Here is a 458,875-nt window from a genome sequence, read left to right on the forward strand (position 1 = left end):
GCCCGGCATAGGCGATGAACAGCAGCTGCCCAAGGTCGCCGCCGCACTGCTGGAAGCTTTGGCGGACAAGGATATTCGCCTGCTGGTCGTCGGCGGCGCGGGCAGCCTCATCGTCCCCGGCACCGATGCCATCCTCACCGAACAGCCCGGTTTCCCCGCCGAACTCATGCCGATCGCCACCGCCTGCAATGATCAACTCGCCGTCTTCCAACAGGCCGACACCGAGGTCGACTGGGTCTACGTCAGCCCCTCGGCCCTGCTCGAACCGGGCGAGCGCACCGGCGCGTACCGGATCGGAGCGGGTGAACTGCTACAGGATCACGAAGGCAATTCGGTGATCTCGATGGAAGACCTCGCGGTCGTCCTGCTCGACGAGGCCGAGAATCCCAAGCATCACCGCATCCGGTTCACCGCCGGATACTGAAGTCCCCCAACGAAAACGCGGCCCCCGGTCATGAGACCGAGGGCCGCGCTTCGCATTTCGAGATCAGAAGGGGCGGAAGCCCGCACCCGCACCGCCGCGGCGGTCGATATCGGCCAGCACCATCGAAATGGTGGTGGACAGCTCCGGCTCGTGGATCAGATCGCCCGCGCCCTTGCAGGCGGGGAGTTCGATCGAGATCGGACCGGCGTCGAAATCGGTTCCGGCGACGACCATTCCGACCAGGCGATCACCCAGGATCACCGGCGCGCCGGAGTCACCGTGGTTGGCGCACACCTGGCTGCGGAACCAGTTCGGGGTGGACTGCCAGACCGGGCCACAGGTGTAACCGGTGGTGCGGCCGTTCTTGCACGGGATATCGCCGACATTCGGCGGACCGCCGACGGTGTTGATCACCGACTGTGCGACCTGCTTGGTCGGGTTCACCCGGGACGGGTCGAAAACGATTACCGCCCAATCGTTTCCGGCGCTCTTGTTCGCGATCACGCCGATACCGCCACTGCGGGTGTACTCGGCGGCGATCCGCGCGCCGACCTCACCGCAGTGCCCGGCGGTCAATCCGACCAGCCGTCCGTCCCGGTCGTAACCGATGGTGGTGAGCGTGCAGTCGGCCGTGCTGTTCGGATCGTCGAGCTGCTCGACATAGATGCCCGAGCCCCCGCCGAGCGTCACCGGGGGAGCGGCGTCGGCCGTCCCGGTGAACAGTACGGAGGCGCTCAGCGCGGTCACGACCGCGGCAGCCCAGGACAGCATTCGGGCGCGGCCCGTTACCTTCATTGATTCCTCATCCCCCGGAAAAGAATTCGAGCGACGCGATGAATACCGGTCTCCGCCATCACGCCGGGCGATCGTGTCATGCGCCGGATCACTGAAGCAAGTTCGTTCCTGACTTAGGCTTGACCTTGACGCTACGTCAACTTGCATGCTGAATTCATCGAGGTGAACGAGGGAGGACGGGATGGCTACCGAATGGTCTATCCAGGATCTGGCCAAAGCCGCCGGGACCACCAGTCGCACGCTGCGGCATTACGGTGAGCTCGGGCTGCTGACGCCGACCCGGGTGGGGGCCAATGGGTATCGCTATTACGGCCAGGAATCTCTCGTTCGATTGCAGCGGATCCTGCTGCTTCGCGAGCTCGGGCTGGGATTACCGGCCATTGGCGAAGTGCTCGCGGGGGAGAAGGACACCGCCGCCGCATTGCGGACGCATCTGGAATTGCTGAAACAGGAGCAGGACCGGATCGCACGGCAAATCGCCTCGGTGCACACCACATTGCGGAAAACGGAAGCGGGTGAGCCACTCATGGCTGACGAAGTGTTCGACGGATTCGACAACAGCAAGTACAAGGACGAGGTCATCGAGAGGTGGGGAAAGGACGCCTGGGAGAGCGGCGACCGCTGGTGGCGGTCCATGAGCGACGCCGACAAGAAGGCGCATATGCAGGCCCACCTCGATATCGCCGCCGATTACGGCCGGGCGCGCGCCGCCGGGCTGACGGTCGACAGCGACGAGGTGCAGGCCATCGTGCAGCGCCACTTCGACTGGGTCACCATCGGCTGGCAGGGTAGGCGGCCGAACGCGGAGTACTTCACCAATCTCGGTGAAATGTATGTCGCGGACCCGCGATTCGCGGAGAACTACGACCGGCACGGCGCGGGCACCACCGAGTTCGTCCGGGACGCGATGGTCGCGTATGCCGCCGCGCGACTGTAATCAGGTAATACCGCAACCCCTTTCGGTGTCATGGCACCGGAAGGGGTTGCTGCTTTCCGGGTCACACGCACCGAATATGGCATCGCCGGTGTCGGTGCCGCGCGGTAGAGTTCCCGCCATCGAAATGGGGAGGGACCATGAGTTATCCGTACGGACCGCCGGAGAATCCGTGGCAGGGGGAGCCCGGATATGAGCAGCCGGGATATCCACAGCCGACCTATCAGCAGCCGGGTTATGCACAGCCCGCTTATCCCCAACCGGGTTATCCACAACAGGGTTACGCGTATCCACAGCCGGGATATCCCGGCTATCAGCCGCCGCCCAGTGGCGCGACCGCCATTGCCGCCGCGGTGCTGTCGATCCTCGTCGCGGTGCTGGCCGGACTGGCCGGCCTCGGCATCATTCTCATCGGCGCGACCTTCGGATCGAGCCACTACAACACGGACTACGAGAGCTCATCGTTCGACGACGACGTCACCGTCGCGATCGGCCTGGGAGTCCTCGTCCTGGTGATGGGCGTGCTGTGGTTCGTCGCCGCGCTACTACTGCTCGCCCGCAAGACGGCCGGGCGCGTCATGCTGATCGCCATCACCTCGATCGCACTGATCGGCGGCCTCGTCGGCCTGGCCGAGAGTCCGGAGAGCCCCGACCTCATCGGGCTCGCGATCGGCCTGCTGATCCTCGTACTCGCCGCGGTACCGCCCACCGGCCGCTGGATCGCCGCGGCGAAGAATCCGCCGCCGGCGATCCCGCAGGGCTACATGCCCTACCCCTACGCCTGAACGATCACGCCTGAATGATCAAGCGGCGCACATGGACTGCATGACGCCGCGCAGGATCGGCATGCCGTACGTGGTCGGCGCGAACGCGAGGGTCTGCGCGATGCCCAGCGGGGTGGTGATCGTGGAGGCCACACCGGTGAAACCGGCGATGGTGCTGCCCACGGTGATGAGCAGGCTGGTGGTGTCCAGGGTCAGCGTGATCAGGTCGAAGGCGTTCTCCACCTTCACATCCGCCAGCGAGACCGTATTGAGCGCCTTGCCCTCGTAGATGTCGAAACCGAGGTTCGCCAGGAACGTCAGCGGGCCGTAGTCCATGGCGTTCACCAGCGGGCCGAGCTGTTCGATGCGGCGCATGGTGACGATGTCCGCGACCCGGTTGTCCCGCAGGAACCCCTGCAGCGCATCGGCATTGGCCTGTACGGCGGCGGGATCGACCGGCAGTCCGGCGGTCTGGGTCAGGAAGGCGCGCGAACGCTCGACCAGATCGGAGGTCTTGAGTTCGGCCAGCGGGGTGCAGGCGCCGTCGGCCTTGACCAGCTGATTCGCCAGATCCAGCAGCGGCTGCGGCACGGCGACATGCTCATCGGGCAGTTCCAGCCGCAACTTCTCATAGGCGTTGGGCGCGTCGCAGTTTCGGACCAGCTGCGCCTGTACGGCACGGGCCAGGGACTTCACGCCGTTGAAGATCGCGCCGACGATCGGCTTGAGAATGAAGCCCGCGGTCGGCACCAGGCTGGCGGCCAGCTGCGCCGGAATCTTCACGATGCGGGTGCCGAGGATGAATACCTCGACCACATCGGCGACGGTCACCTGGGAGAGCGAGACCGTCTTGTCGATGGTGCCGGTGCGGATCGCGTCAAGGCTGTTGACCAGGTAGGACACGATCGGATCATCGAGGAATTCGAGCCGGTCGCCCGCGCCCACCGGGCTGCTGGGCAGTCCGCGCCGGTGCACGTGGACATCGGCGATGGTCTGCCGGAAATCATTCACCTGCTGATCGAATGCGGTCAGCTGACCTGCGGGAACGACGGTGCGGATCGCGGTGGCGGCATTGGTGACGATGTCGTCGAAGCTTGCCGCCCCGTTGCCACACAGGCCGGGGGATGCGGCGACCGGCATGGTCGCGAGGGTTTCGGTATCGGCGTGCGCCGGAGCGGCGGCCGGAATCAGGGCGGCGGTGCCCAATACGGCCGAGAGGGTGAGTGCGCCCACGAAGGGGGCGAGGCGATGAAACCGCATGTGGATAGGTCTTCCGGGTCGAGCGTATGGGCACGGCCGCTGATGCGCTCACGGCAACAAACTGGACGGGCGTTCAGTCTGGTGCGTATGTAATACAGCGCCGGTGAAGCCCCTGTCCCTACTTCGGTGAATATTGAGCAAATACCTCGACAACCCATCCCGATCACCGGGATGACCACCGCCCATTTCGGTCGTATCCTCGGAGCCCCCCGAACCCCGCATACCGGAGCCCACGCACGGCAATACCTTCTTCCACTACGCTGGGCTCCCGTGACCGTCGCATCCCCCTTCGATCTCATCGTCGTCGGCTCCGGCTTCTTCGGGCTGACCATCGCCGAACGCACCGCCAACCTGCTGGGCAAGCGGGTCCTGGTGGTCGAACGCCGCTACCACCTGGGTGGTAACGCTTATTCGGAGGCGGAGCCTGAGACCGGCATCGAAATCCACAAGTACGGTGCCCACCTTTTCCACACCTCCAACAAGCGGGTGTGGGACTACGTGAATCAGTTCACCGAGTTCACCGGCTACCAGCACCGCGTCTTCGCGCTGCACAAGGGCCAGGCCTACCAATTCCCGATGGGACTGGGCCTGATCTCCCAGTTCTACGGCCGCTACTTCAGCCCGCAGGAAGCCCGCGCGCTGATCGCCGAGCAGGCCGCCGAAATCGACACCAAGAACGCCGCCAATCTCGAGGAGAAGGCGATCTCCCTGATCGGCCGTCCCCTCTACGAGGCGTTCATTCGCGACTACACCGCCAAGCAGTGGCAGACCGACCCCAAGAACCTGCCCGCCGGCAATATCACCCGACTGCCCGTGCGCTACAACTTCGACAACCGGTACTTCAACGACGCCTACGAGGGTCTGCCCAAGGACGGGTACACCGCCTGGCTGACCAAGATGGCCGAGAGCGATCTCATCGAGGTGCGCGTCGACACCGACTGGTTCGACGTCCGCGACGAGATCCGCGCGCAGAACCCGGACGCCCCGGTCATCTACACCGGACCGCTGGACGCCTACTTCGACTACGCCGAAGGCGAACTCGGCTGGCGCACCATCGATTTCGAGACCGAGGTCTTGGAAACCGGTGACTTCCAGGGCACCTCGGTGATGAACTACAACGACGGCGACGTGTCCTACACCCGCATCATCGAGCCGCGCCACTTCCACCCCGAGCGCGACTACCCCACGGACAAGACGGTCATCATGCGCGAATACTCGCGCTTCGCCCAGACCGGCGATGAACCGTACTACCCGATCAACACCCCCGAGGACCGCGCCAAGGTGCTCGCCTACCGCGAGCGCGCCAAGGCCGAAACCGCTTCCGCCAAGGTGCTTTTCGGTGGACGCCTGGGCACCTACCAGTACCTGGACATGCATATGGCCATCGGTGCCGCGCTCAGCATGTTCGACAATGTGCTGCGCCCGCACCTGGAGTCCGGCGCACCCCTGGTGGACACCGCCGAATGACCGCACAAGCGACGCTGGAAGAGATGACCCCGGAAGAGTCCAACACCGCGACCCGCGCCAAATCGCTGCTGCAGCGCATCATCCTGCCGCGGCCGGGTGAGCCCCTCGACGTGCGCAAGCTGTACCTCGAGGAATCCGACACCAATGCCAAGCGGGCGCACGCGCCCACCCGGACCTCGCTGTCCATCGGCGCGGAGTCCGAGGTGTCGTTCTGCACCTACTTCAATGCCGTGCCCGCCAGCTACTGGCGGCGCTGGAGCATTCTCGAATCCGTGGTGCTGCGGCTGGAACTGTCCGGCCACGGCCGCGTGGACGTGTACCGCTCCAAGGCGGACGGTTCCCGAATTCACGTGCAGGGCTCTGAGTTCGGGGTGGATCCCGGCCAGAACCATGCCGGGATGACGGATGCTGATTTCGGCGCGCACGGGACCGGAGCCGTCGAGTTCGAGGTGGATCTGGGCCCGTTCGAGGACGGCGGCTGGATCTGGTTCGACATCACCACCGACAGCGCGGTCGAGGTGCGCAGCGGTGGCTGGTACGCGCCCATCGAGGCTCCGGGCGAGGGCAGCATCGCCGTCGGCATGCCCACCTTCAACCGGCCCACCGATGCGGTGAAAACCATTGCCGCGCTTGGCAATGACCCGCTGGTGCTGGAGAAGATCAAGGCCGTCATCATTCCGGATCAGGGCAATCGCAAGGTTGTCGACGAGCCCGGATTCGCCGAAGCCGCACTGCCCCTTGGTGATCGGCTCGCCATCCACAATCAGCCCAACCTGGGCGGGTCCGGTGGCTACAGCCGCGTCATGTACGAAGCGCTCAAGACCACCGATGCCGAGTACATCGTCTACATGGACGATGACATCGAGATCGAGCCGGACAGCATTCTGCGCGCGCTCGCGTTCTCGCGATTCGCCAAGTCTCCCATCCTGACCGGTGGGCAGATGCTCAACCTGCAGGAACGCTCGCATCTGCACGTCATGGGCGAGATCGTGGATCGGTCCATCTTCATGTGGACCGCGCCCGCGAACGTCGACTACGACCACGACTTCTCCAAGAACCCGCTCAGCGACCGCGACAACTCCAAGTTGCTGCACCGCCGCATCGATGTGGACTTCAACGGCTGGTGGACCTGCGTCATCCCGCGCCAGGTGGCCGAGGAGATCGGGCAGCCGCTGCCGCTGTTCCTCAAGTGGGACGACGTCGAATACGGTTTGCGCGCAAGGGATCACGGCTATCCGACCGTCACCCTGCCGGGTGCGGCCGTATGGCATATGGCGTGGAGCGACAAGGACGACGCCATCGACTGGCAGGCGTACTTCCACCTGCGCAACCGCCTGGTGGTCGCCTCGCTGCATCTGCCCAACGACGGCCGTCCGATGGTGGTCAACACGGTCAAGGCGACGCTGAAACACCTGCTGTGCCTGGAGTATTCGACGGTGGCCATCCAGAACGAGGCCATTCGCGATTACCTGGCGGGACCGGACAAGCTGTTCGACCTGCTGCCCAGCGCGCTGGGCAAGGTGCACGCCATGCGCAAGGAATTTCCGGACGCCGTTGTGCTGCAGTCCTCTACGGAACTGCCGCTGCCCAGTCACGCCGAGGTCGGCGCGGTCGGGGAACCCGGCAATCCGCTCGCCAAGATCGCCCGGCTCGGCAAGGGCGTGCTGCACAACTTCCGCAAGGCGAACACCGCGCATCACGACACCCCGCAGCTGAACGTCCCCACTCTCGACGCGCGCTGGTTCCTGCTGTCCCAGGTGGACGGCGTCACCGTCACCACCGCCGACGGCCGCGGCGTCGTCTACCGCAAGCGCGATCCGCGCAAGGCCGCCGAACTCTTCAAGGAGGCCATGCGCCTGCGCAAGGAGCTGGCCGAGCGCTTCCCCGAGGTGCGCGAGCAGTATCGTGCGGCGCATTCGCATCTCACCAGTAAGTCCGCGTGGGAGAACACCTTCGGCATCGACAACTCAGGGAACGGGAGCAAATGACCGCCAGCCAAGCCGCCGAGTCCGACCGCGGATTGCATGTGGTTCCGGACGCTCCGGCTCCGGCCGCCCCGCCCGAGGTAAAGATCCTGAACCTGGTGCAGGGCACCATCGGCCGCAATCCGGCGGTCATCAAGGCCGCGCGCGGTATGTCGCATTTCGGTGAGCATTCGCTCGGCTGGATCGGCATCGCCGCGGTCGGCGCGCTCGTGGACAAGCCGCGCCGCCGCGAATGGGCCGGGGCTGCCGTCGGCGCGTTCGGTGCGCACGCCGCCTCCGTGGTGATCAAGCGGGTTGTTCGCCGTCCGCGCCCGAATGATCCATCCGTGCAGGTCAACGTGTCGACGCCGAGCAAGCTGAGCTTCCCGTCCTCGCACGCGACATCAACGACGGCAGCGGCTGTGTTGCTCGGCAGGCTCACCGGGTTACCCTTGCCCGCGGTGCTCGTCCCGCCGATGCTGCTGTCCCGGGTCGTCCTCGGGGTGCATTACCCATCCGACGTGCTCGCCGGTTCCGCGCTGGGCGCCGCATCAGCCGCTGTAGTGCTTGCCGCCGAAAAGAGACTCGCGAAGTGACCGCGCAGGAAGAAAGAGCCCTTGTTGACATGAGCGAAGAGCCGACCAGCACCGAGCTGGACGAGGCGGTCGTCAAGGGACCGCCGAAGACGCTGGGCGGCGGCCTGATCAAGGCCATGCGCCCGCGTCAATGGGTCAAGAACGTGCTGGTGCTCGCCGCACCGCTGGCCGCGGGCAAGACCGCGGCCGGCGATCTGGTGCTCACCGACGCGTCCGTGCTCGGCCACGTCGCCATCGCGTTCGTGGTGTTCTGTATGGCGGCCTCGGGTATCTACCTGGTCAACGATGCGCTGGACGTGGAGGCCGACCGGGCCCACCCGACCAAGCGCTACCGGCCCATCGCCGCCGGTGTGGTGCCGGTGAATCTGGCCTACGGCCTGTCCGCGGTGCTGCTGGTGGCATCCATCGCGGGTTCGTTCCTCGCGTCCTGGCATCTGGCCGTGGTGATGTCGGTGTACATCGCCATCCAGCTCGCCTACTGCTTCGGCCTCAAGCATCAGGCCGTGCTCGATATCTGCATCGTCTCCTCCGGCTTCCTGCTGCGCGCGGTGGCCGGCGGCGCGGCCGCGGATATCAAGCTGTCCCAATGGTTCCTGCTCATCATGGCGTTCGGCTCGCTGTTCATGGCGGCCGGAAAGCGCTATGCGGAGTTGAAGATCGCGCTCGACACCGGCGCGAAGATCCGCAAGTCGCTGCAGTACTACACCGCGACCTACCTGCGTTTCGTCTGGACCGTCTCGGCCACCGCGGTGGTCGTGTTCTACGGGCTGTGGGCGTTCGAACAGGGCCGGGTCAAGGACACCGATTGGTTCGCGATCTCCATGATCCCGTTCACCATCGCGGTCCTGCGCTACGCGGTGGATGTGGACGGCGGCGAAGCCGGTGAACCCGAAGAGATCGCCCTGGGGGACCGGGTCCTCCAGTTCCTCGCAATCGCCTGGATCGGAGCGGTAGGTGTCGCTGTCTATCTCACCTGACGTGGTAGAGGGAGAAGAGCGAGAGGGGGGCGCGCCTACGGCACAATTGCCGCTCGGGCGCGCCCATCGGCGTGCGACGGATCCGTCCGCGCGCAGATTCTCGCGACTATCCCGCACCGTTTTCGTCGGTGGGATCGTGCTGACCGCGACCCTATTCGCGGCCGGAGGCTGGCAGCGGCGCTGGATCGCCGATGACGGCCTCATCGTGCTGCGCACGGTGCGAAACCTGATGGCGGGCAACGGCCCGGTATTCAATGCGGGTGAACGCGTCGAAACCAATACCAGCACCGCCTGGACCTATCTGGTCTGGTTCTTCAGCTGGCTGACCGATCTGCGGCTGGAGTACGTGGTGCTCGGCATCGCGCTCACGCTGTCGGTGCTGGCCATCGTCTTCGCCATGCTCGGTGCGGCCCGGTTGTGGGGCGGCACCGGATCGGCGCTGTTGCTTCCGGCCGGTGCGCTGGTCTACATCGCGGTGCCCCCGGCCCGCGACTACGCCACCTCGGGTCTGGAGTCCAGCCTGGTCATCGCCTATCTGGCGGTGCTGTGGTACCTGCTGATTCGCTGGAGCCAGGCCGAACGGGTCCGGCTGCCAGGGTTTTTCGGCCTGGTGTTCTTCGCCGGGCTGGCACCGCTGATCCGCCCGGAGATGACCCTGGTGGGCGCGCTGGCGCTGCTGATGATCTTCTGCGCGCCGCTGCCCGAGACCCGGCTGCGGCCGATCGTGTTCCGTGCGCTCATCGTCGCGGTCGCGGGGCTGGTGCCGATCGTCTACCAGGTGTGGCGGATGGGCTATTACGGTCTGCCGTACCCGAATACGGCCGTGGCCAAGGACGCGGGCGGCGCGAAGTGGAAGCAGGGTTTCGTCTACCTGTGGAATTTCGCCGGACCGTATTGGCTGCTGATTCCGCTGGCGCTGCTCGCGGTCGCCGCGGCGTTCGCGGTGTGGTCGGGACGCGCCGACGACGAGACCGGTCGGCACTCCGTCGATGACGACGAGACGGCCGGAACGCCGGACAAGAGCTGGCGCACTCGGATTCACCGCTTCAGCGTGTGGCTGCACACCCCCGCCGCCGTGGTCGCGCTCATGGTCGGCAGCGGTCTGCTGCTGACCGTCTACGAGATCCGCGTCGGTGGCGACTTCATGCACGGCCGCATGCTGCTGCCGCAGCTGTTCTGCCTCATCCTGCCGGTGGCCGTGCTGCCGATTCGGATACCGCGCGGCCTGTTCGCCGGTACCCGCGAAATGCGCCGCCGGGATTGGGCTTTCGTGGTGGTGCTGGCCGGATTCCTGGGTACGGCGGGCTGGGCGCTGTTCGCGGCCAACACCACCGCCATCACCACCGGAACCAAGATCAGCTCCACCGGCATCGTGGACGAGCGGATCTACTACGTCCTCAATACCGGTCACGATCATCCGATCCGGGCCGAGGATTACCTGGACTATCCGCGCATGCGCGCCATGGTCCGCGATATCGCCAACACCCCGGACGGCGGCCTGCTGCTGAATTCGCCGTCCTTCATGTTCTGGTACATCGCACCGCCGCCGGAGCCCATCGCCCCGGGTGGCAACGGACATACCGTGTTCTTCCTGAATCTCGGCATGACCAGCATGAACGTTCCGCTGAGCGTGCGCGTCATCGATCAGATGGGCCTGGCGTATCCGCTTGCGGCGCATACCGAACGGCTCGAGGACGGCCGCATCGGCCATGACAAGAACCTCTACCCGGACTGGGTCGTGGTGGACGCGGGCATGGTGGATCGGCATCCGTGGCTGCCCTGGTACATGGACGACAAGTGGGTGGCGCAGGCGCGGGTGGCGCTGAGCTGCCCGGCCACCCAGGACCTGCTGTCCTCCTCGCGATCGCCGCTGACCTTCGAGCGCTGGCGGCACAATGTGATGCAGTCGCTGGGCTTTTCGAAGTACCGGATCGATCGGGTGCCCAAGTACGAGATCGAGCGTTGCGGTCTGGTTGATCCGTACCCCTCGCCGCAGAAATAGCGAGGACCGGGAGTAACTCCCGGCAAAATTCACGAAACACCCACGGCGGCGGTCCATTAACACAGGACCGCCGCCGTTGTGTCCGATTCGGGATAGCAAACCGATATCTCATCTCGGTTTGGTAACACCGGGAGGTGTGTTCCGCGATAGCATCCACGGACACGTTCGTCGCGAATCATCTTTGTATGTGTCGCAACGTTTGTCGCAATACTGATGAGAGGCCGCTCGGATGCGAGGCTTGACTGTGGGTGGGGCGCAGCGGATTCCGGACATGGGAAGGCGTGACCTGCTCAAGCTTTCCGCGTCGGTATTGACTGTGGCGGCCCTGCTACCGCTCGGGGTGTCGGTGGCCGATGCGGGACTCGCACCGAAGGCGCGGGCCGCCTTCGATCCGGCCGGTATGGACTTCTATGTCGATTCGACCATGGGCCCCATCAAATCCCGGGTGTTCCGGGCCGCCGACGGCAATACCAACCGGGTGGTTTACGCACTCGACGGTATGCGCGCCCGCGACGATCTGAACGGCTGGGAAATCGAGACCACCGCCGTACAAGCCCTGACCGCCGCCAATATCAATGTCGTCATGCCGGTCGGCGGCATGTCCAGTTTCTACGCCGACTGGACCTCGGCCAGCACCTTCCTGGGCATTCCGGCGGGCACCCTGTCCGGCACCGGATCCGGTGCGGCACAGGCGCTCGCGGGCGGACCGGGCAAAACCACCGCATACCGGTGGGAAACCTTCCTCAGTCAGAACCTGCCCGCCGCGCTGCGAGATCGCCTGGGCTTCAGCAGCACTCGCAACGGCGTGGTCGGACTCTCCATGAGCGGCAGTTCCGCGCTCACCCTGGCCGCCTACTATCCGAGCCAATTCTCCTATGCCGCATCGCTGTCCGGCGCGCTCAATCTGTCCATGTCCGGTATGCGGGACGCGGTCCGGGTCGCCATGCTCGACGCGGGCGGCTATAACATCGACGCATTGGCCACCGCCAAGGACGCTCGGTGGCAGCACATCGATCCGTACACCTTCGCGCCGAAGTTGAAGGCCAACAACACAAGACTGTTCATCTCCGCGGGCAGCGGCCTGCCGTCCTCGGCCGATGCCATCAATGCCTCGACCGTTCAGGGCATGGGCATCGAAGCCATTGCGCTGGTGGGCACCAAGTCATTTCAGACTCGATTCAACAGCATCGGCGGGAAGAACGTGACCTACGACTTCCCGGCGGTGGGTGTGCACAACTGGAAGAACTGGGAGAGCGAGATGCTTCGCCTCATCCCCGATCTGTCGGCCAATATCGGCTGATGCGATTGCCGGGTCACATTCACAGCAACTCCGCAGTGCGCGCACAGCGGGCGTTTTTGTGCCCCTTGTTGTATCAATGTGCTGGTCCAGACCATAAAAGCTCGACGGAGTGGTCCGGGTCACATATATCTCATTCCGATAACGCTCGGTTAGCCATGGGGCGATAGGCTCCCCGAGACGCCCACCGTGCCCCGCGATGCACGGTGGAGACGAACGATATGAAAAGGACCTGATGATGCGAGGCGCGCAGGAGAGACGTCGGAGATCGAGCGGCGGTTGGGTGAAGCGGTCCGCGGTCGGCGTGGCCTTGGCACTGCTGGTGCCGTTCGGGGTGTCGGCGGCAGGAGTGACGGGAACCGCCAACGCGGCCTTCGATCCGTCCGCGTTCGACTTCTGGGTCGACTCGTCGGCCGGTATGGGCCCGATCAAGACCCGCGTCTTCCGCGCGGCCGACGGCAATACCGATCGCGTGGTCTACGCGCTCGACGGTATGCGCGCCCAGGACATCCTCAACGGCTGGGAGAACGACACGGATGTGGCGCGGGCGCTGACCGCCGCGAATATCAATGTCGTCATGCCCGTCGGCGGTGAATCCTCGTTCTACGCCGACTGGGCCGCGCCCAGCACCTTCTTCGGCGTCCCCGGCGGCACCGGCTCCGGTTCGCTGTCCTCCTCGGGCTCCGCGTCCGGATCGTCCTCGGGCTCCGGCGCTTTCCAGCTCATGGCCGGTGGACCCGGCAAGAGCTACCGCTACACCTGGGAGACCTTCCTGACCCAGGACCTGCGCAACGCGCTGCGTGACCGGCTCGGCTTCCGCGCCACCCGCAACGGTGTGTTCGGTCTGTCCATGGGTGGTTCGGCCGCGCTGACGCTGGCCGCCTACCACCCGGATCAGTTCAGCTTCGCCGGTTCGTTCTCCGGCTACCTGAACGTGTCCGCGCCCGGTATGCGTGAGGCGCTGCGCCTGGCCATGGTCGACGCCGGTGGCTACAACATCGACTCGATGGCGCTGCCGTGGAGCCCGCAGTGGCTGCGGATGGATCCGTTCGTATTCGCACCATTGCTCAAGAACAACAACACCCGGCTGTGGGTATCCGCGGCCAGCGCCATTCCCGGCGCGGGTGACGTGACCTCGTTCATGTCGGTCATCCAGGGCATGCCGCTGGAGGCGCTGGCGCTGGTGAACACCCGGGCCTTCCAGGCGCGGATGCTCTCCATCGGCGCGAGCAACGTGACGTACGACTTCCCGGCCACCGGTGTGCACAACTGGCAGAACTGGGCCTCGGAGGTCTACCGGATGATTCCGGACATGTCGAACAACATCGGATAGGACAACTCTCGTAGCTCTCAGGGGTTCCCCCTGAAACCCCGGTAGCCGAGGGGTTCTCCGAGCCCGTGAGCGCAGCACGGCCCCCGCCCAATAGGGCGGGGGCCGTTCCGTTTCGGTTGGTCGCCCACCAGGGACTGGGCGGTCTTCTCCGTAACACGCCGGTCGGGTCAGCCGTTTAGGGCGTCGCATCGCTGATGATCTGTTCAGCAAGAGTTTTCCGGTACGTCTGCAAGCTCGGTTCTGCTCCAACGAGAGGGCTAGGTCGATGCGGGTTAGAGGCTTCAAACGGGTGGTGCTGGGCTTGGCCACCGCGCTGCTGCTGCCATTGGGCGTGACGGTGCTCGGAACTCCGCCCGCGACGGCGGCTTTCAACCCGGCGGCTTTCGACTTCTGGGTGGACTCTCCGGTGATGGGGCCGATCAAGACGCGGGTGCTGCGCGCCGCGGACGGCAATACCAATCGGGTGGTCTACGCGCTGGACGGCCAGCGCGCCACCGAGCTGTTGAACGGGTGGGAGAACGACACCAACGTTCCGGAGATCCTGGCGGCCTGGAATATCAATGTGGTGATGCCGGTCGGCGGTGAGTCCAGCTTCTACGCGGACTGGAATTCGCCGAGCTCGTTCTTCGGCATCCCGGCGGGCGCGGGATCCTCGGCGGCCAACACCGGTTCGGGCGCCACCGAGGCGCTGGGCGGCGGTCCGGGCAAGAGCTACCGGTACGACTGGGAGACCTTCCTGACCGATCAGCTGCGCTGGGCGCTGCGAGACCGGTTGGGGTTCAACCCCTATCGCAATGGCGTGTTCGGCCTGTCCATGGGCGGTTCGGCCGCGCTGACGCTGGCGGCCTACCATCCGGACCAGTTCAGTTATGCCGGTTCGTATTCGGGCTATCTGAATATTTCCGCGCCGGGTATGCGCGAGCTGATTCGCGCCGCCATGATCGACGCGGGCGGCTACAACGTCGATTCCATGGCGCCGCCGTGGGGTGATCGCTGGCTGCGGATGGATCCGTTCGTTTTCGCGCCCACGCTGATCGCGAACAACACCAGGCTGTGGATCGCGGCGGGCAGCGGTACGCCGATGCCGCAGGATCTGGATATTCCGCTGGGCGCGGCCGCCGATCGACTGGTGCGCGGTTCGCCGCTGGAGGCGTTGGCGCTGGCGAATACTCGCGCGTTCCAGATCCGGATGGATACGCTCGGCGCGCGAAATGTGGTGTATTCCTTCCCTCCCGCCGGTCTGCACGCGTGGACCAACTGGCAGGACGAGGCGTACCGCATGATTCCGGACATGTCGGCGAATATCGGGTAACCCTCACAAAAGGGTTGTAATACCAAGCCCCCTACCCAATCTGGGTGGGGGGCTTTTCGCATTTTTGCCCGAAGAGTCGATCTAGTCACAATTCGGTCTCCTGGCCGTTTTCGCGCCGGTCCGCTCCGAATAACCGCATATAGAGGAGCGAACGCTTCTCCATTTCTGTTGTGGTCAACGGCGATCGCGGTGAAAGGCGAATCGATGAGGTCTGTTCGGACACTCGGCTCGGTCCAGGTTCGGCACGGCCGCACCTTCCTGCGCCGTTCGGTCGCCGGTCTCGCGATGGCGCTCGCACTGCCCTGGATGGTCGCCCTGGGCCCCGCGGCGGCCCCGGCGGCCGCGAGCTTCGATCCGGGCGGACAGGACTTCTGGGTCGACTCCAGCATGGGCCCGATCAAATCCCGCGTCTTCCGCGCGGCCGACGGCAACACCCAGCGCGTGGTGTACGCCCTGGACGGCCTGCGCGCCCGAAACGACCTGTCCGGCTGGGAGATCGACACCGAGGTCGAGCGGGTGCTGACCGCCTGGAATATCAATGTGGTGATGCCGATCGGCGGCCAGTCCAGCTTCTACTCGGACTGGATGGCGCCCAGCAATACCAACGGCCAGGCCACCGCCTACAACTGGGAAACCTTCCTCACCCGGGATCTGCGCTATGCGCTGCGCGACCGGCTCGGCTTCAATCCGAACGGAAACGGCGTATTCGGTCTGTCCATGGGTGGGAGTGCGGCGCTGGTGATGGCGGCCTATCATCCCGATCAGTTCCGCTATGCCGCTTCATATTCCGGATATCTGAATATTTCCGCGCCGGGTATGCGCGAGGCGCTGCGGCTGGCGCTGCTGGATGCGGGCGGCTTCAACATCGACTCCATGTGGGGACCGCCGTGGAGCGAATTGTGGCTTCGCAACGATCCTTTCGTGTTCGCACCGCAGCTGCGGGCCAATGGCACCCGATTGTGGATATCCACAGGTAACGGCCGGCCGAGTGCGCGCGATGCGGTGAACTCGCCACTGGATGCTTACAACCTGACGAATGCGGCGGGTCTGGAGACTGTCGCACTGGCGAATACCCGTGCGTTCCAAGCCCGTATGGACTCACTCGGTCCCAGCAATGCGGTGTTCGACTACACCCCCGAAGGTGTGCACAGCTGGAAGTACTGGGAGGACCAGGTCTACAAGATGCTGCCCGATCTGAGCGCGAACATCGGCTGACCGTAAGGATTTTCCTGTTGCCGCGACATCACTGATGATTCGCGATAAGGTCACCGCACGATTACGGTCTGGATTTAGCATCACCTTGCCAACCGTGTGGAAGGTCGAATACCCTCCAGCGAGCGCATGTAACCAGACCGTGGGAGCGCCTCACTCACTTCGGAGCGTCGGGATTCGTCGTGGGTGCTGATCGCTTATGCAGCAACGGTATTGCCCGTTCGCGCAGAGCGACTACAACTGAACTAACAGCAGTAGAGAAGGAGCAGTATCCATGCGTTTCGGCAGGTCTGCCATGCCGGGTGGAGTCCAGTCCAGACGTGGTGTTCAGCGTGGATGGGGAACACGACTTCTGGCTGCGAGCGCCGCGGCGCTGGCCATTCCGACCGCCGCAGCGGTCGCGGCCCCGACGATCGCCATGGCCGCTCCGATCGCGGGCCCGGTGCACCGCACCCCGGCCGGCGGTTACGAAGAGCTGATGGTCCCGTCCAGCATGGGCCCGGTCAAGGTGCAGGTGCAGTGGGCGAAGAACGGCGGCAACAAGGCGCTGTATCTGCTCGACGGCCTGCGCGCCCGCGATGACAAGAACGCCTGGTCGTTCGAGACGAACGCCCAGCAGCAGTTCGAGAACGACGATGTCACCCTGGTGATGCCGGTCGGCGGTCAGTCCAGCTGGTACGCGGACTGGACCTCGGCGAGCAATACCAACGGTCAGAAGTACACGTACAAGTGGGAGACGTTCCTCACTAGGGAGCTCCCGGATTTCCTTGCCGGATACGGTGTTTCGCGCACGCAGAATGCCATTGTCGGGCTGTCGATGAGTGGTCCGGCCGCACTGCGCATGGCCGCCTACCACCGCGATATGTTCAAGCACGCCTCCTCGTTCTCCGGTCCGCTGAACTGGAACGCGCCGGGTATGCGTGAGGCCATTCGCGTCATGATGCTCGATGCCGGTCGCTTCAATGTGGATTCCATGGCCGCGCCGTGGAGCCCGGCGTGGCTGCGCATGGACCCGTCGGTGTTCGCGCCGCAGCTCAAGGGTCTGCCGATGTACATCTCGGCCTCCAGCGGTCTGCCCAGTGGCGCCGATGCGGCGTCGGGTGTGTTCAATACCGCGAATGCCATGGGCATCGAGGCCATTTCGATGGTCACCACCCGTTTGTTCCAGGGCCGGATGAATCAGCTGGGTATCGGTCAGAATGTGACCTACGACTACCCGGCGATCGGTGTGCACAACTGGAAGAACTGGGAAGCGGAGCTGTGGAAGGCTCGCCCGCAGATTCTCGCGGCGCTGAACTCCTGATTTCCGGTTTCCGGCAAATCTAGACATACAGGACCGGCCATCCCGACGGGGTGGCCGGTCCTTTGTGTATGCCGAAGTTCGGAAGCCGCAGGGGCGGAAGCGAACTAGTGTTGCACCTGTGGCAAGAGGTAGACGACGGAGACCCGGGTGGGGTGGGCTCGTGGCGCTTGCGGCGGCTACGACGGTTCTGATCGGGGGAGGGACTGCCACGGCGGATCCCGGTGCGGCGCAAGTATCGTCGATACCGGCCATTCGAAATGTGGTGTGGCTGACCGATAGACGGGTCGCCCTGTGGGTCGATTCGCCATCGATGGGGACTCGGATCCAGGTGCAGCTGCTGCTGCCAAGGGAGTGGAATATCAAGCCGGACAGCAGATTCCCGGCCCTTTTCCTGCTGGATGGTTTGCGCGCGGCCGATGACGAGAACGGCTGGACCAAAGACGCGGGGGCACAGGCTTTCTACGCCGACAAGAACGTCACGGTGGTGCTCCCGGTAGGCGGTCAGTCCAGCTTCTACACCGACTGGCGTAAGCCCGACAACGGCAAGTTCTACCGGTGGGAAACGTTCCTCACCAAGGAATTACCGCCCCTGCTGGACCGGGAGTGGCGCACCGGCAATGTGCGCGCCATCGCGGGCCTGTCCATGGGTGGCACCGCGGCCATGACGCTGGTCGGCCGCAATCCCGGCTTCGCGCGTTTCGCGGCCTCCTATTCCGGCCTGCTGACCACCACCACTCTCGGTATGCCGCAGGCGATTCGGTACTCCATGCATGATTCCGGCGGCTACGACTCCGATGCCATGTGGGGATCGATCAACGATGCGGAGTGGGGCACGCACGATCCGTACGCGCTGGCCGAACATCTCAAGGGTGTGAGCCTGTACGTCTCCAGCGGCAGCGGGCTGGTGGGCGTCTACGACATCCCCTCCGGTATCCCGGGGGTGAGCACCAGTTTCACGGCGACGGCGCTGGAGATGCTGGCCAGGGTCTCCTCGCTGCAGTTCGTGGCCAAGCTGAACAAGCTGAGCATTCCGGTGCAGGTGAATTACCGTCCGTCCGGGACGCATTCGTGGCCGTACTGGGATTTCGAGATGCGGCAGTCCTGGCCGCAGGCGGCGGCCGCGCTGGGTGTGGAGGCCGCCAAGCCGGGGTGCGCGTCGGCGGGCGCGATTCTGCCTGTGGCGCTGGCGAAATCATGGCTCGGCGAATGCCTCACCCCGGAGTTCGCGGTGGCGGGCGGTGCGGCGCAGGATTTCAAGGGCGGCCGGGTGTTCTGGTCGCAGGCGGGTGGTGCGCATCCGGTGGGCGGAATGATCGGCGGCGCGTACGAGGGAGCGGCGGGACCGACTGGGGCACTCGGATTTCCGATTAGCGACGAAAGTCCTATTTCGAATGGCGTGCGGCAGAATTTCCAGCACGGATTCATCGACTTTCACGACGGAAAAGCCGAAATACACGCCAGCTGACCGAGATACCGGCCAGTTACCCCCTATGCACCGGTAAAGTGCTGCCCTGTCCGTGACGCCGGTCACGTTTGGTGTCGTTCCCCCTTTGCGGTTCAGGAGCACATTCTGATGGCAGTAACGGGTGCGTCATGCCCAGATTCGGTTCGGAAAACTGTTTCGGCCCAGCGCACCTCGGCTGCCGGGCGCGCGCACAATTGGCGTCGCCGGGTGCTGGCGGCCGCCCTGACGGTGACCGCCCTCCCGGGTGTCGCCGTGCTGCCTGGTATGTCGGGACTGCCCGGCATCGCCGGGACGGCGCAGGCCGCGCCCACCGGTCCGCTGCGCCAATCACCCGATGGCACAGTCGAACCCGCCGGTGAGACGGGCAGCACGCCCGCACCGGTGGCCGAGCCCGCCCCACCCGCCCCGCCGCCGGGCGCACCCGGCGCGCCCGCCGCCGAGCCCGCGCCAGAACCCCCGCCGCGCCCGCGCTTCGAGGAATTCATGGTGCCCTCCAGCATGGGCCCGGTGAAGGTGCAGGTGCAGTGGGCAAAGAACGGCGGCGACGCCGGGCTGTATCTGCTCGACGGTCTGCGCGCGCGAGATGACTTCAACGCCTGGACATTCGAGACCAACGCGCTGCAGCTCTTCGCCGACGACAACATCAATCTGGTGATGCCGGTCGGCGGCCAGTCCAGCTTCTACACCGATTGGCGCGCGCCCTCGAGCACCAACGGCCAGAAGTTCACCTACAAGTGGGAGACCTTCCTGACCGAGGAGCTGCCCGCGTTCCTGGAGCCGATGGGGGTGTCCCGCACCAAGAACGCGATCGCCGGACTCTCCATGGGCGGTTCCGCGGCGCTGGCGCTGGCGGCGTATCACCGCGATATGTTCAAGCACGCCTCCTCGTTCTCGGGCTACCTGAACATCTCCGCGCCGGGTATGCGCGAGGCCATCCGGCTCGCCATGCTCGATGCCGGTCGCTTCAATGTGGATTCGATGGCGTGGCCGTGGAGCCCGCAGTGGTTGCGGATGGATCCGTTCGTCTTCGCGCCGCAGCTGCGCGGTCTGCCCATGTACATCTCGGCGTCCTGGGGTGTGCTGGGCGCGCACGATGATCCGGAGAACGGCGCGTTCAACACCTTGAACGCGGTGGCGCTGGAGGCGCTCTCGATGTTGAACACGGTGTCGTTCATGTCGCGGATGAACGAGCTCGGCATCGGCGCGCACTACAGCCTGCCGACCAAGGGCACGCATTCGTGGGGCTATTGGCAAGACCAGTTGACCGGTGCGCGCCCGGACATTCTGGCGGCGCTGGGCGCGTAGCCGGGAACTCGTACCGGACGAGTCCAAAAAGAAACCGGTCGTTTGCTGTAGTGCCCTCGATTACCGCGCGTCCTACCGGGCGGCGGACCTGATCGGGGGTACAACACTTGTGTGGTTGGAGTTGTCAGTGGGACGAAGCGGGCGCGCCGACGCTGGGCGGCATGCGCCGTCGCAGCCGTGTTTCCGCTGGCCGCAGCTATTTTCGGGGGTGCGGGCGGGATAACCGGCGCGGGTATCGCCGCCGCCGAACCCGACGCCGCCCCGAGCGTGCCCGCCACCGTGCAGAAAGCGGTGTGGCTGGGAGATCGCCGGGTGGCCCTCTGGGTCAATTCACCCGCCACCGGAGCACCCGTCGAGGTGCAATTGCTGCTGGCCCGCGACTGGCGCGCCAAACCCGACGCCAAATTCCCGGTCATGTACATGCTCGACGGCCTGCGCGCCACCGATGACGAGAACGGCTGGACCAAGGACGCCGGCGCCGCCGGATTCTTCGCCGACAAGAACGTCACCGTGGTGCTGCCCGTCGGCGGCCAGTCCAGCTTCTACACCGACTGGCTGCAACCCGATCAGGGCCGCAACTACAAGTGGGAGACCTTCCTGACCAAGGAACTCCCGCCGCTGCTGGAAAGCCAGTGGCACGCCACCAATGTGCGCGCGGTATCCGGACTTTCGATGGGCGGCTCGGCCGCCATGATGCTCGCGGCCCGCAATCCCGGCTGGGTCCGGCACGCCGCGTCGTACTCCGGCTTCCTCACCCTCACCACGCTCGGCATGCCGCAGATGGTCAATTTCGCCATGAAGGACGCGGGCGGATTCGATTCCGGCGCCATGTTCGGGCCGCCGTCCAGCCCGGAGTGGAAGGCGCACGACCCGTACGAGCTCGCCGACAAGCTCAAGGGCATCGGACTGTACGTCTCCAGCGGCAGCGGCACCGCGGGCGCCACCGATCCACCCGGTGAACTGCCCGGGCTGACCACCAATTACGCGGGCATGGGCCTGGAAGTGCTGTCCCGCTTGAGCACTCAGAACTTCGTCGCGAAACTGAACAAGCTGAATATCCCGGTGCAGGTGAGCTACCGTCCGTCCGGCACGCACACCTGGCCGTACTGGGATTTCGAGATGCGCCAGTCCTGGCCGCAGACCGCGGCCGCGCTCGGCGTCGACAGCAGCCTCAGCGATTGCAAGCCCGGCGGTGCTATCGGCGGCGCGCTGGCCCTGAACAATTGGCTCGGCGACTGCCTCACCCCCGAGTACCCCGTCGGCAATGGCGGTGTGGCACAGGACTTCCGCAATGGCGTGATGCTCTACTCGCCCGCGACCGGCGCACAGCCGGTCGGCGGCGCGATCGCGGGCAGCTACTCCGGGCTCAACGGCGCGGCCAGCGGCCTCGGCTTCCCGACCGGCGGGGACGCGCCACTGCCCGACGGTCGCGGCCGCTTCCAATCGTTCCAGGGCGGTTCCATCTACTGGACCCCGCAGACCGGCGCGCAGATGGTGCGCGGCGCGATCCTGGACGCCTGGGGCAAACAGGGTTTCGAGCGCGGACCGGCCGGATATCCGAACGGTCCGGAGATCGCCACCCCCAACAAGGACGGCGTGGTGCAGGGCTTCGAGAACGGCCCGATCTACTTCAGCCCCAAGACCGGAGCGCATATGGTGCAGGGCCTGATCCTGGGTCGCTACGCCCAAATCGGTTTCGAGAACAGTCCTTTCGGCTTCCCGATCAATGAGGAGCAGGGCCTGCGCGACCTCGGCCGCTTCGTGGCCTTCGAGGGCGGCAATATCTACTGGAGCCCGCTCTCCGGAGCCTGGGGCGTGCGCAAGGGACCGATCATGGAGGCTTGGGCCGCACAGGGTTTCGAGAACGGCGGCCTCGGCTTCCCGATCGGCGATGAGGGCACCAACCCCAATGGCACTGTGCAGCAACCCTTCCAGGGCGGCACGGTAATGGTGCAGGACGGCCGCGCCCAAGCCTTCGGCCTGGACGGCAAGCCGATCGGCGCCCCCGTCGGCGGCCCGCCCCCGGCACCGGCCCCCACCACTCCCACACCGGCTCCGGCCGCCGCACCCGTGCAGCCGACGGCCCCGGCGCAACCGGCGGCCCCGGCCGTCGAACCGGCGCTACCGGCGGAAATGTTCCCGCTGCCCATTCCGGCCCTCGGGCCCGAAGTGCGTCCCAACTGACCGGTAGGTGTTTTTCGAGTGCGAAATCGGGTACCGCCGAGAGCACCATCGGACACTGAGAAGTGCATGAGGTTCGCAAAGGGAGCGGGGACGTGCGCCGAGGTTGCCGCTAGCCTGGGTGCGACCTTGTGCCCGCAGACAGATCAAGGAATCCATCACATGCATCGGACCCGTGGAAAGGTTTTCGGCGTAGTGCTCACTGTCGCCGCAGCCGGACTGCTTGCCGCCTGTGGCAACAATGATTCGACCGCGACGAGTACGCCCACGCTGGCTCCGACCACGACCAAGACCTCGGCGGCCGCCACCACCGCGCCCGCCGGCGGCGGCTCCACCGATCAGCCCGCACCGCAGACCTCCGAGGCCGCGCCCACCACGGTGCCGCAGGCCGAGCGTCCGCAGCCGGTGCCGAGCCAGTTCCTCACCACGCCCAGCGGCACCCCGGCGCTGACCGATCGCGACAAGACCTTCCTCGAGGAGCTCAAGAAGCGCGGAATCAACCCGGGCGCACCGGATATCGCGCTCACCGCGGGCAGCCTGGTCTGCCAGGGCACCGCCGAAGGCGCCACGCAGGATCAGATCATCACCTACGTGACCGCCATCGCCGGATCGGATCCGTCCTTCGACGAGTCGAAGATGTCGGTCGATCAGGCGGGCAAGATCTACTACGAAGTCGCCTCGAAGAGTTACTGCAACAAGTGACCATCCGACGCCGCTCCGGAAGCCGGTCGAAACCGGCGGGTTGCCTGCTGCTCATCGCCGCGATCGTGATCGTCATCATCGTGGTGCTGCTGCTGTGGTACCTGCTGGCGGGCCGGCTCCGGCTGCCGGGACCGAAACCGCCCGGGCCGAAGGAGCCGACCTCGCAGTCGGCGGACTGCCCGGATGTGCTGATGCTGTCGGTCCCGGGCACCTGGGAATCCAGTAGTGCCGACGACCCGTACAACCCGGCCTCGAATCCGGCGTCGCTGATGCTCAATATCTCGAACCCGGTGCGGGAGAAGTTCCCGAACGATCGGCTCGAGGTCTACACCGTTCCGTACGTGGCGCAGTTCTCGAATCCGATCGCGCTGCCCCCGGACGGTCAGCAGTCCTACAACAACAGTCGTTCCGAGGGCATCACGCGCGCGACCGACAAGCTGGCCGCCACCTACAAGGCGTGCCCGCTCACCACCTACGTCATCACCGGCTTCTCGCAGGGCGCGGTGATCGCGGGTGATGTGGCCGCACAGATCGGCGCGGGCAAGGGGCCTATCCCGGAGAACAAGGTGCTGGGCGTGACGGTCATCGCCGACGGGCGGCGCGATCAGGGTCCGGGTCAGGCCACCGAGATCGGGCAGTCACCCGCCGGTGTGGGCGCCGAGGTGGCGCTGCGCGGGCTCAATGTTCCGGGCATCACCATGACGGGACCGCGAGACGGCTTCGGCTCCTTGGCCAATCGCACCTTCACCATCTGCGCGCCGGGCGACATGATCTGTGATTCGCCCAAACAGGCGCTGAACCCGATGAACATCCTCAGCAGCGTCGGCACCCTGGTGAAGGCCGCGGGCAATCCGGTGCACAGCCTGTACAACGGATTCGTCGTCGACGAGAACGGCACCACGGCCACCCAGTGGACCGTGAGCTGGGCAGATGGCCTGATTGAGAACGCGCCGCATCCCGCCCACTCCTGAAGTTCCGACCGACCCCCCAGTTTCAGGGTCACGCTGTAAAGTGCTCCGAGTCGTGTTACCGGCGAGTCCGGTAAGCGGTTCGGTCCGGACAGCCAGGAGCAGGTGTTGATGACAGCAGTGGGGTTCGGCACACCCGCGCCGTCCCTCGCCCGGGCGACCCGGGTGCGGCAATTCACATCCCACCCCTCGGGGCGGGGGGTTGCGCACCCAAACCATCGCATTCGCGCCGGTGATCCCGTATGTGCGAGTCGAGTGAGCTGGGATATGTTTAGCCGCTCCGGAGCATGGCAGGGTGGCTCCTCTGTAACATGACCCTGGTTTGAGTACATCTAGCCAATAGACGGTCACCGCGCAGACCGCAACGGAATTCTGCAGGTCGGCTCTTCAAGAGCTTCCCGCGGGCGAAAAGTCGGGGCCTCACAGGCAACAGCGGCATCGTCGCCGCCCATGTCGCGTGTGCCTCGGAGGAGAAGAAGGAATGGACGAGACTTTCGACGATTACCTCGACGAAACGGGGAACATCACGATTCCCGAGGGGCGCACCCTCGTCGACTACGTCGAGAAGCACACCCACGGGAACGACGCCGATGATCTGGCTTACCGGTACATCGACTACTCACGCGAGCGCGACGGTGTGTATCAGGATCTGACCTGGAGTCAGTTCGGCGTTCGGCTGCGCGCGGTGGCTGCACGTCTGCAACAGGTGACCAAGCGTGGTGATCGTGTCGCGATCCTGGCCCCCCAGGGCCTCGATTACGTCATCTCCTTCTTCGCTGCCATCTACGCGGGCACCATCTCGGTACCGCTGTTCGATCCGGACGAGCCGGGCCACACCGACCGCCTGCACGCGGTGCTCGGTGACTGCACGCCCTCGGCGATCCTCACGGCCAGCTCCTCCGCCGCCGGGGTCCGCCAGTTCTTCCGTGGTCTGCCCGCCGCGCAGCGGCCCCGCATCATCGCGGTCGACGCGATTCCCGACAGTGTCGGAGAGTCGTGGATCCGGCCCGATATCGCGGTCGACGATATCGCGTATCTGCAGTACACCTCGGGTTCGACACGCGTCCCGGCGGGTGTCGAGATCACCCACCGCGGTGTCGGCACCAACGTGCTGCAGATGGTGAACGCGCTGGACCTGAACTGGAATTCACGCGGCGTCACCTGGCTGCCGCTGTACCACGACATGGGTCTGCTGACGGTGATCCTGCCCGCCGTGGGCGGTAAGTACATCACCATCATGTCGCCGTCCGCGTTCGTGCGGCGGCCCTCGCGCTGGATCCAGGAACTGGCCGCGGTCTCCGACGGCGCCGGAACCTTCGCCGCCGCACCGAACTTCGCGTTCGAGCACGCCGCCGCGCGTGCCGTGCCGAAGAACGGTGAATCACTTGATCTTTCGAATGTGATCGGCCTGATCAACGGCTCCGAGCCGGTGACCACCGGATCCATGAAGAAGTTCAACGAGGCGTTCGCTCCGTTCGGCCTGCCCAAGACCGCCATCAAGCCCTGCTACGGCATGGCCGAGGCGACCCTGTTCGTATCGGCCACCCGGCACGAGGACGAGGCCAAGGTCATCTACGTCGATCGCACCGAGCTCAATGCCGGTCGCATCGTGAAGGTGGAGCACGGTACGCCGAACTCCATCGCCCAGGTGTCCTGCGGTTATGTCGCACTCTCGCAGTGGGGTGCGATCGTCGATCCGGAATCGCTCGATTCCCCCGAGGGCGCGACCGAGCTGCCCGAGGGCCGGGTCGGTGAGATCTGGTTGCACGGCAACAATGTCGGCATCGGCTACTGGGGTCGCGCCGAGGAGACCCAGAAGACCTTCCGGAATCGGATCGTCAACCGGGTCGCCGAGGGTTCGCACGCCGAAGGTGTTCCGGCCGACGGCAATTGGCTGCGCACCGGCGACTACGGCGTCTACGTGGACGGCGAGCTGTACATCACCGGCCGCGTCAAGGACCTGGTCATCGTGGACGGCCGCAACCACTACCCGCAGGATCTGGAGTACTCCGCGGGGGAGGCGTCCAGCGCGCTGCGTGCCGGTTTCATCGCCGCGTTCTCGGTCCCGGCCAATCAGCTGCCCGCCGAAGTCTTTGCCGCGGACAGTCATTCGGGTCTGACCTTCGACGCGGACAACGGTTCCGAACAGCTGGTCATCGTGGCCGAGCGTGGTCCGGGTGCCGGTAAGGCCGATCCGGGTCCGATCGCGGACGCGGTCCGCGGTGCGCTCTCCGCTCGTCACGGAGTGACCGCGCGCGACATTCTGCTGGTACCCGCGGGCTCGATTCCCCGCACCTCCAGTGGCAAGATCGCGCGTGCCGCATGCAAGGCCGCGTACATCGAAGGCACGCTGCGTGGTGGTTACACGCAGCAGGCCTTCCCCGATGCTCCTGACGAGGAGTGAGGCCGAGCATCTAACGTGGAGTGGCGCGGGCCGGACAGGTCCGCGCCATTCATGCTTGGAGCACACCACCGTCCCCGACGGGAACGGTGAAATCTCAATACCGCCGCGCACGGTACGCAGACAGGTAACTTGAGGAATTGATGGCTGAGAACGAGGGCACGTCCCCCACCCAGACGACCGACAATGCTCCGACGGTGTCCGAAGGCGCCGCGAAACCGGCTCCCACCGGTGCGAACATGTCCGTGGGCGAGCTGCAGGAGTGGCTGCGCCGCTGGGTCGCCGACGCGACCGGGCAGCCGATCGAGAAGATCACCACGGACCGGCCGCTGGAGGAATTCGGCCTGGCCTCACGCGATGGGCTCGCGCTCGGCGGTGACATCGAGGATCTGACGGGGGTCATCCTCAATCCGACCATCGTGTTCCAGCACCCGACGATCGCTTCGCTGTCGGAGCGAATCATCAACGGGGAACCCGATCTTCCGGCCGAATCGGCTGACGACTCGTTCTACACCGCCGGGTACACCCCGGACGAGGCGCACGATATCGCGATCGTCGGGCTGTCCACGCGTCTGCCGGGTGCGGGCGAGACACCCGAATCCACCTGGGAATTCCTGATCAATCGCGGTGACGGCATACGCGATCTACCCGAGGGCCGCTGGTCCGAGTTCATGAGCGATCCGCGTGCGGCCGAGGCCATCGCGAACGCGAATACCAAGGGTGGCTACCTCGATCAGAACGTGATCAAGGGCTTCGACGCCGAATTCTTCGCCACCTCACCGGTCGAGGTCGAGCGCATGGATCCGCAGCAGCGGTTGACCATGGAGCTCACCTGGGAAGCCTTGGAGCACGCCAGGATTCCGGCGAACACCCTCAAAGGGCAGCCGGTCGGCGTATACATCGGTTCGTCCGGCAACGAGTTCATGCTGATCGCGGCGATGAGTGTCGGTAGCAGCCAAGACGGTGAGACGAAGACGCCGCTCTCGGCCGAGGCCTACGGCATCATGGGCAGTGTTTCTTCGATCATCGCCAACCGCACCTCCTATTTCTTCGACTTCCGCGGCCCGTCGGTGGCCATCGATACCGCATGCTCGTCCTCGCTGGTGGCGGTACACGACGCGGTCCGCGCGCTGCGCAGCGGTGAAGCTGATCTGGCGGTGGCCGGTGGCGTGAACGCGCTGGTCGCGCCGATGCCCACACTGGGGTTCGACGCCAACGGCGGTATCGCCAAGGATGGTCGCCTCAAAGCATTCTCGGCCGATGCCGATGGTTTCGTGCGTGGCGAGGGCGGCGCACTTGTGGTGCTCAAGCGCCTGGCCGATGCCGAACGCGACGGCGACAAGATCTACGCCGTGGTCAAGGGCTCCGCGGTCAACAATGACGGTCGCTCCAATGGCATGCTCGCGCCGAATCCGGATGCGCAGGCCGAGGTGCTGCGCCGTGCCTACCGGGATGCCGGAATCGCACCCTCCAGCGTGGATTACATCGAGGCGCACGGCACCGGCACGCTGATCGGTGACCCGATCGAGGCGGACGCGCTCGGTCGCGTCGTGGGTCGTGGACGTGAGGCCGACAAGCCCGCCCTGCTCGGTTCGGCCAAGACCAACTTCGGTCACCTGGAGTCCGGTGCGAGCGCTGCCGGTCTGGCCAAGGTGATCATGGCGTTGCAGCACAATGTCATTCCGCCGACCATCAACTACTCGAGCCCGAACCCATATATTCCGTGGGATCAGGTGCACCTGCAGGTTGTCGATCAGCCCACCGAGTTCCCGCGCTACAGCGGTACCGCCACTGTCGGCGTCTCCGGCTTCGGTTTCGGTGGCACCAACGCGCACGTGGTCATTCAGGAGTACGTGCCCACCGCGGCCGCCTCCGCCCCCGCCGCCGATACCGTCGACGGCGATCTCGATGACGAGACCACCGATGTGCTGGCCGAGGCCGAGCGCATCGTCTCCGACGGCACCGAAACCGCTGCGCCGGAACAGGAGTGGACCCGCGAGGAGCCGCTGCCGGTGATCCTGCCGGTGTCGGCGTACCTGCCCTCGCGCCGTAAGCGCGCCGCCGCGGATCTGGCCGATTGGCTGGAATCCGAAGTGGGACAGGCGACTCCGCTCGAGGATGTGGCCCGTTCGCTGGCCAAGCGCAATCACGGCCGTTCGCGCGGCGTGGTCATCGCCACGACCCGCGATGAGGCGATCGCCGGTCTGCGCGCCATCGCGGAGGGCAAGCCGGGCACCGGCGTCTTCACCGCCGACGCCCCGGCCGCCAAGGGCCCGCTGTGGGTGATGGCCGGTTTCGGCGCACAGCACCGCAAGATGGGCAAGCAGCTCTACACCGAGAACTCCATCTTCCGTAAGACCGTCGACCAGGTCGACGAATACGTGCAGGACGAGGCCGGTTACTCGGTCGTCGAGATGATCCTCGACGATGAGCAGGACTGGGATATCGGCACCGGTCAGGTCGGCACCTTCACCATTCAGCTCGGCCTGGCGGCCGTGCTGCGCGCGCACGGCGCACAGCCGGAAGGCGTTGTCGGACATTCACAGGGTGAGGTCGCGGGCTCGTACATCTCCGGCGGCCTGAACCTGGAGGACGCGGTCCGCGTCATCTGCGCCCGTTCGCGGCTGATGGCCGAGGGCGAGGCCATGCTCACCGATGATCAGGTGCGCAATATGGCGCTGGTCGAATATTCGGCCGAGGCCATCGAGGAAGTCCTGGTCGACTACCCGGATCTGGAGGTCGCGGTGTACGCCGCGCCCACCAACACCGTGATCGGCGGCCCGCCGGATCAGGTGCACGCGATCGTGGCGCGCGCCGAGGCCGAGGGCAAGTTCGCGCGCGTCCTGCAGACCCGCGGCGCGGGCCACACCTCGCAGATGGACATGCTGCTCGGTGAATTGGCCGCGGAGCTGGCCGGTTTGGAGCCGACCGCGCTGAAGCACGACCTGTACTCGACGGTGCACAAGGACGGCGTCTACCGCGCCGGTCACGCCCCCGTGCACGATGTGGACTACTGGGTCACCAATATGCGCGGCTCGGTGTACTTCACCAATGCCATCCGGCAGGCCGTGGACACCGGCATCACCACCTACCTGGAGCTCGCGCCGAATTCGGTGGCGCTCATGCAGGTGCTGGGCACCACCTTCGCGGCGGGCGTGCACAATGCCGCGCTGATTCCGACGCTCAAGCGCAAGGAAGACGAATCCGCCGCCGTCGTATCGGCTTTGGCGCAGCTGTACGTGCAGGGCCACCCGGTGGATCTGCCGTCGCTGCTGTCCGCCGGTGATTACGCCGATGTGCCGCGTACCGCGTTCGTGCGCAAGCAGTACTGGCCCAAGGTCAACCTGTCCGGTGATTCCGGCAGCAGCCGGATTCCGGGCGCGCACGTCGCCCTGCCGGACGGCCGCCACGTGTGGGAGGTGCAGGCCACCGCCGCCGAGGATCTCACCGCGCTGGTGAAGGCGGCTGCGGCACAGGTGCTTTCGGATGTCGCCGTGGGCGCGTCCGTGGCGCACGGCGCGATTCCGGCCGCCGGCACCCTGACCACCACGCTCACCCCGCATCCGGGCGGCGCGTCGGTGTCGGTGCACGCCAAGGAGGGCAACGCCTTCCGTGCGCTGTTCGACGCCGTGGTCACTTCGGGTGCACCGCTGCCGGAATCGGTTGTGACACAGCCTGTTACGGCCGCGGCGAGCGCCGAGACCGCGCTGGCCGCCGCCGTCGAGGTGGTCGAGGAGGCCGGTGAGCGCTGGAACCCGAACGGTTCGCAGACCATCGAGCAGCGCCTGGCGATCATCGTCGCCGAATCCATGGGTTATGCCGTGGAGGATCTGCCGATGGAGATCCCGCTCATGGAGCTGGGTCTGGACTCGCTGATGGCCATGCGCATCAAGAACCGCGTCGAATACGAATTCGACATCCCGCAGCTGCAGTTGCAGGCGGTCCGCGATGCCAGCCTGCTCGAGGTCGGCAAGGTGCTGCGCTACGCCATCGAACACCGTGATCAGCTGGACGCCATCGCCAAGCGGCAGGCCGCGGGCGAGGACATCGCGGTCGACGCCGATTTCGTGAGTGCGGCACGGGCCGCCATGGCCGCGGGCACCGATCCGCTGGCCGCGCTGCCCGACGCCACCGCCAACGCGGTGCCGTCCCTCGCCGACCGCCTGGACCGCGAGACCACCGACGTGGTCGCGGCCGCCACCGAGATCGTCGTGGAAGCCGAAGCCGCCGAGGGTATTTCGCTGACCCCGGCCGATATCGAGGCCGCGCCGCCGGTCGCCGAGACCGATAAGGACAATGTCCCGCCGCGTAATGCGCCGGAGCGCTTGGCCTTCGGCACCTGGGCGCTGGCCACCGGCAAGTCCGCGGGCGGCATCTTCAATCCGCTGCCCGAGCTCGACGAGGCCACCCTGACCAAGCTGGTCGACCGGCTCTCGGAGCGGGTGAAGGCTCAGGTCAGCGTCGAGGACGTGCGTGCCTGCACGACCATCGAGAAGCTGGCCGATCTGGTCGCCACCTATCAGGAGCACGGCGATGACGTCGAGGGCTTCGTGCGCACGCTGCGCGCGAAGGAAGCCGGATCGAATGCGGTGCCGGTCTTCGTCTTCCACGCTTCGGGCGGAAACACGCTCGTCTACGAGCCGCTGCTGAAGCGCCTTCCGGCGGGCACCCCGATGTACGGTTTCGAACGCGTCGAGGGTTCCATCGAAGAGCGTGCGCGCCAGTACATTCCGGAGATTCGCAAGCGGCAGCCGGAGGGTCCGTACTTCCTGTACGGCTGGTCGCTGGGTGGCGTGTTCGCGCTCAAGGTTGCCGAGCTGATGCGCGCCGAGGGCGCGGATGTCCGCGAGGTCGGCCTGATCGATGTGGCACTGCCTTCCCAGCCGCATGTCGACACACCGGAAGAGCGGTTGAACCGGGTGCGTCGTTTCCAGAACTTCGCCAAGAAGACCTATGGTTTCGAGGGCGAGCTGGATGACGAGCAGCTCGAGGAGCTGGCCGCCGCGACTGATGCCGAGCAGATCGATATCGTGTTGCAGCTGGTCAAGTTCGCGGGCGTGGATATTCCGGGCGGCGTGCTCGAACATCAGCGCAGCTCGTACATCGACGGTGGTGAGTTGCAACGCATCTCGCCGCAGCGGTATGAAGGTCATGTCGTGCTGTACCTGGCCGATCGCTACCACGACGGAATCATCGAGCTGGAACCGCGTTTCGCCGAGCGACTGCCGAACGGTGGCTGGGGTGAGCACATTCCGGATCTGGAGATCATCCACATCCCGGGTGATCACATCGATATCGTCGATGAACCGCGTATCGGGGTCATCGGTGCCGATCTGACCAAGAAACTTGGGGCAATCGACACGACCCCGAAATAGCCCCACCGTGAAAAAGGTTCTGCGAAAGTAGGTTTCTACCGAAGGGAGCCCCGTGACCACGACCGCTGAGAAGCTCGCCGACCTGCGACACAAGTTGGCCGTTGCGAGAGAACCGGCGGGTGCGGCGGGGCTGGCGAAGCGGGCCAGGAAGGGTATCCCTTCCGCCCGCGATCGGATCAACATGCTGTTGGATCCGGGCACCTTCGTGGAAATCGGTGCGCTGGTGCGGAATCCGGGTGATAAGAACGCCCTGTTCAGCGATGGTGTGGTCACCGGGCACGGTTTGGTGGAGGGCCGCCCGGTGGCGGTCTTCTCCCATGATCAGACCGTGTACGGCGGTTCGGTCGGAGAGATGTTCGGCCGCAAGGTCGCCGGGATCATGGAGTTCGCGGCCAAGGTCGGCTGTCCGGTGGTGGGCATCAATGATTCCGGTGGCGCGCGCGTGCAGGAGGCGGTCACCTCGCTGGCCTGGTACGCCGAGCTGGGTCGCCGCCAGGAGCCGCTTTCCGGTCTGGTGCCGCAGATTTCGATGATCCTGGGCAGTTGTGCGGGTGGTGCGGTGTACGCGCCGATCAATACCGATGTGGTGGTGGCGACCGAGGCGGCGTACATGTTCGTCACCGGTCCCAAGGTGATTCGCGAGGTCACCGGCGAGGATGTGAGCCTCGAGGAGCTCGGCGGCGCGCGCAATCAGGCCGAGTACGGCAATATCCACCATGTCGCGAAAGATGAAGCGGCAGCGTTCCAATGGGTGCGGGACTATCTCGGCTTCCTGCCGTCCAGCTGTCAGGAGCTCGCCCCGATCGTGAATCCGGGTATGGAACCGGAGCTCACCGAATCGGATCTGGAACTGCGCGGCATCGTCCCCGATGCCGATAACGCGGGCTACGACATGCACGACATCCTGCTGCGCATTTTCGACGACGGCGATTTCCACGAGTTCGGAGAATCCGCGGGGCGCAACGTGATCTGCGGTTTCGCGCGCGTGGACGGTCGTTCGGTGGGTGTGGTCGCCAATCAGCCGCTGGTCTACGCCGGCGCCCTGGATGCCCGCGCCTCCGATAAGGCCGCGCATTTCGTCCGGCTCTGTGACGCGTTCGAACTTCCGCTGGTGTTCGTGGTCGACACCCCGGGCTTCCTACCCGGTGTGGAGCAGGAGAAGATCGGCGTCATCAAGCGCGGCGGCCGTTTCATCTTCTCCTTCGTGGAGGCCACGGTTCCCAAGGTGACGGTGGTGATCCGCAAGTCCTACGGCGGCGGTTACGCGGTCATGGGTTCCAAACAGCTCGGCGCGGATGTGAATCTGGCCTGGCCCACCGCGCGGATCGCGGTCATGGGCGCGGAGTCGGCCGTAACCCTCATCGGCGCAAAGTCTTTGGACGCGGCCCCGGAGGAGCAGCGCGCCGCCATGCGCCAGCAGATGATCGACTTCTACAACGCCACCATCGCGACCCCCTGGGTGGCGGCCGAGCGCGGCTATATCGACGGTGTCATCGACCCGGCTTCGACCCGGCTGGAAATCCGCCGTGCCCTCCAGGTCCTGCGGGATAAGACGCTGCCGCGCAACCCCCGTAAACACCACCTGCTGCCCCTGTAGGCGCGGCTCGCCGATTGTGCTGAATCGGTCGGTCGGGTGGGGTGGATGTGAGAGCCTTCAGCTATGAGTAGCTCACCGAAGGCATTGCTCGAAGGCGGACCTGACGGGCTGGAACAGCGGATCGTGCCCATTACGCCGCCGGGTATCGAGTTGAGGGTTGCGCACGGGGGCGGGTACGAGCGGTTCAAGGTGACGCCGCGGTGGGAGGACACCCCGGAGGGCAGCCTCCCCGTCTACGAGTGGGTCGCGCACACCGAGCACTGAGTTGACTCGGACAGGCACCGAATGAACTCGGACGGGCACTGAGAGAGCATAAGCACTGCGATCAGGCGGGAGCGGCGCGGCGGATGGGCTGTCGCGTCGGGACCGGATCGTTGGTCAGGAAGTCGGCGATCAAGGGGTAGACCTCGTTCGGCTTCTCCATGACCAGCAGGTGCGAGGTGCCGGGAATGATCGCGAGTTCGGAATCGGGAATCGCCCGGTAGAGGGCGATGGTGTGTTCCAGGGAGACGGAGTCGTCGTCACCGGACATGACCAGCGTGCGGGTGGAGACGGCCTTCAGATCCTCGGGGGTGAGATCGGGCTGCGTCTCCCACATTTCGGCCAGTTTGCGGGCCACGATCGGGAAGTGCTCTTCGCCGTCGGGTGAGACCGCGCCGTAGTTCGAGCCCAGGTAGCGCATGGTCTCTTCGTCTTCGAAGCCGTCCAGCACGCCGGGCAGAATGCCGTCGTAGTGGAAGTTCCCGCTGATCAGCACGAGCTTGCGGACCAGGTCGGGGCGGCGCAGTGCCACCAGCAGGGCCACGTTCGCGCCGTCGCTGTGCCCGATGAGGTGCGCGGGTTCGCGGACGACCTGTTCCAGGAACGCGATGGTGTCCTCGGCCATGACGTCATAGGAGATCGGGCCGGGCACATCGGGGGTGTGCCCGTGGCCGCGGCGATCGTTCGTGTACACCCGGAAGCGGCCGACGAGCGAGGGCATGGCGGGCGCGAACATGCGCGAATCGACGAAGGCGCCGTGCAGCAGGACCACGGCTTCACCGTCGCCGTGCACGTCGTACCAGGCCGCCACATCGCCGAGTTGCATGTTCACCATGGGCTCTATCCTCCCGGGTGGGTCGCGCCGGTCTCACAACGGGTGCCCACTGATGGTGAGGCGACCCCGGAAACGGAACCGGCCGCCCGCGTTTCGCGGACGGCCGGTTGTCGTTCGAGGGGAGGTCAGGCCCGGAGTTTGCCCGGTGACCAGAGTCCGGAGCGGGTTTGCGTCCCGGTCTGGATCTCGGCCGGATTCGCCCGGTAGTACGGCGTGTACTTCTCCAGCGAACCCCAGTCGCGCGCCCAGTTGTCCTTCAGATAGGTGGGCACGGTCTCGGAGGAGCCGAGCATTTCCGCCCAGCCGAGCGGTCCGCCGAATTCCTCCGCCTGCCAGGTATTGGTGGAGCTGATGGCGAGCGGGCGGTCCGGCAGGATGCGGAAGTTTGGCACCTCGGCCACGCCGTAGCGGTGGTCGAACGGCCGCTGGCACGGGAATTGCAGGCCGACGGCCCAGTCCTCCAGGATCGGCTGTTCGGTGCCCAGGTAGCTGTTGAGCGTCTGCAACTTCGGCATGCGCGGCGGGGTGAACGCCAGCCACTGATCACCGATGAGGATCGGATCGTTGGCGTTGATGCGAATCACGTCGGTGCCGTCCGGCAGTGCGTCCACCGGCACCCGCAGATTGCGCCAGGACGGTGCCGGGCCGATGTCCTGCGGCCGGTAGTTGCCGGGCAGCTGGCTGACCGATCCGTCCGCGTTCTGATGGCCGAACTCGACCAGCAGCTGCTGGCCGTAGGTCATATTGCCGGTGTCGTCGAAGGACATGATGCGCCCGGCCGCCGAGATCACGATGAGCGGTGAATCGGCCGAGCGGGCTGGCAGCTGGTACCAGCTGGAGATCAGGCTGGCGGGCTGCTGCACGCCGTCCTGCCAGCTGCCCATGATCGGGGTGGTGGCCGGGTCCAGGCCGAACGGCAGCGCCACGGTGGATCCGTTCACGCCCTCCGCGCCCTTACCGCCGCCGGTGCCCGCGTTCTGGCCCTTCTCGAAGGCCGGTCCGACGGTCTGGTTGGAGGTGTTGCCGGTGCCCGGCTTCACCTCGACGCTGTCGGCGTCGAGCTTCTCGGGAACTCCGTTGGGGGAGAAGCCCTTCGGATCCGCACCGGCGAGCGGATCGCCGTTCAGCGGCGGATGCGCCGGATCGATGACCGGAGTCAGGTTGCCGCCGTTGACATTCGGTTCCACCAGCACGTCATTGGCGAGCCCGCAGCTCTTACCGGACAGCGCGTCGAAGTTGGAGCGGGCCAGCGAGTACGCCGGGTACTGCGTGGCCGCGCCCTTGACCAGCGACAGCACCTCGAACGCCACCATGAGCGCCGCGACGACCGTCAGCGGAATGGCGGCGAATTTGCGAACTCGCCTGCCGCGCGCGGTCTTTCCGTTCGCCATCGGTTTGGCGTAGCCCTCGCGCAGTGACTGCCAGGCCACCACCGCGAGCGCGAGGCCGAAGAACACCAGCATCAGCGTGTTGGACTGGAAGCCGTGCAGTGAGACGCGCTTGTCGAACCACGGCACGCCGTAGCTGGAGACGTACCAGTAGCCGTTGATGCCCGAGAACGCCAGCGCGAGCGTGAACATGAGCCCGGCCAGGAAGACCGAGCGGTTCTTGCGCGAGCGCAATGCGGTGGCGGACACCGCGACCGCGGTCACCGCCGCCAGCGCGCCCGCGATGCCCGCGTACGAACCGAAGTGGTGGGTCCACTTGGTCGGGTTGAACATCATGAAGAAGATGGTTCCGAACACCACGCCCAGCAGTCGCCAGGTCGGTCCGGAGGCGATGCCCGGCACCTGCCGCCGGCGCAGCAGCACCAGCAGCGTGGTGACCAGGCACAGGATCATCACCAGGAATGCGAAGCGGCGTGCCAGTGATCCGTCGACGGTTTCGACGAACAGGTAGTAGTAGCGCAGATAGTCCTCGTACCAGGCCAGATTCGGTCCGGTGGCCTGCCGCACCCGGTTGGCCTCCATGATTCCGGCGAAGGTCTGATCGCCGAAGACGACCACCAGCACCAGGAATCCGGCCGCGGCGATGGGTGCGAGCAGTGCGAGATCACCGAATTGTTTACGCCTGCGCACCACGATCCGCACCAGCGGCCGGATACCGGCGAGCAGTGCCGCCACACACATCAAACCCGTTGGGGCCGCGGCCAAGGTGAAGGCCGCGACCAGGACCGCGACCGCGGCGGGCAGCAATCGTGAAGTGGCGATGGCTCGTTCGATGGAGACCCAGGTCAGCAGCGCGCCCAGCGCGACGATGGGCTCGGAGCGCAGGCCGTTGTCGTAGGGCAGCCAGAAGGCCAGGAACACCAGGCCGCCGGTCCACAGCGCCACCTTGGAGGTGGCGACGCCGCGCCCGAGCCGGGGCACCACCTCGCGGCTGATGACCAGCCAGCAGAGAATGCCGCACAGCAGCGCGGGAATTCGCACCCACGGGCTCGCGGTGGAGATCTCCGCGAACGCCTGGATGACGTAGTAGTACCAGCCGAACGGCGCTTCCGGAACGCCGAACCAGCGGAAGTAGTTGGCCATGTATCCCGCGTGCGGTGCGACGCGCACCATGGTCAGGATGTAGCCGTCGTCGGAGGTGTTGGCGCCCACGAAATGCCAGAGCGTCAGCGTGCCGATGATGCCGCCGTCCGCCCAGGTCGGCTGCAGCCAGTGCCGGGGGAAGATGCGCCGGTGCCCGCGCCCGTCGCTGGTGTCGAGTACCGCCAGCGCGCCCATGGCCAGCAGGGTCAACAGCACGGCCGCGATGATGGCGACCAGTTTGATGAGCGTCGGCGACGACGAGAACCGCGAGTCCACATTCATGTGGAACGAGAGGCCCTGCGGCACATCACCTTTCAGATCGGTGAAGACGCCGACCACCTGCGGCCGCAGATCCCCGAGCAGCGAGTTCTCCACCGGCACGGTGACGAGTTCGCGGCCGCCGTCGGCGGTCGGCTTCTCGATGGTCCGGTTGAGGCCCTCGAACTTCGCGTAGGTGCGCTTGGCATCGGATTCGATGACGATGGCGGAGCATTCGGTCATCTCCGAGCGCTGCGCCGACACCACGACCGCATTGCGATCGAGCACGTCGACGGTGTCGCCGGAGACTCGGACGAACAGTCCCTCCAGGTCCGCGCCCTTGCCCTGCGGCGGCGCGGTTGCCAGCAGAATGCCGCCGCGCGGATCCAATTGCCCGATCGCCGAACAGGGGATGGTGGCGCTCAAATCGATCGGCACCTGCGACATGAGCGGTGCGTCGACATTGCCGAGGGTGCCGTTCTGCGGCCAGTTCACCACCGCGGTGGTCTGGGTGACCGGAAGGAACGGCGTCGCCAGCGCGAACAGCGCACCGAGCACACCGGCGACGATCGCGATCATCTTCGCGATGCGGAAGTCGCGCGGCGTCGCGGTGGGAATCGGCGGCGTTGGCGGTTTGCTCAATACAGCGGAGGCGTCGGGCACGGTTGCTGATGGTATCTGCCCCCGGCCCGAGTGGCGCTCTTCACTCCGGCGGCGCGACACGTATGCCGTGTCGCACCCGATTCCCGCGGTGTCGCCGGTTACTTCGCCCTGATCGGCGAGTCCTTCGCCAGTCCGGAGCGCGTCTGCACCGTCACATCCGGCGCGGCCTGCACCGCGTCCGGGACGTACGGGGTGAACTGCTCCAGCGAACCCCAGTCCCGGCCCCAGTCATGGTTCAGATAGGATGGTTTGGTCTGCGATTTCAGCAGCAGTCCGGTCCAGCCGAGCGGGCCGCCGCCGATATCGTCCTGCCAGGCATTGGAGGCGTCCGCACCGGTGCGGTCGGGCAGGATGCGCCACTGCGGCACCTCGGCGATGCCGTCGTGGTGGTCGAACGGGCGCTGGCAGGGGAAGGCCAGGCCGACGTGCCAGTCCTCGAGCACCGGAGCCTGATGGCCGACAAGCGAATTCAGGGTTTGCAGTTTCGGCAGTCGAGGAGGGGTGACAGCCAGCCACTGTTTGGGTGTTATGTCCGGATCATTGGCGACCAGGCGGATGCTGTTGGCGCCCACCGGGATATCGGCGATCGGCACCCGCAGATTGCGCCACGACGGTGCGCCACCGATATCCAGCGGCCGAATCCGATTCACCTCGCTCATGGAGCCGTCGGCGGCGCGGGTGCCGTATTCCACCCACAGGTCCGCACCGTAGGTCTCCACATGATCCTTGTTGATCGAGCGGATGCGCCCGGCCGCGGTCACGATGAGCACTTGATAGGCGGGGTCATTCCGAACGCTGTCGGAGAGGTCGACCCTGTACCACTCGGTGGTCAGCTTGGCCGGAGCCTGATCACCTTCGGTGTAGCTGCCCATGACCGGCGTGCGCGCCGCGTCCAGCCCGAACGGCAGTGCCACCGTGGAGCCGTTGACACCGGCCTGCGTGGTCTTACCGCCGCCGGTACCCGCGCCGGTGGTGTTGGTGGTCTTGTTGTCGTCCTTGTTCACCGAGTTGGCTCCGCCGGTGACGGTCTCCTCGGCATCGGCGGTGAGATCGGTGGCGACGCCGTTCGGGGTGAATCCGGTGTTCTCCGCGGCCAATCCGTCGGCGGCCGCGCCGGTCCACGGTTGCAGCAGTGAGTCCGCGGTATTCGTCTCCACCAGTACGTCATTGGCGAGCGCGCACGAATCGCCCTTCAGCGCATCGATATTCGACTTGGCGATGCTGTACGCCGGGTACTGGCTGACCGCGGCCTTGGCCAGTGACAGCACCTCGAACAGCACCAGCAGCGCGGCCGCGATGGTGAGCGGCATGCTCGCGAATTTATCGAAGGCGCGCACCGGTTTCGGCTGCCGGTACGGTTCGCGATAGTGCTGGAAGGCGGCGATGAGCAGGCACAGGATGGCCAGGCCGAGGAAGAGCGTGGACAGGCCCTTGCCCGCGATCAGCGGGGCCTTGTCGAACCACGGCACGCCGTAGCTGGACACGTACCACCAGCCGTTGGGTCCGGTGAAGGTGATAGCCAGCAGGAACAGCACCGCCGCGCAGAACAGCGTCCGATTGCGCGGGGAGCGAATCCCGTTGACGCCCACCGCGACCGCCGCCAGCGCCGCCACCGATCCGGCGAGTCCGGCGTAGACGCCGAAGTGGTGCGTCCACTTGGTGGGCGTGAACATCATCAGGAACAGCGACATGAACACGATGCCGAGAATGCGCGCGGACGGTCCGCGTGAGGCCCCGGGAATCCGGCCGTTCTTGCGCAGCATCACCATGACGCAGACGCCCAGGCACAGCAGCATGGCGAGAATGCCGAACCGGCGGGCCAGCGATCCGTCGGGGGAGAGCATGAGCAGCGAATCCCAGCGGGTGCGTTCGTCGAACCAGGCCACGTTCGGCCCGATGATCTTGCGCACCCGGGTGGCCTCCAGCACCGAGGCCAGCGTCTGATCACCGAAGACGACCACCAGCACCAGGGTTCCGGCGGCGACGCCCGGCGCGAGCAGTGCGGCGTACCGCAGCAGCGCCGATCCGGTTCCCTTGGCCTGCTTGATGATCACCTGGAGCACCGGTCGCGAGCCCGCGATGAGGGCCGCGATGCAGATGAGCCCGGTCGGCCCGGCGGCGAGCGAGAAGGCCGCGATCAGCACGCCGACGGCGGCGGGCAGCAGTCGCCCGGTGGCGATGGCGCGCTCGATGGAGCACCAGGTCAGCAGCGCTCCCGCGGCGATGATCGGTTCCGGCCGCAGTCCGTTGTCATACGGCATCCAGGCGGCCAGGAACACCAGTGCGGCGGTCCACACCGCGACATTGTCGCGGCGCACCCGAGCGCCCAAGCGCGGCAGTACTTCCCGGCTGATCACCAGCCAGCACACGATGCCCGCGAGCAGTGACGGCAGGCGCATCCAGGGGCTGGAATCGCTGATCCGGGTCATCCAGACCAGCACTTCGTACGGCCACCCGAACGGTGCTTCGGCGACGCCGAACCAGCGGTAGTAGTTGGCCATGTAGCCCGAAACCTTGGAGGCCCGAGCCATATTCAGGATGTAGCCGTCATCGGAGGTATTGGCCCCGATGAAATGCCACAGCACCAGCGTGCCCAGCGCCACGCCGTCGACGAGCCGGAAGCGCCACCAGTGCGCGGGCAGGAACCGGCGCGGCCGCCGCCCGTCCCGGGTGTCGAGCAGATGCAGCGCGTACAGCGACAGCAGCGTGAACAGCACCGCGCCGATGATCGCGGCGTACTTGAGCCAGCTCGGGCTGGAGGTGAATCGGGCGTCGATATCCGCCTGCGCGGCACCGGTTCCGAGCTGTGCGCGGCTCAGATCGGTGAACATGCCGACCACCTGCGGCCGGGTGTCCCCGCCCACGCTGCCGGCGAACGGCGTGCCGTCCTTGCGGCTGACACCGGTGAGCTCGACCCGGGTCGCGCCGGCATCGGAGTGCAGGGTCAGCGCCGTGCAGTCCTGGATCTCGGCGACGGGTGCCGACAGCAGCGGGATATTGCGCAGCAGCACCGACAGCGTGGGCGCGGCCTCGGCCCCCTCGTCGACCTTGATGACCAGGCCCTTGTCGATGGCCTTGCCCGAGGCGACCGGCACCGTGGAGAACAGCGTCCCCTTCGGCAGCTCCCGCAGCACCTGGCACGGCAGGTTCACATCCAGGTTCAGCGGCACATAGGACACCAGCGGCGCGTCGATATTCGCCGAATCCCCCTGTGGCCAGTGCACGGTGGGCCGGTCCTGCCGTACGGGCAGGACCGGGGTCAGCACCGCCAGCAGGAATCCGAGAATTCCGGATACCACGGCGAGCAGTCGGACTCGATGAAACGCTCGGGTGTCTTCGCGCACGAGTGCCGATGCTATCCACCCTGCTCGAGTACGCGGCGCAGCCGGGCTACCGCGGCGTCGAAATAACCTGTGCCCCCGCCGCGTTCATCTTCCCCCGCGAGGTGGAAACTGGCTCTTCCGGTGGAAACACGTCAGGATGGTTGTTATCCGAACTGGGCGAGGGGCCGGGCCGGGAGATTACGAGGGAGCATGACCGAGCTGCGTCCGGGCGAAGTGATCGCCGGGTTTGTCATAGCGCGGCGAATCGGTGCTGGTGGATCAGGCGTCGTGTACGCGGCGCGGCATCCCCGGCTGCCCAGGTTGACGGCGCTGAAGATTCTGAAGCGCGATGACGTCACCGCGGCCGACGAGGTGTGGAAGCGATTCGAGCGGGAAGCCGATATCGCCGCGCACTTCGATCATCCGAATATCGTGCAGGTGTACGACCGGGGGATCGAGGACGATCGGTTCTGGATCTCCATGCAGTACATCGAGGGCACCGATGCCGCTGAGCTGCAAGGAGTTTCGGCGGATCGGGCATTGCGGATCGCGGAGGAGATCGGCGGCGCGCTGGATTACGCGCACGGCAAGGGTGTGCTGCATCGCGATGTGAAGCCGTCGAACCTGCTGATCGCCGCCCCGGACAGCGGTCGCCCGGAGCGTGCGCTGCTCACCGATTTCGGCATCGCCCGGCTGCGGGACGAGACCACCAATCTGACGAGTCCGGGAAATATCTCGGCGACCTTCGCTTTCGCTTCGCCCGAACAGGTTTCGGGGAAACCGGTCGGTCCCGGCTCCGATCAGTACTCACTCGCCTGCACGCTGTTCGTCCTGCTCACCGATCAGCGCCCCTTCACCGCCGACAATCTGCTCGGCTGGGTGCACGCGCACACGCAGGGAAAACCGTTGCGCGTCAGCGATATCCGCCCGGACCTGCCCGCCGCGCTGAACCCGGTGTTCGCGCGGGCGCTGGCCAAGGATCCGGCGGACCGCTATCCCAGCTGCCGCGAATTCGCCGAGGCCGCCACCGCCGCCTACTACTCGGATCCGGCGCTCGCGGTCACCGCGCCCGCTCGCGTCACCGCGCGCGGGGCCGCCGCATCGCCCGCGTCCGCACCGCGAAAACCACTGGCCCGGAGACTGTTTCGCAGGCAGATCGGCGTCGCCGTGATCACGGCCGCCATCGTCGCCGCCGGTGTGAGCTTCGCGCTCTACCGCACCGGCTCCGAACCGCCCGCCGTCGACACCGGCACGGTGCCGGACAAATTCGTCGGCACCTGGCTCGCCACCGAGGGCCAGACCAACTATCGCCTCATCGTGCAGCAGGGCCGGGTGGGCGATTCGATTCTGCAGAACCGCGTGGACGGCGTGCTGCCCAACGGTTCCCCCTTCCACTGCGAGTTCGCCGCCCCGCTCGGCCAGGTGCCCGCCGACGGCGACCGTCTGCTCATCGGCACCTCCGAGATCGTCGACCGCGAACCGGCCAATGCCTGTCGCGCCAACGGCCCCACCACCCTCACCCTGCTCTCGGACGGGCGGGTGAGCCGCAAAACCGATGTGAGCGGGCTGATCACGTACACCAGCGCGGGCGCGGTCGCCGATTCCTGGGGCCGGGACCACGAACCCATCGCACAGGCTTTCCCGAGCCTGATCGGGCAGCTGGCGTCCACCGGCGGTGCGGTGGGCTGGCAGGGCGCGAACTGCCAGAAACTCGATCCGGCTGCCGGTGAACCGGCCCAGGGCGCGCACCGGGTGCTCTGCAATGCCCAGGACCCGACCGGTCAGGTCCGCTTCAGCCTCTTCGATTTCGGTGTCCGCCCGGCCCAATCGGCGGCGGCGATGTTCTTCGGCGGCAATGCCCGCACCCTCTCGTTCCCGCATCAGGATGTGGCCGGCGCGCTGACCGTCACCACCGGAAACAGCGTGGACCCGGCCACTTTCACCGATACCGATGCCAAGCACGCGATGGCCGCGGTCAGCTTTCCGGACGGCGATCCCAGGTCACGTTTCGTGCTACTGCTCCGCTGGCCGGGCCACACCGTCGATAATGTTTTGAGCGACTGGCTTTCCCGAGCGCCGCTGAAGTAGGTGCGTCATGGCGGAATTGCGTCCCGGCGAGGTGATCGCCGGGTATGTCATTCAACGCGGTATCGGTGCCGGGGGCTCCGGTGCGGTCTACCTGGCCCGCCATCCGCGACTACCCCGGCTGGCCGCCATCAAGGTCTTCGGCAGTGACAAGGTGCACGCCGATGCCGAGGCGTGGAAGCGCTTCGAACGCGAGGCCGATATCACCGCGCGCTTCGACCATCCGAATATCGTGGCCGTCTACGACACCGGGGAAGACGCCGGGCGACTGTGGATCTCCATGCAGTACGTGGAGGGCAAGGACGCCGACGCCCTGCGCGGTACGCATCCCGAACGGGCGCTGCGCATCGCGAGCGGGGTGGCCTCGGCGCTGGATTACGCGCACGGCAAGGGCGTCCTGCACCGCGATGTGAAGCCGTCGAACATCCTGCTCTCCCCGGCCGAGGACGGGCGAGCCGAGCGCGCACTGCTGACCGATTTCGGAATCGCCCGGCTGCGTGACGAATCCACCCATCTCACCCGCACCGGCGATGTGGCGGCTACCTTCGCCTACGCCTCGCCCGAACAGGTCTCCGGGCGCGATCTCGATCCGCGCACCGACCAATATTCGCTGGCCTGCACGCTTTTCGTACTGCTCACCGGGCATCGGCCGTATATGGCCAAGGATCTCGCGGGCTGGGTGCTCGCGCACACCCAGATTCCGCCGCTGCGCATCACCCAGGTGCGCCCGGATCTGCCCCGCGCCCTGGATTTCGTGTTCGATCGGGCGCTGGCCAAGAATCCGGAGTACCGGTTCGGCGGTTGCGCCGATTTCGTGGATGCCGCGTGGACCGCCCTGTCCGGGCCGGTGACCGCCGATCAGATGCCGTATATCAGTGCGCCACGGCCGATTCCGCCGGTTGACCCGGCGCGGATGAAGACGACGCTGCGCGCATCGGGGTTCGCGCCCCCGTATACGCAGCCGGAGCCGACCCCGCCGCCGACTCCGGTCCCCGTGCCGCCACCCGAACGCGGCGGCTCCCGCGTACTCGCCGGAGTGCTCGGCGGCGCGGTCGCGATACTGCTCGCCGGTGGCGGATTCCTGCTCGCCTACAAGCTGGAGAGCAATGGGAGTACGCCGGGCGCACCGCTGTCCGCCATCGTGCAGACGGCGGCGACCGCGCCGGTCACCCCGGCGTTCACCGCGCCCACCGCCACCGTGCCGACCGCGACCACCGTCGCCACACCCGCCGGTCGCGTGCCCGCCGCGTTCCTGGGGGAGTGGACCGGCTCCAGCGATCAGAACGCCGACGACTACCGCCTCACCATTCGGCAGGGCGAGCTGAACCAGGTGGTGGAAACCTCGACGGTGTACCGCAATGGAACCCTGGTGTGCTCCTTCGACTATCGGCTACTGGACGTCTCCGCCACCGATATCACCGTCGGCAACGGCATCACCACCAGCGGCGGTTCGAACTGCCATCCCCAGACCACCCAGGTGTTGCGACTGACCGGCGGGCAGATAGTCCGGGACCTGGATATCAGCGGTCACGTCACCTATACGAGGGTCAGTTGACGAGTCCCCGCACATCCCAGAGCCATACGCCGTCGACACGTTCGGCCGGGATACCGATCAGCTGATCCACGGTGTATCGCAGGACGTCGGCATTGTCGGTGGGCGGCAGCACGATCACATCGGCCTGCCAGAACCGCAGGTCGGCCAGGGCCTGCGCCTTCACGGCGTCATCGATGACCGGAACCTTGTTGGACTGCTGTGCCTTGATCAACAGGCTGGCGGTCGGACGGTCATCCGGCCCGTACCGCCCCTTCTTTTCGGTCCCGGTGGGTCCGACGAAATAGCCTCCGGCCAAAGGGAACTGGAAATCGGCGCGAGTCTGCCACTGCAGCGCGCGGGCATCCGGCGGCGTGGGCGGCGGCGCGATCACGACCGATCCGTGCGAAACATACTGGCGCACAGTGCCATCGGTGAAGAATTTGGGAGCGGCCGGGCGCTGCACCACCGGCAGGATGGTGGGGGCGAGCGGCAGCAGTGCCAGCGTCACGGCCGCGAACCAGGCCAGCGGCCGCCAATCGGTGGCGGACACCCGCCAATAGTCCAGGGCGCGTTGGGTTCCCATGGCGAGCACGATCGCGATGGCCGGAATGGCGGCCATCGTGAACCGCGATTCCAGCACCGAGTTCAGCAGCGGCACCCGCTCGAACCACTGCCACGGCAGCGCGATTCCGGTGTCGTGCTTACCAATCGTGAGGGTCGAACCGAGCGAGAGCAGGGTGCCCGCCGCGATCACCACGACCGCGGCCCGCACCACCCGTTCGCGCCACATGAAGACGGCGGTCATGAGCACCAGCAGCAATAGCGGCCAGCCGAAATACGAGTTCTCCTCGGTCGGATTGATGGCCACGTTCTGCCCGTGCTGGAACACCCCGCCCAGCGATTCGGACGGGAACTGGAACAGCGCCTTGAGATCGTTCTGCATCGGGCCGTGATCGATGGACCGGTAGGACTGCGGCCCGAAGAACTGCCACCACAGCGGAATCTCGGTGAGCGCGAGCGTGATTCCCGCCGCCAGCAGTACGGTCGGCGCGACGGTGCGCACCGCGCGCAGTCCGGTGCGCGGTGCGTGCAGGTAGTAGACGAACGCGAACAGCCCGAAGGCCAGCGCGAAAATGAGCAGCGGCTCCTCACCGAGCGCGATCTGCAAGGCGATCAGCAGGCCCAGGATGAAGGCATCGCGCAGTCTGCGGGCCTTACGGGCGTCTGCCGGAGTGCCGGACAGCCTGGCGACCCGGATGAGCTGCAAGGCGATCAACGGAAGCAGCGCCAGCACAACGAAATTCGGGTGCGCGTTGGCGTGCGAGATCATGGCGGGCGCGAACCCGCAGAACAAACCGCCCACGGCCGCCGCGAATTTGGAGGTGACCAGCTCCCGCGAGAACAGCCAGTACCAGGCGAACGCGGTGCCGAACAGCCCGAGCGTGAGCACCAGCACGAAGGTGACGGTCGGCCCGAACAGCAGCGTCACCGGCGTCAGCGGGACACCGACCCCGAACATGGCGGTATTGGCCATCATGTTCACACCGTCGGGATAATTCTGCAGGCCGGTGCCGAGCGGATTCTCCAGATGCGCGATCTTGTGCGCGGTGACCGCGAAGAACCATTCCCACATGGTCTGGTCCTGACCGCTCTTGATCAGGTACCCGCGATCGGTGTGCAGCCACTGCCCGGACAACACCAGCACGGCGAGCGAGAGGTATCCGGCGGCGGCGATCAGATCGGCGCGGGCGGCGCGCACCCGGTGCGCGACACGCTGCCCGCGAGTGCGCTCCGGGGCAACAGTTTTCGGTACTGTTCGGTCGAGAACGGTGTCGAACCCCTGTGCCACGCGATAACCCCTTTTGCCTTCAGAACAGCGGCCCACGCTACCGCGTGCATCTGAGACCGCGCTGGCAAGTTTGTCGAGTTATCCACAGAAAAGGGCCTTCATCCCCAGGTTTCTGCCCCCTTCTGGGGATGAGTACCGTGGGCCACATCACATTTGAGTGGCCCAGGCTATAACTCTCAGGGCTGAACGACCACCAGTGTGAACGGCCCGATCTCGGTGATCCGGAAGTGCGGATCCGCGAACAGCGACTTCGGGAACGCCACCGTGTACCGCTTCACATTCGGATCATTCGGGTACACGTCCTCGGACAGCCGCAGCGTGTAGTCGTCCCCGGAACGCCGGAACAGGAACGCGTCCGGTGCCCGCCACGGCGACTTCGCCAGCGCGTCCCGCAACTCCTGAGGAGACTTCAACTCACTCCACCGCTTGATCTCCGCCGAGCGTGCCGCGAAGTCGGCGAGCGGGTTCGCGTAATGCGAAGTGAGCGCCTGGAATCCGTAGTACGGGTAGATCGACAGGAAACTGGTGTCGGCGGTCAGCACCACGCTCTGATCGCGGGCGCGCCCCGTCTGCGCCAGCAGCGCCGCATCCACATCCCGGTAGTGCGACACCGCGGACGGCGGCCGCTTATCCGCCCGCTCACCGTTGCCATCGGTATCGGTATAGGCGGTGGTGATCTCATTGGACAGCACATGCGGAATCTGCTGCGCGAACGCGACAGCGCCGATCACCGCGATCACCCCCGCTGCCAACGGCATTCGCGCGGGCTCGTTCAGCACCTGATAGATCGCGCGAGCGCCTTCGACGAATCCGAACGCCCCGGCCGTGGCCAGCAGCGCGTACAGGATCGGCTCCAGGCGGAAGGACAGCAGTGTGGTCCCCGCCGCGGTCGCGGTCATGGACAGCAGGCACCACAGGTAGATGGCCACGACGGCGATGCCCAAAGCCTGTGCGCGACGCGAACTTCCGACCCGCAGCACCAGCCACACCGTGCCGAGCAGGCAGAAGACGCCGATCAGGGAGAAGTCGAACATGGGCAGCGGCAGCTGCGACCCGCCCTCGGGCAGATAGTGGAATGCGGTGCCGGACTTGGGGATGGTGCCGCCCAGCAGCTTCAGCAGGAACGGGAACCATACGGTCAGCGCCAATAGACCTGCGACGACGCCAGTGCCGATCAGGCGCAACAGAATCGGCCACACCACGCGCCAGCGCCCGGGGACGGCCGGTTCACCGTCGGCTCGATGCCGTTGGGCCCGTACCGCTTTACCGCGCTCGCGCAGTGCGAGCCCGGCCGCGACCAGCGCCATCAGGCACACCGCGAATACCGCGACGACGAAGTACAGGGTGTAGAGCATCGCCCCCACCCCGAGGAACAGCCCGGTTCCCAGCACCGCGCCCCAGCCACCGGCCGTGGCGGCCGCGGGCTCGGCGGGCCGGTACAACGCACCCCAAGCCAGCACCATCGCGGGCGCGAACAGCAGCACCAGCGGAGCGCTGTACGCCTCGGGCGACCCGTAGGCCAGCGTGACGGCGGTGGTAGCTGCTGCCACAGCGATAGCCCAGTCGGCGCGAATCAGCTTGGACCACAGCACAACCGCGAGCACCGCCGTCACCGCAAGCCCGATGATGGCGAACGGTTTGAACGCCTCCCACCCCGCCATACCGGTCAGGCTCGCGAAACGTCCGCCTACCCAGAACCATCCGGCCGGATAGAACGGCGGCAGATCCACGTAGTTCATATCGTGCAGCGCCGCACTGTCCGTCAGCCGCGTCAGATATTGAGTCCGGAACTCCTGGTCAACGGAGATACCGAACAGATACAGCTTGGTAGCCGCCAGCGGCATCCCCAGGGTGACGGTCGCGAACCCCGAAATACCGACCCAGGACAGCAGTTTCGCCACCCACGGCCATTTGTCCATGCGCACCAGCACGATCGCCGCGACCAGCAGCGCCAGCGTCACCACCTGGCCGACGGTCGTCAGCGCCCGAGTCACATTGGAGGAGTTGAAGGCGGGCCACTGCACGGTCGAGAACGCCACGAGACCGATACCGGCCACGATTGCCGCCACGGCTGCCGCCAGCGCGCCCTCACCGAGCGCACCTCCGGCCTGCCGCATCAGCATCGCCCCCCGGCTGCCTGCTTTCTCGCTCATTCCCACTCCGCCTCCGGGTTCGCTTCCATGGACCGCTTACCGCAGCGAAGCCTAACGATCTTCGGACCCTCATGAACTCTCGCCCGGCCGACACGGCCTTCGGAGACCCGACCCCAAGAGACAAAACCCGGAAAGACAAAACCCGGAAAGACAAAAGAACCAAAGACAAAAGACGCCCGGACAAGAAGAAAAGAACAAAGACAAAACCCGGACCCAGCCCGGGTTACGTTCACCTTCCAACTCTCGACCCACTCGGGGCCCTTGGGTTCGGGAGGCTCTGAAGGTAACCACGGCCGGTCACCCCGTCCGGTGCGTGAGGTACTGGCCTGGGTTGCGGGAGAGCAAGTCGGGTACGGCAGGCGAAGTAACCAGCACTGCTTCTTTGCCCGGACTGCGGGAGGGCTGGAACCGCACGTTGGCACCCCGAGTGGGATGCGGACATGCCTGTAGCACCGGCAGGGTGTTCCCTGACGGTGGATACAGGTGGTGGTGGAACCTATTGCCGGGCTGGGCAAGCCGGGCGAGGCAAAACCCACGGCCGCGCTCGGCGCATCCGGTTCGAAGCGCACGCTCGAGGCGGGCGAGCGGGCAGCGGCGGGGCCGCCGGGGCGGTGGCCATCAACTCGTCCGGGTGATGAAGGTGGTTCACCTTCGGTGTCCGGGTCGGGTCGATGTGCGCGGGCGCAATCCACGCGGTACGTCCCGCGAAGGCCGAATCCTTACCGAGCTTGATCGTGGTCCACCCCGTCGGGGAGTCATTGACCAGAGCGTGGCAGTGATCGCAAGCCAGCGTGAGGTTCTCGATGTCCGTCGGGCCGCCCTTGACGTACTCGGTCACGTGATGCACGGCCGCCATGCTCGCGGGTGCCGTGCAGCCCGGGCGAGTGCAACCCCGCTCGGTGGCGATCAACGCCATCCGCTGAGCCGGGTTCGCCAACCGTGCCTCACCGATATGCAGGGGCATCGCGTTGGCGTCGGTCACCACGGAGAACGTCTTGCTCTTGCGCGCAGCCATTTCCAACGCGACCGCCACCGGCACGGTCCCGCCCGTGGCGGTGGTGGCCACTCCGGCGGCGCGCTCCACATCGGCGATGGACATGGTCAGGATCGTGGTCACCGGCAGGCCCCGGTGCGAGCCCAGGTGTGCGGGGTTGAAGTCAGGGTGCAGGAGCGCGAACAACGCATCGTGCTGACGCTGCACCGTGGTGCGGGTATCGCGTGCGGCAGCAGCCTTCACGACCTCGGGGTCGAGGTTCTCGTCGACCACGAACGGGCTTTCGGGGTCGGCGGGGTTGCACAGGCCGGGCCGGGCGAGCTTGGCCAAGACCGCATCCATCGCCGCGCGTGCTTCGGGGGTCAACACCACAGTCATGGTGGACATCAAGTCGAACCCTTGCGGGCTCAACCGCATACTGCGCATACGAGCACGGTCGGCATCGTCGGTGAGGGTGCCATCGGGATCGAGATGCCCCAGGATCCGGTCACCGATCTTGGGGAGCTGGTTCGGGTTCAACGCGCGTGCGTGGCGGGCCAGGTGCTCTTCGGCGAGGGCGCGGTCTTCGGCGGTGACCTGGTTGGGCAGGCGGTCCATGACCTGCCGGATCACGCGCACGTGGTCGAGTCCGATCGCGCCTTCTTCTTGCGCCAGTGCGGTATTGGGCAGCACAGGCGCAGGGGTGGAGATTTCGTTGTTGTCTCCCACGCGCGGCCAGATCGCGGCCTGCTCGGCGCAATGCCAGCGGTTCAGCGCGTCCCCGTGCGAAATCCGCAGTGTGTCTTGCAGGAACAGTGCGACACTGCCCGCTCCAGCGCGCTTGGGCAGCGACCGCGAGCAGGTCTGCACCACCAGGTCGAGCTTGAGCGCGTCGAGTTTGCGGGTAGCGGTCTCGATCTGCTGCATCAATTCGACAATGTCGTTGTCCGACACCGGAATAAGCGGCTGAGAGATCAGGGTGTCAATCGCAGCGGAAAGCGCTGATGCACTCTCCGCGATTGCGATGTTCTCCCCTGAATTCATACCCCTATTCTACTCCCGCAAAACAGACCCCGAAAGTCGAATTACGTTGTGATATAAGGATATTCAGAATATCGATGTTTTATCTCCAACCCGAACGAAAAACGAGCGGCAGCCGAATCGGCCACCGCTCGTTGCGTTTTCGCTCCCGCCTACACAGGCAGCTTCCGGAAGACAGGCCGCGGAATATGCCGCAGCACCATCATGATGTACCGGAAAGTCCCCGGGGCCCAGACGATTTCCTTGCCCTTCTCCGAAGCCGCGACAGCCAGCGCAGCCACGTCTTCCTTGTCCACCGTAAGCGGCGCTTCCTTCACATGCGCCGACATGCGGGTGCGGACCTGACCCGGCCGGATCACGGTGACGCGCGGCCCGTGCGGGCGCAGCGCCTCGCCGAGGCCGAGGTAGAAGCCGTCCAGGCCCGCCTTGGTGGAGCCGTAGACGAAGTTGGAGCGGCGGACGCGCTCACCGGCCACGGAGGACATGGCGATGATGCGCCCGTAGCCCTGGGCTTTCATCTTCTCGCCGACCAGCACGCCGACCGAGACGGCGGCGGTGTAGTTCAGCTCGCAGGCGATGACGGCCTTGCGCTGGTCCTGCCACAGTTCCTCGGCGTCGCCGAGCATGCCGAACGCGACGATGGCGACGTCCACGTCACCGTGCGACCAGGCCGCGTCGATGACCTTGGGGTGGGAGTCCATCTCCAGCGCGTCGAAGTCGATGACCTCGACCTCGGACGCACCGGCCGACTTCAGCAGCGCGACAGACTCTTCGCGCAGCGGGTCGCCGGGCAGCGCCGCCAGAATGATCCGCGCGGGACCCTTCTTGAGGTACTCCGAGCAGATCGCGAGACCGATCTCGGAGGTGCCGCCAAGCAGCAGAATGGACTGCGGATTCCCTACCGCATTGATCACTGAAGCTCCAGCCTTCGCGCCATATCGGACATGAAAACGCCTGTGGGATCGACACTTCGGCGGATTTTGATCCACTCGTCGATCCGGGGGTACATCTTGTGGAAGGTCTCCGCCGTGGTGCGGGAGTCCTTCGCGGTGTAGAGCCGGCCGCCGAATTCGGTGACGCGCCGGTCGAGCTCGGTGACGAGTTCGTTGAGCCCCGCCCGAATCGGGAAGTCCACGCAGATGTTCCAGCCCGGCATCGGGAAGCTCAACGGCGCCGGGTTACCCGGGCCGAACAGCTTGAAAACATTCAGCGCCGAATAGTGCCCCGACGCCTGGATATCGATGATGATCTTCTTGAACTCATCGACGGCCTCGGTCGGCACCACGAACTGGTACTGCAGGAATCCGGCCGGACCGTACGCCCGATTCCACTCCGCGATCATGTCCAGCGGGTGATAGAACTGGGTCAGGTTCTGGATCTTGCCGGTGTAGTTGCCGCCCATGGCGTAGTACGCCTCGCCGACCGAACCGAGGGTCAGCTTGTTCGCGGTGAAGCTCGGGAAGATATTCGGCACCGTCAGCAGCTGCGGCGCGTCGAACTTCAGCGGATTGCGCTGCTTCTTCTTCGGCAGCTCATCCACCTTGGCCAACCGGCCGCGAGTGATGGTGGCGCGCCCCAGCTTCGGCAGCGGATTCATCACGTCGAACCACGCGCTCGAATACGTGTAGTTCGCCTCGCTGCCATCGCTGTGCGCGGCGATGGTCTCGTCGAGGGTGCTGGTCTTCACACCGTCGTTGATGAAGTACGCGGTCTCCGTCGCCACCATCTCGATGGTCGCGCGCAGGATGATGCCGGTCAGCCCGTTGCCGCCGACGGTCGCCCAGAACAGCTTCGCGTTCTTCTTCGGCCCGATGGTCGACACCTTGCCGTCGGCCGTCAGCAGGTCGATGGACCGCACGTGATTGCCGAACGAACCCTCGGAGTGGTGGTTCTTGCCGTGGATATCGGAGGCGATGGCGCCGCCGATCGTCACCTGCCGCGTACCCGGCAGCACCGGAACCCACAGCCCGAACGGCAGCGCCGCCTTCATCAACTGGTCCAGGCTGACGCCGCCGTCCACGTCGACCAGGCGCGAATCGCGGTCGATGCGGTGGATGCGGTTCAGCGCGGGCATGTTGATGACGAGCCCGCCCGAGTTCTGCGCGTGGTCGCCGTACGAGCGGCCGAGGCCGCGCGCGATGACGCCGCGGCGTAGGTGCGCGGGCTTGGAGTCGTTGTCGTCGGCGACCATGGCGACCGCCTTGGCGATCACCTCCGGATCACTGGTCGACAGGACTTCAGATGTGGTGGCTGCGGTGCGACCCCAACCGGTCAGGCGGCGGGTCTGCGTGGGCAGTTCATAGGAACCGTTCGACGCTACGTCCGCACCCGCACTCGCCGATTTCGTATCGGGAGCGGCCGTGGTGGTGGTCTGAGCTTTCGTGGACATCGGGATAGAGGCTACAGGCATAACCGTCTCGAGGCTTGTGTCCTTCGTCCCGGGCGATACCCTCATGCCTTGTGACCGCGGAACCCCATCTGCCCCTGCCGCCCGAGCTGCCCCTCGTCGACGAGCCGGGCGGTACGGACGTCGATCTGAAGACCCAGATCATCCGCTTCGGCGTCACCGGCGGCCTGTCGGCCATTGTCGACTTCGGCCTCTACACGCTGCTCTTCAAGGTCTTCGGACTGCCGCTCCCGGTGGCGAAGTCGATCAGTTTCATCGCGGGCACCACCACCGCCTACCTGATCAACCGGCGCTGGACCTTCAACGCCGAGCCGAACCGCAACCGCTTCATCGCGGTCATCGTGCTGTACGCGGCGACCTTCGCGATTCAGGTGGGGATCAACCAGCTCTGCTATTACGCGCTGCCCGATCAGTGGTGGCGGATCTGGCTGGCGTTCTGCGTGGCGCAGGGCACCGCGACCGTGATCAATTTCATCGTGCAGCGCGCGGTCATCTTCAAGATCAATTGAGCATTCGCCGGGATGACTCAGTAATCCACTAGGGCACCGGATTCGGCCTCGGCCTTGGTGTGGAAGTAATCGCCGCCCTTGGCCCGGACATTGTCGGTGCCCCACTGCACGGCCTCGCGCTGTGCGGGCACCAGATGCGGAATGTGCTTGCGGCAGTGGATGTATGCCTCTTCCACATCGACCACCACCCAGCGCTCGGCCTGCCGCCCGCGCTCACCAGGCGGCAGCTCCGGCACACAGCGGCGCATCAGCGTGTCGTCCACGATGCGGGCGGTGCCGTTGATGTGCAGCCCGATCAGATCGCGCACGAAATCCACCAGCAGGATGCCGACGTGCGGGTTCTCCAGCATGTTCCCCAGGCTGGCGAGCACCCCGTTGCCGCGATACTCCGGATAGGCGAGCGTGCGATCGTCGATCACATGCAGGAAGCCGGGTTTTCCGGCGCGAAAGCTGTTGTCGCACTCACCATGTTTATCGGCGGTGGCGATGAAGGCCATATCCATCCGGCCGATGAATTCGATCATCTGCGCATTCAACCGATTCCGGACCTGATCGGAATAGAACCGATCGGCTCGTTCCTGGGTGCCGTAGCGCTCCTGCAGTTCTCGCTCGCCGTCGCTGCCGTTCCTGATACCGGGCATCGTCCGACCCCTTTGGTAGCTGAATACCGGATGAAAAGAGGCTCGGCCACGAACTCAGGCCATCCGAAATGCTATACGGTTTAGCTATTTTCGTCCGGCGAATGCGCGAGAACAAGGGTCTTCGGACCCTTAACCACCGGTATGCCGCAATCCCCCTTATCGTCCGCGCGTCAACCGCGCCCGGTCCAGCACCAGCACCGAACCCCGCCCCAGCCGCACCACGCCCGCATCCTCCAGCTCGCGCAACACCTTGTTGGCCGTGGCCCGCGTGGTCCCGGCCATGGACGCCAGATCCTCCTGGGTGAGCCGGATGAGCGCGGGCTTACCGTCCCCGTCGCCGTACACCGCCGCCAGATGCGCCAGCCGCCGCAGCACCCGCGTCTCCACCGGCAGGTACAGCGCCTCCAGCACCGCCGCCGACAGTCGCCGCACCTGCGCCGCGAGCGAAGTGGTGAGGAAGCGCTCCACCTGCGGATGCTCCCGCCGCAACCGCTCCAGCTGGGTCCGGTTCAGCGTGAGCGTCTCACCGTCGGTGACCGCAACGATGGTCGCGGTGCGCCGCGCGTCCGGGCTCAGCAGCGCCTGTTCACCGAACATCTCACCCGGCCCCAGAATGGTCAGGGTGGCCGAATTGCCCAGCGGCGTGGTGATGCGCACGACGTAGCGCCCGGACAGGATCAGGTGCACGCAATCCCCGGGATCGCCCTCGTGGCAGACGATATCGCGGCGGCGGAACCGCCGCGGTGTGCACGCCGCGATGAACTCCCGCCGTTCCTCCGGCGAAAGACCTTCCAGCAGTTCGAATTCCGCCACTACCTCACCGCAGTCCGTTCAGCCGGTACACCGTCACCGGCAGGCTCTTGCCCTTGATGTCGAAATCGCCCAGGTTCGTCACCTGCGCCCGATCGCCGAGCCGCTGCCGGGTGAGCGGCCCGATCGCGACCGTGCCCGGTTCGGCCAGACCCTCCAGGCGCGCGGCCAGATTCGTGGTGTCGCCGATGGCGGTGAAATTCCGCATCTCCCGCGCGCCCACATTGCCGACGATGGCCGGACCGGTATTCACCCCGACCCGGAACATCGGCCACTCCAGCGCGGTCGCACCGCTCGCGCGCTTGATCTGGACGGTGTCGCCGGTGCCGACCCGGCCGTATCGCACCGTCGCCTCGTCGGCCGGATCGGACCCGGCCTGCCCGGACGGTCCGGTCCGCACCCCTCGTCCCGGGCCGCCGGTGGCTGCCGGGCCGGTAGGTCCCGGCGTTCCCGGCTGCCCCGCCGTGACGTACGCGGTGCCCTGGCGTTCGCGCACCGCGGCCGTCGCGCGCTGAATCGCCAGCCCCGCCCGTGCCGCGCGCAGCGCGTGATCGGGTTGCCGCACCGGCGCATTGAAGATCGCCATCACCGCATCGCCGACGAACTGCACCACCGTGCCGCCCTCGGCGAGGATCTCGGGCACGATCACCCCGTAGTAGGTGTTGAGCATGCGCATGACCTGCACCGGCCCGGCCTGTTCGGAGAACGGCGTGTACCCGCGCAGATCCGCCATGAGCACGCTCACCTCGTGCACTTCGCCGCCCAATCCGGCCTGGGACGGATCGGCCAGCAGCGCGGTCGCCACCTGCGGCGACATATAGGACCGGAACAGTCCGTCCAATTGCTGGTAGAGCCGGGCGTTTTCGAGTGTCACCGAGGTCTGGCTGGCGAACGACTGCGCCACCGCGTGTTCGGCGGGCCCGAGCTGCGCCGGCGTACCCGGCCCGGTGCGCGACAGTTCCAGCACGCCGGTGCGAATTCCCTTGACCGTCAACGGGTATGCGAACGCGGCGGGATTCGGCGGCTGTCCGTCGCTGAAATGCAACCGTCCCTGCCGCAGCACGCCGATGCGCACCAGGTCGCGGTCGAAGGCGTGATTGGCCAATTGCTGTATCTCGGTGAGCAATTCGTCCTCACCGCGAATCACATTGGCGCGCTCGCCGACCGCGACCAGCGCACCGAGCCTGCGCACCTGTTCCCGCTCATCGCCGAGCGCGTGCGCGCTCTGCTGTAGCACCGCGACCTGTCGCTCGGTGAGGCCGAAGCGCCGCGAAAGCTCCTGTCCCACAGCGCCGAGCGGTTCATCCGGGCGCACCCCGCCGGTGCCGCGCTGATCCAGCGCGATCACCATCTCCTCCAGCGCCCGCGCGTAATCGCGCTGGATGGCGGCCAGGGTGCTCCGCTGGGTGATGCTGTCGAACAGCCCGCGCGCGGAGCCCTCGCGCAGGAAGCTGCGATGGGCGCTGATCGCGATGAGCGCGAACGCCACGCCCAGCAGCACATGCCACTCCCACCAGGACAGCCGCCAGCTGCGCCCGAACCCGACCGCGAACATGGCCTCGGCCAGCAGCACGAACGAAGTGAGCACGCTGAGCAGGATCGTCGACCGATTACGCAGGTAGAGAACGGCGTACGCGCCCGCGGCCACCAGATAGCAGGCCCCGCCGACGAAGGCCGCCGCCACCAGCGGCCCCTGTACCTCGTCCGGATCGGGCACCGAATCGAACGGCGGCACCCGGGTCAGCGAGGCCAGTGCCCACACCGCCATGAGAGTCAGAGGCAGGGCGGCGAGGAGCTCGGTGAAGCGGTGCGCCCGCGCGGTGGGCCCGTACTCCACGACCGAGGCCAGCGCCGCCAGCCCGCCAAGCACCATACCGACTGGGACGGCTCCGGTGAAGCCCACATTCGGCTCGGAGAGAATGACACCCGGTGTGGCCAGCGCGTGCAGCCCCAGAAAACCCGAATTCACTTGGAACACCAGCGAAACCAGGATCAACCGCATATCCCGGTGCGCGCGGGCGGCGCGCAACAGCAGCACGCCGAGCCCGAGCGACAGCACTGCCGCGCCGAGGATCAGCCAGAAGTGCACACCGCCGTCCATGTACATGTGATCCAGCGGCGGATGCGTGATCAACAGCAGCAGTCCGGCGGCGGGCAGCGCCACGTGCACCGCCCACAGCGCCACCCGCGATATCGAAATCCGGCCTGTGCCAACCGCGGTCACGGCGCGCCCCTCTCCACCCGAGCAGCCGGCATACCCGCCCCGCTCGGTCTCACGATCGTTCTGTCCGCCCGGTGTCTCAGGCGGGTGTCAATGTCACCGGCACACCGTTGAACACGGCATTGCCGGACGGTGCGTCCACGAGCGAATCATCGGTCAGCGCATTGGCATTCACCCCGGCGTGCGCCCGCGCCACCGACTGCTCGGAATCGCCGTGTCCCCAGCCGTGCGGCAGGCTCACCACGCCCGGCATGATGTCCTCGGTCGGCTCCAGATCCACGGTGAGCGCGCCCGCGGCGGACTTCACCACCGCATGCCCGTCCAGTCCGAGCCGGGTCATATCGTCCGGATGAATATGCAGCGTGCACCGATTCGCGCCGCCCACCAGCGGCGGGACATTGTGCAGCCAGCTGTTGTTGGACCGCAGATGCCTGCGCCCGACCAAGACCATCGCGGGCGCGGCGTCTGCCAGCCGCTCATGCAGCCGGGCCACATCCGCCAACAGTGCCTCCGGCGCGAGATCCACCTGCTTCGACGCGGTGAGCAACAACTCCGGGAGTCGCGGCTGGAGCGGGCCGAGATCGATACCGTGCGGGTTATCCAGCAGCACTTGCAGATTCAGCCCACGATCCGAGCCCGTCCACTCGCCGTAGGGACCGAGCCGCACCATCAGGTCGATGCGCTGTTCAATGGTGTTCTCGCCCAGCAGTTCCGGCCGCCGTTCCGAGAGCCCGGCCTTGTGCAGCGTCCCCGCGATCACGAATTCGTCCACGGCCGCGAGCGGATCCACGCCCGGCTGCGTCTCCTGACCGGTGATGGCCAGCGCCAGCCGCGCCATGATCTCGGATTCGGAGAGCTCATCCGGACCCAGCGGCAGCAGCGGCCGCGAGTACCGCGCGTAGTTGTGCACGGCGAAGTTGAGCAGTGCGAAATCGTAGTGCGGTGATTGCAGGATGCGCGGCGGCGGCAGGATCACATCGGCGTGCCGGGTGGTCTCGTTGAGGTAGCGGTCCACGCTCACCATGAAGTCCAGCCCCGCGAAGGCGTCGGCCAGGCGCGGCCCACTGGGTGCGGACAGCACCGGATTGCCCGCGACCGTCACCATGGCGCGAATCTGCCCGTCACCGGGCGTGAGGATCTCATCGGCCAGCGTCGCGACCGGCAGTTCACCCATGGCCTCGGGCAGTTCGCGCACCCGGCTGTTCCAGCGCCCGAGCCGGAAGGCCCGGGTGCGGACGATGCCGAGCGCCGCCGCGTTGGCGAACATCGCGCCGCCGGGTGAGTCCAGGTTGCCGGTCAGCGCGTTGATCACATCGACCAGCCACTGCGTCACGGTGCCGAATTCGGCCGTGCAGGTGCCGATGCGCGCGTAGACGGCGGCGGTGGGCGCGGCGGCGAGTTCGCGCGCGAGCCGGACCACGGTGTCCGCGGCCACCCCGGTGCGCTCGGCCACCACGTCGGGGGTGAAAGGCGCTGCGGCATCGCGGACTTCACCGAGTCCGCGCACCGGCACCCGCACCTCGGTCAGATGCTCCGCGAACAGCGTGTGCACGATCCCGAACAGCAGGTACGCATCACTGCCCGGCCGCACGAACAGATGCTCATCGGCGAGTTTCGCGGTGCGGGTGCGGCGTGGATCCACCACCACGAACTTCCCGCCGCGCTGCCGCAGCGCCTTCAACCGTCCCGGGAAATCCGGTGCGGTGCACAGCGATCCATTGGATTCCAGCGGATTCGCGCCCAGCATGAGCAGGTAATCGGTGCGATCCAGATCCGGCACCGCCACCGTGAGCGGATCGCCGAACATCAGCCCGGACGCCACCTGTTTGGGCATCTGATCGGAGGTACTGGCGGAGAACAGGTTCCGGGTGGCGAGCGCCCGAATCAGCAGCGGCACATACAGCGCCCCCGCCACCGTGTGCGCATTCGGATTGCCGAGATACAGCCCCGCCGACTGATTGCCGTGCGCGGCGGTGACCTGCGGCAGCCGCTCCCGGATCACCCCGAACGCCTCATCCCAGCTCACCGCCCGCCAGGTATTCGTGGCGCGGTCCCGAATCATGGGCGCGGTCAGCCGATCCGGATCCTCGTCGAGATGTCCGAGCGTCGCACCCTTGGGGCAGATGAAACCCCGGCTGAACGGATCCGCCTTATCGCCGCGTACAGCCGTCACGTGATCATCGGCGTCGAGCGTGATCTCCAGCCCGCACACCGCCTCGCACAGCGGACAGGTGCGCGGCAGGGTCCGCGAGGTGTTCATGGCGGGGGTCATACCTCATCATCGCGCGGTGGCACGACAACGGAAACAGCAACGCGTCAACTGGGCATCAATTGCGAGTGTCGGTTTTCCGACATACCGACCGTGTCGGCGGAGACAGACGCGGCGCGGCTCCCGCGACCAGGCTTGCCACATGCGGTTTTTGGAGCGAACACAAGCACTCGAGGTCCTGCGCGCGGCCTGGGAGGACATCGCCGCGGGCACCGGATCCGCGGTCGTGCTCAGCGTCGGCGGTGAAACCGGCATCTTCATCCCGCTGCCGGACGCCCCCGTGCCGCCTCCGGCCGCCCGGTCGGCCATCCCGCGGCCCGCTCCGGCACCGTCGCCCGGCTCGCACACCGTGCCCGGGCTGACCGGCCGCCAGCAGGACGTTCTGGACCTGCTGTGCGCGGGCCTGACCAATGCGGAGATCGCCGAATACCTCGTGCTGTCGGTCCGGACCGTCGATCACCACGTCTCGGCCATCCTGCGCACCCTCGGCGTCCGTAATCGCCGCGCGGCCCGCGCCAAGGTGCTCGGCGATGAGCCGCCTGTGCAATCGGGTCATCCCTCCGGCCCCAGAGCAGCTCTCACACATCACAATTCACACCCGTCACGCCGACTGCGCACCGCCTGAAAAGTTTCCACTTCCAGATACGCCAAAAACCGCGGATGCCGGGGAGCATCCGCGGTTCTGCTGTTATAGCTATTCGCTACCTGCGGTGGTGCCTATTCACATGTGATGCTGCGTCATTCCCCTCAGGAAGCGATGCGGGTGCTCTGCGGCTTGACTCCGCCTTTGGCGGCGGCGCGCACCGCCGCCGAGATGGCGACCACCGGCGGGACCCAGCGGGCCTCGTGCGGTGCCACACCCCAGCAGGCCGAACCGTCGAACAGCTGGGTCGGCGGCAGCGGGATGCCCGCGCCGTCGGTGTGCACGATGGCGCCCGCGGCACGCAGCGCCTCGATGGCCATGGCGGCCTTGCGCAGCCCCGTGACCAGGTGGATCTCGCGGCGCTCGGCGCCCGGGATCTCGATGACCGGCCCGGTCAGATCGTTGGCCCGCAAGTACCGGCGGACGAAGGCGGCGGTCTCACCCGTTACCTCGATGCCCGACAGGTTCTCATCGGTGACCAGGCTGATGCCATTGGCCGTTTCGGCGACCGTCCATCCACGCTCGGTGTACTCCTGCGCAGAGGCGGCCAGTGCTGCCGCCATGACGGAAGACGAAAACGTCGTTCGCACTGGTTTCTCCATTCCCCGGTAGATCTATGTCCTGCTCTGTGCGGGGTATCGGAACGAGCCGTTCGTTGCGTTACAACGTTGTTTTGCGCCGATATGGTTTTTCCCTCCAAAAGAGACGGCTCGTCCTTGTTCGTGGCGCGACTAAGTCGCTGGCACATCTGTGACAGGTCCGGGGGAGGAGCCCACTGCCTGCGAAGACGCCGTCAGGAGGTCTATCGCTCGCGCTACCCAGGAATGCAACATCCAACCTCGGAGTGTTCTAGAACACACTGTTTCGATCTGTCCCAGAAGGGGGATAGCGATGAGACTTCGCATGGTCGAAAAGGTCTGCGGGAGAGGAGATCGACGGCATGTCCGACCAATCGAACGGCAAGACACCCGAACTCGATGAACTCGAGGTCGAGGAGTTCGAGATCGGGCGGTGGGCCGCTTTCAAGGACTCCGCGGCCCGGCGCATGAACCGGCGGCTGGAACAGGAGGCCGTGGTCGACGAGGAGCCCGTCGAACCCTTCGCCAGCCCAAGCGCTTTCGGGTCCTGGAGTCTCGAGGCCATCCGCGCGCTGCTGGACGTGCAATTCCATCGCGCCGCCACCCGCACCCTGCTGCCGCTGGCCTACATCCTGGGCTTGGCAGCCGCTTTCGCCATCCCGATCGTGGGAACCATTGGGCTGTGGCGGGTTTCGGCCTGGCTGGGCATCGTCTTCGCGGTGGTCTTCGCGATTCCACTGGGCCTGACCATCGCCGCGGTGGTGCGCTTGCTGCTGGAATTCGTACTCAACGCCTCACGGCTGGCAAGCCGGGTGGAGCACATCGCCGAGATGGGCGATGACCTGTTCCAAGCCCTTTCCGACGTGGCAGAACCGGTCAATCAATTGTCGGAAGATGTTCGCGCCGTGCAGTTCTGGCGCTTCGGGAGACGGTCGTCGCGCAAGTAATTGTGCAACAATGCGAGCGCAAGACTCGTAAGGGGGAGGGATGGCACTACCGCAGGGCATCACCGGATCCACCATGCCGCGGCGGCAACTCGGCCGTCACCTGCGCGACCTGCGCAATCGCGCCCGGATGACGACCCGGGTGGCAGCGCAGCGGCTGGAATGGTCCGAAGCCAAGATCTGGCGCATAGAAACGGGGCAGACCTCACTGCGCAGCCTCGATGTCGAGGCCATGTGCCGCATCTACGGCGCGCCCGAGGACGCCATCGAACCGCTCACCGCCCTGGCCCGGGAAACCAAGGCGCGCGGCTGGTGGACCGAGTTCGGCGATGTGATCGACGAGGGGTACGAGGTCTACATCGGGCTCGAAGAGGCGGCGGCGCGGCTCACCACCTACGAAAACGAGCTGGTACCGGGGCTTTTGCAGACCGAGGCGTATATGCGCGCGGTGCTGGCCGGTGCCAATCCGGGCATCTCCGCCGAGCAGATGGACCGGCGCGTGCGGGTGCGCACCGCCCGGCAGTCGCTGCTCACCCGCGCCGAATCGCCGGTGCATCTGGACGTGATCATCTCCGAGGCGGTGCTGTGGCATCGCATCGGCGGTGACGAGGTCACCATCGGCCAGCTGGACAAGCTGCGCAAACTGGGTGAGCTGTCGAATGTGCGGCTGCGGCTGCTGCCCGCCGACTGCGGCTACCACCACGGTATGGATGCCGGGCGCTTCGTACTGCTCGAATTCCCTTCCACCGCAACCGAACAGACCGAACCGCCGGTGGTCTACGTGGAATCGCTGACGGGTGCGTCCTACCTGGACAAGGAACCCGATGTGGAGCGGTATCGCGAGGCGTTCGCGGCGGCGGCCACTATCGCGGTGGACGCGCTCCCGCTGATCGAGACCATTCGCGCCACGGTCTGAACGCGGCTCATCGCTCGGCGCGGTGGTGAAAACCGCCGCGCCGCAGTATTTTTCGCGCGAAATCTATTCGCTGAGCGACTGCTCCAGCACCTCGCGGTGCGTGGGCGCGGCTTCGCTGTGCAGTTCGCGGCCTTTATCGGTGAGGCACACGAAGATTGCTCGCCGATCCTCCGCGCACAGGGTGCGGCTGACCAGTCCGTCGCGTTCCAGCCGCGCCACCGCGCGTGAGAGCGCGCTCTGACTCAGATGGATGTCGTGGGCCAGATCGGCCATCTTGTAGCTCTCTACCCCGGCGTCCATGAGCCGGTCGAGGGTTTCGAATTCGCTGAGCCCGAGGTGGTGGCGGCCCTGCAGTTCCTTCTCGAGGGCGCAGGAGGTCGTCGCGTGCCGGGCGAGAAGATCGCGCCACTGAGCTACTAGAGCATCAGGAACGACCTGTTCGACAGTCGTTGTCGGCTTCGGCATGGCCGCCATCTTAGTGCGAGAGTGCAACTCATGCAACCGCATTAAATGTTTGGACAACATATGCGTGTGCATGTACTGTCCTCTCTCGTGACTTCCACAGACCTACGCCCCGCAGTGAGCACCGCGGCAGACTCCACGCAGTGGACGCTCCGGCTCTGGGGCATGCTCATCACCCTGTGCATCGTGCTGTTCCTCGACGGCCTGGACGTGTCGATGATCGGCGTCGCCCTCCCGTCCATCGGCACCGAACTCGACCTGCAGACCTCCACCCTGCAGTGGCTGGTCTCCGGATATGTCCTCGGCTACGGCGGCCTGCTGCTGCTCGGCGGCCGCACCGCCGACCTGCTCGGCCGGCGCAAGGTCTTCCTGATCGCCCTGGCCGTATTCGCCATCGCCTCTCTCGCGGGCGCTCTGGTGAGCTCCGGTCCGCTGCTGATCCTGACCCGCTTCATCAAGGGCCTGGCCGCCGCGTTCACCGCGCCGACCGGACTGTCCATCATCACCACCAATTTCGCCGAGGGCCCGGCCCGCAACAAGGCGCTGTCCATCTACACCGTGTTCGGTGCGGGCGGCTACTCCATGGGCCTGCTGTTCGGCGGACTCATGACCGGCCTCGGCTGGCGCTGGACCTTCCTGCTGCCCTTCCCGGTCGCCATCGCGGCCCTGATCGCGGCCTTCTACCTGGTGCCCAAGGACGGGCCCGCCGAAGAGGGCGGTCACGATCTGCTCGGCGCGCTGCTGTCCACCGCGGGCATGCTGCTGCTGGTCTACACCGTGGTCTCGGCTCCCGAAGCCGGCTGGGCCTCGGCGCGCACCATCATCTCGTTCATCGCGGTCGCCGCACTGTTCGCCGGATTCGTCGCGGTGGAGAAGCGGGTGCGCTACCCGCTCGTTCGCCTCGGCATCCTGAAGAAGCCCACGCTGTGGCGGGCCAGCCTGGCCATCATCGCGGTCGCCGGCTCCTTCTTCAGCTGGCAGTTCATCACCACGCTGTACCTGCAGGACACCCTCGGCTGGTCGCCGCTCAAGCTCTCGCTGGCACTGCTGCCCGTCGGCCTGCTGGTGGTCGCCTCGGCGTTCGTCTCGGACAAGCTGGTCGATCGCTTCGGCACCGGGCCGATCATCGCGGTCACCATGACCATCATGGCCATCGGCTACCTGATGTACCTGCGCATCGACACCGCTCCCGCCTACCTGACGGTGCTGCTGCCCGCGGTGCTGCTGGTCGGTATCGGCTGGGTCGGCTTCCCCGCCATCAACATCCAGGCCACCAGTGGCATCGATGATGATGAACAGGGCCTGGCGGCAGGCGTTCTGCAGACCGCCATGCAGGTCGGCGCGGCCATTGTGCTCGCGGTGACCACCGCGATCATCTCCTCCGGATCGCACACCGACACCAGCCCCGCCGCGGTGCTCGACAACTACCGCCCCGGACTGGAATTCGCCGCCGGTGTCGCCATTGTCGGCGCGCTGGTCGCCCTCACCGTCTATCTGCCCAAGCGCAAGGCGCGTAAGGCCGTCGAGCAGGAGCCGGAGGTCGCACTGGTCGGCTGAGACACCGGGCCGACGCCCGCCGCTCACACGGGCGACGGCCATACCGAAAGACCTGGGGCGCACCGTAGTACACGGTGCGCCCCAGTGGTGTATTCGGAAGTCGTTCTCAGTGCGGCAGTTTCAGATCCGCCAGGCGCGGAGCCGCGGCGTCCTTGGGGGAGCGGGTGAAGCTCAGCGGGTTCCCGTAGCGATCCAGCTCCGGCCATTCGATGCCCAGGTCCGGATCGAAAGCGTCCAGATCCCGGTCGAATTCGGGCGCGTACTCCAGCGAGCAGAGGTAGATGACGGTGGAATCGTCCTCCAGCGACAGCAGCGCGTGACCCAGCCCCTCGGCCAGGAATACCGATTTACGCTCCACATCGTCGATGACGACACTGTCCCACCGCCCGAAGGTCGGCGACCCGGGCCGCAGATCCACCACCACGTCCAGGAACGCGCCGCGCACGCACGTCACGTATTTGGCCTGGCCCGGCGGATCCTCGGTGTAGTGGATACCGCGCAGCACCCCCGCCGCCGAGGTGGAGGTATTGACCTGGAGCAGTTCGAATTTCCGCCCCACGATCTTCTCGAACTCCGAGGATTTGAAGGTCTCGGCGAAGACTCCGCGCTGGTCGCCGTGCAGGGCGGGGGTGAACTCCCACGCGCCGGGCACCGCCAGTTCGCGAATTCGCATGCTCATTCCACTCGTCCCTGTTCCAGCAGGCGCAGCAGGTAGGCCCCGTAACCGGAGCGCACCAGCGGCCGGGCGGCCGCGTCCAATTGCTCGTCGTCGATGAAACCCATGCGCCAGGCCACTTCCTCGGGTACCCCGATCTTCAGGCCCTGGCGCTCCTCGATGGTACGGACGTAGTTGGCGGCATCCAGCAGCGAATCGAAGGTGCCGGTGTCCAGCCACGCGGTGCCGCGGCGCAGCACTTCCACATTCAATCGGCCCTGTTCGAGGTAGGCCCGATTGATATCGGTGATCTCGTATTCGCCGCGATCGGACGGCTTCAGCTCGCGCGCGATGGCCAGCACGTCGTTGTCGTAGAAGTACAGCCCCGGGATCGCGTAGTTCGAGCGCGGCGTCTTGGGCTTCTCCTCGATGGAAATGGCCTTACCGTCGGCGAATTCGACCACGCCGTACGCGGTCGGATTGGAGACCCGGTACGCGAACACCGCGCCGCCGTCCACGTGCGCGTACCCGCCCAGGCTCTGGCCCAGGCCCGGACCGTGGAAGATGTTGTCGCCCAGCACGAGTGCGGCGGTCTCGTTCCCGATGTGTTCCGCGCCGAGCACGAAGGCGCGCGCCAGCCCGTCGGGTTCGGGCTGCACGACGTAGCTCAGATTCAGTCCGAACTGGCTGCCGTCGCCGAGCAGCCGGGTGAACGCGTCCGCGTCCTCGGGGGTGGTGATGACCAGGATGTCCCGGATGCCCGCCAGCATGAGGGTGGACAGCGGGTAGTACACCATCGGTTTGTCGTACACGGGGACAAGTTGTTTGCTCACCCCGCGCGTAATCGGGTGCAAACGCGACCCGGTGCCGCCCGCCAGGATGATTCCACGCATGTCACGAGAGTCTGCCAGTTCCGTTGCGAGCGAGAGCGGGGAGGTTCCGACTGCGCCGCGAAACCGTCACGGTCGTTTGCGGCCATACCATTCCGGCGATATCTGTTGCGTAGGTCACGTTCCCATGGTGTTCTGAAACGACGCTATGTGAGATGTCAGCGCCGACTCTCCCGCGCCGGTAACCCGAGCCCGCTTCGGTTCTCCGGACGAACGGCTCGGCGCGCCAACAATGAGGTAGGTGCGCAATGGCGAAGACCCGCGACGACCACGCCGAGGCCCCGGTCGTCAATCCCGATACCGTCAGCGTCTACGCACGCACCCTGGAGGCCGTCAGCCGCGCGACCATCCGGCCCGCCGGGGAACTCATGACCCTGACCGAAGGCGCCATGCCGATCGTCAGCGGCGTCATCAACAGTCTCGCCAGGCTGCGGCCCGCACCGCGCGGGGTGGAACGGGAAGAGGTGCGGCTCAACGGCTTCCGCATGGAGATCGTGCGGCCCGCCGGAGCGCGCAGCGCCATGAGCGACGGCGTCGTGATGTACATGCACGGCGGCGGCTTCTTCCTCTGCGGACTCGATACGCACCGGCCCGTGGTCGCCGCGATCGCCCGGCGTACCGGAATGCCCGTGGTCAGCGTCGAATACCGGCAACTGCCCCGGACCGATATCGCCGGTTCGGTCACCGACTGCCTCACCGCGTACCAGTGGCTGCTCAGCCACGGCGTGCCCGCATCGCGCATCGTGTTCGCCGGTGACTCCGCGGGCGGTTATATGACCTTCGCGACCGCACTGCGCGCCCGCGATGCCGGACTTCCGGTGCCCGCCGGACTCGTCGGCCTGTGTCCCGCACTGGATCTGGACTGCACCGAGAAGCGCGCGCACCCCAACTACCACCGCGATTCGCTGATCCCGCTGTCCGCCTTGGAAACCGTGGTGAAGCTCGGCGCGGAGGTGAACGGCCGCCTGGATCCGCAACTCTCACCGGTCAACAACCCGCTCGCCGGAATGCCGCCCGCACTGCTCATCGTCGCCGAGGACGAGGTGCTGCGCCGGGACAGCGAGATCATGGCGCAGCGGCTCGCCCAGGCGGGCGTACCGGCCACCCTGGAGATCTGGCGGGGCCAGGTGCACGCGTTCATGGCCATCTTCCCGAATATGCCCGAGAGCCGGGCCGCGCTCGCGCACGTGGCCCAATTCGTCCGCGCCCGAATCGAATCCGCGCAGATCGCCCGGACGGCCTGATACGACGAAATCCCCCACCCGGGTGGTCCGGGCGGGGGATTTCGTTGTACTGCTTGCGAATTACTTCGCGGGAGCCACCGGGGCGGCGTTGATGGTGGTGAAGTACTGCACCGCGGCCAGGATGGCGACCGGGGCGGTCACGAACAGCTGGCCCGCGAGGGTGCCCAGGAAGCCGATGGCGGCCATACCGGCGATGCAGCCGACGATGCCGGCCGGCAGCGCGCCGAACATGGCGGTCAGGGCGCCGGTCAGGGTCGCGGAAACCGCGCCACCGATGACACAGCCGATGGCCGCGCCGCCGATGCCACCGACCAGGGTGCCGATGGTGGCGCCCATGGAGATGGTGTCCTTCAGGCGGTTCCAGGCGGCCTGCTCACGGTCGTAGTCGTTCTTCCAGGGAGCCTGGTTCTCGTAAGGCAGTGCGACAGGCTTGTAAACGGCCTTGTCCGCGACGAACTCGGGGGTCAGGGTCGCGGTGTGGTCCGAGATGTTGGCCGCGATCGGGAACACGAAGTCGTCCACCCGGAAGTTGAGCTCGGTGCCCGCGATGGTGGCGCCGTTGGCGGCCTTGATCTTGAAGACGCCGTCCTCGACGACCATGGAGCCGGCATCGGTCCGGATGACCGTGTTGGTGTCGGTGGTGGTCGCGGTGTAGTTGATCGCAGCGGCCTCATCGGTCGCGGGCGCCGCGTTCACGGTGCCGGCGGTGATGCCCATAGCGGCGATCAGCAGCGCCGACGTGGCGGCGAATTTCCTCATCAGCATTTTTTTCAGAACCTCATCGGGGAAGAGCTCGGGGGGACAGGAGAATCGAAATCCAGGACAGCTAACGAGCGGTGAACCGGCCGTGACCGTTTGTTCAAATTACGTTCACCTCGCCAGTCACGCGGTTCGTCAGCTTCCGGAAATGTGCTGCGTACGTATGGTTTTCGGGGGCGCTTCCTGTCGGCCGGTTCGTTACTATGCGGTCTCTTTGTGGCGAAGGTCACAGTGTTTTCCCGTAAAACCGGAATGATCCTGACCCGAAAGTCTCGGGTATTCCACGAATTCATGACTTTCCGTATGAAAGTACGAGTATTCGGTGGTCAACTTGTTTCCTTCTTGTGTCCGATTCCGCTCCCGGGAAACGGTGGAACGGTGTAGGAACCGCAACATGGAGACCGCACGCCGCCGGACTCCGAAGGCGACGTAGGGTTTTCGATGTGCGATTGCTCGTAACCGGAGGCGCCGGCTTCATCGGCGCGAACTTCGTTCATCAGACCGTGACCACCCGTCCCGATGTCCAGGTGACCGTCCTGGACAAACTCACCTATGCCGGGAATCGGGCTTCGCTGGCCTCGATCGCCGATCGCATCGAGTTCGTGCACGGCGACATCGCCGACGCGGCGCTGGTCGACCGTCTGGTCGGCGGAGTGGACGCGGTGGTGCATTTCGCCGCCGAATCACACAATGACAATTCGCTCGCCGATCCCTGGCCGTTCGTGCAAACCAATATCGTCGGCACCTATTCGCTGCTGCAGGCCGTGCGCAAGCATCAGGTGCGGTATCACCACATCTCCACCGATGAGGTCTACGGCGATCTCGAGCTCGACGATCCGGCGGCGTTCACCGAGGCCACGCCCTACAACCCGTCCAGTCCGTACTCCGCCAGCAAGGCGTCGAGCGATATGCTGGTGCGCGCCTGGGTGCGGTCCTTCGGGGTGCGGGCCACACTTTCCAACTGCAGCAACAACTATGGCCCGTACCAGCATGTGGAGAAATTCATTCCGCGGCAGATCACCAATCTCATCGACGGGGTGCGGCCGCGGCTCTACGGCGCCGGACATCAAGTGCGCGACTGGATTCACGTCGACGACCACAACAGTGCCGTCTGGGAAATTCTGGAGCACGGCCGAATCGGGCAGACCTACCTCATCGGCGCGGACGGCGAACGCGACAACAAATCCGTCGTACAGCTCATTCTGGAGACCTTCGGCCGCGCTCCGGACGACTTCGATCACGTCACCGATCGCCCCGGCCACGATCTGCGCTACGCCATCGATTCCACCCTGCTGCGCACCGAACTCGGCTGGAAACCCCGATATTCGGACTTCCGCACCGGACTGGCCGACACCGTGCGGTGGTACCGCGACAACGAGAACTGGTGGCGGCCACAGAAAACCGCCACCGAGAACGCCTACGCGGCCGCCGGGGAAAAAGTCCTCTAGCCCCAGACGACCGTGGAATAGGTAACCGCCGCGGCCGTCAGCGAAATGACGGTCGCGATTATCACCGTGATCGCCGGACCCCGGCTGGGGGTGCGGTTATCGGAACCGGTGAGGCGCAACGGCATCCAGCGCAGCAACACCGCGAGGGTGAGCAGGGCCAGGGGGACGAAGTAGCGGCCCTGGACGCCGTCGATGATGAAATAGTCGACCGGCGTGAAGGACATGTAGAGGGTTACGTAGATCATCGCGACGCTTGCCGCCATGGTCAGCAGGACCACCCAGGTGCGCAGGCGGTCGCCGGTGAGGCGGTCGGCGATGCCGACGCTCACGGCGAAGGCGACCAGGCTCGCGCAGACGGTCAATGCCGGAACATCGACGTAGGCGAAGCCCAATTCACCGAAGAACTGCATGAACCAGCGCTGATCGCGGCGCGCGATGCTGTCGCCGAACACCCGGATGAAATGGCCCGGATCGGTCAGGACGTTATGCAGCTGATCGCCGGGACGCACTGTGCCCCACTGCTTCTGCGGCCGCATCAGGCTCATGCCGTCACCGGTCGGCGCGGCGATCTTCATCCACAGCGCGAAACTGATACCGCCGATGGCGGCGGCCGCCCACGGCAGCAGACGCTGCCACACCGCGATGCGCTCGGTACCGCCGAAGCCGAGATTGCGCGCCGGGATCACCACGATGAGCATGGCCAGCAGCACGTAGGTCGGCTTGCACACCGGCAGCAGAATCGTGGCGGCAAGCGCCGCAACGGTTTCCGGGCGGGACAGCCGCTCACCCAGGAACAGGCCCTTCACCACCAGCGCCGACACCAGCAGCGCGAGCGCGTTGGTGACGGTGTCCGCGGTGACGGTCCCGGCCTGGAACAGTGCGATCGGCAGCACCGCGACCGTCAGTGCCAGCCATTGGATGCGATGCCCGCGCAGTGTGCGCAGCGCGAACCCGACGATCGCCAGATAGGCGAGCAGTCCGGCCCAGCGCGGCGCGAGAATGGTTCCGCCGACATCGAGATCCAGCACCTCGGCGATCCGAATGCCCGCCGCGGCGGGCAGATACGGAATCGGCGAGTAGGCGGCGGTATTGGTGAACCACACCTGCGTGGTGTGCTTGGATACCGCGGCCGAACCCAGCCGGTCGTAGGCGTCCGGATCGGCGACCTTCGGCTCCGGCTCGTCATTGTTGTTCTGATAGTCGTCGAACGCGTAGCTCTGCAGCGCGTCGATGGTGACCGGAACCTGACCGCCCCAGGCCGGACCGCGATCGTCCTTGATCTTCTCCGGCAGGAACCCGCCGTGCGCCACCTGATAGGCGCGCCCGAACTGGGTGATCTCGTCATGTCCCCAGAACGGCGGCGTCAGCACCGACCACACCGCGCCGAACACCCCGGCGATCAGCAGGAACGCCAAAGCGGCCGCGCCGAAACGCCTTTCGATTCCGGCGATCGCGCCCGCGAGCCCGCTCGATTCCGGTTCCACCGGTTCCGGCGCGGTCGTCGCGGGTGCGGTGATGACGGTCCGCACCGCCCCGTCCGGGGATGCCGTCGCGTTCGCGGCCGTGCTGTCGCTTGCCTCGGTTACCACGATGTCCGATTGTGCTGTACGGCCATTCGTGGGTGTGGCAGGCGGGGTCATCGCCGGGTACCGCCCGAGCGTTCATCGGCGGGTTCATCGGCTCCGACGGCGGAATAGCGCAGGTACATCAGGCGGGCGGCCTCGTGCCGGGACCGGCGGATACCGTCCAGCACCAGGCCCGCGGTCCAGGCCAGACTGCCGAGCAGCAGCAGCGTGAAGCCCAGGAACAGCGTCGGGAACCGCGGCACCTCGTGGATCTCGTAGAACTGGATCACTATCGGGGTGATCAGAATGATCGAGATCAACCAGGCCAGCGTGCCGAACAGGCCGTAGAACGCGACCGGGCGCTCATGCCGGGCCAGGCCGACGATCAGCCGCAGGATCTTGAAACCGTCGGTGTAGGTGCGCAGTTTGGATTCGCTGCCTTCGGGACGATCCTTGAATCCGACCGGCACCGCGGTCTGCGGGACGCGCAGATGCAGTGAATGCACGGTCAATTCGGTCTCGATCTCGAATTCGCGCGAAACCGCCGGGAAACTCTTCACGAATCGCCGGGAGAACACCCGGTATCCGCTCAGCATGTCCTCGACATTCTCGCCGAACACCTGCGCCACAACGCCATTGAGGACCTTGTTACCGGTCTCATGGCCCGGGCGGTAGGCGGATTCACCGGCGATCTCGCGGCGCACGCCCAGCACATGGTCGTACGGCCCGGATAGCAGCGCTTCGATCATGCGCGGTGCGGCGGACGCGTCATAGGTGTCATCGCCGTCGATCATCAAATAGACATCGGCCTCGATATCGGCGAAGGCACGGCGCACCACATTGCCCTTGCCCTTCCGATATTCGTGACGCACGATCGCGCCGGCCTCGCGCGCCCGCTCTGCGGTCGCGTCGGTACTCCGGTTGTCGTAGACATATACGACGATTCCGGGCACGGCGGCCTTGAGGTCGGTGACGACCTGTGCGACCGAGGCCTCTTCGTTGTGGCACGGAACCACGGCGGCAATTCGGAGCTCGGTGGGGTCCACCCGGTCAATCCTCGATGTGATCGGAAGGCGAATACGAACACGGGGAGGGTACCCGAGAATGCTGCGGTACCGTCGCCGAGTGCCCAGCAGTGAGTCGGCGACCCCCGGCGTCAGTCCCGCGGAGTCCGCCGAGAGCGTTCCGCAAACCCTCGTCGACAAGGTGCGTTCGGCGCTACGCCAGGGCGGTGCGTTCCTGGTCGTGGGCCTGCTCGGCTTCGCCGTGGACGCGGGCACCTACAACCTGCTGGTGTTCGCGGGCGGCGAGGGCCCGCTGTTCCATCAGCCGTTGCTCGCCAAGATCATCGCCATCGGTGTCGCCACCGTGGTCACCTATTTCGGCAACAAATGGTGGACCTTCGCGCACAAGAAGGGCGGCAGCCAGACGCGCGAATACGTCCTCTACGCCCTGTTCAATGTGGTCGCCATCGGACTGCAACTGAGCTGCCTCGGCTTCTCCCGGTATGTGCTCGACCTGTCCAGTCCCTTGGCGGACAACATCTCCGGAACACTCATCGGCCAGATCGTCGCGGTTGTCTTCCGCTACTGGGCATATGACAAATTCGTCTTCACCGGCGCGCGCGAAGAATCGCGTTAACGCGGGTTCGCGCTGACGCTATGCCCGACGATTGATATTGTCGCCGGGCCGAGCGGTGACAGTGGGTGTGCGTCCACGTCAAGTGTTGCCGGTGTCTGTTGTTTTCAAAGGATGTCGAGGGAATTCATGGATGCGTCGGCTGGCCAAGCCGTGACCGAAATCAATGACCGGTTGACCGCCGGAGCCCCCGCGACGCTACGTGCGGATCACGCGGCTCCCGAGCGGCTGGTGCTCGCGCGCGGACTGTTCACCGGTCCCGCGCCGCGGATCAGCGATGAGCTGTACGCGGTCGTCAAGGGCGGCAAGGCACATCGCGAACGCTTCAGCCTGCGACTGGACAAAGGCGCGAAGGCGCACACCAACACCTACTTCGGGCGCTTCGCCGCCAGCTACTGGCAGCGCTGGACCACCGTCACCGCCGTCGAGGTCGCCATGACCCTCGAGGTCGGCGGTAAGACCAAGGTGCGACTGGCCGCCTCCGATATCGCCGGGCATCGGCGTGTCGTCGCGACCGCCGAAACCGGCGAGACCGGGCGGGTCGTATTGACCACGGCCCTGGACATGTTCATCGACGGCGGCGCGCTGTGGCTGGAGATCGACGCCATCGGCGGCGAGGTCACCGTCAGCGATCTGGAATGGACCGCGCCCGCACCGGATCACGTGCGCCCGGTGGCCATCGCCATCTGCACGTTCAACCGCGCGCCGGACTGCGCGGCCACCGTGGCCGCGCTCGCCTCGGACGCCACCGTGCTCGACGCCATCGACGCGGTGTACGTGGTCGATCAGGGCAGCGATCTGGTGCAGGATCAACCCCTCTACACCGAGACGGCACCCAAATTGGGTGACAAGCTGCGCTACATCCGGCAGCCGAATCTCGGTGGCGCGGGCGGCTTTACGCGCGGCCTCTACGAGGTGTCCGGCGCCAACGAGCACGCCGACATCATCCTGATGGACGACGACATCCTGTGCGAGCCGGAAACGGTGTTGCGGCTCAACGCTTTCGCGAATATGACCACCGAACCCACCCTGGTGGGCGCGCAGATGCTGTTCCTCTACAACCCCGACTACCTCAATGTCGGTGCGGAGGAGACGAATCTGGCCACGCTGCGGCACGGGCAGAAGGTGTCCAAGGCGCTGCGCAACACCAGCATGCTCAAGAAGAACCAGGAACGCCGCGTGGACGCGGGCTACCAGGCCTGGTGGACCTGCCTCATCCCGGCCGAAGTGGTCAAGAAGATCGGGCTGCCGGTGCCGATCTTCTTCCAGTGGGACGATGTCGAATACGGTTTGCGCGCACGGGAGAACGGTTTCGTCACCGTCACCCTGCCCAACGCCGCCGTCTGGCACGCCGACTTCTACTGGAAGGACTTCGACGACTGGGCGCGCTACTTCAGCTCGCGCAACTCGCTCATCGTGTCCTCGCTGCATCACGATCTCGACGCCAAAGCCATTACCCGCCAGCTCTTCCGGGAGATCGGCGAATACCTGGTCGGTATGCAGTACGGTCTGGCGCACACCACCCTGTCCGGTATCGAGGATTACCTGCGCGGCCCGAAGGCGTTGCGCGACGGCGGAATCGAAGCCCTCGCCACCGCTCGCGGCTCGCGCGCCGACTACCCGGAGACCATCAAGCATCCGGCGGCGACCGCACCGGTCGTGAACGCGCACGTGCACCTGCGCCGCGCCGGCGGTGAACCCAGCCGCCCGCTGCTCATCCTGTTCAAGCGCGCCTTCACCCAGTGGACCGGTCGCACCATTCCGGGCGTCGTCGGCGTCACCCGCGAGGACGCGCACTGGTGGCATATCGGCCTCTACGACCACGTGGTGGTCACCGACGCCTCCCAGTCCGGTGTGCGAATTCGCCGCCGCGACAAGGAAACCGCGCGTCGTCTGCTGGTCCGCGCGTACAAGGTGCTCAAGCAGCTGCGCGAGGAGCTCCCGTCCCTGCAGCAGCAGTGGCGCGCCGCCATGCCCGAACTCACCAGCCGCGAGAACTGGGAACGCCTCTACGGCATCGACCCGAAGTGAGTTCGATCTGAACATCGAAGCGGCCGCACCTCAAAGGGGTGCGGCCGCTTCGTTCGTATCGCTGTGGCGGGATCAGCGTTGTGCGGTCAGCAGCGTGCGGGTGGCGGCGGTCAGGTCGTCGTCCAGCCAGTCCGGGAACGACGCCGTCTGCGCGAAACGCCGCAGCGCGCCGTAGGGCAGGTCCACCACCGCGCGGCGGACCGCATCGAGTTCGCGTTCGCCGTCGGAACCGAAGACGCCCCGCGCGATCCGATGGAATTCGGCGAACAGTGGTTCGTTCATCACGGCCAGTCGCTCGTTGAATTCGGTATCCGGTGTGCCGTCGAGCAGATCGCGGAGCCGCAGATTCAGCAGCAGTTTGGCGTCCTCGGGCAACTCCCGTCCGAACGTCAGCGACGCGGTGGTCATGGCCACCGCGGCTTCGATCGGATCCGGTTGCGCCACAGCCGCGTTCACCACCCCGCTCTGAAAACGCTCCAGCGCGCGCAGCCAGGCCGCGATCACCACGCCATTGCGATTGCCGAACCGGTGGTACAGCGTCCCGACGGGTGCGCCACTGGCCTCCGCGATGGCGGCCACGCTGGCCGCCCGCGGCCCATCGCGCAGCACGAGGGTGCGTGCCGCGTCGAGGATCACATCGGTGTCGTGCTTCCGGGGAGGTGCCATGAACTAGTACAGTCCTTCTATATGGAGCGTTTGCCCTATATCGATGAGCATTCCACAATAGTCCCCGCCGACCGCGCCCGAACATGGTCCGCCCTACTACGCACGACCTGCGAGAACCCGAATGATCTCAGCACACTCCCGCGCGGATTCACCCTCGACGCCGCCGACCCGCCGAATCGGCTCGCCGCCGTGGGCCACCACCCCTTCTCTCGCTACGCCCTCACCTTCACCCTCACCGAGGAAACCCCCACCCGAACCCGCCTCACCGCCGAAACCCGCGCCGTCTTCCCGGGCCTGCACGGCCGCCTCTACCGCGCCCTCGTCATAGGCAGTGGCGGCCATCGCCTCGTCGTCCGCTCCATGCTGCGCCGAATCGCCGCCGCGGCATGAGAACGGCGGGTCGCGCGTACGCGACCCGCCGTTGCCGGGAACGAATCAGAGGAACAGGTCGGTGGTGAGGGGGCCGTCGCCGGGGATGACGCGGTATTTGTCGAGGTCCGTGATGCCGTGGGCGGCAAGGACTTCGTCATCGAGGAAGAAGTTGCCGGAGGTGTCCTTGGCGGGGGAGGTCAGGACCAGGTAGGCGGCGTCGGCGTAGATGTCGGGGGTGCGGGAGGTGGCCACCATTTCCTCGCCGCCGAGCAGGTTGCGTACCGCTGCCGTGGCGATGGTGGTGCGGGGCCACAGCGAGTTGACGCCGATGCCGTACTTGCGGAGTTCTTCGGCCAAACCCAGTGTGGTCAGCGACATTCCGTATTTGGCGATGGTGTAGCCGAGTGAGGCCCCGGCCCATTTCGGGTCCAGGTTCAGCGGCGGCGACAGGGTCAGGATGTGCGGGTTGCGGCCCGCCTGGGCGGAGTCCTTCAGCGCCGGAATGCAGGTTTTGGAGAGCAGGAAGCTGCCGCGGCAGTTGATGTCCTGCATCAGGTCGTACTTCTTCATGGGGAGAATCTCGGTGGGGGACAGGTCGATTGCCGACGCGTTGTTCACCACCAGATCGATGCCGCCGAAACGCTGCACGGTCTGCTGTACCGCCTCGGCCACCGCGCCGTCATCGCGGACATCGCCGACGTACTTGAGGACGGTGCCGCCCGCCTGCTCCAGTTCGGCCGCCGCGGTGTGAATGGTGCCGGGCAGTTTCGGATGCGGGGTATCGGTCTTGGCGATCAGCGTGATGTTCGCGCCGTCCGCCGCCGCCCGCTTGGCGATCTCCAGCCCGATGCCGCGGCTGCCGCCCGACATGATCATGGTCCGGCCCGCCAGCGGCTTGCGTTCTTGCGTCATGGTCAGCTCCCTCTCCCTTGCCTTCGCCCCGGTTCGATAATCCGCGCGTCCATGCGAGGCCGGGGCGAAACCCTGCAATTCGGACAGTAGGCGTATTCGCCGCGTTATGCAACGAGTTGCATACCACCGGTAGCGCTAGCGCTACCACAGATCAGGGTGTTCACCGGATGGGCAGGTCAGAGCCGTTTTCCTAGGCTGGAATCCGCCGGACAACCCGGCCCGAACAGGAGGAACGCCTTCTCATGAGGACACTCGCGCGGCATCGCGGCCGTACCGCGCTGGCCGGACTCGGACTGGTCGCGGCACTCACCGCGGCCGGATGCGGTAGCGGGCACACCACGCCCGCACCGAACAGCCCCGACCGGAATCGCGCCATCGCCGACGCCATGAACGCGGCCGTGCAAGGCGGAATCCCGGGCGTCCAGGTGGTCATCACCGGACCGGACGGACAGCGCACCCTGACCGCGGGCGTCGGCGATATCACCACCGGCGCACCCATCGCCGATAACGCGCAGGTCCGAATCGGCAGCAATACCAAGACATTCGTCTCGACGGTGTTGCTGCAACTGGTCGCCGAAGGCAAGCTCGACCTGGACGCGCCCATCGAGCGCTATCTGCCGGGCGTGGTGCAGGGCAGCGGCAATGACGGCAACAAGATCAGCGTGCGGCAACTGCTCCAGCACACCAGCGGTCTGCCCGACTACCTCGCCAGCGCCAACCCGGCGGCGACGGAGCCCCCGAATCCCGCACAGGTGCAGGTGTTGCGGCCCGAAACCCGCTACCGGCAATATGATTCGGCCGAACTGGTCCGCACCGCGATGACGATGCCCCCGCAATACGCGCCCGGCGCGCGCTCGGTCTACACCAACACCAACTACCAGCTGCTCGGCATGCTCATCGAGAAGATCACCGGCCGATCCGCCGCCGCCGAGATCGACGCCCGCATCATCGGCAAACTCGGATTGCAGGACACCTACTTCCCGGCCGATGGCGAAACCGTCATCCGCGGACCACATCCCAGGGGATACCAGGTGATCGACGGCAAGCAGCAGGACTACACCGACCTCAATCCCTCCTGGGGTGGCACCGCGGGAGCCATGGTCTCCACCGGAGCCGAACTCAATCGCTTCTTCATCGCACTGATGAAGGGGGACCTGGTTCCCACCGCCCTGCTCGAGCAGATGAAGCAGACCGTGCCCTTCGACCGGATGCCCGGCGCGGGATACGGATTGGGCCTCATACGCGAAGCCAACACCTGCGGTAAGGAGATCTGGGGCCACGGCGGCAGCATCCCCGGCTTCGAAACCCGCAATGGCGTGCTCGCCGACGGCACCGCGATCACCGTCACGGTCAACCAGCTCCCCACCGACGAAGCGACCGACGAACTGGTCGTCAAGGTCGTGGACACGGCCTTCTGCGCGAGCTGAATCGCACTGAGCCGCAACCCGACCCGTCATCTCAGCATGTTTGGAAGGAATAACTGTGCGCCACTCCAAGCGCGACCGCCCCGGCGATCAGGCGGCGTCCTCGCACGATGCCCCCGACGCGGTGAATTCCCATGATGTCTCCGGCGCTGCAGCCCCGCGCGGCAACCGCCGCACCAGACGCCGCCTGACCATCGGCGCGGGCGTCCTGACCGGCGTCGCCGCGGTGATCGGCGCACTGCTCGTCACCCCCATCGTCCCGCCCGCCGATGCCGAACCCGCGCTCGACGGGTTCTATGACCAACGGCCGCAATGGAAATCGTGCGATGTGCCCAGCCTGGACAAGGCGGGTGCGCAGTGCGCGGATATCACCGTTCCACTGAATTACGCTGCCCCGCAAGGCGAGACGATCACCGTCGCGATATCGCGGATGGCCGCCACCGATACCGCGAACCGGCGCGGCATCATGCTCTCCAATCCGGGCGGCCCGGGTGGCGCGGGCCTGGACTTCACCCCGGAGATCGCCGCCGCGATGACCCCCGAGGTGCGCGCCCGCTACGACCTGATCGGCATGGACCCGCGCGGTATCGGCCGTTCATCCGCGGTGCACTGCGGCTGGCCGCGCGGATTCGGCCTGCAATCGGCCGGAATCGACGCCGCGGGTTACGCGGAATCGGTTGCCTCCCAAGCTGAACTCGCGGCTCGCTGCGCCACCTCCGGCGGAGAACGACTGCGGTACTTCACCACTCGCAATACCGCCCGCGATATGGATGTCATCCGCCAGGTGCTCGGGGAGCCGAAGACCAGCTATTTCGGCACCTCCTACGGCACCTACCTGGGCGCGGTCTACACCCAGATGTTCCCCGAGCGCAGCGATCGCATCGTGCTGGACAGCGCGGTCGATCCGGCCCGCTACGGGGCGGTGGACATGGTGCGGGATATGGGCGTGCCGAATGAGGCGGCCCTGGACGCCTGGGCCGACTCCGCGGCCGCGAAGAACAACGCGTACCGGCTCGGCGGCACCCGGGAAGAAGTGCGCGCCACCGTTCAGAATCTGATTCGGCGCGCGGCCGAAAAGCCCATCCGGGTGGGCGAATACGATGTGGACGATCATGCGCTGCCGATGATGCTGTTCACCGTCCTCGATGATCCGCGCGCCTACGACGCGGTCTCCGATATGGTCCGGCTGTTCGCCGATGCGGCCGACGGTCTCCCGGTCGATCCGGACCCGGGCATTCTGAAATCCCTGGCCTACATGCTGAAGGCCGATCCGGAGGACGGCGCGGCGCAGATGGCCATCATGTGCGGTGATGCCGCGGTGCCCCGCGATCCGGCGTGGTACTGGCGCAATATCGAGGCGGCCCGCCCCACCCAGCCGGTGTTCGGCGCGTTCACCAACAACATCACCCCGTGCGCGTTCTGGGCTCCGCCGCTGGAAGAGCGTACGGCCGTGGACAATTCGGTGCCCGCGCTGATCGTGCAGTCCACCGGTGACACCCGCACCAGCTACGGCAATGCCCAGGGTCTGCACCGGGCGATGACGGCCTCGCGCATGGTGACGCTGGACAATGTCGCCATCCACTGGATCTTCGGCCGCTATCCGAACAACTGCGTGTACGCGGCGGTGAACAAGTATTTCCTGGACGGCACGCTGCCCGCGAATGATGTGACCTGCCAGCGGGATTGATGCGTCCGATCAGGCGTTGAGATAGGCGAGCACCGCCAGCACCCGGCGGTGCCCGACCTCGTCGGCGAACAGGCCGAGTTTGGCGAAGATACTCCGAATGTGTTTCAGCACAGCGCCTTCGGACACCGTCAGCCGTTCGGCGATGGTGCCGTTGTCCAGGCCCTCTGCCATGAGCGCCAGCACTTCCCGTTCTCGGGGCGTGAGCGCGGACAGCGGATCATCGGCCTTGCGCCGCACCAGCAGCTGCGAGATCACCTCCGGATCCATGGCGGTCCCGCCCGCCGCGACCCGGTGCAGTGACTCCAGGAACCGATCCACCTTCCCGACGCGTTCCTTGAGCAGATACCCCACCCCGCCCGCGCCGTCCCCGAGTAGTTCGGCGGCATAGCTGTCCTCGACCCATGCCGACAGCACCAGCACCGGCAGTCCGGGGTGAATCCGCCTGGCGCGCACCGCCGCCCGCAAACCGTCATCGGTGAAGGTGGGCGGCATCCGCACGTCCACCACCAGCGCGTCCGGCCGATCCGCCGTCACCACGGCGAGCAGATCATCCGCATTGTCGACCGCCGCCACCACCTCGATCCCGGCGGATTTCAACAGCAGCGCCAGCCCCTCCCGCAACAGCGCATCATCCTCGGCGATGATCACCCGCACGACGACACCTCTCTTTCGCCCCACGGCATAGCGGTGCTCCCGATTCTCACAACCCGCACGGCAACTCCACGCGCACCACGGTAGGCCCACCGGCGGGGCTGCTCAGCAGCATGCGCCCATCCAAAGCCTCTGCCCGCCGCCTGATTCCGGCCAGCCCACCGCCCTCGACATCCTGCGCGTCTCCGACCCCGTCATCGGTGATCACAACGGTCAATACGTCGGTCGCCCCGCCGAGCGTCACCGAAACATGCTCGGCCCGAGAATGTTTGGTCGCATTTGTGAGCGCCTCCGCGATCACGAAATACGCTGCCGCCTCAACCGCTGCGGGCCGCCGGGGAAAGACATCCGCTCGCGGGTGTCCGGAGCCTTCGAGACTCGCGGGTCGTGCGCCATCGCCGAGATCCACCGTGCACGGGATCGGGCAGCGTGCCGCGAGGGCCGAGATCGCGCTGGCGAGACCGCGATCGGACAAGACCGGCGGGTAGACGCTGCGCACCACATCGCGCAGTTCGGACAGCGCGGCCGTGGCGGTGTCCTGCGCCTTGCGCACCAGTTCATCGGCCGCGTCCGGATCCCGTTGCCGCAGTTGGTCAGCCACTCCGAGCTGCATGATCACAGCGGCGATCCGGGCCTGTGCGCCATCGTGCAGATCCCGTTCGATCCGCCGCAATTCCGCCCCGTGCGCATCCAGCGCGGCGGCACGGGTCGCGGTCAACGCCGCCACCCGATCCGCGAGCACGATCCCCTTCGCGGGGCCGAGCAGCGCGGCCGCGATTCGGGCCTGCCACCGCGCCACCACCGGGGCCTGCAAGCCCAACCAGAGGAACGGCAGCGCCGCGATCGAACCCACCAGGGCCCAACCCCAGGAGTCGACGACGAACCCCAGCCCCTCGACGCTGCCCTCCGGCAGCACCTTCCAGAACCACGGCCGCAGCGCCTGCGCCGCCGCGGCCACTGGCAACGCGACGGCGATGGTGCCCACGAAGATGCCGGTCACCGCGTGCAGCACCAGCCACCCCAGATCCCGCCGATTGGCCGGATCCCGCACCAGCGTCCCCCACTGCTGCCGCCAATCCCCGGCCATCGGCTGATACGGCTCATCCACCTCGACCCCGAGGAAGCCCGCGGCCTGCCGCCGATCGAACCGCACCAGCGGTCGCACCACCCGCACCGCCTCCGGCATGAGCGGCAACCCGACCCCCACCAGACAGGCCGCGGCGACGAGCAACAACCCCACCAGCGCGAGCACCGCAACCACCGCGGTGACCGCCCCCACACCCAGATACAACAGTGCACTCGGCATGGCCCGCAGCCGACCCCGAACCCACCCCACCACGAAACTCATCGGCTCGTCCCGGCCATCAACCCGCCCCGAGCCGCCACCCGCCGCAGGGCAGCACTCAACCCCGCATCGGGAAAACTCGCAGCTCTTCGCACCCTTCCAACCTATCCGCCCCCACCTGTTCACCCGTCCAGCGCCCCGACACGTAACCGCCCGTTAGCTCGACACGGTCCGGGGGAGGTGAGGGTGTGGCCCCCCACACTGTGTTCCCGGCAGGCGCTAGGGCCTGCCGCCGCCGATCCAGGGTTTTGGCGGCGGGGGTGGGAGGTCGGGGAGGTGGCCCCAGCGCGCCCAGGCTTTGAGGACCTGGGCGGCCAGGGGGTGCGGGGGTGCGGTCGGTGCGGTCATCGGCCGAATTTGGTGCGGTCGCGGTACATGCGGCGTTGGTCCTTGCCGATTTGTTTCCAGGCGCGTTCGCGTTCGGCGCGCAGGCGGTGGTCGGAGCGGGCCGCCATCCACTCGTTCTCGCGGGAGAGCTTGCGGTAGCTGGTGAGGCGGCGTTCGGGGATTTCTCCGGATTCGATGGCCGCCTGAACGGCGCAGCCGGGTTCCCGATCGTGCGAGCAGTCGGTGAAACGGCATGCGGCGGCGAGGGATTCGATATCGCTGAAGGTGCGGCCGATGCCCTCGGCGGCATCCCAGAGGCCGATGGAACGCAGCCCGGGGGTGTCGATGAGGGTGCCGCCGCCGGGCAGCGGGCGGAGTTCGCGATGGACGGTGGTGTGCCGTCCGCGTTTGTCGCCCTCGCGAACCGCGTTGGTGGCGAACACTTCCGAACCCAGCAGGGCATTGGCGAGGGTGGATTTGCCCGCGCCGGACGGTCCGAGCAGCGCCACCGTGCCGTCCAGTACGGCGGTCAGCACCTCCATGCCGAGTCCGGTGGACGCGCTCACCGCGAGCACGGTCGCGCCCGGAGCCGCCGCCCGCACCTCGTCCAGCGAGAGATCCTGGGCGAGATCGGCTTTGGTGAGCACCACCACCGGTTGCGCCCCGGATTCCCAGGCCAGCGCGAGCATGCGCTCGATGCGCCCGAGATCCACATCCCCGTCACCGGGCGAGCAGATCAGCACGGTGTCGACATTGGCGGCCAGCACCTGATCCCCGGCGCGTGCCCGCGAATCCGAATGCCCGGAGACGGCAGCCCGCACGATGGCGGTCTTGCGCGGCAACAGCTTTCGCACCACCGCCGAATTCAGCATGCCGCGCGTCACGGGCCGCTCACCGGATTCGGTGCTCAGCCCCACCCAATCCCCGGTGCACAGTCCGGTGACATCGGAGTCCGAGCGCGGGCAGCGGGCGCGCACGATGACCGCCGCGGCCTGATCGGGCAGGCGAGTGCCGGAAATCGGCACCGCCACATCGCATTCGCTGCGATCCATGCGCAGCAGTCGCGCCGGGGTCAGCGAATCACCCAGCAGCGGAAGGTATTCGGCGGCCACCTCGGCGGTCCAGCCGTAGGGGGAGAGCAGGTCGTAGTCGACCACAGACATGGTGGGAGAGTCCTTCGACGGGCCGAGCCCGTCCGGGACTCAGCGCGAGATATTCGAGGTGGATACGCACGGCGCGGCGAAAACACGCGCGGGCACGACAATCCGAGCTGCTGTAGTCACGTAATCCACCTCCTCATCTCTCCCTTGGCGATCACCGGGGCGATCGCGACGCCGAATAAGAACGGGGCCAACCCTGTCAGGTTCGCCCGATCGGCGCAATCGATTTTCTGACCAGCGCTTATGTCTTGGCTTCCGGCTTGCGGAACTGCTCGCGCCGCCCGAGCCGCTGCAACCGCAGCCATTCCAGGAACCCCTGCGGATCCTTCTGCTGTAACAGGAAGAACCAGCCGAACCGAGCCAGCTCCTGCGGCAATAACTTCCGCATGCCCGGCTGCGCCATGAGGTACCCGCGATTGCGATAGGTGAAGTACCGCTTCACCGGATCGTCCGGATACTGGGTGTGCATCCGCCCGCCCAGAATCGGCTTGAACTCCTCCGACCCATTGGGATGCAGGTACGCGGTCTGCAGACAGGTGCCGAACGGCAGCCCGGACCGCACCAGCCGCCGGTGCACCTCGACCTCGTCACCGCGCACGAACAGCCGCAGATCCGGTACGCCGATGATGTCCACGGCCTCCGCCGACACCAGCGCGCCATTGAACAGCGAGGCGATGCCCGGCAGGAAATCCTCGTCGCCGAGTTCGGAGCGCAGTCGCCGCCACACCACGCCGCGGCGCAGCGGGAACGCCAGCCGGTCCGGATCGTCGATATCGGCGACCACCGGCGACACCTCGACCAGCTGATGCCGCTTCGCGCAATCGAACAGCGTGGCAAGCACTTCCGGCCCGTCGGGGCGGCCGTCGTCATCGGCCAGCCACACCCAGTCCGCGCCCATGGTGAGCGCGTGCAGCATGCCGAGCGCGAAACCGCCCGCGCCGCCGAGATTGTGCGCGGAGCCCAGGTAGGTGGATTCGATGGGCTGGTTGCGCACCAGCTCACCCACCTCGGCCTCATTGCCGTTGTCCACGACGATGAGGTGGTCGATGGGCCGGGTCTGGGTGGAGAGCACCTTGAGTGACTCCGCCAGCAGTTCCCGGCGTTTATGGGTCACCACGATGGCGACGATGCGGGCATCGTCGCCGAAATGCGGTGTGGTCTGGTCAGCGTTGCCGGATTGACGGTCGCTCATGCGGGATTCCGTTCGGGTTCACGTGCCAGATCCCGCAGCACCTGCGCCACGTGATCGCCCGCCTCCGGGCCTTCGTACGCGCGCACGACTTCCTCGATGCCGCCGTGCATGCGTACCTGTCCATGATCTATCCACATCGCGGAATCACATAGTTGGGCGAGGAATTCGTTGGAGTGGCTCGCGAAAACCAGGATGCCGGAGCGGGAAACCAATTCCTGCAACCGGATTCGCGCCTTCTTCATGAATTCCGCGTCGACCGCGCCGATACCCTCGTCGAGCAGCAGGATCTCCGGATCGATGGAGGTCACCACGCCCATGGCCAGGCGCACCCGCATACCGGTGGAGTAGGTGCGCAGCGGCATCGCCAAATATTCGCCCAATTCGGTGAATTCGGCGATCTCGTCGATCAGCGACAGCATCTTCTTGCGGGTCTGCCCGAGGAACAAACCGCGAATGATGATGTTGTCGTAGCCCGAGACCTCCGGATCCATGCCGACGCCCAGATCGAAGACCGGGGCGACCCGCCCGCGAATCCGGGCGCTGCCGCGGGTGGGCTCGTAGATGCCCGAAAGCAGCCGCAGCAGCGTCGATTTGCCCGCGCCGTTGTGGCCGACCAGTCCGATCCGGTCGCCCTCTTTCAGCGACATGGTGATATCGCGCAACGCCTCCACGACCACCACATCGGACTGATTGCGCCCGATGGCGCCACCGGCCGACCCCAGGACCGCCTTCTTCAGCGATCGGGATTTGGCGTCGAAGATCGGGAACTCGACCCACGCGTGCTGGGTTTCGATACTCACATGGTCGGTCATTGAGCCTTCACACCCAGTAGGGGACGCGGGAACGGAACTTCTTCATGGCCAGTATCGCGACTATCCAGCCGACGACGGTGATGGCCAGCACCACAATCCAGCTGCGCAGGTGAATCGGATCGCCCAGCAGCGGCGCGCGCACGATTTCCAGGTAGTGGAAGGTCGGCACCAGCTCGGCCAGTTTCGCGCGATCGCTCGCGGTGCCGGTCAGCGCGGTCGGCTTCCACATGACCGGGGTCAGCACGAAGAGCATCAGCGTGGTGCTGTTCAGGATCGGCGCGAGGTCGCGGTAGCGGGTGCTGAAAATGCCGAACACGATGGTCACCCAGAGCGCGTTCAGGAAAATCAGCAGCAGGCCCGGAATCGCCAGCAGTGCCGACCAGTGCAGATGCCGCCAGATGCTGAACGCCACCAGCATGATCACGTAGATGATCAGGTTGTGCGCGAAGAACAGGAACTGCCGCCACACCAGGCGATACACGTGCACGCTCAGCGCCGACGGAAGTTGTTTGATCAGGCCCTCATTGGCGATGAAGACATCGGAGCCCTCGATGATGCTGGCATTGATGACATTCCAGACAATCAGGCCAACAGTCACATAGGGCAGATACGAATTCAGCGACTGCCCGAACAGGGTGGCGTACAGCACACCCATCGCCGCCGCCTGTAAACCGGTGGCGATGGTGATCCAGAACGGCCCGAGCACCGAACGCCGATAGCGCTGTTTGATGTCCTGCCAGCCGAGCGCCAGCCACAATTCACGCTGGGAGAATCCGTCGCGGAAGTCTTTGAAGGCACGCGCGAAGGACTGCGAATCCGACACCAGCGTCACCGTTTCATCATCCGGGCGCACTTCGGTCGTCGCCGAGTCGGGGGGAGCAGCAGCAGGCACAGTCCCCGACCCTATCTAATAGCCCGCGAGTTGCGTCGGGAACCTGCTGCCGACCCGCAGATGGTCAGAGATATTGGCCACCACCGCCGGAGGACGACCCACCGCGCGAATCGGTTCCGCTCATGCCGGGCGGGAGGGCGTGGCGCATTTGCTCGAGTTGCGCGCGGGCCGCCATCTGCTGTGCGAACAGGGCGGTCTGGATGCCGTGGAACAGGCCCTCCAGCCAGCCGACCAATTGCGCCTGGGCGATGCGCAGTTCGGCGTCGGAGGGGATCACGTCATCGCTGAAGGGCAGGGCGAGGCGTTCGAGTTCTTCGCGGAGTTCGGGCGCGAGGCCCTGTTCGAGTTCGCGAATCGAGGTGCGGTGGATATCGCGCAGCCGGGTGCGGCTGGCGTCGTCGAGCGGTGCGTGCCGGACTTCCTCCAGCAGCTGTTTGATCATGGTGCCGATGCGCATGACCTTCGCGGGCTGTTCCACCATGTCGGCGAGCGACTCATCCTGTTCGCCGGAATCGCCGGAATTACCCTCACCGACAACCTGTCCGGTCACCTCGACCGGTTCGCCGCCGATCTGCGCGGCGGCCGGAATCATCAACGGCTTGCCCTCGGGGCCGATCACCACAATGGATTCCGGCGCCCCATCCGATTGCGTCATCCCCCCATCATGTCCCGTCACCGCCGACGGCGCTAAGCGGCACCCACCCAAACCGCACACACCGTTACGCCGACTTGCCCTCTGCCTTTAGAGTGACCAGCATGACTTACGACGTCGCACGGGTTCGGGGCCTAATACCGTCCCTGGGCGACGGCTGGATCCACCTCGACCCGCAAGCGGGCATGCTGGTCCCCGATTCGGTATCCCGAGCCGTCTCAACGGGTTTCCGGACCTCCGCCTTCTCGCATACCAATCGGCACGGCGCGGCCAAGCGCAGCGCCGCCATTCTGGAGGCCGCTCGCGAGGCGGTCGCGGATTTGGTCGGCGGCGACCCGGCGGGCGTGGTGCTCGGCCCGGATCGCGCGGTACTGCTGGCCTGGCTGGCCGAATCGCTGAGCTCCCGACTGGGTCTGGGCACCGGGATCGTGCTGTCGCGCCTGGATGACGAAGCCAATGTCGCGCCGTGGCTGCGCATCGCGAATCGCTATGGCGCACATGTGCGCTGGGCCGAAGTGGAGATCGAGACCTGCGAAATGCCGGCCTGGCAGTTCGAGGAGCTCATCGGGCCCACCGCCCGGCTGGTCGCGCTGACCGCCGCCTCCCCGATCGTCGGCTCCGCGCCCGCGGTGCGGGTGGCCGCCGATCGCGTGCACGAGGTGGGCGGCCTGCTGGTCGCCGACTGCTTCGGGGCCGCGCCGTACGCGCTAATCGATATCGACGAACTCAATGCCGATGTGATCGCGCTCAGCGCACCCGCGTGGGGCGGACCGCAGATCGGCGCACTGGTCTTCCGCGATCCCGCGTTCCTGGACCGGATTCCGTCCATGTCGCTCAACCCCTACGCCAAGGGCGCGGAGCGGCTCGAGGTCGGCGGGCACCAGTACGCGCTACTGGCGGGCCTGGCCACCTCGGTCGACTATCTGGCAGGACTCGACGAACGCGCCACCGGGACCCGCCGCGAACGCCTCGAGATGTCCATCACGTCGCTGCAGGACTATCACGATCAGCTCTTCGAACATCTGATGTCGGTGCTGGACACCATCCCGAACCTGACCGTCATCGGCCGCGCCTCCACCCGCATCCCGACGGTGAGCTTCACCATTTCGGGCATGCAGGCGGAGAAGGTCTCGGCCAAACTGGCCGACGCCCGCATCGGCACGCTGAGCGGATCGCACGGCGGCTCCCGCCTGCTGGACGCGCTCGGGGTGAACGATGAGGGCGGGGCGGTCACCATCGGTCTCGCCCCGTATACGACCAAATTCGAGATCGATCAGCTCGGCCGCGCCCTCACCGCACTCGACACCTAGTCGACCCGCAGGATCACCTTCCCGAAGTTCTCCGGCGAGTCCAGCAGCCGATGTGCCTGTGCCACATCGGTTATGGGCAGTTCGTCGGAGACCACGGGGACGATGGTGCCGTCGGAGATCATCGGCCACAGGTGCCTGCGCAGCTCGGTGATGATCTCGGCCTTGGAGCCGCGACCGTGCTCGGGGCGGCGGCGCAGATTCGTGGCGTGAATGGTGCCGCGTTTGGCAAGCAGCGCACCGAGATTCAGTTCCGCTTTGATCCCGCCCTGCATACCGATGATCACCAGTCGGCCGTCATCGGCGAGCGCCTCGACATTGCGTTCCAGATAGGCCGCACCCATATTGTCGAGAATGATGTCCACACCGGGATATTCGCTGTGGATGACGGTGACGAAATCATGTTCGCGGTAATTGATCAGCACCGTCGCGCCCAGTTCCCGGCACAGTTCCAGCTTCGCGTCCGAACCCGCGGTCACCGCGACCCGCGCACCGAGCGCCCGCGCCACCTGAATGGCATGCGTCCCGATTCCACTGCCGCCGCCGTGAATCAGCAGCAGATGTCCGCTGTGCAGGCCCGCCGTCATCACCAGATTCGACCAGACCGTCGCCGCCACCTCCGGAAGTGCCGCCGCCGCAACCACATCCAGATGTTCGGGCACGGGCAGCAATTGGGATTCCGGCGCCAGCACCCGCTCGGCATAACCGCCGCCGGAAAGCAGCGCGCAGACCTTGTCGCCCACATGCCAATCCCGCACGTGCGGGCCGAGCGCCGCGATCACACCGGAGACCTCCAGTCCCAATGTCTCGCTCGCACCGGGTGGCGGCGGATAGAACCCCTGCCGTTGCAGCAGATCCGCGCGGTTCACACCGGCCGCCGCCACCTCGATCAAAACTTCACCGGGTCCGGGCGCGGGCAGGTCGGGTACCTGCGCCCATTTCATGACCTCTGGCTCACCGAAACCGTCGAGTGTCACCGCATACATGAAAGCGAGCCTACGGCGGCGGATCAACGATTACTGTCAGGCCGGGCTCGCTTATTGCCAGGCGGGCCTGGGCGGGCGCACAGCCTCCTGTCAGCTTCGGCGGTCATTGTGTAATGACCACATCCGAAAGGGAGAATCCATGATCGGCTTCGTGACCGCGCTGTGTGCGCTGACCATCCTGACCGCAATGGCCATTTCCGGCTTCGTCGCCGCCGAATCCCCGCGCGCACTGGTGCGCGTACGCAGCAACCGACGCTGATACCAGCGCATTCCGGCCGGAACCTTTCCGGAAGTTACGCTCCGGGAAAGTATTTCCGACACCCCCCGTACCACCGGTGTTGGTACTAGCGTTTGCCGAATGAGCAGTTTCGTCGACTTCCAGAACGAGATCTACCTTTCCGGACTCGCCGGCAATGTCCCCGCCCTACCCATGACGGCGGCCGGACTCGAAGCCCGGGCTCGGGAAGTACTGGAACCGGCGGCCTTCGCCTATGTGGCGGGCAGCGCCTCCGCCGAGCGCACCGCGGCGAACAATCTGCACGCCTTCGAGAAATACCGGCTCATGCCGCGGGTACTGCGCGGCACCAGCGGCCCGGACGTTCGCGACCTGTCGGTCGAAGTGCTCGGAACACATTTGGCCGCACCGATTCTCACCGCGCCCATCGGTGTACTGGGGCTGCTGCACGAGCGCGGGGAAACCGTGGTCGCCGATGTGACCCGCGAACTCGGCATCGGCATGGTGCTCTCCACCGCGGGCTCCTCCACCATCGAGGAAGCCGGGGCGCTGGCGGGGGACTGGTGGTATCAGCTGTACTGGCCCAGCGATCCCGAACTCGCGCGCTCCTTCGTCGAACGGGCCGAAAAGGCCGGAGCCAAGGCCATTGTCGTCACCGTCGACACCCCGTCCCTGGGTTGGCGGCCACGCGATCTGGAACTCGGGCACCTGCCGTTCCTGGCCGCAAAGGGCATCGCCAACTATCTCTCCGATCCGGTCTTCCGCGCCAAACTCCCCGCACCCCCGGAGGAGAGCGCGGACGCCATGCGCGCGGCCGTGCTCACCTGGATCGGCCTGTTCGGCAATCACGGGCTGCGGCCCGCGGACATCGCGAAACTGCGCGACTGGACCACCCTGCCCATCGCGGTGAAGGGCGTCGTGCACCCCGATGACGCCCGGCAATGCGTGGACGCGGGCGCGGACGCGGTGGTCGTCAGCAATCACGGCGGCCGCCAGGTGGACGGTGCCGTCGCGGCCCTGGACGCGCTGCCGACCATCGTGGCGACGGTCGGCGATCGCGCCGATGTGCTCTTCGATTCCGGCATCCGCACCGGCTCCGATGTCATGATCGCGCTGTCCCTCGGTGCGAAAGCCGTGCTCTACGGCCGTCCCTGGGCCTACGGTCTCGGCATCGCCGGACGCGACGGCGTCCGGCACGCCTTGCGCACCCTGCTCGCGGATTTCGATGCGGCCATGGGACTTTCGGGCTGCACCACCGTGCACGACCTGAGCCGCACCATGATCAGCAGCTTCCGCTGAACTGATCTTCGGGAAAAACTCCACCGCAGCTCGCCCGGGTTCGACACGCCTGTTTGGCTACAATCAGCGCGTGGCTTTCGAATCCGGCGGCCGCGGTATAGCCGCCGAACCGAGGTGGCTCACCCCCGAGCAGCAGCGCGCGTGGCGGTCCTATATGGACGGCGGCCAGCGCCTCATGGCCGACCTCAATCGCCAACTGCAACGCGACAGCGCGCTCTCCTTCGCCGACTACCGCATCCTGGTCAAACTCTCCGAAGCGCCCGGCCGCTCGCTGCGCATGAGCGATCTCGCCGACGGCGTGCTCTCCTCCCGCAGTCGCCTCACCCATCAGATCCGCCGCCTCGAAGGCCAGCACATGGTCCGCCGCACCGCCTGCGAGGACGACGGCCGCGGCGTGCTGGCCCAGCTCACCGATGAGGGCCTGCGCCGCCTGCGCCTGGCCGCCCCCGGCCACGTCGCCGCCGTCCGCCGCTATTTCATCGACCTGCTCACCCCGCAGCAGCTCGCCGCCATGGCGGCGGCGATGGAGGTCATCGACCGGGCGGGCGACCACCGCGCCGATTAGCAGGTCGGTCACGGACCCGGCCGGAGCGAAGCGGTGGATAACTGGACGCTGCTAACATCAACGCGCTGGAAGCGTGGCAGAGCGGCCGAATGCACTCGCCTTGAAAGCGAGCGTCGTGAGAGCGACCGGGGGTTCAAATCCCTCCGCTTCCGCTGAAGATACGTAGATGGGCACCGGATCAAGTTGCCGGTGCCCATTTGCGTCGACGCCCGCGCCTTGAGCTCCGAGGATGTGGCGCAGGTGCGGGCACGGCGAGATGAGGTTGTGTCGTGCGCGGTTGGGTGGCAATGGGTCTCGCGGTTCTCGCGCTGCACATCATCGGCTGGGGCACCCTGCTGATATTCGTGGTGCCGGGCCATCACATGGTGCAGGGCGCGGTCTTCGGGGTCGGGCTGGGCGTGACCGCCTACACGCTCGGCATGCGGCACGCCTTCGACGCCGACCACATCGCCGCCATCGACAACACCACCCGCAAACTCGTCGCCGAGAACGGCCGCGCCAAGACGCACACCGTCGGATTCTGGTTCGCCCTCGGCCATTCCAGCATCGTCTTCCTGATGGTGGCCCTGCTGGCGGCGGGCGTGCGCGCGCTCGCCGGGCCCATCGAGGACGAGGGCTCGGCCCTGCACAGGTGGACGGGGCTGTGGGGCACGAGCATCTCCGGCATCTTCCTGATCGCCATCGGCCTGCTGAATCTGGCGTCGCTGGTGGCCATTTGGAAGGTGTACCGGCGCATGCGCGGCGGCGACCTCGACGAGGCGCGCCTGGAATACGAACTCGAACACCGCGGCGCGCTCAATCGGATTCTCGGGCCGGTGGTGAAGCTGGTGCGCAAACCGTGGCAGATGTACCCGGTCGGACTGCTTTTCGGGCTCGGCTTCGACACCGTCACTGAGGTCGGGCTGCTGGTGATCGCGGGCGGCGCGGCCGCCACCGGACTGCCCTGGTACACGATTCTCGTTCTGCCCGTGCTATTTTCGGCCGGTATGACGCTGTTCGACGCCCTCGACGGCTCCTTCATGAGCTACGCCTACGACTGGGCGTTCGCGCGACCGGTGCGCAAGATCTACTACAACCTGGTCATCACCGGGCTGTCCGTGGCCGTCGCACTGCTGATCGGCGTGCAGGAGATCATCTCGATCTTCGTCGAACGTCTCGATATCACAACGGGTTTCATCGCCTGGATCGGAAATCTGGACCTCGGCGACCTCGGCTTCGTCATCGCCGGGCTGTTCCTGGGCACCTGGGCGGTCGCAATCCTCGTGTGGCGCTTCACCGATGTGGAGACGCGCTGGGAACGTGATCTCGCCGCCGATTGATTTCTGGCAGGATTGGCAGGGTGCTTCGCCGCAGTGCAGTACGGCGTCGCCTCGCCGGCGCCCTCGCCAGCGCCGCACTGCTCGCCGGTGCGGCGTTGTTCAGCCTTCCGCAATCGCTTGCCGAACCGCCCGTGGACTCCGGGTCCAATGAGGAGGCTCCGCCCGCGGTCGACGCCGTGCATCCCAGCCACGCCGCCATCGCGCGCATCGAGAATCTGAACGATCGGCTGCTGCAGGTCTCGGTCAACTCGCCCGCCATGGGGCGGACCGTGGACGTGCAGGTGCTGCTGCCCGCCGTCCGCGATTCCCCGCGCCCCACCCTCTACATGCTGGACGGGCGCAGCGCCGCCGCCGACGCCAACAATTGGGCGAACAAGGGCGGCGCACTGCGCTTCTTCGCCGATAAGAACGTGAACGTGGTCTTCACCCTCGGCGGACCGGCCAGCTACTACACCGACTGGCTGCACGCCGACCCCAAACTCGGCACCAACCGGTGGGAAACCTTCCTCACCCGGGAACTGCCGCCACTGCTGGACGCCCGCTTCGGCGGAGACGGCGTCAACGGCCTCACCGGCGTCTCCATGGGCGCGGAGGCGGCCATGATGCTGGCCGTGCGCCATCCGGAGCTCTACCGGGCCGTGGGGGCGCACAGCGGCTGCTACGCAATGAGTTCGGACTTCGGCCAGGCGCAGGCGCGCGCCGTGGTCGGCACCTTCGGCGGCGATCCGGACAATATGTTCGGCCCCTCGGACGATCCGCAGTGGGCCGCGCACGATGTGCTGCTGCACGCGGAAGCCCTGCGCGGCAAGACCATCTACCTGTCCTCGGGCAGCGGGCTGCCCGGTGAACACGACGGTCCGGGCAATCCCGATGCCCGCCAATCGATTCTGTTCGGCGGGCCGCTCGAAGCGGGCGCGGACATGTGCACCGCGCAGCTCTCGGACCGGCTCGGTCAACTCGGCATTCCGGCCGTGGTCGACCGCCGCCTCACCGGCACCCACTCCTGGCCCTACTGGGCCGACGAACTTCCGCGCTCCTGGCCGACCCTGGCCCTGGGGCTCGGAATCGGCTAGCCCAGTTCGGAATCGGCTAGCCGAGGAAGCGGGCGACCGTGGCGGGATCGGTGGCGAAGCTCAGGAACAGGTCGTTCTCGTGCGGATCGCCCGCGGTGATGCGGACGCCGTCATCTCCGTAGGGCCGCACCAGGACTCCGGCCTCGGCGCTGGCCTGACCGTATTCGCCGCTGCGGTCGCCGAGCGGCAGCCACAGGAAGTTGGCCTGGCTGTCCGCGACCCGGTAGCCCGCCGCGACCAGTGCGTCCCGCATGCGATTGCGTTCGGCCACAACGGCGTTGGTGCGCTCGAGCAGCTCGTGCCGGGCGTCCAGCGAGGCGATGGCGGCGGCCTGCGCCACCCGGTTCACGCTGAACGGGATGTGCACCTTCATCAGCGCGGTGACCACGTCGGGATCGCCGACCGCATAGCCGACGCGCAGCCCCGCGAGGCCGTACGCCTTCGAGAAGGTGCGCAGCACAAGCACATTGGGCCGGGTGCGGCCGATCTCCACGCCGTTGGGCTGATCGTCCAGCCGCATGTACTCGTAGTAGGCCTCGTCCAGCACCACCAGCACGTTCGCGGGCACCGAATCCACGAAGCGAATGAGTTCGGCGGTGCCGTGCGCGGTCCCGGTCGGATTGTTCGGATTGCACACGAACACGACGCGGGTATTCGGCGTGATCGCCGCCGCCAGCGCGTCCAGATCGTGCGCGAAATCGTGATCGAGCGGCACTCGCACGGCCGTCGCGCCCGCCACCTGCGTCACGATCGGGTACGCCTCGAACGAGCGCCACGCGAAAACCACCTCATCGGTGGGGGCGAGGCAGGTGATCTGCACCAGTTCCTGGCAGAGGGCGACACTGCCGCAACCGGCCGCCACGTTCTCCACCGCGACGCCGTGGAATTCGGCGATGGCGCTGCGCAATTCGAGCGCGGCGTTGTCCGGGTACCGGTTCACCAGTTCGGCGGCCTCGGCGATGGCCTTGGCCACCGAGGGCAGCGGCGGAAAGGTGGTCTCGTTGCTGGCCAGCTTCACCAGGTCGGGGTGGCTGCGGCCGGCGATGTACGCCGGGATGGCATCGAGATCCGGACGAATGTGCGCGCTCACCATCCCACCCTATGCGGTGCCCGATTCGCACCGCCCCGGTGGTGCCGTACCGATGCGCCGCGGCCGCCGATCGGTGACCCCCGCGAAAGTGGCACGGCGTTTGCCGCGCGGGTGTTTGTACCGGAAAATGTTCTGCGCATTGACCCCGGCAAAACATTAATCCCGAAGTTACCTTGCGCAACTACTCTGGCTGCATGGCGGGCATTTTCCGAGATCTAGCGCCTGTGCACGAGACGATGCGGGTTCCTCTCACTGTGATCGAACCGGATGGTCATGCACGAGGCGGCATCGTGGTGTTGCACGAATCGCGCGAATTCACCGATCCTTTGCTGGATCTCATGCGATCCCTGGCCGATGACGGCTGGACGGTGGTCGCGCCCGACCTCTTCCACCGCGCCAATGGCGTGGTGCCGGAACAGGTTTTCGGCGCGGACCTGGTCGAGGATTTCGACGCCTGCTTCGAATGGCTCACCGGGCACGGCGTCTTCGGTGACTGCATCGGGGTGCTCGGCTTCGACTCCGCGGGCACCGCCGCCGCCCTGGTCGCCACCGATCGCCGCATCGGCGCGGCGGTCAGCGTGGCCGCCCCCGGCATCGAAACCCCGCTCACCCCACAGGCTGTCGCGCTCGCCATCGCCGCGCCCGGCCTCAAAGCGCCCTGGCTCGCCCTGTTCGGCGCGGACGATCCGCGCACCCCACCCGATCAGGTCGATCGCCTGCGCGACGCCGCCGCCCGCGCCGATGTCGCCACCCTCGTGGTCAGCTATCCGGGCCTGCGGCACCGGCCCGATCACCCCGGCTTCGATCCGGCCGTCCCCGAGGACGCCGCCACCCTGGACGCGCAAACCCGCATCTTCGAATGGTTCGACAGTCACCTGCGCTGAGACCACCTCGGCAGATGGCCCGCATCGAGCCTCTGACCAGCCGTTTTGCCTATTGGTCACCCGCTGTGTAATCTTTCGTCCCGGCGGTTCGAAAGGACCGGCGCCCTCGTAAGAGAAGGCTCCAGGAGGCGTGCCAGAGCGGCCGAATGGGACTCACTGCTAATGAGTTGTCCCTTCACGGGGACCGGAGGTTCAAATCCTCTCGCCTCCGCCAAGCCCGGTTCGCCGGGCTGCTACAACTGAATATGTTCGACCATGCGCCCGTAGCTCAACGGATAGAGCATCTGACTACGGATCAGAAGGTTAGGGGTTCGAATCCCTTCGGGCGCACAGCAGAACGGCCCCGCACCAGCAGGTGCGGGGACATTCTTGTTATCCGGGCGGTGCTCGTTATTTCCAGTCCGCCAGGTTCGGGAGGGTGCCGGTGAGATCCGCGCCACTGGAGCGGCCGATGAGCCAGGCGGCGAGAGCTGGTGCGGGGCCGGTGATTTCCGTCTCAGGGGTGCCTACCGTGCCGGTGTAGCCGGTGTCGGTCGCGGTGACGGTGAAGCCCGGGCCCTCCTTGGCGGACAGGTCACCGATGGCCTGGGGGAGCAGGCGGGCGACGAAGGCGGCGGGCCAATCCTGGGGCGTGTAGCCGACATTCAGGTCCACGTGGTGAATCTGGACCTCCAGCAGGCGCATCCACAGGACGCGACTGGCGGGCAGTTCGCCGCCCTGGCGGTTGCGCACGATCGCCTGCCAGGATTCGGCGGGCATCACCCGGGCCAGGGCGAGCCAGCGCTCGGCGGAGGCGGTGAGGTCCTCGAATTGTTCGCGCATGGCGCGCGGGGCGCCGGCTTCGATATCGGCGTCGCGCAGGAAAGCGCTTGCGTACTGCGGGGTTTCGATACCGGTGCGCGCCCACAGCAGCAGGTTCACCAGGCTGTCGGCATTGCGGGACAGATGCGTCAGCACATGCCCGCGGGTCCAGCCGGGCAGTAGCGACGCCTCGATCAGATCGGCGTCGGTGAGGCCGGAGGCGGCGTCGAGCAGCAGGGTCGTCGCGGCCGCGACGGTGTCGAGCTGCGTGGGAATCTCGGTGCGTGCGTCGCTGGTCACAGCATCGACCCTACCCAGCGCGGCGGTCGGAATCCCGTTCGGCGAGAACGATTTGCACCGCGAGCACGACCAGCCACAGCGACATCGCGCCCACCTGGATGCGCTGTGCGATGCCGAGACCGTAATTGCCGGGCAGATTGTCGGCGATCAGCATCCAGGCCGTCACGACCGAACCGATGATGAGAATCCACAGGCCGGTATGGCGCAGAATCGGCCAGCGCTTGTATTTGAACGCCGCCACGCTGAACGCGATCATCGCGATGTAGATGGAGAACACCGCCAGCGAACTGGTGAGCGCGTGAATCTGATGCAGCTGCGGAACCAGTCCGGATTCCGAATACGTATGCGTCACAGTGGGATCGATCGGCCACTGGGCATCGGCGATGGTGGAGAGCCCGAAACAGGTCAGCGCGATCCAGCCGATGGTGGAATAGCGGCGGCGCGAGAACAACAGCAGGCCGCCGATACCGGCCACCGCGAGCATCGTCCCCGATACGGTGTCACCGGTGGTGAAGACCCAGCGGAACGGCGCACCCTTCTCGGCCAGTTGACTCAGGAAGGTGTTCGTCGGATCGCTGGGGATGGGTAGCAGGAATTCCAGCACCCAGGACGAATAACCGAGCCCGGCCAGCCCGATCAGGATGGCGATGCACCAGCGCAGTACCCGTCGCCAGCGTGGAGTGGGCGGTGCGTCACTCGGGGCCGCCGCTACCTGTTTCTCCTGGGTCCGGGTCATAGCCGTACTCGCTTTCGCTGGCCTCGCTCGCTCTCGCAGCCGTACTGGTCGGACGGTCCGGTGGTACGTCCATTGTCGCGCATCGACCGCACGGGCTTCACGCCCCGCGGGCCAATACCAGCAATACCAGGTCGGCGGCCGCTTCCGCCGATTCGTGTTCCCACACCCGCACCACCGTCCAGCCCTGCGCCGTCAGCCGCGCATCGGTATCGCGATCCCGAGCCACATTCCCGGCCAATTTCTCGGCCCAGAACTCGGCGTTGTTCTTCGGCGACGTGGCGTGTTGCGGACAGCTGTGCCAGAAACAGCCGTCCACGAACACCGCCACCTTCCGCCGCGGGAAAACGATGTCGGCTCGCCGCCGCATCTTCGGCAGCGGAGCCCTATCGACGAAGAACCGCGCACCCCGCCTGTGCAATTCCCGGCGCAGCGCCATTTCCGGCTTGGTGTCGACCCGCCGCTGCTTCGCCATTCGCGCACTGGTCGCCGCATCGGTGATCGGACGCGGCATGACTACTCCTGAACGGCATAGCGACTCGTGAAGTGCGATCGGCGAATTCGCCCGTCCGGCTCAGGCGGCCTCGCGGGGGAATCCTCCCATTCGGTCGAGATGGTTCTCCACGTCCTCGATGAAACCGGGCGGGAAGCGCAGTGTGCCCATGGTGGTGCGGCGCAGGAATCCGGCCGTGGCGCGCGCCGAGAGCAGGCTCACATCGTCGAGGAACCAGCGCAGATCCTCGTAGGGGGCGTGCACGGGCCAGGTGGACACCGGAACCCGGTACACCGCGCCGTCGCGGCCCCACGCGGCCAGCGGCCAGGCGCGGCGGGTGTGCGGTTCGCCCGCCGGGAACGGGTCATCGGCGGGATCGGCGAGGCGGCCCGCGATCCAGGACGCCATCCGCACGCTCACCGCATTGCCGACCAGCTTCCAGCGATGCCCGCGCCGCACACCGGGGACATCGAGAGCCGGTGTCGTCCAATCCCGATCGAAACCCTGTAACCGTTCGCAGTCGGTGATGCCCGGGGTGACCAGCTCACCCGAGGGCAGCCGCACGGCGGGCGGGCTCGCGATGCCCAGCCCCGACCCGCCCTTGAGGGTCGGCACCGCGTTCACCGCCCAGCCGAGTCCGCGATTGCCCTCGGTCCAGTAGAAGCCGCACGGATCGTGCGCGGGATCGCCGACCGGATGCGGTCCGGCATCGGTGCCGAACAGCACCGGCCGCGGGTCCTCGGTGCGCGAGGCCAGCATGAGCACCCGCTGACGGCGCTGTGGCAGCCCGAACGCGCGCGCGTCGACCACCCGGTATGCCCAGGTGTATCCGAGCTCCTCCAGCGCGCTCGTAATGTGCCGCATGGCCGCGCCCGCGCCCAGTTGCAGCATGAACGGGACATTCTCGATGAGCAGCCAGCGCGGTCCGCGCTTGCGCTTCACCAGGCGGAACACCTCGTCCACCAAACCCGAACGGGCACCGGTGATTCCGGCTGTTCGCCCGGCTTGGGACAGATCCTGGCAGGGGAATCCGGCGGCCACCAGATCGGTGCCGGCGGGCAGCGCGCGCAGCCGGGTCACATCCGAATGCAGCTCCACCCCGGGGAACCTGGCGGCCAGCACGGCCTGTGCGCCCGCGTCGATCTCACACAGCAGTTCGCTCTGCCAGCCGTGCGCGGCCAGTCCGAGCTCCAGCCCGCCGATCCCGGCGAACAGCCCGACCATCCGCGCGCCAGTCACAAAAGTCCCTTCCAGCCCCGAGTTCCCCACACATGCCCGCGAACACGTTACTCGAGTCCCCGGGACCCGACCTCGAGCAACACCGGGCATACCGGGCGGTCTGCATCGCCTGCGGTCGTCAGCGCCCCGACACGCCGCCGGGAAACGCGCGCCGGGGGTCACCGGAGGAAAACCGGCTGCACGTACGGTTATAGGCGTGACGGAGAGCGGGAGCGAGGATTCGAAACCGGCGGCGCCGAAATGGCCGTCGATATTGACCTGGCGCGCGCATAACGCGTCGCGAATGGAATCGGTGCGGGTTGTGCTCAGCGGCAACCGGATTCGCGCCGCCGGACGCATCATCGCGGGGGAGTGCGAGGATCATCCGGCCTTCAGCGCGTCCTACGACCTTGTCACCGACGAGAACGGCGTCACCCGGCGACTGTCCCTGCGCAGCACCCTCGCCACCGGCGAGCGGCACGCCTCCATCGCCCGCGACGAGGAGAACTACTGGCTCATCGACGCCGGTGGCACACATGTGCGCTCCACCTTCGGCGGTGCGCTCGACGTCGACGTGGTGCTGAGCCCGTTCTTCAACACCCTGCCCATCCGCCGCTACGGCCTCGCGCACGCCAGCGAGGACGTCCAGGTCCCGGTCGTCTACGTCCGCCTGCCCGACCTGCACGTCCAGGAAGCCAGCCTCACCTACAGCAGCGGCGCCGACGGCATCCACGTGCTGTCACCGGTATCGAGCGCGACGGTGAAAGTCGACGACGACGGCTTCCTGCTCGACTACCCGGGCCTCGCCGAACGCATCTGAGCCGCCCTACAGCGACTCGATCACCCCGCCGCGCCGCCCGGCCTCGGCCAGCCGCTCGGCCCAATCCTGGTCTCCCGGGCGGATATCGGTGATCGCCCAGCGCTCGTTGTCGTCGAAGTCGACGCGTGCGTCATGGCCCGCATCGGCCAGCTGCCCGATGGTGCCGTTCTCGCGCAGGCTGTCCCGCGCGCCCTCCAGCACCCGCAGCGCGTCCTCCAGCACCTCCAGCAGTGCGGTCGCGTTCGGATCGCAGATGGCCCGCACCAGATCCGGCGCGGTGGCCGCGACCCGGGTGCCGTCGCGGAACGAGCCCGCCGCCAGGCCCAGTGCCAGCGCTCCGCCATTGCGGCCCTGGATCGCGAGCGCCTCGGCCAGCACGTGCGGCAGATGCGAGATACGCGCCACGGCTCGATCGTGTTCCTCGCTCAGCACCGGCACCACCACGGAACCGCAATCCAGGGCCAATCGCGCCACTCGCTCGAACGCGCCCGCGTGCGTCCCCGGATCCACGCTCACCGCCCACGCGGCCCGCTGGAACAGATCGGGAGTGGATGCGGCCCAACCGGACTCGCTGGTCCCCGCCATCGGATGCCCGCCCACGTAGCGGGCCGTCAGCTCATGCCGTTTCATAGCCGCCGCCACCGGGGCTTTGACGCTCACCACATCGGTGAGCGCGCATTCGGGTGCGAAGGACTTCACATCCGAGAGGATGGTGTCCAGCGCGGGCATGGGCACGCCGACCACGATCAGCGCGTCCTCGCGGGCCGCCCGCCGCAGCACCGGTTCGATCTCGCTGGTCACGTCGACGTCATCGGCGCGGGCGGCTTTCGCACCGGCCTCGGATCGGTTGAAACCCCACACCTCGTAACCCGCCGCGGCGGCGGCGCGGAGCACCGATCCGCCGATCAATCCGGCGCCCAGGACACAGACAGCTGCTTTCGGATGGCCCGTCATGCGATCAGATTCGCATACGACTTCAACATTTCCCCCGAAGCGGACTACCGTTGCGCCCATGGCAGCACAGCGCTCGAGCACGAACAGGGCGGCGTCGGACGAGTACGACGACGTGGAAGGGTTCGCAGTGGCGGTTGTCCGCGAAGAAGCCGATTGGAAAGTCACGCCGTTGAGCGCGGCTGCCCTCTCCAGTCTTTCCGCGGCCGAGGCCGAGTTGCGTGAGCTGCGAGCTTCCGGCGCGGTATTCGGCCTGCTCGATATCGACGACGAGTTCTTCATCATCCTCCGTCCCGGCCCGACCGGGAGCAGAATCCTGCTCTCCGATGCGACCGCGGCCATCGACTACGACATCGCGGCCGATGTCCTCGAGGAACTGAATATCGAGATCCCGGATATCGATCCGGACGAACTGGACGACATCGAACCCTGGGAGGAGGGCGACCTCGGCGTTCTGTCCGATCTAGGCCTGCCCGAACCGGTGCTCAGCGTCATCCTCGCCGAAACCGACCTCTACCCGGACGAACAGCTCGGCATGGTGGCCCGCTCACTGGGCTTCGCCGACCAGTTCGCCGCGGCCCTCGACAAACTCCCGCGCTGAACCCGCTCGTAGACGAGGACATGATCCGCGCGGCCATCGAGGCCGCGCGCACAGCCGACCCCCGGGACGTTCCGGTGGGCGCGGTCGTCTTCGACGCCTCGGGCCGTGAACTGGCCCGGGCCGCCAATGCCCGTGAGGCGCTCGGTGATCCGACCGCGCACGCCGAAGTGCTGGCGCTGCGTGCCGCCGCGCGGGTCATGGGTGACGGCTGGCGGCTGGAGGGCGCGACCCTCGCGGTCACCCTCGAACCCTGCACCATGTGCGCGGGCGCGCTGGTGCTGTCCCGGGTGGGCAAGGTGATCTTCGGCGCGTGGGAGCCGAAAACCGGTGCGGTGGGCTCGCTCTGGGACGTGGTACGTGATCGACGTCTCAATCATCGCCCCCAGGTTCGCGGCGGGATTCTGGAACCCGAATGCGCCGCCCTACTGGACACCTTCTTCAAAACCCAGCGCCCCTGACCCCCTCCGCAGGCGATTTCGGGATTCGGCAGGTGGTCCGGTAAAGTCACCGGCGGTGGCGTGTCCGAGCGGCCTAAGGAGCACGCCTCGAAAGCGTGTGAGGGGTAACCCCCCTCCGAGGGTTCAAATCCCTCCGCCACCGCTGCAAGCCCCTCGCCCGAATTCGGGCGAGGGGCTTTTTGCTTGTGCCGCAACATATCCGGATGCGCCGGTGGCGCACATGTGATATCGGTAGTCCCGGCGGAATGTGGTCCGCCCAATCCACGGGAGTTAGGAATTCAGGGGACATGGAACTTATCAGCATCTTCTTCGCGAAGGCTCTCCAGCTGGCGAGCGCGGGTTCCGCTTACGCGAACACCCCGCACTGACCGGTTGACGGGGCGGGAGAATCCAGCCTGAGCGACCAATGCTGAAGCCGCCCACCTGATTTCAGGTGGGCGGCTCTTTGTCGGAATGTCATCCGATCGGGGTTTTGCCGAAGAGGCCGTTGAAGCAGCCGCTGGGCCCGTGGTTCATCATGCTGCTGCCGAGGCCGAGGTTGTATGTGCCGCCGGTGAGGCGGCACAGCAGCATGGCGGTGGGGAGATCTATCGCGGCCGATCCGGTGCCGGAACCGGTTTGCACGACACTGGCCTGGCTCGATCCGGAATCGGCCGCGATCGGGGCGGGCTGGAGTATCGGGGCTTCGGCGTTCGCCAGGCCCGATCCGGCGGCGATGAGGCCGGCGAACAGGGCGGTGGCGGCTGAGGCCTTGGTCAGGATTCGTGTCATGGGTCGGAACGGTAATCGCGATACCCATTGAATGAAATGTAAACGTTTCAAATATCCCGGTGGGCGCGATGTGAATTTAGATCCGCTCCCAGTCGAAACCGTCCAGATCGGTGAAAGGGGCGGCGGCGGTCTGGATGGCGACGCGGTGCGAACCGCTGCCCTCGGCGCTCACGCCCGCGTCCTTGGCCGCGAATTTGCGGGTGTAGAGCGCGAGCTTGACCGGTGCGGCCTCCGGGGCCTCGAATTCGACGTACTTGCTGCCGAAACTCTTGGCGACGGCGAGGCCGTGCTCGACGTAGAACTGCTTGGTGGCCTTCACATCATCGACGCCGAGCAGCAGTACGAAGGCGTCGACTTCGCGGGTGAACGGGCCGGTGTCCTTCTTGGCGGAGGTGGCGATCTTCCACACCACGCCGTCGGGGGACTGCAGGACGCCGCTGTAGCCCCAGAGGCTCTTCTTGGCGGGCTTCACGACCGTCGCGCCCGCTTCCACGGCGGTGCCCATGAGGCTGTCCACGGTGCTCGGCTGCGACACCACGAGCGAGAGGACGAAGCCGCGGAAACCGGTGGACGGGGCCTGGGCGGCGCGCACCCGCAGGCGGTCGCCGAGGCCGAACGCCGCGGCGTAGAAGGCGGTGGTCGCGGCCGGGTCGTCGGCCTCCAGGGTGATGGCGGTAATGGTGGTCTGAGCTGCTGTGATGTTCATGAGAAGAACATTATTTGGCGCAGGGGTGTGCGCGCTTCTCGATTCCTGATCGCTTCGTGGAGGGGCTAGCCCGCAGTCAATTCCAGTGCCGATCCGATGGCGGAGAAGGCCCGGTGCAGCCGCTCGATGAGGGCCCCGCGGCCGCCGTCGCCATCGGTGCCGACCCAGGCGCGGCCCGCGATGCTCCAGGCGGTGGTGGTGAGCTCGGCGAGGATGTGCGGGCGCAGATCCTCCGGGGGGAGGTCGAGTTTGGTTGTGAGACAGGCGATTACCTGCTTCTCGACACCGGAGCGGTGGTATTCCACGTGGCCCATGAGCGCGGGTGCGGTCAGCACCAGGCGGCGGGTGGCGATGTAGCGGCGGTCCCAGTCCTCGGGCAGTTCCCGCGCGGCGGCGGCGAGGGTATCGCGCAGTTCGTCCAGTACGGGACCGGACAATTCTCGAACCTCCAGTGCCGCAAGGTAATTCGCCCACAATTCGGTTTCGGCCTCGGTGGCCGCGGCTTCTTTGGTCGGGAAGGTGCGGAAGAAGGTGCTGCGCGAGACCTCGGCCTCCTCGACCAGCTGCTCCACCTTGGTGCTGTCGAAGCCCTGCTCGGTGAACAGGCGCAGCGCGACATCGGCGAGGGCGCGGCGGGTGCGCAGGCGCTTGCGTTCGCGCAGCGGGAGCGCGCGGTCGTCCGTGGTCATGCCGGTGATCATAGCCGGTGCCGAAACTGAGTCGCTGAAGAAACTCAGTCCAAATTGGTACTTGCGCACTTCTGGAACTGAGTGTCATGATTGCCGCACACCGAACGGAACACCCCGCATGAGGAGCTCGAAATGACCACCACCGCCCCCGTCCTGAACCCCTCGATCATCGGCCAGGCCGAGAAGCACCACACCGCCGTACTGACCCGCGTGCTGGCGGGCACCACCCTGGACGAGCGGCAGTGGATCACCCTGAATCAGGCTCTGGCCCAAGGTATTCCGGTCGCCCGCACCGCCCATGTCGCCCGGGTCGCCGGTATGACCCAGTGGGACCCCGCGGATGTCGAAGCGGCCGTCGCGGCGCTGGTCGGCAAGGATCTGCTGGCCACGCTGCCCGGCGATGAGATCCGGATCAACGATGCCGGTAGCGAATTGGTGGCCCGGGTGCGGGCGGCCTCCGGCAAGATCGTCGGCCCCGCCTACGGCTCGGTCTCGCCCGAGGAACTGGAAATCGCCGCCCGCGTGCTGATCACCATCACCGCCCGCATGGGCGAGGAACTGGCCCGCGCGTGAGCAGTCACGGAAACGACTCGGCCCCGCACCTGAATCCAGATGCGGGGCCGAGCTTTTCGAGCTATCGGGGATCAGACCCCGGCGGGTTCCTTATCCATCGACACCGGAGCCGACGACTCCTTGAGCGCCGCCAGCTTGGCGCCCTCGACATCGATATCGGGCAGGACGCGATCCAGCCACTTCGGAATCCACCACGCCCACTTGCCCATCAGCACCAGCAGCGACGGGATGAGCACCATGCGGACCACGAAGGCGTCCAGCAGCACGCCCGCCGCCATGGCGAAGCCCATGGACTTGGCCACCACGTTCGGTTCCAGCATGAAGGCGCTGAACACCGAGATCATGATGATGGCCGCGGAGGTCACCACGCGCGCGCCGTGGTGGTAGCCGCTGATCATGGCTTCCTTGGCGGACTTGCCGTGCACGTATTCCTCGCGCATGCGGGTCACCAGGAACACCTGGTAGTCCATCGCGAGACCGAATACCAAGCCGATCAACATGATCGGCAGGAATGACACCAGCGGATGCGCCTCGACCAGGTTGAACTTGCCCTCCTGGAAGATGAGCACCGTCGCGCCGAAGGTGGCCGCCATGGACAGCAGGAAGCCGAGCGCGGCGGTGAGCGGGACCAGGATCGAGCGGAACACCAGGATCAGCAGCAGGAACGCCGCGCCCGCCACGATGGCCAGGTAGGGCACGATCTTGCTGAGCAGACCCGCCGACACATCCGCGTAAATCGCTGTGGTGCCGGTGATTCCGTACTCCATGCCGTACTTGTCGTTGAACTTCGACTCGGCATTGCGGGCGTCCTTGACCAGATCCTTGGTGACCTTGTCATTCGGCCCGGCCTTGGGGACGACGGTGAACAGGGCGGCTTCGCCGTCCTTGCTCGTCTGGGCGTGCGTCAGGTATTCCACGCCCTGGTACGGACCCTTGGGGCCGAGTTGAGCGCGCAGCTCGTCCAGGGCCTCGGTGCGCTGATCGGCGGGGGTCTTGCTCATATCCACGGCGATCATGAGGGTGCCGTTCGCGCCCTCGCCGAATCCGGCGGTCTGCAGGTCGTACGCCTTGCGCAGCGTCGAATCCTTCGGCATGGAGTCGCCGCCGGGCAGGCCCAGCTGCATATTGAGCGCGGGCGCGGCCAGCAGGCCGAGCAGCACCACCGAGACGGCCAGCGTCAACGCCGGCGCCTTGCCGATGAATCGGGCGAAGCGCTGTCCGTTGGTGACGGAGTTCTCGTCCTCGGGATCGTGCCGGGCGACCAGCGGCAGCTTCGGCTTGAACAGGAAGCGGCCGAACGCGCCCATCAGCGCGGGCATCAGGGTGACCGCCACGAGCACCGCCATGAAGGCCGCGACCGCGCCGAAGATACCCATGTAGGTCAGGAAGCTGACACCGACGAATGCCAGGCCCGCCAGCGCGATGATGACCGTCAGACCGGCGAAGATGACCGCGGATCCGGCGGTGCCGACCGCGGTGCCCGCGGCTTCCTCCGGCGAATTCGATACGGCCAGTTCATGTTTGTACCTGGACACGATGAACATGGCGTAGTCGATGGACAGCGCCAGGCCGATCATGGACGCCAGGATCGGGGTGAAGGTCGGCACGGTGAGCCAGTGCGTGCCGAACATGATGATGGAGATGGCGGTGCCCACGCCGACGAGCGCGGTGAGGATCGGCACGAAGGCCGCGACGACCGCGCCGAAGCCGATCATCATGACCACCAGCGCGACCGCGATGCCGATCATCTCGGAGGTGCCCTGTGAGCCGCCCTGTTCCTGTGCGATGGAACCGGTCAGTTCGATGGTGAGGCCGTTGGCGCGCGCCTCGTCACCGATGTCGTACGCCTTCTTCTGGTCATCCTTGGTGATGTCCGAGAACTTGGCGATGTCGTACTTGGCCTTGACGGTCGCGACCGAGTCGGCGGTGCCGTCCTTGCCGAGCACGTTCAGCGGTGCGGCCGAGCAGATGCCGGTGAAGTCCGCCGAATTACGATCGCCGGTGAGGCAGTCGATCTTGGCGGATTCGCCGATCTTCTTGGTGACATCGATCGGGTTCATCGCCGGAACGGCCTTGTCGACGATGTCGAGCCCGTTCAGCTTGTCGACGAACGCCTGCAGCTGCGCCGCGTTCTTCGGATCGGTGAGCTTCTCACCGGCGGGCGCGCCGATCACATAGGTGCCGGTGACCGCATCGGGGTCGAAGTCGGCCGAGGCGCCCGGGAAGTGCTTGTCGAGGATTTCGGTGGCCCGCTCCGAGGGGAGGCCGGGCATGCTGAAGCTGTCCTGGAAGGGTTTGGCGAGGGAGCCGCCGACGCCGCCGATGACGATCAGGGCGGCGAGCCAGACTCCGATGACGAGCCATTTCTGGCGGAAGGCGAACTTTCCCCACCTATAGAGGTATACGGACACGAGGGGTTCTCCTGGCGATGGTCTCGGGGCGATGGTTTCATTCGCACTGCACCGTGCGTCGTGAGCGCGTAGACAGCCCTGCCGCGGGAGCGCGCTGTCCGCTCCTCGCCTCCACGTAATTTCTGCCTACCGTGCGGTAGGTAGACTAACCGTTGAGTAAGCGGAGGAACAACCTCGACTTTTCCGACGTTCCTCGCGTCGCGAAAGCCGGTGAGAGGATGATGCGCATGGCGGGTCGTAGCGTGGCGGGAACAGTTGTCGCAGGTAGAAGCACGAAAGACGCGATTCGGGACGCCGCGATTGAGCTATTTACCAGCAAAGGCTTCGAACAGAGCAGCTTACGCGAGGTAGCCGATGCGGTGGGAATCACAAAAGCATCGCTCTACTATCACTATGCCTCGAAAGTGGATCTGCTCATAGCGATTGTCGAGCCGATGGTCGATGACCTACGCGCTCTGGTAGAGGGCCTCGACGCAATTCCGCATTCACCCGAGACCGTGCGCGAAGTACTCGAAGCGCATCTGCGCTCGACGCTCGGCCATCGCACCGCGGGCACCCTGTGTATGCGCGATACCGTCGCAATCCTGAACGCACTCGGTGATCGTTATCCGGACATGATCGAACTCAGTCGCCGCATGTGCGCCTGGCTCGCCGGACCCGGCGCCGATGACGAGACCGTGCTGCGCGCGTACGCCGCCATGCAGGTGCTCGGCGCGGGGCTGATGTCGAAGGACAGCGTCCCCGGGGCCTCGGAGGAACTGATCGGTGGCGTATTACTGGAAGCCGCACTGGGCGTGCTGAATCCACGGTTGGTGGCGCGATAAGGTTTCGTTCACCCGCCGGACGAGATCAGGAGAGCGCAGTGCACATCACCGCGAAGGTCGATTACGCGGTGCGCACCCTCGTGGAAATAGCGAAGGCGCAATCGGATTCGGTGAAAGCCGATGCCATCTCGGCCGCGCAGGATATTCCGCCGAAGGTGCTGGAATCGGTTGTCGCGGATCTGCGGCGCGGCAAATTGGTGACCAGTCGCCGCGGTCCGGACGGTGGTTATCGGCTCGGCCGCCCGGCCGGCGAAATAACCATCGCCGATGTCATTCGCGCCGTCGAAGGGCCCCTCGCGTCGGTGCGCGGACAGCGTCCGGAGGATGTCAGCTACGCCGGAGCGGCCGAACCGCTGCAGCGGGTGTGGATCGGTTTGCGGGTGAATATCCGCTCGGTGCTCGAGCGCGTGACCATCGCCGATATCGCGCACGATCTGCTGCCGTCGTTCCTGGACGAGCTGCTGCACGATCCGGACGCCTGGACCCGCCGCACTCGATCCTCGGAGGGTTCGACCGCCACGCAATGGCAGGATCTGGACCGCCCGGACATCTGAATCCCGCAGGTCATCCGGGGATTCACCGGCAAGCTGGGAAAACGTCGCGCCGAGGCTCCCACTATGGCGGTAGCCTGCCAAGCATCATGTTGATTCGACTACTCCGCACCTTCTTGGCGCCCTACCGCAAGCAGTTGGCGGGGGTCGTCGTACTGCAATTGATATCGGTCATCGCCATGCTCTATCTGCCGAGCCTGAACGCCGACATCATCGACAAAGGCGTCACCAAAGGCGATATCGGCTATATCTGGAGCACCGGCCTGATGATGCTCGCCGTCACCGGCGTGCAGATCATCGCCCAGGGCATCTCGGTCTATCTGGGCGCACAGGCCGCCATGGGCGCGGGACGCGATATGCGCGCGGGCCTGCTGCACCGGGTCGGCACCTTCTCCGCGCGTGAGGTCGGCGTCTTCGGTGCGCCCTCGCTGATCACCCGCAATACCAATGACGTGCAGCAGGTACAGCTGCTGGTGCTGATGAGCGCGACCATCCTGGTGATGGCACCCATCATGTGCGTCGGCGGCATCATCATGGCGCTGCGGCAGAGTCTGGGCCTGTCCTGGCTACTGCTCATCGCGGTGCCCGCGCTCGGCCTGGCCATGGCCCTGATCATCGCCCGCATGGTGCCAGGCTTCCGGCGCATGCAGGAACGCATCGACGCGGTGAATCGCGTTCTGCGCGAACAGATCACGGGTATCCGCGTGGTGCGCGCCTTCGTGCGCGAGCGGCAGGAGGCGTGGCGTTTCGGTGTCGCCAATACCGAGCTCACCGAACAGTCGCTGTATGTCGGCCGCTATATGGCGCTGATGTTCCCGCTGGTCATGCTGATCTCGAATGTCACCGCCGTCGGCGTGATCTGGTTCGGCGGGCACAGTGTCGACAACGGCACCATGCAGATCGGCTCGCTCACCGCGATGCTGTCCTACATCATGCAGATCCTGACCGCGGTCATGATGGCCTCGTTCCTGGCCATGATGGCCCCGCGCGCGGCGGTCTCGGCCGAGCGCATCGCCGGGGTGCTGGACACCGAATCCTCGGTGACCGAACCGCGGCTGCCGCAGGACTTCAAGGAAGATCCGGCGATCGTGGATTTCCAGTTCGCCGAATTCAAGTTCCCGGGCGCGGAAAAGCCTGTGCTGCGGGCGATTCGGTTCCGCGCCGAACCCGGCACCACCACGGCCATCGTGGGTGCGACCGGTGCCGGTAAGACCACGCTGGTGAATCTGATCCCGCGGCTCATCGATGTCACCGACGGCGCGCTCTACGTGGGCGGCACCGATGTGCGGCATATCGAATTGGAGCGGTTGCGCAATCAGATCGGCCTGGTGCCGCAGAAAGCGTATCTGTTCTCCGGCACCGTCGGCTCGAATCTGCGCTACGGCAAACCGGACGCCACCGATGCCGAACTGTGGCACGCGCTGGAGATCGCGCAGGCCGCGGATTTCGTTCGGGATATGCCGCAGGGGCTGGAAACCCCTGTCGCGCAGGGCGGTACGACCGTCTCGGGTGGTCAGCGCCAGCGTTTGGCCATCGCCCGCGCCCTGGTGCGCAGGCCGCGCGTCTACCTCTTCGACGATTGCTTCTCCGCGCTCGACGTCGCCACCGATGTGCGGGTGCGTGACGCGCTCCGCCCCGAAACCGCCGACGCGTCGGTGATCATTGTGGCGCAACGCATTTCGACCATCCGGGATGCCGATCAGATCGTGGTGCTGGAGGACGGCGCCATGGCGGGCATCGGCACGCACGACCAATTGCTGCGCGACTGCAAGGAATACAGGGAGATCGTGGAGTCCCAGTTCAGCGCGGAGGAGGTCCGATGAGGCCCGGAGCACCGAATCCCGGCGCGCCGGATACCAAGGCCAAATCCTTCGGCCCCTCGCTGAAGCGGCTGATGCGCCGCCTCGCGCCCGAACGTTTCTATCTCACAGTCGTTTTGGTGCTCGCCATCGGTTCGGTGGTGCTCAATACGCTGGGCCCGCAGATTCTCGGCAAGGCCACCAACCTCATCTTCGACGGTGTGGTCGGCAAACAGCTCGGGCAGAGCCTGCCGCCGGGCACCAGCAAGGATCAGGCCGTCGAGGCGCTGCGCCAGGGCGGTGACAAGACCTTCGCGGACATGCTCGCCAGCATGGACGTGATTCCCGGTGTCGGCGTGGACTTCACGGCCGTCGGACATGTGCTGGCACTGGTGCTGGCGCTGTACGTCGGTTCCTCGGTATTCGGCTGGTTGCAGGCGTACCTGCTCAACGTGGTGATCAACCGGACCGTCAAGCGCCTGCGCGGGGAGATCGAGGAGAAGATCCACCGCCTGCCGCTGAGCTACTTCGACTCCATGCCGCGCGGCGATGTGCTCTCCCGCGTCACCAATGACGTCGACAATGTGGCGCAGACGCTGAATCAGACCATGAGCCAGCTGCTCATCTCGGTGCTGTCGGTGATCGGCATCCTGGGCATGATGTTCTGGATCTCCTGGCTGCTGGCGCTGATCGCGCTGCTCACCGTGCCGCTGGCGGTCATCGTCACCGCGCAGATCGCCAAGCGCTCGAAGCCGCATTTCGTGGATCAGTGGAAGCTGACCGGCCAGGCCAACGCCCAGGTCGAAGAGGCCTTCACCGGGCACGAGGTGGTGAGCGCGTTCGGCCGCGTGCGCGAGGTCGGCGAGCGTTTCGACGACACCAACGACAAGCTGTACAACGCCTCGTTCCAGTCGCAGTTCATCTCCGGGCTGATCATGCCCGCGATCATGTTCCTCGGGAACCTGAACTACGTGCTGATCGCGGTGGTCGGCGGTCTGCGGGTGGCCTCGGGTCAGCTGTCCCTCGGTGAGGTGCAGGCGTTCATCCAGTACTCGCGGGGATTCACCCAGCCGCTCACCCAGATCGGCTCGATGATCAACATGCTGCAATCCGGAGTCGCTTCCGCGGAGCGCATTTTCGAGATCCTGGACACCGCCGAGCAGGTGCCCGATCCCGAGATCGAGGATTCGCGGCCGGTGGATCGCGGGCGCGTCGCGTTCGAGAACGTGTCCTTCCGGTACGAGCCGGAAACCCCGATCATCGAGGAACTCTCGCTGGTCGCCGAGCCCGGGCACGTGGTGGCGATCGTCGGGCCGACCGGTGCGGGCAAGACCACGCTGGTGAATCTGCTCATGCGGTTCTACGAGGTGGATTCGGGCGCCATCACCATCGACGATGTGGATATCACCCGAATCACGCGGGACCACCTGCGTTCTCGCATCGGCATGGTGCTGCAGGACACCTGGCTGTTCGGCGGGACCATCAAGGAGAACATCGCGTACGGCAATCCGAACGCCTCCGAGGACGAGATCCTCGCGGCGGCGCGGGCGGCCTATGTGGATCGTTTCGTGCACGCGCTGCCGCACGGCTACGAGACCATGATCGATGAGGAGGGCTCCGGCGTCAGCGCCGGTGAGAAGCAGCTCATCACCATCGCGCGCGCGTTCCTGGCCAAGCCCTCGATCCTCATCCTGGACGAGGCCACCAGTTCGGTCGACACCCGCACCGAACTGCTGGTGCAGCACGCCATGGCGGCGCTGCGCCGCGATCGCACCAGTTTCGTTATCGCACACCGGCTTTCGACAATCCGCGATGCCGATCTGATCGTCGTCATGGAGAAGGGCCGGATCGTCGAGACCGGCACACACGATCGCCTGCTCGCCGAACGCGGCGCGTACTTCCGCCTCTACCAGGCGCAATTCGCCGCCCCGATCGACGAGGACGAGGAACCCGAGGCGATCGAACTCTCGAAGTCGAGCAGCTAGACCGCATGGGATGCGCGGGCACCCGCCTGGGAGGATGGGCGGGTGTCTGCATCCGAATTCTCGTTCAAGGTCGGTACCCGTCTGGAAGGTCAGCACGGCCGATCCGGGCTGATCAGCACCCCGCACGGGGATATCGCCACGCCCGCGTTCATCCCGGTCGGGACGAAGGCGACCGTGAAAGCGGTGCTGCCCGAGACCATGAAGGAAATCGGTTCGCAGGCGCTGCTGGCCAACGCCTACCACCTGTATCTACAGCCGGGCTCGGACATCGTGGACGAGGCGGGCGGGCTGTCGAAGTTCATGAACTGGCCCGGCCCCACCTTCACCGACAGCGGCGGCTTCCAGGTCATGTCGCTGGGCGTCGGTTTCAAGAAGGTGCTGGCGATGGAATCGGTCGGCGTGCAGAACGACGATGTGATCGCCAAGGGCAAGGAGCGCCTCGCGCACGTCGACGATGACGGCGTCACCTTCCGCTCACACCTGGACGGTTCGCGGCATCGCTTCACGCCAGAGGTGTCCATGGGCATTCAGCATCAGCTCGGCGCGGACATCATGTTCGCCTTCGACGAGCTCACCACGCTCATGAATACCCGTGGCTACCAGGAGGAATCGCTGGAGCGCACCCGCCGCTGGGCGCAGCGCTGCCTGGACGAACACGAACGCCTCACCGACGCGCGCACCCATCGCCCGTATCAGGCGCTGTTCGGCGTCATCCAGGGCGCGCAGTATGAAGACCTGCGCCGCAAGGCTTCTCGCGATCTCGAGGCGTTGCGCGGCGCCGCCGGAACGGAATTCGACGGTTACGGCATCGGTGGCGCGCTGGAGAAGCACAATCTGGGCACCATCGTCGGCTGGTGCTGTGATGAGCTGCCCGAGCACAAGCCGCGCCATATGCTCGGCATCAGTGAGCCGGAGGATGTGTTCGTCGCGGTCGAGAACGGCGCGGACACCTTCGACTGCGTGAATCCGTCCCGGGTGGCCCGCAATGCCGCCATCTATGTGGACAAGGGCCGGTTCAATATCGACACCGCCCGGTTCCGCCGCGATTTCACCCCCATCGACGAGACCTGCGACTGCTACACCTGCGCCAACTACACCCGCGCCTACCTGCATCATCTGTTCAAGGCCAAGGAGATCCTGGCCTCCACGCTGTGCACGATCCACAACGAGCGCTTCACCATTCGCCTGGTGGACCGCATTCGCGAGAGCATCGACGGCGGCTACTTCGCCGACTACAAGACCGAGTTCATGGGTCAGTGGCGGGGCCGGATCAAGGCTCCCGAGCTGTAACCCGCACCGGATCAGTGAGCCTGGCTAATCGATCCATGCACAGATAGCCATTGTTCCGCGTACCCCGTACGCGCGACGATCATCTCGACGCCGAGATGAGGAGGCAGGGATGCCGGGACTGACAATGATCGAGGCGAACGGATCGACCGCGGCGCGCGCGGTATTGCGGGTGAGCGCGGTGCTGGGATTCAAGGCGGCGTTGGTGCGCACGCACGGCGAGGTCACCGACGGGCACCTCGAATTCGCGCGGATCTGCGGGTTGTCCGATGCCGAGATCATCGATATGGCAAGGGAATACGCGCGTTTGCGCGATCGCCGCGACGCACGCGGCGATCGCGCCGTGGCCGCCTACTCGTAGAGCGCCGAGCGCTCGCGCGGGCGGTAGCTGGTCTCGCGCTTCTTCAGGAAGGCGATGCAGCGGTAGCTGATGGGCAGGATCATGGCCTCCACCAGGGTCTTCCAGATGAACCCGACCAGCACGTAATTGATGAAGTCGGGCCAGGTGTGGATGCCGATGGCGGTGGCGGCGATGGAGCAGAACACCAGGGTGTCGCCGAATTCACCGGCCACGGTGGAACCGAGCAGGCGCGCCCAGAGATGCTTCTCCTTGGTGCGCTCCTTGATCATCACCAGGGTGACCGAGTTCAGGAACTGGCCGACGAAGTATCCGGCGAGTCCGGCGAGCACCAATTGCGGTGTGGTGCCCAGGACATTGCGGAACGAGTCCTGGTTCTCGTAGAAGTCCGCCGCGGGCAGGCCGATGGCGATCCAGAAGGTGCCGACCATGAGCAGCAGCATCCCGAAGCCGTAGTAGACGGCGCGGCGGGTGGCCTTGAAGCCGTAGACCTCGCTGAGGATGTCACCGATCACATAGGCGATCGGGAAGAGGAAGAACGCGCCGTCGGTATTGATCGGCAGCAGTTGGATCGGGCCGAGCGAGGCATGCTTGTCGGCGAAGAATTGCACGCCCTTGGTGGCGCAGATATTGGAGATCAGCAGGACCGCGGTGAAGACCACGACCACCTGCGTGTAATAGCCCCCCGCGGCCGAGGCGAATGCTGCGTGCTCGGGCGCGGGGTGTCCAGATCGGTCCGAATCGACCGTTTTCGTATCGCTCACCCGAGCAGTATCCCCGCTGCGATCGATGGTTATGGGCTGGTGGGGTGGCATAGGCTGAAGCAATGACGCAATCCGGGGATTCCGACGAGTGGTGGAAGCAGTACGGGGGTGAGAGCGCGCCCGCCGACGCGGGGGCGCAGCAACCGCCACCGCCTCCGGCCGGATACTCGTCCGCACCGAATCTGCACAAGCCCGCGGACGCCAGCCCGCAGCCCCTGCAGTATCCGAATTATCCACCGCCGCAGGCGAATCCGTCCGGCGGCTATGCACAGCCCAACTCCGGCGGTTATGCACAACCCAACTCGGGCGGGTACGCGCAACCGAACTCGGGCGGTTTCGCACAGCCCAACTCCGGTGGTTTCGCACAGCCGAATTCGGGTGGGTTCCAGCAGCCCGGGTCGGGCGGTTTCGCGCAGCCCACGCCGGGTGCCTATCCGCCCGCCGCGCCCTACGGCCAGCCGCAGGGGTATCAGCCGTACGGCTTTCAGCCCGCCGGTCTGGGTACCAACGGCATGGCCATCGCCTCGCTGATCGTCTCGGTGCTGGGCCTGTCCACGCTGTTCTTCTGCTTCCTGCCGATCGGTTCGCTGGTCGGCCTGATTCTCGGCGTGATCGCGCTGAATCAGGTGAAGAGTTCCGGTCAGGACGGCCGCGGTCTCGCGCAGGGCGGTATCTGGGTCGGCGCGGCCGGACTGGCGCTCGGCATCGTGCTGTGGCTGATCATCGGCGCGGCGTTCATCGGAGCCGGTTCCTAGTTCGGCCGAAAACGATTGCGGGGCGCATCCATTCGATGGATGCGCCCCGCTTCACCGAGCCACTGTCGGCTGTTGTCAGCCCTTGACGACCTGGGTGCCGCCGGCGAACTTGTCGTGCCAGCCCTGCTTGTTCGGATCCTGCTCGATGGTGACCGCGATGTAGATCTGCGCACCGATGCTGACCAGCCAGCCCAGGCACGGGATCAGCTGCACGAGCACGAACAGGTTGCGCTTGGCCGAGGTGGCCGGATCCACATTGCCGCCGCCGGGGGCGAGCACCTTGAGGCCGAGGATCTTCTTGCCGAGGGTCGCGCCCTGCGAGGTCTCCATCAGCACGAAGTAACCGAACAGCAGAACCGGGACCAGCACCTCCCAGGCCCAGCCGAGCTTGCCCGGCAGTACCGCGTAGATGATGCCGGCCGGAATGCCGACGATCAGGCTGTCGATGATGCGCGCCGCGAGGCGCAGCCACAGATCACCGGGCTGTGCGCCGCCACCGAAACCCGGTGCGTTGTAACCCGGCTGGCCACCGTACGGCTGGTACGGCTGCTGGCCGCCGTAACCCGGCTGCTGGCCGTAGGCCGGAGGCTGCTGGCCGTAGCCGTCGGCCGGCTGCTGGCCGTAACCGGGCTGCTGGCCGTAGGCCGGAGGCTGCTGCTGACCGTACGGATCCGACGGCGGCTGCTGCCCGTAAGGCTGCTGCGGCTGCTGACCGTAGGGATCGGACTGCCCATAGGGCTGTTGGGGTTGTTGACCGTAAGGCTGGCCCTGCGGGTACGGCTGCTGCCCGTACGGCTGGCCGCCCTGCGGATACTGGTTGGGGTCGTACCCACCGCTCGTCATTGTTCTCGCCGTCCTCGTCGAATTCGTTCGGGATCTGGGTCGGTTGCGTACGTTACGGACCTGACCAGGGTTGCAACAACCCGTTAGGGTCGAGTCGCCATGGTTCTTTCGGCAGGGTGTCCGGCCGGAATCCGGTGAGTAACTGCGAGGTTGTGGTTGCGTTCGGATAGCCCAGCGAGGCCGCGAGCACGCCCCGGACCTGCGCCGGAGATTCACCGAGCGCGATTCGATCGTGCAGGGTGACCGCGCCGTCGCGTTTGGCCAGCCGCTGTCCCTCGGTATTGAGAACCAGTGGCACATGGGCGTATTGCGGGATCGGCAGCCCCAGCAGCGTCGCGAGGTACACCTGCCGCGGTGTGGAGGGCAGCAGGTCGTCACCGCGCACCACCTGGTCGATGCCCTGCGCGGCATCGTCGACCACGACGGCGAGGTTGTAGGCCGGGCTGCCGTCGCCGCGGCGCAGCACCAGATCATCGATAGCGCCGCGATAACTGCCGAGCAGTTCGTCGGTGATCTCCAGCTCGGTGATATCCGCGCGCAGGCGCAAGGCCGCTGGTCGGCCCGCCGCACGCCGTTGTGCGCGTTCGTTTTCGGTGAGATCGCGACAGGTGCCGGGATACGCGCCCAGGGGTCCGTGCGGTGCGGTGACGGCCTGCTGTATCTCCTTGCGGGTGCAGAAGCATTCGTAGGTGCGCCCGGCGGCGGTCAGGCGCGCGATGGCGTCCTCGTACAGCGGCAGGCGTTCGGATTGGCGGACCACCGGATCGTCCCGGTCCAGTCCGATGGCGGCCAGGTCGGCCAGTTGGCGTTCGGCCGCACCGGCTTTCACCCGATCCAGATCCTCGAGGCGGATCAGGAAGCCGCGTCCGGTGGAACGGGCGAACAACCAGGCGAGCAGGGCGGTGCGCAGATTCCCCAGGTGCAGATCACCTGAGGGGCTGGGGGCGAATCGTCCGAATCCGGGCACGGTGGCCAATGCTAGGCGGGTTGCTCGACGGTGAGTCGCGGCCCCGGCCTTCGCAGCCTTCGCTGATCGCCGGTCCTTCGCATGTTTGCGGGTGCACACATCTCGGGTGTGCGGTGGCAGCGGTTTTGCGTATTCAGTGAATCCGCAGCTGCGGGCTCAGATCGGCCTCCGACAACGGCGTTTCCCGGTCCAGCGCGGCGAGCAGGGTGTGCGCGCGGGCGATGAGTCCGGCGGCGTCGATACCGTACGGAGGTGGTCCGAAGGCCGTGAGCCGATGCGCCGCGCGTTCGAGCAGGGTGCGCGCGCCCTTCGAATTTCCACGCTGAATGTGGGTCAGGCCAACGGCGTATTGGGCGAGACCCTGCCACAGCATCCGCTCGGCGAACGGGCCGTTCTTCCAGGCCGCCTCCAGCACCTCGTGTGCGTTGAAGGCCAGACCCTCGTCGAGCAGGCGTTGTGCGAAGTCGAGGGTCTCCTCGGGGGTGAGCTGTAGATCATCGGGAATGCGCGGTACGCCGGTGCTTCCGAAGGGCAGCGGTCGCCCAAATCGGTCACGCGGTCGGGCATTCCGGGCACGCCCCTCATCGTCGCGGTCTCGTCCGGTCTCGTCCTGCGGCTGTTCGCCCATGCGGACCATGATCCCCGATGCCGTGATGACCAGCGCGGTGTGCGATAGCGGAAAGGTGCGCAAATGCGCCGACAACTTAATTGCGGCCTTCACAATTCGTGCGCTCGAAGTGCGGCTATTTCCGGGCAAATAATTAGCTGGTTAACCTTGCCCTAAATTTGCTGATTGAAAACGAAAGAATGCGATCTCCTTATGACGAACCCTGCTAGTGTTTAGCGCGGGAACGGCCATCGGGGGTGCATTCCCATCGTGAAGTGCAGAGAGCAGGTTGTACGGAGAGGTTGCGTGCAACTCGCGGCGTACGCAGGATCCGCTGTAAAAGCCGGATTCCGGCGTCACCAAGATCGATGCCAGCAAGATCTCGTGCTTGACGCAGCAAAGGAGCTAGTACAGTGAATGTGGATTTCACAGGCGCCGTATGGCGCAAGAGCAAACATAGCGGCCCCAACGGTAACTGTGTAGAGGTCGCTTTTTCCGAAGACGGCAATGTCGGCGTGCGTGACAGCAAGCAGCACGGCAATGGCCCCGTCTTGGCGTTCACCCCGGGTGAGTGGGATGCGTTCGTAGCGGGCGTATCCGATGGGGAGTTCAAGCGGGCCTGAGCGGTCGGCAGAACCGAGATAGCAGGGCCCCGAGTCGAATTGGACTCGGGGCTTTTCGCGTCAGTGCCTGCTTCGGTGGGTCAGTGCCCGTTGCCGTTGCCGTTGTCCTGCGCGCGCCGCAGCACGGCCAGCTGCGTGTGCTCGGCCTCGCGTTCGACCTCGGCATTGCTGTCCCGCTCGGCGGGTGGGTCGGCGCGGAAGAAACTCCCGGTGCCCGGCCGTCCGGCCGCCCCGAGTTCGTTCATCTTCCGGGGCACCTTCGCGCCCTGATATTCCAGCGGCACCGGATGCCCGTGTGCGTCCACGGGGCCGAGCGGCTGATGCACCTCGATGTACTCGCCGTGCGGAAGTCGCCGCACCACACCGGTTTCGATGCCGTGCTCGAGTACCGCGCGATCACCGCGTTGCAGGCCCAGGCAGAGCCGATAGGCCGCGAAGTAGGCCAGCGGCGGCCCGAACAGCAGCGCGATGCGGAATCCCCAGGTGGTCGCGTTCAGCGAGATGTGGAATTGCAGCGCGATGATGTCATTGACGCAGGCCAGGGTGAGGATGAGATAGAACATCAGGGACATGGCCCCGATTGCCGTGCGCACCGGTACATCTCGTGGTCGCTGCAGCAGATTGTGCCGGGCCACATCGCCGGTGAGCCGTTTCTCGATCCACGGATAGCCGATGAGCAGGCCGAAGATGATCGGCATGACCAGTCCCACCGAGAACGCGCCGGGCACCATATGCCCGAAGATATGCAGTTCCCAGGCCGGGAACAGGCGCAGGAAGCCGTCGGTCCACATCATGTAGAAGTCCGGCTGGGTGCCCGCGGAAACCTGGGATGGGTTGTAGGGCCCCAGATTCCAGATCGGATTGATCTGCAGTATGCCGCCCATGATGGCGACGACGCCGAGGGTGAAGGCGAAGAACGCGCCCTGGTCGAGGGAGAACACCGGCACGATGCGGGTGCCGATCACATTGCGTTCGGTGCGGCCGGGGCCGGGGTACTGGGTGTGCTTCTGATACCAGACCAGGGCGATGTGAGCGGCGATGAGCGCCAGCATGATTCCGGGTATGAGCAGCACATGCGCGATGTAGAGCCGCGGAATGATGATGTCGCCGGGAAAGTCGCCGCCGAACATCAGCCATTGCAGCCAGGTGCCGATGATGGGCGCGCCCATGGTGATGCCGGCGAAGGCGGCGCGCAGCCCGGTGCCGGACAGCAGGTCGTCCGGGAGCGAGTAGCCGAAGAAGCCTTCGAACATGGCCAGTATCAACAGGATCGCGCCGATCACCCAGTTCGCCTCGCGCGGTTTGCGGAAGGCGCCGGTGAAGAAGACGCGGCACAGGTGCACGATCATGGACGCGGAGAACAGCAGTGCGGACCAGTGGTGCACCTGCCGGACGAACAGTCCGCCGCGGACGTCGAAGGAGATATCGAGCGCGGATTCGTAGGCGCGCGACATGGTGACGCCGCGCAGTGGTTGAAATGCGCCGTTATAGGTGACCTCGGTCATGGACGGGTCGAAGAACAAGGTCAAATACACGCCGGAGAGCAGCAGAATGATGAAGCTGTACAGCGCTATTTCTCCGAGCAGAAACGACCAGTGCGTCGGAAACACCTTGTTGATGGATCTTTTGAGGAATGACGCGGCCTGATACCGCTCATCCGCCGCATCGGCCTGTTCGGCCAGACGATTACGAGTTGCCATTGCGGTCACCCGCCCCCGAAGAGAATGGTAAGGCTTCTACTACAAACGGTAGCACCCAGAGTCCGTGCCCCGTATGGCCTTTCGCTAGGCTCATCGAGTGAACCTGGCCGGTACCGCCCTGACGCCCCGGGACGCCACCATGTACTGGCTTTCCACCCGCACCCCCAACGACTTGTTCCTGCTCTACGCATTCGCGGAGACGGGTGCGCCGACCGCCGTTCTCCGGCGGTCCATCGCGAATCGGGTCACTCGCATTCCGGATTTGCTGGTGCGCGTGCTGGACCCTCCTGCAAACATTGCGTATCCCATTTGGGCGACTTGCGAATTCATCGACGACCAGGTGCTCGAGCACGAACCGCCCGCGTGTGAGTGGCCCGAATTCGGTACCGCGCTCGGCGGCCTGCTCGGCACCGTCCTGGATGTCGCACACCGCCCCTGGCGTCTGCATCTGTTCCGGAACGTCACCGGCGCTCCGGGTTTCGCCGCCGGAGAACCGGCCCTGATCGCTGTACTCCAGCTCTCGCACGCTCTCGCCGACGGCCGCCGCGCCGCCACCCTGGCCCGCGCCCTGTTCACCGATTCGATCGCGGACACTCCGAAAGTCAATGGCTCCCTGTGGAATTCGTTGTCCAGGGTGATTCCGCCGGAATGGTCGGCAACCGCCTCGGCCGTCCCGAACTTCCCGATAGCCATGGCGCGCACGGTATTCCGAGGTTTCGCCGCCTACCGCGCCGAACAACGCCTAGCCGAACTGACCTCCGCCGGTGCGCTCCCACCCCCGGCCCCCACCGCCCCGCCGAACCCACTGAACGGCACCGGATCCGCCCCCGCGGCCCACACCGCCCGCATGCTCGTGCACCCTGCCGCGGACCTGAAGGTTCCCGGCCACACCGTCACCGTGATCGCCGCGACCGCGATCTCCCTGGCCCTACAGCGCTACCTGGACTCCCGCGCCGAACCCACCGATACCCTCCTGGCCCAAATCCCGATGGCGGTTGCCACCGACTCGGGTCCCCGCAACAGCTACCGCGACCTGACGGTCGACCTGTTCATCCGGGAGCCGGATATCTCGCACCGCGCCGCCCGCATCGCCGCCGATCTGGCCCAGCGCCGCCACCGCGCCGAACATCCGCTACAGGAAGCCAGATCCCGCGCCACCGAGGCCATTCCGGCCCCCATCCTGCACCGAGACATCATGGCCTACCCGATAGACGTTCTACCCCAAACGGTTTCGGGCCACACCGTCATCTCCAGCGTTTACCGCGGTCCCGCCGACCTGTCCTTCGCCGCCGGCGGGGTCCGTTTCACCGCGGGTTTCCCGGCCGTCGGCTCGGTGATGCGTCTCACGCACGGCATTCACGGCCTCGGCGACACCGTCACGATTTCCCTGCACGCCGACCCGGCCGTCATCCCCGACCTCGACGCCTATGCCACCCTGTTGAGCGCGGCCTTGGCGGAGGTCGTCGCGACCCTGCGGGAATGACGAAGGCCCCCACCGAAACTGGTTCGGTGGGGGCCTCGTGAGCGGAGGATAGGGGATTTGAACCCCTGAGGGCGTTAACCCAACCCGCGTTCCAGGCGAGCGCCATAGGCCACTAGGCGAATCCTCCGTGGAGCAATATACCGGTTGCACCCCTGTCGAAAGCAAATCGCGAGGTTCGGGGGAGCATTCGCCAGGGGTGGTCAGTTTTTGCGGAGGCCGGTCAGGGCCTTCTGGACCTGGTCCTTGGCGACCTGGGCCACATCGTCCTTGGTGATGGTTTCGCCGCTGCCGCGGTCGACGCTGATCTTCACCTTGACCGAGACATTGCTGTCCTGAGCGGCCACGGTGTAGTCCAGGACGGTGAAGGAGGAGTAGTCGCGGGTTTCGGCGTGCCAGTACGCCTGCGACCCCAGGCCGGTGACATCGCCGGAGGAGCGGCCGCTGCCGGTGGTGCCGGTGTCGTACGACTTCCAGGAGTCGTAATCGGGTTTGCCGTACGCGCTGAGGAAGGTGACATCGAGGGTGATGTCCGCCTCATTGGTGTGGTACTTGCTGGTGCTGGACTGCCCGGAGTAGCCGGCGGTGCAGTTCAGGCGGCCGCCGCTGTAATCGGTGGGCTTGGTCTCCGAATGCGTCGGACTGCCCTTGGAGGTGGTGGACCATTTGGTCAGCACGGTCGGGTCGATCAGGCTGCACGCGTTGCCGACCTTGTCCATGGAGTAGTTGCCGTCCATGGCCTTCTTGTCATTGCCGAGCGTGGTGAGCGGCTTGTCCTTCTGGGTGAGCGCGACCGCCGCGATACCGATGCCGACCAGCACCACGAGTCCGAGCACACCGCCGATGATCCAGCCGGTCTTACCGCCGCCGCCGCCGGACGGCGGCTGGTTGTTGTAGATGGTGTTCATGGGCGGCGGCCCCGGCTGGTACTGCGGCTGGCCGTACCCGCCGACCGGCGGCGCGGCCTGGTATCCGGGCGCGGCCTGATAGTTCGGCACCGCCTGCTGCGCGGGCGCGGACTGATAGTTCGGCGGAAACTGTTGCGGCGGTGGGGCGTACTGGTTTCCGGCGGTGCCGTAGTTGAGCATGGTCGGATCCGCGCCGGTGACCGGCTGCCCCGCATCGGTCCCGGTGGGCGGGGTGGCCCACCACTGCGCGGTCTCCTGATGATTGGCCGGATCCTGCGGCCCACCCGCTCCTGAGCTCGTCACTACTGGTTCCCCTCCGGTACCGAGCGGGGGTCACCCCGCGCTGTCGCAAAGGATCGTAACGACCCCCGGCGGCGCGGGTGTTCTCGAGCCGCTACACTGGCCGACGGATCCAGCGCGGCGCGCATCCTGTGAACTCCCCCAGGGCCGGAAGGCAGCAAGGGTCAACGGGCTCTGCCGGGTGCGCTGGGTCCCCTTTAATTTTCGGGGTGTGCGGGGACGTATATAGCTCCCCACCGGCCGGTGCTACCAAGTAACGTGACCAGTTGGGTTCGCGCACGCGCGCGGCCCGCACACATTGCCCCTAGCCCCTGGAAAGGCTGCACTGATGCCTCGGCAGACGCAGATCGGTTTGATGAGCCATGCGGAACTCGTATCCGAACACGAGACGCAGACCGCGAACTACGCGAAGCTCAAGACCGAAAAGCTGACGCTGGACATTACCCGCGGTAAGCCCGCGCCCGAGCAGCTCGACCTGTCGCTGGATCTGCTCTCGCTGCCGGGCAATGACGACTACCGCGACGGCAACGGCACCGATGTGCGCAATTACGGTGGCCTGCACGGGCTTCCGGAGCTGCGCGCCATCTTCGGCGAACTGCTCGGCATTCCGGTGTCGAATCTGCTGGCCGGGAACAATGCCAGCCTGGAGCTCATGCACGACGTGATCGTGTTCTCGATGCTGCACGGCAACGCCGATTCGGTCCGGCGCTGGGTGGACGAGCCGGTCATCAAGTTCCTGTGTCCCGCACCGGGTTACGACCGGCACTTCGCCATCACCGAATCGCTCGGTGTGCAGATGATCCCGATTCCGATGGATCATGACGGCCCGGATGTGCACGCCATCGCCGAACTGGTGGCCACCGACGCGAGCATCAAGGGTCTGTGGGCGGTCCCGAACTACTCCAACCCGACCGGTGTCACCTTCTCCGAAGCCATTACCCGCGAACTGGTTTCGATGCCGACGGCCGCGCCGGACTTCCGCCTGTTCTGGGACAACGCGTACGCGGTGCACCCGCTCACCGATGCCGCGGATCCGGTGCTGGATGTGCTGGGTCTGGCGGCCGCGGCCGGAAATCCGAACCGCCCCTACGTCTTCGCCTCCACCTCGAAGATCACCTTCGCGGGTTCGGGCGTGAGCTTCTTCGGTTCCTCGACCGCGAATCTGGACTGGTATCTGAAGCACGCCGGTAAGAAGAGCATCGGCCCGGACAAGGTGAATCAGCTGCGTCACCTGCGTTTCTTCGGTGACGCCGAGGGTGTGCGCACGCATATGCAGAAGCATCGCGCCATCCTGGAGCCCAAGTTCAAACTGGTGCTGCGCATTCTGGAGGATCGCCTCGGCGCGTCGAAGATCGCGTCCTGGACCGAGCCCAAGGGCGGCTACTTCATCAGCCTGGATGTGCTGGAGGGCACCGCGACCCGGGTGGTGGCGCTGGCCAAGGACGCGGGTATCGCGCTGACCCCGGCGGGTTCGTCCTACCCGTATGGAAAAGACGTGGAGGACAAGAACATTCGCATCGCCCCCAGCTTCCCGTCGCTGGGTGAGCTGGAGAAGGCGATGGACGGCCTGGCCACCTGCGTGCTGCTCGCGGCCACCGAGAAGATCCTGAGCCTCAGCGGCGAATAATTCGCAATGAGAAAGGCGCGCATCGGAATCCGGTGCGCGCCTTTGCTTTTGCCGAATGTTTCCTATGCGGGCTTGTGTGCCAGCACCGCGAAGATGGTCACCGACAGGTGGATGTCACCGCTCGCGGCGCCGGCCTCCAGATCGGCGATGAGCTGATCGCGCTGCTGTTCGGTGATGGAGCCGCGCGCCACGGACATATCCGCGATCCGCGCCACCAGCGCGCCCGCGCCGATGCCGCCGTCCTGAATCAGTGCGTGCGAACCGATATCGTCGACGACCAGTCCGGCCGCGGTGAGCTGTCCGGCGAGCCGCCGCCCCGCGAACGGATTGGTGGTTCCGGCGATCATGGTTTCGATCACCTCGTGCACGACGGCGCGATCGCCCGGGTGCACGACCGCCGTGCCCCAGTCGCTGTCCATCACGACCACGCGCCCGCCGGGCTTGAGCACCCGGGCGATCTCCCCGGCCGCGCGGGCGGGCGAGGTCAGATGCTGGAAGACCCGCTCGCACAGGGCGACATCGAAGGTCTCACTGCCGAACGGCAGCCCGTAGGCGTCGCCGGAGACGAATTTGGCGGTGGATCCGGACTGGCGCACGCGCCGTTCGGCCTCGGCCAGCAGTCGCGGATCGGGTTCGACGCCGAGCGCGGATCCGGTCGGGCCGACCCGGTCGGCGAAGGTGAATACTTCGGATCCGGTGCCGGAGCCGATATCGACGGCGCTTTCGCCGGGCTGTACCGCCAATGCGTCCTGCGCCCAGTTCCGCAGTCGGCGCACGCCGGGCAGCGCGGCCTGCAAATCCTGGACATCGACCAGTTGATCCTGGCCGTCGCGATCGAACCGATCCGGTTTCGAGCCGGATCCGAGGCCGTCGTGCGGCACGGTTCCCACTGAAGAATTAGCCATGGTGTCGGGCATGGGGCCGACCCTACTCGTGACCCGCGTCACCGCAACGCGGACCGGGTGGGATGATCGAGCCATGGTGAGCCGCGCTGTGTGTATCGCTCAAGAACCCGCCGCCGACGCCCTGCTCTCGGCGGACGATTTCGCGCTTTTGGTGGGTATGACCCTGGATCAGCAGTTCCCGATGGAGCATGCGTTCCGCGGCCCGCAGAAGATCGCCGATCGGATGGGCGGCTTCGACATCAATAAAATCGCCACCGCCGATCCCGCCGAATTCGAGGAGTTGGCCGCCACCCCGCCCGCCATTCACCGCTACGGCCGCTCCATGGCCCGCCGCGTGCAGGAGCTGGCGCATTTCATAGTCGAGAACTATGACGGCGACACCTCCGGCCTGTGGACGGCCGGAGATCCGGACGGCAAGGAAGTCCTGAAGCGCCTCAAGGCCCTTCCGGGCTTCGGCGATCAGAAGGCCCGAATCTTCCTGGCGCTCTTGGGCAAACAGAAGGGCTTCACCGGCAAGGGCTGGCGCGAGGCCGCGGGCGCCTACGGCGAGCAGGATTCCCGCCGTTCGGTCGCCGATGTGACCGATGCCGAATCCCTATCGCAGGTACGGGAATTCAAGAAACAGGCCAAAGCGGCCGCCAAAGTGAAGTGATGGGGTTGCCCCCTCTATCGAATCAAGCTGGTTTTTAACCTCCAGGAACCTGGCAATTTGCTTAATGCTTGCCGCCATCAGCTCGTTCAGCCAGTGGTGAGGGAAGCAGTACAGATGAAGATGAGGACGTACGCCGGGATCGAGGTGGTCGCGATACCGGCGTCAGAGCAGCTCGAAGCCGCCCCAGTTGGTGTGTTCGAGGTATTGACGACCATCGATCAACACGTCGCCGCACCCGCCGAGTAATTCCGTACGGCTATTGCCGAGGGATCGCGGAACTATTCATGTCGGCGGCATCGCCGAGCTATCTCGCGTTCTCGTGTCAAGGTTTCGATCTTTGGGTTCCCCTGCGAACCACCTGATGAGGAAAAAGAAAACATGCGCTCCAAGAAATTCGCCGCGACCGCGGCGCTGTTGATCGCTGCCTTCGGCATCGGTGCCGGAACTGCCGGAGCGGCTCCCGCGGGAGCCGATGCCGGTGCCATCAACTACACCGCCACCAATACCGAGAAGAACACCCTCATTTCGACCGACGCCGGTTCCCTGGCGGTTGAGGACGGTGTGTTCAAGATCAAGGCCGCCAATGGCGTCACCGTCGCGGGCACCGAATTGTCGTTCCGGGTGGATGATTTCGTCTTCCCGATCGCCGCGGAGATCAAGGATCGCACCGCGACCCTGACCCCGCAGTTCGACGAGGCGCACGCGGTGTACAAGCCGGTCGCGCTGCCCTATGAGAATCAGGCGCCGTGGAAGACCGAGTACGACCGTGAGCAGGCCGCCTGGAGCCGGTTGACCAGCACCATCAGTGCCGGCGCCACCATCGGCACCGCGGTCGGCGGTATCGCGGGCGCGGCCATCGGCTGCGTCATCGGCGGTGCGGTGAGCGCCACCCTGACCGGTGCGCTGACCGCCATGTTCGGTGCGCTCCCGGCCGGAATCGTCGGCTGCATCGCGGGTGTGGCGGCGATCGGCTTCCTGGGCACCCTGCTCGGGCAGCTCTTCATTACCGCACCGGTCGCGATTCTCGCGGCGGCGCAGTACTTCACCACGATCAATCAGCCTTTCGTGGCGCCGAAGTAGTTTTCGGGGCGGATTTCGAGGGTGCCCGGGACATGTTCATGTTCCGGGCACCCTCGAGTCATGTTGTGTTCTCGTATCAACGATTCGATCTCTTGGTTCCCCCTGCGGATCGCCTGATGAGGAAAACGAACACATGCTTTCGAAGAAATTCGCCGCAACCGCGGCGCTGCTGATCGCTGCCCTGGGCGTCAGTGCGGGCACCGCCGGTGCGGCTCCCGAAGCCGCTGATGCGGGCGTCATCAACTACACCTCCACCAATAGCGAGACCAATACGGTCATTCGCACCGACTCCGGTTCGATGGTCGTCGAGGACGGTGTCTTCAAGATCAAGGCCGCCAACGGCACCACCGTCGCCGGCACCGAGCTCAACTTCCGGGTCGACGACTACGTCTTCCCGATCGCCGCGGAGATCAAGGATCACACCGCGACCCTGACCCCGGAGTTCGTGGCGGACAAGGCTGTTTACAAGCCGGTCAACCTGCCCTACGAGAATCAGGCCCCGTTCAAGTCGGACTACGACCGTGAGCAGGCCGCCTGGAAGCGTATGACGGACACCATCTCCATGGGCGCCACCATCGCCACCCTGGTCGGTGGCATCGGCGGCGCGGCCGTCGGCTGCGTCATCGGCGGCGTGGCGGGCGCGACCCTCGGTGGTGCGCTCTCGGCCATGTTCGGCGCGCTGCCCGCGGGCATCGTCGGCTGCATCGCCGGTATGAGCGTCATCGGCTTCCTGGGCACCCTGGCGGGCCAGCTGCTCGTTACCGCTCCGGTCGCGATCATCGCCGCGTTCAACTACTTCACCACCATCAACCAGCCGTCGCTGCAGGCGCCGGCGAAGTAGTTTCCACGGTTTCACAGTTCCGCGGCACGGCCCCCGCTCACACAATTCGAGCGGGGGCCGTTGCTGTCAATACTTCGAATCATCAGGGTTGCAAGACTCCCGCCCGGCCCTGTCTTGCTCGATGCTTGCCGACGCACTGCACGAGAGATGAGGGAAGCAGTACATGAAGATGAGTAAATTCGCTGCTGTCGCCGTTTTGGTGACGGCAGCTCTGGGCGTGTCCGCGGGCACGGTCAATGCCGCTCCTGAATCGGATTCGGCCGCAATCAATTTCACGGCCACCAATTCCCAGACGAATACGGTCATTCACACCGATGCGGGTTCGCTGGTGGTCGAGGACGGTGTGTTCAAGATCAAGGCCGCCAATGGCGCCACGGTCGCGGGTTCGGAACTGAGTTTCCGGGTGGACGATTTCGTCTTCCCGATCGCGGCCGAGATCAAGGATCGCACCGCGACCCTGACCCCGGAGTTCGAGGTCGACAAGGCTGTCTACCAGCCGGTCGCGCTGCCCTATGAGAACCAGGCTCCGTGGAAGACCGACTACGACCGTGAGCAGGCGGCCTGGAACCGCCTGAAGGACACCGTCGCGATGGGCGCCACCATCGGCACCCTGGTCGGTGGCATCGGCGGCGCGGCCGTCGGCTGCCTCATCGGCGGCGCCACCCTGGCCACCGTGACCGGTGCGCTGACTGCCATGTTCGGCGCCCTGGGCGGCGCGGTGTTCGGCTGCATCGTCGGCATGAGCGTCATCGGGTTCCTCGGCACCCTGGCGGGCCAGCTGTTCGTGACCGCCCCGGTCGCGATTCTGGCTGCCGCGCAGTACTTCACCACCATCAACCAGCCCTCGGTGCAGCCCGCCAAGTAGTCCGGACGCATCCGTTCCGCCGATGGTCCCGGTCGGAATGGATGGCACCGCGAGGATGGACGAACCCGCTCGGTCGAACGACCGAGCGGGTTCGTCGTATTTCCTTGCGATCTCCGTGAATCCAATGCTGTCCGGAGTGCGCCCGCGGTGGTGCACTGGGGTGATGGGTGAGCTGACCTCGATTCGCGGCGATGCGGCCGCACTCACGACGGTGGATGGGGCGGATCTGCGAAAGACCTTCGCGCACTTCCCCAGTGGAGTGGTGGCGGTCTGCGCGCGGATCGGCGGGGTGCCGCACGGCATGGTGGTGAGCACCTTCGTGCCGGTATCGCTGGATCCGCCGCTGGTATCGCTGTGCGTGCAGTACTCCTCGGAGACCTGGCCGCGGCTGGAGAAGGCGTCGCTGCTGGGGCTGAGCCTGCTCGGCACCGAGCAGCAGGCCGCGGCGCGCAGTCTGAGTTCGCGCAGCGGTGACCGGTTCCGGGATGTGGAGCTGCGCAGCGGGCACGGCAATGCCGCGTTCATCGCGGGCGCCAGCGCCTGGCTGGAAGCCTCTGTGCACGAACAGGTTCCGGCGGGCGATCACGCGGTGGTGCTCTTGCGGGTGCACCGGCTGACCGCGCATCCCGATACCGAGCCGCTGGTGTTCCACCGCAGCGGATTCCGTTCGCTGCACGACGGCGCGCCGCCGGGACTGACCGAGGCCGCCAGCTGACCGGCCGGGACGGCGTGCGGCGGAGCCGCCGAGAGATACTGCCGCGCCATTGAATTCACGTTGATCCGGACCGGAGACAGTCGCCGCACCGGCTCGTAACGTCATCCTCACCATCCAGAGCGACCGAGAGACCTGGCTCGTAGAAGTCGCAGCAACCCCCCGAATCGGGTGCGGGTGCTACCGCCGGGACCGATGGAGGACAGATCCACATGAGTACCCTTGCCGCGCCGCCCGATTCCCGGGAGGAGGACGCACATCATGACGACGGCGCGCTGACCGTCGCACCCACCCGCCATCCCTGGCGCTGGGTCGTCGGCGGCATCGCGCTGCTGCTGGTCGCGCAGTTCGCGCACGGCCTGGCCGTGAATCCGGGCTGGGACTGGTCCACGTTCGCGCAGTACATCACGGCCGCCTCGGTGCTCTCGGCACTGAAGGTGACCATCGAGCTGACGTTCTGGGGCACCCTGCTCGGCTTCTTCATCGGCGTCTGGCTCGCGATCGGGCGGCTGTCGAAAAATCCGGTGCTGCAAGCCATTTCGTGGGCCTACATCTGGTTGTTCCGGTCCATTCCGCTGATCGTGCAATTGCTGTTCTGGTTCAATATCGCGTACCTGTACAAGACGCTGTCGCTGGGCGTGCCGTTCGGACCGGCGTTCTACACCTTCGATGTGAATGGCGTGATCAGCGGATTCACCGCCGCCGTCATCGGTTTGGCATTGCATCAGGCCGCGTATTCGGCGGAAATCATTCGCGCCGGCATCATTTCGGTGGATCAGGGCCAGTGGGAGGCGGCCAGATCGCTCGGATTGCCCTGGCGCAGGCAGTTCTTCGGGGTGATCGCGCCGCAGGCCATGCGCGGGATTCTGCCCAATGCGGCCAATGAGGTGATCAGCCTGTTCAAGGGCACCTCGATCGTCTCGACGATGGCGATCGCGGAGCTGTTCTACCAGGTGCAGGTGATCTTCGGCCGCAATGGCCGGGTGGTGCCGCTGCTCATGGTGGCGACGGTCTGGTACATCGTGCTCACCTCGATCCTGAACGTCGCGCAGTACTACATCGAACGCCACTTCGCGAAGGGGAGCGAGCGATGAGCGAGTACGCCGTCGAATTGCGCGGCATCCGAAAGTCTTTCGGCGATCTCGAGGTGCTCGGCGGGGTGGATCTGGCGGTGCGCGCGGGTGAGGTGACCGTGATCCTCGGTGCGTCCGGCTCCGGGAAGTCGACCCTGCTGCGCACCATCAATCACCTGGAGAAGGTGGATGCCGGAACCGTCCGGGTGGGCGGTGAGCTGGTCGGCTACCGCCGCAAGGGTAATCGGCTGCACGAACTGCCCGAGCGCGAGATCCTGCGGCAGCGTTCGCGTATCGGTTTCGTCTTCCAGAACTTCAATCTCTTCCCGCACAAGACGGTTCGGGACAATGTGGCCTTCGCGCTGATCGGCGCGCAACGGCGGCCCAAGGCCGAGGCTCGCTCCGAGGCGCTGCGGTGGCTGGAGCGAGTCGGCCTGGCGGACAAGGCCGATGAGTATCCGCGCCGCCTGTCCGGTGGTCAGCAGCAGCGGGTGGCCATCGCCCGTGCGCTGGCGCTGCGCCCGCAGGTGCTGCTCTTCGACGAGCCCACCTCGGCGCTGGATCCGCAGCTGGTCGGCGAGGTGCTCGATGTCATCCGGGATCTGGCGCGGTCGGGTTCCACGCTGGTGATCGTCACGCACGAACTGGGTTTCGCCCGCGAGGTGGCCGACACCGTCGTACTGCTGGACGCCGGGCGAATAGTCGAGCAGGGCCCGCCCGCCCAGGTCTTCGACGAGCCCGCGCACGAGCGCACCAAAGCTTTTCTCTCGCATGCGCTCTGACGCATTGCCTTTCAGTGAAGGATTGTCATGTCTTTGTCGAGTCGTCGCAGACGGATAAGCACCGCGCTCGCGGTCGCGATCCTGGGCCTGTTCGTCGGCGCGTGCGGTAACGGCGACGGCGGCGCGGACAGCACCCGCACCGTGAACGGCCTGACCTACGATCTGACCCCGCAGCAGTCCGGCCGCGTGCACGCGGACAAGGTGGATTCCATTGCCGCGCAGGTGCCCAAGGCGATCCGGGATCGCGGCACGCTGATCGTGACCGGTTCGGCGGCGTCCGCGCCGCCGCTGCGCTTCCTGGCCAATGACGATCGCACCACGGTCGGCTCCGAAGTGGATTTCGCCAATCTCTTCGCCGACATCCTCGGCTTGAAAGTCGATCTGCGCACGGCGGATTGGGCGCAGAACTCGGTCAAGGTGGATTCCGGTGAGGTGGACGCCTTCATCTCCAATGTGACCGTCACCGAGGAGCGCAAGGAGAAGTTCGACTTCGCCACCTACCGCCTGGACAATCTCGCGCTGGAGGTTCCCAAGGACGCGGCCTGGACCTTCACCGATCGAAAGTCGGTGGCGGGCAAGCGGATCGGCGTCGGCTCCGGCACCAATCAGGAGCAGATCCTGGTGCAGTGGAACGAGGCGAATATCGCCGAGGGCCTGCCCAAGATCGATATCGCCTACTTCCAGCAGATCACCGACTACTACCTGGGCCTGTCCTCGGGCCGCCTGGACGGCTACCTGGGTCCGAACCCGTCGGCGCAGTACCACGCCGTCACCGCCGGTCAGACCAAGGTGATCGGCACCCTCTCCGGTGCGGGCGATGCCCTGCAGGCCGAGATCGGCGTGCTCGTCAAGAAGGACAACGGCCTGATCGTGCCGATCCACGAGGCCATCCAGTACGCCATCGATCACGGCCTCTACCAGAAGGTGATCGACCGCTGGGGTCTGAAGAACGAGACCGTGACGGCCTCCCGGATCAACCCGCCCGGCCTGCCGAAGAAGAAGGGCTGAGCACGTGAAATTCCTTCTCCTGACCCTGATCACGCACACTCCGGACCCGGTCACCGGCATCCAGGAGTCTCCCCGGCAGCGGTTGCGGCGGGTGATCGACAGCGCGCGCCTGGCCGAGGATCTCGGCTATGACGGTTTCGCGGTGGGGGAGCGGCACGAGGATCCGTTCATCTCGGCCGCGCCGCCGGTGGTGCTCAGCCATATCGCCGCCGTCACGAATCGGATCGCGCTGTTCACCGGTGTCACCACGCTCAGCCTGCTGGATCCGGTGCGCGCCTTCGAGGACTATTCGACCCTGGACAATCTCTCGGACGGCCGCCTGGAACTGATCATCGGCAAGGGCAATGGCGCGGCGCAGGCGCAGCTGTTCCACGTCACCACCGAGGATCAGTGGGAGCGCAATCGCGAAGGCTACGAACTGTTCCGGCAGCTGTGGGCCAGTGACAGCGTCACCTGGAGCGGTAAGTTCCGCCCGTCGCTGACCGAGGCGAAGGCGCTGCCGCGCCCGCTGCAACCGCGCCTGCGCATCTGGCACGGCAGCGCCACCAGCGAGGAATCTGCGGATTACGCTGCGCTGCACGGTGATCCGCTGTTCTCGGCGAATGTCACCTATCCGATCGAACCGTATGCGGCGCTGGTCCGGCACTACCGCGAACGCTGGGCGGCCTACGGGCACGATCCGGCGGAGGCGCTGGTGGGCGCGGGCACGGCCGGTTTCCTGGTCACCCGGGATTCGCAGGAGGCACTGGATCTCTACCGCCCGATCTTCGAGGCCCGTAAGGCCGCGGCCGCGAAGTTCAACGTGCCCATCGTGTTCGAGACCGTCGAGGATTTCGCCGCGCGCTCCTCGGCCCTGCTCGGCTCACCCGCGCAGGTGCTGGACAAACTGCACCGCTACCACGAGCAACTCGGTCACGAGGTGCTGCACCTGAGCGCCGACGCGGATGGCCGCACCGAGAAGCAGCACCGAGAAAGTCTCGAACTGTTCCAGGCGGAGGTGGCGCCCGAACTGCGCCACCGCATTCCGAGCCGTCCGCTCGGCGCCGATCGCTACCCCTCCGGAGATCCACAGTGAATTCATCCCCAGCCGTGCACACCGAGCCCGCCGTGGCCTCGCCGAGCCGATCGGCCGCGGCTCGCCTGCGGCGTCCGGTCGCGCTCGCCGGTGTCCTGGCCGCCGCGCTATCCCTGGCGGCGTGCGGCGGCGACGACGGTGCGGCCGCGTCCGGTCCGGCGCAGCCGGGCGGCACCCTGCGCTACGGTCTCTCGACGGCCCCGACCTGCTCGGATCCCGCACAGTCGGCGACCAATCAGACGCTGTACGTGACCCGGCAGATCGTGGATTCGCTCACCGATCAGGATCCGGCCACCGGTCAGATCCGGCCGTGGCTGGCGGACAGCTGGTTCGTGAGCCAGGACGCGCGCAGCTTCACCTTCCATCTGAAGGAGGGCGTCACCTTCAGCGACGGCACCCCGCTCACCGCGGATACCGTGCGCAAGAACTTCGATTCGATCGTCGCGCTGGGTGGGGTGAAGGCCCCGCAGGCCGCCAGCTTCCTGGCCGGGTACACCGGCAGCACGGCGGTGGACCCGCGCACCGTGCGGGTGGACTTCAACGCGCCGAATGCCCAGTTCCTGCAGGCGTCCTCGACCACACAGCTCGGCATCCAGTCCGAGGCCACCCTCGCCAAGTCGGCCGATGACCGCTGCCTCGGCGGCAATATCGGCAGTGGCCCGTTCACCTACGCGGACTGGAAGCAGAACAGTTCCGCCACGCTGGCCAAGCGCAATGGATATCGCTGGGGCTCCGCGCTTTTCGCGACCCAGGGTGAGGCGCTGCTGGACAAGATCGTCTTCACCGTCGTGCCCGAATCCGGCGTCCGCACCGGCAGCCTGTCCTCCGGGCAGCTCGACGCGGTCAGTGACGCGCTGCCGCAGGACGCCCCGCAGATCGAGGGCGCGGGCGGCAAGGTGCAGTACACCGCCAATCCGGGTGTGCCATTCGGCTTGCAGCCCAACCTGACTCGCGGTGCGCTGCGCGATCCGGCGGTGCGCAACGCGCTGCTGACCGCCATCAATCGCAAGGAACTGGTGGACACCGTGCTGGGTCCGCAGTTCAAGTACGCGACCAGCGTGCTGGCCTCGGCGACCCCCGGCTATCTGGATCTGTCGTCCCGGGTGAAGTTCGATCAGGCCGCTGCGAAGAAGATTCTCGACGACGCGGGCTGGGTGCCCGGGGCCGACGGCATTCGGGTCAAGGACGGTCAGCGACTGTCCTTCGGCGTGCTGTTCTCCGCCGTATTCGCCGGTAACCAGGCGATTCTGGAGCTGACCCAGCAGCAGGTGCGCGGTGTCGGCATCGATCTGCGGCTGGAGCCGGTATCGGTCGCCGAGAGCACCACCCGGCAGAACAACAAGGATTACGACGTCGTCTACTACAACGTCAGCCGGGCCGACGGCGATATCCTGCGCCAGTTCGCGGTGAACGGCCGAAACCTCAACGCCCGCAGCGAGACCGACAAGCTGGATACGCTGCTGGATCAGCAGCTCGCGGCCACCGACAACGCCGTGCGCACCCGCCTGCTGGGCGAGGCGCAGAACGCGGTGCTCGACGACGGCCTGTGGATCCCCACCATCGAGCTGTCCCAGGCGATCGGCGTCGGCAAGAACGTCGCGGACATCAAGTTCGACGCCTCGGCACGCCTGCAGTTCCACGACGCCGGACTGCGACGGTAATCGCCATGCGCCGGTACGTGATCGGACGGATTCTGCAGGCGGTGCTCGTACTGTGGGCGGCCTTCTCGCTGTCCTTCGTGGTGCTCTACCTGCTGCCCTCGGACCCGGTGGACATGGCCGCGAACGCGGCCGAGGGTCTGCCCACCGATGCCGCCGCCATCGCCGAGATGCGTGCCAGATACGGCCTGGATCAACCGATCTGGGTGCAGTACTGGCATGCCATCTCGCATGCGGTGCACGGGGATCTGGGGTATTCGATCAGTACCGGCCAATCGGTCACCGGCGCGCTCGCCGACGCATTGCCCTCGACGCTGGCGCTGGCCGCGCTCGCCATGGTGTTCGCGGTGCTCGGCGGTACCGGGCTGGCCGTCGCGGCGGCGTACACCGAGCGGCCGCGATTGCGGATCCTGCTCACCGCGCTGCCGCCTCTGGGCGCGTCCATGCCGCAGTTCTGGGTGGGATTGCTACTGCTGCAACTGTTCTCGTTCCGGTTCAAACTGGTGCCCGCGTTCGGCGGCACCGGATTCGCGGCGACCATCCTGCCCGCGATCACGCTGGCGCTGCCGGTGGGCGCGGTCATCGCGCAGGTGCTGTACTCCAGCCTGGTCACCACCTGGCGGCAGCCGTTCGTGGAGGTCGCCTTCGCCAAGGGCGCATCGCGCTGGTGGGTGCAGCTGCGGCATGTGCTGCGCCCGGCCGTCGCGCCCGCGCTGACCGTGGCGGGCCTGTGGGTCGGCACCGTACTGGCCGGATCGGTGGTCACCGAGACGGTGTTCTCCCGGCCCGGAATCGGCCGCCTCACCCAGCAATCGGTGCTGTACCAGGACATTCCGGTGGTGCAGGGCATCGTCGTGTTCGCCTCGCTGGTGTTCGTGACGGTCAACCTGCTCATCGACCTCGCCTATCCGCTGCTCGATCCCCGGGTGGCACAGCGCAGTTCGCGTAAGGAGTCCGCGCATGCCTGAGATCTTCTACCTGCTGGCGGTCCTGACCGTCGCCCTCGGCGGCCTGTCCCTGCTCACCAGGACGCGGCCGGATACCGAGGTCGCTGGGAGTCACAGCGCGGCAGCCGAACCCGCGCGCCCGCCGCGACTGCGGGTGATCACCCTGACTCACGCGATGCTCGATCCGGGCATGGCCTACTGGTTCACCGGCGATGAGGTCAACGATGTCTGAGGCCCTCACGCTGGGCGCGCCCAGCGCCGCGCCCGAGACGGGCCGCCGCACCGGAATCCAAGCGGTCCAAGGTGTTTCGGCACGTCAGGCGCTCACCTGGTTGCGCCGGAACTACGGCCTGGTCGTGGCCGGTGTGATCCTGCTGCTGGTGCTCGGCTGGGCAGCGGTTCCCGGTGTATTCGCCAGTGGCGATCCGCTGCACGGGATTCCGGCGCAGAAGCTGCGCGGTCCGAGCGCCGAGCACTGGTTCGGCACCGATAACCTCGGCCGCGATCTCTACACGCGCATGGTGCACGGTGCGGGACTCTCGCTCAGCGCCACCGTTTTCGCGGTGGTGCTCGGCCTGGTCATCGGCTCCCTCGTGGGCCTGGTGGCGGGTACCGCGGGCGGTGCGGTCGACAGCGTGATCATGCGCGTCACCGATGTGCTGCTGTCGATTCCGGATCTGCTGGTCTCGCTGGCGCTGATCACCGTGCTCGGTATGGGCACCCGCAATGTGGCACTGGCCGTGGGTATTTCGCTCATCGCCCGGTTCGCCCGGGTGATGCGCGGTGAGGTGCTGCGGGTGCGCCGCGCACCGTACGTGGAGGCCGCGTTCGCCGCCGGCGTGCGCTGGCCGGTGGTGCTGTTCCGGCATGTGCTGCGCAATGCCTACGGGCCGGTGGCCGCGCTCGCGGTGATCGACTTCGGGATGGCGGTGCTGTTCGTGGCCTCGCTCAGCTTCCTCGGGTACGGCGCGGTGCCGCCCACCCCGGAATGGGGCTCGCTGGTCTCCGAGGGCCGGAACTTCCTGGCCACCGCCTGGTGGCTGACCACCCTGCCCGGCCTGGTGATCATCGCCCTGGTGCTCGCCACCCAGCGCATTGCCCGCGCCCTGCACAAGGACAACGCCCGATGAGCGACGCACTGCTGAGCATCAGCGATCTGAAGGTGGTGTACCGAGGGAGCACCGGGACCACCGTCGCGGTGGACGGCGTCTCGCTCGAGGTGCGCGCCGGGGAGACGGTCGCGCTGGTGGGCGAATCCGGTTCCGGTAAGTCGACCCTCGCGCACGCGGTGATCGGACTGCTGAACGGCGGCGTGATCACCGGCGGTTCCGTCGACTTCGACGGACAGCGCCTGGATCAGGCGAATAAGCATGCCCTGCAAGCGATTCGAGGCGCGCGCATCGGCCTGGTGCCGCAGGATCCGGGCACCGCGCTGAACCCGGTGCTGCGCATCGGCGATCAGGTGGCCGAGGTGCTGCGCATTCACGGCCGCGCCGACCGCCGCACCGCGCATATCGAGGCGGTGCGGATTCTCACCGAGGCCGGACTGGACCGGCCCGAAACGCGGGCGCGCCAGTATCCCCAGGACCTGTCCGGCGGACAGCGTCAGCGCGTGCTGATCGGCATCGCACTGGCCTGCGCGCCCGAACTCGTCATCGCCGATGAGCCGACCAGCGCGCTCGATGTGACCGTGCAGCGCCGGATCCTGGACCATTTGGCCAGCCGCACCGCCGAATCCGGTAGTTCGGTACTGCTCATCACGCACGATCTGGCGGTCGCCGCCGAACGCTCCGATCGCATCGTGGTCATGCAGCACGGGCGCGTGGTCGAAACCGGCGATACCGCAGAGGTTCTCGGCAATCCGCAGCACGAGTACACCCGGCGGTTGATCGCCGCCGCACCCAGCCTCGATACCGAACTCCCGCCGCGCCCGGAGCTCGCGGACCGCACACCGCTGCTGTCGGTGAACGGGCTGCGCAAGGTCTTCTCGATCGGGCACGGCGTCTCGCTCACGGCGGTCTCGGACGTATCGTTCGAGGTGGCACGCGGTGAAACCCTCGCGGTCGTAGGCGAATCCGGGTCCGGGAAGTCGACCACCGCGCGCATCGCGGCGCGGCTGGAACAGGCGGACGCGGGCGTCGTCACCTTCGACGGCCGGGAAGTCGGCGGGCTGCGCGGGGCGAAACTGCGCGAGTTCCGCCGCCGCGTCCAGGTGGTCTATCAGAATCCCTACGTTTCGCTGAACCCTAAGCTCAGCATCGCGCGAATCATCGCGGAACCGTTGCAGGCGTTCGGGATCGGTGATCGCAGGTCCCGGCGCGACACCGTCGCCGAACTCCTGGATCAGGTGGCGCTGCCCGCCACCTACCTCGATCGCCGCCCCGCCGAACTCTCCGGCGGACAGCGGCAGCGCGTCGCCATTGCCCGTGCCCTGGCGCTGCGCCCGGACCTGCTGGTGCTGGACGAACCCGTATCGGCCCTGGACGTCTCGGTGCAGGCGCAGATTCTCGATCTGCTCGAACACCTCCAGGCCGAACTGAATCTCGCCTACCTGTTCATCTCGCACGATCTCGCGGTGGTGCGCCGCCTCGCCGATCGCGTCGCGGTGATGCGGCAGGGCGTAATCGTCGAAACCGCCACGACCGCGGCGCTATTCGACAATCCCGTGCACGAGTACACCCGGGAGCTGCTCGCCGCCGTGCCCCGCGCCGGGGCGGCCGATGCCCCTCCCGCCCTGCTCACCCCTCTCGAAAGGACAGCGTGATGCCGCAATCCGCACCGCTGCTGCTGGGCCTGGAACTGTCCGGCACCGGCGCGCACCCCGCCTCCTGGCGACGCGCGGACTCACGCGCCGAGGAGCTGTTCACCGGCGGCTACTGGGTGGACGCATTGCGCGCCGCCGAGCACGCGGGCTTCGATCTGGCGTTCCTGCCGGACTCGTTCGCGCTCCAAGCCGCGGGTGCGACCGGCCGCCTGGACGCGGTCGCCATCGCGGCCCGCGCGGCCGCCGCGACACAGCGGATCGGCCTGATTCCACAGGCCCCGGTCACCCATACCGAACCCTTCCATCTGTCCAAAGCCATTGCGAGCCTGGACTTCGCGTCCTACGGGCGTGCGGGCTGGGAGGTCACCGTATCGGCGGACGGCGAGGCGAAACTGTTCGGCCGCAAGCCCGAACAGGATGCGCACTCGCGCTGGTTCGAGGCCGATGAGGCCATCGAAGTGGTTGCCCACCTGTGGGATTCGTGGCAGGACGATGCCGAGATCCGGGATATCGCGACCGGGCGTTTCATCGACCGCGATCGGCTGCACTACATCGATTTCGTCGGCGACAACTTCTCGGTGAAGGGGCCCTCCATCACCCCGCGCCCGCCGCAGGGACAGCCGCCGGTCACCGTGCGCGCCGCCGATTCGCACAGTGCCCGGCTCGCGGTGCACCGCGCCGACCTGATTCGCGTCACCGCCCAGGATCTGGACGCGGCCGCCGCGCTGCGCACCGAACTCCGCACGGCGGTGGCCGCCGCCGGTCGCGATCCGAATCAGGTGCGAATACTGCTGGATATCGATATCCACCTCGCCGTGAACGCCGATGACGCCGCCGTGGAGGTATCGCAGTTGGAGGACTGGATCGCCACCCCCGCGCCCGGCACCCTCTTCCACATCGGCTCCGCCGCGGAACTGAAGGATCTGCTGGACCGGATCGACACCGACTGCCACGCGGACGGCGTCGTACTGCGCCCGCTGGCCCTGCCCGCCGCGCTGCCGTACCTCGCCGAGCTGACCGCCGGTATCCCGGCCGATTCCGGCACGCCGACGCTGCGGGATCGCCTCGGGCTGCCGCGCCCCGTCAATCGCTACCTGAACGCCTGAGGAGAGCCATGCCGGAACAGCGGATACGTAAGCAGATCCACCTCGCCGCCCACTTCCCGGGCGTCAACCACAACACGGTGTGGACCGACCCGAAGTCGGGCAGTCAGATCGATTTCGACTCCTTCGTACACCTGGCGCGCACCGCCGAACGCGGCCTGTTCGACTTCTTCTTCCTGGCCGAGGGCCTGCGCCTGCGGGAACAGCGCGGCCGCATCCACGATCTGGACGTGGTGGGACGGCCGGACACCTTCACGGTGCTCAACGCGCTCGCGGCGGTCACCACGCATCTCGGGCTCGCGGGCACCATCAACACCACCTATAACGAACCCTTCGAACTGGCACGGCAATTCGCATCGCTGGATCATCTGTCCGGCGGTCGCGCGGCCTGGAACGCGGTCACCTCCTCGGACGCCTTCACCGGCGAGAACTTCCGGCGCGGCGGCTATCTGGAGCACGCCAAGCGGTACACCCGCGCCAACGAGGTGATCGAGGCGACCCGTGCGCTCTGGGACAGCTGGCCCGCCGACGCCCTCGTGGTGGATCGCGAGCGCGGCGTCTTCGCCCAGCCCGCACCCCGGGTGCGCTTCAGCAGCGATCAATTCGATATCGACGGCGACTACGTGCTGCCGCGCAGTCCACAGGGCTATCCCGTGCAGATCCAGGCCGGAGACTCCGATGACGGTCGCGAATTCGCCGCCGCCAAGGCCGATGTCATCTTCAGCGCGCACGGCGAGCTCGAGGACGGGCAGCGCTTCTACACCGACGTCAAGGATCGCCTGGCCAAATACGGCCGCGCCCGCGACGATCTGAAGATCCTGCCCGCCGCCGGATTCGTGCTCGGCGACACCACCGAGGAAGCCGCGGCGAACGCCAAACGCATTCGCCGCCAACAGGTCACCCCGCAGACCGCGATCGCGTTCCTGGAGCAGGTGTGGGGCCGTGACCTGTCCGAATACGATCCCGAGGGCCCGCTGCCCGATATCGATCCGGTCGACAATGCCGACATCACCCGCGGCCGGGTGCGGCATGCCAAGGATCCGCGCGCGGTGGCCGAAGCCTGGCGCGCCAAGGCGGCGGCCGAGCACCTCAGCATTCGCGATCTGATCATCGAGACCACCGCCCGTCAGCAGTTCGTCGGCACGCCCCGCGAGGTCGCGGTGGCCATCGATCACTACGTGCAGAGCGATGCCGCCGACGGTTTCGTGCTGGTCCCGCACCTCACCCCCACCGGCCTCGACGAATTCGTCGACAAGGTGATCCCCGAACTCCAGGAACTCGGCAGCTTCCGCACCGAGTACACCGGCCCCACCCTGCGCGACCACCTCGGTCTGCGCCACCCGCACCGCAGCACCGAAGGAGTACGCGCGTCATGACCGCCATCGTCACCGAATTCGAACAGCAGTGGGCCACCTGGCAATCCGAGCGGGATGCCTGGGCGCGGCAGCCCCTGGGCTGGCTCAGCCTCACCGGACTGCACTGGCTCGGCAATGCCGACGAGACCGTGCCGGGGCTGCCGGGCCGCTGGCGCGCGGATGCCGAAAACGTCTACGTCACAGCGGAATCCGACACCGTGGACCCGGCGGGGGAGGGCGTGGCGACACCTCTGACCCGCGACGGCGCGGTGCTGTCCGGCAGCACCGTCCTCACACCCGGTGAAGGCGCGCCCGGCCTCGAAGTGCGCCACGGCGATCGGCTCATCGAAGTCATCCGCCGCAGTGGGCAATTCGCGCTGCGCGTGCACGATCCGGCCGCACCGTCCCTGGCGGCGTTCACCGCGATCCCGGCCTACGCGCCCGATCCGCGCTGGGTGGTCACCGGCCGGTTCACCCCCTTCGAGGTGGCGCGCGTGGTCACCACCGGCGCGGTCGTGGCGGGCCTGGAACACCACCATGTCGCCACCGGCACGGTCACTTTCGAGCTGGACGGGACCGAACACACGCTGGTCGTGTTCGGCAACCAGACCTCCGGCCTGCACCTGCTCTTCACCGACGGCACCAGCGGCGTCACCACCTACGGCGGTGCGCGCCGCCTCGATCTGCCGCGCCCGGCCGCCGACGACACCCTCACCATCGACTTCAACCGCACGGCGAACCTGCCCTGCGCCTTCACCGATTACGCGACCTGCCCGGTCGCCCCGCCGGAGAACCGTCTCCGGGTGGAAATCACGGCGGGCGAACAGGATCCGCGCAAGGGGCAGGCGCTATGACCACTCCGCTCTCGGTCCTGGACCTCTCGCCGATCAGTGCGGGCTCGGACGCCCGGCAGGCGCTGCGCAACACCATCGATCTGGCCCGGCAGGCCGAACGCTGGGGCTACCGGCGCTTCTGGATCGCCGAACACCATTTCGTGAATGTGGCCAGCTCGGCATCCACCACCCTGATCGGCCTCATCGCCGCCGCCACCGAATCCATTCGGGTCGGCACGGCGGCGGTACAACTGGGGCACCACACCTCCGCCGCCGTGGTGGAGGCGTTCGGCACGGTCGACGCGCTGTACCCGGGCCGCCTGGATCTGGGTCTGGGCCGCTCCGGTCATCGTGGCGCACAGATCCGTTCCGCCGGGGTGCCGCCGATGCCGAAGCAGGACCGGCGCACCGAGGTGCGCGACGGTGTGGTGCTGCCGCCGCCCTTCAATCCGGGGCAGCTGCTCGACACCTCCCGTATCGCAGCGGGTTTGGAGGCGCTCAGTCTGCCGGGCGCGCAACCGCTGCCGTATACCGAACAGGTACAGCAGATTCGGGACTTGCTGGCGGGCACCTATACGGCCAGCGATGGCGTGCACCTGCGTGCGTTCCCCGGTGAGGGCGCGGATGTGCAGCTGTGGCTGTTCGGCAGCAGCGGCGGTGAAAGCGCCCAGCTCGCAGGCGAATTGGGGCTCCCGTTCGCGGCGAACTATCACGTGTCACCGGGCACCATCATCGAGACGGTGGAGGCGTATCGCGCCGCTTTCCGTCCCTCCGAACGCTTCCCGCGCCCCTACCTGGTGGTGTCGGCGGATGTCGTGGTGGCGGAAGACGATGCGACCGCGCGGCACCTGGCCTCCAGCTACGGGCACTGGGTCTACAGCATTCGCAGCGGGGCCGGGGCGGCCGAGTACCTCGATCCCGCCACCGCTCCGGAGCTCTCGGATCATCAGCGCCGCCTGATCGATGACCGGGTCGCCACCCAGTTCGTCGGTTCACCGGGTTCGGTGGCCGAACGGCTGCGCGCCCTGCAACAACTCACCGGTGCGGACGAACTCGTGATCACCAGCGTCACTCACGATCACGCGGATCGCCTGAATTCGCACCGCCTGCTTGCCCGCGAATGGGGGTTGACCCACGTTCGCGCGGCGTGAATCCGCCGCCGCTCGCGAGCGAACGGGGACTCCGTGAGCGAGCGGCGCGGGAAAACCGCATCTGCGCCCTAGGGCCAACCCGCAGATGTGGTCGTCGAGCCGGGCCCGGACCGTGGACCGTCCGGGCCCGGCTCTTCCATGTTTCGAAACCTCTTGTGCCAGTCATGAAATGGTCACGATGCGACCTATTGAATGTGGTGCAGAGGTCATCGAACGATAGGAAAACCCCCATGAAGAAGACTCTCGCCGTCACCGCCCTCGCGCTCGCCGCCGCCGGACTGGGCGCGGGTGTGGCGCACGCCGAGGAGCTCCAGGTCGACGGCAGCTACGGCTCCGTGCAGGCCTGCGACGCCGACGGTTCCAACGGCAGCTTCCAGGCCGGTGGCGTCAACCTGCGCGGTGAGGACGGCTGGCGCTACCGCTGCGATCAGGGCAACGACGGTCTCTGGTACATGACCATCTTCCGCTGATCCGCCGCCGCCCGACGGGCGTGGGCGAGCCTGAAAGGGCTTGCGGGACAAAGGAAAACGCCCGGCTGGGGACCATCCAGCCGGGCGTTTTCGGGTCGGTGGGTCAGCGAGCGGTGCGGGTGGCGCGGCGCATGGCCGAGACCGGATCGGCGTAGAACACGCTCAGCGAGGTGACCGCCGCCGCGAACTCCTGCACCCGGCCGCCGAAACGGCTGATGCGCAGATCCGCCGCCGGGAGCGTGGTGCTCTCCGCGAAAGCCTGTGCCACCCGCTCCATTCCGGGGCGGTAGCCGGTGAAAGCCTGACCGCCCAGCACGACTCGATCCGGGTTGAACATATCCCGCACCAGAGCCGCTGTGCGCCCGAGGATTTCGGCCCGCTCCAGCAGCAGATCCTTGGCCGCGGCCGAACCCGAATCCGCGGCCCGGTACAGATCGGTGATCACCGGGCGGCGCGGCGCCTCCGGCTTGGGCAGTACGCCGCGGCGCACCGCGCGCTCCAGGAAGAAGCGCTCACCGATGGTCGCCTCCAAGCAACCCTTACGGCCGCAGGTGCAATCGGCGTCCGAACCGGTCGGCAGATGCGCGATGGAACCCGGGCCGTTGGCGGGCGTGTGCACCCGATCATGCAGTGTCACAGCCACACCCGCGGTTTCCCGCGCGTAGATGTACAGGCTGGAACCTGGTCGCTGACCCTCACCCGGCTCGCGCCCGGCCAGCAGCAGTTCCGCGGCGGCCATGGCCTCCACGTGCGCGGACACCGACACCGGCAGATCCAGCACGCTGCTGAACACCGCCGCCACCGGCGCGGCCTGCCAGCCCAGGCGCGGATGATCCACCACACCGGCGGCCGGATCGACCCGGCCGGCCAGCGCCACACCGGTCCACAGCGGACGACGGCGCGGCAGTCGATCCAGGAAAGCCTTGGCACTGCGGGCCACTATGGTCAGCGCCGCGTCCTGACCCGTTTGGGGAGTGGCGATTTCGAGCCCGCCCAGAATCCGGCCGGACAGATCCGCTGCCACGATGCGGGTGAGCGTGGAACCGATGTGCACACCGAGCGTCACGAACGAATCGGTATCCACCTCGAACGGGACGCGGGGACGGCCGACCGCGCCGGAGGCGGTCAGATCGGCGCGCTCACGCAGCAGTCCGGCCGTAAGCAGCGCCGACACTTGGCGATTCACGGTCGCGATGCTCAAACCCGTGCTCTGCGCGGCGATATCGCGGAAGATCGGGCCGCGTGCGGCGGCCCGCAGCACGGCCGCGGCGGGGTTGTCGGTAATGCGCAGCTCCGGCGGCACCGCGGGGCGGGCCGGGGCCAGGCGAGCGGTGGCGACGGTGCCGTGGGTACGTTTTTCAAGGGTGGGGCTGGTCATAATATGAAGTCCTTGCCGCGGTCCCGGCCCGGAAAAGGGGGGACGAGTGCCTACATGAAGAGATTCAGCGGTGCAGCGAGGAGGCCCGGACCCGGGAGCGAATCACGAAGGATTCGAGGCCGATCGGGGAATCAGAGCTCGGCTGCCTAGAAGCAGCGACAACAAAGTTCGCGTTGGCGAGGCAGCCGAACACCGAGCGCCACGGTCACATACGTGACCCGTGCGGCAGCGGTGCGATTGGCGGACATGGGTACAAAGTTAACATCCCGCTCAGGGCGAACGGAATCCGTTCTCCCATATCTCGAGAAATGAGTGCCTGCTCACTCCACCTCGTCGCGCCCGCGAGCACAGGTATTCCGATCACCGTGATTACAAGACTCAGCTGGTCGGAGCGGGGTGGCGCAATAGCCCTCCGAGCGCGGATCGCGGCAGGCCGGGCGCATGCGCGGGCGGCGCAAATCCGCAGGCCATGCCGGGCGGCGTGAAGCGCTCGAGCGGTACCCTCCGGCGTCCCCGTTAAAGTCTGAAACCGCTGGTCAATGGCGGAAAGGAGATGACGTGACGCCGGAACCCACACCGCTGCGCACCCCCGCCCGCCGGGCCGATCGAGCCCGCCAGGTGGCCGATATCGTGCGCCAGCAGATTCACGCCGGGGCGATCGAGGATTCACTGCCCACCGAGCAGGAACTGGCCGCCGAATTCACGGTCTCGCGCAACACCGTGCGCGACGCCCTCGCCCTCCTGAAGGATGAGGGGCTGATCGAGCGCGCGCCCAAGATCGGCACGCACGTCGCACGCCGCAAATACGACCACGGGCTGGACGCGCTGCTCGGGTTGAAGGAAACCCTGCGCGGCCACGGTGACGTGCGCAATGAGGTGCGCGCCGCCACCCGCACCACCCCGCCCCCGGCGGTTGCCCGCAAATTGCGGCTCGCGCCGGGCGAACCCGCCGTATATATCGAGCGGCTGCGCTGGTTCGGTGATCTGCCTCTCAGTCTCGATCTCACCTACCTCGTCCCGGATATCGGCGATGAGGTCATCACCCGCGATCTGGAGACGAACGACGTGTTCGCGCTCATCGAACAGATCAGCGGCGGCCCGCTCGGCTCCGCCGACCTGGCCCTGGAAGCCATTACCGCCGACACCCATTCGGCAGCGACCCTGCAAATGCCCGAGGGCGGCGCCCTGCTGTTGCTGGAACGCCTCACCAAACTCGACGACGGCCGCCCCGTCGACCTCGAATACATCCGGATGCGCGGCGACCGGATCACCATGCGCGGCAGCCTCACCCGGCCGCCCGAACGCACCGATTGGAGGCTGACCTGATGGCACTGGTCAATCAGCGCGCCGACGTCCCCGTCACCATCGACGAATCCCTGTGTATCCAGGGCTGCACGCTCTGCGTGGAGATCTGCCCGCTCGACTCGCTGGCCATCAACCCGGAAAACGGTAAGGCCTTCATGCACGTGGACGAGTGCTGGTACTGCGGCCCGTGCGCCGCGCGCTGTCCCACCGGCGCCGTCACCGTCAATATGCCCTACCTGCTCCGCTGAAGGACCACGCATGAAGCACCACCGCATCGCCCGTCTCGCCGCCGCCGCGGTCGCCGCCGCCATCGCGCTCACCGCGTCCGGCTGCTCGCTGGAATCCTCCGGTGACGGCGATACCGTCAAGGTCGTCATCGGCTACCAGTCCAAGACCATCAATACCGTCACCGCCGGAACCCTGTTGAAGGCCAAGGGATTCCTGGAGCAGCGGCTCAACGACCTGTCGGCGCACGGCGGGCCCAAGTATTCGGTGGAATGGCAGGACTACGACACCGGTGCGCCCATCACCGCGCAGATGGTGGCCGAGAAGATCGATATCGGCTCCATGGGCGATTACCCGCTGCTGATCAACGGTTCGCGCACGCAGGCCAATGAGCGGTCCCAGACCGAACTGGTCTCGATCACCGGGTACAACCCCAAGGGTGCGCTGAATATGGTTGTGGTCGCGCCGGATTCGAAGGCGCAGACCATCAATGATCTCGCGGGGCAGAAGGTGTCGGCCAGCGTCGGCTCCGCCGGGCACGGCACCCTGGTGCAGGCGCTGACCCGCGCGCACATCGATCCCAAGACCGGGGTCGAGGTGCTCAACCAGCAGCCCCAGATCGGTTCCTCCGCACTGGAATCCGGTCAGGTGGCGGCGCTGTCGCAGTTCGTGGCCTGGCCCGGACTGCTGGTATTCCAGAACAAGGCCAAGCTCCTCTACGACGGTGCGGAGCTGAACGTCCCGACCTTCCACGGCGTGGTGGCCCGTCGCGACTACGCGAAACAGCACCCGGAGGTGCTCGATGCCTTCCTGCGCGCACAACTGGACGCGACCGATTTCATCCACAAGCAGCCCCTGGAAGCGGCCGAGCTCGTCGCCCAGGGCAGCGGCCTGCCTCAGGAGGTCGTGTACCTCTACAACGGGCCGGGCGGAACCTCCTTCGACACCACGCTGAAGCCGAAACTGCTCGACGCCTTCAAAGCCGATGTGCCGTACCTGAAGTCGATCGGTGACTTCGCCGACCTCGATATCGACAAGTTCGTCGACGACACCGCACTGCGCAAGGCCTTCCAGGAGAACGGTGCGAACTACGATGCAGCACTGGGTAATAACGCCAATCCCGCACCTGTGACCGGCACCGATCCGCTCACCAACCGCCCCGCCGACAACCCGGCCCTGGCCGGTGAGATCTGGTTCACCGATTCCGACACCACCCAGCCCGCCGCCGACCCGACCAGCCTGCTGCGCGCCATCAAACAGGCTCGCGCACAGGGCAAAACGGTCCGCGCCGCCTACGTCCCCGACGCCGAGCTCGGCACCCGCTGGTTCGCCGACAAGGCCATCTGGGTTCGCGACGGCGACACCTACCTGCCCTTCACCACCCCCGCCGCGGCCCAGCGCTACCTGACCCAGCACCCCTCGGGCGCGGTCGTGAGCTACGACCAGGCCATCACCGAGGTCCGGCAATGACCTCGCAGGCCGCCACCTCCGCCTCGGGCCAGACATCCCCCCGTCATCCCGGCACGCTTTTGGCCGGGATCCACGGCGACTCGAGCGAAAACGGTGGATCCCGGCCACAAACACGCCGGGATGACGAGGTGGGGAACGCTCGCGCGGGGCGGGCGATCCGGGTGGTGTGGACCTCCCGCCTGGTCAAGCTTCTCTCGGTGCTCGTGGCCATCGGGGCCTGGCAGTTCCTGACCGCCAATAACATTCGGCTCTGGGTGCGGTTCGATACGCTGCCGACCGTCACCGAGATCGTGCGGGCATTCCACAAGCAGCTGGGGACCGATACCTACTATCTCGACCTCGGGCAGTCGCTGATCCGCATCCTCACCGGATTCGGGCTCGCGGCGGTGTTCGGCGTGACACTCGGTGTGGCGCTGGGGCGTTCGCGCTGGATCGCGGACACCATCGGACCGCTCACCGAACTGGCCCGGCCGATTCCGGCCATCGCCGTTGTGCCCGTGGCGATTCTGCTCTTCCCGGATGACGAGGCCGGGATCGTATTCATCACCTTCCTGGCCGCGTTCTTCCCGGTCATGGTCTCCACCCGGCACGCGGTGCGCGCGCTGCCGACCATCTGGGAGGACTCGGTGCGCACGCTCGGCGGCAGCCGCTGGGATGTGCTGCTGCGAGTCGTATTGCCCGGCAGCCTGCCCGGCGTCTTCAGCGGGTTGTCCGTCGGCATCGGGGTGTCCTGGATCTGCGTGGTCTCCGCGGAGATGATCTCCGGCCGCCTCGGTGTGGGGTACCGCACCTGGCAGGCGTACACCATCGTCGACTACCCGGGCGTGTTCGTCGGCATCATCACCATCGGCGTGCTGGGGTATGGCACCTCCGCCGCCGTCGAACTCATCGGACGGCGGGTCACGCACTGGCTGCCGCGGGTACCGGAGGTGACCAAATGACCAGCGGTATGAGTCTGCGGGTGGAGGGAATCGACCTGTCCTACACCGGTGCGCCGGTGATCCGGGACCTGTCCCTGGAGGTCCGGCCGGGCGAGATCCTGATTCTCACGGGGCCGTCCGGCTGCGGTAAATCCACCGTGCTGCGCGCCCTCGCCGGACTGCTGCGACCCGATGCCGGGCAGGTGCTCGCCGACGGGACACCGGTCACCGGAACGAATCGGGATCGCGCCGTCGTCTTCCAGGACAACGCGCTATTGCCCTGGCGCACGGTGCGATCCAATATCGAGCTCGCGCTGAAACTGCGCGGGGAACCCCGCGCGGGCCGGAAGGCGCTGGCGGAGAAGTGGATCGAGGAGATCGGTCTCACCGGATTCGCCGACTTCCTGCCCAAGAGCCTGTCCGGCGGTATGCGACAGCGCGTTCAGCTCGCGCGCGGCCTGGCCGGTGCGCCCCGCTCGGTGCTCATGGACGAACCCTTCGGCGCGCTCGACTCACAGACCCGCGCCACCATGCAGCGCCTGCTGATCGACACCTGGCGCACCCACCCCACCACCCTGGTCTTCGTCACCCACGATGTGGACGAGGCGCTGCTGCTGGGTGACCGCGTCGCGGTCCTGGGCCGCGCCGGAGCACCCCTGCGCGCCCTGCTGGATGTGCCGCAACCGCGCGAACTCGGTGTGGACCGCACCGCGTTGCGCGCCGAAATCATTACCGCCCTGGATCATTCGGGCGATCTCGCCGCGCTCTGACGGCGACCCCGACCGATCCCCTCACGAATGTTGGTGTGCCTGATGGAGATTCCCGACCTCGCCGCGACCACCCGGCTCGACTGCGACGTCCTGGTCATCGGCGGCGGCACCGCGGGCACCATGGCCGCACTCACCGCCGCCGAACAGGGCGCGAACGTGCTGCTCATGGAGAAGGCACACGTGCGGCACTCCGGTGCGCTCGCCATGGGCATGGACGGCGTCAACAACGCCGTCATCCCGGGCAAGGCCGAACCCGAGGACTACGTCGCCGAGATCACCCGGGCGAATGACGGAATCGTCAACCAGCGCACCATCTATCAGACCGCCACCCGCGGCTTCGCCATGGTGCAGCGGCTCGAACGCTACGGCGTGAAATTCGAGAAGGACGCCTACGGTGAATACGCGGTCCGCCGCGTGCACCGCTCCGGGTCGTACGTGCTGCCCATGCCCGAGGGCAAGGATGTCAAGAAGGCGCTGTATCGCGTACTGCGGCAACGCAAGATGCGCGAGAAGATCCAGATCGAGAACCGGCTCATGCCGGTGCGCGTGCTCACCGAGAACGGGCGCGCGGTCGGCGCGGCCGCATTGAACACGCGCACGGGCGAATTCGTCGCCGTCGCCGCGAAAGCCGTTATCCTGGCGACCGGTCCGGCCGGACGCCTCGGACTGCCCGCCTCCGGCTACCTCTACGGCACCTACGAGAACCCCACCAACGCGGGCGACGGCTACGCCATGGCCTACCACGCGGGCGCGGAGCTCTCCGGTATCGAATGCTTCCAGATCAACCCGCTCATCAAGGATTACAACGGACCGGCCTGCGCGTACGTCGCGAATCCGTTCGGCGGCTACCAGGTCAACGCCCTCGGTGAGCGCTTCGTAGACTCCGATTACTGGTCCGGTCAGATGATGTCCGAGGTCAAGCGGGAGATCGAATCCGCGCGCGGGCCCATCTATCTCAAGGTCTCGCATCTGCCGACCGAAACCCTGGACGCGCTCGAAGGCATCCTGCACACCACCGAGCGGCCCACCCGCGGCACCTTCCACGCCAATCGCGGACACGACTACCGCACCCACGATATCGAGATGCACATCTCCGAAATCGGTTTGTGCAGTGGACATTCCGCCTCGGGCGTGTGGGTCGACGAGAACGCCCGCACCACCGTCCCCGGCCTCTACGCCGCCGGTGATCTGGCCTGCGTACCGCACAACTACATGATCGGGGCGTTCGTCTACGGCGACCTCGCGGGTTCGCACGCGGCGAGCACCCTCGCCGACACCCCGGCCCCCGCCGAACTGCCCGCCGACCAGCTGGCCGCCGCACACGAACTCGTCTACCGCCCGCTGCGCAATCCCGAAGGCCCGCCGCAGCAGCAGGTCGAGTACAAACTGCGCCGCTTCGTCAATGACTATGTGGCCCCGCCGAAGACGGCCACCAAACTCTCCCTCGCCATCGAGACCTTCGACCGGATGCTGGACGATATCGCCGCCATGGGCGCGCAGACCCCGCACGAGCTGATGCGCTGCGCCGAGGTGACCTTCATTCGCGACTGCGCGGAGATGGCCGCCCGCTCCTCGCTGACCCGCACCGAATCCCGCTGGGGCCTCTACCACGAACGCGCCGACCTCCCCGAGCGCGATGACGTCGAATGGCGCTACCACCTCAACCTCCGCAAGGCGGACGACGGCGAGATGGAATTCCTGAAGCGCCCCGTCGCACCGTATTTCGTCCCGGTTCCCGGCCTGGACGATCTGCCCACCGACGACCCCACCGTCATTCCGGTGCAACAGCCCGCCCTGATCGGCAGCCCGCCGAACCTGGCCACCGCGCCGATCACGCCTGGCACGGCTCCCGACGCGGTGACCCCAGCGAAAGCCCCTGTCGCCCCGCGTATCGCACTCCTGCTGAGCCTGGACGGCCCCACCGTCGAAGAACTCGAATCCTTCCTCGCCGATCCAGATCCCCAGGTGCGCGCCACCGCCCTCTCGGTGCTCACCGAGGGCACCCCGGACGGCTTCGACGCGCCACTCATCGCGGCGCTGGCCGACTCCGACTCGGCGGTACGCGGCAATGCCGTCGCCGGACTGCGGGAACTCGTCGAAATCCTGCCCGAGCGCAGTGGCGGCACCCTCGCCGAGCATGCCGATTCCCCGGACCCGGCGGTCCGCGCGACCGTGGTCGATCTGCTGCGCGCCCTGCGCGCCGGTTCGGTGGAACTATTCGCCAAGGCCGCCGTCGACCCCGATCATCGAGTTCGCATCGAGGCGATCAACGGTCTGGTGTCACTGGATGATTGGTCCACGCTGGCCACCGCCGCCCATGACGAGAACCGTGAGGTTCGCATTGTCGCCGCCAAGGGTTTGGCCACCATCGGCATCGGCGGCTTGGAAGCGGTTCGCGCCCTGCTCGCCGACCGCGATCCGCTCGTCCGGGCCGCAGCCCTGACCGCACTGGCCCGGCTCGGCAATGCCGATGACATCTCGACTCTGACTGTCGCCCTGAAGGATTCGGCCTGGCAGGTGCGCGAAGGCGCGGCGCGCGGGCTCCCGGCCGTCGGCGCGGACCTAGCCGCCGAACCGTTGAGCCTGGCGCTGGCCGATATCCATCCGGATATCCGCAAGGCGGCCGTGCTGACGCTCAGCAGCTGGCCCGAATCCACCGCCGCCCGCGATGCCCTGAACATCGCCCTGGACGACTCCGACGCCGACGTCCGCGCCTACGCCCGGCGCGCGCTCGCCGTTCATTCGGGAGCGTGACGGGCCTCAGCTCTCGGTGAAGAGCTTCTCCAATTCGGTTATGCAGTACGGGAAGTGGGCCGCGAAACGGTAGAGATCGTGATCGGATTCGAAACCGCCGAACCAGTAGAGGCCGGGGGTGCCGTCATCCGTCGGGTTCAGATCGCGGAAGGTGCGCACCCACTGATCGGTGCGGCGGCCCGCCACCATGAACGGCAGCGCCCGGGAGAAGATCATTTCGCGGTCGGGTGCCGGAATATTCTGCGGCACAACGGCATCCAGGCTGCGCAGCATGGCTTGGACGCGGCCAGCCAGCTCCCGGCCGAGGGCGGTGCGGGACGGTAGGTAGCGGGGGAGCAGCAGGGCCGCCACGCCACCCAGGATCAATGCGACACCGATCAGGGCATGACCGGGACCCAGCGCCAGGGCGAGGGTGGTGACGGCACCGGCCACCACCAGCGTTGCGCCGAGCCAGAATTCGAAGCCGCGGCGCGAGCGGTCGATGAAACTGCCCTGCGCGGTGGCCTCGTCGATGAGGGTGCGGCGGACCGCCCGCGCGTTCACCCTGTCGCGCAGCGTCGACACCATGACCGCATCGGTGCCCTCGGGCAGGAATGTCTCGTAGACCGCGCGTTCATAACCGGTGAGCTGGTCGTCGATCGGGTTCATCCGGCTGATCCGCCAATCGGATTCACCGATCGCCGCGATCCAGATATAGCTGCGCACAGCCAGATCCACCACCGTCGCCGCCATATCGGGGGCGTCGACATAGCCGTCGATCAGCAGACCGGCGGTGCCGGGCAGGATGCCGTCGGGGGAGGTGAACCGCATGTGATCGCCCTGGCGCTCCAGCGGATCGAGCACCTGCGCGCTCGGCTGCTGCCTGCGCGCCCACACCACATATCCGGCGGCCGCCGCCAGCGCCGCCAGCAGCGCCCCGAACGCCGCCAGCACCGGGCCGGTGATGGAGAACGGACCGGGTGAATCATCGTCCTGGATATCGGCATTCGGTTTCACCGTGCCGGGCGGGATCTGCAGGGTCACATCGATGACATCGCCCTTGCGCAGATCCGTCTTGTCCAGATGCGCGACGCCGTCCGGTTCGACGCGGATATCCGCGCAGTCCTCCGGCTTACCGGGCGGGCCGATGGTGCACTTGGTGACGCCCATCCGGAAATCGGGACTCGTCACCACCACGCTGATGGACGCCACATCGGTATTGAGCACCCCGGTCCACCGGAACGTCTGCGCCCCGGCGGAATCGGCGACGGTGTTGTGCACCGTGTACTTGAACGTCACCGTGCCGGACCGGGCGTCGATGGTGAAACGGTCGTCCGCGACGGTCGCCTCACCGTCACCGGTGGCCTGGATATCGCTCACCTGGAAGGTGCGCTGAATGGCCTCGGTGACCTGCACCCGCAGCGGCAGCACCTGCCGGAACTCGTTGCCGGCGGGCACTTCCACGGTTTCGGTCACCCGGAGCAGGCCGTCATCGCCCAGATCCACATCCGCGGTGATCTTCACACCGTCGGGCTGCTGCGCCTGGGCGGCCGGGGCTGCCACGCCCGCCAGCGCGAGCAGCAGCGCCACGAGGACGCCGCCCCGAAAAATCTGCATGGATGGTCACTCTAGCCAGCTTGCTATTCTTCCTCAGCGGCTGTCGGTTATCGGTGAGAACGAGGGGGTGCGGGGGTATGACTCGCCCACCGTCCGGCTACGGACCGAATAACCACGGCGGCTGGCCGCCCGAACCCGATCCGCGCCGCCCCCAGCAGCCGCCCGGACAACCGCGGCAAGGCAATTCGCCACCGCCCGGCGGTTATCCCCAGCGGCCCGGCGGCCGTCCACAGCATCCCGCACAACCCGGCGGGCAGCCCCCGCGACCCAGTGGGAATCCGGCCCAGCCCGGCGGCTATCCAGGTCAGCCGGGTGGGTACCCCGGTGGGCCGGGCGGGTATCCCTCGCGCCCGGGCGGCTATCCGGTGCAGCCGCCGCACCCCTCCGCACCGCCGGGAGGGATTCCGGCGCAGCCGCGCACGGGTTATCCACAGCAGCCGAGTTATCCACAGCGGCAGGGTTTCTCATCGCCGCAGGGCTCCGGGCCCGCGCCCACCTTCGCGCAGCCGCGGCAGCCCGCATATCGCCCGCCGATGCCGCCGCCCGCCGCGCATACCCAGACCGGGATGCAGGCGGTCCAGCGTCCGGCTCCACCGCGCCGCCGTCGCTGGGGCACGCTGGTCGTCATTCTGATTCTGCTGGTCAGCACCGTTGTGCTGCGCACCGCCATCCGAACCGGGTTGAGCGCCTTGGGAACCGGCGACAAGGTGCAGACCGGGTACAGCAACGATCCGGGCAGTGAGAACGCGGGCGTCGCCAAGACCTCGGACAATCCGCTCGTCACCGATGACAGCCTCACCCTGCTGCCGGAGAACTGCGCGTACACGCCGTGGAGCACCGACGTCGACGTCGCGCGCACCTTCTTCCAAACGGCCGCGGACTGTCTCGCCGAAGCGTGGAAACCCCTCTTCACCGATATCAAGCTGCCGTTCGAACCGCCGAAACTGAACGTCTCGGCCACCACCAGCGGCATCACCACGCTGTGCACCGGCAACAGCAGCAATTTCGCCGCCTTCTACTGCTCGGCCGACAAGACCATCTACATGCCGATCAGCCAGTTGCAGACCGATATCTACAAAAACAACTGGGTGGTCTACCTGTCGGTGTTCGCGCACGAGTACGGACATCACGTCCAGGCCGAATCCGGCATCCTCGGCAAGGTGCATCAGCAGCGCCGGGACGCGGGCGCGCGCAGCGATACCGGCCTCGAGTTGTCCCGCCGCACCGAACTCCAGGCCAACTGCTTCGACGGTATGTTCCTGTCCTCGTCGAATAGCGGTGGCGCACTGAGCAATGCGCAGATCGGCGTCGCCCGCAACGATATGTACCACCGCGGCGACGCCCCCGGCGATATGCGCGATCACGGCACCTCGCAGAACGGCGGCGCGTGGTTCGAAATGGGCTACGACAAGAACCGCACCGCGCAGTGCAACACCTTCGCTGCGGCACTGAACAAGGTCAACTGACCACACGAAAATGGCCGGGGCGGCGAATGATTCGCTGCCCCGGCCATTTTCATGGTTATCGACTCAGTGCCCGAACGGCCCGTCCCGCTTGATCTGATGACCGTGCCCGTTCACGCCCTCGGCGTACGCGGTCTCGGCGTGCAGCGCGAAGTCGATACCGGAGATCTCCTCCTCGCGGCTCACCCGGAAACCGATGGTCCGATCGATCACCTTGCCCAGTGCGAACGACACCCCGAACGCGAACGCCGCCACCGCGAGCACGCCCACCAACTGCTTGCCCAGCTGTGCGAGCCCGCCGCCGTAGAGCAGCCCCTCCGGACCGTTCTCACCCGTCATCGCCCGGTTCGCCAGGAAACCGATGAGCAGGGTGCCCACGATGCCGCCGACGAAGTGCACGCCAACCACATCGAGCGAATCGTCATAGCCGCCCTTGAACTTCCAGCCCACCGCGAACGAACACACCGAACCCGCGACCAGACCCACGATGAGCGCGCCCATGGTGTTCACCGAACCGCAGGACGGGGTGATGGCGACCAGACCGGCCACCGCGCCCGACGCCGCACCGAACGTGGTCGGACGGCCATCGCGCACCTGCTCCACGATCAGCCAGCCCAGCATGCCCAGGCAGCCCGCCACCAGCGTATTCAGGAACACCGCCGCGGCGGTCGCATTGGCGCCCAAGGCCGAACCGGCATTGAAGCCGAACCAGCCGAACCACAGCAGGCCCGCGCCGAGCAGCACGAACGGCAGATTGTGCGGCCGCATGGCATCGACCTTGAAGCCCACGCGCGGGCCGAGCACGATCGCCAGCGCGAGTGCCGAAGCGCCCGAGGCGATCTCGACGACCAGGCCGCCCGCGTAATCCATGGTGCCGAACGAGGCCAGCCAGCCGTTCGGCGTCCACACCCAGTGCGCGATGGGGGCGTACACAATGAGCGCCCAGATCGGAACGAAGATCATCCACGCGGAGAATTTCGCGCGGTCCGCGATCGCGCCGCTGACCAGTGCCACGGTGAGAATCGCGAATGTCAGCTGGAAGGTGACGAACAGCAGTTCCGGAATTCCGCTGCCCGCGTGCACAGTCGTGGGATCAATTCCGGAAAGTCCGAAATGACCGAGATTTCCGATGAGTCCGCCACCCGCGTCATCACCGAACGCCAGGCTGTACCCCGCCACCAGCCACACCACCGTGACCAGCGGAATCGAGATGAAACTCATCATGAGCATGTTGAGCACACCGCTGGAGCGCACCATGCCGCCGTAGAAAATAGCCAGGCCGGGCGTCATGAGCAGCACCATCGCCGTGGCCGCGAGCAGCCAGGCGGTAGCCGCCGGATCGATGTTCATGAACAAACTCCTTCCGCGCGAAATCGCGTTGCACGGAAGTTACCGAATCCTCACGTTTCGGCGCTGTTACGAAAATGAGGACTTGGATACGTGCATGTAACAGCGATCAGGCGCGGCGCTCTTTGTTCTTGCGCGACAATGCCCGCATTCCACGCGGTCCCGGCACGGGCAGGTCATCCGTCAGTGCCATCCACTCGGCGGTGGTGAGCCACTGCTGCTGTGCCCGGGCATCGGCTGTGTCGTTGAACACGCGCCGGCCGCGATCATCGCGCAGCTCATAGGCGAGCACCGACCAGCGTGGCGGCCGCTCGTTCTCGGCCAGCTGATCGCGCAGATACGCCGCCACCAGTGTGCCGATGGCGTTCACCGGCCGCAGCGACACCCGATTACCGAACCGGGCGGCATGGAAACGCCTTCCGGCACACAGGGATCGGGGCGTCGCGTTGTAGGCGATCCAGCCCGCGCGCTGCGCCCGCTCGATCAACCACAGATGCTTCACCGCGGTCGGCGGGATATCGCCGACGCGATCGCGAATCAGCGCGAACACCGGCTCGGACAGCAGAATGTCCCGGCGCGTCGGCCCGGTGCCGTGCGCGGTCCAGTATTCGTCGGTGAGCTTGGCCAGCACCCGGCCGAAATCGTCGACACTGCGCTGGGCACGGCGGCCCAGGCGTTCGATGCGCTCGGCCTCGGCGCGCATATCGTTCTGCACGATGAGGGTTTGAATGGCCGCCAGCGTCGGTACCTGACCGCGCTGCAGCAGTTCCAGAATCGCGCCCGCGGTGGCCGGATCCGCGGCTGCCGACACCGGTAGCGAATCGCGCTTGATGTCGTAGTCCTGCGGGCTGATGGCTCGACTGAGCAGTCCGACCGCGGCGAGATCACCGGCGAATTCGGTGCTGGAGAGCCAGGCGTGGGCGATGTCGTCGTGCGACGGCACTTGGGAGATCCTCCGATGAGATTTGGTTGTGCCCCGGTCGGGATGAGGGACCGGCCGGGGCCACCAACCTGATGAAGGTTTGGCTACCGAAGTTGCCGATGTCCACGGTAGCCAAACGATTGCGATCTTGCTGCATCGGTTCACTGGATCGTTATGTCCGGTCTGCGTGGATGAAACCGAACACTCATCCGTAAATGGCGATCTTGGGCGGAGCCGGTGTCCGGCTATCGTCCCTGGACACCCACGCCAAGAATTTGCTCACGGGTCACAGCAGAATCGAGTTCAGTCCGGTCGGTATCGAACGGGCATCCAGAATGGATGTGACATAACCCACAGTTTGACGCGCCGGAGTGCTGGAACGCGACGCATGGGCGGCCGCGCGGGCAGCGAATCGCTCGATGTCAGGGGTACTCGGTAACCTGTGGGCCGTGGCTCTGTACCGGAAGTACCGACCGGCAACGTTCGCTGAAGTGGTGGGGCAGGAGCACGTCACCGATCCCCTGAGTATCGCCCTGGACACCGGGCGGATCAGTCACGCGTATCTGTTCTCCGGCCCGCGCGGTTGCGGCAAGACCTCGTCCGCGCGCATCCTCGCGCGCTCGCTGAACTGTGTGGAGGGTCCGACCTCCACGCCGTGCGGGGTCTGCTCGTCCTGCGTCGCGCTCGGGCCCGGCGGCTCCGGCAACCTCGATGTGATCGAACTCGACGCCGCGAGCCACGGTGGCGTCGACGACACCCGCGAACTGCGCGACCGCGCCTTCTACGCGCCCGCCGAATCCCGCTACCGCGTCTTCATCGTCGACGAGGCGCACATGGTGACCACCGCGGGCTTCAACGCGCTACTCAAGATCGTCGAAGAGCCGCCCGCCCACCTGATCTTCGTCTTCGCCACCACCGAACCGGAGAAGGTGCTGCCGACCATTCGGTCCCGCACCCACCACTATCCGTTCCGGCTGCTCCCGCCCGCCACCATGCGCGGCCTGCTCGGCAAGATCTGCGAGCAGGAGCATGTGGAAGTCGAAGAATCCGTGTACCCCTTGGTGATTCGCGCGGGCGGCGGCTCACCTCGCGACAGCCTCTCGGTGCTGGACCAGCTGCTCGCGGGCGCTGGCCCCGAGGGCGTCACCTATCCCCGCGCGGTCTCCCTCCTCGGCGTCACCGACGTGGCCCTGATCGACGATGCCGTCGACGCCCTGGCGAACTCCGACGGGGCGTCCCTGTTCGGCACCATCGACCGCGTCGTCGAAGCGGGCCACGACCCCCGCCGCTTCGCCACCGATCTGCTCGAACGCCTCCGCGACCTCATCCTGCTGCGCGCGGTCCCCGACGCCACCGAACGCAACCTGGTCACCGGCCCCGGCGATGTCCTCGCCCGCATGCGGGACCAGGCCGCCCGCCTCGGCCCCGCCACCCTCGCCCGCCACGCCGAACTCCTGCACGAGGGCCTCGGCGATATGCGCGGCGCAACCGCCCCCCGCCTCCTACTCGAGGTGGTCGCGGCCCGCATGCTCCTGCCCGCTGCCTCCGACGCCGAAACCGCCACCCTGCAACGCCTCGAAACCCTCGAGCGCCGCATGGCGGGCGGCGCGCTCCCGCAATCGGCCCCGGCCGCCCCCGCCCCCGAACGGTCCGCCCCGGCTTCGGACTCCGACCCCTCCCCGGCGTCCGCCCCGTCCACACCGCCGACCGGAGCCCCTCGCCGCCGCGGGGCGGAAGCCCTCGCGGCCCTGCGCGAAAACCGCCCTGGCACAACCCCTCCCGTGCCTCAGCAACAGCAAGCCGCTCCACCTCCGCAACCGCCCCAGGCTGCCGTGTCTCCACAGCCCCAGGCTGTAGTGCAACCGGAACCGGCTCCCGCCCAGCAGACTTCGGCTCCCGTTGCGGCGGTTCGGCCGCCGGAGATGAATGCCGTGCGCGGCCCGGTGGCTGATGCGGAAACACCCGCTTCGCCTGTGTCCTCCACGGAGACCGTTGCAGCGCCAGGCATTGCCGATATCGCCGCTGGTCCGGACGGGTCCGCTGCCGACATTCCGCTGCCCGGATTGGTTGCGGAAGAGGATTTGGCCGCTGCTGCCGCCGCCAAGGAAGCGGCGGCTCGGGCCGCGGAAGCCGCTGCGGCGCAGGGAGGTTCGGCGGATTCCGCCGGTGCCGTGGGCAGTGCGCAGCTGGCTGCGGCCGAACCCGAAGCGACCGAACCGGAAATCGATCCGGATCAGATGGCACTCGGCATGGATGAGCCCGATGGCGACTCGGCCGATGAACTGACGCCCGCGTTCGCGTTCGCGGCGCAATCCGTTGATGTGGCAACCGCTTCCGAGGTCGTCGCGCAACTCGTGGCGGACTCCGAGGCGGAGGTCGATCCGCAGGCTCCGGCTGAGGTCGCCGCTCCGATGGCCGAGCCGGAACCTGTTGCGGCCGAGGTTGTTTCAGTACCTGATCAGGCCGCCGAGCCCGAGTTGATCCCCGAGCCCGAGCCGGTTGCCGCTGTGAGTGAACCCGTCGCGCCGGTGGCCGGGGGTGACTCGTCCGAGGATGTGTTGCGGGAGATCGAGGCGGCGTGGGCTGATATTCGGGCCAAGGTGCGGGAGTTCGGGGCGGCGGTGCAGGCGCTGCTGTCCGGGGCTTCGGTATCGCGGCTCGAGGGCGGGACGATTGTCTTCGCGCATCAGCATGCGCCGCTGGCGCAGCGGTTGTCGCAGCCCGCCAATCTGGATGCGGTGCGGTCGGCGGTCAAGGCCGTGCTGGGGCGTGAGCATGACGTGAAGTGGGAAGTGGGGAGCGGGGCCGCGCCCGCCGCTCCGCAGGCGAGTGCCGGCGGAGCGGGTAAGGGACCGGCGGCGGGTGCGGGAGCCGCGCCGAAGAAGGCCGCGGCCAAGTTCTCGCGGCCGAGCCAGGCCAAGGCCGCCACGGCGAGTGCGGCCACCACGGTCGCCGCCCCGGCGGCGTGGGGGAGTCCGGCGACCGCGCCCGGCACGGCGGGTGACGGTGTGGCCCCCGGCACAGCGGGTGATGCGGCAGCGGGCGGTTCGGGCTTCGGCGGCTCGGCGCAGGGCGGTTCGGGTGCGGCGGCCGGGGGCGCTGGGACCGCCGCGGCGGGTGCGCAGGCCCGCGGCGGCAACGGTGGCGCGGGGGTGCGGAACGCACCTCCGGAGGACGATATTCCGCTGCCTGACGGGCCGGACTATCCGGACGACCCGGGGCCGTCGGACTACTCACCAGTAGGTTATGACGGCGTCCCACCTGCTACTACGGACGAGGAGGAGCGCGAGCTGCTGGCGGCCGCCGCCGTGCCGATCCCCGCCGAGGAGCGTCGCGACCCTGATGATGTGGCCTTGGAACTGTTGCGGTCGGAACTGGGGGCGACTCCGCTGGAGGGTTGACAGTTGCCCTGTGAGACGCATTAAGTTAACCGGAGTTCGCATCGGGCGGTACTATGATCGGGTGGCCGTGAGTATCGGTTCGGCGAGGTTCTAAGGTATGCCCAGGCGTACGGGTTGCCAGAGAGCGCGTCGGTCCGCCTCTGAGGCTGTTTGTACAGCGTCAGACGGTCGCCCGAACAAGTCGATCGGCGAGGCTACCCGCGGCCGCCCCGCACAACGCGGTGTCGGCGCACATTACGGAAGGAAAACTCCGATATGACCACAGAGGCCTACATTTACGAGGCCATCCGCACCCCGCGCGGCCGCAACAAGAAGGGGTCGCTGCACTCGGTCAAGCCGATCGATCTGACCACCGGTCTGGTCGAAGAGCTGCGGAACCGTTTCCCGAACCTCGATGAGGATCGGATCTCGGACATCATCCTGGGTGTTGTTTCCCCCGTCGGTGACCAGGGCGCGGATATCGCCCGCACCACCGTGCTGACCGCGGGCCTGCCTGACACCGTCGGCGGTATCCAGATCAACCGCTTCTGCGCCTCCGGCCTCGAGGCCGTCAACCTGGCCGCCCAGAAGGTCCGCTCCGGCTTCGATGACCTGGTCATCGCCGGTGGCGTCGAGTCCATGTCCCGCGTGCCGATGGGCTCCGACGGCGGCGCGATGTTCATGGACCCGAAGACCTCCTACGAGGCTTACATTGTCCCGCAGGGCATTTCGGCCGACCTGATCGCCACCATCGAGGGCTTCACCCGCGATGACGTCGACGCCTACGCCGTGCGCTCGCAGGATCTGGCCGCCAACGCCTGGAAGAACGGCTACTTCGCCAACTCCGTCGTACCGGTCAAGGACCTCAACGGCCTGACCGTGCTGGACAACGACGAGCACATGCGTCCCGGCACCACCGCCGCCGACCTGGGCAAGCTGAACCCGGCCTTCGCCGGCATCGGCGAAATGGGCGGTTTCGACGCCGTCGCCATGCAGCGCTACACCTACGTCGAGGCCATCAACCACGTGCACCACGGTGGTAACTCCTCGGGCATCGTCGACGGCGCCGCGCTGGTGCTGGTCGGCAACGAGGACGCCGGCAAGGCCTCCGGCCTGACCGCGCGCGCCCGCGTCGTGGCCACCGCCACCTCCGGCGCCGACGCCACCATCATGCTGACCGGCCCGACCCCGGCCGCGTTCAAGGCTCTCGCCAAGGCGGGCCTGACCACGGACGATATCGACATCTTCGAGATCAACGAGGCCTTCGCCTCCGTCGTGCTCAAGTTCCAGAAGGATCTGGCGATCCCGGACGAGAAGCTGAACGTCAACGGCGGCGCCATCGCGATGGGCCACCCGCTGGGCGCCACCGGCGCGATGATCACCGGCACCGTTGTCGACGAGCTGCACCGTCGCAACGCGCGCTACGGCCTGATCACCCTGTGCATCGGCGGCGGCATGGGCGTCGCCACCATCATCGAGCGCGTCTAACGCCCACCGACTTTTCTCGAGGAGAACCAAAGACAATGACTGAGAACATGATCGGCTGGGAAAAGGACGCCGACGGCATCGTCGTGCTGACCATGGACGACCCCAACCAGGGCGCCAACACCATGAACCAGCTCTACAAGGACTCCATGAAGGCGACCGTCGATCGCCTGGAGGCCGAGAAGGACGACATCACCGGTGTCGTCATCACCTCCGGCAAGAAGACCTTCTTCGCCGGCGGCGACCTCAAGAACATGATGAAGACCACCCCGGAGAACGCGGCGGACATCATGGAGGAGCTGGGCAGCATCAAGGGTGACCTGCGTCGCCTGGAGCAGCTCGGCAAGCCCGTCGTCTCGGCGATCAACGGCGCTGCCCTCGGTGGCGGCCTGGAGATCACCCTGGCCACCCACTACCGCATCGCCGCGGACGTCAAGGGCGTGCAGCTGGGCCTGCCCGAGGTTTCCCTCGGCCTGCTCCCGGCCGGTGGCGGCGTCACCCGCATCACCCGCATGCTCGGCATCGCGAACGGCCTGATGGGTGTGCTGCTGCAGGGCAACAAGTTCAACCCGCAGAAGGCCAAGGCCACCGGCCTGATCAACGAGGTCGTCGGCTCGATCGAGGAGCTCGTCCCCGCCGCGAAGGCGTGGATCAAGGCCAACCCGGACAAGGGCGTGCAGCCCTGGGACGTCAAGGGCTACAAGATCCCGGGCGGCACCCCGACCACCCCGGCGCTCGCCGCCAACCTCCCGGCGTTCCCGGCCAACCTGCGCAAGCAGCTCAAGGGCCAGAACATGCCGGCGCCGCAGGCCATCATGGCCGCCGCGGTCGAGGGCGCGCAGGTCGATTTCGACAACGCGTCGCTGATCGAGTCGCGCTACTTCGTCTCGCTGCTGACCGGCCCGGTCGCGAAGAACATGATCCAGGCGTTCTTCTTCGATCTGCAGTCGATCAACAACGGTGGTTCGCGTCCCAAGGACGTGCCCAAGCGTGAGATCAAGAAGATCGGCGTCGTCGGCGCGGGCATGATGGGCGCGGGTATCGCGTACGTCTCCGCCAAGGCCGGTTACGAGGTCGTGCTGAAGGACGTCACCATCGAGGCGGCCGAGCGCGGCAAGAACTACTCCGAGAAGCTCGAGGAGAAGGCGCTCTCGCGTGGCAAGACCACCGAGGAGAAGTCCAAGGCGCTGCTCGCGAAGATCACCCCGACCGCCGATGCGGCCGACTTCGCCGGTGTCGACTTCGTCATCGAGGCCGTCTTCGAGAAGCCGGAACTGAAGAACGCGGTCTTCCAGGAGATCGAGGACATCGTCGACGCCGACGCCCTGCTGGGCTCGAACACCTCGACGCTGCCGATCACCCTGCTGGCCAACGGTGTGAAGCGGGCCGAGGACTTCATCGGCATCCACTTCTTCTCCCCGGTGGACAAGATGCCGCTGGTCGAGATCATCCGCGGTGAGAAGACCTCGGACGAGGCGCTGGCCCGGGTGTACGACTACACCCTCGCGATCCGCAAGACCCCGATCGTGGTCAACGACAGCCGCGGCTTCTTCACCTCGCGCGTGATCGGCACCTTCATCAATGAAGCGATCATGATGCTGCAGGAGAACATCGATCCCGCGACCATCGAGCAGGCCGGTCTGCAGGCGGGCTACCCGGCCGCGCCGCTGAAGCTGAGCGATGAGCTCAACTTCGAGACCATGAACAAGATCTTCAAGGAGACCAAGGCCGCCGCCGAGGCCGAGGGCAAGGTCATCTCGGCCGCCTCGCTCGCGTCGGGCAACGTCATCGACACGATGATCGACAAGTTCGACCGCAAGGGCAAGCTGGGCGGCGCGGGCTTCTACAACTATGTCGACGGCAAGACCGCCGGCATCTGGGAGGGCCTGCGTGAGGCCTTCGGTTCCAAGCGTGAACTGCCCGAGGGCGTTTCGCTGCAGGACCTGAAGGACCGCATGCTGTTCATCGAGGCCATCGAGACCCAGAAGTGCTTCGACGAGGGTGTGCTGACCACCACCGCCGACGCCAACATCGGCTCGATCTTCGGTATCGGCTACCCGGCCTGGACCGGTGGCGTGCACCAGTTCATCGTGGGCTACCCGGGCGGCACCGCCGGCTTCGTGGCTCGCGCCGATGAGCTGGCCGCCAAGTTCGGTGAGCGTTTCGAGGTTCCGGCCTCGCTGCGCAAGTAAGCGAGAAGTACGAAAACGCCTGTCGCGCTGAGGGTTCGGATAACCTCGGCGCGATAGCGGGTACGGACAGGACCCGGGTCGTCGCCACGGCCCGGGTCCTGTCGTATCGATGCCCTGTCGAGCCGGGGTGACGTTCGTATCGTCCGAAGCGATATCCGGGTATGGCGAGGCGAGGTTCGGGCCGGGCGCGGCCAACGTTCGGCATCCCGTGGATTTCGGGGCGGTCGTACCGGATTTCGGTGCGCGCGGAACCCCGGTGCTGTGCCGAATTCCGCACACATACGTGCCCAGCGCGCTACGTTTGAATATGCGCGGGTAGAACACCGGTATCGCCCGTAGATTCGGTGCGCGCTCGTCCAGTGCGAGGTGGGGTAGAGATGGAACCACAGCCGCGCCCGGGAGGCTCCCGGAGCGACTCTACTCGGCCCGAAACGGCCACGCAGGCATATGTTCCCGTGAGCATCACCGATGAGCTCGAGGCCATGGGACTGATCGATGCCGAGGAGGTCGGCCGCGGCGGCTTCGGGGTGGTTTTCCGCTGCACGCAGCGCGTACTCGATCGGGTCGTCGCGGTGAAGGTGCTCTCCACCGAGATCGACGATGAGAGCCGCGAGCGCTTCCTGCGCGAGGAGCACGCCATGGGGCGGCTCTCCGGGCATCCGAATATCGTCGACATCCTCCAGGTGGACGTGACCGCGAGCGGGCGGCCGTACATTGTGATGCCGTATGCCACGCACGGTTCGCTGGAGCAGCTCGTCCGCGATAACGGTCCGCTGACCTGGTCGGATTCCCTGCGGGTCGGGGTGAAGCTGGCGGGCGCGATCGAGACCGCGCACCGCGCGCAGGTGCTGCACCGGGATGTGAAGCCCGCCAATGTGCTGCTGAGCCGATACGGCGAACCGCAGCTCACCGATTTCGGCATCGCCCGGATTCCGGGTGGTTTCCGCACCTCCACCAGTTTGATCACCGGATCGCCCGCGTTCACCGCCCCCGAGGTGCTGCGCGGTGACGAGCCCACCGTGCGCTCGGATGTGTACGGCCTCGGCTCCACCCTGTTCGCACTGCTGACCGGGCATGCCGCCTATGAGCGGCAGGCGGGGGAGAAGATCGTCGCGCAGTTCCTGCGCATCACCAGCGCCCCGCTGCCGGATCTGCGGGAACAGGAGATTCCGCCGGATGTGGCCGCGGCCATCGAGGCCGCCATGTCCCCGGATCCGCGCGATCGCCCGGAGTCGGCGGTGGAATTCGGTGATCTGCTGCGCACGGTGCAGACCGGGCACGGGCAGGTGCCCGATGAGATGGCGCTGCTGGACAGCGCCGGTGACGAGGCGGATTCCGAAGCCACCGAACAGTATTCGCGCCAGCGCACGGTGATGAACTCACCGCGCAACCGCTCGCTGACCCTGCGCCCGCCGAGCACCCCGAGCGGGACCTTCACACCGGTGGGCGGGTCCGTTACGCCGAGCGGGCATACGCTACCGCCAACGGCCGCAACGAAATTCCGGCCGCCGACGCCCGCGCGCGAACCGGTGGCGCGGCCGCGGCTGCTGGAACCGCTGCGGGCGGGCGGCAGGCGACGGCTCGCGGTCATTCACGGTCCGGCGGGATTCGGCAAGAGCACGCTGGCCGCGCAATGGTGCGCCGAACTCACCGATCGCGGGGTGTCGGTGGCCTGGATCGCCATCGACCGATACGACGACAACGAGGTGTGGCTGCTCGCGCACATCATCGCGGCCATTCGCAGGGTGCGGCCCGAACTCGGGGCCGGACTGGAGCAGGTGCTGGAGGAGCGGCCCGCCGAGGCGGTGCCGTACGCGGTGTCCGCGCTGATAGACGAGGTGCACGCGGGCGGGAACACCATTGTCGTGGTGGTGGACGATTGGCATCGGGTGACCGATACCGGCGCGCACCGGGTGATGGACAATCTGCTCGACAACGGCTGTCACCATCTGCGTTTCGTGATCACCAGCCGCGAGCGCTCCGGATTGCCGTTGAGCCGCATGCAGGTCGCCGATGAACTCGTCGAAATCGATTGCGATCAACTGAAACTCACCGAGGCGGAGACGCGGCAGATTCTCGTCGACCGCACCGGGCTGCAACTCACCGACCGTCAGGTCGAGCAGATCTACGCCGCCACCGACGGCTGGCCCGCCGCCATCCAGCTGGCGAGCCTGTCCCTGCGGGCCGCCGGGGCGGACGCCGATCAGCTGATCACTCGAATATCCGGTGACAGCAAGGCGATTCGCGAATACCTCGCCGAGAATGTGCTCGACAGCCTGGAACCGGCCATGCTCGACTTCCTGTCCGCCATCGCCGTGCCGGAGCGGGTGAACGCCTCGCTCGCCGAGGCGCTGAGCGGCAGCGCCGAGGCCGGTGCGCTACTGGATCAGGCCGAGCAGCGAGAGTTGTTCGTGCACCGGCTGTCCGATGACTCGTCCTGGTATCGCATGCAGCCGATGGTGGCCGAACATCTGCGGGCGCGACTGGAACGCGCCCAGCCTGGACAGGTCAAAGCGTTGCACCGCAAGGCTTCCCGCTGGTTTGCCGAGCATCAGTTGCTGCGGCAGTCGGTGGATCACGCTTTGGCCGCCACCGATTTCAAGTTCGCCCTGGATCTCATCGAGAACGGCGGCATGGATCTGATCGACCGCTCCCGGCTGGCCACGCTGTTCGGGACGGTATCGAAACTGCCTGTGCAGCAGGTGACTTCGCGCAGCAAGCTGTTGATGGCGCTGGCCCGGGCGAATGTGAATCTGCAACAGTCCGGCGCGGCCCGCACCGCGCTGGGCCGCCTGTCCAGCATGCTGGCGCGCAGTTCGCCCACCGATGCCGAGGCGGTGAATCAGCGCTGTCAGGCGGCCGTGCTCGATGCCGCCGATCAGGTGGCGCGCGATCGCACCGACGGCGTCCTGGACAAACTCGCCGACAGTCTGCGGCTGGCGGAGGAACTGCCGCCCTGGACGGTCTCCACCGCCGCGAATCTGGCCTCCTTCGTGCGGCTCTGCGAATTCGATTTCGACGGCGCGCGCCGCATGCAGGAGTGGGCCGCGCCGTATCACGCACTGTCCGCGGATCCGCTGGGTGCGGTCTTCGGTCTCTGCGGTCAGGGTGATGCCGCCTACGAACAACTCGATATCGATTCCGCCACGGCGTTTTTCGAACAGGCCTGGCAGACCGCGCGTGATCGCTCGGGTCCGCACTCGCAGCCGGTGCGGGTGGCCGCCGCCCTGCTCGGCGAGCTCGCCTATCGCCGCAATGATCTCGACAGCGCCGAACGCCTGCTGGACCAGAGTTATCAACTCGCCACCCACGTGGGGCCGGTCGACTTCCTGATCAGCACCTTCGTCATCGGTGCCCGCGTGAAGGCGGTGCACGGCGATCTGGACACCGCCACCGCCAGACTCGATGAGGGCGCGCGAATCGCCCTGGATCGCAAGCTCAATCGCCTCGCCGCCCATATCAGGGCCGAGCGCTTCCGCCTCGGCCTGCCGCCGGATCAACTCACCGCGGGCCTGGTCACCGACCCGATGACCCGCCCGGTCCGGCATCTGTCCGGTGCGGCCGCCCTGGCCGCCGAGGCCGAGGAATTCGCCACCGTCCGAGCACTGCTCTACCGCCACTACCGCGGCGACGATCGCGGCCCCGCCGATGACCTGGCCCCGCTGGGCACCGATGACACGGCCGTCAAACGCGCCCGCGCCCTGCACGCCCGCATTCGCGAGAAGAACCGCCCGCGCGCGGAAATGGATGCCGCCCTGCTGCTCACCGAATGCCTGTCCGCATCGGGCTGGGTGGGGGAGTCCATCGCGGTGCTGACCCCGGTGGTGGTGCGGTTCGCCCCGCTCGGCTGGACCCGGCCCTTCCTGGACGCGGGCCTCGGCGTGCGCAATATCCTGCGCACCATGCGCACCCAGCTCCCGCTGGTGGATATCGGCAGTCCCGACGCCCCTGAACTGCCGCGCGCCTTCCTGGATTCGCTGCTCTGATCGCGCGCCGCCGCCCTGATTTCGCGGTGGGTTCCGGTGGGAATGTTTCGCCGGGGTGTCGGTTCTGTCATGCCGGTGTGGCGGGGTTCGCCAGGCGACCTCGAGGGGGTTCACAGGGTTTCTCGAGGAACGGCGTTGAGAATCGCCGTCGTGCTGTTCACCCGTGTGCTGTCGCAGAGTCCTCCGCTCGGTCCTCCTCCCGCACCGCACGTTCCGGTGATGACGGGGCGGGGTGGGAACTTCCACCATGGGATTTCGCTGTTGCACGGGTGGTTACCGCAGGTGGTGTTGTTCGGGACGGTGTTCGCGCTGATCGTGGCGCTGGCCCGGTTCAAGCGGAATTGGTGGCTGTTCTCGGTGCCGGTGTGTGTGGCGCTCGGGGTGGCGGCGGCCTGGGGTGCGTGGCTGTACATGATGGACGAGGGGCTGGCCTCGGATCCGGCGCCGATGCTGCTGTGGGTGTGCATCGCCATGATCGCGGCGGCGGGCGGGGCGTTCATTGTCGGCTGGCGGTCGGGACCGTGGTGGCAGCAGGGGGCGGCGCTCTTGGCCGTGCCGCTGGCGCTGGTGAACGCGCTGATCGTGCTGAATCAGTGGGTGGGCTACTACCCGACGGCGAATGCCGCGTGGGAGGCGCTGACGGCCGAACCGCTGCCGCATCAGACCTCACTGGCGTCGCTGGCCTCGCTGCGCAATACCAATGTGGGCTCGGGACGCATTGTGCCGGTGGATATTCCGGAGTCCGGCAGTCATTTCAAGCATCGCGAGGAGTACGTGTACCTGCCGCCCGCGTGGTTCGCCGGTGACAAGCCGCCCGCGCTGCCGGTGGTGATGATGATCGGCGGGGAGTTCAACACCCCGGCGGACTGGGTGCGCAGCGGCCAGATCATGCCCGCCGTGGACGATTTCGTGAACGGCAACAACGGTCAGGCGCCGGTGCTGGTGTTCGTCGATTCCGGCGGCAGTTTCAACAATGACACCGAATGTGTGAACGGCAGCCGCGGTGACGCCGCGGACCATCTCACCAATGATGTTCCGGACTATATGAAGTCGGCGTTCGGGGTGTCGGCGGATCCGGCGAAGTGGGCGGCGGTGGGCTGGTCCATGGGCGGCACCTGCGCGGTCGATCTGGCGGTCATGCACCCGGAGCTACTGCACACGTTCCTCGATATCGCCGGTGATCTCGGCCCGACGGCGGGCACCAAGGAGCAGACGATTCGCCGCCTGTACGCCGGAAACGCCGACACCTGGGCGCAATTCGATCCGCAGACGGTGATGGCCAAGCATGGGCCGTACACCGATATGGTCGGCGTCTTCGACGATCTGACCCCGCCGCAGCATCAGGGCGGTATGCGCAACGGCGGCAACGGCAACGGGAACGGCAACGCCAATGCGAACGGCTACGGCAACGGCGGTAACTTCCGCCCGAAACAGCCTGCCGCCGATGATGATTCGGTCGGCCTGGGCGGTCACGACGGCGTCTTCGACACCGGTGAGCTGGGTGCGGCGAACACCCTCTGCGAGGATGGCCGCCGCGTCGGCATCGATTGCACGGTGCACACCGCGGAGGGCGGTCATACCTGGCAGTTCGCGTCGTCGGCGTTCACCTCGACGCTGCCGTGGCTGACCGCCCGTCTCGGGCTGCCGGTGCCGAACCTGTCGTAGGGCCTGTTCCCGGGGCCTAGGGCTTCCACCACGGGCGCAGCGGTACCGTCCACGCCTGGTCCTCGCCGAGCTTGACCCCGAGCACCTGGTGCAGCTGCACCACATTGCGTTCGAAGCCGAGCTGACAGCCCGCCATGTACAGGCCCCACACCTTGGCGGTGCCCTCACCGACCTCGTCGACGGCGGCTTCCCAGTTCTTCACCAGGTTCTCGCACCATTCGGCCAGGGTGAGCGCATAGTGCCGGCGCAGGTTCTCCTCGTGCAGCACCTCGAGACCCACGTTCTGGATATCGGAGATGATGCGCCCGGAGCCCGCTAGCTCACCGTCGGGGAAGACGTAGCGGTCGATGAAGTCGCCCGCCTTGGTGGTGCGGGTGTTCTCCGGCCGGGTGATGGAGTGGTTGAGGAAGGTGCCGCCGACCCGCAGCTTGGACTTGATGAATTCGAAGTAGGCCGGGTAGTTGTGCACGCCGATGTGCTCGGTGAGCCCGATGGAGGAGACGGCGTCGAAATCGCCCTCGCGCACATCGCGGTAGTCCGAATGCCGCACCTCGGCGAGTTCGGTCAGGCCCTCTTCGGCGATCTTCTGCTGCGCCCATTCCGCCTGTTCGGCGGAAAGCGTTGCGCCGATGACCTTTACGCCGCGCTTGGCGGCGTAGCGAACCATGCCGCCCCAGCCGCAGCCGATATCGAGCAGCCGGTCTCCGGCCTTCAGGTTCAGCTTGTCGAAGACGAGCCGGTACTTGTTCTCCTGCGCCTGTTCCAGGCTCCACTGCTCGTCCTCGTACACCGCGCAGGTGTAGGTCATGGAGGAGCCCAGGACGTACTCGTAGAAGGTGTTCGAGACGTCGTAGTGGTGGTGGATGGCCTCGGCGTCGCGAGTCTTGCTGTGCCGCAGCCCTTCCAGTGCGATGCGCCGCCAGCGCGGCAGCGTCTCCTGCGGCGGCGGGGCGACCGGCTTGAGCAGTTCCCAGCCCAGCGAGCGCGCGATGACGACCAGCTGCATGGCGGTGGGGCGCCGGAACTTCAAGCCCGCCATGGCTTTCAGCAATTCGTACGGGTCGCCCGCGTGCACGCCGTGCGCGATCATATCGCCGGAGATGTAGGCGCGCGCCATGCCGAGATCACCGGGTGCGTTGGCGACATAGTTGACGCCGCGCGGGTGGATGATCTCCAGGCCGAACTCGGAGTCCTCGGGGCCGGTGCTGCTGCCGTCGTACGCGGTGAAGCGGATCGGCATCGGGCCCTCGATGAGGGTCTCGAAGATCTCGGCAATGGTGAGTTTTGTTCCGAGCTCGGCGAAAACGTCGGAACGATCCTTGAACGTGGTCACTTGCGTTGCACCGCCTTCGAGTACAGATCCAGTAAACGAGAATCCGGGTCGTAGGTTGCCTTGAGTTGGGCGTAGGTCTTGCCGCCGTAATAGAGCTCGGCGAACTCGTCCTGCTCGTAGTAGGAGTCCGAGTAGAGGGATTTGTGCCCGTCGAGCGCGGACACCTCTTTCTCGATGGCGCGGTTGGCCGCGCCCTCCTGCTGTCCCGGCCGGGTCGGCACGGCCGACCAGAAGCCGACGTTCACATAGGTGCGATCGGGTTCCAGGGGGTAGAGCGGCCACGGCCGCTCCGGTCCGCCGGAGTCGCGCAATCGCAAGGGGCACAACCAGATCGGCTCGATCGGTATCTCGCGCAGGAACCAGTCCAGGAAATCGGCGGTGCGCTCGATGGGCACCTCGATGTCCTGCACCACGCGTTCGCGCGGCAGATTGCCCTGCCGGGCCTCCATGCGGTCGCCGATGTGGTACTTCTGGTCGAGTCCGATGAGCTTCCAGTAGAAACTGCTGCGCCGGTACTTCTTCGGCCAGAAGCGGCGGATCTTCGGGTTCTGCGCCCCGAACGCCCGTGAGCACCAGAACCAGTCGGTGTCCCAGCGCCACAGATAGTCCGAGATGGTCAGCCGGTCGCGCTTGGGCTCGGTCGAATCGTGCTGGATGGACCGGTAGAAGATGTCCATATCGGTGTAGTCGCTGACCGGTCCGGGTTCATCGGTCTGCCGCCCGAGCACCAGGTAGCTCTCGTCGGCGGTGAACACCACGCCGTCGAGGTAATCGACCCGCTCCCCGGCGTACGAGCGGTCCGCGATGATCTGCGCCATGGTCGTTTCCAGCTCCCGCAGTTCATGAAACCTTATGTGGCGCAGTGCCACATAAGGTTCGACCGCTTCGAGCTGGATCTTCAGCCGGGTGGAGTAGCCGAGCGTGCCGTAGGAGTTCGGGAAGCCGCGGAACAGGTCCGCGTGCTCGCCGTCGGGGGTGGCGGTGATGATCTCGCCCGCCCCGGTGAGCACGTCGATCTCCAGGACGGATTCGTGCGGCAGCCCATTGCGGAACGAGGTCGACTCGATACCGAGTCCGGTGACCGCGCCGCCCAGGGTGATGGTCTTGAGCTGCGGCACCACCAGCGGCGCGAGCCCGTACTGCAGGGTGACCGCGACCAGATCCTCGTAGGTGGTCATGCCCGCGACGTCGGCGGTCTTGGCATGCCGGTCGACCGCGATGACCTGTGTCAATCCGGAGACGTCGAGTCCGGGCGCGGTGCTCTTGGCCCGGGCGCGGAACAGATTGGAGGTCTTCTTGGCCAGCCGGACATTCGCATCGGGCGGTATGGCTCGATACGAAGCGAGTAGCCGATCGACCCCTGCCTGATGCGCTGCGAACCCTGATTCCCGCACGGCCGGTATCCGGCCTGCCTTCCCCAACAGACTCACTGCCACCCCCGGAACGCTAGCCTGCACCGACCGGTACGGCCAGCAGGAGCACACCGGCGGGGCGGTTTTTCACGCACAGTTTGCATACGCATCAACACCCGCTACCAGCCGCATATCGAGTCTATTCCCGTTATCCCGGTGATTATAGTTACTAGAGCTAACTATCTGGATGTATTTCCGCTCCGGAGTTTTTCCGGTCTTCGCGCCTGTGTCGAACGCCGCGACTGCTCGGGGGCGGACGGCGCTATAGCGCGCACCGCTGCTTGAATGAGGCGGTGCGTTGGCGTCCGAGCAACCTGGATAAAGTCCGGCTGGCGCTGCTGGCCGCCGGATTGCTCTGTGTGGCAACCGGATTGCTACCCCGCGCCGAGGCGGCCGACAATATGCGCCGGATCGCGCCGCTGCTGTTGTTTCTCGGCAGTGTGATCGTGCTGGCCGAACTGGCCCGCGCCGCCAAGGTATTCGATGTGATCGCGCATCGGCTCGCGATCGTGGCGGGCGGCGACTACGCCGCGTTGTTCCTACTGTGCGGGCTCTTCGCCACGGTGACCACCGTCGTGCTCAATCTCGACACCACCGCGGTCCTGCTCACCCCGGTCATGCTGGCCCTCGCGGTGCCGGCGCGGATCGCCCCGCTGCCGCTGGCCATGACCACGCTGTGGCTGGCCAATACCGCGAGCCTGCTGCTGCCGGTCTCGAACCTCACCAATCTGCTCGCCGCCGATCGCGTCGGCCTCGATGTGACCGGTTTCGCGGCCCGCATGTGGCTGCCGCAGCTGCTGTCCACGGTGGCAACCATGGTGTGCCTGTGGGTGTTCTACTGGCGGCGTTCGCGGCGCGGCGCGGATCGCTATGTGGTGCCGGAACCGGTGCGCCCGGCCGATTCCCGGGAACGGTGGCTGCTCTGGTCGACCGGCGGCGCCTGCCTGGCCTTCGTGCTGGCGATCCCGCTGGCCGGTGATCACATCGGTTACGCGGCCGCCGCCGCGGCGCTGATCGCCCTGATGGCGTTCGCGATCTTCGACCGCTCGGTGCTGCGGCCGTCGCTGTTCCCTTGGCAGCTGCTGGTATTCGTCGCCGGACTGTTCCTGGTGGTGCCCACCCTGAGCCGGTTCGGCCTCTCGGATCTGATGCACGGATTGATCGGCGACGATCCGGGAGCGTCCGGTGCGTTCCGCGCGGCGGGTGCGGGCGCGGGCCTGTCCAATATCGTGAACAACCTGCCCGCCTACACCGCCGGTGAGGCCGTGATCCCGGATGCCAACCGAAATCAGTTGCTGGCCTTGCTGATCGGCTCGAATGTCGCCCCGATCGTGACCCCGTGGGCCTCCCTGGCCACCCTGCTGTGCCTGGAGTTCTGCCGCGTCTATCGGGTGCGGGTTCCGCTGGCGCGCTTCGTACTCTCCGGTCTGGTGCTGGCTGTCACCGCGACCACACTGGCCGTCGCGGGTCTGCTGCTCACCGGCTAGCGCGACGCGGAACCGAATCTGAAAGTGTTGTGCGGCTGGGGCTGGGGCTAAAGTCTGGGAGGCGGAACAGCACAGCGGGAATTAAGGAGCACATGGTGGGACAGGTCAGCGCCTCCAGTTCGATCGTCGTGACGGCGGATCCGCAGCGCACCCTCGAGGCGATCGCGGACTACGAATCGGTGCGGCCGCGCATCAACTCCGCGCACTACCTGGACTACAAGGTGGTCGAGGGCGGCAAGGGTGCGGGCACCGTGGTGGATTGGACGCTCAAGGCCACCGAGAAGCGGTCGCGCAATGTGCACGCCACCATCTCGGTCTCCGATTCCATGGTGACCGAACGGGATTCGAACTCCTCCATGGTCACCACCTGGACCGTGACCCCGCAGGGCAGCGGTTCGCTGGTCACCACGCGCACCAGCTGGAAGGGCGCGGGCGGGATCGGCGGCATCTTCGAGGGCATCTTCGCACCGCTCGGCCTGAAGAAGATCCAGGCCGAGGTGCTGGAGAACCTGAAGCGGGAACTCTCCTAACCGGCGATATCGAAGAGGTTGCCCTCGGGGTCGGCGAGCGTCGACCACTTGATGCCGTACTCGTCGAAATCGGCGATGTGCTTGGCGCCGAGGGCAACCGCGCGTTCGATCTGCTTGGCGAGATCCTCACCGTGCAGATCCAGATGCACCACATTCTTGCCCGGCGTCTTGTCCGGCACCCGGATGAACATGAGCGTCGGGGTGACGCCGGTGCTCTGCCCGACGGTGGCGAATTCCCGGTTGGCGTCCGGATCGACGGTGCGCTCCAGCAGCTGCGCCCAGAATCCGGCGAGTTCGGCGGCGTTGTCGCAGTCCACGGTGATGTTGGCGATGGTCAATGGCATGGCGGTTCTCCTGTTCAGAGCCGGCCGATGGGCCAGCAGATTTCGGTGATGTAGTCGGCCTCGGCGACATCGCCGGGACCGGCCAGATAGCGTTCGCGGACGGGTTCCGCGAGCGCCGAGTCATGTTCGGCGACATAGCTGCCCAGTGCGCCGTAGGTGCGATCGAAATCGGTGAACGGACCCAGGTGCACCGCCACCGCGAAGCGGCGGGCGGGCAGATCGATCACCGTGCCGAGCGCGGCGCAGCGCTCCCGATCGGCGGGTGCGATGGGGACGAAGGCCACCACCTCACCGCGATCGTTCTCGAAGAACTCCATGGCGTAGGTCGCGCTGCCGGGGCCGTCCGGTGCGATGCCCGCGGCTTCCAGAGCCTGGTACAGCGTGCCGAAACTGGTGTCGCACCACACATCGATGCCGTCGCGGGACACCACCTCGGCGATCGCGAGCGCGGGAAAGCTGGGGACGGAACGATATTCGACCTTCAGCGGCTCATCGCCGGGCGGCAACAGCAGCGCCCGCAGCGAGGCCACCACATCGCGGGTGCGGGCGAGTTCGGCTTCCATGCGCTCGAGATGTGCGCGCAGTGCGGCATCGCGCGTCCCGCGGTCCGGCGCGTCCAGCACCGCTTTGATCTCCGGCACCGGCATATTCAGCTCGCGCAGGCGGCGGATCAGATGCGCGCGCTCCACCTGATCGGTCGAATAGAAGCGGTACCCGGTGCTCGGATCCACCGTGGCGGGCGGCAGCAATTCGATCTCGTGGTAGTAGCGCAGCGCTTTCACGCTGAGATAGCTGAGCCGGGAGAACTCCCCGATCGGAACCGTCGCTGTCATGCCTTCAGCGAACACTCTCCCACCGGGGGAGAGTCAAGAGCGCCGCGCGGAACGACGACTAGGCTGGGCACCGTTACTTCCCCCGCAGAGAGGACACGCCGTGCAACCCGGTGGAGAGTTCGATATCCAGCAGTTGATGGCCCAGGCGCAGCAGATGCAGGCAGCCGTGATGGCCGCACAGCAGGAGATCGCGGAGTCCGAGGTCGAGGGCGAGGCGGGCGGTGGCCTGGTGCGCGCCCGGATTCGCGCCACCGGTGAGGTGCTGGCGCTGACCATCGACCCCAAGGTGGTCGATCCCGAGGATGTGGACACCCTGCAGGACCTGGTCATCGGCGCGCTCAACGCGGCCATGGAGAATGCCCAGCAGCTGGCCGCCGATCGGCTCGGCCCGCTGGCCGGTGGTCTCGGCGGACCCGGCGGGGCGCTGCCGGGTTTCTGAGCCCGGGCTGCTGAGATAGGCGCTGCCCGGCTGATATGACCGCGTCCGGGTTTCGGACAGGAATACGGCCGGGCGGTTTCGGCCACGGGAAGGTGGAGGCGTGTACGAGGGTCCGGTTCAGGATCTCATCGACGAGCTGGGCAAACTGCCCGGTGTAGGTCCGAAGAGCGCACAGCGCATCGCGTTTCACCTACTCGGCGTGGAACCGCCGGAGATCGACCGGCTCCAGGCGGCCCTGCAGAAGGTGCGCGACGGCGTGCGCTTCTGTGCCGTCTGCGGCACCGTCTCCGACGGTGAGCTCTGCCGGATCTGCTCCGACCCGCGCCGCGACCGCACCATGATCTGCGTGGTCGAGGAGCCCAAGGACGTGCAGGCCATCGAGCGCACCCGCGAATTCCGCGGCCGCTACCACGTATTGGGCGGAGCCCTGGACCCGCTGTCCGGTATCGGCCCCGATCAGCTCCGCATTCGGGAACTGCTGCAGCGCATCGGCAATCAGGAAGACGGCATCGACGTCAGCGAAGTCATCATCGCCACCGACCCGAACACCGAGGGCGAAGCGACGGCGACCTACCTGGTCCGCATGCTCCGCGATTTCCCGGGCCTCAGCGTCACCCGCCTCGCTTCGGGCCTCCCCATGGGCGGAGACCTCGAATTCGCCGACGAATTGACCCTGGGCCGAGCCCTTTCCGGCCGCCGAGCGCTCTAGGCCCACCGAACGGGGTTTCAGGGGTTTACCCCTGAGAGTTACGAGAGTTGTCTAAGTCCAGACCGGCGGTGCCAGTGCCGCCGGTTGCGGGCAGGGAATGTGCTGGCTGTTCCTCGGTATATCGGCACCCGCCCCCGTGGCGTGCAAAGCGACTACCGCGGCCAGCGCGGCGGCTATTCCGGCGAGTACCGCCAGGCTCTTACGTAGCCTCGGTGTCGCTTTCTTCGGGCGTAGCTTCACAGTTCTCTCCTGCCTCAGGGGAACAGCACAGCGCGAAATTAGTGAAAGGCTAGCGTTCCTACGCCTGCGCGGACTTAATCTCTCGGGTGCCCAATCCCGAATCGAGACGCTGTTGTTATTCGGCCGCGCACATCGACCGCAGTACCCCGCGCATGATCGGCCACCCGTATTTGGCCGGAGCGAACGCCATTACCTTGGCGATATTGATCGGCGTAAGCACCGCTGAGCTGGCGAAACCGCCGATTCCCGCCACCATGCTCGCCAGGCTGATGAGCAGGCTCGCACTGTCGAGCGCGGCATAGGCCAGGTCCCCGGAGTTCTCGATGGAAACATCCGCGAGCGGCACGGTGTCGAGCAGCCGCCCCTGGTGGATATCGAATCCCAGATTGGTGAGGAAGGTCAGCGGCCCGTAATCGATGGCATTGGGAATCGGCCCGAGCTCCTCGACCGGCCGCATGACCAGCGGCCCGGCGACTTGATGGTCCCGCAGGAATGCCTGAATCGAATCATGCGCATTGTTCAATGTGTCCCGATCGACCGGCAGCTCGGGATGATTCGCCAGATACGCACGGGTCCGCTCGAATATCTGCCGGGTGCTGAGCCCGCCCGCCGGACGGCAATCCTCGCCCGCGAGCACCAGTTGATTCGCGAGATCCTCGATATGCGCGGGCACTTCGAAACTCTGATAGATCTCGTCATCGGTGAAGGAGAGATCCAGCGGCGCATAAGAATTGGGGATATTGCAGGTATCCCCGACGCGATCCTGAATAACCCGCGCCATCCGATGCACGCCCTTGAACATGCCGCCGACCATGCCGCGCAACATATATCCCACGCGCGGAACCATATTCGCGGCCATCTGGGTCGGAATCTTCACGATCCGATTGGAAAGGACGAAGACCTCGATGGCGTCGTTCACGGTGAGTTCGGAGACGGTGACGGTGGTGTTCATCCGCCCGGTGCGCACGGCGTCGAGGCCATTCACGATGTAGGTGACGATCGGATCGTCGATATCGTCCAGCCGCTGCCCGACGGTGCCGGGATCGACCGGCAGCAGATTGCGGTGAATTCTGGTGGCGGCCACGGTCTGCCGGAATTCATTCACTTGCTGGTCGTATGCCACCAGCTGTGGCGCGGGTACGACGGTGCGCAGGGCCGAGGCGGCGGCGGTGATGACATTGTCGAAAGTGGGTGCGCCGGTGGCGCAGTCGGCATCGCTGATGGCGATGTCCGCGAGCGTGCCGTCGGTCGGCGCGGCCTGTGCCGTATTGCCCATCGGGGTGAGTGCGGTGGTGCCGACCAGGGCGGCGATGGTGCATGCGCCAGCCAGTGGCGCGAGTCGAGAGAACCTCATCGTGTCTTCCGTGCAGGGTCCGGGCGCGCCGAAGCGTACCGGGAACGACTAATCAGTTAGGTAAGGTTTACCTCACGTTGTCCGATTTGTCGCATGGTTGCTAAACCATTGCCCTGTCTGGTAAGCCCAGCTCAGAAGGTGATGCGCTGCCAATTCAGGGCATCGAAGTTGGACCGATCGCCGAGCGTCCACGACCAGATCAGATCCGCGACCGTGCTCGGATCATCCACGCGCACGGTGAAATGGCGGTCCGGTGACCCGTCCCGGTACTCCACGTCGTAGCGGCCGTCCTCATGCCGGTAGGTCTGGATGTAGGTCTGATCACCGCTCTCCACGATCAGATACGGACCGGGCGCGGTGAGTTCCGGCACCCACAGGTGCGCGAGTTCGCTTGTGAGATACGGGAAATCGCCCGCACCGCCGTGCGATACCGATACCGGCACCGCACCGGCGGGATCGATGAGCCAGGCCAGCTGCGGATCGTAGACGGCGTACCCGCGCGGGGTCGCCAACTCGAAAAGCAGTGCCCGCACATGCCCGATGGCGTCGTACGGGCTGGAGATGAACAGCGCCTCACCCATGGCCCCGTCGGCGGCGGGCGCACCGAGGAAGGCGTCCTCCTCGATGAGCTCACCATTGCGCGCGTCGAGCTCGGCGGCCATCGCGGCCACCGGCTCGGCGGCGGGCTTACGATCCTGCGCGGTCAGGAACGCGTCGATCTCGGCGGCCGTCGCGGCGACGCCGGAGGGTAGTAGAACGTGGTCGTAGCTCACCTGACCAGGCTAGTAGTCACCCGGCGAGGGTCTGCGGGCCGGTGCTGAACTCGGGCTCGACGCATTCGCAGCCGCCCGCGATATCGGAGCAGTCGGCCAGATAGGGGTGGCGTAGCCGGTCGGTGTCCGCGCATGCCCAATCGGTGCACTCGGCCGAACCGTCGGCATGTGCGATGAGCGTTCCATGGCAGGAATTCATGCGTCCTCCTTCAACCGTCTACTCGAAATCCAAGCACCCGGGTCCGACAAGCAGGGGGAGGTCACCGCGTGTCGTCCGATCTGTCGGGAATAAACCCAGCGTGTCTCGGCCTGGCGTGGTGAACTTGACTATGGGGATTCGGGTTTCCCTCGAACATCGCACCACTTACACCTTCGATCGCCCCGTGCGGATCCATCCGCACGTGGTTCGTTTGCGACCCGCGCCGCATACGCGCACCGCGATTCAGTCGTATTCGATGCACGTCACCCCGGCCGAACACTGGGTGAACTGGCAGCAGGACGCGTTCGGAAACTTCCTGGCACGCTTGGTGTTTCCCGAACCGGCGCAGGAGTTGTCCATCACCGTCGGCCTGATCGCCGATATGGATGTGGTCAACCCCTTCGACTTCTTCGTCGAAGAGGCCGCCGAGCATTTCCCGTTCACCTATGTCCCCGCGCTGGCCGCCGATCTCGAGGCGTATCTGCGCCCCGTGGACGAAGGCGAATCAGGTTCCGGCCCAGGCAAAGCCGTACTCGACTGGGTGGCCCGGCATCGGCCCGCGGACGAACCGCGCACCATCGAATTCCTGATCGCCCTGAATCAGGCGCTGTGCCAGGACGTCGGGTACACCATTCGGCTGGAACCCGGTGTGCAGACACCGGATCACACGCTGGAGTCCGGCCTCGGCTCCTGCCGTGATTCGGCCTGGCTGCTGGTGTCCATCCTGCGCGAATACGGGCTGGCCGCCCGCTTCGTCTCCGGCTACCTCATCCAATTGGCCCAGGACGTACCGTCTTTGGACGGACCCTCGGGCCCGCCCGCCGACTTCACCGATCTGCACGCCTGGACCGAGGTGTATCTGCCCGGTGCGGGCTGGATCGGCCTGGACCCCACCTCCGGCCTGTTCGCGGGTGAGGGCCACATACCGCTGGCCGCCACCCCGCACCCGGTCTCCTCGGCCCCCATCACCGGTGCGACCGATCCGGTGCAGGCCACCCTCGACTTCACCAATACGGTCCATCGCATTCACGAGGACCCGCGAGTCACGCTGCCCTACAGCGATATTCAATGGGAGCGCATTACCGAGGCCGGAGCCGCCGTCGACGCTCGCATGAGCGCCGCGGGCATCGACCTCACCCTCGGCGGTGAACCCACCTTCGTCTCCCTCGACGATCAGACCGGCCCGGAATGGACCACCGATGCCGACGGACCCCGAAAGCGTGAACGCGCCGCCGATCTCGCCCAGCGTCTGCGCCGCGTCTACGCCCCGCGCGGCCTGACCCAGTATCGCCAGGGCAAGTGGTATCCCGGAGAACCCCTGCCGCGCTGGGAGATAGCGCTGCTCTGGCGCACCGACGGCGAACCCCTGTGGAATCACCCCGAACTGCTCGCCGACCCCTGGCTGTCCCCGCCGATCGCCCAGCTGAACCAGGTCGCGCACCGCTCCGGCGGCCGCTCCTCGACCCGCACCACCGATGAACAAATCCGGGCGAGCCGCGCGAACGAGGAACGCCGCGCCGCCCTGCTCGGCGAACAACGCCGCGCCCTCCAGGCGAACGCGGCGCTCGGCGCACCCATCGTGCCGACCCCACTCCACCTCAGGCCGGATCCCCTTGCGCCGCAGCCGGAGAACACGCCCGCTCCTCCCGGGACCGATCCCGATGGTGCGCGAGCAGCGCATTCGGCGGACGCGAGTCCCGAGATCGATTCGGCCGCGCCGCAACGCGATAGCACGGCAATGCCGCCGGTCGAGGCAGATCCGGAGTCGGCCGAATCGGTCCCGTCCGGGTCCGGCGACCGGGACGTTCCCGGTGATAGCTCTGCGGATCTCGATGCCGGTAACGGTGCACACCACCCGGCTATGGATCCCGATACGGCGCAGCGTGCCAGCACGGGAGCTCCACACGTCGAGGCGGACCCGCTCGAATCAGGTGGCGGTCGCGGCGAATCTGCCGCCGGTAACGGTGCAGGCCACCCGGCAGAGAATGCGCACGGGGATTCGCCGCTGGAACATGATGGGGGAGAGGTTGTCCGGAGTGCTTCGAGCGCCGACGACAGTGTGGATGACGCGCGTGATCTGATCGCGCATGTGGTGGCGGGGCTGGGTTTGCCGCCGTCGCAGGTGCGGGCGGCATATGAGGATCCGCTGCTGCGGATGGCCGCGCACGCGGCGCTGCCGAGTGGCGATCCGGTCGAACGCGAGGACGATATTGCGCCGGAACGTGATTCGGCACTGGCGCGGCGAGAACTGCTGGAAAGACTCGATTCCGGGGTGGGCGCACCCGCGGCGTATGTGCTGTCGCTGTATCGGCGCGCCGATGAGGCGGGCTGGGCCAGTGCGGACTGGCGGCTGCGGCGCGGCCGAATCATCTTGACGGAGGGGGATTCTCCCGCCGGGCTGCGATTACCGCTGGGGTCGGTATCGTGGCAGGCCCCGCCCGCGCGGCCGGAGGCGGACCCGTTCGCGCCGCGGCTGCCGCTCGCGGCGGATGAGCCGTCCGCGGTGCTGGAATCGGCCGATCGAGCGCCGATCTCCGCGCTGGTGGCGGAGATTCGCGATGACCGGCTGTACGTCTTCCTGCCGCCGGTGCCGGAATTCGGTGCGTTCTGCGATCTGGTGCGCCGGGTCGAGGAGGCGGCACTGGCGATCGGGCGGCCGGTCGTGCTGGAAGGCTACGGCCCGCCCGCTGATGACCGGCTGCAATCGCTCTCGATCACCCCGGACCCGGGCGTGATCGAGGTGAACGTGCAGCCGACGACGAGTTTCGCCGAACAGTCGACGCTGCTCGAAACCCTCTACGAACAAGCCAGATTGGCGCGGCTGAGCACCGAATCCTTCGATGTGGACGGCACCGATCGCGGTACCGGCGGTGGCAATCACATCACGCTGGGCGGTGCCACCCCGGCTCGGTCGCCGATGCTGCGGCGTCCCGATCTGCTGGTTTCCATGCTGCGCTACTGGCAGCGGCATCCCGCGCTGTCCTATCTGTTCTCCGGCCGTTTCATCGGCCCCACCTCACAGGCTCCGCGCGCCGATGAGGGCCGGGTCGAGGCGCTCTACGAAATGGAGATCGCGTTCGCCGAGATCGCCAGGCTGAGCCGCGATTCCACCTCGGGCACCGGGGGAGCGGGCGGTCACGCGAGATTCGACGACGGTGTCCTGCCCGGATCGCAGGGCGCGATCCCGCGCGAGAATGCCGCCGCCCCCTGGGTTGTCGATCGGGCACTGCGTCATCTGCTCACCGATCTGACCGGCAACACCCATCGCGCCGAATTCTGCATCGACAAGCTGTACAGCCCGGATTCCACGCGCGGGCGGCTCGGTCTGGTGGAATTGCGCGGGTTCGAGATGCCGCCGCATTTCCGCATGGCCATGGTGCAATCGCTGCTGGTGCGGGCGCTGGTGCTGCGGTTCTGGGAGCAGCCGTACACCGCGCCGCTCATTCAGCACGGTGCGAATCTGCACGGCCGCTATCTGCTGCCGCATTTCCTGGCCGCCGATATCGCCGATGTGGTGGCCGATCTGCGGTCGCACGGTATCGAATTCGATATCAGCTGGCTGGAACCGTTCTCCGAGTTCCGTTTTCCGCGTTTCGGCACGGTGGTGCTCGGCGATGTGGAAATGGAATTGCGCGGGGCGATCGAACCGTGGAACACCCTCGGCGAGCAGACCACCGCGGCCGGGACCGCGCGCTATGTGGATTCCTCGGTGGAGCGCATGCAGGTGCGGGTGACCGGTGCCGATCGTGGGCGATATGTGGTGACCTGCAATGGATTCCCCATCCCGCTGATGGCCGCGGGCAAGGCCGATGTGCAGGTCGGCGGTGTCCGGTATCGCGCCTGGCAGCCGCCGGAATCGCTGCATCCCACCATCACCGTGGACGCCCCGCTGACCTTCGACGTGGTGGATCTGGAGACCGGTCTGTCCCGGGGCGGCTGCACCTATCACGTCGCGCATCCGGGCGGCATGTTCTATGCCGGGCCGCCGGTGAACGCGATGGTGGCGCAATCGCGGCGCAACCGGCGCTTCGAACCGGCCGGGCATACCTCCGGTCCGGTCGACATCGCGGATCTGCGTGCCAAAATGGCCATACAGGCCACGGATATCGGCGCGCCTGGGATCCTCGACCTACGCCGGGCGCGCACGGTCTGGGGTACCGGCGACCGGTAGGCACACGCTGAAAGTGGTGACGGTGGGAGCTGCCGGGGAGTACGCGAAATACCGTGCGGCGGCAGCCGATACGGGTTCCTTCGATGCCGTCGGCCTGCCCGTCGACGGCTACTACGACGAACTGGTGAACGACGGCGGCCGCCTGCGCCCGCTGTGGGCCGAACTGTCCGCCGAATTCCTGGAGCAGGGCCGGGACGGTCTGCACGCCCTCGATGCCCGGGTGCGCCGCCGCATCGAGGACGACGGCATCACCTACACCGATCTCGGTGGCGACGCGAATGAGCCCGCCGCACCGCGACCCTGGCGACTTGACCCGATTCCACTGCTGCTGGACGCCGCGGACTGGCAGGGCCTGGAGGCGGGCGTGGTGCAGCGCTCGCGACTGCTGGACGCCCTGCTCGCCGATGTATACGGGCCGCGCCGCACCCTCACCGCGGGCCTGCTGCCGCCCCAGGTGGTGTTCGGCTGCCGCGGCTATATGCGTGCGGCGCACGGGATCTCACTGCCCGGGCGGCATCAGCTGTTCCTGCACGCCTGCGATATCAGCCGCCGTAGCGACGGCGGTTTCCGGGTGCTCGCGGATTGGGCGCAGGCGCCCTCGGGCGCGGGGTACGCGCTCGCCGATCGGCGGGTGGTGTCCGCGGCCATTCCGGCGGCCTTCGAATTGGCCAGTCCGCTACCGCTGAATCCGTTCGTGCGCGCCATGCGGCTCATGCTGGTGGAGGCCGCGCCGCCCGCCGCCGCGGAGGAACCCGTGGTGGTGGTGCTCAGCCCCGGCCCGCATTCCGAAACCGCCTTCGATCAGGCGTATCTGGCGTCGGTGCTGGGTTTCCCGCTGGTGGAGAACGCGGATCTGGTGGTGCGCGACGGACGTTTGTGGATGCGTTCGCTGGGCACGCTCAAACAGGTGGACGTCGTATTGCGCCGAGTGGATGCGGAATTCTCCGATCCGCTGGACTTGCGGCCGGATTCGCGTCTGGGAGTGGTGGGATTGGTCGAGGTGCTGCGGCGCGGTGCGGTCACCGTGGTCAATACGCTCGGCAGCGGACTGCTGGAAAGTCCGGCCCTGGCGGCGTTCCTGCCCGAACTCTCGCGCGCGCTGCTCGATCAGGACCTCATCCTGCCGAGTGTCGAAACCTATTGGGGCGGAGACGATTCCCAGCGCACCAAACTGCTCGCCGACCTGCCCAGGCTGATTCTGCGCTCCACCGTCGACGATGCCACCGTGTTCGGATCCCTGCTCACCCGGCCGCAACTCGACGAATGGCGGGACCGCATCACCGCCGAGGGCTGGAAGTGGGTGGGCCAGGAACCCGCCCGCTTCTCGGTGGCCCCTGCCGTGGCGGGGTCCGGCGAATTGGCCGCCGCACCGGTCGCGGTCCGGCTGTTCTCACTGGCCGGGCGGGTCGGATATCGCGTCATGGCGGGCGGACTCGGCCAACTGCATCAGCGCACCGGTCCGGACGGCATGATCGGCGAGGCCACCGCCAAGGACGTCTGGGTGCGTGCCGCCCCGGCCGCGGTGCCCGCCACGGAGATCCCGGAGGAGCACGAACGCCGCGCCCCCGTCCTCCCCACCCTCGACGTCATCAGCTCACCGCGCGTCCTGAACGACCTGTTCTGGATGGGCCGCTACGCCGAACGCGCCGAGGCCGCCGTCCGGCTACTCGGCGCCACCCACGACCGCTACCAGGACTACCGCTACCGCCCCTGGATGGAGGGAGCGGAAGCCATGCCCATCCTCATCGCGGCCCTGGGGCATATGACCGGCACCACTCCGCCACCGCCGAGAAAGACACCACCGCAACCGGATTCGACCGGCGCATCACCGGATCGCGTTGGCGCTGATCCGTATCCAGCCGGGCAGCAACAGAATTCGAGCGACCAACGGCAGAGCGAGGGCGGCCTGTCTCAAAGTCAAGGGTCGAGCGGGCAGACTCAGGGCTCCGGCGGCCAGAGCCAGAGCCAAGGTTTCGGCGGCCAGAGCCAGACTCAGGGTTCCGGTGGGCAGAGTCAGAGCCAAGGTTCCGGTGGGCAGAGCCAGAGCTTCGGTGGGCAGAGCCAGAGCCAGGGCTTCGGCGGCCAGAGCCAGGGTGGGCAGAGTCAAGGTTCGGGTGGTCAGTGGCAGAGCCAGGGGACGCCGTCGCCGGAGTTGTCCGCGGCGGCGCGGCGGCGCGAGTTCTCCGATCAGCCGACGGTGCCCATCGCGCTGCCGGGTGCTTCGCGGCGCGATCACGGCTATCTGGTGTCGTTGACGGTCGACCGGGAGCTGCCCGGGTCGCTGGCGTTCGCCATCGAGCGGTACGGGAAGGCGGCTCGCGCTGTGCGAGACCAGCTTTCACCGGATACCTGGATGATTCTCGGTGCCATCGATCGTGCGCTGTCGGAATACCGTGGCGCGCGCGGGGATCGGGGCGCGGCGCTGTCGGCGGTGCATTCGCGTGCGCTCGCCGCACTGCTGTCGCTGTCCGGCATCGACGCGGAATCCACTGTGCGCGACACCGGTTGGCATGTGATGGATATCGGCCGCAGGCTGGAGCGCGGCTTGGCGCTGTCGTCCCTGCTCGCCGCCGCGCTCACCGATTCCTATCCGGATCCGGTCAGCCGGGTGGTGACCGAGGCGGTGCTGCAGGCCAGTGTGTCCGCGGTGAGTTATCGCAGGCGGCACGGTGATTCGGTGCGAGTCGCCGCGCTCGCGGGCCTGCTGCTGTTCGACGCGGGCAATCCGCGCTCGCTGGCCTATCAGCTGGAACGCCTGGAAGCGGACTTCCTGGCGTTGCCCGCCGCTTCGGGATCCTCGCGCCCGCAACGGCTGTTGACCGATGCTCAGCGAATGCTGCGCCGCGTCGACCCGGCCGATCTGGAGGTCACCGACAGCGCGGGCTGCCGCACCGAACTCGCCGAACTGCTGGACGGGGTGCACCTGCGCCTGCGCAAGATCTCCGAATCGTTCGAGACCACACGGCTTTCGGTGCCGCGTGAGATCCAGCCGCTGTGGGGCTCCACCCGGGTGGTGGAGTGAGGATGCGCCGCTATCGGGTTGTGCACAGCACCGTCTACGTGTACTCGGACGCGGTCACCAGTTCCTACGGCCGCGCCTATCTCACACCGCGCGAATTTCCGAGCCAGCGTTTGCTCTCCCATGAGGTCCGGATCGATCCGGTGCCGTCGGATCGTTCGGTCGGCACCGATGTGTACGGCAACACCACCCTGTATTTCCATGTCACCGCCGATCATCGCCGCCTGGAGGTGACCGGTGAATCGGTGGTCGAGGTGCGCAATCCGCCGGATCCGCCCGCGCCCGCCCCGTGGGAGAAAGCCTGTCCGTCCATCGAGAACGGCCCGCTCGCAGTGGAATTCACACTCGATCTGAATCCGCCCGAGATCATTCCCGAGGTCGCGGCCTATGCCGCCGAATCGTTTCCGCCCGGTCGCCCGCTGCTCGAGGCCGTCGAGGAGTTGACCGCCCGCATCTACACCGATTTCACCTACGAATCCGGTTCCACCAATGTCAGCACCCGCGTCGCGGACGTCTTCGCCGATCGGCGCGGCGTCTGCCAGGATTTCGCCCGGCTCGGCATCGCCTGCCTGCGCTCGCTCGGCCTGGCCGCCCGCTACGTCTCGGGTTATCTCGCCACCGATCCGCCGCCCGGTAAGGAACGCATGGTCGGCGCGGACGCCACGCACGCCTGGGCCGCGGTCTGGCTGCCGGACGGCAGCGCCGAGGGCCACTGGGTCGATTTCGATCCCACCAACAATCAATTCGCCGATGAACGCTATGTGACCGTGGCCTGGGGCCGCGATTACGCCGACGTACCGCCGGTGCGCGGCATCATCTACACCGACGCCAAGGAGAGCAGTATCCGGGTCTCCGTCGACGTCGCCCCGATAGAGGTGTGACATGCGTGACTTCGCCTGCCCCAACTGCGGTCAGCAATTGGCCTTCGAGAACTCGCTGTGCCTGCACTGCCGCAGCCCACTGGGTTTCAGCCTCGCCGATCGCACACTGCTGGTGCTGGCCAAGGACGCCGCGCCCGAGGAGACGCACGACCATCCAGAGGGCGAAGTCATCGACCCCAATCTGGACGGCGTCGTGGACGCGAACACCTTCCGCCTCTGCGACAACCGGCATGTGGCGCAATGCAATTGGCTGGTGCGCGGCTCCGGCCTGTGCGAATCCTGCCGCCTCACCCGCACCCGGCCGTCCGATCAGGACGAGCACTGGCTGCCCGCCTTCGCCGAGGCCGAGGCCGCCAAACGCCGTCTGCTGGTGGAACTCACCGAACTCGGCCTGCCCATCGTGGACCGAATCGCGGATCCGGAATTCGGCCTGGCCTTCGATCTGCTCGCCAGCGCCGACCATCAGGTCATGACCGGCCATGAGAACGGGGTCATCACCCTGGATCTGGCCGAAGGCGATGACGTGCACCGCGAACAATTGCGCGTGGAGATGTCCGAGCCCTACCGCACCCTGCTCGGCCATTTCCGGCACGAGATCGGCCACTACTTCTTCCCGGTACTGGTGACCGATGCCGAGCTGGAGCGGTCGCGCACCCTGTTCGGCGATCCCTTCGCCGACTATCAGGCGGCCCTGGACAAGCACTACGCCGACGGCCCGCCACCCGGCTGGGAGTCGAGCTTCGTCTCCTCGTACGCCACCATGCATCCGGCCGAGGACTGGGCCGAAACCTTCGCGCACTACCTGCACATTCGCGACACCCTCGATACCGCCGCCGCGTTCGGCTTCGCCCCGGCGGGCGCGACCATGGATCGCCCGCAGGTCGGCCGCTCCGGTTTCGACCGCATCATCGAACTCTGGCTACCGCTGGCCTGGTCGCTGAACATGGTGAACCGCTCCATGGGCCATCCCGACCTCTACCCGTTCGTGCTGGCCGGGCCGGTACTGGAGAAAATGCGGTTCATCCACGAACTGTGCACCGCCGCTTGATCATTCGCGGCGATTATCCGCGATGTGCGGTGAGCTCCATGGCGGTGTACGCGCCGACGCCGGGCTTGTAGGACTCGGGCACCACATTGTCCATCCGCAGCCGGAAGACCCCGTCCACGGTGTCGTCCACCATGATTCGCCATTCCCAGTCACCCGCGTAGGTCGCCGACAGTTCGACCTGCTTCCCCGGCAACGCGGTACCGGTCAGCACCGACGGTCCCGGTTTCTGATGCCAGGTGTCACTCCACAGCGCCTGCGCCTGCCCGTCCGCGTCCGCGCCGACGACCAGCAGTCCCTGCTGCGGCCCGTCCGCCGGATGGCTCCAGGTGTAGCCGATCGACGCCAGATTCCCGCCCGCTCCGAAGCTGACCGTGACGGTCGCGGCGGAGGTTTCCATGGTGTCGGTCGGCATCAGCCGAAAATCGTTCGCGCCGGACCATTGCCCCAGCAGATTCGCCAGCATCGCCATGCGGCCGAGGGTAGCCGTGCACCTGGGTTCCGGCACCGTATTGCCACGCTGTAAACTCGTGATCATCATGCAGCGGGCAAGCCTTCTCCTCGGCCGCCGCGGCGGGGTCTGATACGGACCGGCTCCCGTCGCGGGTGTTCGTCGTGCCGGTCTACCCCATACCTGGGATCCAGCCACACTCTCGGAGATAAATCGCCATGTCACCCGCTGATGCTTTCGTTTCCGGTTCGCGCACGATCAACGTGCCGTCGAAGCCGGCCCCTGCCGACCAGCCTGCCTGGAACACGCAGAAGAACTCCTCCATGCCGACCTTCCGGTACCGGCCGTTCGCGGAGGAGGTCGAGCCCATCTCGGTGCCCGACCGCACCTGGCCCGACAAGATCATCGATCGCGCCCCGTCCTGGTGTGCGGTGGATCTGCGCGACGGCAATCAGGCGCTCATCGATCCGATGAGCCCGGCCCGCAAGCGCCGCATGTTCGATCTGCTGGTGCGGATGGGCTACAAGGAAATCGAGGTCGGCTTCCCCGCCGCCTCGCAGACCGACTTCGACTTCGTCCGCGAGATCATCGAGGACGGCGCGATCCCGGACGATGTCACCATTCAGGTGCTGACCCAGTCCCGCGCCGAACTGATCGAGCGCACCTTCGAGGCGTGCGCGGGCGCACCGCAGGCCATCGTGCACTTCTACAACTCGACCTCGATCCTGCAGCGCCGCGTGGTGTTCCGCGCGGACCGCGAGGCCGTCAAGAAGATCGCCACCGACGCCGCGACGCTGTGCCTGGAGATCGAGAAGAAGTACCCGGACACCCGCTGGCGCTACGAGTACAGCCCCGAGTCGTACACCGGCACCGAGCTGGATTACGCACTGGACGTATGTGATTCGGTATCGGCGATCATTCAGCCGACCCCCGAGAAGCCGCTGATCATCAACCTGCCGGCGACCGTGGAGATGGCGACCCCGAACGTCTACGCCGACTCCATCGAATGGATGAGCCGGAACCTGGCGCGCCGCGATTCCATCGTGCTGTCGCTGCACCCGCACAATGACCGCGGCACCGCCGTGGCCGCCGCCGAACTGGGCTACCAGGCCGGTGCGGATCGCATCGAGGGCTGCCTGTTCGGCAACGGTGAGCGCACCGGCAATGTCTGCCTGGTGACCCTGGGGATGAACCTGTTCTCGCGCGGTGTGGATCCGCAGATCGACTTCAGCAATATCGACGAGATCCGCCGCACGGTCGAATACTGCAACCAGCTGCCCGTCGCCGAGCGCCACCCGTACGGCGGTGACCTGGTCTACACCGCGTTCTCCGGCTCGCATCAGGACGCCATCAACAAGGGCCTGGACGCCATGAAGGCCGCGGCCGACGCCGCGGATTCCGATGTGGCCGATATGACCTGGGCGGTCCCGTACCTGCCCATCGACCCGAAGGACGTCGGCCGCACGTACGAGGCTGTCATCCGGGTGAATTCGCAGTCCGGCAAGGGCGGCGTCGCCTACATCATGAAGACCGATCACGGGCTGGTGCTGCCGCGCCGCCTGCAGATCGAGTTCTCGCAGGCGGTCCAGAAGATCACCGACGGTGAGGGCGGCGAGGTCACCCCGAAGGAGATGTGGGACGTCTTCTCCGAGGAGTACCTGACCCCGATCGTGCCGCTGGAGCGCATCCGGCAGAAGGTCACCGCCTCCGAATTGGACGGCGGCGTCGACCATATCGAGGCCGTGGTCAAGGTGGACGGCGTCGAACAGGCCATCTCCGGTGAGGGCAACGGCCCGCTCGCCGCGTTCGTGGACGCGCTGGCCACCATCGGATACGACGTGCGCGTACTGGATTACAGCGAGCACGCCATGTCCTCGGGCGATGACGCGCAGGCCGCCGCCTACGTGGAATGCGCCATCGGCGACAAGGTGACCTGGGGCGTCGGCATCGCCACCTCGATCACCACCGCATCGCTGCGCGCGGTCGTCTCGGCCGTCAACCGCGCGGCCCGCGGCAACTGATCCACATCGATCCACAGCGCTGATCCCGCTCCGAGATTCGGGGCGGGATCATCGTTTTCCACAGTGAACTCCCGGTAGCGGCGCAGTTGCGCGGGGGTGCGAGGTATTACCAGGCCAGGGTGGGAGAGCGTCGGCAATGCTAGCGTGGAACCGCATTAGCGCCGAGCTCTCTGTTCGAGCTGTCGAGCAGATGGGGGACACGTGACTACGAACGATCAGAATTCGACCGCACAGGCCGCGGCCGGGCTGCCGGTGGACGCCGACGATGTCAAGGATGAGCACGCCTCGTCCGGCGCGGGCGCCCCGGAGCCGGGTAAGGCCGAGGCCGAAGCCAATGGCGAGGGTGAGCAGGGCGCGGGTTTCTTCCCGCCGGTGCCGGACTCGATCGAGCAGACCACCGTCTTCCCGCCCGAGGCCGCGCCCTACGGTGCGGGCCAGCCGGGATTCCCGCAGCAGGGACCGTACGGCCAGCCGTACCAGGGCGGCCCGAACGGCCCGTTCGAGGGACAGGGCCCGTTCGCGGGCAACCAGTTCCCGCAGGGGCCGCCGCAGGGTTTCCCGCCCACCGGCAATTACCCCGCACCCGATGCCGGACAGTTCGCGCCGCCGCCGAATTCGGCTGCGCCGGGCCAGTTCCCGGGTCCGGACGGCAGCTACGGCGAGGTCCGCGACAACACCCCGTACGGTGAGATCCGGCAGGAAATCGGCAGCGACGGCATGGTTCGCCGGGTGTTTCCCGACCAGCCCGCTCAGCCCGATCCGGGTGCTCAGCACGGACCGGAGGGCGCTGCCGGACCGGGCGGCGCACCCGGGCAGTTCGGTCACCCCGGGCAGTTCGCGCCGTCCAATGATCAACCGGGCGGGCCGATCTACAGCTGGTCCCCGCCGCCCGCGCAGGCGCCGCAGCAGCAGCTGCCGCCGCAGGGTTTCCCGCAGCAGGGCTGGAATGGTCAGCCGCAGCAGGGATTTCCGCAGCAGCAGGGCGGATTCCAGCAGCAGCCGCCGCCGGGGCATTCGGTCAATGATCTGAATCTGTTGCGCCGGGCACGGCGCGCGCCGCGCAGTGGCTGGCGGCGTGCGGTGCACAAGGCGTCCGGCGGTGTGATCAACCCGGGCGAGTCGCCCGCGGATCTGATGCACGCGCAGCTGGTGGATCGGGTGAATCAGCCGGTGCGCGGTGATTACCGGATCGCGATCCTGTCGCTCAAGGGCGGTGTCGGAAAGACCACCACCACTGTCGGTTTGGGGTCCACCTTCGCCTCCGAGCGCGGTGACCGGGTCATCGCCATCGACGCCAATCCCGACCTGGGCACGCTCGCCCACCGGGTGCCGCGGCAGACCCGCTCCACGGTGCGAAACCTGTTGGAGGACAGCCACATCACCCGGTACTCCGATGTGCGCGCGCATACCTCCCAGGCTCCGAGCCGACTGGAAGTGCTTGCCAGCGAACAGGATCCGGCGGTGTCGGAGGCGTTCAGCGAGGCCGACTACCGCAAGGCGATCGGCATCCTGCAGCAGTTCTACAACATCATTCTCACCGACTGCGGTACCGGACTCATGCACTCGGCCATGTCCGGCGTGCTGGATATGGCGAGCTCGCTGGTGCTGGTGACCTCACCCGCCATCGACGGCGCGCGCAGCGCCTCGGCGACGCTGGACTGGCTCGATCACCACGGCTACCACAAGCTGGTGGAGCGAACCGTGGTGGTGGTCAACGCATCTCGCAAGGGTTCCTCCACGGTCGATCTGGATCAGCTGCGCAAGCTGTTCCTGGATCGCACCCGCGCGGTACAGGTGGTGCCGTTCGACGATCACCTCGCCGAGGGCGCCGAAATCGACCTGGAACTGGTCTCCAAGCCGACCCGCCGCGCCCTGCTGGAACTGGCCGCCATGGTCGCCGACGATTTCGGCTACCACGCCTCCCAGCGCTTCTCCCCGAACAACCAGCGCTGAGCCGAAAAGCACTGCACCACAGCTGAATACAGCACGCCCCGCGACGTGAAGTCGCGGGGCGTTGCGCTTGCCGGAGGTGGCGGGCAGCCTCTTGGCGGAGGACCTGCCCTCCTGCGGCGAATGCGCCGAACGCCCCGCAGCATCAGCTGCGGGGCGTCCTCTCGTTTTACTTCAGGCGTGGACCAGGGGTGCGAGGGCGCGGCCCGCCAGATCCACGGTGCCGGGCTCGTGGCCGTTGGTGACCAGGTTGACGATGAGGCCGTCGATGCCGTGGTCGAGGACGCGGGCTTGCAGCTGCTCGGCCACCTCGTCGGGGGTGCCGACGAATTGGCGGTCGGCGGGGGACTGCTTCAGGGCCTCGACGGGCATGGAGGACAGGTCTGTAATGCCTATGCGGGCAAGGAGATCCGCCTGGGTCTTGCGGGCTCGATCGCCGTCCTCGTCGACGATGACGAAGGCCAGGTAGCTGGTCTCCAGGGTGTCGCGGGCGCGGCCGGCCTCGTCGAGGCGGGCGTGCAGGGCCTCCAGCTTGCGGGGCAGTTCGGAGGCGTTGCAGATGATATTGAGGTGGTCGGCGAAGCGCGCGGCCAGCGCGAACGTCTTCTTCTCGCCACCGCCGCCGAGCATGATCGGCAGATCATCGCGCACGCGCGGCTCGTTCATGGCGTCCTGGGTCTGATACCACTTGCCGTCGAAGGTGGAGTGCTGACCGCGCAGCATCGGCGTGATGATCTGCAGGGCCTCCTCCAGGCGTTCGAACCGCTGGGTGAAGGTGCCGAAATCGAAGCCGTACGCCTGATGTTCGAGCTCGAACCAGCCCGCGCCGATGCCGAGCACCGCGCGCCCGCTGCTCACCACGTCCAGTGTGGTGACGGTCTTGGCGGTGAGCGCCGGATTGCGGTAGGTATTGCCGGTCACCAAGGCGGACAACTGAATTCGCTCGGTGACCGCCGCCAGTCCGGACAGCGTGCTGTACGCCTCCAGCATGGGCTGATCGGGCGTGCCGAGCAGCGGCAGCTGATAGAAGTGATCCATGACGAAGGCGGCGTCGAATCCGGCCGCCTCGGCTTCGCGCGCCTGCGCGGCCACGGCCGCGAACAGCTCGCGCGGCGCTACCCCGTAGCTGAAGTTGGGCATCTGATATCCGAGACGAATGCTCATGCGTTCACGCTATGACCTGGAGTGCACTCCAAGTCAAGTGCCGCACCGGATGTTCATTGTGCGGCAGCGTATTCCCGGGCGCGAAGGCCCGCATCAGCCGTTGGTGGTGCGGCGGGCGGCTCGCTGAAAGGCCGCGAGCACGGTGGCGACGGCGGGCCTCTTCTCCGCGTGCGGCCGGGTCGCCAGATCGTAGAGCCGGGCCGCGCGCACGCCCGCCAGGCGCAGCATCACCAGATCCGGATGCCGCACCGCGTGGCGCGGCATGAGCGCGATGCCGTAGCCGGAGGCGACCAGCGCCTCGATCACGGTGAAATCGTTGAGCCGCTGCGCGATTCGCGGCTGCACGCCGGTGACCGTGGCGATCGACCGCAGCACATCATCCACAGGGAATCCGCCCCGCACACTCAACCAGGTCTCATCCGCCAGCTCGGCGGGCACCACCGCCCCCTGCCGCGCCAGCCGATGCTCGGGCCCCACCACCACATCGATCGGCTCGCGCATGAGCACCCGCGAGGCCACCCGCGCCCCGCTCATGGACGCCGACCGCTCATCGCGATGGGTCAGCACCACGTCGTAATCGGCAAGCAGCCGAGGCACTTCCACCGGCGGCACATCCTCATCGGCCGCCACCATCTCCACCCCGGTCTCCGCCAATTCGGCGAGCACATGCGGCAGCAGCAGCGCCGCCCCCGACGGAAACAGCGCCACCCGCACCTGCCCGCGCGGCGACCCCCGATACGACGCCATCTCGGCCGCGGCCTTCTCCATCGCGGCCAGCACCTCATCCGCCCGCACGACGAGTGCCCGCCCGGCATCGGTCAATCGCACCCGCCGCCCGTCCGGCTCCAGCAGCGCCACCCCGGCCTCCCGCGCCAGCACCTTCAACTGCTGCGAAACGGCCGACGGTGTCATCGACAGTGCCGCCGCCACCGCCGCCACCGTCCCCCGATCCGCCAATTCCCGCAGCACCCGCAACCGCTCCACCGACATGAGCGGCCCCCCGCTGCCGACCTCACTCGAATCACCCACGCGCCCGGTATTTTCCGCACCGCCGCCGGGCGAATCAGGCCGAAGTTCGGGTGGCCGCAGGCTCGCTGTGCCCGGATTGTCCGCCCCGGCCGGTGCCGCGACGGCCTCCGCCAGGGTCCGGGGTGGGGTACCCGCCGGGAGGTGGCGGGGCCCCATCGTGGTCGGGGTGGTGATGCGGCGCGGGCGGGGAACGGTGCGGGGTGGGGTGGGGTGTTCCGGGTCTTCGGGGTGATGCATAGATAAGTTCTACTACATCATTGGTGCAGAATTATTCGATTGTTCTTACCTATGGATGGCTTCAGTATTTGCCGCATGACCAATCGTGATCGGCTGCTCGGCCTGGGTGTCGTGGTGCTCTGGGGACTGAATTTCCTGGCCATTCGGGTCGGGCTCGATCACTTCGAGCCGTTCTTCTTCGCGGCCCTGCGGTTCGCGGTGATCGCGGTGCCGGTGCTGATGTTCGTGCCGCGGCCGCAGGTGCCGTGGCGCTGGTTGCTGCTGTACGGCGTCGGGTTCGGGATTCTGCAATTCGCGTTTCTGTTCAGCGCCATGCGGGCCGGGATGCCGACGGGGTTGTCCTCGCTGGTGTTGCAGTCGTCCGCGCCCTTCACGGTGTTGCTCGGGGCGGTGTTCCTGCGAGAACGGTTGCGGCCCATACAATTCGCCGGTATCGCGGTCGCCATGGCCGGGATGGCGGTGATCGGCTGGGATCGATCGCACAGTGCGGCGCTGCTGCCGCTGGTGCTGACGCTGCTGGCCGGATTGGGCTGGGCCTTCGGCAATATCGGGTCCCGCATGGCGGCGGCGCATGCCGCGCCCGGGGGTCCGGTGAATCCGCTGCATCTGACGCTGTGGATGACGGTGATTCCGCCGCTGCCCATGTTCGCGCTGTCCGCGCTCGTGGAGGGACCGACCACGGGCCTGCACGATCTGGCGGCCTCGTTCTCGGCGACCGGCTGGCCCGCCTATGCCGCGCTGGCGTACATCGTGCTGCTGGGCACCATCGCGGGTTCGGGCCTGTGGACGTATCTGATGAGCCGCTATCCGGCGGGCACGGTCGCACCGCTGTCGCTGCTGGTTCCGGTGGTGGGCATCGCGGCCTCGTGGGCGTTCCTGCATGAGCGTCCGACGGCGGTTTCCCTGCTGGGGGCGGCCATTGTCATCGCGGGCGCGTTCACCGCGACCTCGGCGCGACCCGGACAGTCTGCGAAGTCTGCGAAGCGAATAGTCGGCATTCGGGCATCAATGTTCAACACAAGGTACGCAAAACAGGACCCAACGGACCAAACCCCGGTTCCCGCTGCCTAGGATTCCCCCAGGCGTGGGAGGTAGGGAATGACTGGACAGCGTTTGTCCGTCACGCGGCGAACGGTGCTGCGTGGCGCGGTCGCGGCTGGTGCGCTGGCGGGCGCCGCCGCCACCTTGCGACCCACTCCCGCGCACGCCGATCCGAGTCGCAGCGTGGCCGTGCTGGGCGGCGGTGTCGCCGGTCTCACCGCCGCGCACGAATTGGCCGAACGCGGTTTCGACGTCACCGTGTACGAGCGCCGGGCACTCGGTGGCAAAGCCCGCAGTATCCCGGTGCCGAACAGTGGCCGGGACGGCCGCCCGGAACTCATGGGCGAGCACGGTTTCCGCTTCTTCCCCGGCTTCTACCGGCACATTCCCGACACCATGCGGCGAATCCCGTTCGCGGGCAATGCGAACGGGGTCTGGGACAATCTGGTCGCCGCCTCCGAGGCGCGTTTCTCCCGCCGCGACGCCGATGACGTGATCCTGCCGATGGGTAAGGCCGGGCGAATCTGGGCCACCCCCGACGACTTCCGGGAAACCGTCGGTTCGGCCATCGCCACCAGCACCAAGATGTCCGAGTCGGACGCGCTCTACTTCGCCAATCGACTACTGGTGTTCAACACCAGCTGTGATGCCCGCCGCTACGGCCAGTGGGACAAGGTCGCCTGGCGCGAATACGTGGGCGCGGGCCGCCGCTCCACCGAATTCCGCATGCTGCTCTCGCGCACCCTCACCACGCTGCTGGTGGCGGCCAAGGACGATCTGGCCAGCACCCTCACCATCGGCAATATGGGTGAGCAGTTCCTGGGCAATCCCCTGGAGGTCGCCAATGACGGTGCGCTGGACCGGCTGCTGAACGGTTCCACCAATGAGGCGTGGATCAATCCGTGGGTCGCGCGGCTGCGTGATCTGGGCGTGAAATTCGCGACCGGCGAGGTGCGCGGACTCGAAATCGCGGACGGCAGAATCACTTCCGCGCGCATTGTGGACGGTTCCGGCGCGGCCCGTCAGGTCGAGGCCGACTATTTCATCTCCGCCGTGCCCACCGAGGTCGCCCGCACCCTGTGGACACCCGAAATCCTTTCCCGCCGACCGGAATTGGCGGGCATGAATCAGCTCATGGTGGATTGGATGACCGGCATCCAGTTCTTCCTGAAGACCGAGACCAATATCGCGCGCGGGCATGCCGCCTACGTGGATTCGCCGTGGTCGCTGACCTCCATTTCGCAGAATCAGTTCTGGAACCGCACCCCGGTGACGGGTATGGGCGACGGCACCGTCAAGGACTGCCTGTCGGTGGACATCTCCGACTGGAACACCCCCGGCATGCTGTACGGCAAACCCGCCAAGGAATGCACCCACGACGAGATCGCCCGCGAGGTGTGGGCGCAGCTCAAGGCGCACCTCAATGATCAGCGCGAACTCTTGAGCGATGCCGATCTGCACTCCTGGTTCCTGGACACCGGCATCACCTGGGACGCCGGGGCCAAGCGCAACACCAATGCCGATCCGCTGCTCATCAATACCGCGGGCTCCTGGGCGCTGCGCCCGGAATCGCATACCGCCGATATCGAAAACCTTTTCCTGGCAGGCGATTACGTGCGCACCAATGTGGATCTGGCGACCATGGAGGGTGCGTCCGAGGCCGCGCGCACCGCGGTGAACGCGGTACTGGACGTCTCGGGTTCCAATGCCCCGCGCTGCCAGCTGTTCAAGCTGTACCGCGCCACCGAGCTGGAACCGTTCCGGCAGTTGGACATCGCGCGCTACAAGGCCGGTCAGGCGAATCTCTTCGACATTCCCATGTAGCGACATTCCCTACAAATCACTGGCGGCACACCTTGGTTCGCGCGTTCAATCGAAGTCATGAGCGAGATCAAGGATCCGGCTGAACTGCGTGAACTCCTGGGCGCTCCGACGCCCCGGGCCGTCGCCAAGGAGCGGGTCGCGCTGCACGAGCGCGATAAGGAGTGGATCTCCCTGTCTCCCTTCGTGGTACTGGCCACCAGCGACGCCGACGGCAATTGCGATGCCTCGCCCAAGGGCGATCCGGCGGGTTTCGTGCGGGTGCTCGACGACACCACCATCGCCATTCCCGAGCGGCCGGGTAATCGCCGCGCGGACGGCTATCTCAATATTCTGAGCAATCCGCATGTGGGCGTGATCTTCCTGATTCCCGGTCGCGGGGAAACCCTGCGCGTCAACGGCCGCGCGCGACTGGTGCGCGATGCCCCGTACTTCGACGACATGGTGGTCAAGGGCCATCGCCCGATCCTGGCCGTCGAGGTGGATGTGCAGCAGATCTTCCTGCACTGCGCCAAGGCTTTCCTGCGCAGCGGCCTGTGGAAGCCGGAGCAGTGGCCGGTCGACACCCTGCCCAGTCAGGCCCGGCTGGTGAAGGAATTGCAGCCCGGCACCACCGAAACGCTCGAACAATTGGAGAAGCACTACTCGCACACCTATGAGGAGCTGCTCTACAAGTCCTGAATGCGGCGCACCTCACGCGCGCCGGGTCGATGCCGCCTGCGCATCGGCCCGGTCGCACCAATAAACTCGCGGCGTGGCAGACATTTCGGTACGCGGACAGCTGGCGCTGCGGGCGGCGACGGCGGCGTCATGGGCGTCGCGGCGCGCCGGGCGCGGCAACGGTTCGATGATCGGCGGCCTGATCGCGCTGAAAATCGATCCGACGATCATGACCCAGCTCGGGCGGGGTCGCCGGACGGTGCTGGTCACCGGCACCAACGGCAAGTCGACCACCACCCGCATGACCACCGCCGCGCTACAGACGATCGGCGCGGTCGCCACCCAGGCGGACGGCGCCAATATGGATGCCGGAATCGTGGCCGCGCTCACCGCGAATCGGGTCGCGCCGCTGGCCGCCATCGAGGTGGATGAACTGCATCTGCCGCATGTGGCCGATGCGCTGGAGCCGGCCGCGGTGGTGCTGCTCAATCTGTCCCGCGATCAGCTGGACCGGGTCGGCGAGATCAATATGATCGAGCGCCGCCTGCGCGCCGGTATGGCGCGGCATCCGGATGCGGTGCTGATCGCCAATTGCGATGACGTACTGGTCACCTCGATCGCCTACGACCATCCGAATGTGGTGTGGGTGTCCGCCGGGAGCGGCTGGGCGGTGGACTCGGCCAGCTGCCCGCGCAGCGGTGAGCCCATCGTGTGGGAGGGCGAGCACTGGTACAGCACCGGCGCGGATTTCAAGCGCCCGGAACCGCAGTGGCGGGTGGACGAGCACGGCATCCACGGTCCGGACGGCCTGGAATTGCCGCTGGCCCTTGCCCTTCCGGGGCGCGCCAATCGCGGTAACGCCACCCAGGCGGTGGCCGCCGCCGTGGCGATGGGCGCGGATCCGCTCGCCGCCGCGAACGCCACCGGCACCGTCACCGAGATCGCGGGCCGCTACCGCACCGTCGAGGTGAACGGGCATAACGCGCGACTGCTGCTGGCCAAGAATCCGGCGGGCTGGCAGGAGGCGCTGTCCATGATCGACTCCGCCGCAACGGGTTTGGTGATCGCGGTGAACGGCCAGGTGCCGGACGGCGAGGATCTGTCCTGGCTCTGGGATGTGCGCTTCGAACATTTCGAGGGCACCCAGGTGGTGGCGGCGGGCGAACGCGCCACCGATCTCGCGGTGCGCCTGACCTACGCGGGCGTCGATCACATCACCGTCGCGGATCCCTTGCGCGCCATCGCATCCTGCCCGCCGGGCAAGGTCGAGGTGCTCGCCAATTACACGGCCTTCCGTGACCTGAACCGCGACCTGGAAGCGAAGGCCCGCGCATGAGTGAATCGACCGTCCGCATCGGCCTGGTGCTGCCCGATGTCATGGGCACCTACGGCGATGGCGGCAATGCCCTGGTGCTGCGCCAGCGCCTGCGCCTGCGCGGCCACGACGCCGAGATCGTCGAGATCAATCTGTCCGATCCGGTGCCGGACTCGCTGGATATCTACACCCTCGGTGGTGCGGAGGATTCGGCCCAGCGCCTGGCCACCCGTCACCTGCAGCGTTATCCCGGGCTCCAGCAGGCCGCGGGCCGTGGTGCGCCGGTGCTCGCCATCTGCGCCGCCATCCAGGTGCTCGGCCACTGGTACGAGACGTCGTCGGGCGAAAAGGTCGACGGCGTAGGGCTTTTCGACGTCACCACCTCGCCCCAGGACAAGCGCGCCATCGGTGAGGTGGCGACGCAGCCACTGCTGCCCGGCCTCTCCCAGCCCCTGACCGGCTTCGAAAACCACCGGGGCGGAACCAAACTCGGCGGCGACGCCTCCGGCCTGGCCCGCGTCACCAAGGGTGTGGGCAATGGTGTCGGTGACGGTCTCGAGGGCGTGGTCCAGGGCTCGGTGCTGGGCACCTACATGCACGGCCCTGCCCTGGCCCGCAATCCCGAACTCGCCGACTACCTGTTGAAGCAGGCACTCGGCGTGGACACCCTGGCTCCCCTCGATCTCCCCGAGGTGGATCAGCTCCGTCGCGAACGTCTGCGCGCCTGACCGAACTCCTCCGGTTCACCGGTTTGTGAAACACCACTCCGTCATCGAGGTCGGGGGCCTTACGGCCCCCGCTAGCACGCATTTCCCGCGACACATAGCCGACACGCATGGCGAGTCTTGTGGCTCACCCTGAATGTGTTGAGCGGGGCGCGACCGGCCGGTAGTGTCGCGCGCGGCCTACTTGATGAGGGAGGTGGCCGGTTGCGCAGGCGCGCGGTGTTCAAAGCTGCCGGTATGGCGGCTCTGCTGGCGGGTATGGGATCCGGGGCCGCGATGCGCGGCGCGGGTACCGCCGCGGCGAATCCGATCTGGAACGCGCTCTTCCAGGCGTGGGTCCCGGAAATCTTTGCGCCGCTGCCTGATCCGCCGGAGCACACCGACGCCATCGTGATCGGCTCGGGCTTCGGGGCGGCGGTCACCGCGCTGCGGCTGGCCGAGGCGGGCGTATCCAATACCGTGCTGGAGCGCGGTTCGCGCTGGCCGAACGACCCCAATCGGGAGATCTTCACCGGTGACGATCTGCCGGACGGCCGCGGCTTCTGGCATCGCACCAGTTTCACCGGCGTCACCAAGGTGCCGATGACGTTCGCCGATTTCGGCGGCGTGCTCGACGTCACCGAATTCGGCGGTATCGATGTATGGCGCGGGGCGGCGGTCGGCGGTGGCTCGATCGTCTTCACCGGAGCCATGGTCGCGCCGCCGAAGCATCTGTTCGACACGGTGTTCGGCGGTATCGCCGATTACGACGAACTGGACCGGGTCTACTACCCGCGGGTGCGGGACATGCTGCGACTGAGCCCGATGCCAGCCGATATCTACAACTCGACCCCGTTCACGCATTCGCGGGTGTGGGATCGGCAGGTGCGGGCGGCGGGTTATCAACCGGTGCCCAATGATTCGATCTTCAACTGGGATGTGCTGCGCGCCGAACTGGCGGGCGCGTCGCGGGCGTCGGCCACGGCCTCGCGCAGCAATCTCGGCAATTCCAATGGCGCGAAGTTCGATCTGAATCAGAACTATCTGCGCTACGCCGAGGCCACCGGGCGCACCGGAATCTTCCCCGGGCATCGGGTGGATTCGATCGGCCAGGACGGCAGCGGCAAGTACGTGGTGTCGGTGACCAAACTGGCCCCGACCGGTCAGATACTCGGCACCCGCACGCTCACCTGCAACCGCCTGTTCCTGGGCGCGGGTTCGGTCGGCACCTCGGAACTGCTGGTGCGCGCGCAGGCCACCGGCACCCTGCCGAATCTGAACGAGCACATCGGCGACGGCTGGGGCACCAATGGCGATGTGGTGCTGGCGCGCAGCGTCAGCGAGCCCACCACCACCGGTGGCGGCGTGCCGAGCGCCAGCCGCATCCTGGACGAGTCCGGAGTGCCGCTGACACTCGAAAACTGGTATGTCCCAGGCATTCCCGTGGACACCCTGGCCATCGCCTCGCTCGGTATGGTGCTGGATCCGACCCGGGCGCGCTTCGGCTATGACCGGGCCCGCAATACCGTCGGCCTGAATTGGCCGCGCGCCACCCAGGATCACGTGATCGCCGCGTGCCGGACCGTGGATCGCCGCATCGCGAGCCTGTCGAATTCCTCGGTCGACTATTCGCCGATCGGCTACGACGCCAACGCGGCGTTCACCGCCCATCCGCTCGGCGGCGCGGTCTTCGGCCGGGCCACCGATGTGAACGGGCGGGTGCACGGTCATCCGGGTCTGTACGTGATGGACGGCGCGGGCATTCCGGGCAGTACCGCGACGGTGAACCCGTCGCTCACCATCACCGCGCTCGCCGAGCGCAATATCGAGGCGATCATTCGCGCGGGCAGATAGCTGGACGACGGGCTGCGAGGTTGCTCGCGCACGCTGTATATATGCGCCGCGAGCCATGACGCAGCCCGAGTCACGCGTTTCGGACCGATCCGGCCGGGGCAATTACGCTGGCGCCAGACCGTTCAGTGAGGAAGGGGTCGGCGTGAGCGAAATCGGCGCACCGGAGGCGGAGAAATTCCCGCCGAAGCCACCCGCCCTGTGGACGGATCTGTTCATGCTCGCACTGGCCGTGGTGTCGGTGGCGCTGGTGGTCTGGGTGACGTTCTTCCCGGTCTCCGGGCACACCTATCACGCGATTCGGATCGTCGACTACAGCATCTGCGCGATCTTCCTGGCCGAATTTCTGTGGCGCTGGCGGCGGGAGGCGTGGAGCTGGACGTTCCCGTTCATCTACTGGTACGAGGTACTGGGCATGATCCCGGTGACCAGCCCGTTCTTCCGCGGTTTCCGGCTGCTGCGGATCGTGGTGATCGCGGTCCGCGTCGGCCGGGTGGCCGATCGCGCGCTCGGTGAACGCGTCACCGCCGCCGTGGTGAATCGCTCGGTCGGCGTCATCGTCGAGGCGGTGAAGCGCCCGGTCACCATGGCCGTCATCGATGAGGTCGGCGAGGTGCTGCGCACCGGCCACTACGCCCGCAATATCGCGAACGCGCTGGAGGAGAACCGGGGTGAGCTCGATCAGATGATGCTCGAGCTCATCCGCCAGGATCCGCAATTGGGCCGGGTGCGCTATCTCCCGTTCCACGAGGACATCATTCGCGGTATCGCCGATGCCAGTTTCCGCCTGGTGTTCCAGGTGCTCGCCGATCCGCGCACCGATGAGCTGGTGGCGGATGTGCTGCGCGAGAACATCGATCAGATGCGGACGGCGGTGCGGTCCGGGGTGCGGGTGCCGGAGTCGGTGAATCACCGTCTCCAGCAATAGTTCTCACCTGCGCGGCGACAACGTCACCCGTGCTGTGCGGCCTCGCCGCCGCCGTGCCGGAGCTCGCCACCGTGCCGGAGCTCGTCGCCGCCGTGCCGGATGCGATCGCGCGGATTCGCGTAACGCACGGTCTCCCAGGCGATCAGCGCCAGCAGCACCGCGCACAGCAGTGCCAGTGAACCGAGCGCGGGCAGGGTGGTGGCGAGCGGGATCAGCGCCAGCAGGGCCACGGCGGCCACCACGCGCGGTATGAGCAGTTTGTGTGTCGCGTAGTACCGGAAACCCACCAACGCCAGCAGATAGGCCACTGCGCCCCCGTAAAGGGCATACAGCGGAATGCCGTAGAGCTTGTCCTCGAGCGAATGCCCTTGCGCCCCGCCCACATAGCCGAGCACCTTCTTCAATCCCAGTGACATGGCCACGATTCCGGCGATCATCGGGAAGTGCCAGTAGGTGTAGCAGCCGCGCGCGATCTGAATGCGCCGCTCACCGGTGGAGTGCTCCAGTTCGTGCTCGACCATCAGCGCCGCGACATCGAAGTACGCCCACCACATGAGCCCGGCGACCGCGAGTCCGAGCAGTGAGCCGAGCGTAATGGCCCAGGAGATCGGCAGTCCGGCCACGCCGACGCCGATCGAGACGATGGATTCGCCGAGCGCGATGATGATGATCAGCCCGTACCGTTCGGCGAAATGCTTGGCGGAGTTGACCACCCAGTCATTGCCGGAGAATCCGGTCCACAGCATTTCCCCGGCGAGCGCGGCCAGCCAGAGCAGGATCTGCCAGTCGCCGTGACTGCGCACGCCGAGCAGCAGCAGCACCGCGGCGATGGTGAGTGAGCCGAAGGCCCAGCGAATGACCTGTCCGCGCAGCTTCTCGTCATCGGCGCTGGCCATCCAGAACACCGACAGGTGCACCAGGCGCGCGACGAGATACGCGATGACGAAGACCAGCGGCCCGTACCAGCCGCCCGGAAGGTCGTGGAAGGCTTCGGGAATGGTGAGCGCGATGACGAACGCCGCGCCCATGGCCACGAACATGGCCACCCGCGCGATGCCCTCATCGGCCTTGACCACATTGCCGAGCCAGGAGTAGCCGATCCACATCCACCACAGCAGCATGAGGATGACCAGCGCGCGCAGCAGATTGATCGCGGTGGTCTCGTGGGCGGCCAGATCGGTGACCATGGTGAACGCGAACACGATCACCAGGTCGAAGAAGAGTTCCAGCTGGGTGACGGAGGCGTCTCGCGCCACCGGCATTATTCGCTTTCGTTGCGCACCGGGCATGTTGGACATAGTGCCGGGTTCGCGGCCCGAAGGGCAGTGTCAGTGACGCGTGTTCACCATCGGCGTCACGCGGTGCCGAAGCCCGGTTCGAGGCGGCCGCCGTAGTGCAGCGGCTGGGAATAGCTCGTGGGTTCGTACCCGGCCTGTTCCACGTAGGGTGCTTCCTCCACCTCGCCGAGTCCCTCGATGCCGGTGACGGATTCGACGAACGAGATGAAGTTCTCGATGGTGGTCTCGCCCTCGCGGCGGGCGGTGCGCTTGAGGAACATGCCCGGTGCGGGAATCGGCAGGTAGAGCTCGGTGTGGTACCAGACCTCGGTCCCGCCGTCCTCGGTTTCGGCGAGATCGAACCAGCCCTGGCCGCCCGCGCCGGCGCTGGATTCGGAGACCTTCCAGGCGACCCGGTTCTCACTGCAGGTGTACTCGACGACCTGGCGATCGGGGCGGCCCATGAGGGTGGCCGAGACGTACGCCCGCTTGGGGCGGCCCAATTTGTCGCGGGTGGCGACCCGGACGTCCTGATACGAGGGGGACCAGTCGGGAAGTTGCTCGACCATGAGCAACGCCTCCATCACCTGATCGGGATCGATGTCGATGATGAAGCGGTGATCAGTCTTAGTGCGCATTCCTACCCTCCAGCTTGGGCACCGATTGTGACCAGCGTCGCTCGCCGAGTCAACTGTGTCGCATACCGCCCGGTCTTGTCTGGTTCGCCGGAATCATGAATTTCACTGTCGCGCAATGGAATCGGAACGTACCCGTGGGTAAGTTCCGTTTACCTAATTGGTGACCCAGGTCACAGAATGAACTCGAGTCGATAACACGCGAATCGACGCCGAAACTTTCCGGAACTTTCCCGTTGACACCACTCCAGCCGTAGTACTACATTCCTAATCACTACAAACGAAGTACAACGAACGAGGCGGTAACCATGCGAAATCTTGTCTACTACGTCGGCGCCTCCATCGACGGCATCATCGCGGGCCCGCAGGGTGAGTTCGACTTCCTGCCGGTCGACGAGGTCATGACCGCCTGGATCGGTGCGCGCTACCCCGAGACCATTCCGGCCTTCCTGCGCGAATCGGTGGGCCTGCCGGTCGATGAGCCGAACCGGGAGTTCGACACCATCCTCATGGGTCGCGGCACCTATGAGCCGGGCCTGTCCGTCGGCATCGCCAACCCCTATCCGCACCTGAAGCAGTACGTCATCTCCGGCACGCTGGCGCAGGCCGATTTCCCGGACGTGGAAATCGTGAGCAGCGACCCGGTCGAGTTGGTCCGGCGGTTGAAGAAGGAAGAGGGGAAGGATGTGTGGCTGTGCGGTGGCGGAAAGTTGGCCGGGGAGTTGATCGACGAGATCGATCAGCTCGTCATCAAGACCTATCCGGTCATCGCGGGCGCGGGCGTACGGCTCTTCGACGGCGCATTCCACCCCTCCCGTTTCCGGGTCACCCGCCGCGAGGCATTCGAGAATGACGCCCAGGTCACCTGGCTGGATCGCGTAGCAGCGCGGTGACGTGCACCGAGGTTTCGTGCAGCCGCTGGAACACATCGAGCAGGACGCGCATCTGCTCATCGGTGTAGTCGTTCATGACCTTGCCGAACTCGCGCGCCAAAACCTCGTAGTGCGGGGCGATTTCGTCGATGCGCTCGGGGATGGCGGTGACGATGACGCGCCGCCGATCCAGCTCGTCGTGTTCGCGGCGCACGTACCCGGCCTTGAGCAGCCGATCGATCATCCGCGTGATCGCCCCCGTGGTGAGCCCGGTCCGCTGGGCCAGCTCGCCCGCGGTGGCGGGCCCGTCCAGCCGCAGCAGATTGAGACACCGCAGGTCGGTGACGTGCAGGCCGAGCTTGTCGGCGATGGCCCCGTGCACCATGACGGCGTCGGTGGCGGTGCGCTGGGCGGCGAGGGTGAGCGCGGCGGCGAGCTCACGGTGTTCTTTCGTCATCCCTTGACAGCATAGTCTGTCCCGCGCAATATCTTACTGAATCAACTATTTACTCAGTCAGATATCGATTGATTCAGGGGATGTCATGACAGCTCAACTCACCGACGAAACCGCCATCCGTTCGCTCTTCGATCGCTCCAACCGGGCGTGGGAGGCGGGGGACGCGCACGCCTACGCCGCCGTGTTCACCGTTGATGCCGACTATGTGACCTGGTTCGGTCAGCGCATCAGGGGGCGCGAGGCCATCGAGGCGTCGCATGTTCCGGTGTTCGCCAAGTATTTGAAGGGCACGCGCCTGGACGGGGAGATCACCGGCGTGCGTTTCCTCACTCCCGATGTGGCGGTCGTGCACGGTCGCGGCGCGGTGGTGAAGGGCAGGCGGCGGCGCGGTCGCTTCAACACGAAAGTGAATCTCTACGTCGCTGTTCGGTCCGAAGGGGAGTGGGCTTTCGCGGCCTTCCACAACACCAAGTACAGCTGGCTCTTCAATACTCTTTCGGGAAGCCAGGATTCGGCCCGTGACCGTTCGGCGACCGGCTAGCCGGGAGGTAGCACGAAAACCGATGGACCTCGGCCGGTAGTCTTGCAGGTCGGTAGCAGCAGTTTGTCGATCTTGGAGGATTCCCGCAGTGGCTCTCGTCGTCCAGAAGTACGGAGGATCCTCGGTCGCCACCGCCGAGCGCATCCGCAGGGTCGCCGAGCGGATCGTCGAGACGAAGAAGCAGGGCCACGATGTCGTGGTCGTCTGCTCCGCGATGGGTGATACGACCGACGAACTATTGGATCTGGCCCAGCAGGTGGCGCCCGCGCCGCCCGCCCGCGAAATGGATATGTTGCTCACCTCGGGTGAGCGCATCTCCAATGCGCTGGTGGCCATGGCCATTCATTCGCTCGGCGCGGAGGCCCGCTCGTTCACCGGTTCGCAGGCCGGCGTCATCACGACCGGTACGCACGGCAACGCGAAGATCATCGATGTGGCTCCGGGCCGGGTGCAGAACGCGCTCGCCGAGGGCACCATCGTGCTGGTCGCGGGTTTCCAGGGTGTGTCCCAGGACAGTAAGGACGTGACCACGCTCGGTCGCGGTGGTTCCGATACCACCGCGGTCGCGCTGGCCGCCGCGCTCAATGCCGATGTGTGCGAGATCTACACCGATGTGGACGGCGTTTTCAGCGCCGACCCGCGCATCGTCGCCGATGCCCAGAAGCTGGACACCGTCTCCTATGAGGAAATGCTGGAGATGGCCGCCTGCGGCTCGAAGGTTCTGATGCTGCGCTGCGTCGAGTACGCGCGCCGCTACAACGTGCCGGTTCATGTGCGTTCGTCGTACACCGACAAGACCGGCACCCTGATTTCCGGATCGATGGAGGACATCCCGTTGGAGCAGGCAATTCTCACGGGCGTCGCGCACGACCGCAGCGAGGCCAAGGTGACCGTGGTCGGCATTCCGGATAAGCCGGGCTACGCCGCCAAGGTGTTCCGGGCCGTCGCCGATGCCGAGATCAATATCGACATGGTGTTGCAGAACATCTCGAAGGTGGAGACGGGTAAGACCGACATCACCTTCACCCTGCCCAAGCTGGACGGCCCGCGCGCGGTCGAACTGCTCACCAAGGCGCAGGGCGAGATCGGCTTCTCGCAGGTCGTGTACGACGATTTCGTCGGCAAGGTGTCGCTGGTCGGCGCGGGTATGAAGTCGCATCCGGGCGTGACCGCCACCTTCTGCGAATCGCTCGCGGACGCGGGCATCAATATCGATCTCATCTCCACCTCCGAGATCCGAATCTCGGTGCTGGTCAAGGACACCGATCTGGACGAGGCCGTGCAGGTGCTGCACCGCGCCTTCGATCTGGGCGGCGATGAAGTGGCCGTGGTGCACGGCGGAACGGGGCGCTAGTCATGGGCGTACGCGTAGGTGTTGTCGGCGCGACCGGTCAGGTCGGCGCGGTGATGCGAAAGCTGCTGGAGGAGCGCAACTTCCCGGCCGATGAGGTGCGGTTCTTCGCGTCCGCGCGCTCGGCCGGTAAGACGCTGCCGTTCCGCGGGCAGGACATCGTGGTCGAGGACACCGAGACCGCCGATCCGTCCGGTCTGGATATCGCGCTGTTCTCCGCCGGGGCCACCATGTCCCGGGTGCAGGCCCCGCGCTTCGCGGCGGCCGGTGTCACGGTCATCGACAATTCGTCGGCCTGGCGCAAGGATCCCGAAGTGCCGCTGGTGGTTTCCGAGGTGAATCCGGAGGCGACCCGCAATCTGGTCAAGGGCATCATCGCCAATCCGAACTGCACCACCATGGCCGCCATGCCGGTGCTGAAGGTGCTGCACGATCAGGCGGGTCTGCAGCGGCTGATCGTCTCCAGCTATCAGGCGGTGTCGGGCAGCGGCCTGGCGGGCGTCGAGGAACTCGCCACCCAGGTGCGCGCGGTCATCGACGATGCCGAGAAGCTGGTGCACGACGGTTCGGCCGTGGATTTCCCGGCCCCGAACAAGTACGTGGCCCCGATCGCCTTCGATGTGATCCCGCTCGCGGGTGCGCTGGTCGACGACGGTTCGGAGGAGACCGACGAGGATCAGAAGCTGCGCAACGAGTCTCGCAAGATTCTCGGCCTGCCCGATCTGCTGGTCAGCGGCACCTGCGTGCGCGTGCCGGTCTTCACCGGTCACTCGCTGTCGATCAATGCCGAATTCGCCGAACCGATCTCGGTCGAGACCGCGAAGAAGCTGCTCGCCAACGCCCCCGGCGTCCAGTTGGTGGATGTCCCCACCCCGCTGGCCGCTGCCGGTAAGGACGAATCGCTCGTCGGCCGCATCCGCCAGGATCCGGGCGTCCCGGACGGTCGCGGTCTGGCGCTGTTCATCTCCGGTGACAACCTGCGTAAGGGTGCGGCGCTGAACACCATTCAGATCGCCGAAGTTCTGCTCGCGGACCGCTGAGTCCAAAGCCCCGAAATCGGGCCGTTCGATCCATCACGGATTGAACGGTCCGTTTTTCATATTCTGGCCTTCTTCAGTCGGTCCAGAGTTCCGCACAGGGTAGTGGTGGAAGTCGATCTATCGAGGAACCATCGGGGGTGGTTGCCGATGTCCCGATGGTGACTTCAATACTGTGCGGACGCAAGTGCGCCGCGAGGCGTTCGGCAATTGCGCGGGCGGCTCGGTAGTCGAGCACCATGCCACCCGGAAAGCGTAGGCGCACATGGACTTCGCGCGTTTGCGGTGCGGCGGTCATGTGCCACCTCTTGTTGTCGGATTGGTGCGACGGGTCCCAAGTAAACGGTAAACACAGAAAAATTGCGGTGCAATAAGAAAAATACATGTTCCATACTGTGCGCCGTAAGCTCGCCCGGCGTGGAATCCTTGTCCGCAGATCCCATCTGGGAAGGAGAAGGGCATGGTAGGTATCGGCGAAACAAGCGGGCGGTGACGGCCGGGAAAGCCGATCAGGCAGAAGGAGTTTGACCCGGTGGCCGAAAGTACCCTAGGGGCACGGGTAGCGGAGTTGCGCCGGCGGCGGGGACTATCGCAGAAAGAGTTGGGCGCGGCAATCAGGCGCTCGGAAAGCTGGGTGTCGCAAGTCGAACGGGATGTACTGCCGGTCGAAAGACTGTCCGTACTCCAGCGACTGGCCGACGTCCTCGGAGTCGCGGTGCGAGACCTGAGACCCGAGGCGGCCGAACCGATGGCCGCCGATCGTGGCGATGGTCATCGAGCCGGATCCGCCGTTTTCGAACAACTGCGACTGTTGCTCACCGGACATCCAGCGCTGGAGCAACTTCTCGGTGACGAGGCCGATCGCGAGTCGGCCGATGAGTTGCCGGGGCTACAGGAACGAGTAGATCTGGCATGGCAGTTGGCGCACGAGTCCCGGCTCGTCGAGGTCGGTAGCGCACTGCTGGAACTGATTCCGGATCTCGAACACGCGGCGCGGACCACCTCCGCGAAACGGCCGGAGGTGCTGACACTGTTGTCACGCGCCTATCAGGTGGCCGCCACCGCATTCACCCGTCAGGAGGAAGTGGACGCGGCCTGGGTAGCCGCCGATCGGGCGCTCACCGCGGCCGAGGAATCCGGTGACGCGCTCAGCGTCGTGGCCGGAACCTACCGCATGGCACAGGCTTTCCTGCGACTACAGCGGTTGGAACAGGCCGAGCAGGCGGCCCGGGTCTCGGTGGCGGCGCTCGCGCCGCAGGTCGCCGATCCCGAGCTGTTGCGCCCGGAAGTGTTGTCGCTCTACGGATCTCTGCAGCTCATGCTGGCGGTGATCGCGGCGACCGATGGCAATCGGACCGCCGCGCGCACCGGCTTGGCCGCCGCGCGCAACGCCGCGCAGCGACTCGGTGAGGGCCGCAATGATTTCGACACCGAATTCGGTCCGACCAGTGTGGCCGTGCACGCGGTCGCGGTGGCCGTCGAATTGGGTGATGCGGGTGAGGCGCTCGATACCGCGGCGTCGGTGGACGCCTCGGTGCTCTCACCCGAACGGCAGGCGCGTTTCCTGGTCGACGTGGCTCGCGCGCACGCGCAGCGACGCCAGGCGCAGGATGCGCTGGGGGCCTTGCTCAATGCCGAGCGATTGGCTCCCGAGCTGGTGCACCATGATCCGCGCGCGCGGGAGGTGGTGCGCGATCTACTCCAGTTCGCGGGTCGCCGACCGGCCGATGATCTGCGTGAACTGGCAGGCCGAGCCGCTGTGACGCCGTAACGCATCCGTGGGTGTGGGGGCCCACGGATGCCGGAACGGACCTTCAGTGAATGCCGGGGGTGCGTGGGTCCGGACCCACGCATGCCAGCAGCTCACAGCCCGGCGGTGCGTCGCTGAACGGCGGCGCCAGCGGAGTATTCAAGCAGGACAGCACATTACAGCCCGGATAGGCGTCCGGTCCGAGGCCGAACACGGCGAGCGCGATATCGGTGTCGAAGTATTTGGAGGCGTCGAAGCGCAGCGGCGGTTCCACGAACTGCCCGGGATCGGGTACCGGGCTGTCGTGGAAGGCGGCGAACAGCTCACGGAAGAACTCGTGCGGAACCTCCATGCCGTACTGCAGGATTCCGCTCGCGCCCTGGTTGGTGTGCACGCCGAACACCCCGGTCCACACCACCATCAGGTCCAGGCTGGGGATGATGAACACGTGCTGTAGACCCAGCCCGGACATGGAATACATGTCGGCGGGCAGGAATTCGGCGTTCTCGGCGCAGTCGGGGCCGATCCAGAACAGGTAGCCGTAGCAGCTGTTGGTGCTCGACGAGGTGGTGGCGCGGTGCAGATAGGCCCGCGAGACGATCTCGCGGTCGTGCCAGCGGCCGTCGTTCGCGGTCAGCATGCCCAGCCGGGACAGATCGTCGGGCGGGATCATCAGGTGCGCGTAGCCGTAGGTGTGCCCGGAGCGGTCCCGGGCCCAGTAGTAGTCGCCGCGCTGTATACCGATGGGGCCGAACAGTTCCCGTTGTGCGAACTCCTGGAGCGGTTCGCCGATGGCCAGTTCGATCACATAGGAGAGCAGGTCGACATTGCGCTGACTGTAGGAGAATTTCGTGCCCGGCGGATTGTCGAATGGCACCGCGAGCGCCTGCACCGCGCTGAACGGGTCGACCGGAATGACGCCGGTGAGCCCTTCGGTGACGAGTCCGATTCGCAGACCGGATGTTTCGGTGAGCAGATTCTCCACGGTGATCGAACGATGTTCGGCATCACCGATGCCGGGCGGGAGATAACGGTCGATGGGCGCGTCGATATCGAGTTTGCCTTGATCCCAGGCGATTCCGGCGAGCAACGAGACAATGCTCTTGGTGACGCTCCAGACATTCCATGGAATATGTCCGGTTTGAGCGTTTTCCGGCCCCTCACCGATGAGACAATTATGTCGGAAAACCTGCACATTCAATCGATTTCGGCTTGCCGCGAAGTTCAACGCGTCCCGCAGCCGCGCGCTGTCCAGACCGGCCTGCTCGGGAGCCGCCCGTTCGAATTCCCGGCCCTGCGGTTGCTCGCACTGTATTTCCGGCTGAGCCATTTCCGCCGGCTGCGCGTGCGCGAAACCGCCGCCGCAGATCACCAGTGCCACCGCTACCGCGCCGGCCCAACCCCCGCGCTTGCGCAACATGGGTTTCAGGTTATCCGGCGGGCACTGTCCCAGACCCCGAAACGCACAGCAAAACGCCGCCAGGCGGGGGGAGTCCTGGCGGCGTCGCTCGCGGCTGTACCGCGAAGCAGCGTCGACGCCCAACAAGCGCCTCTCGGCGGGTGGTCGCTCGTAGCGACGGAGGGTGCGGCCCGGGGCTGTTACCGACGCCGACAGTGGGGACCAACCGGGCCGCGGCGGGATCTATTCCGGCCCCGGCGGTGTGATCTGCGCTACCCGGCGGCCCGTGCGGGTTCGCGCGGCAAACTATTCGGTGCGCACTGTCACCGGGACCGTTTAGCATTCGCACCGAAGACCGAACTTTTTCCCGGGGGGAAGCCTTGACCGACGATCCGGTGATCACCGAACTGACGAGCGTGCTCGAGCAGAACCCCGAGCTGCTGTCGCTGCGGCTGCGGGTGGTCGAACTGCTCGCCGATCGTGAGCGCTACGCGGACGCGCTCACGCACTGCGCGGTCGCGCTGGGTCAGGATCCCGGGAATGCGACGGCTATGGCTCTGCTGCAACGCTGTTCGGCCGCGCTCGCGGGCGGCGCGAGCCCGGCTCCGGTGGCCGCGGCCCCCGCTGCCGTGTCCGGCGGAACCGCGACCGCGGGGCCTGCCGCGCCGGAGTCCGAGGCTCCGAAGTCCGCGCGCGGCAACGGTTTCGACTGGGCCGCCGCCGAAGCCGAGGTCGGCGACATCATCAAACCGGCGTTCGTGGACGACGACGGTGAACCGCTGGTCGTCAACGAGGGTGATGTGGGGCTGTTCGAGAAGCCCAAGCTGTCACTGTCCGAGGTGGGCGGTATGCAGAACGTGAAGGAGCAGCTGGAGCTCTCGCTGCTCGGCCCGCTGCGAAATCCCGAGCTGGCCAAGGCATTCGGCACCAGTGCGCGCGGCGGGCTGCTGCTGTACGGTCCGCCCGGCTGCGGTAAGACCTTCATCGCCTCGGCGGTGGCGGGCGAGCTGGGCGCGAATTTCTATCCGATCGAGATCGCCGACATCCTCGATATCCACCTGGGCGCGAGCGAACGCAATCTGCACCAGATCTTCGAGGTGGCGCGCCGCAATGCGCCCTGTGTGCTGTTCATCGACGAGGTCGACGCGCTCGGCTACAAGCGCAGCCAGATGTCCGGCTCGGCGGGCCTGCGCACCGTGGTGAATCAGCTGCTCACCGAAATGGATTCGGCCACAGGCGATAACGAGGGCGTCTACATCCTCGGCGCGACCAACCACCCCTGGGATATCGATGTCGCGCTGCGCCGCCCCGGCCGCTTCGATCGCATGATCCTGGTGACCCTGCCCGATCCGGACGCCCGCGTCTCCATCCTGCGCCACCACCTGAAGGACCGCCCCGTCGAGGGCATCGACCTCAAGGCGATAGCCCTGCGCACCGACGGCTTCTCCGGCGCGGACCTGGCCCACATCGCCACCTCCGCAACCCAATTGGCGATGGCCGACTCCCTGCGCGCCGGAGCCGTCCGCCCCATCCGCATGTCCGATATCGACCAGGCCATGACCCAGATCCGCCCCAGCACCAACGCCTGGTTCGAATCCGCCCGCAACGTAGTCGAATTCGCCAACAACGACGGCGCCTACGACGAACTCGCCACCTACATGAAGCGCATGAAGCTCCGCTGACCCGGCGCACCAACACCGCTGGGGAAGAGCAATGGATAGTCGGATAGAGCGGGCCAATGTGCTCATCGACCTGGGCAGGCTGGAGTCCGCCCGGGAGATGCTGGTCGAGGTGCTAGCGGGGGAGCCGGACAACGGGCATGCGCTCGCCGCGCTGGCGGATGTCATGTATCAGCTGGACGATTTCGAGCGTTCGCTCGGTTACAGCGCGTCCGGGCTTCGGGTGTGGCCCGACAGCCCCTTCCTGTGGCGGATTCGCGCGCTGGCCTACTGGCAGTTGGGCCGGGCCGCCGCCGATGATCCGGAGGTGCAGCGCAAGCGCAATGCGGACGCGCTCGGCGCGGCGCAGCGGGCGGTGGAGCTGAACCCGGACGATATCGATAACCTGCGCATTCTCGCTGTGTCGCAGCGGCATATCGATCCGGACGCCGCCCTGGCGACGCTGGACCGGGCGCTGGAGATCAATGCCGAGATCGCCGAAGTGCATCTGGTGCGCGGGTACGTGCTGCGCCAATTGCGCTGGCGCGATCTCGCCTACAACGAGCAGGCCGAGGCGGCGTTCCACGAGGTGCTCCGGATCAACCCGGACAGCGCTTCGGCGGCTTTCGAGCTGGGCGTGATCGAATATCAGCGGCGTGACCTCGAGCAGGCGATCGAACGGTTTCGCATGGCGGCGCGCCTGAATCCCGCCTACGCCGATGCCGCGCGCACCAATATCGCGCTGATCGGGAAGGAACTCGAGCAGGTGCACGCGGCCGCCGCGTCCGGGTCGCCCGCTCCCATCGTCCAGATCGTCCCCGTCGATGCCCCGGAAGAGCCTGCGCCCGAACCGCTTCCGCCGGTCCCGCGCGGTGAATGGGATGCCGAGGTGCTGGCCGAACTGCGGCAATTCGATGCCGACCGCTGGCGGGAGACCACCCCCGAGAGCTTCCGCGCGGCGGTCGCGGCGCTGCGAGAGATGCTGCTGTCGGATCCTCGGAATGCCGCCGCCGCACACGAATTGGCGTTGACGGACCTGCTGTGCGGGCGGCGGCGGGCGGCGATCGTCCGGCTGCGCGATGTCGCCCGATGGGATCCGGCACGGGCCGACGCGGTGGCGCGGCGGATCGCCGCGATCGAGTCCGACTCCGAACGGGCGGCGGCCGACAAGGTCGAGCGGGAGATCGCGGCGGCGGCCGCACGCACTCGGGAACTGGAACGAGCGGCGTTGCGGCGCAGGCAATCCGGGTCATCAAGCACCCGGGAGAAGGCCGCCGCCACCCGCCTGCACCGGCCGCGCCGGTGGGGCGGTTCAGCGCTGCTGCTGTTTCCGATTCTGCTGTTCGTCCGGTTGGTGGCGAGCGGCTGTTCGGCCGATTCGAGCGGACATCAGCCGCCGACGGTGACGAACACCCGATACGTGCCGCCCTACAACCCGGCGACTGATCCGGCGTTCGTTTCGTTCCTGCGCTCCCCACCGCCGGTGGTGCCGCATGGATAGCCGGATCGAAAGAGCCGCTGTGCTGGCCGATTTGGGGCGGTTGGTGGATGCGCGGGAGCTTTTCGCGGAGGTGCTGGCGGGTGAGCCGGAGAACTGCGCCGTGCTCATCGAGATGGCGGTCGTATCGCTTCGTCTCAGCGAGCCGGAGCGCGCGCTGGAGTTCTGCGATGCCGGACTGCGGGTGCAACCGGAGAATGCGGAGCTGTGGAAGCACCGGGCGTTCACGCTCTACTTGCTCACGAAATTTGCCCCGCCCGGCTCCGAATCGCAGCGGAGCCACCACGGTGACGCTTCGATCGCGGCGCATCGATCGGTGGATCTCGAGCCCGAGGGCATCGGCTCCCTGCGTGTCCTTGCCCAGGTGCAGAGCTTGACGGATCCGGCGGCCGCGTTGGCGACGGTGGATCGCGCTCTCGCGATCGATTCCGAACGCGCGAGCATGCACGAGGTGCGGGCCGAGATCCTGAGCCGGTTGCGACACCGCGATGCCTCCTTCGGCGATCAGGCCATAGCGGCCTATCGGGAGGCATTGCGATTGGACCCGGAGGATGCCAGGCCCGCCTTCGAGTTGGCATGCCTCGAATACGAGCGTGACGACCTCGCACCGGCGCTCAGCCACTTCCGGACGGCGGTGCGGCTCGATCCACGTTTCGGCAAAAGGGCCCGGCAGTACGTCCGGCAGATCGAGATGGAGTTGGTGCTGGGGCGAGGTTCGACCGCGGCGTCGACACCGAAGTTCGGGGCCGATGAGCCCGCGCTCGCTGCCGCCGTATCCGCTTCGGCCGTGGCCGTGGATGAGCGCGCCCCGAGCCATGAGCAATCCGCGGGATCGACCACGACCGCTCCCGGTCCCGCGCCTGTTCCCGCTTCTGCGACCGTTTCCGGCCCCGGCCCCGGCCCCGGCCCCGGCCCCGGTCCCGCGACCACGACCGCTCTCGCGCCGCGGCGGAAATGGCGGTGGGGGCGAGCGGCGTTGTTGCTGTTGCCGATTCTGCTGTTCATCCGATTGGCGGTGAGCGGGTGTTCGCCGGACGCGAGTGATCATCAGCCGGTGCGGACCACCGGACCGGGGCCGCTGTTCCCGATCACCGACCCGGCGATCAAGTCGGGCCTGTTATCCCCGCCGTCGGTTGTGCTGGTGCCGCATGGATAGCCGGATCGAGCGGGCACGGGTGCTGGCGAGTCTGGGGCGGTTGGAGGCGGCTCGGGAGACGCTGGGGGAGGTGCTGGCGGGGGAGCCGGAAGATGTTGTGGCGCTGGCCGATATGGCCAATGTGGTGTTGCGGTTGCGGGATTATTCGCGGGCGGTGGAGTACAGCGCGCTGGCGTTGCGGGGGGATCCGGAGAACACGTTCGCGTGGCGGGTGCGGGCGCTGGGGGAGTTGGGGATGGCTCGGGATGCCGGGCTCGGGGAGGAGGCGGTCGCCGAGCATCGGTTGCGGGCGCAGGTCGCCGCCGAACAGGCGGTGAAGATCGCGCCGGAGAACACCGATAATCTGCGAATCCTGGCTTCCACCAAGCGGGATCGGGATCCGGTGGCGGCCTTGGCGACGCTGGATATCGCGCTGGAGATCGATCCGGACGATGTCAGCGTGCATCTGTTGCGCGGATTCATTCTGCGCCGAAATCTGAAGGGGCGCACCGAACAAGCCGCAGTTGAGTTCCGGGAGGCACTGCGGCTTGATCCGGAGAACGCCGAGGCGCTGTACGAACTCGCCTTGATCGATATCGACGGCGGTGATCGGGAAGCCGGGAAGGAGCAGTTGCGGCGGGTCGCGCTGCTGGATCCGGAGTACGGCTCGGCGGTGCGCGATCATCTGAACTGGCTGGACGAGGACGATCAGCGGATCGCGCTGGCCGCGCAGGCCGAGGAAACGCGACGGCTGGCGAACCGTTACGCCAGTGCTCCGCAACCGCAGTTCCTGTATGAGACCAAGGCGCAGGCCCGCGGCAAACGCGTCACCAAGTGGGTGGTCGGGGTGGTGATCTTCCTGATCCTCCGGGCGCTCGTCGCGGGTGTGTCACCCGATTCGAGCAAGACCACGTACACCCCGCCGCCCGAGCCGGTCGTCCCGTCGTGGGCGCGGTATCCACCGCCGACCCTTCCGTATCGCCCGTTTCCGACCTTCCCGACGGAACTGCTGCGGGATTGGCCATCGAACATCCCGCGGCCGGGCTACCCCTATCAGCAGCCGGTGGCCCCGACCACACCGCCGACCCCGCGGCTGACGGTTCCGCCGGGCGTGAACCCGTTCCAGTGATTTCGTCTGTGCAGGTAGCGAGGTTATTTCAAGGAAACGGCCAGCTTTTCTTGACTAACTCCAGAAAAGGGAGCAGGGTGAAACAGAGTTTTCCCCCACCCTGAGGAGGCTTCGATGACCAAGCCGACGACCACCAATACCGGTACCCCGGTGGTGAGCGACGACGAATCGCTCACCGCCGGCACGCAAGGCCCGATCCTGCTGCACGACCACTATCTGATCGAGAAGCTGGCTCAGTTCAACCGCGAGCGGGTGCCCGAGCGCATCGTGCACGCCAAGGGCGCGGGCGCGTTCGGTGAACTGGTGGTGACCGGCGACGTCAGCCGCTTCACCAAGGCGAAGCTGTTCCAGCCCGGTGCGCGCACCGAATCGCTGGTGCGGTTCTCCACCGTCGCGGGTGAGCAGGGCTCCCCGGATACCTGGCGCGATCCGCGCGGTTTCGCGGTGAAGTTCTACACCCCGGACGGCAATTACGACCTGGTCGGCAATAACACCCCGGTCTTCTTCATCAAGGATCCGATCAAGTTCCCGGACTTCATCCGATCGCAGAAACGCCTGCCCGGCAACGGACTTCGCGATCACAATATGCAGTGGGACTTCTGGACCCTGCGCCCGGAGACCGCACACCAGGTGACCTGGCTGATGGGCGATCGCGGTGTGCCCAAGTCGTACCGCCATATGAACGGCTACGGTTCGCACACCTACCAGTGGATCAATGCCGCGGGTGAGCGCTTCTGGGTGAAGTACCACTTCAAGACCGATCAGGGCGTGGAGTCGCTGACCCAGGCCGAGGCGGACACCCGCGCGGGCACCGATCCCGACTTCCACCGCCAGGATCTGTGGGAGGCCATCGAGCGCGGCGAATTCCCCAGCTGGACACTGCACGCGCAGGTGATGCCGGTCGCGGACGCCGAGGGCTACCGCTTCAACCCCTTCGATCTGACCAAGGTGTGGTCCCACAAGGACTACCCGCTGATCGAGATCGGCAAGTGGACGCTGAACCGCAACCCGGGCAATTACTTCGTCGATATCGAGCAGGCCGCCTTCGAACCCTCGAATGTCGTTCCGGGCATCGGCTTCTCACCGGACAAGATGCTGCTGGGCCGCGTCTTCGCCTACGCCGACGCGCACCGCTACCGCATCGGCACCAACTACGCGCAGCTGCCGCCGAACCAGCCCAAGGCGGAGGTGAACTCCTACTCCAAGGAGGGCGCCATGCGCTACAGCTACAACGACGCGAAAACCCCGGTGTACGCACCGAATTCGTACGGCGGCCCGCACGCCGATCCGGACCGGGCCCCCGACGGCGGCCTCTGGGATTTCGAACCGACCATGGTGCACGCGGGCTACATCGAGCATGCCGAGGACGGCGATTTCACCCAGCCGGGCACACTGGTGCGCGAGGTGCTCGATGACGGTGAGCGAGATCGCCTGGTGTCCAACGTGGTCGGCCACGTGCTGGCCGGAGTTCAGGAGCCGGTGCTGAGCCGCGTTTTCGAGTACTGGAAGAACGTCGACACCGAGATCGGCAAGCGCATCGAAGAGGGTGTGCGAGCGGGGCTGAACAGCTAGCGCTTTGCAGGAGACCGGGCCCGCACCACGAAAGGTGCGGGCCCGGTGTCATTTTCGGTGCGAGAGGTCCGTTCAGCGCAGGAGTGAATCGGTGAGCTCCTCGGCCGTTTCGCGGTCCAGGGGGGCGTGGCCGATGATGAAGCGATACCAGAACAGCCCGTAGAACTGGTCCAGCAGCAGATCCAGGTCCGCGTTCGCGCGCAGTTCCCCGCGTTCGCGTCCGCGCGCGAGCACCTCCCGCGCGACCTCGCGGCGCTCCAGGGCGAAGGTGCGCAGCGACTCCGCGAGATGCTCGTCCCACGCCGCCTCACGCACCAGCGTCCGCAGCGCCGGTCCGGTCGGAACCCGTTGTGCCCCGGCGAAAGTGGACTCGATCAGCTGGAGCAGATCCTCGCGCAGCGATCCGGTGTCCGGGCGCGCGACATCCTGTTCGGACCGGTCGGTGAGCGCGTCCAACAGCAGCGCCCCCTTGGATGGCCACCAGCGGTAGACGGTCTGTTTGCCGACGCCCGCCGCCTTGGCGATGGCGTCGATATTCACCTTGGCCCCTTCGGATTCCGTGAGCAGCCGCAGTGCGGCATCCAGAATCGCCTGGTGCGCGGCCTCATTGCGGCGTCGTCCGGTATGCGGTCGTTCCATGCCTGCCTCCTGTGACCCAACTCACCGCTTTGTCGAGACTAAAAGTCTCGGTAATGGCGTTGTCGAGACTGTGGGTCTCGTAAGAGTAGACGGGGCCACATTCAGAAAGGCATTCGACATGACCACAGCGGATTCGGCCACCACCGTCCAGCGGGTAGTCGTCATGGGCGGCAGCTCCGGCATCGGCGAGGCCACCGCCACCACCTTCGCCGCGCAGGGGGCCGAGGTCGTCATCACCGGACGCACCCGGGACAAGATCGACGCGGCCGTCGCCCGCATCGGCGGCAAGACCACCGGTTATCGCATGGACGCGACCAGCCCGGCCGATATCGACGCCTTCTTCGCGCAGTCCGGCCCGATCGATCACCTGGTCATCGCGGTCAGCGGCGCGGCGGGCAGCGGACCCTTCGCCGAACTGAACCTCGACGATCTCGAAGCGGGCTTCGCGCAGAAGTTCTGGCCGCAGGTGCGCATCCTGAAAGCCGCACTGCCGCACCTGAATCCGACCGCATCGGTCACCCTCATCACCGCCGCGTCGGCCCGCGCCGCCTTCGCCGGAACCGCGGGCCTGGCGGCCGTCAACGGTGCGCTGCAATCGATGGTCCCGCCGCTGGCCGTCGAACTGGCTCCCATCCGCGTCAACGCGGTGTCCCCGGGCGTCATCGACACCCCGTGGTGGGATCGCGTCCCGGAGGCGCAGCGCCGCGACCTCTTCCACGGCCTGGCCGCCACCACTCCCGTTGGCCGCGTGGGCAATCCGGCGGAACTGGGGCGAGCGGTGCACGCCCTGGCCACCAACGGTTTCATCACCGGTGTGGTCCTGGATGTCACCGGTGGGGCAAATCTCCCGACCGGGCGCTAACGGTCCTTGCGCAGCTCCGGGTCGAGTCCGTCGAGAATGCGGCCGACCTGGATATCGAAAGCGCTACTTCGGATCTGATGCATATCCACATCGGGTGCGAGGGTCTGTTCGTCGAACTTCAGGTAGCGGCGGTGCAGGGTCGGATACGGCCGCGCCGCCACTTCCGCGGCGGGCATGAGTTTGCGGAACCATTCGACCTCGGTGAGCCCGCTGCGCCGGAAGGTGACCTGCGCGGCGGCCTCGCTCAATGCCATGCCGATGACGAAGGAGAAGATCACCGTCACCGCGGTATCGGCGTCATCGGGGGTGAAGCCCGCATCCTCCAGCAGGCTGAGCACGGATTCATTGAGCCGCAACATATTCGGCGCGAGGTAGAGCAGGCCCATTTCGCCGAGCACCGTGGACAGCCAGGGATGGCGCAGCATCATCTCGCGCAGGTCCCGGGTGAAGCTCACCATCGCGGGCCGCCAGCCATCCGGTCCGGCGACCGGCGGGGTGAGTTCACCGAAGACGGCATCGGTGACGAGCTCCATCAGCTCGTCCTTATTCGCCACGTGGGTGTAGAGCGAGGTTGCCCCCGCGCCCAGCCGGGCCCCGAGCTTGCGCATGCTGAGCGCTTCGGTGCCCTCGGAGTCGAGTAGGGCCAGGGCCTCGGACACGATCTGCTCCCGGCTGAGTGCGGGCTGATCGCGGCGTCGGCCGCGCGCGGGCTGGCGGGTCCACACCGACTGAATCTGCTGTTCGTCCTCGCTCATGGCCACTTCTCCTTCGTCTGCCGGTCAGCATATCCGCTGCTAGAACGCTGTTCGAATCCCGGTACGGTGTTCGGCATTGCGAACAGTGTACGGAGACCGTACAGTGTTCGACAACGCCGCACAGTGTGCGGTGAAAGTTCTCGAGGGGATATGAAATGACTGCGAAAGACTTGGCCGCGGCGGTGACTTCGCCTGCGGCACAGCGCAACCCGAAGCGCTGGCTGATCCTGATCGCGCTCTGCCTGAGCTCGCTCGTGCTGGTGATCGACAACATGGTGCTCAATGTCGCCATCCCGCAGCTGTCCCGGGATCTGGGCGCGACCACCCAGGACATCCAGTGGGTGCTGGACTCCTACATCCTGGTGTTCGCGGGCCTGCTGCTCACCTCGGGGAGCTTGTCCGACCGGTTCGGGCGCAGGCTGGTGATGGTGATCGGCCTGGCGCTGTTCGGGGCGGCCTCGCTGCTGGCTGCGTACGCCACCTCGCCGGAGACGCTGATCGCGGGCCGCGTGGTGATGGGTATCGGCGGCGCGCTCATCATGCCGAGCACGCTGTCCATTCTGATCACCGTGTTCGACGAGGAAGAGCGCCCCAAGGCGATCGCCGCGTGGAGTGCGGTGGCCATGGTCGGCATGGTCGGCGGTCCGGTGATGGGCGGGGTCCTGCTGAACCACTTCTGGTGGGGTTCGGTATTCCTGTTGAACGTGCCGATCGCGATCGTCGCGATCATCGCGGCGCTGGCGCTCATGCCGGAATCCAAGGGGCCGTGGACGAAACCGGATTTCTCGGGCATGGTGCTGTCGATCGTCGGCACCACCGCGCTGGTGTGGACCATTATCGAATTCCCGGCCAAGGGTTTCTCCGGGGTGTGGCCGTCGCTGATCGTGGCCGTGATCGGCTTCTCCGCCTTCATCATTCGCGAGCTGAAGGCCGAACACCCGATGGTGCCCATGCAGCTGTTCCGCAATCGGGTCTTCACCGGTTCCAGCTTCTCGCTGGTGCTGGTGGTGTTCGCCAATGCCGGTCTGCTGCTCGTGCTCACCCAGTACCTGCAGTTCGTGCTCGGCTACTCGCCGATCAAGACCGCGGTGGCCTTCACGCCGATGGCGTTGGCGGCGTTGGTATGTCAGGCCATCGGCGCGGGGCTGATCGGCAAGCTGGGCGTTCGCACCGTCACCATCGGCGGCCTGCTGGTGCTGGCGGCGGGCACCGGGGTGCTGACCACGCTGACCGTGGACTCCGGATTCTGGATGCCCGCGGTCGCCATGGCCCTGGTCGGCGGTGGTGCGGGTCTGGCCATGCCAGCCGCCATCGGCGCGCTGATGGGTGCGGTGCCGCCGGAGCAGGCCGGTGTCGGCTCGGCGCTGAACGACACCATTCAGCAGACCGGTGGTGCGCTGGGTGTGGCTGTGCTTGGCGCGATTCTGGCGAAGTCCTACACCAACGGCATGCCGGAATCGGCTCCGGAATTGGTGCGCGAGAATCTGGCCCCGGCTATCGGCAGCGGTGACGCCGTGATCATCGCCGCGGCGCGCGAAGCCTTCACCAACGCGATGTCGACCACCTTCACCGCCGGTGCGGTCAGCGTCCTGGCCGCCTGCGTACTCGCGTTCTTCCTGATGCGAGGTGCGAAAGCGGCGAATACGGAAGGTGTTTCGCCCACCGAGCCGGTGGCTGACGAGCTGGTCGACGCCCGCTAGCCGTCGAAACGAGAACTCCGCCCCCGGTGCCAGTCCCGGGGGCGGAGTTCTTTTGTGAAGCAGCCGCCGTCAGGACAGCAACTGCTCGATTCGGGTGGTGCAGAAGCCGGTGATATCCATCTCCGGTGGCAGCTGCACCCGATTCGCCATGCGCAGCAGCGGAACCGACAGCAGCACGGCCGCCAGGATCTCGTTGAACACCAGGTTGCGCACCCGCATGCCGCTGCGCTGCTCGTAGTAGGCGATGGTCTCATCCCGGCTCGGGGTGCCGGGCAATGGTTCGTGGCCTTCGAAAGTCGAACTGGCCCAGTCCAGGAACAGCAGCCAGGCCAGATCAACCTCGTGATCGCCGAGATGCGCGATCTCCCAGTCGAGAACGCCGCTGACCCGGAAGTCGCTGTCGTACAGGATATTCGACATGCGGGCATCGCCCCAGTTCAGCACCACGTGTTCGGGCTCGTAGAGGTTGGCCCGCAGGTACGCGATGGCGCGCCGATACGTCTCCGGCCGGCTGCCGCCGGTCGCCCAGGTGAGGGCGGCATCCAGATAGTTGACCAGCTGCTGTACCGGCTCCGTGCCATGCCGGGGCAGTGCCAGGAAGTCCAGTCGCAATGCCCGCCAATCCAATTGGTGAATCGCCGCGATGGTGTCGACACAGCCCCACCACATGCGGGCGCGCTGTTCGGGCGTGGCCTCGAAATAGTTGCCCGCCGCATGATAGGAGGGATAGTCGCTGGGCGCCGCACCCGCGAGCCGGTTCATGACGAAGTACGGGCTGCCGAGATCGGTGTCGCCGCGGTCCAGCCATATCGGCGTCGCCACCGGAATGCCGGTGCCCGCCAAGCGCTGCATGACCAGCACCTGCCGCAGCAGATCGTAGTCCGGGAACAGCGACATCTCCGGCGGCCGCCGGAAAACCAGTGGCAGCGAACCACTTTCGTCCCCGACTTCGAAAAGATATGTCTCGGTGGCGAAGCCGCGATCGGTGCGCTTGAAATCGTGAACCGTGGCACTGCCGGATACCGGGAAATTCCGGTGCACCAGCGGTTCCAGGGCCGCCGCCAGTCGCTCGGCGGGTAGTCGAATGGCGTTCACGCTCAGTACCCTTCGTACCCGTACTTCTCATTGCGGCCCATGAAGACCATTTCGACCAGGCCGTAGCCGACCTTGCCGTCGGTCTCGACCCGGCAGAATGTCTCGCTCAGCATGCTGACCTGTTTCAGGTCCGCCGTATCGGTGAGATCGGCGACGAAGCTGTCGCTCCATCGTTCGCCCTTCCAGACGCCGGAGGCGTAATCGCGATACAGGTCGTATCCGGCGAGCCCCGGCCAGAAGTCCGAGACCGGGGTGATGGTGAATTCGCGGGTCTTACCGGCCGCGTCCACAATGCTGAACGTGCCGCCGCTGACGATGCGGAAGTCGTCGCGGAAGGTGAGCTCGTGGCCCGCGTCGCGCACCGGCTGCGGTTGCGCGTCGGAGCCGAGCGGTGACAGTACGGTGCCCTCGAAATGCCAGCGGTGTCCTTCCGGCGTCTCGCGCTGTGCGAAATGCACCAGCTCGTCCTCGAATTGGAAGATGCCCATGTAATAGAGGACGCCGTCCGGAATCTCGGAGGGCTGCAGGATGCCGCCGCCCTCGTTGATGGCACCCCCGCCGCCGCCGTGCCGGGTGCCCCAGGAGTGATCGCGGCCGAACCACCAGGTGGCGGGATCGATCTCGATGCGCGCGCCTTCGACCTCGAGCCAGCCCGAGACGCGCCCGTTCTGGTAGTACCGCCGGGCGTCCTCGCGCACCCGTCCGCGCGTGCGGAAGAAGGCGGGCTCCTGCTCGTAAGCCGGGAATTGGGCGTCGAATTCGAGCTGGAGCCGGATGCCGTGCTCATTGTCAGCGAGGGTCGCGCGCACCTTGCGCAGCGGTTCGACGATCTCGTAGGTGAACGGCCCGACCTGCCAGGAGCCGAGGCCGTCATAGCGGTCGTCGATCTGCCGGGACAGGCGCACGGTATGCGCCCGGTCGCCGATGGTGATCATGGCGTAGGCATCGATGAGATTGCGGTTGGGGTAGCGCGCCATACCGGTCATGACGCTCACTTCGCCGGTGGTGTCGAAGCCGTACATGACCACGCGTTCGGTCCAGCGCAGATCGCTCTGCTGCACATGGTCGAACGTGGTGGGCAGCTGATGGCAGAGCAGTTCGTCCTGGGGCGTCAACATTGACGGGTGCCTCTCGGTGGTAATTCGAATACGAGGCACAGCGTATTTGAAAGAAGGTCTGGATGTAACCTCAATCGCAGAAATTCTCGTCGACCAGTTGGGAGAACCCCGGTGAGCGCACCGTCGCAGGCCCGCTCCGGCCCCGGCCGCCCCCGCGATCCGCAGCTGGACGCGCAATTGCTGACCGCGACGCAGGAACTGCTGGTCAGCGAGGGTTATCAGGCCACCACCATCGCCGCGGTGGCGCGCCGGGCGGGGGTGGTGACCACCTCGATCTACCGTCGCTGGCCGAGTAAACGGGCCCTGGTCGAGGATGCGATCTTCGCGCTCGACGACTTCAACCATCCGGTCCCGAGCGGTGATCTACGCGCGGATCTACTCGCCTGGACGCGACTGTTCCTGTCCGCGTCGGCGCATCCGGCGGCGCGCTCGGCGATTCCGGGACTGCTCTCGGAGTACCACGACGACCACGACAGCTACCGTCGGCTGCTCGATCGCGGTGAACTCCCGACCCGGGAGGCGCTGGGCGAGTTGCTCGCGGGCGCCGTGACGGCGGGGCAGGCCGATCCCGCCTGTGACGCGGACGCGGTGTTCGAACTGTTGCGTGGCGCGACCCTGTTCCGGGCGCTCACGCACGGTGGCGACGACGCCGACGTCTTCTGTGCGCAGATCGCCGATGCCCTGGTGGCGGTGGCGGCGACCCCTGCGGGTCAGCGTATGAGGCCGAACCAATAGATCACACAGGCCAACACGAAGACGATCACTGTTTCCATCGTCGGATCCAATCTCCTTGGCGCACTTATCTCCACGATACCGGGTATCAAGATCACCCGGCGGTGGGATTCGAAACGCGGAACCCGCCGATCCTGACACCCCTCGTGGACAGGTTCGGCGGGTTCCCGCGCCCGGCCTGCCGCCCCCTTCGCGGCAGGACATCTGTGGTGGCTGTACCGGTGTCCCGGTGTTGCACACAACAATGCGGGGCCGTGCTTGGCACGGCCTTAAGAAGATCTTGCATTCACGAAAAATGCTGGGGCTGAGCAGAATTCAGATTTCTCGACCCACCTTCAGGGTGTACGCGAAGGCGGCCGCGGCGGTCAGCGCCAGCAGGAGATAGCCGAGCGTGTAGTCGTGCCGGGAGCTGTAGACCAGGCCCATGACCAAGGGCGGGAAATAGCCGCCGAGCCCGCCCGCCGCACCGACCACGCCGGTCACGGTGCCGACCCGGGCCGGATCCACCAGCTTGGCGATCAGCGCGAAGACGCCGCCGGTGCCGAGGCCGAGGAAGAACGCCATCAGCACCAGGCTGGTACCGGCCGGAAACTCCTGCGGCGGTTCGAAACTCAGCACCACCGCCATGATCGCGGTGCCCGCGAACGAGATGGCCAGCACCTTGACCGGCCCCAGCTTGTCCGAGAGCGTGCCGCCCAGCGGCCGCGCCAGCACGCCCGCGATGGAGAATCCGGCGGTGCGCAGGCCCGCATCGGACTGCGCGAACTCGTACACATTGCGCAGCACCGTCGGCAGATAGGTGGAGAAGGCCACGAAACCGCCGAACGCCACCGCGTACAGCAGTGAGCCCTGCCAGGTCGCCTTGAGCTTCAACGCTTCTCGAATGCGCGGCAGCGCGGGCTCGGTGGCCGGGCTCCAGTTCGGTGAGTTGCGGCTGAACATCAGCATGATCACGCCCATGATCGCCAGCGCCACGGCCATGATGACGTGGGTGGTGGCGCGGCCGAGGTGATCGACCAGCCGCGGGGTCAGCAGCGCCGAGAGCGCGGTACCGCCCATGCCCGCACCGAACACGCCGGTGGCGAAGCCGCGCCGGGCCGGTTCGAACCAGGCGTTGACGAACGGAACGCCGACCGCGAACGAGGTGCCCGCGATGCCCAGGAAGAAACCCCAGAAGATGAGCGCCCCATAGGAATTCGACCAGCCGACGAAGAGCGTGGGAATGATCGATATGAAGCAGATGACGGCGAACATGAGCCGTCCGCCGAACTTGTCGGCGAGCACGCCTGCCGGTATCCGGCCGAGCGAGCCGACCAGCACCGGTGTGGCCACCAGCATCGAGGTCTGACCGGGGGACAGACCCAAATCGTCTGTGTAACTACCGGATAGCGGTCCAATCAGGTTCCAGGCCCAGAAGGTGAGGCCGAAAGCCAGTGTAGCGAGCGTGAGGTTTCTCGCATTCATACCGTTTGTCTAGCAGAAACGCCGGTCAAAAGGACTAAATTAGGCCAATTCGGCGCGCCTGATCGACCCCGGCCGGGTCCCCCGCACTATGGCTGCTGTCAAGTTGCGGAATGCCTCAGGAGGCGCATGTGAAGTTGTGGCGATCCCGCTGGTTACGGGCGGCTGTGCTGCCCGTACTGGTGGGTGCGACAGCGGCGGCCGGGCCGGTGGCCCGGGCCGACGTCATCCCCGAATTACCGCTCATCATCGATGTCAGTACGCCCGCGGACGGGCAGTGCGCCGGTCCGCTGCACGGCACCACCGCCGTGTACTTCCCGACCGGGGTGCCCGCGCACACCGATGTGGAATGGCGAATTCTCGGCGGCGGACAACCGATTCGCACCGGCATCATCCCGATGAACAGCGATGTGATGACGATCGGCTTCGATATCGGCCAGGACGAACTACCCGCGGACGGCCGACTACGGGTGGACGCCCGGGCCAGAGTCCCCGGCGGCGCGGCGAGCGGTTACGGCAAGCCCTGGAACCTGCGGGTGGGCCGGGAATGCCGCCCGCTGCACGTGGTCTCGGCCGGTGACGCGGTCACCTGGGGGCAGGGCCTGGATCTGGACCGCACCTTCGCCGGGCTCACCGCCCAGACGCTCGGCGAACAGACCGGGCGGGCCACCCGGCTGCACGACTATTCGGTCTCCGGTGCGGCGCTGGACGCCCCCGGCCTGCACACCGGGGCGGGCGATGCGCAATGCCCCGTGGATCCGAAGACCGCCGACGAATCCGGCGCGAATGAACTACCCGATGTGTTCTGCCAATTGGAGCAGGCGGGGGCCGAGGCCCGCGCGCACGGTTATCCGGTGGACCTGGTGCTGCTGGACGGTTGTATCAACGATCTGGATCCGGTCTTCGGCATTCCGGTCGGCGTCACCCCCGGCACCAAGGATCTGACCGCCGCGATACGGCGGGAATGCGGTGGCATCGGAGCCGAGTCGGCGAACCCCGCCGCACACGTGCCGTATTTCAGCGGCGCGAAGCTCGGCTACGGCGGACGCGGTATGCGTGCCGCCATCGAGAAGGCGCACGCATTGCCGGGCAATCCGAAGGTACTGGTATCCAACTACTTTCACGGTGCGGACGCGCCGGGCGTGCCGGAAGTGTTGCGGGCCCGCTGGTCCGAATTCGTGCGCGTCTCGGCGGAGTCGTTCCGGCAGGCGGCGGCCCAGGCCAATGCCGCCGCGGGTGAGGCGTTCGCGGTCGCGGCCGACGGCCTCGCCAGTCAGGACGGTGATCGCAAACTGTGGATGAATCCGCTCGGCGACGAGGAGATCTCACTGCGCCTGCTGGCCTGCCCGCAACTCACCGAGGTGCCGCCGCAGTGCCGCGCGACCGCCATCGCGCACGCGGACCCCGAGGGTGCGCGGGAGTACGCGAGGGCCTTCCTGCTGAACCCCGCCATGCGCGAATGGTTCGGCGGCGGTGGACCTTCGGGTGACGGGTTCACCATCTCCCGGACGGCGGGTCCGGCTGGGACGATGGTCGATTTCGACGCCGAACCGGCGGGCGGGGCGATCCGCCAGTACGACTGGTACTTCGGCGACGGCGCGCACACCGTCACCACGGGTACGGCGGTCTCACACGCCTACACCGATCCGGGTCCGCATCTGCCGCGCCTGCTGGTGACGGATATGACGGGGCGGCAGAGCGTGTACGAGCTCGGCGAACCGATCGTGATCGAGTAGCCGAGCGGTTATTTCAGTGCGGCGGCCAGTTCGGCGATAGCGGTATCGGAGACCGGATATCCGGGGAAATAGCAGCACACCCGGGAGATTCGGTCTCCGAACCGATTCCGGATCTCCTGCGCGCATTGTGCGGGCGTCCCGCTCACGGTCAGCGCGTCGACCATCGGATCGTCGATCAGCCCGGCCATCTCGCGCCAGCGGCCCTGTTTGGACAGCAGGTTGAGTTCGGGTTGCAGATCCGCCCAGCCCTGGACCTCGAGCACCGGGCGATAGGACGGCGTCGAACCGTAGAAGGCCAGCAGATTGCGCACCGCCTGTCGTGCGGCCGCGATCTCCTCCGCCGAATCACCCATGGCGACAATGGCTTCGGCGATGATCTCGAAGGGCCGGTCCGAACCCGCCAGACCCTTGTCGATCGCCGGTAGCGTGCGCTCGCGGAAGTGCCGTTCGGTGTTGAAGGGCATGACCAGCACCCCGTCCGCCACCCGCGCCGCCATCTCGGTCATGCGCGGGCCGAGCGCGCCGACCAGAACCGGTGGCACGCCATGGGGATTGGGGCCGGGATCGAAATTCGGCGGCATCAGGGTGTGTTGCCAGAATTCGCCGCGATAGTTCAGGCGTTCCCCGGTCTGCCAGGCGCGCAGGATCTCTCGCACCGCGGCGACGGTATCGCCCATGCGGTCCACCGGGCGGGACCAGGTGCTGCCGTAGCGGCGCTCGATATGCGGGCGGATCTGCGAACCCAGGCCGAGGCGGAATCGGCCGCCGGACAACAGGTGCAGGTCATAGGCGGCGTGCGCGAGGTGAATCGGGCTGCGCGGGAACGCGATCGCCACATTGGTCATGAGTCCCAGTCCGCTGTCCGCGGCCAGGGCGAGCGGCAGGAAGACATCGTGCGCGCCCTCGAAGGTGAAGATGCCGTCCACCCCCGCCGCGCGCAATTGCCGTGCGCGCGCGGCGGATTCGGCGACCGGGGCGTTCAGCCAGATATCGAGCGGCAGTGACATCGCATTCCCATCGGTTCGGTCGCACAGAGAACTCCGCCCCGAGCGCTGAGGTCGTCAGGCTCGGGGCGGAGCGGTCACCGCGCGTTGTGGCCGGTGACCGGCGGTTCCGGAACCGTAAGGGAAGTAACAGTTTTCCGGAACCGCCGTCCTGCTCGGTGCTCACGCGCCGATGAACTCCGCGGCCTTCTCGCCGATGAGGTAGCTCGGTGCGTTGGTGTTGCCGCCGGTGATGCTCGGCATGATCGAGGCGTCCGCGACGCGCAGGCCCTCGATACCGTTCACCTTCAGCGTCGGATCGACCACCGCGCGCTCGTCCACACCCATGCGGCAGGTGCCGACCGGGTGGTAGATGGAGTGCACGCGGTTGGGCAGTTCGGCGCGCAGCGCGGTCTCGTCCTGCAGCGCGGGGCCGGGGGCGAGCTCCTCGGTCCAGTCACCGGCAATGCTCTTGTGCGCCATGATCTCCCGGATCATCCGAATGCCCTCGATGAGGAATTCGGTATCCCGCGGATCGCTCAGGTAGCCCGGATCGATGAGCGGGGAGGCGAACGGATCGTTCGAGGCCAGCTTCAGTTCGCCGCGGCTCTTGGGGTAGATGAGGCTCGGGAAGATGGTGAAGCCGGGACGGCGATCCACCAGGTGCAGCTTGTCCTCATCCTGGTTGGGGATGGGGTAGCTCCACGGCAGGGTGTGGATCTGCATATCCGGGTAGTCGCCCTCGGCGTACTTGGTCTTGACGAAACCGCACGCCTCGAAGACCGTGCGCCCCATCCAGGAGCTGCCCGGGCGGGCCAGTTCCTGCATGATGCCGCTGGCGAAGTGGGTCGGAATACCGCGGTGGATGGCCTTTTTGGAGATGAAGGTCATCGGCACGAACAGGTGGTCGTGCAGGTTCTGCCCGACCGGCAGATCCGCGAGCACATCGATGCCGAGTTCACGCAGGTGCGCGGCGGGGCCGACGCCGGACAGCATGAGCAGCTGCGCCGAGCCGATGACGCCACCGGAGACGATGACCTCCTTGGCGGCCTTGATGATTCGGCGGGTGCCGTTCTTCTCGGCCAGTTCCACGCCGGTGGCGCGGCCCTTCTCGATGACGACCCGGGTCACGTGCACATGGGTGAGCACGGTCAGGTTGGAGTTCGGCCGGTCGGTGATGAAACCGCGCGAAGAGCTGTAGCGCAGACCGTTTTTCACGCTCTGCTGGAAGATCGAGATGCCTTCCTGCGATTCGCCGTTGTAGTCCTCGATGATCGGCGCGCCGAGGGTGTCGGAGGCGGCGACCATGAACTGCTGGGCGATCGGGGTCAGGTCCTGCTGCCGGGTGACCTCGATGGGGCCGCCCGCGCCGCGTACATCGCTCGCGCCGTCCTGCCAGTTCTCCAGGCTCTTGTAGGCGGGGAGCACCTCGTCGTAGCTCCAGCCGGTATTGCCCTCGGCGGCCCAGGAATCGAAGTTGGCCCGGTTGCCGCGCACGTAGAGCATGCCGTTGACGGAGCTGGATCCGCCGAGCACCTTGCCGCGCGTCATGGGGATCTTGCGATCGTTGGCGTGCTTCTGCGGGATGGAGAACTGCTTCCACGTCACGCGCTTCTTCAGCTGCGGGACGGTGTGCACCATGCTGATCGCGCCGGGCATGGTGACCAGGCGGGTGTTGTCCTTGCGGCCTGCCTCCAACAGGATCACGCTGGCGCCGCGCTCGGCGAGCCGGCCGGCCACGATGGCGCCGGCGCTGCCCGATCCGACGACTACGTAATCGGCCTCGGTTGCGTTGTCCCCGGAGCGCGGAGAAGCGGTCATTCTTCGTTACCTCATCCTTGAGTGTGCCTGCGGTCACTGTAGAACAAGTTCTAGTCTGCGCACAGGGCGGACTTGATGTCCAGCCATGCGGGCGACCTCAGGGGCCGAAAATATGATCATCCGCCGGTAGGTAGAACTTGTTCTAGAGATGCTGCGTATTAGCTGGCCTCGTGGGTTGCTGCCGGGGCGGGTTCGGCCCGTCGAAACCATGGTAGGAGCGGCCCGAGCGTGGTTCAATTCACATGAAACGCGTTTCAGTTTTGCGATCATGGCGGCAATACGCGCGAGGAGGAACAATGACTGTTCCGTCGCTACCGGCAGGTTTCGATTTCACCGATCCGGCGCTGTGGGCTGATCACAGCCCCGCCCAGGAGTTCGCCGCGCTGCGGCGCACCGCACCTGTCTGGTGGAATGCCCAGACGCCCGAACAGGCGGCCCCGTTCACCGACGCGGGATTCTGGGCCATCACCCGGTACGAGGATGTCAAGGAGATATCCCGGAGGCCGGACGTCTGGTCCTCGCATGAAAAGGGTTCCATCATCCGGATGCCTGCGGATTCGCTACCGGAACAGTTGGAACTGTCACGAAATGCGTTGCTGATCAATATGGATCCGCCGAAGCACACCAAGATTCGGCGCATCGTCTCGCAGGGCTTCACCCCGCGCGCGGTCGAGGGATTGCGCAAGGCCCTCACCGAGCGCGCCGCGGCGATTGTCGCGGAGGCGAAGGAGACCGGCGGCGGCGATTTCGTGGAGCAGGTGGCCTCCGAACTTCCGTTGCAGGCCATCGCCGAACTGCTCGGGGTGCCGCAGGATGATCGGCACAAGCTGTTCCACTGGTCCAATCAGCTGTTGAACTTCGATGATCCGGAGTTCGCCGGGGCCAATATGCAGGCCAATGCCGAACTGCTCGGATACGCCTACAACCTGGCCGAACAGCGCCGCGCCTGCCCGATGGACGATATCGTCACGCAGTTGGTGACCGCCGATATCGACGGTGAGGCACTGGGTTCGGACGAATTCGGCTTCTTCGTCATCCTGCTGTCGGTGGCGGGCAATGAAACCACCCGCAATGCCATTACGCACGGTATGAAGGCGTTCGTCGACAATCCGGAACAGTGGGAGCTGTACCGGGAAAAGCGGCCGCGCACCGCGCCCGATGAAATCGTGCGCTGGGCGACGCCGGTCACCTCATTCCAGCGCACCGCGCTGAGCGATACCGAACTCGGCGGGCAGGCCATCCGCGCGGGCGATCGGGTCGGATTGTTCTACAGCTCCGCCAATTTCGACGAGGACGTGTTCGACGATCCGTTCTCGTTCAATGTGCTGCGCGATCCCAATCCGCATGTCGGATTCGGCGGGACCGGTGCGCACTTCTGTGTGGGCGCGAATCTGGCGCGACTGGAAATCGATCTGATGTTCAATGCGATCGCCGATGTCATGCCGAATATCACCGAGCTCGAACCGCCGCAACGGTTGCGCGCAGGGTGGATCAATGGGATCAAACACTGGCCGGTCAACTACGGGTGAGCGGCTGTTCGCGGCGAACCCGTTCTACTATGCGAATGTGACCTCACTTCGCGAAATTCCCGTACAGACCCTGGACGACAAGCCCACCACCCTCGCCGAGCTGGCCGGCGACAAGGTGGTGCTCTTGGTCAACGTAGCCTCCAAATGCGGTCTGACCCCGCAGTACAACGGCCTGGTGGAACTGCAGAACGCCTTCGGCCACCGCGGTTTCACCGTGATCGGCGCGCCGAGCAACCAGTTCATGGGCCAGGAGCCCGGCACCGCCGAGGAGATCGCCGAATTCTGCTCCACCACCTACGGTGTGGACTTCCCGCTGCTGGAGAAGCTGGAGGTGAACGGCGACGGCGCGCACCCCATCTACCGCGAGCTCACCCAGACCGCCGATGCCGACGGCACCGCCGGTGACGTGCAGTGGAACTTCGAGAAGTTCCTGATCGGCCGCGACGGCTCGGTGCTGGCGCGCATCCGCCCCCGCACCGAGCCCACCGACCCCTCGGTCATCGCGGCGATCGAGAGTGCGGTCTAACGCGTGCGCCTGCGATAACGCACCGCACACGGCTGTTCCAACTGCACGACCATTTTCGAATGGTCGTTGCGGTAGCTGTCCGACGGCTGGGAGAGTTCGAACTCCCAGTCGCGCAGCAGAATCGAGAAGATCGCCTTCAACTGCATGAGCGCGAAGGCCGCGCCGACGCAGCGGTGCCTGCCCGCGCCGAACGGGATCCAGGTCCAGCGATTGACCAGATCCTCCTGATTGGGATCGATATAGCGGGCCGGATCGAAGATATCCGGATTCGGGAAATCCTCCGGAATCCGGTTGGAGACAGCGGGTGTCGCCGCCACCAGATCGCCGGGCGCGATGCGATGCCCGCACACCTCGAACTCGTCCTGCGCCACCCGCATCAGAATGATGAGCGGCGGATGCATGCGCAGCACCTCCTTGAGCACCGCTTCCAAGCGCGGAATCTGCCGCAGCGCATGGAAACTCACGTCCGCGCCGTCCGCGTACAGCTCATCCAGTTCGGTCACCACGCTGCCGAGCACCTCGGGATTGCGCAGCAGTTCGATGATCGTCCAGGCGGCGGTGCCGGAGGTGGTGTGATGGCCCGCGAACATCATCGAGATGAAGATTCCGGTGATCTCGCTGGCCGAGAACCGAGGTTTGCCCTGCTCGTCCAGCACCGACACCAGGACGTCGAGCATGTCCCGATCCTCTTTGCCCCGAGGCGGATTCGCGAGTCTGCCCGCCATGATGTGCCGCACCAGCTTCACCAGTTGATGCCGGGCCTCATCGCGGCGGCGGAAGCTCTCGATATCCGCGTTCGGGTCCACGTAGCAGTAGGCGTCGGTGCCGCGCTCCAGCTCGTGATAGAGGTGTGCGAACCGGTCGTCGAGCTCCTCGCGGAACTTGGTGCCGATGAGGCAGGCCGAGGAGGTGTAGATGGTCAGCTCGGCGAAGAATTCGAGCAGATCGATCTCGCCCTCGTCACCCCAGGACGCCAGCATGCGATCCACCTCGCGGGCGATGGTGGTGGCGTGCCCGCGCATCTGATCACCGCGTAATGCGGTGTTGTGCAACATTTCCTTGCGGCGTTCGGGCGGTGCGTCGAACACCACGCCCTCGCCGAAGATGGGCTTCATGAACGGATAGGCCGCGGCCTGATCCAGATCCTCATCGCCCGCCCGGAAGAAGAACTCGTTGGCCTGCGCACCGGACAGCAGGATCACATCCCGGGTGGCGAGCCGGAACGACCCGATATCACCGCATTCGGCGCGCACGCGCGCCATCAGGGCGATGGGATCGGTCCGGAACTCTTCGAGATGGCCGTGCTCGTGCTCGCCGCCCGAGACCTGCTGGGGCTTGACCAGGGTCATCGGAATACCTCCCGCGCTGGAGTAGACACCTGTCTGGACGGTACTACGGGTGTGCGGGCGCGGCAAGAGATTTCACTGGGGGATAAACGATTTCGAGCGGAAAGCGACCGCGGAAGATCAGCCGCGCAATGCGTGCAGTGCGGCCTTCTCCAGCCGGTCCGCGATTTCGGCATAGGAGGCGTAACCCATGCCCGCGCGCACCAGTGCGCCCGCGTACAGCAATTCCAGGGTTTCCACCATTTCGAGATCGCCGTCCGCGCCGAGCGCGTCGATCAGCCGCTGCCGAATCTCGCTGCCGATACGCAAACGCAGATGCGCCACATCCGGATCGGTGCCGAGCAGCGCACTGGTCACCGCGCCCGCCAGCGCGGGCTCGTCGGCGACCAGCATGGCGATCTGCCGCAGCACCGCCACCGCCCGCTCGGTGCTGTCCGCAGCGGCGAGATCGGGTGCGGGCGTGGCCGCCAGGCGTCGCCAGAACATCTCCGCGACCAGGTGTTCCTTGGAGGAGAAGTAGGTGTAGGCGGTGGCCGTGCCGACCCCGGCGGCCGATGCCACCATGCGCACCGTGAGCCCCGCGAACCCCTCGCGCGAGAGCACCTCCATCGCCGCCCGGGTGAGGCGGTCGACGGTCTCGGCCTGCTTCTCGGTGAGGCGGCGGCGAGTGGCCTCCATGTTTACGACCGGGCGGTCGGAAAGAGAATCAGACACGTGTCCGGATGCTACTATGGCGCTGCTCTCCGGGCAACTCGCCGATACGCAATCCGTATCAATGCGCGCGCCCCAGAAAGGTTTTCGGATGACTCAGGCCGACATTTCCGCCGATACCGCCGCATTGTTCGCACTCGCCGAACAGGCCGTCGGATTCATGCCGCCGGAAGAAGGCCGCGCGCTGTACGAAGCCGCCCGCACCTACGCGGGCGACGGCGCGATTCTCGAAATAGGCACCTACTGCGGTAAATCCGCGATCTATCTGGGTGCGGCCGCACGCGAGACCGGTGCCACCGTCTTCACCGTCGACCATCACGGCGGCTCCGAAGAGCATCAGCCCGGCTGGGAATACCACGACCCCACGCTGATCGATCCGGAGACAGGTGTCTTCGACACCTCGATGACTTTCCGCCGCACCATGATTCGTGCCGGTCTCACCGAAACCGTCATCGGCATAATCGGTTCCTCCGCGACCGCCGCCAAATTCTGGCGCACACCGCTGCGCCTGCTCTTCATCGACGGCGGCCACACCGAGGAAGCGGCCCAGCGCGATTACGACAATTGGACGCACTGGGTGGCGGGCGGCGGCCTGCTCGCCATCCACGATGTCTTCCCGGACCCCGCGGACGGCGGGCAGGCCCCCTACAACATCTATCGCCGGGCCATCGACTCCGGAAAGTTCCGCGAACTCTCCGTCACCGGATCCCTGCGCATCCTGCAGCGCAACGCCGCCTGCAACTAGCCCTCAGTGCGTCGGGCTGGTGGCGCAGGCGCAGTGGCTCGCGGTGATGCGGGTGGGGCGCAGCAGATCCCGGAAGATGTTGTTGGCGGGCGTGGTTCGGGTCAGCGCGTCGGCGGCCAGCAGGGTGGCGGCGGCGGTCCAGGTGGTGCGTTCCTCGGGCCAGCGTTTGCCGTCGGTGAAGACCAGGCCGGTCCAGTAGGAACCGTCCGCCTCGCGCAGATGCTGCATATTGATGAAGAGCTGGCGGGCACGCCGGTTGTCGCCCAGGGCATCCAGGGCCAGCACCAATTCGCAGGTTTCCGCGCCGGTGACCCAGGGCTGGTCGGAGACGCAGCGGATGCCGAGGGTGGGAACCACGAAATCCTCCCAGCGCGAGGTGATTCGGTCGTACGCGGTGCGACCCCGGATCGCGCCGCCGAGGATGGGGTAGTACCAGTCCATCGAGTAGCGGCTCTTGTCGAGGAACGCCTCGGGGTGATCACGCAGCGCATGGCCCAGGCGTAAGGCCGCCACCTCCCAGGAGGGCTGTGGATCGTCGAGCTGATCGGCCAGGGACAGCGCGCAGCGGAGGCTGTGGAAAATGCTGGCGCAGCCGGTGAGCAGCGCTTCGCCGGAGGAGCCGCCGGGGCCGAGGGACCAGTGGATCTCACCGAAGTCGCCCTGTTGCAGGGATAGGACGAAATCCACGGCCGCGCGGACCGTCGGCCACATCTCCCGGACGAATTCGAAATCGTCCGTGCTGGTGAGGAAGTGCAGGACGCCGGTGGCGATGTACGCGCAGAAGTTGGTGTCTGCGTCCGCGTTCTCGATGACGCCCGCTCGGAACTGCATGGGCCAGGAGCCGTCCGCGCGCTGGGTTTTCGCGGACCAGCGGTAGGCGTCGCGGGCCTGATCCCACAGGCCCGCCACCGTCAGCGCCATGGCGTTCTCGACGTGGTCCCAGGGGTCGGTGTGGCCGCCGGTGAACCAGGGCAGCGCGCCGTCGGATTCCTGTGCGGCCGCGATGGTTTCGGCGGTGCGCAGGCAGTCCCGGGCGGATAGGACGCCGGGGACCGCGGGTAGCTCAGCGGTGGGCACGGCGGACCGCCGGCTTCGCGAAGTACAGTGCCACGCTCTTGCCGATGAGCGGATCGAGCAGGCGTTCGGCGGTGCGGGTCAGCTGGGGCGCGGACATCATGTCCCACACCAGCATTCGGTGATAGGCGCTCACAGCGGGGTGTTTGTCGTTGTTGACGCCCACCGCGCACTTGAGCCACCAGTACGGCGAGTGCAGAGCGTGTGCGTGCGCCCTGTGGATGAATCGCAAACCCCGTGCCGTGACCTTGTCGCGCAGCTCGTCCGCGCGGTAGATGCGCACGTGCCCGCCCTCATTGGCGTGGTATTCGTCCGACAGCGCCCAGCAGATGCGTTCGGGCAGCCAGCGCGGCACCGTAACGGCCAGCGCCCCACCGGGTTTGAGGACGCGCGCCAGTTCCGCGATGGCCGCGCCGTCCTGTGGGATGTGTTCGAGGATCTCCGAGGCGATCACCACGTCGAATTCGCCGTCGCCGTAGGGCAGGTCCAGGGCGTCCCCGCGCACCGTCTCGGCCTTGGCGTAGTCGGGCGCTTCACCGGCTTCGGCCATGGCACCGAACATGGTGTCCACATCGGCGAGATCGCTGCCGTTCTGATCGAACGCCACGATATCGGCCCCGCGCCGATACGCCTCGAAGGAATGCCGTCCGGCCCCGCACCCCACATCGATGACGCGGGTGCCCGGGCCGATGCCCAGGCGGTCGAAGTCGACGGTCAGCATGAAATGGCCTCCTGATGGCGTGCGATGGCGTTTTCGTAGACGGAAACCGTTTGCGCGGCAACGGCTTCCCAGCTGAAGACGGACAGTGCGCGGTTCCGGCCCGCCAGGCTCAGGCGGTGCCGGTGCGCGGGGGAGTCGAGCAGAGCGCCCAGGGTGCGGGTCAACTCATCCACATTGCCGGGCTCGACCAGCTCCGCGCAGTCGCCGACCACTTCGGGCAGCGCACCGGCGCGGCTGGCCACCAGGGGCGTGCCGCTGGCCATGGCCTCCACGGCGGGCAGTGAGAAACCCTCGTACATCGATGGGATACAGGCGATTTCGGCGGACGCCAGCAGGCGGGCCAGCTCATCGTCACCGAGTCCGCTGACGACGGTGACGATATCGGCCAGGCCGAGTTCGGCGATCAACTTCTCGGTGGGGCCGTCCGGTTCCAGTTTGGCGACCAGCTGGAGTTCAAGCGTATGTGTGACGCGCAGGCGCGCAATGGCGTTCAGCAGATGCGCGATGCCCTTGAGCGGCTTGTCGGCGCTGGCCACCGCGACGATTCGGCCGGGTGCGCGCGGCTCGTCATGCGGCCGGAAGAGCCCGGTGTCCACGCCCAGCGGCACCGTCCGCACCTGCTCCGGGCGCACCCCGAAGTCGCTGACGATATCGGTCGCCGACGAGGACGAGACCGTGATCAACTCCGGTATCCGCCGGGCGACCCGCTGCTGCATGCCGAGGAAGCCGTACCACCTGTGCACGAACGGTTTTCGATGCCACGGCGCGGCCGCGAGGTCGACCGCCCGATCCCGGGTGATCGGATGGTGGATGGTCGCCACCAGCGGCAGGTGCCGGGCGATGTCCAGCAGCCCGTAGCCCAGGCACTGATTGTCGTGCACGACATCGAAGTCGGCTGTCCGGGAACGCAAGACGCGGGCCGCGCGGATGCTGAAGGTGCGCGGCTCCGGGAAGCCCGCCGTCCACATGGTGGCGACCTCCAGCAGATCCGTCCGATCCCGGAGCTCCGACGGTCGCGGCGTGCGAAAGGGATCGGAGTCCCGGTAGAGGTCCAGGCTCGGCACCTCGGTGAGCCGCACGCGCGGGTCGAGGAGCTCCGGATACGGCTGTCCGGAGAACACCTCGACCTCGTGCCCGAGTTCGGCCAGACCGCGGCTGAGGTATCGGACGTACACCCCTTGTCCCCCGCAGTGGGTTTTGCTGCGATAGGACAGCAGGGCGATACGCACGGGCACACCTTTCCTTGGGCGCAGCGAAATCTACTGGGGGCGTATGTCTTTCAGGTAACGATCGGTCACCGGGCGGTCATGCGTTACGAATCGGCTCCAGCTTGCCCGCCAGCCGCTCCAGATAGGCCAGCACATCGGCCTCCGGCTTGTCGGGGAGTCCGTACAGCACATCGGTGACCCCGGCCTCGGCCCAGCGCGCGAGCTTGTCGGCGTCGGGCTTGAAGTCCAGTGCCACCACGCGCGGAGCGCCCTCGCGCCCGGCTTCCTTCCAGATCTTCATGAGCAGTGCGGTGGACGCCGAGACATCGGTTTCGGCGGGCGTGGTGATCCAGCCGTCGCCGGTCCGCGCGATCCACTTGAAGGTCTTCTCGGTGCCGCCCGCGCCGATCAGCAGCGGAATATGCGGCTGCACCGGCTTGGGCCACGCCCAGCTCGGCCCGAAGGAGACGAAATCGCCCGAGTAGCTGGCTTCTTCCTGCGTCCACAGCGCGCGCATGGCCTCGATGTACTCGCGCAGCACGGTGCGCCGCTTATTGCCGGGCACGCCGTGATCGGTGAGTTCATCGGTGTTCCAGCCGAATCCGGCGCCGAGGGTGAGGCGGCCGCCGGACAGGTGGTCCAGGGTGGCCAGGGTCTTGGCGAGCGTGATCGGATCGCTCTCGGTGGGAAGCGCCACCGCCGTGGACAATTCGATGCGCGAGGTCACCGCGGCGGCCGTCGCCAGCGAGACCCACGGATCCAAGGTCCGGGTGTACCGGTCATCAGGGAGTTCGGATGTTCCGGTAAGCGGATGCGCCGCATCGCGTTTCACCGGAATATGGGTGTGCTCCGGCACGAAGAACGAGTCGAACCCGTTGTCCTCGGCCCCCTTGGCGGCAGCGGCGGGCGTGATCCCGCGATCGCTGGTGAAGAGAACAATACCGAATCGCATGTGCGCCTACCTCTCTCAGTTGCCCTTGGCCGCGGCTACACCCGCGCGCCGTCCATAGAAACTTCCGTCACCCAGCGAACAGCCGCTGGCGTAACCGCCCGCGCAGATGCCCGAGGAGACCCGGCCCGCCGCGAACAGTCCCGCGATGGGTTCGCCGGATACGTGCAGCACCCGCGAATCCAGATCGGTGCGCAGGCCGCCGAGCGTGAAACCGCCGGTGTACCCGCGCAGGTCGTACGCGCCGAGCGGGGCGCTGATCGGCTTCACCCACTCGGTCTTCTTGTGCAGGAACGGATCTTCCCCGTTCTCGGCATGCCGGTTGTACAGGTCGATGGTGGATTGCAGGGTGCCCGCGGGCAAACCCATCTCGCCTTCCAGCTCCTCGATGGTCTCGGCCACCCAGGTCGGCGCGATGCGCAGGAAGCTCATCGACGATTTGGTCTCGAACGCCGCCTCCAGCGCCGCCTCGTCGATGATCAGATACGCCTTGTTGTCCTGATCCTGGAGTACGGCCTGACCCATGCGGCCGGGGTAGGTGTCCTCGGTGATGAAGCGCTGACCGTGCCCGTTCACCAGGATGCCGCGCGCGATCACCTGCGGGTCCGCGATGAGCGCGACCTCGGTGGCGTCCATATGCGCCAGATCCGCGCCGAGCGCCTGCGCCACCCGGATGCCGATGCCGTCGTGCTCCTCGACGGTCGCGGCCGGGCGGCCCAGGATCTTGGGCGCGTACTGCTCCACCATCTGATGGTTGTAGGCGAAGCTGCCGGTCGCCAGCACCACACCGCGTTCGGCCCGCACGAACAGTTCCTTGCCATACCGCTTGGCCGCGACGCCGACCACACGGCCGGAGTCGTCGACGACCAGGCGTTGCAGCCGGACATCGAATTCCTGTCGCACGCCCAGCTTTTCGGCCTGCTGGGCGAGCGGCTCCATCAGCATGTAGCCGCCGCCCTTCTCACCCAGCTTCTTATCCCGGGTCCAGGCGAGGTGCCCGCGCGGTGCGGGGGTGGCGATGGCGTTGAACGGTGCGGAGTTCTCGCCGCCGGAGAACATCAGGCCCTCATCGGCGGGCGGCTCGTAGGCGGGTTCGCCCCAGAACACCTCGTTGAACGGCACGCCATTGGCGACCAGCCAGTCGAAATGCTCGACACTGCCCTGGCAGTAGTCATGAATCTTGGCCTTGTCCACACCCGGTCCGAGCGCGGCGGTCAGGAACTTCTCCATCTCCTCCGGGGTGTCCTCGAACCCGAGCTTGCGCTGCAGCGCGGTACCGCCGCCGAGATAGATGAACCCGCCGGACAGGGCGGCCGCGCCGCCCCACCCGCCGGTGCGTTCCAGTACCAGCACATCGGCCCCGGCCCGGGCCGCCTCGATGGACGCGCACACCCCGGCAATGCCGAAGCCGACGACGACCACTTCGGCTTCGAGATCCCAGGAGCTCACCTCACTGGCCCGGAGTGGTCGCACGGTTGCGGTATCGGCCATTGTCTTGGAATTCCTAACTGGTGGAGGGCTATTGCTTCTTATGCGCTTTGGCGGCCTTGCCGACGACGCCGTCGAGGGTGGTGCCCGCGGGCCAGCCCACGTAGTGGCACAGGAACAGTGCGATCTCGTGCAACTGCTCCTCGTCCAGTTCGTCATTGCGCAGTGCCGCGCCGACCTGGATCTCCGCGATATCGAACAGGCCCTGCGCGGTGACCGCGCCGAGCAGCAGCAGTCGCCGATCGCGAATGGACAGGCCCGGACGCGACCAGATATCGGCGAACAGATGATCGGCGGTGACGCCGAAGTGCACGCCCGGACCGTCCTGGAACTCCCAGCCGTACACCTCGCTCATCTTCTTCAGACCGCGTTCTCTGCGTTCATCGGTCATATCACCACTGCTCCTTTGCGATTGCGCCGCGGCCGACGCCGAGACCGTCACCGAGTCCGCCGAGCGCCTGATCGGCGAGCGGCAGATCGACGCCGAGCCGGCGGCCGAGGTCCAGGGCCAGGGCGAGATCCTTCTCGCCGAGATCACGTACGTGGGTCAGGATCGGGAACCAGAAATCGTCCGCGGCGACCGGTGCGGTGGTGTTGCGCAACATGATCGCGCCCGGACCGCCGGTATGCGAATCGGAATGCCGCACCACCTTGCCGAGTTCGGTGATGTCGAGTCCCGCGGCCTCGGCCAGCCGCTGCGATTCGGCGGCGGCGGTGAAGGCGATGAAGTGGAGCAGGTTGCGTGCCAGCTTCATTCGGGTGCCCGCGCCGACCTCGCCCGCGTGCACGATGAGCGAAGCGAAACTGGCGAAGGGGGCGCGCACGGTCTTGAAGGCGGTCTCGCTGCCGCCGACCATGATCGCGAGTCCGCCCTTCTGTGCGGCGGGTGCACCGCCGCTGATCGGGGCATCGACGAATTCCACACCGTGCTCGGCACATTCGGCCGCCAGCTCGATCGCGGTCTTATCGGAGATGGTCGAATGCACGGCAATCACCGTGCCGGGTTTGGCGGTTCGGAGAATTCCGTCGTCGCCCGTGACGACCGATCGCACCTGGGCGTCGTCGAGCACCACCACCGAGATGACGGCGCACCGCTCGGCCACTTCGGCCGCTGTCGCCGCGGCCGTCGCGCCGCCGTCGGTGAAGGGCGTCAGCGCGTCCGCCCGCATATCGCAGACCACCAGTCCGCCCGGCCAGTCGAGCAGCCGCTTGGCCATGGGCGCACCCATATTGCCCAGGCCGATGAATCCCACCGCGGTGTCGCTCATGCCCGGAATACCGTTCCGCCATCGACATTGAGCACCTGGCCGGTGACCCACTTGGCATCGTCCGACAGCAGGTACAGGCAGGCCCCGACCAGATCCTCCGGGGTGCCCAGCCGCTTGATGGCCGCGCCCTTGACGATCTCGTCCACGAACTGCTCCGGCACGATGGAGCGGGTGGCCTCGGTATCGATGGGACCGGGCGCGATGGCGTTGATGCGAATGTTCGCGCTGCCCAGCTCATGTGCCAGCTGCTGGGTGAGGCTGTTGATGCCCGCCTTGGCCAGTCCGTAGAAGCCCGAGTACGTCCATGCGGCGGTGGAGGATTGGTTCACGATCGACCCGCCGCCCTGCTTGCGCATCGGCTTCCACACCGCGCGCGTCATATTCAGCGCGCCGTCCAGATTCACGCCCATGAACTTCTTGTAGTAGTCCCACGGCACGGACAGCAGCAGATCCAGCTTCATGGTGCCGTAGATGGCGGCGTTATTGACCAGATGGTCGATGCGGCCGAACTCGCCGAGGGTGAATTCGGCTACGGCGGCAGCTGATTCGGGTTCGGAGACATCCACCTCGCGGAAGATCGCGGTGCCGCCGTCGGCGGTGATCTGCTTGGCGACATCCGTGCCGCGCTCGGTATTCAGGTCGGCCACAATGACTTTCGCGCCCTCGGCGGCGAGTGCTTTGGCGTACTCCTCCCCGATACCCTGCGCGGCTCCGGTGACAATGACGGTTCTATCGGTGAATCGGGCCATGACGTGCTCCTTCAGCAGCCGGTCGCGATAAGTTTGGTCTCGAGGTACTCCTCGAATCCGGCGATGCCCATTTCCCGTCCGATACCGGATTGCTTATATCCGCCGAAGGGGGCGTCGGCGGAATACCAGATGCCGCCGTTCACGCTCAGGGTGCCGGTGCGCACGCCCTGCACCACGGTGCGGACGCGCTCGGTATCGACGCCCCATACGGTTCCGGACAGGCCGTAGGGGGAATCGTTGGCCAGTCGCACGGCATCGTCATCACCGTCGTGCGCGATGATCACCAGCACCGGGCCGAAGATCTCCTCCTGCGCCACGGTCGCCGAATTGGTCAGGCCCGCAATGAGCGTGGGCTCGATGAAATAGCCGGGGCGATCGGGGCGGTTACCGCCGATGACGGTGCCGCCCTCGCTGCGCGCACTGTCCAGATAGCGTTCGACGGTGGCGCGCTGGCGTTCGGAAATCAGTGGGCCGCAGACGGTTCCGGGCTTGTTCGGATCGCCGGGCCGGATGCCTTTCAGGGCGCGCGTGGCGATTTCGACCGCCTGATCGTAGTGTTCGCGCGGCACCAGCAGCCGGGTGCTGATGGCACAGCCCTGTCCGGCGTGCACGCTCACCCCGAAGGCCGCGTAGCTGACCGCCGCTGACAGATCCGCGTCATCGAGCACGATGAACGCCGATTTGCCGCCCAGCTCCAGGAACACCTTCTTCAAAGACTGTGCGGCAGCGGTCATCACGGCCTTGCCGGTGCGCGTCGATCCGGTGAACGAGATCATGTCGACGCGCGGATCGGTGACCAGCTGCGACCCCAGACCGTGGTCGTCGGAGGTGACGATATTGATCACCCCGGCCGGAATATCGGTCTCCTCGGCGATGATTCGGCCCACCGCCGCCGCACACCACGGGGTGTCGGGCGCGGGCTTGAGCACCACCGTCGCCCCCGCCGCCAGGGCCGGGCCGAGCTTGGCGAAATTGATCTGGTGCGGGAAGTTCCACGGCGTGATCGCGCCGACCACACCGATGGGTTCGCGCCGCAGCGTGCGGCTGCTCTTGATCCCCATGGGCGAGGCGACGCCGAGATCGGTCTCCCAGGAATAACTTTCGGCCAGATCGGCGAAGTAGCCGAGATCCCCGATCGGTCCCTCCAGCTGCGGTCCGGCGGTGAGCATGCGGGGCGCGCCGACCTCGGCGATGGTGATCTCGCGCAGGTCCTCGATATGCGCGCGCAGCGCATCGCGCAGCTGCCGCAGACAGTGCGCGCGGAAGGCCGGATCACGCGACCAGCCGGTGTCGTCGAAGGCGGTGCGGGCGGCGGCGATGGCGGCATCCATATCGGCGGCGTCGGCATTGGCCGCCCAGCCGATTTGCTCCCCGGTCGCCGGATCGACATTGCTGAACACACCGGCCCCGCCGGGGACGAGCTTGCCCCCGATCAGCAATTGGGACCCGCCATCTGGAATGAGATTGCTCAGGCTCAACGGTAGCTCCCATGCTGTCCGGACACGTGTACGGACTATAAGTTCGCGCCTCGGAAACGCGCAAGAACAGGTTTCAGTTCCGCCTCTCCGGGACTTTTGCGCCCGGCCTGGGTGCCGTTGCCGGTTGGCAGTGCGTAGTGCGGTTGGGTGCCGGGAGCGTTTCGGGCGTGCCCCGGGAGTTACCCCAACCGGAGCGAAACCAGTTGTCCCGTTCAGGCAACGGGGATCATGGGTTGGGATGACGAGAACTCATTGTCAGGGGCCGGTGGGGCTAGTACCGTACGGACACATGTCCAGCCAGATGTCCCAACGGGCTGGACGCCGTCCGTCAGAGTCGACGAACGTGTTATCGAATACGAGGTGCACAGACGATGACCGCAGCCTCCGTCGAGCCGCTGCTGTTCGACCCGTACGACTACCGCATCCATGAGGACCCGTACCCGGTCTATCAGCGGCTGCGGGCCGAAGCGCCGCTCTATCACAATCCGAGCCTGGACTTCTGGGCCCTGTCCCGGCATGCCGATGTGGCCGCCGGATTCCGCGACAATGTCAACCTCTCCAGCGCCAACGGGGTCTCCCTCGATCCGGCCGCCTGGGGGCCGCACGCGCACCACACCATGTCCTTCCTGGCCATGGACGATCCGCGGCATCTGCGCCTGCGCAAACTCGTGTACCAGGGCTTCACCCCGCGCCGGGTCACCGAGATGAGCGATCGCATTCGCGAGATCACCCTGCAACACCTCGAACCCGCGCTGGCGGCAGGCAGTTTCGACTGGATCGACGATGTCGCGGGCAAACTGCCCATGGACGTCATCTCCGAACTGCTCGGCGTCCCCGACGCCGATCGCGCCGAATTGCGCAGGCTCGCGGACGTGCTGCTGCACCGCGAAGAGGGCGTGCTGGATGTGCCGGTGCCCGCCATGGAGGCGGCGCTACACCTGTTCGGCTACTACACCGAGATGGTCGCGCAACGGCGCAAACACCGCACCGAGGATCTGACCTCCGCACTGCTGGACGCCGAGGCCGACGGGGATCGGCTCACCGATGAGGAGATCATCGGCTTCATGTTCCTCATGGTGGTCGCCGGAAACGAGACCACCACCAAACTGCTCGGCAACGCATTGCACTGGGCCGGAGTGCATTCCGAGCAGTACGCCAAGGTCGCCGCGCATCCGGATCTGGTCGACGACTGGGTCGAGGAGACGCTGCGCTACGACGCGTCCAGTCAGATCCTGGCGCGCACGGCGGCGGTGGACCTCGAGTACTACGGGCAGACGATTCCGCAGGGCTCGAAGGTGCTGCTGCTCATCGGCTCGGCGAATCGCGATACGGCGGCCTTCCACGATCCGGACAGCTATGACATCGACCGCGCCGACAAGGGCGGGCTGATCAGCTTCGGCCGCGGCGTGCACTTCTGCCTCGGCGCGCACCTCGCTCGCCTGGAGGCCGGAATCGTGTTGCGCGAGTTCACCGATCGGGTGCGGTCGTACGAACTGCTGCCCGGCAGTGAGCGCGTGCATTCGGTGAACGTGCGCGGCTTCGCGAAATTGCCCGTGACAGTGGAGGTTCGGTAATGCCAAGGTTCACACCGCATCCGGCGCGGCGGCCGGTCCTGATCGCCGGGGCGTCCTCCGGCATCGGGGCCGCGACCGCTACGGCCCTCGCGGAGTTGGGATATCCCGTCGCACTCGGCGCACGGCGGGTGGAGATCTGCGAGGAGCTCGCCGAGAAGATTCGCGCCGACGGGGGCGAAGCCTTCGCGCACCGCCTCGATGTCGCCGATACCGCCTCGGTCGACGAATTCGTGACGGCGGCCGAAAACGTGCTCGGGCCAATCGAAATCGTGGTGTCGGGAGCCGGTGACCTGGAATTCTCGTCCGGCTGGGCCATGGATCCCGAGGTTTTCGAATCGCAGGTCCGAGTGCATCTGGTCGGCGCGCAACGGCTCGCGCATCGCCTCATCCCCGGCATGATCGAACGGCAGCGCGGCGATTTCGTGGTCATCGGCTCGGACTGCGCCGACCGGCCGCGACCGGGCGTCGGCGCGTACAACGGCGCGAAGATGGGCGTCGAAGCTCTTGCCCGCCAACTGCGGATGGAACTAGAGGGCACCGGCGTGCGCTCCTCCATCGTGCGCCCCGGCCAGACCCTCACCGGTATGGGCATGACCGCCGATCCGGCCGTCATCGGGCCCATGCTCGAGGACTGGGTGAAATGGGGATTCGCGCGGCACCCGCAATTCCTGCGTGCCTCCGATATCGCCGCGGCCATCGTCGCCGTCGTGTCCACCCCGCGCGGCGCACACCTGGTGTTGGTCGAAGTACAGCCGGAAGCGCCGCTGAAAGACCCCGAACCGGCACCGAAAGACCCTGAGCAGCCGAAGGATTCAGGAGAATAGCCATGCGGATCGTCGTCGACATCGACCTGTGCCAGGGGCACGCCGTCTGCCAGGACGAAGCCCCCGGGCTCTTCCGCGTACCCAAGCAGGGCCAGGTCGAGATCCTCAGCGCCGACCCCGGCGACGATCTCGAAGCGGCCCGCACCGCCGTCCGCTACTGCCCCACCCAGGCGCTCGCACTCCGTGACGACAGCACGGCCGATTGAAGGAACCCCCATGGCCTGGTCCCGCACCGAACTCGACGATATGATCACCCGCTGGGTGGAGGAGAACCGGCGCTGCGAGGCGCTCGGCGACTGGAAACCCCTGGCCGACTTCTACACCCCCGACGCCACCTACGGCTGGAACTACGGGCCCACCCAGGAATTCATGGCCGTCGGGCGCGATGAGATCCGCGATATCGCCCTCGGACAGGAGATGTTCGGACTCGAGGGCTGGACCTACCCCTATCAGGAATTCGTGGTCGACGAGCGCAGCGGCAGCGTCATCGGCTTCTGGAAGCAGATCAACGAGAAGACCCGCGCCGACGGACGGCCCTACAGCCCGGAGGGCATCGGCGGCAGCTGGTTCCGGTACGCGGGCGACGGGCAATGGTCCTGGCAGCGCGATTTCTTCGACTTCGGCAATGTCACAGCGCTTTTCGTGGAGATGATCTCCGGCGGGGTGCTGTCGTCCGGCATGCAGAAGCGGATCGAGCGGTCGGTCTCGGGCGAGCCGCTCAAAGGCTGGTATCCGGTCGGCCAGGGTCCGGCGCCACTGTGGTGAGCAGTCGATACAGCTCGCTGAATCGCGGCGAGCTGGCCGTTCTCGTACCCGAACTGCTGCTGTGCGGGCATCTCATCGACCGCTCCGGAATGGCCCACGCCATCGGCGCTTTCGGGCGCGAGGGCATGACCGGGGTGGCCATCGACGAATGGCGGCTGGCCTCGCCGATCTACACCCGTCGCATGCGGGACGCCCTCGGCATCACCGGGGACGGGGTGGATGCCATCTTCAAGGGCTTCCAGCTCGATATCGGCGCGCCACCGCAATTCATGGATTTCCGGTACCGGGTGCACGATCACGACCACGGCGAATTCCACCTGGACCACTGCGGGGCGCTCGCCGATGTGGAACCCATGGGGGAGGAGTACGTGGTCGGCATGTGCCACCACATCGAAGACCCCACCTTCGATGCCACGGCGCTGGCCACCAATCCGTATGCGCGCGTGCGGCCCCTGCATCGGCCGCCCCGGGTGCCCGCGGACCGGACGCCGGTCTGCGCGTGGACGGTGACCATCGATCGGTCGCAGCCGCCGTTCGAATCTCCGGACGATGCCCAGGCGTTGGCTGGAACACACGCTGCGACAGTGGAATTGGACGCCATCGAAACCGATGGCGATGGGCGGCACGACTATGCCGGACCGCTGTTGAACGATCTGCGGTTCACGGACTTCTCCCGATCGGCATTGATCCGAATGGCCGACGAGGTGTGCCTGCAACAGCATCTGCTGACCCTCGGATTCCGCCGGGCGGTCGCCGAACGCTCGGATTCGGCTGTGGCGCTGGACATCACGCGCAAACAGTTCACCGGCATCGCCGGAATCACCGCCGAGCGGCTGCGCATCGCGCTCGGGCTCGGCGATGACGCGGCGGCGCTGGCCAAGGTGCTGCGACTGCATCCGGCCCTGAACCCGGCGATCTACGTCGACGCCGAGGTGAGCAGCGAAACGCACGGCGGGGAGCGGACGGTGGAACTGCGACTCGGCCGCGACTGCGGTGCCGTCGCGGACGGAGCCTGGGCCGCGCTCGTCGACGATACGCATCTCGAGGCGCTCAATTCCCTCGCGCGCGGGGTGAATCCGCGCTTCGAGGTGCGGGTGCGCGATAGCACCGATACCGCGCTCACCGTCGAATTCGGGCTGTCCGCAACACCCTTCCGGGAGGCGGGCGAGGTCGCCATCACCCGCTTCAGCACCGGAGCCGCCTTCACCTTCACCGACCGGGGCATCCCCCTGCCGCTGACCGTCCTGTAGAAAGCGAACGCCCATGGCCCGCAACTTCGCCGACCTCTACGAACACTCCGCCGACGCGGTACCCGACCGGCTCGCCGTCATCGAGGGCGAACGGCGGCTCACCTTCGCCGAACTCGATGAGCGCGCCAACCGCCTGTCGCATCACTTCGCCGCCGCCGGGGCCGGACCCGGCACCCATATCGGCTTCCATATGCACAACAGCATCGAAACCCTGGAAACGCTGCTGGGCTGCTTCAAGATTCGCGCGGTGCCGGTCAATATCAACTACCGGTATCAGGCCGAGGAACTGCGCTACGTCTACGACAACGCCGACCTGGAAATGGTTGTGCACCATCGCTGCTACGCACCGCTGCTGGAGGCGGTGCGGCCGCAGCTGCCGAAACTGCGGCACAGTCTCGTGGTGGAGGACGATCAGGGCGGCGACGGGCTGCCCACCGCCTCCATGTCCTATGAGGACGCGCTCGAAAACTCGTCCCCGAAAAGGGATTTCGACGAGCGCAGCGCCGACGACCTGTTCATCATGTACACCGGCGGCACCACCGGACTCCCCAAGGGCGTCATGTGGCGGCAGGAGGACATGTGGCGCGTCCTCGGCGGCGGCATCGACTTCTACACCGGGGAACCGGTCGCCGACGAATATCAGCAATCCCGCGCCGGTGCGGCACTGGAACAGCCGCTGCGCTGGTTCGTACTACCGCCGCTGATCCACGCCGCCGCCATGATGCCCACCTTCACCGCGCTCTGGTCCGGGAACACCGTGCTGTTCGAACCCCGCTTCGATCCGGCGCGCATCTGGCAGACCGTGGCACGGGAGCAGCCGAATATCCTGGTCATCACCGGTGACGCCATCGCCCGGCCGCTCATCGACGCCTACCGGGCCGCACCCGTGGACGCCGCCTCGGTGTTCTCCATCGGCTCCGGCGCGGCCCAGTTGACCCAGCCGGTGAAAAACGAACTGCTGGAACTATTTCCGAACACGCTGGTCACCGAATCCATCGGGTCGTCCGAAACCGGCTTCGGCGGAATCGGTTTCGCGCAGAAGGATGATGATCCGGGACGCGGGCCACGGGTGAACACCGGGCGCGGCGCGGTGGTGGTCGACGAGGACGGGCAACCGGTCGCGCCGGGCGGCGAGGGCTGGCTGGCCAAGACCGGCAATGTGCCGATCGGCTACTACAAGGATCCGGTCAAGACCGACAGGCTGTTCCGCACGGTGGACGGGCAGCGCATGGTCATCACCGACGATCGGGCGCGGGTCGAAGCCGACGGGGCCATCACGCTCATCGGACGCGGGAACATGGTCATCAACACCGGCGGTGAGAAGGTCTTCCCCGAAGAGGTGGAAGCCGTGGTCAAGGCACACGAATCGGTGTACGACGCCGTTGTGATCGGTATCGCGCACGAGCGCTGGGGGCAATTGGTCGGCGCGGTGGTGTCGGCTCCGGCCGGAATCGATTTCCCGGGTCTGGAGGAGCATGTGCGGTCGCATCTCGCCGGATACAAACTGCCCCGGCGCATCTGGGTGGTCGAGACCGTGGCACGGACACCCAGCGGGAAACCCGACTATCGCTGGGCCAAAGCGCACGCCGCGGCGGCCGAGCCCGCGCACGAGGTGCGATAACCGGTTATGGAAGCGAATGCCACGTCAGGGTCCGATCAGCGAGATACCTTGGCCGAATCGATGGCGAATATCACAGGAACCTGTTCTAATTCTGACATGGCAGAGGCGCACACCGTGCTCGGTGAACAGGTTCGCATGCCGGTCGAGATCAGACATGCCGACGCCGCGTCCGCACTGTTCTTCGCCGATACCGCGGCGGCGCGCGAACTGCTCGCACCGGCCGGACTGGAACCGGTCACCGTGCTGGGCAGGGCGATCCTCTCGCTCGCCTTCGTGCGATACGTCGACGGCGATCTCGGGCCGTACCACGAATTCGCCTTCTCGCTCATGGCCCGCCAGCCCGGGCGCAAGGACAGCACCGGGGCCTACATCCACTGGCTGCCGGTCAATCAGAGCTTCACCTGCGAAGCGGGACAATCGATTTGGGGCTTCCCCAAACTGATGGCCGATATCGACATCATGCCGGTGCGCGGCGGACACCTGTGCGATGTGCGCGTGGACGGCGAATTCGTCGTCAGCATGCGGGTCTCAGGCGGGCTGCCCATGCCCGGCGGCGCGGGCGGGGCGTCCATCGACGCCTACACCCACCGCAATGGGACGCTGCGCCGGACACCGTGGGTGATGAACCCGAGCGCCGTGCGCGGACGGCCCGGCGGCGTGCGCGTCGAACTCGGCAATCATCCGATCTCACAGCAGCTGCGCGCCCTCGGCCTGCCCAGGGGCGCGCTGTTCGGCAGCCGGATCGGTTCGCTCGCAATGACTTTCGCCGATGCCACCACCGTACTGCCGACCCGGGAGGCCCGATGACCCAGACCGCACTCGTCACCGGCGCGGCCAGCGGAATGGGCCGCATCGTCGCGCAGCGGCTCGCCGCGGCGGGCTGGAAGGTCGCGGCCGTCGACCTGAACGCCGACGGACTGGCCGAAACCGCAAGGCGCTCACCGAATATGGCCACCTACACCTGCGATGTCTCCGACACCGCACAGGTGCACGCGGTGGTGGAGAAGGTGCGCGGCGAACTCGGGCCCATCGACCGGCTGGTGCACGCCGCAGGCATGTGCCACGTGCACGCCTCCGCGCTGAATCATGATGTGGCGCAGATCCGCCGGATGATCGACGTCAACTACATCGGTACCGTCAATCTGTGCCAGGCCGTCATCCCGGCCATGAAACAGACCCGGACCGGGACCGTCGTACTCTTCGCCTCCGTCGCGGGCTGGCTGCCCTCACCCGGTATGGCGGGCTACTCCGCCTCCAAATTCGCGGTCATCGGCTTCATCGACAGCCTTGCCTACGAACTCCAGGACAGCGGCGTCCGGCTGCTCGGACTGTGCCCGCCCATGGTGGAGACCGCCTTCCTGGACAAGGTCCGCGAAGAGAACGAATCGGTGCTCGCCGGCACCGGCGGCATGAGCCCCGAAGGCGTCATCGACGCGCTCGAAAAAGCCTTGGCCAAGCCCAAGAGTCCGCTGTTCGTATTCCCCGGACAGGCGTACCCCTTCTACCTGATGCGGCGATTCCTGCCCGGCGTCATGCGCCGGATAGTGGGCCGCACCGTGAAGCCGACGGATTAACCGTCGCGCGGAAACCGGCTCGTGCTCCGACCGGTGACCGCACTCGGCGCTGGGCGATCGGGGCTCTGCGATCGCCCAGCGCCTCTTCTTCCCTGTGACGAAGCAGCCCCTCCACCGCAATCGGCCGGCGAATAATCGCTGGCCGGAACCCGCCCCCGCGCGGCACGATAGCTCTTCTGCACTGCTCGGAAACCATTCGAGAAGGGGACGGATGAGCTCGCGCGCGCCCGCGATAAAACTGGTTCTGCGATATTACGGCCGGGAAATGGCCCGGCGAAAACTATTGACCACCGGCGGAATGCTGGGCCCTGCCCTGGGCAGCGTCTGCCAGAGTTACATCGCGCCACTACTGGTCGCGATCCTGATCGGCCGGGTCGCAAGCACCGGCGATTCCAGCCTGTCCACGGTCGGGCCGCTGGTCGCGGCCTTCGCCGGGGTGATCGTGCTGTCGGAAGTGCTGTGGCGCATCGGAATCCACTGCCTCAACCGGCTCGACGCCTACGGTATCGAAAGCCTGTACGTGATCGCCATGGACGAACTGCTGGCCAAGGACGCGGCGTTCTTCCACAACAACTTCGCCGGATCGCTCACCAAGCGGGCCCTGAGCTTCGCCACCCGATTCGAGCAGTTCGTCGACACCTTCGCATTCGAAATCTTCTCCGCCCTACTGCCTTTGGGGTTCGCGGCGATCGTGCTGTGGCGCTACGACCCCATGCTGGTGGTGGTGTTGATCGGCATGATCCTGTTCACCGCGCTGGTGATCGCGCCCCTGATCCAACGGCGACAGGCGCTGGTCGACGATCGCGAGGCGTCCATCGCGCTGGTGTCCGGGCATGTGGCCGACAGCCTGGCCAATATGCAGGTGGTGCGGGCCTTCGCGGCCGAACGACAGGAAGCCGAGGAGCATCGGCGGCGGGTGCTCGATCAGCGGCGAAAGTCCCTGCTGTCCTGGGATTACGCCAACCTGCGCATCGACACCGTGGTGACGCCGCTGGTGGTCGTCACCAATGTCGCGGGCCTGCTCATCGTGCTCGGGCTCAGCGGCGGGCACGCCTCGGTCACCGCGATCATGGTGGCGTTCACCTACTACTGGAACGCGACCGGGATCATGTTCCGGTTCAACCAGATCTACCGGCGGCTGGAGAGCACATTCACAGAGGCCGCCCAGTTCACCGAACTGCTGCGCACGCCGCCCACCGTTGTGGACAACCCCGAGCCGGAAGTCCTGCGGCCCAAGGGTTCCGATGTGCGCTTCGACGGCGTGCACTTCACGCACGCGGGGGCGAGGCCGCTGTTCACCGGGCTCGACCTCGACGTGCCCGCCGGATCCAAACTGGGTCTGGTCGGGCGCTCCGGCGGCGGCAAGACCACGCTCACCCAGTTGCTGCTGCGCCTGATGGATGTCGATGAGGGCGTGATTCGCATTGGCGGACAGGACATCTCGAAGCTGAAGCAGAGCGATCTGCGCAGCCAGCTCGCCTACGTGCCGCAGGATCCGGCCATGTTCCACCGCACACTGCGGGAGAACATCCGCTTCGCCCGGCCCGAGGCCACCGACGAGGAGATCCTGCGCGCCGCGAAAGCCGCGCACGTCACCGAATTCGCCGACGCGCTACCGCAGGGCATGGAAACCCTGCTCGGCGAACGCGGCGTGAAACTCTCGGGCGGACAGCGGCAGCGGGTCGCGCTCGCGCGCGCCATCCTGCGCGACGCACCCATCCTGCTGCTGGACGAAGCCACCAGCGCCCTCGACTCCGAGAGCGAAAAGCTTGTGCAGCAGGCACTCTGGGAGCTGATGGAGGGGCGTACGGCGCTGGTGGTCGCGCACCGTTTGAGCACCGTCGCCGGTATGGACCGGCTCGTGGTGCTCGATCACGGGCGGATCGTCGAGTCCGGCACCCATGAGCAGCTGCTGCGCGCGGAAGGAACGTACGCGCAACTGTGGCGGCATCAATCGGGTGGCTTCCTCGGCGAAGAATTGATCGCCCGGTAAGCGGAGGTTGGGGGCCGCGGCCCCCAACCTCCTTACTTGCCTTGGAAGTTGGGCTTGCGCTTCTCGGCGAAGGCGCGCGGGCCCTCCTTCGCGTCCTCGCTGCGGAAGACCGGCAGGCCGACCTTCGCGTCGATCTTGAAGGCTTCCTCCTCGTGCAGGCCCTCGGTATCGCGAATGACCTTCAGGATCGCCTGAACCGCAAGCGGCCCATTGTTATTGATCAACTCGGCGATCTCCAGCGCCTTGTCCAGCGCGGTCCCGTCCGGCACCACATGCCCGATCAGCCCGTGCTGCAACGCCTCCGCCGCGGTGATGTGCCGGCCGGTCAGCAGCAGCTCCGCCGCCACCGTGTACGGGATCTGGCGCGGCAGTCGCACCGCCGACCCGCCCATCGGGAACAGGCTCCACTTCGCCTCGGAGACACCGAATTTGGCGCTCTCACCGGCGATGCGGATATCGGTGCCCTGCAGGATCTCGGTGCCGCCCGCGATGGCCGGACCCTCGACCGCGGCGATCAGCGGCTTGCTCAGGCGGTAGCCCTTGAGCAGTCCCGGCATCCGGGTCGGGTCGAACGCGGAGCCCTCGCCCATGCCGTCACTCGGGTTACGCTTGGACATGGCCTTGAGGTCCGCGCCCGCGCAGAACGCGCCACCCGCACCGGTCAGGATGCAGCAGCGGATCTCCGGATCACTGTCCACCCGCTCCCACGCCTCGGTCATGATGCTCAGCATCTCGCCGGTGAGCGCGTTCTTGGCGGTGGGGCGATTCATGGTGACGATCAGCGTGCCGCCACGCTTCTCCACGAGAGCATGAGGCTCGGTATTGCTACTTGTTTCAGTGGTGGCTGTCGTCATCGCCGACCTTTCTTTCCGCAGATTCGGGGACGAAACTACCCCGCGCCGTTGTCTTGAACAATAACGTGTTCTAGTTTGGATCGTGGTGACCGCCGTCACGGGCGGCAAGTTATGGGAGATATGCCATGAGTACGAGTACGCAGAGCAAGCTGCCGCCCCGGGTAACGGAATCCTTGATCAACCGGCTCACCGGCATGGTGACCGCGGGCACCGCGGGCGAGGTCCGCGAACCCTTCGACATGATCGAGGTCTACACCGGTGACGTGGTCGGCAAGCTGCCGCAGTCCTCGCCCGAAGACGTCGAGGCCGCCGTCGCCATCGCACGCGCCGCCCAGGTCGAGTGGGCACGCCGCCCGCTCAAGCAGCGCCTCGAAGTGTTCGAGCGCGCGCACGAGCTGATCCTCACCGAGATCGAGACCATCGCCGACCTCATCCAGATCGGCTGCGGCAAGGCCCGCCGCATGGCCATCGAAGAAGCCTGCGACACCCCGATGGTCATCGCGCACTACCTCAAGACCGCCGAGAAGACCCTGCGCTCCAAGAAGCGCAGCGGACCCATGCCGGTCATCACCAGCTCCACCGAAGAACACCGCCCCAAGGGCGTCGTCGCGGTCATCGCGCCGTGGAACTTCCCGTTCGCCATCTCCATGTCCGACTCCGCCCCCGCGCTCATGGCGGGCAACGGGCTGATCCTCAAGCCGGACAACAAGACCGCGCTGTGCACGCTGTTCGGCATCGAACTGCTGCACAAGGCGGGACTGCCGCGCGGACTCGTCCAGGTGGTGTGCGGCGGCGGGCCCGATATCGGCCCGGCCATCATCGACAACGTCGACTTCGTCATGTTCACCGGCTCCACCAACACCGGGCGCACCATCGGCGCACAGGCGGGCAACAACCTCATCGGCTGTTCGCTCGAACTCGGCGGCAAGAACCCGATGATCGTCCTCGACGACGTCAACCTCGACGAATGCATTCCCAGCGCCACCTTCGCCGTCTTCGGCAACACCGGCCAGGCGTGCATGCACATCGAGCGCATCTACGTGCAGGAGCGCGTCTACGACGAGTTCGTGCGTCGATTCGTCACGGCCGCAGAGGAATTGGGCGCGAAAGCCGGAGCCACCTACGACTTCGACCCGGAGATCGGTTCGCTCGTCTCGGTCGAGCACATGCAGCGGGTGTCCGCGCACGTCGAAGAGGCTCGCGAGAAGGGCGCGACCGTGGTGACCGGCGGCAAGCCCCGCCCGGACATCGGGCCCGCGTTCTACGAGCCCACCATCCTCACCGGCGTCACCAAGGATATGGAACTCGCCACCAAGGAAACCTTCGGACCCGTCGTGGCCATCTACAAGTTCGGCAGCGACGAGGAGGCCATCCGCCTGGCCAACGACACCGACTACGGCCTCAACGCCAGCGTCTGGGCGGGCGATTTCACCCGCGCCGGGCGCATCGCCGAGAAGCTCGAAGCCGGAGCCATCAATATCAACGACGGCTTCGTCACCACCTACGCCGCCAAGGGCACCCCGTCCGGCGGCGTCAAGAGCTCCGGCGTGGGCACCCGGCACGGTGCGGCGGGCATCCTCAAGTACACCGACACCATCAATGTCGGCGTGCAGAAGAAGCAGATCCTCGCCGCCCGCGCGGGCATGCCCTACGAGAAGCAGCTCAAGAGCACCCTCATGACGCTGCGGCTCATGAAGAAGCTGCACCTGGGCTGAAAACGCCTGTAGGACAACGACCCCCGACCCTGATGGGCCGGGGGTCGTCGCGTATTCGTGGTTCAGGGGCGCTGGGCACTGACCGACAGCTGGCCGATGCCGATGACGTGGCTGCTCATCGAGAACGAGGCGACCGCCGGGGGAGTGGCGGCGGGCAGATCCATTTTCGGAACGTCCAAGGCCAGCACCGTGATTCGGTAGGTGTGCGCCTTATCGCCGCTCGGCGGGCAGGGGCCCAGGTACTCGGGTGCGCCCGCATCGTTGGTTCCGGTCACGGCGGTCACGCCGGTGCCGAATTCCGTTGCGGTGGGGGCGATATCCCAGTTGACCCAGTGCCAGAAGCCGCTGCCGGTCGGCGCGTCCGGATCGAACATGGTGACCGCGAAGCTCTTCGCGTTCGCCGGAGCACCCGACCATCGCACGCGAGGCGAGTGGTTGGCCGCGGTGCAGCCGAACGCTCCCGCGAAGTTATCCGCCCCGAACGTTCCATCCTTCACGTCCGGACTGCTCACCTCGAACGTCGCGGCCCCCGCCGGAGCCACACTCCGCACCGTGACTCCTGCGGCGGTGGGCGGTGCCGCCGGAGCAGGCTCGCTGTCAGATCCACATGCCGCCACACTCAGCAGACCGGAGGCGACGATGGCGGCGGACGCGATTCGCGCGATGTTGTTCATGACGATCCTCCAAGATCCGTTGTTTCAACTTCTGAGACAAGCATCTTGGATAGTGAGATCACGGAGAAGGCCGTCCGCATCCTGGTATCCCGCGTACCACCCGATCGCCCGTGCTCAACGCTCTGCGCCATGATGGTCCGGTGGACAGAGCGGAATCCGGAGTCGAGTTGGGCTCCTTCCTGCGCGCAATGCGAGAACGACTGACGCCCGAGGCCGCGGGCCTGCCCGGCACCGGCACACGCCGCACCCCCGGCCTGCGCCGCCAAGAGGTCGCCGAACTCGCCGCCGTCAGCATCGACTGGTACATCCGCCTGGAACAGGGTCGTGCCGTAACCCCCGGAGCCGCCGTCCTGGACGCCATCGCCGCGGCCCTGCAACTGAACGACTCCGAACGCTCCCACCTGCACCTGATAGCCCGAGGCTCCCAGCCCCCGCCGCAGCGCGCCCAGGCCCCGCTGAGCGCCTCCATGCGGGCGATCCTCGACGGGATGCCGCTGCTGCCCGCCTACGCCATGGACTTCCGAGGCGATGTCCTCTCCCGAAACGCCGCGGCCGCAGCCCTTTTCGGCGAAGACTTCCTCCCCGGCGTCAATATCGCCCGCCTCATCTTCCTGGACGAACCCACCCGGGCCACCCAGCTCGACTGGCCCAAGGTCGCCCGCGAAACCGTCGGCGACCTCCGCCTCAACCTGGCCCGCAACCCCGAAGACCCCCGTCTGCACGACCTCATCACCGAATTGCGCACCGCCAGCCCCGATTTCGCCACCTGGTGGAACGACCACACCGTCCAGGAACGCCATCACGGCCGCAAACGCTTCCAGCACCCCACCGAAGGCACCCTCACCCTCGACTACGACACGCTGGTGGCCCCCGACACCTCCGCCCACCGCCTCTTCGTCCTCACCCCCGCAAATGCCTTCACAGCGGCCGCATTACGCACCCTCATCACCGCCCGAGCCCACCGCCTCGGCACCCACCCCCTGCACCCCGCCGCAGGCTGACTGGAACAGCCGCGAACCGACCCCGAAACAGCGAAAAGGCCCCGACCGAAGTCAGGGCCTTTCCTGTGTCTCAACCAACACGTCGGGGTGACAGGATTTGAACCTGCGACCTCTTCGTCCCGAACGAAGCGCGCTACCAAGCTGCGCCACACCCCGTGATGTGAACGTGGAGTAGCTTAGCCGATGGGTGGGCCGGATGATAAATCGGGTGGTCAGAGGGGGTAAATGTGGTTGGGGGAGGGGGGTTAGAGGGGGCGGATCGTGGCCAGGATTTTCTTGGCCAGGGTGGCGTCCACGGAGTTGGCCACGCCGGTGTCGGCGGCGATGGTGAAGACGAACGCGCCGTTGTCGCCGGGGAAGGCGAAGGTGTAGATGGAGTAGGTGGAGGCGCAGCCGGACGCCGGGGGCGGGGCGTTGCCCTTCGTCTCCAGGTACACGCCCTGGAGTTGGTTATCGGTGTTGCTGAAGGGTTCCGAGGCGCCGGGGGTGGAACCCGTGGAGGTCGACCAGCCGATCTTGGCCATGCGGGTCGAGATATCGGCGGCGGCCTTGGCGGGATCGGTTTCCGTTGACTGACTGAGGAATACGTTGGTGCGGACGTAGTTCGGGCAGTAGTCGACGCCGTCCTGCGCCAGGCCCGCGATCGGAACGGAATCACCGCCGCTGTTGAAGCTGGTCTGACCGGTGCGGTCCAGCTTCCAATCCTTCGGAATGTCGTATGCCGCACCGTTTTCCGTGATCGTCACCACCTGGTAGCCGGGGATAACCGGGGCCGGGGTGGACGTCTTCGGGGCGCTGGTGGGCTTGGGGGAGGTGCTCGGCTTGTTGCCGGACGGGGTCGTGGTGAGCGCGCTGATCAACGACGGCGTCGTATTCCCGTGTGCCGAAGGATCATTCGAGCCGCGGTTCACCAGCACCACGGTGACCACCGCGCCGATGATCACCAGCACCAGCGCGCCGATACCGGCGAACAACCAGCCTTTGCCCTTACCGCCGCCGGGAGGTTGCTGACCGTAACCGGGCGGACCGTAGGGCGGCTGCGGCGGTGGCTGCTGATACGGACTCGGCCCGGACTGATACGGCGCTTGCTGATACGGCTGACTCGGCGCGCTCTGATACGGATTCGGGGCGCTCTGATACGGCTGCCCGCCCGTGAACGGCGCGGTCGGAGGCGGCTGCTGCCCCCACGGCTGATGCACCGTCGGATCCGACTGGCCCACACCGTAATTCGGTGCGGGCTGCTGCGGCTGCGCCGGATGCGACTGCCACGGCGAATCAGCGGCGGGCGCGCCCTGCCACCAGTCCGGATCCGGACCCTTCGTTGTCGGATCCTCGTTCGGTTCATTACCACTGGCCACGGCTCACCCCTGACTGACGACTACATACCGCGTTGTATATCGCGGAACGGGTCTATCGCGCGACAGCCTCCGAGGTGGTGCGCCCGCGACCCGACTCCGCCACCGGCTGCTTGGGCGGCGCGCCGACCAGAGTCACCAGCGTGGCCTCCGGACGGCAGCAGAACCGGTACGGCGCCCACGGCGACGTGCCCAGCCCGGCCGACACGTGCAACCGCGTATGCGAACCCCACTGCGACGGACCCTTCACCCGCGAACGGTCGATACCGCAATTGGTCACCAGCGCACCGAAACCCGGAACGCACAGCTGACCGCCATGGGTGTGACCCGCCATGATCAGGTCGTAACCGTCACCGGCGAAACGATCCAGCACCCGCGGCTCCGGCGAATGCGTGAGCCCGATGCTCAAGTCCGCCAACGGATTCGGGGCACCCGCCACGGTGTCGTAGCGATCCCGCTTCAGATGCGGATCATCCACACCGGCGGTGGAGATCTTCACCCCGGCGACCTCGATATCGCGGCGCACATGCGTCAGATCCAGCCAGCCGCGCTCGGTGAACGCCGCGCGCAGATCCTGCCACGGCAGCGGATCACCGAAAACGCGCTTGTGATCCTTCTTGAAGTACTTCAGCGGATTCTTCGGCACCGGCGCGAAATAGTCGTTCGAACCGAACACGAAAATGCCGGGACGACCCAGCAACCCGCCCAGCGCCTGCACCACCGCGGGCACCGACTTCATATGCGAGAGGTTGTCGCCGGTGTTCACCACCAGATCCGGCTCCAGCCGATCCAGCTCCCGCAACCACGCCTGTTTCAACTGCTGACCCGGCATCATGTGCAGGTCGGAGATGTGCAGCACCCGGAGCGAGGGTTTACCCGGCGCCAGCACCGGCAGCGTCGCCTCACGCAGCGTGAAGGCGTTGCGCTCGATCAGCGTGGCGTATCCGACTCCGGCGACGGCGGCCCCTGCGGCTCCCAGAGCGGTACGGCGAAGGGCGACGGTCGAGATTACGGGCATTCGCCCAGAATAGGCGACCCGTTGAAAATGCGTCGAGCCTCGCGGGTGATGAACGGTACCGTGGCGGCCATGTCGGAACTCAAATCGAAGCTGCGCGCGGATCTCACCACCGCCATGAAGGCCAAGGACACGCTGCGCCTCAACACCGTGCGCATGCTGCTCGCCGCCGTGCAGACCGCCGAGGTCGCCGGCAAGGAGGCGAAGGAACTCACCGATGCCGAGGTGATCGCCGTCCTGTCCAAGGAGGCGAAGAAGCGCAATGAGTCCGCCGTGGTCTACGAGCAGGCCGGGCGCGGAGAACTCGCCGCCACCGAGCGCGCCGAGGAACAGATCATCGAGGAGTACCTGCCCACCCCGCTCACCGACGCCGAGGTGGCCGATATCGCCGACACCGCCATCGCCGACGTCGCCGAACAACTCGGCGAACGCCCCGGCATGCGCCAGATGGGCCAGGTCATGAAGGTCGCCACCGCCCTCGCCGCCGGGCGCGCCGACGGCACCCGCGTCTCCGCGGCGGTCAAAGCCCGCCTCTGACCGCGATACGCGAAAGCATCAGGGCCCCTCGCCGATACCGGCGAGGGGCCCTTGCGTTCCGCTGGAGGCGGGAGTGATCGCGTAGTTCCCGTCTCGTAGTTCCCGCGCTAGCGGGGGATCGGGATGGGGATGGGGATCGGGGGAAGTTGCGGGAGGCCCGGCAACTGGATCCCCGGGAGGGATGGCGGGGGAGCGGCGGACGGCAGCGGATGCTGGGTGCCGTCGCTGACGTAGATCGTGATCACCGAGCCGGGGATGGCCGAACCATCCGGCGAGATGCTCATGACCGTGCCCTTGTTCGCGCCGGGCGTGGAGGTCACCGATACCTGGAATCCGGCGGCGATCAGATTGCCGGTCGCCTCGGCCTGGTTCTGGCCGATCACATCCGGAATCTGCGAATTATTCGAGCCGCGCACGTACTTGTCATCCAGCGGCGGCAGACTCAGCGGCGGGAACTTGCCGAGCACGTTCTTCATCGCGCCCAGCCAGGTCCGCGCCGGTTCATTACCGCCGTACAGGTTTCCGCTGCCGCAATTGCGCAGCGGGTACGAGCAGATCTCCCCCGGAGTGGGGCTGTCACCGTAGATGTACGCCGAACCCGCGAACGAGCCGCTGAACGCCAGGAAGGCCGAGGAGCGGTGCGTTTCGGTGGTTCCCGTCTTGGCGGACAGCGGGAAGTTCCAGCCGACCGATCCGGCGGCACCGGCACCGGTACCGCTGACCACGTCATGGCTCAGCGCGTTGGCGAGCGTATTGGCCAGACCCGGATCGACCACCTGCTCGCACGCCTGCTGCGTGAGCGGCACCGGCTTACCGCTGCGGTCCAGCACCTCCTTGATGGGGGTGGGCGGGCACCAGCGACCACTGGAGGCCAGTGTCGCGGCCACATTCGACAGCTCCAGCGCGTTCACGCCGACCGGGCCCAGGGTGAAGGAACCGAGGTTCTGATCCTTCACCATGTCCGCCAGGCTCTGATTCCCATGCCCGGAGGTTCCCGGCTGCGCGTACGAGCGCATGCCGAGGCGCACGGCCATATCCACCGTCGGCGTGACGCCGACGGCCTGGATCAGCTTGACGAAGGCGGTATTCGGTGAGGTCGCCAGCGCCTCGGTCACCGACATCGGCGACTTGTAGGCACCGGCGTTCTTCACGCAATACGTCTCGGCCGGGCAGCCCGGCGTGCCACTGTTACCCATGCCCTTGGCCTGGAAGTTCGCGGGGACGTCCAGCTGTGCGCTGATGCCGAGCCCCTTCTCCATCGCCGCGGCCGTGGTGAAGATCTTGAAAATCGAGCCCGCGCCGTCACCGACCAGCGAATACGGCTGCGGCTGCACGGTTTGATGCGCATTGCCGTCCAGTCCGTAGGTGCGGCTCGACGCCATCGCCAGCAGCGGATGCGAATCCTGTCCCGGGGCAACCACATTCATCACCGAGGCGATGTCGTCCAGATTCGGATCGGCGTTCGCGGTCACCGACGCCTTGGTCGAGTTCTGCACATCCGGATCGAGGGTGGTGCGAATCAGGTAGCCGCCCTTGTCGATCTGATCGCGGCTGATCCCGGCATTGGCCAGGTACTGCAGCGCGTAATCGCAGAAGAACCCGCGATCATTGGCCGCGATGCAGCCGCGCGGCAGCCCCTTGGGCTCGGGCAGCACGCCCAGCGGATCGGTCTTGGCCTTGCGGAACTCGTCGGCCCGGCTGGGGATATTCGCGATGAGCGTGTCCAGCACGGTGTTCCGGCGCTCGAGCACGCCCGCGGGGTTGGTGTACGGGTTCAGCTTGGAGCTGGACTGCACCATGCCCGCCAGCATGGCGGACTGCACGATGTTCAGATCCTTGGCGTCCACGCCGAAGTAGGTCTGCGCGGCGTCCTGGATGCCGTACGACGAATTGCCGAACGGAACCAGGTTCAGGTAGCGGGTGAGGATCTCGTCCTTGGTGAGCTGCTTGTCCAGCGTCATCGCCATGCGGATCTCGCGGATCTTGCGGGCGGGCGTGGTCTCGATGGCGGCGCGGCGTTCGGCGTCGGTCTTGGCGACCACGAGCAGCAGATAGTTCTTCACATACTGCTGGTCGATGGTCGAACCACCCTGCTGCACTTCGCCGCCGCTGGTGTTGGTCAGGAAGGCACGGAAGGTGCCCTGCCAGTCCACGCCACCGTGTTCGGCGAAGCGTTTGTCCTCGACGGACACGAGCGAGAGCTTCATGTCGTTGGAGATCTTGTCGCTGGGGACCTCGAATCGGCGCTGCTCGTACAGCCACGCGAACGGCTGCCCGTTGGCGTCGACCATGGTCGACACCGCCGGGACCGCGCCTTCCACCAGTTCGGCGGAGACGTTGTCTACGGCGTCGGCGGCTCGGTTGGAGATATAGCCGAAGCCGCCGGCGAGTGGGAACAGCAGCCCGGCGAGGAGAACGGCGGCCAGGACGCAGCTGCCGGCCAGTCTCGCGAGCGTTCGTGTGATCGGCACGGCCCCTAGCCTAATTGCCCTTTCCGGTGCTTGGCGCTCGCCCGGGCACGGGGTGTCCATTCGTCTCAAAGATGCCGACTGGCCGGTTTTAGGCAACGAATGCATGGACGGACGTACCAGAAAATCTCAGGACGGTCTTGCGCGAGCGCTACACCACTATCTAGATTGAGAACCCAGTGTGATAGAGCTAACACTCAAAGTGGAATGTGGTGCAGTTCGCAGTGGGGTTGGGTATCTGCGCGCTGCACACGCGATTCTGGAGCGCCGTGACCCGGTGTTCGGACTGCAAAGGGGCACTTAAATGCACATGACTACCCCGATAGCTCGATTGGACGTGGAGCAGGCCGAAGCAAGGATCGCCTGGGTTTCCCAGGCCCGATGCAAGGAAGTGGATCCCGACCAGTTGTTCGTGCGCGGCGCTGCCCAGCGCAAGGCGGCAACCATCTGCCGGCACTGCCCGGTGCTGATGGAATGCGGGGCGGACGCCCTGGACAACCGGGTCGAGTTCGGTGTGTGGGGCGGCATGACCGAACGGCAGCGTCGCGCGCTGCTGAAGCAGCATCCCGAGGTGACCTCCTGGGCGGACTTCTTCCGTGTCCAGCGTACGCAGAAAGTAGCCATGTAATCAGCCGTATTCCCATAGGCAGAACGGACCGAGCCCGCTGATGCGGGCTCGGTCCGTGTCTGGGGTCGGAACGGGCAGAACAGGCAAATCCTCCGTCGTAATTCAGGGGGGTTGCGCAGTCGCGCCAACGCTGGCGCATATGCGTCAGGCGGTTCGGGCGGCTCCCGCCTCGGCCAGCTGATCGCCGACCGCTCGCAATGCCTCGAGATCGGCGACCTCGAACGGCAGGGCCGTCACCGCCGCGATCGGCACCCGCGGGTGCGCGCCCGTGAACCGGTGCAGCAGATGCTGTTCCCGCTTCGCCGTCACCGCCCGCTGCGCGTGAATCCGCAGTACGGCGGCCGCCAGCGCGGCCGGGGTCTCGGATTCGCCGTTCACCGCCGTCGCGGGGGCCAGCTTGTCCGCCGCGACCTGTGCCTGCTCGGCCGAGAGCGAACTCAGTACGGGGTGCGTGCGATTGAGCACCAGCCCCGCCAAAGGCATCTTGTCCGTGGACAACCGGTCCACGAAGAACGACGCCTCCCGCAGCGCGTCCGGTTCGGCCGCCGCCACCACGATGAAATGCGTGCCCGGCCGGGACAGCATGGCGTAGGTGCGATCCGCGCGATCCTGGAATCCGCCGAACATGGACTCCAGCGACTGGAGGAACACCGAGGCGTCCTTGAGCAGCTGTCCGCCGACGATCGTGGACACGCCACGCAGTGCCAGGCTCATGGCACCCGCGACCAGTTTGCCGACGCCACGGCCCGGCGCCATGATCACGCGGATCATCTTGCCGTTCAAAAAATTGCCGAGACGCTTGGGCGCGTCGAGGAAGTCCAGGGCGTTCCGCGAGGGCGGTGTGTCGACCACGATCAGGTCCCACTCACGTTTGCTCGCCAGCTGCCCGAGCTTCTCCATTGCCATGTACTCGGATGTGCCGCCGAACGAGGACGCCACGGTCTGATAGATCGGATTGGCGAAGATCTGCTCGGCCTTCTCCGGACTGGTGTGCTCGAGCACCATGTCATCGAAGGTGCGGCGCATATTCAGCATCATGGCGTAGAGCTCGCCCTTGACGCCCTCGCCCAATTCGACCTTCTGCGGGGTGTTTCCGAGATCGCTGACGCCCAGTGATTGCGCGAGCCGGCGTGCCGGGTCGATGGTCAGCACGACGACCTTGCGGCCCGCCTCGGCGGCACGCAGCGCGATGGCCGCGGCGGTGGTGGTCTTGCCGACGCCGCCGGAACCGCAGCACACCACGATGCGCGAGGTCGGATCGGCGAGCATCTTCGAAATGTCCAGGGGGACGGTATTGGCCGGAACGATCATGGTCAGCGGACTCCCTGCGCGCTCAATACTTCGGCCAGCTCGTACAGCCCGCCCAGATCCATACCGTCGGCCAGCGACGGCAGGTACAGCCGCGAGATGTCCACCTGCGCCAATTCCTCGGCGCTCTCGTCCTGCGCGTGCAGGCGGGCGGAATGCTCCACGGTCTCGGCGACCAGGCCTTGGAAGTCGGCCTCGGACAAGGTGATTCCGGCTTCGGCGAGTCCGGCGCGCAGCGCGTCGGTATCGAGTTCGCCCGCGGCGGCCTTCTCCCGCAGTGCGCGCGGCAGATAGCCCTGATTGGCCCGGTTCACGATGACGGTGCCGATATTCAGGTCATTGGCGGTGAGTTCGGCGACCGCGTCCGCGGTCTCCTGCACCGGCAGCGCCTCCAGCAGCGTGACCAGGTGGATCATGGTCTGCGGCGAATGCAGCAGTTTGGAGACGCCCTCGGCCTGCGAGGCGATCGGACCGCCGCCGGCGATCTCGGCCATGGCCTGGGTGACGTCCAGGAAGCTGGCGATCCGGCCGGTCGGCGGCGCGTCGATGACGATTTCGTCATAGGCCGGTTTACCCGACTTGTCGACGCGCACCGCGCATTCCTTGATCTTGCCGGTCAGGATCACGTCCCGCAGGCCCGGCGCGATGGTGGTGACGAATTCGATCGCACCCACCCGGCGCATGGCCCGGCCCGCGAAACCCAGGTTGTAGAACATGTCCAGGTATTCGAGGAAGGCGTGCTCGACATCCAGCGCGAGGGCCAGCACCTCACCGCCGCCCTCGGCGGTGGCGATGCGAGTCTCGGTGGGCGGCAACGGCGGCAGATCGAAGAGTTGGGCGATGGACTGTCTGCCCTCGACCTCGACCAGCAGCACGCGGCGGCCCCCCGCCGCGAGCGCGAGCGCCAGTGCGGCCGCGACCGTGGACTTCCCGGTGCCGCCCTTCCCGGATACGTAGTGCAGGCGGGCCTTGTCCGCCCGCTCCGGCCAACCTGCTTCGACCCCCGGCTCAACCGAAACGGGCACTGCTATCGGTACTCCCACGCTCGCGAGCCTATAACCCGTTCCTGGTTCATGCCCACAAGTGACACCAACTGTCTGATACACCACTCTGGAATTCTCGATTTCCTGATATCGAATGTGCCAGAGCAGGGTCCGAGGTATGGGACGGCCGGGACCGGGGCTAATCTCACGACCATGAGTGATGTGACCGCGTGGGAGTACGCGACCGTGCCGCTGTTGACGCACGCCACCAAGGCAATCCTCGACCAGTGGGGGTCCGACGGCTGGGAGCTCGTCTCGGTACTGCCCGGGCCGACCGGTGAGCAGCACGTCGCCTACCTGAAGCGACCCAAGAACTGATGACCGCCGCCACCGCGTGGGCGGAAAACCTGGAGAAGCTGGGCGTCACCGTGCCCGCCGTGGCCGCGCCCGTGGCCTCGTACATTCCGGCCATCCGGACCGGGAACCTCGTCTACACCTCCGGCCAGCTGCCGTTCGTGGACGGGCAGCTCACCGTCACCGGCAAGGTCGGCGCGGAGGTCTCCACCGAACAGGCCGCCGAGGCCGCTCAGCTGTGTGCGCTCAATGCGCTTGCGGCCGTGCATGATCTGGTCGGGCTCGACAATGTGGTGCGCATCGTGAAGGTCGTCGGCTTCGTCGCCTCGGCCCCCGGCTACTCCGATCAGCCGGTCGTCATCAACGGTGCGTCGAACTTCCTCGGCGAGGTCTTCGGCGATGCGGGCGTGCACGCGCGCTCGGCCGTCGGCGTCTCCGAACTCCCGAAGAACACCCCCGTGGAAGTGGAACTCATCGCCGAAGTGCGCTGAGCGCTTGCCCGTTCGAGGAGACGTGGGAAGTGTGGTGCGTCCAACCCTGGACCCGCCGCACTCCCTGGGTTAGGACAGAAATATGACCCTCACTCATCCCGCGTATGAACAACTGCGGCAAGTGACTCCGTCCGCCGGTGTGGTGCTGGCCGACAATCCCAGCGGAATGACCTTGCAGGGCACCAACACCTGGCTGCTGCGTGCTCCGGGCAGCACCGACTATGTGCTGGTGGACCCGGGTCCCAAGGACCGCAAGCACACCGAGGCGCTGGTGCGCGAGACCGGCGGCAGGATCGCGCTGACGCTGATCACGCATCATCACGCCGATCACACCGGCGGTATCGACCGCCTGGTGAAGGCCACCGGAACCCCGGTGCGCGCCAAGGACTCCCAATTCCTGCACGGGTCGACCGCGGTGCTCGCCGACGGTGAGGTCATCGAGGCGGCCGGGCTCCGCATCACGGTGCTGGCAACCCCCGGGCATACCGAGGATTCGGTGAGTTTCCTGGTGGACGGCCCGGACGACGGGGATGCCGCGCTGCTCACCGGCGACACCGTATTGGGTACCGGGACCACGGTTCTCGAATCCCGCGACGGTGCGCTCGCCGACTACCTGAACTCGCTGAAGCGGCTGGCCGAGGCGGCCCCCGCGCGGGTGCTGCTGCCCGCGCACGGCCCGGATCATCCGGATGCCCTGCCGGTCATCGATTTCTACATCAAGCATCGCGAGGAGCGCCTGAATCAGGTGCGGGCGGCCCTGGCAGAGCTGGGCCCCAACGCGAAGGCGCTGCAGATCGTCGCGAAGGTCTACGCCGACGTGGACAAGCGGCTCTGGCCCGCCGCGCACAGTTCGGTGCAGGCCCAGCTCGCGTACATTCGCGCCGAGGGCTGATACGCACGAAGGGACCGGGTCGTCACTTTCGTGGCGACCCGGTCCCTACGAGTCTCTGTTCCCTGAGTGTCGCTGTGACTACCGCGCGCGGCGGGCCAGGCGCTCCGAGTCGGAGATGAGCACGCTCTTGCCCTCGAGCCGCAGCCAGCCGCGGTGCGCGAAGTCGGCCAGGGCCTTGTTCACGGTTTCGCGAGAGGCGCCGACCAGCTGGGCGATCTCCTCCTGGGTCAGGTCGTGGGTCACGCGCAGCGCGCCCGCTTCCTGGGTGCCGAAGCGCTGTGCGAGCTGCAGCAGCGCCTTGGCGACACGACCGGGCACATCGGTGAAGATGAGGTCGGCCAGGTTGTTGTTGGTCCGGCGCAGACGACGGGCGAGCACCCGCAGCAACTGCTCGGCGATCTCCGGGCGCTGATCGATCCAGGCCTTGAGGGCGTCCCGATCCATGGTGACCGCGCGGACCTCGGTGACGGTGGTGGCCGTCGAGGTGCGCGGGCCCGGATCGAAGATGGACAGCTCGCCGAACATGTCCGACGGGCCCATGATCGTCAGCAGGTTCTCGCGACCATCGGGGGAACGTCGGCCGATCTTCACCTTGCCGGAGGTGATGATGTAGAGCCGGTCTCCCGGTTCACCCTCGTTGAAGATGACATGACCGCGCGGAAAGTCCACGGGCTGAAGTTGTTTGGCGAGGGCGGCCACCGCGGTGGGCTCGACGCCTTGGAAGATGCCTGCTCTGGCGAGGGCCTCGTCCACGAATGTGCTCCTTATGGGAAATGGCTCTGTTCTGGACCGAAGCATTCGGCCGACAGTGCAGTCTACTTTGCAATACGTCCGGGTAGTGATAGACACCACGCGGCGGGGTCATTCTCCGACACGCGGAGTCCGATTACACGACACGCACCGTCGATCTCGCGACACGCAAAGTTCAACTCTAGCGACACGCCGTCGAGCTCACCCATGAAGATCGGAAAATGCTCTCGACCGGCCGAAAAACGGCAGATCGGTCAAAAGCGGAGCGCGTCGGCTCAGCTGGCCTGCGCCACATCCAGACCCTTGGCCGCGGGCCGGGCGCGCCGCGGACGCGCCGCCGCAGCGGGCAATCCCAGTTTGGTGAGGTCACTGACCTCGGCATTCGTGGCTCGATCCAGGTACTGCTGCACCTCCGGATCGGGCTCGAGCAGCTTGCGAAGCCGGTTCTCGACACGTTCCATCACCAATGCGAACAGCATCAGCGCTATCGGAAACAGCACCACAGCGAGTCCTTGCATAGGGAGGAGTAAACACGGCGAAGGTCTCAGATGGAACACGGCGGGTGCGCAGCCCGGTTGATGGGGCTTACAGGTTACGTAAGGTGGACGCGTGCGTGTCTCGACATCCAGCCAGGTGACTCCCGCCCTCGGCGCAGCTGCGCCCGTCGGCGGGAAAGCGAAGTCGCGCGCCAAGGAAACCCCCACCGGCCTGGTGCGTCGCGCCCGCCGGATGAATCGCACGCTCGCGCTGGCCTTTCCGGACGCACACTGCGAACTCGACTTCACCACGCCCCTCGAATTGGCCGTGGCCACAATCCTTTCCGCGCAGTGCACGGACGTCAGAGTGAACCTGACCACACCCGCGTTGTTCGCCAAGTACCGCAGCGCCCGCGATTACGCGGAAGCGAATCGGGCCGAGCTGGAGGAGTTCATCCGGCCGACCGGCTTCTACCGCAACAAGACCAGCTCGCTGATGGGGTTGGGTCAGGCGCTGGTCGAACGCTATGACGGCGAACTCCCGCATACGCTGAACCAGCTGGTGGAGCTGCCCGGCATCGGCCGCAAGACCGCGAACGTCATCCTCGGCAATGCCTTCGGCGTCCCGGGGATCACCGTCGACACCCACTTCGGCCGGCTGGTCCGGCGCTGGGGGTGGACGGACGAAGAAGATCCGGTGAAGGTCGAGCACATCGTCGGCGCGCTCATCGAACGCAAAGAGTGGACGATGCTCTCGCACCGCGTCATCTTCCACGGCCGTCGCGTCTGCCACGCCCGCAAACCGGCGTGCGGCGCCTGCATCCTCGCCAAGGACTGCCCTTCGTACGGCACCGGCCCCACCGATCCGGCCGTCGCCGCCGCCCTGGTCAAAGGCCCGGAAACCGAGCACCTGCTGGAACTGGTGGGGCTGTGAGCCCTGCGGCTCCACCCGAGCACACCGCACACCCACGGTCGCACGACACCGCGGGCGAACACGGCCATTCGACCTCCGCCGCGCCGCGGGACTCCGCCGACCGCACCGGAATTCGGCGGACCGGACCGGTTCGAGGAGTTGGACTGACCGACGCCTCCGGCATTGGTTCGGTCGGTGGCGCCACTGCGCCGGTGCGCGAACGGGTCCGGGCCGGTCGCAATAGGCTCGGCCGCGATGGAATTCGGCGGCGGGTCGGATTGATCGCTGTGTTCGCGGCTTTGGTGTTGGCTGTGGCGTCGTGCTCCAGCTCCGGTGGGGGTTCGGCCGGTGGTACTGCCGCGCCCGGCGGCAAGCCGGTTTCCGCGAGTGAGCGGGCGCGGGCCGCGCTGGTCGACTGTCCTGCTCCGTCGGGGGCTCCGGTTGCCGACAGTCCGCTGCGTGGACTGACTTTGAACTGCCTCTCCAATGGCAGCCCCATGGATTTGACCGCAGCGCTGGCGGGGAAGCCCGCGCTGCTGAATCTGTGGGCGTACTGGTGTGGGCCGTGTGCGGAGGAACTGCCGCTGCTGCAACAGTTCTCGGATCGGGCGTCGGCGTCGATCACGGTGCTGACGGTGCACAGTGATCCGGGTACGGCCAAGGGGTTGGCGCGGTTGACCGGGCTCGGGATTCATCTGCCCGGGGTGGAGGATCCGGATACCAAGGTGCGCACCGCCGTCGGCGCGCCCGCGGTATTGCCGATCTCCGTCCTGTTGCGCGCGGATGGCTCGATCGCCAAACTCGTTGTGCGCCCGTTCAAGAGCGTCGATGACATCGCCGATACCGTCGCGGCTGAGCTCGGGGTGCGGGCGTGAGGTGGCGAAATAGCTTGTGCGGCTTGGTGGTTGCTGGTGTGGTGGTCGATCTTGGAGCGTGGGCATGAGACTCGAGGTGCCTACGGGCTCCATTCCGGAGTGGCTGCGCGGGGTGGCCGACCACGATCCGGCCGATCCGACCGGCATGAATCCGATCCTGAAGCGACTGGCTTCGGCCGCCATGCGGGCGCGCGAGGCCGCCGTGCTGGTGCTCTTCAGCGGTGACGAGACGGCCGATCCGAACGCATTGGGCGGCTTGCCCGCCGACGCCGATGTGCTGCTCACCCAGCGCGCGGCGACCATGCGCACGCACAGCGGTCAGGTGGCGTTCCCGGGCGGCGGGGTGGAACCCGGCGACGACGGTCCCATCGGCACCGCGCTGCGCGAAGCCCAGGAGGAGACCGGCCTGGATCCGGCGGGCGTCGAGCCGATCGCCGTGCTGCCCAAGATCTTCGTGCCGCCGTCGCGCTTCGATGTGACGCCGGTGGTCGCGTACTGGCGCACCCCGGGCGAGGTCGGCGTGGTCAGCGAGAACGAGGCGACCCGCGTGGTGCGGGTGCCGGTCGCGGACCTCATCGATCCGGCGAACAGATTCGTGGTGCGGCATCCACTCGGCTATATGGGTCCGGCGTTCACCGTCGACGGCATGCTGGTGTGGGGCTTCACCGGGGGAGTACTGGCCGGACTGCTCGCGGTCTCCGGTTGGGAACATGAATGGGACCATCACGATGTGCGTGATCTGCAGGCCTCTTTGGCGGCGGTTGGGATGACGTTATGAGTTCTTCGGCCTGGCTCGACCTCGGCATCTTGATTCTGGCGCTGCTGGCCGCCACCTCCGGGTGGCGGCAGGGTGCGGTCGCGTCCGCGCTGGCTTTCCTAGGCGTGGTTCTGGGTGCGGTCGCGGGCATTCTGATCGCCCCGCACATTCTGATCCACCTCAGCGAGGGGCGATCCCGGGTGCTGGTCGGCGTCTTGCTGATCGTGGCCCTGGTGATCGTCGGCGAGGTGGCGGGCATGGTGCTGGGCCGGGCCGCGCGCAGCGGTATGCGCGATCCGTTCACCCGCAGCGTGGACAGCGTGGTCGGCGCGGGCCTGCAGATGGCGGCGGTGCTGGCCACGGCCTGGCTGCTGGCGCTGCCGCTGGCGAACTCGTCGCAGCCGGGAATCGCGGCCGCGGTCAAGAACTCTCAGGTCCTGGTGAATGTGGACCATGTCGCGCCGGATTGGCTGCGGCGGGTGCCGAACGAATTCTCCAACCTGCTCAATACTTCCGGGCTGCCGGACGTCATCGGACCGTTCGGGCGCGTCCCGATCGCGGCCGTGGAGCCGCCGGACGCCAGCGTGCTGCAATTGCCGGTGGCGCAATCGCTGCAGTCGAGCGTGCTGCGCATTCGCGGTATCGCGCCGAGTTGCCAACGGCAGCTGGAGGGTTCGGGCTTCGTGGTCGCACCCGAGCGTGTCATGACGAACGCGCACGTGGTCGCGGGCACCAGCACGGTGAGTGTGGACACCGCGCGCGGGTCGATGGAGGCGCAGGTCGTGCTGTTCGACTCCTCCAAGGACATCGCGGTTCTGGCGGTGCCCGGTCTGAACGCGCCGGTGATCCCGTTGGCCCCCAAGGCCGCCAACTCCGGTGAATCCGCGATCGTGCTCGGCTACCCGGGCGGCGGCCGCTACACGGCCAGCGCCGCACGTGTCCGCGAGACCCTGGATCTCAAGGGCCCCAACATCTATCGCGACAACAATGTGCAGCGCGAGGTGTACACGGTGCGCGGTCAGGTTCGCGCGGGTAACTCCGGCGGCCCGCTGGTCGACACCGACGGCAATATCCTCGGCGTGGTCTTCGGTGCCGCCGTCACCGACGACGACACCGGCTACGTGCTGACCCTGGACGAGGTGCGCCCGGAAGTGAATGGCGCGGCCGGAGATTCGACCCCGGTCGGCACCGGCAGCTGCGTCCTGAGCTGAGCCCGGACAGCAGGCGAGCCGCCCCGGCCACCCCGGCGCGGCTCGCCTTCGTCATCCCGGCGCGCTTTTGGCCGGGATCCACACCGGTCGCGCGGATCTCGGCCGAAAACATGCCGGGATGACGAGGGTTTGTCAGGCCAGGAGTTTGGCGAGCTCGGCGGTTACGGCCGCCGGATTCTCCTGGTGCGCATAGTGTCCCGCGTCCGGGATGGTGATGACGCGGCGCTGCGGGGAGAATTCCTGGCCGCGCCGAATGGTGCTGGTCAGGATGTAGCGGTCACGGTCGCCGTGCATGGACAGCACGGGGATGTCGATCGGTTCGCGCATGGTTTCCATGAATCGCGCACCGTCGGGCCGCCATTGGCTGCGGAAGGCCCAGCGCTGGTATTCCAGCGCACAGTGCGCCGCGCCCGGAATCCGGATGGCGGTGCGCATGCGTTCCGCGGTGTCCGCGAATTCCGGTGTGGCGGACCAGTGTTCACCGGCGTGCTGGCGCAGCAGGCGTTCGATCTCGGCCCCGTTGTCGGCGGTGATGAGGTTCTCCGCGTAGCGCGGGATCTGATAGCGCAGGAAGTTCGGCAGCCAGGTGGCGCGCTGCTTGCTGTCGCGCAGGATGGAACTCTTGAGCGCCGCCGGATGCGGTGAGCTCACCAGTCCGATGGCGCGCACCACGCGCGGTTGCAGCACCGCGGTCGCCCAGCACACCAGCCCGCCCTCGGCGTGGCCGACGAGCGTGGCCTCGGTATGCCCGAGCGCGCGAATGAGTCCGGCGATATCACCGGCGAGCGTCCAGCCGTCATAGCCGCGCGGTGGTTTATCGCTGTCGCCGTAGCCGCGCAGATCCATCGCGACCGCGCGATAACCCAGTTCGGACAGCGCGGTCAGTTGATGCCGCCACGACCACCAGAAGTCACCGAAGCCGTGCAGCAGCACCACCAGCGGCGTTTCCGGATCCGCGAAGACCACGCCGCCCGCGGGCATCGCCTCGACCACGTGGAAGCGAATGCCGTTGGCGTGCACATCCCGATGGGTCCACGGTCCGTCGTAACGGACAGCGGACGGATCGGGGGGCGATATCGACGACACGCCGAAGGAGACTAATCGACGGTCTACAGCCGCGGCTTGCCGAGACCCGCGCCGGCGTCCGCCGAATGCTCACCGGAGCCGCTGAAACCGCTGGGCAGCACCGTCTTCACTTCCTTGAGCGATTCGATGGTCTTCTCCGGCGCGCGCAGTTTGCGCACCTTGAGATAGCCGAACAGCGCCAGCGCCGCCGTCGCCACGATCATCAGCAGGAAGACGATGAGGAACGCCAGCCAGCGGTACACCCACACGTCCAGCAGTTCGGCGAGGAAGAAGAAAAAGAAGAAGGAGCTGAACAGCAGGACGGTCAGCGCCGCGATGAAGAAGACGCTGCCCTGCAGGCCCTTCTTGACCTCGCCGGTCACCTCGGCCTTGGCGAGCGCGACTTCGGCGCGCACCAGGGTCGACATCTGTTCGGTCGCGTCACGCACCAGGCTGCCGATGGTCGCCGATTCGTGCGTATCGACATCGGACAGCGGAATCGAGGTGATGGTGCGGGTGCGGTCCCCGTTTCGCCCGTTACCGCCCTGTGTGAAGCTCAATTGCTCGACCCTTCTCCATGTCCCGGAACTCCCCGGTGTCGCTCACTGTTGTCCTTGCAGTGCCCGCTCGTCACGGCGCGCCTGGTGGGCGCGGCCACGACGCAACAGTAGTGCCGATCCTGCCAGGGAAGCCGCCAAAGACGTCAGCAACACCGCTGCTTTCGCGAGTTCGACCGCGGAGCCGTCGCCGACGTCCGCGAGTGCGAGTTCTGCCACCAAGAGGCTAACGGTGAAGCCGATCGCGCCTAGTACCGACAGGGCGAACATGTCCCGATAATCAAGATCGTCGGGCCGCTGGGCGATACCGAGACGTACCGCGAGCCAAGCGAACCCGAAGATGCCGAGGGTTTTACCGGCCAGCAGGCCCACGATGATGGCGAGCGAGATCCGGTTCGTGAACAGCTCCGAGAACACCTCGGTATCGAGCTTCACGCCCGAGGCGAACAGCGCGAACAGCGGTACGCAGAGCGCGGCGGAGATGGGCTGGAAGAAGTGCTCCAGTTTGGCCGCGGGCACGCAGTGCTCGTCCTCGTCGGGATCGGGCCGCACCCGGGTGAGCAGACCGAGCGCCACGCCCGCGAGGGTCGGGTGAATGCCCGCTTCGTGCAGCGAGTACCAGGCCAGCAGCGCCAGCGGCACATACAGGAACGGCGTCCCGATGCGCTTCCACTGGCCCAGCGCCCATACCGCGCAGCACAGGATCGCGATCGCCAGCCACAGCATCTTCAGCGTGGTGGTGAACAGCACCGCGATCAGGATGATGGCGATCAGATCGTCCACCACGGCCAGGCTCAGCAGGAACACCCGCGCCCCCGCCGGAATGCGAGAACCGGTGAGCGCCAGCACCGCCAGCGCGAACGCGATATCGGTGGCGACCGGGACCGCCCAGCCGCGATCCATGCCCTCCACGCCCCAGCCGATGCCGATGGCGATGAGCGCGGGCATCACCACACCGCCGATGGCCGCCACGATGGGCAGGGTGGCGCGTTTGGGATCGGCCAGTTCGCCGACCACCAGTTCCCGTTTGAGTTCCAGCCCCGCGACGAAGAAGAAGATCGCGAGCAGTCCGTCCTTGGTCCAGTCGGCCAGGGTCAGATTCAGATGCAGCGCGGGAATGTCGAGATGGGTCTCGGTCATGGTCGTGTAGCTCGCGCCCCACGCGGAGTTCACCCACAGCACCGCGGTCGCCGCCGCGATGAGAAGCAGTGCGCCACCGAAGGTTTCGGTCCGGAGATAGCGGGACAATTCGGAGCGCAACTGAACAATCAAAGGGTGCACCTTTCCGGCTGTGCGGTCGACAGAACCTGCGGAGTGCGACTCACCGGAGCTCGGTCGGCACATACCGCATGCCGACCAGACTTCCCGGCACACCTTACGCAATTCTAACGGTTGATTCCGGACATAAGGACCCGGGTCGTGTCGCGCGACCTGCGCGGAACGCGAATCGGCCCCATGACCAACCGGTCATGGGGCCGATGCCGTTGTGCGCCGGAGCTTTACGCCTTACCGGCGCGAATCGCCTCGAAAACGTTGGGATCCACCAGGGTTGAGGTGTCACCCAGTTCGCGGCCCTCGGCCACATCGCGGAGCAAACGGCGCATGATCTTGCCCGAGCGGGTCTTGGGCAGTTCGGGAACCACGTGGATCTCGCGCGGGCGGGCGATGGGGGAGATCTCCCGGGAGACCTCGGCCTTGAGCTCGGCCACCAGGTCATCCCCGGTGTTCTGCGCTCCCGCGGTGAGGATCACGAAGGCCACGATGCCCTGTCCGGTGGTCTCGTCGGACGCGCCGACCACCGCCGCCTCGGCGACGCCGGAGTGACCGACCAGCGCCGATTCCACCTCTGCGGTCGAAATGCGGTGGCCCGATACGTTCATGACGTCGTCGACGCGCCCCAGCACCCACAGATCGCCGTCGGCGTCGAGTTTGGCCCCGTCACCGGCGAAGTACCAGCCCTGGTCGCCGTAGCGCGCCCAGTAGGTCTCCCGGTAGCGCTCGTTATCGCCCCAGATGCCGCGCAGCATGGACGGCCACGGCTCATCGAGCACCAGGTACCCGTTGGCCTCGGTCTCGCCCAGTACGACCGGCTTGCCCTCTTCGTCGACGACCTTGGCCGAGATGCCCGGCAGCGGGGTCATGGCCGCGCCCGGCTTGGCCGCGGTGACGCCCGGCAGCGGCGAGATCATGATGGTGCCGGTCTCGGTCTGCCACCAGGTGTCCACGATGGGAGTCTTGTTGGCGCCCACCACATCCCGGTACCAGCGCCACGCCTCGGGGTTGATCGGCTCGCCCACCGAACCGAGCACGCGCACGCTCGACAGATCGTGCGCGTCGGGAATCTCCCTGCCCCACTTCATGAATGTGCGCACCAGCGTCGGGGCGGTGTAGTAGATCGACACCCCGTACTTCTCGATGATCTGCCAATGCCGGTGCTCGTCAGGGAAATTCGGTGTGCCCTCGTACAGCACGGAGGTCGCGCGATTGGCCAGCGGCCCGTACACGATGTACGAATGTCCGGTCACCCAGCCGATATCGGCGGTGCACCAGTACACGTCCTGGCCGGGCTTGTGATCGAACACGTAGTTGTGCGTGTACGACGCCTGGGTCAGATAGCCGCCGGAGGTGTGCAGGATGCCCTTGGGCTTCCCGGTGGTGCCGGAGGTGTAGAGGATGAACAGCGGATGCTCGGCATCGAACGGCTGCGCCTCGTGCTCGGGCGACGCGTCGGCGACGGTCTCGTGCCACCACACGTCGCGGCCCTCGGTCATGGGCGTGTCGATCCCGGTGCGGTTGACCACCAGCACCTGTTCGACGGTCGAATTCCCGTCCGCGAGAGCCTCGTCCACCGCCTCCTTGAGCGGGGCGGGCTTACCGCGCCGCCACTGCCCGTCGGTGGTGATGACCAGCCGCGCCCCGGTGTCGTCGATGCGCTGGCGCAGCGCGCTGGGCGAGAATCCGGCGAAGACCACCGAATGCGGCAGGCCCAGCCGCGCGCAGGCCAGCATGGCGGCGACGGCCTCGGGCAGCATCGGCATGTAGATGGCGACGCGATCCCCGGCGACGAGGCCGATCGAGGTCAGATAGTTCGCGGCGCGCGACACCTCGGCCAGCAGCTCGGCATAGGTGATGGCGCGGGAATCGCCGGGCTCGCCCTCCCAGTGGATGGCGATCTGATCGCCGTGCCCGTCCAGCACATGCCGGTCGACGCAGTTGTAGGCGACGTTCAGCTTGCCGTCAACGAACCATTTGGCGAAGGGCGCGTCATCCCAGTCCAGGACGCGGGTCCACGGCTGCGCCCAGTGCAGGCGCCGCGCCTGTTCGGCCCAGAACCCTTCGCGATCGGCCGCGGCCCGCTCGTACAGCGCGGCGTCGGCGTTGGCGGAGGCGGCGAACTCAGCGCTCGGTGGATAGGCATCCAGGTGATCGGCGGTGCTTTCGGTCATCTCTCTCTTCTTCTCTCGCGCGTGCCGGCCACGGGGTGACCGCGGCCACGTTCGACCCTAACCGAGTGTGATCTGCGTCGTGCCCGGCTGTCGCCTTCGGTCCCACTCTGTGCATTCGCGACATTCCCACCCGGCGTGTGACCGAACCGTGAACCACCCGGACCGGGCATTGTGCAATGTGTCAGGTACGGCCCCCCGCGCGAGTCGCTCATGTTGCCGGATTGCTAACAAGGCGAACAATCCCGTTTCGATCCGCTGACACCCGCTGTCCGGACGGTTACTGTCCGTTTCACCCAAGGCGGATCGTGGTTGAGCGCTGAAGGACCTCCGGCGCGCGTCACCTTCCCCTCGCCATTTCCGGACACCGGGAGAAATGCGTTGAGAATCAAGACGATAACCGCGGTGGCGGCCGCAGCGTTGATGGCCACGAGCTTCGCGCTGACCGGCTGCTCCTCGGACAGCAGCAGCGGTGACGACCTCGTGAGTGTGAACGCGGCCGAACCGCAGAACCCCCTGGTGCCCACCAACACCAACGAGAACATGGGCGGCCGCGTGGTGGACCGGCTGTGGGCCGGGCTCAAGTACTACGACGGCGGCGGCACCCCGCACAACGAGATGGCGCAGTCCATCGAGACCACCGACCGGCAGCATTACAAGATCACCATCAAGCCGGACTGGAAATTCACCGACGGCACCGCCGTCACCGCGAAATCCTTTGTGGACGCCTGGAATTACGGCGCCCTCGGCACCAACGCACAGCTGCAGAACTGGGCCTTCACCCCCATCCTCGGGTACGAGGACGTCTCCGCGACCCCGCCCAAGGCGCAGACCCTGTCGGGTCTGAAGGTGGTCGACGACCACACCTTCACCGTCGATCTGAAGCAGCCGTCCATCGACTTCGAACTCGAGCTCGGCTTCGCGCCGTTCTATCCGCTGCCCGACGCGGCGTACAAGGATATGAAGGCGTACGGCGAGAACCCGATCGGCAACGGACCGTACAAATTCGCCAATACCGGTGCCTGGCAACACAATGTGCAGATCGAACTGGTCCCCAACCCTGACTACCCGGGCGGCCGCCCGGCCAAGAACAAGGGCCTGCGGTTCAAGATGTACGCCAATATGGACACCGCGTACGCCGACCTGCTGCAGGGCAATCTCGATGCGCTGGACGTGATTCCGGATACCGCGCTGGCCACCTACGAACAGGATCTCGGCGACCGCGCCATCCACAAGCCGATCGCGTACAGCCAGCACATCGGCAGTCAGCCGAATCTGGCACACTTCTCCGGCCCCGAAGGCGTACTGCGCCGCAAGGCCATCTCGATGGCCATCAACCGGGAACAGATCGCCACCAACATCTTCCACGGCACCCGCGTCCCCACCAAGGACTTCACCGCCTTCACCCTGCCCGGCTTCCGCGACGGGCTGCCCGGCTCCGAGGTGCTGAAATTCAACCCGGACGAAGCCAAGAAGCTCTGGGCGCAGGCCGATGCCATCTCACCGTGGTCGGGGACCTATCAGATCGCCTACAACTCCGACGGCGGCCATCAGGCGTGGATCGAGGCCGTGGCCAACAGCGTCAAGAACACCCTCGGTATAAACGCGGTGGGCGCGCCCTACCCGACGTTCAAGAGCATTCGCGACGAGATCCAGGCCAAGACCATCGGCAAGGCGTTCCGGTACGGCTGGCAGGGTGACTACCCGTCCATGTTCGAATTCCTCACCGCGCTGTATCTGAGCACGTCGGAGACCAATAACGCGGGATACAACAGCCCGGAATTCGACGGACTGCTGAACAAGGCCCTGGCCGCGCCGACGCCCGAGGCGGCGTACGACATCATCGCGCAGGCGCAGGCCGTGCTGTTCCGGGATATGGCCGATATCCCCGTGTTCGACTACAACGTCGCGGCGGGCCGCTCGGACAAGGTGAAGAAGGCCGACGTCTCCTGGTCGGGACTGTTCGACTTCGAGAACATCGAAAAGTAAACCGCTGCTAGGGAAACGGGTTGCGGCACGGTGTAAATCACCGTGCCGCAACCACTCCCGCCATTCGATGGAGTGAACCATGGCTTGGTATATCGTGCGGCGGCTGCTCCAGATGATCCCGGTCTTCCTCGGGGCCACGCTGCTCATCTATTCGATGGTCTTCCTGATCCCCGGCGACCCCATTCAGGCGCTGGCCGGTGACCGTCAGATGACCCCGGCGGTGGAGGCGGCGTTGCGCGCCCGATACCACCTGGATCAGCCGTTCTTCATTCAATACCTGGAATATCTGAAAGGTATTGTCACCCTTGACTTCGGCACCTCGTTCTCCGGACGCCCGGTGCGCGACGAGCTGGCCCGCGCCTTCCCGATCACCTTCCGGCTGGCCATCATGGCCGTCTGCATCGAGGCCATTTTCGGCATTACGTTCGGCCTGATCGCCGGACTGCGCAAGGGCAAACTGTTCGACTCCACCATGCTGGTGCTGAGCCTGGTCATCATCGCGGTGCCGATCTTCGTGGTCGGTTTCCTGGCGCAGTATCTGCTCGGCGTGAAATGGGGTATCGCACCGGTGACGGTCGGCGCGAAGGCCGGATTCACCGATCTGCTGGTGCCCGCCTTCGTGCTCGGATCGCTGTCCTTCGCCTATGTGCTGCGGCTGACGCGAAACTCGGTGGCGGAGAACATGTCCGCCGACTACGTGCGCACCGCCACCGCCAAGGGGCTGAGCCGCAGACGCGTCATCGTGGTGCACATCCTGCGCAATTCGATGATCCCGGTGGTCACCTTCCTCGGTACCGACCTCGGCTACCTGATGGGCGGCGCGGTCGTCACCGAGGGCATCTTCAATATTCCGGGCGTGGGCGGCACCCTGTACCAGGCGATCGTGCGCGGCGAACCACCCACCGTGGTGGCCTTCGTGACCGTGCTCATCGTGATACTGCTGCTGGCGAACCTGCTCGTCGATCTGCTCTACGCCGCCCTCGACCCGAGGATCCGCTATGCCTGAGATCGCGAAAACTCGTGCGGGACAAGAACATTTCGTGGCCCCGCCGGATGAGGTCGAAGTGCTGGCCACCGACCGGCTCGACGAATCCGGCGCGCCGACCAGCGTCTGGCGCGATGCCTGGCGGCAGCTGCGGCGCAATCCGATCTTCGTCATCGCCGCACTGCTGCTGATCTTCGTGGTGCTGGTCGCGGCTTGGCCGGAACTGTTCACGAATCAGGATCCGCGATACTGCAACGGCGATTTCAGCATGCACAAACCGGGCAGCGGACACCCCTTCGGCTTCGACAAACAGGGCTGCGATATCTACGCCCGCACCGTCTACGGCGCACGGGCGTCGGTGCTGACCGGTATCGGCTCCACCGCGCTGTTCGTGCTCATCGGCGGGGCCCTGGGCGCGATCGCCGGATACTATGGCGGACTGTTCGATTCGATCATCTCCCGGATCGCGGAGATCTTCTACGCGCTGCCGCTCATGCTCGCCGCCATCGTGCTCATGCAGATGCTGTCCTCGCGCACCATCTGGACCGTCATGATCACCCTGGCCTCGTTCTCCTGGCCGCAGGCCGCCCGCATCACCCGGGGCGCGGTCATCGAAGCCAAGAACAGCGAATACGTCACGGCGGCAAAGGCATTGGGCGTCTCCAGATTCCGGACGCTGCTGCGGCACGTACTGCCCAACTCGGCCGGGCCGATGATCGTGGTCAGCACCATCTCGCTCGGCGTCTTCATCGTCACCGAGGCGACGCTGTCCTACCTCGGCGTCGGACTGTCCCGGCAGATCGTGTCCTGGGGCTCCGATATCGCGGTGGACCAGAAGGAGATTCGCACCTCCGCGATCCTGTTCTATCCGGCGACCGCGCTCGCGCTGACCGTGCTCAGCTTCATCATGCTCGGTGACGCCGTCCGCGATGCCCTCGATCCCAAGGCCCGGAAGAGGTGACCGATATGGACGAACCACTGCTCGAAGTCCGCGACCTGAACGTGAGCTTCACCTCCGACGGTAAGCAGATCCCGGCCGTGCGCGGGGTGAACCTGACCGTCTATCCGGGCCAAACCGTCGCCATCGTCGGCGAATCCGGCTCCGGGAAATCGACCACCGCGCACGCCATCATCGATCTGCTGCCCGGCACCGGGCGAATCACCGACGGCTCCATCATGTTCGGCGGCAAGGATTTGGCCAAGGCGTCCAAACGCGAGATCGTCGGCGTACGCGGCCGGGGGATCGGGTTCGTGCCGCAGGACCCCATGTCGAATCTGAATCCGGTGTGGAAAGTCGGATCCCAGATTCGGGAAACCCTGGAGGCCAATGGCATTGCCAAAGGCAAGGCCGCCAAACAGCGGGCAGTGGAGCTGCTCACCGAAGCGGGGATGCCCGATGCCGAACATCGGGTCAACCAGTATCCGCACGAATTCTCCGGCGGTATGCGCCAGCGCGCGCTCATCGCCATCGGATTGTCTTGCCGCCCGGAGCTTCTCATCGCCGATGAGCCCACGTCCGCGCTGGACGTGACCGTGCAGCGGCAGATTCTGGACCACCTCGACACCCTCACCAGTGAACTCGGCACGGCCGTGCTGCTTATCACGCACGACCTCGGATTGGCCGCCGAACGCGCCGAACACCTGGTGGTCATGTATCGCGGACGGGTGGTGGAATCCGGTCCGGCACAACAGATTCTGCGCGAACCGCAGCACCTGTACACCAAGAAACTGGTGAACTCCGCGCCGTCGCTGGCCTCACAGCGGCTGTCCTCGGTGCAGCAGCGCGCCGAAGTGCGGGCCCAGGCCGTGCAGGTGGCGGGTCAGCTCGCCGAGGCCGACGCCGAATTCGCCGCCGCGCCGGACGACGTGCTGACGGTGGAGAACCTCACCAAGGTCTACAAAATTCGCGGCAGCACGCCCTGGAAGTCCACCGAACTCGTTGCGGCGGACGATGTCTCGTTCCGGCTGCAACGCGGCACCACCACCGCCATCGTCGGCGAATCCGGCTCCGGAAAATCCACCGTGGCGCAGATGGTGCTGGGTCTGCTCGAACCGACCTCCGGCCGGGTCACCTTCGACGGCCGCGAGGTCGCGACCCTGAACACCAAGGCCGCCTTGGCTTTCCGCCGTCGCGTCCAACCCGTCTTCCAGGACCCCTACGGTTCCCTCGACCCCATGTACTCCATCTACCGCACCATCGAGGAACCGCTGCGGACGCACGGCATCGGTACCGCCAAGGAACGCGAAGCCACCGTCCGCGACCTACTCGACAAGGTCTCCCTGCCCGCCTCGGTCATGCGCCGCTACCCCAACGAACTCTCCGGCGGCCAGCGTCAGCGCGTCGCCATCGCCCGCGCCCTGGCCCTGTCTCCGGAGGTCGTCGTCTGTGATGAAGCCGTCTCCGCCCTGGACGTCCTGGTCCAGGCCCAAATCCTGCAACTGCTCAACGAACTGCAAGCCGAACTCGGCCTGTCTTACCTTTTCATCACCCACGACCTGGCCGTAGTCCGCCAGATCGCCGACAACGTGGTGGTCATGCAATCCGGCAAAGTGGTCGAGGCCGCACCCACCACCGACGTGTTCGACAACCCGCAATCCCCGTATACCCAACGACTCCTGGACGCCATCCCGGGCCGGGACCTGCTCGTCAGCTGATATGTGACCTGCCAGTAGCCTCGTATCTCGTGACCGATCCGCTACAGCCACTCGTCGAACTGCCCGGTGTGGTCGAGGCCGCCGACAAAGCGCGCGACGCACTCGCTGAAGTGCACCGGCACAAGGCGAATCGCCGGGGATGGCCGACCACCGCGGCCGAGGCGGCGGTGCGCGCGGCCCGATCCTCGGCGGCCATCGAGGGCGGGACCATCGACCTGCCCGCCGACGGCAATGTCGAGGATCCGATCCTCGCGGGCGCGCTGCGGGTCGGTCAGGCCCTGGACGGCGATGCTCTGCGCACCTTGGTCGGCGTGTGGGAGCGAGCTCCACTGCAGGCGTTAGCCCGCTTACACCTGCTGGCGGCGGCCGACATGGTCGAGGACAAGGAGTTGCTGGGCCGGCCGCGCAATGTGCCCGGCGTGGCCGAACGACTGGATCTGCTCGCGCAGACCGTGCAGGCCACCAAGGCCCCGGCCCCTGTGATCGCGGCCATCGTGCACGGCGAACTGCTCGCGCTGCGGCCCTTCGGAACCGGCGACGGCATCGTCGCGCGCGCGGCCTCGAGGCTGGTCGCCGTGTCCAGTGGCCTGGACCCGCACAGCCTCGGTGTGCCCGAAGTGTTCTGGTTGCGGCGTCGCCAGGCGTATCTGGACGCGGCCGCCGGATTCGGCATGGGCACCGCGGAAGGCGTCGGCGGCTGGGTGATCTTCACCAGCGGCGCGCTGGAAGATGGTGCGCGCGAAGCCCGTTCGATCGCCGACGCGGCGGCGGGCTGAGTCCGGACATCAAAGCGGGCGGCGTAATCGCTCTCGCGATCTCACCGCCCGCATAGCACGGATCGCCTGGTTACCAAGCGTGCTTCTCGGGTTGTGTTTACGGCCTCGGCGAGCTCTCCGGGTCCGGTGCGGATCGTCCCCGCACAGTTGCGAGGCATTACCGCCGAATCCTCGGATAACGCAGGCCCACAACTACTCGTGCCCTTGTCGCGGCGTGCTCCGCGTGGGTGCCTGGTGTCCGTGCTGGGAAGGGTGGGTCGGGAAACCGGATCTTCTCTTCCGATCCGATCTTGGCCTTCCGTCCTTCCGTGCGTCCATTGTTACCCTGTGACCGCCCTCACATCAAGAGCTGGGGAAACATTCGAAAAGTCGGCGTGTCGGGCATTTTTGTGCATTGGCGTTTCTATTCTGAGCGGCGGTGCGGCCGACTACCGCCGGCGGCGCAGCAGCCGGTAGCTCACCGCGCCCGCGGCCAGCGCGCTCAACGCCACCACGGCACTCGCGGCGACGGTCGTGGTGGAGGGTTGCGGGATGCGCGCCCACAGCGATACCGGGTTCTCGAAGGTCAGCACCGGCCAGCCGCGCGCGACCGCCTCCCGGCGCAGCGCGCGGTCGGGATTCACCGCGGTGGGATGCCCGACCGCGCTCAGCATCGGCAGATCGGTCACCGAATCGGAGTACGCGTAGCACTTGGTGAGGTCGTAACCGTTTGCGGCGGAGAGCTTTTCGATGGCCTCCACCTTGCCCTCGCCATAGCAGTAGAACTCGACGTCGCCGGTGTACTTGTTGTCCTGGACCACCATTCGGGTGGCGGCGAAGTGATCCGCGCCCAGCGCCTGCGCGATCGGGGCCACCATTTCCTCGCCGGACGCCGAGACGATGATCACGTCGTGACCCCGAATCCGGTGGTCCGCAATGAGATCCGCGGCTTCGGCGTAGATGAGCGGATCCACGATGTCGTGCAGCGTCTCGGCGACCACCGAGCGCACCTGATCCACATCCCAGCCCGCGACCATGCGGGTCAGATGTTCGCGCATGCGCTCCATCTGATCGTGGTCCGCGCCCGACAGCAGGAACAGGAAATGCGCATAGCTGCTCTCCAGGACGGCACGGCGACTGAGCAGGCCCTGGTCCAGGAACGGCTTGCTGAAGACGAAGGCGCTCGACCTCGCGATCACCGTCTTGTCGAGATCGAAGAATGCGGCCACTCGTCCACGTTCGGCTGTCACGGCGTCCAGGATATGTTTCGCGAGTGACGGCTGCGTGTCGCGGTGTGCTCGATGCCGGATATTTCCCTGTTTGCCCGGGTTAGCCAGCGGGAAGCGGAGCCGGGTCCGTGGGAAAAAGACTCGCCCGGCGGACTTGCAAACCCGGCGGGGCTTGGGTGTAGTATCGCAGATACCTGGACTTGTTCCAGGCGCGTTCAGCCCGACCCCCCGGGGCTGAACCCGACGACCCCAGCCTCCTCCCCCCCCGGCTGGGGTCGTCCTCTATTTACGGACTGTTATGTCCCACTTGGTTACCCGGGTTTTATCCACAGCCCGCGTGTTATCCACAATCGCTATCTTCCCTCTTTCGGCGCGCTTCGCGCTGGGCGACGCTGACCTGCATGGACTCTCATACCGATGACTCGCCACGAGCCCTCGCCCTGCTGTCCGACCCGCGCCTGCGCGAAGAGGTCCGCCGCATAGCGGCCGCCGCCGACCGCCCCCTCGACGAACGCACCGCACCGGTCGCCCGCCACCCCTGGGCCGCCGCACCCGTCATCGTCCTGGACACCCCCGCCGCCCGTTGCTGCATATCCGCCGGATCCACCCGCCGCCCCGGAATCCTCCTGGTGACCGACGGTGAACCTGGTTTGCTCGACTGGCAGACAGCCACCGAACTCGGCGCCGAAAACGTCCTCCCGCTCCCCACCGCCGCCCCCATCCTCATCACCGCCTTCACCACCGGCAACCAGCCCGGCTCCGCCGACGGAGCGATAGTCGCCGTGGCCGGAGCCGCCGGCGGCTCCGGCGCCTCAACCCTCGCCGCCGCCATCGCCCTGGCCGCCGCCGCCCGCACCCGCCACACCGGCCACCCCAGAGTCGGCACCACCCATCCGCACCGGACCTCCGCATCACCCCTCGCTCCCGGTCACGATGAACTGGTCACACTCGCGGGCGCGACCAGCCCGCTGGGCGGCAGCTCCGGGTCGCGCGGTGGTTCGAGTGCCACGCGCGGTGCGGGACAGGGTGTTTCGGCTTCGATGCGCAGTGGTTCGGGCTGGGGGCGTGGAGAGTTCGTGGCCGGTCGAGAACCTGCGCATACCCTGCTGGTGGATGCCGCTCCTTTCGGTGGCGGGATCGATCTGTTGCTCGGACTCGAGGGGGTGCCGGGTCTGCGCTGGCCGGATCTGGTGATCGAGGACGGGCGGGTGTCCGCGTCCGCTTTGCATGACGCGCTTCCGAGTGTCGGTGGTGCGGCGGTGCTGTCCTGTGGAAGAGGGCTCTCCACAACGGAACTCGCGCCCTCGGCGGTGCGGGCGGTGTTGGACGCGGGCCGGGGTGCGGGGGATCTGGTGGTCTGCGATGTATCCGCCGAACGCGGTCCGCATGCCGAGGAAGTGCTCGATGCGGCGGATCTGGTGGTGCTCGTGGTGCCCGCGCGATTGCGCGCCATCGCCGCGGCCGAATCGGCGGCCGCCTATCTGGCGCGGCGAAATCCGCACGTGCGCTTGCTGGTTCGCGGGCCGTCGCCGGGAGGGCTGCGCGGGCGCGAGATTTCCGAAACCCTGGGCCTGCCGCTGCTCGCCGCGTTACCACCTCAGCCGGGTCTGGCCGAACGTCTCGAGCGCGGCGGTCTCACCATCAAGCGGCGTGGCCCATTGCGCACGGCGGCCGATCTGGTGCTCACCGAGCTGGGCCACCGTAGCGCTGTGCGGGCCAGTCGAATTGGCTCGGCGTTGGCGGGAGCTCGGGGATGAGCGCCCTGGTCACGCCCGAACTGCTGGATCGGGTGCGCGAGCGCCTGGCCGATGGCGCGGGTGATCCGGATCCGGCGCGGGTGGCGGCCGCCATTCGGGCTGAGGCCGGTGGGGTGCTCGGCGATACCGATCTACTGCGGGCATTGCGTCTGCTGCAGACCGAGATGACGGGCGTGGGTGTGCTGGAACCGCTGCTGCATGACCCCGATGTCACCGATGTGCTGGTCACCGCCCCGAATGCGGTCTGGGTGGATCGCGGTCGCGGCCTGTGCCGAGCGCCGGTGCGCTTCGAAGACGAGGCGTCCGTGCGCAGGCTGGCCCAACGCTTGGCACTGTCCGCCGGCCGCCGGCTCGACGACGCGCAACCGTGGGTGGACGGCCGACTCTCGGGAACCGAAGCAGCCCTGGGCAATTCGTTCGGCGTTCGCCTGCACGCGGTCCTGTCGCCCATAGCGCACGGTGGCACCTGCCTGTCCCTGCGCGTACTGCGCCCCGCCTCGCAGGGCCTTGACGCCCTCGCCGCTTCCGGTGCGATCCACCCTGACGCGAAAGTGCTGCTGGAGAAGATAATCCGAGCCCGCCTCGCCTTCCTCGTTGTCGGCGGGACCGGAAGCGGAAAGACCACTTTGCTGTCCGGTTTGCTTGCCAAGGTCGACCCGTCCGAACGCATCATCTGCGTCGAGGACGCGGCCGAACTCGCCCCACCCCATCCGCACGTGGTCCGCCTGGTGGCTCGTCCCGCCAATGTCGAAGGCGCGGGCGAGGTGACGGTCCGCGACCTGGTCCGCCAGGCCCTGCGCATGCGCCCCGACCGCATAGTGGTCGGCGAAGTCCGCGGCGCGGAAGTAGTGGACCTCCTCACCGCCCTCAACACCGGCCACGACGGCGGCGCGGGCACCGTCCACGCCAACTCCCCGCGCGAAGTCCCCGCCCGCCTGGAAGCCCTCGCCGCCCTGGGCGGCATGTCCCGCGACACCCTGCACAGCCAACTGGCCGCCGCCATCCAAATAATCCTGCACGTCCACCGCCACCCCGACGGCACCCGCACCCTCCGCGAAATCGGCCTGGTCACCCCCCCCCCCACCCGAATCGACATAACCCCCGCCTGGTCCGCCGACCCCCGCCCCACCCCCGCCGCCGCAACCCTGAACGCCCTACTGAACGACAGAACCGCGCTATAGCCCGGGCGTCCCGCCCCTGCTCGAGCCGCTGACGAAACCGGGAGCGCTACCAGGCCCCTCCGGTCTCGAGGCTCTCTTCCGGCCTCCGCGTCCACATAGCCCATGACCGTGGCGCGGGCCCTTCCAAAAGCTCTCTACTCCAAGCCTATTCAGCTCCGCAGCGAAAGGACGAGCTATGACCGCCGCATCGAACGGCCCGGATCGGCACCCTTCCGTTCCGCCACAATCGCAACCCGACTGCTGCACCGACGAGCACTGTCCCATGCGAGATCAACGCTGCGGCAAGCTCTTTCACTGGCGCCACAGCCAGCCGCCCGGCCTACGCTCCGGCTGGCGGAGCCGCTGTGTCAACCGCTACCCGGTCCCACCGCCCGCCACGAGCGGTGATGAGCAATGACTTCGACCGAGTATCAAGTCAATCCGCACGGTGGCCGTATCGGGTGTACAGCGCAGTTTCCGGGTTTGTGCCCGCTGTTGGTGAGAGGTCGGTGGTCACAGTCGGTCCGCCGACCAGGCTCGCCCCGGGTGCAGGCTGTGGTGGCCGTCGCATTGGTGCGTCGCGTTCATTCGTTGGAGGTGATCGATGACTTCGGTTGTGGGATATCCGGCTTCGATTCTCGGTTGTGTTGCGCTGGCGCTGGTGGTGGCTCCCGAGTCGGCGGGGCGGCGGCGGTTCGCGCGAATCTTTCGGCGCACCGGTCGGTTTCGCGTGCGTCGGCATGTGACGGCCGGTCGGCTCGGTGTGGTCGCGGTGCTTCCGGTGGTGTTTTTCGTCGGGGTGGGGCCGTTGGTTGCCGGGATCTTGGTCGTGGGGACGCTGGTGTTGCGCTGGCGGCGGGCGCGGGCGGATCGGGAGCGGGCGGCCGAGAGTGCGCAGCTGCTGGAGGGGCTGGAGGCGGTGATCGGGGAGCTGCGGATCGGGGCACATCCGAGCGCGGCGGCGGAGGTCGCGGCGGTCGAGACCGTCGGTCCGACAGCGCGCGTCTTCGCGGTCAGCGCCGCGCGGAGTCGGCTCGGTGGCTCCGGTGCGGACGCGTTCCGCCGCACCGAGACCGCCGTGCCGGAGGAGTTGTCCCGAATCGCGGATGCGTGGCAGGTCGCGGATCGGCACGGGTTGGCGTTGGCGGAACTGCTGGCCGCCACCCGGCTGGACCTACTGGGCCGCAAGCGTTTCCGGGATCGGACCAGGGCCGCACTGGCCGGTGCGCGAGCCACCGCCGCGGTGCTGGCGCTGTTACCGCTGCTCGGGATCGCGCTGGGTCAGCTCATGGGAGCCGCACCGTTGCGCGTGCTGTTCGCCTCGGCGGCGGGTGCCTATCTACTACCGCTCGGGGCCGCTCTCACCTGCGCCGGTCTCCTCTGGACGGACGCTATTACGGGAAGGGTACTGCGGTGACATCGCGTGAAGATGGGCTGCTGTCTCGATCAACCGGCCCAGTGCGGTCGGGTGCGTGGCTGTCTCGTGCGCGGGAGGCGTTGTGGTGAACGCGCTTTCGTTGGCGGGGGTGTTGGCCGCGCTGGCATTGCTCGTGGAGCCGGGCCGGATTGCCGCACGACGGCGGTTGGCGCGGTTGGGTTCCGGTACCGCGCGGGGTGAGTCGGAGGTGCGGCCGATGCGGCGTGCGGCCGATCCGCTGGGATCTTCGGGGACCTTCGATCTCTTCGCGGCCTGCCTGCGCGCCGGGCTGCCCGCGGCGGCTGCCGCCGGGGCCGTCGCGCCGGGAGCCGACGAGCCCCTGGGTTCGGTATTGCGGCGCGCGGCGGAACTGCTTGCGCTGGGAGCGGATCCGGTGGCGGCGTGGGAGCAGGCGGCCGCCGGGTGCGCGGATGAGGGGGTGGCGGCGCTGGCTCGGATGGCGCGGCGGTCGGCGCGCTCGGGGGCCGGATTGGCTACGGCGGTGGGTGAATTGGCGGAGCAGCGACGCGGTGCGGTCGAGGACGCGGCGGCGGCGCGGGCGGAGCGGGCCGGGGTGTTGATCGGGGGACCGCTCGGACTGTGCTTCCTGCCCGCCTTCGTCTGCCTGGGCATCGTGCCCGTGGTGATCGGACTGGCGAGTCACGTACTGGGCGGGGGTCTGCTGTGAACGGAAACGACTGTGCCGACGCGGAATCGCCGCATCGGAGCGAGGAGAGGAGAGATCGTGCGCACATCCATTCGGGGCCCGGAGTGGGACCTGCGAAACCGGTTGCTGCTGGCCGCGGTTCGCGAGGACGGCATGAGCACGGCCGAATACGCCATCGGCACCATCGCGGCGGCGGCGTTCGGCGCCGTCCTGTACGGGGTGGTGACGGGGGACAGCATCGTCAGCGCGCTGACCGGGATCATCGACAGGGCGTTGAAGACCTCCGTCAATTGATCCCGGCGCGGAAGCCGCCGCCACGTCGCCTCCCCGACCGTGCCGGTGACGAGCTGGGCATGGCGACCGTCGAGGCCGCCATCGCCCTGGCGGCGCTGGTCACCGTCCTGGTGCTCTGTATCGCTGCCCTACTGGCCGTCTCGGCGCAGGTGCGGTGCGTGGACGCAGCCAGGGAGGCGGCGCGTCTGACCGCCCGAGGAGAGGCCGCCAAGGCTGTCCCCGCAGGGCAACGGGTCGCGCCACCCCACGCCTCGATCACCGTCCGCTCCGAGGGCGACCTGGTGGTGGCGGTGGTGACCGTCCGCGCGCCCTTGCTACCGCTCACCCTGCGCGCGGAGGCGGTGGCGGTCCGGGAGCCGGGGGAGTCACCGTGATCCGCCGGGACCGATGCCGCGAACCTGGGAGATCCGCGGTGATCCGCCGGAACCGATGCCCCGAACCTGGGAGATCCGCGGTGATCCGGCGAGGCGAGTGTGGTCGGGTCCAGGGAATCGCCGGTTTTCGGCCGGATCGGCGAGGCGAATCAGGGGGAGTGACGGTGCTCGCAGGTGTGGCGTTGGTCGCTCTCTTGAGCCTCACGGTGCTGCTGGCGCAGGTCGGTGTCGCGGTGGTGGGCAGGCATCGGGCGCAGTCCGCGGCCGATCTGGCGGCGCTGGCGGCGGCCGCCGGATTGGCGGCCGGTGCCGAATCGGGATGTGCGCGCGCACGGGAGATCGGTATGCGAATGGGTATGCGCGTGATCGATTGCGCGGTGCGCGAGTGGGATGTGACCGTCACCGTCGAGTCGCGAATGGCGCTGGGTCCACTCGGCACTCGATCGATCAGTGCGAAGGCAAGGGCGGGACCGATGGGACATAGCGACTAATGGCGACTATCTCGTACCGAGCGGTTGGTTAGAGAATGGATGGCGCGCACCACACCGCGTGTCGATCAATGTCGATATTGGATGAAAGTGGTAAGCGAATTGTTTGGATCTCGATCGCTTTCCTATTCGTTCCAGAAGTCGGAATCGAATGAATGCACTGGTAAATGCGTGATCGACAATATCGAACGGAGCAATCCCTCAGTTAACAGGATCACATCCCTTTTTATTCGGCTATCGGCCACGTGTCGCGAGACCGGCCCCGGACCGCCCGTGCGCCCGCCGGACACCTCTCAGTTGCCGGATTCCGGCCGGTCGGCGCGATGGCGGTCCGGCCTCGCTCCGGCTTCGAGCTGATCACGAAACGGTGTGAGCGCCGTCACCTTCGCCGAGCTCGCCCAATACCGCCGCCAGCAGCCGCGCCGCCCCCGCCTTATCCAGCGGATTATTGCCATTTCCGCACTTCGGAGACTGTACGCAGGACGGGCACCCGCTCGCGCAACCGCAGGATTCGATGGCCGCGAGGGTCGCCCCGAGCCACTGCCGCAGTCGCGCGAACCCGCGCTCGGCGAAGCCCGCACCGCCCGGATGCCCGTCGTAGACGAAGACGGTGGGCAGTCCGGTATCGGCGTGTTCGGCGGTCGATACCCCGCCGATATCCCATCGATCGCAGGTCGCGACCAGCGGCAACATGCCGATGGCGGCGTGTTCGGCGGCGTGCAGCGCTCCAGGCGCCCGTTTCGCATCGATTCCGGCGCGTGCCAGCAGGTCCGGGGTGACGGTGTAGAACACCGCCCGGGTGGGCAGCAGCTGTGCGGGCAGGTCCAGCGGCACCATGTCCAGCACCTCGCCGCTGGGGAGTTTGCGCAGGTAGCCGATGACCTGACGGGTCACCAGCACCCGTCCCAGCGCGATGGTCACCTCCCCGTGCACGTGTTCATGCAGTACTTCCTCGACCTCGATCGAAGTCACCGCCCGCGCACTGGTGGACCACCCCGGAGTCTCGGCGCGCACGAGCGCGACGCCCTCCTCCAAATCCAGCTCGTCCACCACGAAACTCTCGCCTTGATGCAGGTGAACGGCCCCTTCGTGCAGGGTCGCCGGCGCCCGCCCGGCATCGGTGGTGCCCAGCATGCGCCCGCTTTCGACATCCACCACCGCGATCGCCGTGCCGATGCCCCCGCGCACGTCGACGGCATCGTGCGGATGCGAGTCCACGGTGCTGAACCAGCGCGCCGACCCATCCTTCCCGGCCCCCGCCCGCCGCCGGATCAGACCCTGTTTCGCCAGGTCGGAGAGCAGTTCCCAGGCTCGATAGTCCAGGACCTCGGCATCGGTGAGCGGTTGTTCCATGGCCGCGCAGAGCAGATGCGGGCCCAATACATAGGGATTGTGCGGATCGGTGATGGTGGCCTCCACCGGCCGCCCGAGCAGCGCCTCCGGGTGATGCACCAAATACGTGTCCAGCGGGTCGTCCCGTGCGATGAGCAGCACCAATGACCCCTGCGTGCGCCGCCCCGCCCGCCCGGCCTGCTGCCAGAACGAGGCCACCGTGCCCGGATATCCCGCCACTACGACCGCGTCCAGCCCGGCAATGTCCACGCCCAGTTCCAGGGCATTCGTGGTGGCAGCGCCTAGCAGGGACCCCTCGGACAGGGCTGTTTCCAGTGCGCGCCGGTCCTCGGCCAGATATCCGGCCCGATAGGCGGCGATCCGGCTCGGCAGCGCGGGGTCGACGTCGGCGAGCAGCCTTCTCGTATCCATTGCGATGGCCTCGGCCCCGACCCGGGACCGTACGAAGGTGAGCGTGCGCGCCCCCTCGGTCACCAGATCCGCCATCACCTTGGCCGCCTCGGCACCGGCCGAACGTCGCACGGCCGCACCATTTTCCCCGGTCACGCCCGCCCCGAGCAGCGGCGGCTCCCAGAGCGCCACGGTCCGCGCCCCCTGCGGCGACCCGTCCTCGGTGACCGCGACGCAGGGCGCTCCGATGAGCCGCGAGGCCGCCTCGGCCGGTTCGGCGGTGGTCGCCGAGCAGAGCACGAAAACCGGATCCGCTCCGTATCTCTGGGCGAGCCGCCGCAATCGGCGCAGTACCAGCGCCACATGCGATCCGAAAACCCCGCGATAGGTATGGCATTCGTCGACCACCACGTACTTCAACTGCCGCAGCAGCCGCGCCCACCGCTGATGCGATCGCAGCATGCCGACGTGCAGCATGTCCGGATTGGTGAAGACCCAGCGCGCGTTGGCCCGCACCCACTGCCGGATCTCGACCGGCGTATCCCCGTCATAAGGGGCGGGGTGGATCCCCCGAAGCGGGTCCTGACCGGTGAGTTCATTGACCATGCGCAGCTGATCGGCCCCGAGTGCCTTGGTCGGCGACAGATATAAGGCCGTGGCCCGCGGATCCTGCTGCAGGGCGGTGAGCACCGGCAATTGATATGCCATCGACTTACCGGACGCCGTCCCGGTGGAAACCACCACGTGCCGCCCCTGCGCGGCCAGGTCGGCGGCCCGCACCTGATGTGTCCAGGGCTGTTCCACCCCGGTCGCGCACATCGCGGCAACCACGTCGGGGGAGGTCCATTCGGGCCATTCCGTTACCTGAGCCGCACGTGGCGGTAGCTCCGCGACATGGGTGAGACGCGGGTCACCACCCACCGCCCCGGTAAGGACACGATTCAGCAACGATCGACCATAGCTGGGGGAGTTGTCACCGTCCGCGCGGTCCGCGGCGTCCGCGATATTCACGATCGCGGGGTCCTGCGGGGCGAGTGCGGTGCGAAACGTGTGTATGTCTGGTCCTCTACCTGCCATTTCACTACAGAGTAGCGGCCTGTCTCACAGGGGGTTTGCCGGATGCTCGCTCTGTTATCCGGAAGCAAACCTACTTCGAGTACGGATTTGGGCATTACGCCCCTCACCTGCGCATTCGCAAGATCAACTTTTTTGCAAATTGTGGGTAACTCAGCTGTTGAATTGCTCGCGGACATGGTTCACTGGTTCCTGGTCGCAAGCTTCTGTGTTCGAGGGAACGGATCCAAAGTCCAAACCATCAAGCAGGATCGATGTTGCGAACGGTGTACTGATGGCTTTCCTGCAGGGGGAACAGAGTACAGCGGTCTCAACGGACCCGGTGGACGAACCTACTTGTCTACCGTTCCGGTATGGAAAGAGAAGGAACAGAATGGCACAGGGAACTGTGAAGTGGTTCAACGCGGAGAAGGGGTTCGGCTTCATCGCGCCCGAGGACGGCTCCGCTGACGTCTTCGTCCACTACTCCGAGATCCAGGGTTCGGGCTTCCGCACCCTCGAGGAGAACCAGAAGGTCGAGTTCGAGGTCGGTCAGGGCACCAAGGGCCCGCAGGCCACCGGTGTTCGCGCGCTCAGCTGAGCGGGCCAACCCCCAGGTACCCGTCCCCCATCGCCACATGGCGGTGGGGGACGACCCATATCTGCACCCATTACACTCGATCACAACCCGGGGCCATATCGTCGCTGCGACCGAGGCTAAGCCTCTGAACACGGTATAAACGTTGCTGGCAGCGATATAACGAGTCGCAGCCGCTTGCCCCACCCGCGTATCGGCGCGGCCGTGCCGCTGAAATATGAGCGGCGCGGATCGACAGGAAAGGTGTGTTCGCCGGTGGCAACACGAGACCGCGGTGCAGCGCCGAACTCCAAGGCAGCGCCCGACCAGGGCCGCCCCCTGCGTCGTCTCGTGATTGTCGAGTCACCGACGAAGGCCCGAAAAATCGCCCCCTACCTGGGCCGCGGCTATGTGGTCGAGGCATCGGTGGGCCATATTCGGGATCTGCCCAGAGGCGCCGCCGATGTACCCGCCAAATACAAGGGTCAGCAGTGGGCCAGACTCGGCGTCGACGTCGACAATGACTTCGAGGCCATCTATGTGGTGAGCCCCGATAAGAAGGCCAAGGTCGCCGAGCTCAAGAGCCTGTTGGCCGACGCCGACGAACTTTATCTCGCCACCGACCCCGACCGCGAGGGCGAAGCCATCGCGTGGCATCTGCTGGAGACGCTGAAGCCCAAGGTCCCGGTCCGGCGCATGGTGTTCCACGAGATCACCGAGCCCGCCATCCTCGCGGCGGCCGCCGACACGCGCGAGCTCGACAAGGATTTGGTCGACGCGCAGGAGACCCGGCGCATCCTCGACCGGCTCTACGGTTATGAAGTCTCGCCGGTGCTGTGGAAGAAGGTCATGCCGCGTTTGTCGGCGGGCCGCGTGCAGTCGGTGGCGACGCGCGTCATCGTGCAGCGCGAGCGGGAGCGCATGGCGTTCCGGTCCGCCGAGTACTGGGATATCGCGGCCAAGCTGGACGCGGGCGATCAGGGCGAGGGCAATCCGCGGGTCTTCGGTTCGCGGTTGGTGTCCGTCAACGGGGATCGCGTCGCGACCGGCCGTGATTTCGGGTCCGACGGCCAGCTCAAGTCGGCCGCGTCGGCAGCGGATCGCGGTGGCGTCGTCGTCATCAACGCGGCGTACGCGCAGCGGCTCGCCGAATCGCTCACCGGGGTCGATCTCAATGTCACCTCGGTCGAGTCCAAGCCGTACACCCGTAAGCCGTACGCGCCGTTCATGACCTCGACATTGCAGCAGGAGGCGGCGCGCAAGCTGCGTTTCACCTCCGAGCGCACCATGCGGGTCGCGCAGCGGCTGTATGAAAACGGCTACATCACCTATATGCGTACCGACTCGACCACGTTGTCGGACACCGCGATTCAGGCCGCGCGGGCGCAGGCGACGCAGTTGTACGGTGCGGAGTATGTGAGCCCGACGCCGCGCCAGTACACCCGCAAGGTCAAGAACGCGCAGGAGGCACACGAGGCGATCCGCCCGTCGGGTGATGTGTTCATCACCCCGGGGCAGATTCATTCGCGGGTCGACAATGACGAGTTCCGGTTGTACGAGCTGATCTGGCAGCGCACCGTGGCCTCGCAGATGCAGGACGCGCGCGGCACCACCATGACGGTGCGCATCACCGGTATCGCGAATACCGGTGAGGAGTGCGTGTTCTCGTCGTCCGGCCGGACCATCACCTTCGCGGGCTTCCTCAAGGCGTACGTGGAGAGTGTCGACGAGGACGCGGGCGGTCAGTCCGATGACGCCGAATCGCGACTGCCGGTGCTGACCGAGGGCCAGGGCGTGACGGCCGTCGAACTGCTGCCGGATGGGCACACCACCAATCCGCCCGCGCGGTTCAATGAAGCTTCGCTGATCAAGACGCTGGAAGACCTCGGTATCGGGCGTCCTTCCACCTACGCGTCGATCATCAAGACGATTCTCGATCGCGGGTACGTGTACAAGCGCGGTAATGCGCTGGTGCCGTCGTGGGTGGCGTTCGCGGTGGTCGGTCTGCTGGAGGCGCATTTCGGGCGGCTGGTGGATTTCGATTTCACCGCGGCCATGGAGGATGACCTCGACGCCATCGCCGGTGGGCGCGAGCAGCGCGGAAACTGGTTGTCCAGCTTCTACTTCGGCGGTGAGCACGGTGCCGAGGGTTCGGTGGCGCGCGAGGGCGGCCTGAAGAAGATGGTCGGCGAGCGGCTCGACGGTATCGATGCGCGCGAGGTCAATTCGATCAAGCTGTTCGTCGATGACGAGGGCCGCGATGTGGTTGTGCGGGTCGGCAAGTTCGGTCCGTATCTCGAGCGCATGATCGTCAATCCCGATGACCCGCAAGGGGATCCGATCTCGCAGCGGGCGAACCTGCCCGATGAGCTGCCGCCGGACGAGCTGACCGCCGAGGTCGCCGAGAAGCTGTTCTCGACGCCGCAGGAGGGTCGCTCACTCGGTGTGGATCCCGAGAGCGGGCACGAAATCGTCGCCAAGGAAGGACGTTTCGGTCCGTACGTCACCGAGGTGCTGCCCGCGCCGCCGGAAGAGGCCGAGCCCAAGAAGGGCGCGAAGAAGGCCGAAGCGCCGAAGCCGCGTACCGGATCGCTGTTCAAGTCAATGGATTTGGAGAGCATCACGCTCGATGACGCGTTGAAGCTGTTGTCGCTGCCGCGTGTTGTCGGTGCCGACCCGGCTACGGGCGATGAGATCACCGCGCAGAACGGGCGCTACGGGCCGTATCTGAAGAAGGGCACCGATTCGCGGTCGCTCACCGGTGAGGACCAGATCTTCACTGTCACTTTGGAAGACGCGCTCAAGATCTATGCCGAGCCCAAGCGGCGCGGTGGGCAGTCCGCGAGTGCGCCGCCGCTGCGTGAACTGGGTGTGGATCCGGTGTCGGAGAAGCCGATGGTGATCAAGGATGGCCGGTTCGGGCCGTACGTCACCGACGGTGAGACCAATGCCAGCCTGCGCAAGGGCGATGAGGTGGAGTCCATCACCGATGCGCGCGCCTCGGAACTGCTGGCGGATCGGCGGGCGCGCGGGCCGGTGAAGAAGACGGCCAAGAAGACCGCGGCGAAGAAGGCTCCGGCCAAGAAAGCGGCGGCGAAGAAGACCGCCGCGAAGAAGGCGGTCGCGTCCAAGACCACCGTGGTGAAGAAGGCGGCGGCGAAGAAGGCCGCGGCCAAGACCGCCGACGGGGTCACTACCAAAAAGGCTGCGGCGGCCAAGAAAGCTGCGGCGACCAAGTCCTGAAAATGATCCTCCGCCCCGGCTCTGAGCTGGGGCGGAGTCATTTTTTCCGGGGCTGTTTCCTGTCGGTGCGCTGCCGTAGCGTGTGGTTCGAACACGCACCGGCGGAAGGGCATTCGATGGCAGTCGATCACGAGCGCGAAGAGCTGATCACGGTATTGGCGAGTCAGCGCGAACTGTTCCGAATCACCCTTCGGGGTCTCGAGGACGATCAGGCGCGCGAGCGCAGTACGGTCAGTGAGCTGACGCTCGGTGGTCTGCTGCACCACATCATCAATACCGAGCGGCACTGGACGACGATCCTGGTCGAGCGCGATCCGGAATCCGAATTCGATGTCTCCGGAATGGATTCCGAGTACAAGCTGGGTCCGGACGAGACGGTCGAGGGTTTGCTCGCCGAATGGGATGTGGTGGCCGAGCAGACCGCGAAGCTGATCCGCGAACTACCCAATCTCGAGGATTCGATTCCCACCCCGACCGCGCCCTGGGCTCCGGAGCGGGTCTGGCTGACGGTCCGGTACATCCTGCTGCACATTCTGCGCGAGATCTCGCAGCATTCCGGGCACGCCGACATCATTCGCGAGGCGCTGGACGGTGCGAACACCACCTACCAGCGCGCGGTCTGAGCTGTCGGCGGTCGACAGTAGTCTGTACGGCGTGGCAGGAGTCTTCGATCGACTGGTGGGACAGGACGCGGTCGAGTCCGATCTGCGGACCGCCGCGGTGGCGGCTCGCGGCGGGGAGGTTGTTTCCGCCTCGGCCATGACGCATTCGTGGCTGTTCACCGGTCCGCCCGGTTCGGGTCGGTCGGTGGCGGCGCTGTGTTTCGCGGCTGCCCTGCAGTGCACCGATCCGGAGTCGCCGGGTTGCGGGCGGTGTCATGCCTGCACCACCACCATGGCCGGAACGCACGGTGATGTGCGGCGCGTGGTGCCGGAGGGTTTGAGTATCGGCACCAAGGAGATGCGCGAGATCGTGCAGGTCGCCTCGCGGCGGCCGAGTACCGGTCGCTGGCAGGTCGTGGTGGTCGAGGATGCCGATCGTCTGACCGAGGCCGCCGGAAACGTGCTGCTCAAGGTGGTGGAAGAGCCGCCCGCGCGGACGGTCTTCCTGTTGTGCGCGCCTTCGGTGGATCCGGAGGACATCTCCATCACGCTGCGTTCGCGCTGCCGCCACGTGCATTTGGCGACGCCGTCCGTCGATTCCATCGCCGTGGTGCTGCGGGATCAGGACGGTCTCTCACCCGAGGCCGCCGCCTGGGCCGCCTCGGTGAGCGGCGGTCATGTCGGCCGGGCCCGGCGTTTGGCCACCGATGAGGAGGCGCGTGCCCGGCGCAAACGGGCTCTGGCCCTGGTCGCCGCCACCGCGCGGCCCGGTGTGGCCTATACCGCCGCCGATGAATTGGTGAAGTCCGCCGATGATGAGGCGAAGCAGGTCAGCGCGGCCCGCGATGAGAAGGAACGCGATGCCCTCGCGACCGCGATGGGTGCGGGCGGCACCGGTAAGGGTGCGGCCTCGGCGACCCGAGGTTCCGCGGGCGCGCTCAAGGACCTCGAGAAGCGCCAGAAGTCCCGTGCCACTCGCACCGGTCGTGATGCCCTCGATCGTGCGCTCATCGATGTCGCCGGTATGTACCGCGACGCGCTCGCCGTCCGCTTCGGTGCGGCCAACGCCACCGCGAAAACCGGTGTCACGCTGACACATCCCGATATGGCCGACCAGATCCGCGCCCTCGCCACCGACGTCCGCCCCGAGGGCCTGCTGCTGTCCATCCAAGCGGTCCTGGATTGCCGCGACGCCCTGGAAACCAACGTGAAGCCCCGCTTCGCCGTAGCCGCCATGGTCGCGGGCCTGATAGCCGCCCGCTCCGCGTGACCGCGACCACCGATTTTCGGATTCCGGCCATCAGACGATAGACTCGCACCGCCGGAAGGCACGCCGCCTTAGCTCAGTCGGTAGAGCGCTTCACTCGTAATGAAAAGGTCGGGGGTTCGATTCCCCCAGGCGGCTCCAAACAAGCAGGTGGAGAGCGTTTATCGCTCTCCACCTGTTTTTGTTGGTCAGGGTAGGCAGGGTGGTTGGGTGGTGGGGGTGCAGCGGCGGCTGTCGTAGTGGGGGTTGCGGTTGGCGGCGGGGGCCGGGGCGTTGCGGTCTTCGGCGCGGCGGTTGTCGCCGGGGGTTGAGGTGTTGGAGTCGGTGGTGGTGTTCGCGGTGGTGGCTTGGGCGGGGGCTGCGAGGGTGGCGGGGGCGATTGCCAGGAGGGCGGTGAGGGTGCAGGCCGCGAACAGGGTGCGGGCAGCGGTCATCGACGGGTGTGTGGACATGCGGGATCTCCAGTGAGGTCGCCGCTGATAGCGGCGGGGATCAGTTTCGGATCGCCGCGTGGGGTGCGCGGTGTGGGAGCCCGTGCGCTGAGCGCGTCAGGTGAGACTTCGGTGGGCGGTGCCGGTGAGCGTCAAACCTCTACCGGTGAAACGGGATTGCGCCGCCGGGCGTTCATATCGGAGATGTTGCGGATCGGTCATGGCTTGGCGGCGGGGCACGGTGCGACCCGGTGACGTGACGAAGGCCCCCACTGCCGAGCACGGCGGTGGGGGCCTTCGATTCGGGTCAGGAGACCAGGCCGCGGCCGGTGGTCAGGGGCAGGTCCATGGCGGTGAGGAGGCCGGGGCGGGCGCTGACCAGGGCGGGGATGGCGCTGACCAGGCGGGCGGCGGTGCCGACGACGCCCGCTTCGGCGTGGTCGCCGTTGCTGTAGAGCTGTAGGTCCAGGAGGTAGTCGGGGTCGCCTTTGATTTCCACTCGGTAGCAGCCTTTTCCGGCCGGTTGGGGCCAGTCGGGTGCCAGGTCGGGGTGCAGGCGGGTGACGTGTTCGAGGGTGAGGATTTCGCGGCCCGCGCGGACGCCGTGGATTTGGAAGCGCAGGGCGGCGGCGGTGCCGGGGGCGATGACCCGTTTGCCGACGAGGAGTTCCTCGGTAGCGGGGAGGCGTTCGTAATGCTGTGTGACGGAATCCAATTCGACGTCGAGAGCGGAGGCGAGCTGGCGGATGACGCTGCCCCAGGCGAGGGTGAGGACGCCGGGTTGCAGTAGCAGGGGCAGGTCGTCGAGGGCGCTGCCGAAGCCCATGATGTCGAACAGGACTTTGGGGTTGTCGTAGGTGGAGTAGTCCATGATCTCCGAGCAGATGACGGCGTCGATGCGCTCGGAACCGCTGGAGAGCAGGAGCGGGAGCCAGTCATTGGCCCAGCCCGGATCGATGCCGTTCACCCAGAGTGAGGCATTGCCCTCGTTCGCGGCCGCGATGATCGGGTCGATGGCCTCGTCCGGCAGTGTGCCGTAAGGGAATTGGAGGAAGACGGGGCTGCTGGAGACCACGTTGATGCCCGCGCGCAGGAACATCTTCAGGTCCTCGACCGCTTCCATGAGCCGGTCGTCGGCCATGGCGGTGTGCACGATGCAGTCCGGTTTCAGGGCGATGAGAGCCTGTGCGTCGGTCGTCGCGGTGATGCCGGTTTCCAGATCCAGGCCCGCGAGTTCGCCCGCGTCCCGACCGGCTTTGGCGTCACTGGACACCCATACGCCGACCAGATCGAGTTCGGGGCGGGCGATGATATTGCGGAGCGTGCGGCGGCCGACATTGCCGGTACTCCATTGCACGACACGGTATTTCATGGCTGACTCCGGTTCACAGGTCGGGGAGGCCGAGCTCGAGGTTGGGTGCTTCGATACCGCCGTCGACCTCGAGGATCTTGCCGGTGATGTAGCCGCCCGCCCGCGAGCTGAGGAAGACGATGGCGGCGGCGATCTCCCAGGGCTCGCCGAGGCGGCGCAGCGGGGTCGCGCCCTCCATCTTGGCTTTGATTTCCGGTTGCTGCGCAACGACTTCCAGTGCGGAGGTGAGGACCGAGCCGACGGCGATGGCGTTCACGCGCACGCGCGGGGACAGGTCCGAGGCGGCCATCCGGGTCCAGTGCGCGAGTGCGGCTTTGGCGGTGCCGTAGGCGAGGAAGCCGCGGCCGGGCGCGCGCCCCATCATCGAGGAGATGCTGACCACCGAACCGCCGTCGTTCTTCAGCATGTGCGGCAGCGCGGCCTGGGTGAGGGCGTGCGCGGTGGACACATTGAAGTGGAAGGCGTCCTCCAGGAATTGCGGGGAGGTGGTGGCGAAGGTGTTCGGCATGGTGCCGCCGACATTGTTGACGACGATATCGAGGCGGCCGAGTTCGGCGGCGGCGGTATCGGCGAAGGCGGTGACGGTGTCGAGATCGTTCAGATCGCAGGGGACGATCACCGCCTGGCGGCCCAGGGCGCGGATCTTGCCGGCGACTTCCTCGAGTTGCGCGGGGGTGCGGGCGGCGAGCGCGACATCGGCGCCCGCTTCGGCCAGCGCGAGCGCGGTCGCGGCGCCGATTCCGCGGCCGGCGCCGGTGACGACGGCGACGCGGCCGTCCAGTCGGAAGGTGTCCAGGATCATCGGATGCAGTCCTATCGAGTGATGGCAGTCACTCAGAGCTTTAAGAACAAGTGCTTAACTGTCAAGGATGAGTTCTTTATCGGCTGGTGGGCGGCTATTCTGCACCTGTGGGAGTGAACGAGGCGCGGGAGCGGATCATCTTCGCGGCCGAGCGATTGATCGCCGAACGCGGGCAGGCGGTACCGCTGCGCGATATCGCCGCGGCCGCCGGACAGCGGAACAATTCGGCGATCCAGTACCACTTCGGCTCGCGCGACGGACTCATCGAGGCCGTCGTGGAATTGCGACTCGGCGCGCTCGAGGTGCGGCGATTGGAAATGCTCGCGGAACAGGTCGGCGCGGGCGCGGGGGTGCACGCGCTATTGGAGGCGCTGGTGGTGCCGATGTTCGAACTCGGGGCGAGCGAGGGCAGCCATCATTACGCGCGCTTCCTGGAACAGATCCACACCCATCCCGCGGTCACCGACGCCTCGAATCTGGAGAGCGATCGGCGCACCTCGGTGCGGGTGATCATGCAGCGGCTCGGTGATGAAATGACCACGCTCGCACCGCGATTGCGGGTGCACCGGCTGCGCGCGCTGCCGACCATGCTGTTCGCGCTGCTGGCCGATCATGAGCGGGCGGTGGAATCGGGCCGGGTCGCGGCGGGCGATGCGAATGCCTGGGCGGAGATCATCGATATGCTCGCGGGCGCGCTCACCGCACCGGTCAGCGAACGGGCACCGATTCGCTGAGGCCCACGGTCGGCGGATCATCGTGGGTGCCGACGATGCCGACGGTCGGTGGATCATCAGGCGTGGCGACGCTGTAGTGCACCGGCATGGTGGGCGGCTCTTGATGATTCGAGATCAACGCCTGCGCGGAAACGGTGGCCACCGCGGCGGCGGGGTCGGCGGTCTGCTGAGTCGCGGCCGGGCCGGTGACCCGTTGAGCGGCAGGCGGAGTGGGGCTCGTGCCCGATGAGCCGGGGCGCTCGCGGCGCTGGAACAGCAGGTATGCGCCGACGATCGCCGCGACCACCAGCAGGATCAGCAGGCTGTTGGGGAATGAGTAGCCGAAGGTCATGCTGCCCGCTTTGGCGACGATGATGAGCGCGAGTGCGCCCGCGGAGAGTGCCGCACGGGTGATTCTGCCGCTGTCGGTCCGGCGTCGGTTCATGTGAGCTACCTCCCGCTGGATCGAAAACCGTTGCAGGGGAAGCATACCCACGGGTACGGAGTGTCAACCGCACTGTCTGGGAGTGCGAAGTCGTGCGGAATATGGCGGGTTGGGGCGGGCCCGGTTACGGTTGTCTGGTGGAAACCGTGCAGGCGCGCGACGCCGAATCCGCTGCTCACCCCAGGTGGCTGAGTGCCGGATTGCCGCTGCTCGGCGGTGCCGTGGTGGCGGGTGGCCTGGCGCTACTGCACTTTCGCGATCCGCATGAGTCCGGGTCGTACGGGCTGTGCCCGTTCAAGGAATTGACGGGGTACTGGTGCCCCGGGTGCGGCGGTTTGCGCGGCCTGCACAATCTCACCGACGGCCGGGTGCTCGACGCCATTCACAGCAATATCCTGCTGGTGCCACTGCTGCTGGGGTTCCTGGTGTGGTGGGGGACCTGGCTGGTGAGCGGGTTCCGCGGGCGCACGAGTCCGCCGCCGCTACCGCGGGTGCTGCCCAGGGTGGCCCTGTGGGTGACGCTGGCTTTCCTTGTCCTATATACGGTTGTCCGCAATACGCCGTGGGGGAGCTGGCTCGCGCCGGTGTGATCGGTCGGCGTGCCTGGCCGAATTACCTCGGGCAAACCGGGCATGCTCTGGCTATGAGTGATTCGCTGAAGGAGCGCGTGCGCGCGAAACTGATCCGGCAGCTCGATGAGGACGGGCCGCCGGATCCGGATCAGGAAGACGGACGCCAGGTTTCGGTGCAGGACGATCTCGATATCCTCGAGGCCGTCGCCGACGACGACCCCTTCGTGGAAGAACTCGCCCGGCGCTACCTGGTGTTCTAGATCGCGCAGGGAGCCGCGCCGTCGGCCGAGCTGCCGAAGGGGCGGGTCTCCGGGGTGGGGTTCCAGTGGCCTTCGGTCTTGGCGTAATCCCAGGCGGGACCGTTCTCGACCAGGGCGGCGATGGCATTGACGAGGCGGTCCACATCGGCGGCGGTGGTGCCGAGGCCGATGCTGGCCCGCACGGCGGCGTCGACGCCGAGGCGGGACAGCAGGGGGTGAGCGCAGAAGCGGCCGTCGCGGACGCCGATGCCGTGTTCGGCCGAAAGGTAGGCCGCGACCTGCCCGGGTTCGAATCCGTCGACGGTGAAGGCGACGATGCCGACGGCATCGGTGCTGTCCCGCCAGATGCGCAGGAAGTTCACGCCCGGAACGGTTTTCAGGCCGTAGCGCAGGCGGTGGGTGAGGTACTGCTCATGCTCGAGCAGGGTGGTCTCGTCGATTTCGGCCAGTGCGTCACAGGCGGCGGCGAGGGCGGCCACGCCCAGCACATTGGGGGAACCGGCCTCGTGGCGCTGCGGGGCGGGGGCCCACTCCACGCTGTCGGCGCTGACCGAGCGGACAGCGCCGCCACCCGCGAGGTACGGCTCGGCGGCGTCGAGCCAGTCGCGGCGGCCGACCAGGACGCCCGCGCCGAACGGGGCGTACGCCTTGTGGCCGGAGAAGGCCAGGTAGTCGATACCGCTGGTCGCCAGGTCGATGCGGCGGTGCGGGGCCAGTTGGGCGGCGTCCACCAGCACGCGGGTGCCGCACTGGTGCGCGATCCAGGCCAGGCGCTCCAGCGGGAGCAGTTCCCCGGTCACATTGGACGCACCGGTAATGGCAAGCAGCGCAGCGGGTTTGGTGCACAGTTCGGCGACCACGCGCTGAATGGTCTCCTCGATGGTGTCCGCGATCGGCACCACGCGGCGGCCGTTGCGGGTCCACGGCAGGAAATTGGCGTGGTGTTCGGAATCGAGCACCACGGTGTCACCGGGTACGCAGGAGGCCAGCAGGTTCAGCGAATCGGTGGTGTTGCGGGTGAAGACCACGACCTGATCGTCGGCCGCGTTGAGGAAGCGGGCGACCGAACCGCGAGCGGATTCGTAGCAGTCGGTGGAGACGCGCGAGGCGTAACCCGCGCCCCGGTGCACGCTGGCGTAGAACGGCAGCAGATCCTGTACGCGGGCGGTGACCTGCGCCAAAGCCGGTGCGCTGGCGGCATAGTCGAAGTTGGCGTAGCGAATCGTTCCACCCTGCACGAGCGGTACCTGGAGCTCACAACCGGAAACGGTGGCGAGGGCGGCACAGGTCTGGTCGGCGAAAGCAGTCATCACGAAATCCCATCGGGCAAGGGACACGCGATCAAAAGAAATGAATGATCGAGAGTCCGCGCTTGCCGCGCCCGGTCGGGCGGCGGCCCGGTCGTCACCTGGAGCACCCCACCGCGGAGGAGGGTTGCCGACCAGCTAGCCAGGGCTTGACGCTGGTACTCATGACCTGGTTGAAGAGCTTGCAGAAGATCGCGGTTCTTGTCAACCCCGCCGCGAAAATCATCCGAAAGTTGGATCGGGAGGGCCGAAAAGGTCGAATCGCGAGATCGTTGCTGAAGCGTATGGTCGGAGAGGAAGTTAGGGTATCCAAAGGTGGGCGCCCCGAGACGTAGATTTTCGACCGAACGAGGAGCTCGACCATGTTGGACACCAGCACCGCCGCGCCGTTCTCGACGCTCATCCGCAGCGCGACCGAACAGCAGCACGCCGAGGCCGAGCACTCCACCTTCATGCGCGATCTGCTCACCGGTGAGCTCGGTGTGGAAGCCTTCTACCGCTACACCTCGCAGCTCTGGTTCGTCTACGAGGCACTCGAAAAGCATTCCGCCGCACTGGCTTCCGATCCGGTCGCGGGACCGTTCGTACAGCCGGGGCTGGCCCGCCTGGCCGCCCTGGAAGCCGATCTGGCCTACCTCGGCGGCGCGAACTGGCGCGATGAGCTGACCCCGCTGCCCTCGACCGCCGCCTACGCCGCCCGCATCGAGGAGTGCGCGACCGAATGGTCCGCCGGCTACGTGGTGCATCACTACACCCGCTACCTGGGTGATCTGTCCGGCGGCCAGGTCATTCGCGGTACCGCCGAGAAGCTGTGGAACCTGCCCAAGAAGGGTGACGGCGTGCGCTTCTACGTCTTCGACGACATCTCGAATCCGGCCGCGTTCAAGCGCGAGTACCGGGAGAACCTGGACGGACTGCCCATCGAGGGCGCCGATGTCGAGCGCGTGCTCGATGAGGCCCGCCTCGCGTTCACGATGAACACCGATGTGTTCCGCGAACTGGGCGCGGAATTCAGCGCGCGGAACTGAATCTCTGCCGCTCCGAGGGCCGCCGCACGTTTCTCCTCCGGAACGTCGGCGGCTTTCTCATGCGTGGTGAAAACACTTGCGCCGTGGCCCGTGGTGGGTTGCCATGGACGGGTGAGTATTCCCCTGCTGCTGAGCTTTCTCGGGCTGTGCGTGCTGCTGGCCCTGACCCCCGGCCCGGATACCTTTCTGGTGCTGCGTTTTTCGATGGCCGGGCCGCGTCCGGGGATCGCGGCGGCGGCCGGATCGGCGTTCGGCGGGATCGTCTGGGCGGTGGTGGTCGCGGCGGGGGTGGCGGCGCTGCTGGAGCAGTCGGCCACGGCCTATCGCAGCCTGAAGGTGATCGGCGGAATCTACCTGTTGTACTTGGGGATTCGGGCGCTCATGGCGCATCGTAAGGGGCTCGCGGACGCGGAGTCGGAGTTGGCCGCGCGGGGGTCGCGGGAACGGGCGTCATCGATTCGCTCCGCATTCGCCGCGGGGTTGCTGTCCTGTATTTTCAACCCGAAGGTCGGGCTTTTCTATCTCGCGGTGCTGCCGCAGTTCCTCACCCATGTGACATTCGCGAATACGCTCACCCTGGGCGCGATCGAATCATCCATCGCCGCAATCGAAATGGTGCTGCTGGCGGTGGCGGCCTCGCGCGCGGTGGAACTGCTGCGCAAGCCGAAGGTGCGGGATCGGCTGGAGCAGGCGAGCGCCGGAATTCTGGCGGCGCTGGGGATCGGAACCGTCGCCTCGGCGGCGGCGTGAGTCAGTCGGCGATCTCGGCGCGGTGGTAGACGCCGTTGTAGTAGACCAGCGGGCCGACGGCGGGCGCGTCCTCGGTGTTGTCGTGCACCCGCGTGACCAGGCCGATCACCAGGGTGTGATCGCCGATCGGAATCAGCTGGTGCACGGTCGCGCGCACCCAGATCGGGGTGCCGTGCAATACCGGTTCGCCGGATTCGAGGGTGGTCCATAGCGACCGGTCGGTGAATCGCTCCTCGGCGCTGCGACTGAACCGCTGCGCCAGATGCTTCTGATGCTCACCCAGGAAGTGCACCACCACCGATTCGGCCTGCGACATGGCCGCGATACTGGACGAGGTCTCGGCGATATTGAACGAGATGAGCGGCGGCTGCGCGGACAGCGAGGCGAACGAGGTCGCGGTGAAACCGACCGGCCCGTCCGGAGATTTCAGCGTGACGATGGTGACGCCGGCCGGATAGTGGCGCATGGCGGCGCGATACTGCTGGGCGGTGATGCCGCTCAGGTCGTCGGGCACATGGAGCTCGGCGCCAGGCGTCGGAGAATCGGTCACCTTCCGAACCTACGTCCACGGCCCGCCGGATATTCCATCCGGTGCGGAAATTCGCCGGCACTCAATCGACGTCAATCGCCAGACCAGCGGTTATCCGAACCAGCTCACCAAAAGTGGTGCGGAATACCGTGTTCGGATGCCCGCCCGCCGCCCACAATTCCGAATGCCGCGCGAGCGCGGTATCGATGTACGTGGGCAGGTTGATCGGATGCCCGACCGGGGCGACCCCGCCCACCGGCTGACCCGTCACCTGCTGCACCATGGCCGCCGGGGCCCGGGTCAGCGTGCCCTCCAGGCGTTCCCCGGTGCGATCCAGATCGACCGTGTGCGCGCCGGACACCAGCAGCAGCACCGGATCGTCGTCGAGCAGGAACAGCAGCGATTTGGTGATCGCGCCGAGCTCCACGCCGAGCGCCTGGGCGGCCTCGGCCGCGGTGTGGGTGGGTTGCGGCTGGGTGAGGATGACCCCGTGATGACCGCGAGCAATCAGTGTGTCGGAAACTTTGGAAGCGACCGGTGGCAGGGACCTGCGCATGGCACCAGAGTAGAGCGATTGCGGTGGATGTGCGGGGGATCAGTATTCGGGATAGCCCTCTTCCGGGCCGAGCATTCGCTCGATGCGTGCTCGCGTGACGCGCTGGAGCTCGGCGACGCTGTGCTCCGAAATCGTTTCGCGCGCACACGAATCGAAGGCGTGCTCCAATTCGGCCGCGGAGAGCGCGCGCAGTCCCGTCGCGACGGCGGTGTGCAAAGCGTCGTAGCCGGGGTAGGGGCGGCCGTCGGCGATCTTCTCGGCCCAGCTGACACAGCTGCAGCATTCGTACAGGGCGTGTACGGCGCGCTGGCGGGAACAGGAATTGAAGCGGTCGAGGCCGATTCCATGATGCATCAACACGGGAAACTCCCAGCCCGGAGTGTGGCTTGCGGACCCTGCTAATCGTCCCGTCCGCGAGCCCCCGGAAACCAGTGCGGGACAGCAGATTTAGCACAGGATTTACACCGCCCGCCCGGACCCTCCGCACCCCCGATACGCTGGACCGATGACCGACTGGAAGGCTTTCGAGGTCGAAAGCAAGGACCACATCGCGACCGTCACCCTGACCGGTCCCGGCAAAGGCAATGCCATGGGCCCGGACTTCTGGCGTGAACTGCCGCTCATCTTCCGCGAGCTCGACGCGGATCCGGAAGTACGGGCCGTCGTGCTCACCGGGTCGGGTAAGCATTTCTCCTACGGGCTGGACCTGCCCGCCATGAGCCCGCTGTTCGGGCCGCTGCTCGCCGATAAGGCGCTCGCGGGACCGCGCACCGACTTCCTGCGCCACGTGCGCGAGATGCAGGCCTCGGTCACCGCGGTGGCGGACTGCCGCAAGCCGGTCATCGCGGCCGTCTCGGGCTGGTGCATCGGCGGCGGACTGGATCTGATCGCGGCGGCCGATATCCGGCTCGCCAGCGCGGAGGCCAAGTTCAGTCTGCGCGAGGCGAAGGTCGCCATCGTCGCGGATATCGGATCGCTGCACCGGCTGCCCGGAATCATCGGTGAGGGGCATCTGCGCGAACTCGCCTACACCGGCAAGGATATCGACGCGGCCCGGGCGGAGAAGATCGGTCTGATCAACGACGTGTTCGCCGATCAGGAAGCGGTGCTGGACGCGGCGTACGCGCTGGCTCGCGAGATCGCCGAGAACCCGCCGCTGGTGGTGCAGGGCATCAAGGATGTGCTGGATCAGCCCAAGGCGGGCAAGGTCGCCGACGGACTGCGCTACGTCTCGGCGTGGAACTCCGCGTTCCTGCCCTCGCACGATCTCACCGAGGCGATTCAGGCCGTCTTCGAGAAGCGCGCCCCGAAGTTCGAAGGCAAATAACAACTTTCGTAGCTGAACGAGAGGGAAGTCCCGCCGCGCATGACGGTGGGCGGCACGGAAACCGCACCGCCCACCGCATGATTCGGCACCGAGATCAGTGGCCGCCCTGCTCCTTCAGGCGCGCGTACGCCTCGGTGACCAGGGTTTCGGCCTTGGCGCGGTTGTCCCAGCCCTCGACCTTGACCCACTTGCCGGGCTCCAGGTCCTTGTAGCGCTCGAAGAAGTGCGCGATCTCCTTGCGCTGGAACTCCGGGATGTCCTCGACGTCCTGGATGTGATCCCAGCGCTTGTCCTTGTTCGGGACCGCGACCAGCTTCTCGTCGGTGCCGGCCTCATCGCTCATGATGAGCACGCCGACCGGACGGGCCTCGACCAGCACACCCGGGAACACGGGCTCGGGCAGCAGCACCATGCAATCCAGCGGATCGCCGTCGCCGCCGAGGGTGTTCTCGATGTAGCCGTAGTCGGCCGGGTACATCATCGGCGTGTACAGGTAGCGGTCCAGCCGCACCCGGCCGGTCTCATGGTCTACCTCGTACTTGTTGCGCTGACCCCGGGGGATCTCGATGGTGACGTCGAACTCCACGTCATCTCCTTCTTCGGTGCGGGTATGGCTGCCGACTCGCCAGCTCGTTCGGGGGAACGACTGCGCAACGAGGATAGTGTGATGCGCGGATGCGTGGGTTCGGCAGGGACGGGTATCAGGGAGACGGCGGCAGGTGGCTCGGAACAAGCAGAACATCGGTGGGCTGGAAGCCAAGCGGCGTCGGAAGACCTGGATCCTGGTGGCATCGGTCTTGGTGGTGGTGCTCGGCATCGCCACGGGTGTGGTGTTGACGCTGAAACCGTGGACGGAGGAATTCCGGCACGGGGGCTTGACGATCGCGGACCCGCCATCGCCGGTGCAGCCGTTACCGCAGGTGGCGCCCGCTCCGGCGGACGCACCGGCGCCGAGCGCGAACGGTTTGGCCGCCGCGCTCGCACCCGTGGTCGGCAATCCGGATCTGGGGATTTTCGCGGCCTCGGTCTCCGACGCGGACAGCGGCAAGGTGCTGTGGACGACCGATCCCGGCAAGCCGATGATTCCCGCCTCCACCGCCAAGGTGCTGACCACGGCCGCCGCACTGCTGGCGCTGCCGCTGGACCATCGGGTGACCACGCAGGTGGTGACGGGCGCGGCCGCCAATGAGCTGGTGCTGGTCGGCGGCGGCGATCCGACGCTGACCGCGCAGCCGGATGGCAAGGGCTACTACCCGAATGGGCCGAAGCTCTCGGATCTGGTGGCGCAGATCAAGTCGTCCGGGCAGAAGCCGGACACGATCGTGGTGGACACCTCCGCGTACGCCGGGTCGGCCATGGCGCAGGGCTGGGATCCGGCCGATATCGGCGGCGGCTCCATCGCACCCATCGATCCGGTGATGATCGACGGCGGACGGCTCAATCCGCTGGTCGAGTATTCGCCGCGCACCGCGACCCCCGCGCTGGACGCGGGTCGCAGGCTGGCGAGCGATCTGGGACTCGATCCGGGCAAGGTGCGCCTGGGCAAGGCGGCCGCCGGAGCCACCAAGGTCGCCTCGGTGCAGTCCGCGCCGCTGCGAGATCGACTGCGCGACATGATGGTTCACTCCGACGATGTGCTGGCCGAGACCATCGGGCGGGAGATCGCCGTCGCCGCGGGCTCGGAGGCGTCGTTCACCGGCACCGTCACCGCCATGGCCACCACCCTGCGCGCCGCCGGATTCGATACGAGCGGCCTGACCCTGCTCGATGCCAGCGGGCTGTCGGTGGACGATCTCATTCCGCCGCGGCTGCTGGACCGCATCGTCACCGTGGCCGCCCTGCCGGGTAGTGGCGAGGGACAAGGCAATTCGGGTGTCACCGCGACCGCGAACACCACGGACCATCCGCTCGCGGGCCTGCTCGACTATCTGCCCGTGGCCGGGGCCACCGGCTCGCTCGCCGACCGCTACACCAGCCGTGACCGGGCCGGAGCGGGCTGGGTGCGGGCCAAGACCGGAACTCTGGACGTCGCGAGCGCGTTGGTCGGATATGTGCTGGATCGCGATGGGCGCGTACTGACCTTCGCGCTGATGTCCAATCAGCGGCTGCCCGAACAGAGCCGCCCCGCCTTGGACGCCATCGCCGCCGCACTGCGCAACTGTGGCTGCTCCTGACGGGTGGATGACTATGACCGGACCCGAACACCCCGCCGATCGGCCGGGCGCAGAGACAGGTCGTACCGATGAGAAGGCCGTCACGCGTATCGAATTCGCGGACGGCCGTGACGATGGGCAGGCACCGGTGAGCATCGACACCCGAGAGCCGTCACGGCTCAAATCCACGCTGACCGGTTCGGTCGATTGGAGCCTGGCCGCCCGCACCGGGGCCGCGCTGGTGCCGTCCGGGCCGCGCACCTCCCGGTATTCGGCCGAACAGGCCGTGCGCGAGCTCGCCGAGGCCTCCAAACGGGCCGAGGGGCCGGTGCGCGAGGTGAGCGGGCTCATCGACGGCCGGGCGGTGCCGGACGCGCGCGTGGTCGACCGCAAGGGCTGGATCGCGGCCGCCGCCGAATCCATGGGACAGCTCACCGGAACCGGCGTCGAGGCCGGGGGTAGGGGCAAATTCGTCGGTAAGCCCGCGGGCGTACAGGCCGGGGCCATGCTGGCGTTCCTGTCCACCGCGATCCTGGGGCAGTACGACCCGTTCAGCGGTCCGGACGGCACCCTGCTGCTGGTCGCGCCGAACATCATGGCGGTGGAACGCGCATTGGGCGTGCCGCCCAGCGACTTCCGGCTCTGGGTGTGCCTGCACGAGGTCACGCACCGGGTGCAGTTCTCCTCCGCGCCGTGGCTCGCCGAATACATGCAGCGCAATGTGGAGACCCTCGGTGACGCCGGGGAGGAGCCGATGGCGGATATGCTCGGCCGCCTGGTGGAGGCCGTGAAGGAACGCCGCCGCGGGATCGAGGATCCGGCGGGCGGCATGGTCGGGCTGTTGCGCGCCACCCAGGCCGAACCGCAGCGCGAGGCCCTGGACCGGTTGCTCATGCTCGGCACGCTGCTGGAAGGCCACGCCGACCACGTGATGGACGCCGTCGGCCCGGCCGTGGTCCCGTCGGTGGCGCGCATTCGCGCGGCCTTCGATCAGCGCCGCAAGCGGCCCGCCAATCCGCTGCAGCGACTACTCCGCGCGCTGCTCGGCATGGATGCCAAAGTGGCGCAGTACGTTCGGGGCAAGGCCTTCGTCGACGAAGTGGTGAACACCGTCGGCATGGATCGGTTCAACCACATCTGGACCGATGCCGACACGCTGCCGCGCACCGAGGAGATCGGTGACCCGCAGCGCTGGGTCACCCGCGTATTGGGCTGAGCCGGTCGCGCCGACCGATCGGCGACCTCGACCGCGACGGGTCGGGTGATCCCGCGCGCATGCGACGATCGGGGCGTGAATCCACGGCTACCCGAGACGCGTGCGGCGCTGGAAATGCGTCATGCGGTGCGGGATTGGCTGGGGAAATACGCCCCGGACGGGGTGGTCGCGGTCGGATTGTCCGGTGGCGCGGACTCATTGGCGCTGACCGCCGCCGCGGCCGTCGAGGCGGATGTCGTGGACGCCTACGTGGTCGATCACGGCTTGCAGGATGGCTCGGCCGAGATCGCGGCGCGGGCGGCCGCGACAGCCCTGGAGCTGGGATGCCGATCCGCGCGCGTGCTCACGGTCCGGGTGGGGACCGCGGGCGGCCTGGAAGCCGCGGCGCGACAGGCCAGATATGCCGCACTCGACCATGCGCGATCCGGGCTGCCCGTACTGCTCGGGCACACCCTTGATGATCAGGCCGAAACCGTCCTGCTCGGTTTGGCTCGCGGGTCCGGTGGCCGGTCGATTCAGGGGATGACCGATTACGCCGAACCGTGGGGGCGGCCGCTGCTCGGGGTGCGGCGGAGCGTCACCCGGCAGTTGTGCGCGGATCTCGGGCTGGAGCCCTGGGAGGACCCGCACAACAGCTCGCCGGAGTTCACCCGGGTGCGGCTGCGCACCGAGGTGCTGCCGCTGCTGGAGGAGGTGCTGGGCGGGGGAGTGGCCCCCGCGCTGGCCCGGACGGCGGCGCAGCTGCGGGAGGACGGCACCGCCCTGGATGCGATTGCCGAAGAGTTGCTGAAATCCGAGATTGATGGCGACGGGTTGCGTCTCGAGACGCTCGCCACTGTCGCCCCGGCGCTGCGGCGGCGCGTCATTCGCGCGTGGTTGCTCGCGGGCGGCGCAAAATCATTGACGGACAGCAATTTACGAGCGGTCGAGGCACTGATCACCGACTGGCGCGGTCAGGGCGGGGTGGCGGTCGGTGGTTCGGTCACCGGGACCAGGTTGGTTGCCGCGCGTGAACGTGGCAGGCTCATACTGGGCTCGGCCCACAGCGGACCCGATCGGGGTCGACATCATCTCTGAAGGGAAACCAGCGGACGTGTACGGGGACGACATCGCGTCGGTGCTGATCAGCGAAGACGAGATCGCGGACAAGGTTCAAGAGCTCGCCGAATTGGTCGCCAAACGTTATCCCGCCGGTGCCCCCGAGGGTGATCTGCTGCTGGTGGGCGTGCTCAAGGGCGCGATCTTCTTCATGACGGATCTGGCCAAGCGGCTGACCGTGCCCACCCAGATGGAGTTCATGGCGGTCTCCTCCTACGGATCCTCCACCTCCTCCTCGGGCGTGGTCCGGATCATGAAGGATCTGGACAAGGACATCGCCGGGCGCAATGTGCTGATCGTCGAGGACATCATCGACTCCGGTCTGACGCTGTCCTGGCTGCTGCGCAATCTGTCCAGCCGCAATCCGGCCTCGCTGGAGGTGGTGACGCTGCTGCGCAAGCCGGACGCGTTGCGCACCCAGGTGGATGTGATGGCGGTCGGTTTCGATATCCCGAACGAGTTCGTGGTCGGCTACGGCCTGGACTACGCCGAGCGGTACCGCGATCTGCCGTACATCGGCACCCTGGACCCGAAGGTCTACGGCGGGTAAACCGCGTCACACGAGCCTTCGCACGGAGACCGTTCGCCGGATTCGGCGGGCGGTCTTGCTGCTTCTGTGATGAAACTCACGTTAGAACCGTGGACGCGGTGAGCCGGGTTGCCGGGGCTTGTTGCCGGGGGTCAGCTCTCGAGTCGCGCCGGTCGGCGGGGGTGTGTAGCGTGGTGCGTGTTACTGCTGGTCACATGTCTGTATCAATTTCGGGCATGCGTGTCGGGGGGAATGGCCAGGAATTCGCGGTGCCGGTTACCGGAAAGTTTCGGGCGCGCCCTATGCTGTCTTTAACAAACCTGACGGCTGTTTTCTGACTCAGTTTCAAACTTTTGGGTCGGATACGGCTGGATATTCAAGACCGATTCTGATAGCAAGGGGCTATGGACCCGCATTTGCGCGACCTGCGGTATTTCGTCGCCGTCGCTGAGGAACTGCATTTCACCAACGCCGCCCAGCGGCTGCACATCGCGCAGCCCACGCTGTCCCGGCAGATTCGACAGCTGGAGCGTCAACTCGACGTGGTCCTGTTCGACCGCAATCAGCGCAGTGTCGCACTGACTGTCGCGGGCAAGGAACTGCTGGAGGGTGCGCGCCGCATCCTCGAGCTCTGGGAAGTCACCAATGTCGCGTTGCAGGAGGCGGGTGAGGTGCTGCGCGTCGGCATCCAATCCTCCATCGGCCGCGGCCTGATCACCGATCTGGAGAGCGCCAGCGGGCATCGACTCGCCCTGCACTCCGCATCCTGGACCGACCCGTCCAGTGGCCTGGCCGGGCGACAGGCGGACCTGGCGCTCATGTGGCTGCCCGTACCCGACACCGGTCGCTACCGGTGGCAGGTGCTGCGCACCGAGCCGCGCTGGGTGCTGCTGCCGGAGAATCATCCGCTGGCCGGACAGGACACCATCGAATTCGCCGCGCTCGCCGATGAATCCTTCATCGCCATGCCCGCCGAAGCCGGTGCGGCACGCGATTTCTGGCTCGGCGCGGACGCCCGCGGCGGTCGCCAGGCCAAGATCGGCGCGGAAGCGGCCACCGCCGAGGAGCGCCTGGAGGCGGTCTCGCTCGGACTCGGTGTCTGCCTGCTCGCCGAGAACAATGTGCCCATGTACCGCTGGCCCGGCCTGACCGCGCGACCCGTCGCCGGACTCGCGCCGTGCGAACTGGCCGTGGCCTGGCGCGCCGACGACGATCGCCCGACCATCCTCGAGTTCGCCGCCCGCGTACTCGAAGGCGGATTCGCGGACCGGGAACCGGTCGCCGCGCAGTAGCTCGATCGGGCGCAGTAGCTCGAATCAGACGGCGGTAGTGGGTCGGAGGCATTGCCGCCGCCGCTGAGCAGCGATATCGAAAAGGGCGGTCCCGCACCGGGACCGCCCTTTTCGTGCCTGAAGCGATTGGCGGCGTGGCCGCCGGGTCTACTCCTTGCCCGGCGCGGTGCGCTCCCACGGGCAGGCGGCCTCGAGCTGCGCTGCCAGTTTCAGCAGTGTGCTCTCGCTGCCCGGCGGGCCGATGAGCTGCGCGGCCAGCGGGGTGCCGGTGCGCTGATGCACACCCATCGGCACCGAGATGGCGGGCCAGCCGACCAGATTCCACAGCGGCGTGAACGGTGAGAACCGGGCGCTGGCAACGATATTGGCGAGCCACGGCCGCGAATGCCAACGGCGCGCGCGGGGCGGCGGGGTGGCCAGGGTCGGGGTGATGGCGACGTCATAGCGTTCGAAGTAGTCGAGCAGGCGCGCCTCGATGCGATCCACCTGGGACGCGCGCAGCAGACCCGATTTCAGTACGAAGCGGCCCAGCGCGATATGCGTGCGGGTGCGGCGCTGCAGCAGTTCCGGATGCGGAACCGTGCCCGCCTCGCGCGCGGCATTGGCCACCCAGCGCAGGCCGAGCGCGAAAGTCGCGCCCTGATAGGGGAGTTCGGACACCCCGATGGTGTGCCCGGCGGTGGAGGCGGCGGCCGCGGCCATATCGGCGGCGCCCGCCCAGGCCCGATCCACCCGGGACAGCGGGGTCGGCGCGGCGGTGGCCAGGCCGATGCGCAGTGTCTTGGGCGGATCCAGTTCGGCGAGCGCGGGCCGATCGGCGAGCACCGACAGCATGAGCGCCGCGTCCGCGACAGTGGTTGCCAGCACGCCGTTCTCGGTCATGCCGCCCCAGGAATCCAGTCCCACCTCGGCGGGCACCAGGCCGCGCCCGGGCTTGACGCCGACCACGCCGGAGCAGGCGGCCGGAATGCGCACCGAGCCCAAGCCGTCATTGCCGTGTGCGATGGTCACCATGCCCGCGCCGACCGCCGCGCCCGAACCGCCGGACGAGCCGCCCGCGCTGAAGCGCGGATTCCAGGGACTGCGGGTAATGCGCTCGGGGGTGTCGGTGACGCCCCAGAGTCCGAACTCCGGAACCGTGGTCAGGCCGACGATGACCGCGCCGGCCGAGCGTAGTCGCCGCACCACCGGATGGTCCGCGGTCGCGGGCCGATTGTCCCCGGCCAGCGATCCGGCGCGGGTGACCTCGCCGGTGACGTCGATATTGTTCTTCACCGCGACCGGAACCCCGGCCAGCGGCAATACGTCCAGATCGGGCCGCTCGGCCAGCGCGCGCGCTTCGGCACGGGCGGCGTCGAAGCGAACCTCGCTGAACGCGTTCACTTTTCGATCTTGTGCGCGAATCCGCGCGAGTACATCGTCCACCATCTGCTCGGCCGTCACCGATCCGTTCTGGACGGCGGAGGCGATCCCGGTCGCGGTGGTCAGATCCAAGGGTGGAAGGATTTCGGGAGTTTCGGGTTCTGCCGCGCAGATGTGCGGCTCCGGCTTCATATCGGCTTTATCGTCGTTCACCACTGCCTCGTTCACCGCTGCGTCAACCGCTAGCGCGGCTCCCTCGTCGTACATGCTGGTGTTCCCCCGTCGCTTCGAGTTCGAAATCGGGTGATCCGCTGTTCAGCCGCAAGTTATCATTCCGGCTATTGCTCAGGGATGATGGTGTCTGGTGTGGCGGATTTTTCCGGTATCGGAAAACCGTCCATCTATGGATCGTCAGTACGGATTCGAACGGTATCCGTGCCGAGCCAGATGGGTGCGGACATGGTTTCAAGTTCCGAGCGCCGCTCCGGCCGTCACTCGGCCGGAACGGAATTCACCGTGGTCGCGGCGTTCACCGCGGCGTGGGGCAGTGCTGCCACGCCGCCGGATATCGCAGCTTTCCTGCCTGACGCAAGCACGCTGCGACGCGACGCGCTGCTGGAGTTGATCCGGGTCGATATGCGCCATCGCTGGCTGCGCCGCCCCGGTGGGCCGGTCCCGGCGCAGGAACGGCGCAAACGCCTCACCGAGTACTGCGCCGAGTTCCCCGAACTCACCGAGCCCGATCTGCCCGCCGGGCTGGTGTACGAGGAGTTCGTCATCCGCAGGCACAGCGGGGAACGCGTGGATCCGCGCGACTGTCTGCGTGAGTATCCGCACCAGGCCGACGAGTTGCGCGAACTACTCAATGCCGATGACGAGGATCAGAGCACCCGGCGGGCCGCCCGGGACGACTCCACCCGCGGCGGCACCACCCACGTGCCGTCGGCCGAGTTCACCCGCGCCGCCGATATACTCGACGAATTCACCAGGGGCACAGACTCTTTCGGTGATTCCACCGTCATTCGCGATGGCGATGACGCCACCCGGGCCGCACCCTTCGACGACAGCGATTCCACACATCCGGGCATTCCGCTCGATATCGACTCCACCCGCGCGGGCGGTCTGCTGGACGGCGATTCCACCCGGGTCCCCGAGCAGGGCGAACTCACCCAGCAGGACCCGTCCGCCCTGGCCGCGGCGATGGACGGCACCCGCGCCACCGGCGGCGGACTCAGCGCCCCCGAAACCGGTGAACTGCTGGACCGGCTCGAAATCGGCCAGCGCATAGACGATTTCGATCTGCTCACCAGCCTCGGCAGCGGTGCGTTCGCGCGCGTATTCCTGGCCCGGCAGCGCTCCCTGCAACGCCTGGTCGCGGTCAAGGTGTCCGCCGATCACGGCACCGAACCGCAGACCCTGGCGCAACTGGATCACGACTACATCGTGCGGGTCTTCGACCAGCGGCTCATCTCCGGCATCCGGACCAGCAGCGGGCGGCGTATGCGGCTGCTCTACATGCAGTTCCTGCCGGGCGGCACCCTGCTCGGGGTGCTGCGCTGGGTGCGCGCCACCCCGGTGGCCGAACGCAGCGGGCAATTGCTGCTCGACGCCGTGGACGCGGCCATGGAGGAGAAGGGCGAGATCCGGCCCACCGATTCCAGTGTGCGCGACGAACTCGCCGGACTGAGCTGGCCGGAAACCGTTGCCTGGCTCGGCCGCAGACTCGCCGAGGCACTCGACTACGCGGACAGCCACGGGGTGCTGCACCGGGATGTGAAGCCCGCGAACGTCTTGCTCACCGCCGAGGCCGTGCCGAAACTGGCCGACTTCAACATCAGTTTCAGCCGCAATCTCGATGACGCCAGCCCGGTCGCCTACTTCGGCGGCTCGCTGTCGTACATGTCGCCCGAACAGTTGGAGGCGTGCCATCCCGGCCGCGCCCGCTCGGCCGCCGAACTCGACACCCGCGCCGATATCTTCTCGCTCGGCGTGGTGCTGTGGGAATTGCTCACCGGTGCGAAACCATTCGATGACTCGACCGCCGGACCCGGCGGCCACGGCGACCACACCACCCTGGAGGCCATGCTGGACCGGCGGCGCGGCGGTGTGGAACAGGTCGCCCTGGAACGCGTGCCCGCCGACTGCCCGGCCGCACTGCGCCGCGTGCTGCTCACCTGCCTGGCCCCCGACCGCGAGGACCGCTGGAGCAGCGGGACCGTACTGGCAAGCCAATTGGAGATGTGCCTGGATCAGCGCGCGCGGGATCTGGTCGATCCGCCGCCGCACAGCTGGCGCATGCGGCTGCGGCCCTGGCTGATCCCGATCGTCGTCCTGGCCATCGCGATCCCCAATGTGCTGTCCTCGCTGTACAACATCGTGCACAACAACACGCTGATCATCAGCAGCATGTCCGATGCCGCCATGCACACCTTCACCCTCATCACCGCGCTGGTGAACGTGCTGTTCTTCCCGCTCGGGGCGGCGCTGATCATCTATCAGTGCCGCAGAGTGATCCGGGTGCCGCGTGGCCTGCGCAAAGGCAAGACCTACGACGCGGACACGCTGCGCAGCGCCAGAGCCGATGTACTCCTTGCCGGAGAACGCATTTCGCTCATCGTGTTCTCGCTGTGGCTGATCAGCGCGATCACCTTCCCGGTCGCGCTGCGCCTGTCCACCGGTGAGATACCGACGCGCGGCATGGTGCATTTCGTGGTGTCGCTGGTGGTGTGCGGGGCCATCGCGGTCGCGTACCCGTTCTTCCTGGTGACCTTCTTCCTGGTGCGTTGTATCTATCCGATGTTCCTGCGGCACGGCGATATCAGCGGTGAGGACGCGGTGTGGCTGCATCGGCTCGGGCACCGCTGCACCACGTACCTGGCGGTGGCGGCGTCGGTGCCGCTGCTGGCCGTGGCGGGCGTGACATTCCTGCCGCCCGAGGACATTCCGCGCGTAATCGTCGCGGTGCGGGTGCTCAGCGTGGGCGGCATCCTGGCCTTCGTGGCCGTGTACATCATGTTTCGTGCGCTGGAGGCGGATCTGCAAGCCCTGGAACGTGTGGTGGCGCCCGGTCGCCGAGTTCACGACACCGGGGAGCCCGTGGGTACCGGATCGTGAACGAGCATCCGGCGCAGGCGGTTTCCCGCTTCACCGCCGAATGGGAATCCACCTTGCGCGGCGACCGCCTCGAACCGCCGGAACTGGACGGCTACGTTCCCGACGGTGAGGCGCTGCAACTCGATGTGCTCACCGCGCTGGTGCGGGTGGATATGCGGCAGCGCTGGCGGCGCACCGGTATGGAGAAGCGCATCGCCGACTATCGCAGTGAATTCCCGGCTGTCACCCGCAGCTCCGAATTCGCGGATCTGGTGTGCGAGGAATACCTGGTCCGCAGCCGATACCGGCCGCTGGACGTCGACACCTTCAGCGCCGAATACCCGGAGGTGGCGGGGGAGATCCGCCGTCGCTTCTCGGACGGCATCACCCCCGCCCCGCCGCCCGAACTGCCCGCGGGCATCGAAACCGGCCGCCGCCTGGACGATTTCGATCTGCTCACCGATCTCGGCGGGGTGACGCACAGCCGCATGTTCCTGGCCCGCCAGCGCTCCATGCAGCGACTGGTCGCGGTGCGGGTGGAGTCCGGCGCGAACAGTGACAGCCCCACCGTCGCCCAACTCGACCACCACTACATCGTCCGCGTCTACGATCAGCGCCTCATCGCGGGCAACGGCAACCCGCTGCGCCTGCTGTACATGCAGTACCTGCCGGGCGGCAATGCCGCGGGGGTGCTCGGCCTGCTCCGCGCGCAACCCGGTCCCGCGGCCGGCGGTGAGCTCTTGTTGCGGGCGGTCGACGCCGCGATGGAGGCGCGCGGGGAGATTCGGCCCGCGGATTCCAGTGTGCGGCGCGAGATTTCGGAGTTGAGCTGGCCGGAGACCGTGGCATGGGTGGGGCGGCGGCTGGCGGCGGCGCTCGATTACGCCGAGCGGCACGGGGTGCTGCATCACGATATTCGGCCGGAGAATGTGCTGTTCACGGCCGAGGGCGTGCCCAAACTCGCGGATTTCGCACTGGGGCCGCTGTATTGGAACGCCGGTATCCCGGGTTCCGGTGGGGTGGCGTCGGATTCGCCCGAGGGTTTGCGCTGGCGATCACCGGAAGCCCTTGCCGCACGGCTGGATCCGGCCGCGCCGATGCCGGACGCGCGCAGCGATATCTTCTCCCTCGGCGTGCTGCTGTGGGAAATGCTCACCGGCGCAGCGCCATTCGATGATCCCGCGGCGGACGGCATACCCGGGCACGAGGTCGTGACGGCCATGCTGGCGCGGCGGCGCGCAGGTGTGCAACCCGCCGCGCTGGCCGCACTGCCCGCGGACACCCCGGCCACGCTGCGCCGCGTCCTGCTGGAATGCCTGGACCCGGATCCGGATCGGCGCTGGCAGAACGGCGTCGAACTGGCCGGGCAATTGGATCTCTGCCTGGACGCGCGCGCCCGGGACCTGGTCGATCCGCCGCCGAAGAGCTGGCGGTCGCGGGCCAGGAGCTGGCCGGTGCCGATCGCGGCGCTGTGCGTCGGCGTGCCGAACGCGCTGGCCAGCGTCTACAACATCCGGCTGAACCAGAGCCTGATCGTGGATCGGCTGTCCGCGGTCGATCAGCAGCGGTTCGGCACGGTCGCGCTGGTCAACAATGCCATCGCGTTCCCGCTCGCGGCGCTGCTGCTGCTGTGGCTGGCGCGGCGGCCGCTGACGGTCACCTATCGGCTCGCCCGCGGGCATCGGTATTCGCCCGCGGCGCTGGCCCGCGCCCGCGCGGACACACTGCTGCTCGGTGAGCGCGCGGTGTGGATACCGTTCCTGATGTGGGTGATCGCGGGCGTGGCCTGGCCGCTGGCGCTGTCCGCGTCCGGGGCGCGGCTGCCACCGCATACCTTCCTGCATTTCTTCACGGCCCAGGTGGTGTGTGCCGCAATCGCTCTCGCGTATCCGTTCTTCCTGATCGCGGGGTATTCGGTGCGGGCGCTGTATCCGCAGTTGCTGGTGCGGGGCGCGGTGGGACCGGCCGATCGGCGACAGCTGCTCGGTTTGGCGCGGCGCAGCAATGTATATCTGGCGGCGGCCGCGTCGGTGCCGCTGCTCGGTGTCGTAACCGCCACTTTCGTCTCGCGCGAGGACCTGGAATTGGTGATCGTCCCGGTGCGCTGGCTGAGTGTGGGCGGCGTGCTCGCCTTCGCGCTCAGCTACTGGCTGTTCCGCCTGCTCGAGGCCGATTTACAGGCGCTGGTGCGCGCGATTCCGAAGGGCGGCCGAGCGCCGGGCGATTCCGGGCGCGACGGGTAACCGATGATCCGGCGTCGTCGTCGCGAACGATCGCGGACGCGGCGGATATCGATCGGCCCGCGGACCTGGCGAGGCGGCAACGATTTTCGGGTCGATTCCGTAGGGTTGGCGGCGTGACCCGCGGCAGTGTCGAAACTTCCCTGGCGGAGCTGGCGTCGCGTATCAGGCAGCGCGCCGATGGACAGTCCGGTCGGTTCGTCCTGGGGATAGCCGGACCGCCCGGCGCGGGCAAATCCACCCTCGCGCGCGGAGTCCGCGATGAATTGAATCTGGCCGCGGGCACCGCCATCGCGGAGGTCGCGCCGATGGACGGATTCCACCTCACCAATGCGCAATTGCGGGCGCTCGGCGAACTCGCGCGCAAGGGCGAACCCGATACCTTCGACGCCGCCGGATATGTGGCCCGGCTGCGCGAACTGCGCGAAACCCCACTCGGACAACCGGTTCCGTGGCCGACCTACGATCGCGAGATCCACGAACCGGTACCCGGCGGCGTGGTGTTCGACCGGCAGCGCATCATCGTCACCGAGGGCAACTACCTGCTGCTGAACGATCACGGCGCGCCCGGCTGGTCCGCGGTGCGGCCGCTGCTCGACGCCACCTGGTACCTCGACGTCCCGCGCCCGGTCATCGAACAACGCCTGGTGCGCAGGCATATTCGCGGCGGCCGCAGTCCCGAGGCCGCGCGCACCAAGGTCGCCGAGAGCGATCTGCTCAATGCCCGCCTGGTCGAGGGCACCCGCCCCAGCGCCGATCTGGTGCTGCGCAAATTCGGCCGCGCCTACCGCATCGTCTGATCCATCCAGGCCCGGGTACCGACGGAAACGCACGAGCGCGAAGCGACCTCGGCCGCATGCCGCAGCGCCGCCGGGAACGGTTCGCCGAGCTGATGGAAATGGCAGAACGCGCCGTGCAGGATATCGCCCGCGCCCAGGGTGTCCACGGCATGCGTTGTGCCGATGGGGATTTCACCGCGCTCCCCGGGCATGGAATAGGTGATGGGGTGCGCGCCGTGCGTGACGGCCACCCACGCCGGGCCGATCGCGTGCAACTGGTCGAAGAGTTCGGCGGGAGCGACACCGGGCGGGGCGAAGGCCGCCGAACAGATGGCGATATCGATCAGCGGCAGCAGTTCGGTGTGCACCGGCCGCCAGCGCCCCGCGTCCAGCACCACCGGGATGCCCCGCTCGCGCGCGGCCGCCGCGATCCGCAGGGACGGTTCGGCATAGTGCCCGTCCACCAGCACCACCGCCACCCGGTGCAGGTGTTCGGCGGCCTCGCTGTCGAATGGCGCGTATACGCGGGAACCGTCCAGCGACACGATGGTTCGCGTCGCCGCCGCGGTCGCCACGATGATCGAGGACACCGGCGGCTGCTGCGCGCTGTCCGGCGTCAGATCGGTGACGCCGACCCCGTGCTGGTGCAGATCGCCCCGGATGAGCTCCGCCAGCGGATGTTTGCCCAGCGCCGTGACCAGCGTCGGCACCCGGCCGGACAGGTGCGCGTAGGCGACCGCGGCATTGGCGGCCGGACCGCCCGCGCCCAGGAACAATTCATCGGCCTGGGTCTTGCTGTCCTCGGCGGGATACCGGTCCACCGCGTACGCCAAGTCCAGGGTGGACAGTCCGATGAATACCGCTCCGTTGTCGTCCATCAGGTGACGATACGGCGCTACCGTGGTGGAAACGGGGAGGTAAGGCAGGCAATGGAATTGACCAAGGGCGCGAACGCGCCGATCAACGCGGACGAAGTGGTCGTCGAGGTCAGCGCGGCCACCGCGGTGGATGTGGCGGCCCTGCTGCTCACCGCAACCGGCAAGGTCCGATCCGACAGCGATTTCATCTTCTACAACCAGCCGGTCGGTCCCGGCGTCACCGCCCAACCGCCCAACCGCATTCGGATCGCCACCCGGCAGGTGCCCGCCGAGATCGACCGGATCGTGGTCACCGCCAGCCTGGACGGTTCCGGACCGCCCAACTGGGGCCGCGCCGGACGACTCACCATCACCGTCGCCGATCCGACCGGGCGCACCACCCTGGCCAGTTTCACACCCACCGATCTGAGCACCGAGACCGCGCTGATCGGCGTGGAAATCTATCGGCGACAGGGGAGTTGGAAGGTGCGCGCCGTCGGCCAGGGCTACGCGAACGGGCTCGCCGGAATCGCCACCGATTTCGGCATCACCGTCGATGACGCGCCCGCACCGCAGCAGGCGTACACGCCACCGCCGGTCAACTATCCGCCGCCCGCGCCGACGACGGTGAATTACCCGCCACCCGTGCCGAACTATCCGCCGCCCGCGCCCACCACGGTGAATTACCCGCCTCCCGCGCCGACGACGCCGAACTATCCGCCGCCCGGCACGCCGAACTATCCGCCGCCACCGTCGTATTACCCACCGCCGCAGCAGAATCCGTATCAGTCTCCGCCGCCGCCGTACCAGCAGGGTGCGCCGCAGCAGCCGTACGCGCCGCAGCCGCAGTCCTTCACACCCCCGCCGCAGCCCAGGTTCGGCGAGGCGACGGTCAGCCTCGACAAGGGCCGAGTGTCCCTGAGCAAGAACGAGACCGTCTCGCTCACCAAGACCGGCGCGCCCTCGCTCACCCGCGTGAAAATGGCGCTCGGCTGGGATCCGGCCAAGCGCGGCAAGGATATCGACCTCGACGCCTCGGTGGTCGCCTACAACCGGCAGGCCAAGGAATTGGGCAAGGTCTGGTTCGTGAAGCTGTCCGCGTTCAAGGGCGCGATAAAGCATTCCGGCGACAATCTCACCGGTGCGGGCGAGGGCGATGACGAGGTGATCACGGTCGACCTGCCCGCGCTGCCCCCCGACGTGTACGCCCTGCTCTTCACCGTGAATTCCTACTCGGGCCAGAAATTCGACGAAATCGCGCGCGCCTTCTGCCGTTTGGTCGACGATTTCTCCGGCGCGGAACTGGTGCGGTTCGAACTGTCCCGCGGTGATCGCCGCACCGGACTTTTCATGTGCATGCTGACCCGTGCGCCGCAGGGCTGGAATATGACCGCGCTCGGCGAATATGGCGACGGCGCAACGGTTTCCAAGATGATCGATCCCGGAAAACGTTTCGTGCTGGCCACCGTGCACTGATCACGACGCGGAAACGACAACGGGTTGCGGCCGAATTGCTCTCGGCCACAACCCGTTTCAGTTCAAAAACGCGGTGAAACTAACCGCGTACCCGTGATTCGTACGCCTTGCGCGCACCGGAGTCGACATCGTCCAGGAACGCGCTCTGCGCGCCCAGCGCCCGCCCCAGCGCATCACCCAGCGCCTCCGGCAGCAGCCCGACCACCTGCGAGATGAGACCCGCCACCGTGGTCACCCGCACCTTGGATTTGGGCTCCACGATCAACCGGGTGATGGCGTCCGCGATCTCCTCCGGTTCGGCCGGGCGCAGCAGCGCCGGCGTCGAAACCCCGGACCCCAGTTCGGTTTTGGTGAGCGTCGGCAGCACCGACGAGAACCGCACCCCGGTGCCCCGGTACTCCTCGCGCAGGGTGTCGGTGAACCCGAGCACCGCGTGCTTGCTCGCGTTGTAGGTGGCCAGACCCGGAATATGGGTCTCCCCGGCCAGCGACGCGATATTGATGACGTGCCCCTTGCCGCGCGGCAGCATGCGCGCCACCGCCAGCTTGGAACCCAGGATCACGCCGTACACATTGATATCCAGAATGCGGCGGGTGATCGCGTCCGGCTCATCCACCAGCCGCCCGGTGGGCATGATCCCGGCATTGTTGATCAGCACATCGATCGGCCCGAGCTCCCGCTCGACGTCATCGAGAAAGCTCTCGAACGACTGCTGATCGGTGACGTCGAGCCGCCCGTACACCTCGAAACCCCGTGCGGCGCCGGACTCCTTGACGCTCACCTCGTCGATATCACCGATGGCGATCTTCGCGCCGAGCGCCCGCAAGGCCGTCGCGGTGGCCAGCCCGATACCGCGCGCACCACCGGTGATCACCACGACCTTGCCGGAAATCCCACTGAAGTCGGTCATTTACCGGTTCCCTTCACGGTGTCGAACACGGCCTGCACGCTCAACCGGCGCAGTCCGCGCGCACCCGCGGCCCGCATGGCGGCCAGCGAGAACGCCAGCTTGGTCGGCGAATACGGGAACCACAGCAGCTCTTTGGTCTGCGTCGGCAGGATCGGCTTGGTGATGGCCTGCTGCCGGCAGTACTTGCGCACCCCGTTCGCGCCACCCCAGCGCGCACCCACGCCGGACAGCCCCCAGCCGCCCATGGGCAGCGCGAAACTGAACATGTTCGCGAATACGTCGTTGATATTGACCGCGCCCGCATTCAGCTGGCGCGCAATGCGTTCCGCGCGATCCTTGTCACCGCTCCACACCGACGCGGACAGGCCGTAGATCGAATCATTGGCCAGCCGAATGGCTTCCGCCTCATCGGCCACCTTCATGACCGGCACCGTCGGGCCGAAGGTCTCCTCGGTCATACAGCTCATGGAGTGATCGACGTCGGCGAGCACGGTCGGCTCGAACAGCGTGCCGACACCGGTGCGCTTACCGCCGGTGAGCACCCGCGCGCCCGCCTTCACGGCCTCGTCGACATGGCGCTGCACGATCCCGGCCTGCGCCTCGTTGGCCAGTGCGCCGATGTCGTACTTGGGTTCGCGGCCGTCCACGCCCTGCCGGACCTCCTTGACGGCGGCGGTCAGCTTCTTCAGGAATTCGTCGTAGACCGGCGCTTCCACGTAGACCCGCTCGACTGAGATGCACACCTGCCCGGCATTGAACAGGCCGCCGAAGGCGATACCGTGCGCGGCGCGATCCAGATCGGCGTCGGCGAGCACGATGGCCGGATCCTTACCGCCCAGCTCCAGGCTGTACGGAATCATCCGCTCGGTGCAGGCCGCGGCGATCTTGCGGCCGGTCGGGGTGGACCCGGTGAACTGCACGTAGTCGACATGGCCTACGACCGCCGCACCGGTCTCGCCCGCGCCCGTGACGATATCGAGCACCGGCGGCGCACCGATCTCACGCCAGCCGCGCACCAGCGCGACCGCCGAAAGCGGCGTCACCTCAGAGGGTTTCAGGATGACGGCGGCACCGGCGGCGAGCGCCGGAATCACGTCGATCACCGGCATGGCGAGCGGGAAGTTCCACGGCGTGATGACACCGACCACCGGATACGGCCGGAACACCCGGGTCAGCGACTTCACCCGGGCCAGCGGGCTGTGCGGCGAAGGATGTTCGTCCGCAAGGAATTTCGCGGCCCGGCGGGCGTAGTAGCCGGTCAGGTCGATGGAGAACGCGGGATCGATGAGCGCGTCGATGCGCGCCTTACCGGTCTCGGACTGCAGGATGTCGGCGAGCGCGTCGGTATTGTCGACCAGCCAGTCCTGGAGTTTGAGCAGCCATTCCTTCCGCCCGTCCGGGCCGATGGCCTCCCATTCGGGCTGATGCAGGCGCAGTTCGGCCACCTTGGCCGCCACCGTCGCCGCCGAATCGATCGGCACCGTGCCCGCGACCTCGCCGGTGGCGGGATTGCGCACCTCGAGCTCGGTCGGAATCACCTGTGCGGCAGCCGGTTCCGGTGCCGCGGCGGCGGCTTCCGGAGCGGCGGCGACCACGGCCGCGGGCTCCACCGGCGCGGCGGGCTCGGCCTTGGCCGCCGGTTTCGCGGCCGCCTTCTTGGCGGTGCCGTTGGCGGCGGCCTTACGGGGTGCGGTCTTACGGGCGGAACCCGCGGCGGGCTCGGTATTGGTCACGGTGTGCTCTCCCACGTGCGCTGCATTGCGAACCGGTTCGGCTCCGTGAGCTGTGCGACAGCTCACTGAACTATGATCGTGACACAATTTCGCCGGGACATTCTTGGCTTCTGGGCTCAAGGATTCCGGTCGCTTTTGTGCTCTGGAACCAAAGGGGAAGGTCCACCCGTGGCCATTATCGAGACCAGCGAGGCCACCCGGCAGTGGATCGCCGATTTCGTCGCGGAAAACCTGCGCACCGAGAACCTGGAACAGGTGCTTACCCGCCTGGACAGCGCGATCATCACCCGCGTTCCCGAACTCCGCGACCGGGATATGCGCCGCGATCTGTCCGCCAGCACCCGCGCGCACGCCTACGAGGTGCTCAGCGGACTCACCCAGGACCGGTTCGACTATCCGGTGCCCGAACAGGCGCACGCCTTCGCCCGCACCGTTGCCCGGCGCGGTCACGATGTGCGGCTGCTGCTGCGCGTCTACCACGTCGGCCAGGAGGCGCTGCTCGACTACATGACCGAGATCGTCGGTCAGGGACAGCTGCCCCGCGAGATCGAAAGAGATGTCCTGCTAAGGCTTTTCGACCGTTCCACGCGCTGGATCAGCACCTCGGTCGAGGCGCTCACCGACACCTATATGCAGGAGCGCGAGAGCGGTCTGCGCGCCGCGCTCAACCAGCGCGCCGAAATCGTGCGCGCCCTGCTCGGCGGCGGCGAACTCGATATCGAACTCGCCTCCGCCCGGCTCGGCTACCGGCTCGCACAGCGACATCTGGCCCTGGTCCTGTGGACCGATGAGGACACCACGCTCACCCCGCCCGACGGCTCGGACGATATCGCCGGACTGCTGGACCGCGTCGCCGCCCGCTGCGCCAGCGCCCTCGGCAACGGCAGCGTCCTGACCGTCCCCTCCGGGGCCGCGGCGCTGTGGGCGTGGATCGGCCTGGACGATGAGCTCCCGGACTCCGCACGAGCCGCCTGGCCGGTCGAAACGGCCGTCCGGGTGGCCGCCGGGGTGCCCGCCGCCGGGGTCGCCGGATTCCGCGGCGGACACCGCGAGGCCATCGCCGCCCGGCAGGTCGCCGAACGCGCCCGGCCCGGGCTACCGGCCGTGGTGCGCTATCCCGACGTCGAGGTGGCCTATCTGGCCGGAGCCGACGAGACCGCCATGCGGGCACTCATCGACAGGGAATTGGGCGCGCTCGCGGCACCCGACGCACAATCGGCGCGCCTGCGCGAAACGCTGCACGCCTATTTACGCGCCCGCCGCAGTCCGGACGCGGCCGCGAAAATACTGGGCGTACACAAGAACACCGTGCGCTACCGAATTCAGCGCATAGAAGAACTACTCGATCACTCCATCGACCGGCGCGGCCCGCGCCTGGAGATCGCGCTCGACTGCGTGGCCGTCTACGGCGTCTGAACCGGACGCCTTCCGCCCGCTCTAGCTCGCGTCCTCATCGCGGGCGGCGGCCTCACGAGCGGCGATGCGGCGCAACGGCGGCTCATTGTCCGCCGCCACCGGCACCCGCCGATCCGGCAGCTCCGCCAGCAGCTGCGTGGTGGCGGCCGCGATGGCCTCCACCGCCTTGTCCACGGCCGGTTTCGTAGCGGTCGTCAAGCCCGAGACGCCGCTGATCTTGCGGACGAATTGCTGCGCGGCCGCGTAGATTTCCTGGTCCGTCGCGGGGGGCTCCAGCCCGCGCAGGATGGTGATATTTCTACACATGCCCGAGAGAGTAATGCCGGAATTAGTTGCATGACAGGTGAAGAATCCGGGGCTTGCGCCGGAATCACACTCCGACGGGCTCGAGAAAGCCGCCACACGCGATCGGCGAATACTCGGCCACTCCAACACCGATGAGTAAGAATCGAGGCATGCCCGCCCGCGACGTGCCAACGCTGACGACTTTCCCCTACCCGGAGCTCGACCAGCGCGAGGAAGACCACTGGTCCGGCGCACAGGTCTCCGACGACGAACTTCGCGCTCTGGCGCTCGGCGGTTTCTACTCCGCCCGCTGGGACGCCTTCCACGACGCACTCCTGCTCGGACCCGAACGCGAGCATCCCCTCGGCGACCGCCGCGAACTCGCCATCGACACCCTCACCGGAGCCTGGGGCATCACCGACGGCACCGAGGCCATGGCATCCATGGAGCAACTCCTGGAGGGCATGCATTCACCGCTCTACGCGCTCGTGCATCCACTGGTGATGGCGGGCATCAATTCCCCCGAACGCGACCGCTTCGGCGAGCGCGCCGACCGGCATCGCGCGTTCCTGCGCCAGGTCGGTTCGTTCCGCGGGATGGAGAATCCCGAAGCGCTGGTACGCGATTACGACATCTGGTCCCAGGCCATCAAACTCGGCCTGACCGAACATCTGGTGCGCCCGCTGCCCACCGATATCCAGGCGTGGGATCTGGCCCGCGTCGTCGCGGTCAGCCGGATGGCTTACACCGCAGGCTATTTCGAGGCCGATGTGGCCTGGGACTACCTCATGCGCGCCCTGCCGCTGGCTCAGCGCAAATACCGCAACTGGCGGCAATTCGGCGATGCCTATCTGGCGGGGTGGACCTACTGGCAGGCGTGTGAGGATCTCGCAGAACTCAAATCCGGCGGGGTGGACCGGCGCATGGAACTGCTGCGCCTGTGGATGCGCCCGACCAGTCCGTGGCGGCGCATCGAACTCCAGCCCGAGGCGGAACCGGAACAGCCGGAGGATTAGGCCCATCGACTGACCCGCCGCACGGCGGGTCAGTTCTCTTTTTCCTCGGCCGGATTCTTCTCAGTCGGGCAGGGACCGCAGAATGCCGCGGCCGTAGCGCTGGAATTGCGCGTCGTCGACCATGGCGAGGGAGTGCCGCTCGACGAGCAGCTCCCATTCGGAGTAGAGCTTGTGCACGCCCGGATCGGCGGGACCGGCTGCCCCGTCGGCGGATTCCCGTTGGATCGCGAAATTCAGTGCGCCGGTGACCCTTTCGGTATCGGCGCGATCGGTCCCGGTGAAATGCCAGGACAGGTTGCCGTCATTCACCTCGACGCCGTACTCGCCCGGCGCGGTGCCCGAGCCCGCGGTGTCATCGGTGGTGCGCGCCCACAGCAGGGCCGCGATGGGTAGCTCGTGCGCGAAGCGCTTACCGGTGCCGAGCGAGATGAACATCAGCCGGGTGGTGCTGACCGCAAGCAGCCCAGCGCCTTTCGCGGCGGGCGGCTGCGCGTTCACGAGCGCGGCCTCCAGCAGATACTCATCGGCGGTGACATAGCGGTGCAGCGCGGCGACGGCCGGTTTGGCATCGCGCTTGGGCGCCATCCGGCGCACCGCACGATCCACATCGGCGCGGGCGGGACCGGTGCGGCCCCAGGACGGTGCGGGCGGATTCAGGTCGGGGGAAGCCACATCCAGGCGCTGGGTGGCCAGGATCTGATTGTTGATCCGCTCGACGATGACGGTGGCGGCGGGCACATCGTGTTCGGCGATGAGCACCGGCAGGGGAGTGCGGTCGGCGGGCACGCCGGTGAGCACGGGGGTGGGATAGCGGAGATAGATCTCGATGACGACGGCGTCATCCGCGCGCCGGTTCAACCGCACCTTGAGGAGTTCGGCGACCGGTACGTCGAGCACGCGCTCGCCGTCCGTTCCCGGCCGCAGCACCGTCAGTCGCCCGTTGCCGTGCCGCACAATCGCTGTGGGTGTCCGTAGCTCGACTATGTCCATACCCCCTGCGCTCTGTTGTGTCGTCGCTCACGATGGGACGACCATGCCATCATTGTGACCACTCGGTCCGACACCAGGGGGTGACCGTCCCGACGTGTTGCCGCAGATGGTCGGGGAACCACCCGCGTTCTTTAGCCGTTTACCTGTTGAACTGCATTAGCTGCCGAACTGCGCGATGTAACGACTCGACCCTACGGGGTAACGTGGCATGTCCGCATCCGTTCGCTGGAACGGGCGCGCCACAAGCATCGCAGGCAAACCGGATACACCCCCCGGAAAGGACTGGCCGCCGGCCGACGCTCTATGACCCGCAAGAATGTGTTCCGCAACCTGGCCATAGTCGCGGGCTTCCTGCTCGTGATCTATCTGGTCAGCATCTTCAGTGATGACACGCGCGGCTGGCAGAAGGTCGACACGTCGGTGGCGCTTTCCCAGCTGCAGAACAAAGACAATGTCGACAACGTTCAGATCGACGACAAAGAACAGCAGCTGCGCATCACGCTGAAGAACGGCAATGATGCGACCAGCGGCGAGAAGAAGATCATCGCCAAATATCCGGGCGGTGGCGAGATCTCGCAGCAGATCTTCCAGGCCGCGCAGAATTCCGGCGCCAAGGTCAACACCTCGGTGAAACAGGATTCCTGGCTCAGCCAGATCCTGCTCTTCATGCTGCCCATGGTGATTCTGCTGGGCCTGTTCATCTTCGTGATGTCCCGCATGCAGGGCGGTGGCCGCGGCGGCATGATGGGCTTCGGCAAATCCAAGGCCAAACAGCTGTCGAAGGATATGCCCAAGACCACCTTCGCCGATGTGGCAGGCGCCGACGAGGCCGTCGAAGAGCTGTACGAGATCAAGGACTTCCTGCAGGCCCCGGCCCGCTATCAGGCCCTGGGCGCGAAGATCCCCAAGGGCGTGCTGCTGTACGGCCCGCCCGGTACCGGTAAGACGTTGCTGGCCCGCGCGGTCGCGGGTGAGGCGGGTGTCCCGTTCTTCACCATCTCCGGTTCGGACTTCGTGGAGATGTTCGTCGGTGTCGGTGCCTCCCGCGTGCGTGATCTGTTCGATCAGGCCAAGCAGAACAGCCCCTGCATCATTTTCGTCGACGAGATCGACGCGGTCGGCCGCCAGCGCGGCGCCGGCCTCGGCGGTGGCCACGACGAACGTGAGCAGACGCTGAATCAGCTGCTGGTGGAGATGGACGGTTTCGGTGAGCGCACCGGCGTCATCATCATCGCGGCCACCAACCGCCCGGACATCCTGGATCCGGCGCTGTTGCGCCCGGGTCGTTTCGACCGGCAGATCCCGGTGAGCAATCCGGATCTCGCGGGTCGCCGCGAAATCCTGCGGGTGCACTCGCAGGGCAAGCCGATCGCGACCGATGCCGACCTCGAGGGTCTGGCCAAGCGCACCGTCGGCATGTCCGGCGCGGACCTGGCGAACGTGATCAACGAGGCCGCACTGCTCACCGCGCGTGAGAACGGCACCGTGATCACCGGTGCGTCCCTGGAGGAATCGGTCGATCGCGTGATCGGCGGCCCGCGCCGCAAGTCCCGCATCATCAGCGAGCACGAGAAGAAGATCACCGCCTACCACGAGGCCGGGCACACCCTGGCCGCGTGGGCGATGCCGGATATCGAGCCCGTCTACAAGGTCACCATCCTGGCCCGCGGCCGCACCGGTGGTCATGCCATGACGGTGCCCGAGGACGACAAGGGCCTGATGACCCGGTCGGAGATGATCGCCCGCCTGGTGATGGCCATGGGTGGTCGCGCCGCCGAGGAACTGGTGTTCCACGAGCCGACCACCGGTGCCTCCTCCGATATCGACCAGGCCACCAAGATCGCCCGTGCCATGGTCACCGAATACGGCATGAGCGCCCGCCTGGGCGCGGTCCGCTACGGCCAGGAACAGGGCGACCCGTTCCTGGGTCGTTCGATGGGCACCGCCTCGGATTATTCGCACGAGGTCGCCCGCGAGATCGACGAGGAGGTGCGCAACCTCATCGAGGCCGCGCACACCGAGGCGTGGGCCGTGCTCAACGACTACCGCGATGAGCTGGACGCCCTGGCGACCGCGCTGCTGGAGCGGGAGACGCTGCACCGCAAGGATCTCGAGGTCGTGCTCGCCACCATTGAAAAGCGGCCGCGCATAACCGCTTTCAACGATTTCGGCGGCCGCACCCCGTCCGATCGCCCGCCGGTGAAGACCCCGCGCGAGCTGGCCACCGAACGCGGCGAGCCGTGGCCGGAGGAGCCGGTGCGCCCGGTCGTTCCGGTCGGGCAGCCCGCCAACGGCTATCCGGCGGCCGATCCGGCCTACCCGGGCGGACAGCAGTACGGCGGTTACCCCGCTCCCGCTCCGGCCGGTTATCCGCTGCCGCAGCCGGGCGGTTATCCGCCGCGGCCCGCGGGCACGCACGGTTCCCGTCCGGATTACGGCGCTCCCGCCGGATGGTCGGCCCCGGGCTGGCCGCCGCAGGAGGATCAGCCGCAGACGCAGCCGCCACAGCGGCAGGCGTACGGGGGCTGGGCCCCCGCGGGTGGTCAGCGGTACACGCCGCAGCCGCCGCAGCAGCCGGACTACGGGCAGCAGCAGCCGGAGGGCCAGCAGCCGCCCGCCGGTGAGGACAACGGTGAGTGGGACGGACCGAACGGTCGCCGCTGATCGAGCCCCGGATAGGCTCATCTGGTTCGCGGCCCGGTTCGGGTCCGGTCCGGTAGGTGCGGGCCCGCGCGACGGGCGGTGAGGTTCCGCGCGCGGGTGGGTGCACCACCGCACCGCGTGCGGGTGCACCGCTCGCGGCGGGCGCCACGCCTGGTGTCCGGGCCCGTACCGGCGGCAGCCGCGTACGCCGCACCCTTTTCCACGTGCGGCAGTTCTCTACAGGAGGTGTCGATTGTCGGCCAACAACCGTGTCGTCTCCGGTCCGATCGCGCTCGACACCGGTCGGCCGTTCGATCAGGATCGCGCAGAGGCCGCCGTTCGCGAATTGCTGCTCGCGGTCGGTGAGAATCCGGATCGTCCCGGTCTCGCCGATACCCCGGCCCGCGTGGCCCGGGCGTACAAGGAGATGTTCGCCGGGCTCTACACCGAGCCGGACAAGGTGCTGGACACCACGTTCGACGAGGGGCATCAGGAATTGGTGCTGGTCCGCGATATCCCGATGTACTCGACCTGTGAACACCATCTGGTGGCGTTCCACGGTGTCGCGCACGTCGGTTATATCCCGGGCGCGCACGGCCGCGTGACGGGTTTGTCCAAACTGGCGCGTTTGGTGGATATGTACGCCAAGCGCCCGCAGGTGCAGGAGCGCCTCACCAGCCAGGTCGCCGACGCCCTCATGCGCAAGCTGGACCCGCGCGGCGCGATCGTCGTGGTGGAGGCCGAGCACCTGTGCATGGCGATGCGCGGAATCCGCAAGCCCGGCGCCAGCACGACCACCTCCGCGGTGCGCGGTCTGCTGCAGACCAACGCGTCCTCGCGCGCCGAGGCCCTGGACCTCATTCTCCGGAAGTGAGCGCACCAACCATGACCGAAAGCGGTTCGCGGGGGACGCAATTGGTGCTGCCCCGCGGGGGCCGCACATGTGTCGTGATGGGCGTCGTGAACGTCACCGCGGATTCGTTCTCGGACGGCGGCAAGTTCCTGGATGTGGGTGCGGCCGTCGCGCACGGGTGGCGGCTGTACGAGCAGGGCGCGGACATCATCGATATCGGTGGTGAGTCGACCCGTCCCGGTGCGCACCGGGTCTCCCCGGAGACCGAGGCCGCGCGGGTGACCCCGGTGATCCGGGAGCTGGTGTCGCTGGGCGTTCCGACGAGTGTGGACACCATGCGCGCCCGGGTGGCCGAGGCCGCCATCGAGGCCGGTGCGTCGGTGGTCAATGACGTCTCCGGCGGCCGCGCCGATGCCGATATGGCGAAAGTCGTTGCGGCGGCCGGTGTTCCGTGGATTCTCATGCATTGGCGCGCGGGTGCGAACTATGAGCACACGGGCCCCGCCGAGCACTATGGCGATGTCGTCGCCGAGGTGCTCGCGGAATTGCGCGATCAGGTCGATATGGCTGTCGCCGCCGGTGTCGATCCGGGCCGCCTGGTGCTGGATCCGGGTCTGGGTTTCGCCAAGAACGCGGACCACAATTGGGAATTGCTCGGTGCGCTACCGGAATTCGTGGCGACCGGGCTGCCGATTCTGATCGGCGCCTCGCGTAAGCGTTTCCTCGGTTCGCTGCTGGCGGATGCCGATATTCCGCGTCCCCCCGCCGGTCGCGAAACCGCGACCGCCACCATTTCCGCCCTGACCGCCGAGCACGGCGGCTGGGGTGTGCGCGTGCACGATGTGCGCGCCTCGCTGGACGCCATCGCGGTCACCGATGCCTGGCGCAATGCCCGGCGGGCCCGCGCGGGCAGGGTCGTCGACAGGTGGACTTGGACACAGGGAGAACAACTTTGAGCACCGACCGCATCGAATTGCGCGGCCTGCGCGTCTTCGGCCATCACGGCGTCTTCGATTACGAGAAGCGGGACGGCCAGGATTTCGTGGTGGATCTGACCGTGTGGACCGATTTCGCGGCCGCGGCCAAATCGGACGATATCGCCGATACCATCCACTACGGTGAGCTGGCCGATCTGGCGGTGCGCATCGTGGCGGGCGAACCGCGCGATCTGGTCGAGACGGTGGTGTCCGAATTGGCCGACGCGGTGATGGCCGATACGCGAATTCGCGAGGTCGAGGTGGTGTTGCACAAGCCCTCCGCGCCGATTCCGCATAGCTTCGAAGATGTCCGGGTCGTCACGTCCCGTCGGCGCGAACCGGAGGAGGCGTAGCGGTGAGCCGGGTAGTGCTGTCGATCGGATCGAATCTGGGTGATCGGCTGGCGCACCTGCGCGGCGTGATCGAGGCGCTGCGCCCGCGCCTGCTCGCGGTGTCGTCGGTGTACTCCACGCCGCCGTGGGGCGGTGTGCCGCAACAGGATTACCTCAACGCGGTGCTGGTGGCCGAGGATCCGGAGCTGGAGCCCTCGGATTGGCTGCGGGTGGGGCAGGAGCTGGAGCAGGCGGCCGAGCGGGTGCGCGAGGTGCGCTGGGGCGCACGGACTCTCGATGTGGATATCGTGTGGGCCGCACAGCGCCGCCGGGACGGCGAGGTGCCGTGCCGCAGTGCCGATCCGATCCTGACGCTGCCGCATCCGCAGGCGCACAATCGGGCTTTCGTGCTGGTGCCGTGGCTGGAGGTGGAGCCCGATGCCGCGCTGGAGGTGAGTGCCGGTGCGCCGCAATCGCTTCGGGAGCTGCTCGCGGTGCTGGACGCGGCCGAGATCGAGGGTGTGCGCCGCACCGAGCTGGCGCTGGGGTGGCCGGTGTGAAGCCGACTCGCGTATTGGATCTGTGCCTGAATGTGGCGCTGGCGGCGGTGGTGGCCTGGATCGCCACCAATGTCGCGTATTCGAGTTTCCCGCCCATCACGGTGTTCTCGGGGGCCTCGCTGCTGCCGGTGGCGGTGCTGGAGGCGGTGCTGGCGTTCGTGATTCGGGCCCGGGTGGAGAACCGGGGGATCGGGGACAGTCCGCGGCAGTTGCATCCGATCACCGCGGCGCGGGCGGTGGCGCTGGCGAAGGCGTCGGCCCAGGTGGGTTCGCTGGTGGGCGGCATCTGGCTGGGGTTCCTGATCTGGCTGCTGCCGCAGGGCTCGGATCTGCGGGCGGCCTCGGCGGACACCCCGGGTGCGGTGGTCGGCCTGGTGGCCGGGCTGCTGCTGGTGGCGGCGGCATTGTGGCTGGAATATTGCTGTCGCGCGCCGATTGATCCGCCCGATGAAGCGGCTACCTCATAGCAAACATAAAGTCGACGATGATCGGCAAGGTTGAAGCCGGAGTGTCCAGTTCAAGCTATGTTGGTGGCTATGGTTTCACCCTCCCGGAGCAGTGCTTCCCGTCGACGACGTGAAGACGCGGGAAAATTCTTCACCGGTCTGCTGCTTCTCCTCGGTCTGGTTGCCAGTATTTTCCTGGTCTTCAGCGATAACGTCCACATGATCCGTGTGGGCCTGGTCGCGGCGCTGTGGGCGGCCGCCATCGGAGCCCTCGCCGCGACCCGTTATCGCAGGGAGTCGGCTACGGACCGGGCCAAAGTAGGTGACCTGCAAAAGGTCTACCAACTGCAGCTGGAGCGCGAGGTTGCTGCCCGCCGCGAATACGAGCTCGGCGTCGAGTCGCGAGTGCGTAAAGAGGTCGGCGCCGATGCCGAGGAAATGGCCGCATTGCGTGCCGAACTGACGGTATTGCGCGAGAGCCTGCAGCGTCTCTTCGACGGCGATCTGCCCGGTGAACGCCCCGCTCTGCGCGCCGATGCCGTCCGAGTGCAGGAATTGCCGGCCAGCAACGGCAATTCCGCGAATGGGTCGGCGAACGGTAACTGGGAGGACACCGACTCCTGGGATCCGTGGTCCGCGCCCGTCGATCCGATCGAACAGGACCTCGGCAGCCGCATCACCCCGGTCTTCGACGCCGACCATCCCGAGCCCCCGGCCTTCGCCAGTCCCTTCGACGATCCGGTGACCGCGGAGACCTCCATCGTCACCGACAGCATCGACCGGTTGCGCGTGCCGCATCATCCGGCCGACCGCAATCGCGATTACGAGCCGCCGCACGATTTCGAGCATCTGCGCCCGTTCGAGGACGACTTCGCCGCCAAACCCGCCGCACCGCAGGATGATTCCCGCGATGACGTGGACGCCGCGCGGGCCGCCGCCGACGCCCTGCGCTCGGGTTCGGGTTCGGCGCAACCGATTCCGCGAGCGAACAACGGCGATGACGCCGAGCGCAAGCACACCGAGCCGCTCACCAGCCTGGAAGGTGAAGGGCCCGAGCAGGTTCCGTGGTTCGAGACCGATCTGTCCGAGGCGGGCGGAGTGCCCCGCACCGCGACCGGCAATGGCGCGCAGTCGGGTGCCGCGGCGCCGGCCGCCACGGGCGGTGCGACGCAACCCGCCGACAGCGGTCAGCCGCAGTCGGCGAACGGCGGCGAGCAGCCCGCGGCCGAGCAGTCCGGATCGCCCGCCAATCCGCGGCTGGCCCCGCCCGCCGCGCCCGCGCAGCCGATCGGCACCGCGAGTTCGCGTCGCCGTCGTCGTTCCGACGAGGACGCCGACGATGATTCGGGCCGTCGCCTGTCGGTCGCCGAGATCATGGCGAATCTGCGTTCCGAGGGTGGCCGGTAACCGCCTGTAAGACATCCCACAGTCGGTGGCCTCGCCGTATCGAGGCCGATATCCTCGGGCCGTAACGTCTGGTACCCGCGATGCGGGACTGGAACGAACTTCGAGAGGACAAGGGTGACCTCGGACAAGGATGTCTGCGGAACCGATCTTGCGCCTGCACGACTGACGGTGGGAATCGTCTCGGCGGGACGCGTCGGCTCCGCCCTGGGTGTGGTACTCGAGCGCGCCGGGCATGTGGTCTTCGGTGTTTCCGCGATTTCGGACGCCTCGATTCGGCGCGCCGAGACGCGGCTGCCGGATTCCCGCATTCTGCCCGCCGAAGAGGTGGCGGCGCGCAGCGAACTGCTGGTGCTGGCGGTGCCGGATAGCGAATTGGCCGGGCTGGTCGCGGGTTTGGCGACCGCGGGCGTGGTGCGCCCGGGCACCATCGTGGTGCACACCTCCGGTGCGAACGGTATCGCGATCCTGGCCCCGCTCACGGCGCTGGGCGCGTTGCCGCTGGCGATCCATCCGGCCATGACCTTCACCGGACATGACGAGGACATCGCGCGACTGGCCAACGCCTGCTTCGGCGTGACCGCCGCGGACGATATCGGCTATGCCATCGCGCAGGCGCTGGTGATCGAGATGGGCGGTGAGCCGGTCCGCGTCTCGGAGGAGAACCGCACCCTCTATCACGCGGCTCTGGCGCACGGCAGCAATCATCTGGTGACCCTGATCGTGGATGCCGTGGCGGCCTTGCGCGCGGCGCTCGCGGGCCCCGGCCTGCTCGGTCAGCAGATGGTCGACGAACAGCCGAACGGACTTGCCGAGCGCATGCTGGCCCCGCTGGCCTCGGCCGCACTGGACAACGCGCTGCGCCGCGGCCCGGCCGCGCTCACCGGCCCGGTGGCGCGCGGCGATGTGCCCGCGGTGGCCGCGCATCTCGAGGCGCTCGAGGATCTGGACCCGCGCATCGCGGCCGGATATCGCGCTCTCGCACTGCGTTCGGCCGAGCGCGCCAAAACCAACCCCGCCCTGTTCGATCTGCTGGAAGGACACTGATGGACCCGAAACTGCGTGGTGCGTACAAGCGCGGTGAGCTGACCGTGCTGCACGAGCCTGCGGTGGTCACCTCGGTTGCCAAGGCTTTGCGTTCGACGGGTCGCACGGTCGCGCTCGTGCCGACCATGGGGGCACTGCACGAGGGCCACCTGGAGCTGGTGCGGCGGGCCAAGCGCACCAATCAGGTCGTCATCGTGTCCATCTTCGTGAATCCCCTGCAATTCGGTGCGGGCGAGGATCTGGACAAGTACCCGCGCACCCTGGACGCCGATGTGGAGCTGCTCCGCGCCGAGGGTGTGGAGCTGGTGTTCGCGCCCAGCGCCGCCGAGATGTACCCGGACGGCCCGCGCACCACCGTGCACCCCGGCCCGATCGGCGATGAGCTCGAGGGCGCGGTCCGCCCCGGCCATTTCGCGGGCATGCTGACCGTGGTGGCCAAGCTGTTCCAGATCTGCCGCCCCTCCGAGGCGTTCTTCGGCGAGAAGGATTATCAGCAGCTGACGCTGATCCGGCAGATGGTCCGCGATCTGAATTTCGATCTGAAGATCGTCGCCATTCCCACCGTGCGTGAGCAGGACGGTTTGGCGCTGTCCTCCCGGAACCGATTCCTCGATCCCGCCCAGCGTGAGCTGGCGACCACGCTGTCGGCCGCGCTGGCCGCGGGCGGGCATGCCGCCGGACTTGGCCCGAAAGCCGTATTGGAAGCGGCACATTCGGTACTGTCCACGGTGTCGGGCATTGAACTCGACTACTTGGAGATCCGCGACTCCAATCTCGGTGTGGTGCAGACCAGCGGAAACGCGCGTCTGCTGATCGCCGCCCGAGTGGGCGGCACCCGCCTCATCGACAATCTGCCCGTCACCCTCGGTACGCCTGTCGACGGCAATCCGAACACTCCCTACCGGCCTGCTCAGGCCACAATTCGTTAGAAAGGCAACAGGCGATGTTGCGCACCATGATGAAGTCCAAGATCCACCGTGCCACGGTGACCCATGCCAACCTCCACTATGTCGGCTCGGTGACCGTGGACCAGGACCTGCTCGATGCCGCCGATCTGCTCGAGGGTGAACTGGTCGCGATTGTCGACATCACCAATGGCGCCCGGCTCGAGACATACATCATCGCGGGTGAGCGCGGTTCCGGCGTGATCGGAATCAATGGCGCCGCCGCTCATCTGGTGAATCCGGGTGATCTGGTGATTCTCATTGCCTACGCACAGCTGAACGAGGCGGAGTTGCGGGAGTACGCGCCCCGCGTGGTATTCGTCGACGAGCGCAATCGTCAGGTGGAGCTGGGTTCGGATCCGGCGCACGCGCCCGAGGGCTCGGACCTGATCTCACCGCGTTCTCTATCCACGAACTGAACGGAGCGTCGGGGACACCCATGCTGCTGACCATCGATGTCCGCAATACCAGCATCGAGCTGGGCCTGTTCTCCGGTAGCGGGGAGCACGCGAAGCTGGTGCGGCAGTGGCGGACCCATACCAATCCGCTGCTGACCGCCGATGAATTCGCGCTCATGGTGCGGGGTTTGATCGGTGCGGACGCGGAGCAGGTTATGGGTGTCTCCGCGCTGTCCACGGTGCCGCCGGTGTTGCGCGAGCTCCGCGAAATGCTCGGCCGCTACTGGGGTCATGTCCCGAACATTGTGGTGGAACCCGGTGTGCGAACCGGTATTCCGTTGCTCGTGGACAATCCCAAGGAGGTGGGCGCGGACCGTATTGTGAACTGTCTCGCGGCCTACCATCGGTACCAATCCCCGGCCATTGTGGTGGATTTCGGTACGGCTATCTGTGTGGATCTGGTGTCGGCCAAGGGGGAATTTCTCGGCGGCATCATCGCGCCCGGTGTGGAGATTTCCACCGAGGCGCTGGTGGAGCGCAGCGCGCTGCGCCGGGCCGAGCTGGCACGGCCGCGTTCGGTGATCGGCAAGAACAGTATGGAATGCATGCAGTCCGGTGCTGTTTTCGGTTTCGCCGGTATGGTCGACGGCCTCATCGATCGAATTCGCGATGAATTCGACGCCTTCTCCAGCGATGATGTGGCGATCGTGGCGACCGGTGCGACGGCCCCGTTGATCGTGCCGGAGTCCGAGACCATCGAGCATCACGAACCGCATCTGACCCTGGATGGTCTGCGCCTGGTCTACGAGCGCAATCAGCAGCGCAAGGTGCGCCAGCCGTAATGCGTACCCGTCGGTTTGTGACGCAGTCGTTCTCCGTGGCCTCTGTTGCTTCGGCGAGAACGGCTGCTAAGCTCCCCCTCGTGTATTTCCGCGTGAGCACCCAGGAGTGTTGTCGAGGCTGACCAGCCTCGGCGTCGTCGAGGCATCGTTTTTGCCCTCGACCGTGCACACACTTCTTGGAGTTTCGCCTCATGCGATCTTCGGTACTTTCCCTTTCCACAGCCAATGCGCCCCACGGCGGCTCGCGGCTCCTGCCCGAGGTGACCGAACGGGCCACCGCGTCGGCTCTCCCCACCCGGCTGCGTCCCGCCGACCTGCTGCGTCTCACCGATGAGGGCGCCGAGGACGTACTGGCCGGGCGTTACGATCACCTGCTGCCCGCCGATGGCCTGTGGCCGACCGAAAAGCGCTGGGCGGTAAGACTTCTCGCCGATGACGAGGTCGACCTGTGGTTGATCAGCTGGGTGGCCGATATCGCCACCGAATTGCACGATCACGCCGGTTCACTGGGCGCGCTGACCGTGCTCTCCGGTGCGCTCTCCGAATTCCGCTGGAACGGTAAGGAATTGCGCCGGCGCACGCTGTCCGCGGGCGATCAGGCTTCCTTCCCGCTGGGCTGGGTGCACGACGTGGTGCGCGCCCCCGCCGCCGAAGCCGGTATTTCCGGCCCGCTCGATCCGACTTTGAGTGTGCACGCCTATTCGCCGCCGCTGACCGCGATGTCCTATTACGAGGTCACCGGTCACGGCACGCTGCGCCGCACCCGTTCCGTTCTCACCGACCAGCCCGAAGGCGAACTCGAATGACCCACATGACGATCGACGGCATGCTCGCCGAAGCGCGTGAGCGGCTGCGACGCCTGTACCCGGTGGAAATCCCGCAGGCCATCGCCCGTGGCGCCCTGCTGGTGGATATTCGCCCGCAGGCGCAGCGCATGCGGGAGGGCACGCTCCCCGGCGCACTGGTGATCGAGCGCAATGTCCTGGAATGGCGTCTGGACCCGACCAGTTCGGCCCGTCTGGCCCTGGCCGACGATCACGACCGCGAATGGATCATCGTCTGCTCGGAGGGCTATACCTCCAGCCTGGCCGCCTCCTCGCTGCAACAGCTGGGCCTGCGCCGCGCCACCGATCTGGTGGGCGGATACCAGGCGTTGAAGGCCGCCGGACTGCTCATGGTGGCCGCCACCGCACCGCATTTCGAGCGCGAGGTCGTCACCCTCGCATGGCTCTGAGCCGATTCGCGAAAATCGGGGCACAGTTTGCCCGGGCGGCGGAAAAATGGGTTTCCACCGCAGGATAAGCTAAAGCCCCGTGAGCACCCCCACCCCCTCTTCCTCCGCAGGCACCACGTCTCCCGCAGGTCAGAAGCGTTCCGCGACCCCGGTCGTGGAACAGGATGTCCCCGAGCAGATGCGGATTCGCCGCGAGAAGCGGGAGCGGTTGCTGGCCGAAGGCCGTGAGGCTTATCCGGTGGTCATCGACCGCACGCATACCCTCGCCGAAATTCGCGCCGCATATCCCGAACTCGAAGCCGATACCCAAACCGGTCAGGTTGTCGGAGTCGCGGGCCGCGTAATTTTCCAGCGGAATAGCGGAAAACTGTGTTTCGCCACTCTCCAGGAGGGTGACGGCACCAAGTTGCAGGCCATGATCAGCCTCAACGGCGTGGGCGCGGAGTCGCTCGCGGCGTGGAAGTCCGATGTGGATCTGGGCGATTTCGTGTTCGTGCACGGCGAGGTGATCGCTTCGCGCACAGGCGAATTGAGCATCATGGCGGATGGCTGGGAGATGGCGGCCAAATCGCTGCGCCCGCTCCCGGTGGCGCATAAGGAGATGAACGAGGAGTCCCGCGTCCGGCAGCGCTATGTGGACCTGATCGTGCGCCCGGAGGCGCGTGAGATGGCCCGCACCCGTGTGGCCGCGGTGCGCGCGCTGCGAGACGCGCTGGAGCGCAGGGGTTTCCTCGAGGTCGAGACCCCGATGCTGCAGACCATCCACGGCGGTGCGGCGGCGCGCCCGTTCGTCACCCACTCGAATGCGCTGGATCTGGAGTTGTTCCTGCGTATCGCTCCGGAGTTGTTCCTGAAGCGATGTGTGGTCGGCGGTATCGAGAAGGTCTTCGAGATCAACCGGAACTTCCGAAACGAGGGTGCCGACTCCACCCATTCGCCCGAGTTCGCAATGCTGGAAACCTACGAGGCGTACGGCACCTACGACGATTCCGCGAAGATGATGCGGGAATTGATCCAGGAAGTGGCGCAGGCGGTCTACGGCACGCAGGTGGTCACTCTTGCCGATGGCACGGAATACGATCTGTCCGGCGAGTGGACGACAGTGGAGATGTACCCGTCGTTGTCGGAGTCGATCGGTGTGGATGTCACGCCGGAAACGTCCGTACCGGAATTGCTGGCACTGGCCGAACGCGTCGGTCTGGAAATTCCGCAGGACAAGGGCTATGGCCACGGCAAACTGGTCGAGGAACTCTGGGAGCACGTCTACGGCGACAAGCTGTACGCGCCGACTTTCGTTCGCGACTTCCCGGTGGAGACCTCTCCGCTGACTCGTCAGCATCGGAGCAAGCCCGGGGTTACCGAGAAGTGGGATCTGTACGTGCGCGGCTTCGAACTCGCGACCGGATATTCCGAACTCGTTGATCCGGTGATCCAGCGGGAACGTTTCGAGGATCAGGCGCGTTTGGCCGCTGCGGGCGACGATGAGGCCATGCGGCTGGACGAGGACTTCCTTGCCGCGATGGAGCACGGTATGCCTCCGACGACCGGAACGGGTATGGGAATCGACCGGTTGCTGATGGCCCTGACTGGCTTGGGAATCCGGGAAACGATACTCTTTCCAATTGTGCGTCCAGTAGCTCGCTGAGTTCTCTGGATTGCATTGTCGGTGCCCGTTCTGGGACTATCGAATTCAGCGGTATTCTAGTTTTGGGTAATCGGCCTAACTATGCGGGTCGCACGATTTCGAGAGGACGTTCATCTCATGGCAAAGAAGGTCACCGTTAGCCTGATCGACGATGTCGACGGTGAGTCCATCGCGGACGAGACCATCGAGTTCGCAATCGATGGCGTCTCGTACGAGATCGACTTGTCGACGGCTAATGCGTCCAAGCTGCGGGACGGTCTGGAGGTCTGGGTTGCCAACGCTCGTCGCGTGAGCGGCCGGCGCCGTACCAAGGGCGCTGCCGTCGCTTCGACGGGTCCGAAGAGCCGGGTTTCGATCGATCGTGAACAAAGTGCGGCGATTCGTGAATGGGCGCGCCGGAATGGGCACAAGGTTTCTGCTCGTGGGCGTATCTCCGCGGACATCACGGAGGCTTACAACAAGGCCGCTGCGAAGAACTAGTCGTCTTTGCGACTGCCGTCCGGGTGTTTCGTGCGAGCCCGGGCGGCAGTGGTTTATTCATACGCTTTGCACATAACTCGTATGGGTGCGCCGTGCCCATATCCATGGCACGATCTTGCTCGTGCCGAGGCGGCACGGCACCATTGAACTGTGCGGACGATGTCACTGGCTGGGTGTAGAGACGAGGTATCGGCGCAGTGACCGCATTTCACGGCTCATTACTGCGGGTCAAGGATCATGAGGGCCGTCAGCACGAGCTGATGCTGACCCCGGATCAGCCGCGCATCACCATCGGCCGCTCCCCGCAGGCCGACCTCTCGCTCTTCTGGGACGTCGAGGTGTCCCGCCTGCACGCGACCGCCGAATACCTGGGCGCGCACTGGACCATCGTGGATGACGGGCTCTCCCGCAACGGCACCTTCGTCAATGGGGATCGCCTGGTCGGACGGCATCGGCTGGCGCCCGGCGATGTGATCCGGATGGGCACCTCGCGGGTCACCTTCCACGATTTCTCCGGCGCCGCAGGCGATGTCACGCAGACCTCCACCGGTGGACTGCCCACGCTGCGCTCGCTCACCGAAACCCAGCGGTCCGTGCTCATCGCGCTGTGCCGTCCGCTGCGCGGCAATGACGGGTTCGCCTCGCCGTCGTCGAATCAGCAGATCGCCGCGGAGCTGTTCCTGAGCGTGGACGCCATCAAGACGCATCTGCGGGCGTTGTTCGCCAAGTTCGGCGTGGAGGATCTGCCGCAGAATCAGAAGCGCGTGCAGCTGGCGAATCTGGCCATGCGCAGCGGCGTGGTGTCCGAACGGGACCTCTGAGCGCATCTCCGAGCGTCTCGAGACGCTCGCTCATGTCCCCGAGCTTCTGGGGTATGTCGCACGCTCGCTCCGGACGGTTGACTGGAAGTCGTTGAACAGCCCGGGAATTCCGGGATGAGGACCCAGTCAGGAGATATCTGATGTTTGCGCTTCGTATGGCCGCGCTGGTGGCGGCGACCCTGTCGACCGGTGTCATCGCCGGCCTTTTCTACGGCTACGCGAACTCGGTGATGCCCGCTCTGGGCCAGACCGACGACCGCGTGATCATCGACGTGATGCAGCGCATCAACGTCATCATCGTCAATCCGCTGTTCATGCTCGCCTTCATGGGCACGGTCGGTTTCACCGTGCTGGCGGCGGCGCTGCACCTGGGCAAGGATTCCCGCACCACGCTGCTGTGGATCGGTATCGCACTGGTGCTCAACGTGATTGCCTTCGCGGTGACTTCGGGGCTGAACGTTCCGCTGAACAATCAGCTGGCGGCGGCCGGTGATCCGGCGCAGATCGGTGATCTGGCGGCGGTCCGGGCGCAGTTCGAAACCTCTTGGGTGCGTTGGAATATCGTCCGCGCGGTGCTGCACACCCTGGCGTTCGCGGTGTTGATCGGCGCGCTGTTCGTGGCCGGTGTGCAGCACGGTAAGGCGAACGCGGCGGCCGCTCCGGCGGGCACCGCGGTGGCGGGTGGCCCGGTTGCGGGTGGCTCGGTCTCGAATGGCCCGGCGTTCCAGCAGCCGCGTGGCGGGTTCGCCGCTCCGGTGGCCCAGCAGCGTTTCGCCCCTGCGACACAGGGTTTCGCACCGCTCCCGCAGCAGGCTTACCGCCAGCAGTACTGATCACCTCGCACGCAGAACCGGGATCCACTTAGGGTCCCGGTTTTTTGCTGCGTGAGAGACTGAAACAGGTTTCATAAATTACCCGCCAGTATCCCATCTCGCGTGCTTGTTTTTCGATTACGTTGTCGGAACGCGTTCTAGTTTGGGAGGGAACATGCGTGCTGCGCTACTGCGCCGTTCGCCGGGATCACTGCTGGCGATGGCTCTTCTGGCGGTCCTGTCCCTGGGGGTGAGCGGGACGGCCCGCGCCGACCTGCCGGTGGACTACAACTTCTTCGCGGGGATTCCGTACGAACTGGCGAATCCGGGCGGTGCACTGCCCGGGGCCAATGACTGGTCCTGCAAACCGACTGCGGCACATCCCGATCCGGTGGTGCTGATCCACGGCACCGCGGGCGGCGCGCAGACCAACTGGGGCGCGTACGCCCCGCTGCTGGCCAATGAGGGCTACTGCGTCTACTCCCTCACCTACGGCAGTCTCGATGTGCCGTGGCCGCTTTCGGCCATGGGCGGTATGAAGCCGATTCCTGAAAGTGCCGCACAGCTGGGCGCGTTCGTGGACCGGGTGCTGGCCGCGACCGGTGCGCCCAAGGTGGACTTCATCGCCCATTCGCAGGGCAATACCGTCGGGAACTACTACATCAAGCGCGCGGGCGGACACGGCAAGGTGGACAAGTTCGTCGCCATCGCCCCGCCCTGGCTGGGCCTGTTCGGCGACAGCATGAATATGCTGCGCGCGTTCGGGAAGCAGTTGGGCGCGGACGCCGACGCGGTGGACAACATGATCAGCGCGGGTGTCTGCCAGGCGTGCCCGCAGATGCTCGGTAACTCGTCGTTCGTGAACGCCCTGAACGCCGACGGCATCTACGATCCGACCGTCTCGTATACCAATGTGGCCTCGAATTTCGACGAAGCCGTCTGGCCGTCGGTCGCACTGGTGCCCGCCCCGAATGTCGTGAACATCCTGGTGCAGAGCGATTGCGCCACCGACTTCTCCGATCACATGGCCATCGCCGGCAGCCGCCGAGTGGCCGCCGATGCCCTGAATGCCCTGGACCCGGCCCATCCGCGGGCCGTGCCGTGCGTATTCATCCCACCCTTCACCGGGTAATCGTTCGCGTGTTCGCTGTGGGCGTAGCCGGGACGGAAACGTTCCCGGCTACAGCCCCGTTATGAGGGAATGAGTCGTACTGAGGCCGGTTCGCAATAGGGTGGACGGACGACGTGCGTGACCCCCGCCAACTAGAGTGGAGGCGGGGGATGCAACCCCAGGGCTTCATGGCAGGCTGGCGACCAGAAGGGCAGCACAGGGTCTGAAGCGCCGGATGCCGTAGCAAGCGGAGCAGGAAGTGAGGGAGCGATGTTCGAGAGGTTCACCGACCGCGCACGGCGGGTCGTTGTCCTGGCCCAAGAAGAGGCCCGGATGCTCAACCACAACTACATCGGCACCGAGCACATCCTGCTGGGCCTGATTCACGAAGGTGAGGGCGTCGCAGCGAAGTCGCTGGAGTCGCTGGGCATTTCGCTGGAGGGTGTGCGGTCGCAGGTCGAGGAGATCATCGGGCAGGGCCAGCAGGCGCCGTCCGGTCACATCCCCTTCACCCCGCGTGCCAAGAAGGTTCTCGAGCTGTCGCTGCGCGAGGCGCTGCAGCTCGGCCACAACTACATCGGCACCGAGCACATTCTGCTCGGCCTGATTCGCGAGGGCGAAGGCGTCGCGGCTCAGGTGCTGGTCAAGCTGGGCGCGGATCTGAATCGCGTGCGGCAGCAGGTTATTCAGCTGCTGTCGGGATACCAGGGCAAGGAGCCGGTCGAGGGTTCGGGCACGCGCAGTGAGTCGGGCACCCCGTCCACGTCGCTGGTGCTGGATCAGTTCGGCCGCAACCTGACCCAGGCCGCGCTGGAGGGCAAGCTCGACCCGGTCATCGGCCGCTCGAAGGAAATCGAGCGCGTCATGCAGGTGCTGAGCCGCCGTACCAAGAACAACCCGGTCCTGATCGGTGAGCCCGGCGTCGGTAAGACCGCCGTCGTGGAGGGTCTCGCTCAGGCCATCGTCAACGGCGAGGTGCCCGAGACGCTCAAGGACAAGCAGCTGTACACCCTCGACCTGGGTTCCCTGGTCGCGGGCAGCCGCTACCGCGGTGATTTCGAGGAGCGCCTGAAGAAGGTGCTCAAGGAGATCAACACCCGCGGCGACATCATCCTGTTCATCGACGAGCTGCACACCCTGGTGGGTGCGGGTGCGGCCGAGGGCGCCATCGACGCGGCCTCGATCCTCAAGCCCAAGCTGGCTCGCGGTGAACTCCAGACCATCGGCGCGACCACGCTCGACGAGTACCGCAAGTACATCGAGAAGGACGCCGCACTCGAGCGCCGGTTCCAGCCGGTGCAGGTCGGCGAGCCGACGGTCGAGCACACCATCAATATCCTCAAGGGTCTGCGGGACCGCTACGAGGCGCACCACCGGGTGTCCATCACCGATGGCGCCCTCGTCGCCGCCGCGACGCTCGCGGATCGCTACATCAACGATCGGTTCCTGCCGGACAAGGCGATCGACCTCATCGACGAGGCGGGCGCGCGCATGCGCATCCGCCGGATGACCGCACCGCCGGACCTGCGCGAATTCGACGACAAGATCGCCGACGCCCGCCGCGAGAAGGAAAGCGCCATCGACGCGCAGGACTTCGAGAAGGCAGCGCGCCTGCGTGACAAGGAGAAGCAGCTCGTCGCCAAGCGGGCCGAGCGCGAAAAGCAGTGGCGCTCGGGCGATCTGGACGTCGTGGCCGAGGTCGACGATGAGCAGATCGCGGAGGTGCTGGCCAACTGGACCGGTATCCCCGTCTTCAAGCTCACCGAGGAGGAGACCACCCGTCTGCTCCGCATGGAGGATGAGCTGCACAAGCGGATCATCGGCCAGGAGGACGCGGTCCGTGCCGTCTCCAAGGCGATCCGTCGTACGCGTGCCGGTCTGAAGGACCCCAAGCGTCCCTCGGGTTCGTTCATCTTCGCCGGTCCGTCCGGTGTCGGTAAGACCGAACTCTCGAAGGCATTGGCCAACTTCCTGTTCGGCGATGACGACGCGCTCATCCAGATCGATATGGGCGAGTTCCACGACCGCTTCACCGCTTCGCGTCTGTTCGGTGCCCCTCCGGGCTACGTCGGCTACGAAGAGGGCGGCCAGCTGACCGAGAAGGTGCGGCGCAAGCCGTTCTCGGTGGTGCTGTTCGACGAGATCGAGAAGGCCCACCAGGAGATCTACAACACCCTGTTGCAGGTCCTCGAGGATGGTCGCCTGACCGACGGTCAGGGTCGCACGGTGGACTTCAAGAACACCGTCCTGATCTTCACCTCGAACCTCGGCACCTCGGATATCTCGAAGGCGGTCGGCCTCGGCTTCGCCCAGAGCAATGCCGAGGGCTCGAACTACGAGCGGATGAAGCTCAAGGTCAACGACGAGCTGAAGAAGCACTTCCGCCCCGAGTTCCTGAACCGCATCGACGATGTCATCGTCTTCCACCAGCTGACCCAGGATCAGATCATCCAGATGGTGGACCTGATGATCGGCCGCGTCGCCAAGCAGCTCAAGAACAAGGATATGGAGATCGAGCTGACCGAACAGGCCAAGAGCCTGCTCGCCAAGCGCGGTTTCGATCCGGTGCTCGGCGCTCGTCCGCTGCGTCGCACCATCCAGCGTGAGATCGAGGACCAGCTGTCGGAGAAGATCCTCTTCGGCGAGCTGGGCGCCGGTCAGATCGTCAAGGTGGATGTCGAAGGCTGGGACGGCGAAGGCCAGGGCGAGAACGCGAAGTTCACCTTCGCGGCCCGCGCCAAGCTGACCAAGAAGGACACCGCCGAGGAGCAGCCGGTGGTCGTCGCAGGAGAGGCCGCCGCTGTCGGCGAGTAGTCTCCCGCGATGAAAATCGCTTGATCGCGAAGCCCCCTCTCACCAATGGTGTGAGGGGGCTTCGCGTATCGAAGGGACGGCATGCTCACAGACACTCAGGTGGACGCGTTCATCACCGATGGATTCGTGAAGGTCGAACGGGCCTTCCCGCGCGAGGTGGCCGATGCGGGCCGCGCCTTCCTCTGGCGCGAAACCGGTTGTGATCCGGACGATCCCGCCACCTGGACGCAGCCGGTCATCCGGTTGAACGGGTACGGTGACGAACCGTTCCGGCAGGCCGCCACCGCGCCCGCACTGTCGGCGGCCTGCGATCAGCTGGTAGGTCCCGGGCGCTGGGTGCCGCGAAAAGGTATCGGCACTTTCCCCATTCGCTTTCCGAGCCCGGAGGCCCCCGGTGACGACGGCTGGCATATCGACGCCAGTTTTCCGGGCGACGACGATCCGGCCGACTACTTCCGATGGCGAATCAATGTGCGCTCCAAGGGCAGAGCCCTGCTGATGCTCTTCCTGTTCTCCGATATCACCGACGAGGACGCGCCCACCCGGATTCGCGTCGGATCGCACCTGCGGCTGCCGAAGGTGCTGGCCCCCTACGGCGATTCCGGTGTGCCCATGCCGGACCTGCTGGACGCGTACGCCGCGACCGCGGATCTACCGCAGGCGCTGGCGACCGGACAGGCGGGCGATGTGTACCTCTGCCATCCGTTCCTGGTGCACGCCGCCCAGCCGCATCACGGCCGCACGCCGCGATTCCTGGCGCAACCGCCACTGGAGCTTCGTGAGCCCTGCGTGCTCGACCGACCGGATGGCGCGTATTCGCCCGTGGAACAGGCGATTCGACTCGGACTGGGCGAGCGCTGATCGGCCCTGGTGAGCGCTGGTCGGCCCTGGTGAGCGAACGCGTCGGTGTGGTCAGCGGAAGCGGGCCAGGATCGGGGCGAAGCTCTCGGCGAGTTCGCCCGGCACCAGCAGTTCGTCGATGCCGTACTTGTCGTGCAGCTGCTCCAGTGCCGCCGCGGCCTCCGACGGATCGCCGGGAAGCAGTGCGGCGGCGCGGGATTCGCGGAGGTGGTCGATGGTGATGCCGAGGTGGCGGGCGACATAGAACGGCAGCTGGTCGCCGATGCCGACCAACTGGAGGCTGAATCCGATGGTCCGGTCGGTGTGGTCGCGGACGGTGGCGGTGCGCGTGGCGAGATCGTATTCGGTGCTGGCGGGGTCCACCGCGAGGTGAATGCGGTCGGCGTATTTCGCCGCGGTGGCAAGCATTTTCGGGCCGCTCGCGGCGATGACGATCGCCGGCGCGGGTTGTACGGTGGCGCGCACGTTTTCGATGGTGTCGATGAGCTGGTGGCGGCGATCGGCCGCGGAACCCCATGGCATACCGAACTTTTCGGCTTCCTTGCTCGCTTCGGGACGACCGGTGCCCATGCCCAGTTCGAAGCGGCCGTCGGAAAGCATTTGCAGCGTGGCGGTTTCGCGCGCGGTGACGGCGGGGGTGCGCATCGGTGCCGCGAGCACGTTGGGGCGCAGCCGCAGGGTGGTGGTCACGGCGGCGGCCGCCGCCAGGGTCGGGAAGGGTGATGGGGTGTACAGGGTGTCCGGGAGCAGGACGGTGCCGTACCCCTGACGCTCCGCATCCTGAACGGCGCGAACCCATTCCGCGCCGGATCGGGGTGCCATGACGATTCCGAAGTTCATGCTCATGGTTCGAGGATGCTGGTGTGCCGGGGGTGGGCACATCGGTTTCGGGGCGGCCTCCGGCGTACGTCTGGAGGCGTACGGTGGGCGGGGTCAGTCACCAATTCGGCTCGGGGGAGTGCACCATGACCAATCCTGATCTCACACTCATCGCGGTTCTGCTGGATCGCTCGGGCTCCATGCAGTCCATCAAATCCGATACCGAGGGCGGGTTCGCGGCCTACTTCGAGCAGCAGCGCGAGGTGCCCAAGCGCATCGAGGTGACGCTGGCGCAGTTCGATACCGAATACGAAGTGGTCTACGCGAATCGGCCGCTCGCGCAGGTGCCGCCGCTGGACTTGCAGCCGCGCGGGATGACCGCGCTGTACGACGCGGTGGGCAAATTGATTACCGATGTCGGTGCGGAGCTGGCGGCTCGCGACGAGTCGAATCGCCCGGGCACGGTCATCGTGGTGGTCATGACGGACGGCCATGAGAACTCCAGCCGCGAGTGGTCGCACACCGCAGTGAAGTCCCTGATCACCCAGCAGCAGGACACCTGGAACTGGAATTTCTTGTTCCTGGGCGCGAATATGGATGCCGTCGCCATCGGCGCGGATATGGGTTTCTCGCCCCGCCAGTCCATCACCTACGCCGCCGCCCCGCAGGGCGTCTCCGGCGTCTTCAAAGCCGCCTCCGCCTACTCCGCCCGCCTCCAGGCCCCGCCCGCCCCGGGCAGCTACTCACCTCGCGAGGAGGGCTTCACCGACGCCGAGCGGGATCAGTCCAACCCCGGCCGCTGACCTACTGCCAGCCGGGGCGGACCAGACCGGATTCGTAGGCCATCACCACGAGTTGGGTACGGTCGCGGGCGTTGAGTTTCAACAGGATTCGGCTGACGTGGGTGCGGGCGGTGGCGGGGCTGAGGTAGAGGCGTTCGGCTATCTCGGCGTTGGTGAGGCCCTCGGCGACCAGGGTCATGACTTCGCGTTCGCGGTCGGTGAGTTCGGTGAAGGTCTGGGCCGGTGCGGGTTTGGCGTGGGTGGCGAATTCGGCGACCAGGCGTCTGGTGACGCTGGGGGAGAGCAGTGCGTCGCCGGCCGCCACCACCCGCACGGCCTTGACCAGGTCGGCGGGTTCGGTGTGTTTGACCAGGAAGCCGGTCGCGCCCGATCGCATCGCCTCGAAGACGTACTCGTCGAGTTCGAAGGTGGTCAGCACCACCACCCGCACCGCGGAAAGTTCGGGGGCGGCGGCGATTTCGCGGGTGGCGGCGAGGCCGTCCAGGATCGGCATGCGGATATCCATCAGCACCACATCGGGGGTGAGTTCGCGCGCCAATCGCACGGCCTGTTCACCGTTGTCGGCTTCGCCGACCACCTCGATATCGTCCTGTGCGTCCAGCAGGGCCGCGAAGCCCGCGCGGACGAGCGCCTGATCGTCGGCGATCAGAACCCGGATGTTCATGAAACCTCCTGCGGCACAGTGAACCTAGGCGGCCGGTTCGGGATGGTTCAGGTGGACGGGTAGCCGGGCTTCCACGCGGAAGCCGCCATCGGCCTTGGGTTCGGCGAGCAGTCGCCCGCCGAGCGCCTTGGCGCGTTCGGTCATACCGGTGATGCCGTGCCCGCCGGTGCCCGCGATGGCGGCGGGTGCGCGCGTGGGGCGGGTGTTGTCGACCGCCAGATGCAGTCGATCGGCCGAATAGCGCACGGTGACAAGCACACTCGCGCCGGGCGCGTGCCGCACCACATTGGTGAGCGATTCCTGCACGATGCGCGCGGCGGCGACGTCGACGACCGAGGGCAGTCGTTTGGGCACTCCGGTGACGATGGCCCGCACCTCCAGGCCGGTGGCGCGGGCGGGCTGCAGCAGACTCTCCAGATCGCTGATGACGACCGTGGGCGTGATCGGCGCGGGCACGGTGCCGGTGCCGCCGCGAATGGAGCGCAGCAGCGCGTGCACCTCGCCGAGCGCGTCCTTGCTGGCGTCCTTGATCGCGGCCAGCGCGGTCGCGGCCTGTTCGGGCCGCCGATCGATCAGTTCGAGCGCCACCGAGGACTGCACATTGATGAGCGAGAGGCTGTGCGCGAGCACATCGTGCAGTTCCCGGGCGATGGCCAGCCGTTCCTCGCTGACCCGCTGTTCCCGTTCGGCCGCCACCCGGGCGCGTTCGGCGGCTTCGCGTTCGTGCTGCGCCTGCTCATTGCGGCGCGCTTCCTCGGCGCGTCCGCGGCGCGCCGTGGTGGCGGCCATGCGCTGCCGCAGTCCCTCGGCGATGGCGACGAGCACGACCAGCCAGGCGAGCAGTCCGAACTGCTGCCACGAATTGGTGTCGTAGCCGCGCCAGCCGGGCACCGGCCATACCATGAGCAGATAGCCGACCGGTACGAAACCGTAAGTGCGCCAACGCGGTCCGCGCACCCCGGCAGTGAGGAAGGACACAACGAGCGCCAGGAACACCGGACCGTATCCGTAGCCCGCCAGCAGGTAGGCGCTGGTGATCGCGAGCACCGCGTAGAAGACCGGTTCCGGGTAGCGCCGCCGGAACAGCAGTAGCAGCGGTCCGGCCGCCAATAACGCGTATCCGAGCAGGTCGAGCCCACGTGTTCCCGTCTGATGCTCGTTGGCCAGGGTGCCCGCGCCGAGCTGGATCGCGGCGACCACCAGTGCGAGCAGCACATCCCACCGCCGTGCCGCACTCGTCTCCATAGCTGCACGGTAGCGCCGTATCCACCGGTTCGGCACCGTCTCGGGGGTAAATACGTCGCGATACGTACGCCGGATCGCGCTGTGCGGCGGATGTTTCTGCGCAGGTCGCGGCGGATTCTCGTAGTCATGAAAGAAGCGATCGCCGAGACCGGCCGGTTGACCAAACGCTACGGCGCGCACACCGCGGTGGATGCCGTGAGCATGAGCGTGCGACGCGGTGAGATCTACGGATTCCTGGGCCCGAACGGTGCGGGCAAGACCACCACCCTGCGCATGCTGGTCGGTCTGATCCGGCCCACCGACGGGACCGCGACGGTGCTCGGCCGACCGCCGGGCGATCCCGAAACCCTGCGCCGCATAGGCGTTCTCATCGAAGGACCGGGTTTCTACCCGTACTTGTCTGGTCGCGACAACCTGCGGGTGCTGGCGAAGTATCGCGGCGTCTCCCACGACGAGGTGGAGCAGGCACTGCACCGGGTCGCCCTCGCCGATCGCGGCGGTGACAGATTCCGCACCTATTCACTCGGTATGAAACAGCGCCTGGGCGTGGCCGCGGCCCTGCTGGGCAGCCCCGACCTGCTGATTCTCGATGAACCCACCAATGGTCTCGACCCCGCCGGGATGGCCGAGATGCGGGAGCTCATCACGGGCCTCGCCGCCGACGGGCACACCGTCGTGCTGTCCAGTCACCTGCTCGCCGAAGTGCAGGAGATCTGCGATCGCGTCGGCGTCATCTCCGGCGGGCGGCTGCTCACCGAATCCACGGTGCGCGAATTGCGCGGCGCGGCATCGCTTTTCCTGCGCGCCGAACCGCTGGACCTGGCCTTCCCGGCGGTGCGCCGGGTGGTCGGGGAACGCGCCGCACTGCTCACCGCGAACGGCATCAGGGTCGATGCCGGTGTGGCGAAGGCGCCCGCGGTGGCCCGTGCGGTGATCGAGGCGGGCGCGGATCTGCTGGAGCTGCGCACCGACGAAAAGTCCTTGGAGGAAGTGTTTTTCGAGATGACGGAGACCGCGAAATGAATGATCTGATCGCCAGTACCCGGGCCGAGCTGCTGCGCCTGCGCAAGTGGCCCGCGTTCTGGATCGTGCTCGGGACGTGGATCCTGTTGAATCTCACGTTCGCCTACCTGTTCAACTATCTGGCCTATACGACCGGCGATTCCAGCCGGATGTCGAACGGCCAGCCGCGCGAGGTCCTGCTCCAGTTGATGCTCCCGTCGGCCGTCCCGGAGGTGTTCACCCAGGGCATGGCCATGTTCGGCGGCGCGCTCATGCTGGTGCTGGGCGCCCTCGCGGTGGGCAGCGGATACGGTTGGGGCACTTGGAAAACCGTGCTGACCCAGGGACCTTCGCGGGCCGCCGCGATCGGCGGGGTGGTGGTGAGCCTGGCGGTGACGGTGGTTGCGCTGGTGCTGGTCGCTTTCGTGGTCGATACCGGTGTGGCCGCGCTCATCGCCGCGACGCAGGATCAGTCCCTGGCGCTGCCGTCCGCGGGCCGGATACTGCTCGGAATCGCTTCGGGCACAGCCATTCTGGGCATGTGGACGCTGGCGGGCGCATTGATCGGGGCCATCGCTCGCGGTCCCGCGCTCGCGGTGGGCCTGGGCCTGGTGTGGGTGCTGGTGGTGGAGAACCTGCTGCGCGGGGTGGCCGGAATCTTCTCGCCCATAAAGGCTCTCACCGATCACCTGCCCGGCACCGCCGCCGGATCCCTGGCGGGTTCGCTGCGCACCACCACCGGTCCGGGCACCCCGGGCGTACTGGATATCCTCTCCCGGGCTGAGTCCCTGCTGGTACTGGCGGCCTATGTCGCGGTCTTCGCGGCGGGCACGATCTGGCTGATCCGCCGCCGGGACATGATCTGATCAGTCGGAAGTTCTTGCAGCACAACCGATGACGCCGTCCGCGAGCTGTCGCAGGGCGGCGTCGATCTGTGCCGGGGTCAGTCCGCGTTCGCGCTGATACCGATAGACCTCCGCCGCGAGCGGCGCGAGTAGCACGTCCACCAGCGGTTCCGGTTCGGCCACACCGGTTTCGGTGAGCAGGGACCGCACGTGCACCCGCCAGAACTGATACGCGCCGGTCCGGAAGCGCGCACCGCCGGTCTCCGCGCCCAGGATCAGATTGGCGTGCGTGCCCAGTAGTTCGAGCATCGCCGTATAGAACGCCGCGAGCCGCTCGGCGGGCGGCGCACCCGGCCCCAAAGGTGGTGTGCCGCGCAGCAATTGCTCCTGGAGTTCACGTTCGTGCTGATCGAGCAGGGCCACGGCGATGGATCCGGCATCGGGATAGCGCCGGTACAGCGTCCCGCGTCCCACCCCGGCGGCCTTGGCGATGTCGTCCATGGTGACGGTGCGCGGATCGCGGGTGCTGAACAGTTCCGCCGCGGCGGCGAGGATCTTGGCCCGATTGCGCGCGGCGTCGGCGCGTTCGGGGGGCGGGGTCTGCGCCGCGCCGATCAGCGGTAGTCCTGCCGGTTCCATGCGGTCACTGTAACCCCGAAACGAATAAGTGGACAAGCTGTCCGGTTAGCGTTATCGTTCGAATCATCAAACGGACACACTGTCCACTTATGAGGAGAATGGTCATGCCGACCCTGCTGCACATCGATTCCAGCGCCCGCCGCACCTCCATCAGCCGCGAACTCGGCGCGGCCTTCGCGGACTCCTGGCGGGCCGAACACCCGGACGGGAACTACGTCCACCGCGATGTCGCCGCCGATCCGATCCCCTTCATCGACGAGGGCTGGACCGAACTCTGCGACCGCGTCCTGGCGCACGGCAGCACCGATCTCGATCACCTCGCCGAACTCGCCGATACCCCCGCCGCGGCGGCCGCCTGGGCGATCGCGGCGCCGCTGCTCGCCGAGATCCGCGCCGCCGATGTGGTGCTCATCGGCACCCCGATGTACAACTACTCGATTCCGGCCAGCCTCAAGGCGTGGCTGGATCAGCTCACCTTCCCGCGAATGTCGCTGGCCCCCAGTCGTTTCGTGGTCGTCACCGCGCGCGGCGGCGCGTACACCCCGGGAGCGCCCAAGGCCGCTTTCGACTATCAGGAGCGCTATCTGCGCGACTTCTTCGCGGGCCATTTCGCCGTGCACGACACGGTTTTCGTCAATGCGGAACTGGTGAACTCCCGGCAGGATCCCGTGCTCGCGCATCTGCGCGAGAAGCATGACGCGTCCTATGCCGCCGCCCTGGACGCCGCCCGCAGACTCGGCAAGGAGTACTGACATGAACTGGGTCATCCTGGGCCTGGCCGGTCTGGTGGAGATCGCCTGGTCCCAATCCATCAAGCCGACACAGAATTTCACCAAACCGTTGGCCACCCTGATCTGCTTCGTGCTCATGGTGATCGCGGTGTACCTGCTGTCCTATGCCATGCGGACGCTGCCGGTCGGTACCGCGTACGCGATCTTCACCGGAATCGGCGCGGTCGGGGCGATCGGCCTGGGCGTGATCGTGCAGCGTGATCCGCTGTCGGCGGGCCGGGTGCTGGCGCTCTCGCTCATCATCGGCGGCATAGTGCTGGCACGGGTGACCAATCCCGAATGAACCGCGGCGCGGACTGTATCGTGCTCCGCCATGGACGTTGCGCCGATCCGGCCTCCCGACCTCTCCGCGCGGCCCTTCTTCCTGGCCGTGGAACGCATTATGTCCGCTTCGCCCGATGAGCTGTATCGCATGGCCACACAGCAATTGGGCCTCTGGTTCGCCGATCCGGGTTCGGTGCTCATGCGCCCCGCGGTGAACGAACCGTTCTTCTTCACCGCGGGCGGCGGACATCCGCACTACGGGCGCTTCCTGCGCCTGCTCCCGGACCGCCTGGTCGAATTGACCTGGGTGACCGGTCCCGGCGGCACCGAGGGCACCGAAACCGTACTCACCCTGGAACTCTCGGCGCACGGCGCGGGCAGCGCGCTGCTGCTCACGCACGCCGGATTCCCGACCGCCGCCGCCCGCGACCGGCATGAACGGTCCTGGCCGCAGGTGCTCGAGCAGTGGGATCAGCGAACCCTCGCGGTGAGCTGAAACCGGCGGGGTAGGTTCGGATTCGTTCTCCCCTCACTCGAAAGGACAGCGATGCCAACACGTACCGCACGCACCGCCTGGACCGGCGGCCTGCAGGACGGCTCCGGTCAGGTCGAACTCGTCAGCTCCGGCGTCGGCAAGTACGACGTCAGCTTCCCCAAGCGCGCGGCCGATAACGCCGACGGCACCACCAGCCCCGAAGAGCTGATCGCCGCCGCCCACTCCTCCTGCTACTCGATGGCGCTGTCGGGTCAGATCGCCGCCGCCGGTGGCACCCCGGAGAGCCTGGACGTGACCGCCGACGTCACCCTGAGCCCGGATCCGGCGGGCGGTTTTCGCATCTCCAAGATCAAGCTGACCGTGGTCGGCCGCGCCTCCGGCATCGACGCCGACGGTTTCGCGACCGCCGCCGCGGCCGCCAAGGCGGGCTGCCCCATCTCCAAGGCCCTCGCGGGCGTGGACGATATCGAGCTGGACGCCACCTTCGAGTCCTGAGCTCGGACAACGGCTTTCGCTCCACAGACGAAAAGGCAGTGCCGGTATCGCACCGGCACTGCCTTTTTCGCTGTTTCGAAGGGTATTACCGCACCACGGCTTCGGCGGTCTGCGCCTTGCTCGCCGCGAATTCGGTGAGCGCCGCGAAACCCAGCCCGAGCACCAGCCACAGCGTGCCGGTCTCGGCCAGCGACGCCGCCCGGAACTGCCACAGCAGCGCCGCCGGGAAGTCGGCCTTCACCTCGTTGATGCCGGGCAGCAGCACGTATCCGATACCCGCGACGACCACCAGGGCCAGCACGGAACCGATCAGCCGTACGGTGCCGAGCTGACCCCGCAACAGCTTGAACACGTACACGCTCACCCCGACCGCCGCGAAACCGAGCAGCACCACCGCGACCCACAACCAGGTGCGCTGATTGATGGTGTCCGGATCGCCGACGGCCGGCGGATTGGCCGGGTACTTGAAGAATGGAATGATGACGATGGCCAGCCAGCCGCCACCCGCCAGCGCGAGCGCCAGCCGCGGACCGGACAGCGTGGAGTACCGCCGCGCCACATTCGCCACCACGGCCAGCAGTGCGCCGATGGCCATGCCGAACAGGCCGAGCGCCAGGAACTGACCGGCCTTCTGCCCGGACCGGCTCACCAGCGGCTCTTCCTCGTCACCGTGCGAATGACCGCTCGCGGCCTGATCCGCGGCAGCGCCGTGTTCGTGGGTATCCGCGGCCTGGGACTGCGATTCCTCGATGGCGATGGCCGCGTTGATCTTCGGTTCACCGACGAAGAAGCCGACGGTGGCCGCCAGCAGTCCGGCGATGAGCCCGGCCAGCAGGCCGCGCAGCAGCAGGGTCTTGAGCGAACCGGTCAGCGGCAGCGATTCGTTCGGCCGGGATGCGGCCTGCGTCTGGGTCTCGGTCAGTGGCACGGGACGCCCAGCAGGTGTCGTCCGTCATGCATGAGCTCATGCATGTACATGCCACTGCGGGAGATCGCGCCCTGATCGAAACCGACCAGGTACAGCGTGAGCAGTGCCAGTAGAACGACACCCGCCGAGACGAGCAGCGCGGTGAGCGCGTCGTTCGACCGGGCAGGGCTGTGGACGATTGCCATACGAGTCCTCCTAGGGGATGCCGCGTCCCCGCGAGCTTCGGGTGCGACGGTGCCGGTGTCTGGCTCTCCCTCTCGGGACACAGTGGCGCGACCGCCCCGGATTCACACCGGGTTACGCGTCACCGTCGCTTACTTCACCCCGAACTGTGACATCCGTGTCGGCTCTGCGTCAACACGCATGCTGATCAGGCATTCTCAGCAGAAGTTCAGGAGTTCTTGGCAGGCACGTCCAGGACGACCTCGAACTCCAGCAGCGAAGCGCCGGTGGAGACGGGCTGCCGGTTCTCGCCGCCCGCGTGCGCCGCGCGCGCCGGGCCGTCCCGCCACGCCTCGAAGGATTCGTTCGAATCCCAGTGCGTGACAACGAAATACCGATTGTCACCGGACACCGGGCGGAGCAGCTGGAAGCCGAGGAAACCGGGGGAGCCCTCGACGGCGTGCGCGCGATGCGCGAACCGCTTCTCCAGTTCGGGGCCCGCGCCCTCGGGAACTTCAATAGCGTTGATCTTGACGACTGCCATGCAGCCGAGGCTACGCCCGCCGCCGGACGGGGCAGGACACCGCCGAATGGTTCGCGCGTCCTAGATTGATGGCGTGTTGGTTGACGATCACGGCCCGCTGCACGACGAGGGCGGAAGCGGAACCCCAATCCTGTTGCTGCACGGCCTGATGGGCAGTGCGCGCACCTGGCAGCGGCAGGTGGACCGGTTGCGCGGGTTCGGGCACGTCTACACCTTCGATGCGGCGGGGCACGGCCGCCCCGCCCCGGCGGAACTCACCACCGAGGCATTCGTGGCCGATCTCGCGGCGGCGACCGCGGCCATCACCGAACCCATGGTGGTGATCGGGCATTCCATGGGCGGACTGCACGGCTGGATGTTCACCGCCGCGCATCCGGATCGGGTGCGCGCCTTGGTCGTCGAGGATATGGCCCCGGATTTCCAAGGCCGCACCGCCGAACACTGGGCCGCGGTGATCGGCGCGTGGCCGCAGCCGTTCCCGAATGACGATGCGGTACTGGAGTTCTTCGGTCCGGTGGCCGGGCGGTATTTCCTCGACTCCTTCACGCACGGACCCGACGGGTACCGCCTGCACGGCGAGGTCGCGACCTTCCGCGATATCTCCGAGGAGTGGGGGACACGCGACTTCTGGACCCAGTGGAAGTCGATCACCGTGCCCACCCTGCTCATCGAGGGCGAGTACACCATCACCCCGCCCGGGCAGATGGCCGAGATGGCGGCGGTGCATCCGGACGCGCGGCACGTGGTGATCGCGGACGCCGGGCATCTCGTGCACGATGATCAACCCGCCGCCTACCGGGCCGAAGTCGAGGCTTTCCTGCGCCGCGTCATCGTTTGAGGGCGGGTGCCTTCAGTCTCCGGTGCGGCCCGTCGTATGCTCGGCTCCGACGCAACCCGGAATGAATGGTGACCAACGATGATCGACTTCACGATTCCCGCCGAACTCGCCGCCGAACGCGATCGGGTGCGGCAATTCGTCATCGACAAGATCGTCCCGTACGAGCGCGATCCGCGCCTGACCGCGCACGGCCCCACTGACGAATTGCGCCAGGAGCTGGTCGAACTCGCGCGCGCGGAGAAACTGCTCACCGTGCAGGCCCCCGTCGAACTCGGCGGTCGCGGACTCAGCCATATCGAGCAGGCGGTCATCTACGAGGCGGCGGGCTGGTCCACGCTCGGCCCGGTCGCCATGAACTGCGCCGCACCCGACGAGGGCAATATGTTCCTGCTCTCCAAGGTCGCGAATCAGGAACAGACCGAACGCTTCCTGCAGCCCGTCATCGACGGACAGCAGCGCTCGGTGTTCGCCATGACCGAACCGGACGGCGCGGGCTCGGACCCCAACCAGCTCACCACCGCCGCCACCTTCGACGGTGAGAACTTCACCATCAACGGCCACAAATGGCTGATCACCGGCGCGGACGGCGCGAAGACCTGGATCATCATGGCGCGCCTGGCCGATAACCCGCACCTGCCCGCCGGGCCGACCCTGTTCCTCTGCGACGGCGACACCCCGGGCATCGTCATCGAACGCATCATGAACACGATGGACCGCAATTACGTCGGCGGCCACGCGGTGGTGCGCTTCGAGAACCTGGTGCTGCCCAGGGAATCCGTGCTCGGCGAGACCGGTCAGGCGCTGCGCTACGCCCAGCTGCGACTGGCCCCCGCGCGGCTCACGCACTGCATGCGCTGGCTGGGCGCGGCCGAGCGCGCGCAGTCCATCGCCATCGACTACGCCAAGACCCGCACCGCCTTCGGCAAGCCGATCGGTGAACATCAGGGTGTGTCATTCATGTTGGCGGACAACGAGATCGCGCTGCACCAGTGCCGCCTCACCATCTGGCACGCCTGCTGGCTGATGGATCAGGGCGAGAAGGCGCGGCATGAGAGCTCCATCGCCAAGTCGTACGTCTCGGAGGAACTGTTCAAGGTCACCGACCGCTGCGTCCAGGTGCTCGGCGGCATCGGCATCAGCGATGAGACCGTGGTCGAGATGATCTTCCGCGATATGCGCGCCTTCCGCCTCTACGACGGCCCCACCGAAGTTCACAAGTACGCCATCGGCCGCCAGATCCTGCGCGGCTGAGCACGTAAAGGCAGCTCGGACATGGCCCGTGGCGGGCGAGGGTTGCATTAGGATTCCGGGGCATGAGCTCGGAACTGCATGTGGACGTGTCCGACGGGGTCGCTGTGCTCACGCTCAATCGGCCCGCTCAGCAGAACGCGCTCACGCCCGGCATGGCCGCGGCTCTGGGCGCGGCACTGCGCCGCTGCGATAGCGAGGACGCCATCGGCGCGGTCGTCATCACCGGCACCCCGCCCGCCTTCTGCGCGGGCGCGGACCTCTCGCTCAAGGCCGGTGAGGTGAACGGGCTCATCGACCCGCCGCCGTTCCGGATTCGCAAGCCCGTCATCGCCGCGGTGAACGGGCATGCGGTCGGTATCGGCCTGGAGCTCGCGCTGCAATGCGATCTGCGCTACGTGGCGCGCGATGCGGTGTACGGGCTCAACCAGGTCCGCCGCGGCGCGCTCGCGGGCGGTTACGCGCACTGGACGCTGCCCCGCCTGATCGGCAGCGCGAACGCCGCCGACCTACTGCTCACCGGCCGCACCTTCGACGGTGACGAAGCCCGTGCGCTGGGTGTCGCCAATTCCTGCCTGCCCGCCACCGAGGTGCTGCCGACGGCCCTGGCGATCGCACACGATATCGCGCACGGTTCCGCGCCGCTGCCGGTCGCGCTGTCCAAGCGGCTGCTCTGGGAAGCCCCCACCATGAGCCCGGAAGCCGTGGGCCGCTTGGAAACCGAACTCAACGACTACGTCGCCAAGAGCGCCGACGGTGGTGAGGGCGTCGCCGCCCTCAAGAACGGCCGCGCGCCCAAATGGTCCGGCACGGTCAGCACCGAATGGCCCGCCTGGGACGCCGTCACCGGCGGTGAAGCCCGCCCCGGCCTGGACTGACCCGGATCCGCTTGCGGCTCAACCTCTTCCGCCGATGGCGAGCAGCAGGAAGAGAATGCCGAAGATGACCATGAGAATGGTCCCGATGATCCCGAGCACATAGCCGACGACCACCTGCACGCGCCCGCCGTACGCACCCCCGGACGCCTCGATGTCATTGAGCGCCCGCCGCCCCAGCGCCCACGCGATCGGCCCCAGTGCGCCACAGCAGAACACGCTGAGCGCTCCCAATAGCAACACCGCCGTCGCATGCTCGTGCTCGGTCGGTGCGCCGATGGGCTGCTGAGGGATCACCACCCGTCCGATTTTACGTTCAGCACCCGTCCCTGAGCATGCTGACGCGCGGACTTCCCTTGCGCCACTTCACCGGTCACGCCCTCGAAGACACGAAATCCCCGGTCCTGGCCGGACCGGGGATTTCACGAATCATGTTTTACCGCAGTGTTTTCGGCTCGCGGATCAGGCGCGGCGCTGGCGGGCCAGATCGGCGAGCACCACGCCCGCGGCGACGGAGGCGTTCAGCGATTCCACCGGTCCGGCCATGGGGATGCTGATGATGGCGTCGCAGGTTTCGCGGACCAGGCGGGACAGGCCCTTACCCTCGGAGCCGACGACGATGACCGTGGGCGCGGTGCCGTCGAAGGCGTCCAGATCGGTATCGCCGCCCGCGTCCAGGCCGACGATCTGGTAGCCCTGATCGGCCCAATCCTTCAGTGTGCGAGTCAGATTGGTGGCACGCGCCACGGGCAGCCGGGCGGCCGCGCCCGCACTGGTGCGCCAGGCGACAGCGGTGACGCTGGCGCTGCGGCGCTGCGGGATCACCACGCCCTGACCACCGAACGCGGCGACCGAGCGGATGACCGCGCCCAGGTTGCGCGGATCGGTGATGTTGTCCAGCGCCACCAGCATGGCCGGTTCGCCCGAGGCACGGACGCGGTCGACCAGATCGTCCGGATGCGCGTAGCGGTACGGCGGCACCTGCAACGCCAGCCCCTGGTGCATGGCGTTGTGGCTCATCTTGTCCAGGTCGGTGCGCGGCAGTTCGAGAATGGTGATGCCGGTGTCGGCGGCGATCTTCACCGCCTCGGTGAGGCGCTCGTCATTCTCGGTGCCGACGGCGACGTACAGCGCGGTGGCGGGCACTCCGGCGCGCAGGCACTCCACGACGGGGTTGCGGCCGAGCACCAGCTCGGGTCCCTCATTGTCCTTGCGCCCGGCGATCGGCCGCGAGGCATTGCGGGCGCGGGCATTGCTGGCCGACGTCGCCGCCTTGGCCGCGGCCTTGGCGCGCTTGGCCGCGGGATGCTTGGTGCGCTCCACGGCGGGCGGGGTCGCGCCCTTACCCTCGAGTCCCCGGCGGCGCTTACCGCCCGAACCGACGACCTGCCCCTTCTTGGTGCCGGTCTTGCGGATCGCACCGCGCCGCTGCGAATTGCCTGCCATTACTTCGCCTTCCGTATTACGCGGGGAACCCGCGGTCGGCCGGTCACGGGAGAACCCGCTCTCGGTCGATCATGCGGGATACCTGCATCCGGTCGGCGCAGCGAACGGCTGCGCCCAAATATCTGTCGAGACCCGTCATTCCTTGGTCAAGGCCCATTCCGGTCCGCGTGGGGTGTCGGTGACCTCCACGCCCGCCGCCTTGAGCCGGTCGCGGACCGCGTCGGCCGCTCCCCAATCCTTATCGGCCCGGGCCTGTTGCCGCCGGTCCAGTTCCGCGCCGATGAGCACATCCAGGGCCGCGATGGCCGCGGACGAATCGGCCGGTGCGGCCCAGTGCTCGTCGAGCGGATCGACGCCGAGGATGCCGAGCATGGCCCGCACCTGTGCGGCGTACGCGCGCGCACCGTCCAGATCATTGGCGTCCAGGGCCTTGTTGCCCTCGTTCACCACACCGTGAATCTCGGCCAGCGCCTTGGGAACCCCGAGGTCGTCGTCGAGGGCCTCGGCGAATCCGGGGGTCCAGGTTCCGATCGGCACGGCTCCGGCGCGCTCGCCGACCCGCTGCACGAACGCCTCGATGCGCTGATACGCGGCGGCGGCCTCGGTGAGCGCCTTATCGGAGTACTCGACCATGGACCGGTAGCTCACGCTGCCGAGGTAGTAGCGCAGCTCCACCGGCCGCACCCCGACCCGCTCCAGCACATTCGGCACGGACAGCACATTGCCGAGGGATTTGGACATTTTCTCGCCGCCCATGGTCACCCAGCCGTTGTGCAGCCAGTAGCGGGCGAACCCGTCCCCGGCCGCGCGCGACTGCGCGATTTCGTTCTCATGGTGCGGGAAAACCAAATCCATTCCACCGCAATGAATATCGAATTCGGGTCCGAGATAGAACTCGGCCATGGCGGAGCATTCCAGATGCCAGCCCGGACGGCCCGGACCCCACGGCGACGGCCAGCTCGGCTCACCGGGTTTGGCGGCCTTCCACAGCGTGAAGTCGCGCTGATCCTTCTTACCGGTGCCGGCGCTCTCGCCCTGGTGCACATCGTCGAGTTTGTGCCCGGACAGTTTTCCGTAGTCCGGATAGCTCACCACGTCGAAATAGACATTGCCCTCGGACGGGTAGGCGTGCCCGCGCTCGATGAGCCGTTCCATCATGGTGACCATCTGGGTGATGTGCCCGGTGGCCCGCGGCTCCGCGGACGGCGGCAGTACGCCGAGCGTGGCGTAGGCGCGATCGAATGCGCGCTCGTAGGTGGCGGCCCATTCCCACCACGGGCGGCCGTGTTCGGCGGCCTTGTGCAGAATCTTGTCGTCGATATCGGTGACATTCCGAATGAAGGCGACATCGAAACCATTGGCGCTCAACCAGCGTCGCAGCACGTCGAAGGCGACGCCGCTGCGCAGATGTCCGATGTGGGGTTCGCCCTGAACGGTCGCGCCACACAGGTACACCGAAGCGTGGCCGGGGACCAGCGGCGTGAATTCACGCAGGGTCCGCGTCTCGGTGTCGAAAAGGCGCAGAGTCACGACAGAGCATCCTAGCTGTTGGGATGGAGCGGAATTACGGCGGATACGGCTGCTGATTGTCAGGAACGACAACACAGCAGCGCGGTGGCGACCGATGCCACGCCTTCGCCGCGACCGGTCAGACCCAAACCGTCGGTGGTCGTGCCCGAAACCGAAATCGGTGCGCCCAGAATTTCCCCGAGCACTTTTTGCGCCTCGGCGCGCCGCGGGCCGATCTTGGGACGATTACCGATTACTTGTACAGCCGCATTGACAATGCTGAACCCGGCCTCATCCAACAGCCGCCGCACTTCCTTCAGCATGGCGGCCCCGGAAACGCCTTCCCATTCGGGGCGGCCGGTGCCGAACACCGCGCCGACATCGCCGAGACCGGCGGCGGACAGCAGTGCGTCGCATAGTGCGTGAGCTGCGACATCACCATCGGAATGGCCTTCGCAACCGCTATCACCCTCGAACAGCAGACCGGCCATCCAGCAGTCCCGGCCGGGTGCGATGGGATGCACATCGCTGCCGATGCCCACGCGCATGGAAGCGGGATCGATCATCGAGTTGTCACCGCCTCCCGCGTTCCGGTCGTACCGTCCTGGGCCACCAGTGTATTGGCCAGGACCAGGTCCAGGGGCGTGGTGATTTTGAAGGCCAGGGCATCGCCCGGCACGGTACGCACGGTCGCGCCGAGCAATTCGACCAGGCCCGCGTCATCGGTCGCCTGGGTGCCGGTGGCGTAGGCCGCGCGCAACAGCGGTGCCTCGAAGCCCTGTGGGGTCTGGATGGCGCGCAAGCCCGCTCGATCCGGCGTCCCGACCACCGCGCCCGTGGCGTCCACGGCCTTGATGGTGTCGGTGACGGGCAGTGCGGGAATCACGGCCTGTGCGCCGGCGCGCAGCTCATCCACCACGCGGGTGATGAGCGAGTGCGGGGTCAGGGCGCGGGCCGCGTCGTGCACGAGCACGAAATCGGCGTCCGGCGCGGCGTCGAGCCCGGCGCGGACGGAATCGGTGCGCTCGGCGCCGCCTATGACGACGTGCACCGGGATATGCGACACCGGGAGTAGTGCGCGGGTCTCGTCGACGAGTTCGGCGGGCACCATAACCACAACTTCATCGACGGACCCGGAATCGATCAGGCCGCTTACAGCGAGTGCGAGCATGGGACTGCCGCCGACTGGAACGAACGCCTTGGGCTTGTTCTCACCCAGGCGCACGCCCATACCGGCGGCAGGGACCAGCGCTACGACACGGCTCGCACCGTGTGACGCGTTCACGATCAGGAAGCCGCGGCGAGAACCTCGTCGAGCAGGGTCTCGGCACGTACATCATCGGTGCCCTCCGCGAGCGCGAGCTCACCGACGAGAATCTGCCGGGCCTTGGCCAGCATGCGCTTCTCACCGGCGGACAGGCCGCGGTCCTGTTCCCGACGCCACAGGTCGCGGACGACCTCGGCCACCTTGTTCACATCGCCGGAGGCGAGCTTCTCGAGGTTGGCCTTGTAACGGCGAGACCAGTTGGTGGGCTCTTCGGTATGCGGTGCGCGGAGCACCTGGAAGACCTTGTCGAGACCTTCCTGGCCGACGACGTCGCGGACGCCGACATACTCTGCGTTCTCTGCGGGAACCCGAACGGTCAGGTCGCCTTGAGCGACCTTCAGGACCAGATACTCCTTTTGTACACCCTTGATGGTGCGGGTTTCGATTGCTTCGATCAGCGCCGCTCCGTGGTGGGGGTAAACGACGGTGTCTCCGACCTTAAAAATCATGTGTCCCGTGCCCCTTTCGATGTTCACAGTTTAACATGCGACTCGGTAACGGCGCGATCAACGGTGCAGGTCAGAGCCACAACCAACCGGCGGTGGGGGTTGACAACCGCCGAAGTGTGTGCATCTTGTTGTGGCATAACGGGATACCGCTCAGTTGTGTTGGAAGGCGAATGCGCGACCGCTCTCCGCATACGCGACTTTCCGTATAGCCGCCCCCTCGAGGGGGCGTGGGAACACACGCATTACTCTTCTGGACTACTACTCTGCATAGTGGAGTGAGCCCGGTCGACATGGAGGAACAACCCGTGACTGCCCTGAAAGCCACCACCGCGTCCAAGACGCGCCGGCGTGCCATGACGGTTGCCGCACTCGCCGCGGGCGCGGTGCTCGCGCTGACGGGTTGCGGCGCCGGTCAGATCTCGCAGACCGCCCACCAGGTCGCGGCCGTCAACGGCAACAGCGCCAACGTCGGCAAGGTCGCGCTGCGCGATGTGCGCTTCCTGCTGCCGCAGACCGAGGAATACGACAACGCCAAGGGTGGCAAGGCCGTGCTGGCGTTCAGCGCCGCCAACCTCAGCGAGGCGAACCAGGACGAGCTGGTCAGCGTGACCACCGAGCTGGGCACCGTGAAGATCGGCGGCAAGGCCGAGGTCAAGCCGCAGACCACGCTGGTCGCGGACCTCGCCAAGAAGGAAGCCGCCCCGGCAGCCGGGCACGATTCGCACGGCACCGAGACCGCGAGCGATAACAAGGCCACCACCACCGACCCGGACGCGCATCCGCTGCTCGTCGAGGTCACCGGGCTGACCAAGGACGTCACCCCCGGCCTGACCTACCCGGTCACCTTCATCTTCAAGGAAGCGGGCACCGTCGTGGTGAACGTTCCGGTCGACGCCGGGCCGAACAACCCGCGCCCCGAGCCGGTGAACAACGAGACCAAGTCCGAGACCAAGTCCGGGCACTGAGTTTCGACTCGAATTCGCTTGAACCGCACCCGCTTCGGAATTCCGGAGCGGGTGCGGTCGTATTCGGGTCCGGAAAATATCCGAGCCGATGTTCGCCGGGCGTGTCGATGCGGAACGGATTCGCGTCGCTTTCTTCCCCACGATGGGAATGGACTCGCACCGCTTTCCCTCGGCTCGAATGAACTCCGCGTGGCGCGGGTTTCTGTCGGGGGCGGTTATTAGGCTGCGCGCGTGGCCAAGGTGAAAACCGTGTATCGGTGCGCTGATTGCGCGAATGAGCTCGCCAAATGGGTGGGACGCTGCCCGGCGTGCGAAGCCTGGGGGACGGTCGAGGAGGTGGCGGCCTCCGCGGCATCGGTCGCGCCGGGGCGGCGGGCCATGTTGCCGAGTACGGCGGCCACGCCCATTTCGAGTATCGATTCCAAGACCACATTCGCGCGCACCACCGGTGTGTCGGAATTGGATCGGGTGCTCGGCGGCGGGATCGTGCCCGGGTCCGTGGTGCTGCTGTCCGGTGAGCCCGGGGTCGGCAAGTCGACGCTGTTGCTCGAGGTGGCGCATCGGTGGGCGCGGGCGCGCGATGAGATCGCGCTGTACGTGACGGCCGAGGAATCTGCGGGCCAGGTGCGCCTGCGCGCGGACCGGACGGGCGCGGTGCACGAAAAGGTGTATCTGGCGGCCGAATCCGATCTGGCCACGATTCTGGGGCATGTCGAGCAGGTGCGGCCGTCGCTGCTGGTGGTCGACTCGGTGCAGACCATGCTGGCCGCGGATGTGGACGGGGTGATCGGCGGCGTCACCCAGGTGCGCTCGGTGACGGCCGCGCTCACCTCGCTGGCCAAGGCGACCGGGATCGCGGTGCTGCTGGTCGGTCACGTCACCAAGGACGGTTCGGTGGCGGGTCCGCGCACGCTCGAGCATCTGGTGGACGTGGTGCTGCAGTTCGAGGGGGACAAGCATTCGACGCTGCGCATGGTGCGCGGCATCAAGAACCGCTTCGGCAGTACCGACGAGGTCGGCTGCTTCGAGATGCGCGAGGCCGGAATCGTCTGTGTGGACGATCCTTCCGGGCTGTTCCTGCATCACCGGGGGTCGGCGGTGCCGGGTACCGCGGTCACCGTCGCGATGGACGGGAAGCGGCCGATGCTCGGCGAGGTGCAGGGCCTCACGGTCGACACCCAGGTGCCCGCACCGCGTCGCGCGGTGAGCGGGCTGGACTACAACCGCGTTTCCATGGTCCTGGCTGTCCTGCAGAGCCGCTGCGGGGTCTATGTGGGCAAGCAGGATGTCTACGCGGCCACCGTAGGCGGTATGCGGCTCACCGAGCCCGCAGCGGATCTGGCTGTCGCGCTTGCCATTGCGAGCGCCAGCCAGGACAAGGCGTTGCGGCCGGGCATGGTGGTGCTCGGCGAGGTCGGGCTGGCGGGGGAGGTGCGGCAGGTGACGGGGGTGACGCGCCGGCTGGCGGAGGCGGAGCGGCTCGGCTTCACCGAAGCTCTCGTACCGACCGGTGTGGATCGTGCGGGGCGCACCATCAAGGTGCACGAGGTCGCGGATCTCAGTGCGGCACTTGCCGCCTGCGGGCTGCGCCATCCGCGCCGCAAGGCCAAGGCGGGCGGCGACGAGGACTGACCCGAATCTCGTTCCGCTTCAACAGCGAAGGCCGGACCTCTTCCGAGGTCCGGCCTTCGTGCTGAAAAACGCTGGCTGTCAGGCGATATTGCGTCGGCTGTCAGGCAATATTGAACGGCTCCGGTGAGCTGCGCACCGAACCCAGTTGGGCCACAACGGTGTACGGGCCCGAGGGCACCGGGACGCGATCCCCGGCGCAGCCGGGCTGGGAGCTGGCCCCGGACCAGGTGACGGTGAAAGCCGCCTGCTGGCCGGGCATCAGGGTGCGCATATCGGGGGTGCCGTCCGGATAGCAGTCGGTGCTGGCCCACAGGCGGCGCTGACCGTCCAGCGATTGCACCGAAACCAATTGCAGGCCCGAGCCCATATCGCGCTCGCACGCCGTGCTCGAGATATTGGTGATGACGATGCCGAACACCGGCTGCTCACCGGTCTTGTAGGTGGGTTGTCCGACATTGACTTTCACGGCCAGCGACTGATCCGAGCACTGTCCGGCGCCGGCGACCGGCGCGGCGCTGCCGCTGACCGGAGCCGCGGACGGTTTGGCCGAACTCGGATCGGCCGCACCCGAGCTGCTCCCGGCGGCCTTGTTGGTCGCGCCGGGAGCGGAGGTGGGGGCTTTGGCGTCGGCTTTCTTCTCATCGCCGCTGCCACCGCGCAATAGCGCGAAACCCACCCAGAGCACCAGTAGCAGCGCGATCGCGATCGCGCCTATGGCGACCAGGCGACGGCGCCAGTAGATTTCCGGCGGCAGTGGTCCATTCGGTTCCAGCACGCTGTCAACGGTAAGGGCACCGTCGGGTGTGTCCGCGCCAGGGTCTCGGCGTGTCGGAGGTGAAAGAGCCTACGGGGCAGGTACATTTCGCCGCCCCGGGCAGGCGACCAGCTCAGACCACCTCGCCGATATTGCCGATCACGCGATGCAGTTTGATCTGGCCTTCTTCGAGGTTGTAGGTGACGCAGGCGATGGCGCACTCGCCGGTGGCCACGCGCTGGGAGATGATCATCGAGCGCTGCATGAGCAGGCGGGCGGTCTCCTCGACATGCCTGGCCTCCAGCTCATCGACCGATTCGAGTCCTTCGCGCCGACCGATCAGAATGGACGGCGTGACGCGTTCGACCACACTGCGAATGAAGCCGCCGGGCACATTGCCGTGGTCCAGGGCGTCGATGGTGGCGCGCACCGCTCCGCAGCTGTCGTGGCCGAGCACCACGATGAGTGGAACCTTCAGTACTTCCACGCCGTATTCGATGGAGCCGAGCACCGAGGAGTCCACCACGTGACCGGCGGTGCGCACGACGAACAGATCGCCGAGGCCCTGATCGAAGATGATCTCGGCGGCGACGCGGGAGTCGCCGCAACCGAACAGGATCGCGCCGGGCTGCTGGCCGCCGACGAGTCTGGCCCGGTCCGCCGCCCCCTGGCTAGGATGCTGCAACGTACCGTCGACGAAGCGTTCATTGCCTTCGCGGAGGGCCTTCCAGGCACTGATCGGGTTGTTATGCGGCATGTGTCTCATTTTCCATACGGAAGCGGTTACCGGCGAGTCCGGAACGTTACGGTCCGGCAACTAGCAACCGACCGGTCGACCGCTCAGCTGGTGAGCCGGGGGTAAGGGAACGAATGACGATAGACAGCGACACCCTCATCGACTGGTACGAGGAGACCGCCCGGGACCTGCCGTGGCGGCGGCCCGAGGTGACGGCCTGGCAGATCTTGATGAGCGAGATCATGCTGCAGCAGACCCCGGTCGTACGTGTCGAACCCATCTGGCGCGAATGGGTGGCGCGCTGGCCGGTGCCCTCCGCCATGGCCGCCGCACCGCAGGGAGATGTGTTGCGCGCCTGGGGAAAACTCGGCTACCCGCGCCGGGCGCTGCGCCTGCACGAGTGCTCGCGGGTGCTCGCGGAGCAGTACGGCGATGAGGTGCCGACGGATGTCGATGTACTGCTGAGCCTGCCCGGTATCGGTGATTACACCGCGCGCGCTATCGCCTGCTTCGCCTACGGTCAGCGAGTTCCCGTGGTGGACACCAATGTTCGGCGCGTCGTGGCTCGCGCCGTGCACGGCCGCGCCGATGCGGGCAATCCGGCCAGCCGCGATCTGCGCGAGACCGAAGCCCTGCTGCCCGCCTCCGTACCGCGCGCGGCCGTATTCTCCGCCGCTCTCATGGAATTGGGTGCGACCGTGTGCACGGCCCGCACCCCGGACTGCTCCCGCTGCCCGCTCCCCACCTGCGCGTGGGTCACCGCGGGCCGCCCCGCCTCCGATATCGTCCGGCGCACACAGAAATTCGAGGGCACCGACCGCCAAGCGCGCGGCCGCCTGCTGGACGTACTGCGCGCCGCGACCGGCCCGGTGGAGCGAATCCGCCTGGACATGGCCTGGACTCGCGATATCGGCCAGCGCGACCGCGCCCTGGATTCCCTGCTCATCGACGGCCTCATCGAGCAGACCGCCGACGGCCTGTTCGCGCTCGCGGGAGAAGGCGGAGCCGCGTAGGCGGACGAGAACGTGCGCGACCATTTCCGGACGGGACGAGGGGACGTCGTCCGGAAATGGTCGCGGCACGGCACGATCTGCCACCCCTCATGTGGCAGATCGGGAATGGGTGCCCGGAATCAGGCGGCTATGAGTTCGCGGCGGCGAGTTCTGGTGCGGGAGCCGATGATTCGGCACACCAGGTAGATGGTGAACGAGATCGTGGTGACGAAGGTGGACACCGGGACGCCGGGGGCGAGGGATAGCAGGATGCCGCCCACCGCGGCGGTTTCCGCGAATACGATCGCGAGAATGGTGGCGCGCACCGGGCTCGCGGTGATCTGCGCGGCGGCCGCCGCCGGGGTGATGAGCAGGGCCAGCACCAGCAGTGCACCGACGATCTGCACGCCGAAGGCGGCGGTGATGCCGAGCAGTACGGCGAACACGATGGACAGCGCCCGCACCGGAACCCCGCGCGCCACCGCCACTTCCGGATCGGAGCTGGCGAACAGCAGCGGCCGGTAGACCGCCGAGAGCACGATCAGCACGCCGACCGTGCAGGTCGCCAGCAGCGTCAGCCCGTTGTAGCCGACGCTCACCACCTGTCCGGTGAGCAGTGAGAATTTGGATCCCGCGCGCTCCGGGCCGAGCCACAGGAACAGCACCGACAGGCCGAGCCCGAAGGACAGCACCACGGCGATGACCGAATCCCGTTCGCGGGCACGCGAACCCAGCACGCCGAACAGTACGGCCGCGACCACGGATCCGGCGATCGCGCCGAATCCCACGCCGACACCGGCGAGCAGCGCCGCCGCCGCACCGGTGAGCGACAGCTCGCTCGTCCCGTGCACGGCGAACGACATCTGACGGCTGATGATCAGCGGCCCGATGGCTCCCGCGAGCAGTCCGAGCAGTGCGGCCGCGAGCACCGCCTGCTGCACGAAGTCGTAGCCGAGCAGATGCGCGGTGGTGGAGAAGTCGAACATCTTCGAGAAGACGCCGGAGAGTTTGTCGATCATGCGGATACCCCGTCCGTCTTGCCGTGCTTGTCGTCGCTGCCGTGGCAGTGACCGCCCGCTTCGCCGAGGGCGTCCATGACGTCACCGGTGCCGACCACCACGAGGCGGCCGCGGACGCGCAGCACGTCCACCTGGGTGCGGTAGAGCTCGGACAGGACCTCGGAGGTCATCACCTCGTCGGGGGTGCCGATCCGGAATTTGCCGTCGACCAGGTAGAGGACTCGATCCACCAGGGGGAGAATGGGATTGATCTCGTGGGTGACGAACAGGACCGCGGTGTCGTGGGTGCGGCGGCGCTTGTCGATGAGTTCGGAGACCAGGCGCTGGTTGGCCAGGTCCAGGGACAGCAGCGGTTCGTCGCAGAGCAGCACGCTCGGATCGCCCGCGAGGGCCTGTGCCACGCGTAGTCGCTGCTGTTCGCCGCCCGAGAGCGCGTCGATCGGCGCGTAGGCGTACTTCTCCGCGCCGACGTCCGCGATCGCCTGTGCCACTTTGCGTTTGCGTTCCTTGCGGCCGCGGAAGCCGAGGCCCCAGCGGTGGCCGTCGACGCCGAGGCCGACCAGGTCGACCCCGCGCAGCTGCACCCCGGCGTCCATGGTCTTCTGCTGCGGGATGTAGCCGATATCCGAATTGCCCAGCCGGGCGGGCGATCCCGCGATCTCGGCGGTGCCGTCGGAGAGCGCCACCTGGCCCAGCAGCATTTTCAGCAGTGAGGTCTTGCCCGAGCCGTTGGGGCCCAGCACCGCGATGAATTCGCCGGGCGCGACCTCCAGATCCAGTCCCTGCCACAGGGTTCGCGCGCCGTACGCCAGCCGCGCGTTCGCCAGTCGCACCGCGGGCACGGGTGCGGCGGCGGGAACGGCGCTCACGCGCGGTGCCGGGGCGGTGCCGTCACCGGTGTGCGCGCCCGGGATCAGGCAGTCGGATCCCGGTGCGGTGCCGAGGGTTTCGAAGGCGGGTTCGGTTTTCATGGTGGCGCTCCCGGCTGCGGAGGTGGGAGAACCCCCGGGCGCGGGATGCGCGGCGGGGGTTTGCTGGGTGACCCGACCGCTGGCTGCGGCCGGGGTTCCCAGGGGTAATGCTTTGGCGGCGGGCATGATTCCGGATCTAGGACAGTGCGGTGGACAGCGATTGGGCGTTGCGGGTCATCCAGCCGATGTAGTCCAGGCCCTGCGGCAGGGTTTCGGTCACCTCGACGACGGTGATGCCCGCGGATTGCGCGGTGGCGCGCATATCCTTGGTGGTCTTGTCCTCGGTCTGGATGTTGTAGACCAGGGCGCGAACCTTCTTGCCGGACAGCAGGTCCCGGACCGCGGCGACATCGGCGGGGGAGGGGTCGGTGCCCTGTTCGATGGCTTCCTGGAAGGAGTGCGGGGTGCGGTCGTCGGCCTTGGCGGCGAGCAGCATGTAGTAGGCCAGCGGCTCGGTCTGCACCACGGGCTGATTCGGATGCTCGGCGGCGATCTTGGCCGTAATGGCTTCGATCCCGGTCAGTTTCGCGGTGAAGGCGGCGGCGCGATCGGTGTAGTCCTGCTTGTGCGCGGGATCGATCTGGCCCAGGCTGTCGGCGATGTGCTCGGCGACATGGCCCGCGGCGTGCACGTCGTAGAAGACGTGTTCATTGCCGTGCTCGTGATCGTGGCCCGCGGTCTCCTTGGCGGGTGCGGCCGCACCGTGCGAGTCCTCGCCCGCGATGTCGACGGCGTTCACGGTGCGCTTGTTCTTGCCGGAGATGGCCTTGTCGATGAATTCGTCGTAGCCGCCGCCGTTGTAGACGATGAGGTCGGCATCGCTGATCTGCGCGGCCTGTACGGCGGTGACCTCGTACGAGTGCGGGTCGGCGGCCGGATCGCTGATCAGGGATTCGACCTTGGCGTCGGGTCCGGCGACGGTCTTGGCGATATCGCCCCAGACATTGGTGGAGGCGACGACGGTCACCCCGGAATCATTTTTCGAGGATCCGCAGGCGGTCAGGGTGGCCACGGTGGCCAGTCCCGCGGCGAACACGGCGAATCCTTTTGCAAAGCTTCTGGTCACGCGGGTACTCCTGAAACGCTTATCTGAAACGAAAACGATTGCCAATAAAATGTAGCGCAAGTGCCCGGCGCTGCCTAAATCCGACCGGTAGGTGTGGTAGGCGACACACGGGCGCTCACCATCCGAAACCACCGTGAACAGCGAAGAACCCCGCGAACAACATGTTCGCGGGGTTCTGGATTCCTTCGTCCGGATCGCGGACTAGGTCAGTGCGGCTACCGGCTGGCTCAGCAGTTGAGCGCAGCGGAGGAGGCCGAGGTGGCTGTAAGCCTGGGGGTGGTTGCCGAGGGAGCGTTCGGCGACCGGGTCGTACTCCTCCGACAGCAGGCCGGTGGGGCCCGCGACGTCGACGAGCTGGGCGAAGAGCGCCTCGGCGTCCTCGCGCTTGCCGATGAGGAGGTAGGCCTCGACGAGCCAGGCGGCGCAGAGGTGGAAGCCACCTTCCCCGCCGGGCAGGCCGTCATCGTGGTGGTAGCGGTAAACGGTTGAGCCGCTGCGCAATTCGGCTTCGGTCGCGACGACGGTGGCGGCGAACCGGGGGTCGGAGGGGTCGATCAGACCGCTCAGGCCGATGTGCAGGGTGGCGGCGTCGAGGTCGGTGCCCTCGTAGGCCGCGGTGTAGGACTGGACCTCTTCGCTCCAGCCTTCGACCTTGACCTCTGCCGCGATGGTGTCGCGGAGTTTCTCCCAGCCGGGTTCGACGGTGCGGCCGAACTGGCGGGCGAGGGTGATCGCCCGGTCGGCGGTGAGCCAGCCCATGACCTTGGAGTACACGTGGTGCCGCGGGTTGCCGCGGATCTCCCAGATGCCGTGGTCGGGTTCGCGCCAGCGCCGCTGTACGGCGGAGACCATGGCGTGCACCAGATCCCAGTCCGCGTCCGGCAGGGCCTTGGCCGGATCGGTGATGCCCTTGCGTTCGCGGGCGTGCGCGAGCTGTGAGATGAGGTCGACGATCGGCCCGAACACGTCGAGCTGCACCTGCATATTCGCCGCGTTGCCGACTCGCACCGGCCGGGATCCGGCATAGCCGGGCAGCTGGTCGATGACGGCCTCGGGCGGCAGGGTTTCGCCGTAGAGCGTGTAGAGCGGGTGCAGCCGTTCGGGTCCGGGGATGGTCTCCAGCACCCGGTGCACCCAGGCGAGCAGTTCCTCGGCTTCGCCGACGGAGCCCAGCGATACCAGTGCGGACGCGGTGAGTGAGGCGTCGCGCAGCCAGCAGTACCGGTAGTCCCAGTTGCGCACGCCGCCGATGTCCTCGGGCAGCGAGGTGGTGGCCGCCGCCAGGATCGATCCGGAGGGGGCGTGCACGAGTCCGCGCAGGGTGAGCGCGGAGCGTTTCATGAGATCCGGCTTGAGCGGCGGAAGTTCCAGTGCCCCCGCCCATTCCGACCAGTACCGTTCGGCTTCGCGCCGCCGGTCCGCCTCGGGTGTCATGCAGGGTGCGAGATCGGAGGTGCCGCAGCGCATTTCGAGCACGATCGGACCCTGGCGCGGGTCCACGACGGCGCGGGCGGTGTGGTGATTGCCCTCGTCGATGATCACCCATTCCACGCCCGGGGAGCGCAGGACGAGTGGATCGTTGGTGCCCTGCACCCGCAGTCCGGCGTTATCGCGCACGATGCGCACCGGCACCTGACCGAATTCCGGTCGCGGTGCGAAGGTGATGACCGCCTTCGCGTCACCGGTGATGACACGGGTGAGGTCGGTCCGCACCGCGGCTACGTCGTGCGGCAGGTAGTCCACCACTTGCAGACTGGCCCACCGGGTTTCGACGGTCATGGTGCCGTCGATATAGCGCTGGGACAGCGGCAGTCCGGCCCGTTCGGGCTGGATGGTGAAATGCCCCGCGCCGGGTCCGCCGAGCAGGTGCGCGAACACCGCCGCCGAATCGGGTTCGGGGTGGCACAACCAGGTGATGGTGCCGTCGGGGGTGACCAGGGCCTTGGATCGAGGGCTGGCCAGCATGGTCAGCCGTTCGATTCGAGGGGCGGAGGCTCCTGCCAGCCAGGTGCGCCGCTCCTCGAGCAGGAATGCGAGGGCCTTGGAGACGTCCTCGGTGCTGGAAACCCGGAATTTGGCGAGGCTTTCACCGTCGCCGACCTTGATGCCGACGTCCGGTCCGGACAGGCGTTTGAAGGCCTTCTCATCGGTGACGTCATCACCGATGAATACCGCCGCGGACGCGCCCTGCTGGTGCCGGACGATGTCCAGCGCCGCGCCCTTATCGGTTTCGACGACCGCGAGCTCGATGACTTCCTTGCCCTCGGTGGTCTGCACGCCGACCCAGCTGGACGGGCCCTGGCGGACCTGAACCACTGCGCGGCGGCCTATTTCGGGGCTGGCGTTGCGCACGTGCAGCGCGACGCTGGCCGGTTTGATCTCGACGGTCGCGCCGGGGTTGTCCTGCGCGATCTGGGTCAGCGTCGACTGCACTTCCTGCAGTAGCTGTTTGGCGTCGTTATCGATGGCGTGCACGAAGCCGACATCGAATTCGGAACCGTGGCTTCCGATCAACTGCACCTCGACGGGCAGCCGGGAGAGAGCCGCGAGATCTCGCAGCGCTCGTCCGGAAATGACGGCGGCGGTGGTACCGGTCAGGCCGGAGAGTGCGCGCAGCGCATTCACCGACTCCCTATGGGGATAGGCCTTCGCGGGGTCGTCAACGATGGGTGCGATCGTCCCGTCGTAGTCCGAAGCGACCAGCAGCCGTGGCACTCGGGCGACAGCCGCCAACGCACGGCGAAGTTCCAGTGGCAAATCCTGTGCGCTCACGCATCCAACCTAGTGATCGGAGGAGATTTTTCAGGGCGAGCCAGACTCTACTGGGTCTTGATTGCCCGCTCGTTCTGACGGTGATACATAGCGTTTACAAGACACTTGCCTCCGGTTCACCATATGTCCGATTTCCGCTCGGGCAGTACGGCTTCGGTGCCTGTGACCTGTGACGTTGTGGTTGAACGCGAAAGAGCCGGATCGTCTCGAAAAGACGACCGGCCCGGATGCATCCGTGCGAAAGCCCGGAGTGCGTTTGCCGCGTGCTACCCCCGGCGCTGGGAGTAAACCCGGAGAAATCTCACTTGTCGCCGATCAGCAGATCCACTGTGAGCTCCAGTCGTTCGGTGACATCGGTGGCCGATGCGCGACGGGTGAGCCAGGCGACCAGATTCGACAGCCACACATCGCTTATCACGCGGGCGATGGCGAGCTGGCGCTCATCGGGCACCTCGTCGGACAGCGCGCGGGCGAAGAATCGGTCCATCACCTTGCCGACCCGATCCACCTCGGCGGCCGCGGAGGCGTCGGCGAACATGAACGCTCGCGTCATGGCCTCGGTGAGCAGCGGATCGCGCTGCATGGCACGGGTGATCTGGGTGAGCATGAGGTGCATGCGCTCGCGCGGATCGCCGCCGGGCAGCGGCTTGCGGCGGCTCTCCAGCTGTTCGAATTCGCGGGCCAGGGCCGAGACGAGCAGGTGCACCTTGGACGGGAAGTACCGGTACAGGGTGCCGACGGCGACATCGGCGCGCTCGGCGACCGCGCGCATCTGGACGGCGTCGTAGCCGCCCTTGGAGGCCAGCGCGAGGGTGGCGTCGAGAATGCGTTTGCGCCGGTCGCGCTGTGCAGCCGAGCTCAGATCCTCCTCGCTGAGGGTGGTGACGGGCGCACTGCGCCCGGTGCCCACAGGCGCGGTGCCCGCAGCGGCGCCATCGGCGGACTGCGATCGGGAGGGACTGGCCATCGGTTGAAAGTCCTTTCCTGCACGAATCGTTCGATTCATCCCGGCTACGAGTTCGTACCGCGATTGGGCGGCGCTTGACTTACGCCCGGCTCGAACATTAGAACATGTTCTAGGAGTGGAAGTCACCCCGGAAAGGCGGTACGTGGTGTGACCATAGCCACCACTGACGAGCATAAAGCCGTCCAGGAGTCCATGCGCGGGTGGGCGGCAGCGGTGCGCCCAATTGCAACAATGCGTTCCGGTGGGTCGGATTTCTGGCGCGAATACTGGTCGCGCCTCGCCGATCTCGGGATATTCCGGGTCGCGGTCCCGGAGGAGGCCGGCGGTGCGGGTTGTTCCGTCGGAGATCTGGCCGTGCTGGTGGAGCAGGCGGCACATGATCTCGTAGGCGGACCCGTACTTTCGACGGCCCTCGCCGGCCTCGTTGCCGGAGAGATGCTCGACGAGAATACGCCGTGCGGTATCGCGCTCGGTGGCGAAATCGCGATATCGGTCGGCGAATCCGGGGCAATTCTGTCCGGTGAGTGGGACTCGGTTCTCGGCGCCGCGCCGGGCACCGCCGTCCTGGTGCCGGTCGTCGACGGGGAGCGCCACCTGTGGGGTCTGATCGACGCCGATGCGGCGGGCCTGCGGGTGGAGCCGCTGCCCACCATCGACCAGACCGTTCCGCTCGCGCGGGTGGTCTGCGCGGAAGTTGCTGTCGCGCCGGACCATTTGTTCGAACCCACGCAATCCGTACTCGATATCGCCGCCACGCTGATTGCGGCCGAGGCCGCCGGTATTGCCGGATGGTGTTTGGAAACCGCGACCGAATACGCGAAGGTGCGCGAACAATTCGGGCGCAAGATCGGCGAATTCCAAGCGGTCAAACATATTTGCGCGTGGATGCTGTGCCGGGCCGAGCAGATTCGCGCGGTGGCCGCCGATGCGGCCGCCGCGGTTGATGCTGAGACGAACGAACTTCCGCTCGCGGCGGCGGTGGCACTGTCCATCGCGCTGGACGCCGCGGTGGAAACCGCCAAGGACTGCATTCAGGTGCTGGGTGGAATCGGTTTCACCTGGGAGCACGACGCGCACCTGTATTTGCGCCGGGCCACCGCCATGCGGCAGTTGCTGGGCGGTTCCGCGCGCTGGCGCGCCCGGGTCACCGAATTGACATTGCAGGGTGTGCGCCGCACGGTCGGTCTCGATCTCGGCACCGCTTCCGGCGGGGCCGAGGGCGAACCCAATTGGGACGCAGTCGGTTTGACCGCGGCCGAGGCCGCGGTGCTGGCTGCGGACCTGGCCAAGATCGCCGCCCTGCCCGAGGCGGAACAGCGCAACGCGCTCGCCGAGTCCGGACTGCTGGCCTCGCATTGGCCGGTGCCGTACGGACGCGGCGCGGGTCCGATCCAGCGCACCTGGATCGATGACCAGGTGCGCAAGGCGGGCATCACGCTGCCCGAACTGGCCATTGCCAACTGGGCGATTCCGACTCTGCTGCAATGGGGTTCGCCCGAGCAGATCGAGCGCTACGCACTGCCGACGCTGACCGGTGAGGTCATCTGGTGCCAGCTGTTCTCCGAGCCGGAGGCCGGTTCCGATCTGGCCGCGCTGCGCACGGTGGCCGAGCGGGTCGAGGGCGGTTGGAAGCTGCGCGGTCAGAAGGTGTGGACCTCGCTGGCGGACAAGGCGACCTGGGGCATCTGCCTGGCGCGCACCGATCCGGCCGCGCCCAAGCACAAGGGCATCAGCTACTTCCTGGTCGATATGAAGAGCGCGGGCATCGATATCCGCCCGCTGGTCGAGATCACCGGTGAGGCGCGCTTCAACGAGGTCTTCCTGGACGATGTGTTCGTCCCGGACGACTGCCTGGTCGGTGCGCTGGAGAACGGCTGGAAGATCGCGCGCTCGACGCTGTCGGCCGAGCGGGTCGCCATGGGCGGCAAGGGAATCGGGGATGAGCTGGAGGCGTTGATCGCCGCCGCGCCCACCTCCGGACCCGGTGCGGAATTGGTGGCGGATCGACTCGGCGGACTTGTCTCCGAATCAATCGCTGGAACATTGCTGGACGCGCGCGCGGCGCAAAAACTGCTATCCGGTGGAGACCCGGGTCCGCAGAGCAGCGTGCGCAAACTGGTCGGTGTCAGACACCGGCAGGCAGTCGCCGAATTTGCCGTGGAAGTGGCTGGCGCGGCGGGTGCTTTGGAAACCGATGTGGTGAAAGAATTCCTGCTCACACGCTGTTTGTCCATTGCGGGCGGTACCGAGCAGATTCTGTTGACCGTCGCCGGTGAACGAATTCTCGGACTGCCGCGCGAATCGCACGGTTAGCCCACACCTCAACCGGGAGTAATGAATTGGACTTCACGCGGGACGAGAGCCAGGATGCTGTCGCCGAGGTTGTTGTAAGTTTGCTGGAGCGTGAAAGCGCACGCGATATCGCGCTCTGGCCGATTTTCGCGGGCAGTGGACTGCTCGCCGTGCCCCTACCCGAGCGGTTCGGCGGTGACGATATGGGTCTGCTGGAGGTTTCCGCCATGCTGACCGAACTCGCCACCGACGCCGTGCAGATTCCGGCGCTCAGCACGCTCGCCTTCGGCGTGCTGCCGCTGCTGGCCATCGGCGTGCCGGATACGGTGGCGCAGAAGGTGTTTCCCGCCGTCGCCGACGGCGCGGTGCTCACCGCCGCACTGCACGAGGCTGGCGCGCCGTTCACCGTGAAGCCCGAGACCACCGCGGTCGCGGACGGTGACACCGTGCGAGTCACCGGTTCCAAGGTGGCGGTGCCGTACGCCGATACCGCGCGCTGGATTCTGGTCCCGACCACCTCGGGTATCGCGATCGTCGACGGTGACGCGCCGGGCGTCACCAAGACCGCGAGCCCGACTTCCGATGGGGTGCCGGAGTTTTCGCTGCGCTTGGACGGTGTGCAGATTCCGCCCGAGCAGTTGCTGCCCGGCGGTATCGCCGAACTGCACCGCTTCGCGCTGGCCGGAATCGGCTCGGTCGCGGACGGTCTGCTCAAGGGCGTTCTCGCGCTGACCGCCGAACATGTGCGCACCCGCGAGCAGTTCGGTCGTCCGCTGGCCGAATTCCAGGCTGTCGCACAGCAGATCGCCGATGTGTACGTGGTCTCGCGGACCCTGCACGCGGCGGCGGCATCGGCCAATTGGGCGCTTGCACAGGCTGTGTCCTTCTCCCGGGACGGGGTGGACAACGCCGAACACCTGGACCGCACCGAAGACGATCTGGATGTACTCGCCTACACGGTGGCATCGGAGCTGCCCGCTGCCATGCAGCAGTGTCATCACCTGCACGGTGGTCTCGGCGTCGATATCACCCATCCACTGCACCGCTACTACTCACAGGCCAAGGACATCGCGCGCTGGCTGGGCGGCGAATCGTTCCGGCTGGACCGTTTGGGAGCCAGATGTTCATCGAACTGACCGCTGAGCAGCGCCGGCTGCGGGACGAATTGCGTTCGTATTTCACCGGTCTCGTCACTCCCGAAGAGGAGGCCGAGATGCTGGTGAACCGGCACGGTGACGCCTACCGCACGGTCGTGAAGCGCATGGGCGCGGACGGCAAGCTGGGCGTCGGCTGGCCGAAGGAGTACGGCGGGCAGGGTTTCGGGCCGCTGGAACAGCAGATCTTCTACAACGAGGCGGTGCGCGCCGACGTACCCGTCCCGCTGGTGACGCTGCTGACCGTCGGCCCGGCGCTGCAGTCCTTCGGCACGGATGAGCAGAAGCGGAAGTTCCTGCCCGGAATCCTCACCGGCGACATCCATTTCGCCATCGGCTACTCCGAGCCCGATGCCGGAACCGACCTGGCGGCGCTGCGCACCAGCGCCGTGCAGGACGCCAACGGTGACTGGATCGTCAACGGGCAGAAGATCTTCACCACCGGAGCGCACGAGGCCGATTACATCTGGCTGGCCGTGCGCACCGGCACGGTGGAATCGCGGCACCGCGGCATCACCATCCTGATCATGGACACCAAGGATCCGGGCTACTCCTGGACCCCGATCATCACCGCCGACGGCGCGCACCACACCAATGCCACCTATTTCGACAATGTGCGCGTGCCCGCGAGCATGGTCGTCGGCGAGGTGGACAAGGGCTGGAAGCTCATCACCACCCAGCTCAATCACGAGCGGGTGAGCCTGGGCCCGTCCGGCAAGATCGAACAGCTCTACACCCGGGTCCGCGAATGGGCGCATAAGCAGGGCGTACTGGGTGAGATCGAGGTGCGGCGGTCGCTGGGCCGGTTGCACGCCATGGTGCGGCTCAACGAGCTGCTGAACTGGCAGGTGGCCTCCAATATGGAGCGCCCCGACGCCGATCCGGCCGATGTGATCGCCGACGCGTCCGCGACCAAGGTGTACTCCACCGAGGCGCTGCAGGAGGCCGGACGCCTGGCCGAGGAGATCGTGGGCCGCTACGGCGATCCCGCCGATCCGGCGACCGCCGAACTGCTGGTGTGGCTGGACCGCCGCACCAAGCAGAATCTGGTGGTCACCTTCGGCGGCGGCGTCAATGAAGTCATGCGCGAGCTCATCGCCCAAATGGGCCTGCGGCTACCCCGCGTGCCGCGCTAGCAAGAAGGAATTCGACAGTGACGCAAAGCTTCACGGCCGACGAGATCCGAGCGGCCGGGGAAAAGATCAAGGAAGCGGGGCAGTCGTCCCCGCGTCTGGCCCGCGATCCGGTGAACCAGCCCATGATCAACAACTGGGTGGAGGCCATCGGGGACGCCAACCCGATCTATGTCGACGAGGCCGCCGCCATCGCCGCCGGACATCCCGGCATCGTGGCCCCGCCCGCCATGGCTCAGGTGTGGACCATGCTGGGGCTCAACGGAACCCGGCCCGCCGACGACCCGATGACGGTCACCAACGAGCTGCTCGACGCGGCCGGGTTCACCTCGGTGGTCGGCACCAATTGCGATCAGGTGTACCACCGCTACCTCGAGGTCGGCGAGCAGGTCACCGTCCGTTCCTCGCTGGATTCCCTGGTGGGGCCGAAGCGTACGGGTCTGGGTGAGGGCTGGTTCGCCACCTATCGCACGAATTGGTATGTGGGAGAAGAGCTCGTCACCGAGATGCTCTTCCGCATCCTGAAGTTCGCGCCCGGCACCGGTGCCGCGCCGAAGGCCGATCCGGCGGCGGATCTGGCCAAGCGGGTCAAGCCGGTGGTCTCGCACGACACCCAATTCTTCTGGGACGGCACCAAACTCGGCGAGCTGCGGATTCAGCGGCGGCCGGACGGCGCGCTCCAGCACCCACCGGTTCCGGCGATCTGGCAGGACAAGGCCAAGGAGACCGAGTACGTCGTGGCCTCCGGGCGCGGCACCGTCTTCAGTTTCGTGGTGCACCATGCCCCGAAGGTGCCCGGCCGGGCGCTGCCGTTCGTGGTCGCGCTGGTCGAACTGGAAGAGGGTGTGCGCATGCTCGGTGAGCTGCGCGGTATCGATCCCGCCGACGTCGCCATCGGTCAGGCCGTCGAGGTCGGTTTCGAGGCCCTCGATGACGACAACACCGTGCCCTATTGGAAGGCTGTGTCATGACCTCCACCGTGGAACTTGCCGCAGTGCAGGTCGGAACGACGTTGCCGGAGTTGGTGATTCTCGCCGACACCACCTTCATCGTGTCCTCGGCGCTGGCCACCCGGGACTTCCAGGACGTGCACCACGATCCGGCGCTGGCGGTGGAGCGCGGCTCCAAGACCATCTTCGCGAACATCCTCACCGATACCGGTGTGGTGCAGCGCTTCGTCACCGACTGGGCCGGTCCGGCCGCGCGGGTGAAGTCGATCTCGCTGCGCCTGGGCGTGCCGCTGTACTCCGGTGACACCCTCACGCTGTCCGGCACGGTATCGGCCGTGCAGGGCACCGAAATCACCATCGACGTGGTCGGCAAGGACAGCCTGGGCGACCACATCACGGCGAAAGCCGTTATCTCGCTTCAGGAGGCACGCGCGTGACCGGTCTGAGTGGCCGCGCCGCCATCGTAGGCATCGGCGCCACCGACTTCTCCAAGGATTCCGGCCGCAGTGAACTGCGCCTGGCCGCCGAGGCGGTCACCGCCGCGCTCGCCGACGCCGGACTCACCCCCGCCGATGTGGACGGCCTGACGACCTTCACCATGGACACCAATACCCAGGCCGCCGTGGCCCGGGCCGCCGGTATCCCGAGCCTGAAGTTCTTCAGCAATATCCCGTTCGGCGGCGGCGCGGCGGCCGCGACGGTGCAGCAGGCGGCCATGGCCGTGGCGACCGGTGTCGCGGATGTCGTTGTGGCGTACCGGGCTTTCAACGAGCGCTCGGGGCACCGCTTCGGTCAGTTCTCCACCCAGCTGGCGGGCAATGCCACCTCCTCCGGTGTGGACAACGCGTTCTCGTACACGCACGGTCTGGGCACCCCGGCCGCGCAGGTGGCCATGGTCGCGCGTCGCTATATGCACGTATACGGCGCTACCAGTGCGGATTTCGGCACCATCGCGGTGACCGATCGCAAGCACGCCGCGGTGAATCCGAACGCGCACTTCTACGGTAAGCCGATCACCCTGGAGGAGCATCAGGCTTCCCGTTGGATCGCGGAGCCGCTGCATCTGCTCGACTGCTGCCAGGAGACCGACGGCGGTGTGGCGATCGTGGTCACCAGTGCCGAACGGGCCAAGGATCTTCCGAACAAGCCCGCCGTGATCGTCGGCGCGGCACAGGGTTCCGGCGCCGATCAGTACGTCATGACCAGCTACTACCGCGATGCCATGACCGGCCTGCCGGAAATGGGCCTGGTCGGCGATCAGCTGTGGGCCCAAAGCGGTTTGCGCCCGGAGGATATGCAGGCCGCGATCCTCTACGACCACTTCACCCCGTTCGTGCTCATGCAGCTCGAGGAACTGGGTTTCTGCGGTCGCGGTGAGGCCAAGGACTTCATCAAGGACGGTGCGCTGGAGGTGGGCGGGCGACTGCCGCTGAACACCCACGGCGGCCAGCTCGGTGAGGCGTACATCCACGGTATGAACGGCATCGCCGAGGGCGTGCGCCAGATTCGCGGCACCTCGGTGAATCAGGTTGCGGGCCTGAGCAATATCGTCGTGACGGCCGGCACCGGCGTCCCGACCTCGGGTCTGGTGCTCAGCTCCAACTGATCCGTCACGTCGAATGCCCGGGTGAGATCCGTTCTCGCCCGGGCATTTCGCGTTCGGGGCTACCTGCGGTGGAACACCCGGTAGAGGTTGAAGTCGTAGCCCCAGCCGTAGGTCTTGGGGGTGAGGAAGCGCGGCTCGTCCGGATTCCACCAACGCGCCTTCGCTCGCTCCCAGGTCGGTCGCCGCCAGTCATAGGGCATGCCCAGGAAGGTCCCTTGGGGTTCGGGCGGTGTCTTGTCGGTGCGCTCCGGTTCCGTCATAGGGCCAGGCTACGACCATTTTCGAGGTGGGGGGTTGCGCGCCGCGAAAGAGTGAGTGTACAGTCACTCACATGACCAAGCGCGGAGTTACCCTCTCCACCTCGGACGTTCGCCGGGAAGCCGTTCTCGACGCGGCCATCGTGGAGTTCGCCCGGACCGGGTATCACGGCACGCCGATCACCACCGTCGCCACGGCGGCCGGGATATCGACGGCCTACGTGTTCAAGCTCTTTCCGAGCAAGGTCGAACTGTTCGTCGCGGCACTGGACCGGTGCTTCGAACTGGTGGAGCGTTCGCTCGCCACGGGTGCGGCCCGGGCGGGGGAGGGTGATCCCGAGAAGATCCTCTACGAGATGGGCGGGGCCTACGCCGAACTCATCTCGAACAAGAGTCTGCTCATGCTCCAGGTGCACGCCCAGTCCGCGACCGATATCGCCGATATCGCCGACGCGCTGCGCCGGGGCCTGGCCCGGGTCACCGACTATGCCAAATCACGTTCGGGCGCAACCGATCCCGAGGTGCAGAAGTTCATCGCCTACGGGCAGCTGTGCCACCTCATCACCACGCTGGGGCTGGACGGGAGCGAGGGCGGCTGGGCCGCGATCCTCAATCTCGGTATCCGGCATCCGGGCTGATTTTTCGAGCCTCTCGAACGAGAGGCTTTTCATTTACCCATCGAGTGACTGACCGGTCACTCACGCATCAGGAAGAAGAAGATCATGTCGATCACCGCCACCGAAATCGTCCTGCCCGGCACCGTCGAGCCCGAGGGACTGCTCACCACCCACCGCGAACTGGCCGCCCCGAAGCCGGGCCAGGCGCTGATCGAGGTCGAGGCGACCGGCGTCTCCTTCGCCGAACAGCAGATGCGCCGCGGCAAGTACTACGACCAGCCCGCCTTCCCGTTCGTGCCCGGCTACGACCTGGTCGGCACGGTCGCCGAGGTCGGATCGCCCGCCGAAGCCGGACTGGTCGGCAAGCGGGTCGCCGCGCTGACCAAGGTCGGCGGCTGGGCCAGCCACGTGCTGCTGAACAGCGCCGATCTGATCGAGGTGCCCGCCGAACTCCCCGCCGACGCCGCCGAAACCTTCGTCGTCAATGGCATCACCGCCTGGCAGATGCTGCACCGCTACGCGAAAGTGCGTGCGGGACAGACGATCCTGGTACACGGCGCGAACGGCGGCGTCGGCTCCACGCTGGTGCAACTGGCCCTGGCCGCGGGCGTCAAGGTGATCGGCACCGCCTCGGCCCGCAATGCCGACCAGGTCACCGCACTCGGCGCGACCCCGGTCGACTACCGCGGCGATGTCGTCGCTCAGGTCCGCGCCCTGGCCCCGAACGGCGTCGACGCGGTCTTCGACCACGTCGGCGGCCCCGGCATCGTGGACTCCTTCAACCTGCTCGCCCCCGGCGGCACCCTGATGGCCTACGGCACCGCCTCCACCAAGGACGACACCGGCAACTCCCGCCTCCCGGTCCTGAAACTGTTCGCTCGCCTGATGCTCTGGAACGTCCTGCCCAACAAGCGCAGCGCTCACTTCTACAACATCTGGACCGGCCAGCGCCGCGCGACCGCCTTCCGCCGCAAGCTCACCACCGACCTGACCGCCGTCTTCGCGCTCGCCGCCAAGGGTGACCTGCGCCCCCAGATCGCCGCCCGCTTCCCCCTGACCCAGGCCGCCGAGGCCCTGACCCTCGCCGAATCCCGCACCGTCACCGGCAAGGTCGTACTTCTGCCCGCGCGGTAGTCACCAGTCGCTCTCTCGCCCAGTAGCTTTCATTCAGCAGAGGAAGAACCGCCATGCTCGCCAAGCCGTACCTGACCGCACACTACGAGCCCGTCCCGGATGAGCTGACCGCCCACGATCTCACCGTGCGCGGCAGCATCCCGCCCGAGCTGAGCGGCCGCTACTTCCGCAATGGCCACAATCCGAAACCCGGTGACGTGCCGACGCATTGGTTCAAGGGCGCGGGCATGATCCACGGCCTGCGACTGCGGGACGGCCGCGCCGAGTGGTACCGCAATCGCTGGGTGCGCACGCCCGCGCTGGACGGTGCGCCGCTGCTGCGGGAAGACGGTTCGATGGATTTGACCGCGAGCATCGCCGGGACGCACATCATCGAGCACGCCGGTCGCATCCTCGCACTCCAGGAGGCCAACCTCCCCTTCGAGATGACCCCCGAGCTGGATACGGTGGGCCCTTACGATTTCGGCGGCAAGCTCACCACCGCCATGACCGCGCATCCCAAACAGGATCCGGTCACCGGTGAGCTGCACTTCTTCGGCTACTCGCCGATTCCGCCGCATCTCGTCTACTACGTAGCCGGTCCGGACGGGGTGATCCTTCGGCAGCAGATCGTCGAGGGCGCGGGGCCGTCGCTCATGCACGATTTCGGGATCACCGAGAATTACGTTGTCTGGCTGGATATGTCGGTGATCTTCGATCACGCCGAGCAGTCCGGCATCCCGTACCGGTGGAGCGATGACTACCGGCCGCGCATCGGCATCCTGCCCCGCTCCGGCGGCGCGGTGACCTGGTTCGACGTGGAACCCGGTGCGCTGCTGCACGTCTCGAACGCCTACGAGGACGAATCCGGCCGCGTCGTGATCGAGGGGCCGCGCTTCGACCGGTCGGCCTGGGAGACCGGCTGGAAGTGGTGGATCGGCGCTCCCGGATATCCGTCCAGCCCCAATGGTGGTGCGCTGCAACATCGTTACGTTCTCGACCCGCAGGTGGGGCGGGCGCGGGAGACCATGATGGACAGCCTGATCACCGATTTCCCCACCATCAACGAGGACTACATCGGGCGGCGCAATCGCTACAGCTACGCGGTCGCCTTCCCCGGTGCGGGGCTGGAGGGCGTGGGAATCCTCAAGTACGACAACGATTCCGGTAAGAGCGAGCTGGCCGCCACCGGTGCGGGCCGGATTCCGGGCGAGGCGGTGTTCGTCCCCGCCGCCGGGGCCACGTCCGAGGATGACGGCTACCTGCTGACCATTGTCGGCGATGCCGCCTCGGCCTCCTCCGAACTGCTCATCCTCGACGCGCACGACATCACGGCACCGCCCATCGCGGCCGTCGAACTGCCGCGCCGGGTGCCCGGCGGCATCCACGGATCCTGGATCGAGGATTGATCCGCAACCGGGTCGCCGAACCCTTGCCCGGGCGTACGTTGGGGGGACGTATGTTCGGGAAGGGGATCGGTCATGTTGCAGGATCGGATGAAAGAGCTTCCGGCGGTGGATCATTCGCTGGTTTACGGGGCTCCGCTGCAGACGGCGGATGGGTCGACGATCATCACCGTGACCGGGACCTCAGGGTTTTTCCGGCCGCGGCCGCGTCCGCTGGGGGTGTTCGTGGTGCACGGGGGTGAGGTCAAGTGGGAGCCGGTCGAGGATGACGGGCGGATCGCGTTGATCGGGGTGCTGACCGGGTTCGTGGCGGCGGCGTTCGCGACCGCCGCGATGGTGAAGCGCCCGCCGTGGCCGGATGTGCGCATCACGCAGCAGAACTGAATCGTCCTGTGCGAGTGGTCACCTTCGGCTCCACTCGGCCGCGAATCCCTCTATAGATATAGAGGAAGGTGATTCGGGCGCAGGAGGTTGCCGTGCAGACCAGCGATATCGTTCTCGACCACGATCAGCGGCTGGCCGCGGATCGACTCGACGAGATCGCCGCGCGGGTGGGGAAGCGGTGGCATCGGCCGCGCGGGCTGTACCTGTACGGCGGCCCGGGACGCGGCAAGACCATGCTGATGGATCGGTTCTTCGCCGCGGTGCCCTCGGAACGCAAGCGGCGCTTCCATTTCCACAGCTTCTTCGCGCAGCTCAACGCGGGCATCCACGAGCACGGCGGCATCGATGCCGCCGCCGCGGCCCTGCTCGGTGACGCCCGGCTGATCTGCTTCGACGAATTCCACGTGCACGACGCGGGTGATGCCCGGCTGGTGGCCAGGCTGCTCGATCTCCTGTTCGCTCGGCACATCACGCTCGTGGTCACGTCGAATTACCCGCCGCAGGAGCTGATGCCGAACCCACTGTGGCATCCCATGTTCGTGCCCACCATCGACCGCATCCTGGAACACCTCGATGTGCTCTCGGTGAACGGTCCCCAGGATTACCGGCGGCTCGGCGGCAGGCACACCGGATTCGCGGCCGGGCGGTACCTCGTGGGGGAGTGCCCGGCCACCGGGCGCGCGGAGGTTCCCATCGCCCACCGCCTGATGCACGCGCGCGCCGCCGAAAACGGGGCGCTGACGGTCGATTTCGCCGAGCTGTGCGGAATCCCGGTGTCGGCGGCCGATTTCCTGGAACTGACGCGGCGGTTCCGGACGTGGACCCTGTGCGAGGTGCCGCCGCTGGATTCGGTGCCGCCGGACTGGGTGATGCGGCTGGTGAATCTGGTCGACGTGCTCTACGACGCCGATCTGGAACTGTCCGTGTACGCGCGGGTTCCGCTCGCGGATATGGGCGCTGACGTGGCCCGGGTCCCCGATCTGTACCGGACGCTGAGCCGCCTCGGCGAGCTCTCGGTACCGGCGCGCGACGCGGTGGCGACGCTCGGGTGAACACGTCGACTTGATCGACGGGAACGGTTCATGTGCCGTCTACGCGGAAGGGTGCGTGCGTTGCAAGTGACTTCTTACCGTGCATTCAGGAGGCAGCACCGAACCGGAGGGGACCGATGCGAATCCGCGAGCAGGCCAAGGGCACAGCGCCTCGCCATCCGAGCATCCCCGGCGGCCGATTGCGCGTGCTGGTGGTCGCCGAATCCTTCCTTCCCCAGGTCAACGGCGTCACCAACTCGGTGCGGCGGGTGCTCGATCACCTCGCCGCCAAGGGGCACGAAGCAGTTCTGATGGCCCCGACGGGTCCGGCCAAGTACGCCGGATTCCGGGTGCACGTGGTGCGCGGGGCGCGCCTGCCGTTCTATCGCGACTTCCGGATCGGCCTGGAGACGCGTCGCAGATTGCGCAAGGTCATGCGGGAATTCGAGCCCGATGTCGTGCATATCGCCTCGCCCGCGACGCTGGGATATCAGGCGGCCCGGGTGGCCGGTGAGCTCGGCGTGCCGACGGTCGCCATCTATCAGACCGATCTTGTGGGTTTCGCCGAACGCTATGACCTGCCCGGCGGTGTGCGCACCATGACGGCGCTGACCCGGCGCATCCACCTGCAGGTCGATCGCACGCTCGCGCCTTCCACCGCAAGCCTGCGGCAACTCGAGCTGATGGGTGTGCCGGGCCTGGCACGCTGGCCGCGCGGGGTCGACCTCGAGCAGTTCGGCCCGTTCCGGCGCTCGGCGGAACTGCGAAAGCGGCTGGCCCCCAACGGTGAACTGCTGATCGGCTATATCGGCCGGCTGGCTCCGGAGAAGGAGCTCGAGCTGCTCGCCCACCTGCTGCCGCTGCCGAATGTGCGCCTGGTCATCGTCGGTGGCGGCCCGGAGGAGAAGCGCCTGCGAAAGTTGTTGCCGGGCGCGGCTTTCCTGGGTGTGCTGCACGGCGAGGAACTCGGCGCGGCCTACGCCTCGCTGGATGTGTTCGTGCACACCGGACGTCACGAAACCTATTGCCAGGCAGCGCAGGAGGCTCTCGCCTCCGCCGTGCCGGTGGTCGCGCCGCGCTCCGGCGGCCCCATCGACGTGGTCGCGCCCGGCGCCGGATTCCTCTATCCCCCGGGCGATGCCGAGGCTTTGACAGCCCTGGTTCGCCGTCTCGTCGACGATGCCGAGTTGCGCGCGCAGACCGCGCAGAACGCTCAGCGCAGCGTGCGCGACCGCTCCTGGGCGGCCGTGAACGATCTGCTGATTCGCCACTACCGCGAAGTGATCGCGGAACGCCGCCGACTGCCAGGCGATGGCGACCTCCGCAGCCCGCTCTCCAAGGAGGCATCCTGATGCTGCGCATCTCCGTCATCGGCACCGGTTATCTCGGTGCCACGCACGCCGCGGGCATGGCCGAACTCGGCTTCGAAGTGCTCGGGGTGGACAACAATCCGGCCAAGGCGGCCGCGCTCTCGGCGGGGCGGGTGCCCTTCCACGAGCCCGGACTGCCGGAGCTGCTGGCCGGACATGTGGAATCCGGCCGGTTGCGGTTCGGCACCTCGCTGGTGGCGGCCGCCCGGTTCGCCGATGTCCATTTCCTCTGTGTCGGAACGCCGCCCGGCACCAACGGCGCGGCGGATCTGTCCCAGCTGTACGGGGCCATCGAGGGCCTGGTGCCGCATCTGACCCGCAATTGCCTGATCGTGGGCAAGTCGACGGTGCCGGTCGGCACCGCCGAGGCGCTCACCGCCCGCATCGCCGAGCTGACCCCGGCCGGGATCTCGGTGGATCTGGCCTGGAATCCGGAATTCCTGCGCGAGGGTCACGCGGTGCACGACACGCTCAGCCCCAATCGCCTGGTGTTCGGCGTGACCACGCCGGACGCGGAATGGGCGCTGCGCCAGGTGTATTCGACCCCGATCGCGGGCGGCTCGCCGGTGGTGATCACCAATCTGCCGACCGCGGAGTTGATCAAGGTCTCCGCGAATGCCTTTCTGGCGACCAAGATCTCGTTCATCAACGCGATGGCCGAACTGTGCGAGCTCACCGGCGCGGATGTGACGCTACTGGCGGACGCGCTCGGGCACGACGACCGGATCGGCCGCAAATTCCTCGGCGCCGGACTGGGTTACGGCGGCGGCTGTCTGCCCAAGGATGTGCGCGCGCTCATCGCCCGCGCCGGTGAACTGGGCGCGGCCGAGACCGTGGACTTCCTGCGCGATATCGACACCATCAATCTGCGCCGCCGCGAACGGGTGGTGCGCGAAACCCTGGATCTGCTGCACGCCAGCGGTTCCCATCGGGTCGGCATTCTCGGCATCGCCTTCAAACCGCTGTCGGACGATGTGCGCGATTCGCCCGCGCTCGATGTGGCGGTGCGCCTGCAGGCGGCGGGCGTGCAGGTCACCGCGTTCGATCCGGCGGCCACGGTCCCGGCGCGCGCGGTCGCCCCGCAGCTGATCTACGCGGCCACCGCGGCGGCCGCGCTGCACGAGGCCGATGTGGTGCTGCACCTCACCGAGTGGAGTGAGTTCAGGGACCTTGATCCGGTCTTCCTGCGCACGGTGGCGCGCGGTCGCACCCTCATCGATGCCCGCAACGCTCTCGATCCGGAGCCGTGGCTGGCGGCCGGATGGGATTTCCGGGCACTGGGCCGTCTGGTCGAGTCCCGGAATCCGGTGGCGCGCGCGGAATCCCGCGAGCCGCTGAACGCTCCGGCTCCGGAGTCGTTGCGTCCCGGTACGCTGCGCGGCTCCCGCCGGGGTGTGGAAGCACCTGCCACACTGGCGGATTCGGCGCTGACCCGATTGCGGGCCCGGGTGCGCCGCTCCGCGTGACCCGATGCGGACGTCTCGGCTCGGCCGCCCGGGGTGGCCGAGCCGCCGCTGCTCGGATGCGGTCCGGTCCTTCCGATCGGATCTATTCAGTGCGGTTTGTTATGAGCGGAACATGCGAATTGTCCGGCCCACTACCACGGGACGTGCGATGCGGTCACCGAACCTCGAGCGCGAATATATTCAGGATTCGCATGTAATCGGTGTTTCGCAATTCCCCCCAACCGGACCTACCGGCATGTAACTATGTGCCTGATTTGCAGGACTCTGGTTAGGGGTACACGTGACTGGGGTGGGGACGCTGGCATCGCGGGTGATCGGCTTGATCGCCCTGCTGATGCTCGCCGTTTTCGCGCTGCGCGGCTACATCCCCGGCACCGGCGGACCCTCCGCGCCGGGTGCGCCGTCGGCGGTGACGCTGGCGCTCATGCCGGTATTGCTGCTGGTCTCGGTGGTGATCCTGGCCGCGGGCGTGATCAATAGCCAACACCGGCTGCCACTTTCGATGCCCGAACCCGATCCGGATCGCGAGCGCGAGCGCACCGGACTGCCCCGGCTCGGACTGCTGGTGCTGATCGCGCTGGCCGCCATCGCACTGGTCGCGACCGCGGTGCTGTCGATCTACCTGGTCGGTCCCGGCCGCAAAGAACCCGCGGATCAGACGTTTTCGACCCCGTCGCCGACCACCGGCGGCACCCAGCCGGTGGACACCCTGGCCCCGCCGCCGGAATCGCTGCCCGATCCACCGCTCAGCGGTACCGTGCTGGTCCTGGTGGCCGTCGGTGCGATCGCGCTGGTACTGGTGGCCATGACCGGACTGGTGGTGGTCGCGGTCGGCTCCACGCGCCGCCCGGAACCGAAAATCGCCGGTATCGTGCCCAGTTCGCCCACCGAGGCGGTGTCACTGGCCAAGGTCGCGGAGATGGGCCTGGCGGCCATGATCGCGCCGGGTCAGGATCCGCGCACCGCCATCATCGCCTGCTATGTCGCCATGGAACGCGGTCTCGCGCAGGCGCGGGAGGTGGCTCCGCTGGCCTCGGACACTCCTTCGGAGGTGCTGGCGCGCGCCTTCGATCGCGGCTTCCTGCACGATGCCTCGGCGCGAGAGTTGGTGGCGCTCTTCGAGGAAGCCCGGTTCAGTCCGCACTCCATGCTGGAGTGGCAGCGCATGCGAGCCGAACAGCTGCTGCGCATCGTCTTGGCCGATCTACAGGGACAGGCGGAAACCGCATGAGCCGGATAGCGATAGTGGTCGGCGGCCTGCTGCTGGCGGGTCTGTTCGAGATGTTCGCACTGCACAATGACCGCACCACCCTGCTCCCGGTGGCCGCCATTCCGGTCGCCGGGGTGCTGGGATTGCTGGTCTGGTCGCTGCTGGACCGCGCCCGCCGGTATCAGCCCGCCAGTCCGGAAGATCACGAGATCGACAATGGCCCAGCGGAAATGCTCAATCGCTGGCAGGCTCGGGCACAGATGCTGGCGGATCGGTCCGAGGGCAGCCGCGCGGACTGGGACCGGCATCTGCGGCCGCTGCTCGCGAAGGAGTTCGAACTGACCAGCGGCCATCGGATGGCCAAGAACCGGCGCGCCACCGAGACCGCCGGGCAGCTGCAGTTCGGACCCGAACTGTGGCGCTGGGTGGATCCCGCCAATTCGGCGCTGCGTGACCAGACGAATCCGGCACCCGGCCGACCGGCGCTGGACGAGATCCTGCGCCGCCTCCAGAACATGTGAACGGGTTTTTCGATATGCGAGTACTGATATGACCTCACCGATGGACGTGACCGTCAAGCGCACCGATGCCGTGCTGCGGGAGATGTCCCGGGTGGTGGTGGGCAAGCGGGATGAACTGCAGCTGATCATGATCGCCGTGCTGTCCGGCGGGCACATCCTCATCGAGGATCTGCCCGGTCTGGGCAAAACGCTCATCGCCCGCTCGTTCGCGACGGCGCTGGGGTTGAACTTCACCCGCGTGCAGTTCACCCCGGACCTGTTGCCCGCGGACCTCATCGGCTCCACCATCTACGACATGCATTCGGGCCGGTTCACCTTCCGGCGCGGCCCGGTCTTCACCAATATGCTGCTGGCCGACGAGATCAACCGCACCCCGCCCAAGACCCAGGCCGCACTGCTGGAGGCGATGGCCGAGGGCCAGGTGTCGATCGACGGGGAGACCTTCCCGCTGCCACAGCCTTTCGTGGTCATGGCGACCGACAATCCGATCGAGTACGAGGGCACCTATCCGCTGCCCGAAGCCCAATTGGACCGCTTCGCACTGCAATTGCGGCTCGGCTATCTGTCCGAGACCGACGAGATGCAGATGATCCGCCGCAGGCTGGAGCGCGGTTCGCAGCCCGCTCAGATCGGCCAGGTGGTCGATGCCGAGGGCCTGATGGAAATGCGCCAATCGGTGGAGTTCGTGACCGTGCACCCCGATGTGGTCGGCTACGTCGTCTCCCTGGCCGCGGCCACCCGCAGCCACCCCCAGGTCGAGGTCGGCGCCAGCCCCCGAGCCGAACTCGACCTGGTCCAAATGGCCCGCGCCCGAGCCCTTCTCAACGGCCGCGACTACGTGGTCCCCGAGGACGTCAAGGCCCTGGCCATCCCCGCCATGGCGCACCGCATCACGCTGCGCCCCGAAATGTGGGTCCGCCGCATTCGCGGCGAGGACGTCATCGCCGAACTGCTGCGCCGCCTCCCGGTACCCCGCGCCAACCAGGCATGAGTGATCGCGTGAGCCGAACATGAACTCCCACCCCGCATTACCCCACCCGCCGCACACAGCGCGTCCCACTGCCGCCCGGGTGGGACCCGCCCCCACGAGATCTGCCGAGCGCGCCGGAATGAGGCTGCGTCGCGAGGGCATCGAGACGGCGCGGCGACCAGAGCGGTCTGCGGGGCGCTTGTGAAGCATCGGGATGAGAGTGCGGCCTCCTCGACCGAATTGCGGTGGCGGCCCGCGCCGTTGGTGTTCATGCTGGCGGTGGTGTCGGTGCCCGCGTTGGTGGCGGCGATCGTCTTGGGGCAGTGGCAGTTGGTGGTGTTCGCCGCGCCCATGCTCGGGGTGCTGGCGACCGCGCCGTTGCAGTTGTCGCGCACCAGGATTCAGGTGGACGGGGTCGGGGTGCTGCGCTGCTTCGAGACCGAGGAAGTGGTGCTGACCGCGGCCGCCTTCGTGGAGAGCGGACATGCGTTGCTGCGCATGCATTCTCAGCGGGTGGCCGGGATGGACACCCAGGTGGAGGAGGCGTTCGATTCCGGGGCCGCACCCGCCGGGATGCGCATCGCGCTGTCCGCGCCGCGCTGGGGGCGGTATCCGATTCCGGTGCGGGTGACGGCGTTGAGTCCGGCGGGGCTGGCGGTGGCCTCGGTGCAGCTGCCCGCGGGTGACGTATACGTGTACCCGATCACCGATCCGCAGCGAATGCGCCTGCCGCGCACCGAACTTCCCGAGCGGATCGGCACGCATCTCACCCGCAGGCACGGCCCGGGCGTGGAGTTCGCCGATGTGCGCGCGTACGCGCCGGGCGATCAGCTGCGCACGGTGAACTGGGCGGTGAGCGCGCGCCGCGGACGCCTGTTCGTGACCGAGCGCTTCACCAATCGCGCGGCGGATGTGGTTGTGCTGGTGGACACCTCGCTACAGGCCCCGGGTCCGGCCTCGGACTCACTGGAGCTCTCGGTGCGCGGCGCGGCGCAGGTGGCGCAGTCGGCGCTGCAGGCCGGTGACCGGACAGCCGTTGTCTGCCTGGGTCGTTCGCCGCGCTGGCTGCGCCCGGATATCGGCCGCCGCCAGTTCTATCGCATCGTCGACACCGTGCTGGACGTGGGCGATGAACATATCGCCACCCAGGGCTCGCTGGCCCCGCACGCGGGTGTGCCGATCGGCGCGGTGGTGGTCGCCTTCTCCACGCTGCTGGACACCCAATTCGCGCTGGCGCTCATCGATCTGCGCAAGCGCGGGCACGTCGTGGTGGTGGTGGACGTGCTGCGCGGCCCGCCGTTCTCCGACGGCCTGGATTCCACGCTGGCGCGCATGTGGCAGCTGGAGCGCACCTCCATGTACCGCGATATGAGCACGGTCGGTGTGGATATCGTGCCGTGGCCCGAGGACGCGCGCCTGGATCAGATCATGCGCCTGCTGCCCCAGCAGCGCCGGACCGTGCGGGTGCGCCGATGACCAGATTCCTCGCGGTGCTCTCCGGTCTGCTGCTCGCGCTCGGTGTCGCCCTGGTGTTGCCGTGGGCGGCCATCCCGACGGTCGTGCTCGCGATCGCGGGCTGGCGGTGGCGGGTCTGCGCGGTCGGCGCGGTGCTGGCCGCACTGGCCGTACTGGCCTTCGTCGAGACCGGCGCGCTGGTCGCCGGGGCGATCGGCCTGGTGGCCACCACCTACCTGCTCAATACCGCGACGGTGTCGGCTCCGATCGGGGTGGTGCCCACCACCATCCCCTCGGTGGCGGGCGCCCTGATCTTCACGGTGGCCGCCGGAACGGCGACGTTATTGCCTGCGGGCTTGTCCTGGATTCCGATCGTGGCGCCGATCGCGGTGATCCTGCTGTACGCCTTGATCATTCGAGGACTGGTGGACGAACGTTCCGGCGGGTGAAGACTTTCGGAGTGACCCCGGGGCCGACCCGGGTTACTGCAGGGCCGGCGGCATCCGCGTCGGCTTGATGCGCCCGGCGTCGACGAGGGCGCGGAAGGCCGCACCCTTGCGATCGCATTCGCCGACCACGCAGCGGCGGTGCTGCTGCATGGTGCGGTGCGCCTCGGTCACATCGAGTTCGTGATCGGGTGCGCCGTGCGACCAGACGGAAGTGGACAGGATGGGATCGGCGGATGCGGTGTGCTCATTGCTGATTCGCTCGCGGATCCGGTCCACCGACAGTCTGTCCGGATCACGATGCGGTTGATGCAGGCTCACGAACGTGACGGCCATGATCGTGAGCATTGCCAGGGTGGCTGTGAACACCTGCCAGCCGGCCATTGGTTCACCTTCTCCATGTCTATCGGTTGAATCGGGGGTAGTTCGCTAGATATTCACCATAAGGCCGCGAGCGTTACTTGTTCCAGTGCTTCATAGGTCAGAAACAGCCGAATTTCGGCCTATAACAGCAACTTACCGACCGGTTCCGGCCCGAAGTACGCCGAGAGTTTGCGAAGATTTTCCTGTGACCGACGGCCAGGCGCAGTTGCGTTCCATAACCAGTGCGGCACTGCTGGTCGAATTCGCGTCGGGACGGGGGATACCCACGCCTGCGCTGTTGCGCGGCACCGGAATTCGCGAAGGCGATCTGCTCGACTCCACCGCCGAGATCACCCTCGGGCAGGAATTGGCGCTGATGCGCAATGTGGTGGCCGAGGTCGGCGATGAACCCGGCATGGGTCTGATGGCCGGATTGCTGTGCCATCCGCCCAGCTTGGGCGTGCTGGGCTTCGCGCTGATGAGCTGTCCGACCGTGCGCGACGCGGTCGGTCTGGCGTTGCGCTACGCGGATCTGTCCTTCACCGTCGCCCGGCATCACCTGGTCATCGACGGGCAGGATGTCTCAATTGTCCGGGACGACAGCGGTGTTCCGCGCGAGGTGCGGCGCTTCGCGGTGGAACGCGATGTGGCGGCCATCTGGACGATTCAGCAGGATGTGCTGCCCATGCGGCCGCCCATCACGCGGGTCGCGGTGGCCTTTCCGCCGCATCCGGTCTACGAGATGTTCGGGGCCATGCTGGGGGTCGAGGAGGTGACCTTCAACGCCGCCCGCTCGGTGGTGACCGGTCCCGCCGATATTCAGAGTCTGCAACTGCCGCAGGCGAATTCGGCCACCGCGCGGTTCTACGAACAGCAGTGCGCCGATCTCATGCAGCGCCGCCGCAGCCGGGTCGGTATCAGCGGGCGGGTGCGGCAATTGCTCATCAGCCGGGGCGGTATCGCCGATCAGTCCCGGATCGCGGCGGAACTCGATCTGAGCGTGCGCACCCTGCGCCGCCGGCTCGCCGATGAGGGCACCACCTTCCGCGAACTGACCACCGAGACCATCGGATTGCTCGCCGAGGAGCTGCTCATCACCGGAATGACGGTGGAGCAGGCCGCGATTCGGCTCGGCTACGCCAGCGTGTCCGCGTTCACCTCGGCCTTCCGCGCCTGGAAGGGGCAGTCGCCCGGGCAGTTCGCGCGCGAGAACCGCGGACGGGTGTCGCGCGCCAGCTGAACGCTGTATCACGGTCCAGCTGAACGCTACGGCTCGCACGGGTGCGAATCGGGCGAAGGCCGCACTCCCGGACCGTCGAATGCACTATGGCGATTGAAATATTCCGATCTCCCGGAATTTTTCCGGTGGCCCGAATCAGCAAGGGCCGCGACCGAAAATCGGTAGCGGCCCGGCTGTTTCGGGGGGTTTACGCGGTGTGGGTCAGCACCACATCGGCCAGTACGGGCGCGTCATCGCGCTCCACCACGGTCGCGGCGATGAGCAGTTCGCCCTCGGTCTCCCAGATGCGGGTGCGCAGTGTCTCACCCGGGTACAGAACTCCGGCGAACCGGGCGCGGAATCCGGTGACGCGGGCGGCATCCGAGCCCAGCGCGGTATCGGTGGCGGCCTTGAGGACCAGGCCGTACGTGCACAGGCCGTGCAGAATCGGGTTGGGGAATCCGGCATTACGGGCGAATTCCGGATCCGAGTGCAGCGGATTGCGGTCACCGCACATGCGGTACAGCAGCGCCTGCTGCGGCAGGGTCGGGGTCAGCACATCGAAATCCGGTGCGCGGTCCGGGAGTTCGGCCTTGGCCGACGGTCCGCGATCGCCGCCGAAACCGCCCTCGCCCTTGGCGAAGATGGAAGAGCGCGCGGTCCACAGCAATTCACCGTCCGAGCTGGTGGCGGTGTGCTCCTGCCAGATCACCGCGGCCGAGCCCTTATCCCAGATCTCACTGATCCGGCGCTCGAAAACCGCCTTGCCCGAAGCCGGAATCGGCCGGTGCACCACGATCTCCTGGCTGCCGTGCACCACCTTCGCGAGGTCGATGTCGACACCCGGGAACTGCACCTTGGGTGGCTCCGTTTCGTGGAAAAACGGTGCGACAGTTGCGAAAGAGGGCAGAACCTGCGGATTGCGGTCATCCAGGTACCGAAGTTCGGCCGGTTCCGTCCAGCGCGCACCCGCGCCCAGCGCCAGGTTGTACAGCTGCACATCCGACGGCGTCCAACTGAAGTCGACGGACGGCAGCACCGCGCCGAGCGCGATATTCGGATCGATGGGCATTACTACTCCTCGTGAGATCGGTGGGCATAGACCCATCGGGTCCGATACTCCGGTGCACAGGCCGCGCGCGGCAAGCGGCGCGCCCGCTCGCCGGGACAGTCGACCCCGGTGACGTTTCAGTGTGTGATGCCCGCCGCGCCACCGGGCAGGGGGTTCCGGCGATGCGGCGGGCAGGGGGGTGGGCTGGGCGCGAGCACGACGTGACCCGACTCGCGCCCAACCCGTCCTGAACTGGGTTGGGACAGTTCAGGAGTTCTGGTCGGCCGTCACGGCCGCGCCGTTCTTCGCCTTGGCGGCGATATCGAGCGCGGCGAGGTAGCCGAAGGTGATCGCGGGTCCGATGGTCGCGCCGGGACCCGCGTAGGTGTGGCCCATGACGGGGGAGGAGGTGTTGCCCGCGGCGTAGAGGCCGTCGATGACGGTGCCGTCCTCGCGGAGCACGCGGCCGTCGTTATCGGTGACCAGACCGCCCTTGGTGCCGAGATCGCCCGGGTACATGCGGACACCGTAGAACGGGCCCACCTCGAGCTTGTTCAGGCACGGGTTCGGCTTGATGGTCGGATCGCCGTAGTAGCGGTCGTAGGCGCTCTTGCCGCGGCCGAAGTCCTCGTCGACGCCGCTGTCCACGAAGCCGTTGAAACGCTCGACGGTCGCGGTCAGGCTATCGGCGGGCACGCCCAGCTTCTCGGCGAGTTCGGCCAAGGTCGGCGCCACGACGATGTTGTCGTTTTCCATCCAGCGGGACGGAAAACGCTGACCGGGCTGCAGACCAGCGAAGATGTAGCGACTCCGGTAGCGCTGGTCGAACACCAGCCACGAGGGCACGTTCTCGCCCGGACCATCACCCTGCCCGTATTCGCCGCCGTACATGGTGTGCACAGCCTCGACGTAAGGAGCGGACTCATTACCGAATCGCTTGCCTTCGTCGTTGACGATGATGCATCCCGGCAGATTGCGCTCGGCGAGCGCGAACCACGGCTTGCCCTGGCCCTTGAGCGTGGTGGGACCCCACCAGGCGTCTTCCATGAAGTCAACGGCCGCACCGGCATCCAGGCCCGCGCGGATGGCGTCGCCGGTATTGGCGGCCGCACCGGTGGTCCATTCGGTGGTGATGGGTTCACGCTGGTACTTGTGCCGCATATCGGCGTTGTGCTCGAAGCCGCCCGCGCCCAGGATCACGCCGTATTTGGCGTTGAAGCGGACGGTCTCGCCGTTCTGCTCGGCCTCGACGCCGGTGACGACGCCGTTCTCGATGACCAGCCCGGTGAGCGGAGTGTTCAGCAGCACAGGCACATTCGCGTCCAGCAGGCCCTTGCGCATACCGGCGATGATCGCCTGGCCCATGCCGACGAGCGCCTTGCCGGTGACTTTGCCCCAGGCCCAGCGGGTTCCGACGCGCAGCACCGTGGCGAAGCCGATGGGGTGGCGGCGCAGCAGGTTCAGCTTCTTGTAATCCGCCTGCAGGATAACGACATTCAGCGGAGCCTTGGAGTAGGGCGGTTCCAGGTTGAAGCGTTCGGCGCCGAGGATCTTGAGGTTCAGCGGTTTGGGTTCGCAGGAGCGGCCGTCCGCCTTACCGCCCGGTGCCTCCGGGTAGTAGTCGGAGTAGCCCGGCACCCACTTCATCTTCAGTGCGGAGTGGTCCAGCACGAAGTCGAAAGCCTCCGCGCCGCGGTCGATATAGGTATCGATCTTGTCGGCGGGCACCACATCGCCGATGATGCTGCGCAGGTAGGTGCGGGCTTCCTCGCGGTCGTCGGGACGTCCCGAAGCCTTGAGCGCCTTATTGCCCGGAATCCAGACACCACCACCCGAGCGGGCGGTGGATCCGCCGTAATGCGCGGCCTTCTCGATGAGCACCACGCGCAGACCGCGGTGTGCGGCGGTGAGGGCGGCGGTCATACCGGCGGCACCGCTGCCGACCACCACCACGTCGTAATCCCGATCAGTCATGTAGAACACGTTATAGAATCAATCCTGGTTTGGTCTATGTTGGTCTGGCAGGTGGGACTGCTGAGGCGATTTACTTCACAAAAACTCGTTTCAGTTTCTAGTCTCGTAACTGCTTGGCCACCGGCCGGCCCCTTGTACGGAAGGAAACAGCGTGCTGACCGACGCGCTTCGTGAGGAACTTGCGGACGAACTCGCCGTAGCGGAACGGGACCGTATCGCGCTCGACCCCCTGGTCGCGCGGCATCCCGACATCGACGTGGTCGATGCCTACGAGATCCAGCTGATCAATATGCGTCGGCGGTTCGCGGGCGGAGCCAAGGTGGTGGGCCACAAGGTGGGCCTGTCCTCCAAGGCCATGCAGCAGATGATGGGCGTGGACGAACCCGACTACGGACATCTCCTCGCGGAGATGGAGGTCTTCGAAGACGTTCCGGTCGACACCGCCAAATTCCTGTACCCGCGCGTCGAGGTCGAGGTCGGCTTCATTCTGGGTGCGGATCTGCCCGGCGAGGACTGCACCGAGGAAGACGTGCTGAAGGCCACCGTCGCCTACGCGCCCTCCATCGAGTTGATCGATACCCGCATCAAGGACTGGAAGATCGGCCTGTGCGACACCATCGCCGATAACGCCTCCTCGGCCGGATTCGTCCTCGGCAAGCAGCGCGTGGCCCCGGATCAGTTGGATATCAAGGCAATCGACGCCGTGCTGACCCGCAATGGCGAGGTCATCGCCGAGGGCCGCTCCGACGCCGTGCTCGGCGACCCCACCATCGCGGTGGCGTGGCTGGCCCGCAAGGTCGCCCAGTTCGGCGTGCGCCTCAAGGCCGGAGACATCATCCTGCCGGGGTCCTGCACCCGCGCCATCGACGCCCGTCCGGGTGACGAGTTCATCGCCGAGTTCACCGGACTCGGCTCCGTCCACCTGTCTTTCAGCTGAGCTCACCGAAGTAGGAGAAAGCCGTGACCGCAAGCAAAGTCACCGCCGCGATCGTCGGGTCCGGCAACATCAGCACCGATCTGCTGTACAAGCTACTGCGTTCGGACAAGATCGAGCCGCGCTGGATGGTCGGCATCGACCCGGAGTCCGAGGGCCTCAAGCGCGCTCGCGGCCTGGGTCTCGAAACCTCCCCCGAGGGCGCGGATTGGCTGCTCGCCCTCGATGAGAAGCCCGATTTGCTGTTCGAGGCCACCTCGGCCTACGTGCACCGCGCGTACGCGCCGAAGTACGAGGCCGCGGGCATTCGCGCGGTCGACCTCACCCCCGCGGCCGTCGGCCCCGCCGTCATTCCGCCGGTGAACCTGGACTCGCTGCGCGACGCCATGAACGTCAACATGATCACCTGTGGTGGCCAGGCGACGATTCCGATGGTCAACGCGGTCTCCCGGGTCGTTCCGGTGTCCTATGCCGAGATCGTGGCCTCGGTCTCCTCGGTGTCGGCCGGTCCCGGCACTCGCGCGAATATCGACGAGTTCACCAAGACCACCTCCAACGGCGTGGTGAGCATCGGTGGCGCCGAGCGTGGCAAGGCGATCATCATCCTGAACCCGGCCGAGCCGCCGATGATCATGCGCGACACCATCTTCTGCGCGATTCCCGAGGACGCGGACCGCGATGCGATCAGCGAGTCGATCTTCCGCATGGAGAAGTCCATCCAGGAATACGTTCCCGGTTATCGCCTGCTCAACGACCCGCAGTTCGACGACCCCTCGCTGGTCTCCGGTGGCCTGGCGAAGGTTTCGATCTTCGTCGAGGTCGAGGGCGCGGGCGACTTCCTGCCGCCGTACGCGGGCAACCTCGACATCATGACGGCTGCGGCCACCAAGGTCGGCGACGTGCTGGCCGATCAGATCCTCTCGGCTCGGGTGTAAGGGAGAACTCAACCATGAGCAATGTGCTGAAGCCCTTCTCGGGCGAACTCGATGTGCGCGTCACGGACACCTCGCTCCGCGACGGCTCGCATCACAAGCGCCACCAGTTCACCGTCACCGAGGTCCGCGATATCGTCGGCGCCCTCGATGCCTCCGGCGTGCCGGTCATCGAGGTCACCCACGGCGACGGCCTCGCCGGTTCCTCGTTCAACTACGGTTTCTCCAAAACCCCTGAGCAGGAACTGATCAAGGCCGCCGCGGAGACCGCCAAGCAGGCCAAGATCGCCTTCCTCATGCTGCCCGGCGTGGGCGTGAAGGAAGACATCAAGATCTCGCAGGACAATGGTGCGTCCATCTGCCGCATCGCCACCCACTGCACCGAAGCGGATGTCTCCATCCAGCACTTCGGTTACGCACGGGATCTGGGCCTCGAGACCGTCGGCTTCCTCATGATGGCGCACTCCACCACCCCGGAGCTGCTCGCCAAGCAGGCGCGCATCATGGCCGATGCGGGCTGCCAGTGCGTCTACGTCGTCGACTCCGCCGGTGCCCTTGTGCTGGAACAGGTTTCGGATCGCGTCTCCGCGCTGGTCGCCGAACTCGGCGATGACGCGCAGGTCGGGTTCCACGGCCACGAGAACCTGGGTCTGGCCGTCGCCAACTCGGTGTACGCGGTGCGCGCCGGTGCGACCCAGATCGACGGTTCGGCTCGCCGCTTCGGCGCGGGCGCGGGCAACCTGCCCGTCGAGGCGTTCATCGGTGTCTGCGACAAGCTCGGCGTCAAGACCGGCGTCGACTTCTTCGCCATCACCGATGCCGCGGAAGACGTTGTGCGCCCGGCCATGCCGAGCGAATGTCTGCTGGACCGCCAGGCCCTGATGATGGGTTACGCGGGCGTCTACTCCTCGTTCCTGCGGCACGCGGAGCGTCAGGCCGAGCGCTACGGCGTCTCCGCCGCCGAAATGCTGGTGCGCGCGGGTAAGCGCAAGCTGGTCGGCGGCCAGGAAGATCAGCTCATCGATATCGCCCTGGAACTCCAGCGCGAGCAGGCGGCGGTCACCGCCTGATCCGCTGGCATAACGAACTGGGCCGCAACCACTTTCGGTTGCGGCCCAGTTCGTCGTCACGCACCGCTCAACCGCGCAGTCAAGGAACGGCTACCGCCAGCGTCGCGTATCCGAGCGCCGCGAACACGTCATCGGCTTCCAGATCCGGGTGATCGCCGAGAATCTCCTCGACCGACACCCCCGCCGCGAGCAGCTCGAGCACCAGCTCCACGGGATAGCGCATCCCTCGAATCACCGCCCTGCCACCGCAGACGGCCGGATCGAAGGTAATCCGCTCCTGATAGGACATGCCCCGAATTCTAGGGTCGCACCCTAACCGAACTCTGTGGTTGCGGTGATCCCACCCTATGACTTGTCCTCTACTGTCAACCCATGACCGACATCGTCCTCTACGGAGCCGACTGGTGCGGCGACTGCCGCCGAGCGAAAACCTGGCTCCGCGAAAACCACATCCCCTTCACCGAGATAGACGTCGAACACGACGACACCGCCCGCGAAAAAGCCATCGCCCTCGCCAACGGCCGCAAGAACATCCCCGTGGTGGTCTTCCCCAACGGCACAGTCCTCATAGAACCCACCAACGCCGACCTCGCGGCGGCTCTCGCGGTTTAGTGTCGCGGCTGGTAGCGGCCATTGGCAGGAAAGTGCCAATGCTGGCCAACGGGTGTTTCGGAGCCGATGATGGGGGGATGCGGCAGCAGAGTGTGAATGTGCCGGGGGTTGTCCGGGTTCGGCCCAGTGGGGATTTGGGTGGGGACGTGCGGCGGTTGTTGCGCGGGGTGCGGAGTGAGGCCGTGGTGGCGGTGTCGGGGTCGTTGCGGGGGGAGCGGCATTATGTGTTGGGGCACAGTGCTGTTCGGCAGTTGACGGGGGCTGGGAAGCGGGTTCGGGTGTTGTATTCGCCGGACTTTTTGGAGTCTCGGGATCGGTTGCCGTTGCTGGCGGATTCGGCGGTGGGGCCGGTTATTCGGGTGTCCAGCACCGGGTTTCGCAATGCGCTGATCATCGATCGGCGGGCGGCGGTGCTGTGGAGCGGGGTGGGGGCGGTGGATCCGTATGTGGTGCTGGTGCGGGATCCGGTGTTGATCGGGACGATTCATCAGTTCGCGACCATGACGTGGGAGGCGGCGGCCCGGGTGGAGGGGCGTAGGGAGATCGGGCAGCCGAGCTTCGACGACAGGTCGCTGGCCGTGCTGGATGCGCTCGCGCAAGGGGTCAAGGATGAGGTGGCGGCGCGGGAGCTGGGGGTTTCGCTGCGGACCTATCGGCGGGTTGTCGCGGATCTGATGGTGCGGCTGGAGGTCGGCACGCGCTTTCAGGTGGGGGTGCGGGCGGCACAGCTGGGGCTGATCTCCCTGGACTAGGGTGAGACTTGCGGATAAATAGTCGAGATTTTCAGCTATTCATCGTCTTGTTCGGTCCGCATAACGTAGTCCTCGTTCGGTTCGCCGGAATGGCCGGAGACCAGCGGTAGAGGAGAAGACGATGCGGGCGGTTATTCAGGAAAGCTTCGGTGGGCCCGAGGTGCTGAAGGTGGTCGAGGTCGCGAAGCCGGAATTGCTGTCGGGTGAGGTGCTGGTTCGGGTGCGGGCCAGCGCGGTGAATCCGGTGGATGTGGCGGTGCGGTCGGGGGCGTTCCCGTTGTTGGGGCAGCCGCCGTTCGGGGTGGGCTGGGATATCTCCGGGGTGGTCGAGGCCGCCGGACCGGGAGCCCGGTACGAGGTCGGTGACGAGGTCTACGGGATGCCGTTCTTCCCGCGTGCCGCGACCGGATACGCCGAATACGTGGCCACGCCTTCGCGGCAGGTGGCTCGTAAGCCCAAGTCGCTCAGTCATGTTGAGGCGGCCGCGCTGCCGTTGGCCGCGCTGACCGCGTGGCAGGGGTTGGTGGATCGGGCGGGTGTCAAGGCGGGGGATAGGGTGCTGATTCACCGGGCCGCCGGTGGTGTCGGGCATCTGGCGGTGCAGATCGCCAAGGCGCACGGTGCGTATGTGATCGCGCTGGCCAGCGCAGAGAAGCACGATTATGTACTCGGGCTCGGTGCCGATGAGGTAATCGACTACCGCACAACCGATTTCACCGAAGCGGTCGAGGACATCGACATCGTGTTCGATTCGGTCGCCGACGGCGCGCGATCGCTGACGGTGTTGAAGCCGGGCGGGGTGCTGGTGAGCATTCTCGAACATCCGAACGCCGAGCTGGCCGAGACCGTCAAGGCGGCGGGGCGGCGCTTCGCGGGTGTCTCGGTGGAACCGGATTACGCCGCGCTGGAGGCGATCGCGGAACTCGTCGACGCGGGCCAGCTGCGCCCCACCATCGCCGAAACCCTGCCGCTGGCGGATGCGGGCAAGGCGCACGAGATCGTCGCCGAAGGTCGCACGGTGGGCAAGATCGTGCTCACGGTCGACTGAGGATGTCCCGGACCATCGTCCGTCGAATAATGAAACCGGAGCTCGACGCGGAATCGGGCTCCGAACCGAAGGAGAACGGCATGGATGTGCTGAGCGAGGCGCTGGCCTCCATGCGAACCGGTGCGCCGAATTCGGTGCGCACCGAGGGCCGCGCCCCCTGGGGGCTTGCCCTGCCGGAGACCGCGGGCGCGGGATTCCATGTGGTGCTGCACGGTTCGTGCTGGATCTACCCCACCGCGCACAGCACCGAACCGATCGCGCTCGGCACCGGCGATGTGGTGTTCGTGCGGGACGGTTCCGGGCATGTGCTCGCCGACCATCCGGATACCCCGGCCGCGGTATCGCGTCCCGACCAGTACTCCGGTCGCCCGCCGATCGGCGCGGTGCGGATCGGCGGGGACGGTCCGGTCACCAGCCTGCTCTGCGGCAACTATCACCTGGACGGGCAGCGCCCGCATCCACTGCTGCGGCAGCTGCCCGAGTTCATCCATCTACCCGCCCGGGACGGCCGTCACCCCGAATTGGCCGCCGCCATCACGCTTTTGCGCGCCGAGCTGGATAACCCGCGCATCGGCTCGCACGGCATCGTCCCCGCACTCATCGATTCGCTGCTGCTGTACATCCTGCGCGCCTGGGTGGAGGAGCGACCGCGCTCGGAAGCGGTGGGATGGGCTGCGGCACTGCGTGATCCGGCCGTCGCCCCGGCACTGGCCGCCATGCACGACGATCCGGCCGCCGCCTGGACCGTGCAATCGCTGGCCGATGCGTCGGGCCTGTCCCGCGCCGCGTTCGCCCGCAAATTCAACACCATGGTCGGCGAACCCCCGCTGGCGTATCTGACCCGCTGGCGGCTCACCACCGCCGCGCGCCTGCTCCGCGAGGACGATCTGCCGATGGATCGGGTCGCCGCCCGCGCGGGCTACAGCTCGGAATTCGCCTTCGGCAAGGCGTTCAAGCGCGAATACGGCGTCGCCCCAGGGCAATACCGCCGTCAGGCACGCACCGCGGCCTGAATTCCACAGGTGTGCACAAGTTGTCCACAATGCACAGCGCCCCTGTGGATGAATTCCACAGGGGCGCTGGCGCAGTCGGCTCGATCAGCTCACAACCAGGTATCGAGCGTGGTGGTGGTGAGGAAATGCTCCAGATCCGCACGCCACGGCGCGGGCACCGTCTTATCCGGCTCGATGGCCGTGTACTGCCCGCGATAGAACAGCAGGGGCCTGCCGGAATCGGTGGATTCCGACAGGGCCTGCACGCGGCCGATCACGATGTAGTGATCACCGCCGTCGACGACCTGATCCACAGTGCACTGGATCGTGGCCAGGGCGTCGTCCAGCACCGGAAGCTCCAAAGCTGAAGTGTTCCAGGGAACTCCGGCGAACTTGTCCGGTTCGCGCGAGCCGAAGCGCGCGCACACCGATTGCTGTTCCTCGGCGAGGATATTGACGCAGAACTTGCCGTTGGCCTCGATGGCCGCCCACGATTTGGATGCCTTGGTGGGGCAGAACACGATCAGGGGCGGGTCGAGGGACAGTGCGGCGAACGACTGGCAGGCGAACCCGATCGGCGCGCCCTCCCCGTCGAAGGTGGTGATGACGGTGATGCCGGTGCAGAACTGCCCCAGCACATTCCGGAATTGCCGTGCGTCGATCTCGGGCTGATCGTCCGTCGTTGTCATGGCCGCCTCTTCGCTTACTTGAATCCGACGGTGAAGTCGTGACCCCACAGGCTCACCGCGGTGGATTCCCGCGCGATCCAGGACTCGTCCTCGACTTCCAAACCCTCGCAGCCGAATTCGATATCGAATCCGCCCGGCGTCTTCATATAGAACGACAGCATTTTATCGTTGATATGCCGTCCGAGGCTGGCCGACATCTTCACCTTGCGGCGCATGGCGCGATCCAGGCACATGCCGACATCGTCGGAACTCTCCACCTCGACCATCAGGTGCACGATGCCGGTCGGGTTGGGCATGGGCAGGAACGCCAGCGCGTGATGGCGCGGATTGCAGCCGTAGAACCGCAGCCAGGCCGGATCGCCGTCGGCGGGGCGGCCGAGCATCTGCGGATGCAGCTTCATCGAGTCGCGCAGCCGGAAGCCCAGGATGTCCTGATAGAACGCCTGTGCCGCGGCATCGTCGTCACAGGTGAGCACGACGTGCCCGAGACCCTGTTCGGCGGTGACGAACTTGTGCCCGTACGGGCTGATGAAACGCCGCGCCAGGTACTGCGAGCCGTGGAACGCCTCCAGCACATTGCCGGACGGATCCTGGAACGAGATCAGCGCCTCGACGCGACGGTCGGCGACCTCCTCCTTGGTGCCCTCGCGGAACGCCACGCCGGCCTTGGAGAGCTTCTCCCGGAGGACCTGCAGCGCGGGGCCGTCGGTCACCTCCCAGCCGGAAACCTGAAGCCGGTCAACGTCGCTCGGCACGATCACCAGGCGCGCCGGGAAATCATCCATGCGCAGGTAGAGGGCGTCCGGATCGGGTCCGGTGCCCTCCATCATGCCGAGCACCTTGAGCCCGTACTCACGCCAGGCCGCCATATCGGTGGCCCCGATGCGCATGTATCCGAGTGCTCGAATGCTCATGCTCACTTCTCCTTGACGCCGAGCAGGAAGTCGGTTGCCAGGCGGTTGAATTCGTCGAACTTCTCCAGCTGCGCCCAATGCCCGCAGCCGCCGAATACGTGCAATTGCACGCGCGGCACCATCTTCAGAGCTACGAGCGCGCCGTCGATCGGGTTCACCCGATCCTCGCGACCCCAGATCATCAGCACCGGCTGCCGCAGTTTGAACGCGTCGCGCCAGATCATGCCCTTGGCGAAGTCGGCTCCGGCGAAGGAACGTCCCATCGCGCGGGTGGCTTCCAATGATTCGGGCTTGCTGGCGGATTCGAAGCGGGCGTCGATGAGCTCCGGCGTGATCAGCTTCTGGTCGAAGACCATGATCCGCAGGAACGCCTCGAGGTTCTCGCGCGTCGGCTCGTAGTTGAACTTCGACAGCAGCTTGACGCCCTCGGTGGGGTCCGGCGCGAACAGGTTGGTGGACAACCCACCCGGACCCATCAGCACCAGTTTGCCCGCGCGATCGGGATAGTCGAGCGCGAATCGGGTGGCCGCGCCACCGCCGAGCGAATTGCCGAGCAGGTGCACGCGTTCGGTGATGCCGAGGGTATCGAGCAGATCCTTCAGCGCCGAGGACGAGTGCACGAAGTACTGCGGATGCTCGGTCGGCTTATCGGACAGCCCGAAGCCGGGCTGATCGACGGCCAGCACATGGAAGTCCCGCGCCAGCACCGGAATGTTCTTGGCGAAGTTCGACCACGACGACGCACCGGGCCCGCCACCGTGCAGCAGCACGATGGTGGGGCCGTTGCCGACGCCCGCCTCGTGATAGTGCAGCTTCAGATCCGGGCGGACCTGCGCGTACTTCGAAGTGGACTCGAAGGTGATGTCCTCAACAGTGGTCATGGACTACACCATCGTGTCGGTGATCGGCAGCCCGAACGCGTGCGTGCCGTACATGACGTAGGCGCGCTCGGCATCATTGGCCGCGTGCACCCGCCCGGCGTGCGCATCGCGCCAGAAGCGCTGCAGCGGAGTGCCATTGGCGAGCGCGGTGGCGCCCGAGGCCTCGAACAGCTTGTCGATGGAGGCGACGGCCCGGCCGGTGGCGCGCACCTGATCGCGACGGGCGCGAGCCCGCACATCGAACGGAACGTCTTCGCCGCGAAGCAGATACGCGTATTCGTCCGCGACATTGCCGGACAGCTGACGCCAGGCGGCGTCGATATCGCTGGCGGCCTCGGCGATGCGCACCTTGCCGAACGGATCGTCCTTGGCATTCTCACCGGCGTAGGCCGCGCGCACGCGCTTGCCCTGATGCTCGACGTGCGCCTCGTACGCGCCGTAGGCCATGCCGACGATCGGGGTGGAGATGGTGGTGGGGTGGATGGTGCCCCACGGCATCTTGTACACCGGATCGGTATTCTGCTCCAGGCCAGGCGATTTCAGCTCGCCCATGGCGCGGAAGCTGAGGAACCGGTGCTTGGGTACGAACACATTCTCCACCACGACGGTGTTGGAGCCGGTGCCGCGCAGGCCGACCACGTGCCAGACATCCTTGATGTCGTATTCACTGCGCGGGATCAGGAAGCTGCCGAAGTCGACCGGCTTGCCGTTCTTGATCACCGGGCCGCCGACGACCACCCAGTCCGCGTGGCCGGAGCCGGAAGACCAAGCCCAGGAACCGTTCACGGTGTAGCCCGAGGCGTCCTCGGTCACCACACCCGCACCCATGGGCGCATAGGAGGAGGAGATGCGGACGTCGGTGTTCTCGCCCCAGACCTCTTCCTGCGCACGCTGATCGAACAGCGCCAGGTGCCAGTTGTGCACGCCGATGATGCCCGCGACCCAGCCGGTGGAGCCGCAGGCGCTGGCGATCTTGCGGACGGTGTCGTAGAAGACGACGGGGTCGGCGGCGTATCCGCCCCACTGCTTGGGCTGCAGCAGCTTGAAGAATCCGGCGGTCTGCAGGTCCTTGATGGACTCCTCGGGGATCTGCCGGAGATCCTCGGCCTGCTGGGCCCGCTCGCGGAGAGTGGGCAGCAGGGCTTCGACCCGCTCAACTACTTCTTGCGTCATCGCGCCAGTTGCTCCTGCCTGGTGAATCGGGCGGTTCTCGTTTGTCTCTGAGACTAGAACACGTTCTTATTTCTGTCGAGAACAGGTGGCCGCTATATGCCACGCGCGCGCGTCGTTCGCCTCACGAGGCGTTTTGTCCATTGATTGGACGAACAACTGGCGTGAAGCGCCGCATTTTTGTAACGTGTTCTAGTACTTCCAGAGGAGGATCACGATGTCAACAACCCCACCGGGGCCCCGTGGGAAGGTTCGCGAGATCGATGTGGGTGCGATGCCCACCCGCTACGCCCGGGGCTGGCATTGCCTGGGACTCGCCAGCACCTTCCGCGACGGCAAGCCGCACTCGGTTCAGGCCTTCGGTACCAAGCTGGTCGTCTTCATGGACAGCAAGGGCGATCTGAAGATCCTCGACGGCTACTGCCGGCACCTCGGCGGCGACCTGTCCATGGGTGAGGTCAAGGGCGATTCCATCGCCTGCCCGTTCCACGATTGGCGCTGGGGCGGCGACGGCAAGTGCACGGGCATTCCCTATGCCCGGCGCGTACCGCCGCTGGCTCGCACCCGCTCGTGGACCACGCTCGAGCGCAATGGTCAGCTGTTCGTCTGGCATGACCACGAGGGCAGCAAGCCCACCGACGAGGTGACGATTCCGTACATCGACGGGCCGTTCCAGGACAAGGACGGCAACGCTCTCGAGCAGCTGTCCGGCGACTGGACCGAGTGGACCTGGCACTCGATGCTCATCGAGGGCGCGAACTGCCGCGAGATCATCGACAACGTCGTGGATATGGCGCACTTCTTCTATATCCACTACGCCTTCCCGACGTACTTCAAGAACGTCCTCGAGGGTCACGTCGCGACGCAGTTCCTGGAGACCAAGGGGCGTCCGGATATCGGTGCCGCCGCGGAGGCCGGGATCGATTCGCTGCTCAAGTCCGAGGCGTCCTACTTCGGTCCGTCGTACATGATCAATCCGCTGCTGAACAGCTACAGCGGTTTCGAGGTCAAGACGGTGCTGATCAACTGCCACTACCCGGTCACGCAGGATTCGTTCGTGCTGCAGTGGGGTGTCACGCTGGAGAAGCCCAAGGGCCTCCCCGATGAGCAGGCCGCGGGCTTCGCGCGCAAGATGACCGACGGCGTCTCCGAGGGCTTCCTGCAGGACGTCGAGATCTGGAAGCACAAGTCCAAGATCGACAATCCGCTCCTCACCGAGGAGGACGGCCCGGTCTACCAGCTGCGCCGCTGGTACGACCAGTTCTACGTGGACGTCGCCGATATCGATCCGAAGTCGCAGCAGCGCTTCGAATTCGAGGTCGACACCACCAAGGCCAATGAGGCCTGGGGCATCGAGGTCGAAGAGAACATGCGCAAAAAGCGCGAAGCCGCCGAAGCCGCAGCGGCTTCCGAGGAGGCGAGCGTCTGATGACCGCCTGGGCGAAAGCACCCGATTTCGCGGACCGTCCGGAGCGGCGGGCGCAGGTGCGCGCCCAGACGGTGCTGGACAAAGAGCACTACATGGAATCCGGGATGACACCGATCGCGTGTGCGTCCTGCGGCACCGAGGTTCTCGTGCGCAAGCACAGCAGCAACCAGAAAACCGTGCAGTGGACGGTCAATCCGGCCGAACACTGCCCGGTATTCCGCAAGATGGCCGAGGCCGGTCCGACCTTCGGCAAACCGGATTCCTGCCCGAACCTCGAGAAGACCATCGACCACGCCGTGGCCGAGGGCCTGCTCGAAATAGACGACTAGTCCAGACGGAAGTCGGCGAAGTCGAAACCCGGTGCGACGACACAACTCACCAGCACATAGTCGTCGCCCGCCGGACGGGCGGCCTGGCTCACACCGCCGGGAATCACCGCCTGGGGCCGCTGCCCCTGCTCGACATCGGGTCCGAGGACGATCTCCTCGCCCCCGATGTTCAGCAGCAGCGGGCCGCCCCGATGCCAGAACCAGATCTCATCCGAGCGCACCGTATGCGGCGCGGATTTCTCACCCGGCAGCAGCAGGAAATAGATGGCCGTCGCGCTGGAGCGCGGGCCGTCATAGCCTTCGGGCTCGAATTCGACCGCACTGCGCCAGGTTTCCCGGTACCAGCCGCCCTCGGGGTGCGGGGCCATATCCAATTCCGCTGCCAGCTTGGGCCTTTCGATGCTCATGGCATCCACAGTAGGTCCCGTCAGCTGAACGGTGAGTCGGGTCGTTCCTCGCGCACGCCGTCCACCCAGATGTCGACCTTCTCGTTGTAGAAGCTGGCGAAGCCCGCGATCTTCTGACTCTCCGCGGTGGGTGTGCGGTAGATCCAGACGATATCGCGATAGATGTCCTCGCCGAGCTGCACGCTCCAGTATTCGGCGTTGCCCTTGTACGGGCAGAGCGTCGTGGTGTCGGAGTCCTCGAGCAAGTCCAGGCGGATATCGGTGAGCGGCAGGTAGTAGCGCGCGGGCAGCCCGGTCTCGAACAGGATGCGCGGGTTGCGGGATTCGGCCACGGTCTGCCCGGCGATCTCGACGCGGATGTGCCGGGAACTGGAGAGGATGTCGACCCGGTGGAAGGGGTCGCGGGGATGACCGTAGATCGGCTCGTCCTCCTCGAACCAGGCGTCCATGGCCTTGGGCTCGAGACGGACCAGATCCTGTAGTTCGGGGGTGGGGGAGTCGAGGTAGCGGACCGCGGCACCCGGGGCGGTATGGCCGTCGGCGATGACATCGAAGCCGACGGGGGTGCCGAGGTGATTCGCGGTGCGGGTATCGCCGGTCGGCTCGAGTTCGACCCGCAGCTCATCGGCCGGGAAGTAGTAGGTGGGGAAGTAGGCGTGCTCCCACACCAGCCTCGACTTGATGGTGTCGACGGCCAGTTGACCGCCCAGATAGACGCGTACTCGTTTGGCGCACGGCAGCACGCGCACCTGATCCGTCTTCGTTTCGGACATACCTCCCGAAGGTACTCCGAAGTGGAAGGAGCAGGCCCGCTATGGTGTTCGGGCAACAACCGAGCAACAACCTGAAGGCGGCCAGATGTCGGAAACGCTCAGCACCGAGCAGCAGGGACTGCGGACCGGGCTGCGGCGCCGCCATATGACCATGCTCGCCATCGGCGGCGCGATCGGCGCGGGTCTTTTCGTCGGCAGCGGTTCGGTCATCGGCACCGCCGGGCCCGCCGCCATCCTCTCCTACGCCGCCGCCGGACTGCTGGTGCTCTGCGTCATGCGGGCGCTCGGCGAAATGGTCGTCGCCCGCCCGGTCGCGGGCTCACTCGCCGAATACGCGCGCATGTCGATGGGTCCGTTCGCCGGATTCACCATCGGCTGGCTGTACTGGTACCTCTACGTCATCCTGGTCGGCGCGGAAGCCGTCGCGGGCGCGGCCATCCTGTCGAATTGGATCGATCTGCCGCAGTGGGTGCTCTCGGCCGCACTGCTCACCCTGATGACCGCGGTCAATCTGGTGTCGGTGAAATCATTCGGCGAGTTCGAATTCTGGTTCGCCTCGATCAAAGTCGTGGCCATCGTGCTGTTCCTGGTGATCGGCGTGGCCTGGGTCTTCGGCCTGTGGCCGGATGCCGAGAGCGGTTTCGGCAACCTCACCGCATTCGGCGGTTTCGCGCCCAACGGCATCACCGGCATCTTCTCCGCCATCGTGATCGTCATGTTCGCCTTCGGCGGCACCGAGATCGTGACGGTCGCGGCCGCGGAATCGAAGGAGCCCGGCCAGGCCGTGGCCCGGGCCACCAATAATGTGCTGTGGCGGGTCGGCCTCTTTTACGTGGCCTCGATCTTCCTGGTGGTGACCATCCTGCCGTGGAATGACGCCCACGTACTGCAGAGCCCGTTCGTCAGCGCCCTGGACCGTATGGGCATCCCCGCCGCGGGCACCATCATGCAGGTCGTCATCCTGACAGCCGTTCTCTCCGTGCTGAATTCGGCCATCTACGTCTCCTCCCGCATGCTCTACGTCCTCACCCGTGACGGTGACGCCCCCGCCGCCCTGGTCACCGTGAACAGGCGCGGTGTCCCGGCCCGCGCGGTGCTGCTCGGCACGGTCGCGGCATGGGGCGCGGTCATCGCCTCCTACGTCTCGCCCGACCAGGTCTTCACCTTCCTGGTGAACTCCATCGGTGTCGTCCTGGCCTTCGTCTACGTGGCGATCATGCTCTCCCAGTTGCGTTTACGCGCTCGCCTCCGCCGCGAGGACCCCTCCGCGCTCACCTATCGCATGTGGGGCTACCCGTACATCTCCTGGGCCGTCATCATCGCCATCCTGGCGGTCTTCGTGGCCATGGCGGCCAACCCCGATCAGCGAAACCAATTGCTGGCCTCCACAATCAGTCTCCTGGTCGTGGCCGCCCTCTATCCGCTGCGCAAACGCTTCGGTAAGAAGCCGCCCGTTCACGAGGTGGAAGTGCTGCGGCACTGAGCATTCGGGGCCTGTCTACTCGATGGGCTCCAGCAGGACGGCCGTGCCGTAGGCGGCGACTTCGCTCATGGTGTTGGCGATCTCATTGCAGTCGAAGCGCATGGCGATCACGGCGTTCGCGCCGAAATACATGGCGTGCTGGCACATTCGCATGACCGCTTCGTGGCGGGACTGATAGAGCAGTTGCGTGTATTCGTGGATCTCACCGCCGCCGAGGGCGCGAAATCCGGCGCTGAAGTTCGCGCCGAGGCCGCGACTGCGCACCGTGAGCCCCGCCACCTCGCCGAAGACCCGCACCACTTTGCTCCCGGGAACGTCGTTCATCGTCGACACGAGGATCGGGAACTGCGGTGCGGGCTGCTGCGGCGGCTGCTGTTGCTGCGGTGCCTGCTGGTACGGCTGACCCTGTTGCGGGTGCGGGAACTGCTGCGGCGGCATGGGCTGATTCATGCGCGGATCGTACGACGTCAGCGGGTATGCCGGGAGTGCGCGAAGGTGAAGGATTCGTGTCGCGCGGATGCGCGCTCAGTCCTCGCCGAGGGTGATGGCCTGGGCCTCGGCCGGGGTGTGCGCACCGGGTGCGCGAGTGTCCATGTGCGCCAGCAGACTCCGGCCGGAGACCAGGACGACCACGGCGGCGGCGGTGCAGGCCGCGCCGACCCAGAACGGCAGCGCCATATGGTGTTCGCCGAGCTTGCCCGCCAGGTAGGGGGCGGCCGCACCGCCCGCGAAGCGGACGAAGCTGTAGGCGGCCGAGGCGGTGGCGCGCTCCACGGGGGCCGATTCCATGACGGCCTCGGTGATCAGGGTGTTGTTCACCCCGAGGAACAGACCCGAGATCACGGTGCCGATCACCAGGACTGGCTTATGGTCGGCGAACGCGGCCATGACGCCCAGATCCACCGCGAACAGCGCCAACGATAGCGCCATCATGCGCACGGTTCCGAAGGCGCGCTGCAGTTTCGGAGCCAGGAAGACCGAGGAGAACGCGAGCAGCAGACCCCAGCCGAAGAAGATGAAGCCGATGGAATAGGTGCCCATGTTCAGCGGGAACGGGGTGTAGGCCAGCAGGGTGAAGAAGCCGTAGTTGTAGAGCAGCGCGGTGACGCTGACCAGCAGCAGGCCGGGGTAGGCGAGGGCCTTGAAGGGTGCCGTGATGGAGGTCGGCTTGGCGGGTTTCGGAGCCTCGGGCAGCAGCACCACCAGGGCGATGAAGGCGATGGCCATCAACACCGAGACGCCGAAGAACGGTGCGCGCCAACTGAAGTGGCCGAGGAAGCCGCCGACCAGCGGTCCGGTCGCGATGCCGATGCCGAGCGCCGCCTCGTACAGGATGATGGCGCGGGCGGTGCCCCCGCTGGCAGCGCCGACAATGGTGGCGAGCGCGGTCGCGATGAACAGCGCATTGCCGAGCCCCCAGCCCGCGCGGAAGCCCACGATCTGGCTCACGGTGCCGGAACCGCCTGCGAGAGCGGCGAATACGACAATGATGGCCAGACCCGCGAGCAGGGTCTTCTTCGCGCCGAAGCGGCTGGAGATGACACCGGTGATCAGCATGGCCAAACCCGTGACCAGCATGTAGCTGGTGAACAGCAGCGTCACCTGGGACGGTGAGGCGTGCAGTTGTTCGCCGATCGGCTTGAGAATGGGATCGACCAAGCCGATCCCCATGAAGGCGATGACCGAGGCGAAGGCCACGGCCCATACGGATTTGGGTTGTTTGGTTTCTCCGGTGCTGGCAGGTCCGTCGATGGCGGGCCGCGTAACCGACATTGTGCTCAAGGCCAGTTCCTCATCTAGGAGTGCGGTTGTTTCGCAGCTGCTCCCTAGATTGTTGCACAAGCTAACTAAATAGTTAACAAGGCTAAGGATATCTTCGAGTGAAATAACGCACAAGGCCGGGACCAGCGCTTTTGCGCCGATCCCGGCCTGAGCCGAGGGGTTCTCCGCCTACGCCGGACGGGCCAGCGGACGGGCGGGCGTACCGAACAGCTGGGCGTCACCGTGCGCGCGCTTGAAGAACAGGTGCGCGTCGTGCTCCCACGTGATGGCGATGCCGCCGTGCAGCTGCACGGTCTCCGAGACCACCGAATTGAGCGTGGTGGTGGCGTGAATGCGGGCCGAGGCCACATCGACGGCTTCGGCGGTGCCGTTCGCCAGTCCGGCGATGGCCAGGTAGGCGACCGAGCGGGTGGACTCCACCAGCACGTACATATCCGCCATGCGGTGCTTGAGAGCCTGGAAGCTGCCGATCGGACGGCCGAACTGCACGCGGGACTTGCTGTACTCGACCGTCATGTCCAGGCAGCGCTCGGCAGCGCCGAGCTGCTCGGCGGTGACTGCGGCCCAAGCGATTTCGCGCAGACGCGACAGATCGACCGTGCCCAGCGCACGCGCCGGGGCCGAAGCGAACTCGATGGTGGTCAGGCGACGAGTCGGATCCATGGTGGGCACGACCGTACGGGTCACACCCGCGGCCGCGCCGTCGACCTCGTAGAGGCCATCGGCGGTGAGCACCAGCAGGGTGTCCGCGTACGCACCGTCCAGGACGTAATGGGCGGTGCCGGAGACGGTTTCGCCCTCGGCGCGGACGCCGAAGGAATCCCAGCCGGACGGACCGGCCCAGCACAGCGCCAGGGTGCGCACACCCTCGGCGACCTCGGGCAGCAGCCGCTCATTGGCTTCGGCGTCACCCGCGAGCAGCAGTGCCTGCACGCCGAGCACGGCCGAGCCGAGCATGGGCGGCGCGGCCAGCGTGCGGCCCAATTCCTCTACCACCAGCAGGGATTCGACCAGGCCGACGCCGACGCCGCCGAACTCCTCCGGAATGGCGAGCGCCGCGACGCCCACCTGCTCGCACAGCAGCTTCCACAGTTGTTCGTCATAGCCGCGCTCGGCCTCCAGCCCGCGCCGCATGGCCGCGCTGTCGCCGTGCTTGGCCAGCACCGCGCGCACGGTCCCGGCGAGTTCCTGCTGCTCAGCCGTAATGCTCATGCGTCGGCTCCCATCGTGTCGTGCCGTAGCTGAAGGTGGTTCACGCCGCCGCACCCGCGCGCAGGGCGGCGGCGATGCGGGCGCGGTGGAAAGCCGGTGTGCCCCAGGCGGAACGGAGCGCGGTGACCTTGGTCAGCCACAGCGACAAATCGAATTCGGCGGTGTAGCCGATCGCGCCGTGCACCTGCAGGCCGATGCGGGCCGCCTGGTACGCCGCCTCACCGCAGGCCAGTTTGGCCGCGGAGATATCGCGGGCGCGAGTGGTGGCGTCCGCTCCGGCCTCGAAGGTGAGAGCGGCGCGGTACAGCAGCGGCTGCGCCATCTCCAGGGCGATCGAGACATTGGCCAGGTGATGCTTGATGGCCTGGTACTGGCCGATCGGCTTGCCGAACTGCTGGCGCTGCTTGACGTAGTCGACGCTGGTGTCGAGCAGGGCGCGGCCCGCGCCGAGCAGCTGCGCGGCGGCGGCCAGGGCGGCGGAATCGAAAGCCAGATCGATTGCGGCGCCGACGCCTTCGCCCTCGGCGAGCACCGACTCGGCGGTCACCGGGAACAGGCGGCGGGCCGCGTCGACGGACTTGGCCTGCGCACCGGCGGTGGCGAGGGAAACCCGATCGCCCGCGGCGAGCAACACCAGGTCGGCGATATCGGCGTCCAGTGCGACCGGCGTCCCGGAGGCGGCGAGCGCGCTGGCTCCGGCCGTCGCGGCGGCCGCGCCACCCCCGTCGGGACCGATGGCGATGGTGCCCAGCTTCGCGCCCTCGGCGAACTGCGGCAGCCATTCCGCCGCCGCGGCCGCATCCGGAAGTGCCTGCAGCAGTGCGGGAATCGCGGCGGCGGTCTCCACCAGCGGTCCCGGCACGGCGGCCCGGCCGATTTCGGTGAAGGCCACGATCAACTCGACCGGGCCCGCGCCGAAGCCGCCGTTGTCCTCGGTGATGGTCAGGCCCAGCGCACCGGCCTCGGCGAGCTGGCTCAGCAGCGCCCGGCCGGACGCGGAATCGCCCGCGCCCCAGGCGCGTACGACGCCGGGCGTCTTGGCCGCCTCGCCCATTTTGCGCAGGCTGGCGGCGAAATCGATTTGTTCAGCGGTAAGTGCGAATCGCATGTCGTCCTCCGGGTGACTAGCGCGGCAGCCCGAGCAGGCGTTCGGCGATGATATTGCGCTGGATCTCATTGGTACCGGCGTAGATCGGACCCGCCAGCGAGAACAGGAAACCGTCGGTCCAGGCCGATTCCTGTTCGGCCGCGGCACCGTGCAGATCCAGTGCGGTCTCGTGCATGGCGATATCGAGGTCGGACCAGAAGACCTTGTTCACCGAGGATTCCGCGCCCAGCTGACCGCCATCGGCGAGCCGGGTGACGGTGGCCCAGGTGTTCAGGCGGTACGCCTCCGCACCGACCCAGGCGTCGACGACCTGATCGCGCAGCGCGGTATCGGATTCGTCGGCGACGGTGCGCCACAGGTCGATCAGCTTATCGGCGGTGGCATTGAACCGGCCGGGGGAGCGCAGCGAGAGCCCGCGCTCATTGCTGGAGGTCGCCATGGCGACCTTCCAGCCGTTATTGGCCTCGCCGATGACATCGGCGTCCGGCACGAACACATTGTCGAGGAAGATCTCCGCGAACCCGGGCTCGCCGTCCAGCTGCGGAATCGGCCGCACCGTAATGCCTTCGGCGGTCAGCGGGAACATCAGATAGGTGAGTCCCTTATGCCGCTGCGCTTCCGGATCGGAGCGGAACAGCCCGAAACCCCAGTCCGCGAACGAGGCCCTCGAACTCCAGGTCTTCTGGCCGTTGAGAATCCAGCCGCCCTCGGTGCGCTTGGCGCTGGAGCGGATACCGGCGAGATCGCTACCGGCCTCCGGCTCCGACCAGGCCTGCGCCCAGATGTCATCCGCGCGAGCCATTCTCGGCAGAATCCGGGCCAGCTGCTCCGGTGAACCGTGCTCGAACAGCGTCGGCGCGAGCAGGAAGATGCCGTTCTGCGATACCCGGCCGGGCGCTCCGGAGGCGTAGTACTCCTCCTCGAAGACCACCCATTCGGTCAGTGACGCGTCCCGGCCGCCGTATTCGGCGGGCCAGGCGACACAGGACAGCCGGGCCTCGGCCAGCTTGGCCTCCCACGCCCGGTGCGCCTCGAAGCCTTCCTTGGTGTCCATCGACGGCAGTGGCGTCGCGGGCACGTTGGCGGCCAGGAACTCGCGCACCTCGGCGCGGAATTCCTCTGTCTTGGCGTCGAATTCGAGATCCACTTACTTCGCCCCGTTCTTTCCTGCGGCATCTGTGGTTGTGGCGGTGGCCTTCATGGACTTGGCGTTCATCCCGCCCAGCGAGTCCGCGCCGACCTCGGCATTGTGCGCGTGCGCGAAGTGGTGCAGCCCGAACACCGAATCCATGCCCGCGCGCATACCCATCAGGTCCTCGCACTGGTTGACGGCCTTCTTGGTCAGCGCCAGGCCGAATTGCGGCATGGCCGAGATCTTCTCGGCCAGCGCGAAGGTCTCGGTCTCCAGATCCTCGCGTGCGACAACGCGATTCACCATGCCCCACTCGTAAGCCTGTGCGGCGGTGAAGCGGTCACCGGTGAACAGGATCTCCTTGGCGCGGCGCGGTCCCAGCACCCACGGGTGCGCGAAGTACTCGACACCCGGAATGCCCATGCGCACAACCGGATCGGAGAAGAACGCGTCCTCCGAGGCGACGATCATGTCGCACGACCAGGCCAGCATGAGCGCGCCCGCGATGCACGCGCCCTGCACCATGGCGATGGTCGGCTTGGGGATCTCCCGCCAGCGCCGGCACATGCCCAGGTAGACCTCGGACTCGCGCGCGAACCGCTGATCGCCGCCGGGCCGATCGGTGTGGTCCCACCACAGCGCGGCCTGGTTCTCGTACTTGATGTGGTGATCGCGCCCCGGCGTCCCGATATCGTGCCCGGCGCTGAAATGCTTTCCGGCCCCGGCCAATACGATCACCTTGACCTCGGCGTCCTCGACCGCGCGCACGAAGGCGGCATCGAGCGCGTAGGTCATGACCGAGTTCTGCGCGTTGCGGTAGTCCGGCCGATTCAGCGTGACGACCGCGACCGGCCCCCGCTTCTCGTAGAGGACGACCTCGCCCTCATCGGGAATGGGCCCCGGATCAACACTGTCGTGGGCGCTCACGCCTTCTCCTCACGTAGTTGCCGCTTGAGGACCTTGCCCGCGGCGCTGTAGGGCAGCTGATCGCGGAACTCGACGAACCGCGGAACCTTGAAATTTGCGAGCAGCGTCTTGGCATGCGCCAGTACGTCTTCGGCGGTCAGTTCGGCGCCGGGCTTGCGCACCACGAACACCTTGCCGACCTCGCCCATGCGCTCGTCCGGCACACCGATGACCGCGGTCTCGGCGACCCCGTTCAACCGCGCCATGGCCTGCTCCACCTCGGCGGGATACACATTGAAGCCGCCGGAGATGTACATGTCCTTGAGCCGGTCGGTGATCTTCACATAGCCGCGCTCGTCGATCACCGCGACATCGCCGGTGTGCAGCCAGCCGTCCCGATCGATGGTGTCGGCGGTGGCCTGCGCGTCATCGAGGTAGCCGACCATGATCTGCGAACTGCGCAGCAGCAGTTCACCATTGTCGGCCAGGTTCACCTCGAAACCGTCGATGGCGCGGCCGCAGGTATTGGCGATGGTCTCGGCCGAATCCTCGGGACGGCACATGAGCCCGAACCCGCCGGATTCGGTCTGCCCGTACGCGGTCAGCACCACATCGAATTTCAGCTCGCTGCGCATTCTCTCGATCAGCACGACCGGCACGGTGGCCGCGCCGGTGACCGCGACCCGCAGCGTGGACAGATCCGCCTCGGCGCGCGCCGGATGTTCGAGAATGGTCTGGAAGATCGTCGGCGGCCCGGTCAGCACGCTGATCCGCTCATCGTGGATCAGTCGCATGGTCTCGGGCACATCGAAGGTGGCCTGCGGAATGATGTGCGCGCCGGTGACCAGCGCGGCGAGAATGCCCGCCTTGTAACCGAAGCTGTGGAAGAACGGCGGCACCACCAGATAGCGGTCATCGCTGCTCAGGGTGGCGCAGTCGGCCCAGGCGCGGGCGCTGGTGAGCGCCTTACCGTGCGAGATCAGCACGCCCTTGCTGCGCCCGGTGGTGCCGGAGGTGAACAGGATGTCCGAAAGATCTTCCGCCCGAATCGATTCCGCGCGCGCGATGGCATCCTCGAGGCTGACCGCCTCGGCCAGCTTCGGCAGTTCGGACCACGCGATGGCGTTCTCGACGATCTCTTCCCGCTCAGCGGGAATGACGATGACGGTGTCGATGACCAATTCCGGTGCGTCCGCGCGCAGTTCGGCGAGGCGGTCGCGGCCCAGGAAGGTGCCGGCGATGAACAGCGCCTTGGCCTCCACCCGGCCGAGCACATCGGCGGCCTCATCGGCCACGTACCGCGTGTTCAACGGCACGATCACCGCGCCGACATAGTGGGTGGCCAGTACCGCGGTCACCCAGTGGTGCGTGTTCGGAGCCCAGATGCCGATCTTGTCGCCGCGTTGCACACCGCGCGCGATCAGCACGCGGGCGGTCTCACGGACCGAGTCGAGCAGTTGTGCCCAGCTCAATCGCACGGCACCGTCGGACACGGCGGGTGCGGAACCGTGTGCGTTCGCGGCGGCGTGCAGCGCGAGCGGAGTGGTCTGCGGTGGGGATGTCACGGCGTCTCCGAGCGTCCGGGAATGGGTCTAACAAAGCAAGTGCTTGGTAGGTTACTCTACGGAGGTGAGCATGATCCAGACCCCCGAACCGGCCAGTGGGAACACCTCTCACGAGGACGCCGCATTCCGCACCGAAGTGCGGGAATGGCTGGCCGAGAACCTGAACGGACAGTTCCGCGAACTGCGCGGTCTGGGTGGTCCCGGGCGCGAGCACGAGGCTTTCGAGGAGCGTCTCGAATGGGACCGCGCCCTCGCCGCCGCCGGACTGACCTGCCTGGGCTGGCCCAAGGAATGGGGCGGCCGCGACGCCACCCTCGCGCAGCAGGTCATCTTCCACGAGGAATACGCCAAGGCCGACGCACCCAGCCGCGTCTCGCACCTGGGCGAGGAACTGCTCGGCCCGACCGTGCTGGCCTTCGGCACCGAGGAGCAGAAGCGCCGCTTCCTGCCCGGTATCCGCAATGTCACCGAACTCTGGTGCCAGGGCTACTCCGAACCCGGCGCGGGCTCCGATCTCGCCGCGGTGAGCACCTCGGCGTACCTGGACGGCGACGAATGGTCCATCACCGGACAGAAGGTGTGGACCTCGCTGGCGCATCTGTCCGACTGGTGCTTCGTGGTCGCGCGCACCGAGAAGGGTTCGACCCGCCATCACGGCCTGTCCTACCTCCTGGTGCCCATGAAACAGCCGGGCGTCGAGGTGCGGCCGATCATCCAGCTCACCGGGACCGCGGAATTCAACGAGGTCTACTTCGACAATGCCCGCACCGCCGCCGATCTGGTGGTCGGCGCGCCCGGCGACGGCTGGAAGGTCGCCATGGGCACGCTGACCTTCGAGCGCGGCATCTCCACCGTCGGCCAGCAGATCCGGTACGCCCGCGAACTCGCCGACCTCGAGGCCGTCGCCCGGAAGAACGGCGCACTCGAAAACGCCGTCATCGCAGACCGTTTCGACAAGGCGTGGGTCGGACTGCGGGTGCTGCGCGCACACGTGCTGCGCACCCTGGAGTCCGGTCACGACGGTGCGACCGTCGACGCCCGCACCGCCGCCGGATCGGCCTCGGTGACCAAACTGCTGTGGGCCAACTGGCATCGCGATCTCGGCGAGCTCGCCATGGACGTACTCGGTGCGCCCGGCCTGATCGCCGATGCCGAGGGCGATGACCTCAATGCCTGGCAGCGGCTCTTCCTCTTCACTCGCGCGGACACCATTTACGGCGGTTCGAACGAGGTGCAGCGCAACATCATCTCCGAGCGTGTGCTCGGACTTCCCCGAGAGGCTCGTCCGTGACCGACCTGTCCGTCGCCCCTGAAATCACCCCCGGCCATAACCTGCTGGCCGGAAAGGTCGCGGTCGTGACCGCCGCCGCCGGAACCGGCATCGGCTCGGCCACCGCGCGCCGCCTGCTGTCCGAGGGCGCGGATGTCGTGGTCTCCGACTGGCACGAGCGTCGCCTGAAGGAGACCGAGGAAGCGCTCCAGGCCGAATTCCCGGACCGCAGAGTCGCTTCCGTGCCCTGCGATGTCAGCTCGACCGAACAGGTCGATCAGCTCATCACCGGTGCGGTCGCCGCGTTCGGGCGGATCGACGTGATGGTCAACAACGCCGGGCTCGGCGGTGAGACCCCCGTCGTCGATATGACCGACGAGCAGTGGGACAAGGTCATCGACATCACGCTGAACGGCACGTTCCGCGCTACTCGGGCCGCGCTCAAGTACTTCCGCGAGGCGGGCCACGGCGGCGTCATCGTCAATAACGCCAGTGTGCTCGGCTGGCGCGCGCAGCACGGGCAGGCGCACTATGCCGCCGCCAAGGCGGGCGTGATGGCGCTGACCCGCTGCTCGGCCGTCGAGGCCGCCGAATACGGGGTGCGCATCAATGCCGTCGCGCCGAGCATCGCCCGGCACGCGTTCCTGGACAAGGTCACCTCGGGTGATCTGCTGGATCGCCTGGCCGCGGGTGAGGCCTTCGGCCGGGCCGCCGAGCCGTGGGAGGTGGCCGCCACCATCGCCATGCTGGCCAGCGATTACACCACCTACCTGACGGGTGAAGTGGTTTCCATTTCCAGTCAGCGTGCCTGATTAGGCGCGGTGCTTCCGATTTCGGTTGAACGCAACCAATTCGGATATCCGCGGTGATGTGGAAAGCCGTGTCACCCGGTTGCGGTATTTTTCACCGGCACGCCAGATATGGGCGTGCCGGTGCGTTTTTCGGGGTCTGAACGCTGCCTGAATTATCGGCGGCGCAAAATGGCTGGGGCGCGGATCGGCCCGTTGTGCAATCCTGGTTTAGGCCGGTTCCGCATAGTCGAAGGGCGCGACCCATGGGTCCGGATCGCCGACAACAACAAGCCACAGAAGAACCCAATCCCGAGGAACTCGAGTTGGTGCGCGAGGTGGTTCTCGCGCGCCGCCGACTCGACAATGTCGTTATGGCCGCGCTCACCCTGGGCGCGGAATTACTCGACCACGATTCCGAACGCGCCACCGCCATGCGCGCGGCGCAGATACTCGAACAGCATGCCGTCGACGAGGGCGAGATCCTGCGGGATCCGCGAGCCGCCCTGCGCCGGGACCTGATCCGCGATCGGGAGCGAGCCCGTCGCATCGGATTGGCCCGCGAATCCTGGCACCCGCTGTCCGAGGCCGAACAGCACCGCCGAAAACAGACCGAGCTCCTCCGCGAGGTGCGCTCGGACCTGCTCGAGGTGGTGCGCACCTGCGGCCGCGTGCATTACGACCGCACCACCTTCGCCGACGGCATAGCCAAGGGCCTGTGCGCCGCCACCGACAAACTCGTCGAAGGCGCAGATATGGAGACCTACCGCGCCTGGCAACGCGGCATGGTCCTGAAAATCACCGAGGAACCCGCCCACGACGACACCCCGGCCCGCGTCATGGCCACCGTCGACGCCGGCCCCGGCCTCGAACCCCTCACCGTCGAATGGGACAGCCCCGAACGAAGATTGGCCCTCGTAGCCCGCATGGCCCGCGCCGGAATCTCCCCGATAATCATCTGCGACCGACTGCTGGCAGATTTGTCGGTGTCATCACCGCTTCGGTACTCCGTCAGATAAACCCGGACTCGACCAAGCAAATGCTTGGTTGTATATTGGGGTTCGTGACCCCACCCCAGGAGCCTTCGAAGTCGGCACGTCGTAGCGAGCTGCTCGGCCTGGCCGCCAGCCTGTTCGCCGAACGAGGTCTGCGCGCCACCACGGTTCGCGATATCGCCGACGCCGCGGGGATTCTATCCGGGAGTCTCTACCACCACTTCGATTCCAAAGAAGCGATGGTGGACGAAATTCTGCGCGGGTTCCTCGACGACCTCTTCGGCCGCTACCGCGAGATCGTCGGCTCCGGACTGAGCGCCCGCGACACCCTCGAAGCCCTGGTGATCGCGTCCTACGAATCGTTCGACCAGTGGCACGCCGCCGTCGCCATTTACCAGGCCGAGGCCAAACGGCTCAGCGGCACACCACGATTCGAATATATCGACGAGTACAACCGCGAGTTCCGCGAACTCTGGTACCAGGTGCTCACCAATGGCGTGGCCGACGGCAGTTTCCGCCCGGAAATGGATATCGAACTGGCCTACCGGTTCCTGCGCGACACCGTATGGGTCTCGGTGCGCTGGTACCAGCCCGGCGGCCGGATCACCGTCGACAACCTCGCCAAGCAATACCTGACCATCGTGCTCGACGGGCTCACCAGCCCCGACGCGCGCTAGTCCCACCGCCACAGGCTCTCTCCGAGCCACAGCACAGCCCGCAGTCAGCAGTAGGAGCAGATCATGTCAGCACCGTCCCGCCGCCAGTATTCGCCCATGCGTGAGGCGTATGTGATCGATTCCGTGCGCACCCCGGTGGGCAAGCGGGGCGGTTCGCTCGCCGCCGTGCACCCGGCCGATCTGGGCGCGGCGGCGCTGCGCGGGCTGATGGGGCGCACCGATCTCGATCCGGTGGCCGTGGACGATGTGGTGTTCGGCTGCTGCGACACCGTCGGCCCGCAGGCCGGAAATATCGCTCGCACTTCATGGTTGGCGGCGGGCTACCCCGAATCGGTGCCCGGTGTGACCGTGGACCGGCAGTGCGGTTCCTCGCAGCAGGCCATCACCTTCGGCGCGCAGGCCATCATGTCCGGAACCTCGGAAATCATTGTGGCGGGCGGCATTCAGAATATGAGCGCCATCCCGATCTCGGCGGCCATGCTCGCGGGCCAGGCGTACGGGTTCGACTCCCCGTTCGTCGGCGCGCAGGGCTGGGATCACCGCTACGGCACCGGTGAAGTGTCGCAGTTCAATTCGGCCCACATGATCGCCGAGAAGTGGGATATCTCCCGGGTGGACATGGAGGAGTGGGCGCTGCGCAGCAATGAGCGCGCCCGCAAGGCCATCGTCGACGGCCGCTTCGATCGCGAGATCGTGCCGGTCGGCGATTTCTGGATCGACGAGTGCCCGCGCGAGACCACCATGGAAAAGATGGCCGGGCTCAAGCCGCTCGCCGAGGGCTCCCGCGTCACCGCCGCGCTCGCCAGCCAGATCTCCGACGGCGCGGCCGCTACCCTGCTCGCCTCGGATTGGGCGGTGCAGGAGTACGGGCTCACCCCGCGCGCCCGCATCCACCATGTCAGCGCGCGCGGCGCGGATCCGATCTACATGCTCACCGCGCCGATTCCGGCCACCAAGTGGGCGCTGGAGAAGACCGGTCTGACCATCGACGATATGGATGTCATCGAGATCAACGAGGCGTTCGCCTCGGTGGTGCTGGCCTGGATCAAGGAGACCGGCGCGAACCCGGACAAGGTCAATGTCAACGGCGGCGCGATCGCGCTGGGTCACCCGCTCGGCGCGACCGGCGCGAAGCTGTTCGCCTCGCTGCTCAATGAGCTGGAGCGGGTGAACGGGCGCTACGGCCTGCTCACCATCTGCGAGGGTGGCGGCACCGCCAACGTCACCATCATCGAGCGCCTGGGCTAATACCCGCTCCGATCCGGCCGATAGTCCCGTTGCGTAACGAAAGCGACGCGGACGCGGCAATCTCGAGGATTCACGCCGAAGAATCGGGATAGTCGAAAACGAGCCCGGCGCACCCGCCGGGCCGGGCGGATCGACGAGGATATGAACGAGAACCTGCCGAGACGGGGGTTCCTACTCGGGACTCTCGGTGCGGTGGGCTTCGGCCTGATGGCGAAGGCGGCGGCCGCTCCGTCGCCGCTGCCACCGCCGCCCGTCCCGATTCCACCGCTGCCCGCACCGGTCGTCACACCGCTCAACTATCACTCGCCTGCATTGCAACCGTTCGTGGACGAGCTGCCGATACCCGAGACGCGGGCGGCCGCAGGGGAATTGGCGGCTGTTTCCGGTGTGCACCGTTATCACCGGGATCTACCGGAAACGCGCAGTTGGGGTTTCGGTCGGCCGGTGCTCGGACCGAATCTGGAGGCGCGACGGGATCGGTTGGCGCGCATCGCGTTCCGCAATGAACTCGGCACCCATGTGCTCGCCCCGCACGTCGATCTGACCATGCACGGGGTGACCGAACTGGATCGCACCGATCCGCGATTCACCGTGCACCTGCACGGCGGGGCGAACGCGCCCGATGACGACGGGCATCCGCTCATCGCCTGGCGCAATGGGGGCGGACCCACATTCAGCTACGCCAATCGGCAAGAGGCCGCGACACTCTGGTATCACGACCACGCGATGGGCATCACGCGGTTGAACATTCAGGCCGGACTGGCCGGAATGTATTACCTGCGTGACGAATTCGACACCGGTCGCGCGGACAACTCGCTCGGGTTGCCCAGCGGCGAGTTCGAGATACCGCTGATCGTGCAGGACCGGACCTTCAATGCCGACGGCAGTCTGCAACCCATGGTCGGCACCTATATTCCGCAGGGTTTCAATCAGTCCGGGCAGGTCGGGGATGTGGCCTGCGTGAACGGTATGGCCTGGCCCCGGCTCCAGGTGCGGCGGACGCTGTACCGGTTCCGGCTGTTGAACGGATCCAATTCGCGCCCATACATTTTCGAGTTCTCCAATGGCATGCCGTGCTGGGTCATCGGGACCGATCTGGGGCTGCTGGACGCGCCCGTGCCCACACCGTCCATTCGGGTGAGCCCGGGGGAGCGGGTGGATCTGCTGGTCGACTTCAGCGCCTTCGGTGACGGGACGACCGTCGATCTGATCAATACCGCCCGAAATGATTTGGGCAACACCGTTTTCATGGTGCCGGAGCTGCGGCCCATCATGCGGTTCACGGTGGCGGGGGACGGACCGGCCGCCGCGATTCCGGCGCGGCTGCGCGGGGGTGCGGGACTGCCCGACGCGCTGCCGCCGCTCGGGCCGCCGGAATCGGTGCGCACGGTGACGCTCATCGGGCTCAATGACGATTCGCGGGCGGCGGCGGTGTTCCCGACCCTCATGTCGCTCAACAATCTCGCGTTCCTGAGCGACGATGTCGATATGGCGGCGGCGGGTGCGGTCGAGCAGTGGGACATCGTCAATACGACTCCGTTCGACCACCCCATTCACCTGCATCTGGCGCGAATGCGGGTGATCGGCCGCCAGCCCATCCTGACCTCGGCCTACTGGTTCGCCAATCTGCCACCCGCGTTCGGCATCCGGTGGGCCCCGTCGGCCGACGCGTACGCCATCGGGTCGCAACAGGGGCCGCCGCCTTGGGAATTCGGCTGGAAGGACACCGTCGAATGCCCCACCGACACCATTACCCGGGTGCTGGTGCACTGGCCCGCGGTCGATGAGCTGGGCTTCGACCCGGACGTCGCACTGACCGTACCGCCCGGGGCCGAGGCCATCGCGCCTGCGGAAATGGCCGGTATGGACCATGTTTCGGGCGCGGGCGAGATTCGCGGCTACGTCTGGCACTGCCACAATCTCGACCACGCCGATCACGACATGATGCAGCGCATTCGCGTCATGCCGTGACGGTGCGCAGCCGCTCGGCGATATCGTGCTGTGTCTTCGCCTTTATCTCCGTGAGCAATTCGAGCTCGGGCAGGTCCGCCCATTCCGCGCCGAACAGGCGCGGCAGATCGTGATAGTGCACCACGCATTCGTCGACGCCGACCGTGCGGCAGGCGTCGATCAGCTCGGCCGAAAGGTATCCGGCCACCGACAGTTCCACGCCGCGCCGCTCGGTTACCTTGCGTGCCAATGTGATCGCGGACATCACGCCGCCGGTGGGTGCCACACCCCGGGCGCGCAGCCGGGCGTCGACGAGCGAGGACAGATCGTTCACCCCGATCAGCGCGTGCTGTACGCCCGCGTCGATGAGGCGATCCAATTGCAATAGCGCCGAAGGGGTTTCGATCATGGAGCCGATGCGCAACCCGGCCGCGCGTTCGCGGATCTCCGCCACCGCCCACTCGACCTCTTCGGGATCGGTTACGAAAGGCAGCAGCACCCCGAGACCGTCGTCCGCCGCGGCCACCCCGGTGATCTCCGCGCGGAAGTGCTCCGGAAACCGCCGCGCCCGCCGGATGCCGCGCATGCCGAGCAGCGGGAAGGTCTCATCGTCGACGACCTCCTCCACCCCCGCGAGCACATTCTCCTCGATGGTGGTGACCTCGGTGAACCGATACCAAACCGGTTGCCCCGCAGCCTGATCCACCACCTCGCGCAGATACGGCGTCAACAGCTCGCGCACCGATTCCGTCCCCGGATACCGACCCGCCCGCCGGAACACATACTCCCCGCGCACCAAACCCACCCCGGCGAACTTCCCCGCCAGCCGCGAGTCCAGCCGCTCCCCACTCAATGCCACGCTGATTCGCATCCGAAAAACCCTACGGCGTGTTGGGGTGCGAAGCTCGCCGAGCCGATGCGCACCGACCCTTCCCGGCCTACCGTGGTGAGCATGTCCAGGTCAGGGGAGGGCCGCTTCGAGGAGATAGCGCGCAAGGCCCGGCGCGTACAACAGTCCGTCGAACTAATCCGCGCCACCGCATCCACGCCGGACGTGCGCATCGAGGTCACCGCCGACGGCCGCATCACCACCCTGCATCTAGCCGATCAAGCCCTGGCCCAAGCCATTTCGGCCACGCACGATCTAGCGCACCGGAAGGCTCTGGCACGGGCGGCCGAACAACGCCGCGAACTGATCCAGGATCCGGCCGTGGCCGACCTGCTGCGCCGCACCCTCATTGCCCCGTCCTCCGATGCCGCCGCATCCCCGCGATCGGTGGACGCCGGTCGTCCGGTGGATGAGCGGCCGGATGCCAATCCCTATGCCTTGCCTCGGGCGGTGGCGCGGCGGTACGGGCTGAGGTAGGGCCGCGCGGGCGCGTGTGGTGTCAGCTGGGGGTTTGCTCGGATTACTATTTGCCCGAATTGGTTTCCGGCCTCGGTAGAAAGCGGGCTGTTCATGGATTTGGGTGTCCGCTGGCGCGTGCACGGGGATGGGCGCACGCCCGCGCCGGGTGCGGTGGTCCGGCCCGATGAGCGTTTGTCCTGGCCTCGGACATTGGGGCTGGGCGCACAGCATGTGGTGGCCATGTTCGGGGCCAGTTTCGTGGCCCCGATCCTGATGGGGCTGGACCCGAATCTCGCGATCATGATGTCCGGGGTGGCCACGGCCATCTTCCTGCTCGCGACCAAGGGCCGGGTGCCGAGTTATCTCGGGTGCTCGCTGTCGTTCGTGGGTGTCGCGGCGGTCATTCGGGCACAGGGCGGCGATAGCGCGACGGTTACCGGAGCCTGCCTCGCGGTCGGTGCGGTGCTGTTTCTCATCGGCCTGGCGGTGCAGCGGTTCGGGGCGCGCATCATTCACGCGGCCATGCCGCCGGTGGTGACCGGCGCCGTGGTCATGCTCATCGGTTTCAATCTCGCACCGGTGACCGCATCCACCTACTGGCCGCAGGATCAGTGGACGGCATTGCTGGTCATGCTGTTCACCGGGCTGGCGGTCGTCGCACTGCGCGGATTCTTCTCGCGCATCGCGATTTTCCTCGGCCTGGTGTTCGGATACGTCTTCTCCTGGCTGCTGGACCGGGTGTTCGGCAAGATCCACTCCGCCGACGGCACCGGCGCGGTCACCGATCACTGGCGACTGGACCTGTCCGGTGTCGCGCACGCGGATTGGATCGGCCTGCCGCAGTTGCACGCGCCCTCGTTCGAATGGTCGGCGGTCCTGGTCGCGCTACCCGTGGTGATCGCGCTGGTCGCCGAGAACGCCGGACATGTGAAGGCCGTCGGCGAGATGACCGGCGACAATCTGGACGGCAAGCTGGGCACCGCCATCGCCGCCGACGGCGCGGCTTCGATGCTGTCCACCGCGGTGGGCGGTCCGCCCAACACCACCTATTCGGAGAATATCGGCGTCATGGCCGCCACCCGCGTCTATTCGACCGCGGCCTATTGGGCCGCAGCCGGTTTCGCGCTGCTGTTCGGCCTGTGCCCGAAATTCGGTGCGGTGGTCGCGGCCATTCCGGGCGGTGTGCTCGGCGGTATCACCGTCATCCTGTACGGCATGATCGGCCTGCTGGGCGCGCAGATCTGGACCAATGCCGGTGTGGACCTTCGCAATCCGCTCAATCTGGTGCCCGCGGCCGCCGGTCTGATCATCGGCATCGGCAATGTGAGCATGAAATTCACCGACACCTTCACCCTCAGCGGTATCGCACTGGGCACGCTCGTGGTGATCACCGGGTATCACGTGCTGCGCCTGCTCGCTCCCGCGCATTACAAACAGGAGCCGCTACTGGACGAGGGCACCTCGTCCTACGACGAACCCTCCGGCAAATAGCTCACTGCGCCTTACCCAGCCACCGCCGCGAGACGTGCTGGGTCTGCGCCTCGGCGATCGCCACCGGCGGCCGGGGCGCGGGCGGCGGGGGAGCCGTGCGCGCATCGTGCGAGATCCGGATCAGCAGCGCCACGATGATGTAGTTCGCCAGCAGCGACGAACCGCCGTACGACATGAACGGCGTGGTCAGACCGGTCAGCGGAATCAACTTCGTCACCCCGCCCACCACCACGAACAGCTGCCAGCCGATGGAGAACGCCAGTCCGCCGCCGAGCAGTTTGCCGAACGCGTCCCTCGTGGCAAGAGCCGCCACGAAACCGCGCACGGTCAGAATCGCGAAAACCGAGATCACCGCGGCCAATCCGATCAGCCCGAGTTCCTCGCCGATGGTCGAGATGATGAAGTCGGTCTTGGCGAACGGCACCTCCTGCGGCCGCCCCGCGCCGATTCCGGTGCCGAGCAGCCCGCCGGTCGCCATGCCGAACAGCGCCTGCGAAATCTGGTATCCGGAGGTGTAATACGTGGCGAACGGGTCCTGCCACACCTCCACGCGCACCCGCACGTGCGGGAACGCCATATACGCGATGGTCGCGCCCACCGCGAACATGCTGAAACCGATGACCAGCCAGGACACCCGATCGGTGGCGATATAGATCATCGCCAGCACGGTCCCGAACACCAGCAGCGAGAACCCGAGATTCTTCTCGTACATGAGCACCAGCAGCGACATGGCCGTCACCAGTAGCAGCGGGCCCAGATCGCGCAGTCGCGGGAAGGTCATGCCCAGGAATTGATGTCCCGCCGTGGTGAACAGCTCCCGATTCGCCACCAGGAACGAGGCCACGAAGATCAGCAGCAGCACCTTCGCGAACTCACCGGGCTGAATCGAGAAGCCGTGCAGCAGAATCCAGCTCTTACCGCCGTTGACCTCGCTGTACTGCGCGGGCAGCAGCGCCGGGATGAGCAGTGCGCCCAGGCCCGCGAGCCCGCAGGTGTAACCGTATTCGGCGGGCCGGGTGTGATCGCGCACCACCAGCAGCACGCCGGCGAAGAGCACGATTCCGATTCCGGTCCAGATCAATTGGTGCGCGGCATCGCTGGATTGCGCACCGTTCTCCAGCGGATTCTCATGATCGAGCCGATCGATGAGTACCAGTCCCAGCCCGTTCAGCAGCACCACGCACGGCAGCAGCACCGGATCCGCGCTGGGTGCCCACCGGCGCACCGCCAGATGCGCGGCGAGGGTGAGCCCGGCGAATATGCCGAGCGTGCTGATGGTGGTCGCGCCGCTTCCGGCCGACGCCGACAGGATCAGTGCCGCGAGTGCGGTAATGGCCACCGCACCGGCGCAGAGCGCCGCTTCCGCGCCTCGGAAGGCGCGCCCGGGCGAGCCGGCCGCATGCGAACTCTGCCGAAACCTGTTCACGCCCAACAGTAACGCGGTCGGTCAGGTGCGCGCAGCGAGTAGGTCGTTCCGGTCGGCGACCGCGCCGACTCCGGCGCGGGTGCGGTAGCGGATGAGCAACCAGAGCAGCAGCGCCTCCGCCAGCGCGGTGAAAACGGTCAGGAATTGACTGAAATAACTGGCCATCACATTGACCACGGTCAGCGAGATGACACTGGACCAGATGCCTAGTCGCACACCGAGTTCCTCGCGTCCGCGCAGCCACAGCACCGCGCCCACCGCGCAGCCGACACCGACCAGTATTTCGGCCACCGCGGCAATACCCAGGCCGGACAGCGACTTCCAGCCGCGATGCTGCGAAACGTCCAGCAGATGATCGAGTTCGGTCCACGGCATATGGCGGCCGGAGATGATGATGACCGCCAGCACCAGGTGCACCAGCGTCCACACCGCGTGGCCCAGCAGCACGATGATCAAGACAATGCGGAGCAGCGGCAGCGGGAGCAGATGGCGTTCCAGCCATTCCAGCCTGGCCTCCCGGCGAATCTGCGGTTCGGGCCGGGTGTCCGGATGCGCGGTGTTCAGATAGCTGGTCAGCGCGTCCGTGAGCTTGCACAGATCGGGACTGAAACCGGTGCGGTCCACCGACTTCAGCTCGGTGAGCAGGGTGGTGCGCTCATCGGCGCTCATGCGGTCGCCGGTCAGCTGGCCGATCGCGACCGTCACCTCACCGAGCACCAGCAGCGGCGGGCGATGCCGGTGTCGTGCGGCGAACAGGGCAATCGCGGTGATCAGCAGAAACGCCAGGTAGATGATCGGCGCGGCGAGTGGGAAGAAGTAATTGTTGTCGGCGGTGATGAACTTGCCGACCTCGTCGATGAACAGGCCCAGCCCGACGCCCGCCAGCGCCGCCGCGGTGGTCAGGGATGATCGCGAGGAGGTGAGCAGCAGCATCAGACAGGCGATCACCAGCAGCAACCCGCCGAACAGCGCGTGCGCGATGTGATAGGTGCTGCCGCCGATCTTCGGATAGCCCGCCGCCATCAGATACAGGCGCGTGATCACCACGGTCACGCCGAAGCAGACGGCCATCACGGTGACCAACCGGCCTGCCTCGGGACGCCATCGAATTCTTGTCACCTGCGTGCCGAACACCCGAACAACGATGGCACAGAACGGGGTTGCGCGTTCAGCGTCGGCGGAACCGCTGACTCAATTGCGGATCGTTCTCCCACCACAGGCCGGTGCTCGGCGGCGCGTCCGCCGTATGCGCGGGCGCATCGGTGCGGTTCGCGGGTGCTTCGGCCTGTGCGTCGACCGCATCGAGTTCGGCGTCGACCTGCGCGGCCTTGCGCTTCTCGTCATCGGACCAGGCGCGCATGAGCATGAGCGCGAATGGAATTCCGAGCACATCGCCGAGCAGCCACAGAATGCCCGCGCCCGCGGTCTGATCCATGCGCTGGCTCGGCCCCCAGGTGCGGCCGACCTCCGCGTAATACCCGGCCGCCAGAATCGGGCCCAGCCACACCACGATGCCGAGAATGCCGTCCGCCAGCGATTCGACCACCGTGATCAGCAGCGATACCGCCTGCGAGTACCGGCGCGGCACCGGATCCGCCTGCAGGCGCGAGTAGAAATACAGGAATCCGATGCCCACCAGGGCAATTCGCGTCACCGCGTCGATCACGCCATTGCGCAGCACCGCTTCGTACCAGGGCGAGAAATACAGCAGCCACGGCGTCAGCAGCATCGCGGCGGACGGGACCAGCGGGAACGTCAGTCCGGTCACCAAGCGGCTGTTCAGGATTCGATCCATCCGCGCCCGCCCGGCCTCCCCGAGCGCACCGCGCAGCACCGTCAACGGCGTCCCCGCCGCCAACCCGAACGACACCAGATAGAGCAGCAGCAGCGTCTGCAACGCCCGAACCCAGAACAGGGTGTCCGAGTACACCCCGAGCGCCCCGACCCCGGTATAAAGCCACAGCGCGAGCCCGACGACACCGAAACAGATGGCCCGCCCGCGAACCGGAAGCTCTACGCCCTTCCGCCGCGCCGCCGTCCAGGCCAGCAGATACCCGGCCCCGATGACCGCGGTGATCACCACCGTCGAGGTATCCCACCGCCACGACGTCAGCAGCGAACCAACGGTCAACGGTGTTTCGATACCAAGCACGACCGCCAGTATCCGCTTGCCCGGAAATCACATCACCCCGGTGCCCCGGGATCGCTCAGCGCAGGGTCTTGTGGGTTTCGCCGTGTGACTGTTCGCAGTGGGATTCGGTGTCGCGGCCCAGGGTGAGCAGGTCCGATTGGGCGTGGTCGACCTGGAGGGTGGCGTGGTCGATGTGGTGCTCGTGGGAGAGGAAGTGGGCGAGGTCTTCTCGTACGGCGTGGCAGTCGTAGCCGGGTTCGACCAGGACGTGCGCGGACAGCGCGGGGGAGCCGGAGGTGATCTCCCAGATGTGCAGATCGTGCACCTCGACCACGTGATCGCGGCCGGCCATGGCCGCGCCGATCACGGTGGGGTCCAGGTTCTCCGGGGCCGCCTCGAGGAAGATGCGGCTGGAGGCGCGGACCAGGCTGATACCGGCCTTCACCATGAGCACGACCACGATCAGGGTGGCGATCACGTCGGCCTGCACCCAGCCGGTGAACATGATGATCGCGCCCGCGATGGCGGTGGCGATGAAACCGTAGAGATCGGTGAGCAGGTGCTGGAACGCGCCCTCGACATTGAGGCTGGTCCGATTGGCGCGGCTGATCATGACCGTCGCGATCAGATTCACCACCACACCGATGAGCGCGGTGACCAGCACCAGCCCGCCGGTGACCTCGGGCGGATCGAGCAGTCGCCGGATCGCCTCGAAGGTGAGCCAGGCAGCCAGCACCAGCAGCGTCGCGCCATTGGCCATGGCGGACAGGATCTCGACCCGTTTCCAGCCGAAGGTCATGCGCCCGGCGGCGGGGCGGGCGGCGAGTTGAATCGCCCAGAGCGCCAGCACGATCGCCGCGGCATCGGTGAGCATATGCGCGGCGTCCGAGAGCAGGGCCAGCGATCCGGAGATCACGCCGACCACGACCTCACCGGCCATATAGGCGACGATCAGCGCGAGCGCGCCCGCGAGCCAGCGTTTGTCACTGTCCGCGGTGGCTCCGTGTGTATGCCCGGCGCCATGGGAATGGCCGTGCCCGTGGTCGTGCCCTGCACCCATGTCGATCTCCCTTCATCCTGACCGCAGGCGATCATATGCACGCATCGCTATGTATGCAAGGTTAACGATCTCCAACTTCGGCGATACCCGCCGTCATCAGGTGTATTCGGGGACCGGATCAACCGGCGGCGGACTCGGGCAGCAGTCCGGCGGCGGCCTGCGGCAGCCGCAGCACACTCCAGGAATCGTCCGGGGTGTAGGCGGGATGGTGCGACGCCTCCGGATCGGCGGCCAGCCCCTCGACCCGGGTCAGCTGTCCGGACCCGGCCGGAATGATCTCGGTGTACCGGTAGTGCAGATGGCCGTGATAGTGCACGGCGGGCCGCAACCGCTCCACCACCTGCTGAATCCGGTCCTGATTGGGAAAGCACTCCGGCTTGTTCTTGCGATTGAACTTCGGCTGCGTCGCTCGCGGCTTATCGTGCGTCAGCAGCACGTCGACCGGTGAATCATGTTCGGCGAGAAGCACTTCCAATTCGTCATCGGTCATCTCCTCCTCCGGGAACCACAGCGATCCGGCCGTGAGCGGCCGCCGGCTCGACCCGTAGGCCCGCCGTTTGGCCGCCTGTTCCTCCTTGCGCCCCTCCCGGGCCAGCCGCCACCCCTTATCGGTGGACCGGGCCCCGCCGAACGCCGCGAAAACGGTGTCCTCCCATACCCATCGGTGCCCCCGGGGTGCGAACCGCACATGTCTGCGGCACTCCAGGAACCCGTCCTCATCCCGCTTGTCCCCGTACAACTCCAGCACCAGCGATGACTTGTCGTGATTCCCGTCGAGGAAATAGACGGTCACCCCCGCCCGTTTGGCGGCCTTGTTCACCACGTCGAAATACCGCCGCCCCGACGGCATATGCTCCCAGGCCCCGAAATCCCCGACCCCGAACACCCGCGAGCACCCGAGCTCCACCGCAACCCGCACCACCGTCAGCGCGTGCGCCGTGTTCCCGTGTAAATCACCGACAATCAGGACATTCCCCATCGCCCCATGGTCCCAGCCCACCCCGCTTCCGGCACTCCCATTTCCCCGCGCGCCGCCCGAACGCAACGAGGCCGCCCCTGGGCGAGAGGTTCCAGGGACGGCCCGTGCGCGCGGTGGGAAGACCGCGCTACGGATCCGAGGTCGATCGGATCCGCGAGATGCGCGGCCGATCGTGTCGGGCCGCGCAGTATGGGGCGCCGCGGGTGAGAGTCCGCGGCGCTGATCGGGGGAGTGGGATCAGGCGGGGGTTTCCGCCTCGGTGACGCGGTAGGCGGACAGGGCGTCGATGCGGGTCATCGCGTCGGCGACGATGCGATCGATCAGCTCCTGGACCGTGGGCAGATCCTCGATGATGCCCGCCACCTGACCGGAGGCCAGCACGCCCGCCTGGGTATTGCCTTCCACCAGACCGGCTTTGAGCAGCATGGGGGTATTGGCGGCCATGATCACCTGGGACCAGGTGAGGTCCTTGTGCTTGCGCATGGCCAGACCGTCCTTGACGATGGTCGACCACTTCATGCCGGTCATGCCCTTGAACTTGAGCGCGTTCGACGCGGCGGCGGCGAAACCGCGGGCCTTGCCGGAGTGCTCGAGCTTCTGCACCAGTTCGGTGTTCAGCACGCGGTGCGGCATGCCGTCGACCTTGGTGGAGACGACGGTGTCCTGGAGGCCGCGGGTCAGGTACTCGCGCTTGACCGCCTCCGGCACGCTGCTCTCCTGGGTGAGCAGGAAGCGGGTGCCCATGGCGACACCGGCGGCTCCGTAGGACAGCGCGGCGGCCAGACCGCGGCCGTCGAAGAAACCGCCACCGGCGATGACCGGGATGTCCACCGCGTCCAGCACGGACGGCAGCAGCAGCGTGGTCGCGACGGAGCCGGTGTGGCCACCGCCCTCACCGCCCTGCACGATCACCGCGTCCGCGCCCCAGGAGGCGACCTTCACCGCGTGCTTGGCCGCGCCGATGGACGGAACCACCACCACGCCATTGTCTTTCAGCCGCGCGATGAGTTCCTTCTTGGGCGCGAGCGCGAAGGAGGCGACCTTCACGCCCTCGCGGATCATCAGCTCGCAGCGTTCGGCGGCGTCGAAGCCGTCGGCGCGGATATTCACGCCGAACGGTTTATCGGTCTGCGATTTGGTCTTGGCGATGGCCACTTCGAGTTCTTCGAAGGTCATGGTGGCCGAGGCCAGAATGCCCAGGCCGCCCGCGTTGGCGGTGGCCGAGACCAGGCTGGGTCCGGCGACCCAGCCCATACCGGTCTGCACGATCGGATGCTCGATGCCGACCAACTCGGTCAGCGGCGTCTTCAACCGAGCGGTCATGCCGTCACTTCCTTCTCGCGGAAGCCCTTGGGATCCAGCACGGTTCGGATGATCCGCAGCTCTTCCTCGGTGGGCAGGCGGGTTTCGCCCGCCTCCGCCAGGCCCGCGATCTCGAACGAGGTGTTCTCGGCGACCTCGTCGGCGGTGACGCCGGGGTGCAGCGAGAGCGCGCGCAGGGTGTGGTCCGGACCGTTGAAATCGAAGACGCCCAGGTTCGAGACCACGCGGTGCAGGTGGTGGAACCGGTAGGCCGGATTCTCGGGATCGATCTTGTCGTAACCGATTCCGGAGACGATATCGACGGCGTCCACGAACACCCGCCTATTGTGCTTGGGCACGAAATAGCTGGTGGCGTGGTTGATGGTGTTGCCCGGCGCGCCGCGCACACCGAACATCTGCCGCGAAGGCTGTTGCAGCGGACCGAAAGCCGACAGGTTCTGATTGCCGTGCCTGTCGATCTGGTTCGCGCCCATCACCACGTGGCGACGGCCGGAGGCGACGACGTCGAAAACCTTCGAGAACGGAATCCAGCCCTCGATCGGGGCCTTACCGCCGATGGCCGGAACCTCCGCGAAGAACAGTGCCTCACCGTCGGACAGCAGCAGATCCGGCTCGAAGGTGAGCCGCGCCAGCCGCGCGCCGATGGTGGTGACGGTGGACATCGGGCTAGCCATGATCTCGCCCGCGCCCCGGAAGATTTCGGCGGAGGCGACGACGCAGATCTCCGCGCGAGTGATCGTGGTGGTGTCGGTCATTACTTCTGCTCCTCGGCGAAAGCACGGACGGCGGCCTGGTATTCGTCCTCGGACACATCCAGGTAGGTCGCCTTGAACTCCGCCCACGATTCGGGCGTCTTGGCGGCCTCGACATAGTGCCGCTGGAACTTCTCATCGCGGCCGTAGCTGCCGGAGAAGGTGAAGTGCGCGCCACCCGGGGCCTCGACCACGCCGTCGACCATCATGCGGTTGAGGATGATCGACTGCTGCGGAACGGCTTTCACCAGTTCATCGGTCTCGACGAGGCGATCCACCGACAGGTAGCGGCGTTCGGCCGCGAGGGAGTACAGATCGTCGAAGTACGGGTCGACGCCGGTGTACGCGGCATTGCCGTGCTTATCGCCCAGATCCAGGTGCACGAAAGAGGCATCCAGGTTCAAAGCGGGCATGGCGATGAGGGTTTCGCTGCGGCCGTCGGCATCGGCGTAGGGCGACTGCACGGTCTTCAGCTCGCCCTCCCAGAAGTCGACGACGGCCGAACCGAGTCCGGCGCGAATCGGCAGGAACGGCAGGCGTGCGGCGGCAGCCTGTAGGCCGCACTTGACCATGCCCTCGTCCATTTCACGCACGGTGATCTCGCCACCGGTGCGCGCCTTGGCGAACCACGGATCGTAGAACGGCGCGGAGTCCAGGGATACGAAGCCGTAGTACGCCTTTCGGACCTTTCCGGCCGAGCAGAGCAGGCCCAGATCCGGTCCGCCGTAGGTGACGACCGTCAAATCCGTTATGTCCGAACGCAGAATCGCACGCACGAAGGCCAGCGGCTTGCGGCGCGAACCCCAGCCGCCGATACCGATGGTCATACCGCTGCGGAGTTCGCCGACAACTTCGTCGAGGCTCATCCTCTTGTCGCGCATGGCTTTTACTTCCCCTTCTTCTGCGCGGCCAGGTCGTCATCGAACCGGGCACGAATCTCATCGGCGACACCGGCGAGGTTGAGCTCCATGGTGAAGCCCTGCTCGAACCGGTAGGACTTGTGCACGTCCTGTACGTCGATACCGTTCAGCGCCTTCTTGGCGGCGCGAATGACGCGGCCGTCCTTATTGGCGATGTTCTTCGCGACTTCCATTGCGGCGGCGTCGAGTTCGGCGCGCGGCACCACCTTGAACACCGAACCGTAGTGGTGCAGCTGCTGCGCGGTGAGCGTGCCCGCGGTGTAGAACATGGTGCGCATCAGGTGCTGGGGGACCAGGCGCGAGAGGTGGGTGGCCGCACCGAGCGCGCCGCGGTCGACCTCGGGGAGGCCGAAGGTCGCGTCGTCGGAGGCGATGATGACATCGGAATTGCCGACCAGGCCGATGCCGCCGCCGAGGCAGAAGCCGTTGACCGCGGTGACGACCGGAACTTCACAGTCGTAGATGGCGGCGAACGCGGCGAAGCAGCCGTGGTTGGCGCGGATGAGGGCGGTATGCCCGGTGTCCGCGTTCATCTCCTTGATATCGACGCCCGCGTTGAAGCCGCGGCCCTCGGCGCGCAGCACCACGACCCGGGTTTCCGGGTTGCGGCCCGCCTCGCGGACGGCGTCGGCAAGTGCGAACCAGCCGTCGGAAGGCAGGGCGTTGACCGGGGCGTAGTCGACAGTGACGACCTCGACGCCTTCGGTTTCGGTGTGACGGATGATCCCCATCGCAAGTCCCATCGTTGGCAAAACAAGCAAGTGCTTGGTAGGTTAGCACGGTGGCAATCGAAGTGAACCTCTCCGGCTCCGTCGTCTTGGTCACCGGCGGCGTGCGAGGAGTCGGGGCCGGCATCAGCCGGGTATTCCTGGACGCCGGCGCGACCGTGGTGGCCTGTGCGCGGCGGCCCGCCGACATCCCCGTCGAGAGCAATGGGCGGGGCATCGACTTCCTGCCCTGCGATGTGCGCGATCCCGATTCGGTGCGCGAACTCGTCGACGCGATCGTGGCGAAATACGGGCGGCTGGACACCGTGGTCAATAACGCGGGCGGTGCGCCGTTCGCCCTGGCCGCCGATGCCAGCCCGAATTTCCACTCCAAGATCATTCAGCTGAATCTGCTTGCGCCGCTACTGGTCTCGCAGGTCGCCAACGATGTGATGCAGCGGCAGGAGACCGGCGGCTCCATCGTCATGATCTCCAGCGTCTCCGGCCACCGCCCCTCGCCCGGCACCGCCGCCTACGGCGCCGCCAAAGCCGGTGTGGACAGCCTGGTTTCCTCGCTCGCGGTGGAATGGGCTCCGAAGGTGCGAATGAACTCGGTCGTCTGCGGCCTGGTCAATACCGAATCCTCACATCTGCACTACGGCGACGAGGACGGTATCGCCGCGGTCAGCGGCACGGTCCCCATGCAGCGCATGGCAAGCCCCGAGGACATCGGCCGCACCGCCGCCTTCCTGGCCTCCCCGCTGGCCGGCTACGTCACCGGCAGCGCCCTGCTCGTACACGGCGGCGGCGAGAAGCCCGCCTTCCTGACCGCATCCACCGCAGATGTCCCTGCCGTCTCCGGTCACTGACCCCTTCCACTCTCAGCGAGGTATTCGATATGACCGACAAAATCTGCGACGGCCGCGTCGTCATCGTGACCGGTGCGGGCCAGGGCATCGGCCGGGCGCACGCGCTGGCGTTCGCCGCCGCCGGAGCCAAGGTCGTGGTGAACGATCTGGGCGCGGAGCTCGACGGCACTCCCAAGCCGGATTCCGGTGCGGCCAAGGTGGTCGAGGAGATCAAGGCGCTCGGCGGCGAGGCCGTGGTGAACGGTGACGACGTCTCCGATTGGGAGGGCGCGCGCCGCCTGGTCGCCACCGCCATCGAAACCTTCGGCGGCCTGGACGTACTGGTCAACAATGCCGGTATCGTGCGCGACCGCATGCTGGTCAACCTGGGCGAGGACGAGTGGGACGCCGTCATCAAGGTGCACCTCAAGGGTCATTTCGCCCCGATGCGGCATGCCGCGGAGTACTGGCGCAATGAGTCCAAGGCCGGTCGTCAGCCCGAGGCTCGCGTGATCAACACCAGTTCCGGTGCGGGTCTGCTCGGCTCGGTCGGCCAGGGCAACTATTCGGCTGCCAAGGCGGGCATCGCCGGTCTGACCATCACCGCCGCCGCCGAATTCGCGCGCTACGGCATCACCGTGAACGCGATCGCCCCGGCCGCGCGCACTCGCATGACCGAGACCGTTTTCGCCGAGACCATGGCCGCCCCCGAGGATGGCGGTTTCGACGCCATGGCCCCGGAAAACGTTTCCCCGCTGGTGGTTTGGCTGGGCAGCGCGGATTCCGCCGGTGTCACCGGCCGCATGTTCGAGGTCGAGGCGGGCAAGGTGACGGTCGCCGATGGCTGGCGGCACGGCGTCTCGGTCGATCGTGGCGCGCGCTGGGAGCCCGCCGAGCTCGGCCCCGCCGTGCGCGATCTGCTCTCCAAGGCCACCACCCCGGAGCCGGTCTACGGCGCGTAGTCGCGAACCGCTCCACCAGCTTTCATCGCCGGTGCCCCGAATGGGGTACCGGCGATGGCCGTTTTCAGAGGGTTCGGAAATGAGCCACTGTGACATGTCTCTCAATCGGGCGGGGAGGCATCATCCGCCCCGTTATCGCTGGTTGCGGTATCGGAACGGTTGCTGTCGGGTTGGTCTGGAATGTCCTTGTCTGCCATCGGTAACTGCGTTTCCGGCGGTGCCGGTGGGGTGTGAGAGCAGACCTGAGGACCGTGTTACCAGCCAATTGTGCTGGGGCGCTTGCTGATATTCGGGACATCGGGGCAAAGGCAGGCGTACGGTTTGGACTGGCCCCTAATGGGTTCGGGAGTTGTGCGGGGATGCGTGCCGGCTTGTACGATGGCCGCGTTCCGCAAAGGTCCGGCAATCGGGGTTAGCCGGACAGAGGTGCACCGCTCCGCAGTACTGGAGCAAGCCGACTGCGCAGTATTGATGAGGGGATGGCTCTCGCATGATCATTGGTCGTGCATTGCGCTTGGTGGCAGTGATCGCCGCTGTCGCCGGGTCCGCGCTGCTCGGGCCGGTGCCCGCAGGAGCGCAACCGGGCATCGACCTGGAGCCCGCGCCGGGGGCGGGCAATGGCCCGGTCGCGGGCGGCGGCTCGGACCCCCAGAATGTCGCGGTTCCGGCCAATCCCGTTGCCGGACCGCAGGATTTGCTCGCCGTAATACTCGGCCTCGGAACCGGTTCCGCCGCGGTGGGCTCCGCGGGGGCCGGATCGGCCGGAGTCGGCTCGGCGGGTACGGGATCCACCGGATTGGGCGTGCTGCTCGGCGGCACCGGATCGGCGCTGGGCGGCACCGGTTCGGCGGCGGTCGGCTCCGCCGGTGCGGGTACGGGTTCCGCTGCTCTCGGACTCGGAGCCACGGGTTCGGCGGCGGTCGGTTCGGCGGCCGCCGGTACCGGCTCGGCTGCTCTGGGCCTCGGCGCCTCGGGTTCCGCCGCCGCCGGAACAGGTTCTGCCGCAGTGGGTTCCGCCGGTGTCGGCACCGGTTCCGCACTCGGCCTCGGCTCCGCCGCGGTGGGCTCCGCGGGCGCGGGCCTGCTCGCGACTCTGCTCGGCACCGGTTCCGCCGCGGTCGGCTCGGCGGCGGTGGGCTCCGCGGCCGTCGGCTCCGCCGGTATCGGTGCGCTCTGCACCGGTTCGGCGGCGGTGGGTTCGGCCGGAATCGGTTCCGCCGCAGTGGGTTCGGCGGCCGGTGGTGGTTCGGGCGTCGGTTCAGCGGGTGTCGGTTCGGCCGCCGTCGGTGCGGGTTCGGCCGGTGCCGGTTCTGCCGCATTGGGTTCCGCCGCGGTGGGTTCGGCGGGTGTCGGTTCGGCGGCCGTGTGCGCCTCGCCGCTGTTGTTGTTGCTGCTCCCGCCGCCGCCCGCTCCGGCGGTTCCGGCTGTGCCACTGGAGATTCCGTCCGCGCCGAGCGTGCCCGCGCCGCAGCTCGTCGCACCGGTGCTCGCGCCCGCCCTCCCCGCACCGGAGGCCGCGCCCGCACCGGCACCACCACCGCCCCCACCGGCCCCGGCCCCGGCTCCCGTGCTGGCGCAACCGAATCCGGACGTGAAGCCGACGTCGGCGAACGCACCGCTGCCGCCGGTGAAACTGCTGTCGGTGATCGGCGGCCTGATCGCGCTCGGTTTGGCGGGCGCGGGTTCGGGTGCGGTGAGTTTCCAGAGCGCTTCGGCGGCACAGGCGCGGGTCGATGCCGCGCGGGCCGCGTTCTTCGGACCGAGGGTGTGAGGGCATGACCGAGAGCCGGGCGCATAGCATCGGGTCCTACCGCCGGGTGGCGGCGGCGGTGGACGCGGTGTGCGCGGTGGCCGCCGATTTCGACGCCACCAATCTGGACGAGGTGGTGCTGGCCATCTCCGCCGAACGCCGCCGCATGATCGAAATCGCCAGTGCCCAACTGGGTCCGGGTGTCTGCGGTCAGCGCCGCAGCTATCCGGACAAGGATGTGATCGTGCTGGCCGAGGCGCTGCCCAGCCGCGAGCACACCCTCGCGCACGAGCTGGGGCATATCGTCTTCGACCATCCCGGCGAGGCGGCCACCGAGGTGGTGCTGGAGGCGAGCGACGATCTCATCGCGTACATGCTCAGCCAGCGCGCACATCAGAAGATCGTGGAACTCGGCGAGGACGAGCAGTGCGAATGGGAGGCGGAGACCTTCGCCTCCATGCTCATGACCCGCCTGCGCGTGTTCAACAGCCGAGGCGCAGGCGTCTCGGTCCTTCGATTCGATGAGGCACTCGGATGACCTTCTGGTTGACAGCGCTTCTCATTTGGATGGCGGCCGGTGCGCGAGTCGGCCGGGTGCTCGTCAAACCCGCCACCACGGCGCGGGTGGCGATCATCATCGCGGTGGCCTCGGTGGCGCTGGCCGCGACCGTCTCCGTCCCGGAAATCGGTGTGGCGGTTGATCATCTGCTGCCCAATGGCGTGCACGGCAGCTGGTTCTCCGATCGGCTCACCACCGCGGCCTGGATTCTGTTCGGCACCGCCACCTCGGTGGTGGCGGCCGCCGCGTGGCCGGTGGTGTCGCGGGTGAATCTGCGGCAGATCGCCTGGATCATCTACGCGGGCGGCGTGCTGGCCATGACGCTGACACTGCTGTGGTCGATCACCTTCGGCTGGGTGATCGTGGCGCTGGAATGCCTGTTCATCGTGATCACCGGTGTGCGCAATCTGGATTGGACCGCGCTCGGCCGCGGTATCGCGCTCTACTGCGTGGGCACGCTGGTGGTCGGTGTGCTGGCCGCCTTGGCGGTGCGGCGCGAACTCATGCATCAGCCGATGGCCAAACCGGCGGCGGGCGACTGGTTCTGGCCGGTGTGGCAGCTGGCGAGCCTGCTCATCGCGGTCGGCGCGGTCTGGATCGTGATCGAGCTGTGGGCGCGAGCGCGCCTGCTGCTGAAGCAGATTCGCACCCTGCATCGGGTGCTGATCGCGCGTTTCCCCGAGGTGGTCGCCAAGGATCAGACCGGTTCGGCCACCCAGTTGAAGGCATCGGACCAGGTCGCGCAGGTGATGGACGCGCTGTACCTGCAATCCGGCGGCGGTATGGAGCTGCCCGCGGCGGGAATTCCGCCCGAAGCGGTCACCGAACGCGCGGCCCGGGTGGCGGAGTGGGCCCGAAACCCCTTCGGCGACGTACTGATCGACGGTCGCTGGATCGCACCGCCGGAGGGCGTCGGCCCGCGCGGCTGGGTGCAGGCGATTGCTCGCGCCTATGAGGCGGGCGCCACCACGTCGACGGTGAGCCGGGCCGCCGCCAAGCGCTGAGTTCGATCGACCGCTCTTCCGGACCGCCGGACTTCCGCAATCCTTCCGAATAGAAACGGCCCCCCGTGCCATGCGCGGGAGGCCGTTCTGTGTTGTCTGTTGTCTTAGTTGCGCCAATGTCATATCGGCGTCATGGAATTGCTGGGGGGTGGGGTTGGGGGCGACCGAATTGTCGCTTTTCTGTGCACAGAGCACAAAGAGTTTGTGCATCAGCACATAAGAATTTATGCACACAGCACAATAGGGCGCTTGTCGCAGATGGTGCATTGGGGGCGAAACGCTCACATCACACAAAACGACATACTGCACAAGTCGCCCGGCTCTATCTCGGCCCTCGTGATGTGGGCAGGGAAATGCCAGGATTGTGCATAACGCACCAGCGCAGAGACCTACGCCACTTGGCCCCAAGCGCAATGGGACCGGTGCAACACTCTTCAGCCGGCCGAATGGCTCCACGATGAGCGGCGCTGCCCTGCAAGCAGCGCCGTCATCACACCGTGTTCAGGCACCCTGCAGTACCTGATCGGGCGCGGAGCAGTTCCCTACCGGGCCACCCCGGTGCGACCTCCGAGACGGCCGCGCCGAGTTGCCCCGGTAGAGAACCTATTCCGTACCGTCCGGAGGAATTTCGGGCAGCCCTTCGCTGGCCCGCAACTTCTCCGCCATGGAGGTGAGGAGGTTCTGAGATTCTTCGGAGAGGTCGAACGCCCTACTCGACAAACGACGAAGTCCATAGCCCTGCAGCTGGGACAGCAGTTCGAGATCGTGATCGATCTTGGCCGCGTAGATGTCGTTGAAGAAGTAGTCCGGTTTCACCTTGAAGAACTTCGCCAGCGCGGCCACCGTCTCATCTGAGGGGTTGGTCCGCTGTCCCGACCGCAACTGCGAGAGATACGGTTTCGAGATCGGATGGCCGGAGGCCGTGAGCGCCGCCGCCACCTCTGCATTGGTGTGCGGCTTACGCCCCGGGGGATGCACGGTTTCGAACAGCTTGTTCAGCCGCGCCGCGAAATCAGCCATTGTGAGCCGCCCAATTCCCTTCGCTGTACTAACAGTCGTTATCTCGGATACGTATCATTGATATTAGCGGCTCAGTAACTGAAAACCTACGCCTGATCCGCGATTTCCTTGAAGCTTCTAGGCGGTGATCCGGTGAACCGGCTGTGGCTTGGGTGTTTGCGGGCCAGCGCCACCGTTCTTGCGGAGGGCTTAAGAGTCCCGGTTCTGGCCCGTCGCGAAGGTCTTCCACGACGGGCCGTCGGTAACCCTAAGATAGCTGACATCTCATCTTCTTGTCTGTACCCGAGTTTGTGTGGCGTACGCCACGTTTCACGACAAGTGGGATGAACGTTCAACCTCGCCCGAAAATGATTGAAGTGACGACTAAGTGACTAGATCCGCTCGATGATCGTGCCCGTCGCGAGCGCGCCACCGCAGCACATGAGGATCATCGCGGTCTGCTTGTCGGACCGTTCCAACTCGTGCAAAGCCGTTGTGATGAGCCGGGTTCCGGTGCTGCCGACCGGATGTCCGATGGCGATCGCGCCGCCGTTGACGTTCACCCGATCCAGATCCGGCTTGTGCACCGAGGCCCACGACAGCACCACGGACGCGAACGCCTCGTTGATCTCGAACAGATCGATATCGCCGATGCTCATCCCGCTGCGCTCCAGCAGGCGCTCGCACGCCTGAACCGGTCCGTCCAGGTGGAATTCGGGCTCGCCGCCCACCAGGCACTGCGAGATGATCCGCGCGCGGGGGCGCAAACCCGCTCGCTCAGCGGCCTTTTCGTCCATCAGCAGCACCGCGGAGGCGCCGTCGGAGATCTGCGAGGAGGAGCCCGCGGTGTGAATTCCGCCCTCCAGCACCGGCTTCAGCTTCGCCAGGCCCTCGCGGGTGGTGGCGCGCAGACCCTGATCGCGGCTGATATCGGCGGTCTCGCCGGTGAGGTTGCCTTCCTTATCGACCTGCGGCGCACCGACAATGGTGAGCACCTCGCGGTCGAACCGGCCCTGCTCCCACGCCTGCGCGGCCAGACGCTGTGAGCGCTCGCCCCATTCGTCGGTGTCGTCGCGAGTGATGCCGCGCCGCTTGGCAATTCGCTCGGCGGCGGTGAACTGGTCGGGCATATCGATATCCCACGACGCCGGACGGCGCGGGCCCGCGTGCGTTCCGACGTTGGCGCCCAACGGAACATGGCTCATGGACTCCAGGCCGCA

General features: G+C 66.8%; 415 protein-coding genes, 7 tRNA genes, 1 other RNA gene, 1 pseudogene and 2 riboswitches (2 of these 426 only partly in view). Of the genes and pseudogenes, 256 read left to right on the forward strand and 168 right to left on the reverse strand.

Annotated features, from left to right (window positions below):
• A protein-coding gene (locus ACFC0O_RS25095; RefSeq protein ID WP_375961799.1) for an NAD(P)-dependent oxidoreductase crosses the window boundary here: on the forward strand, positions 1–424 show its 3' portion. 215 nt of this gene lie to the left of the window's left edge; 424 of the gene's 639 nt are visible here — the last part of the coding sequence; its start codon lies off the left edge, out of view; it ends in the stop codon at positions 422–424.
• 63 nt (positions 425–487) lie between these two features.
• Here the strand turns inward: ACFC0O_RS25095 and ACFC0O_RS25100 are convergent, their stop codons facing one another.
• Positions 488–1,219, reverse strand: coding sequence for a S1 family peptidase (locus tag ACFC0O_RS25100; protein WP_375961801.1), 732 nt, complete (start codon positions 1,217–1,219; stop codon positions 488–490).
• Positions 1,220–1,400: 181 nt separating this feature from the next.
• Here ACFC0O_RS25100 and ACFC0O_RS25105 point away from each other — a divergent pair, with 181 nt between their 5' ends.
• The gene (locus ACFC0O_RS25105) at positions 1,401–2,156 is read left to right on the forward strand and encodes a MerR family transcriptional regulator (RefSeq protein ID WP_375961804.1); all 756 of its coding nucleotides are present in this window, start codon (positions 1,401–1,403) and stop codon (positions 2,154–2,156) included.
• A gap of 137 nt (positions 2,157–2,293) precedes the next feature.
• A complete protein-coding gene (locus tag ACFC0O_RS25110) occupies positions 2,294–2,938 on the forward strand; it encodes a hypothetical protein (RefSeq protein WP_375961806.1) in 645 nt (214 codons plus the stop codon).
• Between the two features lie 18 nt (positions 2,939–2,956).
• Here ACFC0O_RS25110 and ACFC0O_RS25115 read toward each other — a convergent pair whose 3' ends face one another.
• The gene (locus ACFC0O_RS25115) at positions 2,957–4,177 is read right to left on the reverse strand and encodes a hypothetical protein (RefSeq protein ID WP_375961809.1); all 1,221 of its coding nucleotides are present in this window, start codon (positions 4,175–4,177) and stop codon (positions 2,957–2,959) included.
• Positions 4,178–4,447: 270 nt separating this feature from the next.
• Between ACFC0O_RS25115 and glf the strand changes: the two genes are divergently transcribed.
• The 19 genes from glf to ACFC0O_RS25210 all read left to right on the forward strand — a co-directional run bounded on the left by glf (position 4,448) and on the right by ACFC0O_RS25210 (position 33,898).
• Positions 4,448–5,644 (forward strand): UDP-galactopyranose mutase, encoded by a 1,197-nt coding sequence (gene glf / locus ACFC0O_RS25120; RefSeq protein ID WP_375961812.1) that lies wholly within the window; start codon positions 4,448–4,450, stop codon positions 5,642–5,644.
• On the forward strand, positions 5,641–7,632 hold the full coding sequence (locus tag ACFC0O_RS25125) for a glycosyltransferase (protein ID WP_375961814.1): 1,992 nt from the start codon (positions 5,641–5,643) through the stop codon (positions 7,630–7,632). The genes glf and ACFC0O_RS25125 overlap by 4 nt, the downstream gene beginning before the upstream one ends.
• Positions 7,629–8,204, forward strand: coding sequence for a phosphatase PAP2 family protein (locus ACFC0O_RS25130; RefSeq protein ID WP_375961817.1), 576 nt, complete (start codon positions 7,629–7,631; stop codon positions 8,202–8,204). Before ACFC0O_RS25125 ends, ACFC0O_RS25130 begins: the two co-directional genes overlap by 4 nt.
• 29 nt (positions 8,205–8,233) lie before the next feature.
• Entirely contained in the window at positions 8,234–9,181 is a 948-nt protein-coding gene (locus ACFC0O_RS25135; RefSeq protein WP_364637111.1) for a decaprenyl-phosphate phosphoribosyltransferase, read from the forward strand.
• The gene (zomB, locus tag ACFC0O_RS25140) at positions 9,159–11,183 is read left to right on the forward strand and encodes a flagellar motor control protein ZomB (RefSeq protein WP_375961820.1); all 2,025 of its coding nucleotides are present in this window, start codon (positions 9,159–9,161) and stop codon (positions 11,181–11,183) included. The genes ACFC0O_RS25135 and zomB overlap by 23 nt, the downstream gene beginning before the upstream one ends.
• A 271-nt stretch (positions 11,184–11,454) precedes the next feature.
• The gene (locus ACFC0O_RS25145; RefSeq protein WP_375961823.1) at positions 11,455–12,483 is read left to right on the forward strand and encodes an alpha/beta hydrolase; all 1,029 of its coding nucleotides are present in this window, start codon (positions 11,455–11,457) and stop codon (positions 12,481–12,483) included.
• A gap of 232 nt (positions 12,484–12,715) precedes the next feature.
• Positions 12,716–13,813, forward strand: a complete 1,098-nt coding sequence (locus ACFC0O_RS25150) for an alpha/beta hydrolase (RefSeq protein ID WP_375961825.1) — start codon at positions 12,716–12,718, stop codon at positions 13,811–13,813.
• 265 nt (positions 13,814–14,078) lie between these two features.
• A complete protein-coding gene (locus tag ACFC0O_RS25155; RefSeq protein ID WP_364637117.1) occupies positions 14,079–15,125 on the forward strand; it encodes an alpha/beta hydrolase family protein in 1,047 nt (348 codons plus the stop codon).
• A gap of 204 nt (positions 15,126–15,329) precedes the next feature.
• Positions 15,330–16,340 carry an alpha/beta hydrolase family protein gene (locus ACFC0O_RS25160; protein WP_364637119.1) on the forward strand — a complete coding sequence of 337 codons (1,011 nt, stop codon included), beginning with the start codon at positions 15,330–15,332 and terminating at the stop codon, positions 16,338–16,340.
• Positions 16,341–16,632: 292 nt separating this feature from the next.
• The gene (locus tag ACFC0O_RS25165) at positions 16,633–17,640 is read left to right on the forward strand and encodes an alpha/beta hydrolase (RefSeq protein WP_375963804.1); all 1,008 of its coding nucleotides are present in this window, start codon (positions 16,633–16,635) and stop codon (positions 17,638–17,640) included.
• 310 nt (positions 17,641–17,950) lie between these two features.
• Entirely contained in the window at positions 17,951–19,105 is a 1,155-nt protein-coding gene (locus ACFC0O_RS25170; protein ID WP_375961828.1) for an alpha/beta hydrolase-fold protein, read from the forward strand.
• A gap of 108 nt (positions 19,106–19,213) precedes the next feature.
• Positions 19,214–20,410 carry an alpha/beta hydrolase gene (locus ACFC0O_RS25175; RefSeq protein WP_375961830.1) on the forward strand — a complete coding sequence of 399 codons (1,197 nt, stop codon included), beginning with the start codon at positions 19,214–19,216 and terminating at the stop codon, positions 20,408–20,410.
• A gap of 111 nt (positions 20,411–20,521) precedes the next feature.
• Entirely contained in the window at positions 20,522–22,594 is a 2,073-nt protein-coding gene (locus ACFC0O_RS25180) for an alpha/beta hydrolase-fold protein (RefSeq protein WP_375961832.1), read from the forward strand.
• Positions 22,595–22,753: 159 nt separating this feature from the next.
• Positions 22,754–23,293 (forward strand): DUF732 domain-containing protein, encoded by a 540-nt coding sequence (locus ACFC0O_RS25185; protein WP_375961835.1) that lies wholly within the window; start codon positions 22,754–22,756, stop codon positions 23,291–23,293.
• Positions 23,294–23,295: 2 nt separating this feature from the next.
• Positions 23,296–24,264, forward strand: coding sequence for a cutinase family protein (locus ACFC0O_RS25190; protein WP_375963806.1), 969 nt, complete (start codon positions 23,296–23,298; stop codon positions 24,262–24,264).
• Between the two features lie 478 nt (positions 24,265–24,742).
• Positions 24,743–26,665, forward strand: a complete 1,923-nt coding sequence (fadD32, locus tag ACFC0O_RS25195; RefSeq protein ID WP_375961837.1) for a long-chain-fatty-acid--AMP ligase FadD32 — start codon at positions 24,743–24,745, stop codon at positions 26,663–26,665.
• Between the two features lie 140 nt (positions 26,666–26,805).
• Entirely contained in the window at positions 26,806–32,037 is a 5,232-nt protein-coding gene (gene pks13 / locus ACFC0O_RS25200) for a polyketide synthase Pks13 (protein ID WP_375961839.1), read from the forward strand.
• A gap of 52 nt (positions 32,038–32,089) precedes the next feature.
• Positions 32,090–33,634, forward strand: coding sequence for an acyl-CoA carboxylase subunit beta (locus tag ACFC0O_RS25205; protein ID WP_375961842.1), 1,545 nt, complete (start codon positions 32,090–32,092; stop codon positions 33,632–33,634).
• 63 nt (positions 33,635–33,697) lie between these two features.
• Positions 33,698–33,898, forward strand: coding sequence for a DUF5988 family protein (locus ACFC0O_RS25210; RefSeq protein ID WP_330184029.1), 201 nt, complete (start codon positions 33,698–33,700; stop codon positions 33,896–33,898).
• 61 nt (positions 33,899–33,959) lie between these two features.
• On the opposite strand, the gene ACFC0O_RS25215 is transcribed toward ACFC0O_RS25210, so the two are convergent.
• From ACFC0O_RS25215 to ACFC0O_RS25225, 3 genes are all read right to left on the reverse strand, one after another.
• On the reverse strand, positions 33,960–34,730 hold the full coding sequence (locus ACFC0O_RS25215) for an alpha/beta hydrolase (RefSeq protein WP_364637136.1): 771 nt from the start codon (positions 34,728–34,730) through the stop codon (positions 33,960–33,962).
• A gap of 125 nt (positions 34,731–34,855) precedes the next feature.
• Complete coding sequence (locus tag ACFC0O_RS25220; RefSeq protein WP_375961845.1) at positions 34,856–38,182, reverse strand: arabinosyltransferase domain-containing protein; 3,327 nt, start codon at positions 38,180–38,182, stop codon at positions 34,856–34,858.
• Between the two features lie 98 nt (positions 38,183–38,280).
• Positions 38,281–41,526, reverse strand: coding sequence for an arabinosyltransferase domain-containing protein (locus ACFC0O_RS25225; protein WP_375961847.1), 3,246 nt, complete (start codon positions 41,524–41,526; stop codon positions 38,281–38,283).
• Between the two features lie 189 nt (positions 41,527–41,715).
• On the opposite strand from ACFC0O_RS25225, the gene ACFC0O_RS25230 reads away from it, so the two are divergent.
• Positions 41,716–43,593, forward strand: coding sequence for a serine/threonine-protein kinase (locus ACFC0O_RS25230; protein WP_375961849.1), 1,878 nt, complete (start codon positions 41,716–41,718; stop codon positions 43,591–43,593).
• Between the two features lie 7 nt (positions 43,594–43,600).
• A complete protein-coding gene (locus ACFC0O_RS25235) occupies positions 43,601–45,145 on the forward strand; it encodes a serine/threonine-protein kinase (RefSeq protein ID WP_375961851.1) in 1,545 nt (514 codons plus the stop codon).
• Here ACFC0O_RS25235 and ACFC0O_RS25240 read toward each other — a convergent pair.
• From ACFC0O_RS25240 to ACFC0O_RS25260, 5 genes are all read right to left on the reverse strand, one after another.
• Positions 45,138–46,973, reverse strand: coding sequence for a glycosyl transferase (locus ACFC0O_RS25240; protein WP_375961854.1), 1,836 nt, complete (start codon positions 46,971–46,973; stop codon positions 45,138–45,140). The genes ACFC0O_RS25235 and ACFC0O_RS25240 overlap by 8 nt on opposite strands.
• A 176-nt stretch (positions 46,974–47,149) precedes the next feature.
• Positions 47,150–49,090, reverse strand: coding sequence for a galactan 5-O-arabinofuranosyltransferase (locus ACFC0O_RS25245; RefSeq protein ID WP_375963808.1), 1,941 nt, complete (start codon positions 49,088–49,090; stop codon positions 47,150–47,152).
• Between the two features lie 532 nt (positions 49,091–49,622).
• Positions 49,623–51,026: a DUF222 domain-containing protein gene (locus ACFC0O_RS25250; protein ID WP_375961856.1), complete on the reverse strand. Its 1,404-nt coding sequence runs from the start codon at positions 51,024–51,026 to the stop codon at positions 49,623–49,625.
• Positions 51,027–51,292: 266 nt separating this feature from the next.
• A complete protein-coding gene (locus ACFC0O_RS25255) occupies positions 51,293–52,054 on the reverse strand; it encodes a decaprenylphospho-beta-D-erythro-pentofuranosid-2-ulose 2-reductase (RefSeq protein WP_364637148.1) in 762 nt (253 codons plus the stop codon).
• Positions 52,051–53,535 carry an FAD-binding protein gene (locus ACFC0O_RS25260; protein ID WP_375963810.1) on the reverse strand — a complete coding sequence of 495 codons (1,485 nt, stop codon included), beginning with the start codon at positions 53,533–53,535 and terminating at the stop codon, positions 52,051–52,053. Before ACFC0O_RS25260 ends, ACFC0O_RS25255 begins: the two co-directional genes overlap by 4 nt.
• A 65-nt stretch (positions 53,536–53,600) precedes the next feature.
• Here ACFC0O_RS25260 and ACFC0O_RS25265 point away from each other — a divergent pair, with 65 nt between their 5' ends.
• Positions 53,601–54,056: a GtrA family protein gene (locus ACFC0O_RS25265; RefSeq protein ID WP_364637152.1), complete on the forward strand. Its 456-nt coding sequence runs from the start codon at positions 53,601–53,603 to the stop codon at positions 54,054–54,056.
• Positions 54,057–54,073: 17 nt separating this feature from the next.
• Here the strand turns inward: ACFC0O_RS25265 and ACFC0O_RS25270 are convergent, their stop codons facing one another.
• From ACFC0O_RS25270 to ACFC0O_RS25285, 4 genes are all read right to left on the reverse strand, one after another.
• The gene (locus ACFC0O_RS25270; protein WP_375961859.1) at positions 54,074–54,697 is read right to left on the reverse strand and encodes a pyridoxamine 5'-phosphate oxidase family protein; all 624 of its coding nucleotides are present in this window, start codon (positions 54,695–54,697) and stop codon (positions 54,074–54,076) included.
• Positions 54,698–54,853: 156 nt separating this feature from the next.
• Positions 54,854–55,510, reverse strand: coding sequence for a Crp/Fnr family transcriptional regulator (locus ACFC0O_RS25275; protein ID WP_364637158.1), 657 nt, complete (start codon positions 55,508–55,510; stop codon positions 54,854–54,856).
• Between the two features lie 4 nt (positions 55,511–55,514).
• Positions 55,515–57,731, reverse strand: a complete 2,217-nt coding sequence (locus ACFC0O_RS25280; protein WP_375961862.1) for an adenylate/guanylate cyclase domain-containing protein — start codon at positions 57,729–57,731, stop codon at positions 55,515–55,517.
• 76 nt (positions 57,732–57,807) lie between these two features.
• Positions 57,808–59,988 carry a molybdopterin-dependent oxidoreductase gene (locus ACFC0O_RS25285; protein WP_375961864.1) on the reverse strand — a complete coding sequence of 727 codons (2,181 nt, stop codon included), beginning with the start codon at positions 59,986–59,988 and terminating at the stop codon, positions 57,808–57,810.
• Positions 59,989–60,139: 151 nt separating this feature from the next.
• On the opposite strand from ACFC0O_RS25285, the gene ACFC0O_RS25290 reads away from it, so the two are divergent.
• A complete protein-coding gene (locus ACFC0O_RS25290; RefSeq protein ID WP_375961866.1) occupies positions 60,140–60,622 on the forward strand; it encodes a LuxR C-terminal-related transcriptional regulator in 483 nt (160 codons plus the stop codon).
• A 122-nt stretch (positions 60,623–60,744) separates the two neighbouring features.
• On the opposite strand, the gene ACFC0O_RS25295 is transcribed toward ACFC0O_RS25290, so the two are convergent.
• Positions 60,745–61,242 (reverse strand): hypothetical protein, encoded by a 498-nt coding sequence (locus ACFC0O_RS25295; RefSeq protein WP_364637166.1) that lies wholly within the window; start codon positions 61,240–61,242, stop codon positions 60,745–60,747.
• A 338-nt stretch (positions 61,243–61,580) separates the two neighbouring features.
• Here ACFC0O_RS25295 and ACFC0O_RS25300 point away from each other — a divergent pair, with 338 nt between their 5' ends.
• A complete protein-coding gene (locus ACFC0O_RS25300) occupies positions 61,581–62,165 on the forward strand; it encodes a DUF4282 domain-containing protein (protein ID WP_375961870.1) in 585 nt (194 codons plus the stop codon).
• A 40-nt stretch (positions 62,166–62,205) separates the two neighbouring features.
• Complete coding sequence (locus tag ACFC0O_RS25305) at positions 62,206–63,078, forward strand: helix-turn-helix domain-containing protein (protein WP_375961872.1); 873 nt, start codon at positions 62,206–62,208, stop codon at positions 63,076–63,078.
• A gap of 63 nt (positions 63,079–63,141) precedes the next feature.
• On the opposite strand, the gene ACFC0O_RS25310 is transcribed toward ACFC0O_RS25305, so the two are convergent.
• Entirely contained in the window at positions 63,142–63,543 is a 402-nt protein-coding gene (locus ACFC0O_RS25310) for a MarR family transcriptional regulator (protein ID WP_375961874.1), read from the reverse strand.
• 87 nt (positions 63,544–63,630) lie between these two features.
• On the opposite strand from ACFC0O_RS25310, the gene ACFC0O_RS25315 reads away from it, so the two are divergent.
• Positions 63,631–65,097, forward strand: a complete 1,467-nt coding sequence (locus ACFC0O_RS25315; protein WP_375961876.1) for an MFS transporter — start codon at positions 63,631–63,633, stop codon at positions 65,095–65,097.
• A 106-nt stretch (positions 65,098–65,203) separates the two neighbouring features.
• Here the strand turns inward: ACFC0O_RS25315 and ACFC0O_RS25320 are convergent, their stop codons facing one another.
• Both ACFC0O_RS25320 and rfbA read right to left on the reverse strand, forming a co-directional pair.
• Positions 65,204–65,770, reverse strand: a complete 567-nt coding sequence (locus tag ACFC0O_RS25320) for a dTDP-4-dehydrorhamnose 3,5-epimerase family protein (protein ID WP_375963812.1) — start codon at positions 65,768–65,770, stop codon at positions 65,204–65,206.
• Positions 65,771–65,772: 2 nt separating this feature from the next.
• Positions 65,773–66,645: a glucose-1-phosphate thymidylyltransferase RfbA gene (gene rfbA, locus ACFC0O_RS25325; RefSeq protein ID WP_364637176.1), complete on the reverse strand. Its 873-nt coding sequence runs from the start codon at positions 66,643–66,645 to the stop codon at positions 65,773–65,775.
• 245 nt (positions 66,646–66,890) lie between these two features.
• On the opposite strand from rfbA, the gene ACFC0O_RS25330 reads away from it, so the two are divergent.
• Positions 66,891–67,886, forward strand: a complete 996-nt coding sequence (locus tag ACFC0O_RS25330; RefSeq protein ID WP_375961879.1) for an alpha/beta hydrolase — start codon at positions 66,891–66,893, stop codon at positions 67,884–67,886.
• A 60-nt stretch (positions 67,887–67,946) separates the two neighbouring features.
• Here ACFC0O_RS25330 and ACFC0O_RS25335 read toward each other — a convergent pair whose 3' ends face one another.
• Complete coding sequence (locus tag ACFC0O_RS25335) at positions 67,947–68,651, reverse strand: hypothetical protein (protein ID WP_375961882.1); 705 nt, start codon at positions 68,649–68,651, stop codon at positions 67,947–67,949.
• Positions 68,652–69,088: 437 nt separating this feature from the next.
• On the opposite strand from ACFC0O_RS25335, the gene rfbB reads away from it, so the two are divergent.
• A complete protein-coding gene (gene rfbB / locus ACFC0O_RS25340) occupies positions 69,089–70,093 on the forward strand; it encodes a dTDP-glucose 4,6-dehydratase (protein WP_375961884.1) in 1,005 nt (334 codons plus the stop codon).
• Here the strand turns inward: rfbB and ACFC0O_RS25345 are convergent.
• Positions 70,090–71,682, reverse strand: a complete 1,593-nt coding sequence (locus tag ACFC0O_RS25345) for a DUF2142 domain-containing protein (protein ID WP_375961887.1) — start codon at positions 71,680–71,682, stop codon at positions 70,090–70,092. The two genes, rfbB and ACFC0O_RS25345, sit on opposite strands and share 4 nt — an antisense overlap.
• 47 nt (positions 71,683–71,729) lie before the next feature.
• Complete coding sequence (locus ACFC0O_RS25350) at positions 71,730–72,704, reverse strand: glycosyltransferase (protein WP_364637188.1); 975 nt, start codon at positions 72,702–72,704, stop codon at positions 71,730–71,732.
• A 79-nt stretch (positions 72,705–72,783) separates the two neighbouring features.
• On the opposite strand from ACFC0O_RS25350, the gene ACFC0O_RS25355 reads away from it, so the two are divergent.
• Both ACFC0O_RS25355 and ACFC0O_RS25360 read left to right on the forward strand, forming a co-directional pair.
• The gene (locus ACFC0O_RS25355) at positions 72,784–73,299 is read left to right on the forward strand and encodes a GtrA family protein (RefSeq protein ID WP_364637190.1); all 516 of its coding nucleotides are present in this window, start codon (positions 72,784–72,786) and stop codon (positions 73,297–73,299) included.
• Positions 73,300–73,425: 126 nt separating this feature from the next.
• Complete coding sequence (locus tag ACFC0O_RS25360) at positions 73,426–75,327, forward strand: glycosyltransferase (RefSeq protein WP_375961890.1); 1,902 nt, start codon at positions 73,426–73,428, stop codon at positions 75,325–75,327.
• 72 nt (positions 75,328–75,399) lie between these two features.
• Here the strand turns inward: ACFC0O_RS25360 and ACFC0O_RS25365 are convergent, their stop codons facing one another.
• Positions 75,400–75,993, reverse strand: a complete 594-nt coding sequence (locus ACFC0O_RS25365) for a TetR/AcrR family transcriptional regulator (protein ID WP_375961893.1) — start codon at positions 75,991–75,993, stop codon at positions 75,400–75,402.
• Positions 75,994–76,014: 21 nt separating this feature from the next.
• On the opposite strand from ACFC0O_RS25365, the gene ACFC0O_RS25370 reads away from it, so the two are divergent.
• Positions 76,015–76,383, forward strand: a complete 369-nt coding sequence (locus ACFC0O_RS25370) for a hypothetical protein (RefSeq protein WP_375961895.1) — start codon at positions 76,015–76,017, stop codon at positions 76,381–76,383.
• A gap of 45 nt (positions 76,384–76,428) precedes the next feature.
• Here the strand turns inward: ACFC0O_RS25370 and ACFC0O_RS25375 are convergent, their stop codons facing one another.
• Positions 76,429–77,277 carry an NAD(P)-dependent oxidoreductase gene (locus tag ACFC0O_RS25375; protein WP_364637198.1) on the reverse strand — a complete coding sequence of 283 codons (849 nt, stop codon included), beginning with the start codon at positions 77,275–77,277 and terminating at the stop codon, positions 76,429–76,431.
• Between the two features lie 242 nt (positions 77,278–77,519).
• Between ACFC0O_RS25375 and ACFC0O_RS25380 the strand changes: the two genes are divergently transcribed.
• Together ACFC0O_RS25380 and ACFC0O_RS25385 are read left to right on the forward strand one after the other, a co-directional pair.
• Positions 77,520–78,704, forward strand: coding sequence for a serine hydrolase domain-containing protein (locus ACFC0O_RS25380; RefSeq protein WP_375961899.1), 1,185 nt, complete (start codon positions 77,520–77,522; stop codon positions 78,702–78,704).
• Between the two features lie 55 nt (positions 78,705–78,759).
• Positions 78,760–80,388 (forward strand): alpha/beta fold hydrolase, encoded by a 1,629-nt coding sequence (locus ACFC0O_RS25385; protein WP_375961901.1) that lies wholly within the window; start codon positions 78,760–78,762, stop codon positions 80,386–80,388.
• A 9-nt stretch (positions 80,389–80,397) separates the two neighbouring features.
• Here the strand turns inward: ACFC0O_RS25385 and ACFC0O_RS25390 are convergent, their stop codons facing one another.
• From ACFC0O_RS25390 to ACFC0O_RS25425, 8 genes are all read right to left on the reverse strand, one after another.
• A complete protein-coding gene (locus tag ACFC0O_RS25390) occupies positions 80,398–81,042 on the reverse strand; it encodes a response regulator (protein ID WP_375961904.1) in 645 nt (214 codons plus the stop codon).
• Positions 81,043–81,088: 46 nt separating this feature from the next.
• A complete protein-coding gene (locus ACFC0O_RS25395; RefSeq protein WP_375961907.1) occupies positions 81,089–82,345 on the reverse strand; it encodes a sensor histidine kinase in 1,257 nt (418 codons plus the stop codon).
• Positions 82,346–82,603: 258 nt separating this feature from the next.
• Positions 82,604–82,732 carry a hypothetical protein gene (locus ACFC0O_RS25400; protein ID WP_375961910.1) on the reverse strand — a complete coding sequence of 43 codons (129 nt, stop codon included), beginning with the start codon at positions 82,730–82,732 and terminating at the stop codon, positions 82,604–82,606.
• The gene (rsgA, locus tag ACFC0O_RS25405; RefSeq protein ID WP_375961913.1) at positions 82,729–83,874 is read right to left on the reverse strand and encodes a ribosome small subunit-dependent GTPase A; all 1,146 of its coding nucleotides are present in this window, start codon (positions 83,872–83,874) and stop codon (positions 82,729–82,731) included. Before rsgA ends, ACFC0O_RS25400 begins: the two co-directional genes overlap by 4 nt.
• 238 nt (positions 83,875–84,112) lie before the next feature.
• Positions 84,113–85,063 (reverse strand): glycosyltransferase family 2 protein, encoded by a 951-nt coding sequence (locus ACFC0O_RS25410; protein ID WP_364637210.1) that lies wholly within the window; start codon positions 85,061–85,063, stop codon positions 84,113–84,115.
• The gene (locus tag ACFC0O_RS25415) at positions 85,060–85,875 is read right to left on the reverse strand and encodes an ABC transporter ATP-binding protein (protein ID WP_364637212.1); all 816 of its coding nucleotides are present in this window, start codon (positions 85,873–85,875) and stop codon (positions 85,060–85,062) included. Before ACFC0O_RS25415 ends, ACFC0O_RS25410 begins: the two co-directional genes overlap by 4 nt.
• 7 nt (positions 85,876–85,882) lie before the next feature.
• Positions 85,883–86,701: an ABC transporter permease gene (locus tag ACFC0O_RS25420; protein WP_375963814.1), complete on the reverse strand. Its 819-nt coding sequence runs from the start codon at positions 86,699–86,701 to the stop codon at positions 85,883–85,885.
• A 130-nt stretch (positions 86,702–86,831) separates the two neighbouring features.
• On the reverse strand, positions 86,832–87,422 hold the full coding sequence (locus tag ACFC0O_RS25425; protein WP_375961916.1) for a bacterial proteasome activator family protein: 591 nt from the start codon (positions 87,420–87,422) through the stop codon (positions 86,832–86,834).
• Between the two features lie 101 nt (positions 87,423–87,523).
• Between ACFC0O_RS25425 and ACFC0O_RS25430 the strand changes: the two genes are divergently transcribed.
• A complete protein-coding gene (locus ACFC0O_RS25430) occupies positions 87,524–88,729 on the forward strand; it encodes a cysteine desulfurase-like protein (RefSeq protein WP_375961918.1) in 1,206 nt (401 codons plus the stop codon).
• On the opposite strand, the gene ACFC0O_RS25435 is transcribed toward ACFC0O_RS25430, so the two are convergent.
• Positions 88,726–89,712 (reverse strand): NAD(P)H-quinone oxidoreductase, encoded by a 987-nt coding sequence (locus tag ACFC0O_RS25435; RefSeq protein WP_364637218.1) that lies wholly within the window; start codon positions 89,710–89,712, stop codon positions 88,726–88,728. The two genes, ACFC0O_RS25430 and ACFC0O_RS25435, sit on opposite strands and share 4 nt — an antisense overlap.
• Positions 89,713–90,070: 358 nt before the next feature.
• Between ACFC0O_RS25435 and ACFC0O_RS25440 the strand changes: the two genes are divergently transcribed.
• From ACFC0O_RS25440 to ACFC0O_RS25460, 5 genes are all read left to right on the forward strand, one after another.
• Positions 90,071–91,246, forward strand: coding sequence for an alpha-hydroxy-acid oxidizing protein (locus ACFC0O_RS25440; protein WP_375961922.1), 1,176 nt, complete (start codon positions 90,071–90,073; stop codon positions 91,244–91,246).
• Positions 91,247–91,400: 154 nt separating this feature from the next.
• Positions 91,401–91,811, forward strand: coding sequence for a MarR family transcriptional regulator (locus tag ACFC0O_RS25445; RefSeq protein WP_364637974.1), 411 nt, complete (start codon positions 91,401–91,403; stop codon positions 91,809–91,811).
• Positions 91,812–91,878: 67 nt separating this feature from the next.
• Positions 91,879–91,963, forward strand: a tRNA-Ser gene (locus ACFC0O_RS25450).
• 135 nt (positions 91,964–92,098) lie between these two features.
• Positions 92,099–93,130 carry a HoxN/HupN/NixA family nickel/cobalt transporter gene (locus ACFC0O_RS25455; protein WP_375963817.1) on the forward strand — a complete coding sequence of 344 codons (1,032 nt, stop codon included), beginning with the start codon at positions 92,099–92,101 and terminating at the stop codon, positions 93,128–93,130.
• A gap of 20 nt (positions 93,131–93,150) precedes the next feature.
• Complete coding sequence (locus tag ACFC0O_RS25460; protein WP_364637225.1) at positions 93,151–94,203, forward strand: alpha/beta hydrolase family protein; 1,053 nt, start codon at positions 93,151–93,153, stop codon at positions 94,201–94,203.
• Positions 94,204–94,219: 16 nt separating this feature from the next.
• Here ACFC0O_RS25460 and hisC read toward each other — a convergent pair whose 3' ends face one another.
• On the reverse strand, positions 94,220–95,296 hold the full coding sequence (gene hisC, locus ACFC0O_RS25465) for a histidinol-phosphate transaminase (RefSeq protein ID WP_375961925.1): 1,077 nt from the start codon (positions 95,294–95,296) through the stop codon (positions 94,220–94,222).
• Positions 95,297–95,487: 191 nt separating this feature from the next.
• On the opposite strand from hisC, the gene ACFC0O_RS25470 reads away from it, so the two are divergent.
• The 3 genes from ACFC0O_RS25470 to ACFC0O_RS25480 all read left to right on the forward strand — a co-directional run bounded on the left by ACFC0O_RS25470 (position 95,488) and on the right by ACFC0O_RS25480 (position 96,507).
• Entirely contained in the window at positions 95,488–96,177 is a 690-nt protein-coding gene (locus tag ACFC0O_RS25470) for a dienelactone hydrolase family protein (RefSeq protein ID WP_375961927.1), read from the forward strand.
• Between the two features lie 124 nt (positions 96,178–96,301).
• Positions 96,302–96,391, forward strand: a tRNA-Ser gene (locus ACFC0O_RS25475).
• A gap of 43 nt (positions 96,392–96,434) precedes the next feature.
• Positions 96,435–96,507, forward strand: a tRNA-Arg gene (locus tag ACFC0O_RS25480).
• 60 nt (positions 96,508–96,567) lie between these two features.
• Here the strand turns inward: ACFC0O_RS25480 and ACFC0O_RS25485 are convergent.
• The 4 genes from ACFC0O_RS25485 to ACFC0O_RS25500 form a co-directional block, all read right to left on the reverse strand.
• Positions 96,568–97,278, reverse strand: coding sequence for a maleylpyruvate isomerase family mycothiol-dependent enzyme (locus tag ACFC0O_RS25485; protein WP_375961930.1), 711 nt, complete (start codon positions 97,276–97,278; stop codon positions 96,568–96,570).
• A gap of 10 nt (positions 97,279–97,288) precedes the next feature.
• A complete protein-coding gene (locus ACFC0O_RS25490; RefSeq protein WP_364637233.1) occupies positions 97,289–98,014 on the reverse strand; it encodes a DUF998 domain-containing protein in 726 nt (241 codons plus the stop codon).
• A gap of 97 nt (positions 98,015–98,111) precedes the next feature.
• A complete protein-coding gene (locus tag ACFC0O_RS25495; protein ID WP_375961933.1) occupies positions 98,112–98,525 on the reverse strand; it encodes a very short patch repair endonuclease in 414 nt (137 codons plus the stop codon).
• Positions 98,526–98,585: 60 nt separating this feature from the next.
• Positions 98,586–99,728: a DNA (cytosine-5-)-methyltransferase gene (locus ACFC0O_RS25500; protein ID WP_364637976.1), complete on the reverse strand. Its 1,143-nt coding sequence runs from the start codon at positions 99,726–99,728 to the stop codon at positions 98,586–98,588.
• A gap of 211 nt (positions 99,729–99,939) precedes the next feature.
• Here ACFC0O_RS25500 and ACFC0O_RS25505 point away from each other — a divergent pair, with 211 nt between their 5' ends.
• On the forward strand, positions 99,940–100,542 hold the full coding sequence (locus ACFC0O_RS25505; protein WP_364637237.1) for a putative glycolipid-binding domain-containing protein: 603 nt from the start codon (positions 99,940–99,942) through the stop codon (positions 100,540–100,542).
• A 6-nt stretch (positions 100,543–100,548) separates the two neighbouring features.
• Here the strand turns inward: ACFC0O_RS25505 and ACFC0O_RS25510 are convergent, their stop codons facing one another.
• Complete coding sequence (locus tag ACFC0O_RS25510; protein ID WP_375961936.1) at positions 100,549–101,496, reverse strand: prephenate dehydrogenase; 948 nt, start codon at positions 101,494–101,496, stop codon at positions 100,549–100,551.
• 58 nt (positions 101,497–101,554) lie between these two features.
• Between ACFC0O_RS25510 and ACFC0O_RS25515 the strand changes: the two genes are divergently transcribed.
• The 3 genes from ACFC0O_RS25515 (at position 101,555) to ACFC0O_RS25525 (ending at position 102,694) form a co-directional block, all read left to right on the forward strand.
• The gene (locus ACFC0O_RS25515; RefSeq protein WP_364637241.1) at positions 101,555–102,094 is read left to right on the forward strand and encodes a tRNA adenosine deaminase-associated protein; all 540 of its coding nucleotides are present in this window, start codon (positions 101,555–101,557) and stop codon (positions 102,092–102,094) included.
• Between the two features lie 20 nt (positions 102,095–102,114).
• Complete coding sequence (locus tag ACFC0O_RS25520) at positions 102,115–102,552, forward strand: nucleoside deaminase (protein WP_375961940.1); 438 nt, start codon at positions 102,115–102,117, stop codon at positions 102,550–102,552.
• A gap of 54 nt (positions 102,553–102,606) precedes the next feature.
• Positions 102,607–102,694: transfer RNA gene (locus ACFC0O_RS25525), tRNA-Ser, on the forward strand.
• 314 nt (positions 102,695–103,008) lie between these two features.
• Here ACFC0O_RS25525 and ACFC0O_RS25530 read toward each other — a convergent pair.
• From ACFC0O_RS25530 to ACFC0O_RS25540, 3 genes are all read right to left on the reverse strand, one after another.
• Positions 103,009–103,323, reverse strand: coding sequence for a hypothetical protein (locus tag ACFC0O_RS25530; RefSeq protein WP_375961942.1), 315 nt, complete (start codon positions 103,321–103,323; stop codon positions 103,009–103,011).
• 76 nt (positions 103,324–103,399) lie between these two features.
• Positions 103,400–104,029 carry a glyoxalase gene (locus ACFC0O_RS25535; RefSeq protein ID WP_375961945.1) on the reverse strand — a complete coding sequence of 210 codons (630 nt, stop codon included), beginning with the start codon at positions 104,027–104,029 and terminating at the stop codon, positions 103,400–103,402.
• Between the two features lie 65 nt (positions 104,030–104,094).
• Entirely contained in the window at positions 104,095–104,718 is a 624-nt protein-coding gene (locus ACFC0O_RS25540; RefSeq protein WP_375961947.1) for a TetR family transcriptional regulator, read from the reverse strand.
• 132 nt (positions 104,719–104,850) lie between these two features.
• Between ACFC0O_RS25540 and ACFC0O_RS25545 the strand changes: the two genes are divergently transcribed.
• Positions 104,851–105,291, forward strand: coding sequence for a hypothetical protein (locus ACFC0O_RS25545; RefSeq protein ID WP_375961950.1), 441 nt, complete (start codon positions 104,851–104,853; stop codon positions 105,289–105,291).
• Between the two features lie 71 nt (positions 105,292–105,362).
• Here ACFC0O_RS25545 and ACFC0O_RS25550 read toward each other — a convergent pair whose 3' ends face one another.
• Positions 105,363–107,702 (reverse strand): MMPL family transporter, encoded by a 2,340-nt coding sequence (locus ACFC0O_RS25550; protein WP_375961951.1) that lies wholly within the window; start codon positions 107,700–107,702, stop codon positions 105,363–105,365.
• 227 nt (positions 107,703–107,929) lie between these two features.
• Between ACFC0O_RS25550 and ACFC0O_RS25555 the strand changes: the two genes are divergently transcribed.
• The 6 genes from ACFC0O_RS25555 to ACFC0O_RS25580 all read left to right on the forward strand — a co-directional run bounded on the left by ACFC0O_RS25555 (position 107,930) and on the right by ACFC0O_RS25580 (position 114,509).
• On the forward strand, positions 107,930–108,526 hold the full coding sequence (locus tag ACFC0O_RS25555; protein ID WP_364637256.1) for a TetR/AcrR family transcriptional regulator: 597 nt from the start codon (positions 107,930–107,932) through the stop codon (positions 108,524–108,526).
• 38 nt (positions 108,527–108,564) lie between these two features.
• Complete coding sequence (locus tag ACFC0O_RS25560; RefSeq protein ID WP_375961953.1) at positions 108,565–109,080, forward strand: RrF2 family transcriptional regulator; 516 nt, start codon at positions 108,565–108,567, stop codon at positions 109,078–109,080.
• A gap of 86 nt (positions 109,081–109,166) precedes the next feature.
• The gene (locus ACFC0O_RS25565) at positions 109,167–110,900 is read left to right on the forward strand and encodes an ABC transporter ATP-binding protein (RefSeq protein ID WP_375961955.1); all 1,734 of its coding nucleotides are present in this window, start codon (positions 109,167–109,169) and stop codon (positions 110,898–110,900) included.
• Positions 110,897–112,861, forward strand: a complete 1,965-nt coding sequence (locus ACFC0O_RS25570) for an ABC transporter ATP-binding protein (RefSeq protein WP_364637262.1) — start codon at positions 110,897–110,899, stop codon at positions 112,859–112,861. Before ACFC0O_RS25565 ends, ACFC0O_RS25570 begins: the two co-directional genes overlap by 4 nt.
• A gap of 42 nt (positions 112,862–112,903) precedes the next feature.
• Complete coding sequence (tgt, locus tag ACFC0O_RS25575; RefSeq protein WP_364637264.1) at positions 112,904–114,151, forward strand: tRNA guanosine(34) transglycosylase Tgt; 1,248 nt, start codon at positions 112,904–112,906, stop codon at positions 114,149–114,151.
• A gap of 109 nt (positions 114,152–114,260) precedes the next feature.
• Entirely contained in the window at positions 114,261–114,509 is a 249-nt protein-coding gene (locus ACFC0O_RS25580) for a hypothetical protein (protein ID WP_375961959.1), read from the forward strand.
• Here the strand turns inward: ACFC0O_RS25580 and ACFC0O_RS25585 are convergent.
• The gene (locus ACFC0O_RS25585) at positions 114,500–115,270 is read right to left on the reverse strand and encodes a queuosine precursor transporter (RefSeq protein WP_364637268.1); all 771 of its coding nucleotides are present in this window, start codon (positions 115,268–115,270) and stop codon (positions 114,500–114,502) included. The two genes, ACFC0O_RS25580 and ACFC0O_RS25585, sit on opposite strands and share 10 nt — an antisense overlap.
• Positions 115,271–115,332: 62 nt before the next feature.
• Between ACFC0O_RS25585 and ACFC0O_RS25590 the strand changes: the two genes are divergently transcribed.
• A complete protein-coding gene (locus ACFC0O_RS25590) occupies positions 115,333–116,025 on the forward strand; it encodes a DUF4190 domain-containing protein (protein WP_375961961.1) in 693 nt (230 codons plus the stop codon).
• 75 nt (positions 116,026–116,100) lie between these two features.
• Here ACFC0O_RS25590 and ACFC0O_RS25595 read toward each other — a convergent pair whose 3' ends face one another.
• The 3 genes from ACFC0O_RS25595 to ACFC0O_RS25605 form a co-directional block, all read right to left on the reverse strand.
• Entirely contained in the window at positions 116,101–116,868 is a 768-nt protein-coding gene (locus ACFC0O_RS25595; RefSeq protein WP_364637272.1) for an RDD family protein, read from the reverse strand.
• Positions 116,869–116,920: 52 nt separating this feature from the next.
• Positions 116,921–117,835: a tRNA glutamyl-Q(34) synthetase GluQRS gene (gene gluQRS, locus ACFC0O_RS25600; RefSeq protein ID WP_375961963.1), complete on the reverse strand. Its 915-nt coding sequence runs from the start codon at positions 117,833–117,835 to the stop codon at positions 116,921–116,923.
• Positions 117,836–117,968: 133 nt separating this feature from the next.
• The gene (locus ACFC0O_RS25605) at positions 117,969–118,463 is read right to left on the reverse strand and encodes a DUF309 domain-containing protein (protein ID WP_375963819.1); all 495 of its coding nucleotides are present in this window, start codon (positions 118,461–118,463) and stop codon (positions 117,969–117,971) included.
• Between the two features lie 392 nt (positions 118,464–118,855).
• Here ACFC0O_RS25605 and ACFC0O_RS25610 point away from each other — a divergent pair, with 392 nt between their 5' ends.
• A complete protein-coding gene (locus tag ACFC0O_RS25610; RefSeq protein WP_364637276.1) occupies positions 118,856–119,065 on the forward strand; it encodes a DUF397 domain-containing protein in 210 nt (69 codons plus the stop codon).
• Between the two features lie 80 nt (positions 119,066–119,145).
• Here the strand turns inward: ACFC0O_RS25610 and ACFC0O_RS25615 are convergent, their stop codons facing one another.
• Positions 119,146–120,765 carry a cytochrome bc complex cytochrome b subunit gene (locus ACFC0O_RS25615; protein ID WP_375961965.1) on the reverse strand — a complete coding sequence of 540 codons (1,620 nt, stop codon included), beginning with the start codon at positions 120,763–120,765 and terminating at the stop codon, positions 119,146–119,148.
• 97 nt (positions 120,766–120,862) lie between these two features.
• Here ACFC0O_RS25615 and ACFC0O_RS25620 point away from each other — a divergent pair, with 97 nt between their 5' ends.
• Positions 120,863–122,248 carry a wax ester/triacylglycerol synthase domain-containing protein gene (locus ACFC0O_RS25620; RefSeq protein ID WP_375961967.1) on the forward strand — a complete coding sequence of 462 codons (1,386 nt, stop codon included), beginning with the start codon at positions 120,863–120,865 and terminating at the stop codon, positions 122,246–122,248.
• 42 nt (positions 122,249–122,290) lie between these two features.
• On the opposite strand, the gene ACFC0O_RS25625 is transcribed toward ACFC0O_RS25620, so the two are convergent.
• Together ACFC0O_RS25625 and ACFC0O_RS25630 are read right to left on the reverse strand one after the other, a co-directional pair.
• Positions 122,291–122,375, reverse strand: a tRNA-Ser gene (locus tag ACFC0O_RS25625).
• Positions 122,376–122,448: 73 nt separating this feature from the next.
• Positions 122,449–123,456 (reverse strand): hypothetical protein, encoded by a 1,008-nt coding sequence (locus ACFC0O_RS25630; RefSeq protein WP_375961969.1) that lies wholly within the window; start codon positions 123,454–123,456, stop codon positions 122,449–122,451.
• A gap of 102 nt (positions 123,457–123,558) precedes the next feature.
• On the opposite strand from ACFC0O_RS25630, the gene ffs reads away from it, so the two are divergent.
• An RNA gene (gene ffs, locus ACFC0O_RS25635) (signal recognition particle sRNA small type) lies at positions 123,559–123,653 on the forward strand.
• A 128-nt stretch (positions 123,654–123,781) separates the two neighbouring features.
• The gene (locus ACFC0O_RS25640; protein WP_364637284.1) at positions 123,782–125,080 is read left to right on the forward strand and encodes an aminotransferase class I/II-fold pyridoxal phosphate-dependent enzyme; all 1,299 of its coding nucleotides are present in this window, start codon (positions 123,782–123,784) and stop codon (positions 125,078–125,080) included.
• 62 nt (positions 125,081–125,142) lie between these two features.
• Here the strand turns inward: ACFC0O_RS25640 and ACFC0O_RS25645 are convergent, their stop codons facing one another.
• Complete coding sequence (locus tag ACFC0O_RS25645) at positions 125,143–125,985, reverse strand: methyltransferase domain-containing protein (RefSeq protein ID WP_375963822.1); 843 nt, start codon at positions 125,983–125,985, stop codon at positions 125,143–125,145.
• Between the two features lie 73 nt (positions 125,986–126,058).
• Here ACFC0O_RS25645 and ACFC0O_RS25650 point away from each other — a divergent pair, with 73 nt between their 5' ends.
• The 20 genes from ACFC0O_RS25650 to ACFC0O_RS25745 all read left to right on the forward strand — a co-directional run bounded on the left by ACFC0O_RS25650 (position 126,059) and on the right by ACFC0O_RS25745 (position 144,354).
• Positions 126,059–126,637, forward strand: a complete 579-nt coding sequence (locus ACFC0O_RS25650) for an HhH-GPD-type base excision DNA repair protein (RefSeq protein ID WP_375961972.1) — start codon at positions 126,059–126,061, stop codon at positions 126,635–126,637.
• Between the two features lie 114 nt (positions 126,638–126,751).
• On the forward strand, positions 126,752–126,883 hold the full coding sequence (locus ACFC0O_RS25655) for a hypothetical protein (protein ID WP_375961975.1): 132 nt from the start codon (positions 126,752–126,754) through the stop codon (positions 126,881–126,883).
• Positions 126,884–127,015: 132 nt separating this feature from the next.
• Complete coding sequence (locus ACFC0O_RS25660) at positions 127,016–127,717, forward strand: hypothetical protein (protein ID WP_375961978.1); 702 nt, start codon at positions 127,016–127,018, stop codon at positions 127,715–127,717.
• A gap of 133 nt (positions 127,718–127,850) precedes the next feature.
• Positions 127,851–128,558, forward strand: a complete 708-nt coding sequence (locus ACFC0O_RS25665) for a hypothetical protein (RefSeq protein ID WP_375961980.1) — start codon at positions 127,851–127,853, stop codon at positions 128,556–128,558.
• Positions 128,559–128,721: 163 nt separating this feature from the next.
• Positions 128,722–129,423: a hypothetical protein gene (locus ACFC0O_RS25670; RefSeq protein WP_375961983.1), complete on the forward strand. Its 702-nt coding sequence runs from the start codon at positions 128,722–128,724 to the stop codon at positions 129,421–129,423.
• A gap of 163 nt (positions 129,424–129,586) precedes the next feature.
• Complete coding sequence (locus ACFC0O_RS25675) at positions 129,587–130,138, forward strand: flavin reductase family protein (protein WP_364637296.1); 552 nt, start codon at positions 129,587–129,589, stop codon at positions 130,136–130,138.
• Positions 130,139–130,245: 107 nt separating this feature from the next.
• A riboswitch (SAM riboswitch) is annotated at positions 130,246–130,337 on the forward strand.
• 10 nt (positions 130,338–130,347) lie between these two features.
• A complete protein-coding gene (locus ACFC0O_RS25680) occupies positions 130,348–131,229 on the forward strand; it encodes an amino acid ABC transporter permease (protein ID WP_375961986.1) in 882 nt (293 codons plus the stop codon).
• Positions 131,226–131,990: an amino acid ABC transporter ATP-binding protein gene (locus tag ACFC0O_RS25685; protein ID WP_375961988.1), complete on the forward strand. Its 765-nt coding sequence runs from the start codon at positions 131,226–131,228 to the stop codon at positions 131,988–131,990. Before ACFC0O_RS25680 ends, ACFC0O_RS25685 begins: the two co-directional genes overlap by 4 nt.
• Positions 131,991–132,017: 27 nt before the next feature.
• Positions 132,018–132,998, forward strand: coding sequence for a transporter substrate-binding domain-containing protein (locus ACFC0O_RS25690; RefSeq protein ID WP_375961991.1), 981 nt, complete (start codon positions 132,018–132,020; stop codon positions 132,996–132,998).
• Positions 132,999–133,002: 4 nt separating this feature from the next.
• On the forward strand, positions 133,003–134,073 hold the full coding sequence (locus tag ACFC0O_RS25695; protein WP_375961994.1) for an LLM class flavin-dependent oxidoreductase: 1,071 nt from the start codon (positions 133,003–133,005) through the stop codon (positions 134,071–134,073).
• A 32-nt stretch (positions 134,074–134,105) separates the two neighbouring features.
• Positions 134,106–135,734, forward strand: coding sequence for an ABC transporter substrate-binding protein (locus ACFC0O_RS25700; protein WP_375963824.1), 1,629 nt, complete (start codon positions 134,106–134,108; stop codon positions 135,732–135,734).
• Between the two features lie 5 nt (positions 135,735–135,739).
• A complete protein-coding gene (locus ACFC0O_RS25705) occupies positions 135,740–136,699 on the forward strand; it encodes an ABC transporter permease (RefSeq protein ID WP_375961997.1) in 960 nt (319 codons plus the stop codon).
• Positions 136,692–136,910, forward strand: coding sequence for a hypothetical protein (locus ACFC0O_RS25710; protein ID WP_364637308.1), 219 nt, complete (start codon positions 136,692–136,694; stop codon positions 136,908–136,910). Before ACFC0O_RS25705 ends, ACFC0O_RS25710 begins: the two co-directional genes overlap by 8 nt.
• Positions 136,891–137,808 (forward strand): ABC transporter permease, encoded by a 918-nt coding sequence (locus tag ACFC0O_RS25715; RefSeq protein WP_375962000.1) that lies wholly within the window; start codon positions 136,891–136,893, stop codon positions 137,806–137,808. The genes ACFC0O_RS25710 and ACFC0O_RS25715 overlap by 20 nt, the downstream gene beginning before the upstream one ends.
• A complete protein-coding gene (locus tag ACFC0O_RS25720; RefSeq protein ID WP_375962002.1) occupies positions 137,805–139,442 on the forward strand; it encodes a dipeptide ABC transporter ATP-binding protein in 1,638 nt (545 codons plus the stop codon). Before ACFC0O_RS25715 ends, ACFC0O_RS25720 begins: the two co-directional genes overlap by 4 nt.
• Entirely contained in the window at positions 139,442–140,548 is a 1,107-nt protein-coding gene (locus tag ACFC0O_RS25725; protein WP_375962005.1) for an LLM class flavin-dependent oxidoreductase, read from the forward strand. The genes ACFC0O_RS25720 and ACFC0O_RS25725 overlap by 1 nt, the downstream gene beginning before the upstream one ends.
• A gap of 8 nt (positions 140,549–140,556) precedes the next feature.
• Positions 140,557–141,921, forward strand: coding sequence for an NtaA/DmoA family FMN-dependent monooxygenase (locus ACFC0O_RS25730; protein ID WP_375962008.1), 1,365 nt, complete (start codon positions 140,557–140,559; stop codon positions 141,919–141,921).
• Positions 141,918–142,754, forward strand: coding sequence for a DUF1684 domain-containing protein (locus tag ACFC0O_RS25735; RefSeq protein WP_375962010.1), 837 nt, complete (start codon positions 141,918–141,920; stop codon positions 142,752–142,754). The genes ACFC0O_RS25730 and ACFC0O_RS25735 overlap by 4 nt, the downstream gene beginning before the upstream one ends.
• Entirely contained in the window at positions 142,751–143,884 is a 1,134-nt protein-coding gene (locus ACFC0O_RS25740) for an LLM class flavin-dependent oxidoreductase (protein WP_375962013.1), read from the forward strand. The genes ACFC0O_RS25735 and ACFC0O_RS25740 overlap by 4 nt, the downstream gene beginning before the upstream one ends.
• Positions 143,885–144,114: 230 nt before the next feature.
• Positions 144,115–144,354, forward strand: coding sequence for a hypothetical protein (locus ACFC0O_RS25745; RefSeq protein WP_364637322.1), 240 nt, complete (start codon positions 144,115–144,117; stop codon positions 144,352–144,354).
• A 103-nt stretch (positions 144,355–144,457) separates the two neighbouring features.
• Here the strand turns inward: ACFC0O_RS25745 and ACFC0O_RS25750 are convergent, their stop codons facing one another.
• Positions 144,458–145,732: an ROK family protein gene (locus ACFC0O_RS25750; protein ID WP_364637324.1), complete on the reverse strand. Its 1,275-nt coding sequence runs from the start codon at positions 145,730–145,732 to the stop codon at positions 144,458–144,460.
• A 558-nt stretch (positions 145,733–146,290) separates the two neighbouring features.
• Between ACFC0O_RS25750 and ACFC0O_RS25755 the strand changes: the two genes are divergently transcribed.
• The 6 genes from ACFC0O_RS25755 (at position 146,291) to ACFC0O_RS25780 (ending at position 153,176) form a co-directional block, all read left to right on the forward strand.
• The gene (locus tag ACFC0O_RS25755; protein ID WP_364637326.1) at positions 146,291–147,058 is read left to right on the forward strand and encodes a GntR family transcriptional regulator; all 768 of its coding nucleotides are present in this window, start codon (positions 146,291–146,293) and stop codon (positions 147,056–147,058) included.
• Positions 147,058–147,285, forward strand: a complete 228-nt coding sequence (locus ACFC0O_RS25760) for a ferredoxin family protein (RefSeq protein ID WP_067574315.1) — start codon at positions 147,058–147,060, stop codon at positions 147,283–147,285. The genes ACFC0O_RS25755 and ACFC0O_RS25760 overlap by 1 nt, the downstream gene beginning before the upstream one ends.
• 10 nt (positions 147,286–147,295) lie before the next feature.
• Complete coding sequence (locus tag ACFC0O_RS25765) at positions 147,296–148,732, forward strand: ABC transporter substrate-binding protein (RefSeq protein ID WP_375962016.1); 1,437 nt, start codon at positions 147,296–147,298, stop codon at positions 148,730–148,732.
• 128 nt (positions 148,733–148,860) lie between these two features.
• Positions 148,861–149,673 (forward strand): ABC transporter permease, encoded by an 813-nt coding sequence (locus ACFC0O_RS25770; RefSeq protein WP_375962019.1) that lies wholly within the window; start codon positions 148,861–148,863, stop codon positions 149,671–149,673.
• On the forward strand, positions 149,670–150,422 hold the full coding sequence (locus ACFC0O_RS25775; RefSeq protein ID WP_375962021.1) for an ABC transporter ATP-binding protein: 753 nt from the start codon (positions 149,670–149,672) through the stop codon (positions 150,420–150,422). Before ACFC0O_RS25770 ends, ACFC0O_RS25775 begins: the two co-directional genes overlap by 4 nt.
• A gap of 42 nt (positions 150,423–150,464) precedes the next feature.
• Positions 150,465–153,176 (forward strand): fumarate reductase/succinate dehydrogenase flavoprotein subunit, encoded by a 2,712-nt coding sequence (locus ACFC0O_RS25780; protein ID WP_375962023.1) that lies wholly within the window; start codon positions 150,465–150,467, stop codon positions 153,174–153,176.
• Positions 153,177–153,182: 6 nt separating this feature from the next.
• Here ACFC0O_RS25780 and ACFC0O_RS25785 read toward each other — a convergent pair whose 3' ends face one another.
• On the reverse strand, positions 153,183–154,772 hold the full coding sequence (locus ACFC0O_RS25785; protein WP_375962025.1) for a DUF2207 family protein: 1,590 nt from the start codon (positions 154,770–154,772) through the stop codon (positions 153,183–153,185).
• 77 nt (positions 154,773–154,849) lie between these two features.
• Between ACFC0O_RS25785 and ACFC0O_RS25790 the strand changes: the two genes are divergently transcribed.
• Positions 154,850–156,238 carry a neutral zinc metallopeptidase gene (locus ACFC0O_RS25790; protein WP_375962028.1) on the forward strand — a complete coding sequence of 463 codons (1,389 nt, stop codon included), beginning with the start codon at positions 154,850–154,852 and terminating at the stop codon, positions 156,236–156,238.
• A 63-nt stretch (positions 156,239–156,301) separates the two neighbouring features.
• Here the strand turns inward: ACFC0O_RS25790 and ACFC0O_RS25795 are convergent, their stop codons facing one another.
• Both ACFC0O_RS25795 and ACFC0O_RS25800 read right to left on the reverse strand, forming a co-directional pair.
• The gene (locus tag ACFC0O_RS25795) at positions 156,302–157,585 is read right to left on the reverse strand and encodes an ammonium transporter (protein WP_375962030.1); all 1,284 of its coding nucleotides are present in this window, start codon (positions 157,583–157,585) and stop codon (positions 156,302–156,304) included.
• 106 nt (positions 157,586–157,691) lie between these two features.
• Entirely contained in the window at positions 157,692–158,525 is an 834-nt protein-coding gene (locus ACFC0O_RS25800) for a hypothetical protein (protein WP_364637342.1), read from the reverse strand.
• A gap of 428 nt (positions 158,526–158,953) precedes the next feature.
• On the opposite strand from ACFC0O_RS25800, the pseudogene ACFC0O_RS25805 reads away from it, so the two are divergent.
• The 5 genes and pseudogenes from ACFC0O_RS25805 to ACFC0O_RS25825 all read left to right on the forward strand — a co-directional run.
• Positions 158,954–160,546, forward strand: a pseudogene (locus ACFC0O_RS25805) (DNA polymerase III subunit gamma and tau); the annotation flags it as partial.
• 1,614 nt (positions 160,547–162,160) lie between these two features.
• Positions 162,161–163,372, forward strand: a complete 1,212-nt coding sequence (locus ACFC0O_RS25810; protein ID WP_375962032.1) for an acetyl-CoA C-acetyltransferase — start codon at positions 162,161–162,163, stop codon at positions 163,370–163,372.
• Positions 163,373–163,407: 35 nt separating this feature from the next.
• Positions 163,408–165,561 (forward strand): 3-hydroxyacyl-CoA dehydrogenase NAD-binding domain-containing protein, encoded by a 2,154-nt coding sequence (locus ACFC0O_RS25815; RefSeq protein ID WP_375962035.1) that lies wholly within the window; start codon positions 163,408–163,410, stop codon positions 165,559–165,561.
• 455 nt (positions 165,562–166,016) lie between these two features.
• Positions 166,017–169,547, forward strand: a complete 3,531-nt coding sequence (locus ACFC0O_RS25820; RefSeq protein ID WP_375962038.1) for a protein kinase — start codon at positions 166,017–166,019, stop codon at positions 169,545–169,547.
• A 219-nt stretch (positions 169,548–169,766) separates the two neighbouring features.
• Complete coding sequence (locus ACFC0O_RS25825; protein WP_375962041.1) at positions 169,767–171,212, forward strand: alpha/beta hydrolase; 1,446 nt, start codon at positions 169,767–169,769, stop codon at positions 171,210–171,212.
• 16 nt (positions 171,213–171,228) lie between these two features.
• On the opposite strand, the gene ACFC0O_RS25830 is transcribed toward ACFC0O_RS25825, so the two are convergent.
• Positions 171,229–172,545, reverse strand: a complete 1,317-nt coding sequence (locus ACFC0O_RS25830; RefSeq protein ID WP_375962043.1) for a class I SAM-dependent methyltransferase — start codon at positions 172,543–172,545, stop codon at positions 171,229–171,231.
• On the reverse strand, positions 172,542–173,975 hold the full coding sequence (locus ACFC0O_RS25835; RefSeq protein WP_375963826.1) for an FAD-binding oxidoreductase: 1,434 nt from the start codon (positions 173,973–173,975) through the stop codon (positions 172,542–172,544). The genes ACFC0O_RS25830 and ACFC0O_RS25835 overlap by 4 nt, the downstream gene beginning before the upstream one ends.
• Positions 173,976–174,250: 275 nt before the next feature.
• On the opposite strand from ACFC0O_RS25835, the gene ACFC0O_RS25840 reads away from it, so the two are divergent.
• Complete coding sequence (locus ACFC0O_RS25840; protein ID WP_375962045.1) at positions 174,251–175,444, forward strand: SLC13 family permease; 1,194 nt, start codon at positions 174,251–174,253, stop codon at positions 175,442–175,444.
• A gap of 95 nt (positions 175,445–175,539) precedes the next feature.
• Positions 175,540–175,974 (forward strand): SRPBCC family protein, encoded by a 435-nt coding sequence (locus ACFC0O_RS25845; protein ID WP_364637356.1) that lies wholly within the window; start codon positions 175,540–175,542, stop codon positions 175,972–175,974.
• Here the strand turns inward: ACFC0O_RS25845 and ACFC0O_RS25850 are convergent.
• On the reverse strand, positions 175,971–176,318 hold the full coding sequence (locus ACFC0O_RS25850; protein ID WP_364637358.1) for a VOC family protein: 348 nt from the start codon (positions 176,316–176,318) through the stop codon (positions 175,971–175,973). The two genes, ACFC0O_RS25845 and ACFC0O_RS25850, sit on opposite strands and share 4 nt — an antisense overlap.
• Before the next feature lie 14 nt (positions 176,319–176,332).
• Complete coding sequence (locus ACFC0O_RS25855; protein WP_375962048.1) at positions 176,333–177,151, reverse strand: MerR family transcriptional regulator; 819 nt, start codon at positions 177,149–177,151, stop codon at positions 176,333–176,335.
• A 100-nt stretch (positions 177,152–177,251) separates the two neighbouring features.
• On the opposite strand from ACFC0O_RS25855, the gene ACFC0O_RS25860 reads away from it, so the two are divergent.
• Positions 177,252–177,590 (forward strand): YbaB/EbfC family nucleoid-associated protein, encoded by a 339-nt coding sequence (locus tag ACFC0O_RS25860; protein WP_364637362.1) that lies wholly within the window; start codon positions 177,252–177,254, stop codon positions 177,588–177,590.
• Between the two features lie 100 nt (positions 177,591–177,690).
• Positions 177,691–178,299 (forward strand): recombination mediator RecR, encoded by a 609-nt coding sequence (recR, locus tag ACFC0O_RS25865; RefSeq protein WP_364637364.1) that lies wholly within the window; start codon positions 177,691–177,693, stop codon positions 178,297–178,299.
• Between the two features lie 355 nt (positions 178,300–178,654).
• On the opposite strand, the gene ACFC0O_RS25870 is transcribed toward recR, so the two are convergent.
• From ACFC0O_RS25870 to ACFC0O_RS25880, 3 genes are all read right to left on the reverse strand, one after another.
• A complete protein-coding gene (locus ACFC0O_RS25870; protein WP_375962051.1) occupies positions 178,655–179,893 on the reverse strand; it encodes a hypothetical protein in 1,239 nt (412 codons plus the stop codon).
• Between the two features lie 131 nt (positions 179,894–180,024).
• Complete coding sequence (locus ACFC0O_RS25875; RefSeq protein ID WP_375962053.1) at positions 180,025–180,666, reverse strand: hypothetical protein; 642 nt, start codon at positions 180,664–180,666, stop codon at positions 180,025–180,027.
• A 16-nt stretch (positions 180,667–180,682) separates the two neighbouring features.
• Complete coding sequence (locus tag ACFC0O_RS25880; RefSeq protein WP_364637368.1) at positions 180,683–180,865, reverse strand: hypothetical protein; 183 nt, start codon at positions 180,863–180,865, stop codon at positions 180,683–180,685.
• A 130-nt stretch (positions 180,866–180,995) separates the two neighbouring features.
• Between ACFC0O_RS25880 and ACFC0O_RS25885 the strand changes: the two genes are divergently transcribed.
• The 4 genes from ACFC0O_RS25885 to ACFC0O_RS25900 are packed head-to-tail and all read left to right on the forward strand — an operon-like array spanning position 180,996 to position 189,984.
• Positions 180,996–185,036 (forward strand): transglutaminase family protein, encoded by a 4,041-nt coding sequence (locus ACFC0O_RS25885; protein ID WP_375962055.1) that lies wholly within the window; start codon positions 180,996–180,998, stop codon positions 185,034–185,036.
• A gap of 16 nt (positions 185,037–185,052) precedes the next feature.
• Positions 185,053–188,058 carry a circularly permuted type 2 ATP-grasp protein gene (locus tag ACFC0O_RS25890; RefSeq protein ID WP_375962058.1) on the forward strand — a complete coding sequence of 1,002 codons (3,006 nt, stop codon included), beginning with the start codon at positions 185,053–185,055 and terminating at the stop codon, positions 188,056–188,058.
• A 2-nt stretch (positions 188,059–188,060) separates the two neighbouring features.
• The gene (locus ACFC0O_RS25895) at positions 188,061–188,936 is read left to right on the forward strand and encodes a transglutaminase N-terminal domain-containing protein (protein WP_375962061.1); all 876 of its coding nucleotides are present in this window, start codon (positions 188,061–188,063) and stop codon (positions 188,934–188,936) included.
• Between the two features lies 1 nt (position 188,937).
• Entirely contained in the window at positions 188,938–189,984 is a 1,047-nt protein-coding gene (locus tag ACFC0O_RS25900; protein WP_375962063.1) for a putative zinc-binding metallopeptidase, read from the forward strand.
• Positions 189,985–189,997: 13 nt separating this feature from the next.
• Here the strand turns inward: ACFC0O_RS25900 and ACFC0O_RS25905 are convergent, their stop codons facing one another.
• On the reverse strand, positions 189,998–190,453 hold the full coding sequence (locus ACFC0O_RS25905; RefSeq protein ID WP_375962066.1) for a hypothetical protein: 456 nt from the start codon (positions 190,451–190,453) through the stop codon (positions 189,998–190,000).
• 197 nt (positions 190,454–190,650) lie between these two features.
• Here ACFC0O_RS25905 and leuA point away from each other — a divergent pair, with 197 nt between their 5' ends.
• Both leuA and ACFC0O_RS25915 read left to right on the forward strand, forming a co-directional pair.
• Positions 190,651–192,453 (forward strand): 2-isopropylmalate synthase, encoded by a 1,803-nt coding sequence (gene leuA / locus ACFC0O_RS25910; protein WP_375962069.1) that lies wholly within the window; start codon positions 190,651–190,653, stop codon positions 192,451–192,453.
• Between the two features lie 201 nt (positions 192,454–192,654).
• Complete coding sequence (locus ACFC0O_RS25915; RefSeq protein ID WP_375962072.1) at positions 192,655–194,406, forward strand: MinD/ParA family protein; 1,752 nt, start codon at positions 192,655–192,657, stop codon at positions 194,404–194,406.
• Between the two features lie 171 nt (positions 194,407–194,577).
• On the opposite strand, the gene ACFC0O_RS25920 is transcribed toward ACFC0O_RS25915, so the two are convergent.
• Both ACFC0O_RS25920 and ACFC0O_RS25925 read right to left on the reverse strand, forming a co-directional pair.
• Complete coding sequence (locus ACFC0O_RS25920; protein WP_375962075.1) at positions 194,578–195,567, reverse strand: LLM class F420-dependent oxidoreductase; 990 nt, start codon at positions 195,565–195,567, stop codon at positions 194,578–194,580.
• A gap of 93 nt (positions 195,568–195,660) precedes the next feature.
• Entirely contained in the window at positions 195,661–196,557 is an 897-nt protein-coding gene (locus ACFC0O_RS25925) for a LysR family transcriptional regulator (protein ID WP_375963828.1), read from the reverse strand.
• Positions 196,558–196,908: 351 nt separating this feature from the next.
• On the opposite strand from ACFC0O_RS25925, the gene ACFC0O_RS25930 reads away from it, so the two are divergent.
• From ACFC0O_RS25930 to ACFC0O_RS25960, 7 genes are all read left to right on the forward strand, one after another.
• Positions 196,909–197,904, forward strand: a complete 996-nt coding sequence (locus ACFC0O_RS25930) for an EamA family transporter (RefSeq protein WP_375962077.1) — start codon at positions 196,909–196,911, stop codon at positions 197,902–197,904.
• A gap of 27 nt (positions 197,905–197,931) precedes the next feature.
• Positions 197,932–199,698 (forward strand): FAD-dependent oxidoreductase, encoded by a 1,767-nt coding sequence (locus ACFC0O_RS25935; RefSeq protein ID WP_375962080.1) that lies wholly within the window; start codon positions 197,932–197,934, stop codon positions 199,696–199,698.
• 57 nt (positions 199,699–199,755) lie between these two features.
• A complete protein-coding gene (locus tag ACFC0O_RS25940; protein ID WP_375962082.1) occupies positions 199,756–200,376 on the forward strand; it encodes a pyridoxamine 5'-phosphate oxidase family protein in 621 nt (206 codons plus the stop codon).
• Between the two features lie 73 nt (positions 200,377–200,449).
• Positions 200,450–201,691 (forward strand): MurT ligase domain-containing protein, encoded by a 1,242-nt coding sequence (locus ACFC0O_RS25945; protein ID WP_364637392.1) that lies wholly within the window; start codon positions 200,450–200,452, stop codon positions 201,689–201,691.
• On the forward strand, positions 201,688–202,398 hold the full coding sequence (locus ACFC0O_RS25950) for a type 1 glutamine amidotransferase (protein WP_375962085.1): 711 nt from the start codon (positions 201,688–201,690) through the stop codon (positions 202,396–202,398). The genes ACFC0O_RS25945 and ACFC0O_RS25950 overlap by 4 nt, the downstream gene beginning before the upstream one ends.
• A 234-nt stretch (positions 202,399–202,632) precedes the next feature.
• Positions 202,633–204,228 (forward strand): GMC oxidoreductase, encoded by a 1,596-nt coding sequence (locus ACFC0O_RS25955; protein WP_375962088.1) that lies wholly within the window; start codon positions 202,633–202,635, stop codon positions 204,226–204,228.
• Between the two features lie 142 nt (positions 204,229–204,370).
• Positions 204,371–205,153: an ion transporter gene (locus tag ACFC0O_RS25960; protein WP_375962090.1), complete on the forward strand. Its 783-nt coding sequence runs from the start codon at positions 204,371–204,373 to the stop codon at positions 205,151–205,153.
• 23 nt (positions 205,154–205,176) lie between these two features.
• Here the strand turns inward: ACFC0O_RS25960 and ACFC0O_RS25965 are convergent, their stop codons facing one another.
• Both ACFC0O_RS25965 and ACFC0O_RS25970 read right to left on the reverse strand, forming a co-directional pair.
• Complete coding sequence (locus ACFC0O_RS25965) at positions 205,177–206,442, reverse strand: low temperature requirement protein A (protein ID WP_375962093.1); 1,266 nt, start codon at positions 206,440–206,442, stop codon at positions 205,177–205,179.
• 65 nt (positions 206,443–206,507) lie between these two features.
• Complete coding sequence (locus tag ACFC0O_RS25970) at positions 206,508–207,068, reverse strand: SRPBCC family protein (RefSeq protein ID WP_375962096.1); 561 nt, start codon at positions 207,066–207,068, stop codon at positions 206,508–206,510.
• A 305-nt stretch (positions 207,069–207,373) separates the two neighbouring features.
• Here ACFC0O_RS25970 and ACFC0O_RS25975 point away from each other — a divergent pair, with 305 nt between their 5' ends.
• On the forward strand, positions 207,374–207,958 hold the full coding sequence (locus ACFC0O_RS25975; protein WP_375962098.1) for a dihydrofolate reductase family protein: 585 nt from the start codon (positions 207,374–207,376) through the stop codon (positions 207,956–207,958).
• Here the strand turns inward: ACFC0O_RS25975 and ACFC0O_RS25980 are convergent.
• The gene (locus tag ACFC0O_RS25980) at positions 207,927–208,394 is read right to left on the reverse strand and encodes a MarR family winged helix-turn-helix transcriptional regulator (protein ID WP_375962101.1); all 468 of its coding nucleotides are present in this window, start codon (positions 208,392–208,394) and stop codon (positions 207,927–207,929) included. The two genes, ACFC0O_RS25975 and ACFC0O_RS25980, sit on opposite strands and share 32 nt — an antisense overlap.
• A gap of 85 nt (positions 208,395–208,479) precedes the next feature.
• Here ACFC0O_RS25980 and ACFC0O_RS25985 point away from each other — a divergent pair, with 85 nt between their 5' ends.
• From ACFC0O_RS25985 to ACFC0O_RS25995, 3 genes are all read left to right on the forward strand, one after another.
• The gene (locus ACFC0O_RS25985) at positions 208,480–208,935 is read left to right on the forward strand and encodes an SgcJ/EcaC family oxidoreductase (protein ID WP_375962103.1); all 456 of its coding nucleotides are present in this window, start codon (positions 208,480–208,482) and stop codon (positions 208,933–208,935) included.
• A gap of 88 nt (positions 208,936–209,023) precedes the next feature.
• Positions 209,024–210,289: an aspartate kinase gene (locus ACFC0O_RS25990; RefSeq protein ID WP_375962106.1), complete on the forward strand. Its 1,266-nt coding sequence runs from the start codon at positions 209,024–209,026 to the stop codon at positions 210,287–210,289.
• A gap of 2 nt (positions 210,290–210,291) precedes the next feature.
• Positions 210,292–211,326: an aspartate-semialdehyde dehydrogenase gene (locus tag ACFC0O_RS25995; RefSeq protein WP_375962109.1), complete on the forward strand. Its 1,035-nt coding sequence runs from the start codon at positions 210,292–210,294 to the stop codon at positions 211,324–211,326.
• Positions 211,327–211,399: 73 nt separating this feature from the next.
• Here the strand turns inward: ACFC0O_RS25995 and ACFC0O_RS26000 are convergent, their stop codons facing one another.
• The gene (locus ACFC0O_RS26000) at positions 211,400–211,621 is read right to left on the reverse strand and encodes a hypothetical protein (RefSeq protein ID WP_364637414.1); all 222 of its coding nucleotides are present in this window, start codon (positions 211,619–211,621) and stop codon (positions 211,400–211,402) included.
• 234 nt (positions 211,622–211,855) lie between these two features.
• Between ACFC0O_RS26000 and ACFC0O_RS26005 the strand changes: the two genes are divergently transcribed.
• Positions 211,856–213,094: a helix-turn-helix transcriptional regulator gene (locus ACFC0O_RS26005; RefSeq protein ID WP_364637416.1), complete on the forward strand. Its 1,239-nt coding sequence runs from the start codon at positions 211,856–211,858 to the stop codon at positions 213,092–213,094.
• Positions 213,095–213,137: 43 nt separating this feature from the next.
• Here ACFC0O_RS26005 and ACFC0O_RS26010 read toward each other — a convergent pair whose 3' ends face one another.
• A complete protein-coding gene (locus tag ACFC0O_RS26010; protein ID WP_375962112.1) occupies positions 213,138–214,493 on the reverse strand; it encodes a serine hydrolase domain-containing protein in 1,356 nt (451 codons plus the stop codon).
• Positions 214,494–214,852: 359 nt separating this feature from the next.
• Here ACFC0O_RS26010 and ACFC0O_RS26015 point away from each other — a divergent pair, with 359 nt between their 5' ends.
• From ACFC0O_RS26015 to ACFC0O_RS26035, 5 genes are all read left to right on the forward strand, one after another.
• Positions 214,853–216,154, forward strand: a complete 1,302-nt coding sequence (locus tag ACFC0O_RS26015; RefSeq protein ID WP_375962114.1) for an ATP-binding protein — start codon at positions 214,853–214,855, stop codon at positions 216,152–216,154.
• A gap of 31 nt (positions 216,155–216,185) precedes the next feature.
• Positions 216,186–217,631: a tetratricopeptide repeat protein gene (locus tag ACFC0O_RS26020; protein WP_375962117.1), complete on the forward strand. Its 1,446-nt coding sequence runs from the start codon at positions 216,186–216,188 to the stop codon at positions 217,629–217,631.
• The gene (locus ACFC0O_RS26025; RefSeq protein WP_375962119.1) at positions 217,624–218,784 is read left to right on the forward strand and encodes a tetratricopeptide repeat protein; all 1,161 of its coding nucleotides are present in this window, start codon (positions 217,624–217,626) and stop codon (positions 218,782–218,784) included. Before ACFC0O_RS26020 ends, ACFC0O_RS26025 begins: the two co-directional genes overlap by 8 nt.
• Complete coding sequence (locus tag ACFC0O_RS26030; protein ID WP_375962121.1) at positions 218,777–219,892, forward strand: tetratricopeptide repeat protein; 1,116 nt, start codon at positions 218,777–218,779, stop codon at positions 219,890–219,892. The genes ACFC0O_RS26025 and ACFC0O_RS26030 overlap by 8 nt, the downstream gene beginning before the upstream one ends.
• Before the next feature lie 114 nt (positions 219,893–220,006).
• Positions 220,007–221,464, forward strand: a complete 1,458-nt coding sequence (locus ACFC0O_RS26035) for a catalase (RefSeq protein WP_375962124.1) — start codon at positions 220,007–220,009, stop codon at positions 221,462–221,464.
• 72 nt (positions 221,465–221,536) lie between these two features.
• On the opposite strand, the gene ACFC0O_RS26040 is transcribed toward ACFC0O_RS26035, so the two are convergent.
• Entirely contained in the window at positions 221,537–222,103 is a 567-nt protein-coding gene (locus ACFC0O_RS26040) for a TetR/AcrR family transcriptional regulator (protein ID WP_375962126.1), read from the reverse strand.
• Positions 222,104–222,221: 118 nt separating this feature from the next.
• Between ACFC0O_RS26040 and ACFC0O_RS26045 the strand changes: the two genes are divergently transcribed.
• Positions 222,222–222,965, forward strand: coding sequence for an SDR family oxidoreductase (locus tag ACFC0O_RS26045; protein ID WP_375962129.1), 744 nt, complete (start codon positions 222,222–222,224; stop codon positions 222,963–222,965).
• Here ACFC0O_RS26045 and ACFC0O_RS26050 read toward each other — a convergent pair.
• Positions 222,962–223,720, reverse strand: coding sequence for a TetR/AcrR family transcriptional regulator (locus ACFC0O_RS26050; protein WP_375962131.1), 759 nt, complete (start codon positions 223,718–223,720; stop codon positions 222,962–222,964). The genes ACFC0O_RS26045 and ACFC0O_RS26050 overlap by 4 nt on opposite strands.
• 155 nt (positions 223,721–223,875) lie before the next feature.
• Here ACFC0O_RS26050 and ACFC0O_RS26055 point away from each other — a divergent pair, with 155 nt between their 5' ends.
• On the forward strand, positions 223,876–225,420 hold the full coding sequence (locus ACFC0O_RS26055) for an MFS transporter (protein WP_375962134.1): 1,545 nt from the start codon (positions 223,876–223,878) through the stop codon (positions 225,418–225,420).
• A 69-nt stretch (positions 225,421–225,489) separates the two neighbouring features.
• On the opposite strand, the gene ACFC0O_RS26060 is transcribed toward ACFC0O_RS26055, so the two are convergent.
• Entirely contained in the window at positions 225,490–226,515 is a 1,026-nt protein-coding gene (locus ACFC0O_RS26060) for a phosphotransferase family protein (RefSeq protein ID WP_375962136.1), read from the reverse strand.
• A gap of 2 nt (positions 226,516–226,517) precedes the next feature.
• The gene (locus ACFC0O_RS26065) at positions 226,518–227,633 is read right to left on the reverse strand and encodes a hypothetical protein (protein WP_375962139.1); all 1,116 of its coding nucleotides are present in this window, start codon (positions 227,631–227,633) and stop codon (positions 226,518–226,520) included.
• A 111-nt stretch (positions 227,634–227,744) separates the two neighbouring features.
• Here ACFC0O_RS26065 and ACFC0O_RS26070 point away from each other — a divergent pair, with 111 nt between their 5' ends.
• Positions 227,745–228,368, forward strand: coding sequence for a TetR/AcrR family transcriptional regulator (locus ACFC0O_RS26070; RefSeq protein ID WP_375962142.1), 624 nt, complete (start codon positions 227,745–227,747; stop codon positions 228,366–228,368).
• A gap of 312 nt (positions 228,369–228,680) precedes the next feature.
• Here the strand turns inward: ACFC0O_RS26070 and ACFC0O_RS26075 are convergent, their stop codons facing one another.
• Positions 228,681–229,829: a nitrate/nitrite transporter gene (locus ACFC0O_RS26075; RefSeq protein ID WP_375962145.1), complete on the reverse strand. Its 1,149-nt coding sequence runs from the start codon at positions 229,827–229,829 to the stop codon at positions 228,681–228,683.
• A 128-nt stretch (positions 229,830–229,957) separates the two neighbouring features.
• On the opposite strand from ACFC0O_RS26075, the gene ACFC0O_RS26080 reads away from it, so the two are divergent.
• Positions 229,958–231,562: a PKD domain-containing protein gene (locus ACFC0O_RS26080; RefSeq protein WP_375962148.1), complete on the forward strand. Its 1,605-nt coding sequence runs from the start codon at positions 229,958–229,960 to the stop codon at positions 231,560–231,562.
• Between the two features lie 8 nt (positions 231,563–231,570).
• On the opposite strand, the gene ACFC0O_RS26085 is transcribed toward ACFC0O_RS26080, so the two are convergent.
• Together ACFC0O_RS26085 and ACFC0O_RS26090 are read right to left on the reverse strand one after the other, a co-directional pair.
• Positions 231,571–232,563 carry a TIGR03617 family F420-dependent LLM class oxidoreductase gene (locus tag ACFC0O_RS26085; protein WP_375963831.1) on the reverse strand — a complete coding sequence of 331 codons (993 nt, stop codon included), beginning with the start codon at positions 232,561–232,563 and terminating at the stop codon, positions 231,571–231,573.
• 165 nt (positions 232,564–232,728) lie between these two features.
• Entirely contained in the window at positions 232,729–234,366 is a 1,638-nt protein-coding gene (locus ACFC0O_RS26090; protein WP_375962150.1) for a GMC family oxidoreductase, read from the reverse strand.
• A 296-nt stretch (positions 234,367–234,662) separates the two neighbouring features.
• Between ACFC0O_RS26090 and ACFC0O_RS26095 the strand changes: the two genes are divergently transcribed.
• Positions 234,663–235,895, forward strand: coding sequence for a cytochrome P450 (locus tag ACFC0O_RS26095; protein ID WP_364637453.1), 1,233 nt, complete (start codon positions 234,663–234,665; stop codon positions 235,893–235,895).
• Positions 235,896–235,932: 37 nt separating this feature from the next.
• Positions 235,933–236,421 (forward strand): glutathione peroxidase, encoded by a 489-nt coding sequence (locus ACFC0O_RS26100; RefSeq protein WP_375962154.1) that lies wholly within the window; start codon positions 235,933–235,935, stop codon positions 236,419–236,421.
• On the opposite strand, the gene ACFC0O_RS26105 is transcribed toward ACFC0O_RS26100, so the two are convergent.
• A complete protein-coding gene (locus tag ACFC0O_RS26105) occupies positions 236,418–237,770 on the reverse strand; it encodes a cytochrome P450 (protein WP_375962157.1) in 1,353 nt (450 codons plus the stop codon). The two genes, ACFC0O_RS26100 and ACFC0O_RS26105, sit on opposite strands and share 4 nt — an antisense overlap.
• 117 nt (positions 237,771–237,887) lie before the next feature.
• On the reverse strand, positions 237,888–238,445 hold the full coding sequence (locus ACFC0O_RS26110; protein ID WP_375963833.1) for a TetR/AcrR family transcriptional regulator: 558 nt from the start codon (positions 238,443–238,445) through the stop codon (positions 237,888–237,890).
• Positions 238,446–238,569: 124 nt separating this feature from the next.
• Here ACFC0O_RS26110 and ACFC0O_RS26115 point away from each other — a divergent pair, with 124 nt between their 5' ends.
• Positions 238,570–239,223, forward strand: coding sequence for a class I SAM-dependent methyltransferase (locus ACFC0O_RS26115; protein WP_375962160.1), 654 nt, complete (start codon positions 238,570–238,572; stop codon positions 239,221–239,223).
• Positions 239,224–239,226: 3 nt separating this feature from the next.
• Here the strand turns inward: ACFC0O_RS26115 and ACFC0O_RS26120 are convergent, their stop codons facing one another.
• The 9 genes from ACFC0O_RS26120 to ACFC0O_RS26160 all read right to left on the reverse strand — a co-directional run bounded on the left by ACFC0O_RS26120 (position 239,227) and on the right by ACFC0O_RS26160 (position 248,152).
• Entirely contained in the window at positions 239,227–240,300 is a 1,074-nt protein-coding gene (locus ACFC0O_RS26120; RefSeq protein WP_375962163.1) for a prenyltransferase, read from the reverse strand.
• A complete protein-coding gene (locus ACFC0O_RS26125; protein ID WP_375962165.1) occupies positions 240,287–241,018 on the reverse strand; it encodes a class I SAM-dependent methyltransferase in 732 nt (243 codons plus the stop codon). The genes ACFC0O_RS26120 and ACFC0O_RS26125 overlap by 14 nt, the downstream gene beginning before the upstream one ends.
• On the reverse strand, positions 241,012–242,247 hold the full coding sequence (locus ACFC0O_RS26130; protein ID WP_375962168.1) for a glycosyltransferase family 4 protein: 1,236 nt from the start codon (positions 242,245–242,247) through the stop codon (positions 241,012–241,014). Before ACFC0O_RS26130 ends, ACFC0O_RS26125 begins: the two co-directional genes overlap by 7 nt.
• A 76-nt stretch (positions 242,248–242,323) precedes the next feature.
• Positions 242,324–243,178, reverse strand: a complete 855-nt coding sequence (locus tag ACFC0O_RS26135; protein ID WP_375962171.1) for an LLM class F420-dependent oxidoreductase — start codon at positions 243,176–243,178, stop codon at positions 242,324–242,326.
• A gap of 15 nt (positions 243,179–243,193) precedes the next feature.
• On the reverse strand, positions 243,194–244,666 hold the full coding sequence (locus ACFC0O_RS26140; protein WP_375962173.1) for an FAD-dependent oxidoreductase: 1,473 nt from the start codon (positions 244,664–244,666) through the stop codon (positions 243,194–243,196).
• 28 nt (positions 244,667–244,694) lie between these two features.
• Positions 244,695–245,054 carry a carboxymuconolactone decarboxylase family protein gene (locus ACFC0O_RS26145; RefSeq protein WP_364637471.1) on the reverse strand — a complete coding sequence of 120 codons (360 nt, stop codon included), beginning with the start codon at positions 245,052–245,054 and terminating at the stop codon, positions 244,695–244,697.
• A 1-nt stretch (position 245,055) separates the two neighbouring features.
• A complete protein-coding gene (locus ACFC0O_RS26150; protein WP_375962175.1) occupies positions 245,056–245,931 on the reverse strand; it encodes an NAD(P)-dependent oxidoreductase in 876 nt (291 codons plus the stop codon).
• Positions 245,928–246,680 (reverse strand): SDR family oxidoreductase, encoded by a 753-nt coding sequence (locus tag ACFC0O_RS26155; protein ID WP_375962177.1) that lies wholly within the window; start codon positions 246,678–246,680, stop codon positions 245,928–245,930. The genes ACFC0O_RS26150 and ACFC0O_RS26155 overlap by 4 nt, the downstream gene beginning before the upstream one ends.
• 11 nt (positions 246,681–246,691) lie before the next feature.
• Positions 246,692–248,152, reverse strand: coding sequence for an aldehyde dehydrogenase (locus ACFC0O_RS26160; RefSeq protein WP_375963835.1), 1,461 nt, complete (start codon positions 248,150–248,152; stop codon positions 246,692–246,694).
• A gap of 377 nt (positions 248,153–248,529) precedes the next feature.
• Here ACFC0O_RS26160 and ACFC0O_RS26165 point away from each other — a divergent pair, with 377 nt between their 5' ends.
• From ACFC0O_RS26165 to ACFC0O_RS26205, 9 genes are all read left to right on the forward strand, one after another.
• Positions 248,530–249,732: a cytochrome P450 gene (locus ACFC0O_RS26165; RefSeq protein ID WP_375962180.1), complete on the forward strand. Its 1,203-nt coding sequence runs from the start codon at positions 248,530–248,532 to the stop codon at positions 249,730–249,732.
• Complete coding sequence (locus ACFC0O_RS26170) at positions 249,732–250,556, forward strand: SDR family oxidoreductase (RefSeq protein ID WP_375962183.1); 825 nt, start codon at positions 249,732–249,734, stop codon at positions 250,554–250,556. Before ACFC0O_RS26165 ends, ACFC0O_RS26170 begins: the two co-directional genes overlap by 1 nt.
• A 2-nt stretch (positions 250,557–250,558) precedes the next feature.
• Positions 250,559–250,762 (forward strand): ferredoxin, encoded by a 204-nt coding sequence (locus tag ACFC0O_RS26175; protein WP_364637481.1) that lies wholly within the window; start codon positions 250,559–250,561, stop codon positions 250,760–250,762.
• 10 nt (positions 250,763–250,772) lie between these two features.
• Positions 250,773–251,321 (forward strand): nuclear transport factor 2 family protein, encoded by a 549-nt coding sequence (locus ACFC0O_RS26180; RefSeq protein ID WP_364637483.1) that lies wholly within the window; start codon positions 250,773–250,775, stop codon positions 251,319–251,321.
• Positions 251,318–252,571, forward strand: coding sequence for a hypothetical protein (locus ACFC0O_RS26185; protein ID WP_375962185.1), 1,254 nt, complete (start codon positions 251,318–251,320; stop codon positions 252,569–252,571). The genes ACFC0O_RS26180 and ACFC0O_RS26185 overlap by 4 nt, the downstream gene beginning before the upstream one ends.
• 13 nt (positions 252,572–252,584) lie before the next feature.
• Positions 252,585–254,192 carry an acyl-CoA synthetase gene (locus ACFC0O_RS26190; RefSeq protein WP_375962188.1) on the forward strand — a complete coding sequence of 536 codons (1,608 nt, stop codon included), beginning with the start codon at positions 252,585–252,587 and terminating at the stop codon, positions 254,190–254,192.
• Positions 254,193–254,288: 96 nt separating this feature from the next.
• A complete protein-coding gene (locus ACFC0O_RS26195) occupies positions 254,289–254,999 on the forward strand; it encodes an acetoacetate decarboxylase family protein (RefSeq protein WP_375962191.1) in 711 nt (236 codons plus the stop codon).
• Positions 254,996–255,766, forward strand: a complete 771-nt coding sequence (locus tag ACFC0O_RS26200) for an SDR family oxidoreductase (RefSeq protein WP_364637491.1) — start codon at positions 254,996–254,998, stop codon at positions 255,764–255,766. The genes ACFC0O_RS26195 and ACFC0O_RS26200 overlap by 4 nt, the downstream gene beginning before the upstream one ends.
• A gap of 211 nt (positions 255,767–255,977) precedes the next feature.
• A complete protein-coding gene (locus ACFC0O_RS26205) occupies positions 255,978–257,759 on the forward strand; it encodes an ABC transporter ATP-binding protein (RefSeq protein WP_375962195.1) in 1,782 nt (593 codons plus the stop codon).
• Between the two features lie 32 nt (positions 257,760–257,791).
• On the opposite strand, the gene ACFC0O_RS26210 is transcribed toward ACFC0O_RS26205, so the two are convergent.
• Positions 257,792–258,613, reverse strand: a complete 822-nt coding sequence (locus ACFC0O_RS26210; protein WP_375962198.1) for a crotonase/enoyl-CoA hydratase family protein — start codon at positions 258,611–258,613, stop codon at positions 257,792–257,794.
• Positions 258,614–258,738: 125 nt separating this feature from the next.
• On the opposite strand from ACFC0O_RS26210, the gene ACFC0O_RS26215 reads away from it, so the two are divergent.
• A complete protein-coding gene (locus ACFC0O_RS26215; protein WP_375962200.1) occupies positions 258,739–260,328 on the forward strand; it encodes a succinic semialdehyde dehydrogenase in 1,590 nt (529 codons plus the stop codon).
• 62 nt (positions 260,329–260,390) lie between these two features.
• Here the strand turns inward: ACFC0O_RS26215 and ACFC0O_RS26220 are convergent, their stop codons facing one another.
• A complete protein-coding gene (locus tag ACFC0O_RS26220; RefSeq protein ID WP_375962202.1) occupies positions 260,391–261,002 on the reverse strand; it encodes a YbhB/YbcL family Raf kinase inhibitor-like protein in 612 nt (203 codons plus the stop codon).
• A gap of 140 nt (positions 261,003–261,142) precedes the next feature.
• Here ACFC0O_RS26220 and ACFC0O_RS26225 point away from each other — a divergent pair, with 140 nt between their 5' ends.
• Positions 261,143–262,003, forward strand: a complete 861-nt coding sequence (locus ACFC0O_RS26225) for a helix-turn-helix transcriptional regulator (RefSeq protein ID WP_375962205.1) — start codon at positions 261,143–261,145, stop codon at positions 262,001–262,003.
• 82 nt (positions 262,004–262,085) lie between these two features.
• Here the strand turns inward: ACFC0O_RS26225 and ACFC0O_RS26230 are convergent.
• From ACFC0O_RS26230 to ACFC0O_RS26240, 3 genes are all read right to left on the reverse strand, one after another.
• Positions 262,086–262,159: transfer RNA gene (locus tag ACFC0O_RS26230), tRNA-Pro, on the reverse strand.
• An 89-nt stretch (positions 262,160–262,248) separates the two neighbouring features.
• Positions 262,249–263,361, reverse strand: coding sequence for a hypothetical protein (locus ACFC0O_RS26235; protein WP_375962207.1), 1,113 nt, complete (start codon positions 263,359–263,361; stop codon positions 262,249–262,251).
• 52 nt (positions 263,362–263,413) lie between these two features.
• Entirely contained in the window at positions 263,414–264,376 is a 963-nt protein-coding gene (locus ACFC0O_RS26240) for a metallophosphoesterase (protein WP_364637505.1), read from the reverse strand.
• 69 nt (positions 264,377–264,445) lie between these two features.
• Between ACFC0O_RS26240 and ACFC0O_RS26245 the strand changes: the two genes are divergently transcribed.
• Positions 264,446–264,910, forward strand: coding sequence for a GatB/YqeY domain-containing protein (locus tag ACFC0O_RS26245; protein ID WP_375962209.1), 465 nt, complete (start codon positions 264,446–264,448; stop codon positions 264,908–264,910).
• A 107-nt stretch (positions 264,911–265,017) separates the two neighbouring features.
• Here ACFC0O_RS26245 and ACFC0O_RS26250 read toward each other — a convergent pair whose 3' ends face one another.
• A complete protein-coding gene (locus ACFC0O_RS26250; RefSeq protein WP_375962212.1) occupies positions 265,018–267,381 on the reverse strand; it encodes a penicillin-binding protein in 2,364 nt (787 codons plus the stop codon).
• Between the two features lie 301 nt (positions 267,382–267,682).
• Between ACFC0O_RS26250 and ACFC0O_RS26255 the strand changes: the two genes are divergently transcribed.
• Complete coding sequence (locus tag ACFC0O_RS26255; RefSeq protein WP_067569470.1) at positions 267,683–268,006, forward strand: WhiB family transcriptional regulator; 324 nt, start codon at positions 267,683–267,685, stop codon at positions 268,004–268,006.
• Positions 268,007–268,150: 144 nt separating this feature from the next.
• Here ACFC0O_RS26255 and ACFC0O_RS26260 read toward each other — a convergent pair whose 3' ends face one another.
• Together ACFC0O_RS26260 and ACFC0O_RS26265 are read right to left on the reverse strand one after the other, a co-directional pair.
• Entirely contained in the window at positions 268,151–269,317 is a 1,167-nt protein-coding gene (locus ACFC0O_RS26260) for an ArsA family ATPase (protein WP_375962214.1), read from the reverse strand.
• Positions 269,318–269,319: 2 nt separating this feature from the next.
• On the reverse strand, positions 269,320–270,339 hold the full coding sequence (locus ACFC0O_RS26265; protein WP_375962217.1) for an ArsA-related P-loop ATPase: 1,020 nt from the start codon (positions 270,337–270,339) through the stop codon (positions 269,320–269,322).
• Between the two features lie 171 nt (positions 270,340–270,510).
• On the opposite strand from ACFC0O_RS26265, the gene ACFC0O_RS26270 reads away from it, so the two are divergent.
• From ACFC0O_RS26270 to ACFC0O_RS26280, 3 genes are all read left to right on the forward strand, one after another.
• On the forward strand, positions 270,511–270,675 hold the full coding sequence (locus tag ACFC0O_RS26270; RefSeq protein ID WP_157535338.1) for a DUF4177 domain-containing protein: 165 nt from the start codon (positions 270,511–270,513) through the stop codon (positions 270,673–270,675).
• Positions 270,675–271,142, forward strand: a complete 468-nt coding sequence (locus ACFC0O_RS26275; RefSeq protein ID WP_364637516.1) for a RidA family protein — start codon at positions 270,675–270,677, stop codon at positions 271,140–271,142. Before ACFC0O_RS26270 ends, ACFC0O_RS26275 begins: the two co-directional genes overlap by 1 nt.
• An 82-nt stretch (positions 271,143–271,224) precedes the next feature.
• Positions 271,225–272,034, forward strand: coding sequence for an MBL fold metallo-hydrolase (locus ACFC0O_RS26280; protein ID WP_375962221.1), 810 nt, complete (start codon positions 271,225–271,227; stop codon positions 272,032–272,034).
• Positions 272,035–272,112: 78 nt separating this feature from the next.
• On the opposite strand, the gene ACFC0O_RS26285 is transcribed toward ACFC0O_RS26280, so the two are convergent.
• The gene (locus tag ACFC0O_RS26285) at positions 272,113–272,787 is read right to left on the reverse strand and encodes a Crp/Fnr family transcriptional regulator (protein WP_019044571.1); all 675 of its coding nucleotides are present in this window, start codon (positions 272,785–272,787) and stop codon (positions 272,113–272,115) included.
• Between the two features lie 272 nt (positions 272,788–273,059).
• On the reverse strand, positions 273,060–273,302 hold the full coding sequence (locus tag ACFC0O_RS26290; RefSeq protein ID WP_153802894.1) for a hypothetical protein: 243 nt from the start codon (positions 273,300–273,302) through the stop codon (positions 273,060–273,062).
• A gap of 115 nt (positions 273,303–273,417) precedes the next feature.
• On the opposite strand from ACFC0O_RS26290, the gene nth reads away from it, so the two are divergent.
• From nth to ACFC0O_RS26310, 4 genes are all read left to right on the forward strand, one after another.
• A complete protein-coding gene (gene nth / locus ACFC0O_RS26295; protein ID WP_375963837.1) occupies positions 273,418–274,194 on the forward strand; it encodes an endonuclease III in 777 nt (258 codons plus the stop codon).
• Between the two features lie 290 nt (positions 274,195–274,484).
• Positions 274,485–275,048 carry a TlpA family protein disulfide reductase gene (locus ACFC0O_RS26300; RefSeq protein ID WP_375962227.1) on the forward strand — a complete coding sequence of 188 codons (564 nt, stop codon included), beginning with the start codon at positions 274,485–274,487 and terminating at the stop codon, positions 275,046–275,048.
• A 64-nt stretch (positions 275,049–275,112) separates the two neighbouring features.
• Positions 275,113–275,826: an NUDIX hydrolase gene (locus ACFC0O_RS26305; RefSeq protein WP_375962229.1), complete on the forward strand. Its 714-nt coding sequence runs from the start codon at positions 275,113–275,115 to the stop codon at positions 275,824–275,826.
• Positions 275,823–277,016 carry a MarP family serine protease gene (locus ACFC0O_RS26310; RefSeq protein WP_375962231.1) on the forward strand — a complete coding sequence of 398 codons (1,194 nt, stop codon included), beginning with the start codon at positions 275,823–275,825 and terminating at the stop codon, positions 277,014–277,016. The genes ACFC0O_RS26305 and ACFC0O_RS26310 overlap by 4 nt, the downstream gene beginning before the upstream one ends.
• Positions 277,017–277,148: 132 nt before the next feature.
• Here the strand turns inward: ACFC0O_RS26310 and ACFC0O_RS26315 are convergent, their stop codons facing one another.
• From ACFC0O_RS26315 to acs, 4 genes are all read right to left on the reverse strand, one after another.
• Positions 277,149–278,093 carry an alpha/beta fold hydrolase gene (locus ACFC0O_RS26315; protein ID WP_375963839.1) on the reverse strand — a complete coding sequence of 315 codons (945 nt, stop codon included), beginning with the start codon at positions 278,091–278,093 and terminating at the stop codon, positions 277,149–277,151.
• A gap of 32 nt (positions 278,094–278,125) precedes the next feature.
• Complete coding sequence (locus tag ACFC0O_RS26320; protein WP_364637524.1) at positions 278,126–278,641, reverse strand: phage holin family protein; 516 nt, start codon at positions 278,639–278,641, stop codon at positions 278,126–278,128.
• Positions 278,642–278,683: 42 nt separating this feature from the next.
• Positions 278,684–279,910 carry a Na+/H+ antiporter NhaA gene (nhaA, locus tag ACFC0O_RS26325; RefSeq protein WP_375962234.1) on the reverse strand — a complete coding sequence of 409 codons (1,227 nt, stop codon included), beginning with the start codon at positions 279,908–279,910 and terminating at the stop codon, positions 278,684–278,686.
• A 227-nt stretch (positions 279,911–280,137) separates the two neighbouring features.
• Positions 280,138–282,084: an acetate--CoA ligase gene (gene acs, locus ACFC0O_RS26330; RefSeq protein WP_375962236.1), complete on the reverse strand. Its 1,947-nt coding sequence runs from the start codon at positions 282,082–282,084 to the stop codon at positions 280,138–280,140.
• 420 nt (positions 282,085–282,504) lie between these two features.
• Between acs and ACFC0O_RS26335 the strand changes: the two genes are divergently transcribed.
• From ACFC0O_RS26335 to ACFC0O_RS26355, 5 genes are all read left to right on the forward strand, one after another.
• On the forward strand, positions 282,505–284,070 hold the full coding sequence (locus ACFC0O_RS26335) for an ABC transporter substrate-binding protein (RefSeq protein WP_375963841.1): 1,566 nt from the start codon (positions 282,505–282,507) through the stop codon (positions 284,068–284,070).
• 79 nt (positions 284,071–284,149) lie between these two features.
• Positions 284,150–285,076, forward strand: coding sequence for an ABC transporter permease (locus ACFC0O_RS26340; RefSeq protein ID WP_375962238.1), 927 nt, complete (start codon positions 284,150–284,152; stop codon positions 285,074–285,076).
• A complete protein-coding gene (locus ACFC0O_RS26345; RefSeq protein WP_364637534.1) occupies positions 285,069–286,016 on the forward strand; it encodes an ABC transporter permease in 948 nt (315 codons plus the stop codon). The genes ACFC0O_RS26340 and ACFC0O_RS26345 overlap by 8 nt, the downstream gene beginning before the upstream one ends.
• Positions 286,017–286,021: 5 nt before the next feature.
• Complete coding sequence (locus ACFC0O_RS26350; RefSeq protein ID WP_375962241.1) at positions 286,022–287,710, forward strand: dipeptide ABC transporter ATP-binding protein; 1,689 nt, start codon at positions 286,022–286,024, stop codon at positions 287,708–287,710.
• Positions 287,711–287,739: 29 nt separating this feature from the next.
• The gene (locus tag ACFC0O_RS26355; protein WP_375962244.1) at positions 287,740–288,486 is read left to right on the forward strand and encodes an oxidoreductase; all 747 of its coding nucleotides are present in this window, start codon (positions 287,740–287,742) and stop codon (positions 288,484–288,486) included.
• 428 nt (positions 288,487–288,914) lie between these two features.
• Here ACFC0O_RS26355 and ACFC0O_RS26360 read toward each other — a convergent pair whose 3' ends face one another.
• The gene (locus ACFC0O_RS26360) at positions 288,915–289,715 is read right to left on the reverse strand and encodes an HAD family hydrolase (RefSeq protein ID WP_375962246.1); all 801 of its coding nucleotides are present in this window, start codon (positions 289,713–289,715) and stop codon (positions 288,915–288,917) included.
• A gap of 380 nt (positions 289,716–290,095) precedes the next feature.
• On the opposite strand from ACFC0O_RS26360, the gene ssd reads away from it, so the two are divergent.
• The 7 genes from ssd (at position 290,096) to ACFC0O_RS26395 (ending at position 295,854) form a co-directional block, all read left to right on the forward strand.
• Entirely contained in the window at positions 290,096–291,451 is a 1,356-nt protein-coding gene (gene ssd, locus ACFC0O_RS26365; protein ID WP_375962248.1) for a septum site-determining protein Ssd, read from the forward strand.
• Positions 291,448–292,632, forward strand: coding sequence for a TadA family conjugal transfer-associated ATPase (locus tag ACFC0O_RS26370; RefSeq protein ID WP_375962251.1), 1,185 nt, complete (start codon positions 291,448–291,450; stop codon positions 292,630–292,632). The genes ssd and ACFC0O_RS26370 overlap by 4 nt, the downstream gene beginning before the upstream one ends.
• Before the next feature lie 583 nt (positions 292,633–293,215).
• Positions 293,216–294,028 (forward strand): type II secretion system F family protein, encoded by an 813-nt coding sequence (locus ACFC0O_RS26375; protein ID WP_375962253.1) that lies wholly within the window; start codon positions 293,216–293,218, stop codon positions 294,026–294,028.
• A gap of 82 nt (positions 294,029–294,110) precedes the next feature.
• Positions 294,111–294,716, forward strand: a complete 606-nt coding sequence (locus ACFC0O_RS26380; RefSeq protein WP_375962255.1) for a type II secretion system F family protein — start codon at positions 294,111–294,113, stop codon at positions 294,714–294,716.
• Positions 294,717–294,785: 69 nt separating this feature from the next.
• Positions 294,786–294,989, forward strand: coding sequence for a DUF4244 domain-containing protein (locus ACFC0O_RS26385; RefSeq protein WP_375963843.1), 204 nt, complete (start codon positions 294,786–294,788; stop codon positions 294,987–294,989).
• A 59-nt stretch (positions 294,990–295,048) separates the two neighbouring features.
• A complete protein-coding gene (locus ACFC0O_RS26390; protein WP_375962258.1) occupies positions 295,049–295,363 on the forward strand; it encodes a TadE family type IV pilus minor pilin in 315 nt (104 codons plus the stop codon).
• A gap of 158 nt (positions 295,364–295,521) precedes the next feature.
• Positions 295,522–295,854: an Rv3654c family TadE-like protein gene (locus ACFC0O_RS26395; RefSeq protein ID WP_375962260.1), complete on the forward strand. Its 333-nt coding sequence runs from the start codon at positions 295,522–295,524 to the stop codon at positions 295,852–295,854.
• A 354-nt stretch (positions 295,855–296,208) separates the two neighbouring features.
• Here the strand turns inward: ACFC0O_RS26395 and ACFC0O_RS26400 are convergent, their stop codons facing one another.
• Complete coding sequence (locus ACFC0O_RS26400) at positions 296,209–298,542, reverse strand: DEAD/DEAH box helicase (RefSeq protein WP_375962263.1); 2,334 nt, start codon at positions 298,540–298,542, stop codon at positions 296,209–296,211.
• A gap of 499 nt (positions 298,543–299,041) precedes the next feature.
• On the opposite strand from ACFC0O_RS26400, the gene ACFC0O_RS26405 reads away from it, so the two are divergent.
• From ACFC0O_RS26405 to ACFC0O_RS26425, 5 genes are all read left to right on the forward strand, one after another.
• Complete coding sequence (locus tag ACFC0O_RS26405; RefSeq protein WP_011206895.1) at positions 299,042–299,248, forward strand: cold-shock protein; 207 nt, start codon at positions 299,042–299,044, stop codon at positions 299,246–299,248.
• Between the two features lie 252 nt (positions 299,249–299,500).
• A complete protein-coding gene (gene topA / locus ACFC0O_RS26410; protein ID WP_375962265.1) occupies positions 299,501–302,467 on the forward strand; it encodes a type I DNA topoisomerase in 2,967 nt (988 codons plus the stop codon).
• 116 nt (positions 302,468–302,583) lie between these two features.
• Positions 302,584–303,090 (forward strand): DinB family protein, encoded by a 507-nt coding sequence (locus tag ACFC0O_RS26415; protein ID WP_375962268.1) that lies wholly within the window; start codon positions 302,584–302,586, stop codon positions 303,088–303,090.
• A gap of 31 nt (positions 303,091–303,121) precedes the next feature.
• Positions 303,122–304,339 (forward strand): DNA polymerase III subunit delta', encoded by a 1,218-nt coding sequence (locus tag ACFC0O_RS26420; protein ID WP_375962270.1) that lies wholly within the window; start codon positions 303,122–303,124, stop codon positions 304,337–304,339.
• A 62-nt stretch (positions 304,340–304,401) separates the two neighbouring features.
• Positions 304,402–304,477 (forward strand) — tRNA-Thr (locus tag ACFC0O_RS26425).
• Positions 304,478–304,524: 47 nt separating this feature from the next.
• Here ACFC0O_RS26425 and ACFC0O_RS26430 read toward each other — a convergent pair.
• From ACFC0O_RS26430 to ACFC0O_RS26440, 3 genes are all read right to left on the reverse strand, one after another.
• Positions 304,525–304,788: a hypothetical protein gene (locus ACFC0O_RS26430; RefSeq protein ID WP_375962273.1), complete on the reverse strand. Its 264-nt coding sequence runs from the start codon at positions 304,786–304,788 to the stop codon at positions 304,525–304,527.
• A 286-nt stretch (positions 304,789–305,074) separates the two neighbouring features.
• Positions 305,075–306,139 carry a diacylglycerol kinase gene (locus tag ACFC0O_RS26435; protein ID WP_375962275.1) on the reverse strand — a complete coding sequence of 355 codons (1,065 nt, stop codon included), beginning with the start codon at positions 306,137–306,139 and terminating at the stop codon, positions 305,075–305,077.
• Between the two features lie 13 nt (positions 306,140–306,152).
• Positions 306,153–306,941, reverse strand: coding sequence for an SDR family oxidoreductase (locus ACFC0O_RS26440; protein ID WP_364637559.1), 789 nt, complete (start codon positions 306,939–306,941; stop codon positions 306,153–306,155).
• Between the two features lie 107 nt (positions 306,942–307,048).
• Between ACFC0O_RS26440 and ACFC0O_RS26445 the strand changes: the two genes are divergently transcribed.
• Positions 307,049–307,675 (forward strand): TetR family transcriptional regulator, encoded by a 627-nt coding sequence (locus ACFC0O_RS26445; RefSeq protein ID WP_364637561.1) that lies wholly within the window; start codon positions 307,049–307,051, stop codon positions 307,673–307,675.
• On the opposite strand, the gene ACFC0O_RS26450 is transcribed toward ACFC0O_RS26445, so the two are convergent.
• Entirely contained in the window at positions 307,650–308,099 is a 450-nt protein-coding gene (locus ACFC0O_RS26450; RefSeq protein WP_375962279.1) for a hypothetical protein, read from the reverse strand. The two genes, ACFC0O_RS26445 and ACFC0O_RS26450, sit on opposite strands and share 26 nt — an antisense overlap.
• Positions 308,100–308,236: 137 nt before the next feature.
• Between ACFC0O_RS26450 and ACFC0O_RS26455 the strand changes: the two genes are divergently transcribed.
• Positions 308,237–308,689 (forward strand): DUF2752 domain-containing protein, encoded by a 453-nt coding sequence (locus tag ACFC0O_RS26455; protein WP_364637565.1) that lies wholly within the window; start codon positions 308,237–308,239, stop codon positions 308,687–308,689.
• A 53-nt stretch (positions 308,690–308,742) separates the two neighbouring features.
• Entirely contained in the window at positions 308,743–308,931 is a 189-nt protein-coding gene (locus tag ACFC0O_RS26460) for a hypothetical protein (RefSeq protein WP_375962281.1), read from the forward strand.
• Here the strand turns inward: ACFC0O_RS26460 and ACFC0O_RS26465 are convergent.
• Positions 308,928–310,241 (reverse strand): aminotransferase class V-fold PLP-dependent enzyme, encoded by a 1,314-nt coding sequence (locus ACFC0O_RS26465; RefSeq protein WP_375962283.1) that lies wholly within the window; start codon positions 310,239–310,241, stop codon positions 308,928–308,930. The genes ACFC0O_RS26460 and ACFC0O_RS26465 overlap by 4 nt on opposite strands.
• Before the next feature lie 53 nt (positions 310,242–310,294).
• Positions 310,295–310,408: riboswitch (SAM riboswitch) on the reverse strand.
• A gap of 192 nt (positions 310,409–310,600) precedes the next feature.
• On the opposite strand from ACFC0O_RS26465, the gene ACFC0O_RS26470 reads away from it, so the two are divergent.
• Both ACFC0O_RS26470 and ACFC0O_RS26475 read left to right on the forward strand, forming a co-directional pair.
• The gene (locus tag ACFC0O_RS26470; RefSeq protein WP_364637571.1) at positions 310,601–311,266 is read left to right on the forward strand and encodes a biliverdin-producing heme oxygenase; all 666 of its coding nucleotides are present in this window, start codon (positions 310,601–310,603) and stop codon (positions 311,264–311,266) included.
• A 111-nt stretch (positions 311,267–311,377) separates the two neighbouring features.
• A complete protein-coding gene (locus ACFC0O_RS26475; protein ID WP_375962285.1) occupies positions 311,378–312,016 on the forward strand; it encodes a LysE family translocator in 639 nt (212 codons plus the stop codon).
• Position 312,017: 1 nt separating this feature from the next.
• On the opposite strand, the gene ACFC0O_RS26480 is transcribed toward ACFC0O_RS26475, so the two are convergent.
• The 3 genes from ACFC0O_RS26480 to ACFC0O_RS26490 form a co-directional block, all read right to left on the reverse strand.
• Entirely contained in the window at positions 312,018–312,482 is a 465-nt protein-coding gene (locus ACFC0O_RS26480; protein WP_375963846.1) for a flavin reductase family protein, read from the reverse strand.
• Between the two features lie 145 nt (positions 312,483–312,627).
• Complete coding sequence (locus tag ACFC0O_RS26485) at positions 312,628–313,101, reverse strand: YbaK/EbsC family protein (RefSeq protein ID WP_364637577.1); 474 nt, start codon at positions 313,099–313,101, stop codon at positions 312,628–312,630.
• Between the two features lie 39 nt (positions 313,102–313,140).
• Positions 313,141–313,455 (reverse strand): 2-oxo-4-hydroxy-4-carboxy-5-ureidoimidazoline decarboxylase, encoded by a 315-nt coding sequence (locus ACFC0O_RS26490; RefSeq protein ID WP_364638002.1) that lies wholly within the window; start codon positions 313,453–313,455, stop codon positions 313,141–313,143.
• 151 nt (positions 313,456–313,606) lie between these two features.
• Between ACFC0O_RS26490 and ACFC0O_RS26495 the strand changes: the two genes are divergently transcribed.
• Positions 313,607–314,428, forward strand: coding sequence for a crotonase/enoyl-CoA hydratase family protein (locus ACFC0O_RS26495; RefSeq protein ID WP_375962288.1), 822 nt, complete (start codon positions 313,607–313,609; stop codon positions 314,426–314,428).
• 94 nt (positions 314,429–314,522) lie between these two features.
• On the opposite strand, the gene ppa is transcribed toward ACFC0O_RS26495, so the two are convergent.
• A complete protein-coding gene (gene ppa, locus ACFC0O_RS26500; protein ID WP_364637581.1) occupies positions 314,523–315,014 on the reverse strand; it encodes an inorganic diphosphatase in 492 nt (163 codons plus the stop codon).
• Positions 315,015–315,168: 154 nt separating this feature from the next.
• Between ppa and dacB the strand changes: the two genes are divergently transcribed.
• From dacB to ACFC0O_RS26525, 5 genes are all read left to right on the forward strand, one after another.
• Entirely contained in the window at positions 315,169–316,602 is a 1,434-nt protein-coding gene (dacB, locus tag ACFC0O_RS26505) for a D-alanyl-D-alanine carboxypeptidase/D-alanyl-D-alanine-endopeptidase (protein ID WP_375963849.1), read from the forward strand.
• A 13-nt stretch (positions 316,603–316,615) separates the two neighbouring features.
• The gene (locus ACFC0O_RS26510; RefSeq protein WP_375962291.1) at positions 316,616–317,797 is read left to right on the forward strand and encodes a zinc-dependent metalloprotease; all 1,182 of its coding nucleotides are present in this window, start codon (positions 316,616–316,618) and stop codon (positions 317,795–317,797) included.
• 114 nt (positions 317,798–317,911) lie between these two features.
• The gene (gene tilS, locus ACFC0O_RS26515; protein ID WP_375963852.1) at positions 317,912–318,874 is read left to right on the forward strand and encodes a tRNA lysidine(34) synthetase TilS; all 963 of its coding nucleotides are present in this window, start codon (positions 317,912–317,914) and stop codon (positions 318,872–318,874) included.
• 16 nt (positions 318,875–318,890) lie between these two features.
• Positions 318,891–319,445, forward strand: a complete 555-nt coding sequence (hpt, locus tag ACFC0O_RS26520; protein WP_364637587.1) for a hypoxanthine phosphoribosyltransferase — start codon at positions 318,891–318,893, stop codon at positions 319,443–319,445.
• Between the two features lie 383 nt (positions 319,446–319,828).
• Positions 319,829–320,716, forward strand: a complete 888-nt coding sequence (locus tag ACFC0O_RS26525) for a LysR substrate-binding domain-containing protein (protein WP_364637589.1) — start codon at positions 319,829–319,831, stop codon at positions 320,714–320,716.
• Between the two features lie 147 nt (positions 320,717–320,863).
• On the opposite strand, the gene ACFC0O_RS26530 is transcribed toward ACFC0O_RS26525, so the two are convergent.
• Positions 320,864–322,291, reverse strand: a complete 1,428-nt coding sequence (locus ACFC0O_RS26530; protein ID WP_375962294.1) for an amidase — start codon at positions 322,289–322,291, stop codon at positions 320,864–320,866.
• A gap of 246 nt (positions 322,292–322,537) precedes the next feature.
• Between ACFC0O_RS26530 and ACFC0O_RS26535 the strand changes: the two genes are divergently transcribed.
• The 3 genes from ACFC0O_RS26535 to ACFC0O_RS26545 all read left to right on the forward strand — a co-directional run bounded on the left by ACFC0O_RS26535 (position 322,538) and on the right by ACFC0O_RS26545 (position 328,211).
• Positions 322,538–325,192 carry a serine/threonine-protein kinase gene (locus tag ACFC0O_RS26535; protein WP_375962296.1) on the forward strand — a complete coding sequence of 885 codons (2,655 nt, stop codon included), beginning with the start codon at positions 322,538–322,540 and terminating at the stop codon, positions 325,190–325,192.
• Positions 325,189–327,414 (forward strand): protein kinase, encoded by a 2,226-nt coding sequence (locus ACFC0O_RS26540; RefSeq protein ID WP_375962299.1) that lies wholly within the window; start codon positions 325,189–325,191, stop codon positions 327,412–327,414. Before ACFC0O_RS26535 ends, ACFC0O_RS26540 begins: the two co-directional genes overlap by 4 nt.
• 113 nt (positions 327,415–327,527) lie before the next feature.
• A complete protein-coding gene (locus ACFC0O_RS26545; protein ID WP_364637597.1) occupies positions 327,528–328,211 on the forward strand; it encodes a nucleoside/nucleotide kinase family protein in 684 nt (227 codons plus the stop codon).
• On the opposite strand, the gene ACFC0O_RS26550 is transcribed toward ACFC0O_RS26545, so the two are convergent.
• On the reverse strand, positions 328,196–329,068 hold the full coding sequence (locus ACFC0O_RS26550) for a PfkB family carbohydrate kinase (RefSeq protein ID WP_375962302.1): 873 nt from the start codon (positions 329,066–329,068) through the stop codon (positions 328,196–328,198). The two genes, ACFC0O_RS26545 and ACFC0O_RS26550, sit on opposite strands and share 16 nt — an antisense overlap.
• A 51-nt stretch (positions 329,069–329,119) precedes the next feature.
• Between ACFC0O_RS26550 and ACFC0O_RS26555 the strand changes: the two genes are divergently transcribed.
• Positions 329,120–330,523 (forward strand): TerD family protein, encoded by a 1,404-nt coding sequence (locus ACFC0O_RS26555; RefSeq protein WP_375962304.1) that lies wholly within the window; start codon positions 329,120–329,122, stop codon positions 330,521–330,523.
• A 79-nt stretch (positions 330,524–330,602) separates the two neighbouring features.
• On the opposite strand, the gene ACFC0O_RS26560 is transcribed toward ACFC0O_RS26555, so the two are convergent.
• A complete protein-coding gene (locus tag ACFC0O_RS26560; protein WP_375962306.1) occupies positions 330,603–331,433 on the reverse strand; it encodes an SDR family oxidoreductase in 831 nt (276 codons plus the stop codon).
• Positions 331,430–333,028: an aldehyde dehydrogenase family protein gene (locus tag ACFC0O_RS26565; RefSeq protein ID WP_375963854.1), complete on the reverse strand. Its 1,599-nt coding sequence runs from the start codon at positions 333,026–333,028 to the stop codon at positions 331,430–331,432. Before ACFC0O_RS26565 ends, ACFC0O_RS26560 begins: the two co-directional genes overlap by 4 nt.
• 306 nt (positions 333,029–333,334) lie before the next feature.
• Here ACFC0O_RS26565 and ACFC0O_RS26570 point away from each other — a divergent pair, with 306 nt between their 5' ends.
• Positions 333,335–334,582, forward strand: coding sequence for a PucR family transcriptional regulator (locus tag ACFC0O_RS26570; RefSeq protein ID WP_375962308.1), 1,248 nt, complete (start codon positions 333,335–333,337; stop codon positions 334,580–334,582).
• Between the two features lie 21 nt (positions 334,583–334,603).
• On the opposite strand, the gene ACFC0O_RS26575 is transcribed toward ACFC0O_RS26570, so the two are convergent.
• On the reverse strand, positions 334,604–334,888 hold the full coding sequence (locus ACFC0O_RS26575) for a DUF2277 domain-containing protein (protein WP_364637607.1): 285 nt from the start codon (positions 334,886–334,888) through the stop codon (positions 334,604–334,606).
• Positions 334,889–335,037: 149 nt separating this feature from the next.
• On the opposite strand from ACFC0O_RS26575, the gene ACFC0O_RS26580 reads away from it, so the two are divergent.
• Complete coding sequence (locus ACFC0O_RS26580; RefSeq protein ID WP_375962310.1) at positions 335,038–335,883, forward strand: DUF1266 domain-containing protein; 846 nt, start codon at positions 335,038–335,040, stop codon at positions 335,881–335,883.
• A 60-nt stretch (positions 335,884–335,943) separates the two neighbouring features.
• Here ACFC0O_RS26580 and ACFC0O_RS26585 read toward each other — a convergent pair whose 3' ends face one another.
• Positions 335,944–336,873, reverse strand: coding sequence for a hypothetical protein (locus tag ACFC0O_RS26585; protein ID WP_375962313.1), 930 nt, complete (start codon positions 336,871–336,873; stop codon positions 335,944–335,946).
• Positions 336,874–337,176: 303 nt separating this feature from the next.
• Here ACFC0O_RS26585 and ftsH point away from each other — a divergent pair, with 303 nt between their 5' ends.
• The 20 genes from ftsH to ACFC0O_RS26685 all read left to right on the forward strand — a co-directional run bounded on the left by ftsH (position 337,177) and on the right by ACFC0O_RS26685 (position 357,097).
• Entirely contained in the window at positions 337,177–339,537 is a 2,361-nt protein-coding gene (gene ftsH / locus ACFC0O_RS26590) for an ATP-dependent zinc metalloprotease FtsH (RefSeq protein WP_364637613.1), read from the forward strand.
• 232 nt (positions 339,538–339,769) lie between these two features.
• Entirely contained in the window at positions 339,770–340,390 is a 621-nt protein-coding gene (gene folE, locus ACFC0O_RS26595) for a GTP cyclohydrolase I FolE (RefSeq protein ID WP_375962315.1), read from the forward strand.
• 77 nt (positions 340,391–340,467) lie between these two features.
• Positions 340,468–341,325, forward strand: coding sequence for a dihydropteroate synthase (folP, locus tag ACFC0O_RS26600; RefSeq protein ID WP_375963856.1), 858 nt, complete (start codon positions 340,468–340,470; stop codon positions 341,323–341,325).
• Positions 341,322–341,699, forward strand: coding sequence for a dihydroneopterin aldolase (folB, locus tag ACFC0O_RS26605; protein ID WP_375962318.1), 378 nt, complete (start codon positions 341,322–341,324; stop codon positions 341,697–341,699). The genes folP and folB overlap by 4 nt, the downstream gene beginning before the upstream one ends.
• A 2-nt stretch (positions 341,700–341,701) precedes the next feature.
• Positions 341,702–342,238, forward strand: coding sequence for a 2-amino-4-hydroxy-6-hydroxymethyldihydropteridine diphosphokinase (folK, locus tag ACFC0O_RS26610; RefSeq protein WP_375962320.1), 537 nt, complete (start codon positions 341,702–341,704; stop codon positions 342,236–342,238).
• Entirely contained in the window at positions 342,235–342,705 is a 471-nt protein-coding gene (locus ACFC0O_RS26615; protein ID WP_375962323.1) for a DUF3180 domain-containing protein, read from the forward strand. The genes folK and ACFC0O_RS26615 overlap by 4 nt, the downstream gene beginning before the upstream one ends.
• 69 nt (positions 342,706–342,774) lie before the next feature.
• Positions 342,775–344,091: a DUF6779 domain-containing protein gene (locus ACFC0O_RS26620; RefSeq protein ID WP_375962325.1), complete on the forward strand. Its 1,317-nt coding sequence runs from the start codon at positions 342,775–342,777 to the stop codon at positions 344,089–344,091.
• A 114-nt stretch (positions 344,092–344,205) separates the two neighbouring features.
• On the forward strand, positions 344,206–345,135 hold the full coding sequence (locus ACFC0O_RS26625; RefSeq protein ID WP_375962328.1) for a Rossmann-like and DUF2520 domain-containing protein: 930 nt from the start codon (positions 344,206–344,208) through the stop codon (positions 345,133–345,135).
• Positions 345,135–346,064, forward strand: a complete 930-nt coding sequence (panC, locus tag ACFC0O_RS26630; RefSeq protein ID WP_375962331.1) for a pantoate--beta-alanine ligase — start codon at positions 345,135–345,137, stop codon at positions 346,062–346,064. The genes ACFC0O_RS26625 and panC overlap by 1 nt, the downstream gene beginning before the upstream one ends.
• Before the next feature lie 14 nt (positions 346,065–346,078).
• Entirely contained in the window at positions 346,079–346,498 is a 420-nt protein-coding gene (panD, locus tag ACFC0O_RS26635) for an aspartate 1-decarboxylase (protein ID WP_364637629.1), read from the forward strand.
• 20 nt (positions 346,499–346,518) lie between these two features.
• The gene (locus ACFC0O_RS26640; RefSeq protein ID WP_375962334.1) at positions 346,519–347,319 is read left to right on the forward strand and encodes a type III pantothenate kinase; all 801 of its coding nucleotides are present in this window, start codon (positions 346,519–346,521) and stop codon (positions 347,317–347,319) included.
• Between the two features lie 191 nt (positions 347,320–347,510).
• The gene (locus tag ACFC0O_RS26645) at positions 347,511–348,125 is read left to right on the forward strand and encodes a cysteine dioxygenase (RefSeq protein WP_364637633.1); all 615 of its coding nucleotides are present in this window, start codon (positions 347,511–347,513) and stop codon (positions 348,123–348,125) included.
• 5 nt (positions 348,126–348,130) lie between these two features.
• Positions 348,131–348,553 (forward strand): rhodanese-like domain-containing protein, encoded by a 423-nt coding sequence (locus ACFC0O_RS26650; protein WP_364638010.1) that lies wholly within the window; start codon positions 348,131–348,133, stop codon positions 348,551–348,553.
• A gap of 178 nt (positions 348,554–348,731) precedes the next feature.
• Positions 348,732–350,198 carry a lysine--tRNA ligase gene (gene lysS, locus ACFC0O_RS26655; RefSeq protein ID WP_375963860.1) on the forward strand — a complete coding sequence of 489 codons (1,467 nt, stop codon included), beginning with the start codon at positions 348,732–348,734 and terminating at the stop codon, positions 350,196–350,198.
• A gap of 117 nt (positions 350,199–350,315) precedes the next feature.
• Positions 350,316–350,678 (forward strand): Lsr2 family protein, encoded by a 363-nt coding sequence (locus tag ACFC0O_RS26660; protein WP_364637635.1) that lies wholly within the window; start codon positions 350,316–350,318, stop codon positions 350,676–350,678.
• 197 nt (positions 350,679–350,875) lie between these two features.
• Positions 350,876–351,499 carry an FHA domain-containing protein gene (locus tag ACFC0O_RS26665; RefSeq protein ID WP_364637637.1) on the forward strand — a complete coding sequence of 208 codons (624 nt, stop codon included), beginning with the start codon at positions 350,876–350,878 and terminating at the stop codon, positions 351,497–351,499.
• A 140-nt stretch (positions 351,500–351,639) separates the two neighbouring features.
• Positions 351,640–352,332: a DUF1772 domain-containing protein gene (locus ACFC0O_RS26670; RefSeq protein WP_375962338.1), complete on the forward strand. Its 693-nt coding sequence runs from the start codon at positions 351,640–351,642 to the stop codon at positions 352,330–352,332.
• Between the two features lie 154 nt (positions 352,333–352,486).
• Complete coding sequence (locus ACFC0O_RS26675) at positions 352,487–353,443, forward strand: esterase/lipase family protein (RefSeq protein ID WP_375962341.1); 957 nt, start codon at positions 352,487–352,489, stop codon at positions 353,441–353,443.
• A gap of 249 nt (positions 353,444–353,692) precedes the next feature.
• The gene (locus tag ACFC0O_RS26680) at positions 353,693–356,236 is read left to right on the forward strand and encodes an ATP-dependent Clp protease ATP-binding subunit (protein WP_364637643.1); all 2,544 of its coding nucleotides are present in this window, start codon (positions 353,693–353,695) and stop codon (positions 356,234–356,236) included.
• A gap of 81 nt (positions 356,237–356,317) precedes the next feature.
• A complete protein-coding gene (locus ACFC0O_RS26685; protein ID WP_375962343.1) occupies positions 356,318–357,097 on the forward strand; it encodes a phytanoyl-CoA dioxygenase family protein in 780 nt (259 codons plus the stop codon).
• A 51-nt stretch (positions 357,098–357,148) separates the two neighbouring features.
• On the opposite strand, the gene ACFC0O_RS26690 is transcribed toward ACFC0O_RS26685, so the two are convergent.
• Positions 357,149–357,943, reverse strand: coding sequence for an LLM class flavin-dependent oxidoreductase (locus ACFC0O_RS26690; protein ID WP_375962345.1), 795 nt, complete (start codon positions 357,941–357,943; stop codon positions 357,149–357,151).
• 119 nt (positions 357,944–358,062) lie between these two features.
• On the opposite strand from ACFC0O_RS26690, the gene ACFC0O_RS26695 reads away from it, so the two are divergent.
• Complete coding sequence (locus ACFC0O_RS26695; RefSeq protein ID WP_375962348.1) at positions 358,063–358,719, forward strand: VWA domain-containing protein; 657 nt, start codon at positions 358,063–358,065, stop codon at positions 358,717–358,719.
• A gap of 1 nt (position 358,720) precedes the next feature.
• Here ACFC0O_RS26695 and ACFC0O_RS26700 read toward each other — a convergent pair whose 3' ends face one another.
• Together ACFC0O_RS26700 and ACFC0O_RS26705 are read right to left on the reverse strand one after the other, a co-directional pair.
• On the reverse strand, positions 358,721–359,383 hold the full coding sequence (locus ACFC0O_RS26700) for a response regulator (RefSeq protein WP_375962351.1): 663 nt from the start codon (positions 359,381–359,383) through the stop codon (positions 358,721–358,723).
• Positions 359,384–359,407: 24 nt separating this feature from the next.
• Positions 359,408–360,628 carry a sensor histidine kinase gene (locus tag ACFC0O_RS26705; RefSeq protein WP_375962354.1) on the reverse strand — a complete coding sequence of 407 codons (1,221 nt, stop codon included), beginning with the start codon at positions 360,626–360,628 and terminating at the stop codon, positions 359,408–359,410.
• 126 nt (positions 360,629–360,754) lie between these two features.
• Between ACFC0O_RS26705 and ACFC0O_RS26710 the strand changes: the two genes are divergently transcribed.
• Both ACFC0O_RS26710 and ACFC0O_RS26715 read left to right on the forward strand, forming a co-directional pair.
• Positions 360,755–361,651: an ABC transporter ATP-binding protein gene (locus ACFC0O_RS26710; protein WP_375962356.1), complete on the forward strand. Its 897-nt coding sequence runs from the start codon at positions 360,755–360,757 to the stop codon at positions 361,649–361,651.
• Positions 361,648–362,496, forward strand: coding sequence for an ABC transporter permease subunit (locus ACFC0O_RS26715; protein ID WP_375962358.1), 849 nt, complete (start codon positions 361,648–361,650; stop codon positions 362,494–362,496). Before ACFC0O_RS26710 ends, ACFC0O_RS26715 begins: the two co-directional genes overlap by 4 nt.
• On the opposite strand, the gene ACFC0O_RS26720 is transcribed toward ACFC0O_RS26715, so the two are convergent.
• On the reverse strand, positions 362,497–363,114 hold the full coding sequence (locus ACFC0O_RS26720; protein WP_375962361.1) for a TetR/AcrR family transcriptional regulator: 618 nt from the start codon (positions 363,112–363,114) through the stop codon (positions 362,497–362,499).
• A gap of 104 nt (positions 363,115–363,218) precedes the next feature.
• Between ACFC0O_RS26720 and ACFC0O_RS26725 the strand changes: the two genes are divergently transcribed.
• From ACFC0O_RS26725 to ACFC0O_RS26740, 4 genes are read left to right on the forward strand one after another with little or no spacing between them, the layout of a single operon-like run.
• Complete coding sequence (locus ACFC0O_RS26725; protein ID WP_375962363.1) at positions 363,219–363,866, forward strand: FMN-dependent NADH-azoreductase; 648 nt, start codon at positions 363,219–363,221, stop codon at positions 363,864–363,866.
• Position 363,867: 1 nt separating this feature from the next.
• Entirely contained in the window at positions 363,868–364,188 is a 321-nt protein-coding gene (locus ACFC0O_RS26730) for a DMT family transporter (RefSeq protein WP_375962365.1), read from the forward strand.
• Between the two features lie 30 nt (positions 364,189–364,218).
• Positions 364,219–364,665 carry an SRPBCC domain-containing protein gene (locus tag ACFC0O_RS26735; RefSeq protein ID WP_375962368.1) on the forward strand — a complete coding sequence of 149 codons (447 nt, stop codon included), beginning with the start codon at positions 364,219–364,221 and terminating at the stop codon, positions 364,663–364,665.
• Positions 364,666–364,716: 51 nt separating this feature from the next.
• Positions 364,717–365,160: an OsmC family peroxiredoxin gene (locus ACFC0O_RS26740; RefSeq protein WP_375962371.1), complete on the forward strand. Its 444-nt coding sequence runs from the start codon at positions 364,717–364,719 to the stop codon at positions 365,158–365,160.
• A gap of 85 nt (positions 365,161–365,245) precedes the next feature.
• Here ACFC0O_RS26740 and ACFC0O_RS26745 read toward each other — a convergent pair whose 3' ends face one another.
• From ACFC0O_RS26745 to mhuD, 3 genes are all read right to left on the reverse strand, one after another.
• Positions 365,246–366,037 (reverse strand): CbtA family protein, encoded by a 792-nt coding sequence (locus tag ACFC0O_RS26745; RefSeq protein ID WP_375963862.1) that lies wholly within the window; start codon positions 366,035–366,037, stop codon positions 365,246–365,248.
• A 41-nt stretch (positions 366,038–366,078) separates the two neighbouring features.
• A complete protein-coding gene (locus ACFC0O_RS26750) occupies positions 366,079–366,273 on the reverse strand; it encodes a CbtB-domain containing protein (RefSeq protein WP_375962374.1) in 195 nt (64 codons plus the stop codon).
• A gap of 206 nt (positions 366,274–366,479) precedes the next feature.
• The gene (gene mhuD / locus ACFC0O_RS26755; RefSeq protein WP_364637671.1) at positions 366,480–366,794 is read right to left on the reverse strand and encodes a mycobilin-forming heme oxygenase MhuD; all 315 of its coding nucleotides are present in this window, start codon (positions 366,792–366,794) and stop codon (positions 366,480–366,482) included.
• A gap of 73 nt (positions 366,795–366,867) precedes the next feature.
• Between mhuD and ACFC0O_RS26760 the strand changes: the two genes are divergently transcribed.
• From ACFC0O_RS26760 to ACFC0O_RS26770, 3 genes are all read left to right on the forward strand, one after another.
• Positions 366,868–367,632 carry an alpha/beta fold hydrolase gene (locus tag ACFC0O_RS26760; protein ID WP_375962378.1) on the forward strand — a complete coding sequence of 255 codons (765 nt, stop codon included), beginning with the start codon at positions 366,868–366,870 and terminating at the stop codon, positions 367,630–367,632.
• 78 nt (positions 367,633–367,710) lie between these two features.
• Positions 367,711–368,883 (forward strand): acyl-CoA dehydrogenase family protein, encoded by a 1,173-nt coding sequence (locus ACFC0O_RS26765; protein ID WP_375962380.1) that lies wholly within the window; start codon positions 367,711–367,713, stop codon positions 368,881–368,883.
• Between the two features lie 62 nt (positions 368,884–368,945).
• Positions 368,946–369,758: an enoyl-CoA hydratase/isomerase family protein gene (locus ACFC0O_RS26770; protein ID WP_364637677.1), complete on the forward strand. Its 813-nt coding sequence runs from the start codon at positions 368,946–368,948 to the stop codon at positions 369,756–369,758.
• Positions 369,759–369,776: 18 nt separating this feature from the next.
• On the opposite strand, the gene ACFC0O_RS26775 is transcribed toward ACFC0O_RS26770, so the two are convergent.
• The 6 genes from ACFC0O_RS26775 to carD all read right to left on the reverse strand — a co-directional run bounded on the left by ACFC0O_RS26775 (position 369,777) and on the right by carD (position 374,486).
• The gene (locus ACFC0O_RS26775) at positions 369,777–370,055 is read right to left on the reverse strand and encodes a DUF4190 domain-containing protein (protein WP_364637679.1); all 279 of its coding nucleotides are present in this window, start codon (positions 370,053–370,055) and stop codon (positions 369,777–369,779) included.
• A gap of 162 nt (positions 370,056–370,217) precedes the next feature.
• Positions 370,218–371,201: a 23S rRNA (guanosine(2251)-2'-O)-methyltransferase RlmB gene (gene rlmB, locus ACFC0O_RS26780; RefSeq protein ID WP_375962382.1), complete on the reverse strand. Its 984-nt coding sequence runs from the start codon at positions 371,199–371,201 to the stop codon at positions 370,218–370,220.
• A gap of 135 nt (positions 371,202–371,336) precedes the next feature.
• A complete protein-coding gene (gene cysS, locus ACFC0O_RS26785) occupies positions 371,337–372,731 on the reverse strand; it encodes a cysteine--tRNA ligase (protein WP_364637683.1) in 1,395 nt (464 codons plus the stop codon).
• Positions 372,732–372,790: 59 nt separating this feature from the next.
• Positions 372,791–373,258: a 2-C-methyl-D-erythritol 2,4-cyclodiphosphate synthase gene (ispF, locus tag ACFC0O_RS26790; protein WP_364638016.1), complete on the reverse strand. Its 468-nt coding sequence runs from the start codon at positions 373,256–373,258 to the stop codon at positions 372,791–372,793.
• Between the two features lie 14 nt (positions 373,259–373,272).
• Positions 373,273–373,995, reverse strand: a complete 723-nt coding sequence (gene ispD / locus ACFC0O_RS26795) for a 2-C-methyl-D-erythritol 4-phosphate cytidylyltransferase (protein WP_375962386.1) — start codon at positions 373,993–373,995, stop codon at positions 373,273–373,275.
• Between the two features lie 2 nt (positions 373,996–373,997).
• Complete coding sequence (gene carD, locus ACFC0O_RS26800) at positions 373,998–374,486, reverse strand: RNA polymerase-binding transcription factor CarD (protein ID WP_067569016.1); 489 nt, start codon at positions 374,484–374,486, stop codon at positions 373,998–374,000.
• A gap of 305 nt (positions 374,487–374,791) precedes the next feature.
• Between carD and ACFC0O_RS26805 the strand changes: the two genes are divergently transcribed.
• The gene (locus ACFC0O_RS26805) at positions 374,792–375,451 is read left to right on the forward strand and encodes a hypothetical protein (RefSeq protein ID WP_375962389.1); all 660 of its coding nucleotides are present in this window, start codon (positions 374,792–374,794) and stop codon (positions 375,449–375,451) included.
• A gap of 231 nt (positions 375,452–375,682) precedes the next feature.
• Positions 375,683–377,083, forward strand: coding sequence for a DNA repair protein RadA (gene radA, locus ACFC0O_RS26810; RefSeq protein ID WP_375962392.1), 1,401 nt, complete (start codon positions 375,683–375,685; stop codon positions 377,081–377,083).
• A 100-nt stretch (positions 377,084–377,183) separates the two neighbouring features.
• On the opposite strand, the gene ACFC0O_RS26815 is transcribed toward radA, so the two are convergent.
• Complete coding sequence (locus ACFC0O_RS26815) at positions 377,184–377,858, reverse strand: hypothetical protein (RefSeq protein WP_364637689.1); 675 nt, start codon at positions 377,856–377,858, stop codon at positions 377,184–377,186.
• 112 nt (positions 377,859–377,970) lie between these two features.
• On the reverse strand, positions 377,971–378,594 hold the full coding sequence (locus ACFC0O_RS26820) for a carbonic anhydrase (RefSeq protein WP_364637691.1): 624 nt from the start codon (positions 378,592–378,594) through the stop codon (positions 377,971–377,973).
• A 113-nt stretch (positions 378,595–378,707) separates the two neighbouring features.
• On the opposite strand from ACFC0O_RS26820, the gene ACFC0O_RS26825 reads away from it, so the two are divergent.
• On the forward strand, positions 378,708–379,586 hold the full coding sequence (locus tag ACFC0O_RS26825; protein ID WP_364637693.1) for an A/G-specific adenine glycosylase: 879 nt from the start codon (positions 378,708–378,710) through the stop codon (positions 379,584–379,586).
• A 119-nt stretch (positions 379,587–379,705) separates the two neighbouring features.
• On the opposite strand, the gene ACFC0O_RS26830 is transcribed toward ACFC0O_RS26825, so the two are convergent.
• The 5 genes from ACFC0O_RS26830 to kstR all read right to left on the reverse strand — a co-directional run bounded on the left by ACFC0O_RS26830 (position 379,706) and on the right by kstR (position 386,360).
• Positions 379,706–380,584, reverse strand: coding sequence for a metal ABC transporter permease (locus tag ACFC0O_RS26830; RefSeq protein ID WP_375962396.1), 879 nt, complete (start codon positions 380,582–380,584; stop codon positions 379,706–379,708).
• Positions 380,581–381,555 carry a metal ABC transporter ATP-binding protein gene (locus ACFC0O_RS26835; RefSeq protein WP_375962398.1) on the reverse strand — a complete coding sequence of 325 codons (975 nt, stop codon included), beginning with the start codon at positions 381,553–381,555 and terminating at the stop codon, positions 380,581–380,583. The genes ACFC0O_RS26830 and ACFC0O_RS26835 overlap by 4 nt, the downstream gene beginning before the upstream one ends.
• A gap of 136 nt (positions 381,556–381,691) precedes the next feature.
• The gene (locus tag ACFC0O_RS26840) at positions 381,692–382,591 is read right to left on the reverse strand and encodes a metal ABC transporter solute-binding protein, Zn/Mn family (protein ID WP_375962400.1); all 900 of its coding nucleotides are present in this window, start codon (positions 382,589–382,591) and stop codon (positions 381,692–381,694) included.
• Positions 382,592–382,822: 231 nt separating this feature from the next.
• Entirely contained in the window at positions 382,823–385,393 is a 2,571-nt protein-coding gene (gene otsB / locus ACFC0O_RS26845) for a trehalose-phosphatase (RefSeq protein WP_375962403.1), read from the reverse strand.
• A 301-nt stretch (positions 385,394–385,694) separates the two neighbouring features.
• On the reverse strand, positions 385,695–386,360 hold the full coding sequence (gene kstR, locus ACFC0O_RS26850; protein WP_364637704.1) for a cholesterol catabolism transcriptional regulator KstR: 666 nt from the start codon (positions 386,358–386,360) through the stop codon (positions 385,695–385,697).
• Between the two features lie 147 nt (positions 386,361–386,507).
• Between kstR and ACFC0O_RS26855 the strand changes: the two genes are divergently transcribed.
• From ACFC0O_RS26855 to ACFC0O_RS26880, 6 genes are read left to right on the forward strand one after another with little or no spacing between them, the layout of a single operon-like run.
• Positions 386,508–388,673, forward strand: a complete 2,166-nt coding sequence (locus ACFC0O_RS26855; protein WP_375962406.1) for an acyl-CoA dehydrogenase — start codon at positions 386,508–386,510, stop codon at positions 388,671–388,673.
• Positions 388,674–388,699: 26 nt separating this feature from the next.
• On the forward strand, positions 388,700–389,788 hold the full coding sequence (locus ACFC0O_RS26860; RefSeq protein WP_375962409.1) for an acyl-CoA dehydrogenase family protein: 1,089 nt from the start codon (positions 388,700–388,702) through the stop codon (positions 389,786–389,788).
• Complete coding sequence (locus ACFC0O_RS26865) at positions 389,773–390,942, forward strand: acyl-CoA dehydrogenase family protein (protein WP_375962411.1); 1,170 nt, start codon at positions 389,773–389,775, stop codon at positions 390,940–390,942. The genes ACFC0O_RS26860 and ACFC0O_RS26865 overlap by 16 nt, the downstream gene beginning before the upstream one ends.
• Positions 390,943–390,959: 17 nt before the next feature.
• Complete coding sequence (locus ACFC0O_RS26870; protein ID WP_375962413.1) at positions 390,960–391,910, forward strand: bifunctional MaoC family dehydratase N-terminal/OB-fold nucleic acid binding domain-containing protein; 951 nt, start codon at positions 390,960–390,962, stop codon at positions 391,908–391,910.
• Complete coding sequence (locus ACFC0O_RS26875) at positions 391,907–392,326, forward strand: MaoC family dehydratase (protein WP_364637714.1); 420 nt, start codon at positions 391,907–391,909, stop codon at positions 392,324–392,326. Before ACFC0O_RS26870 ends, ACFC0O_RS26875 begins: the two co-directional genes overlap by 4 nt.
• The gene (locus ACFC0O_RS26880; RefSeq protein ID WP_375962415.1) at positions 392,323–393,495 is read left to right on the forward strand and encodes a lipid-transfer protein; all 1,173 of its coding nucleotides are present in this window, start codon (positions 392,323–392,325) and stop codon (positions 393,493–393,495) included. The genes ACFC0O_RS26875 and ACFC0O_RS26880 overlap by 4 nt, the downstream gene beginning before the upstream one ends.
• 59 nt (positions 393,496–393,554) lie before the next feature.
• On the opposite strand, the gene ACFC0O_RS26885 is transcribed toward ACFC0O_RS26880, so the two are convergent.
• Complete coding sequence (locus ACFC0O_RS26885) at positions 393,555–393,755, reverse strand: hypothetical protein (RefSeq protein ID WP_375962418.1); 201 nt, start codon at positions 393,753–393,755, stop codon at positions 393,555–393,557.
• Positions 393,756–393,826: 71 nt separating this feature from the next.
• Between ACFC0O_RS26885 and ACFC0O_RS26890 the strand changes: the two genes are divergently transcribed.
• The 12 genes from ACFC0O_RS26890 to ACFC0O_RS26945 all read left to right on the forward strand — a co-directional run bounded on the left by ACFC0O_RS26890 (position 393,827) and on the right by ACFC0O_RS26945 (position 405,744).
• Complete coding sequence (locus ACFC0O_RS26890) at positions 393,827–394,390, forward strand: TetR/AcrR family transcriptional regulator (RefSeq protein WP_375962420.1); 564 nt, start codon at positions 393,827–393,829, stop codon at positions 394,388–394,390.
• A gap of 84 nt (positions 394,391–394,474) precedes the next feature.
• Positions 394,475–395,503, forward strand: a complete 1,029-nt coding sequence (locus ACFC0O_RS26895) for a medium chain dehydrogenase/reductase family protein (protein ID WP_375962423.1) — start codon at positions 394,475–394,477, stop codon at positions 395,501–395,503.
• A 53-nt stretch (positions 395,504–395,556) separates the two neighbouring features.
• Positions 395,557–396,891: a carotenoid oxygenase family protein gene (locus tag ACFC0O_RS26900; protein WP_375962425.1), complete on the forward strand. Its 1,335-nt coding sequence runs from the start codon at positions 395,557–395,559 to the stop codon at positions 396,889–396,891.
• A 72-nt stretch (positions 396,892–396,963) separates the two neighbouring features.
• Positions 396,964–397,272, forward strand: a complete 309-nt coding sequence (locus ACFC0O_RS26905; protein WP_375962428.1) for a hypothetical protein — start codon at positions 396,964–396,966, stop codon at positions 397,270–397,272.
• A 92-nt stretch (positions 397,273–397,364) separates the two neighbouring features.
• Positions 397,365–398,324: a cell division protein ZapE gene (gene zapE, locus ACFC0O_RS26910; RefSeq protein ID WP_375962431.1), complete on the forward strand. Its 960-nt coding sequence runs from the start codon at positions 397,365–397,367 to the stop codon at positions 398,322–398,324.
• 179 nt (positions 398,325–398,503) lie between these two features.
• Complete coding sequence (locus tag ACFC0O_RS26915; protein WP_375963865.1) at positions 398,504–399,655, forward strand: glycosyltransferase family 4 protein; 1,152 nt, start codon at positions 398,504–398,506, stop codon at positions 399,653–399,655.
• Positions 399,656–399,657: 2 nt separating this feature from the next.
• A complete protein-coding gene (locus ACFC0O_RS26920; protein ID WP_375963868.1) occupies positions 399,658–401,139 on the forward strand; it encodes a UDP-glucose dehydrogenase family protein in 1,482 nt (493 codons plus the stop codon).
• Positions 401,140–401,419: 280 nt separating this feature from the next.
• Entirely contained in the window at positions 401,420–402,370 is a 951-nt protein-coding gene (locus ACFC0O_RS26925; protein WP_364637730.1) for a DUF4129 domain-containing protein, read from the forward strand.
• Positions 402,367–402,870, forward strand: a complete 504-nt coding sequence (locus ACFC0O_RS26930; RefSeq protein WP_375962434.1) for a hypothetical protein — start codon at positions 402,367–402,369, stop codon at positions 402,868–402,870. Before ACFC0O_RS26925 ends, ACFC0O_RS26930 begins: the two co-directional genes overlap by 4 nt.
• A 28-nt stretch (positions 402,871–402,898) precedes the next feature.
• Positions 402,899–403,861, forward strand: coding sequence for a MoxR family ATPase (locus ACFC0O_RS26935; protein WP_364637734.1), 963 nt, complete (start codon positions 402,899–402,901; stop codon positions 403,859–403,861).
• Between the two features lie 180 nt (positions 403,862–404,041).
• Positions 404,042–405,316, forward strand: a complete 1,275-nt coding sequence (locus ACFC0O_RS26940) for a DUF58 domain-containing protein (protein ID WP_375962437.1) — start codon at positions 404,042–404,044, stop codon at positions 405,314–405,316.
• Entirely contained in the window at positions 405,313–405,744 is a 432-nt protein-coding gene (locus ACFC0O_RS26945) for a hypothetical protein (protein ID WP_375962439.1), read from the forward strand. Before ACFC0O_RS26940 ends, ACFC0O_RS26945 begins: the two co-directional genes overlap by 4 nt.
• 33 nt (positions 405,745–405,777) lie before the next feature.
• Here ACFC0O_RS26945 and ACFC0O_RS26950 read toward each other — a convergent pair whose 3' ends face one another.
• Positions 405,778–406,125: a hypothetical protein gene (locus ACFC0O_RS26950; RefSeq protein ID WP_364637740.1), complete on the reverse strand. Its 348-nt coding sequence runs from the start codon at positions 406,123–406,125 to the stop codon at positions 405,778–405,780.
• Positions 406,126–406,309: 184 nt separating this feature from the next.
• On the opposite strand from ACFC0O_RS26950, the gene ACFC0O_RS26955 reads away from it, so the two are divergent.
• Positions 406,310–407,344 (forward strand): AraC family transcriptional regulator, encoded by a 1,035-nt coding sequence (locus ACFC0O_RS26955; RefSeq protein WP_375962442.1) that lies wholly within the window; start codon positions 406,310–406,312, stop codon positions 407,342–407,344.
• 187 nt (positions 407,345–407,531) lie between these two features.
• Here ACFC0O_RS26955 and ACFC0O_RS26960 read toward each other — a convergent pair whose 3' ends face one another.
• Entirely contained in the window at positions 407,532–408,395 is an 864-nt protein-coding gene (locus tag ACFC0O_RS26960) for a MaoC/PaaZ C-terminal domain-containing protein (protein ID WP_375962444.1), read from the reverse strand.
• Positions 408,396–408,641: 246 nt separating this feature from the next.
• The gene (gene kstD, locus ACFC0O_RS26965) at positions 408,642–410,348 is read right to left on the reverse strand and encodes a 3-oxosteroid 1-dehydrogenase (RefSeq protein ID WP_375962447.1); all 1,707 of its coding nucleotides are present in this window, start codon (positions 410,346–410,348) and stop codon (positions 408,642–408,644) included.
• Positions 410,349–410,499: 151 nt separating this feature from the next.
• Here kstD and ACFC0O_RS26970 point away from each other — a divergent pair, with 151 nt between their 5' ends.
• From ACFC0O_RS26970 to dmpG, 3 genes are read left to right on the forward strand one after another with little or no spacing between them, the layout of a single operon-like run.
• Positions 410,500–411,285, forward strand: coding sequence for a 2-keto-4-pentenoate hydratase (locus tag ACFC0O_RS26970; RefSeq protein WP_375962449.1), 786 nt, complete (start codon positions 410,500–410,502; stop codon positions 411,283–411,285).
• A 23-nt stretch (positions 411,286–411,308) separates the two neighbouring features.
• A complete protein-coding gene (locus ACFC0O_RS26975; RefSeq protein ID WP_364637750.1) occupies positions 411,309–412,217 on the forward strand; it encodes an acetaldehyde dehydrogenase (acetylating) in 909 nt (302 codons plus the stop codon).
• 14 nt (positions 412,218–412,231) lie between these two features.
• Positions 412,232–413,284 (forward strand): 4-hydroxy-2-oxovalerate aldolase, encoded by a 1,053-nt coding sequence (gene dmpG, locus ACFC0O_RS26980; RefSeq protein WP_364637752.1) that lies wholly within the window; start codon positions 412,232–412,234, stop codon positions 413,282–413,284.
• A gap of 79 nt (positions 413,285–413,363) precedes the next feature.
• Here the strand turns inward: dmpG and ACFC0O_RS26985 are convergent, their stop codons facing one another.
• A complete protein-coding gene (locus ACFC0O_RS26985) occupies positions 413,364–413,573 on the reverse strand; it encodes a DUF433 domain-containing protein (protein WP_364637754.1) in 210 nt (69 codons plus the stop codon).
• Between the two features lie 83 nt (positions 413,574–413,656).
• Here ACFC0O_RS26985 and ACFC0O_RS26990 point away from each other — a divergent pair, with 83 nt between their 5' ends.
• The 4 genes from ACFC0O_RS26990 to ACFC0O_RS27005 all read left to right on the forward strand — a co-directional run bounded on the left by ACFC0O_RS26990 (position 413,657) and on the right by ACFC0O_RS27005 (position 416,709).
• Positions 413,657–413,896, forward strand: coding sequence for a glutaredoxin family protein (locus ACFC0O_RS26990; RefSeq protein ID WP_375962453.1), 240 nt, complete (start codon positions 413,657–413,659; stop codon positions 413,894–413,896).
• 359 nt (positions 413,897–414,255) lie between these two features.
• Positions 414,256–414,648, forward strand: coding sequence for a hypothetical protein (locus ACFC0O_RS26995; RefSeq protein WP_375962456.1), 393 nt, complete (start codon positions 414,256–414,258; stop codon positions 414,646–414,648).
• A 121-nt stretch (positions 414,649–414,769) separates the two neighbouring features.
• Complete coding sequence (locus ACFC0O_RS27000; protein ID WP_375962459.1) at positions 414,770–415,696, forward strand: NADP-dependent oxidoreductase; 927 nt, start codon at positions 414,770–414,772, stop codon at positions 415,694–415,696.
• Positions 415,697–415,776: 80 nt separating this feature from the next.
• Positions 415,777–416,709, forward strand: coding sequence for an AraC family transcriptional regulator (locus ACFC0O_RS27005; RefSeq protein ID WP_375962461.1), 933 nt, complete (start codon positions 415,777–415,779; stop codon positions 416,707–416,709).
• An 89-nt stretch (positions 416,710–416,798) separates the two neighbouring features.
• Here the strand turns inward: ACFC0O_RS27005 and hsaB are convergent, their stop codons facing one another.
• The 4 genes from hsaB to hsaA are packed head-to-tail and all read right to left on the reverse strand — an operon-like array spanning position 416,799 to position 420,345.
• The gene (gene hsaB / locus ACFC0O_RS27010) at positions 416,799–417,377 is read right to left on the reverse strand and encodes a 3-hydroxy-9,10-secoandrosta-1,3,5(10)-triene-9,17-dione monooxygenase reductase subunit (RefSeq protein WP_364637764.1); all 579 of its coding nucleotides are present in this window, start codon (positions 417,375–417,377) and stop codon (positions 416,799–416,801) included.
• Positions 417,378–417,391: 14 nt separating this feature from the next.
• Positions 417,392–418,291: an iron-dependent extradiol dioxygenase HsaC gene (gene hsaC / locus ACFC0O_RS27015; RefSeq protein ID WP_375962464.1), complete on the reverse strand. Its 900-nt coding sequence runs from the start codon at positions 418,289–418,291 to the stop codon at positions 417,392–417,394.
• 2 nt (positions 418,292–418,293) lie between these two features.
• Positions 418,294–419,172, reverse strand: coding sequence for a 4,5:9,10-diseco-3-hydroxy-5,9,17-trioxoandrosta-1(10),2-diene-4-oate hydrolase (gene hsaD, locus ACFC0O_RS27020; protein WP_364637768.1), 879 nt, complete (start codon positions 419,170–419,172; stop codon positions 418,294–418,296).
• Between the two features lie 3 nt (positions 419,173–419,175).
• Positions 419,176–420,345, reverse strand: coding sequence for a 3-hydroxy-9,10-secoandrosta-1,3,5(10)-triene-9,17-dione monooxygenase oxygenase subunit (gene hsaA, locus ACFC0O_RS27025; protein ID WP_364637770.1), 1,170 nt, complete (start codon positions 420,343–420,345; stop codon positions 419,176–419,178).
• 214 nt (positions 420,346–420,559) lie between these two features.
• Here hsaA and ACFC0O_RS27030 point away from each other — a divergent pair, with 214 nt between their 5' ends.
• Positions 420,560–421,771 (forward strand): Rieske 2Fe-2S domain-containing protein, encoded by a 1,212-nt coding sequence (locus ACFC0O_RS27030; protein ID WP_375962468.1) that lies wholly within the window; start codon positions 420,560–420,562, stop codon positions 421,769–421,771.
• Entirely contained in the window at positions 421,771–422,100 is a 330-nt protein-coding gene (locus ACFC0O_RS27035) for a hypothetical protein (RefSeq protein WP_364637774.1), read from the forward strand. The genes ACFC0O_RS27030 and ACFC0O_RS27035 overlap by 1 nt, the downstream gene beginning before the upstream one ends.
• Here the strand turns inward: ACFC0O_RS27035 and ACFC0O_RS27040 are convergent.
• Entirely contained in the window at positions 422,097–422,507 is a 411-nt protein-coding gene (locus ACFC0O_RS27040) for a cupin domain-containing protein (protein ID WP_364637776.1), read from the reverse strand. The genes ACFC0O_RS27035 and ACFC0O_RS27040 overlap by 4 nt on opposite strands.
• A 20-nt stretch (positions 422,508–422,527) precedes the next feature.
• Positions 422,528–423,280, reverse strand: coding sequence for a DUF427 domain-containing protein (locus tag ACFC0O_RS27045; protein WP_375962472.1), 753 nt, complete (start codon positions 423,278–423,280; stop codon positions 422,528–422,530).
• Between the two features lie 85 nt (positions 423,281–423,365).
• Between ACFC0O_RS27045 and ACFC0O_RS27050 the strand changes: the two genes are divergently transcribed.
• Positions 423,366–424,763 carry an amino acid permease gene (locus ACFC0O_RS27050; protein ID WP_375962474.1) on the forward strand — a complete coding sequence of 466 codons (1,398 nt, stop codon included), beginning with the start codon at positions 423,366–423,368 and terminating at the stop codon, positions 424,761–424,763.
• Positions 424,764–424,778: 15 nt separating this feature from the next.
• Here the strand turns inward: ACFC0O_RS27050 and ACFC0O_RS27055 are convergent, their stop codons facing one another.
• From ACFC0O_RS27055 to ACFC0O_RS27085, 7 genes are all read right to left on the reverse strand, one after another.
• Positions 424,779–425,102 carry a heavy metal-binding domain-containing protein gene (locus ACFC0O_RS27055; RefSeq protein WP_375963870.1) on the reverse strand — a complete coding sequence of 108 codons (324 nt, stop codon included), beginning with the start codon at positions 425,100–425,102 and terminating at the stop codon, positions 424,779–424,781.
• Positions 425,103–425,288: 186 nt separating this feature from the next.
• Entirely contained in the window at positions 425,289–426,536 is a 1,248-nt protein-coding gene (locus ACFC0O_RS27060; protein WP_375963873.1) for an MFS transporter, read from the reverse strand.
• Positions 426,537–426,713: 177 nt separating this feature from the next.
• Positions 426,714–427,757, reverse strand: a complete 1,044-nt coding sequence (locus tag ACFC0O_RS27065) for an acyl-CoA dehydrogenase family protein (RefSeq protein ID WP_375962476.1) — start codon at positions 427,755–427,757, stop codon at positions 426,714–426,716.
• 40 nt (positions 427,758–427,797) lie between these two features.
• Entirely contained in the window at positions 427,798–428,865 is a 1,068-nt protein-coding gene (locus ACFC0O_RS27070) for an acyl-CoA dehydrogenase family protein (RefSeq protein WP_375962479.1), read from the reverse strand.
• Between the two features lie 16 nt (positions 428,866–428,881).
• Positions 428,882–430,012 (reverse strand): acyl-CoA dehydrogenase family protein, encoded by a 1,131-nt coding sequence (locus tag ACFC0O_RS27075; RefSeq protein ID WP_375962482.1) that lies wholly within the window; start codon positions 430,010–430,012, stop codon positions 428,882–428,884.
• Positions 430,013–430,924: an enoyl-CoA hydratase gene (locus ACFC0O_RS27080; RefSeq protein ID WP_364637796.1), complete on the reverse strand. Its 912-nt coding sequence runs from the start codon at positions 430,922–430,924 to the stop codon at positions 430,013–430,015.
• Positions 430,921–432,468 (reverse strand): FadD3 family acyl-CoA ligase, encoded by a 1,548-nt coding sequence (locus ACFC0O_RS27085; RefSeq protein ID WP_375962486.1) that lies wholly within the window; start codon positions 432,466–432,468, stop codon positions 430,921–430,923. The genes ACFC0O_RS27080 and ACFC0O_RS27085 overlap by 4 nt, the downstream gene beginning before the upstream one ends.
• Positions 432,469–432,538: 70 nt before the next feature.
• On the opposite strand from ACFC0O_RS27085, the gene ACFC0O_RS27090 reads away from it, so the two are divergent.
• The 6 genes from ACFC0O_RS27090 to ACFC0O_RS27115 all read left to right on the forward strand — a co-directional run bounded on the left by ACFC0O_RS27090 (position 432,539) and on the right by ACFC0O_RS27115 (position 439,417).
• Complete coding sequence (locus ACFC0O_RS27090) at positions 432,539–433,759, forward strand: acyl-CoA dehydrogenase family protein (RefSeq protein ID WP_364638028.1); 1,221 nt, start codon at positions 432,539–432,541, stop codon at positions 433,757–433,759.
• A complete protein-coding gene (locus ACFC0O_RS27095) occupies positions 433,756–434,550 on the forward strand; it encodes an SDR family oxidoreductase (protein ID WP_375962489.1) in 795 nt (264 codons plus the stop codon). Before ACFC0O_RS27090 ends, ACFC0O_RS27095 begins: the two co-directional genes overlap by 4 nt.
• Positions 434,551–434,855: 305 nt before the next feature.
• Complete coding sequence (locus tag ACFC0O_RS27100) at positions 434,856–435,545, forward strand: hypothetical protein (RefSeq protein ID WP_375962491.1); 690 nt, start codon at positions 434,856–434,858, stop codon at positions 435,543–435,545.
• Positions 435,546–435,589: 44 nt separating this feature from the next.
• Positions 435,590–436,198: a TetR/AcrR family transcriptional regulator gene (locus tag ACFC0O_RS27105; RefSeq protein WP_375962493.1), complete on the forward strand. Its 609-nt coding sequence runs from the start codon at positions 435,590–435,592 to the stop codon at positions 436,196–436,198.
• Positions 436,199–436,294: 96 nt separating this feature from the next.
• On the forward strand, positions 436,295–437,446 hold the full coding sequence (locus tag ACFC0O_RS27110) for an acetyl-CoA C-acetyltransferase (RefSeq protein ID WP_375963876.1): 1,152 nt from the start codon (positions 436,295–436,297) through the stop codon (positions 437,444–437,446).
• A 141-nt stretch (positions 437,447–437,587) separates the two neighbouring features.
• The gene (locus tag ACFC0O_RS27115) at positions 437,588–439,417 is read left to right on the forward strand and encodes a multicopper oxidase family protein (protein ID WP_375962495.1); all 1,830 of its coding nucleotides are present in this window, start codon (positions 437,588–437,590) and stop codon (positions 439,415–439,417) included.
• Here ACFC0O_RS27115 and ACFC0O_RS27120 read toward each other — a convergent pair.
• A complete protein-coding gene (locus ACFC0O_RS27120; protein ID WP_375962498.1) occupies positions 439,407–440,267 on the reverse strand; it encodes a putative PEP-binding protein in 861 nt (286 codons plus the stop codon). The genes ACFC0O_RS27115 and ACFC0O_RS27120 overlap by 11 nt on opposite strands.
• Positions 440,268–440,348: 81 nt before the next feature.
• On the opposite strand from ACFC0O_RS27120, the gene ACFC0O_RS27125 reads away from it, so the two are divergent.
• On the forward strand, positions 440,349–440,762 hold the full coding sequence (locus tag ACFC0O_RS27125) for a YbaB/EbfC family nucleoid-associated protein (protein ID WP_375962501.1): 414 nt from the start codon (positions 440,349–440,351) through the stop codon (positions 440,760–440,762).
• 93 nt (positions 440,763–440,855) lie between these two features.
• The gene (locus ACFC0O_RS27130) at positions 440,856–442,235 is read left to right on the forward strand and encodes a uracil-xanthine permease family protein (protein WP_375962504.1); all 1,380 of its coding nucleotides are present in this window, start codon (positions 440,856–440,858) and stop codon (positions 442,233–442,235) included.
• Position 442,236: 1 nt separating this feature from the next.
• Here the strand turns inward: ACFC0O_RS27130 and ACFC0O_RS27135 are convergent, their stop codons facing one another.
• The 9 genes from ACFC0O_RS27135 to ACFC0O_RS27175 form a co-directional block, all read right to left on the reverse strand.
• A complete protein-coding gene (locus ACFC0O_RS27135) occupies positions 442,237–443,667 on the reverse strand; it encodes an FtsW/RodA/SpoVE family cell cycle protein (protein ID WP_375962506.1) in 1,431 nt (476 codons plus the stop codon).
• Positions 443,668–443,682: 15 nt separating this feature from the next.
• Positions 443,683–444,780 carry a hypothetical protein gene (locus tag ACFC0O_RS27140; protein WP_375962509.1) on the reverse strand — a complete coding sequence of 366 codons (1,098 nt, stop codon included), beginning with the start codon at positions 444,778–444,780 and terminating at the stop codon, positions 443,683–443,685.
• Positions 444,781–444,829: 49 nt separating this feature from the next.
• Positions 444,830–445,813, reverse strand: a complete 984-nt coding sequence (locus tag ACFC0O_RS27145) for a cytochrome c oxidase assembly protein (protein ID WP_375962511.1) — start codon at positions 445,811–445,813, stop codon at positions 444,830–444,832.
• A 55-nt stretch (positions 445,814–445,868) separates the two neighbouring features.
• A complete protein-coding gene (locus ACFC0O_RS27150; protein WP_364637818.1) occupies positions 445,869–446,852 on the reverse strand; it encodes a cation diffusion facilitator family transporter in 984 nt (327 codons plus the stop codon).
• 118 nt (positions 446,853–446,970) lie between these two features.
• A complete protein-coding gene (locus ACFC0O_RS27155) occupies positions 446,971–447,831 on the reverse strand; it encodes a metallophosphoesterase (RefSeq protein ID WP_375962514.1) in 861 nt (286 codons plus the stop codon).
• Between the two features lie 237 nt (positions 447,832–448,068).
• The gene (locus tag ACFC0O_RS27160; RefSeq protein WP_375962516.1) at positions 448,069–449,154 is read right to left on the reverse strand and encodes an NAD(P)H-dependent flavin oxidoreductase; all 1,086 of its coding nucleotides are present in this window, start codon (positions 449,152–449,154) and stop codon (positions 448,069–448,071) included.
• Positions 449,151–449,909 carry a CoA-transferase subunit beta gene (locus ACFC0O_RS27165; protein ID WP_375962519.1) on the reverse strand — a complete coding sequence of 253 codons (759 nt, stop codon included), beginning with the start codon at positions 449,907–449,909 and terminating at the stop codon, positions 449,151–449,153. Before ACFC0O_RS27165 ends, ACFC0O_RS27160 begins: the two co-directional genes overlap by 4 nt.
• Positions 449,909–450,787, reverse strand: a complete 879-nt coding sequence (locus tag ACFC0O_RS27170; RefSeq protein WP_364637826.1) for a CoA-transferase — start codon at positions 450,785–450,787, stop codon at positions 449,909–449,911. The genes ACFC0O_RS27165 and ACFC0O_RS27170 overlap by 1 nt, the downstream gene beginning before the upstream one ends.
• A gap of 5 nt (positions 450,788–450,792) precedes the next feature.
• Positions 450,793–451,557 carry an enoyl-CoA hydratase family protein gene (locus tag ACFC0O_RS27175; RefSeq protein WP_375962522.1) on the reverse strand — a complete coding sequence of 255 codons (765 nt, stop codon included), beginning with the start codon at positions 451,555–451,557 and terminating at the stop codon, positions 450,793–450,795.
• A gap of 56 nt (positions 451,558–451,613) precedes the next feature.
• Between ACFC0O_RS27175 and ACFC0O_RS27180 the strand changes: the two genes are divergently transcribed.
• The 5 genes from ACFC0O_RS27180 (at position 451,614) to ACFC0O_RS27200 (ending at position 456,656) form a co-directional block, all read left to right on the forward strand.
• Positions 451,614–452,402 (forward strand): SDR family oxidoreductase, encoded by a 789-nt coding sequence (locus ACFC0O_RS27180; protein ID WP_375963879.1) that lies wholly within the window; start codon positions 451,614–451,616, stop codon positions 452,400–452,402.
• A 29-nt stretch (positions 452,403–452,431) separates the two neighbouring features.
• Positions 452,432–453,343, forward strand: a complete 912-nt coding sequence (locus ACFC0O_RS27185) for an SDR family oxidoreductase (RefSeq protein WP_364637830.1) — start codon at positions 452,432–452,434, stop codon at positions 453,341–453,343.
• A 490-nt stretch (positions 453,344–453,833) separates the two neighbouring features.
• A complete protein-coding gene (locus tag ACFC0O_RS27190; protein WP_375962524.1) occupies positions 453,834–455,114 on the forward strand; it encodes a hypothetical protein in 1,281 nt (426 codons plus the stop codon).
• A 4-nt stretch (positions 455,115–455,118) separates the two neighbouring features.
• Positions 455,119–455,631, forward strand: a complete 513-nt coding sequence (locus ACFC0O_RS27195) for an ImmA/IrrE family metallo-endopeptidase (protein WP_364637834.1) — start codon at positions 455,119–455,121, stop codon at positions 455,629–455,631.
• The gene (locus tag ACFC0O_RS27200; RefSeq protein WP_375962527.1) at positions 455,628–456,656 is read left to right on the forward strand and encodes a hypothetical protein; all 1,029 of its coding nucleotides are present in this window, start codon (positions 455,628–455,630) and stop codon (positions 456,654–456,656) included. Before ACFC0O_RS27195 ends, ACFC0O_RS27200 begins: the two co-directional genes overlap by 4 nt.
• Before the next feature lie 603 nt (positions 456,657–457,259).
• Here the strand turns inward: ACFC0O_RS27200 and ACFC0O_RS27205 are convergent.
• Entirely contained in the window at positions 457,260–457,676 is a 417-nt protein-coding gene (locus tag ACFC0O_RS27205) for a helix-turn-helix domain-containing protein (RefSeq protein ID WP_011207048.1), read from the reverse strand.
• 371 nt (positions 457,677–458,047) lie between these two features.
• A protein-coding gene (locus ACFC0O_RS27210; RefSeq protein WP_364637838.1) for a steroid 3-ketoacyl-CoA thiolase crosses the window boundary here: on the reverse strand, positions 458,048–458,875 show its 3' portion. 339 nt of this gene lie beyond the right edge of the window; only the last 828 of its 1,167 coding nucleotides appear in the window; its start codon lies beyond the right edge, outside the window; it ends in the stop codon at positions 458,048–458,050.

This window comes from Nocardia sp. NPDC056100, assembly GCF_042266325.1.
Lineage (GTDB): Bacteria > Actinomycetota > Actinomycetes > Mycobacteriales > Mycobacteriaceae > Nocardia.

Coding starts and splice junctions, on each gene's coding strand:
- ACFC0O_RS25715 (WP_375962000.1), top strand. CDS start 136,891: ATGAGGTCAACGATGTCTGAGGCCCTCACGCTGGGCGCGCCCAGCGCC.
- ACFC0O_RS26415 (WP_375962268.1), top strand. CDS start 302,584: ATGGCAGTCGATCACGAGCGCGAAGAGCTGATCACGGTATTGGCGAGT.
- ACFC0O_RS25520 (WP_375961940.1), top strand. CDS start 102,115: ATGATCCGCGCGGCCATCGAGGCCGCGCGCACAGCCGACCCCCGGGAC.
- ACFC0O_RS26375 (WP_375962253.1), top strand. CDS start 293,216: ATGACTTCGGTTGTGGGATATCCGGCTTCGATTCTCGGTTGTGTTGCG.
- ACFC0O_RS25750 (WP_364637324.1), bottom strand. CDS start 145,732: ATGACCAGCCCCACCCTTGAAAAACGTACCCACGGCACCGTCGCCACC.
- ACFC0O_RS25655 (WP_375961975.1), top strand. CDS start 126,752: ATGAAGATGAGGACGTACGCCGGGATCGAGGTGGTCGCGATACCGGCG.
- ACFC0O_RS27000 (WP_375962459.1), top strand. CDS start 414,770: ATGCGGGCGGTTATTCAGGAAAGCTTCGGTGGGCCCGAGGTGCTGAAG.
- ACFC0O_RS25365 (WP_375961893.1), bottom strand. CDS start 75,993: ATGGCACCTCCCCGGAAGCACGACACCGATGTGATCCTCGACGCGGCA.
- ACFC0O_RS27115 (WP_375962495.1), top strand. CDS start 437,588: ATGAACGAGAACCTGCCGAGACGGGGGTTCCTACTCGGGACTCTCGGT.
- rfbA (WP_364637176.1), bottom strand. CDS start 66,645: ATGCGTGGAATCATCCTGGCGGGCGGCACCGGGTCGCGTTTGCACCCG.
- ACFC0O_RS25130 (WP_375961817.1), top strand. CDS start 7,629: ATGACCGCCAGCCAAGCCGCCGAGTCCGACCGCGGATTGCATGTGGTT.
- rsgA (WP_375961913.1), bottom strand. CDS start 83,874: ATGTCTGTGGTCGACTACGACCTGCTCTCCCCCTACGGCTGGACCGCC.
- ACFC0O_RS26010 (WP_375962112.1), bottom strand. CDS start 214,493: ATGTTGCGCAAGCGCGGGGGTTGGGCCGGCGCGGTAGCGGTGGCACTG.
- ACFC0O_RS25790 (WP_375962028.1), top strand. CDS start 154,850: ATGACTCGCCCACCGTCCGGCTACGGACCGAATAACCACGGCGGCTGG.
- ACFC0O_RS25730 (WP_375962008.1), top strand. CDS start 140,557: ATGCCGGAACAGCGGATACGTAAGCAGATCCACCTCGCCGCCCACTTC.
- ACFC0O_RS25605 (WP_375963819.1), bottom strand. CDS start 118,463: ATGGGCGAACAGCCGCAGGACGAGACCGGACGAGACCGCGACGATGAG.
- ACFC0O_RS26030 (WP_375962121.1), top strand. CDS start 218,777: ATGGATAGCCGGATCGAGCGGGCACGGGTGCTGGCGAGTCTGGGGCGG.
- ACFC0O_RS25580 (WP_375961959.1), top strand. CDS start 114,261: ATGCCGGGACTGACAATGATCGAGGCGAACGGATCGACCGCGGCGCGC.
- ACFC0O_RS26190 (WP_375962188.1), top strand. CDS start 252,585: ATGGCCCGCAACTTCGCCGACCTCTACGAACACTCCGCCGACGCGGTA.
- ACFC0O_RS25380 (WP_375961899.1), top strand. CDS start 77,520: ATGAGGACACTCGCGCGGCATCGCGGCCGTACCGCGCTGGCCGGACTC.
- ACFC0O_RS26050 (WP_375962131.1), bottom strand. CDS start 223,720: ATGAGCGAGGACGAACAGCAGATTCAGTCGGTGTGGACCCGCCAGCCC.
- ACFC0O_RS25920 (WP_375962075.1), bottom strand. CDS start 195,567: ATGAGCATTCGTCTCGGATATCAGATGCCCAACTTCAGCTACGGGGTA.
- ACFC0O_RS26065 (WP_375962139.1), bottom strand. CDS start 227,633: ATGTTGACGCCCCAGGACGAACTGCTCTGCCATCAGCTGCCCACCACG.
- ACFC0O_RS25430 (WP_375961918.1), top strand. CDS start 87,524: ATGACTTACGACGTCGCACGGGTTCGGGGCCTAATACCGTCCCTGGGC.
- ACFC0O_RS26405 (WP_011206895.1), top strand. CDS start 299,042: ATGGCACAGGGAACTGTGAAGTGGTTCAACGCGGAGAAGGGGTTCGGC.
- ACFC0O_RS25590 (WP_375961961.1), top strand. CDS start 115,333: ATGACGCAATCCGGGGATTCCGACGAGTGGTGGAAGCAGTACGGGGGT.
- ACFC0O_RS26820 (WP_364637691.1), bottom strand. CDS start 378,594: ATGCCGCATAACAACCCGATCAGTGCCTGGAAGGCCCTCCGCGAAGGC.
- ACFC0O_RS25895 (WP_375962061.1), top strand. CDS start 188,061: ATGCGCCGCTATCGGGTTGTGCACAGCACCGTCTACGTGTACTCGGAC.
- ACFC0O_RS26660 (WP_364637635.1), top strand. CDS start 350,316: ATGGCAAAGAAGGTCACCGTTAGCCTGATCGACGATGTCGACGGTGAG.
- ACFC0O_RS26680 (WP_364637643.1), top strand. CDS start 353,693: ATGTTCGAGAGGTTCACCGACCGCGCACGGCGGGTCGTTGTCCTGGCC.
- ACFC0O_RS26170 (WP_375962183.1), top strand. CDS start 249,732: ATGCCAAGGTTCACACCGCATCCGGCGCGGCGGCCGGTCCTGATCGCC.
- ACFC0O_RS26240 (WP_364637505.1), bottom strand. CDS start 264,376: ATGCCCGTAATCTCGACCGTCGCCCTTCGCCGTACCGCTCTGGGAGCC.
- pks13 (WP_375961839.1), top strand. CDS start 26,806: ATGGCTGAGAACGAGGGCACGTCCCCCACCCAGACGACCGACAATGCT.
- ACFC0O_RS27045 (WP_375962472.1), bottom strand. CDS start 423,280: ATGTCCGAAACGAAGACGGATCAGGTGCGCGTGCTGCCGTGCGCCAAA.
- ACFC0O_RS26180 (WP_364637483.1), top strand. CDS start 250,773: ATGGCCTGGTCCCGCACCGAACTCGACGATATGATCACCCGCTGGGTG.
- ACFC0O_RS27190 (WP_375962524.1), top strand. CDS start 453,834: ATGATCATTGGTCGTGCATTGCGCTTGGTGGCAGTGATCGCCGCTGTC.
- ACFC0O_RS26020 (WP_375962117.1), top strand. CDS start 216,186: ATGGATAGTCGGATAGAGCGGGCCAATGTGCTCATCGACCTGGGCAGG.
- ACFC0O_RS26115 (WP_375962160.1), top strand. CDS start 238,570: ATGACTCAGGCCGACATTTCCGCCGATACCGCCGCATTGTTCGCACTC.
- kstD (WP_375962447.1), bottom strand. CDS start 410,348: ATGACTGATCGGGATTACGACGTGGTGGTGGTCGGCAGCGGTGCCGCC.
- ACFC0O_RS26900 (WP_375962425.1), top strand. CDS start 395,557: ATGCTCGCCAAGCCGTACCTGACCGCACACTACGAGCCCGTCCCGGAT.
- ACFC0O_RS26715 (WP_375962358.1), top strand. CDS start 361,648: ATGAATGATCTGATCGCCAGTACCCGGGCCGAGCTGCTGCGCCTGCGC.
- ACFC0O_RS25955 (WP_375962088.1), top strand. CDS start 202,633: ATGGCGGCTCTGCTGGCGGGTATGGGATCCGGGGCCGCGATGCGCGGC.
- ACFC0O_RS26485 (WP_364637577.1), bottom strand. CDS start 313,101: ATGCGCAGGTCCCTGCCACCGGTCGCTTCCAAAGTTTCCGACACACTG.
- ACFC0O_RS27120 (WP_375962498.1), bottom strand. CDS start 440,267: ATGCGAATCAGCGTGGCATTGAGTGGGGAGCGGCTGGACTCGCGGCTG.
- dmpG (WP_364637752.1), top strand. CDS start 412,232: ATGAGCAATGTGCTGAAGCCCTTCTCGGGCGAACTCGATGTGCGCGTC.
- ACFC0O_RS26930 (WP_375962434.1), top strand. CDS start 402,367: ATGAGCCGGATAGCGATAGTGGTCGGCGGCCTGCTGCTGGCGGGTCTG.
- ACFC0O_RS26740 (WP_375962371.1), top strand. CDS start 364,717: ATGCCAACACGTACCGCACGCACCGCCTGGACCGGCGGCCTGCAGGAC.
- ACFC0O_RS26960 (WP_375962444.1), bottom strand. CDS start 408,395: ATGCCCATCGATCCGAATATCGCGCTCGGCGCGGTGCTGCCGTCCGTC.
- ACFC0O_RS25270 (WP_375961859.1), bottom strand. CDS start 54,697: ATGCCCGGTATCAGGAACGGCAGCGACGGCGAGCGAGAACTGCAGGAG.
- ACFC0O_RS25495 (WP_375961933.1), bottom strand. CDS start 98,525: ATGCCGCGTCCGATCACCGATGCGGCGACCAGTGCGCGAATGGCGAAG.
- ACFC0O_RS26145 (WP_364637471.1), bottom strand. CDS start 245,054: ATGACCGATGAACGCAGAGAACGCGGTCTGAAGAAGATGAGCGAGGTG.
- ACFC0O_RS25145 (WP_375961823.1), top strand. CDS start 11,455: ATGGGAAGGCGTGACCTGCTCAAGCTTTCCGCGTCGGTATTGACTGTG.
- ACFC0O_RS26890 (WP_375962420.1), top strand. CDS start 393,827: ATGACCAAGCGCGGAGTTACCCTCTCCACCTCGGACGTTCGCCGGGAA.
- ACFC0O_RS27050 (WP_375962474.1), top strand. CDS start 423,366: ATGTCGGAAACGCTCAGCACCGAGCAGCAGGGACTGCGGACCGGGCTG.
- ACFC0O_RS27160 (WP_375962516.1), bottom strand. CDS start 449,154: ATGACCGCTCGGTTGAAGACGCCGCTGACCGAGTTGGTCGGCATCGAG.
- ACFC0O_RS25375 (WP_364637198.1), bottom strand. CDS start 77,277: ATGACGCAAGAACGCAAGCCGCTGGCGGGCCGGACCATGATCATGTCG.
- ACFC0O_RS26945 (WP_375962439.1), top strand. CDS start 405,313: ATGACCAGATTCCTCGCGGTGCTCTCCGGTCTGCTGCTCGCGCTCGGT.
- ACFC0O_RS26140 (WP_375962173.1), bottom strand. CDS start 244,666: ATGGCCGATACCGCAACCGTGCGACCACTCCGGGCCAGTGAGGTGAGC.
- ACFC0O_RS26725 (WP_375962363.1), top strand. CDS start 363,219: ATGCCGACCCTGCTGCACATCGATTCCAGCGCCCGCCGCACCTCCATC.
- ACFC0O_RS26260 (WP_375962214.1), bottom strand. CDS start 269,317: ATGATCGTTCCGGCCAATACCGTCCCCCTGGACATTTCGAAGATGCTC.
- ACFC0O_RS27165 (WP_375962519.1), bottom strand. CDS start 449,909: ATGACCGACACCACCACGATCACTCGCGCGGAGATCTGCGTCGTCGCC.
- ACFC0O_RS25745 (WP_364637322.1), top strand. CDS start 144,115: ATGAAGAAGACTCTCGCCGTCACCGCCCTCGCGCTCGCCGCCGCCGGA.
- ACFC0O_RS27035 (WP_364637774.1), top strand. CDS start 421,771: ATGACCGCCTGGGCGAAAGCACCCGATTTCGCGGACCGTCCGGAGCGG.
- ACFC0O_RS26580 (WP_375962310.1), top strand. CDS start 335,038: ATGCCCGCCCGCGACGTGCCAACGCTGACGACTTTCCCCTACCCGGAG.
- ACFC0O_RS26705 (WP_375962354.1), bottom strand. CDS start 360,628: ATGGAGACGAGTGCGGCACGGCGGTGGGATGTGCTGCTCGCACTGGTG.
- hsaD (WP_364637768.1), bottom strand. CDS start 419,172: ATGACCACTGTTGAGGACATCACCTTCGAGTCCACTTCGAAGTACGCG.
- ACFC0O_RS26640 (WP_375962334.1), top strand. CDS start 346,519: ATGCTGCTGACCATCGATGTCCGCAATACCAGCATCGAGCTGGGCCTG.
- ACFC0O_RS26670 (WP_375962338.1), top strand. CDS start 351,640: ATGTTTGCGCTTCGTATGGCCGCGCTGGTGGCGGCGACCCTGTCGACC.
- ACFC0O_RS26335 (WP_375963841.1), top strand. CDS start 282,505: ATGGCCACGAGCTTCGCGCTGACCGGCTGCTCCTCGGACAGCAGCAGC.
- ACFC0O_RS25825 (WP_375962041.1), top strand. CDS start 169,767: ATGACGGGGCGGGGTGGGAACTTCCACCATGGGATTTCGCTGTTGCAC.
- ACFC0O_RS26275 (WP_364637516.1), top strand. CDS start 270,675: ATGACCGCCGCCACCGCGTGGGCGGAAAACCTGGAGAAGCTGGGCGTC.
- ACFC0O_RS25930 (WP_375962077.1), top strand. CDS start 196,909: ATGACCAATCGTGATCGGCTGCTCGGCCTGGGTGTCGTGGTGCTCTGG.
- ACFC0O_RS25640 (WP_364637284.1), top strand. CDS start 123,782: ATGCCTCGGCAGACGCAGATCGGTTTGATGAGCCATGCGGAACTCGTA.
- kstR (WP_364637704.1), bottom strand. CDS start 386,360: ATGGCCAGTCCCTCCCGATCGCAGTCCGCCGATGGCGCCGCTGCGGGC.
- ACFC0O_RS26830 (WP_375962396.1), bottom strand. CDS start 380,584: ATGATCGACAAACTCTCCGGCGTCTTCTCGAAGATGTTCGACTTCTCC.
- ACFC0O_RS25810 (WP_375962032.1), top strand. CDS start 162,161: ATGACCACAGAGGCCTACATTTACGAGGCCATCCGCACCCCGCGCGGC.
- ACFC0O_RS25615 (WP_375961965.1), bottom strand. CDS start 120,765: ATGGCAACTCGTAATCGTCTGGCCGAACAGGCCGATGCGGCGGATGAG.
- ACFC0O_RS25660 (WP_375961978.1), top strand. CDS start 127,016: ATGCGCTCCAAGAAATTCGCCGCGACCGCGGCGCTGTTGATCGCTGCC.
- ACFC0O_RS26155 (WP_375962177.1), bottom strand. CDS start 246,680: ATGGCCCGATTCACCGATAGAACCGTCATTGTCACCGGAGCCGCGCAG.
- hsaC (WP_375962464.1), bottom strand. CDS start 418,291: ATGAGCATTCGAGCACTCGGATACATGCGCATCGGGGCCACCGATATG.
- ACFC0O_RS26345 (WP_364637534.1), top strand. CDS start 285,069: ATGCCTGAGATCGCGAAAACTCGTGCGGGACAAGAACATTTCGTGGCC.
- ssd (WP_375962248.1), top strand. CDS start 290,096: ATGGACTCTCATACCGATGACTCGCCACGAGCCCTCGCCCTGCTGTCC.
- ACFC0O_RS25305 (WP_375961872.1), top strand. CDS start 62,206: ATGGCACTACCGCAGGGCATCACCGGATCCACCATGCCGCGGCGGCAA.
- ACFC0O_RS25815 (WP_375962035.1), top strand. CDS start 163,408: ATGACTGAGAACATGATCGGCTGGGAAAAGGACGCCGACGGCATCGTC.
- ACFC0O_RS27040 (WP_364637776.1), bottom strand. CDS start 422,507: ATGAGCATCGAAAGGCCCAAGCTGGCAGCGGAATTGGATATGGCCCCG.
- ACFC0O_RS26865 (WP_375962411.1), top strand. CDS start 389,773: ATGTTCATCGAACTGACCGCTGAGCAGCGCCGGCTGCGGGACGAATTG.
- ACFC0O_RS26765 (WP_375962380.1), top strand. CDS start 367,711: ATGATCGACTTCACGATTCCCGCCGAACTCGCCGCCGAACGCGATCGG.
- ACFC0O_RS27175 (WP_375962522.1), bottom strand. CDS start 451,557: ATGGGGATCATCCGTCACACCGAAACCGAAGGCGTCGAGGTCGTCACT.
- ACFC0O_RS26105 (WP_375962157.1), bottom strand. CDS start 237,770: ATGACCCTGGTCAAGCCCCAGCAGGTCTCGGGCGGCGAGCACGAGCAC.
- ACFC0O_RS26675 (WP_375962341.1), top strand. CDS start 352,487: ATGCGTGCTGCGCTACTGCGCCGTTCGCCGGGATCACTGCTGGCGATG.
- ACFC0O_RS25425 (WP_375961916.1), bottom strand. CDS start 87,422: ATGACGCAATCGGATGGGGCGCCGGAATCCATTGTGGTGATCGGCCCC.
- ACFC0O_RS25185 (WP_375961835.1), top strand. CDS start 22,754: ATGCATCGGACCCGTGGAAAGGTTTTCGGCGTAGTGCTCACTGTCGCC.
- ACFC0O_RS26270 (WP_157535338.1), top strand. CDS start 270,511: ATGAGTGATGTGACCGCGTGGGAGTACGCGACCGTGCCGCTGTTGACG.
- ACFC0O_RS25985 (WP_375962103.1), top strand. CDS start 208,480: ATGACAGCTCAACTCACCGACGAAACCGCCATCCGTTCGCTCTTCGAT.
- ACFC0O_RS26750 (WP_375962374.1), bottom strand. CDS start 366,273: ATGGCAATCGTCCACAGCCCTGCCCGGTCGAACGACGCGCTCACCGCG.
- panD (WP_364637629.1), top strand. CDS start 346,079: ATGTTGCGCACCATGATGAAGTCCAAGATCCACCGTGCCACGGTGACC.
- ACFC0O_RS26040 (WP_375962126.1), bottom strand. CDS start 222,103: ATGGAACGACCGCATACCGGACGACGCCGCAATGAGGCCGCGCACCAG.
- ACFC0O_RS25720 (WP_375962002.1), top strand. CDS start 137,805: ATGAGCGACGCACTGCTGAGCATCAGCGATCTGAAGGTGGTGTACCGA.
- ACFC0O_RS26055 (WP_375962134.1), top strand. CDS start 223,876: ATGACTGCGAAAGACTTGGCCGCGGCGGTGACTTCGCCTGCGGCACAG.
- ACFC0O_RS26430 (WP_375962273.1), bottom strand. CDS start 304,788: ATGTCCACACACCCGTCGATGACCGCTGCCCGCACCCTGTTCGCGGCC.
- ACFC0O_RS27110 (WP_375963876.1), top strand. CDS start 436,295: ATGCGTGAGGCGTATGTGATCGATTCCGTGCGCACCCCGGTGGGCAAG.
- ACFC0O_RS25735 (WP_375962010.1), top strand. CDS start 141,918: ATGACCGCCATCGTCACCGAATTCGAACAGCAGTGGGCCACCTGGCAA.
- ACFC0O_RS25650 (WP_375961972.1), top strand. CDS start 126,059: ATGGTGAGCCGCGCTGTGTGTATCGCTCAAGAACCCGCCGCCGACGCC.
- ACFC0O_RS26200 (WP_364637491.1), top strand. CDS start 254,996: ATGACCCAGACCGCACTCGTCACCGGCGCGGCCAGCGGAATGGGCCGC.
- ACFC0O_RS25285 (WP_375961864.1), bottom strand. CDS start 59,988: ATGAACACCTCGCGGACCCTGCCGCGCACCTGTCCGCTGTGCGAGGCG.
- ACFC0O_RS27125 (WP_375962501.1), top strand. CDS start 440,349: ATGTCCAGGTCAGGGGAGGGCCGCTTCGAGGAGATAGCGCGCAAGGCC.
- ACFC0O_RS26370 (WP_375962251.1), top strand. CDS start 291,448: ATGAGCGCCCTGGTCACGCCCGAACTGCTGGATCGGGTGCGCGAGCGC.
- ACFC0O_RS25125 (WP_375961814.1), top strand. CDS start 5,641: ATGACCGCACAAGCGACGCTGGAAGAGATGACCCCGGAAGAGTCCAAC.
- ACFC0O_RS25235 (WP_375961851.1), top strand. CDS start 43,601: ATGGCGGAATTGCGTCCCGGCGAGGTGATCGCCGGGTATGTCATTCAA.
- ACFC0O_RS26700 (WP_375962351.1), bottom strand. CDS start 359,383: ATGAACATCCGGGTTCTGATCGCCGACGATCAGGCGCTCGTCCGCGCG.
- ACFC0O_RS25900 (WP_375962063.1), top strand. CDS start 188,938: ATGCGTGACTTCGCCTGCCCCAACTGCGGTCAGCAATTGGCCTTCGAG.
- ACFC0O_RS27130 (WP_375962504.1), top strand. CDS start 440,856: ATGGATTTGGGTGTCCGCTGGCGCGTGCACGGGGATGGGCGCACGCCC.
- ACFC0O_RS25765 (WP_375962016.1), top strand. CDS start 147,296: ATGAAGCACCACCGCATCGCCCGTCTCGCCGCCGCCGCGGTCGCCGCC.
- ACFC0O_RS26575 (WP_364637607.1), bottom strand. CDS start 334,888: ATGTGTAGAAATATCACCATCCTGCGCGGGCTGGAGCCCCCCGCGACG.
- ACFC0O_RS25110 (WP_375961806.1), top strand. CDS start 2,294: ATGAGTTATCCGTACGGACCGCCGGAGAATCCGTGGCAGGGGGAGCCC.
- ACFC0O_RS25940 (WP_375962082.1), top strand. CDS start 199,756: ATGAGCGAGATCAAGGATCCGGCTGAACTGCGTGAACTCCTGGGCGCT.
- ACFC0O_RS25435 (WP_364637218.1), bottom strand. CDS start 89,712: ATGTATGCGGTGACACTCGACGGTTTCGGTGAGCCAGAGGTCATGAAA.
- ACFC0O_RS26985 (WP_364637754.1), bottom strand. CDS start 413,573: ATGTCCTATCAGGAGCGGATTACCTTCGATCCGGCCGTCTGCGGTGGC.
- ACFC0O_RS25785 (WP_375962025.1), bottom strand. CDS start 154,772: ATGCAGATTTTTCGGGGCGGCGTCCTCGTGGCGCTGCTGCTCGCGCTG.
- mhuD (WP_364637671.1), bottom strand. CDS start 366,794: ATGGCAGTCGTCAAGATCAACGCTATTGAAGTTCCCGAGGGCGCGGGC.
- ACFC0O_RS27150 (WP_364637818.1), bottom strand. CDS start 446,852: ATGGGTGCAGGGCACGACCACGGGCACGGCCATTCCCATGGCGCCGGG.
- ACFC0O_RS26195 (WP_375962191.1), top strand. CDS start 254,289: ATGGCAGAGGCGCACACCGTGCTCGGTGAACAGGTTCGCATGCCGGTC.
- ACFC0O_RS26290 (WP_153802894.1), bottom strand. CDS start 273,302: ATGCAAGGACTCGCTGTGGTGCTGTTTCCGATAGCGCTGATGCTGTTC.
- ACFC0O_RS25535 (WP_375961945.1), bottom strand. CDS start 104,029: ATGAACATCACAGCAGCTCAGACCACCATTACCGCCATCACCCTGGAG.
- ACFC0O_RS25490 (WP_364637233.1), bottom strand. CDS start 98,014: ATGACCCGGACCCAGGAGAAACAGGTAGCGGCGGCCCCGAGTGACGCA.
- ACFC0O_RS25555 (WP_364637256.1), top strand. CDS start 107,930: ATGGCGGGTCGTAGCGTGGCGGGAACAGTTGTCGCAGGTAGAAGCACG.
- ACFC0O_RS25210 (WP_330184029.1), top strand. CDS start 33,698: ATGAGTAGCTCACCGAAGGCATTGCTCGAAGGCGGACCTGACGGGCTG.
- ACFC0O_RS25135 (WP_364637111.1), top strand. CDS start 8,234: ATGAGCGAAGAGCCGACCAGCACCGAGCTGGACGAGGCGGTCGTCAAG.
- ACFC0O_RS26490 (WP_364638002.1), bottom strand. CDS start 313,455: ATGCATCATGGAATCGGCCTCGACCGCTTCAATTCCTGTTCCCGCCAG.
- ACFC0O_RS25685 (WP_375961988.1), top strand. CDS start 131,226: ATGAGCGAGTACGCCGTCGAATTGCGCGGCATCCGAAAGTCTTTCGGC.
- ACFC0O_RS26025 (WP_375962119.1), top strand. CDS start 217,624: ATGGATAGCCGGATCGAAAGAGCCGCTGTGCTGGCCGATTTGGGGCGG.
- ACFC0O_RS26135 (WP_375962171.1), bottom strand. CDS start 243,178: ATGCGATTCGGTATTGTTCTCTTCACCAGCGATCGCGGGATCACGCCC.
- ACFC0O_RS25705 (WP_375961997.1), top strand. CDS start 135,740: ATGCGCCGGTACGTGATCGGACGGATTCTGCAGGCGGTGCTCGTACTG.
- ACFC0O_RS25665 (WP_375961980.1), top strand. CDS start 127,851: ATGCTTTCGAAGAAATTCGCCGCAACCGCGGCGCTGCTGATCGCTGCC.
- ACFC0O_RS25155 (WP_364637117.1), top strand. CDS start 14,079: ATGCGGGTTAGAGGCTTCAAACGGGTGGTGCTGGGCTTGGCCACCGCG.
- ACFC0O_RS26210 (WP_375962198.1), bottom strand. CDS start 258,613: ATGACGACAGCCACCACTGAAACAAGTAGCAATACCGAGCCTCATGCT.
- ACFC0O_RS25245 (WP_375963808.1), bottom strand. CDS start 49,090: ATGCGGCAGGCCGGAGGTGCGCTCGGTGAGGGCGCGCTGGCGGCAGCC.
- ACFC0O_RS25680 (WP_375961986.1), top strand. CDS start 130,348: ATGAGTACCCTTGCCGCGCCGCCCGATTCCCGGGAGGAGGACGCACAT.
- ACFC0O_RS25470 (WP_375961927.1), top strand. CDS start 95,488: ATGGCGGGCATTTTCCGAGATCTAGCGCCTGTGCACGAGACGATGCGG.
- ACFC0O_RS26035 (WP_375962124.1), top strand. CDS start 220,007: ATGACCAAGCCGACGACCACCAATACCGGTACCCCGGTGGTGAGCGAC.
- ACFC0O_RS26460 (WP_375962281.1), top strand. CDS start 308,743: ATGAGTGATTCGCTGAAGGAGCGCGTGCGCGCGAAACTGATCCGGCAG.
- ACFC0O_RS25395 (WP_375961907.1), bottom strand. CDS start 82,345: ATGCCGAGTGCACTGTTGTATCTGGGTGTGGGGGCGGTCACCGCGGTG.
- ACFC0O_RS26935 (WP_364637734.1), top strand. CDS start 402,899: ATGACCTCACCGATGGACGTGACCGTCAAGCGCACCGATGCCGTGCTG.
- ACFC0O_RS26000 (WP_364637414.1), bottom strand. CDS start 211,621: ATGACCGCCGCACCGCAAACGCGCGAAGTCCATGTGCGCCTACGCTTT.
- ACFC0O_RS27090 (WP_364638028.1), top strand. CDS start 432,539: ATGATCCAGACCCCCGAACCGGCCAGTGGGAACACCTCTCACGAGGAC.
- ACFC0O_RS25880 (WP_364637368.1), bottom strand. CDS start 180,865: ATGAATTCCTGCCATGGAACGCTCATCGCACATGCCGACGGTTCGGCC.
- rlmB (WP_375962382.1), bottom strand. CDS start 371,201: ATGGCAGGCAATTCGCAGCGGCGCGGTGCGATCCGCAAGACCGGCACC.
- ACFC0O_RS25995 (WP_375962109.1), top strand. CDS start 210,292: ATGGGCGTACGCGTAGGTGTTGTCGGCGCGACCGGTCAGGTCGGCGCG.
- ACFC0O_RS26875 (WP_364637714.1), top strand. CDS start 391,907: ATGACCTCCACCGTGGAACTTGCCGCAGTGCAGGTCGGAACGACGTTG.
- ACFC0O_RS26710 (WP_375962356.1), top strand. CDS start 360,755: ATGAAAGAAGCGATCGCCGAGACCGGCCGGTTGACCAAACGCTACGGC.
- ACFC0O_RS25595 (WP_364637272.1), bottom strand. CDS start 116,868: ATGACGAGCGGTGGGTACGACCCCAACCAGTATCCGCAGGGCGGCCAG.
- ACFC0O_RS26695 (WP_375962348.1), top strand. CDS start 358,063: ATGACCAATCCTGATCTCACACTCATCGCGGTTCTGCTGGATCGCTCG.
- ACFC0O_RS26305 (WP_375962229.1), top strand. CDS start 275,113: ATGAGACTCGAGGTGCCTACGGGCTCCATTCCGGAGTGGCTGCGCGGG.
- ACFC0O_RS25300 (WP_375961870.1), top strand. CDS start 61,581: ATGTCCGACCAATCGAACGGCAAGACACCCGAACTCGATGAACTCGAG.
- ACFC0O_RS25165 (WP_375963804.1), top strand. CDS start 16,633: ATGCCGGGTGGAGTCCAGTCCAGACGTGGTGTTCAGCGTGGATGGGGA.
- ACFC0O_RS26215 (WP_375962200.1), top strand. CDS start 258,739: ATGAGTACGAGTACGCAGAGCAAGCTGCCGCCCCGGGTAACGGAATCC.
- ACFC0O_RS26685 (WP_375962343.1), top strand. CDS start 356,318: ATGCTCACAGACACTCAGGTGGACGCGTTCATCACCGATGGATTCGTG.
- ACFC0O_RS26730 (WP_375962365.1), top strand. CDS start 363,868: ATGAACTGGGTCATCCTGGGCCTGGCCGGTCTGGTGGAGATCGCCTGG.
- ACFC0O_RS25675 (WP_364637296.1), top strand. CDS start 129,587: ATGGGTGAGCTGACCTCGATTCGCGGCGATGCGGCCGCACTCACGACG.
- ACFC0O_RS26440 (WP_364637559.1), bottom strand. CDS start 306,941: ATGATCCTGGACACCTTCCGACTGGACGGCCGCGTCGCCGTCGTCACC.
- ACFC0O_RS25500 (WP_364637976.1), bottom strand. CDS start 99,728: ATGGTCGGGCTGTTCGCCGGGATCGGCGGGCTGGAGCTCGGACTGGCC.
- ACFC0O_RS26585 (WP_375962313.1), bottom strand. CDS start 336,873: ATGGACATAGTCGAGCTACGGACACCCACAGCGATTGTGCGGCACGGC.
- ACFC0O_RS26090 (WP_375962150.1), bottom strand. CDS start 234,366: ATGACCGCTTCTCCGCGCTCCGGGGACAACGCAACCGAGGCCGATTAC.
- ACFC0O_RS25690 (WP_375961991.1), top strand. CDS start 132,018: ATGTCTTTGTCGAGTCGTCGCAGACGGATAAGCACCGCGCTCGCGGTC.
- ACFC0O_RS26835 (WP_375962398.1), bottom strand. CDS start 381,555: ATGAAAACCGAACCCGCCTTCGAAACCCTCGGCACCGCACCGGGATCC.
- ACFC0O_RS26555 (WP_375962304.1), top strand. CDS start 329,120: ATGGAATTGACCAAGGGCGCGAACGCGCCGATCAACGCGGACGAAGTG.
- ACFC0O_RS25215 (WP_364637136.1), bottom strand. CDS start 34,730: ATGGTGAACATGCAACTCGGCGATGTGGCGGCCTGGTACGACGTGCAC.
- ACFC0O_RS26645 (WP_364637633.1), top strand. CDS start 347,511: ATGCGATCTTCGGTACTTTCCCTTTCCACAGCCAATGCGCCCCACGGC.
- ACFC0O_RS26125 (WP_375962165.1), bottom strand. CDS start 241,018: ATGCTGACCGTCGACTTCGACCGCCTGGGCATCGGCCCGGGCACCCGC.
- ACFC0O_RS27155 (WP_375962514.1), bottom strand. CDS start 447,831: ATGGGGAATGTCCTGATTGTCGGTGATTTACACGGGAACACGGCGCAC.
- panC (WP_375962331.1), top strand. CDS start 345,135: ATGGACCCGAAACTGCGTGGTGCGTACAAGCGCGGTGAGCTGACCGTG.
- ACFC0O_RS25150 (WP_375961825.1), top strand. CDS start 12,716: ATGATGCGAGGCGCGCAGGAGAGACGTCGGAGATCGAGCGGCGGTTGG.
- ACFC0O_RS25445 (WP_364637974.1), top strand. CDS start 91,401: ATGGACGGCGGCCAGCGCCTCATGGCCGACCTCAATCGCCAACTGCAA.
- ACFC0O_RS25250 (WP_375961856.1), bottom strand. CDS start 51,026: ATGCAGCAGATCGAGACCGCTACCCGCAAACTCGACGCGCTCAAGCTC.
- leuA (WP_375962069.1), top strand. CDS start 190,651: ATGTCACCCGCTGATGCTTTCGTTTCCGGTTCGCGCACGATCAACGTG.
- ACFC0O_RS26205 (WP_375962195.1), top strand. CDS start 255,978: ATGAGCTCGCGCGCGCCCGCGATAAAACTGGTTCTGCGATATTACGGC.
- ACFC0O_RS26350 (WP_375962241.1), top strand. CDS start 286,022: ATGGACGAACCACTGCTCGAAGTCCGCGACCTGAACGTGAGCTTCACC.
- ACFC0O_RS26885 (WP_375962418.1), bottom strand. CDS start 393,755: ATGACGGAACCGGAGCGCACCGACAAGACACCGCCCGAACCCCAAGGG.
- ACFC0O_RS27195 (WP_364637834.1), top strand. CDS start 455,119: ATGACCGAGAGCCGGGCGCATAGCATCGGGTCCTACCGCCGGGTGGCG.
- ACFC0O_RS26165 (WP_375962180.1), top strand. CDS start 248,530: ATGACCGCAGCCTCCGTCGAGCCGCTGCTGTTCGACCCGTACGACTAC.
- ACFC0O_RS26045 (WP_375962129.1), top strand. CDS start 222,222: ATGACCACAGCGGATTCGGCCACCACCGTCCAGCGGGTAGTCGTCATG.
- ACFC0O_RS25570 (WP_364637262.1), top strand. CDS start 110,897: ATGAGGCCCGGAGCACCGAATCCCGGCGCGCCGGATACCAAGGCCAAA.
- ACFC0O_RS26895 (WP_375962423.1), top strand. CDS start 394,475: ATGTCGATCACCGCCACCGAAATCGTCCTGCCCGGCACCGTCGAGCCC.
- ACFC0O_RS25360 (WP_375961890.1), top strand. CDS start 73,426: ATGGATGCGTCGGCTGGCCAAGCCGTGACCGAAATCAATGACCGGTTG.
- ACFC0O_RS26095 (WP_364637453.1), top strand. CDS start 234,663: ATGACTGTTCCGTCGCTACCGGCAGGTTTCGATTTCACCGATCCGGCG.
- tilS (WP_375963852.1), top strand. CDS start 317,912: ATGCGTCATGCGGTGCGGGATTGGCTGGGGAAATACGCCCCGGACGGG.
- ACFC0O_RS26110 (WP_375963833.1), bottom strand. CDS start 238,445: ATGGAGGCCACTCGCCGCCGCCTCACCGAGAAGCAGGCCGAGACCGTC.
- ACFC0O_RS27170 (WP_364637826.1), bottom strand. CDS start 450,787: ATGCGCGACAAGAGGATGAGCCTCGACGAAGTTGTCGGCGAACTCCGC.
- ACFC0O_RS27005 (WP_375962461.1), top strand. CDS start 415,777: ATGGATGTGCTGAGCGAGGCGCTGGCCTCCATGCGAACCGGTGCGCCG.
- ACFC0O_RS25710 (WP_364637308.1), top strand. CDS start 136,692: ATGCCTGAGATCTTCTACCTGCTGGCGGTCCTGACCGTCGCCCTCGGC.
- ACFC0O_RS25775 (WP_375962021.1), top strand. CDS start 149,670: ATGACCAGCGGTATGAGTCTGCGGGTGGAGGGAATCGACCTGTCCTAC.
- ACFC0O_RS25935 (WP_375962080.1), top strand. CDS start 197,932: ATGACTGGACAGCGTTTGTCCGTCACGCGGCGAACGGTGCTGCGTGGC.
- ACFC0O_RS25545 (WP_375961950.1), top strand. CDS start 104,851: ATGACCACCACCGCCCCCGTCCTGAACCCCTCGATCATCGGCCAGGCC.
- ACFC0O_RS25850 (WP_364637358.1), bottom strand. CDS start 176,318: ATGCCATTGACCATCGCCAACATCACCGTGGACTGCGACAACGCCGCC.
- ACFC0O_RS26495 (WP_375962288.1), top strand. CDS start 313,607: ATGACCGACTGGAAGGCTTTCGAGGTCGAAAGCAAGGACCACATCGCG.
- ACFC0O_RS26720 (WP_375962361.1), bottom strand. CDS start 363,114: ATGGAACCGGCAGGACTACCGCTGATCGGCGCGGCGCAGACCCCGCCC.
- ACFC0O_RS25540 (WP_375961947.1), bottom strand. CDS start 104,718: ATGACCACGGACGACCGCGCGCTCCCGCTGCGCGAACGCAAGCGCCTG.
- ACFC0O_RS26220 (WP_375962202.1), bottom strand. CDS start 261,002: ATGAACAACATCGCGCGAATCGCGTCCGCCGCCATCGTCGCCTCCGGT.
- ACFC0O_RS25170 (WP_375961828.1), top strand. CDS start 17,951: ATGGGGACTCGGATCCAGGTGCAGCTGCTGCTGCCAAGGGAGTGGAAT.
- ACFC0O_RS25515 (WP_364637241.1), top strand. CDS start 101,555: ATGGCAGCACAGCGCTCGAGCACGAACAGGGCGGCGTCGGACGAGTAC.
- ACFC0O_RS26480 (WP_375963846.1), bottom strand. CDS start 312,482: ATGCGCCACTATCCGGCCGGCGTCACCATCGTCACGCTGAAATCTCCG.
- ACFC0O_RS26175 (WP_364637481.1), top strand. CDS start 250,559: ATGCGGATCGTCGTCGACATCGACCTGTGCCAGGGGCACGCCGTCTGC.
- ACFC0O_RS25160 (WP_364637119.1), top strand. CDS start 15,330: ATGAGGTCTGTTCGGACACTCGGCTCGGTCCAGGTTCGGCACGGCCGC.
- ACFC0O_RS25975 (WP_375962098.1), top strand. CDS start 207,374: ATGCGAAATCTTGTCTACTACGTCGGCGCCTCCATCGACGGCATCATC.
- ACFC0O_RS25330 (WP_375961879.1), top strand. CDS start 66,891: ATGGCGAAGACCCGCGACGACCACGCCGAGGCCCCGGTCGTCAATCCC.
- ACFC0O_RS25295 (WP_364637166.1), bottom strand. CDS start 61,242: ATGGAGAAACCAGTGCGAACGACGTTTTCGTCTTCCGTCATGGCGGCA.
- hisC (WP_375961925.1), bottom strand. CDS start 95,296: ATGGTGAGCGCGCACATTCGTCCGGATCTCGATGCCATCCCGGCGTAC.
- ACFC0O_RS26650 (WP_364638010.1), top strand. CDS start 348,131: ATGACGATCGACGGCATGCTCGCCGAAGCGCGTGAGCGGCTGCGACGC.
- ACFC0O_RS27030 (WP_375962468.1), top strand. CDS start 420,560: ATGTCAACAACCCCACCGGGGCCCCGTGGGAAGGTTCGCGAGATCGAT.
- ACFC0O_RS25530 (WP_375961942.1), bottom strand. CDS start 103,323: ATGACACGAATCCTGACCAAGGCCTCAGCCGCCACCGCCCTGTTCGCC.
- ispF (WP_364638016.1), bottom strand. CDS start 373,258: ATGCGCGTGGGCATCGGCAGCGATGTGCATCCCATCGCACCCGGCCGG.
- fadD32 (WP_375961837.1), top strand. CDS start 24,743: ATGGACGAGACTTTCGACGATTACCTCGACGAAACGGGGAACATCACG.
- ACFC0O_RS27185 (WP_364637830.1), top strand. CDS start 452,432: ATGACCGACAAAATCTGCGACGGCCGCGTCGTCATCGTGACCGGTGCG.
- ACFC0O_RS25980 (WP_375962101.1), bottom strand. CDS start 208,394: ATGACGAAAGAACACCGTGAGCTCGCCGCCGCGCTCACCCTCGCCGCC.
- ACFC0O_RS26470 (WP_364637571.1), top strand. CDS start 310,601: ATGTTGGACACCAGCACCGCCGCGCCGTTCTCGACGCTCATCCGCAGC.
- ACFC0O_RS26735 (WP_375962368.1), top strand. CDS start 364,219: ATGGACGTTGCGCCGATCCGGCCTCCCGACCTCTCCGCGCGGCCCTTC.
- ACFC0O_RS26950 (WP_364637740.1), bottom strand. CDS start 406,125: ATGGCCGGCTGGCAGGTGTTCACAGCCACCCTGGCAATGCTCACGATC.
- ACFC0O_RS25230 (WP_375961849.1), top strand. CDS start 41,716: ATGACCGAGCTGCGTCCGGGCGAAGTGATCGCCGGGTTTGTCATAGCG.
- ACFC0O_RS25885 (WP_375962055.1), top strand. CDS start 180,996: ATGGGGATTCGGGTTTCCCTCGAACATCGCACCACTTACACCTTCGAT.
- ACFC0O_RS25400 (WP_375961910.1), bottom strand. CDS start 82,732: ATGACCGCACCGACCGCACCCCCGCACCCCCTGGCCGCCCAGGTCCTC.
- ACFC0O_RS25370 (WP_375961895.1), top strand. CDS start 76,015: ATGGAGCGTTTGCCCTATATCGATGAGCATTCCACAATAGTCCCCGCC.
- ACFC0O_RS25175 (WP_375961830.1), top strand. CDS start 19,214: ATGGCAGTAACGGGTGCGTCATGCCCAGATTCGGTTCGGAAAACTGTT.
- ACFC0O_RS26825 (WP_364637693.1), top strand. CDS start 378,708: ATGACGATAGACAGCGACACCCTCATCGACTGGTACGAGGAGACCGCC.
- ACFC0O_RS25455 (WP_375963817.1), top strand. CDS start 92,099: ATGGGTCTCGCGGTTCTCGCGCTGCACATCATCGGCTGGGGCACCCTG.
- ACFC0O_RS26465 (WP_375962283.1), bottom strand. CDS start 310,241: ATGACTGCTTTCGCCGACCAGACCTGTGCCGCCCTCGCCACCGTTTCC.
- ACFC0O_RS27060 (WP_375963873.1), bottom strand. CDS start 426,536: ATGTCGGTTACGCGGCCCGCCATCGACGGACCTGCCAGCACCGGAGAA.
- ACFC0O_RS26550 (WP_375962302.1), bottom strand. CDS start 329,068: ATGGACGACAACGGAGCGGTATTCATCGGACTGTCCACCCTGGACTTG.
- ACFC0O_RS25925 (WP_375963828.1), bottom strand. CDS start 196,557: ATGTCGGTGGAGCGGTTGCGGGTGCTGCGGGAATTGGCGGATCGGGGG.
- ACFC0O_RS25950 (WP_375962085.1), top strand. CDS start 201,688: ATGAGTGAATCGACCGTCCGCATCGGCCTGGTGCTGCCCGATGTCATG.
- ACFC0O_RS25965 (WP_375962093.1), bottom strand. CDS start 206,442: ATGCCCGGTGCGCAACGAAAGCGAATAATGCCGGTGGCGCGAGACGCC.
- ACFC0O_RS25740 (WP_375962013.1), top strand. CDS start 142,751: ATGACCACTCCGCTCTCGGTCCTGGACCTCTCGCCGATCAGTGCGGGC.
- ACFC0O_RS26255 (WP_067569470.1), top strand. CDS start 267,683: ATGCACATGACTACCCCGATAGCTCGATTGGACGTGGAGCAGGCCGAA.
- ACFC0O_RS26770 (WP_364637677.1), top strand. CDS start 368,946: ATGAGCTCGGAACTGCATGTGGACGTGTCCGACGGGGTCGCTGTGCTC.
- ACFC0O_RS25100 (WP_375961801.1), bottom strand. CDS start 1,219: ATGAAGGTAACGGGCCGCGCCCGAATGCTGTCCTGGGCTGCCGCGGTC.
- ACFC0O_RS26690 (WP_375962345.1), bottom strand. CDS start 357,943: ATGAGCATGAACTTCGGAATCGTCATGGCACCCCGATCCGGCGCGGAA.
- ACFC0O_RS26560 (WP_375962306.1), bottom strand. CDS start 331,433: ATGACCGACTTCAGTGGGATTTCCGGCAAGGTCGTGGTGATCACCGGT.
- acs (WP_375962236.1), bottom strand. CDS start 282,084: ATGACCGAAAGCACCGCCGATCACCTGGATGCCTATCCACCGAGCGCT.
- ACFC0O_RS26990 (WP_375962453.1), top strand. CDS start 413,657: ATGACCGACATCGTCCTCTACGGAGCCGACTGGTGCGGCGACTGCCGC.
- ACFC0O_RS27070 (WP_375962479.1), bottom strand. CDS start 428,865: ATGCGATTCGCACTTACCGCTGAACAAATCGATTTCGCCGCCAGCCTG.
- ACFC0O_RS26340 (WP_375962238.1), top strand. CDS start 284,150: ATGGCTTGGTATATCGTGCGGCGGCTGCTCCAGATGATCCCGGTCTTC.
- ACFC0O_RS25440 (WP_375961922.1), top strand. CDS start 90,071: ATGAGCAGTTTCGTCGACTTCCAGAACGAGATCTACCTTTCCGGACTC.
- ACFC0O_RS25855 (WP_375962048.1), bottom strand. CDS start 177,151: ATGACAGCGACGGTTCCGATCGGGGAGTTCTCCCGGCTCAGCTATCTC.
- ACFC0O_RS25725 (WP_375962005.1), top strand. CDS start 139,442: ATGCCGCAATCCGCACCGCTGCTGCTGGGCCTGGAACTGTCCGGCACC.
- ACFC0O_RS26310 (WP_375962231.1), top strand. CDS start 275,823: ATGAGTTCTTCGGCCTGGCTCGACCTCGGCATCTTGATTCTGGCGCTG.
- ACFC0O_RS25795 (WP_375962030.1), bottom strand. CDS start 157,585: ATGAACATCGATCCGGCGGCTACCGCCTGGCTGCTCGCGGCCACGGCG.
- ACFC0O_RS25670 (WP_375961983.1), top strand. CDS start 128,722: ATGAAGATGAGTAAATTCGCTGCTGTCGCCGTTTTGGTGACGGCAGCT.
- ACFC0O_RS25780 (WP_375962023.1), top strand. CDS start 150,465: ATGGAGATTCCCGACCTCGCCGCGACCACCCGGCTCGACTGCGACGTC.
- ACFC0O_RS25415 (WP_364637212.1), bottom strand. CDS start 85,875: ATGACCGACCATGTGAGTATCGAAACCCAGCACGCGTGGGTCGAGTTC.
- ACFC0O_RS25510 (WP_375961936.1), bottom strand. CDS start 101,496: ATGACGGGCCATCCGAAAGCAGCTGTCTGTGTCCTGGGCGCCGGATTG.
- hsaB (WP_364637764.1), bottom strand. CDS start 417,377: ATGACAACGACGGACGATCAGCCCGAGATCGACGCACGGCAATTCCGG.
- ACFC0O_RS25870 (WP_375962051.1), bottom strand. CDS start 179,893: ATGAGGTTCTCTCGACTCGCGCCACTGGCTGGCGCATGCACCATCGCC.
- ACFC0O_RS27205 (WP_011207048.1), bottom strand. CDS start 457,676: ATGGCTGATTTCGCGGCGCGGCTGAACAAGCTGTTCGAAACCGTGCAT.
- ACFC0O_RS27200 (WP_375962527.1), top strand. CDS start 455,628: ATGACCTTCTGGTTGACAGCGCTTCTCATTTGGATGGCGGCCGGTGCG.
- ACFC0O_RS26435 (WP_375962275.1), bottom strand. CDS start 306,139: ATGAAATACCGTGTCGTGCAATGGAGTACCGGCAATGTCGGCCGCCGC.
- folP (WP_375963856.1), top strand. CDS start 340,468: ATGGGCGTCGTGAACGTCACCGCGGATTCGTTCTCGGACGGCGGCAAG.
- ACFC0O_RS26280 (WP_375962221.1), top strand. CDS start 271,225: ATGACCCTCACTCATCCCGCGTATGAACAACTGCGGCAAGTGACTCCG.
- lysS (WP_375963860.1), top strand. CDS start 348,732: ATGCGGATTCGCCGCGAGAAGCGGGAGCGGTTGCTGGCCGAAGGCCGT.
- ACFC0O_RS25760 (WP_067574315.1), top strand. CDS start 147,058: ATGGCACTGGTCAATCAGCGCGCCGACGTCCCCGTCACCATCGACGAA.
- ACFC0O_RS26525 (WP_364637589.1), top strand. CDS start 319,829: ATGGACCCGCATTTGCGCGACCTGCGGTATTTCGTCGCCGTCGCTGAG.
- ACFC0O_RS25645 (WP_375963822.1), bottom strand. CDS start 125,985: ATGGCTAATTCTTCAGTGGGAACCGTGCCGCACGACGGCCTCGGATCC.
- ACFC0O_RS25565 (WP_375961955.1), top strand. CDS start 109,167: ATGTTGATTCGACTACTCCGCACCTTCTTGGCGCCCTACCGCAAGCAG.
- ACFC0O_RS25105 (WP_375961804.1), top strand. CDS start 1,401: ATGGCTACCGAATGGTCTATCCAGGATCTGGCCAAAGCCGCCGGGACC.
- ACFC0O_RS25320 (WP_375963812.1), bottom strand. CDS start 65,770: ATGCGAATTCGCGAACTGGCGGTGCCCGGCGCGTGGGAGTTCACCCCC.
- ACFC0O_RS27065 (WP_375962476.1), bottom strand. CDS start 427,757: ATGAGCATTACGGCTGAGCAGCAGGAACTCGCCGGGACCGTGCGCGCG.
- ACFC0O_RS26075 (WP_375962145.1), bottom strand. CDS start 229,829: ATGAATGCGAGAAACCTCACGCTCGCTACACTGGCTTTCGGCCTCACC.
- ACFC0O_RS26245 (WP_375962209.1), top strand. CDS start 264,446: ATGTCGGAACTCAAATCGAAGCTGCGCGCGGATCTCACCACCGCCATG.
- ACFC0O_RS25335 (WP_375961882.1), bottom strand. CDS start 68,651: ATGCTGATGAGGAAATTCGCCGCCACGTCGGCGCTGCTGATCGCCGCT.
- ACFC0O_RS25905 (WP_375962066.1), bottom strand. CDS start 190,453: ATGGCGATGCTGGCGAATCTGCTGGGGCAATGGTCCGGCGCGAACGAT.
- ACFC0O_RS26390 (WP_375962258.1), top strand. CDS start 295,049: ATGGCGACCGTCGAGGCCGCCATCGCCCTGGCGGCGCTGGTCACCGTC.
- ACFC0O_RS26150 (WP_375962175.1), bottom strand. CDS start 245,931: ATGAGCGACACCGCGGTGGGATTCATCGGCCTGGGCAATATGGGTGCG.
- ftsH (WP_364637613.1), top strand. CDS start 337,177: ATGACCCGCAAGAATGTGTTCCGCAACCTGGCCATAGTCGCGGGCTTC.
- ACFC0O_RS25970 (WP_375962096.1), bottom strand. CDS start 207,068: ATGCGCACTAAGACTGATCACCGCTTCATCATCGACATCGATCCCGAT.
- ACFC0O_RS25410 (WP_364637210.1), bottom strand. CDS start 85,063: ATGAGCGACCGTCAATCCGGCAACGCTGACCAGACCACACCGCATTTC.
- ACFC0O_RS25115 (WP_375961809.1), bottom strand. CDS start 4,177: ATGCGGTTTCATCGCCTCGCCCCCTTCGTGGGCGCACTCACCCTCTCG.
- ACFC0O_RS26535 (WP_375962296.1), top strand. CDS start 322,538: ATGGTTTCAAGTTCCGAGCGCCGCTCCGGCCGTCACTCGGCCGGAACG.
- hsaA (WP_364637770.1), bottom strand. CDS start 420,345: ATGACGCAAGAAGTAGTTGAGCGGGTCGAAGCCCTGCTGCCCACTCTC.
- carD (WP_067569016.1), bottom strand. CDS start 374,486: ATGATTTTTAAGGTCGGAGACACCGTCGTTTACCCCCACCACGGAGCG.
- ACFC0O_RS25310 (WP_375961874.1), bottom strand. CDS start 63,543: ATGCCGAAGCCGACAACGACTGTCGAACAGGTCGTTCCTGATGCTCTA.
- ACFC0O_RS25290 (WP_375961866.1), top strand. CDS start 60,140: ATGCGGTTTTTGGAGCGAACACAAGCACTCGAGGTCCTGCGCGCGGCC.
- ACFC0O_RS26905 (WP_375962428.1), top strand. CDS start 396,964: ATGTTGCAGGATCGGATGAAAGAGCTTCCGGCGGTGGATCATTCGCTG.
- ACFC0O_RS26450 (WP_375962279.1), bottom strand. CDS start 308,099: ATGAACCGACGCCGGACCGACAGCGGCAGAATCACCCGTGCGGCACTC.
- ACFC0O_RS26510 (WP_375962291.1), top strand. CDS start 316,616: ATGACCGGACCCGAACACCCCGCCGATCGGCCGGGCGCAGAGACAGGT.
- ACFC0O_RS26620 (WP_375962325.1), top strand. CDS start 342,775: ATGGTTTCACCCTCCCGGAGCAGTGCTTCCCGTCGACGACGTGAAGAC.